Origin of the sequence: Actinocatenispora thailandica (assembly GCF_016865425.1) — a bacterium.
Lineage (GTDB): Bacteria > Actinomycetota > Actinomycetes > Mycobacteriales > Micromonosporaceae > Actinocatenispora > Actinocatenispora thailandica.
This window is the reverse complement of sequence record NZ_AP023355.1, coordinates 3786432-4247804: the sequence shown is the minus strand read 5'-3', so window position 1 is coordinate 4247804 and position 461373 is coordinate 3786432. Positions and strand designations below refer to the sequence as shown.

The following is a 461373-nucleotide window of genomic DNA, read 5'->3' as shown; positions in this document are numbered from 1 at the left end:
GCCGACCGGCGGGATGGTGCCGCGGGCGCGGATCCACGCGACCAGCGCCGGATACCCGACCGACCAGCGGGACAGTCCGGTGTCCAGCCGCCGCCGGGGTCGCTTGCTGCGCCACACCCACCCCGGTACCGCGGCGAGTGCCGTGGCACGCTCGGCGGCGAGGGTGCCCCGGTGGTACGCGTAGCGCACGTTGCTGACCCAGGTGGCGAGGTTGCGGCCGTCCGGCATCAGCGTGTCGCGGGGCGGGTAGCAGTCCCCGTGCGCCGCCGCGTACGCCCGCAGCGCGGCCAGTGCCGTCGCGAAGCTCGCCGGCAGCGGCCGGGTCGCCCCGGCGGGTGCCGGCCGGGGTCCGGTCGCCGGCAGCGGTCTGTTCGGGGCTTGCCTGGTCCGGGCCGGTGCGGCCACTCTCGCCTCCCAAGTACGTGCCGTCGCGGTCGACGAGGCTGCGGGCGGGCGCGCCCGAGCGTGGGTGCTACCACGAACATCGACCCTGATGCGCCTCTCCGTGCATTAACGACCACGGAGGGTTTCGCGTAGCGCGGTGTCCGGTTCGTCACCGGGCGCCACCGCGGCCGGCCCGCTCGCCGCGGCCGACGACGTGGTCGTGGCGGCGCGGCAAGACGTCCAACGAGGTCGGCGGCGGGCGGTGGCGTCCCCTTCCGGGTGACCACGCCGGTTTCGTACCCGCCATCCCGGCCGCCGCGGCCCCGGTGCACTCGGACGGCGGGCCCGGCGGATCGCCATCGACGGCCGGCACCGGCTACCGCCGGGCCGACCGGTGCGCGACGGTGCCGCGCTGCCCTCGGCGCGGGCCCCGGGCCGGTTGCGGGCCGCTCGCGTGCTCCGGCAGCCGGCGCCGGGGGCGGGCGGCACGTAGGGTTCCGGGCATGGGGTGGCGGCATGCACACGGGTGACACGTACGAGGTGGCCGACCTGGCGTTGGCCGCGGCCGGGGGCCGGCGCATCGCGTGGGCCGAGCGGGCGATGCCGGCGCTGTCCTCGGTACGCGCCCGGTTCGTCGCCGAGCGCCCGCTCGACGGTCAGCGGGTCGCCGCCTGCCTGCAGGTCACCGCCGAGACCGCGGTCCTGTTGAGCACGCTCGTCGCCGGCGGCGCGCAGGTCCGGCTGGCCGCCTCCAACCCGCTGTCCACTCAGGACGACACCGCCGCGGCGCTGGTGGCCGATCACGGCGTCGGCGTGTACGCGCGCTCCGGCGTCGACACCGAGACCTACCGCCGGCACCTGTCCGGTGCGCTGGATCTCGCTCCCACGCTGGTCATCGACGAGGGCGGCGACCTGGTCAACACGCTGCACACCGACCGCGCCGACCTCGCCGCGGCGGTACGCGCCGGCTGCGAGTCGACCGCGTCCGGCGTGCTGCGGGCCCGGCAGATGCACCGGGAGGGCGTGCTGCGCTTCCCGATGGTCGCGGTCGACGCGACGCCGACCCGGCGGCTGGTGGACAACCGGTACGGCACCGGTCAGTCCACTGTGGACGGAATCGTCCGGGCCACCAACCTGCTGCTCGCCGGCCGCACCGTGGTCGTCGCCGGTTACGGCCAGTGCGGTACCGGCATCGCCGAACGCGCTCGCGGCCTGGGCGCCCGGGTGCTGGTCACCGAGGTCGACCCGCTTCGGGCGCTGGACGCCACGCTGCAGGGGTACCAGGTGCTGCCGATGGCGCAGGCGGCCCGGTGCGGCGAGGTGTTCGTGACCGCAACCGGCAACCGGGACGTGCTGCGCGCCGAACACTTCGAGGTGATGCCGGACGGCGCGGTGCTCGCCAACGCGGGCCACTTCGACGTCGAGATCGACATCCCGGCGCTGGCGGACCTCGCGGTCGAGCGGCGGATCGGCGAGCGCGCCTACGTCGACGAGTACGTGCTCGCCGACGGCCGGCGGCTGCAACTGCTCGCCGAGGGGCGGGTGGTCAACCTGACCGCCGCCGAGGGCAACCCGCCCTCGGTGATGGACCTCGCGTTCGCCGGCCAGGCGCTCACCGCCGCGTGGCTCGCCACCGGCGAACTGCTGCCGACCGGGGTCCATCCGGTACCGGCCGAGCTGGACCGGCAGGTCGCCGATCTGCGGCTGGCCGCGAGCGACATCCACCTCGACACCCTCACCGACAGCCAGCGCGCGTACCTGAGTTCCTGGCGCAGCGCCGATCCCGGCTGATCGCGGCCCGGCGAGGCATGCCGCGGCGAGCTGGTACGGCACCATCGGCATGGCCGAAGGCGTCGGTTCGGTGGTCGGCGCGTTGGGTGCCGCCGCGATCGCGGCGCGGCTCGGCAACGCGCGGGTGTTCTCGATCGGCCTGGTCCTGATCGGCCTCGGCACCATGGTGTACGCGCGGATGCCGGCGCTGCTGGCCGGGCTGGTGGTCATCGTCGTGCTGGCGGTGCCGCTGGGCGCGATCAACTCGGTGTTGAGCCCGATCCTGCTGGATGCCACCCCGTCCCGGCTGCTGGGCCGGGTCGTTTCGGTGCTCAACCCGATCCAGCAGGTCGCGTCGCTGGCCGGGGTCGCCGTCGCCGGTTGGCTGGCCAGTACCGTGCTGCTCGGCTTCGGCACCGACGTGGCCGGCGTGCACCTGGGCCGGCTCGACACGGTCCTGCTGGCCGCCGGGCTGCTCGTGCTGATCGGCGGTGTCTACGCGATGGTCGCGCTGCGCGGTGCGGACCGCGCCACGCAGCCCCGGGCGGCCACCGGCGACCCCGCGGGGCCGGCTCCGGCGGCCGACGCGGGGCCGGGCGGGCCGGCGCGAGAATCCGGCGCCGACCCGGAACCCGAGGCTGGCCCGGAGCCGCCGGTCACAGCGACAGGAAGTGGATGCTGAACTCGGCGACCGCGGTGGCGCAGACGAACGAGGCGATCACCACGGTCACCGCCACCAGTACCAGCTTCCAGCCGCTGGACAGCAGCGCCCGCGCGTCCCGGCCCAGCGACAGCCCGACCAGCGCCAGTACCGGTACGCCCAGCGCGACCAGGTCGATGTCCGCCACCAGGGCGAGGATCTGGTGCGCCAGCGGGAAGAACGGCGCCGAGATCAGCGTCGCCACCGCCATCGTGACGACGATGTAGGGCAGCCACCGCACGTACCGGCCGACGAGAACCGAACCGAACGCGATGGCGAGCAGCAGCACCATGCCGCCGATCATCGCGAGCGTCAGCTTGTGCACCGCGACCAGTTGCACGACGAGCATCACCAGACCGAACACGCCCAGCGCGGTCGCCGTCTCGCGCATACTCAGCGGGGTGGACTCCCCGGTCGCCTCGGCCGGCCGGCGCAGGCCGGCGGCGGGCAGCGGCTCGACCGCGGTACCGGAACGGCCCAGCCGGGCCGCCACCTTCGTCCACAGTGGATACAGCCGGCGGGTCAGCGGCAGGGCGAGGAACGCCGCCGCGTACGTCGCGGTCAGGCTGGTGACCGCGCTGGCCGCGGCCGAGTAGGCGAAGATCTGGTGCGCCTGGTCGGGGAACGTCGCCGACAGCGCGCCGACCGCGCCGAGCATCATGCTGGTGGAGCCGACCGCGGAGCCGATCGCGAGCGCGTGCGGGCTGAACACCCCGAGCGAGCCCAGGACGCTCGCCAGCAGTGCCGCGAGGATCGCGCCGAACACGGTGCCCACCACGTACGTGCCGAGGGCGCCGCGGTACTCCGGGGAATCGGCGCCGAACCGCTCGGCCACGATGCCGATCATCGGCTCCCGGTCGATCGAGTACGTGGCGCCCACGCTCGCGCGGCCCAGCCCCAGCAGCACCACCGCGACCGGCAGGCAGAAGATCACCGAGCCGAACACGTGCCCGACCTCCTGCAGCAGCAGCGCCGCGCTGGACTTCCCGAGCGTCTCGATCTCCGGCCCGATCAGCAGCCCGAGCCGGGCCATGAACACCGCGATCGTCGGCGCGACCAGGGCCGCGGAGGTGCGCTGCGCCGCGACCGGCAGCGGCCGGAACCGCTGGATGCTGAGCACCGCCGCGATGATCACCGCGTAGATGATGGGCAGCAGCCCGATCTGGCTGCGCCACACCTTCAACTGGAAGGGGCCGATCGCCTGGCTCACCACCGCCACCACCGTGGACAGCGCGACGACCAGCCAGAAGATCCGGGTACCGGCGTGCCGCGCCGGTGCGTCGGTGGCTACCGAGTTCATGACGACTCCGACCGGGTGGGGGTGTGGTGGTGTCAGTCGGGGAGCGCGCCGTGCATCAGGCGGCCCCGGCAGATGACCGCGACGACGTTGTCGGCGGACAGGTCCGTGATGCGGGTCCACGGCCGGCCGCGGACCAGCAGCAGGTCGGCGGCATGCCCGGTGGCGATGCGGCCGATGGTGTCGCCGAGCCCGACCGCCGCCGCGGCGTGCGAGGTCGCCGCGGTCAGCGCCGCCTCGGCGGTCAGCCCCAGTACCCGGGTCATCGCGTCGAGTTCGGCGAACAGCGAACCCCAGGGCAGCATCGACCCGTTGGTGTCGGTACCGAGGACGAACCGGACGCCGGCCTCGACCGCGGCGCGCAGCCGCGGATCCCGGTCGGCGATCAGCGCCGCCGCCTTGGCCCGGCTGTCCGGTGACGCCGGTACCGTGCCGTCGGCGATCCCGTCGTTGATCACCAGCGTGGGCGCCACCGTGAGCCCCCGCGCGGCGATCGTCGCGGCCTGCTCGGCGGTGAGCAGGGTGCCGTGCTCGATCGAGTCGACGCCGGCCGCGAGCGCCGCGTCGATCGCCGCCTCGGTGTGCGCGTGCGCCGCGACCGGCAGGCTCAGCGCGTGCGCCTCGTCGACGATGGCGTCGAGTTCCGCGGCGGTGTAGTTGCGCCAGCCGGCCCGGTCGCCGGTGGACAGCACACCGCCGCCGGTCATCACCTTGATGCCGTCGGCCCCGCCCGCGCGTACCGGCGGACCAGGGTGCGGCAGGCGTCCGGGCCGTCGGCCGTCGGCGGCCGGTGCGGCGCGTCCGGCGGGGTGAACAGGTCCTGGTGGCCGCCGGTCATGTTGACCACGCCGTACGCGAGGACCCGCGGGCCGTCGCGCAGTCCGGCGTCGAACGCCCGCCGCAGCGCGACCGGCCGCTCGTCGCTCGCCATGTCCCGTACCGTCGTCACGCCGCAGGCGAGCGCGCGCCGGGCGTGCGCCGCGGCGTGCAGCGCCTGCTCGGCGACGGTGGTGACCAGCGGCCAGGTGCCGTAGGTGTAGTCGCCGGGGCGGGCCGGCCCGGTCAGGTGCACGTGCGTGTCGATCAGGCCCGGGAGCAGCGACAGCTCCGGCCACCGCTCGGTACCGCCGGGCGCGACCTCGGTGATGGCGCCCTCCTGCCACTCGACGGTGGCCGGGCCGAGCTGCTCGGTGCCGTCCCAGACCCGGATTCCGGACAGGCGCATGGTGGACTGCACACTCCTCGCAGGATGGACGGCGGGGCGTTGTACGAACCGCCAGCCCGGTGCGCCGGGGTGCCCGCCGGAGCCAGTAAAACACGAGGTGAACGGCGTGCGTGAGGGCCCGCCGGGACAGACTTGCGGCCGCCCGCCGGGCACTGCGTTGTAGCATCCTCCAGCGAGGAGGAGGGGGTCGGCCACGATGCGCCTCGCCCAGCTGATCGATCTGGACGAACTCGCGCTGCGCGTGGTGGTCCCGGCCGGGCTGACCCGCCGGGTGCGCTGGGTGTACACCACCGACCTGCGCGACCCGGCCCGCTACATGGCGGGCGGCGAGCTGGTGCTCACCAGCCTCAGCTGGTACCGCGGCGCCGCCGACGCCGGTACGTTCGTCGCGTCGCTGTGCCGGGCCCGGGCGGCCGGCCTCGTCGCCGGGCTGGCCGAGCACGGTGAGATGCCCGCCGGGCTGGTCCAGGCGTGCCGGGCCGAGGGGCTCGCGCTGCTGACGGTGCCGGTGCAGACCTCGTTCAACTTCCTGACCGAGACGGTGATCCGGCTGCTGCTGCGCGAGCGCCGCCGGCACGCCGACCTGACCGCCGAACTGGTCGGTAGCGGCACCGAGCCCGACCCGGACCGGCTGGTGTCGCTCGTCGCCGCCGGCGCCGGTGGCTGCCTGCAGCTCACCCCGGCCGGCCTGGTACTGCGCAGCCAGCCCGGGCCGGCCGGACCGGCGCTGCGCGCGAGCGCCTGGCGGGCCGGCATCGATGCACCCGGACTGCCGGTGACCGTGTCGGTCGGCGACACCCCGCACACGGTGGTGCCGATCCTGGCGCAGGACGCCGGCCGGCTCACCGGCTACCTCGTCGTACCGGGGGAGTCCACGGACTGGCCCGACGACCTCGCCGCCACCGTGGAGGTCACCGTCGACGCGCTCGGCGCGGTGGCGCCGGCCGCGCCGGACCGTCGCGGCGACGCGCTGCACGAGCTCGCCAGCGCACCCGCCGCCGAGTTCGGCGCCGGCGACGAGCGTCCGCCCGCGCCGGGCGATGCGACCACCGGTGCGGTTCCGGCGGCACGGGTCGACGCGCCGGAACTGCCCGAGACCGTGGTGGTGCTGCGCGCCGGGCTGACCGGGCCCGCGACGCCCACGGCGGTGGCCCGGCGGATCCTGGCCGAGCTGCCGGGCGGCCCCGCGGCCACCGTCGCGCACCCGGACGGCACGGTGACCGGGTACCTGCCGGCCGGTACCGATCCGACGGCAGCGGTGCTCGACCGGCTCGACTGGTACCGCACCGCGCTCGCGGCCGGCGACCGGCTGCGGGTGGGCATCAGCGAACCGGCCCGGGTGGACACCGGGCTGCCGGCCGCACGCTCGGCCGCCGACTCCGCGTACGGCTGGACCGAACGGGGCACCGGCCGCCTGACCGTCGCCGCCCGGCAGGCCGTCGGCAGCCGGCAGCTGCTGCTCGGCCTGGTACCGGAGCCGGCCCGGTCGGCGCACCGGGACCGCTGGCTCGCCCCGCTGCTCGCGCACGACCGGGTGCACGGCAGCGACCTGGTACCGACCCTCGCGGCGTTCCTGGACCGCTCCGGTTCCTGGCGCGACACCGCCGCCGCGCTGCACGTGCACGTCAACACCGTCCGGTACCGGCTGCGCCAGGCCGAGCGGCTGATCGGCCGGCCGCTGCGCACCGAACGGGACCGGCTCGACCTGCACCTCGCGATGGACCTGTGGCGCGACGACCCACCGGCTCGCCCCTGACGCCCGCTCGTCGGGTCGCGGTCCGCCCGGCCGCTGCGGGGCGCTGGTCAGCCGGTGCCGTTGAGCCAGCGGAGGGCGCGCTGCTTCTCGAAGTCGAGGGCGCGGGTGGGCGGTGGGGCGAGCCGGCCGAGCCGCTGGCCGAGGTCGCGGACCCGGCGGGCGACCTCCGGGTCGGCGAGTACCCGGACCGCGAAGGCGAGCGCCGCCGGGGACACGTCGTACTGTCGTTCGATCGCCAGGGTGAGTGCCACGGTGGCGAGGTCGGCGTCGGTGTAGCGGCGGTGCGCGCCGCCGGCGCGGCCGTCGTGGGCGGGTGGCAGCAGGCCGAGCCGCTCGCGGTAGCGCAGCATCCGTGGGGTGAGTCCGAGCCGGGCGGCGGCCTGTGTGATGCGCATGCCGCCATCTTGACATTCTTGTGTCAGGAACTGCCGGCCTCGGATGCGGTGGGCCGGAGTACCCACCTAGACTCGCCGGCAGGCTCCGAGGTCCGCGGGCAGCAGGTGTGCGGTCGCCTCGAATCGACAAGTAGGAGATGACGTGTCCGTTGACAAGCCGAACGACGACTTCAAGGTCGCCGATCTGAGCCTCGCCGAGTTCGGTCGCAAGGAGATCCAGCTCGCCGAGCACGAGATGCCCGGCCTGATGTCGCTGCGCGCCGAGTACGCGGAGACCCAGCCGCTGGCCGGTGCCCGCATCACCGGTTCGCTGCACATGACGGTGCAGACCGCCGTGCTGATCGAGACGCTGACCTCGCTGGGCGCCCAGGTCCGGTGGGCGTCCTGCAACATCTTCTCCACCCAGGACCATGCCGCCGCCGCGGTCGCGGTCGGCCCGAACGGCACCCCGGAGAAGCCGGCCGGCGTGCCGGTCTTCGCCTGGAAGGGCGAGTCGCTCGAGGAGTACTGGCAGTGCACCGAGCGCGCCCTGACCTGGCCGGACGGTGGTCCGAACCTCATCCTGGACGACGGCGGCGACGCGACGCTGCTGGTGCACAAGGGCCTGGAGTTCGAGAAGGCCGGCGCGGTGCCGGCGGTGGAGACCGCGGAGAGCGAGGAGGAGGCGGAGATCCTCAAGCTGCTCGCCGCCTCGGTCGCCGCCGACCCGCAGAAGTGGACGAACGTCGCCGCCGGCATCAAGGGCGTCACCGAGGAGACCACCACCGGCGTGCACCGGCTGTACCAGCTGGCCGAGCGCGGTGAGCTGCTGTTCCCGGCGATCAACGTGAACGACTCGGTGACCAAGTCGAAGTTCGACAACAAGTACGGCTGCCGGCACTCGCTGATCGACGGCATCAACCGCGCGACCGACGTCCTGATCGGTGGCAAGACCGCGGTGATCTGCGGCTACGGCGACGTCGGCAAGGGCTGCGCGGAGTCGCTGCGCGGCCAGGGCGCCCGGGTGATCGTCACCGAGATCGACCCGATCAACGCGCTGCAGGCGGCGATGGACGGCTACCAGGTCGCGCGGCTGGACGACGTGGTCGAGCAGGCCGACATCTTCGTCACCGCGACCGGAAACTTCCACGTGATCACCGCGGCGCACATGGCGCGGATGAAGCACCAGGCGATCGTCGGCAACATCGGCCACTTCGACAACGAGATCGACATGGCCGGCCTGATGAAGATCGACGGCATCAGCCGCACCAACATCAAGCCGCAGGTCGACGTCTGGGAGTTCCCGGACGGGCACACCATCATCGTGCTGAGCGAGGGGCGGTTGCTGAACCTGGGCAACGCGACCGGGCACCCGAGCTTCGTGATGTCCAACTCGTTCGCCAACCAGACCATCGCGCAGATCGAGCTGCACACCAAGCCCGCCGAGTACCCGATCGGCGTGTACCGGCTGCCGAAGGTGCTGGACGAGAAGGTGGCGCGGCTGCACCTGGATGCGCTGGGGGTCAGGCTCACCGAGCTGTCCGAGCAGCAGGCGTCGTACCTCGGCGTGCCGGTCGAGGGCCCGTACAAGGCGGACCACTACCGCTACTGAGGCAGCGGACCGCCGGGCATCCGGTGGTGCCAGCCACATCCGGCGCGGTGACCGTAACGGTCACCGCGCCGGATCGTTTCGTTCTCACCGGGTCGAGTGCGTCCACAGTGGACAGCTCGGGCGGGCAGGGTACCGGAGCGGGCCGGTCCGGTGCGGGCGCCGCGCCGGTCGAAACGACAAAACGTACGGAACACGCGAGCTTCCCAGATCAATAGATCGACCTCGATATCGCCGATTGTCCTGTTATCCCATCCGATGACGGTCACGCCGCCTAACCTGAAACCGACCCGGGGATCTCACTGTCCAGTGTGGACTGCGCCCGGCGGTGGCTACGGGGGTGGCAGCGATGGCGAACGCGATGCAGGTGCGCCCGGCCGAGTCCACGCCGCCCGGCCCACCGAGCCGGCGAACCGCCCGGTTGCCCGGAGTGGACGGGATTCGGGCTCTCGCGGTCACCGCGGTCCTGGTGTACCACCTGAGCGCGTCCTGGCTGCCCGGCGGCTACCTCGGCGTCGATGTCTTCTTCGTCATCAGCGGCTACCTGATCACCCGGCTGCTGGTCGCCGAGCGCGTCGGTACCGGCCGGATCAGCCTGCGGCACTTCTGGTTGCGGCGGGCCCGGCGGATCCTGCCGCCGCTGTTCCCGATGCTGCTCGCCACCGTCGTGGGTACCGCACTGGTGAACCGCTCCGCGCTGCACCAACTGCGTACCGAGGTGCTCGGCGCGCTGACCTACACCAGCAACTGGGTGCAGATCGGTGAACACCACTCGTACTTCGCGAAGTTCAGCGACCCGTCGGTGCTGCAACACCTGTGGTCGCTCGCCGTGGAGGAGCAGTTCTACCTGATCTGGCCGCTGATCGTGGTGCTGGTACTGCTGCGCGGCCGGCGCCGGCTGGCCCTGGTCGCCGGGCTCGGAGCGCTCGGCTCCGCCGCAGCGATGGCGGCCATCTACCAGCCCGGCGGCGACCCGTCCCGCGTCTACTTCGGCACCGACACGCACGCCTCCGGCCTGCTCGTCGGCGCGGTACTGGCCATCGCCTGGCCCGCCGCGAACGCCGCACCGGGCCCCTGGTCGCGTCGCCGCCTCGCCGTCGGGGCCACCCTCTCCGGCCTCGGCGTCGCCGGCATCGGACTCGGCTTCTGGCTGCTCGACCAGTACGGCGACGCCACCTACCGGGGCGGCATCCTCGCCGTGTCGGTGGCCACCGCGCTGCTGATCGCCGGCACCGGCCACGGGCGTACGCCGGTCGGCTGGCTGCTCGCGCGGCGGCCGGTGCGCTGGCTCGGCGCGCGATCCTACGGGCTGTACCTGTGGCACTGGCCGGTGCTGGTACTCGGCGACAAGATCTTCGGCCAACGGACCGTGATCGTCGGCGCGATCGAGGTGTCGGCCGCGGTCCTGCTCGCCGCCGGCTCCTACCGGTTCATCGAGCGGCCGGTGCTCACCCACGGGTACCGGGGCGCGCTGCGCGAGGCGTGGCGCTCGGTGCAGGGCCGCACCTCGGCCCGCCGCGGCGGGCTGCTCACCGCGGTCGGCGCGGTCGCCGCGCTGTGCGTGTTCGCCGTGGTCACGCTGCTGCACGCACCGGCGGCGCCGGTCAGCGGGCTGGACAAGCAGCTCGCCTCGGCGCAGCTGGCGGCCCAGCAGCCGCCCGCCGCCCAACCGACGCCGAGCGCCGCCGCGCCCAGCACGGCGCCGAGCGCCGCCGCGCCCAGCCCGTCGGCGTCGCCCAGCCCGGCCGGTCCGCCACCCGGCGACCAGATCAGCGCACTCGGCGACTCGGTGATGCTCGCCGCCTCGCCGGCGCTGCGGCACCGGCTGCCCGGCATCCAGATCGACGCCAAGGTCAGCCGGGCGATGCAGCGCGGGCCGGGGATCATCTCCGGTTGGGCGCACCGTGGGGAGCTGCGGCCCGTCGTCCTGCTCGGCCTCGGCACCAACGGGCCGTTCCCGGCCGACCTGCTGGAGGGCATCATCGGTCAGCTCGGCCCGGACCGCACGCTGTACCTGGTCAACGTCTACCTGCCGACCCGGCCCTGGGGCGGCGCGGTGAACCACACCCTGACCAGGGTGGCGTCCGCGCACACCAACGTGCACCTGATCGACTGGCGCGGCGCCGCCGGGGCGCACCAGAACCTGCTGTGGCCGGACCGGATCCATCCGCGGCCCGGTGCCGGCGCCGACCTGTACGCCCGGACCGTGGTGGAGGCGATGAGCACGCCGATGCGGGCGGCGCCCCCCGGCCGCGTGCAGTGACCGCCACCGCGGCCGGTACGGGGGCGCCCGGCCGTCGCCGGTGCCGGGTGCCCGGGGCCGCCCGGCGGGTACGGCCAGGCAGGCGTGCCGGGACCGGCCGAACCGGCGACCACGAACGAGAGATTCGCTCCGATTACCGGGATGCCGGCGCGACCGGCGGCGCATCATCGGCCGTATGGGTGCCACCCGTCACCGCCGGCCCCGGGCCCACCTCGGCCCGGTTCGCTGGCTGGGCTGCCGACTGCGTACCGGCAACCCGCTGCGACGCGGCTCGGACCGCGCCGAGGGGGTCTGCGCCCTGCTCGCGGTCCTGCTGATCCTCGTCGCGGTGCCGGTGACGGTGCTGATCGGGCTGAACATCGCCGGCAGCCGTGCGGAGGCGGCGGCGCGGGCCCGGGCCGAACGCCGGCCGGCCACGGCGGTACTGCTGGCCGAGGCTCCCGACGCGGTCGGGGTGGCCGCCGACGGCGCCGCCGGCTCGGTTCCGGTACGCGCCCGCTGGAGCTACCGCCACCACCCCCGTACCGGGACGGTCGAGGCGACGCCGGGGCTGCACCGCGGTGCCCGGGTACCGATCTGGCTCGATCGGCACGGCCGGCCGGTGGCGGCGCCGCCGTCCGGAACCCAGGTGACGATGTCGAGTGCCGGTACCGGATTGGGGCTGCTGTTCGCCATCGTGGCCAGCGTGGGGACGATGTGGCTGGTACTGCGATGGCTGCTGGACCGGGCTCGGTTCGCGGCCTGGGAGCGGGAGTGGCGGCGGGTCAACCCGCACGGCAACCACTGGGTACGGTGACTGCCCCGCGGCGGTGAGCCGGCGGGCGCGGTGCCGCGGCGCCGGCTCACCGCACGTGGGCGGCCAGGTAGGGGGCGGTGCGGCTGGCGGGCTGCGTGACGACCTGCTCGGGGGTGCCGGTGGCGACGACCTGGCCGCCGGCGTGGCCGCCGGCCGGGCCGAGGTCGATCACCCAGTCGGCACCGGCGATGGTGGCGAGGTCCTGCTCGACGACGACGACCGTGTTGCCGGCCTCGACCAGCCCGTGCAGTTGGGCGTCGAGCAGTTCGACGTCGGCCGGGTGCAGCCCCGTCGTCGGCTCGTCCAGCAGGTAGAGGGTGTGCCCGCGGGCCGGCCGCTGCAGCTCGCTGGCGAGCTTGATCCGTTGCGCCTCACCGCCGGACAGTTCGGTGGCGGGCTGACCGAGCCGCAGGTAGCCGAGGCCCACCTGGCGCAGCGCGCGCAGGCTGCGCTGCGCCGCCGGCAGGTCGGCGAAGAACTCGGCGGCGGCGTCGACCGACAGGTCCAGTACCTCGGCGATGGTGCGGCCCCGGTAGCCGATCTCCAGCGTTTCGGGGGTGTAGCGGGCGCCGTGGCAGGTGGGGCACGGCGCGTACGTGCCGGGCAGGAACAGCAGCTCGACCGCGACGTACCCGTCGCCCTGACAGGTCTCGCACCGGCCGCCGGGCACGTTGAACGAGAACCGGCCCGCCGGGTAGCCGCGCTCGCGCGCCTGCGGGGTGTCCGCGAACGCCTTGCGTACCACGTCGAACAGCCCGGTGTAGGTGGCGAGGTTGGAGCGCGGCGTGCGGCCGATCGGCTTCTGGTCGACCTGCACCAGCCGGCCGATCGGGTCGAGCCCGCCGGCCTCGGGCAGCTCGCCGGTCGGCTCGCCGACGAGCCGCGCCCGTACCACCTCGGCCAGCACCTGCAGCAGGGTGGACTTGCCGGCACCGGACAGCCCGGTGATCGCGGTGAACACGCCCAGCGGCAGCGACACCGTCAGGTCGGCCAGGTTGTGCCGGCGCACCCCGGTCAGCGACAGCCAGGACGACGCGTCGCGCCGCTGCGCGCGGGGCTCGCCCGCGCCGCCGAACAGGTACCGCCGGGTGACCGAGTCGGTGGCGTCGGCGAGGCCGGGAACCGGCCCCGAGTAGAGGATCCGCCCGCCGTACTCGCCGGGGCCGGGCCCGACGTCCACCACCCAGTCGGCGCGGCGTACCACGTCCAGGTCGTGCTCGACGACGAACAGCGAGTTGCCCGCGGCGCGCAGCTCGTCGAGCACCGCGAGCAGCGCCTCGGTGTCCGCCGGATGCAGCCCCGCGGACGGCTCGTCCAGCACGTACACCACGCCGAACAGCCCGGACCGCAGCTGGGTGGCCAGCCGCAACCGCTGCAGCTCACCGGCCGACAGCGTCGGGGTGGCCCGATCCATGCTCAGGTAACCGATCCCCATCTTCGACAGCACGTCGACGCGGGCCACCAGGTCGGCGGCGATCGGCTGCGCCGGATGGTCCGGTGAGCCGTGCTCCGCGGTGGGGCGCAACAGCTCCGCCAGCTCGGCCAGCGGCTCGCCGGTCAGCTGCGCGATGGTACGGCCGGCGAACGTGACGGCGAGCGCCTCCGGCCGGAGCCGGGCGCCGTGGCAGGTCGGGCACGGCCCGGACACCAGGAACCGCTCCATCCGGCGGCGCATCGTGGCCGACTTCGAGTCCGCGAACGTGTGCAGCACGTAGCGCTTCGCGCTCTGGTACTTGCCCTGGTAGGGCCGCTGGATCCGACCCGCCTCGCGTTCCGGGTGCACGGTGACGACCGGCTGGTCGTCGGTGAACAGGATCCAGTCCCGGTCGGCCTGCGGCAGCTCGCGCCACGGCCGGTCGATGTCGTACCCGAGGGTGGCGACGATGTCCCGCAGGTTCTTGCCCAGCCAGGCGCCGGGCCAGGCGGCGATCGCGTGGTCCCGGATCGACAGCGACGGATCCGGCACCAGCGACGCCTCGGTGACCTCGTGCACGGTACCGAGGCCGTGGCAGCGCGGGCAGGCGCCGGCCGCCGTGTTCGGCGAGAACGAGTCGGAGTCCATGAACCCGATGCCCGGCGGGTAGTCCCCGGCCCGGGAGAACAGCATCCGCAGCAGGTTGGACAGCGTGGTCAGGGTGCCCACCGACGACCGGGACGAGCCGGCCGCCCGGCGCTGCTCCAGCGCCACCGCCGGCGGCAACCCGGTGATCTCGCCGACGTGCGGCACGCCGGCCTGCTGGATCAGCCGCCGCGCGTACGGCGCGACCGATTCCAGGTAGCGTCGCTGCGCCTCGCCGTAGATGGTGCCGAACGCCAGCGACGACTTTCCCGAACCGGACACGCCGGTGAACACCGCCAGCACGTCCCGCGGCACCGCCACGTCCACGTGCGCCAGGTTGTGCTCGTGCGCGTCGGTCACCCGGACGAACCCGTCGCCCGGTCCGGGCACCTTCGGTCCGACCCGCACGTCCGGGTGCTCAGTCCTCGTCGGGCGCGGCGTGGTCCGGGACGCCCGGGTGCGGATCACGGCTGATGTCGATCCGCGGGTCGCGCGGCGCGCCGTCGGGTGCCGCGTGCCGGCCCGTCGACCGCTCGGTCGCGTTCTCGTCCTGGTCGGAAGTCATTGGAATCCTCCCCGTGTCCAGCTTCCTGCGCTGAACGTCCGAATCCTGCATCGGTACGCGTACCGGACAGCAAGGTACACGAGCCCGGGTGCGGGCCAGATCACCGACACGGATTCGGCGGTTCAGCTACCGGCGGCTGACCCGATCGTGCGATCCTGCCGGACATGACGCAGCCGCAGCCGGTCCTCGATCCGCTGTCGCCGGCCGCGCTGTTCCTGGTGCTGTCGGTACGGCCGGGGTCCGAGGCGGCGGTGCGCGACGTGCTCACCGACGTGTCCGGGCTGGTGCGGTCGGTCGGTTTCCGGTCCGCTCACGGCGAGCTGAGCTGCGTGGTGGGAGTCGGCTCGGCGATCTGGGACCGGCTGTTCGGCTCGCCGCGGCCGGCGAAGCTGCACCCGTTCCGGCCGCTGCGCGGTCCCCGGCACCACGCCCCGGCCACCCCCGGCGACCTGCTGCTGCACATCCGCGCCGGCCGCTACGACCTGTGCTACGAGCTGGGCGTGCTGATCCTCGACCGGCTGGCCGGCCTGGTCGTGGTCGAGGACGAGACGATGGGCTTCCGCTACTTCGAGCAGCGCGACCTGCTCGGTTTCGTCGACGGTACCGAGAACCCGACCGGCCGGGCCGCCTCCGGTGCCGTGCTGGTCGGCGACGAGGACCCGGACTTCGCCGGCGGCAGCTACCTGATCGTGCAGAAGTACCTGCACGACCTGGCCGCCTGGTCGGCACTGTCCACAGAGGATCAGGAGCGGGCGATCGGCCGGACCAAGCTCGCCGACGTGGAGATGCCCGACGACGTCAAACCGACCAACTCGCACGTCGCGCTCAACACCATCGTGGACGCGAACGGCACCCAGCGCCAGATCGTCCGGTCCAACATGCCGTTCGGATCGCCGTCCCGCGGTGAGGCCGGCACCTACTTCGTCGGCTACGCGGCGGACCCGGAGGTCACCGAGCTGATGCTGCAACGGATGTTCCTCGGTGACCCGCCCGGCAACTACGACCGGATCCTCGACTTCTCCACCGCGGTGACCGGCGGCCTGTTCTACATCCCGACCGTCGACTTCCTGGACGATCCGCCGGAACCGGCCGGCGGCACGCCGGACGGATCGCTGGCGATCGGCGACCTGCGAGGTGAATGAGCGAATGAACAACCTGCATCGCGAACTGGCCCCGATCTCGGATGCCGCCTGGGACGACCTGTCGCAGGAGGCCCGGCGTACCTTCACCCGGCACCTCGCCGGCCGTCGTGTCGTCGACGTGTCCGGCCCGGACGGCACCGAACTCGCCGCGATCGGCACCGGTCGCCGGGAGCGGATCGACGCACCCGACGGGGTCCGCGCGCACCGCCGGGTTGCGCAGCCGCTGGTGGAGCTGCGGGTGCCGTTCACCGTTTCGCGCGACGAGGTCGACGCGGTCGAGCGGGGCGCCAAGGACGCCGACTGGCAGCCGGTCAAGGACGCCGCCAAGCGGATGGCGTTCGCCGAGGACCGCGCCATCTTCGAGGGGTACCCCGCGGCCGGCATCGGCGGCATCCGGGCCGGTGCCTCGAACCCGGCGCTGACACTGCCCGGCGAGGTACGCGACTATCCCGACACGATCAGCCGCGCGGTCAGCGAGCTGCGCCTGGCCGGCGTCGCCGGGCCGTACTCGCTGCTGCTCAGCGCCGACGCGTACACCGAGGTCAACGAGACCTCCGACCACGGCTACCCGGTCCGGGAACACCTGGGCCGGCTCATCGACGGCGAGATCATCTGGGCGCCGGCGATCAACGGCGCGTTCCTGCTGTCCACCCGGGGTGGCGACTTCGAGCTGCACCTCGGGCAGGACCTCTCGATCGGCTACACCGCACACGATGCCGAGTCGGTCGAGCTCTACTTCATCCAGACGCTCACCTTCCTGCTCTACACCACCGAAGCCGCCGTCCCCATCGCCAGCTGAGATCGCCGATCCGTGCCCGTCCACCGTGGACGGGCACGGATCGGCGCTCGCGGACTCGCAACCGGTCGTCGGCGTATCAGCCCGCATCGGTCGGGTCGTCAGTATGGTGCGGGTCAGCCCAGAAGCCACGGACAAGTGCGATCGCAGCCCCGAGCCGCGGCTCGGTCCTGGTGAGGTCTGCGTGAGGTCTGCGGCGATCGTCGGGTATCTCCGTCCACCCTGGTGGGGGATCGGAAATCTCCACCGGCACTGCAGGGGTCGCGCGAACCGAGAACACGGGGTCGACTGCTCTGGCCAGGAAGGAATCGGGCGCGAGGCCCGGCTCGCTGAGCAGCACGAGATCGACAAGGCCCTTGACTCTGGTGCTCGGCCGGTCGCCGTACCGTCGCGGCGCTGGACCGGCTGCTCGACCCGGCCGGCCCGGACGGCATCCTGCGCCGCGCCGACCGCGTGGTACGCACCGACCGCGCGGTCTGGGCCGCCCGCCGCCCCTGACCCGGCCAGCGGCTACCAGGGGAGGGCGTGCTCGTCCTCGGTGAAGGTGCCGGTGGGCCCGTCGGTACCGATGGTGGCGAGCCGGACGATGACCTCGGCACTCTGCTGCACCGGGCGACCACCCTCGATCCCGGCGGTGAAGTCGGTGGCGGTGAAGCCGGGCTCGACCGCGTTGAACTTGACCTCCGGTACCGCCTTGGCGTACTGCACGGTGAGCATCGAGACCGCCGCCTTGGTCGCCCCGTACACGATGGACGGGTAGTGGAACTGGCGGCGCTGCGGGTTGGTGACCGCCCAGAACGAGCCGAGCGCGCTGGAGACGTTGACCACCACCGGGTTGGTGGAGGCGCGCAGCAGCGGCAGCGCGGCCGTGGTGACCCGCACCACGCCGACGGCGTTGGTGTCGAACTGGCGCAGCGCCGACTCACCGGTGACCGTGTCGGCCTCGGACCCGCCACGCATCTCGGCGATGCCGGCGTTGTTGACGAGGACGTCCAGCCCGCCGGCCTCGTCCGCGATGGTGCGCAGCGCGGCCGACACCGAGTCGTCGTCGGTGACGTCGAGCGCGACGAACCGGGCACCGAGCTCGGCCGCGGCCTTCGCGCCGCGCTCGGCGCTGCGCGCGCCCAGAAACACCGTGTGCCCCGCCTCGACCAGCTGGCGGGCGGTTTCGTACCCGAGTCCCCGGTTCGCGCCGGTGACGAGTGTGATGGTCATGTCTGCCGCTTCCTCTCGAACGGACCTGGATCGTCGTCGGTGACCGGCCCAGCGAGGCCCGACCGCCGTCGACTCCAGGGTTCGTCGGTCCCGCGGCGCGCGACAGCGCCCCGCTGATCCTGGGGGTGGCAGGACCAGCCAGGATGCCGCCGGGATGCCTACGCTGAGGTCATGACCGACGACACGAACCGGCTCGGCGAGTACCTGCGCGCCCGGCGCGAACTGGTCTCGCCGGATCGTCTCGGCCTGCCGCAGGTCGGGGTGCGCCGGGTGCCCGGGCTGCGGCGCGAGGAGGTCGCGATGCTCGCCGGCATCAGCGCCGACTACTACCTGCGGCTGGAGCAGGGCCGGGACCGCAACCCGTCGGTGCAGGTACTCGAGGCGCTCGCCCGGGTGTTGCAGCTCGACGACGCGGCGACCGGGTACCTGATCAGCCTGGCCGCCGAGAAGCCGCGCCGGGCGCGCCGGCGGCCCCGCCGGGAGGCCGTGCCCGCCGGGGTCCGTATGCTGCTCGACACCCTGGCGCTGCCGGCGTTCGTCGAGGGCCGCTACTTCGACGTCCTGGCCGCGAACCCGCTCGCCGCGACGATCTCGCCGCGGCTCGCGGTCGGCCACAACCGGCTGCTCGACGTGTTCCTCGACCCGGCCGAGCAGGCGATGTACCCGGACTGGGAGCGCGCCACCGCCGGCCTGGTCGCCGGTTTCCGGCAGGCGGTCGGTACCGACACCGACGATCCGCGGTTCATCGAGCTGGTCGGTGAGCTGTCGCTGGGCAGCGACCGGTTCCGGCGGCTGTGGGCCCGGCACGACGTGGGCCCCTGGCAGGGTTCCGCGGTGCTGCTGGAACACCCGCAGGTCGGGGAGCTGACGCTGTACCGGGAGAAGCTCGCGATCGGCGGCACCAACGGCCAGGTGCTCGCGATCTACCACGCCGAGCGGGGTTCGGCGGACGCGGACAAGCTGGCGCTGCTCACCGCCTACCAGACGGAGCCGGCCGCACCGGCGCCGGCCGACCGCGCCGCCCGCCGGCCGGGCTGACGGCCCGCCGGCCGGGCTGACGGCCCGCCGGCCGGGCTGACGGCCCGCCGGCCGGGCTGACGGCCCGCCGGCCGGGCTGACGGCCCGCCGGCCGGGCTGACGGCCCGCCGGCCGGGCTGACGGCCCGCCGGCCGGGTCGACGGCCCGCCGGCCGGCTTGACGGCCGCTGGCCGCCCGCCGCTCCGGCCGACGCGACGCCCCGCCCCGCCGCTCCGGCCGACGCGACGGCCGCCGGTGGGCCGGGCAGGCCGGGTCGACGTTCGCCGCCGCCGGTCGGCCGGTGCCGGGTCAGGACCGGTGGTAGACCTTGTTCGCGATCCGCCACGCACCGTGCTCGCGGACCAGGACGAACAGGTCGGTGAAGGTGTCGGCACCATGCCGCAGGATCATCGTGGCGTGCCCGACGGTGCCGGTGCGCCCCAGCTCGGTGACGGTACGCACCCGGTCCGCCTCGTCCGCCGCGGGCGTCCCGGTGAAGTTCGCCCGGTAGCGGTCCAGCCCCCAGGACACGAACTCGCCGCCCCGGATGCCTTCGATGTGTGCGGTCGGCCGGAACGCGGTGGCGAAGTGCGCCGGGTCACCGGTGGCGTGACCGCGCGCGTAGCTGATCAGCGGCGCCATCAGCTCGTCGTCGGCGGGTACGCCGGGTGCGGCGAACAGGTGCGCGGCCGGGTCGACGATGACGCGATCGGCGTCCGCCAGCCCGGCGACGATCGCGGCGACGTCCGCGTCGGCCGGTGCGCCGGCCAGCGCCAGCACCCGGGCCAGCGGGGCACTGTCCGGGTCGACGCGGGCGAGCAGTTCCGCGTCCTTGCCGAGCGCGCCGGCGGTGAAGTCCGCGCCCGCGGTGGTGTTGCCGGTCAGCCGGTCGCGTTTGCCGCTCACCAGGCCGCCCAGGGCCGTACCCGCCAGCACGTCGAGCGTGCGGTCGCGGTCCAGGCCGAGTCGTCGCGCGCGGGCGAGCGCCTGGCCGAGGGCGACCAGGCCGTCGCCGAGCACGCCGTTCGCGACCAGCTTGAGCGCGGCGGCGGTGGCCGCGTCGCCGCAGCAGATGACGGTGCCCAGCGCGGCGAGCGTCTCGGTCTCGGCGGGCGTCGGCCCGGCCGCGCCGTACAGCAGGCTCAGCGCGCCGGCCGCTGCCGCGGGCGCCGAGCCGAGCACCGGGCACTGCACGTACCGGACGGGCACGCTGCGGCGCAGCCCGGCGGCCTCGGCCGGCGCGATCGTCGCGAGGTTCAGCACCGTGGCGTCCGGGCGCAGGTGGTCGGCGCAGCGGGCGAGCACCTGGCGGCAGGCGGTCGCGTCGTAGAGGGCGAGCAGGACGAGGTCGGCGCCGGCGACCGCGCTGGCCGGCGAGCCGGCGGCGCGGACCCCGGCCAGCTCGACGCCGGACCGGGACCAGCCGGTGACCGGGCGGCCGAGATCGGCGAGCCTGCGGGAGATCGCGGTGCCCATCCGGCCGAGGCCGAGGACCGACACCGTCTGTGCGGAGTTCATGGGGCCCAGTCTGGCGCCGATCCAACCATGCGACCAGCGCAGGATTAGCATGCGATCTATGCGTATCGAGCATGCCAGGATGGCGTCGCTGACGCCCTGGGTCACGTTCTGCGAGGCGTGCCGGGCGGGTAGCCTGTCCGCGGCGGCCGAGACGCTCGGCTACACCCAGTCCGCCGTCTCCCGGCAGATCGCCGCGCTGGAACGTGACCTCGGCACCGCCCTGCTGGTACGGGAGCCGCGCGGGGTGCGGCCCACCCCCGCCGGTGCTGCGGTGTTGCCGCACGCCCGGCTGCTCGTCGCCGAGGCCGACCGCGCCGCCCGCGCGGCCGCCGCACCCGGGCCGGCGCCGCACGTCAGCGTCGGCGCCGTCCAGTCGGCGGCGATGGCGCTGGTACCGGACGCGCTGCGACGGGTGCCCGACCCGCCGTCCTGGACGATGCTGACCGACTCGACGGCCCGGCTGATCGACCGTGTCGCCGGCGGAGAGCTCGACCTCGCCGTGGTCACCGATGCGCCGCCAGGGCTGCCGAAGTCCCGGGACGTGCGGTTGCGGCACCTGTTCGCCGATCCGATGAGCGTCGTCGTTCCGGGCGACCATCGGCTGGCCCGGCGCCGGCGGGTGAGCATCGCCGACCTCGCCGACGAGTGCTGGATCGAGGACAACGCCGGCTCGGAGGCGCTGCTGCACCAGCTCGCCGCCCGGTACGACCTGACGCTGCAGGTGGACCGCGGCGTCGGTGCCCTGATGATCAAGGTCGCGCTGGTCGCGGCCGGACACGGCGTCGCGCTGGTGCCGCGCAGTCTCGGGGCGGCGCTGCGCCCCGACGTCCGGCTGCTCGCGCTGCGCGACGCGCCCCGCCGCGGCGTCTACGTGGCGACCCGCCCCGGCCGCGACGACCTGGACCGGCTGGTCGCCGCCCTGCGCACGCACCGCTGACGCCGCCGCCGGTTGCCGCGGCACCCTGCTCCGGCGGGCGCGTTGGCGGCCGTCGCAGCCGGCGTGCCAGGATCGGCGGTGCGCGGCCCGGCCGGTACGGGCTCGGCTCCCGGCCCCGGAGTGGGCCGTGCGCTCGGGCCGGCCGGGTCAGCAGCGTGCGGATTCGGTTGCGGCGCTGGGGATCCGGGCCCGGCGGCGGGACAGGGCGAGTACGCCGATCGCGCCGGCCACGCAGACCCCGGCGAGCACCACCCCGACCACGTGCAGCGCGCGGGTGTACCCGGCGCCGGCGAGCCGGTCCCCGGACAGCGCGGCGAGGATCGCACCGACCACCGCGATCCCGACCGTCTCGGACGCCAGCCGGGAGGTCTGGAACAGCCCCGAGGCAGCGCCGGCCGCCTCCGCCCGGACGGTGTCGATCGCGCGGCCGTCCAGCAGCCCCTGGGTCAGCCCGGTACCGGCGCCGACCAGGATCAGCGGCAGGGCGAGCCCGGCCGGCCCGGTGTGCGGCCCGATCCGGGTCACCAGCAGGGCACCGATCCCGCACAGCACGATCGCGCCGACCGCGATCGCCACCGTCGGCACCCACCGCGCGACCAGTCCGCTGACCGTCGGCAGCAGTACCGTCGGGCCGGTGAGCAGCAGCAGCCACAGCCCGGCGGTACCGGCGCCGACACCGGCCACCGAGATCAGGTAGGACGGCAGGTACACCAGCAGCGGCACCAGCACCACGACCAGGGTGGCGGCGGCGGTCGCGTACGAGGCGAAGCGCGGATTGGTGAGCAGCCGCAGCTCGACGACGGGATCGTCGGCGCGACGCTCCACCGCCACGAAGCCGACCGCGAGCGCGGCGGCGAGCACCCACCCGGCGATGATCACCGGATGGCCGAAGCCGGCGTCGGGCGCTTCGACCAGGACCGCGATGACGGTCAGCAGCGCACCGGTGAACAGTGCGCCACCGGCCCAGTCGATCCGGCGTGCCGGCGGCCGGTCGGCCGGCCGCGGGATGGCGAGCGCGAGCAGCAGCGCGCAGCTCGCGATGCCGGCCGGTACCGCGAAGACGGCGCGCCATCCCAGGTGCGACACGAGCAGGCCGCCGATGGACGGGCCGAACGCCAGCCCGGCGCCGAGCATCGTGCGGAGCAGCCCGAACGCGCGGGCCCGGGCCGGGCCGGGAAACGCCGCGGACAGCAGCGCCGCGCCGCCGGTGACCGCGGCGGCCGCGCCGACCCCGCCGAGCAGGCGTACCGCGTCGAGCAGCAGCACGTTGCCGGACAGTGCGCTGGCCACCCCGGTCGCCACGTACAGCGTGAGGCCGGTCAGATAGACCCGCCGGCGGCCGAGCAGGTCGGCCAGCGAGCCGGTCACCACCAGGAACGCGGCGAACGTCGCGTTGTACCCGTTGACGACCCACTGGGTGCCCGCCAGCCCGGCGCCCAGGTCGCTACGGATGTCCGGCAGCGCCACCGACGCCCCGGTGATGGTCAGCGGAAACGTCACCGTGGACAGCAACACGGCGACCAACACCAGCGCACGTCGGTCCACCCGGTCGACCGTATCGGCTGTCGCCGCACCGGTGCGGGTGAACCGCCTCACGATGGACCGGGTCGTGGGCGCCCGGGAGTGGGGCACGGCCGCCGTAAGGTCAGTGGAACCGCCGGCGCGTGCCCCAGCGCCGGGAGCGGTCGCCGGTCGGCGGGTGTGCGGGTGCCGGGAGCGGCAGCCGGCTTCTGCTCAGGGGCCGGCCGGGGCGGCGGCCGAGGGTGCGTGCGTCAGTGCTCGCGACCGGCCAGCAGCCGGCCGAGCAGCTCCAGCAGCCGCTGCCGGTCCGCCGCCGCCAGCGGTGCCAGCAGCCGTTCCTGCGCCTGCCGCAGCGCGGTGTCCAGCCGGCGCAGCTGCTGCCGGCCGGCGGCGCTGATGCTCACCACGTTGCGCCGGCGATCGCCCGGGTCGGGGGAGCGGGACACCAGGCCGCGCTCGCCGAGTTCGTTGAGCGCGCCGACCAGGTCGCTGCGGTAGACGCCGGTGCGGTCACTGAGCGCGGACTGGCTCGCCGGGCCGAACTCGGCGAGCGCGGCGAGCAGCGCGTAGTGGTGCTGCCGCAGGCCGAACGCGGCGAGCGCGTCGGCCGAGGTGCGCTGCGCGTACCCGCCGGCCTGGGCAAGCAGCCGGCTGGGCATGCTGCGCAGCCGTTCGGGCAGCAGCGCCGGGTCGTTGTCCATCCGCTCACCCTAGCCTCACCGTTAGGTGCGCTAACGACCGAGCCGGCGGCGGAGTCAGGGACGGTACGGGTCGTTCGGGTCCGGGTCGCGGTCGCGTTGCTGGTCCAGCTCGGTGTTGCGGACCGCCTCCGGCAGCGTCTCGTACTCGTCGGCGTCGTCGAACTCCGCGGCCCGGTCGGTGTCCTCGTCGACCCAGTGCACCGCGGCCTCCTCGGCGCTCGCCGCCCCGGCATCGACGCCGACGTCGACGCCGGTCATCTCCTCCCCGGTGTCGCGCAGCCGGCCGGAACGCGGATCGGGGCCGTCGGCCCAGCGGTCGTCGACCGCGTCCGGCGCCACGTCCGGTTCCTCCTCGGACAGCAGCTGCTCCAGCGACTCGCCGCGCCGCTCCTCGGCCGGCGTCATGCCGAACCGGTTGACCTCCGACCAGTGGTCGGGCGGCTCGATGCCGGTGTCGAGCGGGTCGTCGGACGGCTGGTCGGACAGCAGCGTCTCGTCGGTGTCCAGGACGCCGTCGTCGGAGACCTCGTCGCTCTGCCGCGCGTCCGGGTCGTCGTCCGCCTGCGTCATCGATCGCCTCTTTCGTCCGGTGATCGGCCGGCCGGGCACGCCGACGAAGCACCCGCCGCGGGCGCCTCACCGCCGATACTGGCACCCCGGCCGGGCCGGCGGGGCGAGATCGCGGCACCGCGTGGTCCGCAGACCCCGGCCGGGCGAGGCGGGGCGGTCTCCCGGGCGCCGGACGGCGGCGGGCCGGCCGGTGCGCGCTGGCGCCGGCCGGCCCGAGGAGCGCCCGCACGGTACGGGGGTGCAGCCGTGCGGGCCCTCCGGGGGGTTGGGGGATGGTCAGGACCGATCGAGCGGGCTCACCGTGCCGCGCCGAGCCGGAGCCGCACCGCGACGCTGCCCATCCGCGGTACCGGCAGCACGACCTCGCCGCCGTCCACCTCGGTGGCGCCGGTCGGGTCGCCGAGCAGGGTGGCCAGCGACGCCGCCACCACCGGCACCGCGCAGTGCAGCCGCACCGTGGTGGCGGCCGGCGCGTACGACTGGAGGCGTACCAGCAGGTCGGCGCCGGCACCGTCGTCGGCGGCGAGCGGGACCGCGTCGAGCACGGTCACCCGGGGGTCGTCGACCGACAGCAGGGACAGTTCGGCGCCGCGCTCGCCGGTGCCGTGCGCGACGACACCGACCAGCGGCCGGTCGATCTCGTACGCGGTGCGCAGCGCCAGCACGTCGGCCTCCACGTCCTCGCCGACCCGCGGCACGCCCACCGCGTACCGGAACACCGTGTCGAACGCCTGCTCGGACGGGAAGTTGGTGTCCCACAGGTTGTTGTGCACCCAGGAGTAGATCGTGCCGGGCTGTCGCGGCGCGGTCGAGTCCGGGAACGGCGCGTACGGCAGCGGGATCGTCTCCGGTTCCACCAGCGGCGCGTCCCGGGTCACCCAGGCCACCGGACCATCCACATCGGACACCGAGACGAACGACCGGACCGCGCGCATGTGCTGCGGCGCACCCGGCACGTGCTCGATGCCGTCACCGGTCAGCGCGCCGGTGATCTCGTAGTGCACGGTCGGGTCGGTGACCCGGAACGGGAAGGCGAGGTACGCGCTCTCCTTGGTCATCGTGGCCGGCTTGTCGAACCGGTTGTCGAACTCGACGTGCGAGGCGTGGCGGCCCAGCCGGATCGTGGTCCGGGCGGTGCGCACGCCGTCCGCCGCGTACTCGTAGGTCAGCCGCTGCCCGAGCGCGTCGTCGACCCGCTCGACCAGTACCGCCGGGCGGGCCAGCGACCGCGACCCGAGCAGCTCCAGCTCCGGGCTGACCGCCGTCTTGTTCGCCTGGTGGTTGTAGCCGCCGGCGGTGGTGTACGTGTCGTACACGTAGCCGTTGAAGCCGACCACCGCGTCCGGGTCGACCAGCTCGCGCCCGGTCGCCTTCGACACCAGACTCGACACGCACGCCCGGGTCAGGTCGACGGTGAGCCTGAGGTGCTCGTTCTCCAGCGTGACGTCACGTTCGGTGGGCAGCGCCACCGAGCCGTTCGTACCGCCGCCTGCCGCGCTGATGTGCAGCTCGCCGGCCTCGGCGGTGGCCGCCGGGTCGGGCGCGCCGGCGGTCACGTCCAGCCGGACCAGCCCGTACGGGGGGACGTCGGCGACCTCCACCGACACCCACCGGCCGGCGTCCCGGTGCACCGGGTTGACCTGCGGCTCGACCAGGGCGTCGAGCGCGGCGCCGGTACGGGCGTCGGTGACGGTCAGCGGGCGGTCCAGCGGGATGCGCGATTCGCGGACGAAGCAGCGCACCGCCGCGGTCCGGCTCGCCGGCGCGGTGTTCACCGCCCAGAACGTCAGGTCCGCCGCCGGGCCGGCCGGCAGCGTCGCGCCGAGCGCGGCAGCCGCGTGGTCCAGGTAGACCTCGGCGTCGTGCTCACCGTGCAGCGCATGGCCGTACTTCCAGTGCCACTGCTGCTCGCCGGACTGCATGCCCTCGTCGCCGTGCGTCCACGGGTCGGCGGCGCCCCAGGTGTGCTCGTTGAACAGCGACACCGAGGAGTACACCTGGCTGGCGCCGGTCTGCGCGGCCGTCGCCTGCTGCGCGGTGCGGGCCGCCGGGTCCAGCAGCGCGGCCAGCCCGTACAGGCTCTGCGCGGTGGTCACGCCGGCCTGCGCGCGCCGCACCATCGCCTGCGGCCGGGCGCCGGAGCCGACGCCCTCGACCCACCAGTCGCCCCAGTCGCCCTCGAAGACCGGGATCGACTCGCCGAGCCGCTGCTGCGCGTCGGCGAAGAAGTCGGCGTTGGTGGACAGCCGCAGCCGCGGGCTGTCCCACGTCTCGTTCCACCGCTTCACCGTCTCGGCCAGGATCAGCCGCGGCGGCGCGTTGTCGCCGAAGTGGCCCTGCACCCGCAGGTGCAGCACGTCGTGCGGGTACGGCTCCCGGTCGGTCACCGCCGGCCCGTGCCAGCCGAACATCCCCGGCGGGAACGGGTACGGGTTGGTCGCGAGCGAGGTCAGATAGGCCGGCAGCAGGTCGTCGACCATCTCGTACGAGGTGTCGAAGCCCAGCACCGGCCCCTCCATGTAGGCCAGGCCGTGCGGGCTGTCGGTCATCCACACCAGCAGCTCGTTGCCGGCCGGCGAGCGCCACCGGAACAGCCGCGGCAGCTTGTGCCCGCCGTTGACGTTCGGCACCGAGCGTCCGGCCCAGTTGTGCGCCACCGACAGGTACCGCACGTCCAGCTGCGCCAGCGCGTCCGGCAGCCCGGCGACGGTACCCGGCACGTCGGTCTGCATCGCCGAACGGAACTGGACACCGTACTTGTCCCGAACCGTCCGGGCCAGCCGGAGCAGCTCGTGCAGTTCCTCGGTCGAACAGGTGTCGGTGTGCAGGTTGTACGGCATCGCGGTCAGCTCGATCTGGCCGGCCCGGACCCGCTCCAGGAACTCCGCGATGCGCTCCGGTGGCCGCGCGGCCACCCACTGCTCGAACGACCACAGCGACTCGACCGCCCAGCGGAACCTGGCGTCGTCCGGCCAGCCGTCGGTGGTACGGGTCAGGTCCAGGCACGAGTCGAGGAACGCCACGTGCTCGTTGAGCACCGTGCCCTGCGGGTCGGTGTACCCGATGTCCAGGTGCGAGTGGTGCACCAGGTGGATGGTCCAGTCGCGGGCCGGTGGCAGCGGAAACTCCAGCGTCGCGGTATCCCCGGCGCGGCTCGCCGCGGTGTCACCGGCGCGGCTCGCCGCGGTGTCACCGGTGCGGGTCGCCTCGATCCGGACGTCCCGGGTGTCCGACTCGGCCGGCAGCAGCAGCCGGGCGCCACCGGTGGCCGGCAGCACCTCGACCGGCACCCGGCCGCGGCCGGCCACCTCGACCTCGAACCGCCACTGCGCCGGATCGGTCGCGGCACCGGCGAGCAGCACCCGCACCGCGCGCTGCGGGCCGTCCGGGCCGCGCCGCACCAGATGCTCCGGCATCGCCCGCAGCTCGGTACCGCCGACCGCGGTGCTGGCCGCGACGGCCAGCCCGACGGTCCCGGCCCGGGCCTTCTCGGTCGACCATGGTCGGTCGGCCACCAGGGCGCGCGTCGTCATGTGGAATTTCCCCCTCGAACTCGTACGGGTCGTGCTGGGTGCCGCGGCAGGTCAGGACGTCAGCCGCAGGCTGTTGACGAAGAAGCGCTGGAAGACGAAGAACAGCAGTACGGTCGGGATCGACGCGACCAGCGCACCGGCCAGGATGACCGGCGGGCCCGCCGTCCCGTAGCTGCCGGACAGGTCGGCGAGGGTGGCCGTCACCGGCCGCACGTTGGGGCTCAGCGACAGCGTGATGCCGAACAGCAGGTCGTTCCAGATCCAGGTGAACTGGAAGACGAACGTGGCGAGCAGCGCGCTGCGCGCCAGCGGCAGGTGCACCCGGACGAACATCCGCAGCCAGTTCGCCCCGTCCAACTGCGCCGCCTCGGCGATCTCGCGCGGCACCGTCATCAGGAAGTTGCGGTTGACGAAGAACGCGAACGGGATCGTCATCGCCACGTAGATGAGCAACATGCCGTACTGGGTGTCGTACAGGCCGGTCTTCGCGTAGCCGGTGAACAGCGGGGACAGGAAGGTCTGCAGCGGCAGGACCGTGCCGATGTAGATGCCCCAGAACCAGATCGCGGGCCGCTTGACCGGCATCACCGTCACCGCGAAGCCGGCGAGGGCCGAGATCAGTACCGCGATCGCCGCGCCGAGCGCCGCGTAGATCAGCGTGTTGACCATGCCCCGACCGACTCCGGCGGTGCTGAAGGCGGTCTGGATGTTGCCCAGGATGTCGCCCGAGGCGAACCACCAGCGCGGCGAGCCGGTGTACTGCTCGGCGGGGGTGAAGGCGTTGACCACCACCAGCCAGGTCGGTACCAGCCACAGCACCGAGACCAGCACGACCAACACGTTGCGCACGATGCGTGATGCCATCGGATTCCCCTTCACCGCTGCGTCGCCTGGCGACGCAGGTAGAGCCAGGAGGCGGCGAGTACGACGACGGTGAGCACCACGGACACGGCGGCACCGTACCCGTAGCGGCTGAGCGTGAACGTTTCCCGGTACATGGTCAGCGCGAGCGTCTCCGACGCGGTGCCCGGCCCGCCGCGGGTCAGCAGCCAGACGATGTCGAACGTCTTGAGGCTGTTGACGATCGACATGCCGACCACCACGATCGTCATCGGCCGCAGCTGCGGGACGATGATGCTCCAGAACAGCCGGACACCCTGCGCGCCGTCGAGCTTGGCGGCCTCCAGCGTCTCGGACGGGATCGTCTGCAAACCCACCAGGAACAGGATCATCGACGCGCCGGTGGCCTGCCAGGTGGTCGCGAGGATCATCACCACGGTGTTCAGCGGCCAGTGCAGCAGCCATTCCTGTTGCAGCCCGCCGAGGCCGACCGAGGCCAGCGTCTGGTTGATCGCACCGTCGGACTGCAGCAGGAACGTCCACAGCAGCGCGGTGGCCGAACCGGACAGCGCGTACGGGATGACCACGGCGGTGCGGGCGACCGAGCCCCACCTCACCGAGTTGGTCAGCACCGCGATCAGCAGCCCGAGCAGTACCGGCAGTACCAGCGTGCCCACCACCCAGAACACGGTGTTGAGCAGCGACCGGCCGAAGTCCGGGTCGGTGAACAGCGCGACGTAGTTGGCCAGCCCGATGAAGTGCGAGCTGACCCCGTTGTCGTCGAACAGGCTGCGGTACGCGGTGACCAGGAACGGCACCACCAGCAGCACGGCGATCAGCACCACCGCCGGCAGCAGGAACCCGCCGACCCACATCGCCCGGCGCCACTGGAACCGTCGCGGCCGGGTGCCCGCCGCCGGCGGCGCCGCGACCGGCAGCTTCTCCGTCGTCGTCAAGACCGCCACACCTTCCATTCCTTGTCGGCGCGACGCTGCATCGACGACAGCGTGCGGGTCGCGTTGGCCCGGGTCGGGTTGATCATGAACGCGCTCAGGTCCTGCACGTTGCCCTCGATGAGCACCGGCGGCGACGCCTCCCAGTACCGGATGGCCTGGGTCGGCTTCTGCTGCCGCACCGAGGCGGCGAGTTCGGTGATGGCGCCGACCTTCGGGACCACGCCCGGGTCGGCGGAGGTGTCCTTGAGGAAGTCGGTCCAGGCCCGCTGCACCGACGGGTTCAGCCAGGCGTCGGCGACCTTGCGGGCGGCGTCGAGCTTGTGCGCCTTCTTCGACACCGACAGCACCCCGGACTCGACGACGACCGAGTCGTTGCCGCCGGGCGGCGGCGGGAGCAGGAACAGCCCCAGGTTCGCGTCCTTGACCCCGTTGGAGAGGTAGGCGCCGGTGTCCCAGCTGCCGTACAGGTGCATCGCCATCCGGCCCTGGACGAACTGCGCGGGCACCGTGGCGGTGTTGAGGTCCGGCGCGGAGAACGCACCCGCCTGGAACAGCTCGATCCACAGCTTCATCGCCTGCCGGCACACCGGATCGGTGTACGACGCCTTGCCGGCCGTCAGGTCCAGGTAGAACTGGTGGTCCAGCCCGTTGACCAGCTGCTGGAACCAGGTCAGCGACTCGAAGGTGGTGGCACCGCCGGACGCGATCGGGGTGACGTGCTTGGCCTTGAGCGCCGCGACGACCCGCCGGAACTCGTCCCAGTCGGTCGGCACGTCGAGCTTCAGCTTGGCGAAGAGCGGCTTGTTGTAGAAGACCGCCCAGTACGACTTGTACAGCGGAACGCCGTACTGCTTGCCCTGGTAGCTGAACGAGTCGCGCAGCTCCTTGTCGTTGGACCAGCCGTTCTTCGCGGCGAGGTCCCAGGCCGACGACACGTCCTGCAGGATGCCGGACCGGGCGATGTCCTGCAGCCGGTAGCCGCTCCACCACTTGATCAGGTCGGTGGTCGAGTCGGTCTGCGCGGACATCCGCACGATCTGCTGGTAGCTGCTGGTGTCCGGCGAGGCCCGGGCCGACAGCCGGTAGCCGACCAGCCGGTGCAACGCCTTCCCGGCCGCGGCGTAGCCGGGCGCCCAGGTCGGGTTGTCGTTGAACAACGACACCACGTCGCCCGGGGACGGCCGGGTCTGGGTACCCCGGGCACAGCCGGCGGCGGCCAGTCCGACCGCGCCGGCCAGGGCCGAGGCCAGCACCGTCCGCCGGGTGACCGAGTGTCCTGTGTCGCTCGTTTGCACGCCGTGCCCTCCTCGTACCGGGAGCCCCGGGCTGCTAAGTTATCGATAACGTACGCGTGGACTGGTCATTTAACAAGAGGTAACGTTTGCGATAGCTGATCGCCCGTTACCGCGGTGAGGTTGGTGAGATGGACACGGAACAACGGCGCCCGCGAACCCGGCAGTACGAGCCCGCCCCGCACTACCCGGTGCACGGTGGCGCGGTCGCCGCCGGTTGGGCCGCCGCCGCGGCCACCGTGCCCGCCACCGCCCATGTTCTCGCGGTCGACGGGCCGGCGGCGCTGAACTGGCCGGCGGTGGCGGACGCGCTGCGTGCCGCGCTGGCCGGCGCCGGGCGTACGGTCGAGCTGGCCGACGCGCGCACCGCCGCCCGGCCCTGGGCCGAGGTGCTCGAAAGGACCGAAACCGCCCAGCTGCAGCACGACCCGGACTTCGCCCGGCTCGCCGGCGGGACCCTCGGTGAACTGCTCGACCCGGCCGCGCTGGCCCGGCTGGCCGATCCCGACGGCGACGAGCTGCGGGTGCTGTACGGGCCCGGGGCCGGGCTGGCCGCCGCCGACGTGCTGTGGTGGGCCGAGGTGCCGAAGCGCTACCAGGAGGCGGCCGTCGGCGCCGGCCGCGGCCGGCACCTGGCCGCCCCCGAGGACGAGCCGACCAGCACCCGCCGGCTGTTCTACATCGACTGGCCACTGCTCGACCGGCATCGCGACGCGCTCGCCGGCCGGATCGACCGATGGCTGGACGTTACCGATACCGAAGCGCCGACGTCGGTCGGCGGCGCCGCGCTGCGCGAGACCGCCCGGTGGCTCGCCGGCCGCCCGTTCCGGACCCGGCCGACCTTCAACAGCACCCCCTGGGGTGGCCACTGGGGCCAGCAGGAACTCGGCCACAACCCGGACCGGCGGAACACCGCGCTGGGCTACGAGCTGATCGCGCCGGAGAGCGGCGTACTGCTCGGCGACGACGCGCAGACCTGCGTGGAGCTTCCGTTCCAGCTCGTGGTCGGGCTCGCCCCGGCCGACGTGCTCGGTGCGGCCGCGCACGAGCTGTTCGGCACGTCGTTCCCGATCCGGTTCGACTACCTGGACACGGTCGGCGGCGGCAACCTGTCGGTGCACTGCCATCCGCAGCCGGAGACGATGCGCGAGCTGTTCGGCTGGCCGTACACCCAGCACGAGAGCTACTACCTGATGGTCGCCGGCGAGCAGAGCAAGGTGTTCCTCGGCCTGCGCGGCGACGCCGACCTGGACCGGTTCCAGCACGCCGCGCACGACGCCGACGCGCACGGCGTGGGCTTCGACATCGAGCAGTACGTGCAGACGTTCCCGGCGCGGGCCGGCCAGCTGTACCTGGTGCCCGCCGGTACCCCGCACGGCAGCGGCGAGGGCAACGTGGTGCTGGAGGTCAGCGCGACCCCGTACCTGTACTCGCTGCGGTTCTACGACTGGCTGCGCCGGGATGCGGCCGGCCGGCAGCGGGCGGTGCACGTCGAGCACGCGTTCCGCAACCTCGACCCGGCCCGCTCCGGCGACGCGGTCGCCGACCAGCTGGTGCAGCAGCCGCGGACGGTGGGCGGCGGTGCCGGCTGGTCCGAGGAACTGATCGGCGCTTTGCCCGAGATGTTCTTCCAGGTACACCGAATCGCGGTGGAACCGGGCGGGGCCGCCCCGCAGCGCACCGACGACCGCTTCCACGTGCTCACCGTCGTCGATGGTGATGCCGCCCTGATCAGCACCGCCGCCGGGGACAAGCACCGGTTGAACTACGCTGAAACGCTGGCGATTCCGGCCAGTGTCGGCAGCTACCAGGTGCACAACCTCGGTTCGGACCAGGTCCGGCTGGTGAAGGCGATGGTGTCATGAGGGCAATGAGCAGGCCATGAACGAGCGAACCATGGCTGGGTGCCTCGTGGGCGTTCCGACGCAGGAGGAACGGCCATGAGTGAGCGTCAGCGAGCGAATCATGGGCGCTGTGCGGTGGGGTGCCTCGTGGGCGTTCCGACGCAGGAGGAACGGCCATGAGTGAGCGTCAGCGAGCGAATCGTGGGCGCTGTGCGGTGGGGTGCCTCGTGGGCGTTCCGACGCAGGAGGAACGGCCATGAGCTCCTCGCGGTCGGGACCGGGGCCGGAGACCGGGCTGACGATGCGGGACGTCGCCGAGCGGCTCGGGGTGAGCCCGATGACGGTCTCCCGGGCGCTGCGCGGCCGGCCGGGGATCGGTGCGGCGACCCGGGAGCGGGTGCTCGCCGAGGTCGCGGCGCTCGGCTACCGGCCGAACAAGCTGGCCCGGGGGCTGCGGTCGGGCGGGCCGCACGAGCTGATCGGCCTGCTGGTGACCAATCTCGGCAACCCGTTCTACTCGCAGCTGGCGGTCGGCGTGGAGCAGGTCGCGGTGCGCTACGGCGCCCGGGTGATGCTCGGTTCCACCGGCGCCGATCCAGACTCCGAGCACGAGGTCGTCGACGACCTGCTGGAACGCGGCGTCGACGGGCTGGTGGTGGTACCGGCCGGGCACGACCACGCGCACCTGGGCGCGGTGCAGCTGCGCGGTACCCCGGTGGTGCTCGCGGCGAGCCCGCCGATGGGCGCCGACCTCGACTGCGTGCTGGTGGACGACTTCGGCGGCACCCGGGACGCCTGCCGGCGGCTGATCGAGCACGGCCACCGGCGGATCGGGTTCCTCGGCCTGCCGGCGGCGCTGTGGACCGGCTCGGAGCGGTTCCGCGGGTACGCGTTCGCGCTGGACGAGGCGGGCATCGAGGTGGACGAGCGGTACGTGCGCCGGCTGCGCGGCGATGTCGAGGCGATCGAGGCCGCGGCGCGCGAGTTGATCGACCAGCCGGAGCCGCCGACCGCGCTGCTGACCGCGAACAACCGCAACACCGTGGGCGCGCTGCGCGCGCTGCGGTTCCGCGACACCGATGCGCCGCGGGTGGAACTGGCCGGATTCGACGATGTGGAGCTCGCCGACGTGTTGCACCTGCCGCTGACCGTCGTCTCGTACGACCCGATCGAGATCGGCCGGTCGGCCGCGACCCTGCTGTTCGACCAGCTGGCCGGCACCGACCCGGTCGCGCAGCACCGGCCGCGCCGGCTGACCGTGCCGACCACGCTGGTCGACTACGCGGTGCAGCCGCGACCGCGGACCGCGGCGACGGCGGGACCGGCCCGATGACCGGCCGCACGACCGCGTCGAGCGAACCGCGAGCCGCCGGTACCGGTGCGGGTGCATCGGGCGCCGGGCGCGCACCGGCCGCTCCGCGGGCCACGCCGGCCGCCGGGCGCGGTCCGGTCGCGGCGGCTGCCGAGGGGCCCGCGGTGCCGGCGGGCGGGTACCAGCCGGCGGTCGAGGTCGGTGGATCGCACGTGACCGCTGCGGCCGTCGACCTGACCGCCGGTACCGTCGTCGCCGGCAGCCGGTGCCGGTCCGGGCTGGACCCGGCAGCGGACGCGGACACTCTGTTGGCGGCCATCGCCGCCACCGCACGAGAGCTGGTCGACCGGTGCCCGGGGCGGCTCGCCGACCGCTGGGGCCTCGCCGTACCGGGCCCGTTCGACTACGCGACCGGCATCGCCCGCTATCGCGGCGTCGGCAAGTTCACCTCGCTGCGCGACGTTCCGGTCGGTGACCGGCTCGCCGAGCGGCTCGGGGTGACGCCGGACCGGCTGCGGTTCCTCAACGACGCGTCCGCGTTCGCGCTCGGTGCCCGGCGGTTGCACGCGCCGCACGCGGGTCGGCTGGCCGCGTTCACCCTCGGTACCGGCGTCGGGTCGGCGTTCCTCGATGCCGACCGGGTCGTCGAGGACGGCCCCCTGGTGCCGCCGGAGGGCCGCGCGGACCGGCTCACCATCGCCGGCCGGCCGCTGGAGGACACCGCCTCCACCCGCGCGATGACCGCCCGGTACGCGCAGCGCACCGGGCGGCGCGTCGACGGCCTGCGCGAGCTGACCGCACTCGCCGCCGACGGCGACGAGATCGCCGTCGAGACGGTGCACACCGCGATGACCGCGCTGGGTGGCGCGCTGGCCCCGTGGCTGGTCGGGTTCCGGCCGGACGTGGTGGTGTTCGGCGGCTCGATCACCGCAGCCTGGGCGATCGTGGGCCCGCCGCTGCTCGCCGCGCTCGGTGTCGACACGGTCGTCGTGGTACCGGACGGGGAAGCGGCGGCGCTGCTCGGCGCGGCCACGCACGTCGCCGACATCGATCCGGGCCCGGCCAGCGGAGCGGGCGTCACCGGCGCCGCGCACGCCGCCGGTACCGGCAACTAGCCAACGACCTGCGCGCACGCTCGCGCTGCCTCGCCCCGGCGATACCGGGTGCCTCGACGGATGCCGACCCCGGTGCGAGCTAATACGTATTAAGTCTTGACTGTCGGCACATTGCCGGAGTCTCATGGGCCTGAGCCGATGGTCGACGACGACTCCGAGGGGTGTACCTTGTCCGATCCCGCGTCCCCGCTCCGGCCTCGGGTATCCCGACGCCACGTCCTGCTCGGTGCCGCGGCGGTGGCTCCCGCCTGTCTCGGAGCTGCCGTCGCCGGCGGACCGGGCCGCGCCTCCGCCTCCCCGGCCGACAGCGACTTCGACACGGTCCGGTCGCAGTGGCGCTCGACGCTGGTCAGCTCCGACACCGACGATCCGGTGGTCGCCAGGTACGTGCGGGATTCCGCGGCCGTGGCCGCGGACCTCTGGCACTCGATGGACACCGCACCGGATCGGACCTATCTGTGGGCCGACGAGGACAGCAGCACGATCCCCGCGGTCCAGCGCAACAACATGGGCAGGTTGCGACAGCTCGCGCTCGCGCTGAAGACCCCCGGATCCGCCCTGTCCGGTGACGCCGGCCTGACCGCGGACCTGGTCTCGGCGTTCGACTGGTTCCTCGCCAACAAGTACGGGGTGACCGCCATGTACGGCGGCTGGTGGGACTGGCAGATCGGCATCCCGCTGGCGCTCAACGACTTCTGCATCCTGATGTACGACGACCTGTCGGCGGACCGGATCGCCACCGCCATGGCGGCGATCGCCCGCTACGAGCCCGATCCGCGCACCATCGGATCGGGCCGGGCCACCAGCGCCAACCTGAACTGGACCTCGGCGATCACGTTGGTACGTGGGGCGTTGAGCCGGGACGCGGCGACCATGCGGCTCGCCAAGTCGGCCTGGGCGGCCATGTTCGACTACTCGACCACCGGCGACGGGTTCTACCCCGACGGAGGTTTCATCCAGCACGAGCACTACTCCTACAACGGCAGTTACGGCGTCTCGCTGCTGCAGTACCTGGTGTACGGCGTCGTCGCGGCGCGGGGCACGCCGTGGGAGTTCAGCGCCGAGGCGGTCGACCGGCTGGTGAGGTGGGTGCAGGAGAACTACCGCCCCTGGATCTACCACGGCGCGTTCATGGACCTGACCCGCGGCCGGGCGCTGTCACGTTTCTACGAGACCGATCACCGGATCGGCCGGTTGACCAGCGCGACACTGCTGCAGCTGGCCCAGGCGGTACCGGCAGCGCAGGCCGGTGCGATCAGGTCCGCGGTCAAGGGCTACCTGATGCGGGACTCGTTCCTGCCGTTCTTCAGCTACGATCCGATCCCGATCGAGCAGGTTCGGATACCGTCGATCGTCGAAGCTCGCGCGGTGCTGGCCGATCACTCGGTCGTTCCCGCCGAGGAGGTGGTGAGCACCCGGGTCGCGACGTCCATGGCGCGCGCCGTACACCGGCGAACCGGGTTCGCCTACGCCATCGCGATGGACCGGCACGCCATCTACTCCTTCGAGACGGCGAACCAGGAGAACGAGCAGGGTTGGTACACCGGCGAAGGGGCCGTCTACGTGTACCTGTCCGACCAGATCGGCCAGTGGGCCGACATGTACTGGCCGACCGCCGACAAGTACCGCATCCCTGGCATCACCCGGGATCTGCGCACCCTGCCGCCCGGTGTCAAGCGCTACACGTACAACGAGTGGGCCGGTGGCGCCGTGCTCGACGACCGGGCCGCGGTGGGGATGCGGCTCCACCCCAAGGGGCAGAGCCTGCGGGGCAACAAGTCCTGGTTCTGCATGGACGATGCGGTGGTCTGCCTCGGCGCCGGGATCCGCAGCAGCGACGGCTACGGCGTCGAGACCGTGGTGGACAACCGCAACATCGGCGAGAACGGGACGGCCGCGCTCAGCTTCGACGGCGGTCGCCGACTGTCCGGCGTCGGTGCCACCCCGACCCGGGTGCGAGCGAACTGGGCGCACCTCGACGGGGTCGGCGGATACGTGTTCCCGCAACGCACCCCACTCGCGGTGCTGCGCGAGGACCGGTCCGGCCGGTGGACGGCCATGGACCGGCGCGGCGTGTACGAAGACGACACCCTCTACACCCGGCGCTTCGCGACGATGTGGATCGACCACGGCACCGATCCGACCGACGCGCGGTACGCCTACGTGCAGCTACCAGCGGCGTCGCGGGCGGACGCGGAACGCTTCGCCCGGCGCGGTGTGGTGGAAGTGCTGGCGAACACCCCGGCGGTCCAGGCCGCGACGCGCCGCGACCTGGGGCTGACGATGGTGAACGTCTGGGCGTCCGGCGCGCCGCCGGTCGGTGGCATCTCCGTCGATCGCCCCGCGTCGGTGGTCGTCAGCGACGTGCGCGGCACGCTCGGCGTGGCCATCTGCGATCCGACACAGCTGTTGACGGGCACCGTCACCGTCGAGGTGTCCGTGCCGGCGCGACGGTACCTCGGCGGTGACGCGGAGGCCCACGCCGAGTGTCACGGGAACTCGGTGTCGCTGACGGTCGACATGACCGGCTCGGCCGGCCGATCGTACGTGGCTCGTTTCCGCCGCTGAACCGACTGGCCCGGCGCGGCGGAGCCGTTTCTCCGAGGGAGGCTGATCGTGTCCGGCGGGACGCCCACGAACGCGACCGACCCGAACGGCGCCTCACCGAGCCGTACTGTCGCGGGGGATCAGTTGCGATGCGACGATCTCGTGGCGCCCCGGCCCGGCGTAGCCGTGGATGCGCTCGGCGAGCAGGCGCACGGCGGTCCTTGCTATCTCGGCCTTGTGTGGTCCGATGGTGGTGAGGGGTGGCCACAGGTTCCGGGCGATGATCAGGTCGTCCCAGCCGGTCACGGCCACCTCGCCGGGCACCCGGACCCGCCTGCTGTGCAGCGCGTGGAGGGCTCCCGTGGCGAGCGAGTCGTCCCTGCACACGATGCCGTCGAAAGTGACGCCCTGGTCGAGCGCGTCGGCGACGGCGCGGTGTCCCTCGTCGGCGGAGTAGTGCTCGATCTGCAGCCGACGTCGAGGATCTGCCCGCTGACCTGCCATCTCGAGCGCCTGTTCGTATCCGGCGAAGCGCTGGCCGGTGGTGTGTGTCAGTCCATGACTTTCGACTCCGAGGAAGGCGATGTGCCGACATCCTCTCTCGATCAGGTGCGTGGTGGCCTCGCGAGCCGCAGCCTCGTTGTCGATCATGACGTGGTCGACGCCGGCGGGGGCAGGGCCTTCGCCCAGCAGCACCAGGGCGAAGCCCGGACTTCGGTCCACCAGGTCGTCGGGCGTCAGGGCCACCGGATGAAAGATCACCCCGTCGACCAGGCCGCGTTCCCGCTCGGCGAGGATCGCCAACTCGTTGTTGCGGTCGCCGTGCGTCTGCTCGATCACCGCTCGAAGCCCCGACCTGCGGGCCGCGCGATCGAGCAGGTTCGAGATCTCGGCGAAGTAGGGCACGGTGACCGACGAGACCGCGACCGAGATCGTGCCGGTCTGGCCGGTGGCGAGTCGTCGAGCGGTGACGTTGGGCCGGTAGCCCAACTCGTCGATCGCGGCCCGTACCCGTGCGCGCGTCGCCGGTGTGGCGGATCCCGTTCCGTTGACGACGTTCGACACCGTCTTCATCGAGACCCCCGCGAGGGCCGCGACGTCGGTCAACCGGGGCCTGCTCATCCAACCTCCCGCGCCTTGTCTGCGATCGATCGTATCGGCTGACTCGGGGCCCTGGACCGGGCCAGCCGTCCCGGATCCGAGCGATGCCTTGACAATGAGTACAGCGCTGTACCAACCTTGCAGCCGACCCGTTGTCACGCCCCTGTTTCCATTTCTGGGAAAGGAGACGGAGAATGCTGCCAGCCGCCCGCGGGGTTGCCCGGCGTCGCCTTCTTGCTGGTTCTGCCGCCGCCGTCGGAGCATCGCTCGCGGCCAGTGCGGCCGTGCCGGCACGCGCCGCCAATGCGGCCCCGCGCCGCAGTTCGCCGATGCAGCTGGACCTGTCCAGGTACGTCGAACTCGACGCCGATTTTCTGCACACCCAAAATGCCCACTACGCGCGCATCAAGCGGATGCGTGACGGGCGCTTCATCCTCTTCTACCAGGACAGCCCGCAGGCCTGGAACATCTACTGCACGACCGGTCGCGACCTGAAACACTGGGCCGCACCGAAGAAGCTCTTCTCGTCGCACAAGATCCTCGACGGTGCGGACGACCGGTGCTATTCCAGCGGCGACGCCCGTGTTCTGGACAACGGTGACATCCTCGCGGTGTGCTCTTTCCGGGCCAATCACCGGTTCAGTCTCGACATGAAGCTCGACGGGCTGATGCTGCGCCGCAGCACCGACAACGGCCGCACCTGGCAGGACGAACAGGTGATCTACGTCGGCGCCAACTGGGAGCCGTTCGTACACCAGACAGGAAGCGGTGAAGTCCAGGTTTACTTCACCCACAGCGCACCGAAGCGGGCGGTCGAGAACACGAAGGGCTCCACCGGGGTCGCGATCATCCGATCCTTTGACCGCGGTCGAACGTGGACGCCGCACGTCACGGATTACCCGTATGCTGCCTATCGCGTTGCGCAGCAGTACACCCGAACCAACGATGACGGCGTCAAGATGTTCACCGATCAGATGCCCAGCGCGCTGCAGATCAATTCCAACGGCGGAATCGCGCTCGCCATGGAGTCCCACCTGGCCAACGGTGACTACCTGATCTCGTTGGCCTACACCGCGCACGACTGGCCCGTCGAACTGGGCATGGACGAGCCTGGGCCGGCCGACCGCCAGAACAACGTCTTCCTCGGCGCGGCCCCGTACCTGGCCCGGTTCCCGTCCGGCGCGACGGTGCTGTCCTACAACCACGCCTCGCGCCAGTACCTTCGCCTCGGCGATTCCGATGCCCGCGAATTCGGCGACCCGACCGCGTATTTGCCGGGTGACGGGTACTGGGGCTCGACCGAGGTGATCGGCCCTCGACAGCTCGTCAGCACGATGGCCAACGTGCGATCCGATGGCAACAAGATCATGATCGGCGTGCTCGACCTGGTCGGGGCCTGATCACGCCGCTCAGCGCGCGCTGCCGACAGCCGCTCGGCGCTCGCCGCGGACGGCGGGGAGGTGGGGCCGAAACCGAGTCAGGTTCAACGTTGTATTTCCGTCCTGTGGCAGGTAGGTTCAACGACCATCGCAGGTCCGCCAGCGACGGCGGACGAGCGCGTTCACCGCGATGCGGATGGCTCCGGCACAGCCGGACGGCGCCTTCCGGTGCACGACGCAGCCACCACGAACGACGCGGGAGAGGTGCCCCAGTGGCTGGTTCCGGGACGTACGGACTGCGCGCCAGCGCGCAGCAGGGGAATCGCCTTCGTCCCCAGCTCCTCCGCGACTCGTACCGGGATCTCAGCGGTGCCTGGGGCTTCGCCCACGACGACGCCGGCGTGGGGGAGCGAGAGGGTTGGTGGGACGGTCGGCCGTTGCCCGCGACGATCGTCGTCCCGTACCCGCCGGACTCGGCCGCCTCCGGTGTCGGTGCCCCCGGATACCACCCCGCCGTCTGGTACCGGCGCGAGATCGCGGCCGACGATCTCGCCGCCGCGGGGTTCCAGGACGGTCGGCGGCTGCTGGTCCACTTCGGTGCGGTCGACTACCGCGCCCGGGTCTGGTTGAACGGGGTGTGCGTCGGCGAGCACGAAGGCGGGCACACGCCGTTCACGATCGACGTCACGGACGCGCTCGCCGCCCGGGACGTGCCCGGCAGGCACGTGCTCGTGGTGCGCGCCGAGGACGACCCGCAGGACGTGGCCCAACCGCGCGGGAAGCAGGACTGGCGCCCGGAGCCGCACGCCGTCTGGTACCACCGTACGACCGGCATCTGGCAGCCCGTCTGGCTGGAAGCGGTGGCGCCGATCCGCGTCGAGGACGTGTGGTGGACGTGCGATCTGACCCGCGGTACCGCGACGGCGCAGGTCTCCCTCAGCAGGCGGGTGGCGGCCCGCGTCCGGGTCACGATCGCGCACGACACGGCGGTGCTGGGCGACACCGAGACCGCGGTGGACGACGCGGTCGTGTCGGTGACGGTCCCCATCGACGGCCAGGGCAACGGCCAGCGGTACGAGGAACTGCTGTGGCGCCCGGGTTCCCCGGTCCTGCTGGACGCCTGGGTCAGCGTGCGGGTCGACGGCGTGGAGACCGATGTGGTGGCCAGCTACCTGGGGCTCCGATCGGTGCGTGCCGGGGACGGTCGATTCTGGCTCAACGACAGGCCGCTCGTGCTGCGCTCGGTGCTCAGCCAGGGGTACTGGCCGGAGTCGCACCTCGCGGCCCCGTCGGCCGACGCGCTCCGGCAGGAGGCGGAACTCGTGCTGGCGCTGGGATTCAACGCGGTCCGGGTGCACCAGAAGATCGAGGATCCGCGGTTCCTGTTCCACGCCGACCGGCTCGGTCTGCTGGTGTGGGGGGAGATGGCCGCCGCATACGCCTTCTCCGAGGTCGCCGTGCGCCGCACGGTCTCGGAGTGGACGGCGGCGGTGGTCCGCGACCGGAGTCACCCGTGCATCGTGACCTGGGTACCGCTGAACGAGAGCTGGGGCGTCCAGCACGTGGCGTCCCGGGCCGACCAGCGCGCGTTCGTCGAGTCGCTCTACCACCTGACGAAGGCGCTCGACCCGACCCGCCCGGTCATCTCGAACGACGGTTGGGAGCACGGCACCACGGACCTGTGGACCCTGCACGACTACGAGTCGCGGGGCGAGGTGCTGGCGGCGCGGTACGCCGCGGCCCCCGAGGCGTTGCGGGAACTGGTCGACGGCGTGGGGCCGGCCGGCCGGCGGGTTCGGCTCCCCGGCGCGCCGGAGCGTGGCCAGCCCGTCATGCTCACGGAGTTCGGTGGCGTCAAGTGGTCGGTGGACGCCGCGCCGGCCGACGCCTGGGGCTACTCGGAGGCCGCCGACGCCGACGATTTCGCCGCCAGGATCGGGACGATCCTCGCCCCGGTGCTCGGTGGCGTCACCGGTGCCGGTCGGCGCGCCGGGCTCGCCGGCTGGTGCTGGACCCAACTCACCGACACCCTGCAGGAACGCAACGGCCTGCTGACCGCGGAGCGGGCGCCGAAGCTGCCGATCGACACGCTCCGCGGACTCATCGATCCGGAACGCAGATCCGACCGGTAACCGCCGCTCGCCTCCGACGGGAGACGCGCGCTGCCAGTCCTGGGGAAACGTCCGCCCACCTTCCGAGGAGGAAGTCTTGATCAGGAAAAGGTTGGCCGCCGTCGTCGCCGCGGCGTCGGTCGCAGCGCTCGTACTCTCCGGGTGTTCCGGCGGCGGTGGAGACGTCAACGCCCAGGCGAAGCAGTTCACCAAGAACACGAAGGCGGAGATCTCGTTCGCCTGGTGGGGCAACAACGATCGCGCCGACAAGTTCAAGGAGGCGATCTCGCTCTTCAACAAGAAGTACCCGAACATCAAGGTCACTCGCAGCTTCGCGTCCTTCGGTGACTACTGGACGGCACGCAACACCGAAGCCGCCGGCCGCACCCTGCCGGACCTGATGATGATGGACGCCAACAATCTCTCCGAGTACTCCCGGAAGCACCTGCTGCAGGACCTCAGCCCGTTGCGGAAGAACGTCATGCCGCTCGACGGCCTCTCCGACTCCGCACTGTCGGTGGGAAAGGCCAACGGCGAGCTCGACTCGATCCCGCTGGGTACCAACGCGTGGTCGATGATGTACAACAAGGACCTGCTCGACAAGCTCAAGATCGCCTACCCGACCGACCACATGACCTGGAGCGAGCTGAAGAGCTACGTTCGCAAGGTCGATCAGGCGGGGGCGTCGGCGAAGCCGTCGGAGTACGGCTCCAGCGACTTCACCGGGAGCCTGCCCGGCTTCATCTACTGGCGCATGCAGCAGGGTAAGGGCGTCTTCACGAAGGACGGCAAGCCGGCGTTCACCCAGCAGGACGTCGTCGACTACGTGGACAGCGTCAAGGATCTGCGCGCCGACGGCAAGTTCTTCCCCATCAAGCGAAACGCCGCCCTCAGCCCGAAGGACGGGTTCCTCGCCGGCCAGTACGCGCTGTGGTTCAACTTCTCGACGACGCTGCTGCAGGCGATGACCGACTCGGGCACCAACCGTATCGGCATCGTGCCCGCGCCGGGGCCCGACGGGGTGGACCAGCACGTCCTCGCGACGCACCCGAGCCTGCTGCTGAGCGTGTCGGCCAACTCGCAGCAGAAGGCCGCCGCCGCCGCCCTGCTGAACTTCCTGGTGACGTCGCCGGGCGTGGCGAAGATCTTCGGCACCTCGCTGGGTGTTCCCGAGACCCGGCAGGCCCGTGCCGCCGCGGCGAAGGTGAACGCGACGCCGGCCGATGCGCCGATCCTCCAGTACGCCCGCTACACGCAGTCCCAGCAGACGCCGGCCTATCCGTCGCTGCCGGCGGGCTACGGCACCATCGAGACCAAGTGGGGTGACCTGCACCAGCAGCTGTCGTACGGAAAGATCGACAGCAGGCAGTTCGCGCAGCAGTTGTTCGACGAGATGTCCGTGTCCCTCGGGAACTGATCGCGTCCGGAGGTGACATGATGACAGTCCAGCTCGCGTCCGGCGCCCGGCACGGGGCGCCGCGGCGCCGTGCGACGTGGCGCCGCCGCCGTGACATCCGTGCGGGATACGTCTTTCTCAGCCCGTGGCTGATCGGGTTCTTCGTGCTCACCGCGGGGCCGATGGTCGCCTCGCTCGTCCTGTCCTTCACCGACTACGACCTGTTCTCGGCGCCGTCGCCGGTCGGGTTCGCCAACTACACGCGGCTGTTCACTGACGCGAACTACCTCCAGGCGGTGAAGGTCACCCTGCTGTACGTGGTGTTCGGGGCGCCGCTGAAGCTGGTCGTCGCCCTCGCGGTGGCCGTACTGCTCAACCACGCCCGCGGTGGATCGGGCTTCTACCGGTCGGCGTTCTACCTGCCGTCGTTGATCGGCGGGAGCGTGTCGATCGCGATCGTCTGGAAGGCGATGTTCACCGACAAGAGCATCGTCGCGAACATCGGATCGTTCTTCGGCGGGCCGCCCGCCGAGAGCGGTGGCTGGGTCGGGAACCCGTCGATGACGCTGCCCATGCTGATCCTGCTCACCGTCTGGCAGTTCGGCGCGCCGATGGTCATCTTCCTGGCCGGGCTCAAACAGGTACCGACGGAGCTGCTGGAATCGGCGTCGGTGGACGGCGCCGGCCCGGTCCGGCGGTTCACCCGGATCACCCTGCCGATGCTGTCCCCGGTGCTGTTCTTCAACCTCCTGCTGGAGCTGATCCACTCGTTCCAGATCTTCAACTCCGCCTTCATCATCTCGAACGGCACCGGTGGGCCGGTGCGCTCGACGCTGTTCTACACGCTGTACCTGTACCAGCGCGGCTTCAGCGACTTCCAGATGGGGTACGCCTCGGCGATGGCGTGGGTGTTGCTCGTCGTCATCGGGCTCGTCACGCTGATGCTCTTCCGTACCTCCAACGCATGGGTGCACTACGGGGGTGACGAGAAATGACCACGAACGCGGTGCGCGAGTCGGCCACGGCGGCGGTGACCGGTGGTGGTGCCGGCCCCGGCCGGTCCCGTGCCAGGGCCCGCAGGCGGACCCGGTCGGTGATCTTCCACGTCTTCTCGGTGGCCGTGCTGGTCGTGATCCTGTACCCGGCGCTCTGGATGCTGATGTCGTCGTTCAAGCCGAGCAACCAGATCGTCGGATCGGTGAACCTGATCCCGCGGCACGGCAGCTTCGACAACTACGCGCACGCGCTGCAGGGGATCGGAGGGGTGTCGTTCTGGACGTTCCTGGCGAACTCGCTCGGCCTCGCCGTGCTGTCGGTCGTCGGCGTGACGCTGTCGTGTTCGGTCACCGCGTACGCGTTCTCCCGGATCCGGTTTCCCGGGCGGGGCGTGTTCTTCGCGTGCATGATCGCCACGCTGCTGCTGCCGTTCCACATCGTGGTGATTCCGCAGTACATCATGTTCAACCAGCTGGGGATGATCAACACCTGGTGGCCGTTGCTGCTGGGCAAGTTCCTCGGTGCCGACGCGTTCTTCGTCTTCCTGATGGTCCAGTTCATGCGCGGCCTGCCGAGTGAGCTGGACGAGGCGGCGCGGATGGACGGCGCCGGTCACGCTCGCATCTTCTGGTCGGTGATCCTCCCGCTCATGCGGCCGGCCCTGGTGACCAGCGCGATCTTCGCGTTCATCTGGTCGTGGAACGACTTCTTCGGGCCGCTGCTGTACCTGAAGACGCCCACCTCCTACACCATGCCGCTGGCTCTCCGGCTGTATGTCGACCAGACCTCCAGCAGCGACTACGGTGCGCAGATGGCGATGGCGATCCTCGCGATCCTGCCGGTGGTCCTGTTCTTCCTCGCCTTCCAGCGGCACCTGGTGCGGGGCGTGGCGACGCAGGGGCTGAAGGGATGACGGCGGGCGCACGCGGTGCCGGCGCGCCGATCGCCGAACCGCAGGAGCAGCTCGGCAGGTTCGGCGAGGGCAAGGTCGCGCTGTTCGGTGAGATGGTGGTCGTCGGGCTGGTCGTGACGGCATGTGTGCTCACCGGCGTCCTTGCCGTCGCAGGGTTGGCGGCGGGCACCCGGCATCTCCGGCGGACCCTGGCAGCACAGCGGAACTCGGTCGGTGACCTGTTCAGCGGCGTGTGGCAGGCGCTCCACCACGGCTGGCTCCGCACCGTCGGGTACGTCGTCGCCGCGGCGTTGCTGGCGTTCAACGCGGCGGTGGGCGCGCAGGGGCTCGTTCCCGGCGGCCGGGGGTACGCGGCGGTCAGCGCCGGGTTGGCCGTGGCGGTGCTGGCGCTGAGCTGCCGGGCCGCCGGCCTGTGGTACCCCGGTGCCCGCTGGTCGGAGGTCCTGCGGCAGGCGCGCGACGTGACCGTCGGCGACCCGGTCGGTACGTGCTTCGTGCTCGCCGGCGTTCTCGTCGGCGCGGTGGTGGTCTGGATGCTGCCGCCGCTGGCGGTGCTCGTACCCGGCATGCTGGCGCTGAGCGTCACCGCCGCGGAGGCCCGTCGCGCGCAGCGCCCGGTGCGGGAGGTGGCGGACTGAGCGAGATCCCGCGCGTGTCGACAATGTGGGCGCGACCCACCGGGCCGGTGATCCGAGGAGCCTCTGCATGAGCCGTCCGAACATCGTCTACTTCCACACCCACGACACCGGGCGATACGTCGAGCCGTACGGTGCGCCCATCCGTACCCCGAGGATGCAGGGGTTCGCCGAGGAGGCGGTGATGTTCCGGAACGCGCACGCGGTCGCACCGACCTGCTCACCGAGCCGCGCCGGGCTGCTCACCGGCCAGTGGGCGCACACCGCCGGGATGCTGGGGCTGGCGCACCGCGGGCACCGCCTCGACGACTACGACCGGCACCTGGTGCACACGTTGCACCGGCACGGGTACACCTCGGCGCTGGTCGGCGTGCAGCACGTGGCCAGCGGTGCCGCAGCGGCAACGCGGACGATCGGCTACCACGAGGAACTGCCCGTTGCCGGGCGGCTGGCACCGGCCCGCCGCGACGCTGCCTGCCGATACCTGCGGCGGCACCACGACCGGCCGTTCTTCCTGTCCGTCGGGCTGATGGAGACCCACACCATGCCGGACACGGGCTTCCTGTTCGGGCACCCCGGCGGTGACGATCGGTGGACCGCCCCGGCACCGACGATGCCGAACGCGGCGGTCACCCGCCAGGACATGGCGTCGTTCCATGCCGCCGCGCGGCAGGTCGACGAGACGCTGGGCGCGGTGCTGGACACGCTGCGGGAGGAGGGCCTCGCCGACGACACCGTGGTACTGGTGACGACCGACCACGGCATCGCCATGCCGGGCATGAAGTGCACGCTCGGGGCCACCGGTACCGGGGTGCTGCTGATGCTGCGCGCCCCCGGCCTGCCGGCCGGTCTGGCCGTGGACACGCTGGTCAGTCAGGTGGACGTGTTCCCGACGCTCTGCGAGCTGCTCGGCATCGACCCGCCGCCGTGGTTGCAGGGCCGGTCGATGCTGCCGGCGCTCGGCGGCCGCCCGATCCGCGAGGAGACGTTCGCCGAGGTGACCTACCACGTCGCGTACCAGCCGCAGCGCGCGATCCGCACCGAACGGTGGCTCTACGTCAAGGACTTCGAGGGCCGGGACCGGCCGAGGTTGCGCAACGTGGACGACTCGGCAAGCAAGGCGTTGTGGGTCGATGCCGGGTGGGCGGAGCAGCACACGCCGCCGGTCCGGTTGCACGACCTGATGTTCGATCCGCACGAGCAGCGCGACCTGGCGGATCGTCCGGCCACCGCGACGATCCAGCAGGATCTGGACCGGCGACTCGACCGCTGGATGCGCGCGACCGGCGACCCGCTCGTGCACGGCCCGGTCCCGCCCCCACCGGCAGGTTCGCCCGGCCCGCACTGATCCTGCGACGCCGATCCACGGCCCGATCGGCGGCCTGCCGCACCCGCGCCGCGGGTCCCAGCGGCACCCGGCTCCTTCTGTACCCGGCATTCATCGGTTCTCTCGACACGGATGGGACTTGCCATGGATTCCCGTACGTTCCGATCATCATCGCGCCGGTCGCCCGCGATCGGGTTCCTCTCGATCCTCGTGCTGCTGGTAGCGGCATTGGCGCTGCCCGCGGCGGGCAACGCCGATCCGCACCGCGACCACCGACGCGAACCCTGCGACATCTACGCCGCCGGCGGCACCGCCTGCGTCGCCGCGTTCAGTACCACCCGGGCGCTGTTCGCCGGCTACGACGGGCCGTTGTACCAGGTGCAGCGGGCCGACAACGGTGCCACCCGGGACATCGGCCTGGGCCGACCCGGTGGGTACGTCGATGCCGCACCCCAGGACCAGTTCTGCGCCGGGACCACCTGCACGGTGAGCGAGCTGTACGACCAGACGTCGCGGCACAACGACCTCACCGTCGCCGGGCCGGGTACCGCCGGGCCGCAGAACTCCGGTGCGGTCGCCGACGCGCTGCCGGTCACGGTCGCCGGTCACCGGGCGTACGGGCTCTACCTCCCGCCGCACACCGGGTACCGGCGGTCGAGCACCATCACCACCGGCACGGCGCGCGGCGCGGCCCCCGAGTCCATGTACGAGATCGCCAGCGGTACCAACATCAGCGACGGCTGCTGCTCCGACTTCGGCAACGTGGAGACGGCCGCCGAGGACACCGGCGAGGGGCACATGGACGCCGTCAACATCTCGTACATGAACGGCGGCGGTGCGAGCGGCACCGGTCCGTGGGTACAGGCCGATCTGGAGAACGGGGTGTTCCAGGGCGGCACCAGCGTCGACCTCGGCAACCACGGAAACGCCAGCACGTTCGTCACCGCGGTGCTGAAGAACAACGGTACCGACAGCTACGCGCTGAAGGGCGGTGACGCGCAGCACGGCGCCCTGTCCACCTGGTACGAAGGCCCGCTGCCGTCGGCGAAGTACACGCCGATGCAGCTGGAGGGTTCGATCGTGCTCGGCACCGGCGGCGACGACAGCAACCGCGGGACCGGGTCCTTCTTCGAAGGCGTGCTGACGTCCGGGTACTCCAGCGACCGCGCCGACGCGCTGGTCCAGGCCAACATCACCGCGCAGCACTACCAGGCGGCCACCACCGGGCCCGGCACCGGCACGCCGATCATGACGCCGCAGGGCCGGTGCGTGGCCGCCGCCGGCGACGACGACGCCCGGGCGGGTACCCGGGTCCGGTTGACGACCTGCGATTCGATGTCGGCCAGCGGGCACTGGGTCGCCTCGGACTTCGGCGCCGCCACGTTCCTGGCGCTCGGATTCTGCCTGGCACCGGGGAAAGCCGGTGACGTCGTACTGGCCGAGTGCGATGGAACGGCCGCGCAGCAGTGGAAGCCGCAACCCGACGGCAGCGTACGCAACGTCGCATCCGAGCGGTGCCTGGCTCCGCCGGACAGCGGGCAGGGCGCCCTGTCGACGCGCCCCTGCACGGGGGACGGGTCGCAGCAGCTCGTCGTCACCGTACCGATCCATCACGGCGGCAAGTGCGTCGACGTCGCGGGCGCCGATGTCGGCGGCAATCACGCCGTGGTGGAGGTCGACGAGTGTCGCACGCTGCCGATCCCGGGTGCCGCGGAGCGTGACCAGAAGTGGACCCGCAACCCGGCCGACCGTTCGCTGCGCACCCTGGGCCGCTGCCTGACGCCGCGGGATTCGGGCAGTACCAGCGGCACCAGGATCGAGCTCGGTGACTGCGTTCAGGCGCCGGCCCAGCGCTGGCAGCCGCGGTCCGACGGCACGATCGAGAACACCGCCTCGGGCCGGTGCCTGTTCGACCCGGGAGCCAGCCCCACCAACGGAACCCAGCTCGAACTGGCGGACTGTGATGCCGGCGCGAGCGGGCAGCGGTTCACGTTGAACTGAGGCAGCCGCCCGGCCGATGGCCCGACCCGCCTGCCCGCGGGCCGGGCCACGGTCCGACCGCCCCCGCGATCGGGACCGGTCCTCCACCACCACGTCCAGTACGGAACGGAAGGTCATGACCACCAACCACGACACCAACACGTCCGCGTCGAGCAGGCGCACCGGGTACGTCACGGGGAGGCGCGGATGAGCGCGGCGGACGGATCCGGGTACGCGCCCGCGCCGGTACCGGCACCGGTCGTCGCGCCGGGCGAGTTCGTCGTCGGCGCGGTACGGCTGGACCACGGACACATCTACGGCATGTGCGAGGGCCTGGCGGGTGCCGGCGCGACCCTGCGCTGGGTGTACGACCCCGATCCGGCCAGGGTGGCGGCCTTCCGCGCGCGGTTCCCGCAGGTTCGGGTCGCCCGCAGCGAGGCGGAGGTGCTCGACGACCCCGAGGTGCGTATGGTCGCCGGGGCGGCGGTGCCGTCCGAACGTTGCGCGCTCGGCCTGCGGGTCATCGACGCGGGCAAGGACTACTTCACCGACAAGGCGCCGCTGACGACGCTGGCGCAGCTCGACGCGGCGCGGGGGGCCACCGCGCGGACCGGCCGCAAGTACGCCGTCTACTACTCCGAACGCATCCACGTCGAGGCCGCGGTGCTCGCGGGCCAGCTCGTCGGTCGGGGGGCGATCGGCCGGGTGCTCCAGGTCATCGGGATCGGGCCGCATCGGCTGGGATCCGGCCGCCCCGACTGGTTCTTCGTCAAGGAGCGGTACGGCGGGATCCTGTGCGACATCGGCAGCCACAACTTCGAGCAGATGCTGCACTACGCGGGGGCGCGGGACGCCTCGGTGGCGTACTCGGCGATAGCCAACCACCACCATCCCGAGCATCCCGAACTCGACGATTTCGGCGAGGCGTCGATCGTCATGGACAACGGCAGCAGCGGGTACTGCCGGGTCGACTGGTTCACCCCGGACGGGCTGAGCACCTGGGGCGACGGCCGCACACTGATCCTCGGTACCGACGGGTACATCGAACTGCGCAAGTACGTCAACGTGGCGACCGACGAGGGCGGCGGGCACGTCTTCCTGGTCGACCAGGCGGGGGAGCACCACCTGACGGCGCGCGGGAACGTCGGGTACCCGTTCTTCGGCCAGCTGATCCTCGACTGCCTGGAGCGGACCGAGAACGCCATGTCCCAGGAGCACGCGTTCAAGGCCGCGGAACTCGGCGTCCGGGCGCAGCTGGGCGCGCGGGTACTCGCACCGTAACGGTCGCGGCGGCCGGCATCCCCCGCGGTGGCGGGCGATCCCGGTGCGGCCGGTGCGGTCAGGACGGCTCGACCGGGGCGAGCCGGATGCAGTGCCAGGAGGCCGGCGGCAGGACGGCGCGCAGCACCCGGCCCCGCACCGACGACGATCCCGGCCGCGCCACGACGCGGTCCGGTTCCTGCTCGGTGTTGTGCGCACCCGGATCGTCGTCGTGCACCGTGACGTGCTCGGCCAGCCGGTACTGCGCGGGAGCGGCCTGGCCCGGGAGCGGCGGGGCGACGTCGAGCGTCAGCGCGAGCTCGGCCGTCCGCGACCGGTTGACCGCGAAGACGGCGATCTGCGCGGTCTCCGAATCCAGCGTGGCCGTCGCGACCAGCTGGTCGACCGGCCCGTACCGGGTGGTCTCGATCCGGTCGCTGCGTACGAGCGGTCGCAGTACCGTGCCCCGGGCGTACCTGCTGGTCAGCGCGAACGGGTGGAAGATGGACTGGCGCCAGGCCGGGCCGCCGGGCCGCGTCGAGATGGGGCCGAGCAGGTTGACCAGCTGGGCCTGGCAGGCGGCGGCCACCCGGTCGGCGTGCTGCAGCAGCGTGATGAGCAGGCTGCCGACGACGACGGCGTCGGTCACGTCGTAGACGCTGACCTGATCGTCGCCGCCGATCGCGCCGCCGTCGCTGGACCGCTGCTGGAACCAGACGTTCCACTCGTCGAACGAGACGGTGATCCGCTTGTCGGAGCGGCGCACCGCGGCGAGGTGGTCCGCGGTCGCGACGACCCCGTCGATGAACCGGTGCATGTCCTCGGAGCTGGCGAGGAACGAGTCGACGTCGCCGTCGACCGGTTCGTAGTAGGCGTGGGCCGAGATGTGGTCGACGAGCTCGAAGCACCGGTCGAGGACGGTACGTTCCCAGACCCCGAAGGTGGGCATCGCCCGGTTCGACGAGCCGCACGCGACCAGTTCGAGGGAGCCGTCCAGCCGGCGCATCGCCCGCGCGGTCTCCTCCGCGAGCCGGGCGTACTCCTCCGCGGTCTTGTGCCCGAGCTGCCAGGGGCCGTCCATCTCGTTGCCCAGACACCAGATCCGTACGTCGTGCGGTTCGCGGTGGCCGTTCGCGGCGCGCTGGTCGGCGAGCGCCGTGCCGGGCCGCCCGTTGCAGTACTCCAGCAGGTCGAGGGCCTCCGTGACGCCACGGGTACCGAGGTTGACGGCCAGCATCGGCTCGACGCCGACGCCGCGGGCCCAGTCGACGAAGTCGTCGGTACCGACCTGGTTGGTCTCGACGGTCTGCCAGGCCGCGTCGAACCGGACCGGCCGGCGCTCGCGCGGCCCGACCCCGTCCTCCCACCGGTACCCGGAGACGAAGTTGCCGCCCGGGTAGCGCACCGTCGTGGGGCCCAGCTCGCGGACCAGTTCGGCGACGTCGGTGCGGAAGCCGAGCGCGTCCGCGGCAGGGTGGTCCGGCTCGTAGATGCCCGTGTACACGCACCGGCCGAGGTGCTCGACGAAGGAGCCGAACAGCCGGCGTGGCAACGGGCCGACGACGTTCGCCGGGTCCAACCGGACGACCGCCTCGCCCATGAGGTTCTCCTTTGCCGTACTCGTCGGGGCCGCCCCGGTGACGAGCGGTTCGGGACGTTCGTCGGCGCGCGACCGGGCTGGGGACGGCCGTGCGGCTCGGCGGCGTGGGAGTGCCGTGGCACGATCCACCTCGCCGGTCGACGCGCCCGAGCCACCATGGAGTCCAACGTTGAAGCATGATGGACTGGTCGCGCTCCGGACGTCAAGAGTGCCGGGTGCAAACCTCGTAAGGTGGTGGCGTGGCCAGCCAGGAACCCCGAGCTCCGGGACTCAAGGACGTAGCGGCCGCAGCGAAGGTGTCCTGGAAGACGGTGTCCAACGTCGTCAACGGGACCGGCCGGGTCAGCGAGCAGACGCGCAGGCGGGTCGAGGAGGCGATCCGGCGGCTCGGGTACCGGCCGAGCGTGGTCGGAAGGCAGTTGCGGTCCGGGCGGACCGGCATCCTCGCGCTCGCCGTGCCGGAGATCGACCACCCGTACTTCTGCTGGCTCGCGCAGGCGACGATCAATGCCGCACGGGCCCGCGGGTACCGCGTGTTCATCGACCAGACCGGCGGCAAGCGGGCGGCCGAGGCGGTCGTCGCGCGCGGCTACGACGAGCGGTTGTTCGACGGGATCGTCTTCTCCCCGCTGGAGCTGAGCCTCTCCGAGGCGGTGGAGCTGGAGCGGGACACGCCCCTCGTGCTGCTCGGCGAGCGGTCCGTCGGCGCCTCCGGCGCGCACGTCGACCACGTCAGCATCGACAACCTCGGTGCCGCCCGGGACGCCGTTCATCACCTGGTCGCCACCGGCCGCCGCCGGCTGGTCTTCGTCGGCGCGGAGCCGGGCGGCCCGGATCGTACCGGCGCGTTGCGCCTGCAGGGGTTCCACGACGGGCTCCGGGCAAACGGCCTGTCGCCGGACCCCACGATGGAGCGGCCCGTCAACGCCTTCACCAGGTCCGAGGGGGCGCACGCGATCGAGGCGCTGCTGCCGCGCATCGACCAGGTCGACGGGATCCTGTGCGCCAACGACCAGCTCGCGCTCGGTGCGTTGCACGCGCTGCGGACGAACGGCATCCGGGTCCCGGACGACATCGGCGTCGTCGGTTGGGACAACATCGAGGACGGTCGGTACTCCAACCCGACGCTGACCACGATCGCGCCGGATGTCGAGGGGATCGCGGAGTCGGCGGTGGCTCGGGTGCTGGCCATGATCGACGGCGCCGCCGTCGAACCGGCGGACGTGGTGGCGCCGTACCGGCTGCTCGCCCGTGAGAGCACGGCTGTTCCGGGATCGTGAGCGTGGCCGGGCGTGCGGATCGACGAGAGAAGTGGTACAACGTTGCACTGACGGTGGCTGCGCCGACGATCGTTTCGCGACGATCCCGCGGGTACCCGCCGAACCACCTGCCGGAGGACGGAGCCGCCCAGTGACCACACCCGCCGGCAGCGGCCGACCGGACCCGGCTGCCCGCGACGCCGGCTCCCGGCCGCTCACGGCGGCGGTGGTCGGCCTCGGCTACGGCCGCAACCACGTGGCCGAGATCCTCCGGCTCGGCGGGCACGTCCGGCTGGCCGGCGTCGTGGATCCGATCGAGCCGAGCGCGGATCCGCGGCTCGCCGGTTCGCCGCTGCGCGACGAGATCCTGGCCGTGCCGCACCACGCGAGCCTGGACGAGCTGTTCGCCCACGAGGTGCCCGACATCGTGGCGATCGCGACACCGATCCACACCCATCACGCGCTCGTGCGTCGGGCGCTGGCGGCCGGCGCGCACGTGCTGCTGGAGAAGCCGCCGACCGCGACTCTCGCCGAGCATGCGGACCTCGTCGAGGCCGCCGCCGTGGCGCAACGGGCGGTCCAGGTGGGTTTCCAGGCCCGCGGTGGGCACGGCCTGCGCGCCGCCCGGGACGCGATCGTGTCCGGGCGGATCGGCGAGGTGACGCGCATCGGCGCCGTGGGCACCTGGACGCGCGACCGGGCCTACTACCGCCGGGCAGCCTGGGCCGGGCGGCGCACGCTGGACGGCCACGCCGTGATGGACGGCGTGCTCACCAACCCGCTGGCGCATGCCGTGGACGCCGCGCTCGCCCTGGCCGGCGCGCTGCGCGCCGCCGATGTCGGTGACGTGGTCGTGGATCCGTGGCACGCGCACGACATCGAGGCCGACGACACCAGTGCGGTGCGGGCATCGACGACCGCGGGTGTGGCCGTTGCGGCCGGGCTGACGCTGTGCGCGTCGCGCGAGGAGGCAGCGCCGGTGGTGATCGCCCACGGTACCCAGGGGTCGCTGCGGCTGCGCTACAGCACCGACCGGCTGGCGTTGATCCGCGACGGCGAGGTGGCGGAGTCGGCGCACCGGCGAGACTCGCTGCTGCGGAACCTCGTCGACCACATTCGGTACGCCACGCCGCTGATCGCGCCGCTCGCCGAGACGGGGGCCTTCGCCAGGGTCCTGGAAGCGGTGCGTACCGGTCCGGCCCCGGGCGCCATCCCGGCCCGGCACGTCGAGTGGACCGGCAGCGGTGCCCGCGCGCGCCCGGTCGTACCCGACGTCGAGCGCTGGTGCGCGGAGGTGGCGCGGACCGGGCGAACGTTCACCGAGCTCGGGGCGCCATGGACCCGGGGCCCGGCTCAGCCGACAGACAGATCGGGGTGACCACGGCATGACCAGCAAGATCACCGTAGCCCTCGTGGGAGCTGGGGTCATCTCGGCCACCCACGCGCGCGCACTGGCCCAGCAGGGCGAGTTCGTCGTGACCGCGATCGTCGACCCGAACCCCGACGCCCGGGCGACGCTCGCCGGGGTGGTCGCGGCCGACACCCCGTGGCCGCCTCCGCGGCAGTACGCCAGCCTGGCCGAGCTGATCGCCGTTGGAGTCACCGAGCTGGTTGTCGTCACGACCCCGAGCGGTACGCACGCCGAGCTGGCGCTGGCGGCCGTGGCCGCCGGGGCGCACGTGGTGATCGAGAAGCCGCTCGACACGACGGTACGAAAGTCGCTCCCGCTCGCCGCCGCGGCGCGTGCGGCCGCAGCGCGCGGGCAGGTCGTGAGCGTCATCAGCCAGCACCGGTTCGATCCGGCCTCGGTCGCCGTGGCGGCTGCCGCGCACGGCGGTGAGCTCGGCCGGCTCACCAGCGCGGTGGCGACCGTCGGCTGGTGGCGCAGCCAGGACTACTACGACTCCGGGGACTGGCGCGGTACCTGGTCGCTCGACGGCGGCGGTTCGACGATGAACCAGGGGGTGCACACCGTCGACCTGCTGGTGTGGTTCCTCGGTGAGCCGGTGTCGGTCTTCGCGTACGCGGCGCGGCTGGCGCACGAGCGGATCGAGGTCGAGGACACCCTCGTCGCCACCGTCCGGTTCGCCAGCGGCGCGCTGGCGACGCTGCACGCCACCACGGCCGCGTTCCCCGGCCTGTCGGTGCGGATCAACCTGCACGGGGCCAAGGGATCGGCGCTGCTCGAACGCGACCAGCTGGAGTACTTCTACGCCGAACCCGCGGAGGGTCTCGATCCCGCGGTCCTCGGCGACACGCACGTCGACCCGACGCGCCAGGGGCCGCGGAACCGCGCCGCGGAGCTGGTGCCCGGCGAGCACGTCAGCGGTGGCGCGATCCCGGACGACGCCTTCGTGCAGGGGCACCGCCGGCAGTACGCCGACATCGCCGCGGCCGTCCGGGAGGGTCGCGCACCCGCCGTCGGGGTCGAGGACGCCCTGCGCTCCCTCGCCGTCGTACGGGCCGTGTACGTCTCGGCCGCCCTCGGCCGCGAGATACCGGTGGCGCGCGTTCTCGCGGGGGAGTGGGACGGCGTCGTGCTCGGCGCCGACACCGTCGACGCCGGGGCGACCGATCCCCGTCCGTAGCGCCGCGGGCGGCGGCCGGCGACCGGGTGCCGGACCGCCGAGGGGCCGGCCAGCGGGAGGCGGCGGTGGGCGACACGACACGGCGTTCGCCCGCACCGGCGGCGGACCGTACTAGCGTCGCCGGCATGAGCGAACAGACCTGGCATGCCGTCGACGACTACCTCAGCGACCTACTGGTACCGACCGATCCGGCGCTCACCGCCGCGCTGGCCGACTCGCGCGCGGCCGGGCTGCCGGAGATCGCGGTGGCGCCCAACCAGGGCCGGCTGCTGGAGCTGCTGGCCCGGATGTGCGGTGCGCGCCGCATCCTGGAGATCGGCACGCTCGGCGGCTACAGCACCATCTGGCTGGCCCGCGCCCTGCCCGAGGGCGGCCGGCTGACCACCCTGGAGTACGAGCCGCGGCACGCCGAGGTGGCCCGCGCCAACATCGCCCGGGCCGGGCTGGCCGACCGGGTCGAGGTCGTGGTCGGTGCCGCGCTGGACACGCTGCCGGAGCTGGTCGCCGGCGGCGCCGGCCCGTTCGACCTGATCTTCATCGACGCGGACAAGGACAACTACCCGGGTTACCTGGACTGGTCGCTGCGGCTGTCGCGGCCGGGCACGGTACTGGTGGCGGACAACGTGATCCGGGACGGTGCGGTGATCGAGGCGGGGCACCCGGACCCCCGGGTACGGGGCGTGCGCGAGTTCCTCGCCCGGGTCGCGGCCGAGCCGCGGCTGTCGTCCACGGCGCTGCAGACCGTCGGTACCAAGGGGTACGACGGGTTCGCCCTCGCGCTGGTCGAGGCCTGAGCCGGGGCCGCGAGGCCGGCGGCGAACCGGGCGGAACACGCTACCCCCGCATTTCCGACTTGTGTCGTTTTGACGAAGAAAAAACAAAACCGACAGACTCCTTGCTCGCCACCGGTCTGCTACTTAAAGTCATCCGCGGCTACTGCGAGTGATCCTCGCGGTGGTGGTGACCCGAAGCTGAGACGACGGCGGATGGGTGGTGCGGGTGATGTCCGGGAACCGTTGCGCGACCATGAAGTCCACAGTGGACGGCCAGGCTGACGGTGCCGGCAACGTGTCGGCGGCCCGCGCCGCGGGGGCGGGCCGCCGATGATCTCCGGGCTGCTGGTGACCGCCGCGACGATGGCCGCGGTGGCCCTGGTGCTGGTCGTCATCGACCGGTGGGCCGGCGACCGGCGCACCCTCGACCACGACGTCGCCAGCACCATCTTCAACATGGTCGGCGTGCTGTACGCGGTGCTGCTCGCCTTCGTCGTGGTGCAGGTGTGGCAGACCAACGACGACGCGCAGAACTACAGCCAGGCCGAGGCGAACGACGTCTCGGAGATCTACTTCACCGCGCGGGCCCTGCCGCAACCGCAACGCGACCAGCTCAAGAACCTGGCCCGGTCGTACGCCGAGACCGTCGCCACCGTGGAGTGGCCGGCGATGGCGCACGGCGCAACGAGCCCGCGCGCGGTCGCCGACGTGGCGCGGATGCGCGTGGTCATCCTCAGCTACCACCCGCACGACTACCGCGGCCAGGTGCTGATGACGCAGATCCTCGACTCGGTCAACCAGACCGTCGACGCGCGCCGCAACCGCACCAGCCGAGCCACCTCACCGGTACCGACGGTGATGTGGATCGGCCTGCTCGCCGGCGGTGCGATCACGGTCGGCTTCACCCTGTCCTTCGGGTACGGGCGGCTGCGGCACCAGATCCTGATGTGCGCGGCGGTGGCCGGCCTGCTCGCCTTCACGCTGTGGCTGGTGCAGCAGATGGGCCACCCGTACGCCGGGTCGATCGGCGTCGGCCCGGACGCGTTCACCGAGGTGATCGGCAAGTTCCGGCAGTACCCCTGACGAATCGAGGTGGTTCGATGAGTACCAGACGAGTCGCGCTCGGACTCGCCGCCGCGGCGCCGCTGGTCGGCGCGTCACTCGCGGCGTCACGACCGGCGTTCGGCGCCCCGCCGTCGCCCGGATCGCCGGCACCGCCGGCGGCCCGGTCACCGGCGGCCGACCCGCTGACGCTGGTCGCGACCCGCACCCAGATCACCCTGCCGGCCGCACCGACGCTGGGCATCGGCTACATCGCCACCTTCGACCTGGTCGACGGGGACGGCAAGGCCGCCGGCAACGCCTGGTCGAGCTCGGCGGTGGTGGACCTGAAGAGCGCCGCGCAGCCGGTGGTGTTCGGCATGATCGTGCTCCGGTTGGCCGACGGTGACCTCCACTACCAGCGGGTGATCGACCGGTTCGGCGACTATCCACGCAAGTCCACCGGGGCGATCCTCGGCGGTACCGGCAGCTACGCGCAGGCCGCCGGCAGTGTCGACGTGGTGTGGCCGGACGAGAAGAAGATCCAGCTGACCGTCCATCTCGCCGGCTGACCGCCGGCAGATCTCAACAGCCGGCCAACCGGTCGGGCCCAGCCCGGTCGGCCACCCCGGTGTGCCCGGAACCCGGCGTGTCGCCCGGTGCGGGCCGGGCCCGGCGCCGGTGCACCGGGCGCTCGCAGTTACCCGAAACCCGCGGGCAGTTCACGAAACCCGTCCGAAGCTCCCGAAACCCGGCCCGAACTTACCGAAACCATTGTGGCCCAGTACATTCCGACCCCGATTGGCGGTGCTGATCGTGACCGAAACGGTCCAGCCAGAGCAGGCAGACGTCGACCCGGACCGCACCCGCAGCCTCAGTACGGTGGCGGCCCGCAACCTCGCCACCACCACCAAGTCCGAACCGCAGATGCAGGGCATCTCGTCGCGTTGGTTGCAACGGCGGCTGCCCTGGGTCGGCGTGACCAGCGGTACCTACCGGGTGAACCGCCGGCTGACCTACGTGGTCGGCGACAACCGGTTGACGTTCACCAACATCGGCACCCGGATCGAGGTGGTGCCGCGGGAACTGACCGAGCTGCCGGCGCTGCGCGGCTTCGACGACGACGAGGTGCTGCAGGCGCTGGCGCAGCGCTGCGAGCAGCACGAGTACGCCGCCGGCGAGGTCCTCGCCGACTTCGGCAACCCGGCCGAGGAGGTGTTCCTCATCGCGCACGGCAAGGTCACCAAGATCGGCACCGGCAAGTACGGCGACCAGGCGGTGCTGGGCGTGTTGGGTGACGGCGACTACTTCGGCGCCGAGGCGCTGACCCGGCCGGACACGATCTGGGAGTTCACCGCCCGGGCGGCGACCGCCTGCACGGTGCTCACCCTGCCGGTGACCGCGTTCGCGCAGCTGACCGACGCCTCACCGGCGCTGCGCGAGCACCTCGCCGCCGACTCGGCCGCGGCGCGGGATTCGTTGCCGCACAACAAGCACGGCGAGGCGGACATCGAGCTGGCGTCGGGTCACTCCGGCGAGGCGTCGCTGCCCGGCACGTTCGCCGACTACGAAACCCGGCCCCGGGAGTACGAGCTGTCGGTGGCGCAGACGGTGCTGCGAGTGCACAGCCGGGTCGCCGACCTGTACAACGATCCGATGAACCAGACGCAGCAGCAGCTGCGGCTGACCATCGAGGCGCTGCGCGAGCGCCAGGAGTACGAGCTGGTCAACAACGCCGAGTTCGGGCTGCTGCACCAGGCGGACCTCAAGCAGCGCATCCGGACCCGCACCGGCCCGCCCACCCCGGACGACCTGGACGAGCTGCTGTGCATGCGGCGCAGTACGAAGCTGTTCCTGGCCCACCCCAAGGCCATCGCCGCGTTCGGCCGGGAGTGCACCAAGCGCGGCATCTACCCGGACCCGGTGGAGGTGGACGGGCACCGGGTGCCGTCCTGGCGCGGCGTACCGATCTTCCCCTGCGGCAAGATCCCGGTCACCGAACACCACACCTCGTCGATCCTCGCCATGCGTACCGGCGAGGCGGACCAGGGCGTGGTCGGGCTGCGCCCGGCGAGCATCCCGGAGGAGTACGAGCCGGGGCTCAACGTGCGGTTCATGGGCATCGACGAGCGGGCCATCATCGGCTACCTGGTCAGCGCGTACTTCTCGGCCGCGGTACTGGTGCCGGACGCGCTCGGGGTGCTGGAGGACGCCGAGCTCGGCGCGCCCGCGGCCTGATCCGTGTCGCCCACGAGGAGGATCCCGTGACCCTGCTGACCCGTACCGCGGCGGCGCCGGCCGAGAGCGAGCTGAGCCGGCTCGTACTGGCCCTGATGTCCACGGTGGACAGGCCGGCGCCGCGGACGCTGCCGGCCACCGCCGCACCGCCGCCCGTGTCGTCGGCCGGCTGGATGCTGCCGGCCGGGCTGGGGACCGGTGCGCTGCGCATCCCGAACCCGCTACCGCCGGACATCGTCGCCCGGCCGGCGGCGGCATCGACCGGTGCGGCCGGCCCGCCCGGCGTACCCGAGCTGTACTGCCCGCCCGCCGTCCGGGACGACCGGGCGCTGGGAGCGGAGGTCAACGCGCGGCTGGTCGAGTGGGCCGGCGAGGTCGGCATCTATCCCGGCCAGCTCGACCGGGTCGCCGCCTGCGACTTCGGCCGGCTGATCATGCTCGCTCACCCGGAGTGCGACGACCCGGACCGGCTGCTGGCGGCGGCGAAGTGCGCGCTTGCCGAGTGGTCGGTCGACGACCACTACGTCGACGGCGAGGCCGAGCAGGCGGTACCGGAGAAGCTCGGCCAGCGGCTCGCGATCGCCTACACCGCCATCGATCCCGCCCACCTGCCGGAGCCGTACGCGACGCAGCTGGACGAGCAGCGGCACGACGACCCGGTGATGGTGGCGCTGCGCGACAGCCTGGACAACCTGTCCCGGTACGCGACCGCGGCGCAGGTGGCGCGGTTGCGGCACGAGCTGTCGGTGATGTTCGTGGCCTACAACCAGGAGGCCGTCTGGCGCACCACCGAGCAGATGCCGCCGGTGTGGGAGTACCTGCTGCACCGGCACGAGAACAGCTTCCTGCCCTGCATGGTGCTCATCGACCCGGTCGCCGGCTACGAGCTGCCCGCCGCCGAGTTCGCCGACCCCCGGGTACGACGCGTCTTCACCCTCGCCGGCACCGCGAGCGTGCTGGTCAACGACCTGTATTCGATGGCGAAGGAGGACCCGACCGACACCAACCTGCCCCGGGTACTGGCGGCCGAGGAGCGTTGCTCGATCACCGAAGCGGTCCAGCGCAGCGCCGCCATCCACGACGAGTTGATGCACATGTTCGAGTCGGAGGCGGCGGTGCTGAGCCTGGCCGGTTCGCCCGCGCTGCGCCGCTTCCTCGCCGGGCTGTGGGCCTGGCTGGGCGGCAGCCGGGAGTGGCACGCCAGTACCGCCCGATACCACGGCGCCGAGGCGGCGTCGACGAACCCGCGGTCTTCCCGCAGTGAGGAGCTGACACGATGACCACCACCAGCCAGGCCGGGACCGGCGTACTGCGCACCGAGTACCAACGGTCGGTCGCCAACTACTGGAACACCAACCGCAAGGACCCGGTGAACCTGCGGCTCGGTGAGATCGACGGGCTGTTCCACCACCACTACGGCATCGGCGACTACGACCCGTCGGTACTGCAGGGGCCGGCCGCCACCCGGGACGAGCGGATCATCGCCGAACTGCACCGGCTGGAGACCGCGCAGGCCGACCTGCTGCTCGACCACCTCGGCCCGATCGAGTCGACCGACCGGCTGCTGGACGCCGGCTCCGGCCGCGGCGGCACCAGCATCATGGCCAACCAGCGCTTCGGCTGCGCGGTCGACGGCGTCTCGATCTCCGAGTACCAGGTGCAGTTCGCGAACGAGCAGGCCGCCGCGCGCGGGGTGGACGACCAGGTCCGGTACCACTTCCGCAACATGCTCGACACCGGCTTCGACACCGGGTCGCGGCAGGCGATCTGGACCAACGAGACCACCATGTACGTCGACCTGTTCCCGCTGTTCGCCGAGTTCGCGCGGCTGCTGTCCTACGGCGGCCGGTACGTGTGCATCACCGGCTGCTACAACGACGTGACCGGTGGCCGGTCGAAGGCGGTCAGCCGGATCGACGAGAAGTACATCTGCAACATCCACCCGCGCAGCGACTACTTCAAGGCGCTGGCGGCGAACAACTTCGTGCCGATCACCGTCGTCGACCTGACCCCGCACACCATCCCGTACTGGGAGCTGCGCGAGCACGTGTCGGTGGCCACCGGCATCGAGGAGGCGTTCCTCACCGCGTACCGCGAGGGCAGCTTCCACTACCTGCTCATCGTCGCCGACCGGGTCTGACGCGGCCGGCCGCCGACCGCGGGCGGACCCCGGTGGTGGCGGCGGACCGTCGGCCGCCGCCACCACCGGCCCCGCCGCGTACCGGCCCCGGGCCGCCCGGCATCACATTCCGCGCCGGGCGGCCCGGCGCGGTGCGACCACCGGCACGTTGACAGCCCCGGACCGGCCGCCGTCTACTGGGTGCCGCACCGCGGTGGTGCGCTCGGCGTGCGGCCACCCGGCCCGCGTGATCTCGGGGGAGTCGTGGTGCGCACGCTGCTGGTCGACAACCACGACTCCTACACGTTCAACCTGTTCCAGCTGCTCGCCGAGGTCAACGGCGCCGAGCCGGTGGTCGTCACGAACGACGACGCCGCGCTCACCAGCCTCGACCTCGCCGCTTTCGACAACATCGTCGTCTCACCCGGCCCCGGGCATCCCGCCGTCGCCCGCGACCTCGGCCTGGTGCCGGCGCTGCTGGCCGGTACCGACCTGCCGGTGCTCGGCGTCTGCCTCGGCCATCAGGCGCTCGCCTGGCTGTCCGGCGGCACCGTGGGGCCGGCCCCGCGGCCCGAGCACGGCCGGCTCGCCCGCATCACCCACACCGGCGACGCCCTGTTCGCCGGCGTACCCGACGAGTTCGTCGCGGTCCGCTACCACTCGCTGCGGGTCGCCGAGCCGCTGCCGCCCGACTACGTCGCGACCGCCTGGGCCGACGACGGTGTCGTGATGGCGATCCGGCATCGCGACCGCCCGCGCTGGGGTGTCCAGTTCCACCCGGAGTCGGTCGCGTCCACCTTCGGCCGCGAGCTGCTGACCAACTTCCGCGACCTGTCGATCGCCGCCGCTGCCCGCCCCCGGCTGCCCGTCCAGCCCGGACCGACCCCGCCGCGCGCCGCCGCACCGGCCGGGTCGCCGGTACCGGCGACCGGTGCGTCGGGGCTGCGACTGTGCCGGGCCGAGCTGCCGGTCGCGGTCGACACCGAGGCGGCGTTCGAGGCGCTGTTCGCCGGCTCGCCGGACTGTTTCTGGCTGGACAGCAGCCGGGTCGAACCGGGACTGTCCCGGTTCTCGTTCCTGGGTGACGCGTCCGGGCCGCTCGCCGAGACGCTGACCTACCGGGTCGGCGACGCCGGCGTGACGGTACGGTCGGCGGCCGGCACCCGGGTCGAACCGGGCACCGCGTTCGACGTGCTCCGACAGCAGCTCGCCCGGCGCCGGATCGCCGGCACGGGACTGCCGTTCGACTTCACCGGTGGGTATGTCGGCTGGTTCGGCTACGAGCTGAAGGCCGACTGCGGTGCGGCCGCCGCGCACCGCTCGCCGACCCCGGACGCCTGCTGGATCTTCGCCGACCGGCTCGTCGCCGTCGACCACGAGCGCGGCGTCACCCACCTGCTCGCGCTGTACCGAGGCGACGAGCGCGCCGCGGTACAGCGCGGCGACGAGCGCGCCGCCCGCGACTGGCTCGCCGCGACCGGGACCCGCCTCGCCGCGCTCCCGCCGACGCCCGCCGCCGGTCCCGGCACCGGCAGCCACGCCGGCTCCGGTGCCGGTGGGTACGCCGGCTGCGGGGCCGAGGCGGACGGTGCGGTACCGGACCCGGTACCGCACCTGGCGCTGGACCGGGCGGCGTACCTGGACCGGATCGCCGAGTGCCAGCGCGAGCTGCGCCGCGGCCAGAGCTACGAGATCTGCCTGACCAACGCCGTGCGGGTGCCGTTCCACGGCGACGACCTCGCCCTGTACCGGCAGCTGCGGCGCCTCAACCCGGCCCCGCACGCGGCGCTGCTGCGGATCGGCGGTGTCTGCGTGTCCAGCTCCTCGCCGGAACGGTTCCTGCGGGTGACGCCGGCCGGCCGGGTCGAGACCCGGCCGATCAAGGGCACCGCGCCGCGGCACCCCGACCCGGCACGAGACGCGCAGCTCGCCGCCCGGCTGGCCGGCGACGCGAAGACCCGGGCGGAGAGCCTGATGATCGTCGACCTGCTGCGCAACGACGTCGGTCAGGTGTGCCGGGTCGGCTCGGTCGCGGTCGACCGGTACCTCGCCGTCGAGTCGTACCGGACGATGCACCAGCTGGTGTCGACGGTGTCCGGGCAGCTGCGCCCGGGCGTGGACGCGGTCGACTGCCTTCGGCACTGCTTCCCCGGTGGCTCGATGACCGGGGCACCGAAGCAGCGCACGATGGAGATCCTCGACCGGCTCGAACCGGCCGCCCGCGGCGTCTACTCCGGCACCCTCGGCTACTTCGGCCTGACCGGCGGCGCCGACCTGAGCATCGTCATCCGTACCGCGGTGCGATACGGCGACGAGCTGCACATCGGCGCCGGCGGCGCGATCGTGCTCGACTCCGACCCGGCGGACGAGTTCGACGAGGTGATCCTGAAGGCCACCGCCCCGCTCACCGCCTGGGCTCGCGCGCGCCGCCCGGTACCGGCCAGCCGGTGAGCGCGGCGACCGGTACCGGAGTGCGCGCCCACCGGCTGACCGGCGCCGCCGTTCGGATGTCGCCGGTGCCGGTGCCGGTGCCGGTGCCGGTGACGCCGGCGCCGCCGTTCAGATGTCGCCGGTAGCGGTGACGCCGGTGCGGCCGCCGTCGACGTCGAGCACCGCGCCGTGCACGAACGCGGCGTCGTCGGACGCGAGGTACACCGCCGCGGCGGCGATCGCGTCCGGGTGCCCGGCGGCGCCCGCGGGCGTGCCGCGCATCAGCGCCTCGCCGGCGAACTCGCTCGCCGGGTCGAGCCCGGGATCGCGGATGACGCCCGGCGAGATCGCGTTGACCCGGACGCCCCGGCCGCCGAACTCGGCGGACCAGGCGCGGGTGAGCGTCTCCATCGCGCCCTTGGTCGAGGCGTACAGCGCGCCGACCGGCAGCCCGCGCCGCGCGACCCAGGAGCCGAGGTTGACGATCACCCCGCCGCCTCCGGACGCCATCGCCGGCGCGACCGCCTGGGTGAGGAAGAACGGTGCCTTCACGTTCACCCCGTACACCCGGTCGAAGGTCGCCGGATCGGTCGTCGCGGTCGTCCCCGGCGGATAGATCCCGGCGTTGTTGACCAGGATGTCGAGCCGCCCGCCGAGCCGGCGGGTCGCCTCGGCCGCGAGCGCCTGGCTGGCCTCGGCCGTCCCGTCCAGCTCGGCGCGGACGAACTCGGCCCGGCCGCCGGCGCGCTCGATCTCGGCCACCACGGCATCGCCGCGGTTCCTGTCCCGGCCGGAGACCACCACGTGCGCGCCCTCCGTGGCGAAGGCGAGCGCGATGGCGCGGCCGATGTTGCTGGTGGATCCGGTGACCAGGGCCGTCCGGCCCCGCAGTCGTGTTGTCATGAGCTGGACGCTAGGCCGCCATTTTTGGACCCGCCAGTCCAGGAATTGCGATGCAATGCCGGTTTCCATGGAGCCTTTGATGCGTGGTTCCGAGACTGTGTCTGGACTGCTAGGTCCAGGAAAGTTACCCTCAACCGGTGGGGATCACCGCGAAGGGCCGCGCGACCCGGCAACGCATCATCGACGGCGCGGCGGCGCACCTGCACAGCGCCGAGCCGGGGGAGCTGACCCTCGACGACGTCCGGGCGATCACCGGCACCAGCAAGGGGCAGCTGTTCCACTACTTTCCCGGCGGCAAGGAGGAGCTGCTGCTCGCGGTCGCGCGGTACGAGGCCGACCGGGTGCTCGCCGACCAGCAGCCGCACCTCGGCGCGCTGACCTCCTGGCCGGCCTGGCAGCGCTGGCGCGACGCGGTGCTCGCCCGCTACCGCGCGCAGGGCGCCAACTGCCCGCTCGGCTCACTGATGAGCCAGCTGACCAGCACACCGGGTGCCGCCGAGGTGATCCGCACCCTGCTCGCCCAGTGGCAGCAGCACATCCGTGCCGGCATCGAGGCGATGCAGGCCGCCGGCCGGATTCGCCTGGATCTCGACGCCGACCGCACCGCGGCCGCGTTCGTCGCCGGCATCCAGGGCGGCGTCCAGGTGCTGCGCTCCACCGGCCGCACCGACCACCTCGACGCCGTCTTCGACGTCCTGCTCACCCACCTCCGCACCAGCCCGAGCAATGCGGCAACGGCGCCGGGATACGGGTCGTGATGCGGACCGCGTTCCCCCTGAGTGCAGAACACGACTCGCGCATCGCAGGTGTGAGTGATGGCTGTCAGCGGCGGAACCAGCTGAGGATCCGGTCCCACAGCCGGCTGCGGAACTCGCGCGACCGCTCCAACTGGTCGCGTTCCATCTCCGAGCGCATCTTCTGCTCGGCCTGAAACGCCTCGACACTCTCCTTGTCGTGGGTACGGACCCACTGGCCGTTGGTGCCCGGATACAACATGACGCTCCGTTCGTTGCCCGCGACTCGTCGTCTCGACGCTAGGGGGGCAACGTGACGAACGCAACCGAGCACGACACGACCCCGTGTCACACAGGCAGCGTGCGACAGGGTCGATGGCCCCGAATCCGACGGCACCCTGCCCTGTTTGCGCAGTGAGGCCAGGCTACTTGCTTGAACCACTCTTGTACAGTCTCACCCATGGGTATGTAGGGGTGTATATGCTGGCTCGCGAGCACCTTGCCGCCGTCAGGGTGAGGGGATGGAGGCCGTGCCGGACATCGAAGTGCCGAAGTGGGAGCAGATCGCCCTCGACGTCGAGAAGCAGATCCGCTCCGGGGCGTATCAGCCCGGCCAGCGGGTGATGTCGGAGAACATCATCGCCCAGGCGTACGGAGTCGCCCGCGGGACCGCGCGCCGGGCGATCGCCGGGCTCGTGGAGTGGGGCATGGTCCGGGTGCGGCCTCGGCAGGGCGTCTACGCGGCGCCCCGGGAGTCCTGGCGCAAGCCTGAGTAGCGCCGCGTCCTGCCTGCCGAGGGCCCACCCAGCCGATTCGCCAATCGCCCAGTACGCGACAGCGCCCGTCGCCGGTGGTCCGGTGACGGGCGCTGTTTCGGTTGCTGGGCGATCGGACGTCACATCGCCGTGGGCGATCGGACGTCACATCGCCGTGGGCGATCGGACGTCACATCGCCGTGGGCGATCGGACGTCACATCGCCGTGGGCGATCGGACGTCACATCGCCGTGGGCGATCAGACGTCGTAGTAGAGGGCGAACTCGTGCGGGGTGGGGCGCAGGCGGATCGGGTCGACCTCGTTGCTGCGCTTGTAGTCCACCCACGACTCGATCAGGTCGGAGGTGAACACGTCGCCGGCGAGCAGGTACTCGTTGTCGGCCTCCAGCGCGTCGAGCACCTCCGGCAGCGACCCCGGTACCTGCTTGACGTCGGCGAACTCCTCCGGCGGCAGCTCGTACAGGTCCTTGTCGACCGGCTCCGGCGGCTCGATCTTGTTGCGCACCCCGTCCAGGCCGGCCATCAGCATCGAGGAGAACGCCAGGTACGGGTTGGAGGACGCGTCCGGCACCCGGAACTCGACCCGCTTCGCCTTCGGGTTGGTGCCGGTCACCGGGATCCGGGTGCAGGCCGAGCGGTTGCGCTGCGAGTACACCAGGTTGACCGGCGCCTCGAAGCCCGGCACCAGCCGGCGGTACGAGTTGACCGTCGGGTTGGTGAACGCGAGCAGGCTCGGCGCGTGGTGCAGCAGCCCACCGATGTACCAGCGGGCGATGTCGGACAGGCCGGCGTACCCGGTCTCGTCGTAGAACAGCGGGTCGCCGCCGGACCACAGGCTCTGGTGCGTGTGCATGCCCGAACCGTTGTCGCCGAACAGCGGCTTCGGCATGAACGTCGCGGTCTTGCCGGCGGCGTGCGCGGTGTTCTTCACGATGTACTTGAACAGCTGCACCTGGTCGCCGGAGTGCAGCAGGGTGGAGAACCTGTAGTTGATCTCGGCCTGCCCGGCGGTGCCGACCTCGTGGTGGGCCCGCTCGACGGTCAGCCCGGCCTCGATCAGCCGGCGGGTGATCGCATCCCGCAGGTCGGCGGTCTGGTCGACCGGCGACACCGGGAAGTACCCGCCCTTGTGGCTGATCTTGTGACCGAGGTTGCGGCCGCCCTCCTCGGCGCCGGAGTTCCAGGCGCCCTCGATCGAGTCGATGTGGTAGAAGCCGTGCTGGGCGGCGGTGTCGTACCGGATCGAGTCGAACAGGTAGAACTCGGCCTCGGCGCCGAAGAAGGCGGTGTCGGCGATGCCGCTCGCGGCCAGGTAGGTCTCGGCCTTGCGGGCGATGTTGCGCGGGTCGCGGCTGTACGGCTCGCGGGTGAACGGGTCGTGCACGAAGAAGTTCAGGGCCAGCGTCTTCTCCGCCCGGAACGGGTCGATGAACGCGGTCGCCGGGTCCGGCAGCAGCAGCATGTCCGACTCGTGGATCTGCTGGAACCCGCGGATCGAGGACCCGTCGAAGGCCAGCCCGTCGGTGAACACGTCGGCATCGAACGACTCGACCGGCACCGTGAAGTGCTGCATCACCCCCGGCAGGTCGCAGAACCGGACGTCGACGAACCGTACGCCGTCGTCGGCCAGATACTTCAGCAGTGCCTCGGAGTTGTCGAACACGTGTCCTCCGTCGTCTCGCGTTCCGATGCGTACCCCCGGGTACCGGGTCAGGGTAGGAACCCGCCGTTGCCCGGCCGTATCTGCATTGTTTCGCCGCTGTTACGTGCCCGCCGGGTTTCCGCCAGAGCGGTGGTCGCTGTGATAAGGGCACGACCCGCGGAGGTCGCCGGCTCCCGCTCGCCGTAAGCTGGCCTGGTGAGCCAGCGCTCGTCCCAGCAGACCACCGACCGGCCCGCCGACCCGAACGCGCCGGCCGAGCCGGGCAGCCCCGCCACCTGGGGCAAGCGGTTCGTCGCGCTGGTGCTCGACTGGATCCTGTGCCTGCTGGTCGGCACCGTGCTGGCCCGACTGACCGGGGTGTTCTCCAACCAGACCATGGTGGGTTTCTGGGCCTACCCGGTGCTGATCGTCGAGTACGGGTTCTTCGTCGGCCTGTTCGGCCAGACGGTCGGCATGCGCATCGCCCGCATCGCCTGCGTCCGGGTGTCCGACCACGGCCGGATCGGCGTGTTGCGGGCGCTGCTGCGGGGCTTCCTGCTCTGCCTGGTCGTGCCGCCGGTCGTCGTCGGCCCCGGCGGCCGTGGCCTGCACGACGGCGCGGCCGGTTCGATCATGGTGCACAGCTGACCGATCGGCCGCGCCGAGCCGGCCCACCGCGCTGAGGCCGCCGAGCTCGCCGGCGGGGCTGACCCGATCGACCGTGCCGAGCTTGCCGGCCGTACCGAGTCAGCCGGTCGCGCTGCACCGGACCGAACCGGCCGGGTCAGCGGCGCGCCCGCCGGCCCGGCCGGCTCGGTTTCAGTAGCCGACGGTGAAACGGCACCGGCGGTGCGCCGGCCGTTCCAGCTCGTCCACCAGCGCCACCGCGAGATCCGCCACCGAGATCCGGGACTCGCCGGCCTCGTCGACCACCAACTCGTCGCGGCCGACCCGGTACCGGCCGGTCCGCGGACCGTCGTCCAGCTGAGCCGGCGGGCTCAAATAGGTCCAGTCGCCGTCGTGCTCACGGCAGCGGGCGAGCTGGTCGACGCAGGCCGCTGCGATCGCCCGCGCCGCCGCCGGCAGGTACCGCGGGTCGTCGATCAGCCGGCGCCCGGTGTCCGGCACCGTCAACGTCGCCGCGCCGCCGACCAGCAGCAACCGGCTTCCGCCGGCGCTGGTACCGGTGAGCAGCGCGCTCGCCATGCGACCCAGTCGCGACTCGTGGCCGTCCGGCGGCCGGGTCGCGCCGATCACCGCGTCCCGGTCCCGGGCGAGGGTGGCAACCTGCGCGGCGTCCGCCGCGTCGGCGACGGCCGGTTCCGCCCCGGCCGGCAGCTCGGCGGTACGGGCCGGGTTGCGCACGGCGGCGGTGACGCGGTGACCGCGCGCCAGCGCCTCGTCGAGCACGGCGCTACCAACGGTGCCAGTGGCGCCGAAAACGGTCAGGTACATGGGTCCTCCAACGGGTCGGGTCAGCGACGGGGCCGACGGGGAGCGAACTGTGCGGCGGCGATGGCGCCGAGCGCGAGGACGAAGCCGGCCGCCTGCACCGGCCCGAGCGACTGGCCCAGTACCAGCCAGCCGACGGTCGCGGCGACGACGGGGGACAGCAACGGCAGGAAGGACAGCGCGGTCACCGGCAGCCGGCCGATTCCGGTGAACCAGAGGCCGTAGGCGAGCAGCGTGCCGACACCGCCGAGCCACAGGTAGCCGCCGAGCGCGGGCAGGTCGATCGCCGGCAACGCGCCCTCGAACAGCACGGCCAGCGGCAGCAGCACCAGACCGCCGGCGGTCAGCTGCCAGCCGGTGTACGCGACGACTCCGACCGGCCGCCGCCAGCGCTTCGACAGGACCACCCCGGCGGCCATTCCGGCGGTACCGAGGCTGCCGGCGGCGATCCCGACGGGGTCCAGGGCCGCGCCGGAGCGCAGCACGATCACCGCGACGCCCGCGGCGCCGGCGAGCGCCCAACCCAGCCGCCAGAGCGTCGGCCGCTCCCGCAGCAGTCCGTACGCGAGGGCGGCGACGGCCAGCGGCTGCAGCGCGCCGAGGATGGCGGCGACCCCGCCGGGCAGCCGGTACGCGGCGACGAACAGCAGGGCGAAGAACGCGCCGATGTTGAGCGTGCCGAGTACGGCCGCGCGCCACCACCAGGCGCCACGGGGAAGTCGGCGACCGAGCGCGAGCGCGACCAGCCCGGCGGGCAGTGCCCGCAGCGTCGCCGACCACAGCGGGTGGTCGGGCGGCAGCCACTGGCTGGTGACCAGGTAGGTGGTGCCCCAGACGACCGGGGCGAGAGCGGTCAACGCCGTGCGGGCCGCGACCGATCCGGTGGGCGTCCCGGCCGCCCCGTGGCCGCCGCCGGGGTCCGCGGCGCGGACGTCGTCGCGCGGCCCGGCGGCACCGCCGGGCCCGGAGGGCCCGGTGTCGCCGGGCGCTGGGATGGCTTCGGCAGCCGCGCTGTCCATGACCAACTCCTTGATGTTGAAATGTTTAACGTCAAGGAATCTAGATCGTGAGTTATCTTGGCGTCAAACAGTTCAACGTCGAGGAGTGTGTGATGTCGGACGCGGTCGATCGGATCCTGGCGCAGTGGCGGGTCGAGCGTCCCGATCTGGACGCCAGTCCGATGGGCATCGTCGGCCGGATCAGGCGGGTCGGGCGGCTACTGGAGCACGGTCTGGCCGGCTACTTCGCCGAGCACGACCTGCAGTCGTGGGAGTTCGACATCCTCGCCACGCTGCGTCGCAGCGGCCCGCCGTACCAGTTGACCGCGGGCGCGCTGGTCGCCTCGTCGATGATCACCTCCGGCGCGATGACCAACCGGATCGACCGGCTCACCGCGCGTGGCCTGGTCACCCGCCGGGTCGACCCGGGCAACCGGCGCAGCGTGCTGATCGCGCTGACCGACGAGGGGCGGGCGCTGATCGATCGCGCGGTGACCGGGCACGTCGACAACGAGGCCCGACTGCTCGCCGGGCTGTCGGCGGAGCAGCGCGAACACCTCGCCGACCTGCTGCGCACGCTCGCTCTGCACCTCGGCGACGACGCCGGCTGACCGGCAGCCCGAGGTTCGCCGCATGCGGGGTGGGCGCCGGACGCGACGCTGCCCCGGACCGGTTCGGCCCGGGGCAGCGTCGGTGCGACCGACCCGCCGGTCGCGGATGGCTCGGCGCCGCATCAGCGGTCGCGGATGGCTCGGCGCCGCATCAGCGGTCGCGGATGGCTCGGCGCCGCATCAGCGGTCGCGGATGGCTCGGCGCCGGCTGAGCGGGCTGGCGCCGGCTCAGCGGCCGCGCATCGCTTTGTAGGCGCCCTTGGGTGGCCGGGCGTTTTTGGGCATCGGGCCCTTCGGCATCGGTGGCCGGGAGCCGATGGCGCCGAGCCGGGTGTCCAGCGCGCCGACCTGCTTGGCGGTGATGTTGCGGGGCAGCTTCAGCAGATGGCTGCGCAGCTTGCGCAGGCTGATCTGGCCCTCCTCGTCACCGACCTGGATGTCGTAGATCGGGGTGTCGCCGGCGACCCGGGAGGTCCGCTTCTTCTCCTGGCCGAGCAGGCTGCGCAGCCGGCCCGGGTTGCCCTCACCGATCAGCACCACGCCGGCCCGGCAGACCGCCCGGTGCACGAAGTCCTCCTGGGTGGTGGCCTGCACCGCCGGGGTCACCCGCCAGTCGCCGCGCATGGTCTGCAGGATGGCGGCGGCGGCGCCGGCCTTGCCCTCGGCCTCGTTGAGCATCGCGGTGTTGGCCCGCAGGTTCATCACGATCAGCACCGCGAGCAGCGCGAGCACCACGCCGACCGCGATCCAGACGGGTGAGCCGAGCAGCAGGAACGCGATCACGCCGGCCACGATCGGGACCACCACTGCGACGATCACCAGCGGCAGGAACAGGGTGTCGCGCTTGGCGGTGAACACGAACGCGGTGCGGATCTGCTTCAGGCGTTCGAGGAACGATGCCTTCTCCGGCTCAGCTTTGGCCATGCCGTGAAGTCTATCGGCGCCGGCCACGGCGTGACGTACCGGCGGAGTGTCGAGGACGACTGGCGGGCGCTGGCTACCGTCGGGCGACGATCGCGCAGCGGGCGCGGGGCGAAACGGAGGCGGCAGATGGCGTACGGACCGGTCAGCTACGCACCGACCAGGCGGCGCCCGCGCGCCCGCGGCAGCCTGGGCGTCACGCTGTTCGGTTTCGTCCTGATCGTCATCGGCGCGGCCGGCCTGCCCTGGTTCGGCGCCGACCAACTCGACCTGCACGACACGTCCACCTTCGGCGGCGTGACCACCTCGGCGAGCGCGGTCGGGGTCGGCGCGTTCGTGCTGGTCCAGTGTCTGATGCTGGTCCCGGCTCTGCTGGTGGCGCTGGCCGGCACGCTGGACTCCACCGTCTGCCGGGTGCTGTACTCGGTGCTCGGCGTGCTGTGGCTGATCGTGTTGGCGATCGTCGAGATCGCCGCCGGTGGGGTGGCCAGCGCCAACGGCTACCAACTGCCCACCGCCGGGATCGGCGTGTCGGTGATCGTCGGTGTGGTGCTGCTGTGTTGGTTCGTCGGATACGGGTTCCTGCGCCGGCTGGCGCTGCGGATCGTGTCCGGGTTGCTGCTGCTGTTCGCTGCCGGGATGTACGCGCTCACCGCCGCCGGCCTCGCGGGGTACTCCGGGGTGGTCGCCGCCGGTGTCGGGCTGGCCGGGTTCGGCTACCTGCTCTGCGCGATCGGATCGTTCGCCGGCCCGCGGTACGAGTACCACTGACAGGCCCGCGTCTCGACCCGGAACGCGGGGACGGCACCGACGTCTTCGATGCGAGCCGACGGGCCCCGCGCCGACGTCGTCCGTCGCTCCCGGCCGCGCGGACCGGCCCGGGGGCCGGCTCGACGCGATCAGACCGACTGGATGGCGAACTCCGGCGGCAGCGCCTCGCCGCGCGCCGACTTGGCCTGCCGGAACAACCGACCCGCCCGGTAGGACGAGCGCACCAGCGGACCGGCCAGCACCCCGGCGAAGCCGATCCGTTCGGCCTCCTCGCGCAGCGCCACGAACTCCTCCGGCTTGACCCACCGGTCGATCGGGTGGTGCCGCACCGACGGGCGCAGGTACTGGGTGATGGTCAGCAGCTCGCAGCCCGCGTCGAAGAGGTCCCGCATCGCCTGCACGACCTCGTCGAACTCCTCACCCATGCCGAGGATCAGGTTGGACTTGGTGACCAGGCCGTCCTCCCGGGCCTTGGTGATCACCTCCAGCGAGCGCTCGTACCGGAAGGCGGGGCGGATCCGCTTGAAGATGCGCGGCACCGTCTCGACGTTGTGCGCGAGCACCTCGGGCCGGGACGAGAACACCTCGGCCAGCTGGTCGGGCTTGGCGTTGAAGTCGGGGATCAGCAGCTCGACGCCGCAGCCGGGCACGTGCTTGTGGATCTGCCGGACGGTCTCGGCATAGAGCCAGGCGCCGCCGTCGGGCAGGTCGTCGCGGGCCACGCCGGTGATCGTGGCGTACTTCAGGCCCATGGTGGACACCGAGTCGGCCACCCGGCGCGGCTCGTCGGCGTCGAACTCGGCCGGCCGGCCGGTGTCGATCTGGCAGAAGTCGCACCGGCGGGTGCACTGGTCGCCGCCGATGAGGAAGGTGGCCTCGCGGTCCTCCCAACACTCGTAGATGTTGGGGCAGCCGGCCTCCTCGCACACGGTGTGCAGGCCCTCGCGTTTCACCAGGCCCTTCAGGTCCGTGTACTCGGGACCCATCTTGGCGCGGACCTTGATCCACGGCGGCTTGCGCTCGATGGGTGTCTCGGAGTTGCGGGCCTCGATGCGCAGAAGTCGTCGGCCCTCTGGCTGAACCACGGTCACATCGGCCAGCCTAACGCCGCGAACCGGCACGCACCGCGGTCCGTGACGTCACTCACCGCACGTTACGTGAGGTGCCTCACGTCTCCAGCTCGCTGCCCGGTTTGTGACCGGCTGGTACCCGGGTGGCCGGGGCCTTGCCCGCCGCTCACCGGGCGCGGCCGAGCGGTGGCACTCAGCTCACCTGGCGGTAACCGCAGAGGTAGCCGTGCGGCAGGTTGGCCCGGACGAACTGCCAGCGAGTGGTCTTGCCGGTCAGGTCGTCGGTCGACTCGTAGTAGTCGTGCGCGCCGACCGTCCAGAGCGTGGCCAGCCCCTTCGGCCGGTACACCACGGGCGACGAGGCGTCCCGGTCGGCGTACAGCGTGACGCCCTTGAGCTGGTGCATGTCGCCGTCGTTGAGCGCGCACTCACGCACCGCGCCCTTCTCCGGCGCGCTGCGCATCAGGAAGCCGTCCCGCTGCACCACCGAGTAGCTGTACGGGGTGCGGTCGTGGTCGGACTCCGCGCAGCTGCTGTCGAGCCGGCCGAGCCCGACGGTGATCCGGAACGCGTGGTCGCGATAGGCGACCGTACGCACCTCGGAGCCGCAGTGCTCGCCCACCACCAGCGGCTGGTCGTCCTGGACCGCGGTGTGGTGCGCAGCGTCCCAGCGCCACACGTAGTAGGCGGTGTAGTCGTTGACCCCGGCCGAACAGACCAGCCCGGCCGCGGCGACCTGGGCACCGCCGCCGATGTCGCCGTAGACCGGGGCGCCGGCGCCGCGGCAGCTGACCGGGCCGCCGTCGGCGGTGCTCCCGGTGCCCCGCCCGTCGTGCAGCGTCAGGGTCCGGTCGCCGTGCTGGGTGCGGGCCCGCAACATCGTGTTGAGCATCGGGTGGTGCCAGGCGGCCGAACCGAAGTCGAACCGCCGGATCGCGTCCGGTGCCGGACCGGAGGAGCCGGCCCGCGGAGACCCGGAGCCGCCGTGCGCCGCCCGCGGCGTACCGTTCGCGCCGCACCCGGTGACCGCGAGCGCGGCGACCGCCAGCCCCGCCGCCGCGATGCACATCCGCCGCCGCACCCGTATCCCCCCGGTCGTCGATCGTCGTCGATGTGTCCGGGAAAGGTAGCAGCCCGCCGGCAATCCGGTTGCCGGTACCGGGTGCGTCCGCGCTATGGTCTGCGGCAACGGCACAGACGGAGCCAAGTAGCACGTGGACCCCGGAGCCGAGAGAGCCGCCAGCCGCTGTGACGGCGGCCTCCGGACCACGCGTGAAGACCCTCCCGAGCCGCGGGGAACAACGGCGCGACGGGCCCGGTCCGGGTCCGCGGCCCCAAGCCCCGCCGGCCGGCCCCCGTGATCGGGCCAGCGATGCCGGCCCGCCGGCGCCGCGTAAGGCCGCCTCCGTGGCGGCGAAGGTGTGGTGGCACCGCGACCTTGCCCCGTCGCCCACACCAACAGGGCTGCGACAGGCGGCGTGTTGGTCGGCGAGGCGCTCCTCACCACCGTCCTCCTCTGCTCGCAGCCCCGCGGGGTCCGCGTATTCGTACGAGGAGGTGTTGTGGTGCAACGAATTCTGTCCACCGAGCTCGCCGGGCACGCCGGCGAGCAGGTCCGGCTGGCCGGCTGGGTACACCGGCGGCGGCTGCTGAAGTCCGTGGCGTTCCTGATCCTGCGCGACCGCGCCGGCCTGGCCCAGCTCGTGGTGTCCGACCCGGCCGCCCGCCAGCTGCTGGAACAGCTGCCGGAGGAGACCGTCGTCGAGGTCGTCGGCCGTGCGGTCGCGAACCCGGTCGCGCCGGGCGGCGTCGAGGTCGTCGAGCCGACCTGGGCACCGCTGTCCGAGCCGGCCGAGCCGCTGCCGTTCGAGTTGTACCGGCCGGAACTGCGGGCCAGCCTGCCGACGATGCTGGACGCGGCGCCGTTCGCGCTGCGCAACGCGCGGCAGCGGGCGCCGTTGGAGCTGGCCGCCGCCGGGGTGCGCGGCTTCCGCGACACGCTGGACGGCCTCGGGTTCACCGAGGTGCACACGCCGAAGCTGGTCGGTTACGCGACCGAGTCGGGTGCGAACGTCTTCGGGGTCGACTACTTCGGCCGGCGGGCCTACCTGGCGCAGAGCCCGCAGTTCTACAAGCAGGCGATGGTCGGCGTGTTCGAGCGGGTGTACGAGGTCGGCCCGGTGTTCCGCGCCGAGCCGCACGACACCGCGCGGCATCTGGCCGAGTACACCTCGCTGGACGCCGAGCTGGGGTTCGTCCGGGACCACCGGGACGTCATCCGGGTGATCCGCGAGGTGTTCGCCGGGATGGTCGCCACCATGTCCGAGTCGGCCGGCGCCGCCGTGGCCGCGGCCGGGATCACCCTGCCGGAGGTACCGGCTGAGCTGCCCACCGTGCACTTCGCCGAGGCGTTGGAGCTGATCGGCGCCGCGACGGGGGAGGACCTGTCCGGCGAGCAGGACCTGGCGCCGGCGCACGAGCGCTGGCTGTCGGCGTGGGCGGAGCGCGAGTACGGGTCGGAGTGGCTGATCGTGGAGGGCTACCCGACCGCGAAGCGGGCCTTCTACACCCACCCGGACCCGGCCCGGCCCGGCTACTCGCGCGGCTTCGACCTGCTGTTCCGGGGGCTGGAGCTGATCAGCGGCGCGCAGCGGCTGCACCGCTACTCCGACTACGTGGCGGCGATCACCGCGCGCGGCGAGAGCGTCGAGCCGTACGCCTCGTACCTGGAGTTCTTCCGGCACGGGATGCCGCCGCACGGGGGGTTCGCGATCGGGCTGGAGCGGTTCGTGGCGCGGCTCACCGGCGCCGCGAACGTGCGGGAGGTCACGCTGTTCCCGCGCGACCTGCACCGCCTCACCCCGTGACGCGGGGGCGGGCATCGTGGGGTGCCCGCCCCACCGGCGGGCACCGTGGGGTGCCCGCCCCACCGGCGCCGGCCCACCCGCGTCGATCCCCGGTCGGGCCGGTCACGGGAAGAGCAGGTGCACCCGGGACTCGACCATCGGCAGCACCTCGGCGACGGGCACGTCGCGACCCAGCTCGTAGGACAGCGAGGTCACCCCGGCGTCCCGGATGCCGCACGGCACGATCCGGTCGTACCCGGTGAGGTCGGAGTTGCAGTTGAGCGCGAAGCCGTGCTCGGTCACCCCGTGCGAGACGCGCATCCCGAGTGCGGCGATCTTGCGGGTCGGGCCGCGGTCGTCGGCGAGCACCCACACCCCGCCGCGCATGTCCTTGCGGGTGGTGATCCGGGTGGTCGGCACGCCGAACTCGGCGCACACCGAGATGACCAGGTCTTCCACCCGGTGCACGAAGGCGATCACGTCGACCGGGTCGGGCAGCTTGATGATCGGGTAGCCGACCAGCTGACCGGGTCCGTGCCAGGTGATCTTGCCGCCACGGTCGACGTCGATCACCGGGGTGCCGTCGGTCGGGCGGTCCAGCGGCTCGGTGCGCTTGCCGGCGGTGTAGACGCTCGGGTGCTCCAGGAGCAGCAGCGTGTCCGGCCCGGTGTCGTCGATGCGGGCCTGCTGGATGCGGCGCTGCTCGTCCCACGCGACGCGGTAGTCGACGAGGCCGGCGCGCACGATTTCCAGCCGTTCGGTGGGAGCCGCCTGCCCCCGCAGCGCGATGTCGGTCACCCTGCGAGCCTAGTCTCGCTTCCCGGTGCCGGCCGGGCAGTGTGCGCCAGCAGACGGGTTCCCGCCGGGATCACGGGGTACGTATCCGGACGGTGCGGGCGAATTCGGGTCGGTGGCCGGCTCGGCGGGGTGCCGGTTAGCCTTGCCCGGCCGGTGTTCGCGGCCGGGCAAGCCGGGTGTCGCGACCTGCCGGACCAGGACCGGCCGGCCGGCGGGTAAACGATCTTGTGCCTACGGTTGAATCATCGGCGGCGAACGGGTGGTGCTGGCTGACCGTCCGCCGAATGGGCGCTATACGATTCTGGAACATCTCGGGCTCCGCGGTGATAGTCTGCGCCGCCACCTCGGGCGCGTGATGCTCTGGGTCGATTCGATCCCCTCGCCGGCTACCCTTCGCCGGCCGACGGCCCACGGGCAGGCGAAATCGGAGGAAATCTTGACGGTGGAAGTCGGAACGCTCTGGCGACAACGCAGCGTCATGGGCATGCTTGTCCGCCGGGACCTGGCGGTCAAGTACCAGTCCTCGATGCTCGGTTACCTGTGGTCGCTGATCGATCCGCTCGTGCAGGCGCTGATCTACTGGTTCATCTTCGGGGTGCTCTACCACCGCAGCGGCGACGAGAACATGCTCGGCCATGCCGGGTACCCGCTGTTCATCGTTTCGGGCATCTTCGCCTGGATGTGGATGTCGGCCGGGATCACCGAGTCGGCGCACGCGCTGAGTTCGCAGTCCCGCCTGATCACCACGATGCGGGTGCACCGGCAGATCTTCCCGATCTCGAAGGTGTTCGCCCGCTCGGTCGAGTTCCTGGTCGGCATCCCGGTGGTGCTGGTCTTCGCGCTGATCTTCGATGGCTACTTCACCTGGCGGCTGATCGCGATCCCGCTGGGCATGCTGATCCAGGGTGTCCTGCTGATCGGGGTGTCGCTGATTCTCGCCCCGCTCAACGTGCTGTTCCGGGACGTGGAGCGGATGACGCGGCTGATCGTGCGCATCCTGATGTACTCGGCACCGGTCATCTACCCGCTCGCCCGGGTCATCGGTACCCCGGGGGACCCGTCCACGCTGCCCGGCTGGTTCCAGTTCCTCTACCAGTGCAACCCGCTGGTGGGGATCATGGAGTTGCAGCACGGCGCGTGGATCGCACCGATGTTCCCCAGCGCACAGTTGGTGATCATGTCGGCGACGGGGTCGCTGATCGTGTTCATCCTGGGTTGGTGGGTCTTCAACCGGGCCGAGTCGGCCGTGCTCAAGGAGCTGTAGGAAGACGATGAGCACCATCATCGAGGCGCACGACCTGGGCATCCGGTTCAGCAAGAACCGGAAGCGGCAGCGCAAGCTGCGGGAGATGTTCATCTTCCGCGGCAAGAGCCGCGGACCGCAGATCAGCCACGACTTCTGGGCCCTGCGGCACATCAACTTCAGCATCGAAGAGGGCGAGGCCGTCGGCCTGATCGGCTCGAACGGTACGGGCAAGTCGACCCTGCTGCGGATGATCGCCGGGGTGCTCACCCCGGACGAGGGCACGGTGGAGTGCCGGGGCAAGGTGGCGCCGCTGCTGGCGCTGTCGGCCGGCTTCTCCGGCGACCTGACCGGCCGGGAGAACGTGCAGATCGTCGCGGCGATGCACGGGTTGAGCCAGCAGCAGATCAAGCAGCGGTTCGACGCGATCGTCGAGTACGCGGACGTGGCGGAGTTCATCGACACGCCGATCCGGCACTACTCGTCCGGGATGAAGGTGCGGCTCGGGTTCGCGGTGATCACCCAGCTGGAGCACCCGGTGCTGCTGGTCGACGAGGCGCTCGCGGTCGGCGACCGCAAGTTCCGGGAGAAGTGCTACAAGACGATCGAGGGGATGCTGGCCGAGGGCCGCACCCTGGTGCTCGTGTCGCACTCCGACAACGATCTGCGCCGGTTCTGCAAGCGCGGCATCTACCTGCGCAAGGGCGAGCTGATCAAGGACGGCCCGATCGAGGACGTGCTGGACGAGTACCACGACTACGCCAAGGCCTGACCGTTCGCGGGGCCCGGCGGCCGGCACCGGCCGGCGCGGTCGGATCCCGGGGCCGGTCCGGCCCCACCCGGCCGGATCACCCGACCGGCCGGGTCAGCCGATCCGGTACAGCCCGTCGCGCGGGTACCGCGGGCTGTGCGCCACCGGCGTCAACCGCATCCCCGCCGCCCGGAGCCGAGCCGCCTGGCTGGGGTAGGCGACCAGCCAGCGCACCCGGTACCGGTGCAGCAGCGCGCTGCGCTGGGCCGGTGGGGTGGCCGGGTCCAGCATCGCCGTCTCGTCGGTGCGGCGTCGCTGGTCGCCGGGCAGCCAGGGCTCCGGATACACCGACGCCACCGGATAGATCCGGTACGCCGGTGCCATCCGCTGAGCGTGGTAGGTGCCGGCGAGGATGCGGGTACCGGGCCGCAGGTGGCGGGTGAGCCACCGGTAGTCGCCCCAGCTGTGCTTGATCTGCATCCGGGCGGCGATCGGGGCCGGGACGCGCGCCAGGTAGGCGAGCACGCCGGCCTGGGTCCAGCCGCCGACGACGAGCACCATCGCCGCCAGCGTCCCGGCGAACACCCGGACGGGTCGGCGGCCGGTGGTCAGCGCCGTGGCGAGCTCGATCCCGGCCGCGACCTGGCCCGCCAGCAGCAGCATCGGCCAGGCGCGGCCCCAGGCGTACGAGCCGGTCAGCAGCCCGTAGCAGACCGGCACGGCGGTGAGCGCCGCGAGCAGCACCAGCGGGTCGGTGCGTCGGCGCAGGAACCGCAGCGCCAGCGCCGGGACGCCGATGAGCAGGCCCAGGCCGTACACGTCGAAGATGTTGCGGTAGAGCGGCCGGTGGATGGCGTCCAGCGCGCCGGTACCGCCCAGCAGCGAGGTGACCGAGAAGTACGGCCAGGCGGCGACGAGTGCCGCGGCTCCGACCGCGGCGCCGGCCAGCGCCAGCCCGCGGCGCAGGGTGAGCTGTCGCAGGTGGGCGAGCAGCAGCGCGATCGCGCCGAAGCCGGCGCCGAGCGCGGTGAACTGGTGGTCGAGCAGTACGTCGGCGCCGAGCACCGCGGCCACCGGGTACGGCCACCAGCCCCGGCCGCCGCCGAGCGCGTACGCCAGGACGCCCCACAGGTGCAGGGTGATGCCGAGCGCGAACGTGCTCGGGTAGTACAGGGTCAGGCCGAGCGAGGCGAGCCCGTACACGCCGGACCAGGTCAGCAGCTGGGTGCCGTAGACCAGGACGACCGCGGCGAGCGCGCACAGCGGCGCCGCCGGTACCCGGCTGAGGCGCCGGACGAAGTGGTGCATGCCGCTTGCGACCAGCAGCGCGTCGGCCACCGCGCAGATCCGGAAGATCGTCCACGGGTCGAGCCCGCCGAACCGGAAGGCGAGCGCCTGCAGCAGCGTGAACGGCGAATAGTAGACGTTGCCGGGTTCGGCGACCCCGGTCATCGGATCGGGCGGATCGTGCAGGTTTCGACCGAACTGCTCGATCACCGCCAGGTGCACCCCGGTGTCCCCGCTCCAGGGTAGTTTCCGCGCCACCAGCAGGCCGAACAGTGCCGCGAGAAGGTACAGGCCGAGCACCGGCGCGAGGGCACCGAACCGGCGCCCGGGCGTCGCGCCGCGCTCGGCGTCCCGGCGACCGGACACCGCCGCGGACCGCGCGCCTGCCATGCCCCCTCCTCGCCGCGCCGCCGCCGTACTCGCCGGGAGGTGTCCGGGCGGGCACGTCGCCGTGTCCCCGCCACCTCTCGGGTCGTTTTCGAGAATGTCTCAGCGCGTGGTCGGGCAGCAGCGGAACGTGGGAATTGGCCGATGGCTGGGGGAGCTCTTGCTGACCGAACGGTCTGCTTGGGACTCCGTTGGCATCGCTCTTACCAGGGGAGGTGACTCCAAGTACTTAAATGAGTCGGTTATCGTAATCGGATCGCCGTGATGGGCGATCAGGTGCCGGTGGGGCGGCACCGGCCCGACGCGCGCCCGGTTCGCCGGCAGGTGCCGCGTCGTGGCGTGGTCGCGCGGGTAGTGGCCGCAACAGGCAGATGTCGCCGAGTGACCCTGCGCAGCGGGGGTGCGCCCGGCAGGTGGGGCGCGGGTGGGAGAGAGATGGCGCGATCGAGGTTCAGCGCGAAGTTTCGCCGGATCCGGCACCGCATCAAGATCATCAAGCAGTTCGAGTCGCACGCGCACTGGCGCGCCGCACCGATCCAACGCGACACCGTGCTGTACGAGTCGTTCTCCGGCAACGGGATGCTGTGCAATCCGGAAGCGATCTTCACCGAACTGCTCGCCGCGCCCGACCAGCAGCACCTGCAGCACGTGTGGGCGCTGTCGGACTTCCACCGTTACCGCGCGACCATCCAGCGCTTCGCCGGGTACCCGAACGTCAGCTTCGTCAGGACCAACTCGGCCGCCTACTACCGGGCGCTGGCGACCTCGAAGTACCTGATCAACAACGCCACCTTCCCGCCGCAGTTCGGCAAGCGGGAGGGGCAGATCTACCTCAACACCTGGCACGGCACGCCGCTGAAGAAGATGGGCTACGACATCGAGGGCGGCGGCCCGGACACCCGCAACATCGTGCGCAACTTCGTGATGGCCGACTACCTGCTGTCCGGCAGCGAGTTCATGACCCAGCAGATGTACCAGACCGCGTACAAGCTGCGCGGCATCTACCGCGGGTCGATCATCCAGGAGGGCTTCCCCCGCATCGACCGGCAGTTCGCCACCCCGCAGCAGGTGCGCGAGATCCGCGGCCAGCTGCGCGACCGGGGCGTCTCGATCGACCCCGGCCAGCAGATCGTGCTGTACGCGCCGACCTGGAAGGGCAGCTCGTTCCACCGCGCCGAGGACGACGCCGAGGAACTGCTCGCCCGGATCACCGAACTCAACGCACGGATCGACACCACCCGCTACCGGGTGCTGCTCAAGGTGCACCAGCAGGTCTACAAGTACGCGATGGACCGGCCGGAGCTGCGCGGACTGCTGGTACCCAACGACGTACCGGCCAACGTCGCGCTCGCCGTCACCGACGTGCTGGTCACCGACTACTCCAGCATCTTCTACGACTTCCTCGCGACCGGCCGGCCGATCCTGTTCCACGTACCGGATCTGGCCGACTACGGCGACCAGCGCGGCCTGTACGTGGGTACCCAGGACTGGCCGGGGCCGGTGACCGACCGGATCGACGAGCTCGCCGCGATGCTGGACGGGCTCGGCACCGACGACGACGCTGCGGTGGCCTGCCAGCCGCGGTACGCCAAGGCCGCCGCCGACTACGTGCCCCGAGACGACGGGGGAGCGGCCCGGCGGGTGGTCGACGTGGTGTTCCGCGGCCGCCGGCAGGGCTACGACGTGCGCAGCGACCTGACCGACGGGCGCGAGTCGATCCTGATCTACCTGGGTGGCATGCGCACCAACGGCATCACCACCTCGATGCTCAACCTGCTGGACAACATCGACTACGACCGGTTCGACGTGTCCGCGCTGTACAGCTACCGCCGGCGCAGCGAGGACCGGATGAAGAACGAGGCCAAGATCAACCCGAACGTGCGGCTGTTCCCGTACGTCGGCGGGATCAACGGCAGCAAGCGGTTCACGCTCGCGCGCCGGCGGCTGCTCGCCCAGGGTCTGACCGCCCCCCGGGTCGACCTGGCCGCGCAGAACAGGCTGTTCGCCGAGGAGTTCCGCCGGGTGTTCGGTGACGCCCGCTTCGACTACGTCGTCGACTTCAGCGGGTACGGGCCGTTCTGGGACTACGTGTTCCTGACCGCACCGGCGCGCTGCCGGTCGATCTGGATGCACAACGACATGGCCGCCGACCGGCTGCGCGAGGTGAACGGGCGGCGACCGCTGGAGGCCGGCCTCGGCGCCGTGGCCACCACGTACCGGCACTTCGACAAGCTGGTGTCGGTCTCGCCCGCGCTGGCCGAGATCAACCGGGCCAACCTCGGCGACATCGCCGGTGACGCCGAGTTCACCGCCGCGGTCAACACCATCAACCACCGCGCCATCCTGGCCGCCGCCGGCGCCGACCTGCTCGCCGAACTGCCGGCGCCGGAGGGCGGTGAGACCGGCGGCGAGGAGGGCGTCGTGCCGGACACCGGGGACGACCCGGTGGACGAGGCCAAGCGGCAGGAGTCGCTGCGGCAGGCGGCGGAACGGCGCGCGCTGATCGAGCGGATCATCCACCCGGCGCCGGGCGTCACCACCTTCGTCACCGTCGGACGCTGCTCGCCGGAGAAGAACCACGCCCGGCTGATCCGCGCGTTCGGTCAGGTGCACGCCGCCGACCCGGCGACCCGGTTGATCATCGTGGGCAGCGGCCCGCTGTACCACCAGCTGGAAGAGCTGGTCGAGCAGCTGGGGCTGACCGAGTCGGTGATCCTGACCGGCCAGCAGAACAACCCGCACGCGATCCTGCGGCACGGCGACTGCTTCGTGCTGTCCAGCGACTACGAGGGGCAGCCGATGGTGATCCTGGAGGCCCGGGTACTGGGCCTGCCGGTGGTGTCCACCGACTTCGCCTCGGTCCGCGGCTCGCTCCCGGACGGCGTGGGCCTGGTGGTACCGCGCACCGACGACGGGCTCGCCGACGGGATGCGGGCGCACCTGCGTGGCGCGGTGCCGAACCCGCGGTTCGACTACGAGGGCTACAACGCCGAGGCGGTGCAGCAGTTCTACCAGGCGATCGGGGCCGCTCGGAGCCGCCCGGCGCCGCCCCGCCCGACCGCGGCCGTCGCCGATGCGGACGGGTCGTCGGCGCCGCCGCCGCGGTTGCTCGGGGTACCCGGCGCGATCCGCGGCGACTGAGCCGGAACCCGTGCGGCGCGGTCGCCGGCCGTGCTTCGTCCTGCCGGACCGTCCGCGCTCCGGCCGGGTTCCGACCCGCCGCGGCTGCGGCGCGGCGGCCGGGTCCCGGCCGGCGTCGCGTGCCGCCCGGTCAGCGCCCCGGCTGGCCGGCGCTGTCGGGGCGCGCCGCGGCCGGCAGCTCCGGCTCCTCGCCCAGCATCAGCTTGCGCACCACCCGTTCCGCCGCACGGCCGTCGTCGAAGCCGCAGAACCGGTCCCGGAACTCGGCCCGGCGCTGCCGGGTCGCGGCGGTGTCCACCGCGCCGGTCCGAAACGCCTCCACCAGCTCGGCGTAGTCCCGGGCGAACAACCCGGGCGGCGCCGCGGCCAGGTTGAAGTAGACGCCGCGGGTGTCCCGGTAGACGTTCCAGTCCGGCGCGTAGATCACGATCGGCCGGTCCAGCACGGCGTAGTCGAACATCGCCGACGAGTAGTCCGTGATCAGCACGTCGGCCATCAGGTACAGCTCCTCGACGACCGGGTACGACGAGACGTCCAGCACCGCGCCACCCGGCTCGGCGCCGGTGCCCTCGGCGTAGAAGTAGTGCGCCCGGGTCAGCAGCCGGTGCCGCGGCCCGAGCGCGGCGACGAACTCGGCCGGGTCGAACAGCGGCCGGTAGTGCGGCTGGTACTCGCGGTGGGTGGGTGCGTACAGCACGACGGTCTCGTCCGGGCCGATGCCGAGCCGGGTGCGCAGCGCGCTGACCTGCGCCGCGGTCGCGTCGACCAGGACGTCGTTGCGCGGGTAACCGTATTCCAGGGTGCGGAAGTCGACCGGGTACGCCTGGTGCCAGATGGTGCTGCTGTAGCCGTTGGAACTCAGGTCGTAGTCCCAGGCCGCGCAGCGGGCGAGCAGGCTCTGCGTGGTGGCGTGCTTTCCGGCCGGCGCCAGCGGGTGCCGCCGCTCGTCCACGCCCATCGACTTCAGCGGCGTGCCGTGGTGGGTCTGCAGGAACACCGTGCCCGGCCGCTTCACCAGGTAGTTGCCGAAGTTGTTGTTGTTGACCAGGTACTTCGCGGTGGCCAGGGCACGGAAGAACGCCGGCGTGTCCTGCACCACGTACTCGACGCCTGGTGGCATCTCGCGGGCGGCCTCGGCGGTCACCGCCCAGACCCCGCGCACCGCCGGCGCGAGTTCGCGAGCCTTCTCGTAGATCGCCTTCGGGTTGCCGGCGTACCCGCGACCCCAGTACGCGCAGTACAGCGCCAGGTGCTCGTCGACCGGTCGGCGCAGCTGCGCGTGGTAGTAGCCGCGGAGCAGGCTCTTGCCGGCCAGGCTGCCGCCCCGGTGCGCGAGGCGGCGCGCCCTGCGGGCGACCCGCCTGCCGTCCCGGGCGCCGCGGTACGCGGTGCGCACCGCGGCCACCGCCGGCCACGAACCGGAGACCAGCAGCCGGTAACGCACCCCGTCGCCGCCGGCCGGCGGGACGAACCCGGCCGGCCGGAGCCGCCGGGCCAGGTCGGACGCCCGGCGGAAGTACGCCCGGCGGTCGGCGGCGCCGATCCGGCCGGACCCGAGCAGCACGAACAGGTGCTTGACCATCACCCGGTACAGCACCGGCACCAGCGGCGCGGCGGCCTCGCCGAGCGCGGCCAGCCGGGCGAAGGCCAGCTCGTACTGGCTGATCAGGTCGAGGTTGCGGGCGCCGCCGGTGGCGAGGATCGAGCCGCCGCGCTGCCGGTAGTGGTAACACACCGCGTCGGTGGCGGCGATCGAGCCGGCCGCCGCGAGCATCGGGTAGCTCACCGGCAGGTCCTCGTACCAGCCGGCGGGATAGTCGATGCCCAGGCCCAGCAGGAACTCGCGCCGGACCACCTTGTTCCAGGCGGACGGGAAGACCCGGAACACCTCCGGCCGTTCGGCGGCCGTGCAGGTGGCCGGCAGCCCGGTCAGCAGCGCGTCGCCCGGGTCGCGCTGGACCCGCAGGTCCGGATGGTTGATCTCGTGCCCGAGCAGCAGCACGTCCGGCTCGGTGGCGGCCAGCCGCGCCGCGATCCGCGCCAGCGACTGCTCGTCGACCCAGTCGTCGCTGTCGACGAACCACACGTACTCGCCGGTCGCCGCGGCAAGCCCGGCGTTGCGCGCCGGGCCCAGGCCCCGGTTGACGGGCAGGTGCAGCACCCGCAGCCGGGGGTCGCGGGCCGCGTACTCGTCCAGGACGCGGCCGGAGCCGTCCGGGGAGCAGTCGTCGACCCCGATCACCTCGACGTCGGTGAACCGCTGGGTGAGCAGCGAGTCCAGGCACTCGCCCAGGTAGTCCTGCACGTCGTAGGCCGGGACGACGACGCTGAGCAGGGGCACCGTGCGCACATCTCCTCCGGCGTCAGTCGGTCACGGTCTCCGGGACCGGGTCGGCGCGGCGCTCCTCCTCCGACATCGGCCGCTCGTCGACCGGCGCGTCGTCCGCACCGGCCTCCTCCTCGGCGTCGTCGATCGGCGCGCCGTTCGGCGGGCTCGCCTGGGTCGGGATCGCGTTCGGCGCGGTGACCTGCTCGCCGAGCAGCACCGACCGCACCACCCGCTCGGCGGCGTGCCCGTCGTCGATCGCGGCGAACCGGCGCCGGAACGCGGCCCGCAGTGCGGTCGTCTCGGCCGAGTCGTACGCGCCGCTGCGCAGCCCGTTGACCAGATCGTCGGCGGTGCTGGCGAACAACCCGGGCGGTTCGGCGGCGAGGTCGAAGTACACCCCGCGGGTGACCTGGTAGACCGGCCAGTCCGGAGCGTAGATCACGATCGGCCGGTCCAGCACGGCGTAGTCGAACATGGTCGAGGAGAAGTCCGTGATCAGCACGTCGGCCGCGAGGTAGAGCTCCTCCACGCTGGGGTAGGTGGAGACGTCCTGCATGTACGGCGAGGTGATCGGGCCGTGCCCCTTGAACACGCCGTTGTAGAAGTAGTGCGCGCGCACCAGCACCCGGTTGCCCGGGCCGAGCCGGTCGGCCAGGTCCGACGGGTCCAGGAACGGGTTGAACCGGCCCTGGTAGTCGCGGTGCGTCGGCGCGTAGAGGATGACCCGCTCGTCGGGCGCGATGCCCAGGCCGGCCCGGATCTGCGCGATCCGCTCCGGCGTCGCGGTGCTCAGCACGTCGTTGCGCGGGTAGCCGTACTCCAGGGTGGTGAACGAGCACGGGTAGGCGCGCCGCCACACGGCGGTGCTGTACAGGTTGGAGCTGATGTTCAGGTCCCAGTTGTCGCACCGGGACATCAGCAGCTTCAGCGCGTCGCGGTGCTCGGCGGCCGGTTGGCCCAGCGCCCGCTCGTCCACGCCCATCCGCTTCAGCGGGGTGCCGTGGTGGGTCTGCACGTACACCGAGCCGGAGCGCTTGACGTACTCGTTGCCGAAGTTGTTGTTGTTGACGATGTACTTGGCGCGGGCCAGCACCGAGTAGAACGCCGGGGTGTCGAGCACCACGTACGGCACGCCGGCCGGCATGTCGTCCACCGACTCGCGCCGCACCGCCCAGACCCCGCGGACCTCCGGGGCGAGCTCGCGGGCCTTCTCGTAGATGGCCTTCGGGTTGCAGGTGTAGCCGCGGCCCCAGTTCGCGCAGTAGAGCGCGAGCTTGTCGTCTAGCGGCCGGCGCCGTTGCACCGCGTAGTGGGCCATGACGGCACGGTTGCGCAGCCAGCCCTTGGTGCGGCCGCCGGCACGCCGGGTCGTGCGGTACGCCTTGCGAGCCTTCTGCTTGACCTTCTTGTACACCCGCCAGCCCCGGCGCAGGATCACCGCCGCCGGCCAGGAGCCGCTGAGCAGCAGCCGGTAGCGGATGCCGACCACGCCGTCCGGGGTCGCGAAGCCGGCCGGCCGGGTGTCGCGCACCAGCGCCCCTGCCCGGGTGAAGTACTCCTGCTGGTGGGCGCCGAGCCGGCCGGAGCCGATGATGTAGAACAGGTGCCGCACCATCCGCAGGTACAGCTCGGAGATCAGCGAGTCGGGCACGTCACCGAGGGCGAGCACCCGCTCCCAGACCAGCCGGTACTGGTCGACCAGCTCCATGTGCCGCTCGCCGCCGCTGCGCAGGATCGAGTCGCGCCGCTGCCGGTAGTAGACGCAGGTCATGTTGAGCACCGAGATCTTCTCGGCGGCCAGCAGCAGCGGGAAGGTGACGGGGATGTCCTCGTAGTAACCCTTGGGGAACGGGATGTCGAGGCGGGTCAGCAGGTCCCGGCGGATCACCTTGTTCCAGGCGGACGGGAAGACGTAGACGATCCGCGGGAAGTCCTCGGCCTTGAACGGCTCCTCGGGCATCCGGCGCAGCAGCCAGTTGTACCCGTCCCGGCCGGTCGAGCCGTCCCACCGGGACTTGACGTGGCCGAGCATCAGCACGTCGGGCTTCTCGGCGTCGAGCCGCTTGGCGATGGTGGCGAGGCAGTCGGTGGCGACCCAGTCGTCGCTGTCGACGAACCAGACGTACTCCCCGGTGGCTTCGGCCAGCCCCGCGTTGCGGGCGCCGCCGAGGCCGGCGTTCTCGGCCAGGTGCACGACGCGGACCCGGGGTCGCGCGCGGCGTACTCGTCGAGGATGGCGCCGCAGCGGTCCGGGGAGCGGTCGTCGACGCCGATCAGCTCGATGTCGGCGAAGGTCTGATCCAGCAAGGAGTCGAGGCACGGTCCCAGATAGGCCTCGACGTTGTACGCCGGCACGACGATGCTCAACAGTGCCAAGGGTGGGCACCTCCCAGACACGGGGTTTCGGTGATGGACGGACATCGAGCCCGCGGGTCGCGTTTGCCTAGGGTCAAGCGCGCGTTAACGCCGGGTCAACCGCCGAGATTAAGATACAGCGGACGTTCCGGCACCCCCGCATTCGGTCGCCCGCGACGATCGCGCTGCGTTACGTGATCGGACGGTTCCCCAACGTGGCGCGATCCGGGGGCGTTGCGCCGCCCGCGCGGCGTTCGATCCACGGGGTGCGATTCGCCCCATCCTCACGGTTAGATCTCCCACATCTCGTCGCGCTCGGGCCGCGGTCGGCGCGGAGCTGACTCGACCGTACCTTTTGTGGCGAAATTTCGTTCGCGCCGGCCGTCCGGCTCGACGGGCGTGTCGCCTTGTGGGCTAGATGAAAATGAATTCTAATTTCATCTACACCGTTCGAGTCCGAGAGGAAGCACGTGAAGATCGCCCTGGTCGGCAAGGGTGGCAGCGGCAAGACGACGCTGTCCGCCCTGCTCGCCCGCTACCTGGCCGAGGCCGGCGCCCCCGTCCTCGCCATCGACGCCGACATCAACCAGCACCTGGCGGAGGCCCTCGGGTTGCCCGCCGACGAGGCGGCCCGGCTGCCCACGCTCGCCGACCACCTCGCCGAACTCAAGGAGTACCTGCGCGGCGACAACCCGCGGATCGCCAGCGCCGCGGCGATGATCAAGACGACCCCACCCGGCCGCGGCTCTCGGTTGCTCACCGTCACCGGAGACAACCCGGTGTACCGGAGTGTCGTGCGCGCGGTCGGGCCGGTGCGACTCGCACTCGCCGGCCAGCTCGCCGCCTCCGACCTCGGCGTCGCCTGCTACCACAGCAAGGTCGGCGCCGTCGAGCTGCTGCTCAACCACCTCGTCGACGGACCGGGGGAGTACGCGGTGGTGGACATGACCGCCGGCGCCGACGCCTTCGCCTCCGGCCTGTTCACTCGGTTCGACCAGACCTTCGTGGTGTGCGAGCCGACCCTGCGCAGCGTCGGGGTGTACCGCCAGTACGCCGGGCACGCGGCCGGCCACGGGGTGCGCCTCGCCGCGGTGGGCAACAAGGTCTCCGACGCGCAGGACGCCGCGTTCCTGCGCGAGCAGCTCGGAGCCGCGCTGGTCGGCACCGTCGGCCGCTCCGACTACGTCCGGGCCGCCGAGCGCGGCCGGGTCGGCCCGCTGGCCGCGCTGGAACCGGCCAACCTCGCGTTGCTCGGCGAGCTGGTCGCGCGGGTCGGCTCGGCCGAACGCGATCCGGTCGAGTACGCCCGGCGGGCCGCCGAGTTCCACCTGCGCAACGCCCACGCCTGGGGCAACGACCGGGTCGGCGCCGACCTCGCCGGCCAGATCGACCCGGACTTCGCCCTGCCGTACCCCGAACCCGCGCACCGCTGAGCCGGCAGCCGCCGGACCGCGCACCGCTGGTCCGGCGGCCCGGGGCGATGCGCCGCACCGGCAGCACCCGAACCGTCCAAACCGGACTGTCTACAAAGGAGTATCCATGTCTCTCGACGTGTCACCGGAACTGCTCGCCGCCGCCGAGGCCGGCGAGGTCGACGACGCCGCCTTCCTCAGCTGCGTGCGCGACTCGCTGCCGTACGCGTGGCGTACCGTCGGCGCCGTCGCCGGCCGGGTCGGCGCGGACGGCTTCGCCGACGACGCCACCCCGCCGCCCACCGAGGCCGAGCGCGGTCAGCTGCTGCGCGCGCTCGCCTCCACCTCGATCCGGGGCGCGCTGGAGCGCCACTTCGGCGTCGTGCTCGCCTTCCAGAACTGTCACCGGGTCGCCGCGTTCACCCCGTCCGTCGTGGACAGCGACCGGTACCGGGCGTTCGTCTCGCCGCGCGGCCAGCTGCTCAACCAGTCGCCGGAACTGCGCGACTGCTGACCGCCCGGCCGGCACCGGCCGGGCCGGGCGGATCACCACCCGGACCACCCGGACCGGCCGGCACCAGCGGCGCCGGGCGGGCGGATCACCGCCCGGCGCCGCTGCGCCCTGCCGTGGGGAGCGGCGGTCGCCGTCGTCGTTCCGGCCGACAGGAACCCGGCTGTTCCCTCCGGCGGGGGAGCGGCGTCCCGGTCGGCGGGGAGGAGATCGCCGCGCCCGGCACCGATCCTCGGAGGATGCGAACCGAACCGGTACGACGCTGGGCCGAACTCGTGGCCCATCTGATCCCCCTGGTGGTACTGCCGTCCGGGCTGTGGCGGCTGGCGCTGGCGTTCGGGTTGCCGACCGGCGCCCTGGCGGCGGGCGCGGCGCCGCAGATCGGGGTCGGTACCCAGATCTACATCGTGTGCCTGACCCTGCTGTCGGAGTCCGTGGCGCTGCTGTCGTTCGGGCTGGTCCGGCCGTGGGGGGAGGTGTTCCCCCGGTGGCTGCCGCTGATCGGCGGCCGGCCGGTACGGCGGTGGTTCGCCACCACCGTGGCGAGCACCGGCGCGCTGGCTCTGGCCGGGCTGTGGGCCTTCGCGTTCGTCAACTACTTCGACGGCAACAACGGGATCGGCTTCACCACGCCGTTCTGGCACGCGGTGTTCCTCGCCTGCTACCTGCCGGTCACGCTGTGGGTACCGTTGCTCGTCGCGCTGATCGTCGCCTACCACCGGCGCCGCGGTCAGAACGGCACGTCGGCCGCGCGGGTCAGCGTCACCGCGTGATGCGCGTACCCGATCGCGCCGAGCACCCGGTTGTGGTGCGCCACGACCGCCTCCGGGGCCAGCGCGGTCGGATCGTCGTCGAGGGAGGTGAGGTGGCCGTCGGTCACCAGCGTCACGTCGAACCCGGCCGACAGCCCGCTGCGCACCGCGGTGTCCACGCAGAACTCGGTGCTGTAGCCGGTGACCACGATGCGCCGCACGCCACGGTCCCGCAGCAGCTCGGCCAGCCCGGTGTCCAGGAACACGTCCGCGCTGTGCTTGTCCAGCACCACATCGCCCGGGTGCGGCGCCACCGGCCCGAGCAGCTCCCGCGGGTCGGCGCCGGCCGGCACCTCGTCGGGCGGAACGACCTGGCGCAGGTACACCACCGGCGCGCCGGCGCCGCGGGCCCGGTCGGCGAGCGCGGCCACCCGGTCCAGCACCGGCCCCGGCCGGTACATCCCGGGCAGGTACACCGACTGCAGGTCGATGATCAACAGCGCGTTCTCCGGCACCGGGCCATCCTGGCACGCCGTCCCGCCGCCCACCACGCGGCATCGCCCCGCCGCGGTCAGGCCGGTGACGGGCCCGGCCGCTCTACACTGCTGCCGTGCCCGCCTCCCGCCGCAACAGCCTCCGCCGTGTCGCGATCGCCGCGCTGGTGGTCGTGGTGTGGCTGGGCTGGCCGGTCGGGTCGCTGATCTACCGCAGCGCCCGGCAGCCGCCGCGGCCCGAGCCGCACCCGGTGCCCTCGGTCCAGGCGCCCGCGGCGCCCACCACGCTGGGCTGGACGCTGGCCCAGGCGCGCGCCGCGGTCGCGGCCGACCGGGTGGCCCGGCTGCCCGGCGCCCCCGCCGTGCTGGACGAGAAACGGATTCGGGCCGCACTGGCACACCGCAAGGCGCGGGTGCTCGCGCTGCCGTTCGCCGGCCTCGACAGCTACAAGGCGTACGACAAGCAGGTCGGCAAGCTCGCCGCCACGCGACCGGAGCACGCGGGGAAGCTGGTCGTGGTGACCGGGCTGACCGTCCGGATCGAGCCGGACGGCGGGTCGGTCACCCCGTCGACCATGTCGGAGATCCGCCAGATCCTGACCACCCACGAGATGACCGAGATGGTGCTCACCGGCATCGACGGCAAGTCGCGCAACGGTGACGGTCCGTCGCGGCTGCCGGACGCGCCGTCGACACTGGTCGACACCGTCGCCGCCGGGCTGTCGGCGCACCGGGTCTACACCGCGCCGGGGCTGCCCACGGTGACCGCGACCGCACGCTGGGACGACATCGCCGACGGCCCGGCGGTGCGGCTCGCCACGCTGCCGCCCGGCGCACCCGACAACCTCGCCCGGCAGCTCGCCGCGCGGTTCCCCGGCGATCTGATCGTCGTCGTCCGGGGCCAGTGGACCGACCTCGCCGGGCCGGACCCGCGGCTGCAGAGCGCGGCCGTGTACGGCTACTACGGGCAGTACTTCGAGCAGACCGCCAAGTGGGGCCCACCCGCCGCCAACATCGGCCTGCTCGTGGCCGAGTACTACGGGAAGGCGCGGGCCAACGCCGCCGTGGTCGAACACCCCGACCGGGCCGCGGACCCGCTGCCGATCGTGCTGACCTGGCTGCCGTGGATCTTCGCCGCGGCCGTCGGGGTGCTGCTGGCCGGCACCCTGGCGGTGCGCTGGCGGCTGGTCGCCCGCCGCCGGGACCGCCGCCGCGCCGAGACCGCCCGCCGGGCCGGGCTGCAGGCCCGCGTCGCCGGCACGGGCGCCCGGCTCGTCCAGCTCTCCCGGTACGTCGACGGCGACGACCTGCTCGCCCGCGCCGCCGAGCGGTACCGGACAGCGCGGGATCTGGTGGCCGCCGGCGGCGACGCCGCGACCGCCACCGCTGCCCTGGACGACGCCGACGACCAGCTCGCCCGGGTGGCGGCAGCGGCGTCCGTGCCGGCGGTACCGGCCGACGACACGGAACCGTCATGAGCCGCCGCCGCGCCGACCAGCCGGGCGCCGTCCGGCAGGCCGCCTGGTCGACCCCGCGACCCACCCGCGCCGAGCGTCGCCTCCGCAAGATCCGGCGTCGCGCGGTGCAACGGTCGGCCGCCCAGCGCGCCCGCGAGTCCGCCGGTGCGTCCGGGCCACGCCGGCCCCGGTGGCCGATCGTGGTGGGGATCGGTCTGATCGTCAGCATCCTCGTCGCCACCTGGTCGGACCTGACGCTGCTCGTCTCGCCGTACCGGTCGGTGGTGGACACGCTGCGTCAGCACGTGGTGTACGTGCAGCCCGGCGCCGGGCACGTCGACACGGCCGCGATCCGCCGGGCGATCGGGGTCCGGCCGATCGCCGTCGAGGTGCTCGAGCCCGGTTCGGCGCAGGCGAAGGACCCGGGCAAGGCGTGCGCCGCCGCCGTGGACCGGATCGACGGGCTGATGGTGGCGGTGTTCGTCGGCGGGGAGTTCGAGTACGGCTGCGAGAGCGACGACCTGCCGCTCACCGTCGACTGGTTCGGCTGGGACTTCGTGCAGTGGTCGGTCGTCTCCACCGCCACCGGCTACCTGACCGGAGACGTGGCCGCGCAGGTCAACCAGGTGGTGTTGCGCTACGACGCGAACATCGCGGACGGCTCGCTGCTCGACCACCGGCGCCGGTTCAGCGTGCCGACCTACCGGTACCTGGTCGCGGGCGGGCTGGTCGTGCTGGTCGTCGCCGGGGTGTTCGGGGTGCGTGCCGGCCTCGGCCGCACGGTACGGGTGGCGGCCCGGGCGCTGGTGCGGCGGGCGCGGCGGCGGGCCCGGTACGCCGAACTCGACGGCGAGCTGGCCGAGGTCGCGCTGATCATGGTCGAGCTGTCGCCGGAGGCGGCCGGCGTCGCCGCCGACCGGCTCGGCCGGCTGTCCGCGGACTACCTGACCGCGCTGGCCGACAGCCAGCACGCCGACCGGCACACCGACCTGGACGAGCTGGCCGACCGGATCGGCCGGCTGCGCGAGCGCGCCCGTGCGCTGGACGCGGCATGACCGCGCTGCCCTGGGTGCTCGGCGCGGTCGTGCTCGCCGCCCTGGCCGCCGCGCCGGTCGCCGGCACCCTGGTACGCCGGCGCCGGGCGGTGGCGACCGGCCTGGACCGGGCCAGGTCGTTGTGCGCCCGGTTGGAGGCCGCGCTCGACGCGGCCCCGGACGGCGGGTCGGTGGTGCCGGGCCTGGCGCCGGACGGCGGGTCGGCGGTGCCGGGCCTGCCCCCGGACGGCGGGTCGGTGGTGCCGGGCCTGGCGCTGGACGCCGGGTCGGCGGTGCCGGGGCCGCCGCCGGACGCCGGGCCGGTCGCGCCTTCGGCTGGCGGCGCGGCCCGGCGCGAGGCAGAACGGTGCCTGTTGCTGGCCGGGGCAGCGCTGGGTGGGCGGCCCGGCCCGGCCGACGTCGCGCGCGCCGCCCGGCTGGCCCGCACCGGCCTCGCCGCTCTCGGCGAGCCTGCCTGACCGGGAACCGCCCGGCCCGGGACCGGGCCGGGGCCTCAAACAGGCCCGACCAGCAGCTGGCTCGGCCGGGAGCGGGCCCGGCCGGGCGTGCCGGAGAGCGAAAACCGTCCGGACCGGAAGCGGGCCCGTGCGGGAGCGGGGCAGCGCTCCCGGCCGGCGGGAGCGCGCCGAACCGGGAACCGGTCTCGCCGCGGCGCCGCCCGGTCGCCCGGGGCGCCCGGGTGAGGTGGACCATGGGCGGATGGAATTCGGGTACGTGGACGTGTTCGCGACGGCGCCGTTCACCGGCAATCCGGCCACCGTGGTGCTGGACGCGGACGATGCGGACGAGCCGACGATGCGCGCCATCGCCCGCGAGTTCAACCAGTCGGAGACCGCGTTCGTGCTGGCGGCGGCCGGGGGTGGGGCCGACTGGCGGCTGCGGGCGTTCACCCCGACCGGTGCCGAGGTGTACGGCGTCGGCCACTTCGCGCTCGGCGCCGCGGCGCTGCTCGCCGAGCGAGGACGGCTGCCCGCCGGGCGGACCGGCTTCGTCCAGCAGATCGGCACCGGGCGCTACCCGACCGAGGTGGCGGTGTCCGGCACCGGACCAGCCACGGTGACCATCGGCCAGGCGCCGCCCGAGTTCGGTCGCGCCGCCGCGGACCGGACCGCGCTTGCCGCCGCGCTCGGCCTCGATCCGGCCGACCTGGCGCCGAACGGCGTCGCCGAGGTGGTGTCCACCGGCGCCGGGCACCTGCTGGTCCAGGCGCGGGACCGGGCCGCCGTCGACCGGATCCGGCCGGCACCCGACCTGCTGCTGCCGGTGCTCGACGCGGTCGGCGGGGAGGGGTGCGCGGTGTTCAGCCTCGACCCCGCCGAGCCCGGCGCGCACGCGCACCTGCGCTTCGTCAACCCGCGGATGGGCATCGCCGAGGACCCGGCGACCGGTACCGCCGCCGGCCCGCTCGCGGTCGTCCTGGTCCGGGACGGGCTGGTCGACGGGGCGCGGCCGGTCGTCATCGTGCAGGGCCACGCGGTCGGCCGGCCCAGCCGCCTGGCGGTGCGGGTCGACGGCGACACGGTCCGGCTCAGCGGTACCGGCCTGGTCGTCGCGACCGGCTCGCTACGCCGCTGACGCCGTCGGGCCGGCGGTCGAGCGGGGTCGTCGGGAACGGCGGTCCGGAACGGCGGTCGGAACGGCGGTCGGAACGGCGGTCGGGAACGGCGGTCGGGAACGGCGTTCCGGGCTGGCGGTGGGGAACGGCCTGCCGGCGGCGCCGCTCGCGGTACGAGCCGACCGGTGTGCGGACCGCGGGGTGACGGTACGGACGACGTCGGGGGCGACCCGCGCGCAGCGGACCGCCCCCGACGGATCGATCGTCGTTACAGGCCGAGCGAGGACTCGAAGTCGCCCGCCTCCAGCCGCTCCTTGACCGTCGCCAGGTAGCGGGCCGCGTCGGCACCGTCGACCAGCCGGTGGTCGTACGACAGGGCGAGGTAGACCATCGAGCGCGGCACGATGATCTCGCCCAGGTTCTCGTCGTCGACGACCACCGCGCGCTTCACCACCGCGCCGGTGCCCAGCATGGCCACCTGCGGCTGGGGGAAGATCGGCGTGTCGAACAGGACGCCGACGCTGCCGGTGTTGGTCAGCGTGAAAGTACCGCCGGCGAGGTCGTCCGGGCTGACCTTGTTGTCGCGGGTGCGCTCGGCCAGGTCGGCGATGTGTCGGGCCAGCCCGGCGAGGTTGAGGTCACCGGCGTTGTGGATCACCGGCACGATCAGCCCACGGTCGGTGTCCACCGCGATCGCCAGGTTCTCGGTGTCGTGGTAGGTGACCGTCTTCTGCTCGGTGTCGATCGACGCGTTCAGCTTCGGGTGCTCCCGCAGCGCCTCGACCGCGGCCAGCGCGAAGAACGGCAGGAACGACAGCTTGACGCCGTGCCGCGCCGCGAACTCGTTCTTGGCCCGGGCGCGCAGCTGCGCGATCCGGGTCACATCGACCTCGATCACCGTGGTCAGCTGCGCGGCGGTCTGCAGCGACTCGACCATCCGCTTGGCGATGACCTGCCGCATCCGGGGCAGCTTCTCGGTACGGCCGCGCAGCGGGCTCGGCGCCGCGGTGGGCGCCGCCGCTGCCGGTGCCGGTGCCGGTGCGGCCGGCTTCGCGGCCGCCTGCTTCTTCGCCTCGGCCGCGTCCAGCACGTCCTGCTTGCGGATCCGCCCACCGACACCGGTGCCGGTCAGCGACCCGAGGTCGATGCCGTGCTCGGCGGCGAGCTTGCGCACCAGCGGTGTCACGTAGCCGGACGGCCCGTCGCCGCCGGCCTGCTGGGTGGGCGCGGGCCGCTCAACCTGCGGCGCGGCGGCCGGTGCGGTCTGCTGCACCGGCTGCGCGATCGGCGCCGCGGGCCGCTCCGGCGCGGGCGCCGGAGTCGGAGCCGGGGGAGTCGGTGCGGGCGTCGGGGCCGGTGCGGGCTGGCCGGGCCGGCTCGGCGCCGCGGCCGGCGCCCCGGATCCGACGATCGCCAGCACGGTGCCGACGTCGACGGTCTGGTCCTGTTGGACCTTGATGTCCAGGACGGTGCCGGCGGCCGGTGAGGGGATCTCGGTGTCGACCTTGTCGGTGGACACTTCCAGCAGTGGTTCGTCCACCTCGACGGACTCGCCGACCTGCTTGAGCCATCGGGTGACGGTGCCTTCGGTGACCGACTCGCCCAGCGCCGGCATCGCCACCTCGGTGCCCTCGGCGGCACCGCCGGACGGGGCCGGCGCCTCGGCCGCCGGCTCCGGCTGCGCCGGCGGGGCGGCGGGCTGCGCCGGTGCCTGCGGGGCCGGCTCGGACTGCGCAGGCTCGGACTGGGCAGGCTCGGGCTGGGCAGGCTCGGACTGCTGGGATGCCGGGGGCTGCGGCGGCTCGGCGGCCTGCTGGGTCGGGGCGGACTCGCCGTCGCCGGAGATCTGCGCCAGTTCGGCGCCCACGTCGACGGTCTCGTCCTCGGGTACGACGATGCGGGACAGCACCCCGGCGGCCGGCGACGGGATCTCGGTGTCGACCTTGTCGGTGGAGACTTCGAGCAGCGGCTCGTCGACCTCCACCCGGTCGCCCTCCTGCTTGAGCCACCGGGTGACGGTGCCCTCGGTGACGCTTTCTCCGAGCTGCGGCATGGTGACCGAGGTCGGCATGGGTAGGACTCCTCGCTTGCGATTCAGGCTGGCGCGTGCCCGGGTTGGTGCGTGGGCACCGACCCGGGCGGCGTCAGCTGTGGACGTGCAACGGCTTGCCGGCAAGAGCCATGTGTGCTTCGCCGAGCGCCTCGTTCTGGGTCGGGTGCATGTGGACGAACGGAGCGACGTCGGACGGGAACGCCTCCCAGTTGTAGATCAACTGTGCCTCACCGATCAGCTCACCGACCCGGGAACCCACCATGTGGATACCGACGACCGGACCGTCACCTTCCCGGACCAGCTTGACGAAACCCTGGGTCTTGAGGATCTGGCTCTTGCCGTTGCCGCCCAGGTTGTAGGTGAGAGTCTCCACCTTGTCCGCACCGTACCGCTCGCGGGCGGCGGATTCGGTCAGGCCGACCGAGGCGACCTCCGGCTCGCAGTAGGTGACCCGCGGGATGCCGGCCTCGTCGATCGGCCGTGGGTCGAGGCCGGCGATGTCCTCGGCGACGAAGATGCCCTGCGCGAAGCCTCGGTGCGCGAGCTGCAGGCCGGGCACGATGTCGCCCACCGCGTACACCCCGGGCAGGTTGGTGCGCAGCCGCTCGTCGGTGGTCACGTACCCGCGGTCCATCGCCAGGCCGAGCTGCTCGAAGCCGAGGTCGGCGGTGACCGGACCGCGGCCGACCGCGACCAGCAGCAGGTCGGCGTCGAACGTCTTGCCGCCCTCGACGGCGACCCGGACGCCCTCGGCGGTCTTCTCCACCCCGGTGAACGGGCTGCCGGTGACGTAGCCGATGCCGCGGCGGCGGAACGCGCGCTCGACCGCCTTGGACACCTCCTCGTCCTCGGCGGCGACCAGCCGGGGCAGCGCCTCGACGATCGTCACGTCCACGCCGAAGGAGCGCCAGGCGCTGGCGAACTCGACGCCGATCACGCCGCCGCCCAGGATCACCGCCCGTTCCGGCAGCCGGTCGAGCGAGAGCGCGTGCTCGGAGGTGATGACCCGCTCGCCGTCGACCGCGAGCCCGGGCAGCGACTTGGAGTACGACCCGGTCGCGAGGACCACGTGCCGGCCGGTGATGCGCCGGTCGCCGACCTGCACGGTGTCCGGGGCGACCAGTCGACCGGTGCCCTCGATCGTGCTGATGCCGCCGCGCGCGGCGAGCGTCGACTGCAACCCCTTGTACAGCCGGGTGACGACGCCGTCCTTGTACTTGTTGACGCCGGCCAGGTCGACACCGTCCAGGCTGGCACGCACGCCGAACTGGGCGGCGTCGCGGGCGGCGTCGGCGACCTCACCGGCATGCAGCAACGCCTTGGTCGGGATGCAACCCCGATGCAGGCAGGTGCCGCCGACCTTGTCCTTCTCGACGAGCGCGACGGTCAGCCCCAGGCTGCCGGCGCGCAACGCGGTGGCGTACCCACCGCTGCCGCCACCGAGGACGACCACGTCATAGCTGTCGGTTGCCTCGCTCACGTCATCTCCCGCCTCGCCGTGCCGCGCCGTTGCGTGCCCCGGCCATCTTGGCACCCGGACACGAACGCCCGTTCATGAGACCCGTCATACTCGGCGACCCCGGCCCCGATGGCGCTGTTCGTGCCGGTATGAGGAGTTGTCGACGTGCGGCGCGCGCCGCACGGTTCGCTGGCCGTACGCTGTGCGGCGACCATGATCGGCACCGGCGAGGAGGAAGAACGGTGGGACTGTTCGCGCGGCGCGTCCAGCGTGGTCGCGGAGCACGGGCGGAGCAGGCCGCGGACCCGGCGGACCTGGCGCACCTGGAGCGGTTCGTGGCCAGTCGCACCGGTGTCGAGGCGTACCTGGAGCCCGCGACACTGATGACCGGGCAGACGGTGATCCTGATCGGGCACGACGGTGAGTGGACCCGCCGGCGCCTCACTCATCCCGCCGCCCTCGCCTTCGGCCGCCGCGTCGGCATCCCGGTGTACGACGTGGGCAAGCTCGGCTACCCCCAACGCATGCGCGACTACAACGCCCGCCAGCGCGCCTCGCACTGAACCTGGCCTGTACCTCCATGCCCTCCTGTACCTCCGCGCTGAGGTACGCCGCCGTGGGCTGGCGGTGTAAAGGCCACCTCTGTTCGTACAGGGAAGCGGCCCGGCCACCCCTCACGGCAACGCTCGCGTCGCGTCGCGTTGCAGACGGGGAGGGGTGGGGGTGTGGGGAGGGGCGAAGTCTGCTCCCCACGTTCCCCCACAAGGGGTCGAGAAGACCAACAGAGGTGGCCTTTCGCGGGTGCCAACAAACGAACCCAGCGCCGACACGAGCGCTTCGGGCAGCACCTCAGCGCAAAGCGGTGCCCCCCGCTCAGCCGTTGTCGGCGACGTCGACGACCAGCTCGACCAACGTCCGCAACGGCACCGCGGTGGCGCCCTTCGGCAGGTAGCCGTACTCCTCGGACTCGTGGTAGGCGGGGCCGGCCACGTCCAGGTGCGCCCAGTCGACGCCGTCGGCGACGAACCGGGAGAGGAAGTAACCGCCCTGCAGCATGTGACCGGAGCGGTCCATCCCGGTCGCGACCTGCGACAGGTCCGCGACGTCGGAGGTCATCAGCTTGGCGATCTCCTCCGGCAGCGGCATCGGCCACATCGGCTCGCCGACCCGCTCGCCGGCCGCGCGCACCCGCTCGTGCAGCGACTCGGAGCCCATCACGCCGGCGATCCGGTGGCCCAGCGACGTGACCTGGCCGCCGGTGAGGGTGGACGTCTCGAACAGGTAGTCGGGGCCCTCCTCGCAGGCCCGGGCGATCGCGTCGGCCAGCACCATCCGGCCCTCGGCGTCGGTGTTGAGCACCTCGACCCTGGTCCCCGAGTACATGGTGACGACATCGCCCGGCCGGTACGCCGAGCCGGACGGCATGTTCTCCGCCATCGGCAGGTACGCGACGACCTCGACCTTCGGCTTGAGCGCGGCGATGGCGAGCATGGCGCCGGCGACCGCGGCGGCGCCGGCCATGTCGCTCTTCATCTCCCACATGCCCTTGGCCGGCTTGATCGACAGCCCGCCGGTGTCGAACGTGATGCCCTTGCCGACCAGCGCCACCTTCGCGGCGGCCTTGCCACGCGGCGAGTACGCCAGGCGGACCAGTCGCGGCGGCTGCGCGGAGCCGAGGCCGACCGCGAGGATGCCGCCGTACCCGCCCTTGCGCAGCGCCTTCTCGTCGAGTACCTCGACCGCGAGGCCGGCCTTGGTGGCCGCCTTCGACACCGCGTCGGCGAACGCCGGTGGCCGCAGCTCGTTGCCCGGGGAGTTGACCCAGTCTCGGGTGAAGCTCGCCGCGTCGGCCAGCGCCGCGGCCCGCTTCAGCTCCGCTTTCGCCGCCCGGTCCTTCGCATCCGGCACGACCAGCTGGATCTTCGCCACCGGCGCGCGGTCGGTGTCGGTCGCCGCGCGGTAGCGGGTGAACCGGTACCCGCCGAGCGCGGCGCCCTCCGCCGCCGGCCGCAGCGCCGGCAGCGCCAGCGCGACGGTCGCCGAACCGGCCAGCGCCCGGACCGCGGCACCGGCGGCCCGGCGTACCGCCTCGTCGTCGGCATCCTCGGCGGCGCCCAGGCCGACCGCGGCGACCAGCGGCGCCGGCACGGTACCCAGGCTGGCCAGCCGGGTCACCTCGCCGACGGCGCCGGTGGCGCCGAGCAGTACCAGCGTGTCGACGAGCCGGTGGTCGAAGGCGGCGTCGAGCTCCGCCGCGCCGGGCGCCAGGGTCGGCGCGCCGTCGGCCGACCGGTACAGCCCGACGACGACGGCGTCGGCGGGCAGGCTGGCAAGGTTGGTGTCGGCGAGAGCAAGCGAACTCACGCGAAGCCTCCGTAACGGTCACAGGGTGACCACGTCGTTGTGGCGGTGTCCGGTTCGCGCTGCGTCGTGACGCCGTCGCGGCCGGACCGGAGTCGATGCTAGAGGTCGACGGCCGGCGGGTAGGTTGCCACCCATGACCGACCTCAAGCATTCCCCGTTGCACGACCGGCACCGGGCGCTCGGTGCGAAGTTCGCTGCGTTCGGTGGCTGGGAGATGCCCCTGGAGTACGCCGGCGGCGGGGTGCTCGCCGAGCACAACGCGGTGCGTAACGCGGTCGGTGTGTTCGACGTGTCCCACCTGGGCAAGGCGACGGTGCGCGGCGCCGGCGCGGTCGACTTCGTCAACTCGTGCCTGGCCGGCGACCTGGACAAGATCGCCGCCGGTCAGGCCCAGTACACGCTGTGCTGCGACGACGCGACCGGCGGCGTGGTCGACGACCTGATCGCGTACCGGTTCGCCGACGACCACGTGTTCCTGATCCCGAACGCGGCGAACACCGCCGAGGTGGTGCGCCGGCTGGCCGCCGAGGCGCCGGCCGGCATCGAGGTCACCAACCGGCACGACGACTACGCGATCATCGCCGTGCAGGGGCCGATGTCGGCCGACCTGCTGGCCCGGCTCGGTGCGCCGACCCGGCACGGGTACATGAGCTTCGAGCAGGGCACGATCGGCGGCCGGCCGCTCGTCGTCTGCCGCACCGGCTACACCGGTGAGCACGGGTACGAGCTGGTCGTGGAGGCGCGCTACGCCGCGGCGGTGTGGGATGCGCTGCTGGAGGAGGGAGCCGACCTCGCGGTGAGGCCGGCCGGCCTCGCCGCGCGCGACACGCTGCGTACCGAGATGGGCTATCCGCTGCACGGCCAGGACCTGTCGATGCAGATCAGCCCGGTACAGGCGCGCGCCGGTTGGGCCGTCGGCTGGAAGAAGCCGGCGTTCTGGGGCCGGGACAAGCTGCTCGCCGAGAAGCAGGCCGGCCCGGCCCGGCGGTTGTGGGGGTTGTCGGCCGCCGGCAAGGGCATCCCGCGTCCCGGCATGGCGGTGTACGTGGGGGAGCAGCGGGTCGGCGAGGTCACCTCGGGCACGTTCTCCCCGACGCTGAAGCGTGGCATCGGCCTGGCGCTGCTGGACACCGCCGCGAACCTGGACGCCGGCGCCGAGGTCGAGGTGGACGTCCGCGGCCGGCGGGCGCCGATGAAGGTGGTCAAACCGCCGTTCGTCCCGTCCTCGGTGAAATGATGGCCGGTGCCACGTTCGAGCAGGTCCGCCGGATCGCGCTCGGGCTGCCCGGCGCCGAGGAGGTCGGTACCTGGGGCACCGAGACGGTGTTCCAGGTCGGCGGCAAGATGTTCGCGGTCGCCGCACCGGACGAGCCGCACGCCACCGTCAAGTCCACCCCGGACGAGCAGGCGTCGCTGGTGGCCCGCGACCCCGACACCTACGCGGTGGCACCCACGACCGGCCGGTTCGGCTGGGTCCGGGTGGAGCTGGCCCGCATCGAGCCGGCCGTGCTGCGGGCGCTCGTCGTCGCGGCCTGGCGGGCCGCCGCGCCGCGCCGCCTGACCACCGGCTACGACGCCGAACCGGACTGATCCGCCGCCACCCGGACGGCCCACCACCGGCCGTCGACACCCACCGGCCAGCGAGTGTCGACGGCTCGACCGCTCGGCAGTGCGGCGGCCCGGCGGCGTCGGTGGCTCGGTGCCTTCGGTGGTCTCGACCGCTCGGCAACTGCGGTCGATCGCTCAGCAGCTGAGGACGGTGAGGGTGAAGGTGCCGGCCAGCTCGACGCAGGCGCCGAGGACGTCGCCGGTGACGCCGCCGAGGCGGCGGGTGACGTGCCGGACCAGCAGCAGCGCGGCGGCCAGGCCCAGCAGCACCGCGACCGGTCCGAGCCACGGCCGGGCCGGGTCGGCGAACAGCCCGATCGCGGCCAGCGGGACCGCCGCGGCCACCACCAGCCATCCCGGTACGGTGCCGGCGACCAGCGCGCCGAGGCCGTCCGGCCGGGCGGCCGGGACGCCGCGACGGCAGGCGAGCGTCACCGCGAGCCGGCCGGTACCGGCCGCGACCACCAGCGTGGCCAGCAGCGCGAGCGCCGGCCGCGCGCCCACCGCGACCACCGCGGCGACCTGCGCGGCGAGCGCGAGTACCAGCGCCACGACGCCGAACGGGCCGATGTCGGAGCGTTTCATGATGGCAAGCGCCCGCTCCCGGTCGGTGTAGGAGCCGAGCGCATCGACGGTGTCGGCCAACCCGTCGAGATGCAGGGCGCGGGTCACCAGGACGGCGCCGAGCACCACCGCCACCGCGAGCACCCCGAGCGGCGCGCCGGCCGACCGCAACAGGACCGCGATCCCGGCCAGTACCGCACCGATCGCCGCGCCCACCGCCGGCGCGAGCACCATCGCGCCGCGGGCGGTCGCCCGGTCCACCCGGCCGACCGGTACCGGCAGCACCGTGAACGTGCTGACCGACAGCCGCGCCGCGGCGACCCAGCCGCGGACCGGGCCGGCCGGCTCCGGTGGCCGACCGGCCGCCGGGTCCGGGTCGTGCTGGATCGGGTCAGGCATGTACCGGTTCGCCGGCGTCCGAGCCGCGCAGGCTGGCGGCGAGCGCGAGCGCCGGCTGCAGCACCCCGACCGCGGTCAGCGCCGTGCAGCCGTCGCCCAGGCCCAGCCCGAGGTCCAGCACGGTGTCGAAGCCGAGCAGGTCGGCGACGGTACGCACCGCGGGCGCGCGGCCGTGGTCGGGGATCAGGCACCACCACGGCGAGCTCGGCGCGATGTCGCGCGCCAGCACCATCGCGGTCGCCGTCGCCGGGTTGTCGACCAACACCGGCAGGTGCCGGACCGCCGCGCCGATGATCAGCCCGGTCAGCGCCGCGAGGTCCGGCCCGCCGAGCATGGCCAGCAGCGACCGGCTGTCCCGGGACCGCAGCCGGACCCGGTGCAGTGCGTCCCGGGCCGCCACGCAGCGGTCGATCCAGGCGGCGTCGTCGACCCGGCCGGCCTCGCCCACCACCCGGCCGATCAGGCTCGCCGGCTCGTTGCCGGTGGCCGCGGCGAGCACCGCCGCCGACACCGCCTGCACGCCGGCGCCGCACGCCGCCGGTACGAGCAGTTGCACGCCCTCGTCCGCGGCCCGCTCGGCGAGCGAGCGGCCCAGCTCGAACGCGGCGTCGACCTGCTCGGCGGTGAGCACGTCGGCGGTCTCCATCGGCTCGACCGCCGCGGCGCCCCCGGCCTCGGCCAGGTCTGCGACGACGACCGTGGCGCCGAGGCGGTCGGCGAGGCGGGCGAGCGGCGCGGTACCGGCCTGCACCCGCTCGATCGCGCTGGCCGCCGGCGGGTCGCCGGCCCTGGCGCCGCCGTCGTGGTCGGCGCCCACCAGCAGCACCCGGATCGATTCCCACTCGCCGGCCAGATCGCCGGCGCCGAGCGCCCAGGCGACCGGCTCGGTCAGCGCGCCGAGGCCGGCTCCGCCGCTGGCCAGCGCGGTCAGCCGCGCCTCGGCGGCGTTGATCGCGATGCGGTCCGGTGGCCGGATACCGATGATGTCGTCGTCCGGTTCGGCCGGTCCGACGTCGACGGGCTCCGCGGCGTCCATCGGCGCCGGCACCGCCTCGGCCGGCGGCTGCCGGGTCACGGCGGGTGCCGCGGCAGCCGGCACGGTCGCCTCGCCGTCGGCGGGCAACCAGAGGGTGCGGCCGGCGACGACCAACGCGACCCGGTCGCTGCCGTCGGCCACCGCCCGGTTGATCGCGCCGAGCAGGTCGGCGAACCGCCGCCCGGACCGCGTCGCCGGCACCACCGACAGCCCGACCTCGGGGCTGACCAGTACGACGGTTCCGGCGGGGCTCGCCGCGACCGCCGCGGCCAGCCGCGCCGGCGCGGTCGCCAGCAGCTCGGCGCCGTCGGTCGCGCCGGCCGGAGCGCCGTCGGCGGGCTCGGCTGCGGGCGCGGCGCCCCGCTCACCCGCCGTGGCGGGCGAGCCGGACTCGCTCGCCGCGTCGTCGGACGGTGCGCCCGCGGCATCGGTACCCGTCGGCGCGCTGTCACCCGCCGCGGCCGCTTCGGCCGCACCGGTCGGCGGCTCGGTGGCGGCGCGCGCGCTGGTGGTGCGGGCGCTGGCGGCGCCGCGTTTGCGGGTGGCGGCGGAGGTGCGCTTGGTGGCGCGTTTCGGTTTCGCCGGCTCGTCGTCGACCACGCCGGCCGCCTCCAGCAGCAGGCCGGCCCACCCGCCCAGGTCGTCGACCAGCACCGCGGCACCCGCCGGTGCGGCGGCGAGCGCCTCGATCAGGGCGTCCGGCCCGGTCGAGCAGTCGACGGTCAGCCAGTCGTCGCCGCGGCGTTCACGGTGCGCGGCGATCCGGCGCTGCCAGTCCGGGTCGTCGGGATTGTCCCGGCCGGTGGCCAGGTAGCGCCGCTCACCCGGTGCTTCCGCCAGCATTCGCTCGGCCAGGCTCGACTTGCCGGAGCTGATCCCGCCCAGTACCAGTACCCGCTGCTCGGTCGTCACGGGAGACATCTTGGCCCATGAATGGCTGCCGGCGCGCGCCGGGCCGCCACCGACATCGCCGCGGGACCGTACTCTTACCGGAGATTCCGGCGGCAACCCGGCGGCAGTCCAGCGGCGAGGAGTGTGACCGATGGCATGGATGTGGCGATACCTGGACCAGGCCGGCGAGCCGGCCGAAGGCCCCGGTGAGGTCTTCGGCAGCCAGTCGGACGCCGAGTCGTGGCTCGGCCAGTGCTGGCGCGAGCTGTCCGAGCAGGGCGTCGTCACGGTCCGGCTTGTCGAGGACGACCGCCTGGAGTACGAGATGAGCCTGCGCCCGACCACCGCCAGCTGACGGTGCCGGGCGACGCCTCGTCGCCGGCTGCGCCGCCGGGTTCCCGGCCCGGCGGCGCAGTCAGCCGGTGGTAAGGCTGGTGATCAGGGCCGGGACGCCGGGCTCTGGGTCTTGGCCGGGTCGCGCTCGATGACCGGGTCGAGGATCTCGTCGATCTTGGCGAGCAGGCCCTTGTCCAGGGTGACGCCGGCCGCCTTGACGTTGTCCCGCACCTGCTCGGGCCGCGAGGCGCCGACGATCGCGCTGGCCACGTTGGGGTTCTGCAGCACCCAGGCGACCGCGAGCTGGGCCAGGCTGAGCCCGGCCTCGGCCGCGACCGGCTCCAGCTGCGCGACGCGGGACAGCACGTCGTCGCGCATCCAGCGGGAGATCATGTTCTTCCCGCCCTTGTCGTCGGTTGCCCGGGAGCCGGCCGGCGGCTGCTGCCCCACCTTGTACTTGCCGGTCAGCACGCCCTGCGCGATCGGGGAGAAGACGACCTGGCTGAGCCCGAGGTCCTCGCAGGTCGGCACCACCTCGGACTCGATCACCCGCCAGATCGCGTTGTACTGCGGCTGGTTGGACACCAGCGGGATGCGCAGCTCGGCGGCGAGCTTCGCGGCGGCACGGATCTCCTCGGCCCGCCACTCCGAGACGCCGATGTAGAGCGCCTTGCCGGACCGCACCACGTCGGCGAACGCGGTCATGGTCTCTTCCAGCGGCGTGTCGTAGTCGTACCGGTGCGCCTGGTACAGGTCGACGTGGTCGGTGCCGAGCCGGCGCAGCGAACCCTCGATCGACTCCAGGATGTGCTTGCGGGACAGCCCGCGGTCGTTCTTGCCGGGGCCGGTGGGCCAGTAGACCTTGGTGAAGATCTCCAGCCCCTCCCGGCGCTCACCGGCGAGCGCCTTGCCGAGCACCGTCTCGGCCCGGGTACCGGCGTAGACGTCGGCGGTGTCGAAGGTGGTGATGCCCTCGTCGAGCGCGGCCCGCACGCAGGCGAGGGCGGCGTCCTCCTCGACCTGGGAGCCGTGCGTGAGCCAGTTGCCGTACGAGATCTCGGAAACGATCAGGCCGGATCGGCCAAGGTGTCGGAACTCCATGAACCCGACCCTATCGCCGCGGTACCGCCGGCTCGGGCCGTCGTGACCGGTCCCATCCGCGGCGGCGCCGCACCCCGCTTGGTTCGATGCCCGTCGTATGATGCCGGGGCGCCAAGGCCCCGCCGCCGGTGGGCGCCGCTCAGATCTCCGCGTAGGCGGCACCGGCGAGGGCCTCGATCGCCGACCCGATCCGGTGGATCTCGACCGTCCGGTCGTCGGCCTTGGTCACGTCGTTCAGGTTGCACAGCAGCGAGCCGCCGCCGGGCCGGGTGTCGAGCCGAGCGAACCCGTCCGGGGTGTGGCCGTCGCGGCACCACACCACGAGCCTGTTCTTCGGCGCGCTGGTGCTGATGCCGATCCGTTCGATGCTGTGCCGCGGCACCGTGATGGTGACCACCGCACCGGAGATGTGTCGTCGTTCCAGCCGCAGCGCGTCGGGCCCGACCGTGAGCGCGCTGACCGGCCGGAAGAAGGACACCACCGCGGCCAGCACCGCCGCCGCGCACATGATGATCGCCGAGGCGAAGACGTTGTGCGTGAACTTCGCCCCGTGGTACTCGTCCAGCTGGTTGCTGATCAGCGGGAACAGCCACAGGAAGACGAGCACCACCACGGAGACGCTGCTGCCCTTGCTGCCGGCGTCGATCGCCTGCTTGTGCCGCTTCTTGGTGTACGTGACCGGGTCCGGGCGGGGCTTGTCCGCACTGCCCGCGGTCTCGCCCGGCTCGTTGGTCGGGGCCGGTTCGCCGGCGCCGGCCCGCGCCGCGGCGGGCGAGCCGGATCCGACGATCGCCAGCACGGTGCCGACGCCGGCGGTCTGGTCCTGTTGGACCTTGATGTCCAGGACGGTGCCGGCGGCCGGTGAGGGGATCTCGGTGTCGACCTTGTCGGTGGACACTTCCAGCAGTGGTTCGTCCACCTCGACGGACTCGCCGACCTGCTTGAGCCATCGGGTGACGGTGCCTTCGGTGACCGACTCGCCCAGCGCCGGCATCGCCACCTCGGTGCCCTCGGCGGCACCACCGTGGGCCGGTGCCGGTGCCGGTGCCGTGGCGAGCGTCGGAGTTGCCGGCGGGGCTGGCGTCGACGGCGCCGCCGGACTGGCCGGTGGTGGGTCGGGCAGCCGACCGGCCACCGGGACGGGAGCGGCCGTGGCGGCGGAGTCGGCGAGGAGGAGAGCGCCGAGGGCCACGGCGAGGTCGGGGCGGTCGGCGAGGGTCGGTGCGACCTTCAGGTGCCGGTGCAGCAGGGTGGCCACCAGCGGCATCCGGCTGGCCCCACCGACCAGCAGCACCGGGCTCGGCGGCGGGATCGGCACGCCGGCTGCGGTGAGGGCGCCGGTCGCGACCTCGATGGTCCGCAGCAGCAACGGCGTGGCGATTCGCTCCAGCTCGTCGCGACCCAGCGGTGCGTCGATGCCGAGCAGCGGGATGTGGACGAACGTCTGGGCGGTGCGGGACAGCATCTCCTTGGCGGTGCGGACATCCTCGGCAAGCTGCCGCCAGGTCCGGCGATCGGCGGCCGTGGCCGGCCGGCGCAGCCGGTCCCAGCCGGCCGGGTCGCGATCCCGGTAGGTGGCCTCCAGGTATCCGACGATCGCGGTGTCGACGTCGAGCCCACCGGCGTCCGGCAGCCCCTCCGCGGCCAGCACCGTGCCGTCGGCCACCACCGACACGTCGGCGGTACCGGCGCCCAGGTCGTAGACGACGGCGCGGCCGGGCGCGGCGGCGGTGCGGGTCAGGTGGTGTGCGGCGGCCACCGGTTCGGCGACGAGCCGGGCGTTGGGCAGGCCGGCCCGGTCGGCCGCGGCGACCAGCACCGCCTGCCGGCGCGGCCCCCAGCCGGCGGGATGTGTCAGCACCACCGGGCCGTGCCCGTGCCAGTGCGCCTCGTCGGCCACCCGGCGCAGGACGGCGGCGAACAGTCGCTCGACCGTCACCTCGGTGTCGCCGAGCAGCACCGTGCCGTCGTCGACCCGCAGTTTCGGGTTCGGCTCGAACCGCTCGGGCGCGAGCCGCATCGAGTGCATCGCGTCGCGGCCGGTGAGCAGCTCGCCGTCGGGCGCCGCGAAGACGGCCGACGGCAGCAGCGGCGAGCCGTCGAACAGCACCTCGGTGGCCCGGCCATCGGAGTCCCGGGTGACCGCAACCGTGTTCGACGTCCCGAAATCGACCGCCAGCGCCCGAACCGTCACGGTTGGAGGCTAGTCGATCACGGCAAGGGTCGAGCGCCGCGCGGGAGGTTCTTTTCCTACAGGAAAGGTATGGTATTGACTTCGCCACCTCGCGTGGGTAATCGTGTAACCAGCCATCGCGGACCGACGGGCCGAGGGGGTGCGATGCCGGAAAACGCGGGCCGTGCGCCCACCCAGCGCGACGTGGCCGCCGCGGCCGGTGTCTCCACCGCGACGGTCTCGTACATCCTCAGCGGCCGGCGGGACCGTGCCACGCCGGTGACCCCGGAGACCCGGGACCGGGTGCTGCGGGCGGTCGAGCAGCTCGGCTACCGGCTCAACCACTCGGGCCGGTCGCTGCGGCGGCGGCGCACCGAACTGGTCTGCGTGGTCTACCGGATGCCGGACAACCCGTGGGTCGAGCGGCTCGCCGAGCAGGTGCAGACGATCGGTGCGACCTCCGGCTACTCGATGATCGCGCTGCCGTTGCCGTCCAGCCCGCCGACCGAGCCGGCGGCGGCGTCCCGGCCGCAGCCGTCGGCGCTGCGGGTGCTGCGGGAGCGGTACGTGGACGGGGCGATCGTCGCGAACGGCACCCTGATCGAGCCGGACGAGCTGCGCCGGCTCGCCGCGAGCGGCCTGTCGCTGGTGGTCTTCCACGACGCGCTGGAGCCGGCCGGGTTCGACGTGGTCGACCTGGCCCAGCGGGCCGCGCTGACCGACCTGGTGCGGCACCTGCTCGGCCGGGGCCACACCCGGATCGGCTACCTCGCCCACGACGTGGAACTCGCCGCGCCGGACGACGAGGTGCAGTCGCTGAAGTACCGGATGGTCGCGGCGGCGCTCGCCGCGGCCGGGGTACCGCTGGACCCGCGCCTGGTGGTGCCGGGCGCGGACGTGCGGGAACGCGCGTACGTCGAGACGCAGCGGTTGCTGCGCGCCGACCGGCCGCCGACGGCGCTGATCTCCGCCTCCGACCGGGGCGCGATCGACGCCATCTGGGCCGCCCGCGACCTGGGCGCCTCGGTGCCGGGCGACCTCGCGATCGCCGGCATCGGCAACGGTACCGAGGGGTCGGCCATCCGGCCGGCGCTGACCACCGTCGGGCTGCCGAAGCTCGACTTCACCGTCCCGGTCACCCGGCTGTTCGAGCGCATCGCGGCGCCGAACGAACTGCCGGGCGACCGGATACCCCAACCGTGGCAGCTGATCGTGCGCGAATCGACCTGAGCGCCGTCGGGCGACGCCGGATCGGCCCACCAGAGGTCCTGACCGGAAGGGTGTTGGGCGCCGACAGCCCTTCCTGCCGGAACCTCCAGACAGACGAGGAGTCACCATGGTCGAGCGAGAGAACCGCACCGCGGACCCGGCAACACCGTGGCCCCGCACCACCGGTACCGGATGGACCCGTCGCGGCGTGTTCGGATCCGCGGCCGCGCTGGGTGTCGGCGCGCTGGCCGGGTGCGGCGGCAACGCGCCGAGCGCGGGCGGCGGCAGCGACGACAAGACGTTCACGCTGTACTGGAACGCCGGGCACGGCTACGCCGCGTACGAGAAGCTGATCAAGAAGTTCGAGTCCGACCACGGCATCACGGTGAACTGGCAGAAGTTCCAGTGGCCGGACCTGCAGACCAAGCTCGCCGCGGACATGCAGTCCGGGCAGGTGGCCGACCTGGTCGAGGACGACGGCAGCGGCTGGCCGCTGTCCTACGCGGCGACCGGCGACGCGCTGGCCCTGGACGACTACATCGCCAAGGACGGCGAGCAGGTCGGCTTCCCGAACGACTGGCAGGCCAACTCGCTGCGCAACGTGCGCTACCAGGGCAAGACCTACGGCGTACCGCTGCACCTGACCTGCAACCTGCTGTTCTACAACAAGGCCATGTTCGCCGCCGCCGGCATCGACAAGCCACCGGCGGACTGGGACGAGTTCCTCGCGGTGGCGCGCAAGCTGACCAAGGGCGACCGGTACGGCGTGGCGATCAACTCCGACCCGGGCTACCTGTCGCCGTGGATGCTGCAGAACGGCGTGCACTACTGGGACCCCGACACCAAGAAGGTCATGACACCGGTGCCGCAGGCGATCGAGGCGATGCGCTTCCAGCACGATCTGATCTACAAGTACAAGGTGTCGCCGGCGCCGTCGGCGACCGCCGACTACGAGGGGCCGGAGAAGCTGTTCGTGGCCAAGCGTGCCGCGATGATGCTCAGCGGGCCCTGGGACTTCGTCCCGATCAAGAAGACCGCGCCGGACCTGGACTACGGGCTGGCGCTGCCGCTCAAGCACCAGGTCCGGGCCACCAACTTCGCCGGCAGCGGGGTGTTCATCCCGGCCAAGGCCAAGCACAAGGACCTGGCCTGGGATCTGATCAAGCGGCTCACCGCGCTGAGCGTGGAGAACGCGGTCACCAAGGAGACCGGGGTGACGATGCCGCGCAAGAGCTGGGCGAAGCAGAGCTGGGTGCAGGACGACAAGCAGATCGGTGCGGTGGCGCGGGCCCTCGGGTACGGGCAGAGCTGGCCGAACGGCATCGACGCCACCGGCAAGGCGGCGCAGCTGGACGACACGCTGCGCTCGGCGTACCAGTCGACGATCGTCAAGAACGGCGACCCGGCCGAGGCGGTGCGCAACTTCCGGTCCCGCGCCACCACGCTGGTCGGGGGCTGAACCGTGGTCGCCACCGTCGAGCGCGCCGCCGCCGTGGCACCGGTCCGGCGGCGGGCGCCGATGCGCCGCCGGCAGGCCCGCACCGCGCTCGCCTTCCTCGCCCCGGCGCTGCTGTTCTTTGCGCTGCTGTTCTTCTACCCGCTGTTCCGGGAGCTGTACACCAGCGTGTTCACCGGGCCGCGGGCCGACGTGTACGCCGGGTTCGGCAACTACACCAAGGCGTTCGGTGATCCGGTGGCGCGGCACGCGTTCTGGGTGACCGTGCAGTACGGGCTGGGTGTGGTGGTCGGCGCGATCGTGCTCGGCCTGGTGCTCGCGGTCATCCTGAACCAGCGGATGCGTGGCCGGTCGGTGTTCCGCGGCATCCTGCTGGTGCCGTACCTGACCTCGATCGCGATCGTCGGTCTGCTGTGGCGCAACATCCTCGACCCGGACACCGGGGTGCTCAACCGGGCGCTGCACAGCGTCGGCCTGCCCACCCAGAACCTGCTGGCCGAGCATCCGCTGGCCACCCTGGTGGCGATCGCGATCTGGCAGCAGGTCGGCTACACCACGGTGCTGTTCCTGGCCGGTCTGCAGGGCATCCCGGGGCTGTACTACGAGGCGGCGGAGGTGGACGGCGCGTCGGTGTGGCGCCGGTTCCGGCACGTGACGCTGCCGCTGCTCGCGCCGACCACGCTGTTCGTGTCGGTGATCGGCGTCATCTCGGCGATGCAGGAGTTCGCGCTGCCCTACCTGGTCACCCAGGGCGGCCCGGACAACGCCAGCGACCTGTACGTGTACCAGGTGTGGAAGACCGCGTTCGGCTTCCGCGACTTCGGGTACGCCTCGGCGCTGTCCTACCTGCTGCTGATCGTGATCCTGGTGCTGTCGCTCATCCAGCTCAAGGTGGGTCAACGTGGCGAGTCCTGAGCGCAACCGCAACGACCGGCTGTTCCCCGGTGCCCGCGGCGTCGGCTACGCGCTGGTACTGGTGGTGTGCCTGCTGACGGTGATCCCGCTGGCGTACATGATCTCCCTGTCGTTGCAGTCCGACGGCGAGATCCTGGCCGGCAACCCGGTGCTGTGGCCGGCGCACCCGCACTTCGACAACTACCAGCGGCTGTTCGACCAGGTGCCCTACGCGCGGTTCTTCGTCAACAGCATCGTGATGGCCGGCACCATCACCGTCGCGCACCTGATCCTCGACCCGCTCGCCGGGTACGCGTTCGCGAAGTTCTCGTTCCCGTTCAAGCGGACGCTGTTCATCGCGGTGCTGGCCACCCTGATGGTGCCGTTCTTCGTCCGGATGATCCCGGTGTACGTGCTGTTCTCGCAGCTGGGCTGGCTCAACAGCTACCAGGGGTTGGTGGTGCCGTTCCTGTGCGACGCGTACGGCATCTTCCTGATGCGGCAGTTCCTCGCCGCGTTGCCGGACGAGCTGATCGACGCCGGCCGGGCCGACGGCGCCGGCGAGCTGCGCATCTTCTTCAGAATCATCCTGCCGCAGGCGAAGCCGGCCCTCGCGGTGCTGGCGCTGTTCACCTTCGTGTTCCAGTGGAACAACTTCCTCTGGCCGCTGCTTGCCACCTCCACCACGGACATGCGCACGATGCCGGTCGGGCTGACGATGTTCAACCAGGAGTTCTTCACCCAGTGGAACCTGACCGCGGCCGGCGCCGTGGTGCTGTTCGTACCGACCGCGGTGCTGTTCTTCTTCACCCAGCGATACCTGGTCCGCGGTGTCGCCCTGACCGGACTGAAGTGAGGCTCGATGACCAACGTCGTGGTGTTCCTGACCGACCAGCAGCGGTGGGACACGATGGGACTGCACGGCAACCCGCTGCAGCTGACCCCCAACCTCGACCGGTTCGCCGAGCGCGGCACCTTCTGCGAGTACGCGTTCACCAACCAGCCGGTGTGCGCGCCGACCCGGGCGTGCCTGCAGACCGGTCGGTGGCCGACCGACACCGGGGTGTACCGCAACGGGATCCCACTGCCCGCCGACGCCGACACGATCGCCCGCCGGTTCGCCGCCGGCGGGTACCAGACCGCGTACATCGGCAAGTGGCACCTGGCCGAGATGGACGACGAGCCGGTGCCGCCGGAACTGCGCGGCGGGTACCAGGACTGGTTCGCCGCGGACGCGGTCGAGCTGATGTCGGACGCCTACGACGCGAAGCTGTACGACGGTGACGGGGTCCTGCACGAGCTGCCCGGGTACCGGTCGGACGCCTTCGTGGATGCCGCGATCCGCTGGCTGTCCCGGCCGCACGACAGGCCGTTCCTGCTGTTCGTGTCGGTGATCGAGCCGCACCACCAGAACAGCCGGGACGCCTACCCGGCCCCGGACGGCTACCGGGAGCGGTACGAGAACCGGTGGGTGCCGCCGGATCTGGCCGCGCTCGGCGGCTCCACCCAGCAGCACCTGGGTGGCTACTGGGGGATGGTGAAGCGGGTCGACGAGGGGTTCGGCCGGCTGCTGGACGCGCTGCGCAGCCTCGGCCGGCTCGACGACACCGTGGTCTGCTACACCACCGACCACGGCTGCCACTTCAAGACCCGCAACGGCGAGTACAAGCGGTCCGCGCACGACGCGTCGATCCGGATCCCGCTGGCGTTCCACGGTCCCGGCTTCGCCGGTGGCGGTCGCCGGCCGGAGCTGGTCAGCCTGCTGGACGTGGCGCCGACCCTGCTGGACGCGGCCGGCCTGCCGCACGACGACCTGCCCGGCCGATCGGTGCGGGACGCGGTGCGCGGCGCCACCGACTGGCCCGAGGAGGTGTACGTGCAGATCTCCGAGTCGCAGGTGGGCCGGGCGATCCGGACCCGGGACTACACGTACGCGGTGACCGCGCCGGACGCGGACGGCTGGCAGGACCCGGCCGCCACCCGCTACGTCGAGGACGTCCTGTACGACAACGTCTCCGACCCGCACCAGCTGGCCAATCTGGCCGGCCTGGCGTCGCACCGCGAGGTCGCCGACCAGCTCCGCGACCGCCTGCTCGCCCGCCTCGCCGCCGCCGGTGAGGCCGCCGCGACGATCGAACCCGCGGCGCCGCGCTCCGCCGGCCAACGCCGCGCCACCCCCCTCTGACGCCGGCACGGCCGTTGATCATGGTGTCGTCTTGTTGGGTGGCGTTTACTGAACAGATAACGCCATGATCAACCGGGCGGGGCGGGCGGGGCCGGGGGAGGATGGGACGGGGTGGGTCGGGGGCGGGGGTCAGAGGACGGCGCGGGAGTCGCGTAGCCGGCTGTCGATGTCGCGCAGGATGCCCTCCCGGGTCTCGTGCCGCGGCTCGATCAGCAGGCTGCCGTCCCGCTTCAGCGCGCCCCAGCTACCCGGCTCGCCCGGCACCTTGTCGGCGTCCGAGGGGTGCGGGTAGACCGAGTCGTCCAGCTTGATCAGGAACCCGACCGGGTGGATGTGCACGTCGGCGTAGCAGGCCGGTACCACCAGCCGGCCGGCGGTGTCCAGCACGCCGCGGCGGCCGATCCGGTCGACCACGGCCAGCCGCTCGGCGGTGAAGCCCAGGATGTGCCGGCCGTCCGCGGTCGCCGTGCAGAACCGGTCGTAGTCGAACGGGACCGCGACCTCGCCGTACCGGTCGATCGCGCCGAACACCCCGTCGCCGCGGCGCAACACCGACAGCCCGAACCGGAACGGCCGCGGATCGAGGTACCCGTCGGCCGGCACCACGACCTCGCCGTCCACGGTGATGGCCTGCCAGCTGTCCGGCTCGTCGGTCGGCTGGACCCAGGACAGGCCCTCGCTGAACGGGGCCGCCTCGCGCAGCCGCCGCGGCCGGGACAGCGACTCGCCGCGCTGGTCGATGACCTCCCAGCCGAGCGCGCCGGCCCGCCGTACCCATGCCTTCCCGTCGTGGAACGGTTTCGCCTCGTCGAAGATCGGCCCGATGACCTGCTCGCCGGCCGGATCCCGGTAGCTCCACCGGCCGGTCGAGGCGTCCCGTACGCACACCGGGACCGGCTCCTGACCGAGCAGTTCCGGCCGGGTCCGCCGGTACGGCCCCCAGCCGCGGAGGGTGGCGTGCATCAGCACGGCCTCCAGCGCGGTCTCCACCGTCTGGACGAAGTCCGAGCCGGCGTCCGGCCGCAGCGCCAGCGCCTTCTCGAAATGCTCGCACGCCTCGATGTTGCGACCCTGCTCGAAGCAGCAGGTACCGGTCTGCAGGTGGATCGCCGCACGCAGCCGGTCCGGCAGGTCGTCGGAGGCGGCCAGCGCGTACTCCCGGTCGGCGGCGGCGTGCTGACCGGCCGCCTGGTACGCGTGCGCCAGCCGGGCCCGGGCGATCGCGGTGCGGCGCATGCTGCCGGTCAGATCCGCCGCCTCGACCGCCCGCTTGCCGTCGTCGAGCGCCGCGTCCAGTTCGCCGAGCAGCCGGTGCGCCACCGACCGCAGCCCGTACTGGCGGGACCGCGCGGCGTCGCTGCCGGGCAGCGCGAGCTGGCTGGTGAGCGCGGCGCGGGCAGCATCGACCGGCTCCCGGTCGTCGATCGACTCGCGGAGCGTCTCCGGGTCGAGGCGCCACGGGAGGGCCGAAAGCGCGGCCTCCGGGTCTGCCGTCACGGACACATCGTGCCGGATCGATGGGTGCGCCGCGCACCCGCACCACGCCGAGACCGCTGCCCAGCTCGTCTTTTGCCGGGCTTCGCACTCGGGGTAGCGGTTCGGATCACAGTGGGTGTCCTAAGCGGTGACGGTGGAGGGCGCCAGGCGGCGTCGGCAGCTGCCGGGACCTGCCGGCACGGCCGACAACGGCGGACCGCCGGCGGGCAAGCATGCGACCACCTCGCAACGCGTGGACGGTGTCGGCGGGGCGACCGGCACCGGTACTTGCCACTTTCTACCGCATTTGCCGGGGCTCTGTCTTCACGTCCCCGGCCGGGCGTGACCGATCCGGTTGGGCTGCTCGCAGCACGGACGCACCCGGAACGCCGGGTCCGCGGCCGGCCGGTGCGGGGCCGGTGGGCGGGCCCGGTCACCGACGGCGGCCCCGGCGATGGTGGGCGGGCCCGTCACAGATCGTCGGCCCCGGAGGCGGTGCGGACCTCGTCACGACCGTGGGCCCTGGAGGCGGCGCGGACCCGTCAGGTGCCCCGCCGGTACCGTCCGGCGCCGGTCACCGGGCCCGGCCGGGCGGGTCGGGCAGCCCGTGGTCGCCCAGCGGACCCACCTTCCACCCGGCGTCGCGGCACAGGTCGAGGATCGTCGGTACCGCGGCGAGGGTGGCCCGCCACGACTCGGGCGCGGCGGTGTCGCTCGCGGTGTCGTGCAGCAGGATGGTGCCGCCGCCCCGCAGGTCCCTGGCCACGGTCCGGTACACCGACGGGCCGGTGGCGCGCGCCGTCCAGTCCCGGCCCCAGGTGGTCCACAGCACGGTACGCATGCCGAGTCGGCGTGCCGCGGCCCACGCGGCACTGCTCAGCACCCCGTACGGCGGGCGGAAGAAGCGGGGCGGGGTGCCGGCCGCGGTCGCCACCAGGTCGTGCGCCCGGGCCAGGTGATCGGCGACCCGGCGCGGTGGGTACCGCAGCAGCAGCCGGTGGTGCAGCCCGTGCACCGCCAGCTCGTGGCCGGCCGCGGCGATCTCGGCGGCGAGCTGCGGGTGCCGTGCCACGTTGGCGCCGACCAGGAAGAACGTCGCCGTCACCCCGCGGTCGGCGAGCAGCCGCAGCATGCGGGGGGTCGACGTCGGGTCCGGCCCGTCGTCGAAGGTGAGCGCGACGTGGTCGGCGCGGCCGGTGCCGGCCAGGGTCGGGGCGAACACCCGCCGCGGCCCGGCCAGCGCCAGCGCCGCCGGCGCGGCGTGCACCGCGGCCGCCCCGGCGACCGCGACCGCCGCCGTACCGGCCAGTCGCCGCCGCGCCCGGCCGCCCGGCCCGCTTCGCCCGCTCATCGGTGCTCCTCCCTCGTTGCGGCGCCCCCGCCGCGGCGGCACCCGACGCCGACGGTGCGGTGGCACCCGACGCCGATGGTGCGGCGGCGTGCGGCGCCGGCGCTTCGCGCGCCCCGGCGGCTCACGCGATCCGCCGCAGGGCCGGTGCGGGTGCCGCCGCGGTCGCGACTTCCGCCACCACCAGCGCCGGGTCCGGCTTGACCGGCTCGGTCTCCGGACGGCGCGGTTCGTGCAGCGCCGCCGCCAACTCCTCGACGTCGCGGACCCAGTGTGCGAGGCCGGCGGCGTCGAACGCCTCCGCGTTCGTCCGGCCGTGGCCCGGCAGCGGCCGGTGGATCAGCACCGGCACGCCGAGTTCGGTGGCTTCCACCGACGTGATCCCGCCACCGTTGGTGACCACCGCATCGCACGCCCGCATCAGGGTGGCCATCTCGTCCACCCAGCCGAGGGTAATGCCCACGCCTTCGGCGTCGAGTTCGGACCGCAGCGTCTCGTTGGTCGCGCACACCACCACCGGTACCGCCGTGCCGGTCGCCGCGATCTCCCGCGCGGTGCGGGCGACGTCGCCCACCGCCCAGGCGCCGCCGGCGACGAGCGCCAGCCGGCCGGTGGCGGGCAGCCCGAGCCGCCGCCGGGCCTCGGCCTGGCCCGGCTGCCGGCCGGCCCGGAACTGGCTGCGCACCGCGGCGTCGACCCGGCGTACCCGCCGGGCGCCGAGCGCGGTGATCTGCTCGGCGGTGATCCGGTGTGCCGCGAGGTAGCAGTCGCAGCCCTGCTCCATCCACAGTGGATGGACCGACACGTCGGTCAGGTAGGTCAGTACCGGTGCGGCGAGCCGCTTGTGTCGGCGCAGCCGGCCCAGCACCAGGGTGGCGAGCGGGTAGGTGGACAGCACCGCCGCCGCGCCCGCGGTACGGCGGCGCAGCGCGCGGCCGGTCAGCAGCGTGCACAGCACGGCGACCAGCCAGCACACCGGGCGGGCCCGCAGCAGCGTGCACAGCACGCCCCAGCTTGCCGGCAGGACCGACAGCTGGCCGGCGTACAGCCGGCGCAGCAGCGCGCCGGACCGTCCCGGGAACTGGTCCATGAAGTCGTACGTGTCGACGGTGAATCCGCTGGCCCGCAGCCGGCGGCCGAGCTCGTCGGCGCACGCGTTGTGGCCGCCGCCGATGCCGGCCGACACGATGGCGATCCGGGCGCCGGAGTCGGCGCCGCTGCACGGGACCGGCGGGGTGGCGTGCCGGCGGCGCCGCGGCAGCCGGACGAGGCGCTCGCCGCCCCGGTTACCGGGACGGGACAGGGCAGGCAGCGTTGCCGCGCTGGGCATCTGGGGACTCCAAGGCGAGGTCGAAGCGTTGACGGGGACCGGACATCCGGCTCTCAACACGCTCTCAGTTTCGGCGGCCCGGCGACATGCTGGCTTCCCCTGATCTTGGCCTGGTGCTACCCCGAGCCTGCCCGCACCGGGTAGCCCTGAGTGATGTCCGGGTTGGCCGCCCTGACGTGCACCGATACCCGTACCGGTGGTCTCAGGGGCGGCCGGGGGAGTTGCCCGGATGTGGACCGGCTGTCCGATCGGTGAGGCTGCTGCCATGATCCACACCGCACCCCGCCGGCGGCAGCGTTGCCGGCCCGCCGAGCGCCGGCGGCGCGTCCGAACCCGCCCTCTCGGGACGCCGCCGTGCACCTGCTGACCCGGTGGGTGCTGAGCCTGCCGCCGTACCTGATGTGCGCGGTGCCGGCGCTGGTGGTACTGGCCGAGCCGGCGTTGCTGGTCGGCGTCGTGCTGCCCAGCGTCGGCTCGATGCTGCTGCTCGGCTTCCTCGCGCACGCCGGTGCGGTACCGCTGGTGCCGGCGATGGCCTGCGGGGTGGCCGGCGCGACCGTCGGCGACTCGCTGGCCTACCTGGCCGGCCGCCGCTGGTCGCGCCGGCGGGACCGGCTGCGCCGGCTGGTCGGCGCCGGCCGCTGGGACCGGGCGGAGTCCTTCGTCCTGCGGTTCGGCGGGCTCGCGGTGGTGGCGGCGCGGTTCCTGACCGGGCTGCGCACCCTGGTACCGCGGCTCGGTGGGCTGTCCGGCATGCCGTACCGGAGGTTCCTGGCCTTCAGCGCGCCGGCTGGTGCGGTGTGGGGCGCCGGCTTCGTCGCCGCCGGCTACCTCGCCGGCGCGTCCTACCGGCGGGTCGCGAGCCTGCTCGGTACCGGCGGGGCGCTGGCGGTCGGCGCGCTCGCGTTCGCCGGGCTGACCGCGCTGGTGGCGCTGCGGCTGCGCCGGTGGCGCCGCGCGGCGGTGCCGGATGTCCCACCCCGGTGACCGGTTCCCCCGTTTTCCCTTGGTGCGTACCGACTGCGGGATACCGTCCAGCTGAGACGGGCGGTGCACGCGGGGCACCGCGCGGCACCCGCCCGTACCGACGGGAGGGGGCCGACGTGACGACGATGCAGCGTAGCCGGCAGCGCCGGGAGGCGGTCGGGCCGTGGTGGCTGTTCCTCGTCACCGGCATCGCGTGGGCGTTGCTGGCGCTGGCCGTGCTGCAGTTCAGCCTGGCCAGCGTGGCCGCGATCGCGGTGCTGTTCGGCGCGATCCTGCTCGCCGCCGGTCTGAACGAGTTCCTGATCGCCGCGTTGCACCGGCACTGGCGGTGGGTGCACGTCGCGCTCGGCGTGCTGTTCGTCGCCGGGGCGGTCGCCGCGTTCGCCTGGCCGGGACCGACGTTCGTCGCGCTGTCCCGGATCCTCGCCTGGTTCCTGCTGTTCAAGGGCGTCTTCGACGTGATCGACTCGCTCGCGGTACGGGTCGAGTTGTGGTGGCTGCGGCTGATCACCGGTGCGCTGGAGATCGCGCTGGCGTTCTGGGCGGTCGGCTACACCGGTCGCAGTGCGGTGCTGCTGGTCGCCTGGGTCGGGATCGGGGCGATGATGCGCGGCATCACCGAGATCGTGCTCGCCTTCGACGTCCGAGCCGCGCTGTCGGCCGGTACCCCGGCGCCGGAACCGGCGCAGCAGCAGGGGCCCTGGCCGGTGAACCAGCCGGCGGCGGGCACCCGGCCGACCAGTCACACCGCGGCCGACCAACCCCGGCCGGCGAGCGAGGTACCGCCGGAGCAGCGTCCCAGCCAGTGAACCGGTGCGTGGCGGCCGGCGCCGACCGCCACGCCGGTTCGGGCCGGCCACGCCGGTTCGGGCCGGCCACGCCGGTTCGGGCCGGCCACGCCGGTTCAGGCCGGCAACGGGTGCGCGAGCCGGTCCCGCTCGACCGTGCTCAGCGGCACCGACAGCCGCCGGCCGTGGTGTCGCCCGGCCAACCAGACCAGCCGGTTCGCGCCGCCGGCCAGCCCGACGATCGCCGCCGACCCCGGCACCAGGCTGCCGGCGGTGCGGCGGACCACCGCGTCGGTGAGCCCCAGCTGCGGCGGCCGGCGGATGGGGATCGGGTGCAGCGGCGACGAGACCGGCAGCACGAACAGCGCACCGACCACCATCGCCCAGTCGATGCCGTCCCGCTCGTCGCGTTCGATCCGGGCCCGCCGGTCGCCATCGACCCACACCAGGGCCGCATCCACCTGCCGGGGGCGTCGCCGCCACACCGCGCGCGCCTCCTCGTGCCGATCGAACCAGAGCACCGTCAGCTGCGCCATGGCCACCTCATCTCGCCGCGGCCGGCCGTCGCCCGAAGCGTACCCATCGATGGGTATCGATCGGATGGGAATCGTTGCGGGCCAACCGATCGGGTGCGCTCCACCGGTGACCGGACCGTCCCGGGTGCCTACCGTCGAGAGAGCGGTACCGGCGATCGGTGCCGGGCGTCCGGGAGGTGGCGATGGGTGGTGCGATCCTCGCGGTACTGCCGTTCGCGCCCGGCCTGCTGCTGTCGCCGCTGCCGCCGGTCGCGGCGAGCGTGCTGACCATGGCCGACGACGGTCGTCGCCGCGCACTGCTGTTCACGCTCTGTTGGTGGTGCACGGTGCTGGCCGGCTGCCTCGCCGCCGGGTTGGCGCTGCGGCTGGCCACCCCCGGCGTACGGCTGCCCGAGCACACCGACCGGCTGGTCTGCGCGCTGCTCGGCACCGCGCTGGTGGCGGTCGCGCTGGTGCGCGGGTACGGGTTCGTCGGGCACCGGTACCGCACCGCGTGGCGGGCACCGGCGTGGCTGCCGCGCGTCGCGGCGCTGCCGACCAACCGGGCCGGGCCGTTCGCGGTCCGGGTGCTGTGCACCGATCCGCTGCACCTGCTGATCCTCGCCGCCGCGGCGGTGGCGCTCGCCGCCACACCCGGCGGCTGGCCGACGCAGCTCGCCGCGGCGGCGCTGCTGGCCGTCGTCGGCACGCTCGGTGTCGCGATCCCGCTGATCGTCTCGTACGCCGCGGGCTGGTCCGGGTCGGTACGGCTGCACGCGCTGCGCCGCACGCCGATCCGGGCGTACCACCCGGTCGGCTTCTGGGTTTCCGTCGGCTATGCGGCGTTCCTGCTCACCTGACCGCGCCGACCACGCAGCGTGTTCGACGAATCGACGCGTTCGCCTGCGCGGGGACCAAACGCTCCAGGATGCTGAACAGGTGCCACCACGGACGCCAGCGGCGCATCCGCCGCGGCGTCTCTCACACCGGGGGTGATCGACGTGACCTGGTACGGATCGGCCAAGCCACAGCGGCCGGAGGACCCGACCACGCCGATGCCGGCGTCCGGTCCGGGCGGCGGCGCGCCCGGGGGCCGCGCCGGCAGCTCCGGGCACGACTACGGCCCGCCGATGCCGCAGGCGCCCGGCGACTACGCACCGGCATCGAGCCGGCGGTCGACCAAGCCCCGGGTGAACGCGGCCCGGCTGTGGACCGGTGGGCTGGTCAGCGCGCTGATCGCGGCCGGCCTGGCGATCGTGGCGTACCTGGTCGTGCACGGCATCTTCAACCTGCCGATGCTGGGCGTACGAACCGACGGCGGCGCCGTGTCGGCCAGCATGGCCGGGTACGCGGTCGGCGCCGGGGTCGCCGCCCTGCTCGCCACCGGGGTGATGCACCTGCTGATGCTCGGCACCCCGCGGCCGTTCTTCTACTTCGGCTGGATCGGTGGGCTGTGCACCGTGATCGCGGTGCTGATCCCGCTCGTCACCACCCAGCACTGGGACGTCAAGGGCGCCACCGCCGCGGCCAACCTGGTCCTCGGCATCGCCATCACCGTGCTGGTGCAGGGCACCGCGCACACCGCCATCCAGTACCCGAACCGGCAGCCGTACCCGCCGGCCGGCTGACCCTCCGCGATGACGGCGCCACCGGCCCGGCCGGTACCGCTGTGGCGCTACGCCGCGATCACCGCGATCGTCCTGGTCACCGTCGGGGTGGCGATGCTGGCGGTGCAGGCCCGCGCGATCCTGGTGCTGATCTTCCTGAGCTTCCTGCTCGCCGCCGGCCTGGATCCGCTGGTCCGGCGGCTGCAGCGGCTGGTGCGGCGCCGCGGCTTCGCGGTCGCGATCCTGGTGATCGGGCTGATCCTGGTGCTCACCGGGCTGTCGGCGGGGGCGTTCGTGCCGGCCGCGCGCCAGTTCGCCGCGTTCGTGCAGGCGGTACCGAACCTGGTGCAGGACATCGCGCACCAGGTCGGCAGCAGGGACACCCGGCTCGGCCGGTACCTGTCCGAACCGGCCGTGCAGCAGGCGATCCACGACGCGCTGGGCCGGCTGCCGGCGCTGCTGTCCTCCGGCGTCGGCGCGCTCTTCGGGCTGATCGGCAAGATCTTCGGCGCGGTGTTCAGCGTGCTGACCGTCGGCGCGCTGACCGTGTACTTCATGCTGGCGCTGCCGCGGATCGTGGCCACGCTGGGCGCGCTGCTCGGCAGCGCGGAGCGCAGCGCGGTGCTGGACGAGGCGCTGGCGAAGATCGGCGGGTACATCACCGGCCAGCTGGTCATCTGCGTCGCCGCCGGCGCCAGCGCGTACGTGTTCTTCCTGATCGTCGGCGTGCCTTACCCGGCGCTGATCGCGCTTGGCGTCGCGATCCTGGATCTGGTGCCGCAGATCGGCGCCAGCCTCGGCGCGGTACTGGGTGCCGCGATGGCGCTGACCGTCTCGATCGGCGTGGCGCTCGGCACGATCGCGTTCTTCATCGCCTACCAGCAGCTGGAGAACTACGTGCTGGCGCCGCGGATCCTGGCCCGGGCCACCGCGCTGTCGCCGCTGACCGCGTTCATCGCCGCGCTGATCGGCGGCTCGGCCGCCGGCATCGTCGGCGCGGTCGCCGCGCTGCCGGTCACCGCCGCGCTGCAGGTCGTCGTCCGGCACGCGCTGCGGGACCGGTTTCCGGGGCCGCCGGCACCGCAACCGGACGACACCCCACCCGAGCCGGACGAGTCCGCCGCGCCGGAGGACGCGTAGCGCGCACCTGCCGCGCGCGGTGTCCGGGCCGGCCCGCCACCGCGGCGGGCCGGCCCGGTCACCCGCTACGGCTGCGCGGCCGGACGGCGGGCGAGGCCCGGTGCGTCCGCGACGTGCCGCAGCGGTCGCAGCCGGTAGGAGTACGAGTAGTCCTGGTCGGCGAACAGCTTGTACTCGTCGTGGGTCTGCGCGCCCCAGCTGTTGTCGCCGCCGACGCCCATCTGCCGGTGGTTGAGCCGCAGCACCACGGCGTCCCGCGGATCCAGCTGGAAGCTGTGCCGGGCGCCCGCGGACAGGTCCTCCGGGGTGTAGCGCAGCGCGGAGAACTCCAGCAGTGGGTCGCCGACGGCGAGCAGCCCGGCGCCGTACCGGTTGGTCAACGCGACCCAGCGCACGTCGGTGCGGTTGCCGTTCTCCTGCGGCCGGATGTACTCGGTCCACATGTCGTCCACTGTGGACGAGTACCGGCCGACCTCGGAGCCGGACCTGCGGTCCCAGTAGTTCTCGCCGGGGCCCCGCCCGAGGTAGTCGACGTTCGACAGGCTCGCCGGCAGCGTGAGCATGGTCCCGACGACCGGAATGTAGGGCAGGCTCGCGGCACCCGGATGCAACGTGTTGTGCACCGCGACCTCGCCGCTGCCGAACACCGTGTAGGTGGTGGTGTAGTCGGAGCGGGTGCTGGTCGGCAGCGTGCCCGTCACCGCGATCCGGACCGCCTGCTCGGCCGGCCGGCTCACCGCCACCCCGGTCACCGTCCGCGCCGCGCCCGCGTGTCGCCAGGTGCCGTTGCGCGACGGCTGCCCGTTCCCGTTGTCGTTGTCGGTCGGGCCGCGCCAGAACTCCGGCGCCGGACCGCTGCTGACCAGCTCGATGCCGTTCGCCCGGTACGAGCTGAGCACCCCGGTCTTCTTCGCCACGGACAGCCGGAACCCGGCACCGGTCACCGTCACGGTGTCGTCGCCGTCGTCCACGGTGAGCGCCGGCAGGCTCGACACCGGTACCGGCGTCACCGCCGGGCTGCCGAAGTCGACCGGCAGCTGCTGCGCCGCCACCTCGAAGCCGGGCCCGGACCAGCTGGTGTGGCCCCGGGTGGTGAACCACACCCGCAGGAAGTACTCGCTGCCGGGCGCGGGATGCCGCGGGGCGCGCAGCGGCAGCCTGACCGTCTTGCTGGACAGCGGCGCCAGGTCGAGCTGGCCGGCGGACAGCCGGCCCTGCTGGACGACCCGGCCGTCCACCGCGAGGCTCCAGTGCCCGGCGTAGGCACTCAGGTTGGTGAACAGCATCTCGTTCGTCAGCCGGACCTCGCCCCGCGCCAGGTTGTCGGTCGCCGCCACGAGGACGTGCTGGTACACCTTCTTGACCTCGGTGGCCTTGCCGTTGGGCCGGCGGCTGGCGGGCAGGATGCCGTTCGCGCAGAAGTTGCCGTCGTTGGGGTTGTCGCCCCAGTCGCCGCCGTAGGCGAGGTAGGTCTTCTGGGCCGGCTGCTGCTCGCGGTAGCCGGCGGTGGCCGCGTCGAACCACAGCCGCACGTCCGGGTCGTCGGCACCGCGGCCGGTGTCGGCCAGCTCGTCGGTGCGCAACGCGCGGGCGTACACCCGGGCGACGCGGATCGTGCCGGCGAAGATCCGGTCGTCGTGGTCGGCGTCCGCGCCGATCGCGATCGGCGCGGCGATCACGTCCGGTACCGCGGTCGTGTCGCGGTGGGCGGCCCGCACCCCGTCCAGGTAGACGGTGAGGGTGCCGGCGGCGTGGTCGAAGACCCCGGCGACGTGGTGCTCGGTGCCGACCCAGCCGTCCGGCAGGTCGGCGGTCGCGGCGATCCAGCTGGAGCCGGAGTGGATGAAGAACTCGATCGTCTCGTCGGTCTGCTTCAACGAGTAGGCGGTGTCGCCCTTGGCCACGATCGGCTGGTGCCCGCCCGGACCGCTCGCGGTGAGCCACGCCTCGGCGGTCAGCGACCCGGTCAGGTCCAGCGCCGGATCGGTGTTGAACACCGCGCCGCCGGACAGCCCGTGGTCCCGGTCGAAGGCCGCCGCCGGGGCCAGTTCGGTGTGCAGCTTCTCCGGGCCGGTCTCGGTGACCTCGCGGCGTTTCGGCGTCGGCCAGGTCAGCGCCTGGTCGACGAAGTCCCAGATGAACCCGCCCTGCAGGACGTCGTGCGCCCGGATCACGTCCCAGTAGTCGGCGAGGTTCCCCGTCGAGTTGCCCATCGAGTGCGCGTACTCGCACATGATGTACGGCCGGGTGTCCTTGGTGTCCGCGGCCCGGTTGGCGATCGTCGACGGGCTCTCGTACATGTGCGAGCGCATGTCGGAGACCTCGGGCCGGTTGTCGCCCTCGTAGTGGATCAGCCGGGTGCTGTCGAACGAGCGGATCCAGTCGTGCATCGCGACGAAGTTGGAGCCGCCGCCGGCCTCGTTGCCCAGCGACCAGATCACCACGCAGGCGTGGTTCTTGTCCCGGTGCACCATCTGCTTCGCCCGGTCGACGACCGCGGCGGTCCACTCGGGGTTGGAGTCGGGGAACTGGCCCCGCACCCCGTGCGTCTCCAGGTTCGTCTCGTCCAGCACGTACAGGCCGTACTCGTCGGCGAGCTCGTACCACAGCGGGTTGTTCGGGTAGTGCGAGGTGCGGTGCGCGTTGATGTTCATCCGCTTCATCAGCGTGATGTCGCCGACCAGGTCGTCGCGGGTCAGCGCGGCGCCGCGGTCCGGCACGATCTCGTGCCGGTTGGTCCCCCGGATCGAGATCGGCTTGCCGTTGATGCACATCAGCCCGTCGAGCATGGCGAACTCGCGGAACCCGACCCGGCTGGACAGCGTCTCGATCACCCGGCCGTGCGGGTCGCGCAGCACCAGCACCGCGGTGTACAGGTTCGGCTGCTCGGCCGACCACAGCGCCGGCTTCGACACCGCCTTCGCGTCCCGGACCGTCACGTCGGCGCCGGCCGGTTTCGACGCGATGTCCACCGACTGGCGCAGCGGCGCCGCCCAGACCGGCCGGCGATGCGCGTCGTACAGCTGGGTCTCGACGGTGTACGTGCCGGTCGTGGCGGCACCGTAGTTGCGCACGCTCGCCGTCACGTCCAGCTGTCCGGCGGTGTAGCCGCCGGACAGTGGGGTGCGCAGCCAGAAGTCGCGCAGGTGCACCGTGGGCGTGGCGAACAGATAGACCGACCGGAAGATCCCGGAGACCCGGATCATGTCCTGGTCTTCCATCCAGTCGCCGTCGGAGAACCGGTACACCTCGACCGCGACCTGGTTGCGCCCCGCCACCAGGTAGGGCGTCACGTCGAACTCGCTGGGTACGAACGAGTCCTCCCGGTAGCCGACCTTGGTGCCGTTGATCCACAGGTAGAACGCCGACTTGACGCCCTCGAAGTGCAGGAAGATCCGCCGCCCGGACCAGTTGCCGGGCACCGTGAAGGTCCGGCGGTACTGGCCGACCGGGTTGAACTTCGTCGGTGCCGCCGGCGGCTGGGCGTTCTCGTTCTTGCCGTTGGCGCCCCACCACGGGTACGTGATGTTGGTGTAGATCGGGAAGTCGTAGCCGTGCAGCTGCCAGTCCGACGGCACCGGGATCGTCGGCCAGTCGTGGTCGTCGAAGTCGGTCCGGTGGAAGTCGGTGATCCGCCCGTCCGGGGTGTCGGAGTGGGCGAACTTCCAGTCGCCGTCGAGGTCCTGCCGCCACGGCGAGTTGCGCCGGTCGGCGGTCAGCGCCTGGCCGAGGCTCGCGTACGGCATCAGCGTGGCGTGCGGCGGCTCGGAGTTGACGTCGAAGATGCCGATGTTGTTGGTCCACTCCGGGAACCCGTTCGGCGGATCGGTCCACTCCGGAGTCGGGGTGTCGGCCGAGGTGGCGGGCGCGGCCTGGGCCGCGCCGGACGCCGCCACCGACGGCAGCGCGGCGGCGCCGAGAGCGACGGCGCCGCCGGCCAGCAGGGTCCGGCGGCGAATCGGTACGGGGGTCTGCTGGTGCTCGTGTGCGGGGGACATGCCTGGGGGACTCCGTTCCTCGAACGGCCGTCGGCGCCGGGGTCGGACGCCGACCGGGATCGGTGGAGCTGCTTGTACTGCACTCCGAGGTCCGGACAGGACGACGACCGGCACCGGCGACGTGCTGTCCGGCCGTCCGAGTGACGGTCCGGCATGGCCCTTATTCGTACTGGTCGAGCGAGTTCGATGTCAATATTTGTCGAAGCGCTTTTGGTTGTGTGTGTCTGTGTCGCGCCCGAACGCTGGCCGATAAGTACCGTTTCACCCCGACTTCCACCGCCGGGGTGGACGGTGTCGCTCGTGCGGGCGCACCGACGCCGCCAGCGGGTCGCACCGCGGGCGGGCTGCATCAGGTGTGTGGGCGTCGAGTGGCCCGGCCGGCGGCGAACGCACCCGGGAGCGCAGGTGGAGGTCGCCGCGGGTGGTTGCCGGTCGCACGGTTCATGACGATGGCCGGATACGGCCGGGCCGTTGTCTGGCGGGCGACGCTGCCCGGCAGGCAGGCCGCGAGGGTCGTCGCGCCGCAGGGATCGTGGGGCTGGTGGGCGGAGTGGCCCGGCAGGGAGCCTGTCGGGGCGGCCCCCGCCGTCACTCGGGCGCCCCGGTCGGAGTGGCGACGGTCGCCCGGCAATCGCATGGCGGGCCACCCTCGGCGGGCCGACGCCCCCGGACCGGCACCTGTTGCGGGGCCGTCCCGGGAGCGTCAGGGTCAGGTGGTCGGCCGGTTCATTGGGTCGGCGACGTCACGGGGTCGGCGGCGTCACGGGGTTGGCGGCGTTACGGAGTCGGCATCGTGGCGAGAACGCGGTCGACCATCCCGTACTCCCGGGCCTCCTCGGCGGTGAACCAGCGGTCCCGGTCGGCGTCCTCGGCGATGCGCTCCACCGGCTGCCCGGTGTGCCGGGAGATGACCTGCTGGTTCTCCCGCTTCATCGCCATCATGTTCTCCGCCTGGATGGCCACGTCGGCGGCGGTGCCGCCGACCCCGCCCGATATCTGGTGCATCATCACCCGGGCGTGCGGCAGCGCGAACCGCTTGCCCGCCGCGCCGGCGCACAGCAGGGTCTGCGCCATCGAGGCGGCGATGCCCATCGCGTAGGTCGCCACGTCGGCCCGGACCAGCTGCATCGTGTCGTACACCGCCATGCCGGCGGTCACCGAACCACCCGGTGAGTTGATGTAGAGGTGGATGTCGCGGTCGGAGTCCTCCGCGTCCAGCAGCAGCAGCTGGCCGCAGATCATGTTCGCGTTCTCCTGCTTGACCTCGTCGCCGAGGAAGATGATCCGGTTGCGCAACAGCCGCTGGAACAGCTCGCCGTCGATGCCGGTACCGGGTGTCTGCTCGGCGGAACGCCCGTGCATCGTGCCGAGGTCGACCATTCTGTACCACCTGTCCTTCTGCGCTGACCGGATCGCGTGACGCCTCGACCCTACGGGCCGCGGTGTGATGTCGTCCGTGGTGTTCGCTCAGGGCCGATTCTGCTGGGAGTCGACCGAGTGCTCACGGCAGCACCGGGGCCGTTCGGTGCCGCGCGGTCAGTGGGGGAGCGGTCGTTGATGTCGTGGCCTGCGGGGGCGGGCCCGGCCGGGCGTGGTGCTCGAACCCGTCGGGGCCCGAGTGGACGGCGCAGCCAGGCCCACATGCCGAGCCCCAGCAGCGAGCCGAGCAGGATCGAACCGGCCACCAGCGGCGGGCCGTCGGCGTAGTCGACGCCGTCCGGTGGTGCGACCAGGTCGATCAGCATGCTGGGCACCAGGGCCGTCATGACGAGTATCGGCCCGGCCGGCACTGCGGCGGCGAGCAGCCACCACCCGCGACGCTGGCGTCGGGGACTCGCCAGCAACGCCGTCAGCAGCCCCAACGTCGGCCCGAGCAGGCTGACCAGTTGCCCGGCCACATCACTGAGAGTGGCGGCGAGCACGCTCGACCCGGCGCCGACGAGCACCCCGGCCAGAAACAGCCAGAGGCCGCCCGTCGCCGTCACCATCAACCACGCGAAGATCCTGGACGACAACCGGTCGTGACCGGATGGCGTCGTCGGTGCCACGGCAGGGGAGCGGCCCGCCCGATCGTCCCGCGCCGCGACCGCGGCGTAGGGCAGGCCGAGGGCGGTCGCGGCGAGCAGCAGCAGCGGCAACGGATCGACCGCGCCGGCGAGCGAGACCAGCCAGTCCATCCGTGGGCCGAACAGGAACGGGTCGTCGGCGAAAAGCAGGGCCGGCAGCCAGGCCGGCAGCCACCGCGCCCCTGCTGGCAGTTGGGCCAGCAGGTCAGGCCGGCGGCGCTGACCGCGGCCGCGGTGACGAGGCAACCGCCGACCACGGCGACCAGCCGGCGCCGGGTGACCCGGTGGCGCACCCGGGACCGCCGGTGTCGGCCGCGGACAGCTCGGCGAGCTCGGCCCGCCACTCCGGGTACCGATCGGGGTGCCCGGCCGCGGCCAACCGACCCGCGGCGAATCGCAACGCGAGGTCGGCCCAGCGCGCCGCGATCGTGGCCGGTCGGTCGTCTCCGTCGGCGCTCATCAGGCCAGCCCCGTCGCCGGATCACCGGTGATGCCCAGGGACCGGCGAAGCGTGGCAAGGGCGGCCCGCCCGGCGGCGACGCCGTCGGGTGTGAGCTGGTAATAGCGGCGGGGCGGCCGGCCCATCTCGCTGGCGTCGGCGCGCTCCCACTCGCCCTCCACCCAACCGGCCTGTTGCAGGCGGGTCAGGATCGGGTAGAGGGTGCCGCTGGGCTGACCGGTGGCGTGCATCAGCTCCAGCCCGTAACGCGGGCTGTCCGGCTCGGTGAGGAACACGGTGAGCACGGCGGCCACCGAGGTGGTGATGCGCGGCTGGGCCATGCCGGAATCCTACATAGCCCCCGCGACCGGTACCCGGCCGAGTGTCGTCGACCGGTACGAGCCGGCACAATCTCTACCGGGCCCGACGCGCCGTGGCGATCCGGGCCGGCGACGAGGACCGGCGAAGGTGAGGGACCGATGACCGACGTGCGTACTGCGGGGACGCTGCCGACCACGATGCGGGTCAGCGTGCTGTACGGGGTGGGTGAGCTGGGCGTCGAGGACCGGCCGGTGCCGGCACCCGGCGCCGACGAGGTGCTGGTCGAGGTCGGCTCGGTCGGGGTCTGCGGCTCCGACGTGCACTACTACCGGCACGGCCGGATCGGCGACCACGTGGTCCGCGCGCCGCTGGTGCTGGGGCACGAGGCCGGCGGCCGGATCGTCGGGCTCGGCGCGGACGTGCCGGCGGAGCGGTTGGGCGAGCGGGTGTCGCTGGAGCCGGGCATCCCGTGCCGGCACTGCGAGCAGTGCCGGCACGGCCGCTACAACCTCTGCCCGGACGTGCGGTTCTTCGCCACGCCGCCGATCGACGGCGCGTTCTGCCAGTACGTCGCGGTGCCCGCGGACTTCGCCTACCCGGTACCGGAGGCGATCTCGGACGACGCGGCCGGCCTGCTGGAGCCGCTGTCGGTGGGCATCTGGTCCTGCCGGAAGGCCGGCGTCGGGCCGGGTAGCCGGGTGCTGATCGCCGGCGCCGGGCCGATCGGGCTGGTGACCGCCCAGGTGGCGGCCGCGTTCGGGGCGACGGAGGTGATCGCGACCGACGTGGCGGCGCCCCGGCTGGATGCGGCCCGGCGGCTCGGCGCCACCGGAACCGTGCCGGCCGGTACGGTGCTCGCCGCCACCGACGCGGTCGACGCGTTCATCGACTGTTCCGGTGCCGCACCCGCGGTGGACGCCGGGATCCGGTCGGTCCGCCCGGCCGGTTCGGTGGTGCTGGTCGGGATGGGCGCCGACGAGATCCCATTGCCGGTGCCGGTGATCCAGAACCGCGAACTGCGGCTGACCGGCACCTTCCGGTACGCGAACACCTGGCCGCTGGCGATCGCGCTGGCGGCGGGCGGCCGGGTCGACCTGGACGCGCTGGTCACCGGGCACTTCGGGCTCGCGCAGGTGGATGCCGCGCTGGCCGCCTCGGAGGACCCGAACGCGATCAAGGCCGTCGTCACCCCGCAACACTGACCCGACCGCCGACCGCCGACCGCCGACCGCCGACCGCCGACCGCCGACCGCCCGAACCCGCCGGTTTCCGGAACGGGCCCGGCCGACCTCGCCGCCGTACCTGGCCGGGCGAGGCCGGGGCAAGCGGTCGGGCCGGCGAGGCCCGCCGGTCGGGCGGTCGGGGCCGGCGAGGCCCGCCGGTCAGGCCAGACAGGCCAGGGCGGTGCGCAGTGCGGGCGGCAGCGGATGGTCGGCCGGCAGCCGGTCCACGGTGGCCTCGACGAACTCGGCCGGCGACAGTTGCGCGGTGATCGGGGCAGCGTCGCCGGTGCCGTCGGCCTCCACGTGCCAGCGGTTGTCGGCCTCCTGGACCAGGACCGGCCGGTCCTGCTCGGCCAGCGCGAACGCGCCGAACCTGGCCCGCCAGGCGGTCCGGTCGGGCTCCTCGGTCGGCGGCGTCCGGTAGCCGACGTCGTCGGCGTGGGTGGCGAGCTCGGAGGCGTAGTGCAGCGCCTGCAGGCCGACCGGGTACGGGCCGGCCTGGGTCGGCAGCAGCGCGTCGGCCCCGCGGGCCCGCAGCTCGGCGCGGGTCCGGCCGTTCGCGGCGCGCCACTCGGACAGCACCGTATCCACCGGTACGTCCCGACGTTCGTCCACCGACCACTGGTTGAACCCGTCCAGCCCGTCCACGCCGGCCTCGGTGAGCAGCCGGTTGAGGCCGGCCAGGTCGTCGTCCAGGCAGGCGTGGTTGTACAACTCCTCGCCGGCCAGGTGCGCCAGCACGTCCCGGACCGACCAGCCGGCGCAGCGCGACGGCCGGTCCCAGTCGGCACCGGCGAGCCCGGCGAAGTGCCCGTCCAGCCGCCGCGCCTCGGCGTCGTACAACGCGAACGGGTCGAGGTCGGCCAGCGCACCGGCCGTTTCGTGGTACACGAGTCAGTCCTCCCTGCTTCGGTTTCCCTGGTCCCGCTCCGGCCCCGGCGACGCCGCGGTGGCGTCCGGCGCGGGTTCGTCGTCGGGCAGCGGGGTGGTGGTGGGCGGGCGCAGCAGTGCGGCGATCCGGCGCAGCCGCAGGTCGTCGACCAGCTCGGGCACCGTGGCCGGCAACGGGATCCGCCAGTTCGGGTACTGGTCGGTGGTGCCCGGCAGGTTCGGCGCCCGCAGCTCGCCGAGTACGTCGGTGGGCGCGACCGCCTTGATCCGGCACGGCGTGCGGTGCAGCAGCGCGTGCATCGCCAGTACGGTGCCGTCCAGGTCGGCGTGCGGCGCCAGCAGCCCGCGGCGGGCCAGTTGGGCCAGCAGTTCGTGCCGCTCGGCCGCGGCGGCGTGCCGGGCCGCGGTCGGATCGGCGAGCAGCCCGAGCCGGTCGCGTACCCCGATCGCCTCGCCGGTGAGGAAACCGGCCGCGGTCGGCAGGTCGTGGGTGGAGATGCTCGCCATCGCGCGCTCCGGCCACGCCTCCGGCGGCAGCGGCCGACCGGCGGCGTCCCGGGCGAACCACAGCACCTCGCAGCCGAGCATCCCGCGCTGCGCCAGCGCGGCGGTCACCGCCGGCTCGACGGTACCGAGGTCCTCACCGACCACGACGGCGTTCGCCTGGTACGCGGCGAGGGTCAGGGCGCCGAGCATCGCCGGCGCGTCGTAGCGCACGTACGTGCCGTCCGCCGGGGAGCCGCCGCGCGGGATCCACCACAGCCGGAACAGCCCGGCGACGTGGTCGACGCGCAGCCCGCCGCCGTGCCCGAGCAGCGCGTCGAGCATCTGCCGGTACGGCAGGTAGCCGACCTCGGCGAGCCGGTCCGGCCGCCACGGCGGGAAGCCCCAGTCCTGCCCGGCGGTACTGAACGCGTCCGGCGGTGCGCCGACCGACGCGCCGCCGGCGAGCACGTCCTGAAATGCCCAGGCGTCCGCGCCGGCCGGGTCCACTCCGACCGGCAGGTCGTGCAGCACGCCGATCGCCATCGTCGAGCCGGCCGCGTCGACGCCGGCCAGCTGGTCCGCGCAGCGCCGCTGCACCCACGCGTGGAAACCGACCCGGTCGGCGAGGTCGGCCGCGGCGCGGCGCACCGCCGGGTCGTCCGGCCGGCGCAGCTGCGGTGGCCACCGGCGCCAGTCGGCGCCGTGCCGCTCGGCCAGCGCGCACCAGGTCGCGTACCGCGCCAGCGCCGGATCGGGCGGCGCGGTCGGCAGCCGGTACCGCCAGAGCAGCGCCAGCGCGGCCTGCTTGGCCGCCCACACCGCGTCGTGGTCGATCAGCGGTGCCGGCGCCGGCCGCAGCGCGTCCACCCGGCGCCGGGTCGCCTCGTCGGCGGCGGCGTACTCGGGCAGCTCGTCGATGCGCAGGTACAGCGGGTTGGCGAACCGGCGGCTGGCCGGCGAGTACGGCGACGGCTGCACCGGCGGTACCAGCCGCGGCGCGCACAGCGGCCCGGCCACCAGCACGTCCGCGCACAGCTGGGCGCGGCTCGCGGCGACCAGCTCGCGCAGGTCGGCGTACTCCCCGATGCCCCAGGAACGGGCCGAGTGCAGCGCGTAGGGCTGCACGGTCAGCCCCCAGCAGGCCGGCACCGGCGGTAGCGTGCGCGGCGTCACCAGCACCGTGGAGTCGCGGCCGGCGTGGTGCAGCGTGTACCAGCCGGGCGGCAGGCTGGCCGGCAGCGCATCGGTGATCCGCCGCCGGGTACCGTCCTGCGCGGTCAGGGCACCGTCCGGCACCGGGTAGGCGGTGCCGGCCGCGACGGTCAGCGTGGCCGGCACCGGCGCCGCCTGCCGGCCGGCCAGTTCGGTGCGTGCCGCCTGGATCGCGCGGGGTGTCGCGGCGTCGAGACCGAGTTCGGCGAGCACCGCGACGACCACCGCCGGGTCGACCGCAACCGGACGATCGGCATCGTCGCGGTATTCGGTGGCGACTCCGGCCGCGTGCGCCAGTTCGGCCAGTTCCGCATCCACTCCGACAAGTCTGGCAGCGCGGCGCCGGTCAGGCTGGGCGAATGGCCACGCCGTCCTCGGGTACCCCGCTAGCGTCGGAGCGAGGGCCTGTTGCGGAACCCCCGGGATTCCGGAGCGGGCCCCGGACGTCACGGGCCGGCGTACCGGCCGTGCCGGTGAGGCGTCGTGTGCGCGGGCCGCCCGACGCGGCCCAGCGGTGGCACGCCGGCGCCCGACCGGTGCGCAGGTGCCGGCCCCTGCGGAGGGGGAGACGTGTCGAACAGTTACCTGGGGCCGAACGACGTACCGGATCCGTTGAGCCAGCTGTTGTCCCAGTTCCTCGGCGGCGGTGAACTGCGCCGGCCGGTACGGCGGATCGACATCGGCCGGATGATGAGCGCGGAGACGCGGGAGATGGTCGCCGCGGCCGGCCGGGAGGCGCAGCGGCACGGTGACGCCGAGCTGGACACCGATCACCTGTTGTGGGCGGCGACCCAGCAGGACCGGACCCGGCAGCTGCTGTCCCGGGCCGGCGCCGATCCGGACGCGATCGCGCAGCGGATCGAGGCGCAGCCGTCCGGCTCCGGCGCGGCCGGCGGGCCGGACTCGCTGACCCCGGCGACCAAGCGGGCGCTGCTGGACTCGCACCAGATCGCCCGCAGCATGGGCGCCACCTACATCGGGCCGGAGCACGTCCTGCTGGCGCTGTCGGCGAACCCGGAGTCGGAGGCCGGCCGGCTGCTCGGCGGCATGCGGATCGGGCCGGCCGAGCTGGCGTCCGGCGCGGCCCCGCGGCCCGGGATGGAACGCGGCATGGAGCGCGGCATGGAGCCCGGCGCGCGCGGCGGCGGGTCGGCCACCCCGACCCTGGACCAGTTCGGCCGGGACCTGACCGAGGAGGCCCGGGACGGCCGGGTCGACCCGGTCGTCGGCCGCACCGAGGAGATCGAGCAGACCGTCGAGGTGCTGTCCCGCCGCACCAAGAACAACCCGGTACTGGTGGGCGAGGCCGGGGTCGGCAAGACCGCCATCGTGGAGGGGCTGGCGCAGCGCATCGCCGACGGCGACGTACCCAAGGTGCTGGCCGGCCGGCGGGTGGTGCAGCTGGACCTGTCGTCGATGGTCGCCGGTACCCGCTACCGCGGTGACTTCGAGGAGCGGATGAAGCAGGCGATCGAGGAGATCCGGGCGCACGCCGACGAGCTGATCGTGTTCATCGACGAGCTGCACACGATGGTCGGCGCCGGTGGCGGCGGCGAGGGCGGCGGCAGCATGGACGCCTCCAACATGCTCAAGCCGGCGCTGGCCCGCGGCGAGCTGCACGTGGTCGGTGCGACCACGCTGGACGAGTTCCGCCGCTACATCGAGAAGGACGCGGCGCTGGCCCGCCGGTTCCAGCCGGTGATGGTGCCCGAGCCGAGCGTCGACGACACGGTGGCGATCCTGCGCGGCCTGCGGGACCGGTACGAGGCGCACCACCAGGTGCGGTTCACCGACGAGGCGCTGGTGGCGGCCGCCGAGCTGTCCGACCGGTACCTGACCGAGCGGTTCCTGCCGGACAAGGCGATCGACCTGATGGACCAGGCCGGCGCCCGGGTCCGGCTGCGCGCGCTGGCCCCGGACACCGACGTACGGGAACTGACCGAGCAGGTGGACGCGCTGCGCCGGGACAAGGACCAGGCCGTCGCCGGCGAGGAGTACGAGCGCGCGACGCAGCTGCGCGACCGGATCGTCGAGCTGGAGAGGCAGATCGACGAGGTACGCGCCAGCGGCACCACCGGTGGCTCGGTGCCCGAGGTGACGACCGCCGACATCGCCGAGGTGGTGTCGCGCTCGACCGGCATCCCGGTGGCCGAGCTGACCGAGGAGGAACGCGACCGGCTGCTGAAGCTGGAGCAGCGGCTGCACTCCCGGGTGGTCGGCCAGGACGACGCGGTCGAGGCCGTCGCCGAGGCGGTGCGGCGGTCCCGGGCCGGCCTCGCCGACCCGAACCGGCCGATCGGCAGCTTCCTGTTCCTCGGCCCTACCGGCGTCGGCAAGACCGAGCTGGCCCGCGCCCTGGCCGAGGCGCTGTTCGGTTCCGAGGACCGGATGGTGCGGCTGGACATGAGCGAGTTCTCCGAGCGGCACACGGTGTCCCGGCTGGTCGGCGCGCCACCCGGGTACGTCGGGTACGAGGAGGCCGGGCAGCTGACCGAGGCCGTCCGCCGCCACCCGTACTCGGTGCTGCTGCTCGACGAGATCGAGAAGGCGCACCCGGACGTGTTCAACATGCTGCTGCAGGTGCTCGACGACGGCCGGCTCACCGACGGCCAGGGCCGTACCGTCGACTTCAAGAACACCGTGCTGATCATGACCAGCAACCTCGGCTCGGACCTGATCTCCGGGCAGGGCGCCGCGCTGGGTTTCGGCTCCGGGCAGTCCGGCGCCGCCGGCCACGACGAGCCGGTCGACGCCGGCCTGCGGGACCGGTTGATGCGCCGGCTGCGCGAGTCGTTCCGGCCCGAGTTCCTGAACCGGATCGACGAGATCATCATCTTCCGCCGCCTCGGTACCGACCAGCTGCGCCAGATCACCGAGCTGATGTTGGACCAGACGGCCCGTCGGGTACACGGTCAGGGCGTGACGATGGCTGTCACGCCGGCGGCGGTGGACTGGCTCGCCGAGCACGGCTACGAACCGGCGTTCGGTGCCCGGCCGATGCGCCGCACGATCCAGCGAGAAGTCGAGAACCGGCTGTCGGCGATGCTGCTGGCCGGCGAACTGTCCGCCGGCCAGCAGGCGACCGTCGACGCGACGGACGGGCATCTGAGCATCCGGGTGGACGAACCGGCGACGACCGGTTCCTGACGTACCGGGCGGCCGGCGGGCCGCCGCGGCCGGCGACCAGCGAGGAGTTGGCATGGAACTGGGCAACAGCAAGCACGCGGGCCATCGGGACACCGAGCTCGCCCGCGAGACCCGCGAGTACGTCGAGGCCGGCCACAGCTCGCGGGCCGAACCGTGGCGGGAGGTCGAACCGTCGGACGGCAGCGGGCCGGAGGCGGAGGTGATGCCGACCGCGGAGGGTGTCGGCGGCACCCCGCCTGGCATGGACGGCGACGACGTGGCCGGCCGCAGCGACCTGGCCCGGCTGCTGGATCCGGGTGAGTTCCCGGCGGACGCCGAGCGGCTGGCGGCCACCGCGATCCGGCACCAGGCCGACGACGCCACGGTGGCGGCGCTGCGGGCGCTGCCGCCGGGCCACCGGTACCGCACCGTGTCGGAGGTGTGGGCGGCCCTGGGCCACCGGACCGAGGACGACGCCCGCCGGTTCTGACCGGTGGGCTGCCGGCGGTGACCGGTCAGCGGCGGGCCAGCGTGGCGCGGGTCTCGGCGGCGATCTGCTGGATCTCGCCGGTCGGTACCACCAGGACCGGCACCCGCGCGCCGACCGGCGACACGATCGTCGGGTCGGCCGGCTCGCGCGGGCCGGTCAGGGTGCGGGGCAGGCCGAGCACCCGGAGCCCGGCGGACACCTCGGCGCGCACTTCCGGCTGGTCGGTACCTATCTCGCCGGTGAACACGACCGCGTCGAGCCGGTCCAGGCTGGCGGCCATCGCGGCGACGCCGGCCCGGACCCGGTGGGTGAACACCGCGAGCGCCAGTTCCGCCGCCCGGTCCCCGCGAGTACGGGCGCGAACCAGGTCCCGGGTGTCGTCGGAACTGCCGGACAGCCCGAGCAGGCCGGAGCGGTGCTGCAGCGCGTCGTCCAGCTCGGCGGCCGACAGGCCGTGCTCGGTCTGCAGCCACAGCAGCATTCCCGGGTCGACCGACCCGCTGCGCCGGCTCATCGCCAGCCCCTCCAGCGGAGTGAAACCCATCGTGGTGTCGACGCTGTGCCCGTCGCGCACCGCGCAGGCCGAGCAGCCGCCTCCCAGGTGTGCCAGCACGACCTGCAGATCGTCGGCGGGCCGCTGCAGCAGCGCCGCGGCGCGGCGCAGCGTCCACGCGTACGACAGGCCGTGGAACCCGTACCGGCGCAGCCCGTACCGGGTGGCCCAGCCGTGCGGCAACGGGTAGCTGCGGGCCGCCGCCGGCAGTTCGGCGTGGAACGCGGTGTCCAGGCACACGACGTGCGGTACGTCCGGCAGCGCGGTACGGGCCGCGTCCAGCGCGGCGAGCGCCGGCGGCATGTGCAGCGGCGCGAGCCGGGCCGCCGCGTCCAGCCCGGCCCGTACCGCATCGTCCACCCGGACCGGCGCGGTCAGCTCCGGGCCGCCGTGCACCAGCCGGTGCCCGACGGCGGTCACCGGCGGCAGCCGCGGTACCAGCTCGGTCAGCTCGTCCGGCGCCGACAGGTCGTGCGTGCGCACCGCGCTGCCGGCCCGGTCCACCACGGACACGTGCAGACTCGCCGAACCGGCGTCCACCACCAGCACCGCGCCGTCCGCGGTCACCGTCGGCCCGCTTCCGCACCGGCCGACCCCCGGCCGCCGTCGGTGGCCCGCCGGCCGGGGTCCGGCTCTCCGGTGGTCTGCCGGCCGGGCTCCGGCTCTCCGGTGGCCCGCGGGCCGGGGTCCGGCTCTCCAGTGGCGGTCTGGCCGGCCCGGTGGCGCGCCGGCGCGGTGCACAGGTCGAACAGGCCCGCGGTCGCGGCGTCCGGATCGCGCGAGTCCAGCTCGATGATCCGCCTCGCCAGGTCGAACAGCTCCGGCATCGTCCGGCGGTGCACCGCGACGGCCGGTGCCTCCGGCGCCGTGCGCAGGTAGTACGCCAGGTGCAGCGCGCTGCCGAGCGCTCCGGCGGTGCCGCGCACCGGCCCGTCGACGCGCAGCGGCAGCTCGTCCAGGTACGGGGTGCGCCGGAAGTGCCGGCTCGCCCCGGCGTACGGGTCGGCGCCGAGGAAACGCAGCCGCCCGAGCGCGGTCATGCCGGCCGCGCCGACGCACATCAGGCACGGCTCCAGGCTCACGTGCAGGGTGTGGTCCGGGCGCCGCCCCTCGGTGGGCAACCGCGCCAGCGCGTTGATCTCCGCGTGCGCGATCGCGCAGCCGGCGAGCCGCCCGGCCCCCGGCGCGGACCCGAACATCCGGCCACGTTCGGCGGCGACGACCGTACCGGTCGCGTCGGTGACGACCGCGCCGACCGGCAGGGTGCCCGCGCACCAGCCCTGCCACGCCAGCCGCAGGCACCGCGCCGCGATCGGGTCGGGCACCGTCAGGGCACCGTCTTCTCGATCGCGGCCGGGCCCTCCTCGTCGAGTTCCTCGGCGGCCCGGCGGACGTTCTCCGGCGTCGGGTCCTCGCCCTCGGCCTCGGCCAGGTCCTCCGGATCCCACGGCTGGTCGGCTCCGGTGCGTGCCACCGGCTCCGGCTTCTCCTCGCTCATCCTGCTCACCCCCAGCGGTTCGCTACCCGGCTGACGAGCCGTTAATCGCAGTGTTCACCGCCCGCAGGTCGGACACGAGCGCGGCGAGCGCCTCGTCGCGCGCGTCGTCGGGCGCCCGCAGGATCGCCGACGGGTGGGTACTGATCACCGCCTGCGCGTCGGCGCCCGCCTGCGGGCAGGGCAGCAGCCGGCCCCGATCGGCGGTCACCTTGTACCGGGTGCCGAGCACCGCCCGGACGGCGGTCGCGCCGAGCGCCACCACCACGGCCGGTCGCACCGCGGCGTACTCGGCGGTCAGCCACGGGCGGCACGCGTTGATCTGGCCCACCGACGGCTTCTTGTGCAGCCGCGGCTTGCCCGGCGCGCGGGTGAACCGGAAGTGCTTCACCGCGTTCGTCAGGTAGCACCGCTCCCGGTCGAGCCCGGCGTCGGCGAGCGCGCGGTCCAACAACCGGCCGGCGGGACCGACGAACGGTTCGCCGGCGCGGTCCTCCTTGTCGCCCGGCTGTTCGCCGACGAGCATCACCCGGGCCGCCGCGGCGCCGTCGCCGAAGACCGTCTGGGTGGCGTCCCGGTACAGCTCGCAACCGCGGCAGCCGGCGGCCGCGGTGCGCAGCGCGGCAAGGTCGGCGTCCTCGGGGACGAACTCGGCGGCGCTCTCCGGTTCGCGCATACCGCCATCGTCGCGCCGATCGCCGGGCGGCGCGACCGGAACCGGCCGCCCGGTAGGGGAGTGGAATCAGCCGGTGTGCGGGTCTTTCGCCCGGTGCGTGTTCGGGTGCACGATGGGCAAGATCCTCATTCGCGGCGACTGCGGGGGACGCCCGAGGGCCAGGGAGAAGCCCATGGACGCTCTTGCACAGTCCTTCCACCAACCGCTGACCCCGCTGGCCGGGGTCCTGGGAAGTACGTTGATCGCCCTGGTGCCGGTCGCGGTGCTGCTGGTGCTGCTCGCCGTGGTCCGGATGTCGGCCTGGCGCGCGGTACTGGTCGGTTCCGCGGTCACCGTGCTGCTCGCCATCTTCTGCTGGCACGCGCCGGTGGGTGACACGTTCGCCGCGTACGGCCTGGGCGCCGCGAGCGGTGTCTGGGCGGTCGACTGGATCGTGTTCTGGGGCGTGATCATCTACAACACGATGCGGGTCACCGGCGCGTTCGACGCGTTCAAGGACTGGCTGGTGCACCAGGCCACCGCCGACATCCGGGTGCAGACGATCCTGCTCGCCTGGGCGTTCGGCGCGCTGATGGAGGGGCTGGTCGGCTTCGGCTACCCGTGGGCGGTGGTGGCGCCGATCCTGATCGGGCTGGGCGTGGCCGACCTGGCCGCGATCCGGGTCGCCGCGATCGCGAACAACGCACCGGTCTCGTTCGGCGCCCTCGGCGCCCCGATCGTCGGCCTGGCCGCGGTCACCGGGCTGCCGCTGCTGGAGCTGTCCGCCTCGATCGGCAAGATCGTCGCGGTACTGGCGCTGCTGCCGCCGTGGATCCTGATCTATCTGGTGGCCGGCCGGCGCGGGTTCCGGGACGGCTGGCCGCTGGCGGTGGTCGGCTCGCTGGCCTACATTGCCGGCCAGTTCCCGGTGTCCCAGTGGGTCGGCCCGTACCTGCCGGACATCACCGGGTCGCTGGTCTGCTTCGTCGCGCTGCTGGTACTGCTGAGGTTCTGGCGGCCGAAGCGGACCCTCGGCTACGGTGGCGTGGAGCTGACACCCTCCACTGTGGACTCGCGCGGGCCCGGGCTGCGCAGCGCGGTGCGCGGGCTGATCCCGTTCGGAATCCTGATCGTGGTGGTGGTGGCGTGGACCGGGCCGTGGTCGCCGCTGCCCAAGTGGGTGCCGTTCAAGCCGTCCGTCACGGCGGTCGGTTCGCTGGACCACCAGCCGATCTCGGTGAACTGGTCGTTCGCGCCGGCGATCGCCGGCACCGCGATCCTGGTCGCGGCGCTGATCGTCGCGGCGGTGCTGCGGCCCCGGCCGGCGCAGATCCGTACCGTGTTCGTCGACACGTTCCACCAGATGTGGGGCGCGTTGCTGGTGGGGCCGTTGGTGTTCGGCCTGGCGTACGTGTTCAACTTCGCCGGGATGGCCAGCTCGATGGCGAACGGGTTCGCCAAGCTCGGCGTCGCGTTCATCATCGTCGCACCGCTGCTGGGCTGGATCGCGGTCGCCCTGTCCGGCTCGAACACCTCGTCCAACGCCGTCTTCGGCGCCTTCCAGCTGTCCGTGGCCCGCATCCTCGGCGCGCCGCCGCTGCTGTTCCCGTCGCTGAACTCGGTCGGTGCCGAGGTCGGCAAGCCGGTCGCGCCGCAGACCGCGAGCGTCGGCGTGTCCACCACCAGGTTCGTCCGCAACGAGGGGGAGGTCATCCGGTACAACCTGGGCTGGACGCTGGTGATCCTGGCCTGGCTGGTACTCGTCGGCCTGCTCTACTACTTCGTCTTCCCGGACACCATGCGGCTGTGACAGCACGTCGTCGATCTCGGGCTCGCCTCGCCCGGCCCGCCACGGCGGGGCGCCCGTGCGGTCGGTCGGTCGGTCGTGACGTCGTGGCCGACGATGCGATGCCGGGCGTGGACCCGGGTGCTCGATCGGCGCACCTGCCGGTCCCGGGTCCTCGACCGGTGCCCGTGGCGGCCCCCGGGCCTCGATCGGGTGGCCCGGGGGCCCGGTCCCTGAGCGGCGCCGGTTCGCGGGCCGGGTCGCCGAGCGGCGCGGGATGGCCAAGCGCCGGGCCGGGCTGTGCCGCGCCCGGAGGTCAGCGCCGGGGTGGCTGGGTCGCGATCCTGGGCTGGCGGCCGAGGAGCAGCAGGATCTCGTCGAGCGGGGCCACCGCGGTGGGTATCGGGCGGGCCGGGGCGAACGCGGCGCCGGGAGCGCGCCGTTCGGCCCCGTCGGGTACCGCTCGGGCGATGTGCAGGGCGGCGGCGAGCACCGCGCCGTCCAGTGGCGGGGCGTCGACGTCGAGCGCGGTGGCGACGTCCCAGCCGTGCACGACGTAGTCGACCAGGTGGAAGCCGACCGCCTGGGCGGCGGGGAAGTCCGGCGCCCGCGCGATCTCGGGCAGGGCGAACCTCCGGCCGTCGAGGTCGGGCGCGGCGAACGCGGCGAGCACCTGTTCGGCGGCGGCCAGGTGGGCGGCGACCGGATCGGTCGCGCGCACCGGTCGCCACGCTGCGAGGTCGTCGCCATCGCCGGCGGCGGCAGCGGCGAAGCCGCGGTGCTGCCCGGTCATGTGCGCCAGCAGCGCGGCCAGATCCCAGTCGCCGCACGGGGTGGGCCGGGGCAGGTCGGCGGGGGTCACTCGGCGGACGAGGTCGGAGCTGGCCCGCACCGCGCGGCTGTCCAGCTCCACGAGCAAATCGATATGCATGTGCCTATGATCTGCGAGTGCATATGATTTGTCAAGGCGTAGATTCCCGGTATGGCCGAGCCCGCGAACCGACCCGACCTGGCCGCGATGATCGTGCCGCTCGGCAGATCCCTGATGGCGGCCGAACAGCCGATCCTCGCCGCGCACGGGCTCACGATGTGGGCCTACGTGGTGCTCAGTCACCTGAGCGCCACGCCGACCCGGACCCAGGCCGCACTCGCCGACGCGATCGGCGCCGACCGCACCCGGATCATCGGCGTGCTCGACGAGTTGCAGCAGCGCGGTCTCATCCGGCGCGAGCCCGACCCGGCCGACCGGAGGGTGCGGCTTCTGTCGCTGACCGCCGCCGGCCGTCACCTGCGCGAAACCGTCAGTGCCGCGATCCAGGCCAACGAGGAGCGTCTGCTCGCAGCGCTGGCGCCGGCCGACCGGCGGGCGCTGCTGCGCTCCCTGCGAACCCTCGCCGACCTCCCGCGAGAGCGGCTCGCCGGCACCGACTGACCAGCCGGCCGCGCCCCGACCCCAGCCCGCGTCGATCGTGGACGCGTGCCTCGTGTGCCTTCGATCGTGAACGCGTGCCTCGTGCGCGCTCGATCGCTGCCTCGTGCCTCGTGCCTCGTGCGCGCTCGATCGCGGACTCGTGCCTCGTGCCTCGTGCGCCCGCGATCGCGGACTCGTGCCCGCGTTGTCGTCGATCGAGGAACCGTGCCGGCGACTCGCGCGTGACGCGGCGACGGCGACTCCTGGATCGCGGTGGCAGCCCGGCGCGACGTCGCGGTCGCCGGGGCTGGCTCAGGACGCGGCTTGCCCGCGGACCTGCAGGTCGTCGAGCAGGTGCTGGGTGGCGTGCGCGATCTCGGCGACCGCCCGGTCGAACGCCTCCTGGTTGTGCGCGGCCGGGGCGCGGAAGCCGCTGATCTTCCGCACGTACTGCAGGGCTGCGGCCCGCACGTCGGCGTCGGTGACCTCGGTCGCGTACGGCGGGCGCAGGGTCTTGATGCTTCGGCACATGCCCCGACCGTAGCGCCGGGGTGTGACGCGCGAGGCGTCTCGCGGTGCGGGCTGCCGGGGCGCTGCACGCGGCGATGGGCACGAGCCCGCCGCGGGGTACCCCCGTACGGAGGCTTGACCGGCCTGGTTGCGGTCAGGTAAAACGATGAACCAATCAGGTAAAACGTTTGTTCACCCGGTGGGGATGGCGTCGTGCAGACAGTCACGCGGTACTTCGAGGACCATGCCGTCGACGATCGACGGCTCAGCACCGGCCGGACCATCACCGAATCGGACATCGTGCTGCACGCCGGGCAGACCGGCGACTGGTTCCCGCACCACGTCGACGCGCAGTGGTGCGCCGAGCAGGAGTTCGGCCAGCGCATCGCGCACGGCACGCTGATCCTGTCGGTGGCGGTCGGAATGACCGCCACCGACATCAACCCGGCCTCGGTCAGCTACGGGTACGACCGGATCCGGTTCGTCGCGCCGGTGTTCATCGGCGACACCATCCACGCCGAGGCCCGCGTCACCGGGCTGCGCGAGCACCGCAGCCGCACCGACGCCGGCTTCGTCGACGAGCTCGTCACCGTGACCAACCAGCACGGCGCGGTGGTGCTCGTCCTCACCCACATCTACCTGGTGCGGCGGCGACCGGCAGGAGACGCCGGATGACCGGGTGCGAGCGGGCGAGCCGGGAATGCTGCCCGTCCGGGCGTCTCAGCTGGCTTGCGACGAAGGAGGAAGGCCGATGAGGAACCGGCCGAGCCTGTCCGACGTGGCCAAGCGGGCCGAGGTGTCGGTGTCGCTGGTGTCGCGCATCCTGTCCGGCGACCCGACGGTGCGGGCCCGCCCGGAGACCCAGCAGCGGGTGCACGAGGTCGCCGCCGAGCTCGGGTACCAGCCGCACGGCGCGGCGCGGGCGCTGCGGCTGTCCCGGGCCGGTGCGCTGGGCCTGGTCGTGCACGAGGTGTCCAACCCGATCCACGCCGAGATCATCCGCGGCGCGCAGGCCGCCGCGACCGCCGCCGGCCAGGTACTGCTGCTGTCCGATGCCCCGGAACTCGCCGCCAACGCGGACGCGTTCGCCCAGCTGGTCGGTACCGGCCGGATCGACGGGCTGATGTGGCAGGGCAGCGGCGAGAGCTACGACGACGAGCTGGTCGCCCGCGCCGCCCGGCAGCTGCCCACCGTGCTGGTCAACAGCCGTCCCCGGGCCGGCGTACCGGCGCTGCGGCTCGACGACGAGGCCGCGGCCCGGCTCGCGGTCGAGCACCTGGTCGGCCTGGGGCACCGCGACATCGGGTACGTCGGCGGCCGGCCCGGCGCCGACCTCACCGAACGCCGGCACGCCGGGTACCTCGCGACGCTGCGCGCGCACGACCTGCCGATCCGGCCGGAGTGGACGGTCGAACGGGAGTGGGACGCGCCGGCCGGCCACGCGGCGATGGCCGAGCTGCTCGGCACCGACCCGCGGCCGAGCGCCGTGTTCGTGGCGAACGTGGTGGTCGCGGTCGGCGCGCTCGCCGCGGCCCGGGAAGCCGGCATCCGGGTACCCGAGCAACTGTCGATCATCGCCGTGCACGATGCCTGGTTCGTCGCGCACGGCGCGCCACCGCTGACCACGGTCCGGCTCCCGCTGGACCGGCTCGGTGCCGAGGCGGTGCGGCTGCTGCTCGCCGGCGACACCGGCCACGCCGGCCGCGGATCCGGCGGCGCCGGCCCGGCCGGCGTGGTGCTCGCCGAGCCGCCGCCGGAACTGCTCGTCCGAGGCTCCACCACCCGACCGGAAGGGATGCGCTGACCGTGTTGCGCGGCATGACCTGGAACCATCGACGCGGCCTCGCGCCGCTGCTCGCGGCGACCGAGCGGTTCGGCGTGCCGATCCGCTGGGAGGCGCGGTCGCTGCGCGAGTTCGAGGACGTGCCGGTCGCCGATCTCGCCGCGAAGTACGACCTGATCGCCGTCGACCACCCGTTCATGGGCCAGGCCGCCGCCACCGGGGCGTTCCTGCCGCTGGACGGTGTGCTGCCGGCCGAGGTGCTCGACGCGCAGCGGGCCGGCAGCGTCGGGCCAAGCTTCGCCAGCTACACCTGGCAGGGCCGGCAGTGGGCGCTGCCGATGGACGCCGCCGCGCAGGTCAGCGCGTACCGGCCGGATCTGCTGCCGGCGCCGCCGACCCGCTGGGACGAGGCGCTGGAGCTGCTGCGCGGCGGCGCGGTCGCCGGCCTGATGCCGGCCAACCCCACCCACCTGTGGTCCAGCTTCCTGTCGCTGTGCCACCAGCGCGCCTCGCTGGCCGGACCGGTCACCGCCACCGGCCCGGACTCGCGGCCGAGCTGGTGGCCGGCCGGCGGGATCGAACCGGACGTGGCCGCCGCCGCGCTCGGCCAGCTGCGCGCCGTGCTCGCCGTGGTCGACCCGGCGTCGCTGTCCAGCGACCCGATCCAGGTGCTGGACACGATGGCCACCGGTGACCGGATCGGGTACGCACCGCTGGCCTTCGGCTACGTCAGCTACGCCCGGCCGGCCGCCGACCGGCAGCTGGTCCGGTTCGCCGACGCGCCCAGCGCGACCGGAGCACCGGTCGGCACCATGCTCGGCGGCGTCGGGCTGGCCGTCTCGGCGCACTGCGCGGACCCGGACCCGGCGCTGCGGTTCGCCGCCGCGGTGGTCGATCCGGCTTTCCAGTCCGGCGGGTACGCCACCGCCGGCGGGCAGCCCGGCCACCGCGCCGCGTGGACCGACCCGGCGGTCAACGCGGCCAGCAGCGACTTCTTCGCCGCCACGCTGGCCACCCTGGACCGCTCGTTCCTGCGTGGCCGGGACGCCGGCTACCCGGCGTTCCAGCGGGCCGCCGGCGAGGCGCTGCATGCCGGGATCCGGCGTGGTGACGGCGATCGCGAGATCCTCGGCAGCATCGCCGAACGGTGGCAACGACGATGACCGACACCACCCTGGCGGTACTGACCCGGCGGGCGCACGAACGGTACCCGTCGGCGCCCGCGGTGCTCGGCGCGTCCGGCGGGCTCGACTTCGCCGCGCTCGGCGCCGCCGCCCGTCGCATCGCGTACCGGCTGGACCGGCGCGGGCTGCGCGCCGGCGACCGGGTGCTGCTCGCGCTCGCCAACTGCGCGGAGTTGATGCTCTGCGAGCATGCCCTGTTCGGTTCCGGGCTGGTCCGGGTGGCGGTGTCGGAGCGGCTGCATCCGCGCGAGATCGCCGGCATCGCCGCCGACTGCGCCGCCGCGCTGGTCGTCTGCGAGCCGGCCGCCGCTCCCGCGGTGCGTGACCTGCTGCACCGGGACGAGGCGACGGCTCGTACCGTCGTGCTCCCGGCGGCCGAGGCCGCCGCGCTGGCCGAGCCGGGCGTGCCGGACCGCTGGCCGGACCGGCCGCTGCCCGGCGCCGACGACCTGGCCGCGCTGATGTACACGTCCGGCTCCACCGGGCGGCCGAAGGGCGCGATGGTCAGCCAGCGTGGCTGGGTGGCGATGCTGCGCGGGTTCTGGGCCGCGCTGCCGCCGCTGGGACCCGGTGACGTGGCGGTGCACGCGGCGCCGATGAGCCACTTCGGCGGCTCGGTGGGCACCGCGGTCACGCTGCGCGGCGGCGCCGCGGTACCGGTGCGCCGGTTCGACCCCGGTGCGGTGCTGGACACCGTGGCACGCCACGGCGCGACGGTACTGCCGAGCGTGCCGACGATGCTCAAGTCGCTCACCGAGGCGGCCGCCGGGCGCGACGATCTCGGCTGCCTGCGCGCGATCCCGTACGGCGGGTCGGGCATCTCGGCGCCCGCCGCGGCCCGCGCCCAGCAGGTGTTCGGTACGGTGCTCTACCAGTGCTACGGCCTGAGCGAGGCGCTCGCCCCGGTCACCGTGCTGGACGCCCGCGACCACGCGGCGGGCGGGCCCCGGCTCGCCGCCGCCGGCCGCCCCACCCCCGAGGTGGAGATCCGCATCGTGCCCGCCGACGGGCAACCGCCCGAGGCGGCCGCAACCGGCTCCGTCGGCCAGGGCGGGGCCGGACCCGCCACCGCCACCGGTGGGTCCGATGTGGACGGTGCCGCCAGTTCGGAGCCGATCGGCGAGGTGTGGCTGCGGGGAGACTGCGTGCTGCCCGGCTACTGGGCCCGGCCGGAGGCGACCGCGGCGGCGCGCACGCCGGGCGGCTGGTTCCGCACCGGCGATGTCGGCCGCATCGACGCCGACGGCTACCTGTACCTGGTCGACCGGATCTCCGACGTGATCGTGTCCGGCGGCTTCACCGTCTACCCGTCCGAAGTGGAGCGTGCCATCGCCGAACTGCCCGAGGTCGCCGACGTCGTCGTCTTCGGGGTATCGCACGAGCGGTGGGGCGAGGCCGTGGCGGCGCTGGTGGTACCGGCCGCCGGCGCCGCACTGTCCACAGCGGACGTCGTCCAGGCCTGCCGGGACCGGCTGGCCAGCTACAAGAAACCGTTGCAGGTCGAGATCGCCGACTCGCTGCCCACCTCCAGTACCGGCAAGGTCGCCCGCCGCGCGCTGCGCGCCGCGGCCTGGGCCCGGCACGAGCGGCACGTCGGCCAGTGACCCCCTCCCCTCACCGAAAGGTGCCGTCATGAACGAGCGTCAGCGAGTCGAGCAGTGGTGTCCCGCGGGTACGTGCCTCCGGCGCGTTCCGGCGAAGGAGGAACGGCCATGAGCGCCGCGACTCCGGCAACCGCCGACGGCACCCGGTTCCGGTACCGCTGGGCGGTACTGAGCATGAACTTCCTGGTGCTGGGGCTCAACTACGCCGACCGGGCGGCGATCGGGGTCGCCGCACCGCTGATCATCGCCGAGTACGGCTTCAGCAAGGGCACCTGGGGCTGGATCGCCGCGGTGTTCTCGCTCGGCTACGCGCCGTTCTGCTTCATCGGCGGCGCCACCTCCGACAGGTTCGGCCCGCGCAAGGTGATGGCGCTCGCGGTCGGCTGGTGGTCGCTGTTCACCGCGCTGACCGCGGCCGGCTTCGGCTTCGTCAGTTTCATGGTGATCCGGTTCCTGTTCGGGTTCGGCGAGGGGCCGCAGGCATCGGTGACCGCGAAGACCATGTCGAACTGGTTCCCGCAGCGCAGGCTCGGCACCTCGCTGGGCCTGTCCCAGGCGTCCACCCCGCTCGGCGGCGCGGTCGGTACCCCGATCGTGGTGGCGCTGATCGAGGCGTTCGACGGCAACTGGCGCGCACCGTTCGTCATCCTCGGCGCGATCGGGGTGCTGTTCCTGGTCGGCTGGTGGGTCGTGGTCCGGGACCGCCCGGAGGCGCACCCGTGGGTACGGCCGGCCGAGGTCGAGGAGATGCGGACCGACGCCGCCGCCCACGAACAGGCGCTGACCGCCTCCGACGAGCCGGAGCGGAGCCTGCTCGGCTACCTGCGGATGCCGCTGGTACTCGCCACCGCGCTGACCTACTTCGGCTACTCCTGGGTGCTGTTCACGTTCCTCACCTGGTTCCCGGACTTCCTGCACGAGGCGCACCACCTCGACCTGTCGCAGATCGCGGTGACCGGCTCGATCCCGTGGCTGTGCGGTTTCGTCGGGCTGGCGCTCGGCGGCGTGTTCACCGACGCGCTGGGGCGCCGGATCGGACTGTTCAACTCCCGCAAGTGGACCACGGTGGTCGGCCTGCTGCTGGTGGCGTGCGCGTTCGGGCCGGTCGGCATCGTGCACTCCGCGTACGGCGCGGTCGCGCTGATGGCCGTCACCGTGTTCGTCCTGTACATCGTCGGGGCGCAGTTCTTCGCCATCATCGGGCCGGTGATCCCGTTCCGGCGGTTCGGCTCGGTCTCCGGGTTCGTGCACTTCATCGCGAACATCGCCGGCATCATCGCGCCGATCGTGCTGGGCTACGTGGTGGACGCCACCGGCTCCTGGGAGCTGTCGTTCGTGGTGTCCGCGATCGTGGTCGCGGTACCGGCCGTCCTGCTCGCCGTGCTCGGCCGGGACCGCCGCAAGCACGTGCCGAGCACCGAACCCGCCGCCGCGGCGGCATCGTAGGAAGGGGACGACCGATGCCCGCAGCCCTGGACGGCCTTCGCATCCTGGACTTCACCCAGATGATGCTCGGCCCGTACGCCACCCAGCTGCTCGCCGACCTCGGCGCCGACGTGATCAAGGTCGAGCGCCGGGACGGCGAGTGGGAGCGGCGACTGGAGATGATGGGTGAGCTGGTACGGCCGGCCGGCGACACCGGCGCCGCCGACTCCGCCGCGTTCCTCGCGATGAACCGCAACAAGCGGTCGGTCGCCGTCGACCTCAAGTCGCCGGCCGGCCGGGACGCGCTGCTGCGGCTGGCCGCGACCTGCGACGTGGTGGTGGAGAACTTCCGGCCCGGCGTGCTGGACCGGCTCGGCCTGGGCTACGACGACCTGCGCGCGGTGAAACCGGACATCATCTACTGCTCCGGCTCCGGGTGGGGTCAGGACACCGTTTTCGCCAGGGAGGGGCGGCCCGGCCAGGACCTGTTGATCCAGGCCATGTCCGGGCTCGCCGCGGCCGGCGGCCGGGCCGGCGACCCGCCGACCCCGGCCGGTACGTCCATCGTGGACGCCTCGACCGCGCTGACCCTGTCCAACGGCATCCTCGCCGCGCTGGTGGCGCGGGAACGGCACGGGATCGGGCAGCGGGTGGAGGTCGACCTGTACTCGACCGCGATCGCGTTGCAGTGCCAGGAGATCTCCGCGCTGGTCAACCAGCGGCAGCAGTGGCACCGCTCCGCCGCCGGCGTCGGCCAGGCGTGGCTGTCCGCCCCGTTCGGGGTGTACGCCGCCGCCGACGGCCACGTCGCGATCGCGATGGCGCCGGTACCGAAGGTGGCCGAGCTGCTCGGCGTGGCCGGCCTCGACGACGCCGACGCGTGGGCCGACCGGGACGCGGTCAAGACCGCGCTGGAGGCGGCCACCGCACGCCGGCCGGCCGACGAGCTGGTCGCCACGCTGCTCGGGGCGGGCATCTGGTGCGCCCGGGTGCGTACCACCGCCGAGGCGGTCGACGAGCTGCGCGAGCAGGAGCACGACCTGATCGTCACGGTCGACCACCCGAGCCACGGGCGGCTGGAGCTGATCGGCTGCCCGGTACGGCTGTCCGGCACGCCCTGGCAGCTGCGGATGCCGCCGCCGATCGCCGGCCAGCACACCGACGAGGTCCTCGCCGAGGTGCTCACCGACGACGAGCTGGCCACGCTGCGGGCGCAGGGAGCGGTCGGATGAGCAACCTGGTGATCGAACGCGACGGCGCGGTACTGACGATCCGGATCGACCGCGAGGAGGCGCTCGGCGCGCTGTCCGCGGCCATGGTCGCCGAGCTGGGGGAGCGGCTGCGCGCGGTCCGGGCCGACGGCACGGTGCGGGCGGTGGTCCTGACCGGCACCGGTCGCGGCTTCATCGCCGGCGCCGACATCGGCGAGTACGACGGGGCCAGCGCCGCCGAGTTCGACGCCTACCAGCGGCTGTCCCGGTCGGTGTTCGACGAGCTCGCCGCGCTGCCACAGCCCACCGTCGCCGCGGTCAACGGGTACGCCTTCGGTGGCGGCTTCGAGGTCGCGCTGTGCTGCGACTTCATCGTCGCCTCCGAGCGGGCCCGGTTCGCGCTGCCGGAGGTGAAGCTCGGCCTGATCCCGGGTGGTGGCGGTACCCAGCGGTTGGCCCGCGCGCTGGGTACCCGGCTGACCAAGGAGCTGGTGCTCACCGGCCGCACCCTGCATCCCGACGAGGCGGACCGGCGAGGCCTGCTGACCCGGCTGGTCCCGGCGGACCAGCTCGCCACCACCGCGGCGCAGTTCGCCGGCCAGCTCGCCGCCGGCGCACCGCTCGCGGTGCGGGAGGCGAAGCGGGTGATCGACGACGGTATCCGGCAGGACCTCGACGCCGCGCTCACCGCCGAGCAGGCGGCGCTGGCCCGGCTGTACGCCTCGGCCGACGGCCGCGAGGGCATCGCCGCCTTCGTCGCGAAACGCACCGCCACCTTCACCGGCCGCTGAGCCACGCCCGAACCGGCCGGCGCGCCGTTCTGCCTGCGCCGCAGCCGGATCGCGGGCGAACCGGCGGTGGGGTCACTCGCCGGTGTGCCCGTCGGCGAGCTCCCGGGTGATGTCGAGGTGGCCGAGGTGCCGGGCGTACTCCTGGATGAGGTGGCAGTAGATCCAGCCGAGCGTCGGGGTCGGTTCGTCGTCGGCGAACCGGCCGGTCTCGGCGCCGCGCTCGGTGATGTCGTGGCCGGCCACCGCCGCCCGGCACCGCTCGACCTCGGCCCGGTGCCCGGCCAGCAGGCTTGCCGCGGTCGCCCCGGCCGGCACCCGCCACGGCACGTCGGTGCTGTCCGGGTCGGCGTCGGCCCACACGTCGTCGAGCCGCTCGCCGGCGAAGCCCCAGCGCAGCCAGCGGCGTTCCACGTTGGTCAGGTGCCAGACCAACCCGAGCGGTGACCAGCCGGACGGCACCCGGCTGACCACGAGCTGCTCGTCGGACAGCCCGTCCAGCTTGCGCGCCAAGGCTTCCCGGTATCCGTCGAGGAACCCGGCAAGCAACTCGCCCGGGTCGTCGACCGCCGTGCTCGGCTCCCGCAACGCATCGCGCCGCGGCGCCGCCCTTCGCTCACCCATCCCGGCACCGTACCGCGCCCGCGCGCGGGCCGGTCTACGACGCCGGGTTGTGCACGCTGACCTGCATCGCGACCCGCCCGCCCGGGTTGGCCCGGAACCACTGCCCGAGCGTCGCGGTGTACGCGGTGCAGCCGGCGCCGGCCTGGTCGCCGTGCGCGGTCCGCGGCAGTACCACCGAGCAGTAGGCCAGGTAGTGCTGGCGATCGTCAAAGGGCAGTACATAGAAGGTGGCGGTCGCGGTACCGGCCGCGCCGCCGCGGTTCTGGAACACGGCCCGCATCGGGCAGCCGGGATCGCACCGGCCGCCCCAGTCCTCCGAGTACACCGTGAACAGCGGGGCGGCCTCGGCCGGGCTGGGGCTCGGCGTCGGGCTGTCCTCGGGTTCGTCCGGGCTCGGCGAGTCGGCCGGCTCGACCGGATCGGCGGGTGGCACGTACCCGGTGTCCCGGCTCGGGTGGTCGTCGACCGGGCTCCAGGTGGTGCTGGGCGTCGCCGACGGGCTGGCCCCGGCCAACACCGAGCGCAGCGGGTTCCACCCGGTGAGGGCGTTGATGCCGACCAGCACCGAGACCACGCCGCCGATGACGGTGACCAGGGCACCGAGGTGCTTCAGGTCGCCGCCATCCGAGCTGTCGGATGTCCCGGATGTGGTGTCTCCCATGGAGAGATATTACCGACCGGTGTCGAACGTGCACCAAGTGATGCGTCTGTCCTGTTCGGGAGTTGCCGCGGACAGGACCGTCAGGGCAGGTAGCCCCGACCGGTACCGGCAGGTTGCGTCACGGCGCCGGTGGACGTGGCGGCGCCGGTGGAGGTGGCGGGGCCGGTGGGCGTGGTGGTTTCGGTGGCGCCGGTGGGCGTGCCGGCCGGGGTGGCGCCGGCGGGTGCGGCGGCCGCGGTGCCGCGGGCGGGTGCGGGGGAGCGGGCGGCAGCGTGCCGAGGTCGGGCGGCTCGTCCGGCCAGACCAGCAGCACCCGGCAGGGTGCGTGGTCCAGGACGAACCGGGTCGGCGGCGCGATGCTGGGAGGGCCCAGGCGGGTGTGGTCGCCGTCCCGGGCCAGCACCAGCAGCCCGGCCCGGTCGCAGGCGGCGACCACGTCGCGTTCCGGATGCCCGGAACGGCGGGCCTGCCGGTCGGCGCGGCGGCCCAGCCGGGCCGCCGCCGCGTCGAGCAGCAGCTCCGCCGCGCGGTCCTGTTCGGCGCCGAACCGATCGAGCGGATCGGGGCCACCCCGGCCGAGCAGCGCCTCGTCCGCGCCGCCGGCGAGTTCCACCAGCCGGTCGTCGGACGTGGCGAGCAGGACCACGTCGTCGTCGCCGTTGGCGGCGGTGCCCGCCGCGTCGACCACCGACTCCCAGGTGCCGGGCAGCAGCCAGGCCACGATGCGCATCGAATCACCCGATTCCGGTCAGCCGCAGCCCGCACCATAGCGCGACGGTCGCGACGACGAGGCCCGCCGGCACGGTCGACACGCCGAGCCGGAGGAACTCGCCCGCGGCCGGCCGGGCATCGTGCGCGTGCACGATCCGGCGCCACAGCAGGGTCGCGAGCGACCCGACGTAGGTCAGGTTCGGGCCGATGTTGACGCCGAGCAGCACCGCGAGCACCAGGCCGGGTCGTGTCGCCACGACCGGCACCAGCACCAGGGTGGCCGGCAGGTTGTTGACCAGGTTGGCCAGCACCGCGGCGAGCACCGCGACGGCGAGCAGCGCGACCAGCCCGGTACCGCCGGGTACCAACGCATCGACCAGGGCGGCGAGACCGGCCCGGCGTACCGCGAGCACCACCACGCCGAGGCCGAACACGAACGCGAGGAAGCCCGGGTTCGCCGCCCGGACCAGGGGCAGCAGTGCCGCGGGCCGGCGTACCCGGCGGGCGGCGAGCACGGCCGCGCCGGCCGCGGCGACCCAGGCCGGCGCGATCCCGAACGGCTCCGCCACCGCGAACCCGGCCAGCGTCGCGGCCAGTACGGTCAGCGCGAACACCGGCGGCGCGCCGACCGGCAGCGGCGCCACCGGGTGCGTCGGGGTGCCCAGGTCGGCGGCGAAGAACCGGCGGAACACCAGGTACTCCACCGCGATCACGGCCAGCCACGGCACCGCCATCAGCCCGGTGAACGACACGAAACCCAGGCCCGACGCGGCGAACGCGAGCAGGTTGGTCAGGTTCGACACCGGCAGCAGCAGCGACGCGGAGTTGGCCAGGTGGGTGCACGCGTACACGTGCGGCCGGGCGCGCACCGACAGCAGCGCGGCGGTGCGGAACACCACCGGGGTCAGCAGCACCACGGTGGCGTCCAGGCTCAGCGCCGCGGTCACCACCGCGGCGACCGCGAACACCACCGTCAGCAGCCGCCGCGGCGAACCGCGGCTGGCCCGGGCGGCGAGCGTACCGGCGTAGTCGAAGACCCCGGCGTCCGCCGCGAGGTGCGCCAACACCAGTACCGCGGCGAGGAAACCGACGGTGGGGCCGAGCGAACCCAGCTCCTGCACCGCCACCCGGACCGGTACCAGACCGAGGGCGACGGCGAGCAGCGCCGCCGGTACCGCGGCGACCGCCTCCGGCAGCCGGCGCGGCCGCACGATCGCGAAGGCCAGCACGGCGAGCAGCAACGCCACCGCCCCCACCGTCCGCATGCCGGCAGGTTACGCGACGTACCGGCCGGCGGCCGGGAGATGCAGACGGTGCTCCCGACGGGTTTCGCTGGGCCGGAGACGGGCTTACGATGCGCCTGCCCGTCGCGTGACGGGCGTCATAGGGATCGGTTCGGCTCCCTGTGCGGGTGAACCCCTGCCGATCCGGTCCGGGAGGAGGAGGCGGTCTCTGATGACCGAACCTGAACCAGGTGGCGCGTCCGGCTCGGACGGTGCCGAGACGTCCGGCGACGTGCCCCGCCGGTCCGACCGCAGCGCCTGGAACTGGCTGCTGCTGCTGCCCATCGTCATCCCGCTGATCACACCGCTGTTCAACCGGGACTCCCCGCGGCTCGGCGGGATCCCGATGTTCTACTGGCTGCAGATCGCGTTCATCGTCCTCGGCGTCGGCGCCACCACGATCGTCTACCGGGTCGGGAAGCGGAGGCGGTCATGAGCACCGGTCACGTGATCGAACTGGTCATCTCCATCGTGCTGTTCGGTGCCGTTGCGGCGATGGGTTTCTGGGCCGCGCGGTGGCGCAAGCCCGGCGACATGATGCACCTGGACGAGTGGGGCCTCGGTGGCCGCAGCTTCGGTACCTGGATCACCTGGTTCCTGGTCGGCGGCGACCTCTACACCGCGTACACGTTCGTCGCGGTGCCGGCGCTGGTCTTCGGCGCCGGCGCGGCCGGGTTCTTCGCCGTGCCCTACACGGTGGTGGTGTACCCGCTGATGTTCCTGGTGCTGATCCGGCTCTGGTCGGTGTCGCACCGGCACGGCTTCGTCACCCCGGCCGACTTCGTCCGGGCCCGGTTCGGGTCGCCGACGCTGGCGCTGCTGGTGGCGATCACCGGGATCGTGGCGACGATGCCCTACATCGCGCTGCAACTGGTCGGCATCTCCGCGGTACTCAAGACGATGGGCCTCGGCTCGCACTGGCCGCTGGTCATCGCGTTCCTGGTGCTCGCGGCGTACACGTTCCAGTCCGGGCTGCGGGCGCCGGCGCTGATCGCGTTCGTCAAGGACCTGCTGATCTACGCGGTGATCATCGTCACCGTCATCTACATCCCCTACAAGCTCGGCGGGTTCGGGCACATCTTCGACGCGGCGAGCAAGCACTTCAGTGCCGCGACACCGCCGACCGGCTCGACGGTGCTGGGCTCCAACAACCAGCTCAACTACGCCACCCTGGCGTTCGGCTCGGCGCTCGCGCTGTTCCTCTACCCGCACAGCGTGACCGGGGTACTGGCGTCCAAGAGCCGCAACGTGATCAAGCGCAACATGTCGGCGCTGCCGGCGTACTCGTTCCTGCTCGGGCTGATTGCGCTGCTGGGCTTCATGGCGATCGCGGCCGGCACCACGCCGATCGGCAAGGACGGCAACACGATCGTGCCGCGGCTGTTCGACCAGATGTTCCCGAGCTGGTTCGCCGGCGTCGCGTTCGCGGCGGTCGGCATCGGTGCCCTGGTACCGGCGGCGATCATGTCGATCGCGGCGGCGAACCTGTTCACCCGCAACATCTGGCGCGAGTACATCAAGCGGGACGCCTCGCCGCGGCACGAGGCGTGGGTGAGCAAGATCGTGTCGTTGCTGGTGAAGTTCGGCGCGCTGCTGTTCATCGTGGTGCTCAACCCGCAGTTCTCCATCGACCTGCAGCTGATCGGCGGCGTCATCATCCTGCAGACGCTGCCGTCGGTGGCGCTGGGGCTGCTCACCCGCTGGTTCCACCGCTGGGCGCTGGTGATCGGCTGGGCGGCCGGGATGGCGATCGGGATGTGGATGCTCTACACGATTCCGAACCCGAAGACCGGGCACCTGCACTTCGGTGGGTCGGCGTTCTCGCTGTCGAAGCTCGGCCTCGACACCGACTGGACGATCTACACCGGCTTCGTCGCGGTCATCGTCAACCTGCTGGTCGCGGTGATCGCCACGCTGATCCTCAAGGCGGCCAAGGCTCCCGACGGTGCCGACGCCACCACGGCGGACGACTACACCGCCGACGAGGGCGACCCGAAGGTCTCGGAGGTGCCGGTCGCGGTCTGAGCCCGTCAGCACCATCCGCGGCGCCCGCTCCGATCCCGGAGCGGGCGCCGTCGTCTGCCGGTACCCCTCCGTACGACGCCGCCGGCCGGCCGAAAGGTTGCCTCCGGGCCGGTCAGCTTTTCGCCGTGATCGCCTCGTGTAAGGGGTATGAGACGGACGCTCCTGATCGTCGCCGGCATCGTCGTCGGCGTGCTGCTGACCGGTGTCGGCCTGTGGGTCGACCCGGCCCACACCGCCGACCCGACGCCGGCCGCCGCGGCGCAGACCGACCCCGCCGCGCACCCGAAGTCCACCGCTCCGGCGGCGGCGCCGTCCGGGACGCCGCCCGCACCGTCGGAGCCACCCGCGACCAGCCGCACCACCGTGCCGACCCCGGGGCCGGCACCGTTGGCCGACCGTGCCGTCCACGGCGCGCTCGGCGCCGTCGTCGGCGGCCGGGTCGGCCTCGCCGTGTACGACCTGCGCACCGACACGCTGCTCGCCGACAGCGGTGCGCAGCGGGTGTTCCCGACCGAATCGGTGGTCAAGCTGCTGATCGCGCTGGACGCGCTGGACCGGGGCGATTCCGCCGACCTGGTCGCCGAGATGCTGTCCCGGTCCGACGACCGGACCGCAACCCGGCTGTGGGACCTCGGCGGGGGACCGCGGATCGTGTCCCGGATGGCGCGGCGGCTCGGGCTGGCGCACACCACCCCGCCGCGGCTCGGGTACATGTGGGGCGACACCCGGACCACCGCGAGCGACCTGATCACGCTCTACCGGTACCTGCTGCACGCCGCCCCGGCCGGGGACGCCGACGTGATATTCACTGCGCTGAGCAACGCCACCCGGCTCGGCGCGGACGGGTTCTACCAGTACTTCGGGATACCCGACGCCGCCGGTGACCGCGCCTGGGCGGTCAAGCAGGGCTGGGCCTGCTGCCGGCCGGACCGCGCCCTGCACACCACCGGCATCGTCGACGGCCGCTACCTGATCGTGGTACTGACCACCCATCCGCCGCAGACCAGCTGGGCCACCGCCGAACGCCAGCTCACCACCCTCGTCACCCGGCTCCTCCGGCACCTCCCCCCGATCGGCGCGGGCGCGCGAAAGTGACTCCAAGCCGCGCGGACGGCGATCGGTCTGGCGGCAGGTCCACGATGCGCGGACGGCGGCCCGACTGGACGCGGGTGGCGACCGGCACGGGTCGGCGGGCCGGACCGATCAGGCGGTCCCCGGGACGTAGCTGCCGAAGTGCCAGTGGTGTCCTTCCGGGTCGCGAGCGGAGTACTCGCGGGAGCCGTACGGCATGTCGGTGGGCGGCATGGTGATCCCGGCGCCGGCCGCGCTCGCCGTGGCGCAGTGCTCGTCCACATCGGACACTCGCAGGTAGACCGAGCACGGGACGAACCGGAAGTCGGCGGTGTCGGTGGTGGCGAACCCGGCCGGCGCCGAGTTGATCGCGATCACCGCGTCGCCGTGGCGCAGTTCGGCATGCGCGATCGCGCCGTCCGGGCCGGGCAGCACCGTCACGCGCTCGAATCCGAACGCGTCGCACAGCCAATCGATCGCTGCCGGCGCGTCCACGTACCGGAAGGTGGGCATCAGATCCGTCATTCCCGCGACGCTAGCCGGCCGGCCCGCCGGTGGCTTGGAAGAATGGGAACTCGTCCTGCCAGCGTGCCGGGCTCACCCCGACCAGCGACCGGAAGTCCCGGGCCAGGTGCGCCTCGTCGAAGTATCCGCAGCGGGCGGCGACCTCGGCCAGCGGCGCCGGCCCGCCCGACAGCAGCCGCCGGGCCGCCCGGCACCGCACGATCCGGCCGTACGTCTTGGGCGACACCCCGGTCAGCTCGGCGAACCGGCTGGACAGGTACCGCCGGCTGCAGCCGAGTTCGGCGGCGAGCTGCGCCACCCCGATCCGTCCACCGGTACCGATCAGCAGCCGCCACGCCCGCTCGGCGACCGGCGCCGGTGGGGTCGCGGTGGCGAGCCCGGCCAGGTCGGTGTCGAGCAGATCGAAGCGGGTCGCCCAGTCCGGCGCGCAGGCGAGCCGGTCGAGCAGCCGGTCGGCCGCCGGCCCGAGCAGGTCGCCGAGACCGACGGTGGGCCGGCCCAGTTCGCTGAGCGGCAGGCCCAGCAGCCGCCGGGCTCCGGGCGGGGACAGCACGATCTCCAGCCCGTACTGCTCGCCGTGGTACTCGGTCGTCGAGTACCGGTCGCCGACGCCGGCGACGAAGCTGCCGGTGAGAGTCTGCCGGCGGGCGCCGTCCAGCACGTCGATCGGCGGCCCGAAGGTCAGGATCACCGCCACGTCGCCGGTCGGCGCCTCCCGCCGGCGCACCGGCCGCACCGAACTCTCCCGGTAACCGGCGCACCAGCCCGGCCAGCGCCGGCGCCGGTGGCCGGTAGGCCATCGTCCACCAGCCGCCCGGCGTCTCGCCCCGAAACAACCGAAACGCCATCCCCCGGACGTTACCCGCGCCGGCTGGTCGCCCGCCCGGCCTTGCCGGTCGCATCGGAAGCGTGGCGGCACGGCACGAATCGGGTGGCTGGCCGGGCGGACCTCGCTAACCGGTCGACGTGTCCGCCAGGGCCGGCTCGACCAGAAGGGTGGCGCTGCGGCGCACCCGCTGGGCGGTGACCGCGGTGGCGCCCAGCCCCAGCACCGCCGCGACCACCACCACCAGGTGCGGCGCGAGGTACTCCGCGGCAGCACCGGCGGCGGCCATCCCGACCGCCTGGCCGAGCATCAGCCCGCCGGAGTTGACCGCCATCGCCCGGCCGGCCAACCGTTCCGGTACCGCGGCGAGGAACCACTGGTCGAGCCCCACCAGGTAGGCCGAGCACAGCCCGGCGCCGAACAGGGCCAGCACCGCCACCGGCAGCCCGGGATGGACCACGAACGCCGTCAGCGGGGCCAGCGAACCGATCGCCAGCGGCAGCACCAGCCGCGACCGGAGCCGCTCGGAGAGCAGCCCGGCACCGAGCTCACCGAGTACCGTGCCGGCCGGTACCGCGGTCATCAGCAGCCCGAGGCCGACCGGGCCCTGCCCGATGCCGTGCGCGTACGGTGCGGCGAGCGCCTCCGGTGCCACCGCGAACACCGGCGGCACCCACCACAGCGCCAGCAGCGCCCGGATCCGCGGCGCGCCGAAGACCGCGCGCAGCCCGCGTACCGAGTCGCCCAGCATGCTGCCGGCACCGCCGCGCGCCGGCCGCCACCGGGTCCCGATCCGCAGCAGCAGCGCCGAGACCACGAAACCAGCCGCCTCGCCGACCAGCGCGAACCGCGGCGACACCAGGACGAGCAGCAGCCCGCCGACCGCGAACCCGGCCAGCTGCGCCGCCTGCGTCACCACCCGGATCAGCGAGCGCGCCAGTACCGCGGCCGGGCCCGGCACGATCTCCGGGATGCTCGCCGCGCGGGCGGCGCCGAAGATCGGCGTCACGGTGGCGCTGGCGAACCGCAACGCGAGCAGGGCGCCCACCGGCAGCCCGGGTACCGCCATCGCGGCGACCAGCACCGCGGACAGCAGGTTGCACCCGACCAGCACCGATCGGGTCGGGTAGCGGTCGGCGATCGAGGCGAGCACGGTGCCGCCCAGCGCGTACGGGACGAACCCGACGGCGAACGTCGCCGCGGTCAGGAACGCCGAGCCGGTCGTCCGGTACACCAGGACGGACAGCGCGACCTCGGCCACCATCGTGCCGAGCATCGAGATCACGTGCGCGAGAAACACCGGGCGGTACTCGCGGACCGCGAACACCGCCCGGTACCGGGTGACAGCCATACCCGGCAGCTTGGCGGCCGGTACCGTCGACAGCGAGAGATTCGGTGAGGAGCGAATGATGGCGGTCACCCTGCGGTTCAGCCAGGACGACGCGCTGCGCTGCCGGTTCGCGATCTCGCCGCTGTGGGAGGCGCACGCGGCGCTGTACGAGCTGCGCGACGCGACCGAGACGCACCACCTGCCCTGGGTACGCCGAGCCCGGACGGCGCTCGCCGACGTCGACCTGTCCCCGCTGTACGCGGTGCTGCCGGTCCGCGGGTACACGCCGGACTTCGTCGCCCCGCCACCGGTCGGCCCGGCCGGCACGTTCGACGCCGAACTCGCCCGGGTCCGCGAGACCGCCCCGGCCGTCGCCGCCCGCGAACTCGCGCTCAGCCTCGACCGCCCCGGCGACCCGGAGGCCCGGCACGCCGCGCCGGAACTGCTCGCCGATCCCGCCGCCACCGTCGGCCGCCTCGCCGACCTGCTCGAAGCGGTCTGGCACGCCGCGATCGAACCGGAGTGGCCGCGGCTGCGCGGGCTGCTGGAGGCCGACATCGCGTACCGGGCCCGGCTGCTCGCCGACCACGGGCTCGCCCGGATGCTCGACGACCTGCACGCGCGCCTGTCGTACGCCGACGGGGTGCTCACCTTCGCCGCACATTGGGGCCACGACCGGCACCTCGACGGCGCCGGGCTGCTGCTGATGCCCAGCGCCTTCCTCGGCAACCGGATCGCGACCGGTTTCCCGCCTCCCTGGCAGCCGACGCTGGTGTACCCGGTGCGCGGCGCCGCGACCCTGTGGCGCCCCGCGCCGGACCCCGACGGATCGCTCGCCCGGCTGCTCGGTCGCGGTCGCGGTCGGGTACTGCTCTCGCTGTCCGAACCGGCCGCCACCACCGCGCTGGCCCACCGGCTCGGGCTCGCCCCGGCCACCGTGTCCGCACACCTCGCCGTACTGCGCTCGGCCGGCCTGGTCACCGCCGACCGGCACCGCCACGAGGTGCTGTACCGGCAGACCGCGCTCGCCGACGCGCTCATCACCTCCTGCGCCGCCGGTACCGGGTGATCACCGGCGGTGGGCAGCGACGTACGATGGCCGCGGTGGACGAGCCGGCCAGACGGTCGCGTCGCCGGGAGCGATCCCGGCGCCGAGGAACGTCCGGGCTCCACAGGGCAGGGTGGTTGTCAACGGCAACCCGGGGCGACCCGCGGGACAGTGCCACAGAAAACAGACCGCCACGGCCGCTTCGGCGGCCGTGGTAAGGGTGAAACGGTGGTGTAAGAGACCACCAGCGCCCCGGGTGACCGGGGCGGCTCGGTAAACCCCACCCGGAGCAAGGTCACAAGGGCCGTGGCGACACGGCCTGCGCAGGCGTTCGAGGGTAGCCCGCCCGAGCCTGCGGGTAGACCGCTCGAGCCCGCCGGCGACGGCGGGCCTAGATGGATGGCCGTCACCCGGGGCAGTGCCGCAAGGCGCCCCGGGCACAGAACCCGGCGTACCGGCCGACTCGTCCACCCCACCCCAGCTCCCGGCCCCGTAGTGGGTCTCTGACCTGACAAACATCGGGCGTCGTTGGTCATCCTCGGTCGGCATCGGTCGTCGTTTGACGGCCCAGCCACGGCCCAGACGGCCCCCAGACGGCCCAGCGACGGCCCAGGATCGGGACCGCGCACCGCTCGATGCCTCGACGGATCTCCACCGTCGGGGCGTCACTGTCTGTCCATCCCGTCTGCCGTCGGCCCACCCTCTGGGGTAGCGGGGCTGTCCTGTCTGGTGAAGGTGGAGCGCCCGACCGGACGTACGACCTTCGCCAGACAGGACAGGTCTGCTACGGCATCGCCTGGGTCGTCGGCGGGCGGGATGGGCAGCCTCTCGGCAACTACCCACCGACCTGCACCCGCCCGGCTGTCCCCGTCCATCCCGGAGCCTGAGCGCCCCCGCCGGAGGCATGCCCTGGCTGTGTGGCTCGGGCCGTGCTGCTCGTGCCGTGCTGCTCAGGCACGGCCAGGCGGTGAAGGCCGGAACGCCGCGCTGCGGCTCGTCTCGTCCGGCGGACCGTGACCGGCGAATCCTCGAGGGCAAGATGGCCCCGGGGTTGGGCCATCGCGGCAGCGCTCGCCCGGAACCACTGCGACCGGTGGCCACGCAGAGGCGAGCGTAAGACGGTGCCCGACAGCCTCGCCCTGGTCCTGGTGCTGCTCGTCGACGGCGGCGCCGGGCGCGGGCCGGCCTTCCGCCCGCCGAGGCCGCCAGGCCGTAGGCGGGCGGGCCTTCCCGGACCGTGCTCGGCGCCTGCGCCGCGTCAGCGGCGCCTTGATCCAGTAGAGACCAATTCGGCAGTACAACCGCGGCTGACCATGTCCTCCGTCGATCTACCCGTGACACTCGTTCCCATCTGGCCCGCCGAATGGTCGACACCACTGTCTGGGTGGAAGCGTGTATCCGATGCACAGGTCGATCTGGGCTAGCACTTTGGGCGATCTCGTTGATACGATTGTCGCGTATTCGGATAAAGCTGAGGGGACGATATGACAAGGGATCTATTAAGGGGTTTCGAAGATTATCAGATCCCGACTGGAGACGAAATACGAGACGCGTTGAATGAGGGAATCATTGCGCTCGATACGAATGTGCTCTTGAATCTCTATCGCTATAATGCGGAGACCGTAGAGGACATCCTCAACGTTCTTGAGCGAGTGAGCAATCGGTTGTTCGTTCCGAGCCAGGTTGCTCGCGAGTTTTGGCGAAACCGGCAGACGGTATTGGATAATCTTGGCAATGCCGGTCGAGATGCGCGCAAGGCGCTTGAAAAGAACTGTAAGTCTACGCAAGATGCCATTAAGCGATGGGCATCGAGTACGGCATTGTCTGGAACTCAAGTGCGTCAGTTTGAGGAAAAGATTGACTCATTCTTCGGAGAATTATTGCAAGAGATCCAACCTCGGCCTGTTGATGCGCCCATGGCACATACGCCGACGAAAGAGGACACCCTTCTTGTCAAGCTGAACTCGCTTCTTACGGATTCTGTCGGCGACCCGCTTGATGCGGACTCCTGGGAGTCTGCGGTCGAGGAAGGTGCCCGGCGAGTTGCTAACGAAGAACCGCCCGGATATATGGATCGCGAGAAGCTGGAATCCGACTTACCTGAAGGTGCCTCCGGTGATTACTTGATCTGGGTAGAGCTTCTGGCGGAGGGCGGGCGTCAAGGACTAGATCTTGTATTGATCACGGCGGATACGAAAGAGGATTGGTGGAACAGGTCTAGTGGCGGCTGGATTATCGGTCCGCGTACGGAACTGGTTAGCGAGTACTTTGGAGTCTCTGGAAAAAGGCTATATCTGCTGGAACCCGCACATCTCCTAAAGCAGTCCAATGCTGTCGGCGTAGGAACGCGACCTGAGTCGGCGCAAGAGGTTGAAAGAATTCAGAACGAGGTCGCAGATCTGGTTCCGTGGACACGTCAGTCCGTCCTGGCTGTCCTCGATCAACTTGATCGGCAAGGCTACGCGCAAGGTAGCGTGATTCGTGAGGCTGCGCGATTGGGCGGACGCATCCCGCGGGATCGTGTGTATGAGCTAGATAACCGCGATGAGTCTCAGATGCTTAGGGGATTTACGAAGCCTGTAGCTCGAATTACTTCTGAACTGCAGCAAGAGTCCAATGTGCCCTACGGGGTGCCACTACTACTTGCTGCGAGATATGAAGATGGTGTGAAAACCTCTCACTTTGAGGTTCCGCTGGAGGTTGTTGGCATACTGAGCGAGTTGCCTGGCGACTCGGTCGCATCCGATACTGAAGCGGAATCGGCGACTCGCGAGGCTATGGATCGGGAGGCTGGACCTGCTCCTCTGCTCGATGAAGATTGAAGTGCCTACTACTGAGTCTCATGCGAGCTGATATCCCGTGCTCTCTATGGAATGCTGATAACGCAGGGCTCACGTGCTGGCGGCGACTCCGACCGACACCCAGATGGTAATTCGCTCAGGGGTGATGCCTAGCGCCGCTCCAAGCGCTTTCGATGTCCGTGAGATGGGTATTTTGTCGGCGGCTTTGAGGGCGATGATGGCGGCGTCGTAGGCCAGTTCTCCTGCGACGCCTCGGGGGTCGATGAGGTACAGGCGGTCGCCGGTGAGGATGTTCCATGGTGAGGTGTCGCCGTGGCAGAGGGCGGGTACGTGGTCGTGGGCGAGTTCGTCCAGGAGGGCGAGGGCCTGGAGGCGCTCAGACAGCGGTGCGACGCTGCGGCCTCGGGGTAGGTCGTTGAGGTGATCGTCGGTGAGGCGGTCACGGAGCCAGTCGAAGAGGCTGGGCAGGTCGGCGGCTGGTGTTGGCTGGCCGGCGAGGGGTCGAAGCATTCCGACGATGGCGTCAAGCGTTGGCGGCTCGGTGAGATCGCCGAGTGGGACGCCCGGGGTGATGCGATCCATGACGGTCCACACGCCGGTGTCGGTGGTGCGGACCTGGTGGAGGCGCGGAGACACGTCGAGTTCGGCGAGGGCTGGGCTAACCGCTGCTTGGTGTACTCCGTCGGGGTCCGGCGTGGATCGGAACACGAGGGTGCCGGTCGGGGTGTTGGCGCTGACGACCAGGCCGTAGCGGGCGGGCATGACCTGCGGGTGGGTCGCGTGGTGTTCGGTCAGTAGCTCGTGCAGCTCGTTGACGACTACGGCGGACCATGCGGGACCGGCGGTTGGCCAGCGGCGGTGAACCTGCTGTCGGACGTCTTCCGGTACGGCGAGATGGGCGAGTTCGGTCATGGCATCGTCCGATCCTCGGTGCCGGTGTCCGGGCAGAGTGCCTCGGCGAGTTCGCGCATGTCGGTGACCGTGGTGGTGGCGCCGGCATCGGTGAGGCGGGCAGCTTTGCCGTGTTTGTTGGCGTAGCCGATGCTGGCAGATCCTGCGGCTCGGGCTGCCTCGATGTCGGTGACGGAGTCGCCGATCAGGACGCAGGTCGTGGCTGAGACCTGGTGCCGTCGTGCGGCTTCTTGTAGCGGCCATGGGTTGGGTTTCATGCGTTCGGGTGCGGCGTGCGGCCGGCCGATGACCTCGGCAACGTAGCCGGTGAGCTGGTGTTTGCTGAGGTAGGCGCGGACGGCGGCGGCTGAGTTGTTGCTGACCATGACGACGGGGCGACCGGCGCGGTGGGCGGCGGAGAGCATGTCTCGACATCCGGGGGTCGGCTCGGCAGTGCGGGCGGCTTCGACCTCGGCGGCGGTCACTAGGGCTTCGATGGTGTCGGCCTGGTCGCGGTGCTGACGGATGAGTTCGGCGCCGAGTTCGGGCGGTCCGTACTGGTCGACGTCGTCGGGTAGTGGGACACCGGCCGCGGCGAGTTGGGCGGCGAGTCGATCCGCGACGACCCGGGCCGGGGTGCCGGCGAACAGGTGGGCGGTCGGTCCGTCGAAGTCGAGCAGGATCAGGCGGGTGGCGGCGAAGATCTGGGCGGGGGTCATAGCGGGTATTCCTGGGCGATGGTGTCCCAGCGGGTGTCGAACCACTGTTGTGCCTGTTCGATGAATTCGCGGGAGATCGACGTGTCTCCGTCGGTGTCGGTGAAGTGGAACAGGGTCGAGTCCTTGCCCAGCACGTCGCGGATGACGGTGGGGGTGCCGTCGATGCTTACCCGGTTGTCGATCACCGAGTACAGGCCGAAGAACGCTTCGGCGTGGTTGATGACGTAGAGCTTGAACGACGGCGGCATGTCGTGGGTGCGTACCTCGACGCGGGCGCTGGGTACCAGGCCCATGGCGGCCAGCTCGCGGACTGGTTCGGCGATGCCTTCGACCGACCGGCGGATGATCCGCTCGGCTCGCGCTCGTACAGCGGGGTCGTCCTGGCCAGTCTCTGCGTTGGACGGCAGCATCGTGGGTCGGCTCGCGTCGGTGAGTAGTAGTCGGATCGCGATGGACTGCGGGGCGAGGCGTCCGGCGGGCAGGGTGCGGCCATCGCGGCAGTGCTCGCCGGGGCCACTGCGAACCATAGCCACGCAGAACCATGTGCAAGGCCGTACCCGACAGCACGCCGTGGTCCCGGTGCTTGCTTGTCGACGGCGATGCCGGGGCCGGCCTTCTGCACGGGGCCGGAGGCCGGAGGCGGGGCCCGGCTCAGTGCCGACCATCGCCTTGCGACCTGGGCGATCAGGGCTGCGACGTCCACACCGCCAGATCGCCGCCGGGTCGGCTCACGATAAGCATTCCGCTCGGCCCGGTTGCGGTCCAGGCCTCGTAGTCGGAGTCCGGGGCGACCGCGAGTCTGTGGCCGTCATCGAACACGATTCGCAGCCCGCCGGACTTGGACGCCACCGCGGACAAGACCGTGGCATTGAACAGGGCAAGGCCTGCCGCGACATCCTGACACTCGGGCTTCAATCGCGCCGTCTCCGACCTTGCTGCGGTGGCGGCCCAACCCAACGTCATCGTGCTACTGATGCGCACGGCGCCCTGGTCATCGAAGGTGAGGCCGAATGCCCAATCGGCTTCGACCTTGGTGACGGCAAATCCCCGGAATGGCAACACCCAGCGGTCGGCATGTTCGACCAAGGCAGGTCTCGCAGCGCACATCGTCCTTCGCCCTCCAGGCGAAACGCTCACGTCGGCGAAGTAACAACGGACAGTCTGGTGCGGTGCTCCACGCCGCTGTCTCGCGACCTGCCCTTCCGCCGGTGGCGGTGTTCATGGCTTCCGTTGCGGTGCGCGCCCGGCCGTCACCGTACCGCGATTCCGTCGACCGCGGGCGGCAGCGTTGATGGCGGTCCGGACGCCGATGGCCGCGAGCACACCTGCCATCGGCCACAGCCGTCCGCCGTCGACCCAGCGGTAGACGACCCAGCCAGTGCTCGCCACGGTCAGGCCGATGCCGGCCAGAACCAGCACGTCCCAGCCGTCACGGATCCGCCACCGGGGGAGCCGACGCCAGCGCATGAGCAAACGGTAGCGACCCGCCACGCGGTACGGCCTCGTCCGATCGTCCTCCGTGGACGGTCGTCACGACGGTCGACCGGTGGAGGCCACCCGCTCCGGCTCATGCCACCCAGGCGGATGGTGTCGGCTGCCGCGGCCCGCGGAGCCGAGGGGCAGCGTCGAGTCCGAACTGCTCGGTGATGTGTTCCGCGGGTCGCTGGTCTCGGCGTTCCTCGACCGATCCGCCGCCCCGGGCGACCCCGGCGGACGGTCGCTGGCCGACGGGTGGCTCGCTGCGACCGGATCGGCCCGGGGCGGGCGCGGGAGCCGGCGGACGGTTGAATGGACGGAATGACGACTCCTGAGCGCTGGGTACCACCAGCCAGCCGCGATCTGATCCAGCAGGGCAGCCGGCGGCTGCGGTACTGCGTGTACGGGCCGGAGGACGGGATACCGGTCGTGTCGTCGAACCCGACGCCGCACACCCGGTGGGAGCGCCCGGACGTGGTGGACGCGTACCAGCGGGCCGGGCTCCGGGCGCTGTCGTACGACCGTCCCGGCTACGGCGGGTCGTCCCGGCAGCCCGGCCGTACCGTGGCCGACGCGGCGGCGGATGTCGTGGCGCTGGCTGGCGCGATGGGCTGGGAGCGCTTCGCGGTGACCGGTTTCTCGGGCGGTGCGGCGCACGCGCTCGCCTGCGCCGCGCTGCTGCCGGACCGGGTGACCCGGTGCGCCGTGGTGGCGGGTACGGCGCCCTTCGGCGCTCCGGGGCTGGACTTCTTCGCCGGCATGTCCGACGACAACGCCGACGGGTTCCGGCTGGCCACCCGGGGCGCGGGGGAGTTCGGCCGGCGTACCCGCCGGGTCGCCACCCAGGTGCTCGCCGACCTGGACGCTGGCTCGCCGGACGCCGGCCGGCTGGCGCGAATGCGGGCCATGCTGCTGGATGGCCAGCAGGGCTGGGCCGACGACATGGTCGCCCTGGTGCGCCCGTGGGGCTTCGACGTGCGAGACGTCGCCCGGCCGGTCGGGGTCTGGTTCAGCCCCGACGACGTCAACAGCCCACCCGGCCACGGCGCGTGGCTGCTGACCCACCTCTCGAACGCCGAGGGGCACCGGTACGCCGGCGGTCACGAACCGGGATCCGACACCACCGAACGGCTGCTGCGCTGGCTGGCGGCCTGATCGACTGCCTCGACGTCGCCGGTGTCGCCGTGCGCCAGCGCGTCGACGAGGTACCCGAGCCTGCCGTCAGGGGCGGTCGACGGCGAACATGGTCTGCTCGGCGTCCCATGCGAAGTAGCGCTCGACGAGCCGCATGCCGAGCGATTCCAGCAGCCGCCGGGAGCGCCCGTTGGCCTCCTGGGTGAGGGCCACGATGCGCGGTGCCTCGGGGAACGTCGCGAAGCCCCAGTCGAGGACCGCGGCGACCGCCTCGCGGGCGTAGCCGCGGCCCCAGTGCGCCCGGGCGAACACGTACCCGATCTCGGGCGCGCCGCCGGCACTCTCCCGGTCGCAGGTCCGGAGGCTGATGAACCCGATCTGCGCGGTGCCGGCGCAGGCGATGAACACGTTGGGGGTGTCGAACGCTCTCTCGATTGAGCGGCGCCGCTCCTCGAGCGGCCGGACGCCGCCGAGGTAGCGCCAGGTCTCGGGGTCACCGCCCATTTCGACCAGGAACGGCACGTCGGAACCGGAGAAGGCGCGCAGCCGCAGCCGGTCGGTGGTCAGCGGCTCCGGCAGCCAGGCGGCATCGGTCATCCCGGGATTCTCGCACCGCCGCCGGGGTAGGGACCGACACGCGATTCGGCCCGCGTGCCGGGAGCGGGCCGTGACCGGCTGGCGTACGGTGCGGCGGTGAGCGTGCAACGGATGCCGGCCGCGGAGGTACCGGTCTCGGTCGAGCTGGTGCGGCGGCTGGTGGCCGAGCAGCGGCCGGACCTGGCCGGACTGGACGTCGCGGTGCTGGCGAACGGGTGGGACAACCTGGTCTGCCGGCTCGGTGACCGGTTGCTGGTGCGGCTGCCGCGCCGGGCGATGGCGGCCGAACTGGTCGCGCACGAGCAGCGTTGGCTGCCCGAACTGGCGCCCCGGTTGCCGCTGCCGGTGCCCGCCCCGGTGTTCGCCGGCCGGCCGGGACACGGCTACCCCTGGCCCTGGAGCATCGTGCCGTACCTGCCGGGCCGGGTCGCGGCGGACACCCCGCCGGTGAGTTCGGCCGCGGCGGTGGCGCTGGGCGGGTTCCTCGCCGCGCTGCACACGCCGGCGCCGCCGGACGCGCCACCGCACGCCTCCCGCGGCATCCCACTCGCCCGGCGCGCGGAGGGGGTCGCCGACCTGCTGGCACGGCTGGACGACCCGTCCCGGCGGGTGGCGGCCGCGGGGTTGTGGCAGGCGGTGCTGGAAGTGCCCGGCTGGCTGGGCCCGCCGCAGTGGCTGCACGGCGACCTGCATCCGGCGAACCTCCTGGTGGAGCGCGGTGCGCTGAGTGCGGTGCTCGACTTCGGTGATCTGACCTCGGGCGATCCGGCCGGAGACCTGTCCGTGGCGTGGATGCTGTTCGACGCCGACCACCGGTCGGTGTTCCGGGCCGCCTACGGGGCGGCCGACGACCACACCTGGCAGCGGGCGCGCGGCTGGGCGCTGGTACTCGGGCTGGTGTTCGTGACGTTCTCGGTGGACAACCCGACGATGGCCGGGATCGGCGAGCGCACCCTGGACGCGGTCCTCGGCTGAGCCACCGACCCGAGTCACCCGGCGGGTGGGTGGTCGGCGCTTCGTGCCTGTCCGGTCTGTGCCGTGCCGTACGATCACCGACAGTGCCGTAGGTCCGAGGTGGGGAGGCTTCGATGCGGGACAAGTCGCTCGGGCTCGCGTACGTTTTGTGGTTCTTCTTCGGTCTGCTGGGGATCCACCAGTTCTACCTCGGCAAGATCGGCCGCGGCCTCCTCTACCTGCTGACCGGGGGCGTGCTGGGGATCGGCTGGTTGATCGACCTGTTCACGCTGCCGTCCCAGACCCGGCGGGTGAACTCGGAGCGCCGGGTCGGGCTGTGAGCTGATCGCGGGCCGGCCGGGGTGACGCTCGGCGACGGCGCATGATGGCCGGCATGACCATCCGACCGTCTGCTCTGGCCGGTCTACCGGACCGGTACCTCCCGCTGTACGACGCGGCGATCGAGGTGTTCGCCGCCGACGAGGGGTTCGCGCTCAGCCGCTGAGCTGTCGGTGCGGCGGCCGGCCCGCGGTCGTGTCCACAGTGGATGGTATCAGCGCTTGCGCAGCCGGAGGCTGGTCCAGCTGGCGTCCGCGGTCCAGCCGCCGTCGACCGGCAGGGCGACCCCGTTGACGAACCCGGACCGCTCCGGGTCGGCCAGGAAGGCCACCGCGGTCGCGATGTCGCCGGGCGCGGCGAACCGCCCCATCGGCACCCGCTGCTGGATGTCGTCGTCGGTGTACCCACCGGAGGCCTGGTCGGCGGCGTCCATCTCGGTCTTCACCCAGCCCGGGCAGACCGCGTTGACCCGCACGCCGCGGCCGCCCCACTCCGCCGCGAGGGTACGGGTCAGGCCGATCAGGCCGTGCTTGGAGGTGTTGTAGGCCGCACGGTCGGACACCGCGTGCAGCCCGGCGATCGAGGCGATGTTGACGATCGCGCCGGAGCCGGCCGTGAGCATCCGCCGGCCGAACGTCTGGCAGGTCAGGAACGGGCCGGTCAGGTTGACCTCCAGCACCCGCCGCCACTGCGCCACGCTGGTCGTCTCGGCCGGTTCCAGCAGCGAGATGCCGGCGTTGTTGACCAGCACGTCGACCCGCCCGTACCGGTCGGCGACCGCGTCGGCCAGCCGGGTCACCGACCGCTCCTCGGCGATGTCGCCGGTCACCGCGATCGCCTCCACACCGTGCCGGAGCACCGCGGCGAGGGTCTCGTTCGGCTCGCGCAGGTCGGTCAGTGCGAGCGCGTAGCCCTCGCTGGCCAGCTGCTCGCCGATCTGCCGGCCGATCCCTTGCGCCGCACCGGTCACGACCGCTACCCGAGGTCCGCTCATGCGGCCGACCCTACCGCCACCGTCGCCCGGGCCGCGCCGAATGGGTACCGACCCGGACGAACCGTGCGGCGCCAGCGCTGAACTTGACCGGCGACGGTACGGCTGGCGAGGATGATCGCGCCGCCCCGTGCGGCATCGTTCCGGGTTCCGGACCTTACCCCGCTTCGGGCGCCGCCTGGGGAGCGCCTGTCAACTCCACAGCGAGAGGGCTGATGACTCGCAGAATCCGCTGGGTACCCCGCGCGGTACTCGCAGTGTCGGCGGCGGCGCTCGCCGCCGGTGCACCGGCCGCGGCGTTCGCCACCGCGCCGGGTGACAACGGCACGGTGAAGATCCATGCCGCCGGCACCCCCGTCGACGACCACCGCAACCAGCCGCACGTGTGCGTGTTCTACCTGGACGCGTTCGGGTTCGACACCGCGCAGTCGGTCAGCTGGCACATCGACCAGCACGCGCCGACCGGGCACGACGCGAACGTCGAGACCGGCACCATCACGCTCGCCGACGGCACCGGCCACACCGACGACCTCCGGCTGCCGGACGGTCACTACAAGCTGTACTGGAACTTCGCCGGTGAGCACGGCAAGGCGAAGCACAAGGTGTTCTGGGTCGACTGTGCCGGAGCGTCCCCGTCGCCCAGCACCCCGGGCGGCGGCTCGTCCCCGAGTACCGGTTCGTCGCCGAGCGTGGCGCCGAGCAGCAACGGCCCGGCCCCCAGCGGCTCGCCCAGCGCGAGCCAGCCGGCGGGCGGCGTCGGTGCCGGTTCGCCGTCGGTGTCACCGAGCCAGGCCGGCAGCTCGTTGCCGGTGACCGGCGCACCGCTCGGCGTGCTCGCTGGCGTGGCGGCGGCGATGATCGCGGCCGGCATCCTGCTGCGTACCCGGATCACCCGGCTGTTCCACCGGCACTGATCGGCGGCGGCCACGGCGCCGGCCCTGATCCGGAGCCGGGGCCGTGGGCGCCGATCCGGCCGTCCGGAGCGGTCCACGGGCCCCGTCCCACCGTCCCTGTCGGGGCGGCGGACGGGGCCCGTGGCGTCAGGGCATCCGCTCGTAGGCCGGCAGGGTCAGGAAGTCGACGAAGTCGTCGGCGAGCGCCACCTCGACGAACAGTTCGCGGGCGGCGTCGAAGGCGGCAGCGTCGTACGCCTCGCCGTAGCCGGACCGGATCCGTTCCAGCTGTTCGGTCACGATCTGCTCCACCAGCGCGCGGGTGACCTTCTCGCCGCCGGCCAGCGTCACGTCGTTGTGCAGCCACTGCCACACCTGGGACCGGGAGATCTCGGCGGTCGCGGCGTCCTCCATCAGGTTGTCGATGGCCACCGCGCCCGAGCCCCGCAGCCAGGCCGCGAGGTAGCGCAGCCCGACGCCGACGGCGTTGCGCAACCCGTCGAGCGTCTTGTCGCCGGGGGTGGCCGCCACGTTCAGCAACTGCGCCGGGATCACCGACACCTCGTCGCGGGTGCGGCCGAGCTGGTTGGGCGCCGCGCCCAGCACCCCGTCGAACACCTCCCGGCAGACCGGTACCAGGTCGGGGTGCGCGACCCAGGAACCGTCGAACCCGTCGCCGGCCTCCCAGGTCTTGTCGTCGCGCACCTTCGCCAGCGCCGTCTCGTTGACCGCCGGGTCCCGCCGGCTCGGGATGAACGCGGCCATCCCCCCGATCGCGTGCGCGCCGTGCCGGTGGCAGGTGCTCACCAGCAGCTCGGTGTAGGCGCGCATGAACGGCGCTGTCATCGTCACCGCGTTGCGGTCCGGCAACAGGAAGTCGGCACCCCGGCTGCGGAACTTCTTGATGATGCTGAACAGGTAGTCCCACCGGCCGGCGTTCAGACCAGCCGAGTGTTCGCGCAGCTCGTACAGGATTTCCGGCATGCAGAACGCGGCCGGGACGGTCTCGATCAGCACCGTGGCCCGGATCGTCCCGGTGTCGAGGCCGAGGGTGGCTTCGGCGTGCGTGAACACGTCGTTCCACAGCCGCGCCTCGAGGTGGCTCTCCATCTTCGGCAGGTAGTAGTAGGGCCCGAGGCCGCGATCGAGTTGCAGCCGGCCGCAGTTCACCAGGTAGAGCGCGAAGTCGAACAGGCTGCCCGAGACCCGCTCGCCGTCCACCGTGACGTGCTTCTCCGGCAGGTGCCAGCCGCGCGGCCGCACCACGATCGTCGGCTGCTGCTCGCCCAGCTCGTACCGCTTGCCGTTCGGCGCGGTGAAGCTCAACGTCCCGGTGAGCGCGTCGCGCAGGTTGAGCTGCCCGCCGACCATGTTCTCCCACAGCGGGGTGTTGGCGTCCTCGAAGTCGGCCAGCCACACCTTCGCGCCGGAGTTCAGCGCGTTGATGGTCATCTTGGCGTCGGTCGGGCCGGTGATCTCGACCCGCCGGTCGACCAGCCCCGGCGCGGGCGGCGCGACCTGCCAGTCGCCGCCGCGGACCTGCGCCGCCTCGGCGGGGAACTCCAGCGTGCCGCCGGCGTGCAACCGCTGCTGCTGCTCGAACCGGGCCGCGAGCAGCTCGTGCCGGCGCCGGTCGAACCGTCGGTGCAGGTCGGCCACCAGCGCCAGCGCGGCGGGGCTGAGCACCTGCTCGTACCGGTCGTGGACGGGGCCGGTGACCGCGACCCCGTCGGGCGTCGTCAGCGTCGTCATGTCGACCTCGCATTTCGTGATGTGGAATCTGCTTTCCTGATATGAAATACTCGCCTCAACGTACCGAACCGGCGACGGCCGGGCAACCGGAAGGGCGACGCCGATGACCTCGTACGACACCCAGCATCGGGGCTCCGGCGGTGCCACAGGGCGCTCCGGCGCCCAATCCGTCGACCGCACCCTGCAACTGCTCGACGCGATCGGCGCCGCGGACCGGCCGTGCACGCTGTCCGAGCTGGCCGCCGCCACCGGCCTCGCGGCACCCACCGCGCACCGACTCGTCGCCAGCCTGGTCCGCTTCGGCTACGTGCGGCAGGAACCCTCCCGGCGGTACACGCTGGGCCCCCGGCTGGTGGTCCTCGGCGAGCGCGCCACCCGGTTGCTCGGCGGCTGGGCCCAGCCGTGGCTGGTCGAGCTGCGCGACCTGACCGGTGAGACCACCAACCTCGCGATGCTCGACGGCGACGAAATGGTCTACCTGACGCAGGCGGCCGGGCGGCACCAGATGCGCATGTTCACCGAACCGGGGCGCCGGGTGCTGCCACACGCCACCGCGGTCGGCAAGGCGCTGCTGGCCCAGCTGCCCGAAGCGGCGGTGCGCGCGCTGCTCTCCCGTACCGGTATGCCGGCGTACACGCCGGCCACGCTCACCGACCCGGACCAACTGCTCGCCCAGCTGGCGTCGGTGCGGCGACGCGGATACGCCGTCGACGACGAGGAACAGGAGACCGGCGTGCGGTGTTTCGCCGTCGCGCTGCCAGGCGCCCTGGACCGGATGGCGATATCGGTGTCCGGACCGCTCGGACGCATCAGCGACGCCGCGATCGCCCGCTTCACTCCGCAACTGCGCCGGCTCGCCGCCGAACTCGGCCACGCATTGGGCTAGCCGCGTTCCGCGACCCGGTTTCGCAACCGGGGCGTTGCAGAATCGACCGCGGTGAATGCCGTTTCGCGGCAAGGAATCGCACCCGGCAGCGATCCGCCGTCGGATCGCGAATGTCGCGAACAGGTGGCGCGTGACGAAAACAAGGTGCACAGTGGACGCATGAGCGAGCGTCAGCGAGCGAATCGTGGGTATCGCGCGACGTGGTGCCGCATGAGCGTTCCGACGCAGGAGGAACGGTCATGAGCGACGAGGAGCCGCGCTTCTACTGGTGCCTGCGGCACCAGCGCGTCGAGGACGACGCGACGAAGTGCCCGGCGCGTTTCCTGCTCGGGCCGTTCGAGTCCCGGCAGGCGGCTGCCGATGCCCTGCAACAGGTGCACGAGCGCAACGAGGAATGGGACGCCGAAGACGCCCGCTGGCGCGGCGAGGCAGACTGATCGGCCGCGCCCCGGCGCATCGTGACAGCACGCATCTCAACGAGTCCCGATGCCCTGCCGCGCGGCGAACATAACCACAACTCAACACGGTCACCACGCCTGACAGGCAACTCGTCACGGACCTTCGCCCCGGCAATTCCGCCGACGCGTGCGGGGGTCCACAGGGGGAGACGGGAACATGGCGACAACGACCCGAAGCACCGCACGTACCGGTGCCCGAAAGTCCACCGGTGCCCGGACCGCGACGACCGGCCGCAAGACGGCGACGGCGCGCACCGGCACCGCCCGCAAGACGGCGACCAAGCGCGCCGCATCGACTCGTACCACGTCGGCGCGCAAGACCACCACGAAGCGTGCCACGCCCGCGAAGCGTGCGACGGCAACCAAGCGTGCGACGGCTACCAAGCGTCCGGCGGCGAAGCGGGCGACCGCAGCCAAGAGGACGGCAACGAAGCGTGCGACGGCTACCAAGCGTCCGGCGGCGAAGCGGGCGACCGCGACCAAGAGGACGGCAACGAAGCGTGCGACGGCAGCGAAACGTCCGGCTACCAAGCGTGCGACCGCGACCAAGCGTCCGGCGGCAACCAAGCGTGCGACGGCGGCGAAGCGTGTGACGGCTACCAAGCGTGCTGCGGCGACGAAGCGTGTGCCGGCTGCGAAGCGTCCGGCGGCGAAGCGGGCGACCGCAGCCAAGAGGACGGCGGCGACGCGGGCGACGGCAGCGAAACGTCCGGCTACCAAGCGTGCGCCGGCTACCAAGCGTGCTACGGCCACGAAGCGGGCCTCCGCAACGAAGCGGGCGACCGTGACCAAGCGCGCTCCGGAAAAGCGGACCACGGCCAAGCGCGCGGCGCCAGCGAGGGCGGCGACCGCCAAGCGCGCGGCGCCAGCGAAGAAGGCGACAGCCAAGCGCACCACGGCCAAGCGCGCGACGCCGGCCAAGGGGGCCACGGCGTCGCGGGCCAGCGCGGCGCGCAAATCGGCGACGCGGCCCAGCGCGGCGCGCAAATCGGCGACGCGGCCCAGCGCGGCGCGCAAGTCGACGCGGACGAGCCCGGCCCGCAAGGCCACCGCGAAGCGTGCCACGGCGACGAAGCGGGCGGCGCCAGCCCCGCGCGGTGCGGTCGCCAAGCGGGCGACCGCCGCCAAGCGCACGACCGTACGGAAGGCCAGCGCGAAACGTGCACCGGCGACGAAGGCGGCATCGCGGAGCACGACGGCGCGCAAGTCGACCCGTGCGACCGCCGCGAAGCGTGCGCCGGCCACCAAGGCGGCCCGTGGCACCGCCGCCCGCCGGACGGCGACCCGCAAGACGGCCGTGCCTCGCACCGCGACCGCACGCAAGGCGACCACCCGGCGCGCGGGCACCGCTCGGACGGCCGCGGCGAAGCGTGCTCCGGTCCGCAAGTCGGCTGCCCAGCGCGCGCCCGTGAGCAGGGCGACGGCGCGCAAGACGACCGCGCGCAAGACGACCGCGCGCAAGGCGCCTGCGCGCAAGGCGGCGGCACGGAGCACCGCGGCGCGCAAGGCGCCTGCGCGGAAGGCGACCGCTCGGAAGGCGACGGCGCGTACGGCGGCCAGCCGTCCCGCGGCGGCGCGACGGTCGACGGCGGCTCGTGGGGCGACCCGGAAGACAGCGGTCGCCACGTCAAGGGCACGGACCGGCACCGCCACGCGGGCGTCGGCCCGCAAGACCGCGGCGAAGCGCGCGCCTGCGGCTCGGTCGGGTGCGGCGCGCAGCTCGATGGCGAAGCGCGCGCCTGCGGCTCGGTCCGGTGCGGCGCGCAGCTCGACGGCGAAGCGGGCGCCGGCGCGCAAGTCCACCGCACGATCGGCCAGCACGCCGCGCCGGGCCGCGAAGCGGGCTCCGGCACGCCGTTCCGCGGTCGGACGGGCGCCGGCCGGCCGACGTACCAGCGTGCGCAAGGCGGTGGCCGCGAGGAAGCCGTCCGCGCGCGGTTCGGCAGCGCGGAAACCGGCGTCCGCGAGCCGTACGGCGTCGGCAACCGGCCGGGCGCGGGCGTCCCGGCGGCGGGTGGCGAAGCGGGCTCCGGCCCGCACCGTCGCGGCTCGTACCGCCCGGCCGGCGGCCAAGCGCTCCACGGTGCGGGGCGAGAGCACCCGCTCGGCAGCCGCCGGTACCGCGGGGACGCGATCGGGCCGTGCGCCGTCCGCCCGGGCCGGTAGTGGGGCTCGGGGCAGGTCGGGCTCCCGCACCGTGCGTCGTACCGGCCGCGCCACCGGCAGCACCCCGCCGCGACAGTCCGGCACCCGGCGGGCGCCGGCGGCCCGCTCGGTGAGCCGGCCGAGCGCCGGTACCGGCCGGCCGGCGACTCGGGTGAGGGCCCGCCCGGGCGGACGCAGTGGCGTCGCCGGCCGGCGGCCCAGGACCGCCGTCGCCCGGCGCGGCTGACCCGGCTGCTGCCGTGGGTCGGAGCACGAGGTCCGACCCACGGCAGGCCCAGCGTGCGCGTCGACCGGGGCCGCGGGGTTCCCGCCGCCGGTGAGCGCCGCCGGGCCCGTTCCTGCCGTGGCGGGTCGTGGCGGTGCGGGCGGCTCCAGCCGGCGGTCCCGTCGCGCGTCCGGCGCGGCGGTCGACGGTCGCGGGCGCGTCCGGGCCGGCGGTTCGATGGTCGGGTATGGGTCCAGGTCGGCGGTCGCGTCGCTGGTCCGGCACTCGGGATCGGCGGCTCCGCGCTGGGCCGCACAGCCCGAATGCCGGATGGCCGGCCGGTCGTGTGCCGAGCCCGGGGGCCGGTAGCCGCCGGCTACCCGGGGGCACCTCACGGACCTTGTCTCGCGCGTGGCCCGCGCCTGGTGTCCCGTGGCCTCTCGCCTTGCGCCCCGCGCTCCTTGCGCCCCGCGTTCCGCGCGCCCCGCGTTCCGCGCGCCCCGCGTTCCGCGCGCCCCGCGTTCCTTGCGCCCCGCGTTCCTTGCGCCCCGCGTTCCTTGCGCCCGCCGGCCGTGCCTGCACGGTGCCCGGCGCCCCGCAGCTACCTCGCGCCCCGCGCCCCGCGCCGCGGGGCCCCGCGCCTCGCGTTCCTCGCGCCCTGCGCCCCGCGCCGCGGGGCCCCGCGCCTCGCGTTCCTCGCGCCCGCGCCCCGCAGCTACCCGGCGCCCCGCAGCTACCTCGCGCCTCTCGCCCCGCACCTGCCTCGCTCCCAGCGGCCCGCGGGTCGTGGCCCGGCCCGGCCGCCGTGCGCCGTGGCCTGGCGGCGTCGCGGGTCGCTGGTGCGGTTGAATGGGTGGCATGGCGTTTGATGCGAGTGTGTTGCCTGACGTGTCCGGCCTGACGGTCGGCGTCCTCGGCGGAACCGGGCCGCAGGGTAGGGGCTTGGCGTACCGGCTGGCGCGGGCCGGGCAGCGAGTGGTGCTGGGGTCGCGGAGCGCCGAGCGTGGCGTGGCGGCGGCGGCGGAGCTGGCGGGGTTGCCGGGTGCGGATGCGGGAGAGGTGACCGGCGGCGACAACGCGGCGGCCGCGGACTGCGACGTGGTGATCGCCGCCCTGCCGTACGAGGGCCATGCCGAGACGCTGACCTCGCTGCGCGGCGTCCTGACCGGTCGGATCCTGGTCGACTGCGTCAACCCGCTCGGGTTCGACCAGCGCGGCCCGTACCCGGTGCCGGTGCCGGAGGGCAGTGCCGCCGAGCAGGCCGCCACGCTGCTGCCGGAGACCCGGGTCACCGCGGCCTTCCATCACGTCAGTGCGGTGCTGCTGACCGACCCGATGGTGGCCACGGTGGACACCGACGTGCTGGTGCTGGGGGACGACCGGGCGGCGGCGGAGACGGTGCAGGCGCTCGCCGGCCGGATCGCGGGGGTGCGGGGCGTGTTCGCCGGCCGGCTGCGCAACGCGGGCCAGATCGAGGCGCTGACCGCGAACCTGATCGCGATCAACCGGCGGTACAAGGCGCACGCCGGCATCCGGATCACCGACGTCTGAGCCGCGCGATGCCGTCCCGGGTGGTCTCGCTGGTGCCGTCGCTGACCGAGTCGGTCGCCGCGACCGCGCCGGAGCTGCTGGCCGGTGCGACCGACTGGTGCACCGAACCGGCTGGGCTGAACGTGCCGCGGGTCGGTGGCAGCAAGTATCCGCGGATCGACGACGTGCTCGCGCTGGCGCCGGATCTGGTGCTGGGCAACCGGGAGGAGAACCGGCGCGCGGACGTCGAGGCGTTGCGTGCCGCCGGGATCGAGGTCTGGGTCTGCTTCCCCCGCACCGTCGCCGCGGCACTGTCCACACTGGACGAGATGATGACGGTACTGGGGGTGCCGCGGCCCGGCTGGCTCGACGCCGCCGACGCTGCCTGGTCGGCGGCGCGTCCGGTGCATCCCGGCCGGGCGCGTGTCGCGGTGGTGCCGGTGTGGCGCCGGCCGTGGATCTGGTTGGGTGCCGACACCTTCGCCGCCGACGTGCTGCGCCGGCTGGGTGTCGAGGTGCCGCAGCTCGGCGCGGACCCGACGCAGCGGTACCCGCGGCTGGACGTGCCGGATGCGGTCGGGCCGGCCGCGCCCGACCTGGTGGTGCTGCCGGACGAGCCGTACCGGTTCACCGCGGTCGACGGCCCCGAGGCGTTCGGTGAGCTGCCGGCGGCGCTGGTTTCCGGCCGTCACCTGACCTGGTACGGTCCGTCCCTCGCCGAGGCACCCGGGGTCCTCGGCGAGGCACTGTCGCGCGCCTGACCCGTCGGGCCCGCCGCGGCCGGGCCGACGGGCGCCTGGCCGGACCCCCGGCGCTGCCGCCGGCCGGGAGGTCGGTGCCGCCGCGGCCCGACACGAGTGCTGCCGCCGGCCGGACGTGGTCGGCGGCAGCGGGGGAGCCGTCAGGCCAGCGCGGCGAAGAACCGCCGTACGTCGCCGACCAGCACGTCGGTGGCCTCGTGCGCGGCGTAGTGGCCGCGGGCGTCGCGGGGGCCGCCGGCCGGCACGCCGGGGTCGTAGGAGTTCCAGCTGACGATGTTGGCGTGGTCGCGTTCGGCGAACCGCCGAATGGACTGGAAGTCGCCGGCGAACATGGCCAGTCCGGTCGGCGTGCTGGTCGGCCCGCTCGGCGGCGTCGCCGCGGAGTGCGCCTCCTCGTAGTAGAACCGGATCGCCGAGGCGGCGGTACCGGTGAGCCAGTGGATCGCGACGTTGCCGACGACGAAGTCGGCGTCGAGGCTCTCCCCGAACAGCTGCGCGAGCCAGCCGAGCAGCCCGACCGGCGAGTCGGCCAGCGCGTACGCCAGGGTCTGCGGCTGCTGGCTGTGCAGCAGGTTGAACGACATCATCGTGTCGGAGAACCACTGCAGGTGGCCCAGGGCCGCCTGGTCGGCCGCGCTGAGGTCGGTGAACTCGGCCGGGTCGCCGGACGGGAACGAGAACAGCTGGGTGACGTGCACGCCGACCACCGAGTCCGGGTCGAGCCGACCGATCTCCGGCGAGATCATCGATCCGGCGTCGTTGCCGAGGGCGCCGTAGCGCTGGTAGCCGAGGCGGTGCATCAGCTCGACCCAGGCGGCGGCGGTGCGGTACCGGTCCCAGCCGGTGCCGCGTGTCGGTCCGCTGAAGCCGAACCCCGGCAGTGACGGGATGACCAGGTGGAACGCCGGGTCCTCGGGACTGGCCGGCGCGGTCAGCGGCTCGATCACGTCGAGGTATTCGAGGATGCTGCCGGGCCAGCCGTGCGTGAGGACCAGCGGTGTCGCGTCGGCCCGCGCGGACCGCACGTGCAGGAAGTGAATGTCCTCACCGTCGATCTCGGTGACGAACTGCGGGTACGAGTTGAGCCGCGCCTCCAGCGTCCGCCAGTCGAACGTGTCCCGCCAGTGCTCGGCGAGGGCGCGGACCCGGGAGCTTTCCACCCCGTACGCGGCGGTGGTGCCGGGCTGCTCGGCGGGCCAGACGGTGCGGTCGAGCCGGGCGGCCAGCTCGTCGAGCGCGGTCTGCGGGATCTCGACCCGGTACGGGCGGACGGCGGTGCTCGGCATGGCTGCTCCTCAGTGGAACGGAATGCTTCGTTCCCTCGACTGTAACAGAGCGGAATGATCCGTTCCAGTGATAGCGTCGAGATCATGACGACTGACACGACACCCGGCCCCGGCCGACGCGGGCAGGCCGCACGCAACGACGCCGTCATCCTCGACGCGGCGCGCGAGGTCTTCCTGGCCGACCCGAAGGCGCCGGTCTCCGCGGTGGCGAAGCGCGCCGAGGTCGGCATCTCCGCGCTGTACCGCCGCTATCCGAGCAAGGACGACCTGCTGCGGACGCTCTGCGAGAACGGGCTGCGCACCTACCTCGCCGAGGCCGAGGCGGCGCTCGCCGAACCGGATGCCTGGGCCGCCCTGACCGGTTTCCTGACCCGCGTCGTCGACGCCGACGTGCACTCCCTGACGGTGCGACTGGCGGGCCGGTTCACCCCGACCGAACAGCTCGGCGCCGACGCCCGGCGTGCCGGGGAACTGGCCGGCCGGCTCGTCGACCGGGCCCGCCGGGACGGCCGGCTGCGTCCGGACGTGGTGGCCCAGGACCTCGGGCTGGTATTGGAGGGCTGCGCGGCGATCCGGCTGCCCGACCCGGACCGTACCGGCCAGCTGCGCCGCCGCTACCTCGGCCTGCTGCTGGCCGGTCTGGCCGCGGACACGACCGACCGGCTGCCCGGCCCACCGCCGAACCCGGACGAGCTGAACTGGCGCTGGCGCCGCTGACCGCCGGCCGCCGGCCGGTGGGACGGCGGGCCGACGGTGCGACGGCGGGCCGATGGGACGATGGGCCGGCCGTGGGACGGCGGGCCGGCCGTGGGACGGCGGGCCGGTGGGGCGGCGGGCCGGCCGTGGGACGGCGGAACGATGGGGCGGCGGTGGCCCGGTCGCAGTCGCGACCCGACCACCGCCACCGCGGTCGAAGGGTCAGAAGGTGTGTTCCTCGGCCGGGAACGTGCCGGCGGTGACGTCCGCCGCGTACGCCCGCGCCGCGTCGGCCAGCACGTCGTGCAGGTTCGCGTACCGCTTGACGAAGCGCGGCGTGCGCCCCGCCCGCAGCCCGGCCATGTCCTGCCAGACCATGACCTGCGCGTCGCAGTCGGGTCCGGCGCCGATGCCGATCGTCGGGATCGCCAGCTCGTGCGTGATCCGCTTGGCGACCTGCCCCGGCACCATCTCCAACACCACCGCGAAGGCACCGGCCTCGCACACCGCACGGGCGTCCGCGACCACCGCGTCGGCCGCCTCGCCGCGCCCCTGCACCCGGTACCCGCCGAGCAGGTGCTCGGACTGCGGGGTGAAGCCGATGTGTGCCATCACCGGGATGCCGGCGTGGGTGAGCGCCTCGATCTGCGGCTTCATCCGGACGCCGCCCTCCAGCTTGACCGCCTGCGCGCCGCCCTCCTTCATCAGCCGTACCGCCGACTCCAGCGCCTGCGCCGGCGACGCCTCGTAGCTGCCGAACGGCAGGTCGGCCACCACCAGGGTGCGGCTGGTGGACCGGGTCACCGCTTGGACCAGCGGCAACAGCTCCGCCAGGCTCACCCGTACCGTCGTGTCGTAGCCGTAGACGTTGTTCGCGGCGGAGTCTCCGACCAGCAGCACCGGGATGCCGACCTCGTCGAAGATCCGCGCCGAGTACTGGTCGTACGCGGTGAGCATCGGCCACCGCTCGCCGCGCTCCTTGGCCTCGCGCAGGTGCGCGATGCGTACCCGCTTGATGCCGGGCCCGCCGTACAGGCTCGGTGTCCCGTCGGCACTCTTGTCCGTCATGACGTGCGTTCTCCCTTCCTCAAGGCCCATACGGGTCCCTGGGTGCGGAAGCCGCCCGTCGACGGTGTGCCCGCCGACGCTGGCGTGCTCCCGGAGGGATCTTCACATCCGAGTGTCGCATCGCGGCAGACCCCGGTTGACAAATTCACACCGGAATCCGCCCGGTCACGCCTCCCGGTAGCGGTTGGTGATGGGCAGCCGACGGTCCCGGCCGAACGCCTTGGGACTGATCTTCGGGCCGGGCGCGGACTGGCGCCGCTTGTACTCGGCGCGATCGACCAGGGTGATGACCCGGTCGACGACGGCGGCGTCGTGGCCGCCGGCGATCAGGTCGGCCCGGCTCGCGTCCCCGTCGACGTAGCGCGCGAGGATCGCGTCCAGCTCGTCGTACTCGGGCAGCGAGTCGGTGTCGAGCTGGCCGGGGCGCAGCTCCGCCGACGGCGGCTTGCTGATCGAGTTCGCCGGGATCGGCTCGGTCTCGCCGCGCCGCTTCGCGTCCGCGTTGCGCCACCGGGCGAGCTGCCACACCAGCGTCTTCGGGACGTCCTTGAGTGGGTTGAACCCGCCCACCGAGTCGCCGTACAGGGTGGAGTAGCCGACCGCGAGCTCGCTCTTGTTGCCGGTGGTCAGCACCAGGTGACCCTCCTGATTGGACAGTGCCATCAGGATCACCCCGCGCACCCGCGCCTGCAGGTTCTCCACCGCCATCCCGGACAGCTCCAGGTTCGCCAGGAACGTGTCGACCATCGGCGCGATCGGCTGCACCCGGTAGTGCAGCCCGGTGCGCTCGGCGAGGTCGGCGGCATCCGACTTGGAGTGCTCGGAGGAGAACTCGCTGGGCATCGAGACGCCGTGCACGTTCTCGGCGCCGATCGCGTCGCAGGCGATCGCGGCGACCACCGTCGAGTCGATGCCGCCGGACAGCGCGATCACCACCGAGGCGAACCGCTGCTTGACCACGTAGTCGCGCAGCCCGGTGACCAGCGCCGCCCACACCTCCTCCTCGTCGGCGATCCGATCGGCGATCCCGTACGTGGCGCGCGGCGCCGGTGCTGCCGGCAGTTCGGTGGACAGCACCGTGTGCTGGATGGCCATCCCGGCCCCCTCGGCCGGCGGGGTACCGGTGCCGGCCGGCAGGTCCAGGTCCAGCACCATCAGCTCCTCGGCGAACTGGGCGGCGCGGGCCAGCGGGGCGCCGTCCGGGCCGACCACGATCGAGTCGCCGTCGAACACCAGCTCGTCCTGGGCGCCGACCATGTTCACGTACGCCAGCGTCGCGCCGGCCTCCACCGCCCGCCGGGCGCACAGCTCGGCCCGCACGTCGTCCTTGTTCAGCTCGTACGGGGAACCGTTGACGGTGACGACCAACCCCGCGCCGGCGACCCGCGCCGCGGCGACCGGGCCACCCGCCTGCCACAGGTCCTCGCAGATCGTCAGTGCCACGTCGACGCCGCCGATCCGTACCACCTGGAGGGTGTCGCCGGGCACGAAGTAGCGGTCCTCGTCGAACACGCCGTAGTTGGGCAGGTGGTGCTTGAAGTAGCGGGTCACGACCCGGCCGCCGGACAGCAACGCGAGAGCGTTGCGCGGGCCGTGCTGCGGGTCGGCCTCGGCGCTCATCCGGGACGGGCCGTCGGCGTCCAGGTAGCCGACCAGGACGGCGAGGTCGCCGAGCCCGTCGGCGTCGAGGTCGGCGGCGAGCTGGTCCAGCGCGCCGCGGCTGGCCCGCACGAACGACTCCCGGAAGACGAGGTCCTCCACCGGGTAACCGGTGAGCATCATCTCGGGGAACGTGACGAGCTGGGCGCCCGCGTCGGCCGCCCGGCGGGTGGTGTCCCGCACGATCCGCGCGTTCCCGGTCAGGTCACCCACGGTCGGATCCACCTGGGCAAGAGCAAGGCGCAACGTCGGCATGGTCCCATCCTCGCGCACCCGGCCGCCGGCGCCGGCCGGCCCCCGGCCCGCCGCGCCGTGGAGTCCGTCACCCCACGGAGCCGATCCGGCAGCCGTGCCCGCAGCCGGTGCTGCCCGGCCGCGGATGCGGGTCAGAGGGTGTGGCTGGGAGACCAGGACAGCGCGGTCATGGTGGCGGACAGGTCGATCAGCGCGCCGGCGGCGTCCCCGGTCAGCGGGAGGGTACGGATGCCGTCCGGGGTTTCCAGCGCACCCAGCAGCGCGCCCGCCAGGTCCGAGCCGGCCAGCGCCGGCAGCGGCCGGCCGTCGGGGAACCGCAGCGGCGGGTGCGGGTTCTCCGCGGTCACCCGGTCGCGCCGCAGCTCGGTCTGGGTGTTGGTGTAGTCGGTCTGCGCCAGCCCGACCTCCCAGGCCGGCCACACGTCGTCCGGGGTCGGCCAGGCCAGCCGCAGGATCGTCAGGTCGGTACCGGTGGCGGTCGCGGCGGCCCGGACCGCCTGCTCACCGAGCCGCTTGGTCAGCCCGTACGGTTCGGTCGCGTCCGGCTCGTCGTCGATGCCGAGCCGGCGGCTGCCGAGCGCGGCGAACACCGACAGGCTGGACACGAACACCACGTGCCGCGCGTCCGCCTTCGCCGCCGCGAGCACCGTCAGGTACGCCGACTTGACGTGCACGTCGAACGCGGTCGCCGGATCGACCCGGTCGTCCGGCGTGGTCGGCGCCATCGCCATGTGGATCACCGCGTCCATGCCGGCGCAGGCGCGCGCCAGGTCGGTGGGGTCCGTGGCGTCGCCCTGCCGGTACTCGCAGTCGGCCGTCGTCCGGTGCAGGTCGAGAACCCGGACCTGATGACGCTCCGCCAGGCCGGGCAGGACCAGGCGGCCGACGTAGCCCGCCCCACCGATCACCAACAGCCGCATCGTTCCTCCCAAGATGCCCGGATCGGCGCCGGGCGAACGCCGTCACGTTCGGCCTGGCCGCACACCGTGCACCACCAGGACACTGGCACCGACAGCCTGTCACACCCGGTACCCGCCGCTCCGGTACCCCGCGCGCTCCGGCATCCCGCGCGCGCTCCGGGTTCGTGCCCACGCCGTTGCGGTGCAATGGCTCGGCCGGTGGCAAACCACGTGTGCCAGGACGATACGGGTATCGGTGATCATACGGTTACGCTCGGCGACCTCGCGGTCCCGACATGTTGTGAGGTTGCGTGCCGAGTGCCCACCGAGCGGCACGGCGAGGCACACTTCCCACATGGATCGTCAGCAGGAGTTCGTGTTGCGCACCCTGGAGGAGCGCGACATCCGGTTCCTCCGCCTGTGGTTCACCGACGTGCTCGGCACGCTCAAGAGCGTGTCGGTGGCGCCGGCCGAGCTGGAGGCCGCCTTCGAGGAGGGCATCGGGTTCGACGGCTCGGCGATCGAGGGTTTCGCCCGGGTGCACGAGTCGGACATGATCGCCATCCCGGACCCGGGAACCTTCCAGGTGTTCCCGTTCGAGGGTGGCGCGTCCGGCGAGTCGGCCCGGATGTTCTGCGACATCGCGATGCCCGACGGCTCGCCCGCGTGGGCCGACCCCCGGCACGTGCTGCGGCGCACCCTGGCCCGGGCCGCGGAACGCGGGTTCACCTTCTACACCCACCCGGAGATCGAGTTCTTCCTGCTGGAGGACCTGCCGGCGGACGGCAGCGAGCCGCGGCCGGTCGACTCCGGCGGCTACTTCGACAACACCACGCACCCGGTGGCCCGCGACTTCCGCCGGCAGACCGTGCTGGCGCTGGAGCGCATCGGCATCTCCGTGGAGTTCAGCCATCACGAGGTGGCGCCCGGCCAGCAGGAGATCGACCTGCGCTACGCCGACGCGCTGACCACGGCCGACAACGTGATGACGTTCCGGCACGTGGTCAAGGAGGTGGCCCTGTCGCAGGGGGTGCGCGCCACGTTCATGCCGAAGCCGTTCACCCACCAGCCGGGCAGCGGGATGCACACCCACCTGTCGCTGTTCGAGGGTGAGCGCAACGCCTTCCACGACCCGACCGACCCGATGAAGCTGTCGCCGGTGGCGCGCTCGTTCATCGCCGGGCTGCTGCGACACGCCCGGGAGTACACGGCGATCACCAACCAGTGGGTCAACTCGTACAAGCGGTTGTTCCCGGAGCCGATGCCGGACAACATCAACGAGGTCCCGGCGTTCGTGTCCTGGGGGCACCTGAACCGCTCGGCGCTGGTCCGGGTCCCCGCCTACGGGAAGCCGAACTCGGCGCGGGTGGAGATCCGCTCGATGGACACCGCCTGCAACCCCTACCTGGCGTACGCGGTGCTGCTCGCCGCCGGGATGAAGGGCATCGAGGAGAAGTACGACCTGCCGCCCGGCGCCGAGGACGACGTGTGGGGGCTGTCCGACGCGGAGCGCCGCGCGCTCGGCTTCGAACCGCTGCCGCAGGACCTGGCCGAGGCGCTGGACGTGATGGCCGGCAGTGACTTCGTCGCCGAGACGCTCGGCGAGAGCGTCTTCGACTTCTTCCTGAAGAACAAGCGCGCCGAGTGGGAGGCCTACGCCCGCCGGGTCACCCCGTACGAACGCCGCCGCTACCTGAACATCTTCTGACCGTTTGGTCCCCTGGGTGGCCGTGGTACCGGACCCGTTCCGGGCCGGCCCGGGGGAATGTCGGCGGGTGGGGTGCCGGAGGTAGCGGGCGTTCGCTACCGTTTCGGCATGTACCCCGACGGTTCCGCCGGCGACCCGGCGAACGCGCAGCCGCAGTACAACCCGACCGCGCCGATGCCGACACCCGCCCCACCGGCGCTGCCCGGCCACCCGCAGTCCGGTCAGCCTGCCTACCCGCAGTCCGCGCCGCCCGCGTACCCGCAGTCGGCGCCGCCCGCGTACCCGCAGACCCCGGCGTACCCGCAGTCGTCGCCGCCGGCCGTGATGCCGCAGTCCGCGCCGCCCGGCTACCAGCCGGCGGGGTCCCGCAGCCGACCAGCGACCTGGTGCCGGTCACCGACCCGGCCGCGTCGTACGGGAGCGACGGCACCGCGCCGTACGGGTCGGAGCAGACGCTGGTGCAGATCGGCCAGATCACCGTCACCGCGACGACCGTGCACACACCGAACGGGTCGTTCCCGTTGCGCGGCTCGCAGTGGGTGGTCAACGACCACGTGTACACCACCCAGAAGATCGCCACCTGGGCCATCGTGTGTGCCATCGTGGGGTTCTTCTGCCTGACCGTGTTCAGCCTGCTGTTCCTGCTGTTCAAGGAGACCAAGCACAGCGGCTTCATGGAGGTCGCGGTGTCCGGCGCCAACGGCAGCGGGTTCGTCACCCAGGTCCCGATCAACAGCCAGGCCGGCTCCGCGCAGGTGCACCAGCAGGTCAACTACGCCCGCTCGCTCGCGATGCGCTGAGCGCCCGGTAGCGTCCGACGGCCTATTGCGGTGTCGGCGCCTCCGGGGTGTGGGTATTCTGCGCACACACCTGATGAGGGAGTCGGCATGACCGGGACGGTGCGGACGGCGGCGCTGCGGCGCCCGCTGCCGGCTGTCCCGCGGCCGACCGACCGGCGACCTCGCCGGCCGGTCGGCGTGGCCTGAACTCCCACCCCTGGCATCCCGCCCGCGTTGCGGGCCGTGACCGACCGGCGACTCGTTCGTCCCTCGTGGATCCGCCGACGGCGGGCCCACTCCCGGTCACGTTGCCAAGGAGTACCCATCATGAAGATGTCCGGGCTGTTCGGCGCCACGTTGCACACCGCGCCGGGCAGCAGCGAGTCGGCGGGACACCAGCAGCTGTTGCGCGCCGGGATGGTGCGTCAGCTGGCGCAGGGGATCTTCTCCTACCTGCCGCTCGGGTGGCGCAGCATCCGCAAGATCGAACACATCCTGCGCGAGGAGATGGCCGCGGTCGCCGGCCAGGAACTGTCCATGCCGGTCGCCCAGCCGGACGAGCTGTGGCGCACCTCCGGCAGGTACCACAAGGTCGGTGCGGAGCTGGCCCGGTTCGCCGACCGGCGGGGCCGCGGCATGGTGCTCGCGATGACGCACGAGGAGGCCGTCACCGAGCTGGCCCGCTCCGAGATCGACTCGTACCGGGACCTGCCGCGGATGGTGTTCCAGCTGCAGACGAAGTTCCGCGACGACCCGCGGCCGCGGGCCGGGCTGATCCGGGTCCGCGAGTTCGTCATGAAGGACGCGTACAGCCTGGACCGGGACGCCGCGGGGCTGGCCCGCCAGTACGCCAACCAGTACCGCGCGTACTTCCGGGTGTTCGGACGGTGCGGGGTGCCGGTGCTCGCGGTGGCCTCCGACGTCGGCATGATGGGCGGCGAGCTGGCGCACGAGTTCATGTACCCGACGCCGATCGGCGAGGACACGTTGCTGCTCTGCGATTCCTGCGGTTACCGGGCCAACCGGCAGGTCGCCACGTTCGCCAAGCCGACCCCGCCGGACGAGGCGGCGCGGCCGATGCGACGGTTCGCGACCCCGCAGGCGGCGAGTGTCGCGCAGCTTGCCGCGGCTGCCGGGGTGCGCCCGGACCGGATCGCCAAGGCGGTGTTCGTGCAGGCCGATCTCGGTGAGGCGGAGGCGCCGGTGATCGCCGTGGTGCGCGGCGACATGGACCTCAACGAGTCCAAGCTCGCCGCCGCGCTCGGCGCCGCCGGGCTGCGGCCGATGACCGCCGACGAGATCGCCGCGATCGGCGCGGTCGCCGGCTACGGTTCGCCGGTCGGGGTGACCGCCGCCCGGGTGGTGGTCGACGACCTGGTGGCCGCGACGCCGAACCTGCTCGCCGGCGCCAACCTCGACGGGTACCACCTGCGCGACGTCAACGTGGGTCGTGACTTCACGCCGGAGCTGGTGTGCGACATCGTCGCCGCGCGAGCCGGTGACGGCTGCCCGGACTGCGGCGCGGCGCTGCGTACCACCCGCGGCGTGGAGGTCGGGAACATCTTCAAGCTGGGCGACCGGTACTCGGCGGTGTTCGGGGCGACGTTCACCGACGCCGACGGGGCGCGCCGGCCGGTCCAGATGGGCTGCTACGGGATCGGGGTGGGACGGTTGCTGGGCTGCGCCGCGCAGGCGCACCACGACGATCGCGGGCTGACGCTGCCGATCACCATCGCCCCGTACCAGGTGCACCTGTGCCAGCTCGGCGGCGCCGGTAGCGAGGCCGCCGCGGCCGCGCAGGCGCTCTACGAGCGGCTGGGTGCGGCCGGTGTCGAGGTGCTGCACGACGACCGCGGGCAGCGAGCCGGCAGCCAGTTCGCCGACGCGGACCTGATCGGTCTGCCGCTGCGCGCCACCGTCGGTGCCCGGTCGCTGGCCCGCGGCGAGATCGAGCTGCACGACCGGCGGACCGGGGAGTCGTGGCCGGTGCCGGTCGGGGCCGCGGCCGAGACGGTCACCGCCGCGGTGTCGGACCGGTTGTCCCGGGCCAACGCGGTACCGCCGGTGTCGCTGCCGCCGGAGCTGGCCGACCGACCGGTAACCGCCCGTACGGGTGGTGCGGCGGCCGGATCGGCGGCTGCGCGGTAACGCCGCGAAACCGCGGTCGGGTCACCGATCGCGGTTTCGGGCGTTGTATCCGGCAGGCGCGCCGTACCGAGCGCGTCGCCACGAACGGATGCCGGGGGGCTGTGCGCCGTGAACACCGCTGTCATGCAAGCACCGGGTCGGGTACGGCCGCAGTCGCCGTGCGCGCTGAAGGTGGTGGTGTTGGGCGGCGGTCGGGCGGCGGGCCTGGCCCGCGTCGAGGACCGCTTCGTCGACCTCGTGTCCGATGTGGACAGTTCCGGGTCGATGCTGCGGTACGGGCAGTGCGGGTTCTCCGACCGTCTCGCCGTGCACCTGTACGGGATGCCGCCGCAGCAGCGGTACTGGTTCATGTGGGACGCGCTGTCCGCCGGTGCGGTCGCCGCGCTGGTGCTGGCCGACGCGAGCCGGCTCGGCGACTGCTACCCGGCGCTGGACTACGTCGCGGCCCGCGGCCTGCCGCACCTGGTCGCGGTGACCGGCGCCCAGCGGTACCAGCTGGCCGAGGTGCGGCAGGCGCTCGCCGTCGGCGCCGAGGTGCCGGTGCTGCTCACCGAGTCCGACCGGCCCCGCCCGGCCCGCGAGGTGCTGCACGCGCTGGTGCGGTACGCGATCGCCCGCCGCAACTCCACCGCCGCCTGAGCGACCGTTCGGGGGCCTTCGACCGAGCGGGCCGGCGTCCATCCGCCGGTTCGCCCGCGGCGGGTGCGGGCGCACGTTTCCCGTCCCGGCCGGTGGGTACAGGGTGGGGACGTTCGCACCTACCCGAGTGAGGAGCTCGCCAGTGCTCGCGCTGACCGAGAACGCGGTGACCGTCATCCGTACGCTCACCGAGCAGTCCCAGGCGCCGGATTCCTCCGGCCTGCGCATCGCCACCGAGCCGACCGGGCCGGCCGACGCCGACCAGACGCTGCGGCTGCTGATGTCCGAGGCGCCGCAGGAAGGCGACCAGGTGCTCGACGCCGGTGGTGCCCGGCTGTTCCTGGACACCTCGGCCGTCGACTTCCTCGACGACAAGGCGCTGGACGCCTCGGTGGACAGCGACGGCAACGTCAACTTCGAGGTGGCCCTGCAACCCGAGCAGTGATCCGGGCCCGCGGCGCGAAGCGGTCCGCGGTGGGCCGGTTCCGGCGGTACCGGACGGAGCGGTCCTTGCCGACCTCGGCCGGCCGAAAATGTCACACCCAGGTCGTAACGTCGGGGCATGAACCGGACCGAACGTTTGCATGCCCTCGTCGACGCACTCCGCGCGGCGGCTCCCGAGCCGCGCTCCACACGATGGCTCGCCGAGCGTTTCTCGGTGAGCGTGCGCACCATCGAGCGCGACACCGCCGCGCTCGTCGAATCGGGCGTCCCGCTGTTCGTCGTGCCCGGCCCACAGGGCGGGTTCGCGATCGACGACACCGGTGGGCGCGAGCTGCCCCCGGTGGCGCTCACCCCGGACGAGGCGGTCGCCGTCGCGGTCGGCCTCGCCCAGCTGACCGGATCGGCGTTCCACGACACCGCCGATGCGGTGCTGGCCAAGCTGACCGCGCGTTACCCGGGGCTGATCGGAGCGGCGGCCGAGGCGGTTGCCACCGGTGACGGCCTCGACCCGCCGGCCGGCGGCGAGCAGTTCCCGGCCATCCCGGTGGTGCTGCAGCGTGCTCTGGCCACCGAGCGGGTGCTGGAGCTCGACTACACCGACCGCAACGGCCACGGCAGCCGCCGCCTGGTGGAGCCGATCGGGGTGGTCGCCGCGCCCGGCGACGACGGCCCGCGCTGGCTGCTGCTCGCCTGGTGCCGGATGCGGCACGGGGTGCGCGGTTTCCGGATCGACCGGATCCGCCGGGCTCGCCTCGGCACCGAGCGGGTGCCGGCCCGCCGCGCGCTGGCCGAGCTGCACGTTCCCGGCCTGATCCCCACCGAGCCGGACATTCCGGCCCAACGCCGGGCGACCGCGGTGACGTGAGAAGGCAGTCCGGCGGCCGGCGCGAGCGGCGCCGGTCGCCGGCCGCCGGATAGCCTTTCAGGCGTGAGTGATGCACGGACTCTTGTGGTGGAGAACGATCCGACCGACGATGTGCGGCTGCTCGGCGACTGGCTCACCGACGCCGGTCTGCACCTGGAGGTGGTGCGGCCACACGCCGGCGACCTGCTGCCGGACGATCTGTCCGACTATGCCGGCCTGGTGGTGCTCGGTGGCGGTCTGCCGGACACCTCGTGGTACGAACGGGAGCAGTCGCTGCTGCGCACCGCCGGACGGCAGCGGATCCCGACGCTCGCGCTCTGCCTCGGCGCGCAGCTGCTCGCGCTGGCCTTCGGCGGCTACGTCGAGCGGGCCGCGGCCGGCCCGGAGCTCGGGCCGAAGCTCGTCGCCAAGCGCGATGCGGCGGGTACCGACCCGCTGTTCGCCGATGTGCCGCTGATGCCCGACGTCATCGCGTTCCACCACGACGAGATCACCGAGCTGCCGGAGGGGGCCACGCTGCTCGCCGCCTCCCCGTCGTACCCGCACCAGGCCTTCCGGTACGGCGACCGGATGTGGGCACTGCAGTTCCACATCGAGTGCGACCGGGACATGCTGGCCGGCTGGATCGCCGACTCGACGGACGTGGCCGAGGCCGGGCTGGACCGCGAGGCGCTGCTGACGCAGTGTGTGCGGGCGCTACCGGATGTGGCGGAGACCTGGCGACCGTTCGCGCAGCGGTTCGCCGACCTGGTCACCGGGCGCAGCTCGGCGCGTACCTCGTTGCCGCTGCTGGAGGGCTGAGCCCGTGGTCCGCTCGATCGAAGGCAGCACGACGACCCGGGAGCAGCGGTGAGCGCAGACGCCGGCGAGCCGGTCCGGGCCGACGCCGGCGAGCCGGCCGGAGTCGACGCCGGTGAGTTGGCCGGAGCCGACGCCGGGGCGCGAGCGGAGCGATCGGTCGCCGAGCCGCGCCCGACAGATCGGGCGCGGGTCGATCGGCGCGGGGTGGCGGCGCTGAGCCGACTCGGGTTCGCCGAGGCGGATCGGGCGCTGCTGTTGCTCGGCCCGGCGGACGGCGGCCTCGGCTGGTGGCGGGCCGAGCCCGCCGGTCCGGCCGACGAGCGGGCCGCGGAGCTGGTCCGGGCGCTGGCCGGCAGCGCCGACCCGGATCTGGCGCTGCACCAGCTGCACCGGCTCGTCGCGGTCGCGCCGCAGCTGCCGGAGCAGCTGCGCGCCGATCACGCGCTGGCGCGGCGGCTGTTCGCCGTGCTGGGCGCCTCCGCGGCGCTCGGCGATCACCTGGTCGGTTGTCCCGACGACTGGTCGGTGCTGGCCAGCTCCGCCGATCCGGACGACCGGCGCGACGTCGGTGCGCTGCGCGCCGCGCTCGGCCGGGCCGCGGGATCCGGCGGGGCGGCGGCGGTGGAGCAGCTGCGGCTGGCCTACCGGCGGGTGCTGCTGCGGGTGGCGGCGGCCGACCTGACCGGGGTCCGCGGCGTCGACGACGTGATGGGCGAGCTGACCGACCTGGCCGACGCGACGCTGGCCGCCGCGCTGGGGATCGCCCAGGCCGAACGGGACGACGCCGATCAGACCCGGCTGGCGATCGTGGCGATGGGAAAGACCGGTGGCCGGGAGCTCAACTACGTCAGCGACGTGGACGTGCTCTTCGTCGCGGAGCCACCGGCGACCGACGGCCCGACCCCGACGCAGCCGGCCGACTCGGCGGTGGCGCTGCGGGTGGCCACCGCGCTCGCGGTGCGGGTCATCGACGTGTGCCGGCAGGTCGCCTGGCAGCTGGACGCCGGGCTGCGGCCGGAGGGCCGGGACGGTCCGCTGGTGCGCACGGTCGCCAGCTACGACGCGTACTACCGGCGCTGGGCGAAGGGGTGGGAGTTCCAGGCGCTGCTCAAGGCGCGGTACGCGGCGGGTGACGCGCAGCTCGCCGACGAGTGGCTGGCCCGGGTGCATCCGCTGCTGTGGCAGACGGCGGGGGGCACGGAACGGCCGTCCATGGTCACCGAGGTGCGCGCGATGCGCCGTCGGGTCGAGGACCAGCTGTCCACTGTGGATGCCGAGCGGGAGATCAAGCTGGGCCGCGGCGGGCTGCGCGACATCGAGTTCGCGGTGCAGCTGCTGCAACTGGTGCACGGCCGCTCCGACCCCGAGCTGCGGGGCACCAACACGCTGCGGGCGCTCGCCGCGCTGACCGCCGGCGGCTACGTCGGCCGGGCCGACGGCGAGGACCTCGCCGAGGGGTACCGGTTCCTGCGCGCCATCGAGCACCGGCTGCAGTTGCAGCACCTGCGCCGCACCCACCGCATCCCGGACGCCGAGCCCGGCCTGCGCTGGCTGGCCCAGTCGCTGGGATACCGCGGCGAGGCGAAGCGCAGCGCGGTCCAGGGTTTCCTGGCCGACTGGAGCAAGCTGGCGCACAACGTGCGCCGGCTGCACGAGAAGCTGCTGTACCGGCCGCTGCTGGAGGCGGTCGCCCGGGTGCCGACCGATTCGCTGCGGCTCACCTCGGGGGCGGCCGAGTCGCGGTTGGCCGCGCTGGGTTTCGACGATCCGGCCGGCGCGCTGCGGCACATCGGCGCGCTGACCGGGGGCGTGTCACGGTCGGCGGCGATCCAGCGCACCCTGCTGCCGGCGCTGCTGCCCGAGTTCGCCGATGCGCCGGAACCCGACCACGGCCTGCTCGCGTACCGGCAGGTGTCCGAGAAACTCGGCCGCACCCCGTGGTACCTGCGGCTGCTGCGCGACTCGGGCCCGGTGGCGATCCGGCTGGCCCGGTTGCTCGGCGAGAGCCGGTACGTCACCGACCTGCTCACCCGCGATCCGGAGGCGCTGCGGCTGCTCGCCGCCGACGCCGAGCTGGTGCCGCGCGATCCGGCGGTGTTGGCCGAGGCGATGGCGGCCGCGGCGGCCCGGCACGAGCGGCCGGCCGCGGCGGTGGCCGCGCTGCGCGCGCTGCGCCGCCGGGAGCTGTTCCGGATCGCCTGCGCCGACCTGCTCGGGCGGCTCGACGTGGTCGCCGTCGGCGCGGCCCTCACCCAGGTCACCGACGCGGTGCTGGCCGCGGCGCTCGCGGTGGCCCGGCGTGCCGCCGGGGTCCCGGACGAGCTGTCGTTCGCGGTGATCGGGATGGGCCGGTTCGGCGGTGCCGAACTCGGCTTCGGTTCGGACGCCGACGTGCTGTTCGTGTACGACGACGCGCCCGGTGCGGCCGAGCAGGCGCACCAGGTCGCGGAGACGTTGCGGGCGCTGCTCGCGGCCCCGGCGCCGGACCCGCCGCTGCTGATCGACGCGGGCCTGCGGCCGGAGGGCCGGCAGGGTCCGCTGGCGCGCAGCCTGGACGCGTACCGCAACTACTACCGCCGGTGGTCCCGGGTGTGGGAGGCGCAGGCGCTGCTGCGGGCCAGGTTCGTGGCCGGTGATGCCGACCTGGGCGCCCGGTTCACCGCGCTGGTCGATCCGGTCCGCTACCCGGCGCAGGGCCTGCGCCGCGAGCAGGTGGTGGAGATCCTCCGGATCAAGGCGCGGGTGGACGCCGAACGGCTGCCCCGCGGCGCCGACCCGGCCACCCACACCAAGCTGGGGCGGGGCGGGCTCGCCGACGTCGAGTGGACCGTCCAGCTGTTGCAGTTGCGGCACGCGGCGGCCACCCCGGCACTGCGCGTCACCGGTACGCTCGATGCGGTGGCGGCCGCGGTCGACGCCGGCCTGCTGAGCGCCGCCGAGGCGGACGCGCTGGCGCAGGCGTGGCGGCTGGCCGGTTCGGTGCGTAACGCGATGATGCTGGTGCGCGGGCGCGGCTCCGACCAGTTGCCCCGGCACGGGGTCGAGCTGGCCGGCGTGGTGCGCGCGCTCGGGTTCGAGACGGACGATCCGGGTGAGTTCGTCGACGAGTACCTGCGCACCGCCCGGCACGCCCGGCAGGTGGTCGAGGCGCGGATGACGGTCGACGGTACGGGAGGCGCAGCGGGCGGATGACCGACCAGCCGCACCATCCGCCGTCCGGCGCCGACACGGCGGCGACGACCCGCGGCCGCGACGCGGCGGCCCCGGGTGGTTGCGGCCCGTCCGCCGGTCCGGTGGGCGAGGCGCCGGCGGGGGAGCGTGACGAGGACGGGCTGACCGCCACCCAGCCGTTCGAGGCGGTGCCCGACGACGCGGACCGGGCCACCTCGCCGGAGCAGGGTCCCGCCGCGGACCCGCGCCGTCCCGGGGAGGACCCGGAACGCCCCGGGGAGGACCCGCGCCGTCCGGCCGCGGACCCGCACCGGGTGTACGTGGAGACGACCTCGCCGGCCCTGATCCCGCGCATCGGCCGCCGGCGGGACTGGGTCGACCTGGTGGACTTCTGGTTCCCGGAGCGATACCGGGTGCCGATGATCGCCACCACCGCGACGTCGCTCGCGCTGACCGTCGCGTTCCTGTTCCTGCCGCTGGCCGGTACCGACCTCGCCGCCCAGGTGGCGCGCGGCCACTTCTTCTCCGCGCACGGCTGGCACACCATCGATTTCCGCTGGTACGGGGGGATCTACCCGTTCGGTTACAGCGTGCTCGCCGGCCCGCTCAACGCGGCGATCGGGTCCCGCGGCGTCGGTGCCGTCTCCTGCGTACTGGCGTCCGCCGCGTTCGCGTACCTGCTGGCGCGGTTCGGCGTGCGGCGGCCCACCCTCGGCGGCGTACTGGCCGCGATGGTCGGGGTGTTCAACCTGGTCAGCGGCCGGACCACGTTCGCGCTGGGCATCGCGATCGGGATGGCGGCGCTGGTCGCGGTGTCCCTGCCCGGCCGGGTACCGCGCTCGCTGCGGCTGGTGTTGGGCGGCGTGCTCGCCGTGCTGTCGGTGGCCGGCAGCCCGCTTGCCGGCCTGTTCGTCGGGTTGGCCGGTGGTGCGCTGCTGCTGGCTGGCCTGCGGCAGCCGCCGGCGCCGTCGCCCCCGGCCGGCTGGCTCACGCGGGTGCGCCGGCACCTGGGCGGTGGCTGGCGGGAGGGGCTGGTGCTGTGCGTCGGGGCGCTGGTCGGGCTGGTGCCGAGCATGCTGTTCCCGGACGGCGGGGTGCAGCCGTTCAACGGCGACTCGATGAAGGTGTTCCTGGCCGGCGGGGTGGTCACGTTCTTCCTGATCCCGCCGCGCTACCGGGCGCTGCGGATCGGTGCGGTGCTGCTGGTGGCGATGGTGCTGTTCGCCTACCTGGTGCCGAGTCCGATCGGGTCGAACATCACCCGGCTGCCGATGCTGTACGCGACGCCGGTGATCGTCGCGGTCGGTACCGTCGACCGGCGGCTGCTGGCCGGCGCGGTGGTGGCGCTGACCTGGTGGCAGCCGCCGCTGGTGACCGGTGACCTCGGCAGCGCCGGCAACCGTGCCGCGCAGTCGGCGTTCTACCAGCCGCTGATCGCGGAGCTGGACCGGCGCAAGCCGATCGGCCGGGTGGAGGTCGTCCCGCTGTACGACCACTGGGAGTCGACGTACGTGGCGGAGGCGGTGCCGCTGGCCCGGGGCTGGGAGCGCCAGGTCGACGTGCACCGCAATCCGCTCTTCTACCGCGACACCGTCGCGCCGGGGGACTACCTGGACTGGCTGTACCGGAATGCGGTCGGCTACGTGGCCGTACCGCAGGCCACCAAGCTGGACAAGTACGGTCGCCAGGAGGCGGACCTGATCGCCGCCGGGCTGCCGTACCTGAAGCGGGTCTGGTCCAACTCCGACTGGAAGCTCTACCAGGTGCGCAACGCCCAGCAACTGGTGTCCGGCGTCGGTGTGCTGGTCGATTCCACCCCGACCGGGCTGGTGTTCGACACGACCGGGTCCGGCCGGCTGCTGGTGCGGGTGCGGTGGAGCCGCTGGCTGACGCTGTCCGGCCCGGATGCCTGTTTCGGCCCGACCCGGGACGGTTGGGTGGAGGTCACGGTGAACCGGCCCGGCCGGTACCGGATCTCCAGTGGCTTCGCGCTGCGGCAGGCCCACCGCTGCTGAAGATTAATGCCGTCGTAGGGTCAGGGAAGGTAATTTAGCTCCGTCGTGGCGCGGACCGGGAACAGGAGGCCCAGTGGACAGCACCGAACTGGCCCGGCGGCTCGCCGAGATCGTCGGCGAGCGGCACGTCCGGATCGCCGAGGGCGACCTGGAGGCGTACGCGCGGGATGCCACCCCGCTGTTCCGCCACCGGCCGGACGTGGTGGTCTTCCCCGGCGACGCCACCGAGGTCGCCGCGGTGCTCACGCTGGCCACCGAACTGTCGGTACCGGTCGTGCCCCGCGGCGCCGGCTCCAACCTGGCGGCCGCCACCGTGCCGCTGGCCGGCGGGATCGTCCTGGTGCTGACCCGGCTCACCCGGATCCTGGAGATCTCCGGCCCGGAGCTGCTGGCCCGGGTGCAACCCGGGGTGTCGACCAAGGCGCTCGCCGATGCCGCCGCGGCCGCGGGCCTGCTGTACGTGCCCGATCCCGGCTCCCAGGTGGTGTCCACCGTCGGCGGCAACGTCGCCACCTGCGCCGGCGGGTTGCGCGGCCTCAAGTACGGCGTGACCCGCAACTACGTGCTCGGGCTGGAGGTGGCGCTGGCCACCGGCGAGATCATCCGCACCGGCGGCCGGCTGTGGAAGGACGTCGCCGGCTACGACCTGACCCGGTTGCTCACCGGCTCGGAGGGCACCCTCGGGGTGATCACCGAGGTGACCGTCGCGCTGGTGCCGAAGCCGGCGGCGGCCCGCACCGGCGTCGCGTACTTCACCGACCTGGCCGCCGCCGGCCGCGCCGTCGCCGCCGTGATCGGTGCCGGCATCACGCCCGCGACCTGCGAGTTCCTCGACCGTACCTGCGTGGCGGCGGTCGAGGACTACGCCCATCTCGGCCTGGACACCGACGCCGGTGCGCTGCTGCTGTTCGGCGACGACGGCGACCCGGAGATGGTCGAGGCGAGCCTCGCCCGGATCGGTCAGGTGTGCACCGAGCAGGGCGCCACCGGGGTGACCCTGGCCGGAAGCATCGCGGCCAGCGAGGACCTGCTCGCGGCGCGGCGCTGCTCGCTGCCGGCGCTGTCCCGGCTCGGCTCGCTGACGATCCTGGAGGACGCCACGGTGCCGCGGCCACAGCTGGCCGAGATGGCCGACCGGATCGCCGCCATCGCCGCGAAACACCGGCTCACCATCGGCACCTTCGGGCACGCCGGCGACGGCAACCTGCACCCGACCTGCGTCCTGGACGCGCACGACACCGAGGCGATCGAACGCTCGCACGCCGCGTTCGGTGAGATCTTCGCCGCGGCGATGGAGCTGGGCGGCACCATCACCGGCGAGCACGGCGTCGGCGCGGCGAAGCTGCCGTACCTGGAACGCCGGCTCGGCGCCGACCAGCTGGCGCTGCTGCGCCGGATCAAGTCGGCGTTCGACCCGGCGGGCATCCTCAACCCCGGAAAGCTCGGCTCGTGACCGGGCGCCGCGGGTCGCGCGGAAGGCGGTACTGCTGATGGCCGGCGACAAGATCTTCGACGACGAGCTGCTGAGCCGGTGCATGTCCTGCGGGTTCTGCCTGCCGAGCTGCCCCACCTACCGGCTGACCGGTGAGGAGGCGTCCTCGCCGCGGGGCCGCATCACGCTGATGCGCGCGGTACAGGAGGACCGGCTCGACGTCACCGATCCGACCGTGCTGGCGCAGTCGGAGTTCTGCCTGGGCTGCCGGGCCTGTGAGCCCGTCTGCCCGGCCGGCGTCCAGTACGGGCAGCTGCTGGAGCAGTGGCGCGACACCGAGTGGCAGGGTCGGCGCCGGCCGCTGCTGGCCCGCGGGCTGCTCGCGATGATGTCCTTCGTCGGCATGGTCGGCATCACGCTGCTCGGGCTGGTCCGCCGCGCCGCGGTCACCCGACGCGGCACCGAGGCCGAGCCGCACCTGATGCTCGGCTGCGTCGAGCGGGTGCTGTACCCGAAGGTGTCCCGCTCGGCCCGCCGGCTGGTGCCCGCGCTGCGGGCGCCGGCGGTCCAGGGATGCTGCGGGGCGCTGCACGCGCACAACGGCGAGTCGGAGCGCGGGCGCCGGCTGGCGCGGCGGCTCGGCCGGCGGCTGCCCGGGACGATCGTCACCACCTCCGGCGGCTGCTCCGCGCACCTGACCGCCGAGCTCGGCGCCGACCGGGTGGTGGAGTTCTCCGCCTGGATCGCCGCCGGCAACGGCCCGGACCCGGCCCAGCTTCGCGCGATCATGCTCGACGAGAACGGCGAACCGCTGCCGCCCCACGCATCCGGTGGCCGGCCGGCGCGGATCGGCCTGCAGGACTCGTGCCACCTGCGCAACGCGGTCGGCGTCTGGCGCGAGCCGCGCGAGCTGATCGCGCGGCTCGGCGAGTACGTCGAGGTGCCGGACGCCGGTGGCTGCTGCGGAGCGGCCGGCTCGTACTCGGTGCTGCGGCCGGCGGATTCGCGCGCCGTGCTGGCGCCGAAGCTCGACGCGCTGGCCGGGCTCGACCTGGACTACCTGGCGGTGGTCAACCCAGGCTGCTACCGGCAGCTCGCCGGCGCGCTGAAGGGCAGCCGTACCCGGGTGGTGCACCTCGCGGAGCTGCTGGCCACCGCGGCGCCGAGCTGAGCGCCGGCGAAACCGCTCGACGGCTGACGCTGCGTGACCTGGCGCATTGCCGCTCGCGCCGGCGCCGGGCATGGCAGCCTGAGACGATGGCAGTACTGCAGGCCCGCCGGGTGCTGGGGTGCCTGGTCGCCGCCGCCGCATTGGTGCTGGTCGCGGCCGGTTGCGGTGGTTCCGGCGGCGATGCCGGTTCGTCGCCCCGGCCCTCGGCGCCGAAGTCCACGCCGGCCGGCCTGGCCAGCCCGGCGCCGCACCTGGAGTCCGCACCGCAGCCGAGCGGCTCGCCCGGGTTCCCTGCGCCGACCAGCGAGGCCGGCCGCCGGCAGCTGCTGACGGCGGTGTTCCACGACGCGCAGGACATGTGGGCGAAGATCTTCGCCAACAGCGGGATGCACTACCAGCAGGCGAAGCTGACGATCTTCACCGGTGACGTGCACACCGGCTGCGGCGAGGCGTCCAGCGACCTCGGACCGTTCTACTGTCCGGCCGACCACGGCGTCTACCTGGACACCTCGTTCTTCACCGCGCTGCAACAACAGTTCGGCGTGCAGGGCGGCCTGCCCCCGGCGTACGTGGTCGGGCACGAGATGGGCCACCACGTGCAGAACCTGGTCGGCACGCTGGCGCGGGTGCAGGCGGCGCAGCAGGCCGCGCCGGCGCAGCGCAACCAGCTGTCGATCCGGCAGGAGCTGCAGGCCGACTGCTACGCGGGCGTGTGGATCCACAGCAGCTACGCCCGGGACATGGTCAGCGACTCCGACCTGAACGACGCGCTGCACGCCGCCACCGTGATCGCCGACGACTTCCAGCAGCATCGCGCCACCGGCACGGTACGGCCGGACCAGTGGACGCACGGCTCGGCCGCGCAGCGCCGGCACTGGCTCAGCGCCGGGTTCACCAAGGGCGACCCGGACGGGTGCGACACGTTCTCCGCCCAGTGACACGTTCTCCGCCCAGTGACCCGGCGCAGCCGACGGCTCAGCGCGGGTACGGCAGGTTCCCGGTGTCGCGCGGCATGCTCGGCCGGATCTCGCCGGGCGCCAGCACCTCCTGCGGCGCCGCACCGCCGTGCGCGTACAGCACGTACACCGCGACGATGTTGACACCGATGATCATGATGGACCAGAACGGGTAGGACGGCATCACGACCATCTGGGTGAAGATGTCCAGCACGATGGTCAGCGCCGCGAGCCAGCGCACCGAGCTGATCCGGAACAGCAGCAGCACCCCGCACCCGGCCTGCACCACGGCGATCGCGAGCAGCGCCCAGCCCCAGGCGTTCAGCGGCCCGAACACCAGTACCGCCGAGGACACGAACACCCGGGATCCGGCGATCGCGGCGATACCGTCCAGGCCGTTCATCACCGCCAGCACGACCAGCAACAGGCCGGCCAGGGCGACGCTGTGCCGCACGTGCCGGCGTACTCGATAGCCCTCGCTGGGTGCCGCGGCACTCATCGCCACACCTCCGGTCCGCCACGGGTCGCGGTGTCGCGTTCCCGCGATTCGTGCCCAGTATCGGTCCGTGCCGCGGCCACCACCGGCGAAACCGCCGAAACCGCGCCGGATCCGTGGCGCCGTGCGCCGACCTCGTCGGTACCGGGTGGTTGTGGCAGCATCGGCTGGCGTGAGCGACGTCGGTCTGTATCTGCGGCGGATGGTGGGCCGCGACCCGGGCGAGGAGCACCGCGCCTCCACCCCGCTGGAACTGCTGTTCGACCTCTGTTTCGTGGTTGCCGTGGCGGCCGCCTCGACCCAGCTGCACCACGGCCTCGCCGAGGGGCACTGGGTCGCGATCCTGCAGTACGCGATGGTGTTCTTCGCGATCTGGTGGGCCTGGATGAACTTCACCTGGTTCGCCTCCGCCTACGACACCGACGACGTGCCGTACCGGCTGCTGACGCTGCTGCAGATCGCCGGCGGGCTGGTGCTCGCGGCCGGCGTGCCGAACGTGTTCCACCACTACGACTTCGCCGTCGTCACCGTCGGGTACGTGGTGATGCGGGTGGCGATGGTGGGGCAGTGGCTGCGCGCGGCCCGCGAGGATCCCGCCGGCCGCGGCGCCACCCTGCGGTACGCGGCGGGGGTCAGCGTGGTGCAGCTCGGTTGGGTGCTGCGGCTGCTGCTGCCGGGCACCGCCGGCCTGGTCGGCTTCCTGGTGCTGCTGGTCGCCGAGCTCACGGTGCCCGCGTTCGCGGAGGCGCGCGGCCGGGAGACGCCGTGGCATCCCGGCCACATCAACGAGCGGTACGGGCTGTTCACCCTGATCGTGCTCGGCGAGTGCGTGTCCGCCGCGGCGGTCGGGGTGCAGTCGGCGATCACCGACCGCGGCCTGTCCACCGGCCTGCTGGTCACCGCGGGCGGTGGTCTGGTGCTGCTGTTCGCGATGTGGTGGCTGTACTTCAAGCACGAGGCCACCGCCGCGCTCAAGATCAAGCAGAGCCAGAACCTGCTCTGGGGTTACTCGCACTACGTGGTGTTCGCCTCGGTCGCCGCGGTCGGCTCGGGTCTGACGCTGGCCGCCGACGGCGAGACCCCGGCGATGGTGGTGGCGTTCGCCATCGCGGTACCGACCTGCCTCTACCTCGTCACCAGCGGCTACCTGCACGGGCTGCTGCTGCCCGGTTCGGTACCGGTGGTGACGCTGGTGACGGTGCTCGTGCTGATCCTGGCGACCGCGGCGGTGGCCGGCGCGCTCGGCCTGCCGGCCAGCGTGGTGGTCATCGCCGCCCTGGTCACGATCCTGCTGGTGGTCTCGATCCGGACGGCGCAGCGGGCCGAGGCCGCCCCGGCGTCCTGACGGCGCGGCGCGCCGCGACCGCCCCGGCGGGCCGCGACCGGTCCGGCGTTCTGGCGGTGCGGCGGCCCGGGACCGCCCCGGCCTTCTGACGGCGCGGCGGTCAGCTCAGGGGGAGCGAGGCGATCGCACCGCTCGCCAGCGCGGTCGCGACGGCATCCGCCGAGGAACCCGACACCTTCACCGCGATCAGCACGTTGGCGCGCCGGGCCACGGCCGTGGTGGATCCGGCGCCGGAACGCACACACGCCGCGTCCCCGATGCCGTCGAGCCGGATTCCATTGCGGCACAGGGTCCGGAAGCCGACCCTCGTCGAGCGGGTCGGCGACGAGAGCAGGGTGCCGTCGCCGCGGGTCAGCGTTGCCTTGACCTGCTGAACCCGGCTGTCTCGATCCACCTTGGTCGGCTCCCAGACGCAGCGGGACCAGTCCGAGCGGCTGGTACGTTCGGCGCGGGTGCGCAGCCGCTTCGGGTACTGGCGGTCGAGTCCGGCGGAGTCGAGCAGCCGACACGCGTCCGGCGTCGCGGTCACGGTGGCCTCCCAGGGCCAGCCCATCCCGTGCGTGGCCACCCAGCCGACCGCGGGACCGCCGAGAATCACCAGCCCGAGCAGCGCCGGGAGCGCGGCCGGTACGGGTCGTAGCCGGGGCCGCACCGCGTTCGGCGGCGCGTACTGCTGGAGTTCGGCCAGCTCGCGCCGGAAGCGCCGGCTCGGCCACCACGGACCGCACAGCGGGGCTCGCAGCTCGACCGGTGGCCCGGACCATCGATCCACCCGGACCGACCAGCCCGAGTACCGCCGGCGGGCGGCGATGCCGCGGATGTCCGGCCGCGCGATCGTGACCGGGTCGGCAAAGCCGCCGTCGGCCCCGATCGAGTACGGGCCGAGCGTGGTGCGGGTCCGCCCCTGTGCCAGGCCGGCGAGCCCCGCCGACACGGCGGTCGCCCCCAGCACCAGTGCGCACAGCCACGCCAACAGTCGGACCTCCACCAGGCCGCCGAACCCGGTCAGGAAGCCGATTCCCACCGAGAGCAGCACGGCGAACAGGAGGAGCGGCGGGGCCAAAGCGGAGACTGTCCGGGCGATCCACCGACCGCGGCCGGTCCGGTACGTGCCCGTTGTTGGCTGCATGCCTGCATCATCACCGGTGTCGGCAACCTGCGAGGTCACTGCGCGGCGCCCTCGGCCGGGCCGCCACCGCGCGCCCGGGTACGGTGTGCGCGTCGGGAGGCCACCCGGCACCCCCATCGGTACCTTCGCGGGAGTCACCGTGCGCGACATCGCCGTGTTCACCGGTTCGGCCCATCCGGCGCTGGCCGCCGAGATCTGTGAGCACCTCGGAGTACCGCTGCATCCGGCCCGGGTGGACCGGTTCGCCAACGACTGCCTGGAAGTGCAGCTGCAGGCCAACTGCCGGGAGCGCGACGTCTACCTGGTGCAGCCGCTGGTGGCGCCGGTGCAGGAGCACCTGGTCGAGCTGTTGCTGATGGCCGATGCCGCCCGCGGCGCCTCGGCCGGCCGGATCACCGTGGTGATGCCGCACTTCGCCTACGCCCGGTCGGACAAGAAGGACGCGCCGCGCATCTCCATCGGTGGCCGGCTGGTGGCCGATCTGCTCGTCACGGCCGGCGCCAACCGGGTGCTCACGATGGCCCTGCACTCGCCGCAGGTGCACGGGTTCTTCGCGGTTCCGGTCGACCATCTGCACGCGCTGCGTGAGCTGGCCGAGCACTTCCGTGGCTACGACCTGTCGCACACCGTCGTCGTCTCGCCCGATCTGGGGTACGCGAAGCCCGCGTCGGCGTTCGCCAGGCTGCTGGACGTGCCGGTGGCGGCCGGCGCGAAGCAGCGCTTCTCCGACGACCGGGTGCGGATCACCTCGGTGATCGGTGAGGTCGCGGACCGGGACGTGATCGTGCTCGACGACGAGATCGCCAAGGGCAGCACGATCCTGGAGCTGCTGGCGCGGCTGCGCGAGCAGGGCGCCCGCAGCGTCCGGGTGGCGTGCACGCACGGCCTGTTCGCCGACGGCGCCCTGGACCGGCTCACCGCCCAGCCGGACATCGCCGAGATCGTCTGCACCAACACGGTGCCGGTACCGCACGAGTCGGTGACCGACAAGCTCACCGTGCTGTCGGTGGCGCCGGTACTGGCCGAGGCGGTGCGCCGCATCCACAACGGCGAGTCGGTCAGCGCCCTCTTCGACACCCCCTGACCCAACGCTCCGATCCCGCCCCGCGCCCCGCCGCACCTGCGGGTTGATCATGGCGTTGTCCGTGATTGACAACGATGTCGATCGAGACACCATGATCAACTTTGCTGGAGGGCCGGGGAGAGTGGGAATGACTGGCTGGTCTGAATTGTCTTCTTGGTGTTGACGTGTTGGCCTCGATCCTGTAAACAACCTTTACATTAAATGCGGGCTATGTGCCGCATGTCGGGATTCGAGGAGGGAGACACCATGGGGGACGGACGCTGGAAACGACGCCTGGTCACCGCCGCGGTGGCGGTCGGCACGGCCGGCGCCGGGGTGCTCGGCACCTCGACGCCGAGCCAGGCGGCCGTGGGCGTCGCCGCGCCGTACGTGGACATGTCCAACTCGCAGGTCGGCCTGCTCGACCAGGCCGCCGGGGCCGGGCTGACCCACTACACCGCGGCGTTCGTGATCGGCTCCGGCTGCAACCAGATCTGGGGCGACACGCTGCCGGTCGGCAACGACCCCAACGTCGACGGGGAGATCGACAAGGCCCGGTCGGAGGGCGCCGAGCCGATCATCTCGTCCGGCGGTGCGGCCGGCCTACCGCTCGCCTGGACCTGCACCGACCAGAACACGATCGTCGCCGGCTACCAGGCGCTGATCGACACCTACCAGGTCAGGTCGCTCGACTTCGACATCGAGGGCGCCGCGATCGCCGACACCGCGTCGATCCAGCGCCACTTCGCCGCGGTCAAGACGCTTCAGACGAACAACCCGGGGCTGACCGTCTCGGTCACGCTTCCGGTACTGCCGAGCGGGCTCACCGGAGACGGGGTCAACCTGGTGCGGGCCGCGCACGACGCCGGTGTCAAGATCGACGTCGTCAACCTGATGACGATGGACTACTACCAGGGCGATCAGGACATGGGTCAGGCCGCCGAGAACGCCACCGACGCCACGCTCGGCCAGTTGCAGGGCATCGACGGCAGCTACTCGTACGCGAACCTCGGCATCACGCCGATGATCGGCGTCAACGACGACGGCTCGGTGTTCACCCTGGACAACGCCCGGTCGGTGGCGAGTTGGGCCGCGGGCAAGGGGGTCGGCCGGCTGTCGTTCTGGTCGATCGACCGGGACCAGTCCTGCGGCTCGGTGGCCGCCGAGGCGCACCCCGACGCGTCGTCCACCTGCAGTGGCGTGGACCAGAACCCGCTCGACTTCACCACGGCGCTGAGCTGACCTGGCCCGCCCGGGGTGATCGCCCGGATCAGTACCGGCCGGTGGATCGCGCCGGGCCCGGGCCCGGCGAGGGTTCCCGATCCGACCCGCGGATCGGGAACCGACCCGGCCGGCCAACGGCCGTGATCCGGGCCACGGGAGGCGTTCCCGCCGGGTGGGTACGGGCCGCGAGCCGAACGGTTCGGCAGGCAGGCGTCTCGGCCGGGTGGGTACGGCCCCGCACTCGACCGGTTGGCTGCCCGGTGCACAACCGAACCGGCCGGCGGGCTCAGCCGGCCGGTTCGGCGTCACCGCGGTCGGGTCGGGCCCAGATCCCGCGCACGTCGTGGATGTGACTGCGCATCAACCGCTCGGTGCGCGGCCCGTCACCGGCGACGATCGCGTCGAGCAGTTCGATGTGGCCGCGCGACGACGCGGCCAGCTCGTCGCGCTCGGCCAGTACCGGCACTCCGTAGAGCCTCGACCGGTTCCGCAGGTCGCGGACCACCTCGACCAGGTGGGCGTTGCCGGCGAGGGCGAGCAGCGCCAGGTGGAACCGCCGATCCGCCTCGATGTAGGCGATCACGTCGCCACCGGCGGCCGCCGCGACGACCTGCTCGGCCAGCGGCCGGAGCCGTTCGATGGTCGCCGGGTCGACGGTCTCGGCGACCTTGCGCACCGCCGGTGCCTCGATCAGCGCGCGGATCTCGCTGTACTCGTCGAGCTGGGTGTCGGACAGCTCGGTGACCCGGAAACCCTTGTTGCGCACCGGCTCGACCATGCCCTCGCGAACCAGGTCCAGCATCGCCTCGCGCACCGGCGTGGCCGACACGCCGAACCGTTCGGCGAGTACCGGCGCGGAGTGGATCTCGCCCGGCCGCAGCTCACCGGTGATGACCGCGGCGCGCAGCGCGTCCGCGATGCGCTCCCGCACGCTGCGCGGCGGTTCGAACGAGGGCAGCGCCCCCAACCCGCCGCGACCCGACCGGCCGGTACTCACCGCTCGATCACCTCCCCGGCTCCGGCGCCCGGCCGAGGCGCGGGTAGGCCGCCGCGGCCACGGCGAGGTCCTCCCAGGCCATCCCGACGCTCTTGAACAGCCGCGGCGTGTCGGGCCGGACCGGCACGGTGCCCAGCTCGGCCAGGTTGACCAGAGCCCGGCCCTCGTCGACGCCGGCGAGCAGCAGGTCACCGGCCTCCCGCAGCGCCGCCGACCGGGCCTCCACGTACAGCTGGCAGCGGTGCACCGTGGCGTCGTCGACCTCCCGTGCGGTCGGCTGATGCGACCCCATCGCGACCACGGTCGCGTGCCCGGCCAGCGCCGCACCGTCGAACAGCGGGGTGGCCGCGCTGGTGCAGCACACGACCAGGTCGGCGGCACCGACCGCGGACGGCCCGGCCACCTCGGTGTCCACCCCGGCCGCGCCGCACCGGTCGACGAACGCGGCGGTACGGGCCGGGTCCCGGCCGGCGACCAGCAGCCGGCGGATCGGGCGTACCGCCCGCACCGCGTCGACGTGCCGGCGCGCCTGCGGGCCGGTCCCGTACAGCAGCACGTCCAGCGGTCGGTCGTCGGTGAGCGCGGCGATGGCGACGGCGGAGACCGCCGGGGTGCGCAGCGCGGTCAGTGCCGGACCGTCGAACGTCGCGAGCGGCTGCAACGACTCGCCGTCCAGCAGCAGGTAGATCCCGGTGATCCGGGGCTGGCCCCGGGTCGGGTTGCCGGGTGCGACACCGGCGACCTTCACCCCCGCGTACCGGGCCGTGGACGCCGGCATCAGCAGCAGCTGACCGGCGGGCACGTCGAGCACGGTACGGGCCGGGTCGGCTTCCGGATCGAGCCCGCCCGCCAGCGCCGCGTCGATCGCCGCGATCGCCGCGTCCATCGGCAGCAGCGAGCGCAACTCCGCGGCGCTCACGTGCCGGGGCACCGGTGCGACCGCGCTCATCGGTCTTCCGCCACGGCCGCGGTTCCGGCGAGGAGCCCGGCCCCGCGGCTGCCGGACTCCGCTCGCTGTCGCGGGCTCATCGCAGCACGAAACCGGGTAGCGGGTCGGCCGGATCCAGCGTGAAGGCGTGCTCGCCGGTCCGGTACGCGCAGCCGTCGATCTCGGTGTGCACCGCGGGATGCCCATCGGCCTCGGTGTCGCCGACCACCCGGCCGCGAAACGTGCTGCCGACGATCGAGTCGTGGGTCAGGCTGGCCTCGCCGGCCAGCTCGCCGGCGTCGGCGAGCAGCGCCAGCCGGGCCGAGGTGCCCGAACCGCACGGCGACCGGTCCACCTGCCCGTCGGCGAACACGGTGACGTTGCGCTGGTGTGGCCCGGACGCGGTCGCCGGCAGCTCGTCGTACAGGATCGTGCCGTAGACGCCGGAGAGCCGGTCGTCGCCGGGGTGCCGGGCCGGCTCGCTACCGCCCAGCGCGAGTTGCACCGCGCGGCCGGCCGCGACCAGCTCGCCGAGCCGGTCCGGCGTCACCGTCAGGCCGAACGCGGCGGCCGGCACGCTGGCGTAGATCGCCCCGCCGTACGACACGTCCACGGTCACCGCACCGAGATCGGTCTCCAGTCGCACCCCCCGCGCCAGCACGTAGGACGGGACGTTGCGAAACGTCACCGACTCGACCGCGCCGGCCCGGCAGCGCACCCGGGCGGTGACCCGGCCGGACGGAACGTCCACCCGTACCTCGGTGACCCCGTCCGGGTCGGCGGCCACCCGGCCGGACTCCACCGCCCAGGCACCGAGCGCGATGGTGCCGTGCCCGCAGGCGGTCGAGAACCCGTCCCGGTGCCAGAACAGCACGCCGAGATCGGCGCCGGCGTCGTCCGGCGGTACCAGGAAGCAGCCGTACATGTCGGCGTGCCCGCGCGGCTCGTGGCACAACAGCCGTCGCACCCGGTCGACCGGCTCGCTGGCCGCCGCGGTCACCCGGCGCTGCGCCACGCTGGTACCCGGGATCTCGGGCAGCCCGCCGGTGACGATCCGGAACGGCTCGCCGGCCGTGTGGTAGTCGACCGTCGTGTATCGCGGCATCCTTCTCGGTCCTCCTGCCCTGTTCCCGGCGCCGGCGTTCGGTTCACATCCCGCCGAGGTACGCCTCGACCACCCGCGAGTCGTCGGCCAGCTCGGCGGCCGGGGCGGCGAGCACGCAGCGACCGTTCTCGACCACGTAGCCGCGGGTGGCGATCCGCAGCGCGGCCTTCGCGTTCTGCTCCACCAGCAGCACCGAGGTACCGTCGGCGTTGATCTCGGCGATCAGCTCCATCACCGCGGCCACCACGAGCGGGGCGAGCCCCATCGACGGCTCGTCGAGCATCAGCAGCCGCGGACCGGCGACGATCGCGCGGCCGACCGCGAGCATCTGCTGCTCGCCGCCGGACAGCGTGCCGCCCTGCTGGTCGCACCGCTCACGCAGCCGCGGCAGCAGCTCGTACACCCGGTCGATGCGGCGCCTGATCTCGGCCTGGTCGCGGACCAGGTAGCCGCCCATCTGCAGGTTCTCCTGCACGGTGAGGGTGGAGAAGATCCGCCGGCCCTCCGGTACGTGCACCAGCCCCATCTCGACGATCTGCGCCGGGGTGGCCCGGGTGATGTCCCGGCCGTCGAAGACGACACGGCCACCGGACGGCCGGACCAGCCCGGACACCGCGGCCAGGGTACTGGTCTTGCCGGCCCCGTTGTTGCCGAGCAGCGCGACCACCTCGCCGTCGTCCACCGTCAGCGACATGCCGTGCAGCGCCTGCACCCCACCGTAGGAGACGTCGATCGCGTCGATCTCAAGCATCGGCGGTCCTCTCCTCCGTCTCCCCGGACGCCTGGTCGTCACCGGTCCGTTCTGCCGCCTTGCCGTCGCTGGCCTGCTTTGCCGGTCCGCCGTCGCCGGTCTTCCCGGCCGGCTGGCCGTCGCCGGTCTGCTCGGACGGTGCCTCGTCGCTGCCCAGGTACGCCTCGATGACCGCCGGGTCGCGCCGGACCTGGTCGGGTGAGCCGTCCGCGATCTCCTTGCCGAAGTTGAGCACCACGACCCGCTGGGACACCTCCATCACCAGACCCATGTCGTGCTCGATCAGCACGATCGCGATGCCGAGCTCCCGGATCCGCCGGATCAGGTCGAGCAGTTCGAGCTTCTCGCCGTGGTTGAGCCCCGCGGCGGGCTCGTCGAGCAGCAGCAGCCTCGGCCGCCGGGCCAGCGCCCGGGCGATCTCCACCCGGCGCTGCTCGCCGTACGGCAGGGCGCGCACCGGGCCGACCCGGTCGGCGCGCAGCCCCACGAAGTCCAGCCAGTGGTGCGCCTCGTCGGTCGCGATCTGTTCGGTGCGCCGGTACCGCGGGGTGTGCAGCAGCGCGTCGAACACGTGCTGGCGCAGCCACAGGTGGGTGCCCGCCCGCACGTTGTCGAGCACCGGCAGATCGCCGAACAGCCGCAGGTTCTGGAACGTGCGGGCGACACCCCGGGCGGCGACGGCGGACGGCCGCATCCGGGTCACGTCCGTACCGTCGATGGTGATCGCACCGCTGGTGGCCCGGTAGAAGCCGGTGATGCAGTTGAACGCGGACGTCTTGCCGGCGCCGTTCGGGCCGATCACCGACACGATCTCCGCCTCGTGCACCTGGAAGCTCAGGCCGTCGACCGCCCGCACCCCACCGAACGCGAGGTGCAGGTCCGCCACGTCCAGCAGGGCGCTGCCATGCTGCCGCTCGCTCATCGGCCGCTCACCTCGCTGTCCAGCGGGGTCGGCCTGGTGGAGCGACGGGCGGTGCGTTCCGGTTCCCGGGTACGGGCCGGCCACAGGCCCTGCGGCCGCAACACCATCACGATGATCAGCAGCGCGCCGAAGGCGAAGTACCGGTAGTCGGACAGCCCGCGCAGCGCCTCCGGCAGCATGGTGACGAACAGGGCGCCGATCACCACGCCGGGTGTGGAGCCCATCCCGCCGAGTACCACGGCCATCAGGACCAGCGCCGACTGCAGGAAGGTGAAGCTCGCCGGGGAGATCGCCGACAGCTGGGCGCCGAACAGCACGCCCGCCAGGCCGCCCCAGACGGCGCCGGCGATGTAGGCGGCCATCTTGACCCGGTAGGTGTGCACCCCCATCGCCTCGGCGGCGTCCTCGTCCTCCCGGATGAACCGCCAGGCGCGTCCCAGCCGGGAGCGGATCAGCCGGTTCGCGCCGAGCACGGCGCAGGCGACGATCGCGAGTACCACGTAGTAGAAGACGACCGAGTTGCCCAGATCGACGCCGCCGACCGACAGGCTCGGGATGCCGTAGATCCCTTCCGGCCCACCGGTGATGTCCAGGTTGTTCGCGGTGACCCGGATGATCTCGCCGAACCCGAGGGTCACGATGGCGAGGTAGTCGCTGCGCAACCGCAGGGTGGGGCCGCCGACCACGATGCCGGCCAGTACGGTCACCACGATCACCGCCGGGACGGTCGCGAACAGCGGCCAGTGCAGCCGGGTCGCGAGGATGCCGCTGGTGTAGGCGCCCACCGCGAAGAACGCGGCATAGCCCAGGTCGAGCAGGCCGCACTGGCCCACCACGATGTTGAGGCCGACCGCGAGCATCACGAAGATCAGCGCGCTGGTCATCACGTTCATCGCGTACGGGGTGGCGATCAGGATCGGCGCGACGGCGCCGGCGAACAGCCCGATCGGGCCGATCCAGCGGCTGCGCAGCACGCCCTTCACCGCGTCGCCGGCTCCGCCGCCGGCCGGTCGGTTCGGCGGCCGCACCGCCTTGGTCGTGGTCATCAGACACGCTCCGTGACGCGCTCGCCGAGCAGGCCGGTCGGCCGCACGGTCAGGAACAGGATCAGGAAGGCGAACGCGAACACGTCGCGCCACTGCCCACCGAGGTAGTGCGTGCCGAACGCTTCGAGCAGCCCGAGCACGACACCGCCGAGCATGGCGCCCTTGAAGCTGCCGATCCCGCCGATCACCGCGGCGGTGAACGCCTTGAGCCCGATGATGAAACCCATCAGGAAGTTGATGCTGCCGTAGTACGAGCCGGCCATCACGCCGGCCGCGCCGGCCAGCGCCGAGCCGATGAAGAACGCCCGCGCGATCACCCGGTTCACGTCGACGCCCATCAGCCGGCTGGCCACCGGGTCGAGCGCGATCGCGCGCATCGCCCGGCCCTGCCGGGAACGCATCACCATCGCGTTGAGCGCGACCATCAGGGCGATCGCGACGCCGATGAGCACCAGCTGCGCGACGCCGATCCGGGCGCCGAGCACGTGCACCGACGAGCCGCCCAACCGCACCGGGTACACCTGCGGGTTCGGGCCGGCGACGATGCGCATCCCGTACTCCAGCGCGAAGGACGCGCCGACCGCGGTGATCAGCAACGACAGCCGGGGTGCGTTGCGCAGCGGCCGGTAGGCGATGCGTTCGATCGCCACCCCGGCCAGGCCGGTACCCACCATCGACAGCAGCAGCACCACCAGCAGCGCCACCAGCGACAGCGTGGCGGTGAACCCGCTGAACGAGGTGAGCAGCGCGAAGCCGACGAACGCGCCGACCATGTACAGGTCGCCGTGCGCGAAGTTGAGCAGCTTCATGATCCCGTAGACCATGCTGTAGCCCAGTGCGACCAGCGCGTAGAACGAGCCGACGAACAGACCGTTCCAGATGATCTGTGTCATGTCTTCCGTCCCGATCGGGCCGGGGCGGGCCTGTCGTCCGGGCCCGCCCCGCGCGCTTCAGTTCTTGAGGTCGTCGGCGAGGGTGAACTTGGTACCGGACACCTGCAGGATCACGAAACCGCCCTGCGTCAGGGTGTGGTCGGCGGTGAACTTGAGCTTCCCGGAGAACAACGGGAACCCGTCGATCTTCATCAGGGCGGCCTCGATCTTCTTGCCGTCCGTGCTCTTCGCGTCCTTCATCGCCTTCGCCGCGACCCGCACCGCGTCGTACGACTGGGGCGAGTACGGGCCGGGTTCGGCGCCGAACTTCTTCTTGTACGAGGCGATCCAGTCGCCGGCACCCGGCATCGTGTCGGGCGTCTCGGTCATCGTGGCGTACACGCCCTGGGCGGGCTGCTGGCCGGCCACGCTGATCAGCTTGCCGTCCACGCTGCCGTCGGCGACCATGATCTTCCCGTGGTAACCGGCCTGGCGCAGCTGCCGGATGATCAGCCCGCCCTCCTGGTAGTAGCCGGTCCAGTAGACGAAGTCGGGGTGCGCCGACACGATGTCGTGCACGTTCGAGCTGTAGTCGCTCTCCCCGGCGTTCACCGACTCGTGCAGGACCGCCTTCATCGCGCCGCCGGTCTTGCCGATGTCGGTCTTGGCGCGCTTGGTGATGTCGGTGGAGTAGCTGGTGCTGTCGTCGACCAGCGCCACCCGGGTGGCCTTCTGCTTGGTCAGCCAGCTGACCGCGGCCTGCGCCTGCTGCACGCCGGTACCGTTGATCAGGAAGACGTTCGGCAGGTGCTGCGAGACGAGGTCGGCCGAGTTGGCGGCCGGGATGATCATCGGAGTGTTCGCCTTGTTGAACACCGAGAGGGTCGGCAGCGTCGCGGACGAGCAGTAGCCGCCGACCGACATCGTCACGCCCGCCGCGACCAGCTTGTTCGCCGCGGTACTCGCGGTCTTCGGGTCGCACGCGCTGTCCTGCACGTTCAGCTTCAGCTTGCGGCCGAGGACGCCGCCCTTGGCGTTGATCTCGTCGATCGCCAACTGGGCGCCGTTCTTCATGTACGGGCCGATCGCCGAGCTGCTGCCCGACATCGGGACGGCCATCCCGAGCACGATCGGACCGTCCGAGCTGCTCTTGTCGCTGCCACCGAACACGCCCTGGCAGCCGCTCAGGGCAAGCGTCGACACGGCGACGAGCGCGACGGCGAGCTTCGTCTTCCTCATCCGGTGAACCCCTCTGCTAGGTCCGGCGGAGTTGCCTCCGCCGCTTGGAGTCGTGCAGGATCCGCGGGCCGCGGGCGTGGCAGTCTCGGCCGGTACGCCCGCCCGGCTGGGCGCCTCGGCAGCCGTGTCGGCGCTTCCGGTCACCGGCCGGATTCGACGGTCAGGCGCGGCGGGACAGCTGGCGTCGGTAACGGTCGGATCGGGGTGCGGTGTGCGGTGCGGTCTGCGGCGTCCGCTTGCGCCGCGACCGCTCCGGGATGCCCATCAGCCCCCTTTGCCTCGGTAGCATGTGACATTGCACTGCTCCGGGGCGACAGGCAAGTTTGGGCGATCCGACCTATGTCAATTCGTTACCGGCTGCCGGCTTCGCTCACCCAGCGCAGCCCAGTGCGCATCGACGGTGGCGAAAAGCGCCGCGGTTCCGGCGGGACGAGAGCCGGCGACGACACCGGCGGGACCGGCGGGAACGGCGAGAACGGCGGGATCGGCGACGAGGCCGGCACGGTACGACGGTGCCGGTCCGTGGCGTGGCACGATCGCGCCAGGCCACGGACCGGCAGGCGGTCCTCGGTGTCGGTGGGCTACTCGTCGCCGCGGGCGCCGAGCCGACGGCTGAGCCGCCGGGACGTGGGCTGCTGGTGCGGGGTCGGCGACGGCAACGGGCGCGACGACGGCGTCGGCCGTACCGGAGCGGAGCGCAGCGTGCCGGCCGGGGCCGAGATCGACTCCGAGTGCGGCCGTGGCGCCTGCAGGCGCTGACGCTGCGCCTCCTCGCGCTCCTCCCGCTCGCGCGCGGTGCGTTGCATCCGGGCGGCGAACTCGGCGTCCTCGACCAGCTCCGCCGGCGAGGCGGAGAACGCCACGAAGATCAGCAGCACCACGGTCACCACGCTGACCACCAGCAGCATCGGTGGGAGCAGCCCGGTGAACGAGGTACCGCCGATGCCGCCGGTCGGGTCCGGCGTCAGCCGCATCGCGGCCATCCCGGTGTAGTGCATGCCGCACACCGCGACGCCCATCACCGCGGCGGCCGCGAGCGTCGCCGCCCGGCCGCGGATGACCAGCGTGAACCACAGCGCCACCGCCGCCGCGACGACCGCGATCAGGACCGACAGCGTGAACAGGATCGGCTCGTAGCTCATCTTGGCCGGCAGCACCATCGCGGCCATCCCGAGGTAGTGCATGCCGGCCACGCCCGCGCCGGTGAGCAGGCCGGCGAGCGCGATGCGGTGCAGCTTGCGGGCGTCGTTGCCGACGATCCAGAAACCGGCTCCGACCGCGACGATCGCCACCAGCGCGCTGACCACGGTCAGCGGCATGTTGTAGCGGATGGTCACGTTGTCGACGGTGAAGCCGAGCATCGCGATGAAGTGCATGACCCAGATGCCGGTACCGCCCAGCGACACGGCGGCGATCAGCAACCAGCCGCGGCGGCCGGCCCCGGTCAGTACCCGGGCCCGGGAGGCGCACATCAGGCCGAGCAGGCAGCCGACATAGGATGCCGAGTACGCGAGGATCGGCGTTAACAGCCCGTAGCTGAAGTGGTGCATCGACACGGCTGGTGCCGCCTTTCGCTGATCTGCCGCGCCGCCGCCGACACGGCCCGGTGACACTCACCGTGACACGTGAGGTTTCGACTTATCAGCACGCGGTGTTACGCGGATTTGTCAGGACTTTAGACGATGGGTCGCGACCGCACCATTGTGGGCTTTCGGTAGATCCAGCAACTTCGTACAGTCACTGTCCACGTGGCGTTAATAACTGGATTTGCGTGGTGGCACCGGATCTCGCTAGCGTCTGACCTCGTGCGCCTGCTACTGCTCGTGTCGGCCTTCAATGGCCTGACCCAACGAATCTGGGACGAACTCAAGGACCGTGGGCACGACGTGGCCGTCGAGTTCGCGCTCGACGAGCGCACGATCTGTGACGGCGTCTACCAGGCTCAGCCGGACCTGATCCTCTGCCCGTACCTGAAGGAGCGGGTGCCGACCGAGGTGTGGACCAAGTGGCGGACGGTGATCATCCACCCGGGTCCGATCGGCGACCGCGGGCCCTCCTCGCTGGACTGGGCGATCACCGAGGGGGCGCCCGCGTGGGGCGTCACCGCGCTGCAGGCGGTCGAGGAGATGGACGCCGGCCCGATCTGGGCGCACCGTGAGTTCCCGCTGCCGGCCGAACCGATGCGCAAGTCCTCCCTGTACACCGGGCCGGTCGCCGATGCCGCGGTCGCCTGCGCGCTGGAGGTCGTGGAGCACGCCGCCGACCCGGACTTCCAGCCGGTACCGCTGGAGGCAGCGCCCCGGCCGATCCCGGACGCGCGGCTGCGGCCGCTGATGAAGCAGGCCGAGCGCGCCTTCGACTGGGCCGACCCGGCCACCGACATCGTCCGCCGGATCCGTGCCGCGGACGGCTTTCCCGGAGTTCGTACCGAGCTGGCCGGCGAGTCGGTCAGTGCCTTCGACGCGCACCTCGGCGAGGGCGCCGGCGAACCCGGCGAGATCATCGGCCAGCAGGACGGCTACCTGCTCGTCGCCGCCGGGTCCGGCGCGGTGTGGCTGGGCCACCTGCGGCGGCGCGGCGGAGTGAAGCTGCCCGCGGCCACCGTGCTGGCCGACGCGCTCGACCGGGTGCCGCAGCGCACCGACGGTCCGGCCGAGATCAGCTATCGGCGGCGGGGCAACGTCGGCGAGCTGACGTTCCGCTTCTACAACGGGGCGGCCGGCGTCGACCAGTGCCGCCGGCTGCGCCGGGAGCTGCACCGGGCCGCCCGGCAGGACACCACGGTGCTGGTGCTGCGCGGCGGCGACGACGTGTTCTGCAACGGCATCCACCTCAACGAGATCTCCGCCGCGGCGGACCCGGCCGCGCAGGCATGGGAGAACATCAAGGCCATCAACCAGGTCTGCCGGGAACTGATCGAGGCGGCCGAGGAGCAGGTCACCATCGCCGCGTTCACCGGCAACGCCGGTGCGGGCGGGGTGATGCTGGGGCTGGGCGCGGACGTGGTGGCGGCGCGCGCCGGTGTGGTGCTCAACCCGTACTACGACATGGGGTTGTACGGCTCCGAACTGCACAGCTACGCGCTGCCCCGGCGGATCGGGGTGGAGCGTGCCGACCAGCTGCTCAACGACTGCCTGCCGATCGGCTCCGGTACCGCCGCGCGGCTCGGGCTGGTCGACCTGACCGGCCCCGGCAACCCGGCCGAGTTCGACGCCTGGCTCTCCGACCTCGCCCAGCAGTACGCCGAGCCCGGCACCTGGCGCGACATCCGCGCCGCCCGTAAGCCGGCACCGCGACCGCTGGACTACCACGAGACGCTCGAACTCGCGGAGATGGCGCAGGACATCTTCGACGATCGGTCGGGCTTCCACGCCGCCCGGGAGTCGTTCGTGCGCAAGGTCGCCCCGCCGGCCACCCCGCCACGGCTCGCCACCCACCGCCGCTGAGCACCCCGGCGCCGGGGGTCAGGGCACCGGGGCGATCCGGACCTCCCGGCTGCCGGACTCGGGGGACAGGAAGGCGAGCAGCCGGCGTCCCTCCGCGGTGACCGCGGTGGTGTCGCGCGCCGACAGCGCCTTGAACGGCGTCACCGTCAGCCGGGCGCCGTCCCGGCCGGTGTCGTCGGTCCAGCTGCCGCGCACCATCCCGGCGAGCAGCAGCACACCGGGTAGCAGCCCGTTGGGGCTCTGCAGGTGGTGCCGGTACGGGGCGGGTATCACCCGGCTGCGATCGGCGTGCGACAGCAGCAGGTTGTCCAGCGGCGGCAGGAACCGTACCGGCGCCGCGGTGTCCGCCGCCGGCCGCGGCGCGTCGGGCAGGTCGAACAGCTCGGCCCCGTCGGTGCTGCGGAAGGTGACGAGGCGCGGGCGCAGCCGGTCCAGCACCGCGCGCAGCCCGGTCAACCCCGACCAGGTCTGTACGTCGGCGGCGGTGGCCGGGCCGAACGCGGCGAGGTAGCGCAGTACCAGCGGTTCCGGCCCGGTGCCGGTGCCCAGTGGGGCGCCCAGCCAGTGCTCGGCGGTGGTGTGCGCGGCACGCCCGCCGCGGCCCCACAGCCCGCGCGGCGTGACCTGGACCAGCGCCAGCCGGCACCGCGCCACGTGCCCCAGCGCCGCCGGGTCGTACCCCGGCCAGCGGTCGGCGAGCGCCCGGCCGAGTTCGTGGTACGTGCGGGGTTGCTGCTCGACGAGCTCCCGCGCCGCCGCCGTCACCTGGTCCAGGTCCAACCCGTCGAGCCGGGCCCGCAGCGTGCGCAGGAACCGGTCGAGCACCGGCCGCAGCCGGGGACGCAGGTCGAGGCAGTCGGCGGCGGTGAGGGTGTGGATGGTGCCGCGCATGGCGGTGATCCGCAGCACGGTGCGGTCGGCCATCGGGCCGGCCAGCCGGTCGGCGGTGAAGCCGGCGACTCGCGACCACAGTCCCACATAGGGCGCGGACGGCAGCTGTGCCTGGAGACCGACGAGCCGGTGCAACGTCTCGGGCACCGGCGTTTCGGCGCGGCGCAGCAGTTGCTGGCGGGCGAGCAGGGCGCGGTTGAGGGCCGGCGGAGTGAGTACGGTGGTCACCACGCCAGTGTGTCAGCCGTTGCGGTCGGTTCCTGGCCGCGATCACGGCCGGGCACGGGGTGCCCGGTCAGGACCCGCCCGGCACCTTGGAGGCCAGCTCGGGGTGCGCCGCGAGCAGGTCGGAGATGGTGTCGTCGCGCATCGCCTGGAACAGCTTCGGGCCGAGCGGTTTCTGCAGCCCCTCACCCTGGTATCCGTTGCCCTGGCCGATCGCGTAGTGCGGGATCTGCAACGTCACGATCTTGTCGGCGGTGATGCCGCGCAGCGCCAGCGCCACGTCGACCAGCTGGTACCCGCCGAGGTCGAGGGTGATGGACTTGCCGGCCGCGCCGATCAGATCGTTGACCTTCGTCGGGTTGCTCACCACGCCCTTGCTGGTGGCCTGCTTGAGGATCTGCTTGATGAACTGCTGCTGCAGCTTCTGCCGGCCGTAGTCGCCGCCGGGCAGGTCGTCGCGCTGCCGCACCAGCTTGAGCGCCTTGTCCGCGTCGTAGTGGTGGCAGCCCTTCGGGAAGGTCAGTGGCGGCCCGTTGGTGAAGCCCGGCTGGTGACTGGTGAACCCCTGGTCCAGGCACATCGTCACGCCGCCGAGCGACTTGGTGATCTCCTTGAACCCGTCCCAGTTGACCAGGCCGGCCATGTCCCACTCGACGCCGGTCAGGTTCGACACGGTACGGCTGAGCAGGCTCATGCCGCCCGCCGTGTCGTTGACGTCCTTCATCCCGTCCGGGAACGAGGCGTTCAGCCGGTCCTGCCCGCCCAGGAAGCCGGTGTGCTTGTCGGCCGGGATCTGGACCCGCAGGTCGCGTGGGAGGGACAGCAGGTACGCGTAGTCCATCGAGGCCGGGATGTGCAGCCACATGATCGAGTCGGTCCGCGGCTTCTGCCCGTCCTTCTTCCATGAGTCGCGCAGATCGGAGCCGGCGAGCAGGATGTCCAGCGGTCCCTTCACGTCGGAGCCCGCCTTGTGCTTGCGGGCGCCGTCGCCGATCAGGTTGCTGCTCGGCAGTGCGTGGTTGACCCGGTTGAGCACGATCGACCCGGCAGCGAAGCTGCCGCCGCTGAACACGACCAGGATCACGCCGAACACCAGCGACAACCGCGCCCACCACGGGGCGTGCCGGCGCTTGGTCGGCGGACCCGGCGTGTCGGACGGGTGATGTCGGCCCACCGGAACCTCCCTGTGCGCTCATGGGCGTTTCGGCTGGTCGGCGAGATGCCGGGGACCGGCCAACGCGGCCGACCCACCACCCAAAACGGTACATCTCGCGCCGGTGTGGAGGCGCGCGACACGGGCTGGGGGGAACATACCCGCCGTAGCTGGGAACCCGCCGAGTGGGCGCGCGTTTACCGGGGATTCACTCGCCCGAGTAGCTGACCACCCGGACGGGGCAACCGGCCCGGCGCGCCAGCGCCCGAGCGGGGCAGTGGTGCAGCCCGCGCCGCCACCACGGTCGGGGGCGCGCGGCCAGATAGATCGACCGGACCGGCAGCTCGGCCGCCACCGCTCGCAGCTGCTGTGCCGGCTCGCCCTCCCGTACCACGAACTCCCAGGACAGCCCGGTGGCCTCCAGCAGCTGAACGCTGTCCAGCCAGGCGGACAGCTCGGCGTCGTCCCGGCAGTCCAGCCAGCACGCCCCGGCCAGCCCGGCGAAACCGGAACCCAGCGCCTCCACCGGGGTCAACCCGCGGCGCACGTGCACCGCCACCACGTGCAGGTCGAACGCGGCGGCCTCGGCCTGCGCCGCCAGCAGTGCCGCCTGGCCGGCGCTGCTGCCGTCGACGCCGACCATGATGCGTGCCGGGGCACCCGTCCAGGGCGCCGTGTCGTGCCGCCCCTCGCTGCCCACCGTCATGTCGACCACCCGTCTCGCCGAGTGCCTGGGGGTCCGGACAGAACGGTGTCGGCGCCGTTCTGCGAGGCCCCTTTACGTCGCGTCTGCGTGCCGTGTGCATAGGAGGCTATGCATCTGTGCCGGCGCCCGCAACCGGTGGTGGCCGGCGATGCGGGATCATCGACACCGTGCCTACGAAACGGGGTAGTGCGGCGCCGGCCGAGCCGGGGGTGGACGAGTTCGCGGCGGCGCTGATCGCGCTGATCCAGGCCGCCCGGCGCACCCGCGGCCGGGTGCAGAGCCAGCTGTCCGACCTGTCCGCCGCGCAGCTGGTCGCGCTGGACGCGATCGCGCAGACCGGGGTCAAGGGCGTCGGCGCGGTCGCGGCGGCGATCGGGGTGGCCCAGCCGACCGCCACCCGCACGGTACGCACGCTGGTCAGCCGCGGGCTGGTGGTCCGCGCGGTGGACCCGTGCGACGCGCGTGGTTCGGTGCTGCGTCTCACCGAGCGTGGCGAACGGACGCTGGAGCACGCCGGCGGCCTGTTTCGCGACCTGCTCGGGCAGGCCTGGAGCGACATGTCCGGTGCCGAGCGGGACAGCTGCATCCCGTTGCTGCGTCGGCTGACCGACCTGCTGGACCGGCTCAGCGCGACCCCCTGACCGTCCCTTGTGGACGCCGGTACGTGGCGGTGCGCAGCGTGACCGCCGCCCCGGCCGTGCCCGGCCGCCCGTCTCGACCGGGTACGGGATGTTCGATCCGCGCCACGGCAAGGCTTTCGGTGGATTACCGTCGGGAGTAGGCCGGCTCGCCGACGGCGTCGAGCACCGCCCGTACCGGCCGCAGGGATCGGTTCCGACGACACAGACCGAGCCGGAACCGGCCTCGTGAACCGGGGGGTGATGCTATGCGCGAGCCACCGCGAGCGAATCATGAGCATCGGGCGAGCCGGTGTCTCGTGGACCTTCCGACGAAGGAGGAACGTCCATGAGTCTCAGCTCGGCGGATTCCCGTGTCGAGGTGGCCGAGTCGGCCGTGATCGTGGGCGAGCTGTGGCTCGGCGTCGGGGTCCGGCTCGCGGCCGGCAGCGTGGTGCGCTCCCACGAGGGGGCGGTACGGCTGGGCCATCACGCCCGGATCGGTGCGCACGCGACGGTCTGGGGGGACCGCCGGCATCCGACCGCGGTCGGCCAGGGCAGCGTCCTGGGCGCCGGCGTCACCGTGCTCGGCGCCCGGATCGGCGACCTGTGCCGGATCGGTGCGGGCTGCGTGCTGCTGCCCGGCGCCTGGCTGGGCGACGGCTGCGTGCTCGCGGACGGCACGCTGGTGCCGGCCGGCACCGTGGTCCCCGCCGGTACCGTGGTGTCCGGCCGGTCGGCGCACGCGGTGCGCTCGGCCACCGGCGCCGACGGCGCCCGCCCGGACACCCCGCTCACCGACCACCCACTGCACCGGCGGGTCGGCCGACCGGTCCGGGTGCCCGTTGCGGTACCGCCGATCGACGGGCACGACGCGGTCCGGTCCGATGCGGACGCCACCCAGGTCGTCGGTGACGTCGAGCTCGGTACCGGCTGCCTGCTCGGCATCGCGGCCCGGCTCGTCGCCGGCGACGGCGGGCAGATCCGGCTCGGCGCCGGGGTGCAGGCGTTGGAGCATGCCGTGTTGCGCGCCGACGGCGACGAGGATCTGGTCGTCCAGGACGCCGCGGTGATCGGCCCCGGTGTCCGGATCGACGGTGCCCGGATCGGCGCGCGCAGCGTGCTGGAACCCGGCGTGGTGGTGGAGCCGGGGGCGCATCTCGGCCCCGGCACCCTGGTGCGGGCCGGCACCCGGGTACCGGCGGGCGCCGCCTTCGGCCCGCTGGCCATCGTGGACGGTCGGCCCGGTCGGCGGATCGGCACGCTGCACTCCGGGCCGTCCCGCCCGCCCTGGCTGTTGCCCGCCTCGCCCTGAGCACGTCCGGGCCACCCGGCCGTGGCCCGCCTGGTGCCGACCCCGGTCGCCGGCCGGCGACGATCGACCCGGCCGGCGGTGCCTCGCCGGCCGGTCAGCGCGCCGCCGTGGCCGGCGTGCCGAGTTCGGCACGGTCGGCGTCGGAGAGGGCCAGCCCGGCCGCGGCCACGTTCTCCGCCAGGTGGGCGGGCGAGGCGGTACCGGGGATCGCCAGCACGGTGGCGGACCGGTCCAGCAGCCAGGCCAACGCCACCGTGGCCACCGCGACCCCGTGCCGGCGCGCCACCTTCCGCAACGCGGGGTCGGCGAGCGGTCGCCGACCACCGCCGAGCGGGAAGAACGGCACGTAGCCGATCCCGGCCGCCGCGCACTCCGCGAGCAGCGCATCGTCGCCGGTGTCGCCCCAGCCGTACCGGTTCTGTACCGCCGCCACGGGCGCGATCCGGCGCGCCTCGGCCAGGTGGCCAGCGGAGACGTTGCTGAGCCCCAGGTGCCGGATCAGGCCCTCCTCGCGCAGCCGCGCGAGGATCGTGAACCGTTCCTCGATCGACTCGTCCGGTGGACCGTCGATGCCGCCGATGCGCAGGTACACCAGATCCAGCCGGTCCACCCCGAGGCTGCGCAGGTTGGCGGTGACCGAGGGGACCAGGTCGGCGGCGGTGCCCTGCCGTGGCGGTCCGGCGGGGGTGGCCACCGGCCCCACCTTCGTCGCGAGCACCAGGCCCGCCGGGTACGGTCGCAGCGCGGTCCGGATCAGCTGGTTCGCGGTGGCTGTCCGGTAGCGGTAGAAGTCGGCCGTGTCGAGGTGATCGATGCCGAGTTCCACCGCGCTGCGCAGGGTGGCGAGCGCGTCTTCGGTCGGCACCGCGGGTCCCTGGTGGCCGCGGGCGACCAGGCGCATCGCGCCGAGCCCGACGCGCCGGACCGGTGTGTCGCCGCCGAGCAGGAAGTCGTTGGTCATGCCGCCAGCCTGCCGTCGCCGCCGCGCGGCGGCACCCCGCTGGCAGCTTGCTGCCAACCGGCTGGCGCGGCCGGCCCGTCGGCGGTGAGGGGCCGCTGTCCGCGGGAACCTAGAATTCAGGGGTGAACGAGGTCCTGACGGTCCGCGGTGAGCACGAGCTGGTCGCCCGCGCCGGCCACCTGTTCGATAGCGCCTCGGCGGAGTTCCTCTGCGCGGCAACCGATCTGCACACCTGGTCGAGAACCCGGCTGCGTTCGGGCGTGGGGCGGCGGGTGGGCGCCGCTCGCGAGCGCGGGCTGCTGGCGCGCAAGCTGTTCACCGCGGTCGCGCTGGCCGATCCGGCCGACGCCGACGAGCTGGCCCGGCTGGACGCGGCCGGCGTCGAGGTGCGAATCTGCCGGGCCGAGTTGCCGCACGAGACGATCATTCTGGACCGGCGGATCGCGATCCTCGCCGAACCGCCGGTCGATGGCGTGCGCACCTTCCGGGTGCTGCCCGACCCGGGGCTGGTCGCCGGCGTTCGGGCGCTGTTCGCCGCGGCCTGGGACCACGCGGTGCCACTCGGCGAATGGCGGCGAGATCCGGTGCCGGTGCTCGCGGAACCGGCTCGTGCGGTGCTGCGCGAGCTGGCCGCCGGCCGTACCGACGAGGCGGCGGCACGGTCGCTGGGCCTGAGCGTGCGCACCTACCGACGCCGGGTGGCGGAGCTGATGCGCCTGCTGGGTGCGGAATCCCGGTTCCAGGCCGGGGTGCTGGCGCGCACGCTGGTTCGCTGAGCGAACCGGTCGCCGGCACCGATCGCCAACGGTCGCAGCGGATCCGGGTGGCCGCGCGACACGGGCCGGCCGGATCGACGGTGCCGCCCACTTTCGGCCGCGACCCGGCCGACTCGGCGGGCCCCGGCCGGAGAATTTTCCGAGCCGGTCGGCGGCTTCCGAGGTGCTTAACGGTGCACCGGAATGTCGTTGGCGCCCAACCGATTCCACTGAATCATTGTCTGGATAGGACGGTCCAGCCGAATGCAAAAGCGCTGCTACACGGGAGGAATATCTCTAGTCCTGTTTGGTCAGTGGCCGTTTGGCGTGCATACTGTGAACGCGAGGCAGTCAGATGCCCAATAGCTGACGGGAGTTGTCGTGAACAAGGCAGAGCTGATCGAGGCGCTGACCGCGCGCATCGGCGACCGGAAACAGGCCGCCACGGCGCTGGATGCGGTGCTCGACGAGATCCAGCGCACGGTGTCCAAGGGCGGGAAAATTTCGCTGGCCGGTTTCGGTGTCTTCGAGAAGCGGGCCAGGGCGGCGCGCACCGCGCGCAATCCGCGCACCGGCGAGACGGTGAAGGTGCGCAAGACCTCGGTGCCGGCATTCCGCCCGGGGCAGGCCTTCAAGGACGTGGTGACCGGGAAGAAGAAGGTCGCCGCGGCGAAGAAGACGACCGCGAAGAAGGCCGCCGCGAGCAAGACCGCGGCGAAGAAGACCACCGCCAAGAAGGCGACGGCGGCGAAGAGGACCACGGCGGCGAAGAAGACCACGGCCGCGAGGAAGAGCACCGCGGCGGCGAGGAAGACCACCGCGGCGAAGAAGACCACCGCCAAGAAGGCGCCGGCGAAGACGACCGCGAGGAAGACCACCGCCAAGGCGGCGGCGAAGAAGACGACGGCCCGCAAGGCGGCGCCGGCGCGGAAGACCGCGGCGGCGAAGAAGACGACGGCCAAGCGCGCGGTGGCCAAGAAGGGTGCCGCCACTCGTAAGACCGCGGCCCGCAAGACGACCGGGGCGAAGAAGACGACGGCCCGGTCGCCGCGCAAGCGCTGAACGCGAGACATCCTCGGCACCAGCAGCGCGATTCGGGGCCATCGAGCGAGTAGCTCGATGGCCCCGAATCGTCGGTGGGGCGGTGTGGTCCGCTCAGAGCACGTCGTGGCCCGGGTGCGGCTCGGCCGGAATGGTGCCGAGTTTGCCCGCCTGGAAGTCCTCGAACGCCTCGACCAGTTCGCGCCGGGTGTTCATCACGAACGGCCCGTACGCCGCGATCGGCTCGCGGATCGGCTGACCGCCGAGCAGCAGTACCGAAAGCTCCGGACTGCGCGACTCCTGCGCCTGGTCGGCGGCGACGCCGAGTACGTCGCCGGGTCCGTACACGGCGAGCTGGCCGGCCCGTACCGGGCGCCGCTCGGCGCCGACCGTGCCGCGCCCGGCGAGCACGTACACCAGGGCGTTGAAGTCCTTGCGCCACGGCAGCCGGAGCTCGGCGCCGGCCGCGATGGTGGCGTGGACCAGCGAGATGGGCGTGTGGGTGACGCCGGGACCGGCGTGCCCGGCGAGTTCGCCGGCGATGACCCGGATCAGCGCGCCGCCGTCGGGCGACGACAGCAGCGCCACCTCGCCGCCGCGGATGTCCTGGTAGCGCGGCTCGGTCAGCTTCAGCCGTCGCGGCAGGTTGACCCACAGCTGGACGCCGTGGAACAGCCCGCCGGACACGACGAGTTCCTCCGGCGGCTTCTCGATGTGCAGGATGCCGCCGCCGGCGGTCATCCACTGGGTGTCGCCGTCGGTGATCAGGCCGCCGCCGCCGTTGCTGTCCCGGTGCTGGAAGGTGCCGTCGATCATGTACGTGACGGTCTCGAAGCCGCGGTGCGGGTGCCACGGCGTGCCCTTCGGCTCGCCCGGGGCGTACTCGACCTCGCCCATCTGGTCCATGTGGATGAAGGGGTCGAGGTCGCGCAGGTCGACGCCGGCGAACGCGCGGCGGACCGGGAACCCCTCGCCCTCGAAGCCCGACGGCGCGGTGGTCACCGACCGCACCGGGCGCGGCGCGGCGGTCGGATCGCTGTCCGGCACCCGGGGCAGCACCAGCGGGTTGGCCACGGTGACGGCTGGCATGGCGTACTCCTTGCGGTTGCCGCGCCGGTGGGTCCGGCGCCCTGTCTCCGCCAACCTTAGTTGCTGTCGCAATATTCCGCTAGACAAGTAGCTTCCGTGGGCACGAAGGAGGCCGGTGCGCACCGGGCGTACCCGTGCACACCGGCCCAATCCACCCTCAGGCGGTGGCCACCAGCGGGTCGTCGACGAGGGCGAGCCGTACGGCATCCGGGTCGTACCGCAACCGCGGCACCGCGAACACCGCCGTCTGGTCGCCCTCCGCGTGGTAGCAGACGATCCGCCACTCGCCTTCGTCCCAGTGCTCCAGCACGTCACTGCGCAGCCGGGCACCGACACCGCGGTAGCTCTCACTCGCCTCCAGCTGGCGCAGCGTCGACGCGAGCGGCAGGTCGTACGCCAGGCCGGCCAGCGGATGCGGCCGCACCCTGGCGTGCAGCCGGCGCAGCGGCAGCAGCCACGCGTGCTCCGCCTCCGGCGACAGCAGCAGCATCGCCAGGCCGCCGAGCGCCAGCGCGGCGACCACCGGGTACGGATGGCTCGCGAGTGCGGTCGGCCACGAGACCGGCGCGGCCACCGCCACCAGCGCCACCGCCAGCAGCGCCCCGGCGCGGACGAAGCTGCGCCAGGTCACCGGGGCCGACCGGGCACTGACGCAACCGCAGGAGGAGCCGGGAGCGGCGATCCGGGCGTACCCGAGGTAGCCCAGGAAGCCGGCCGCCGCCACCGCCGCGGCGCCGGCCGCGACCCGCGCCGGTACGGCCAGCGCTGGCCACCAGGTGGCGAGACCACCGGCGAGCAGCAGCGCGGCGATCGCGACCTCGGCGACGCCGACCCCGCCGTACACGGTGGCGGCCCGGTCCTTGCCGACCAGCGTGCCGAGCGCCGACCCGGCGGCCCGCGAGCGGGCGGTACGGCTGGCCACCTTGACCCGGCCGGACACCACGAACACGCCGGCGACGAGGACCGGTGCCGCCCCCGCGACGGCGGCCGGCAGCGCGGTACTCATCTCGCCTCCCCGGCGGTGCGGCTCCGGGCACCGCGTGCGTCGGCGGCACTCATGTCGGCTCCCCGGCCGTCCGGCGGGCGCCGTTCATGCCGCCACCGTGCCCGCGTAGATGGTGGCCAGGTCGACCTCGTTGGTGTCCGGCCGCCAGGCGCCGATGATGTGCACGTGCCGGCCGATCCGCAACTTGGACAGGTCGCCGGTGGTCGGCGCGTCCCGGTACACCGCGGCAGTGCGGCCGGGCACCACGTGCCCGATCACCTTGCTGCCGTTGTGGTTGAGGTGCAGCCAGGAGTTGCCGATCGCGGTGATCTCGACCGACATGCTGACGATGTTGACCCACAGCGAGTCGGCGCCGAGCGCGCCGCCCGGCAGCGGGACGCCCCGGGCGTAGAGCCCGTCACCGACGGCGACCGCCTCGAACGTCGTCGGGTGCAGCTTCCAGATGCTCGTCCCGCTGGTGACCTGGATGCGGTGCAGCACGTTGTCCGAGCCGGTGACGAGCAGGACGTGGTCCTTGATGCCGGTGACGCGGCCCTCGGCGAAGTTCGGGTCGACCTCGCCCGGGGTGAACGCGGCGGCCGGGGCGGCGTTCGCGGTTTCCGGTGCGAGCGAACCGAGGGCGGTGGCGCCGGCGATGCCGGCGCTGCCCAGTACGGCGGAGGTGAGCAGCCGGCGGCGGTCCATGGCGGTGGTCATCTGATGCCTCCTCAGCTGTCGATCCGGCACGGCAACAGGCCGCTGGACAGGCTGGCGATCGCGCTGAACGCCGACGGCGTCAGATCGATGAGCCGGTCGGTACCGCAGGTCGAGCCGCAGCAGTGCCGCTCGCCGCAGAACAGGTGGGTGTTCGGGCCGCAGTCGGCGACGCTGGCCGACACGCACCCGCCGGTGCACCGGTTGGTGATGTAGAAGACGTGCCCGCAGCCGCGCAGGGCGAGGTTGTGCCCGCAGTTGTACGGCTGGGTGATGGAGTAGCACGCGTCCGAGGCGTGCGGCCAGGCGCACTGGTGCGACCCGGAGTTGCAGTTGCCGCAGGCGCCGCCGCCGGCCGAGGAGCACGGTCCCCAGGAACCGCCGCAGCAGAACCAGGACATCTCCCCGTAGGCCGGTGCGCTGCTGTTGGAACAGCCCATGACGGACTCCCTTCGTGGACGGGCGATCCGCGCGGAAGGGCGGTACCGGGGCGCCGTCGACCGGCGCGGGCGGGTGCACTCGGGCGCGGAACCGCGAGGATGCCGGCCACCCGTGGGGGAGCGGGTGACCGGGGGCTGCACCGCCGTACGGCGGCGGTGCGGGCGAGTGCGGCGGAGGGGGTGCCGGCTCGCCGGTCGGTGTGGTCAGTCGACCTCGACTGCTGGGGGTGGGTGCTGCCGCATCTGACCTCCGCTGTGGTCATCGGTGGAGCGACAGTAAGTCGGGTAACGAGCAAATCCTGTCAACGAAGATGTCATCCGTCAATACGGTAATAGACGGAAATTTTCTACGGAGAGACTCCACAGGGTGCACGGGAGAGTACGTAACGGTGATGACAAACCATGCTACAAATGGACAGAACGGTCTGACGGCCGCGCGACCCCGACGACCTCGATGTCTCGGCCGCCGCCGCGCCCGCCGCCGACCGCGGCAGATCTGTCCATACTAGACAGTCTAATGTGGATGGTCCGAAGTGGACGGCTCTGGTGGGTACGAACGTGGCGGGCACCCGCCGGGTACCCGCCACGTTGGTGAGCTCGCCGCTACTCCTCGGCGCGGTGCGAACCGCCGGCGCGCCGGCCGGATCCGGGGTCCTCGGCGCCGGAGGTGTCGCGTTCACCGGCCAGTGCCCTCCGCTCCGCCGCGAGCGCGTCGTCGATCGTCGGCGTGGTGGTCGGCGGCTGGTCCATCAGCTCCGGGTACTTCAGGTCGAAGGCCGGGCGCTCGCTGCGGATGCGCACCATCCGGTCGAAGTTGCGCAGCGGCGGCGGGCAACTGGTCGCCCACTCCAGCCCGTTGCCGTAGCCCCACGGGTCGTCGACCTCGACGACCGGGCCCGTCTTGTACGACTTGTAGACGTTCCACAGGAACGGCAGCAGCGACACTCCGAGGATGAACGCGCCGATCGTGGAGATCGTGTTCAGCGTGGTGAAACCGTCGCTGGCCTGGTAGTCGGCGTACCGCCGGGGCATGCCCTCGGCGCCGAGCCAGTGCTGCACCAGGAAGGTGCTGTGGAAGCCGATGAACGTCAGCCAGAAGTGCAGCTTGCCGAGCCGCTCGTCCATCATCCGGCCGGTCATCTTCGGGAACCAGAAGTAGACCCCGGCGTAGACGGCGAACACGATCGTGCCGAACAGCACGTAGTGGAAGTGCGCCACCACGAAGTACGTGTCGGACACGTGGAAGTCGATCGCCGGCGACGCCAGCAGCACCCCGGACAACCCACCGAGCAGGAACGTGACCAGGAAGCCGATCGCGAACATCATCGGCGACTCGAAGGTGATCTGGCCGCGCCACATGGTGCCGATCCAGTTGAAGAACTTCATCCCGGTGGGGATGGCGATCAGGAACGACAGGAACGAGAAGAACGGCAGCAGCACCTGGCCGGTGGCGAACATGTGGTGCGCCCACACGGTCATCGACAGCGCGGCGATGCCGATCAGCGCACCGACCATGCCCTTGTAGCCGAACAGCGGCTTGCGGCTGAACACCGGGATCACCTCGGAGATGATCCCGAAGAACGGCAACGCGACGATGTACACCTCGGGATGGCCGAAGAACCAGAACAGGTGCTGCCACAGGATCGCACCGCCGGTGCCGGAGTCGAACACGTGCGCGCCGAGTTGCCGGTCGGCCATCACCGCGGACAGCGCCGCGGCCAGGATCGGGAACACCATCAGTACCAGCAGGCTGGTCACCAGGATCGACCAGGTGAACAGCGGCATCCGGAACATCGTCATGCCCGGCGCGCGCAGCGTCAGCGTGGTGGTGACCATGTTGACCGCGCCCAGAATGGTGCCCAGACCCGAGATGATCAGGCCGATGTACCAGAGGTCCGCGCCGGCGCCGGGCGAGTTGGTCACGCTGGCCAGCGGTTGGTAGGCGAACCAGCCGAAGTCCGCGGCGCCGCCGGGTGTCGCGAAGCCGGCCACCACCAGGGTCCCGCCGAACAGGTAGAGCCAGTAGGCGAACGCGTTGAGCCGCGGGAACGCCACGTCGGGCGCACCGATCTGCAGCGGCACGACGTAGTTGGCGAACGCGAACACGATCGGCGTCGCGAACAGCAGCAGCATGATCGTGCCGTGCATGGTGAACAGCTGGTTGTACTGCTCGGTGGACAGGAACTGCATGCCCGGCCGAGCCAGTTCGGCGCGCATCAGCAGCGCCAGGAAGCCACCGACGATGAAGAAGCCGAACGCGGTGACCATGTACATGATCCCGATCTGCTTCGCGTCGGTGGTGCGGATCGTGCGGGCCAGCCAGGAGCCGTGCGGCGCGATGTGTACCGGCCAGGGGCTGGTCACGATCGGTCGCGGGGTGATCTCGCCACCTGGCGGTCTCGGCGTGGTCAGGGTCATTACCCGGTCCTCCGCACATCGACATGGGTACTGAGCGCGTCACTGCGGTGACGCCCTGACTGGGACCGTAGTACCTCAATCCCGCACTGCGGGAGCCTTTGCCGGATCTCGTGGCGCGCCCGCCGGCCTTGGTTTGCACATATAGCAATGTGTTCATATATTGACCGGGTGGCAGCGGAACACGAACACACCCACGCGGTCTCCGCCGACGCCGATCGGCGGCTGCTGACCGCCGCGCTCGCCCTGATCGTGGCGTACATGGCGGGCGAGGTCGTGGTCGGCCTGATCGCGTCGTCGCTCGCGCTGCTGTCGGACGCCGCGCACATGCTCACCGACGCCGCCTCGATCGTGCTCGCGCTGATCGCGATGCGGCTGGCCGCCCGACCACCGCGCGGCAGCTTCACCTACGGCCTGCGCCGGGTGGAGATCCTTTCCGCCCAGGCGAACGGGCTCACCCTGCTGCTGCTCGCCGGCTGGCTCGGCTACGAGGCGGTTCGCCGGCTGATCGCGCCGCCGCCGGTCGCCGGCGGGCTGGTGCTCGGCACCGCGCTCGTCGGCATCGTCGTCAATCTCGCCGCCACCTGGCTGATCGGCCGTGCGAACCGGACCAGCCTGAACGTCCGCGGGGCGTACCAGCACATCCTGACCGACCTGTTCGCGTTCATCGCCACCGCCGCGGCCGGCGCCGTCATGCTGTTCACCGGATTCGACCGGGCGGACGGCATCGCGACGGTGATCGTCGTGGCGCTGATGGCCAAGGCCGGGATCGGTCTGCTGCGCGACTCCGCCCGGATCTTCCTGGAGGCCGCCCCGGCCGGTACCGACACCGGCGCGCTGGGCAAGCGGCTGGCCGGCTGCGACGGGGTGGCGGAGGTGCACGACCTGCACCTGTGGACGATCACCTCGGGTGAACCGGCGATGTCCGCGCACGTGCTCGTGCGCCCCGGCTACGACTGCCACCGGGTGCGGCGCGAGATGGAGCGGCTGCTGCGCGACGACTACCAGGTCGACCACAGCACCCTGCAGGTCGATCACCAGCCCGCCGACACGGCGCCGGTGGCCGAGCCGTACTGCGAGCGCAGCCATGGTCCGGTGCACCGGCCGGCGCGCTGACGGTCGCGTGCCGCGACGGCAAGGGCCCGCCTCTCGATGCACCCCCCAGAACATCGGGAGGCGGGCCAGGTCCGGTCGTCCCCCGGGTGGGCGGATCGCTCACGCCACCGCGGCCGCGCCGAGATCGGCTGTCGCCGCGATCAGCCAGGTTCGGACCCGGTAGCGGCTCGGCCCCGAACGCACACCCCCCAGAGGCGTTCGGGCTCCGTGGCCGCTGCAGACAGCGTATGCACGGCCAGCGCTCCGTAACCTGGCCCCTTCGGACCGGATCCGGTAGGACCAAAGACCCTGCGGTACCGCCCGAAGCGGCGGGAAGCGCGCGCCTGCCCCGAGAGCCGGCACCGTCGCGACAACGGTGTCAGAAGTCGAGCGATTCTTATACAGAGAGTGATTGTGAGTTGTCCTCGCGTTCATGTGGGGTAGCGCACCAGCTGATCAGAGCCTAGATGGCGGTCGATCGTGGTTACTCGGCGTACCGTTACTGTCGGTAGCCGATGCTGGTGCACGACCCCCTGGTGCACGAGCGCGGTGCGGTTGGTGCGGGACCCCCTGGCGCACCAGCCTGGTACGAGCGGTTGGTGCGGGACCCCCTGGCGCACCAGCCTGGTACGAGCGGTCGGTGCGGAACCCCCTGGCGCACCGGCGGACCCGGTGGCTGGTGTGCAACCCCCTGGTGCACCAGCCGGGTACGAGACGGACGGCCCGGCGCATCCCCCGCGCCGGGCCGTCCGTCGTTTCCGCGGCGCGTACCGCGGTCCCGAACTCAGCCGACCGCCGCGGCGGGCACCGGGGCCGGTACTCCGGCCGCGAAGTCCCAGAACCCGTCGTGATGCCGGTAGCAGACGCCGCAGCGGCGGCAGAACGCGGCGAAGTCGGTCCAGTCCAGCCTGCCCCGGCAGGCCGGGCACGCCATCCGCGCGGCGAGCCCCCGGGTGTGCGGCTGGGTCTGCTCCGGCACCGGTCGCAACCGCGGCCGGGCCGGCTCGCGGCGGCGGGCCAGCACGAACTGGCTCGGTCCCCACCAGCCACGGCCGACCCGCTGGGCGACCGCCTCGATGCCGGCCACCGGTGCCTGCAGCGCCGCGGTGGCCCGGCGTGGCAGCCACTGGTCCCAGCGTCGAAGGTTGTTCACGCTGGCCACCGGCGTGGTGTCCCAGCCCAGCGCGTTCAGCGAGCCGCGCACCGCGCCCAGGTGGTACAGCCGGAACGCGCCCGCGGTGGTACCGGTGAGCTGTGGCTCGGCGTCGTCCAACCGCACCCCCGAGCCGTACCGCAGGGCACGCAGCCGGGCCAGCAGATGGTGCTTGATCGGCACGTCCAGCAGCCAGCGCGCCCGGATGGTGCGGCTCATCTCCGCCAGGTACCGGTCGAGGTCGGGCAGGTGGTGCAGCACCCGGACGACCATCGCGGCGTCGAACGCGTCGTCGACGAACGGCAGCGCGCGCAGATCGGCGCGGACCAGGTGCAGTCGGCCCCGGTCGACCGCGGCGTAGTGCCGCGCCTCGGCGGTGCGCAGGTTGTTCGCCGAGTAGTCGACGAGCACCGCGTGCTCGGCGACGTCGGCGTAGTGCGCCAGGTTGCGGCCGAATCCGCCACCCAGGTCGGCGAACCACTCGACGTGGTCCAAGCGGGGTATCAGCCGGCCCAGGGCCCGCTGCTCGGCGTGCGACTCGTAGTCACGGCCCAGCCAGTAGCTGCGGTAGTCGTACCCGTTGCTGTCGTAGTCGGCCGGTTCTCGCCCATCCACACGGTGTGTCATGACCAATCCAGGCTCGGCGTTGATCGATCGGTACCGCGGTTCGTCGCGTCACCGATCGACGTCGGTCAATTGCGACTCGCGGTCGCGAGATTACCGTCCGATAACCCGGCGATCCGGTGGCCGCCGGTGCGTCACCTGCACGGCGGACCCGGCGCGCGGAGGGATCGGCGTTCCGATCCCGGGTGGGCGTGCGCCGGGTAGCGTGCCGTCGCACGCCCGTCCGGCAGGTACCGGTGACCGGCCCGTCACCGTCGGAACGCCAGCTCGCAGTCCGGCGCATTCCGACCCGCCGATTGTCTGAAAGCGCGCCGACAAATTGCGTCGCGCGGTCTTGTAGGCAGCCTTTGGCATAGTTTCAACTGGCCTGGTTGCCACATTGTTTTCCCAGGTCAGGATGATGTCAGCGAGCCCGGTTGGTTCGAGGAAAATCGTCGTTCGGGAGTTTTGGCGGAGCGAGTACGCGACATTCATCAAAGTCGACGCCGAGTGCAATAATCATATTCACGCACCATGGGGAACCGGTTGGCGCACCGGGCGCGAGTCGATGACGACAGGGGCGCTCCGGGCATTTCGCGAAGGAGGTTGCGGGATGCGCTTGCTTCTGGACAGGCGGGCGACGGTGGCCCGGGCGCCGACACCCGAGCCGCCGGCCGCGGGGGAGTTGCTGCCACCGGCGCCCCGGCGGGCGCTGGACGACGGCGGCACCAACCGGCGGTTCCGGCTGGCCGCCGGCTGTCTGGTGGTCGGCGCCATCGCGGTGCTCGGTGCGGTCCTGATCGGGATGCTCGGCGGCGCGGTCGGCGCCGCGCCGACGCTGGCCGGGGTGGCGGTGAGCGCCTTCGGCGCGGTCGTCAAGCTCTCCGCCCCGCGCCGCTGACCCGGCCCGCCGCCGGCCGGCGGCGAGGACGACGACGGCCCCGGTCCCGCAGGACCGAGGCCGCTCGTGTGGGGTGACTGATGGGACTTGAACCCACGACACCCGGGACCACAACCCGGTGCTCTACCAGCTGAGCTACAGCCACCATCGCACGCCGGGATCGGCGTGCCGGTTCATAGTAGCGGGTGCTGTGGTCGACCCGACTACGGGGTTTCGGGGTCCGTTTCCGGGCTCGCGGACAGCGACGCTGCGATCTGTTTCGCGGTGTCCACGTCCGGTCCCGGCGGTGGCACGAAGATCGCCTTCCGGTAGTACGCGAGTTCCCGGATGCTCTCCTCGATGTCGGCCAGCGCCCGGTGCGCCAGCCCCTTCTGCGGCTGGCCGAAGTAGGCCCGCGGGTACCACCGGCGGCACAGCTCCTTGACCGACGAGACGTCGACCATCCGGTAGTGCAGGAAATCGTCCAACCGCGGCATGTCCCGGGCGAGGAAGCCGCGGTCGGTGGCGATGGAGTTCCCACACAGCGGTGCGGTGCGCCGGTCCGGCACGTGGGTGCGGATGTAGTCGAGCACCGCATCCTCGGCCTCGGCCATCGACACGCTGGACGCGCGGACCTCCTCGGTCAGCCCGGACTTGGCGTGCATGTCCCGGACGACCTCGGTCATCGAGTCCAGCAGGGCGTCGTCGGCCTTGATCACGATGTCCACACCGTCGCCGAGCACGTTCAGCTCGGAGTCGGTGACGAGCACCGCGACCTCGATCAGCGCATCACGGCGCAGGTCGAGGCCGGTCATTTCACAGTCGATCCAGACGAGGTGTCCTGTCACATCGCACACCCTATGCCGTCCGCGATCGGCCGGCCCAGCTCCAGGTGCGTGTCGGCCGGTCGCGGACCGTCCGGCGGCCCGGTCAGACCCGCTCGGCGAGGACCTGCTGGAGCACCGCGGCCTGGCTGTGCTCCGGGTCCTTGGTGGCGGTGAGCAGGGTCAACGTGCCGTTACGGGCGATGCCGGAGAGCCGTTCCAGGGCCGCCGACCGCTCGGCGTCGGTCAGCTCACCCCGGTAGCGGCGGCTGAACTCCTCGAATCGTTCGGGTATGTGGGCGTACCACATCCGCAGCGCATCGGACGGAGCCACCACCTTCTCCCATTCGAAGTCGGCGTCCGCCTTCGCGACGCCACGCGGCCAGAGCCGGTCGACCAACACGCGGGTGCCGTCGGTGCTGGCCGATTCGTCGTACACGCGCTTGACCTCGATCATGTCTACAGATCTTTGCGTGCCAACCGGCCCGATGGGCCGAAATCGGCGGGATCGCCGCCGCGGCGCGGCCTTGCGCCGGTTTCGCGGTCTCGCCGGCCGCCCGGGTACGAGGCCGGGCCCGAGGGCGGGTCCGACGGCCGGGGCCGGCTGACGGCCGCGGGGATCCGGTCGTGTCCACGCATTGGTTGCTGAAAGCGATTTTCTTGACCTGTACCCATCGTGATTGTAATTTCCGAAACGGCGTCGGTATCGGGCCGGCCGGGTGGAATGTGGGTGAGGGTCGATGAGACGACGCGCGTTGCTGTCGGCGGCGGCCGGCACGGTGGCGGCCGGCGCCACCACGATGGGCGCCGGCGCCGCACCGGCCGCGGCACATCCGGGCGGGCACAAGCAGGTGCGTACCGGCCTGCAGAACCTGATCGACGACGGCTGGAAGGCACTCGCCGGCGGGAAGGTCGGCATGGTCTCCAACCCGACCGGTGTCGACTCGTCGTACCGGCATGCCGTCGACCTGATGGTGGCCGGTGGCACCGTCGACATCGTCGGGGTCTTCGGGCCCGAGCACGGCTTCCGCGGCTCGGCGCAGGCCGGCAGCTCCGAGGGCACCAGCACCGACCCGCGCACCGGCCTGACCGTCTACGACGCGTACGGGGCGAGCCAGGACGACTGGGCGTCGATGTTCCGCAAGGCCGGCATCGACACCGTCGTCTACGACATCCAGGACGTCGGGGCCCGCTTCTACACCTACATCTGGACGTTGTACGACTCGATGGTGGCGGCGGCCCGGCTCGGCCTGCGCTACGTGGTGCTGGATCGACCGAATCCCTGTGGCGGCAGGGCATTCGGCCCGATGATGACGGCCGGCTACGAGTCCGGGGTGGGCAAGAAGGAGATCGTCCAGCAGCACGGGATGACCACCGGCGAGCTGGCCCGGTTCTACAACGGCGAGTTCCTGCCGGCCGCCGCCGGCCGGCCGGTCGAGCTGTCCGTGGTGCGGGTGAGCAACTGGCGCACCGACCAGCTCGGCACCGACCTGACCTACCTGCCGTGGGTGCTGCCCAGCCCGAACATGCCGACCCAGACCTCCGCCCTGGTCTACCCGGGTACCTGCATGTTCGAGGGCACCAACGCCGCCGAGGGGCGCGGCACGACCCGGCCGTTCGAGCTGATCGGCGCGCCCTACCTCGACTATCACTGGACCGACCGGCTCAACGCCGCCGACCTGCCCGGCGTGCGCTTCCGCGAGGCCTACTTCACCCCGACCTTCAACAAGTACGCCAACACCCTGTGCAACGGCACCGAGGTGCAGATCGTCGACGCCGCCCGGTACGACCCCATCGCCACCGCGGTCACCATGCTGGTCGAGGCGAAGAAGTACGACGGGTTCGCCTGGCGCTACGACGACTACGACCCGGTCCGGCCGTACTGGGTGGACAAGCTGACCGGTTCGCCCCGGCTGCGGACGATGATCGACGACGGCGCGAGCGCGTCGGAGGTGGTAGATGCCTGGTCGAGCGAATTGTCGGCGTTCCGCGCCCGGCGTCGTCGCTACCTGCTGTACTCCGGTCCCGGACGATGAGTTTTACTGAGCGCCGGCCGAGGTGTACCAGCATCGGTGTCGGAGCGCAACCGTCGACTGCGACACTGGTCCCAGCACCGGCTGACCGAGCCGTCGGAGAGATCGAGGTGCCTCGCCAGTGTCCAGGACTGCCAACGATGCCGCGCCCGGCGGCCTGATCGTTCATGTCAGCGGGCTGCTGCCGGCGCTGTCGCCGGCCGAGCAGCGAGTCGCCCGCCTGGTGATCGCCGATCCGGCCGCCGCCGCGCGGCAGACCATCACCGAGCTGGCGTCGGCCGCCGGTACGTCCGAGGCGACGGTGATCCGGTTCTGCCGCTCGGTCGGCATGAGCGGCTACCCGCAGCTGCGGATCCGGCTGGCGGCCGAGGCGGCCCGCCGGGTCGAGCCGCCGGACGCCCGGGTGGTCGGCGGCGACATCCCGCCGGGCGCGGACATGGCGCAGATCATCGCGACCATCTCGTTCAACGACGCGCGGGCGGTCGAGGAGACCGCCGAGCAGCTCGACGTCGCCGCCTGCGAGCAGGCGGTGGCGGTGCTGTCCGCGGCCGGCCGAGTCGACGTGTTCGGCGTCGGCGCGAGCGGCTCGGTGGCCGCCGACTTCCAGCAGAAGCTGCACCGCATCGGCCGGACCGCGTTCTACTGGCCGGACACGCACACCGCGCTGACCAGCGCCGCGCTGCTGGGCAAGGGCGATGTCGCGCTCGGCATCTCGCACACCGGTACCACCACCGACTGCGTCGACGTGCTCGGCCAGGCCCGCCGGCAGGGCGCCACCACGATCGCGCTGACCAACTACCCCCGGTCGCCGATCGCCGAGGTGGCCGACGTGGTGCTGACCACCGCGGCGCGCGAGACCACCTACCGGTCGGGCGCGATGGCGAGCCGGCTGGCCCAGCTGACCGTGGTGGACTGCCTGTTCGTCGGCGTCGCGGCGAAGAACCGCACCCGCACCAAGCGCAATCTGGAGGCCACCGCCGAGGCGGTCGCGTCCCGCCGCGCCACCGCCAACCGCCGTCGCGGCTGACGGACCGGCGGCGAACCGACCGGCCCGCCGCGAGCGCCGTGCCCAACCCGGCCCAGTCCCGCGCGGCGGGGAAAGCCCCCGGGTAGGGTGCGCCGAACCCGGCCCAGCCCCGCGCGGCGGGGCCAGCGACTCCGTGCGGGGGTGCACCGAACGCGTTCAGCCCCGCACGGCGGGGGCCAGCGGCTCCGGGCGGGGTGTGCCGAACGCGCTCAGCCCCGCGGACCGCGGTCGATGCGGATCATCGTCTCCTCCAGCGTCGCCGGCACCGACCGGACCTCGGCTCGGATCCCGGCGCGCGCCAGGACCGCGCGCACGTCCGCCGGATCGGTGTCGGCCAGCCGGACCCGGCGACCGGCGAGGGTCACGGCGAGCCGCGCCGCCTCCAGCGCGGTGAAGGAGGCCGCCCAGTCGCCGCTCAGCACCTCGCACGCGGTGGTACCGGCGACGATCTCGTCCTCGGTTCCGGCGGCGACCAGGCGACCGGCCGACAGCAGCACCAGCCGGTCGCACTCCTGCGCCTCCTGCAGGTGGTGCGTGGTGACCAGCACCCCGGCGCCGGACTCGGCCTGCTCGTGCACCGTGTCCCAGAGCCGGGCCCGGGACAGCGGGTCCACCCCGGACGTCGGTTCGTCCAGTACCAGCAGGTCGAGACGGTGGTGCAGGGCGGCCGCGAACGCGAGCTGGCGCTGCAGCCCGAGGCCGAGGTCGGCGACCAGCCGGTCGGCGACCTCGGCGAGCGGGCCGGTCGGTACGGGTGCCGCGCCGGCCCGGAACGCCGCCGCGGCGAACGCCAGGTTCTCCCGCACCGTCAGCGTCGGCCACAGGCCGAGCCCCTGGGGTACGTAGCCGAGCCGGCCCCGGGTCGCCCGGGACGGCGTGCGGCCGAACACGCTCACCGTCCCGGAACTGGGCACCACGAGGCCGAGCAGCATCTTCAGCAGCGTCGTCTTCCCGGCACCGTTGGCGCCGAGCAAACCGACGATCTCGCCAGCCGACACCGACAGCGACAGCTCACGCACGGCGGCGAGCGGGCCGTAGTTCTTGCTCACCGCCCGGGCCGCGACCAGCACCGGGGCACTCATCCGGTACCGCCGATCCGCCGGGCCGGGCGAGCGTTCGGTACGGGTCGGGGGCGCGGACCGCTCCGGCGGCGCCGGGGCCGGTCTCGCTCCGGTCGGCCGCGCATCGAACCGGGCGGCCAGCGTCGCCGCGATGACCGCGTCCTCCAGGTCGGGGCGGACGCGCCGGTCGCCGGGTCGCGGCGGGCCGGGATGCCAGCCGCGCCGCTGGCGGCCACGTCGCCAGCCGACCGCCCGGTCGGCCGGCGGCCCGGACCCGAACGGCGCGGTGACGGTACCGGGTGCCGCCGCGACGACCTGGTCCGGCGTCCCGGCGGCGATCGGTCGGCCGGCGTCGAGCACCAGGACCGAGCCGGCGCGCTCGGCCTCGTCCAGGTAGCTGGTGGCCATCGCGACGGCGGTACCGTCCGCGGCGGTACGCGAGATCAGCCGCCACAGGTCGATCCGGCTGACCGGGTCGACGCCGGTGCTCGGTTCGTCGAGGACCAGCAGCCGCGGCCGGTGCAGCAGCGCGAGGCAGAACGCGAGCTTCGCCCGCATCCCGCCGGACAGCCGCGCCGCCGTCCGGTGGCGCGCGTCGGCCAGGCCCGCCGCGGCGAGCAACTCGTCGCGGCGCCGCGCCAGCTCGCCACCGTGCAGCCGGTACGCGGCGGCCACGAACGCGATGTTCTCGGCGACGGTCAGCTCGGCCCAGACCCCGGCCGCGCCGGTGGCCAGGAAGCCGCACTCGGCCGGCACCGGTGCGCGCACCTGGCCGGCCGCCGGGCGTACCGCCCCCACCAGCGCGCGCAGCAGCGTCGTCTTGCCCGCGCCGTCGCCGCCCACGACGGCGGTGACCGTTCCGCGCGGTACCGGGAAGGTCACCTCGGACAGCGCCGGCCGCCCGCGGTAGGCGACGGTGAGCCGGTAGGCGCCCCAGTCCGCACCCGCCGCCGCGGGAGCGCCCGAACCCGCCGCCCCGGCACCGCCTGCGCCGTCGGCGGCCGGACCGGCACCGCCCGCCGAGCGGCCGGCCGGGGTCATCGCGCCGCCACCTCGCCGGCCACGTCCTGCTCGCTCGGCGCGCCCGGCATCGCCGGCGCGAGGTCGCGGCGGAACCGGAGCACGGCGGCGCCGAAGACCAGCACGGCCATGCCGGTCAGGACCAGCAGCGGCAGGGCCAGCGAGGCGAGCGAGGCGTCCCGCAGCATCACGCCGTTGGCGATCTTGTTGAACCAGGTCAGCGGCAGCAGGTAGCCGATCCAGCGCACCCCGGCGGCCATCGACTCCAGCGGGAAGATCATCCCGGACAGCAGGATCTGCGGCAGCATCACCATCAGCGCGAGCTGCATCGCCTGCCCCTGGTTGCGCGACACGGTCGAGATCAGCACGCCGACGCCGAGCACCACGAACAGGAACAGCGCCGCGCCGAGGGCGAACACCGCGACGTTGCCGGCGAACGGGACCCCGAACAGCAGGCAGCCGAGCACGGTCACCAGCACCATGTCGAACGCGGCGAGCGCGAAGTACGGCACGATCTTGCCGGCGATCACGTCGGCCGGCCGGAACGGCATCACCGCGAGCTGCTCCAGCGTGCCGGCCTGCCGCTCGCGGACCAGCCCGATCGCGGTGACGATGGTGCCGACGAACGCGAGGATCATCCCGACCAGCGACGGCACCATCACCCAGGACGTCTCGAGCCGCGGGTTGAACAGCACCCGCGGGGTCAGCAGCCCCGCGGTGCGGCCGGCCGCGGCCACCGCGGCCTGCGCGGCGAACAGGTTCGAGCCGTCCACGTACGCGACGTTGCCGGCGGAGCCGGCCACCACCACGACATCCGCCCGGCGGTCGCGCAACCGGGCCCGTGCCCGGCTCGCATCGCCGCCGGGATCGACCGTGGCGACGTGGTACGGCGCGGGCAGCCGGCCGGCGACCTGCGCGGCGTTCGGCCCGTACACGTCGGTGTCGAGGCGGTCGACGTGGAAGCTCGCCGCGTACCCGAAGATCACCAGCAGCAACACCGGCAGCCCGATGATCATCGCCATCGTCCGCTTGTCCCGGCGGAGTTCCAGGAACTCCTTGAGCACCATCGCCCGCATCCGCGCAGTCCTTGTCCGGCCGGCGGCGACTGCGGTCGGCCTTGCTCGGCGCACCCGGGGCGACGCGCACCCCGGTCGGATCCCCTGTACAGCACGGTAATCGCGACCGGCGGGCAATTCAACAGCCGATGAGTTTTCGCTAGGCTCGGGGCATGACCGACCGCCCGACCGGCCGCCGGCGCCCGGTCGGGCGCCGGCCGGGGGAGCAGCGCACCCGGGAGCAGATCCTGGACGCGGCGCGCGAACAGTTCGCCGCGCACGGGTACACGGCCGCCACGATGCGCCGCGTCGCCGCCGCGGCCGACGTCGACCCGGCACTGCTGCACCACTACTTCGGCACCAAGTACGACCTGTTCGCGGCCGCGATGCAGCTGCCGGGCGAGGTACGGCAGGCGATCGGGTTGCTCGCCGCCGGCGACCGGGCCGACCTCGGCGCCCGGCTGGTCCGGCTCTACCTCGGGCTCTGGCAACACCCGGCGAGCAACCGTCAGTTACGGGCGTTGGTCGCCTCGGTGCTCTCCCACGACCAGGCGGCGCGCACCCTGCGCGAGGCGCTCAGTGCCGAGGTCCTCGGCCCGCTGGTGGCCGGCGCCGGCGGGGACCGGGCGGCGCTGCGGGCCACGCTGGCCGCCTCGCACCTGGTCGGCCTCGCCCTCGCCCGGCACGTACTGGCGATCGAACCGCTGGCCTCCGCCGACCTGGAGGACCTGGTGCGCTGGGTGGGTCCGGTCGTCCAGCACTACCTGACCGGCCCGCTCGACCCGCCCGGTGCCCCGCTGGGGTGACCGTCCCCGGCCGGCGGTCTGGTGGCGCCGGGCGGGGCATCCGCCCGGCGGCTGCGGACGCGACCGTGCCGCGTGCCGCGTGCCGAAGCATCCCGGGTCGGCGTCGATTCGGTCTTGCGGGCTGCGCGAAATCACCACAGAACCTACGATCAACGGGCACTTCCCATCGGTACGGGCACCGCCGAGGAGGCACCGATGAGTACTCGTCACTGGTGGTCGAACGGCCGCGCAGCCGCCGCCGGTGCCGCCGCGGTGGCGGCCCTGCTGCTGGCCGGGTGCGGCTCGTCGCACGACGACGCGTCCGGTTCCGGCAAGGGCTCCGCCGGCCACGCGTCGCACGCCGGCAGCCCCACCCCGAGCGGCGGCCTGCACGTCTCGGCCGGCTCCGGATCGTCCGGCAAGTCCGGATCGTCGGGGAAGACCGGCTCGGGCGGCCCGTCGTCCGGCGGTCAGGGTTCCGGGGCCGGCTCGACCGCGGCTTCCGGTGGCGGTGCGGTACCGGCGTCGAAGCGGTGCCGGCCCGGACAGGTGAAGGCGACCGTACGGCCGCTCGGTGCCGCCGCCGGCACCCACCATGCCTCGATCATCCTGACCAACACCGGTGCGAGCTGTCAGTCGTCCGGCTACGTCGGCCTGCAGCTGGTGTCCGCGACCGGTGGCAAGATCAGCACCTCGGTCACCCACGACACCGCCAAGCGGCCGAGCACCGTGACGCTCAAGGCGCACGCCAGCATGTACGCCGCGGCCAGCTGGGGCGCGGTGGCCGGCAGCGGCGAGTCGCAGACCGGCAACTGCGAGCCGCCCCCGCACGGGCTGCGGGTCGCGCTGCCCGGCGTTTCCGGGTCGGTGCGAGCCGGCTGGTCGTACGGCCCGGTCTGCGGCCACGGCGCGATCACCGTCGCCGCCCTGGCGGCCGGCTCCGGCCCCACCGCGGGCGGCTGACCCGCCCTCGCGCCGGCTCGTGTCAGCCGACCGCCGGGAGGGCCCGCAGGGTCGGCTGGTGCCGCACCCCGGCCCAGGAACGTCTCCCGGACCCGGCCCAGGCCCGGACCCGGCCCACGCTCGGCTCGGCCCGGACCCGGCCCAGGCCCGGCTCGGCCTGGACCCGGCCCAGGCCCGGCTCGGCCCGGTCCGGGTCCTCCGGCGCCGGAGTCGCGGTCACGGGCTGTCGGTGAGGTCCTCTTCCCAGTACTCGTTCGGCGAGCGCACCGCGGCGTCGACACCGGTGCCGTGCACCTGCTCCTCGCGCCGGCGCAGGTCGACCCGGCGGATCTTGCCCGAGATGGTCTTCGGCAGCTCGGCGAACTCCAGCCGCCGTACCCGCTTGTACGGCGCCAGGTGCTCCCGGGCGTAGCGCAGGATGTCGCGCGCGGTCGCCGCGTCGGGCGCCGCCCCGGCGGCGAGCACCACGTACGCCTTGGGGACGGCGAGGCGGACCGGGTCGGGGCCCGGCACCACCGCCGCCTCGGCCACCGCCGGGTGCTCCAGCAGCACGCTCTCCAGCTCGAACGGCGAGATCTTGTAGTCCGACGCCTTGAACACGTCGTCGGCCCGCCCCACGTAGGTCAGGTAGCCGTCGGCGTCCCGGCTCGCCACGTCGCCGGTGTGGTAGCGCGCCCCGCGCATCGCCTCCGCCCCGCGCTCCGGGTCGTCCCGGTACCCGGTCATCAGCGCCACCGGCCGATGGTCCAGGTCGATGCAGATCTCGCCCTCCACCCCGGGGTCGGTCACCACCGCGTCGGTCGCCGGGTCGACCAGCATGATCCGGTAGCCGGGCAGCGGCCGGCCCATCGAGCCCAGCTTGAGCGGCGCGCCCGGCGGGTTGCCGATCTGGCAGGTGGTCTCGGTCTGGCCGTACCCGTCCCGGATGGTGAGCCCCCACCCGCGCCGGACCTGCTCGATGACCTCCGGGTTGAGCGGCTCGCCGGCGCTCGCCACCTCGCGCAGGCTCAGCCGGGCGGCGGACAGGTCGGCCTGGATGAGCATCCGCCACACGGTGGGCGGGGCGCAGAAGGTGGTCACCGCCGCGTCGCGCAGCACGCCCATCAGCGCTGCCGGGTCGAACCGCTGGTAGTTGTAGACCAGCACGGTCGCGCCGGCGTTCCACGGCGCGAACAGGTTGCTCCAGGCGTGTTTCGCCCAGCCCGGCGAGGAGATGTTCAGGTGCACGTCGCCGGGCTGCAGCCCCAGCCAGTACATCGTCGACAGGTGCCCGACCGGGTAGCTCTGGTGGGTGTGCTCGACCAGTTTCGGCTGTGCGGTGGTACCGGAGGTGAAGTAGAGCAGCAGCGGGTCGGTCGCGGCGGTCTCCGGCTCCGGCGGGCTGCCGGGAAACCCGTACGCGTCGGCATAACGCAGCCAGCCCTCGACCGGTTCGCCGACCGCGATCCGGGTGTAGGAGCCAGGCACGTCGGCGAACTTCGCCGCGTCGGCGGCGCGGGCCACCACGTGCCGTGCCTCGCCGCGGTGTATCCGGTCGCGCAGGTCGGCGGGGCCGAGCAGGGTGGTCGCCGGGATGACGACCGCGCCGAGGCGCATCAGGGCCAGCAGCGTCTCCCACAGCTCGATCTGGTTGCCGAGCATCACGATGACCCGCTCGTTGCGGGCGACCCCTTCGGTGGCCAGCCAGGCGGCCAGTTGGGTGGACCGTTCGCTCAGGTCGGCAAAGGTGAGTTCGGTGTCGCTGCCGTCCTCCTCGACGACTCGCAGGGCGATCTGGTCGGGCCGTTCCGCCGCCAGTACCGCGTCGAACCAGTCGCGGGCCCAGTTGAAGCCGGTCAGCGCCGGCCAGTGGAAGTCGCGGTAGGCCTGCTCGTAGTCCTCGCGGTGGGCCAGCAGGAAGTCTCGGGCCGCGCGGAATAACGCCGTGCCGTCACCGGTTGGAGTGGTCGTCGTCTCACTGTGTGCCATGCGCGCCCCTCTCGGACGTCTAACCAGTGTTGCGGGTGGGCTCGATGCTCGGGGAGTCGGCGAGCCTGGCAACAGTCTGGTGCGCCGGAAGGCGTGGCGGGGCCGTCGGAGAGGTTTTCAGCTTTCTCCCAGTCTCTACCAGGCTTGGCCGCAGGCGAGGACGGTTACATGAAGGGACCGGGAGACTACCGGATCGGCCGCGGGGGCAGCCGGTTGCGGTGATGGGCCATACACCCTAGCTCGGAATCAGCCCGGTCGGTAGGACGTTGTACGCAGTGGCAGGGCGCACAGCGGGCAGCTCAGCACAACGGGAGGACGGCGAACGTGGCGAACGACACGGGTATCCGCACAGACGAAGTCGCCGAGGAGCGCGACCTCGTCGGTGTCTACCTGCACGAGATTTCCAAGACGCCGTTGCTGGACGCGGCCGGTGAGGTCGATCTGGCCAAGTCGGTCGAGGCGGGCCTCTATGCCGACAAGCTGCTCGAAGCAGGACAGACGGTGCGCGGCGCGTCCAAGCCGGAGCTGACCCGGCTGGTCGTCGAGGGGCAGCGGGCCAAGGAGCAGTTCGTCAAGGCGAACCTGCGGCTCGTCGTCTCCATCGCCCGGCGGTACGTGCGCAGCGGCATGCCGATGCTCGACCTGATCCAGGAGGGCAACACCGGTCTGGTCCGCGCGGTCGAGAAGTTCGACTACGAGCGCGGGTTCAAGTTCTCCACCTACGCGACGTGGTGGATCCGGCAGGCGATCAGCCGGGCCATCGCGCAGCAGGAGCGCACCGTGCGGCTGCCGGTGCACCTGGTCGAGGACGTCAACCGGATGCGCAACATGACCCGTCAGCTCACCCGTGAACTGGGCCAGGAGCCCGAGGCCGAGCAGCTGGCGAAGGCGCTCGGGGTCAGCGTCGAGCGGATCAACGAACTCAAGCGCTGGTCGCAGGACACCGTGTCGCTGGACACCCCGGTGGGCGACGACGGCGACACCAACCTCGGTGACCTGGTGGCCGACACCGACTCGCCCAGCCCGGAGGACCTGGTGCTGGCCGGGATGGAGCGCGACCGGGTGGACGGCCTGCTCGGCCACCTGGACGACCGCTCCGCCGGGATCGTCCGCGCCCGGTACGGGCTGGACGACGGCCGGGAGCACTCGCTCACCGAGGTGGCGCAGCGGTTCTCGCTGTCCCGGGAGCGGATCCGGCAGCTGGAGATCCAGGCGCTGCACCGGCTGCGCGAGCTGGCCGGTTCCGGTGGCCTGGACGCAGCCTGACCAGCCAACACGACCGTCACGACGGCCGACCCCGCAGCGGGTCGGCCGTCGTTTCGTGTCCGGCCGCCGTCTCGTCGCGGCCGGCCTCGTCCTCGGCGGCCTCGCAGAGCAACCGGATCGCCGCCGCGACGGTGCGCAGGCCGTCGGTGTCGAGTCGTTCCAGCAGCCGTCGGGTGGCGAACTCGCCGGCCTCGTTGAGCCGGTCCAGCAGCCGGCGGCCGGCGGCGGTCAGTTCCACCCGCCGCACCCGCCGGTCGTGCGGATCCTCCCGCCGGCTGACCAGCTGCTGGGCGGCGAGCCGGTCGACGATGCCGGTGACGGTGGCGAGCCGGACGCCGAGCACCTCGGTGAGCGCCTGGCCGGAGCTGGCGCCGCGGGCCAGCGCGATCAGCACCTTGAGCTGCTGCATGGTGAGGTTGAGGTCGAGCATCGGGCTGGGTCGCAACCGGGTCGCGGCCTGCTGCAGCCGCCGCCCGTCCGCCAGGATCCTGCCGATCAGCTCGTCGCCGGTGGCCACGTCCGTCTCCCCATCCGTCTGGTATCCGTCCGGCCACTTTCCGTGTCGGACCGGGGGTCGGTGCCGACCGGATACTTCGGGTCAGCCAAACTGTTTCTCTGAACCGTACTAGTGATCGAGGCCGCGCGCCGGACTGGCGGGTCCGTGTGGCGGCGCGATCACCGCGGTCAGATCGCAGATGGGCACCTCGCCCGCGGCCCCGGACAACGAGGGGAAAGCCAGTATGTGGCTGCTGTCCCGGCTCAGTCTCGCCAACCGTAGCCTCGTCGCCCTGATCACCGTCGTGATCATCGGCTTCGGGGCGTACTCCATTCCATCACTGCGGCAGCAACTGCTGCCGTCGCTGCAGTTCCCGATCGCGGCGGTGATGATCACCGATCAGGGTGCCTCGCCGCAGGTGGTCGAGGAGCAGGTCACCACCCCGATCGAGGACGCCATCCAGGCGGTACCGAACCTGGAGAGCGTCACGTCGACCTCGCAGTCCGGCTCCGCCACCGTACTGGCCCAGTTCGAGTACGGCACCAACCTGGACGATGCGACCAACAAGATCGAGCAGGCGGTCAACCGGATCGACTCGCGGCTGCCCGACGGTGCGCAGACCAACGTGTTCGCCGGCAGCACCGACTCGCTGCCGGTGGTCACGCTCGCCGCGTCCGGGTCGCTGTCCCAGCAGCAGCTCGGCCAGCGGCTGACCGACACGATCGCGCCGAAGCTGCGCAAGATCGACGGGGTCAAGGACGCCGCCGTGACCGGGGTGCGCGACCAGCAGGTCACGATCACGCCGGACACCGCGAAGCTGGCCAAGGCCGGCCTCGCACCGACCGCGGTGATCACCGCGTTGCAGGGGGCGGGTGCGCAGGCCTCGGCCGGCACCCTCACCGAGGGCGACAAGAGCCTGTCGGTGCAGGTCGGCGGCAAGTTCGACTCGGTCCAGCAGATCAAGGACCTCTACCTGTCACCGGCGGCCGCGTCGGCCGGCGCCGGGCAGCAGGGCGGCAGCGGACCGGGTGCGGGCCAGCCCGGCCAGCAGGGCTCCGGCCAGCAGGGCGGGCAGCACGCCGCGAAGCCGGTACGGCTGGGTGACGTGGCGAGCGTCAAGGTCACCGAGTCGGCGGCGACGTCGCTGACCCGTACCAACGGCAAGCCGAGCCTCGGCGTGTCGATCACCATGAAGCCGAACGGCAACGCGGTCGCGATCTCCAACAAGGTGCGCGACGAGCTGTCCGACCTCACGTCCGACCTGGGCCGCGGCGGCGAGTTGACCATCGTCTCCGACCAGGCTCCCTACGTGCAGAAGTCGATCAAGGACCTGTTCACCGAGGGCATGCTGGGCCTGCTCTTCGCCGTCGTGGTGATCCTGATCTTCCTGCTGTCGGTCCGGGCGACGCTGGTCACCGTGGTCAGCATCCCGGTGTCGGTGATGATCGCGCTGCTGGTGATGTGGCTGAAGGGCGACACCCTCAACCTGCTGACGCTGGGCGGGTTGACCATCGCGATCGGCCGGGTGGTGGACGACTCGATCGTGGTGCTGGAGAACGTCAAGCGACATCTCGGGTACGGCGAACCCAAGCGCGATGCGGTGCTGTCCGGGGTGCGCGAGGTGGCCGGCGCGATCACCTCGTCGACGCTGACCACGGTCGCGGTGTTCCTGCCGATCGGGCTGGTCGGCGGCATGGTCGGCGAGCTGTTCGCACCGTTCGCGATCACCGTGGTGGTGGCGCTGCTGGCCTCGCTGCTGGTCGCGCTGACCATCACCCCGGTGCTGGCGTACTGGTTCCTCAAGGCGCCGAAGCGGGTCTCGCCGGCCGAGGCCGACCTGGCCCGCCAGAAGGCGGTGGAGAAGGAGCGGCGCAGCCCGCTGCAACGGGCGTACGTGCCGGTCATCCGGTTCGCCACCCGGCACCGGTTCGTCACCGTACTGATCGCCGTCGTGGTGTTCGTCGGCACGCTCGCGCTCGCTCCGGGGCTCAAGACCAACCTGCTCGACTCGTCCGGCCAGGACACCCTGAGCCTGTCCGAGAAGATGCCGGTCGGCACCAGCCTGGCGGCGACCAGCGACGCGGCCAAGAAGATCGAGGGCGTGCTGCGCCGGCACGCGGACATCAAGTCGTACCAGGCGACCGTCGGATCCAGCGGCTTCGGCGCCGGCAGTGCCAACCAGGCGAGCTTCCAGGTCACCGTGACCGAGGGCACCGACACCGACAAGCTGTCGGACTCGCTGCGGCACGACATCGACCAGCTGTCCGGTGTCGGTGACGTGACGTTCGGGGACGTCACGGGCTTCGGTGCGAGCAGGGTGCAGGTGGTGGTGACCGCGCCGGACGACCAGACGCTGCGCACGGCGGCGAAGCAGGTCCAGGACGCTTTCCGGCACACCGGCCGGCTCAGTGACGTGGAGAGCGACCTGGCGCCCACCAACCCGCAGGTGCAGGTGACCGTCGACCACCGGGAGGCGGCCCGGTACGGGTTGACCGACACCGCGATCACCCAGCTGGTGCAGCAGGCGTTCCAGGGCGCGCCGGCGGCGAAGATCGAACTGAACGGGGCGGACCGCAACGTGGTGGTCCGGACCGGTGCGGCACCGGCCACGCTGGACAAGCTCAAGGCGCTGCCGGTACCGACGGCGACCGGTACCGTGCCGCTGTCCCGCGTGGCGACGGTCAAGCAGGTCAACGGTCCGGTGACGATCTCGCACACCGACCGGAACCGCAGCGCGACCATCTCCGCGACGGCGACCAGCAGCAACACCGGCCAGGTCACCTCCGACCTGACGAAGAAGCTGGATGCGCTCAAGCTGCCGACCGGCGCCGACTGGAGCATGGGTGGCGTCGGATCGGACCAGTCGGACGCGTTCAAGTCGCTGGGGATCGCACTGCTCGCCGCGATCGCGATCGTGTTCATCATCATGGTCGCGACGTTCCGCTCGCTGGTGCAGCCGCTGATCCTGCTGGTGTCGGTGCCGTTCGCGGCCACCGGTGCGATCGTGGCGCTGCTGGCCAGCAACACCGCGCTGGGCGTGGCGTCGCTGATCGGCCTGTTGATGCTGGTCGGCATCGTGGTCACGAACGCGATCGTGTTGATGGACCTGATCAACCAGTACCGGCGGCAGGGGATGTCGGTGGCCGACGCGGTGGTCGAGGGCGGCCGGCGCCGGTTGCGGCCCATCCTGATGACCGCCGCCGCGACCATCTGTGCGCTGATCCCGATGTCGCTCGGGCTCACCGGGGGTGGCGGGTTCATCTCGAAGCCGCTGGCGATCGTGGTGATCGGTGGGCTGGTGTCCTCGACGCTGCTGACGCTGCTGCTGGTGCCGGCGCTGTACACGATGGTGGAGGGCCGGCGGGAGAGGCGTCGGCTGCGCCGGGAGGCGGCCGAGGCGCCGCTGGACGAGGAGCGCGAACCGGCCGGCGCCGGGGCGCACTGACGCCAGGTCGAAGCGCGGCGGGGTCCGGCCACCGATGGCCGGCCCCCGCCGCGCGGCAATTGGGGGATAACGGTCGAACTGTACGTTCGGCCGCAGAGCGGGCGCCGGGCCGCGCGCGGTCGCGGTAGCCTGACAGGCCGTGGCGGCGGCACTACCCGGCACCCACCCGGGTGCGGGCAGCTCGTGTCGCGAGGACACCGGGTCCGCGCCCGCGGCGGAGGTGTGACGGATGACTGGCCCGATGTCCGAACTGCGGTTGATGGCGTGGAACCTGTGCCGTGGCGGCACCGGCACCCCGGCCGGTGACGTGCTCGACCAGATGACCGACCTGATCGGCCACCTCGCGCCGGACGTGCTGTGCTGCGTCGAGACCGAGGGCGCCACCGACCGGATCGTGGCCGGGCTGCACGCCGCCGGGCACCCGGACTACCGCGGCCACCGGCTGGCCGTCGACGGTACCGACGACAATCTCGCCATCGTCACCCGGCTGCCGGTGCTCGACCGGCTGCCGGCACCGGCCGGCCGCACCGTGGACAGCTACAACTTCGGTGGCCTGCGGCTGCAGCTGCCGGACGGGGGCGACGTCGCCGTCTTCGACACCTGGTTGCGCTTCGACGTGGCGATCGCCGACGCGCTGGAGGCCACCGTCGCCGAGATCGTCGACGGCGCCGAACGCACCCGCAACGACGAGCAGCTCGCCCTGCTGGAGCTGCCGCAGCTGGCGAACATCGAGGAGATCCTCACCGAACACCTGCCGGCCGCACTGGCCGACAGCCCGGCCGGGCAGGACACCCCGGTGCTGCTCGCCGGCGGCTTCAACACCGAGTCGCACCTGGACCTGGCCGCCGGCGACCCGGACTACCGGCGCCAGGTACGACCGCAGTGGCAGGTCACGGCGCGGCTGGCGAAGGCCGGCTTCGCCGACGCGTACCGGCTGGCGCACCCCGACCCGGCCGCCGATCCCGGCGGTACCTTCGACCGGCCGGCGGGCGACCAGCGGCTGCCGCACCGGATCGACTACGTGTTCGTCGACGAGCGCCGGGTCCGGGTGCGCGCCGCCGAGACCGTGCGGCGGCGGCTGCCGTGCCACGGCCCCGGCGGGTTCTACTCCGACCACGCCGCGCTCGTGGTCGACGCGAGCATCTCCGCGTCGGGCCCGGCCCGTAGCCTGACCGGGTGATCAGCAGCCTGTTCGCGGCCTTCGGCGCCGCGGTGTCGTTCGGCGTCGCCTCCGCCCTCCAGGCGTACGCGGCGCGCACCGAACCCGCCGGCTCCGGCCTGGCCGGCCTGCTCCGCGTCGTGCTGCGGTGGCCGTACCTGCTCGGGCTGGTCTTCGACCTCGCCGGGTTCGTGGCCGAGATCGTCGCGCTGCGCGGGCTGCCGCTGTTCGCGGTGCAGGCCGCGATCGCCGGTTCGCTCGCGGTGACCGCGGTGCTGGCCGTACCGCTGCTGTCGGTGCGGCTGTCCGGCAACGAGTGGATCGCGGTCGCCGGGGTCTGCGTCGGACTCGCCTCGATCGGCTTCTCCGCCGGCGCCGAGGGAGCGCCGACGGTCGGCGCCGCGTTTCGCTGGGGGCTGGTCGCCGCGACCGGCGTGCTCGTCCTCGCTGCGCTGGGCGCGAACCGGCTGCCCAACCCGGCCCGGTGCAGCGCGTTGGGGCTGGCCGGCGGGCTCGGCTTCGGCATCGTCGCGATCGCGGCCCGGATCCTGCCCGACCTCTCACCGGCGCACCTGGTCCGTGACCCCGCGGCGTACCTGGCGATCGTCGCCGGGGTGACCGCGTTCGCGTCGTTCACCACGGCGTTGCAGACCGGTGCGGTGGCGGCGGCGACCGCGGCGCTGGTACTCGGCGAGTCGGTCGTTCCGGCCGCGGTCGGGGTGCTGCTGCTCGGCGACACGACCCGGCCCGGGTACTGGCCGGTCGCGGCCGGCGGGTTCGCCCTCGCGGTGGTCTCGGCGGTGCTGCTGGCCCGCTTCGGCGAACCGGCCTGAGCCGACCCCGACCATCCCCGACGAGGCGGCTCAGTATCCGGATCCGGGGTCGGTGACGGCGCGGACGGCGGCGGCGACCGCGTCGGGGCGGTCGAGCATGGCAAGGTGCGCCGCGTCCGGCAGCGTCACGTGGTCGGCGGACAGCTCGGCGGCGAGCGCCGCAGTGGCCGCGGACCAGGCGGCCGCCCGCTCCGCGGTACGCCGGTAGGTCGCGGCGAGCACCCGTGCCGGTACCGCCGGGAACGGCGCGGCACGCATCGCCCGCAGCGCCACCGCCTGCCCCCGGTACCCGGTGAGCTCGGCGACGATCGCCGCCAGCGTGTCGCCCGACGAGTACACCGCCTCCAACGCCTGCGGTACCGGGTCCGGGCGGCGCGGCCAGCCCGGCCGGTCCGGCCCGGCGAGCCGCCGTGCGGTGCTCAGCCGGTAGCCCAGGCGCATTGCTGCGGGGCCGACCAGGCGGCCGACCGGGACGGCGGCCAGCAGGCCGGACAGCGGCGCGTCCGCCCGCCGGGCCGCCGTCTCGATCGCGCGCAGCGGCTGCTCGGTCGCGACGGCGTCGGGTTCGTAGCTGGGGTCCACGAGCACCAGCCCGGCGACCCGGTGCGGTGCGGTGCGCGCGTACGCCTCGGCGTGCAGTGCGGCGGCCGAGTGCGCCACCACGGTGACCGGCGCGGTGGGAGAGACGTGGTCCGCGGCCGCGGCGATCCGGGCCGCCTCGACCTCCAGCGTGGACGGCCTCGCGGAGCGCGGGGAAAGCCCGAGACCCGGGCGGTTGAGCCGGACCAGCCGGTGCCCGCGCAGCAGCGGGATCACCGCGTCCCAGTCGAACCAGCTCTGCCCGAGCCCGCAGCAGAACAGCACCGCCGGGCCGCTGCCGCCGTCGACCAGGTGCACCAGCTCGCCGTCCAGCCGGACCAGCCCGGAGCGGGAACGCAGCACGCCGGGCTGTCCGGCCGGCATCAGGACCGTCCCCCGGGGCGCACCATCGGGAACGCCAGCGTGTCCCTGATGGACAGCCCGGTCAGCAGCATGACCAGCCGGTCCACGCCGAGGCCGAGGCCGCCGGTGGGCGGCATGCCGTACTCCAGGGCGGTGAGGAAGTCCTCGTCGAGTTCCATCGCCTCCGGGTCGCCGCCGGCGGCGCGCAACGACTGCTCGGTGAGCCGGCGCCGCTGCTCGACCGGGTCGGTCAGTTCGGTGTAGCCGGTGCCGATCTCGGCCCCGAACGCGACCAGGTCCCAGCGTTCGGCGAGCCGCTCGTCGCGCCGGTGCGCGCGGGTCAGCGGCGACACGTCGGCCGGGAAGTCCAGGTAGAACGTCGGCTCGACGGTGTGGCGCTCGACCAGCTTGTCGTACAGGTCCAGCAGCAGCTCGCCGTGGCTCTCGTCCGGTTGGTACGGCACGTGCAGCCGGTCGGCGTGCGCGGCCAGCTCCGCGACCGGGGTGTCCACCGTCACCGGGGCGCCGACCGCCGCCGCCACCGCCTCGTGCACGGTGCGCCGCTGCCACCGGCCGCCGATGTCCACGTCGGACACCGACCCGTCCGGGGCGGTACGACGCAGCACCGGCGCGCCGAACGCCGCGGTCGCCGCCGACTGGATCAGCGTCTGCGCCAGCTCCGCGACGTCCTGGTAGTCGGTGTAGGGCTGGTAGGCCTCCAGCATGGTGAACTCGGGGTTGTGGGTGGCGTCGACCCCCTCGTTGCGGAAGTCGCGCCCCAGCTCGAACACCGCGCCGACGCCGCCCACGCACAGCCGCTTGAGGAACAGCTCCGGCGCGATCCGCAGGTACAGGTCGAGATCGTAGGCGTTGGAGCGGGTGCGGAACGGCCGAGCGTTCGCGCCGCCGTGCACCCGCTGCAGGATCGGCGTCTCGACCTCCAGGAAGCCGCGGCCGGTCAGGGTGGCGCGCAGCGAGCCGATCGCCGCCGCGCGCACCGCGAGCATCCGCCGGGCCGCCGGCCGCAGCGCGAGGTCGAGATGCCGCTGCCGTACCCGCGCCTCCGGGTCGGTCAGCCCGAGGTGCTTGTTGGGCAGCGGGTGCAGGCACTTCGCGGTGATGGTGAACGAGCGGACCAGCACCGACGGCTCGCCCCGGCGGCTGGTGACGATCTCCCCGTCGACCGCGATCTGGTCACCCAGGTCGACCTCGTCGTCCCACCGCCGCATCACGCCGGTGCCGGTGTGCCCGGCGGTCAGCATCGCCTGCAGGTCGCCGGTGGCGTCGCGGAGCAGCGCGAAACGTACCCCGCCGTGGTCGCGGTCGAACAGCACCCGGCCGGCCACCCGAACCGCCACCCCGGTGGCGTGGTCGGCCGGCAGTTCGGCGTACCGGCAAGCCAGCTCGCCGCAGCCGTCGGTGACCGGCGCGACCACCGGGTACGGGTCGGTCCCGGCGGCCCGCATCTTCTCCATCGTGGCCAGCCGGACCGCGACCTGCTCCGGCACCGGCGGCCGGGTCGGCGTGATCGGCTCGGCCGGCTCCTCCGGCGTACCGGCGGCCGGGCCGGTGGCCGGTGGCTGCGGCACCGGTGCGCTGATCGCCCGGTCCCGGCCGCGGTTGAGCAGCGCGGAGAGCCGGGGCACGGTGACGAACCCCTCGGCCATCGCCGAGGCGAGCCCGACCCGCGCCACGTCCCGCGTCTCGGCGAAGCACAGGTAGCGCGGCAGCCAGGTCGGCCGGTACTTCACGTTCGCCCGGTACAGCGACTCGATCTGCCACCACCGGGAGAAGAACAGCAGCAGCTTGCGCCACAGCCGCAGGATCGGCCCGGCGCCGATCCGGGCGCCCTCCTCGAACGCGGCGCGAAACACCGCGAAGTTGAGCGAGACGCGCGACACCGACAGCCCGCCGGCGGCGCCCATCACCGCGGCGACCATGAGTTCCATCAGCCCGTTGTCGGCGGTCGGATCGCGGCGCATCAGGTCCAGCGACAACCCGTGGCGGCCCCACGGCACGAACGACAGCAGGGCCGCCGGGGTGCCGTCCGGCGCCACCGCCTCGACGAGCACGCAGCGGCCGTCGGCCGGGTCGCCGAGCCGGCTGAGCGCCATCGAGAAGCCGCGCTCGGACCCGGTGTCGCGCCACGCCTCGGCACGCGCGACGATCTCGGCCATCTCCTCGGCCGGTACGTCGGTGTGCCGTCGGATCCGGGTGGTGTAGCCGGCCCGCTGCACCCGACGTACCGCCTGCCGCACGCCGCGCATGTCCCGGCCCTCCAGGGTGAAGTCGGCGACGTGCAGCACCGCCTCGTCACCCAGTTGCAGCGCCCGCAACCCGGCCCGGGAGTACGCGGTGGCACCCTGCTCGCTCGCCCCCATCACCGCGGGCGTCCACGCGTACCGGCGGGCGAAGGCGTGCCACGCGGCGATCGCCGGCGCCCACGCCTCCGGGTCGCCGATGGGGTCGCCGGAGGCGAGAATGACCCCGCCGACCACCCGGTAGGTGATCGCCGCCTTGCCCGACTCGGAGAAGATCGCCGATTTGTCCCGCCGGGTGGCGAAGTAGCCCAGCGAGTCGCGTTCGCCGTACCGGTCCAGCAGCACCCGGATGCGGGCCTCCTCGTCCGGTGGCAGCACCGCCGCGGTGCGCTGCGAGGCGAGCAGCACCAGCAGCGCGGCGAACAGTGTGGCGGCCACGCACAACCCGGTCACCAGCGCGATCCAGTGCGGCGCGCCGGCCGGCCCGTGCAGCGGATCGCTGGAGTCCAGCAGCCGGTGCCCGACCCAGGAGGCCCGCTTGCGCCGGCCGGCGAGCGTTCCCGGGTCGAGGGTGACGAGCAGGTAGCCGATACCGGCGGTGGCGAGCAGGCCGATCACCAGGGTGGCGATCGCCTTGCGGAAGCTGCCGCGCTGCACCCGGGCGTAGAACTCGTGCCGGGCGCGGACCAGCACGACCACCTCCACCGCCACGAACACGGTGCCGACCGCGGTGAACACGACGTCGGCGGCGTACACGCCGGGCACGTCGTGGTCGGTGGCGAGGCTGACCGCGATGTAGGCGTCGCCGATCAGGTCGACGAGCAGGGCGAGGCCGAGCAGGATCCCGAGCATGACCCCGGCGACGCGTTTCCGCCGGGCCACCGCGCCGGCGAGGATGACCAGGAACGCCACCCAGGCGAGGTTGACCGAGGCGGGCAGGCCGAGCGTCTCGATCAGCGCCGTCGGCCAGTACAGGTAGTCGCGCAGCGGCGGGATCGCGGCCCGAACCAGCCCGTACAGCGCGAGCAGCCCCAGGTAGGTGGCGAACACGGTGGGGATCCGGGGCCGCAGCCGGTCCCAGCTGCTGGTGGTCGCCTCGTTCGTCACGTCTGCTCCAGCCCTACGTGCTGCGGGTTCGGGCCGGTCCGGCCCGGCGCCGCCGTGCCTGTGGTCAGGGCTGGACGGCGGCGCCGACACGGCGTCCCGGATCCTCGGGGCGCGATCGTGTCTCAGCGTAATCGGGCTCAGGCAAACGCGTGGTAAGTGTGCATGTACGCCACGCCAGCGAGTTTGGGCGTTCGGGTTTCGCGCGCGCGCTTCGCCGGGTCACCGGTCGGTGCGCTCGGCCCCGTCCGGCTCGTCGGCGTCGGTTTCGGCGTCGGTGTCCGCCCCGGCCGCCGGCTCGGCGTCGGTGTCCGCGCCGGCCGCCGGCTCGGCGTCGCCGTCCCGCTCGGTACCGGGGTCGGGCTCGGCCGGGCGCTTCTTCTTCAGCCGGAGCGTGAACGGCTTGCCCGCGGCAATGACCTGACCGCTCTTGCCGCTCGGATTGATCATCATCGACATGCCCGCGCCCGCCTTCCGCCATCGGCCCGAGGCATCGCCTCGACGTCTCGCGGCGCCGCCGCGTCGCGGCCCGTCGTCGGGACGACACCGGAGCACAAAAGCTACCCGACTCGGTTGATACCACGCGCCCCTGTGCGTGACCAGGGCGGTCGCCCGCATCGTGGCCGAATGTCGCGTACCACGTGGTGGTCGGTGCGCCGGGCCAGGGCCGGGTGCCGCGCCCGGCGCTGGATAGCATGGTCGGGTGACTCCCGCCGAGCTTGCCGAGACAGTTCTTGCCGCCGCCCGAGACGCCTTCGCCGGGCACGGGCTGGATGCCGCCGTGCTGCCCACGACGACGAGCGTGGAGCGACCCCGCAATCCGGAGCACGGTGACTACGCGTCCAACCTGGCGCTGCAGGTGGCGAAGAAGGCCGGGGTGAACCCGCGGGAGCTGGCCGGCTGGATCGCCGAGCGGCTCGCCGGCGCGGTCGGGGTCGCGTCCGTCGACATCGCCGGCCCCGGCTTCCTGAACATCCGGTTGTCCGCCGCCGCGGCCGGTGAGCTGGCCCGGGTCGTGGTTGACGCCGGTGAGCGGTACGGGCACTCCGACACCCTGGCCGGCCAGCGGGTCAACCTGGAGTTCGTGTCGGCCAACCCGACCGGGCCGGTGCACATCGGCGCGGTGCGCTGGGCGGCGGTCGGCGACGCGCTGTCCCGGCTGCTGCGGGCCACCGGTGCGCAGGTCGGCACCGAGTACTACTTCAACGACGCCGGCTCGCAGATCGGCCGGTTCGCCCGCTCGCTGTACGCCTCGGCCACCGGTGCCGAGATCCCCGAGGACGGCTACCACGGGGAGTACATCGCGGAGATCGCCGCCGACGTGGTCACCCGCAACCCGGGCGTGCTGGACAAGTCGGCCGACGAGGCGCTGGAGATCTTCCGGGTCGACGGCGTCGCGCTGATGTTCGACGAGATCAAGACCTCGTTGGCCGAGTTCGGGGTGCAGTTCGATCTCTACTTCAACGAGAAGGACCTGCACGACCGGGGTGAGCTGACCGCGGCGCTGGACCGGCTGCGCGAGCAGGGCGCGGTGTACGAGTCGGACGGCGCGATCTGGCTGCGCACCAGCGAGCACGGCGACGACAAGGACCGGCCGCTGGTCAAGTCCGACGGCGACTGGACCTACTTCGCCGCCGACTGCGCCTACTACCTGGACAAGCGGCAGCGCGGCTTCGACAAGGTCGTGATCATGCTGGGCGCCGACCATCACGGCTACATCGGCCGGATGCGGGCGATGGCGGCCTGTTTCGGCGACGACCCGGACCAGACGCTGGAGATCCTGATCGGCCAGCTGGTCAACCTGGTCAAGGACGGCGCGCCGGTCCGGATGTCCAAGCGGGCCGGCACCGTGGTGCTGCTGTCCGACCTGGTGTCCGCGGTCGGCGTGGACGCGGCGCGGTTCTCGCTCGCCTGGTACTCGGTGGATTCGCCGATCGACCTCGATCTCGACGCCTGGGCCAAGCGCAGCCAGGACAACCCGGTCTTCTACGTGCAGTACGCGCACGCCCGGATCGCCTCGCTCGGCCGCAACGCCGCCGAGCTGGGGATCGGCCGGGGGGCCGACTTCGACGCGAGCCTGCTGGCCACCGCGCAGGAGGGCGACCTGCTCAAGGCGCTCGGCGAGTTCCCGGCGGTGGTGGCCGGCGCGGCCGAGCTGCGCGAACCGCACCGGGTGGCCCGCTACCTGCACGCACTGGCCGGCACGTACCACCGGTTCTACGACGCCTGCCGGATCCTGCCGCAGGGCGACGAGAAGCCGACCGACCTGACCGTCGCGCGGCTGTGGCTGGTCGAGGCGACCCGGGTGGTGCTGGCCAACGGCCTGCACCTGCTCGGTGTCTCGGCGCCGGAACGGATGTAGTCGTGCGTGCCCACGAGGCCGGTGCCCTGCACGCCGACATCGGCCAGCACGGCCCGGAATGGCTCCGCGAGCCCGCCGACGTCAACGACCTGCTGCCGCAGCTGTGGCCGCGCACCGTGACCCGCGGCTCCGACGGCGTGCTGCGCGTCGCAGGCATCCCGGTCACCGATCTCGCCGCCCAGTTCGGTACCCCGGTGTACCTGCTGGACGAGGCCGACCTGCGCTCCCGCGCCGCGGCCTACCGGGATGCCTTCGCCGCCGCGTTCGACCCGCTGGCCGGCGCCGACGTGTACTACGCGGGAAAGTCGTTCCTGTGCAAGGCGGTGGTGCGCTGGATCGCCGAGGAGGGCCTGCGGCTGGACGTGTGCACCGGCGGGGAGCTCGCGGTCGCGCTGGCTGCCGGAATGGATCCGGCCCGGATCGGCTTCCACGGCAACAACAAGTCACTGTCCGAACTGGACCGTGCGGTGTCGGCCGGGGTCGGCCGGGTGGTGCTCGACTCGTTCGACGAGATCGACCGGCTCGCGGTGCTCGCCGCGGAGCGCGGGGTGCGGGTGCCGGTGATGATCCGGGTGACGGTCGGGGTCGAGGCGCACACCCACGAGTACATCGCGACCGCGCACGAGGACCAGAAGTTCGGCTTCTCGCTGAACCGGGGCAACACCGGGGCGCCCGGCGGTGCCGCCGCGGAGGCGGTGCGCCGGGTGCTCGCCGCCCCGTCGCTGCGGCTGCTCGGGCTGCACTCGCACATCGGTTCGCAGATCTACGACGCGGCCGGGTTCGAGGTCTCCACCCGCCGGGTGCTGGAGCTCGCCGCGCAGCTCCGTGACGAGCACGGCGTCGAGCTGCCCGAGCTGGATCTCGGCGGCGGCTTCGGCATCGCGTACACCACCCAGGACGAGGTGTTCGAGCCGACCGAGATCGCCGCCGCGCTGGCGAAGATCGTCGAGCACGAGTGCGCCGCCTACGGGCTGACCGTGCCGCGGGTGTCGGTCGAACCGGGCCGGTCGATCAGCGGCCCGGCCGCGTGCACGCTGTACGAGGTGGGCACAGTCAAGCAGGTCGAGCTGGACGGCGGCGCGACCCGCAAGTACGTCTCGGTCGACGGCGGGATGAGCGACAACATCCGCACCGCGCTGTACGACGCGTCGTACTCCTGCACGCTCGCCTCCCGGGCGTCCACCGCGCCGCCGGCGCTGGCCCGGGTGGTCGGCAAGCACTGCGAGTCGGGCGACATCGTGGTGCGCGACGAGTTCCTGCCGGCCGACGTTGCCCCCGGCGACCTGATCGCGGTGCCGGGCACCGGGGCGTACGCGCGGTCGATGGCGAGCAACTACAACCACGTGCCCCGGCCCGCCGTGGTCGCCGCCGCCGACGGTACGGCCCGGGTGATCGTGCGCGCCGAGACCGAGGACGACCTGCTGCGGCTGGATGTGGGATGACGACGAACCCAGGCAACACAGCGGATCCGGTCAAACCCGCCGACACCCGCGCGGCCACCGACAGTGGCAGCGCGCCGGAGCCGGTGCGGCTCGCGCTGCTGGGCTGCGGCACGGTGGGCGCCGAGGTGGTCCGGCTGCTGCACGAGCAGGCCGACGATCTCGCCGCCCGGATCGGCGCCCCGCTGGAGATCGCCGGGATCGCGGTGCGTCGGCCGGACCGGGACCGTGGCCCGCTGCCGGTGCCCCGCGAGCTGTTCACCGCCGACGCCGCCGGTCTGATCAAGCGGGACGACGTGGACATCGTGGTCGAGGTGGTCGGCGGGCTGGAGCCGGCCCGCAGCTGGCTGGTGCAGGCGCTGTCCGCGGGCAAGAGCGTGGTCACCGCGAACAAGGCGCTGCTGGCCGAGGACACCGCGACCCTCGCGGCGGCGGCGGCCGACGGCGACGCCGACCTCTACTACGAGGCCGCGGTCGCCGGTGCGATCCCGCTGTTGCGGCCGCTACGCGAGTCGTTGCACGGCGACCGGATCACCCGGATCACCGGCATCGTCAACGGCACCACCAACTACATCCTGTCCAAGATGGACAGTTCCGGCGCCGGGTTCGGCGAGGCGCTGGACGAGGCGACCGAGCTCGGTTACGCGGAGGCGGATCCGACCGCCGACGTGGAGGGGTTCGACGCCGCGGCGAAGGCCGCCATCCTCGCCTCGCTGGGGTTCCACACCCGGGTCACCGCCGCCGACGTGTACCGGCTGGGCATCACCGAGGTGACCGCCGCCGACGTGGCCAGCGCGCAGGAGATGGGCTGCGTGGTGAAGCTGCTGTGCATCGCCGAGCTGCGCCGGGACGAGGACGGCTCGGAGTCGGTGTCGGCCCGGGTGCACCCGGCGATGATCCCGCGCAGCCACCCGCTGGCCAGCGTCGGCGACGCGTACAACGCGGTGTTCGTCGAGGCGCAGGCGGCCGGCCGGCTGATGTTCTACGGGGCGGGCGCGGGCGGTGCGCCGACCGCCTCCGCGGTGCTCGGCGACGTGGTCGCGGTGGCCCGCAACCGGCGGCTGGGCCGCTCCGCGGTCGCCGACTCGGCGTACGCCAACCTGCGGGTGCGGCCGATGGGCGAGGTCGCCACCCGGTACCACATCTCGCTGGACGTGGCCGACCGCGCCGGGGTGCTCGCCCAGGTGGCGGCGCTGTTCGCCGAGCACGGGGTGAGCATCCAGACCGTGCGGCAGGAGGGCCGCGGCGGTGAGGCCGGTAGCGGCGGCGAGGCGCTGCTGGTGATCGTCACGCACCGGGCGCCGGACGCAGCGTTGCGGTCCACTGTGGACGCCCTGGCGAAGCTGGACATCGTGCGGCAGGTCGCCAGCGTGATGCGGGTAGAGGGAGAGTAGACGTGCGCACCTGGCGCGGCGTGATCAACGAGTTCGCCGACCGGCTTCCGGTCACCGACACCACCCCGGTCGTCACGCTGTACGAGGGCGGCACCCCGCTGGTGCCCGCCGAGCAGCTGTCCACCCGCACCGGCTGCACGGTGTACCTCAAGGTCGAGGGGATGAACCCGACCGGGTCGTTCAAGGACCGCGGCATGACGGTGGCGATCTCCAAGGCCATCGAGGACGGCGCGAAGGCGGTCATCTGCGCCTCCACCGGGAACACCTCGGCCAGCGCCGCGGCGTACGCGGCGCGGGCCGGGGTGCTGTGCGCGGTGCTGATCCCGCAGGGCAAGGTGGCGCTCGGCAAGCTCGCCCAGGGCCTGGTGCACGGTGCGAAGCTGCTGCAGGTCGACGGCAACTTCGACGACTGCCTGGCGCTCGCCTCCAAGCTGTCGATCGACTACCCGGTCGCGCTGATGAACTCGGTCAACCCCTACCGCATCGAGGGGCAGAAGACCGCCGCGTTCGAGATCGTCGGGGCGCTCGGCGACGCGCCGGACATCCACTGCCTGCCGGTCGGCAACGCCGGCAACATCACCGCGTACTGGAAGGGCTACGTCGAGGACGAGCGGGCCGGCAACGCGACGCACACCCCGCGGATGTTCGGTTTCCAGGCGTCCGAGTCGGCACCGATCGTGCGCGGCGAGGTGGTCCGGCAGCCGCAGACGATCGCGACCGCGATCCGGATCGGCAACCCGGCCAGCTGGACGAAGGCGGTCGACGCGCGGGACGCGTCGAACGGGCGGATCGATGCGGTCACCGACCGGGAGATCCTCGCCGCGTACAAGCTGCTCGCCCGCACCGAGGGCGTGTTCGTCGAGCTGGCCAGCGCGGCGAGCGTGGCCGGCCTGCTCCGGTCGGTGGACGCCGGGCTGATCGAGCGCGGCCAGACGGTCGTCTGCACCGTGACCGGGCACGGCCTCAAGGACCCGGACTGGGCGGTGTCCACCGCGCCGGCGCCGACCACGATCCCGGTCGACGCGCACGCCGCGGCGGCCTCCCTCGGCCTCACCTGAACCGGCGCGCGCAGACCCGCGGCCCGGCTCCCGTGCTCCGCGTCGGGGAGGGGGTCAGGTGCGCCAGGCGGCGGCGAGCGCGGCGACGCCGGCGGTGATCGTGTCGGGGGTCAGGTGTGCGTAACCGAACACGAAGCCGGGCGTTCCGGTCGATCCGTGGTGCCGCAGCCCGCGCAGCTGGATCCCGGCGCGGTGCGCCGCTGCGGCCAGCGCCGCCTCGTCCCCGCCGGGCAGGTGCAGTACGGCGTGCAGGCCGGCGGCGATGCCGGTGATGCGTGCCGCCGGCAGGTACTCCCGGACCGCGGCGACGAGGCTGTCCCGCCGGGCCCGGTAGATCCGCTGGCAGCGGCGCAGATGCGCGTCGTACCGGCCGGTGGTGAGGAACGCGGCGAGCGTCCGCTGTTCGAGTACGGGCCCGCACAGGTCGTCGGCGCGCTTGCGCTCGACGACCGCCGACAGCCACCGATCCGGCACCACCAGCCAGCCGAGCCGCAGCCCGGACGCGAGCGACTTGGACACCGAACCGGTGTAGGCCACCCGGTCCGGCGCGAGACCCTGCAGGGCGCCGACGGGTGCCCGGTCGTAGCGGAAGTCGCCGTCGTAGTCGTCCTCGATCAGCAGACCATCCACTGTGGACGCCCAGGAGGCCAGCGCGGAACGCACCTCGGGCGGGTAGGCGACACCGGTCGGGAACTGGTGTGCCGGCGTGACGAGCGCGGCCCGGGTCGGCGCGGCGTCGAGGGCCGGGCCGGCGGTACCGACCGGAACCGGCAGCGGCGCCAGCCCGTTGGTACCGGCCAACATCGCATGCTCCGGCGCACCCGGGTCCTCGACCGCGATCGTGGTGTGCCCGGCCGCGGCCAGTACCCGGGTCAGCAGGCTGATCGCCTGGGCGACGCCGCCGCAGACCACGATCCGGTCCGGGCTGGCGACCACGCCGCGGCGGCGGATCAGCACCTCGGCGAGGGCGGTACGCACCTCGGGCACTCCGCGCGGGTCCCCGTAGCGCAGCGCCGCGTCCGGCGTGCCGGCCAGCACCTGCCGGTACAGCCGGCCCCAGGCGGCGCGCGGGAACAGCCGCGGATCGGCCTGCCCCGGCCGGAAGTCGAACCGGGTGGCCGGGCCGGGCGCCGCCTCGCCGCCGCCCGGCGCCCCGCCCCGGGCGACCGCACCGGGGTGCGGCGTCTCCCGGCGCCCGCCGGGCGGGACGCCCGGTGCGGTGGCTGCCGCCGTCGTACCGGGCGGGGTGCGGCCGCCGCCCGCGTAGGTGCCCGAGCCGGGCCGGCCGTCCAGGTAGCCCTCGGCGCGCAGCTGGTCGTACACGCTGGTGACCAGGCCGCGGGAGACGCCCAGGTCGGCGGCGAGCGCGCGGGACGCGGGCAGCCGGGTGCCCGGGGCGATCCGCCCGGAGCGGACCGCGTCCCGCAGGGCCGACTCGAGCAGCCGGCGGCGCTGGCGGCGCGGCGCCCGAACCGCCGGCAGCAGCAGCTCCCACGCCGGACTGGTCCACGAAACCTCCATCGGATTGGACCTTAATCGAGGACCGATCTGCTGGCTAGCGTGCCGTCATGACCTCCCGGATCGGTACCCGACCACCCGCTGCCGGCGCCCGCACCCCGCACCTGCTCGCCGCCGGTGCGATGGGGCTGATCGGTACCTCGGTGGTGGCGTCCAGCCTGCTGCCGCACTACCCGTACCCGGGTGGCCAGGCGCTGCGGTACGGGGTGGCGGCGGTAATCCTGCTGCTGCTGGCCCGGCGCGGCCCGCGGGTCCGGGTCAGCGGCGGCGAGATGCTCCGGCTCGCGCTGCTCGCGGCGACCGGCATGGTCGGGTTCAACCTCGCCATCCTCGCCGCCCTGCGCACCGCCGAGCCGGCCGTCCCGGGGGTGTTCATCGCGGCCAGTCCGATCGTGTTCGCGCTGGTCGCGGCCGTGCGTGCGGGTGCGGTGGGCCGCTGGCGACCGGTGCTCGCCGCCGCGCTGGTCGTCGCCGGTGCCGCGGTGGTGCAGGGTTTCGGCGACAGCGACCTCGCGGGGCTCGGCTGGTCGGTGCTGGCGCTGGTCGGTGAGGTGGCGTTCTCCGCCCAGGCGGCACCGCTGCTGCCGCGGCTCGGTGCGATCCGGGTCGCCGGCTACGGCTGCGCGCTGGCGGCGGTCGAGGCGCTGGCGGTGGGGTTCGTGACCGACGGGCCGGCTGCGGTGCGGCTGCCCACCGCGACCGAGGCGGCCGGGCTGCTCTGGCTCGCCCTGCCGGTGACGGTGCTGGCGTTCCTCGCCTGGTACACGGCGCTCGGCCGGCTCGGCGCCGCCCGGGCCACGCTCTATTCCGGTCTGACCCCGTTGGTTGCCACGGCGGTCGCGCCGCTGCTGGGTACCGGCCGGTTCGGGCCGGGGCAGTTGGCGGGTGCGGTCCTGGTCGCGGCGGGGCTGCTCGCCGGCCTGACCGGCCCGACCGGCCCGACCGGCTCAGCCGGCTCAACCGGCTCAGCCGGTTCGACCAGCCCGACCGGCCGGGCCGGTTCGACCAGCCCGACCGGTTCGACCAGCGCGACCAGCCCGAGCGGCTCGACCAGCGCGACCAGCCCGAGCGGCTCGACCAGCGCGACCGGTTCGACCAGCGCGACCAGCCCGAGCGGCTCGACCAGCGCGACCGGTTCGACCAGCGCGACCGGGTCCGACCGGGTTCGGGTGCGTCGACCGGTTATGCTGCCGGCCGCACGGCGTGACGCGGCGCCACCGGGGGAGAGGGCAGGCAGATGGCGATGAACGGGCCGGGAGCACCGCCGCCCGACGGCCGCAACGGCCCGCCGTACGGTCAGCCCGGCCCGCCGTACGGTCGGCCCGGCCCGCCGCCGTACGGGCAGCCGGCGCCGGGCCACGGCGCTGCGCCAGATGGGCCGGGTCCCGGGTTCGGCGGCCCGCCGGGCCCGATCGGGCCGAACGTCCCGTTGATCGCCGACCAGCCGGGCGCCGACTACCCGCCGGTCGCCGGCGGACCCGGTGGCGCGGCGGGCTGGCCGGCGCCGGCGCGGCCCCGTGGCCCCCGCAAGTCGCACAAGGGCCTGATCATCGGCCTGGTCGGCGGGTTCTGCGTGCTGGTGCTGATCGGCTGCGGCATCGCCGGCTTCAACGTGTGGCAGCACCATCGGCAGGAGCAGGCGACCCTCGCGATCTACCACCGGATCGGCCGTCCGGACGGGTTCGAGGAGCAGGGCGAGCCGCGCGCGCCGCACCACACCGAGTTGAGTGCGACCTGGACCGGCGGCACCGGGCAGGGCGCCGACCCGGTCGGCGCCACCGCCGGCTGGCTGGCCGAGCACAGCAAGAACCCGCCGGGCCAGCAGGACGTGCGGGACGCCTTCCGCAACGGCCGGACGTTCTACCTGGATGACCAGGCGCCGGCGAACGTGGAGCTGAAGCTGTCCGGCGGCGCCGGCTACCGGATCGACGTCTCGATCATCTCCTGACCGCGGGCGGCCCCGGCGGTACGTGGTGGTCGACCGGGTCCGCGCCGGCGGCGCGTGGCGGCGGCGCGACCCGCCCGGCGCGGCCGGCTGCTTCGTGCTGCCCGGTGCCTCGCTCGATGCGCCGTGCCGCAGGTGATTCCGGCTTTCCGGACGTCGGGTGCGGGCGCAGAGACATGCCCCATCCGCGGCACAGCCTCCGCACAGCGTGCCGCCGGACACTGTGCGCCGGCCGGTACCGGTGCGCACCATCGCGCCCCGGCCGCCACGTGCTGGAGGATTCGACATGTTTCTCACCTATCTGCGCCGCGAGCTGCGGCGCCGACGACGGCAGGCGATCGTCGTGGCGCTCGGCCTGGCGCTGGGGATCGGGCTGACCGTCACCGTCACCGCGCTGTCGGCCGGCGTGCAGGCCGCGCAGCAGTCCGTGCTGCACTCGCTGTACGGCGTCGGCACCGACATCAGCGTCACCCAGCAGGCAACCCGGGGCAGCGGCGGCCCGCAACGCTTCGACGTGCAGCGCCAGCGCGGCAGCGACCAGAGCCGGAAGAGCTTCAGTACCGACCGGGTGACGGCCGGCATCGGACTGCAGAGCTTCGATGCGGCGACGGTGGCGAAGGTCGCGCGGCAGCCACACGTGTCCGCCGCGGCCGGCGGGCTGAGCCTGACCGACGTGAAGGTCGACGGGAAGTTCGCGCAGCAGCAGAGCGGCGGCCAGGGCACCGGGCGGGGCGGCCCGGGTGGGTTCGCCCGCGGCGGCTCCGGCGGCGCGTCCGGCGCGGCGCCGAGCCAGCCGCCGATCAACGTGGACACGTACTCGATTGCCGGCGTCGACCTGTCCGCGCCGGGCGTGGGGCCGCTGTCCTCGGTCCGGGTGACCGCCGGCCGCAGCTTCGCCAGCAGCGACGCGAAGGGCAAGGTGGCGGTGCTCGCCAGCGGTTTCGCCAAGCAGCGCGGGCTGGCCAAGGGCAAGACCCTCACCGTCGCGGGTACCAAGTTCACCGTCGTCGGCGTGGTCTCCGGGGCCGACCAGGGCTCCGACGTGTACCTGCCGCTCGCCGCCGCGCAGGGGCTGGCGAACCTGCCCGGCAAGGTGACCACCATCTACGTCAAGGCGACCAGCGCGTCGGCGGTCGACGCGGCCGGCGGCGAGGTGCGGAAGGTGCTGCCGAAGGCGACGGTGACCAGCTCGTCCGACCTGGCCGGCGAGGTCTCGGGTTCGCTGTCGGGTGCCGCGTCGCTGGCCGGCAACCTGGGCCGCTGGCTGGCTGTGGTGGTGCTGATCGCGGCGTTCGTGACCGCGGCACTGTTCACGGTCAGCGCGGTGAGCCGGCGCATCCGCGAGTTCGGCACGCTCAAGGCGCTCGGCTGGCGTACCCGCCGGATCGTCGGCCAGGTGCTCGGCGAGGCGCTGGTGCAGGGTGTGCTCGGCGGTGTGCTCGGAGTCGCGCTCGGCTTCCTCGGTACGTACCTGGTGAACCGGCTGGCGCCCGCGTTGACCGCGACGATGCCCAGCGGCCCGGCCGGCGGCGCCGGTGCGGGGCCGGGCGGCGGCCGGTTCGGCGGCGGCTTCGCCCGCGCCGCGCAGCACACCGTCGAGGTGCACCTGGCGGCGTCGGTCACCATCGGCACCGTCGTCCTCGCGGTGGCGCTGGCCGTCGCCGGTGGCCTGATCGCCGGTGGCTTCGGCGGGTGGCGGGCGGCCCGGCTGCGCCCGGCGGACGCCCTGCGACGAGTCGACTAGAGGGGATGGCGATGTACGCACTCACCGAGGTGACGAAGCGCTTCACCAAGGGGCGCAAGGAGGTCCGGGCGCTCGACGGGGTCGACCTGACCGTCGCGGACGGCGACTGGCTCGCGATCCAGGGCCCGACCGGGCACGGCAAGACCACGCTGCTGCAGCTGCTCGGCGCGCTGGACCGGCCGAGTTCGGGCAGCGTGCTCTTCGACGGCGACGACCTGGCGCGGCTGTCCGAGCGTCGGCTCGCCGGCGTGCGGGCCCGGTCGTTCGGGTTCGTGTTCCAGTTCTTCAACCTGATCCCGACCCTGACCGCGCAGGAGAACGTGGAAACCGCGCTGGTGCCGCTGAAGGTGTCGGCCGCGAGCCGGCGGGAGCGCGCCGGCAGGGCGCTGGCCGACGTCGGGTTGGCCGACCGCAGCGGGCACCTGCCGGCGGAGCTGTCCGGCGGGCAGCAGCAGCGGGTCGCGATCGCCCGGGCACTGGTGACCGAGCCGGCGGTGCTGCTGGCCGACGAGCCGACCGGCAACCTGGACGAGGACACCCGGGACGAGATCATCGCGTTGCTGGAAGGGCTGTGGAAGGACCGCGGCCTGACCCTGATCACGGTCACCCACGACAGTACGGTGGCGCGCCGGGCGCCGCGGATCGCCTGGATCTCCAAGGGCAAGGTGTCGCTGCGCAAGGACGACCGCCGGGCCGCCCGGTCCCGCGCGGTGACCACGGAGCCGAAGGACGCCGACAGCGCCGCGGTGGGCGGTGCGGTCGCGACGGCGGAGCAGTCGGCCGCCCCCGTGACGACCACCGAGCCGCGGGACGCCGGCGGCACCGCGCCAGGTGGTCGCGTCGCCCTGCCGGAGGAGGCGACCGCGGCGGAGTGACCGGCGGCCGGCCCCGCACGGTGTGGCCGGGGCCGGCCGCTGCCGGGATCCGGCCCCGGCTCAGGCGATCCGGTAGCCGGCGCCGGGCAGGGTGGTGAGCACCGGCGGGTCGCCGAGCTTGCGGCGCAGCCGGCCGATGGTGACCGTGACGGTGTTGGTGAACGGGTCGGCGTGCTCGTCCCACACCCGGTCGAGCAGGTCCTCGGTGCTCAGGTAGCCGGGGCTCGCGCGCAGCAGCGCGGCGAGCACGGCGAACTCCTTGACCGACAGCTCGAGCCGCCGACCGGAGCGGAACACGCTGCGCCGCACCGGATCCAGCTCGATCCCGGCGACCCGCAGGGTACGCGGCCGGGCCACCGGCCGGCGCCGGGCGAGCGCGTGGATGCGCAGGATCAGCTCGGGGAAGTGGAACGGCTTGGCGAGGTAGTCGTCGGCGCCGGCGGACAGCCCGTCCACCCGGTCGTCCGGTGAGCCGGCCGCGGTGAGCATCAGCACCATCGGCCGGTCCTCGGCCTCGGCGATCATCCGGGAGAGCGTGTCGCCATGGATGCCGGGCAGGTCGCGGTCCAGCAGGACCACCTCGTACCGGTTGCGGTCGAGCCGGGCGGCGGCCTCGATCCCGTCGCCGGCGACGTCGACCGCCATCCCGGCGTCGCGCAGTCCCTCGGCGATCACCTCGGCGAGCGCCCGCGCGTCCTCCACCACCAGTACCCTCACGCCGCCCTCCGCGATCCCCGGCCGGCCCTCATACCGCGACCCGGGGCAGCCGTACCGTCGCGGTCAGGCCGCCGGTCGCCGGCGCGGTGAGGGCCAGGTTGCCGTGGTGCGCGGCGGCGATCGCGGCGACGATCGACAGGCCGAGCCCGGAGCCGGTGTCCGACCGGGTCCGGTCGGCGGCGAGCCGGCGGAACGGCCGGGTCAACTCGGTGAGCCGGGCCGGATCGAGGACCGGCCCACCGGTCGCGACGGTCAGCCACGCCTCGTCCTGGGTGACTCCGGTGGTGATCCGGATCCAGCCGCCCGGTGCGTTGTGCACCACGGCGTTGTCGACCAGGTTCGCCACCAGCCGGGCGAGCAGCGTGCGATCCCCGTACCCGACCGGGTCGCCGGCACCGTCGAGCGTCACCGCGAGCCGGCGTACCGCGATCTGGTCGGCACGGTCGGCCAGCGCGTCGGCCACCAGCCCGTCGAGCGGCACCGGGACGCGGTCGCGCAGCGCGCCGTGCTCGGCGCGGGCCAGCACCAGCAGCCCGGACAGCAGCCCGTCGACGCGGTCCAGCTCGGTGCGCAGCCGGCCGGCGAGCGCCACCGTCTGCGGCGCCGGCGCCGGTTTGGCCGCGGCCACGTCGAGTGCCGCGCGCATCGTGGTCAGCGGGGTCCGCAGCTCGTGCGAGGCGTCCGCGACGAACCGGCGCTGTGCCGCGAACGACGCTTCCAACCGGGCCAGCAGCCCGTCGATCGTGTCCGCCAGGTCCTTCACCTCGTCGTCCGGCCCCGGTACGGCCAGCCGCTGGTCCAGGTTCGCCGCGGAGATGCGCCGGGTGGCTGCGGTGATCTCGCGCAGCGGGCGCAGCACCCGCCGCGCCATCCCGGTACCCAGCAGTACCGACAGCGCCGCCATCACCGCGAGCGCCAGCAGGCAGCCGAGCAGCAGTTGCCGGGTCTGGCTGGCGTGCGCGTCGGCCAGCTCGGCCTGCAGCCGTCGCAGTTGCTCGGCGGTCCCGGTGCTGCCGCCGGTGCCGGGCACCTGGCGGGAGACCGACCGCTGGGTCCCGGCGGTGAACCCGTACGCGAGCGCCAGCAGCAGCGCGCCGGAGCCCAGGAACAGCCCGGAGTACAGGGCGGTGAACCGGACCCGGACGGTCCGGCGGAGCGCGCGAGGTGGCATCGCCCCAGCATGCCGCGCCGGACCTAACAGCGGGGTGACAACCACGGTGCGGCCGGTGTGACCGGATCGCGGCTAGAACCGCGGTATGTCCACCATGACCGAGGATCCACCCGCGCTGCGCCGGGCCTGGACCGCGTTTCGTACCCCGGCCCGCCTCGTGGCGCTGGCGGTCGCCGTCCTGACCGTCGTCGCCGTGGCGCTGGGCACCGCCTACCTGAACCGGTCGAGTTGCAGCGCGGGCAACATGCCGACCGCGTGCCCGACCGACCCGGTCGGGCCGGGCGGGCGCACCGTCGACGACCACTTCTACTTCGCGCACCGGACGCTGACCGGCGACGGCTCGCTGACGGTACGGCTGGCCGGCATGACCGGCGTGATCACCTACCCGCCGCCGCACCACGACACGATCGTCGCGGGGCTGGTGCCCTGGGCGAAGGTCGGCATCATCGTCAAGGACGGGCTGCGCCCCGGCTCCAGCTACGCGGCGCTGATGCGGACCGGCCGGCACGGCGTGCGGCTGCAGTACGACTACGTGCACGACATCGCCGGCAGCCCCCGCACCGCGGCGCCGCGCTGGCTGCGCCTGACCCGCACCGGCGGCACGGTGGTCGGCGAGGAGTCGGCCGACGGTAGGCGCTGGCGGCGGGTCGGCGTGGTCCGGCCGAAGCATCTGGGCGCCAGGGTGGACATCGGCCTGTTCGCGGCCTCACCCGGCGACCTGACCCTGCGGCGGGTCGGCCTGGGGGGCAGCCTGGAGCAGGTCCGCTTCACCCAGGTCACCGGCACCTTCGACCATGTGTCGCTGACCGGCGCGACCTCCGCGCACTGGGCCGCCGGGCCGATCGGTGAGATGGGCCAGACCGACTGGGAGCGGTACCACCGAGCTCCCGGGTTGGTGGCCCGCGGCGGCACGCTCGCCGTCACCGGTACCGGCGACATCGGCCCGATCGGTGAGCAGCACGCGGCGTCGGTCGGGGACACCCTCGGCGGTCTGCCGCTCGCGCTGCTTCTGGTGCTGATCGTCGCCGCCCGCTTCGGTGCCGGCCGCGGTGGGCGCCGTCGCCCGGCGGGCGACGGCGAGCCCGGTGCCGGTGGCCGGCGGTACCGGCTGGCCCGGCTCGGGGTGCTCGTCGTGGCCACCGGTGTCGCCGGCCTCGTCGCCGCCGCGATCGCGGTGCCGGCGGGGGTGGCGGCGCTCCGGGCGGCGGGCTCCGCGGTGATCGCGGTACCGCTGGGCACCGAGCTGCGCGTCGTGGTCGGCGCGGCCGCTCTGCTCGCCGCCGGCGCCGCCTTCGGGTACGGGCTGGGGACGTGGTGCCGGCGAGGATGGCTCGGCGCGCTGGTCGGCACGGTGACGCTGCTGCTGCCGTACGCGGTCGGTAGGGTGCCGCTGCTGCCGGACGCGGTGGCCGACTGGCTGCTGCGGCTCAGCCCGGCGGCGGGCTTCGCGGTGCTGTCCAGCAACACCCGCTTCGACCAGGTGACCGCACACTTCGCGCCGTCCGCCGGGTACCTGCCGCTGCCGTGGTGGGGTGGTCTGGCCGTGGTGTGCGGGTACGCGGCGATCGCCTGCTGGCTGGCGTTGCGCCCCCGCACCGCGGGCCGGCCGGCGGCGAACGATCCGGTGTCGCGGACCGGACCGGGCAGCGAGAGTGGCTCAGCTACCTAGGTCGCATGGCGCGCCGAGTCGGCGATCACCGTGGCCCGCCGTGCGGGGCACCGCACGGCAGCGGGGCGCGACCCGGTCGGGTCGCGCCCCGCGGTGGAGCCGGCAACGGGTCAGCTCGGTGAGCCGTGCACCAGCACCTCGGTGCTGTCCACGTAGAAGCAGCCGGACACCGGCCGGCTGGCGCAGCTGATGCCGTAGTCGCTCACCTGCGAACCGAGGATCGTGTAGCGCAGGTACTTGACCCCGGTCGCGCCGGCGGTCAGCGACACCGTGGTGTACGTGTGGAACGCGTCCGGGCCGAAGTGGCCCTTCGCCGCCACCGTCCAGGTCTTGCCGTCGGTCGACGTCTCCACCTGGTAGTCGCCGGCCGAGGCGGACTGGTCGTCGCCACAGGTCGCGGACGGGTCGATGCGCAGCTCCGCGATGTCCACCGCGGTCGGCAGCGCCACCGTCACGTGCCGCGGGTCGATCCCGACCCCGTCCTTGCCGCCGACCACGTCGGAGCCCCAGCCGTGCCCCTGCGTCGCGTCGTACAGCCCGTCCGGGCCACAGTCCGGGGTGTAGTCGGGGCCGTTGAAGTCGGCGATGCTGGCGCCGCCGGACACCGCCGCCCAGTCGCGCACCAGCGACCAGTCGGCCGTGGTCCCGTTCGACGACACCGAGATCGACCGCTGGTCGGACTGCTCGTAGCCGGGGCCGCTGGCGAACACCTTCGGGTAGGTGCCGGCCGGGATGCCGCCGATCGAGTAGTGCCCGTCGGCGTCGGTCACGCCGGCGAAGTCACCGAGGTAGCCGGAGGCGTGCCCGCCGAAGGCGACCGTCGCGCCGGAGACCCCGGCACCGGCGGAGTCGGTGACGGTGCCCGAGACCGTACCGGTCGGGGTGCCCTTGGCCGGCGGCATCGAGAAGTCCTCCACCGGCTGCGTGTCGTCACCGGACAGCGAACCGGCGAAGTAGCCCATCCCGCGGTGCGCGAACACCTGCCAGATCGCCTTGTGCGCCCGGCCGTGGTTGACCACGGTGTCGGCCATCAGGATCGCGTTGCGCTCGTCCAGGAACGACGGGTTGTTCGCGGACAGCTCCATCGCCCGGGTCACCAGCGACTCGGTCAGCCGGCTGCCCAGCCGGGTCCGCAGGTCCCACAGCGTCTCGGCCCAGATCTCCCCGTCGGCGTGCACCTCGGTACCGCGCGAGGAGATCTTGCCGAAGTCGCCGTAGGTGTAGCCGCCCGGCCCGGCGGCCTTGGTGCCGGGGCACACCGTCGCCGAGGCGCCGACCGCGCAGTCCAGCGGCTGGGTACGGATCGTCTGCCCGTGCCCGACGTAGATGCCGATGTTCAGGTCGCCGGACCGGTACCGGCTGTCGGTGAAGTAGTGCTGGTCGACCAGGAAGTCGTAGGCGTAGAAGTCGCTCCACGCCTCGCCCATCGAGCCGGCCTGCACGTTGCCCAGCGTGGACAGCCCGTTCGCGTCGACCACCAGCCGGTTGGACAGCCCGTGGGTGTACTCGTGGTACACCACGTCCGCCTCGTCGCCGCCGTTGGACGGGATGAAGCCGTCGGACTGGTCGGCCGGGTCGTTCCACAGGTACATCTGCATCCGCGGCGCCTGGCCGTCCGGCGGAGTGGCCATGTTCGCGTTGTCCACGTGCGCGGAGTCGGGCAGCCCGTCGGCGGTGTTCGCGCCGTCGTCCGGCTCGGCCTGGACCGCGTCACCGTCCCGGGCGTCGAAGTTGCCGGCCGCCCGGGTGAACCCGATCGGCCGCGCCGCCAGGTGGTCGTGGTACTTGCCGAGGAAGTAGAACACCTGCGCGGCGTTCTGCTTCCGGTTGGCCTGCCAGGAGTTCGGCGTGTTCGGATCCCACGAGCACGGGTACGCCGCCGAACAGCCCTTGCCCGGGTTCTGCGCGTCGAAGTTGGTGAAGCCGAACACGAACGACCCGTTCGCGTTGGCCGGCACCTCCTCGCCGGCGTCCGGCCGGTTGTTGTCGTTGAGGTCGGAGTAGACGTGCGCGTTGTTGCCGTCCAGTGTGCTCGCGCCGCGGGGCAGCCAGCCGTGCGCGGTCAGGCTGCGGCTGCGGGCCCGCCCGCCGCGGCGGGCACCCGGGTAGTTGTCCCAGACCGTCGCCCGCGCCGACTCGTTGTCGACCAGGTCCTGCCGGTACAGCACCCGGCCGGTGCGCGCGTCCAGCACGTGCAGGTACATCTCGCCCTTGGCCGGCGTGGTGATGGTCTGCCAGGCCAGCCGCGGCCCGTGCACCGTCTCGAACACCACCTGGCGCGCGGTGTCGCCACCGGCGAAGGTGGTCTCGCCGCCGGCCACCTTCGCCGGCTGCGCGGTCGCGGACTGCCCGGCGTTGCGTACCGCGGCCCGGCGGGCCTCGGCGGCCGACAGCGTGGCGGTGCCGACCCGGGCCGGCAACGAGGCGACCGGCGAGCCGAGCACGCTGATCAGCCGGCCGGTGCGGGACACGTTGGCCTGCAGGCCGTTGCCGAACACCGGCACCCCGGCCACGCTCTGGGTGTACGACAGGTGGTGCGTCCCGGCCACGTCCACGTAGTCGCGGCGCAGGGCCAGGTCGGCCACCGCCGCGTCGGACAGCCCGAACACGTCGCGGTGCGCGCGCACGTAGCGCAGCGCGACGTCGGCCGGCCTCGCCGACGAGGTACCGGTCAGGTAGCCGTCGGTGTTGGCCACCTGCCGCGCGGTACCGGTGAGCGGGTCGATGTCGACGATCCCCTCGGTACCGAGCCGGTGCCGGAGCGCGGCAACCCCGGCGGCCGGCTTCGCCGCGGCGCGGGCGTCGCGCGCGGCGAGGGTGCGGCGCGCGCCGGGATCGTCGGTGCGGGCGTCGTAGTTGGCCAGCGGCAGCGGGTCGGCCGACCGCGCCGCGCCGCCCGGTGCGGCGCGGCCGGCCGGCGCGGACTGGGCGGGAGCGGTGGCGGCCAGCAGCAGCGCGCCGCTGAGCCCGGCGAGGACGGGCAGCAGCCGGCGCCGCCGGCGCGCGGCTGATCGGGACGGTTGTGTCATCTGAACCCCTTGTTCTTCAGGGCGAGAGAACGACGGACACTGGGGATAAGTCAGTCCGCCCGAGGCAGAGTGCACCAGACGAGGCGTCGGTCACAAGGCGGGTCGGAGAAATGTCACTTCGAGTCCGGTTGGTGGCCGGGGTGTGTCGGCCGCCTCCTGCCGGCGTGGGACACGCCCGGGGCGTCGTCGCCACCTCGGCGCCGCGATGGTGAGATGACCCCATGCGCGACCAGCAACCGCCCGGCCCGGACCGCCCCGACCAGGGCCAGCGCGACGGCGACCTGCCCGCGGGCGACGGGTGGGTGCGCGTCCGGGTGCCGGCCACCAGCGCCAATCTCGGCCCCGGCTTCGACGCCCTCGGTCTCTCGCTCGCCCGCTACGACGAGGTCGCCGCCCGCGCGAGCGGTGACGGCGTCCGGGTCGTCGCCACCGGCGAGGGCGCCGGCGCGGTACCGACCGACGACAGCCACCTCGTCGCGGCGACGGCGCTCACCACCCTGGACCGCCTCGGCGGCCGGCCGCGGGGACTGGAGCTGCGCTGTACCAACCGGATCCCGCACGCCCGCGGTCTCGGCTCCTCGTCCGCGGCGATCGTCGCCGGCATCCTGCTCGGCGCCGCGCTCGCCGGTACCGCGCTGCCGACCGAGACCGCGCTGCGCTGGGCCGCGGCAGCCGAGGGGCACCCGGACAACGTCGCGCCGTGCCTTTACGGCGGGGCCACCATCGCCTGGATCGACGACGCCGGCACCGCCCACGCGGTACGGCTGGATCCGGTCGCCGACCTGCACCCGGTGGCGCTGATCCCGGCGGTGCAGGGGCGCACCGCGCAGGCTCGTGCGTTGCTGCCGGCGCAGGTCCCGCACGCCGACGCGGCGGCCACCGCCGGCCGGGCGGCGCTGCTGGTGCACGCGCTCACCGCGGCGCCGGAGCTGCTGCTGCCGGCCACCGAGGACCGGCTGCACCAGCGCTACCGCGAGCCGGCGATGCCGGCGAGCCTGGCCCTGGTCGGCGCCTTGCGTACGGCGGGTCTCCCGGCCGTGCTCTCCGGCGCCGGACCGACCGTTCTGGCCCTCCTCAGTGGAGATGTTTCCGCAGGTCAGGAGCGTCTCGGTGAGGCCGTTACGGAGTTCGGTCCGGGATTTGTGACACTGCCGCTCGCGGTCGATGCGACAGGCGCTAGAGTTTGCAACTGAGAGGTCCCGTGGTCGGGAGGCCGGCGTTCGGCGCCGTGCGTCGCGTCCACGTGATCGTCGGCGGTGTCCGCTGCGGTGGCGTCGTCGCGGCCAGCCAGGCGCGGCGGGCGACACACGGGAACACATCCCACCCGGATGTTGTTGCCCCAGGTAGGCACCGGCGACTACGCTCAACGGTGGTACAGCCGCCCGTCGCGATCTCCCCGGGCAAGTGCTCCCCAAGGACACGTTCTTTGTCGGCAGTGCATCTGTGCAGATCAATGCATCTGAACAGTCGACCGCCGCGAAGCCGATCCCACCGGGCGGGCTTCCCGAGAGACAGACTCCCGATGGTCCGGTTCCTCCCCAAAGCCAGCGGTCCCTGTGGATCGGAACGCAGCGCGATGCGGAATGCAGTGCGACTCGGAACGCGTGCGATCCGGCCGCGCGGGCCGGTGGTGGTGGCGGGACAGGTTCGGTCGGGGGGACGGTTTCGGCGCCAAGCGGTGCTTCCCCGGCGACCTTCCGCCGGTGGCACGTACCCGCAGGGCCGGTCGCGGGCCGGGGCTGCGAGCTGGGAGGTGTCGCACCCGCGGTTCATCATGGCGGCAGGTCCGGTCCCGCACGCGGAACCGGTTCGGCCACCAGGGCAGTACCAACCTTCGACGCGAGCGACGAAGGTGCACCCGAGGCTCGGTGTGAGACGACAGCACCACCGCCGAGGCCCGGTCAGAACGAGGGAAGGAATCCATTGAGCGACACCACCGACCTGAAGTCGGGTTCCGCCGAGGCGAGTGCGGACGCCGGTCGGGCTTCGACCGGTACCGGCACCGCTCGGCGTCGGCGCTCCGGCACCGGCCTGTCGGCCATGCTCCTGTCGGAACTGCAGACCCTGGCTTCGTCGCTCGGCATATCGGGTACTGGCCGGATGCGGAAGGGCGAGCTGATCGCCGCCATCCAGGAGAAGCAGGGCGGTGGCGCAGCCGCCGCCGAGAGCCGGGTGCCGCGCCAGGCGGAGCGGACGACCGGCGCGACCCAGCCGGAGGTGGCCATGGCCGACCAGCAGGCACTGCCGGGTACCGCGGACTCGGCGTCCACCGGCACCGGTGGCCGCACGCGTCAGCGGGCCAGCCGGTCCGCCGGTGCGCCCGACTCGCGCGGCGAGCGGGACACCAAGGCGACCGACTCGGCCGCCCAGCCCGAGCGCGCGGCCCAGGCCGACCGCGCCGACCAGCCTCGCGGCGACCGGGCCGAGCAGCCGGCCCGCGGCGAGCAGTCCGGTCGCGACGGCAACCGGGGCGAGAGCGCCCGGGGCGACGGCAACCGGGGCGACCAGTCCGGTCGCGACGGCAACCGGGGCGAGAGCGGCCGGGGCGACGGCAACCGCGGCGACCAGTCCGGTCGCGACGGCAACCGCGGCGACCAGTCCGGTCGCGATGGCGGCAACCGAGCCGACCGGGGCAACGACCGGCCGCGCAACGACCGGCACCAGAACGACCGCGGCGGCAACGACCGCGGCGGCCGACACGACGACGACGGTGACGGCAGCGGCCGCCGCCGGGGCCGCCGGTTCCGGGACCGCCGGCGCGGCGGCAGTGGCCGCGAGCGTGGCGGCGAGAACGAACCGCAGCTGTCCGAGGACGACGTGTTGCTGCCGGTCGCCGGCATCGTCGACGTGCTGGACAACTACGCGTTCATCCGCACCAGCGGCTACCTGGCCGGCCCGAACGACGTCTACGTCTCCAACTCGCAGATCCGCAAGTACGGCCTGCGGCGCGGCGATGCGGTGACCGGTGCGGTGCGCCAGCCCCGGGAGGGCGAGCAGCGCCGCGACAAGTACAACCCGCTGGTGCGGCTGGACACCATCAACGGGATGGACCCCGAGGAGTCGAAGCGGCGCCCGGAGTTCTACAAGCTCACCCCGCTGTACCCGCAGGAGCGGTTGCGGCTGGAGACCGAGCCGAACATCTTCACCACCCGCATCATCGACCTGATCACCCCGATCGGTAAGGGCCAGCGGGCGCTCATCATGAGCCCGCCGAAGGCCGGCAAGACGATGGTGCTGCAGGCGATCGCGAACGGCATCACCACCAACAACCCGGAAGCGCTGCTGATGGTGGTGCTGGTGGACGAGCGGCCGGAAGAGGTCACCGACATGCAGCGGTCGGTGAAGGGCGAGGTCATCGCGGCCACGTTCGACCGCCCGCCGTCGGACCACACCACGGTCGCCGAGCTGTCCATCGAGCGCGCCAAGCGGATGGTGGAGCTGGGTCACGACGTGGTCGTGCTGCTCGACTCGATCACCCGCCTCGGCCGGTCGTACAACCTGGCCGCGCCGGCGTCCGGGCGCATCATGTCCGGCGGTCTGGACTCGACCGCGCTGTACCCGCCGAAGCGGTTCCTGGGTGCGGCCCGCAACATCGAGAACGGCGGCTCGCTGACCATCCTCGCCACCGCGCTGGTGGAGACCGGCTCGGTGATGGACACGGTCATCTTCGAGGAGTTCAAGGGCACCGGTAACTCGGAGCTGAAGCTGGACCGCAAGATCGCCGACAAGCGGATCTTCCCCGCTGTCGACGTGAACGCCTCCAGCACCCGGCGCGAGGAGATCCTGCTGGCGCCGGACGAGCTGGCGATCGTGCACAAGCTGCGCCGGGTGCTGCACGCACTCGACCCGCAGCAGGCGATCGACCTGCTGCTCGACCAGATGAAGAAGACGAAGACCAACGTCGAGTTCCTGATGCAGATCCAGAAGTCGACGCCGGGGGAGTAGCAGCCCTCGGACAGCGTGCACCCGCGGCCCGCCACCGGTACCGGTGGCGGGCCGCGGCGCGTCCGGGCGTCCCAGCATGTGGCGGGCGAGCGTGGGGTCGGCCACGACCCGGCGTCCCGCCCCGCGCGCCGGCGTCGGATCCGGCAGGCTGGAGCACATGAGCGTGCGGGTCAGTACCGGGCTGCCGGGGGCGGGTGGTGCCGCCTCGCCGACCCGGCTGGCCCGCTCGGCGGTCGGCGCGGTGCCGCCGACGATGCTGATTCTGCTCGGCATCGTGTCCATCCAGCTGGGCGCGGCGCTGGCGAAGAACCTGTTCGGGGTGTTCCCGCCGAGCGCGGTGGTGGCGGTACGGCTGCTGGCCGCGGCCACCGTGCTGCTCTGCGTGGCGCGCCCCAGCCTGCGCGGCCACAGCCGCGCCGACCTGGCCATGGTGGCGGTGTTCGGGCTGACGATGGCGGTGATGAACTCCGCCATCTACCAGTCGATGGCGCGCATCCCGCTGGGCGTGGCGGTCACCGTCGAGTTCCTCGGCCCGCTGGTGGTGGCGGTGGTCGGGTCGCGGCGGGTACGGGATCTGGCCTGGGTGGCGCTCGCCGGCGCCGGCGTGCTGCTGCTCGCCGAGGGCGGCGGTGGTGTCGACGCGCTGGGCATCGGGTTCGCGCTGCTGGCCGCGGCAGCGTGGGCCGCCTACATCGTCTGTTCCGCGCAGACCGGCCGCCGCTTTCCCGGTACCGGCGGGCTCGCGGTGGCGATGGCGGTGGGCGCGGTGGCCGCCGCGCCGCTCGGGATCGCGCAGGGTGGTGCCGCGTTCCTGGACCCGAAGCTGCTGGCGCTCGGTGCCGGGGTGGGCGTGCTGTCCTCGGCCCTGCCGTACGCGCTGGAGCTGGAGGCGTTGCGGCGGATGCCGCCGCGGGTGTTCAGCATCCTGATGAGCCTGGAGCCGGCGGTCGCCGCGCTGGTCGGGCTGGTCGCGCTGGGCGAGCTGCTCCGGGTGCGGCAGTGGGTGGCGATCGGGTGCGTGATCGTGGCGAGCATCGGCGCGACGCGGGGCGGTGGCCGCCGTTCTGCCGGAGTCGGGGAGGACTGACCGACCCGGACGGGTGTCGACCGCGGGCGACGAGTGCCGGTTTTGACCCGGATCTTCGGTCACGGCCAGTAACGTGTGGGGGCGCGTACCCGCGCGTGGGGGCTGGGGTGACGTGGCGGTTCGAATGCCGCGTCCGGGGACGGGGAGCGGCCAGATGCAGGGATTCTCCCGGGAACCAGGCACCGAAGGGCCGATGAGCGAGGTACCGCGGGCCAGCCTGCGGCGGATCTGGCGCTGGGCGGTACTGGTCGCCGTCGGTGGCTTCCTGTTCGGTTACGACACCGGTGTCATCTCCGGTGCGCTGCTGTACATCACGCCGGACTTCCGGTTGACCGCGGCGCAGCAGGGCAGCGTGGTCAGCGTCCTGCTGCTGGGGGCGATGGCCGGTGCGCTGCTCGCCGGGCGGGTCGCGGACCGGATCGGCCGCCGGGCGACGTTCGGTCTGGAAGGCGCGGTGTTCATCGTCGGTACCGCGATCGCGGTGTTCGCCGCCGACTTCCCGATGCTGCTGGTGGCGCGGCTCGTGTTGGGCCTCGCGGTCGGCTCGGCGTCGTCGACGGTACCGGTGTACCTGTCCGAGCTGTCCCCGACCGAGATCCGCGGTCGGGTCCTGACCCTCAACCAGCTGCTGATCACGATCGGCATCCTCGTCGCGTACTTCGTCAACCTGGCGTTCTCGTCCGGCGGGCTGTGGCGCGGGATGTTCGCCGTCGGCGCGGTACCGGCGCTGCTGATGGTGCTGGCGGCTGCGTTCCTGCTGCCCGAGTCGCCGGAGTGGCAGGGCACCCACGGGCAGCTGGACAAGGCGCGGGCGCTGGTCGTGTCGCTGACCAACGAGGCGACCGCGGACAAGCTGATCGACGAGCGCCGGCGCCGTCGGCAGCAGTGGGAGGCGGACCGGCCGGCGCAACGCGGTTGGCGGCTGTTGCGGTCCGCGCGGGTGCGGCCCGCGCTGGTGGTGGGGTTGACCCTGGCCGCGGCGCAGCAGTTCGGTGGGATCAACACGATCATCTACTACGCCCCGACGATCATGAAGGAGACCGGCCTGACCGCCGGCAACTCCATCCTGTACTCGGTGGCGATCGGCCTGATCAACCTGGTGATGACGCTGGTGGCGATCAAGCTGATCGACCGGGTGGGCCGCCGGGTGCTGCTGCTGTTCTCGCTGACCGGGATGACGGTGACGATGGCGTTGCTGGGGCTGGCGTTCGTCGCCGGCCTCAACTCGATCCTCACCCTGGTGTTCATGGTCGGCTACATCGCGCTGTTCGCCGGCGGGATGGGCCCGGTCTTCTGGGTACTGATCGGGGAGATCTTCCCGCCGTCGGCCCGGGCGGTGGGCTCCAGCGCCTCCACGACGGTCAACTGGGGCTCGAACTTCGTGGTCAGCCTGCTGTTCCTGCCGGTGGCGAACGCTCTCGGGCAGGGCCAGACGTTCTGGATCTTCGCGGCGATCTGCGCGGTGGCGCTGTGGTTCGTCGGCCGGTACGTGCCGGAGACCAGGGATCGGGACGCCGGGCAGATCGACGAGGCACTGCAGCGGCGTTTCGGGCGCCGTACCCGTCGTGCCGCCGGGGAGCAGCCCGCCTGAACCGGCCGCCGGCCGCCCGCACCGTCCCGAGTGGACGAACGGACCTGCGGTGGCGGCGGGCTCGCCGTACGGTGGAGCGGTCGGGGTCGAGACAGTCCGTCGGGAGGCAGAGGCGTGCTAGCGATGACCGTGGTGCCGGGACAGCCGGACAGTGCCGCCGCGACCGAGCGCGAGGAGCCGGCGCCGGCCGATGGCGACGTGCTCGTGCAGGGGCTCGCGGTGGGAATCTGCGGCACCGACCACGAGGTGGTCGCCGGTGCCCACGGCGCGCCGCCGGCGGACCGCTCCGACCTGGTGATCGGGCACGAGTCGCTGGGCCGGGTGCTGGCGGCGCCGGCCGACTCGGGGCTGCGCGAAGGTGACCTGGTGGTGGGCATCGTTCGCCGGCCGGACGACTGCGACTGCTGCCGGGCCGGGCTGTGGGACTACTGCCGCACCGGCGACTACGTGGAGCGCGGCATCAAGGGTGCGGACGGCTACGGTGCGCAGCGCTGGCGGGTGCCGGCGAGGTTCGCGGTGCGGCTCGCGGACAGTCTCGCCACCACCGGCGTGCTGCTGGAGCCCACCACCGTGGTGGCGAAGGCCTGGGAGCAGATCGACCTGATCCAGGCCCGGGTGCCCAGCCAGCCCGATCCGGTCGCGCTGATCACCGGCGCCGGCCCGATCGGGCTGCTGGCGGCGTTGCTCGCGGTGCAGCGCGGCTACGACACGCACGTGTACGACCGGGTCTCCGACGGGCCGAAACCGCAGCTGGTGGCCGACCTCGGGGCGACCTACCACTCGGGTGAGCTGGCGGATCTCAAGCTGGCCCCGGACGCGGTGGTGGAGGCGACGGGTGTCGGTGCGCTGGTGTTCGCGATCAGCGAGATGACCGCGCCGAACGCGGCGATCTGCCTGACCGGCATCTCGTCGGGTACCCGGGACATCGCGGTCGGCGCGGACGAGCTGAACGCGCGGATGGTGATGGGCAACGACGCGATCGTCGGTTCGGTGAACGCGAACCGGTCGCACTACGAGCAGGCGGCGACCGCGCTGGGGAACGCGGACGTCCGCTGGCTGGAGCGGCTGATCTCGCGCCGGGTCCCGGTCGCCTCCTGGCCGGACGCCCTGACCCGCCAGCCCGACGACGTCAAGGTGGTCGTCGACCTGTCCTGATCGCGCCGGGAGTGGTTGGAGTTTTCCTCCACGTCACGGTGTGGTCTTGTAGAAAGTCATCCGGGTGCGATTGACTGGGCACTTCGCCGGCACGACCCGGTGCCGGCAGTGACCTGTAGGAGTCATCGTGTCCGTCCCCGGGACACCCGTGGTCAGGCCATCGCGGCGGCGGCGCGGGATCGCCGCGCTCGCGGTGGCCTCGACCATCGCACTCGGGCTCACCGCGCCCGGCCTGACCCAGCCCGCCCGCTCGGCGCCACCGGTCCGCACCGTCGCGGCCACCGACACGCTGCCGAACTCGGTCGAGATCAACCGCACCACCCGCCCGGTCGCACCGGGCGTCACGCTCTCCTCGTTCGACCGGTACGAGTCGGAGGGCTGGCTGCGCGCGCAGTCGCTGTCGGTGGACCTGTCCGGCGGCAACGGCGTCGACTACCTGTCCGCGGACCCGGTCGCGAGCGACCAGACGATCCGCGAGCAGGTGAAGGCGCAGCCACGCGCGGTCGCCGCGATCAACGGCGACTTCTTCGACATCAACGACACCGGTGCCCCGAAGGCGTCGGCATCTCCGGCGGGGCACTGGTCAAGTCGCCCAACGACGACTGGCACAACGCGGTCGGCATCGACGCGAACGGCGCCGGCCGCATCCTTCAGGTGTACTTCGACGGCACCCTCACCCTGCCGTCCGGCACGGTGAAACTGGCGCAGTACAACGGAACCCGGATCGGCAAGGACGGGATCGGCGAGTACACCAGCGCCTGGGGTGCGATGTCGCGCACCCGGCCGGTGCAGGCTTCCTCGGACACCGCCGAGGTCACCGTGCACGACGGCCACGTCGCGGCGGCGGCCACCGCGCCCGGCGCCGGCACCATCGCCAAGGGCGACTACGTGCTGGTCGGCCGGGAGGCCGGGGCCGACTCGCTGCGGGCGCTGCAGGTCGGCGACCCGGTCGCGGTGTCGTACTCGCCGCGCACCAGCGACGGCTCGACGCTGCGCACCGCGATCGGCGGCAACCAGATCCTGATCAAGGACGGCGCGGTGCAGTCGCCGCCGGACGACCAGTACGCGGCGCGCGGCGCTGTCGGGTTCAACCGGGACGGCTCCAAGATGTACCTGCTGACCGTCGACGGCAAGCAGACCGACAGCGCCGGCATCTACGTCGCGGAACTCGCGAAGATGATGAAGGAGCTGGGCGCCTACAACGCGATCAACATCGACGGCGGCGGCTCCTCGACGCTGTTCGCCCGCAAGGTGGGCAGCACCGACCTCGCGCTGGAGAACAGCCCGTCGGACGGTTCGGAGCGGCCGGTGGCCAACGGCCTCGCGATCACCGCACCGGCCGGATCCGGCCGGCTGACCGGGTTCTGGGTCACCACGAAGGCCGATCCGGAGCACGCGCCGACCGTCGACCCGCAGCCCGGCGGCCACCCGGACCGGGTCTTCCCCGGCCTGACCCGCCGGCTGTCCGCCGCCGGCTACGACGAGACGTACGGCCCGGCCCGGGGCACCCCCGCCTGGCTCGCCGTGCCCGGTACGGTCGGCGGCGTCGACCGCGCCGGCGTCTTCCACGCCCGGCATCCCGGCACCGTGACGGTGACCGCACACCGCGGTACCGCCCGAGGAAAGGTGACACTGCACGTGCTCGGCCCGCTGGACCGGATCGGCTCGGACACCGCCCGGGTGGGCCTCGCGGACGGCTCGGCGACCGGTGACTTCGGCGTCGTCGGGTACGACGCGTCCGGCTACACCGCGCCGATCGAGCCGCCCGACGCCACCCTCGACTACGACCACTCGCTGCTGTCGATCGGCACCGATGCGGACGGCAACTTCACCGTCAAGGCCAAGCGGGACACCGGTTCCACCCTGGTGACCGTGCACGTCGGACGGTTCGCCACCCAGGTACCGGTGACCGTCGGGCTCACCGACGAGCCGGTCGCGAACTTCGACGACGCGGCACAGTGGAGCTTCAGCGCCGCCCGCGCGACCGGTTCGCTGTCGGCCGCCGCGGACGGGCACACCGGTACCGCGCTGTCGATGAGCTACGACTTCACGAAGTCGACCGGCACCCGGGCCGCGTACGCCAAGCCGCCGACCCCGATCACGGTGCCGGGCCAACCACAGGCGTTCGGGATGTGGTTGTACGGCAACGGGCACGGCGAGTGGCCGACGCTGGACTTCATCGACGCGCAGGGCACCCACCAGCTGCTGCGCGGCGACTACCTGACCTGGACCGGCTGGAAGTACGTGGAGATTCCGGTGCCGGCGGGCGTCGCGTACCCGTTGACGCTCAACCGGTTCTACGTCGCCGAGACCCGCGCGGACACCCAGTACCAGGGGTCGCTGATGCTCGACGACCTGGTGGCGAAGGTACCGCCGGCGGTGGACACCCCGGCGGCGCAGACCGTGCGCGACCCGGTGGTGATCCAGAACGGTACGCTCGCCGGCCGGCAGTGGCGCTTCGCGGTGATGTCCGACGCGCAGTTCGTCGCCCGCGACCCGGATTCCGAGATCGTCGCGTCGGCCCGCCGAACGCTGCGCGAGATCCGCGCCGCGAAGCCGGATTTCCTGATCATCGACGGTGACCTGGTCGACGAGGGATCGCCGGCGGACCTGAAGTTCGCCCACCAGCTGCTCACCGAGGAGCTCGGCGACGCCGTCCCCTGGTACTACGTACCGGGCAACCACGAGGTGATGGGCGGCAAGATCGGCAACTTCACCGCCGAGTTCGGCCCCGCCCAGCAGGTGTTCGACCACCGGGGTACCCGGTTCATCACGCTGGACACCTCCAGCCTGAGCATCCGCGGCGGCGGCTTCGACCAGGTCGAGCTGCTGCGCAGGCAACTGGACGCGGCGGCCGCCGACCGGTCGGTGTCCTCGGTGATGCTGGTCGAGCACGTACCGCCGCGGGATCCGCTGCCGCAGCAGGGCAGCCAGCTGTCCGACCGCAAGGAGGCGGCGCTGGTCGAGTCCTGGCTGGCCGACTTCGGCCGCCGTACCGGCAAGGGCGTCGGCCTGGTCAGCGGGCACGTCGGCGTGTTCCACGCCTCGCACGTGGACGGGGTGCCGTACGTGATCAACGGCAACTCGGGCAAGAACCCGGCGGCGCCGGCCGACCAGGGCGGTTTCGTCGGCTGGACCGAGTTCGGGGTGAACCCGGTCTCCGCGCACGAGCAGGCGTCGCGCCGGGCGAACCCGTACGGTGCCGGGCCGTCTGACTGGCTCGCCGCCCGGATCCGGCCGCAGACCGACACCGTGACGCTCACCGCGCCGTCGAGCCTCGCGGTCGGCGCGCAGGGGAAGGCGTCGGCGACGCTGACCCAGCAGGGCACCACGGTGCCGGTGGCGTACCCGGTGAGCGCCGACTGGACGGGTTCGCGTGGCGTCCGGTTGGGTCGACGGCACGGTCGGCACGACGTCGTCGCCTACGACCCGGTGTCCGGCACGCTGACCGGGCTGCGCCGCGGCACCGCCACGCTGACCGTCGACGTCAACGGGGTACGCGACACGGTGACCATCACGGTCGGCTGACCGACCGGGTTCGCGTTCGAAGGGCCGGGGCGTACGCCTCGGCCCTTCGTCGGGACCGATGAGTCTCCCACATTGCATATGACGTTTATCGGTATATAGTGCAGGGATGAACGAGGCGCCACTGCGCGAACCGACGTTTCTGATCCTGACCGCGCTCACCGACGAGCCCCGGCACGGCTACGCGATCATCGAGGAGGTCGCCCGCATCTCCGACGGGGCGGTCCGGCTGCGCGCCGGCACCCTGTACGCGGCGCTCGACCGGCTGCGCGCCGACGGCCTGATCGAGGTCGACCGCGAGGAGGTGGTGCAGACCCGGCTGCGCCGCTACTACCGCATCACGGCCGTCGGCGCCCGACGCCTGGCCGCCGACGCGGCCCGGATGCGCCGGCACGCCGATGCCGCCACCCGCCGCCTCGGCCACCTCGCGGGAGGGACCGCATGACCCCGCTGGAGTCGCGGTACCGCCGGCTGCTCGCGCTCTATCCGGCCGCGCACCGCCGGGAGTACGCGGACGAGATGGTCACCGTGCTGCTGGCCGACACCGAACCGGGCCGGGACCGCCCGCCGCTCGCGACCGTGCTCGACCTGCTGGCCGGCGCGCTCACCGCCCGCGCTCGGGGGACCGGCCGTTGGCTGTCCGGCGCCGCCTGGCGCCGCGCCGCCCCGCTCGCCGCTCATCTCGCGTGCCTGCTGCTCGCCGTTCGTGCCCTGCCCACGCTGGCGATCCTGGCCACCGCGACGGGCGGTGCGCCGCACTGGCGACTGGCGCTGGTGCTGATCGTGGCCAGCTGCGGCGTCTGGCTGGTACCGCTCGCCCTGTCCCTGGTCGGGCTGCGGTGGCCGGCGGCAGCGATCGCGGGGATGCTGACCGCCCTCGTCGCGGCCGACACCCTGCTCGGTGTGGAGCCGATGCTCGCACTGTCGAGTTGGTACGTCGCCCTGCTCGGGCTCGTCGCCACGCTCGGTTGCGCGGTCGGTAAGTCGGCGGCGCGGGCCCGGCCGCTGGGGATTCGGCGCGGGCTCGCCGTTGCGGTCCTGCTGCTGGTGGCAGCGGTCGTGCGCAGGCCGATACAGGTCGGCCTCTTCGTCCTGCCGTCGGGTTTCAGGGAGGACGGATACGTGGTGGCCGTGCTGGTGCTGCTGACGGTCCTCGTGGTGATCATGGTGACCCGACGGGCGGGGCTCACGGTGACCGCTCGGGTGGCGGTCCTGCTGGCACCGGCGTGGGCGGCCCGACTCGCGGTGGGTCCGGTCGGGTGGACGCCGCCGGCCACCAGCCTCGCCGAATCGGTACTACGGCTGGCCGCCGCGATGCTGGCGGCGGTCATGACGTTCGGAGTGGGAGTACTGGCGTTGGCGGCGCTCGACCGGCTCGCCGAACTGGTCCGGCTCGGCCGCGCCGCCGAGGCAGACCTGCACGGGCGGGCATAACCGGCGGGGTGCGGGCGTTACCCAGGCGGTGTGGTCGTGCAGGACGCATGCCACACTGGTACGACGGCCCGTTTGAGGTTCCGGTTCACGCCGCGGCGAGAAGCGCCCGGCGACCCGGCGACCTACCAGGAGAGGACCCCCATGAAGACCGGCATTCACCCGCAGTACCAGGCGACCGAGGTGACCTGTTCCTGCGGCAACTCGTTCACCACGCGCAGCACCGCGTCCGGCGGCTCGATTCACGTCGAGACGTGCAACGCCTGCCACCCGTTCTACACCGGCAAGCAGCGCATTCTGGACACCGGCGGCCGGGTCGCCAAGTTCCAGCAGAAGTACGCGAAGGTGCGCGAGGCGCAGGCCAAGAAGGCCGGCAAGTAGCGACCACGACGGCGCCCGCCGCCCGATCCGCCCGGATCGGCCGGTGGGCGCCGTTTCGTCTGCCCGTGGGGCCGTTCGACCCGGCCCCGGTCGATGAGGGGGAGCGATGGACACGCCCGGTGGTGACCGGCTCGGCGAGCTGCGCGGCGAGTACGAGCAGCTGGAGCAGCGGTTGGCCGACCCGGCGCTGCACGCCGATCCGGGCGAGGCGCGCCGGGTGGGCCGGCGCTACGCGGAACTCGGCCCGATCGTGCGCACCGCCGGTGAGCTGGACACCGCCCGCGCCGACCTCGCCGCCGCCACCGAACTGGCCGCCGAGGACGCGTCGTTCGCGCCGGAGGTCGACGCGCTGGCCACGATGGTGCCCAAGCTGGAGGAGCGGCTCGCCGAGCTGCTCGCGCCCCGCGACCCCAACGACGGCAAGGACGTGATCCTGGAGGTCAAGGCGGGGGAGGGCGGCGACGAGTCGGCGCTGTTCGCCGGTGACCTGCTCCGGATGTACCTGCGTTACGCCGAACGGCACGGCTGGGTCGCCGAGGTGATCGACGCCGAGGAGACCGACCTCGGCGGGTACAAGGACATCTCCGTCGCGATCAAGACCAAGGGCATCCCGAGGGCGGGATCGGCGTCTGGGCCCGGCTCAAGTTCGAGGGCGGCGTGCACCGGGTCCAGCGGGTGCCGGTGACCGAGTCGCAGGGCCGCATCCACACCTCGGCGGCCGGCGTTCTGGTGCTGCCCGAGGCGGAGGACGTCGACGTCACGATCGACCCGAACGACCTGCGCATCGACGTGTACCGCTCGTCCGGCCCGGGTGGCCAGTCGGTCAACACCACCGACTCCGCGGTGCGCATCACGCACCTGCCCACCGGCATCGTGGTGTCCTGCCAGAACGAGAAGTCGCAACTGCAGAACAAGGAGCAGGCGCTGCGGATCCTGCGGGCCCGGCTGCTCGCCGCCGCGCAGGAGGAGGCCGACGCCGCGGCGTCGGACGCCCGCCGCTCGCAGGTGCGCACGGTCGACCGCTCGGAGCGGATCCGCACCTACAACTTCCCGCAGAGCCGGATCACCGACCATCGGATCGGTTTCACCGCCTACAACCTCGACCAGGTGCTCGACGGTGACCTGGACGCGGTCCTGGACGCCCTCGCCGAAGCCGACCGCGCCGCCCGACTCACCGGCACCGAACTGCACCGGTAGGGACGCTGCGGCCGGCCCAGGCGTCGGCTGGCGGCGCCGATCCGCGGCTTGTGTGCGTTCGCACACGGCGCCGCGTCTCGGCTTGCCAGCCGACGCCTGGATCCGGCCTCGCTCACGTCCTCTCGCGGAGACGTCGAACCCCTTCTGGCGGAGTCTTCCGGCGTCGGCGCCGGGCCGGCCGCAGCGCCACCATCAGGAGGCGCGGGCGGCGTGCTTGGCGGCGTACATGGCTCGGTCGGCCAGCTCGAAGCCGTTCTGGACGCCGGAGCGCAGGTCGAGTTCGGCCCAGCCGATGCTGACGGTGATCGGGGTGCCGGGCACCAGCGCGTCCCAGTCCTCGTTGCGGAAAGCGCCGACCACCCGGTTGCCCACCTCGTACGCCTCGGGCAGCTGCGCGCCGGGCAGCACCACCACGAACTCGTCCCCGCCGTACCGGGCGACGAAGTCGCCGCGGCGCATCACCCGGGCGAGCAGCCCGGCGGCGCGCTGCAGTACCGCGTCGCCGGTGAGGTGGCCATGCACGGTGTTGACCGCCTTGAACGAGTCGAGGTCGAGCACGCCGATCACGCCGCGTTCGCTGCGGTCGGCCATCGCCGCGACGTGCTGCTCCAGGTGCCGCCGGTTCGGCAGGCCGGTGAGCGGGTCGGTGAGCGCCTCGTCGGCGTAGCGGGCCACCGTGGCGCGCAGGTCGTCGTGGTCCAGCCGCGCTTCGACCCCGTCGATGAACAGGTCGCGCAGCCGGTCGATGGCCTGCGCGGTGAGCCGGAACGCCTCCCGGTCGGCCCGGTTGGCCGCCGCGTGGTCGCCGGCCGCCGCGTACGCCAGGGCGCGCAGCCGCGGTGGCTCGGACGCGCCGAGGGTCCGGGCGTCCACGCTGATGCGTTCCAGCCGGACGACCGCCTGTTCCGGCCGACCGTCGGCGATGTCCAGGCAGACGGCGCCGAGCGCGCGCAGGTCACCGACCAGCGGGTCCTGGCTGCGCGGCTCGCCGAGCCACGGGTACGCCGGCATCGGCGCCGGTTCGCCGAACGCGCTGAGCCGGGCCAGCGCGTACCCGACGTAGGGCCGGTCCATCTCGGGTAGCTGCGCCTGCGCCTGCTGCGGCACGGCGGGCAGCTGGGCGAGCACGTCGCGCAGGATCCGGGTGCAGCCCTCGGCGTCCCCGCGATGGTCCAGCGACACCGCGAGACGCACCCGCACCTCTGGGATCACGTACTCGGCGCCGGGCAGCCCGGCCGCCGCCGCCATCCGGCGGCCCCGGTCGACCGCGCCGAGGGCGTGCCCGTGGAACCCGATCAGCGAGTACGTGGTGGCGAGGTCGATCCAGGCGTCCGCGGCCTCCGCCACCGGCCGGTTCACCATGCCCAGCGCCCGGGAGCTGCGCACCAGGTGGGTCACGCAGCGGTCCAGCGAACCGGCCAGGTAGGCAACGTACGCGGCGTGCGCGTGCAACTCGCCCAGATGGCTCGGTTCGGGGTAGTCCCGGACCAGCTCGAACGCCCGGTCGAGCGCCGCGGGACATTCGTTGTACCGACCGAGGTTGATCAGGCATCCGATCTTGGCGAGGATCGCGTACGCCAGCGTCGGGGTGTCACGCGACTCACCGAGGACCCGGTCGACGATCCGTTCGGCCTCGTCGGATCGGCCGGCTCGGATCAGCCGGCGCACCTCGTCTCGACTGTCGTCGGCCCGCGCCGCCAATCCGGCACTCGGCCATGCCACGCTGCGACCTCCCCCGGCTGTCCATCGCGCCGTGCCGCTCGGCCCCGTGCCGAGCGAGGTGGATGATGGATGCGTGCAACGAGAAGACCGGATCGGTAGCGCTCCGGATACGCCAGACCGTACGCCAGCAAGGGTCGTTCTGGCCAGCGCTGCCCGACTTCTCGGGGCGGCCGGCGTGGCCAGTCCGCGGGTCGACGCCGAGCTGCTCGCCGCGCACGTCCTAGGGGTCTCGCGGGGCCGGTTGGCACTGCTCGACGACCTCGGCCGGGCCGACCGCGACCAGTTGGACGCGCTGGTCGCCCGGCGGGCCGCGGGCATCCCGTTGCAGCACCTGACCGGGGTGGCCTGGTTCCGGCATCTGGAACTCGCGGTCGGGCCCGGCGTGTTCGTGCCGCGGCCGGAGACCGAGCTGCTGGTCGACGCCGGCCGGGCGCTGCTGGGCCGGCCCGACCCGCTGGTGGTCGACCTGTGCGCGGGCTCCGGCGCGCTCGGCCTGGCCGTGGCGAACGAACTGCCGGGCGCCCGGGTGGTCGCGGTCGAGCAGGATCCGGCGGCGCTGGGCTACCTGCGGCGCAACGCGCGGGCCCGGCACGCGGCCGGCGACCCGGCGGTACGGGTGGTCGACGCGGACGCCACCGACGACGCGCTGCTGCCGGAGCTGTCCGGCACCGTCGACCTGGTGCTGACCAACCCGCCGTACGTGCCGGCCGGCACCCCGCTGCCGGCCGACGTGGCCGGTGCCGACCCGGACCGCGCGCTGTACGGCGGGGCCGACGGTCTCGCGGTGGTCCGCCCGTTGATCCGCCAGGCGGCCCGGCTGCTGCGGCCCGGCGGTGCGCTGGTCGTCGAGCACGACGACACGCACGGCGCCGCGGTGCCGGCGCTGCTGGTCGCCGCCGGGTACGCCGAGGTCGCCGACCACCGCGACCTGGCCGGCCGGGACCGGTACTCCACCGCGCGGTACGCGCCGCCGGGATGGAAGACTGCACCCTCGTGACGCTGTACGACTGCCGCACCGACCAGGGCCGCGACGCCGGACTGGCCGCCGCTGCCGCCACGATCCGCGCCGGCGGGCTGGTGGTCCTGCCCACCGACACGGTGTACGGGATCTCGGCCGACGCGTTCGACCCCGCCGCGGTGCGGGCGCTGCTCGCCGCGAAGGGCCGCGGTCGTGCCATGCCGCCGCCGGTCCTGGTCGCCGAGCCGGAGCAGCTCGCGCGGCTGGCGCCTGCCGCGCCCCCGGTCGCGCACGCGCTGGCCGACCGGTACTGGCCGGGCGGGCTGACCATCGTGGTGCCGCACGCGCCGGAGCTGACCTGGGACATCGGCGACACCGGCGGTACCGTCGGGGTCCGGATGCCGGCCGACGAGATCGCGCTGCAGTTGCTCCGCCGGACCGGCCCGCTCGCCACCTCCAGCGCCAACCGCACCGGGGTGGCGCCGGCGGCGACCGCTGCCGAGGCCCGCGACCAGTTGGGCGACGCGGTGGCCACCTACCTGGAGGCCGGTGCCAGTACCGGCGGGGTGGCCTCGACGGTGCTCGATCTGGCGGCGTCGCCGCCGCGGCTGATTCGGGCCGGCGCGGTGTCACCGGCGGAGCTGCGTACCCTGCTGCCCGATCTGACCGACTCGGTGTCCGCCTCGTAGCGGCGATCCGTGGGCAGGATGGAGGGCCGGTGCGAGGACAGGAGGATGACGTGGCCGATTCCGAGGTGAGGCAGCCACCGTTCTCGGTGCTGCACGTGTGTATGGGCAACATCTGCCGCTCGCCGATGGCGGAGCGGCTGCTGACCGCCCGGCTGGCCGACCTGCTCGGCCCGGCCGACCCGCCGCCGGAAACCCTGCTGTACAGCCACAGTGCGGGCACCGGTGGCTGGCACGCCGGGGAGCAGATGAACCCGCCGGCCGCCCGGCAGGTCGCCGAGCGCGGCGGCGACGCGTCCGGCTTCACCGCCCGGCAACTGCACGGCGAGCACATCGACTCGTCCGAGCTGATCCTGACCGCGACCGGCGAGCAGGCCAGCTACGTGGCCGCGCTGCGGCCGGACGCCGCCGACCGCACGTTCACCATCGGCGAGTTCGGCCGGCTGCTGCACGAGGTCGACCAGGCGCAGCTGCCGCCGGCGGCGCCGACCCCGGAGCAGGTCATGGCCAGGGGAGTGGCGGTGGTGGCCGCCGCGAACAAGGCACGCGGCGGGGCCGGCCCGGGGCCGGAGGACGATCTCGACGACCCGTGGGGCCTGGGCGACCGGTTCTTCGACCGCATCGCCGACGACATCGAGCTGTCGCTGCGCAAGCTGGCCCGGATCCTCACCGGCCGGTGAGGATCCGGCGGCGTTCCGGTCGGCCGCGGCGGGCGGCCGGCGCGGCTGGTTCCGGTGGTGAGCTTCGTCCGCCCGGCAGCCCGGCGCAGCGGTGCCGCGGTGGCCGACGGGTACGCTGGGCCGCATTGTGCTGACCAGTGAGGTGGCGGGCCGCAACACCGCGCGTTTGTCCGGACCGGGCGGCAGTCGACTGCCCCGGCTGCGGCACCTTCCGGTGCCGCTGCTGGCGATGGCGGGGCTGTTGGTCGTCGGTGCCGCGATCGCGGCACCGCTGCGTGGCGCGATAGGGGTGGCCGGGGTCGCGGCCGGCGTCGGGCTGGTGGCGGTCAGCTACGTGCTGTCCAGCCTCGCCATCGCCTGGGCCGACCGGGTCAACCCACGGCTGGTGCTGCCGGTCGGCTTGACCGTTTATGTGGTCAAATTCCTGTTTCTCGGCGCGTTCATGATCGCGCTGAATGCAACGGGCTGGTTAGGGCTTGCGCCGATGGGCCTTGCGATCGTCGCCGCTGCGCTAACGTGGTCGGCGGCTCAGGCCGCCTGGACGTGGCACGCCAAGATCCCATACGTGGAGCCGGTCGCCGACCCCTCGGCCGCGCCGACCGCCAACCGCTGAGTAACCCCTGGTCCCATCACCGGGGGTCGATGCGGCGCGCCGCTGACCGGCTGATACCGTCATCCACATCATGACCAGCAAGCAGCCTGCCACCAAGCCCGGAGGCGCAGCCGCGGGCATGGAGTCCGGCTGGATGGCAACCGGTCACATGCTCAGCGGCGTCGCCGTCTGGGCCGTGATCGGTGGGCTTGTCGACTGGTGGCTAGGGATTCCCTCCCACATCGGCCTCGTGGTCGGCATGCTGGTCGGCGCAGCCGCGGCGATCTACCTGATCGTCAAACGACTTGGCAGCAGTTAGCGAAGGGTGGTTCGGTGGCTGGAGAGCCGGCGATCCTGGCCAGTGAATTTCCTCCTGGCGTCAAGGACTTCGACTTCGAGGGTCTCGTTCCAGGGCTCGGCCAAGCCGTCACGAAGGTGACGATCCTGGCTTGGTTGGCAGCGGCGCTCATCATCGTGTTCTTCCTGGTGGCATATCGCAAGCCCAAACTCGTGCCTACTAAGACACAGTGGATGGCCGAGTCGATGTACGGCTTCGTTCGCGACGGTGTCGCGTCCGAAGTGATCGGCGCGAAGAAGGGGCTGCGTTTCGCGCCCTATCTGACCACGCTGTTCCTGTTCATCATCGTGATGAACATCTTCGGCATCGTGCCGTTCCTGCAGATCGCGCCGACCTCACACATCGCGTTCCCGGTGTTTCTGACCCTGATCACCTACGTGATGTTCCTGTACCTGGGCATTCGCAAGCACGGCTTCTTCGGCTACATCAAGCACACGCTGATCCTGCCGGGTGTGCCGTGGCCGATGCACATTCTGCTCGTCCCGATCGAGTTCGTGCAGAACTTCCTGACCCGCCCGGTCACGCTGGCCGTCCGGCTGTTCGCCAACATGTTCGCCGGGCACCTGCTGCTGCTGGTGTTCACCCTGGGCGGGGTCGCTCTGCTGAACGCGCAGACCGCGCTGTTCCGGCCGCTGTCCGTCATCTCCTGGGCGATGGCGATCATCATGACGTTCTTCGAGTTGATCGTCGCCGCCCTGCAGGCATACGTGTTCGTGATCCTGACCGCGAGCTACGTCGAGAGCTCGCTCGCGGACGAGCACTGATTCGCATGTGAGCTCCGTAGCGCCGCCAGCGGCGCCCAGTTCCACCCTGTACCACCGACCGACCAAACCAAGCCTCCGCGTGAAGGTCACGCGGGTAGACCAGGAGGAATCCCCAGATGGACCTCGCAGCTGTCACCGGTAGCCTCAGCTCCATCGGCTACGGCCTCGCCGCGATCGGCCCGGGTATCGGTGTTGGCATCGTGTTCGCCGCCTACATCACCTCGACCGCTCGGCAGCCGGAGTCGGCGGGTCTGACCCGTACCTACATGTTCCTCGGCTTCGCGATCGTCGAGGCGCTCGCACTGTTCGGCCTGGTGCTCGGCTTCATCTGGTCGAAGTGACACCGGACCGTACGGCAACCCACCAGGAGTAGCCATGAAACTCCTTGCAGCTAGCGACGCGCAGATCCTGATGCCCGCCTGGTCCGAGGTGATCGTCGGGCTGATCGCGTTCGCCGCAGTCTGCTTCGTGCTGATGAAGTTCGTGTTCCCGCGGATGGAAGAGACCTTCCGGGCCCGCGTGGACGCGATCGAGGGTGGACTGAAGCGGGCCGAGCAGGCCCAGGCGGAGGCCAACCAGCTCCTTGAGCAGTACCGCGAGCAGCTCGCCGAGGCGCGCACCGAGGCCGCGGGGATCCGTGACGAGGCGCGTGCCGACGCCGCGGCGATCCGGGACGAGATGCTGGCCAAGGCGAACGAGGAACGCGACCGCGTGATCGCCGTGGGCAAGGAGCAGCTGGCCGCCGAGCGGCAGACGCTGATCCGTGAGCTCCGCTCCGACATCGGTTCGCTCGCCGTCGATCTGGCCAGCCGGATCGTCGGTGACTCGCTCGCCGACGAGGCGCAGCGGCGAGGCACCGTGGACCGGTTCCTGGCCGAGATCGAGGCGGACGGCCGGGCCAGCACCGGCGCCGCGGGGCGTCGCTGATGGAGGCGGCGAGCCGAGAGTCGTTCGGCGCGGCCGTCGACCGGCTGAACACGTACGCCAAGCGGGCCAAGGCCGAGACGCTGGCAACGGTCGCCGACGAGCTGCTCGCGATCGCGAAGCTGCTCTCCGGCGAGCCGCGGCTGCGTCGCGCGCTGTCCGACCCGGCTCGTTCCGGCGACGATCGCGCCGCGCTGGCGACCTCGCTGTTCGGCAAGCAGCTGGCGGAGGGCACCCGGACCCTGTTCGGCGTGCTGGTGTCCGGTCGCTGGTCGAGCGCGAGCGACCTGCTCGACGGTGCCGAGCTGCTCGGTGTCGAGGCGTTGCTCGCCTCGGCAGAGCGGGACGACGCGCTGGCCGAGGTGGAGGACGAGTTGTTCCGGTTCGGCCAGATCGTGGCCGGCCAGGAGCGTCTCGCCGCCGTCCTCGGTGACGTCACGGCCGACCCGGCGCAGCGCGCCGAGCTGGTCTCGTCGTTGTTGTCCGGCAAGGTCTCCGCGGTCACCCTGCGGCTGACCGAGCTGGCGTTGACCGGTTTCGGTGGCCGTGGCTTCGAGTCGGCGCTGACCCGGCTGGTCGAGCTGGCCGCGGCCCGGCGGGACCGCGAGATCGGCTACGTGACGGTCGCGGCGGAACTGTCCGACGGCGATCTCGATCGGCTGGCCGCCGCCCTGCGGCGGATATACGGTCGAGAGATCGCGCTGAAGGTGTCCGTCGACCCGAGGATTCTCGGTGGGATGAGCGTGCAGGTCGGCTCCGACCTGTACGACGGGACCATCCTTCGGCGGATCAACGAGACACGCACCGCGCTGTCCCGGCGCTGACCGGGCGCGCGGCGCACCACACCGGCGGCCAGCTCGCCGGTCGACGACAAATCCGGTGGCTCCGGCCACCGGCATCGGTGGCCCGCAGGGTCACCGCGTTTGGCGATGTATCACCCGCACAGGTGGCCGAGTCCGGAGCCGATCCCCCGGCGTCGCGCCCGGACCCACCGATAGGACCAAGGGACGAGGACTGGCAAAGATGGCCGAGCTGACCATCTCCTCGGAGGAGATCCGTGGCGCGCTCGAGCGCTACGTCTCCTCCTATACACCGGAGATCTCCCGCGAGGAAGTCGGTGTCGTCACCACTGCCGGTGATGGCATCGCCCAGGTCGAGGGGCTGCCCTCGACCATGGCCAACGAGCTGCTCGAATTCGAGGACGGCACGCTGGGTCTGGCGCTGAACCTGGAGACGCGCGAGATCGGCGTGGTGGTGCTCGGCGAGTACGCCGGGATCGAGGAGGGCCAGACGGTCCGCCGCACCGGCCGGGTGCTGTCGGTGCCGGTCGGCGACGCGTTCCTCGGTCGCGTGGTGGACCCGCTGGGCCGTCCGATGGACGGTCTCGGCGACATCGAGAGCGAGAGCTTCCGCGAGCTGGAGCTGCAGGCTCCGAACGTGATGTCGCGGCAGCCGGTCGAGGAGCCGCTGCAGACCGGCATCAAGGCGATCGACGGCATGATCCCGGTCGGCCGGGGCCAGCGTGAGCTGATCATCGGCGACCGGCAGACCGGTAAGACCACGGTCGCCATCGACACGATCATCAACCAGCGGTCCAACTGGAAGACCGGCGACCCGCAGCAGCAGGTGCGCTGCATCTACGTCGCGGTCGGCCAGAAGGCGTCCACGATCGCCACCGTGAAGGGCAAGCTGGAAGAGGCCGGCGCCCTGGAGTACACCACGATCGTGGCGGCTCCGGCGTCCGACCCGGCCGGCTTCAAGTACATCGCGCCCTACACCGGGTCGGCCATCGGCCAGCACTGGATGTACGCCGGCAAGCACGTGCTGATCGTCTTCGACGACCTGACCAAGCAGGCCGAGGCGTACCGCGCGGTCTCGCTGCTGCTGCGCCGCCCGCCGGGCCGCGAGGCGTACCCGGGTGACGTGTTCTACCTGCACTCCCGGCTGCTGGAGCGGTGCGCGAAGCTGTCCGACGAGCTGGGCGCGGGTTCGATGACCGGGCTGCCGATCATCGAGACCAAGGCCGGCGACGTCTCCGCGTACATCCCGACCAACGTCATCTCGATCACCGACGGCCAGATCTACCTGGAGGCCGACCTGTTCAACGCGGGCACCAAGCCGGCGATCAACGTCGGTACCTCGGTGTCCCGGGTCGGCACGGCCGCGCAGCGCAAGGCGATCAAGAAGGTGTCCGGCCGGCTCAAGCTCGACCTGGCCCAGTACCGCGACCTGGAGGCGTTCGCCGCCTTCGCGTCCGACCTGGACCGCACCTCGCGGGCGCAGCTGGACCGCGGTGCCCGGCTCACCGAGCTGCTCAAGCAGGACGAGTCGAACCCCTTCCCGTACGAGGAGGAGGTCGTCTCGATCTGGACCGGGACCACCGGCAAGCTGGACAGCGTGCCGGTCTCGGACGTGGGCCGGTTCGAGCGCGAGTTCCTGGGCTACCTGCGGCACAACCACAAGGTCGTGCTGGACGAGATCGCCACCACCGGTGCGATGTCGGACGACGCCGCCAACACGCTGGAGTCCGCGGTCGCGAAGTTCACCCAGAACTTCCTCGCCGGCAGCGACGAGCTGAAGGTGAACGAGGCGCCGGCCGAGGCGCTGGCCGAGGGTGCCGAGGGCCAGGAGACGGTGCAGAAGTACGTGCCGTCGGCGGAGAAGAAGTAACCCATGGCCGCTCAGCTACGGGTACTCCGCCGCCGGATCCGGTCGGTCAAGTCGACCGGCAAGATCACCAAGGCGCAGGAGCTCATCGCCACGAGCCGCATCGCGCGCGCCCAGGAGCGCGTCGCCGCGGCCCAGCCGTACGCGCACGCCATCACCGGTGTGCTCACGGCGCTGGCGTCCGGTGCCAACATCGAGCACCCGCTGCTGACCCCGCGTGAGCGGGTGCGGCGCGCCGGTGTCCTGGTCGTCACCAGCGACCGGGGCATGTGCGGTGGCTACAACGCCAACGTGATCCGCACCGCCGAGCAGTTGATCGCCCGGCTGCGGTCGGACGGCATCGAACCGGTGCTGTACGTGATCGGCCGGAAGGGCGTCGCGTACTACCGGTTCCGCAACCGGGACATCGCCGAGAGCTGGACGGGCTTCTCCGAGCAGCCGGCGTTCGACGATGCCCGGGAGGCCGGCCAGACGCTGATCGACGCGTTCAACGCCGGTGCCGACGACACCGACGGCGGTTTCGGCCCGGACGGCCTGCCCGGCATCGACGAGCTGTACGCGGTGTACACGCACCTGGCGTCGATGGTGTCGCAGGTGCCGACGGTGACTCGGGTCGCCCCGATGGAGATCGAGGAGACCGACAAGCCGTCCACCGGTATTCCGCCGGCGTACGAGTTCGAGCCGGATGCCGCCTCGCTGCTGGATTCGCTGCTGCCGAAGTACATCAACACCCGCATCTACGCGGCGCTGTTGGACTCGGCGGCGAGCGAGTCGGCGGCTCGGCGGGCGGCCATGAAGGCCGCCTCCGACAACGCGAACGACATCGCCCGGACCCTTACCCGTGAGATGAACGCGGCCCGGCAGGCCGCGATCACCCAGGAGATCAGCGAGATCGTCGGCGGCGTGGACGCGCTGGCCGCGTCAGGAAGTGAAGAGTAATGGCTATGACTACTCAGGCCGCGACTGCTGAAGATCACGCGACTGCCGTCGGCCGTGTCGCCCGGGTGATCGGCGCCGTGGTCGACGTCGAGTTCCCGCGCGAGGCGATGCCCGCGATCTACAACGCGCTGAAGGTCGACGTCGAGCTGTCGGCCGGCAAGCAGGAGATCACCCTGGAGGTCGCCCAGCACCTCGGCGACAACATGGTGCGGGCGATCTCGCTGAAGCCGACCGACGGCATGGTGCGGGGCGCCGAGGTGCGCGACACCGGCGGCCCGATCTCGGTGCCGGTCGGCGACGCGACCAAGGGCCACGTGTTCGACGTGACCGGTAACGTGCTGAACCTCAAGGACGGCGAGAAGTTCGAGCCGGCCGACCGGTGGGGCATCCACCGCGAGCCGCCGGCGTTCGCCGACCTGGAGCCGAAGACCGAGATGCTGGAGACCGGCATCAAGGTCATCGACCTGCTCACGCCGTACGTGCGGGGCGGGAAGATCGGCCTGTTCGGTGGCGCCGGCGTGGGCAAGACGGTGCTCATCCAGGAGATGATCTACCGTGTCGCCCAGAACTTCGGTGGTACCTCGGTGTTCGCCGGTGTCGGTGAGCGCACCCGTGAGGGCAACGACCTGATCGGTGAGATGACCGAGATGAACGTCTTCGACAAGACGGCGCTCGTGTTCGGCCAGATGGACGAGCCGCCGGGTACCCGGCTTCGGGTGGCGCTGTCCGCGCTGACCATGGCGGAGTACTTCCGGGACGTGCAGAACCAGGAAGTGCTGCTGTTCATCGACAACATCTTCCGGTTCACCCAGGCCGGTTCGGAGGTGTCCACCCTGCTGGGCCGGATGCCGTCCGCGGTGGGTTACCAGCCGACGCTGGCCGACGAGATGGGTGTGCTGCAGGAGCGCATCACCTCGGTCCGCGGCCACGCGATCACCTCGATGCAGGCGATCTACGTGCCGGCCGACGACTACACCGACCCGGCGCCGGCGACCACGTTCGCCCACTTGGACGCGACCACCAACCTGGAGCGGTCGATCTCCGACAAGGGCATCTACCCGGCGGTGGACCCGCTGGCGTCGACGTCCCGGCTGCTCGCCCCGTCGTTCGTCGGCGCCGAGCACTACCAGGTGGCGGAGACGGTCAAGCAGATCCTGCAGAAGTACAAGGACCTGCAGGACATCATCGCCATCCTCGGTATGGACGAGCTGTCCGAAGAGGACAAGGTGACGGTGCAGCGGGCTCGCCGGATCGAGCGGTTCCTGTCCCAGAACACCTTCATGGCGGAGAAGTTCACCGGCCTGGCCGGCTCGTTCGTCCCGATGAAGGAGACCATCGAGGCGTTCAAGAAGCTCGCCGACGGGGAGTACGACCACTTCCCGAGCAGGCGTTCTTCATGTGCGGTGGTCTGGAGGACCTGGAGCGCAACGCGCACGAGCTCGCCAAGAACGAGTAGCTCGCAGCGGTACCGCACGGTTCGGGCCGGTGTCCATTGTGGACGCCGGCCCGAACCTGTACCCGCCGGCGCGGCGCGCCCGAGGCCGGCGGGACCGCCACGCTGGTCGTCGGTCCGACCCTCCCGCCGGGCTGGTCGTCGGTCCGCCGGCAACGGGCTGGGCGGGCGGGTGACGAGCATCCGTTCCGAGGGGGCTGTCCGGGTGACCGGCGGCCGGCGTTCGGTGGTCCGGGACGCCCCGGCCCACTCGGCGGTGCGAACAGGGCGAATCCGACACTGCTGGTAGCCTGGGGGAGTGCGGTGCGTCACTGTTTCCGCGTCTGGGGTGCGCGTCGCGTGCCAGCCGTCACGCATTAGACTTCTTCATCAAATCCCCGTTGCGCCTAGGAGAAGCCGGTGGCCGACCCACTGCACGTCGAGCTCGTCGCGGTCGAGCAGAAAGTCTGGACCGGTGAGGCGAAGATGCTCATCGCCCGCACCACCGAGGGGGAGCTGGGCGTGCTGCCCGGCCATGCACCGCTGCTCGGTGAGCTGGCCGACCCGGGCACGGTCCGGATCCAGCGCGACGGCGAGCCGGAGCTGGTCTACACGGTCAATGGCGGGTTCCTCTCCGTCACCGGCCGCGGCGTGACGGTTCTCGCCGAGACGGTCGAGTTGGGCGAGCCGGCCGAGGCCGGCGCCCACTAGCGCGGGCCGGGCACCGATGCGAGTCTTCGAGGCGATCGGCGTCGGTGTCCTGGTCGTGCTCGTCGTGCTCGGCCTGCTGTTCCTGCGTCGGGCGGTGATCGCCCGGCGTGGCGGCACGATCGAGGTCAGCGTCCGGGTCACCGCCCGGATCCCGGGCCGCGGTTGGGCTCCGGGCTTCGGCCGGTTCGCCGGTGACCAGCTGCTGTGGTACAGGATGTTCAGCCTGGCGATGCGGCCCCGTGAGGTGCTCTCCCGGCGCACCCTGGCGATCCGGTCCCGACGGCCGCCGGGCGGCCCGGAGCTGCTCGTGCTGCCGCCCGACGCGCTCGTGCTGTGTTGCGCCAACGACCGGGACGTCGTCGAGGTCGCCATGACCGAGGGCGCGCTGACCGGTTTCCTGTCCTGGCTCGAGGCCGCCCCGCCGGGGGCGGCCTCGCGGCGTTTCCGCCTCCAGACGGACGACCAGGCCAGCTGACGGCGCCGGTGCACCGGCGGCGGTGCGCCGGCTCAGTCGGCGACCAGCTCGACCTCGTAGCCGTCCTCGTCGGCCAGGTAGCCGGCATAGCAGTCCGGACCACCGGCGTGCGGGTACCGCTCGGCGAACAGTGGCGACCAGCCGTGCCCCGGTGCCGCCGCCATCAGCGCGTCGACCTGGGCCGGGCTACCGGCGTGCAGGGCGAGGTGGTTCAACCCGGGCGCGGTGCGCTCGTGCCGGTCGCCGGTCAGCGCCGGCGACTGCTCCAGCACCAGGTAGGTCGGGCCGAGCCGCCAGGACCGTCCGGCGGGCCACTGCTGGTACGCCGTGTAGCCCAGCTCGCCGAGCAACCAGCCCCAGGACCGCGCGGCGCGGGCCAGATCCGGTACCCACAGCTCGACGTGGTGCAGCGTTCCCCGGCTCACCGTTCCCCGCCGGGCACCCATTTCACGTCGCCGTCCGGGTTGGCCAGCCGGGCCAGGATGAACAGCAGGTCGGACAGCCGGTTCAGGTACTTCGCGGCGAGCACGTTGGTGCGCTCGGGGTCGTGTTCGAGCAGTGCCCAGGCGGACCGCTCGGCCCGGCGGGCGACGGTACGGGCGTGGTGCAGCAGCGCAGCCCCCGGGGTGCCGCCGGGCAGGATGAACGAGTCGAGCTTGCGGCAGCGCGCGTTGAACTCGTCACACCAGCCCTCCAGCCGCGCCACGTAGTCCCCGGTGACCCGCAGCTCCGGGTTCTTCGGTTCCGGGACGATCGGGGTGGCGAGGTCGGCACCCACGTCGAACAGGTCGTTCTGGATCCGGGTGAGCACGCCGGTCAGCTCGTCGTCGAGCCGGCCGAGGGCGAGCGCGGTGCCGAGCACGGCGTTGGTCTCGTCACAGTCGGCGTACGCGGCGATGCGCGGGTCGGTCTTCGGCACCCGGCTGAAGTCGTTCAGCCCGGTGCTGCCGTCGTCGCCGGTGCGGGTGTAGATCCTGGTCAGATGTACCGCCATCAGGCCACCCTAATGCCGGGTCCGGCGGGAGGGGATCCCGGCCGGTGGCCGCTCCGGTGCACCGCCCCGGGGCGCGAACGGATCGGGTGCCGCGCCTACGATGACGCGCGTGGATGTCATCCGGGTCTACGGTGGTACGCGGCTGGCCGGCGAGGTGCCGGTGGCGGGCGCCAAGAACAGCGCACTCAAGCTGATGGCGGCAGCGCTGCTGGCGCCGGGCCGTACCACGATCACCAACGCGCCGGGCATCACCGACATCTCGATCATGGCCGAGGTGCTTCGCCGGCTCGGCTGCGCGGTCGAGGTGGACGGCGGCGACATCACCATCGACACTCCGGAGGAGCTGGAGCCGGAGGCCGACTACAACCTGGTCCGCCGGCTGCGCGCGTCGATCTGTGTGCTCGGTCCGTTGCTGGCCCGCTGCCGGCACGCCCGGGTGGCGCATCCCGGCGGCGACGCGATCGGTTCCCGCGGGCTGGACATGCACGTCGCCGGGCTGTCCCGGATGGGCGCCGAGATCGGCTCCGAGCACGGCTTCGTGGTGGCCAGGGCGGAGCAGCTGACCGGCGCGCAGATCTGGTTGGACTTCCCGAGCGTCGGCGCCACCGAGAACATCCTGATGGCCGCGGTGCTAGCGCGCGGCACCACGGTGATCGACAACGCGGCCCGGGAGCCGGAGATCGTCGATCTCGCGACCATGCTCAACTCGATGGGCGCGCAGGTCTCCGGCGCCGGTACGGCCACCCTGGAGGTGACCGGCGTCGACGCGATGCACCCGACCACGCACCGCACCGTCGGGGACCGGATCGTCGCCGGTACCTGGGCGTTCGGTGCGGTGATGACCCGCGGCGACGTGACGGTGCGGGGTGTGCGGGCGGCGAACCTGAGCGTCGCGCTGGACAAGCTGACCGACGCCGGGGCGGCGATCGAGCAGCTGCCCGAGGCCGACGGCGTACCGGCGTTCCGGGTCGCGATCGATCGTCGTCCGACCGCGGTGGACGTGGTCACGCTGCCGTTCCCGGGCTTCGCCACCGACCTGCTGCCGATGGCGATCGGGCTGGGCGCGGTGTCCGGCGGGGTCTCGCTGATCACCGAGAACATCTTCGACGGCCGATTCATGTTCGTGAACGAGATGTCCCGGCTGGGTGCGGACATCCGCACCGACGGCCATCACGCGGTGGTGCGTGGCCGGGAACGGCTGTCCGGTGCGCCGGTGCGCGCCTCCGACATTCGGGCCGGTGCCGGGCTCGCCATCGCCGGCCTGTGTGCGGAGGGCACCACCGAGGTCAGCCACGTGCACCACATCGACCGCGGCTACCCGCACTTCGTCGAGCAGCTGCGGTCGCTGGGGGCGAAGGCGGAGCGCTGCACCGCTCCCGACGACGACTTCGGCTACTGACCTCGACGTCGGAAACCGGGGCTGCGGCGGCGGTGCCGGGTCGCGATCGGTGCGGCGGCAGGACCGCCGCCCGCGGGGATCGTCAGGTCGGCCGGTGGGCCGCCCGCGGGGATCGTCAGGTCGGCCGGCGCGGCTAGCCGACCAGCCGGCGGGCCTTGTCGAGCTGGTCGACGAAGACCATGACCCGCGAGCTGGCGCCCTCGGCCGAGACGGTGGACCGGATGCCGGCATCGGCGAGCACCTCGCGCACCAGCGTCGCCTGCCGCTTGTTCTCGGTGACCAGCACGGTGCGCAGCAGGCCGTACCCCTCGTCGGCGGATTCGGGTGCGTCCACGACCTGGTCCTGGGCAGCCGGCTCGATCGCCTCGTGCGTACCGTCGGGCACGGGCGGAGTGGCGAGCGGCGGACCGTCGGGGGTCGGCACGGCCGGATCGTCGTCGTTCGGCGACACGTGGTAGCGACGTTCGGTCAGGTCGCTTCCGTAGGTCCAGCGGAGCACGATCGCCAACCCGGCGATGAGGCCGAACGCAATCAGGATGCTGACTGGGGCGGGCACGTCCGTCAGTCTGCCACTGCCGAGCCAGCTTCGACATCGGTGGCCCGGCCACCGAAACAGACCCGTGCCCGAACGGGTCCGGTCCGGCGGCGAGGCGGGGCTCGATCGGTGGCCGGCCGGGTGTCCGGCCGGCTGCTCCGGCGTGTTGTGCCGCGTTCACGTCACCGCGTTCACGTCACCGCGGTGGCGGACCGGCTCGGCGGTCACGCCTGCGCACCGTGGGCCGGCTCGGCGGCCACGCCTGTGCACCGTGGGCCGGCTCGGCGGCCACGCCTGTGCACCGTGGGCCGGCTCGGCGGTCAGACCACCCCGACCCGTCGGGCGAGGGCGCGAAGCTGTTGGCCACCGGCCTCCCGGCGGGCCCGGCGCAGGATGTCGCCGACCGTCTCGCGCACCGTCGTGGAGGCCCGGATGCGTTGCGGCGCCAGCCGTTCGGCGACGCAGAACGCCTCGACCGCGCGAGCGTCCGCGCCGCCCTGCGCGTACCCGCGGCCGAGGTCGGCGAAGAACGACGCGCGCCGGGACGCCGAGTCGACCGCCTCCGGCCGGATCTCCCGGGCGATCTCGTCGACCCGGCCGCCCTCACCCAGCTCGACGGCGATCGCCACCCGCCAGAACCCGATGTTGGTCGGGCCGAAGCACAGCCCGGCGAACTCACCCTCACCGGTACGGGCCGCGACCGCGTCGGCCTCGGCCAGGTGGGCGCGGGTGTCGTCGGCGCGTTCGGTCACGGCGGCGGCGAACGCCGCGGACAGGTGCAGCATCCCGTACACCTGGGCGGTGTCGGCGTTCGCCAGGTGCGGTTGCAGCCGGTCGGCGGCCTCGCCGGCGAGCCGGCCGGTGATCGTCTTGGTCTCCGGGGGCAGCGAGTGCAGCCGGGTGAACGCGGCGAGCCCGAGGTAGGCCGGCTCGGCCAGTTCGGTGGCGGCCCGCCCGCACGCCTGCGCGGCGGTCATCGCGAGGTCGCGGTGGCCCAGGTATTTGAGGGTGTAGGTCGCGCAGTAGGTGGCCCGCACCATCAGCCGCAGCGCCTCCCGGCGCTGCGCCGCGGTACCGGTGCGGCTGCGGGCGCCGAGGTCGCGCAGCAGGTCGGGCAGCAACGGGCCGATCTTGTCGTACCGGGCGGCGGCGCGCAGCGGCTGCAACGCGTCGGTGTCGCGGCGCAGCGTGGCCAGGTCGCGGCCGGCGGTGTGCTCGTCGTCGAGCGCGAGCAGCACCAGCGCCGAGCGTACGGCAGGGACGGTGGCCAGCGCGGCGGCGTGTTCCGGGAACAGCGGCGCGCCGGGTTGGTCGGTCAGGTCGGCGGTGGAGACCTGCAGCGCGGCGGCGACGGCGGTCAGCTGGGATCGCCGGTCGAGGATGCGCTTGCCGTTCTCCACCTCCGACAGCAGCCCGACGGAGATGCCGGCCAGACCGGCAAGCGTCTTGAGCGGCATGCCGCGGTAGCGCCGCCAGGTGCGAATGCGTTCCCCGACAATCGGCCGGTCATCGGGGAGGTACGACTCCCGAGCCATGATTTTTACGGTACGGGCGTTTTACTGGGGGCGATAGGCCTGGCGGAGGGTGATTTGTATCTGACACTCAGCGAGGTGATGTTCGGTCGAACCGGGGAAACGTATCGACCTGCGTGATCGTGCCGATCCCGATGATCTCGCGCGGGCCAGGCGAAGGCACGCAGGATAGCCGGCTTGGACAGAGTTCACTTCGCTGAACTTTTCCGGCTGCTCGGAAAGTAGCCTTGTGATTGCGTTCAGTTGTGTTCCCGTCGACGCCCGGCGGGCCGGACCGATCTCGGGTGACCGGCCCACCGGGCGGACGAGACGGGCAGCCGAACACGTGATGTCAACACCCTTCGAAGCAGAGACCACCAGTCCTGCCGGGAGACGGTCATGGACCCGCAATCAGCCAATCCACTTCTCTCCGACGTCGCAACCCGACTGCTCCGGTCGCATCGCCCCGACGAGGCGGACCCGGACCGGTGTGCGCACCCGCGCTGCCGCCGGCCGTACCCGTGCGAGACGGCGCGGGTGGCCACCGAGGCGACGAGACAGGCCGGTCCGGTACGGCGGCCCCGTCCGGTGTCGCCCGCCGTGGGCTCGACGGCGGCTGCGACGGCCCGATGACCATGGCGACCACCGGTGTGACCCCCGCATCGGCGATCTGGTCCGGCTGGACGCCGCCGCGAGTTCGCAGTTCGAGCGGCCGATCTGGTTCCGGGTGATCGGCGTCCGGCCGTCCCCGACGGTGCCGGGCTGGGTCTACCTGGACGGCTGGGAGCTGGCCGAGGGCCTGGAGATCACCGAGGTGACGGTGTTCGTCCGGGTCGCCGGGCTCACCGTCCGCCCGGACGGTTGACGGTCGGCGCCGCCATCCGGCGCCACCCGGTCCGGACCCCTGAGTAGAGTCCGCTACTGAACGGTAGCTTTGCTCCTGGAAGGGGACGGACATGGCGGGACGGCTCGCGGTGGTCGGCGCCGGGCTGATGGGCTCCGGCATCGCGCAGGTGGCAGCCCAGGCCGGTTGGCAGGTCGACATGCGCGACGTGGACGACGCGGCGCTGGCGCGCGGCCTGGCCGGCATCGAGAAGTCGCTGAACAAGTTCGTCGAGAAGCAGAAGATCAGCGCGCAGGACGCGTCGGACGCGCTCGGCCGGATCGCCACCACCACCGACCTCGGCGTGGTGGCCGAGGCCGACCTCGTCGTCGAGGCGGTGTTCGAGCAGGTCGAGATCAAGCAGCGGGTCTTCATGGAGCTGGACAAGCTCGCCGCGGACGGCGCGGTGCTGGCCACCAACACCTCGGCGATCCCGATCACCACGATCGCCTCGGTGACCCAGCGGCCCGAGTACGTGGTCGGCACCCACTTCTTCTCGCCGGTGCCGATGATGGCGCTGGTGGAACTGGTCCGCGGGTACCAGACGAGCGACGAGACGATGGCCACCGCGACCGCGTTCGCCGAGGGCATCGGCAAGACCGTGGTGACCGTCAACCGGGACATCGCCGGCTTCGTCACCACCCGGCTGATCTGCGCGCTGGCGATGGAGGCCGCCCGGCTGGTGGAGAACGGCGTGATCAGCGCCGCCGACCTGGACACGGCCTGCAAACTCGGCTTCGGGCACGTGATGGGCCCGCTGGCGACCACCGACCTGACCGGCGTGGACGTGTTGGTGCACGCCACCGAGAACATCTACGCCGACAGCAAGGACCCGAAGTTCGCCCCGCCGGAGTCGCTGCTGCGCATGGTCGCCGCCGGCCACCTGGGCCGCAAGTCGGGTCAGGGCTTCTACTCGTACGAGTAGCGGCCGGGTTTGCCACCGCCGGCCCCGGGTATGTCTGTGCCCAACGAGCCGGGGAGGCGTGATGGCCGGGGCACCGCACCAGCTGAGCGAGTACCGGCGCCGCCGGCACTTCGACCGCACCGGTGAGCCGTCCGGGCAGCCCGGCGGCTCACGGGAGCGGGACACGGACGACGGGCTGTTCGTCATCCAGCACCACGCCGCGTCGACCGACCACTACGACTTCCGGCTGGAGGTCGACGGGGTGTTGAAGTCCTGGGCGGTACCGAAGGGGCCGTCCACCGATCCGCGGGACCGGCGGCTGGCCGTACCGACCGAGGACCATCCGCTGGACTACGCGGACTTCGAGGGGACCATCCCGGCCGGCGAGTACGGCGGCGGCACCGTGCTGGTGTGGGACACCGGTGGCTACACCAACACGACGCGGCGGGGCCGGGACGCGGTGTCGATGGCCGACGGGCTGGCGCGCGGGCACGTCACGTTCCGGCTGGGCGGCACGAAGCTGACCGGTGGGTACGCGCTGACCCGGTTCCGCGGCGGCGACCACGAGGCGTGGCTGCTGGTCAAGCAGGACGACGAGGGCGCCGACGCGCGCCGCAACCCGGTGTCCACCCAGACCGAGTCGGTGCTGTCCGGCCGCGACCTGGATCAGATCGCGGCGGCGGACCGGTGACGGTGCAGGTCGGCAGTCGCCGGGTACCCCTGACGCACCCGGACAAGGTCCTGTTCGACGGTGCGCGTGACGGCGGGATCGACAAGGCCGGGCTGGCCGACTACTACCGGCTGGTGGCCGATCGGATGCTGCCGCACCTGCGCGAGCATCCGCTGGCGCTGCAACGCTTCCCGGACGGGGTCGGCGGCTCCGGATTCTTCGCCAAGAAGGTGCCCGACTCGGCGCCGGACTGGGTACACACCGTCAGGGTGGACCGGGTCACCGGCGGCAGCGTGACGATGCTGTGCGCCGACGATGTCGCGACCCTGGTCTACCTGGCCGGTCTGGCCGCGGTGGCGCTGCACCCGTGGCCCAGTCGGGCGTCGGCCCCGCGCCGTCCGGTCAAGCTGATCTTCGACCTGGACCCGCCGGGGCGGACGACTTCCCGGCCGTACGGCGGGCCGCCCTGGCCCTGCACGAGCTGCTGGACGAGCTGGACCTGCCGGGCTATCCGATGACCACCGGCTCGCGCGGCGTGCACGTGATCGTGCCGCTGGCCGGCCGGCAGGATGTCGACGAGGTACGCGAGGTCGCCGGGGCCATCGCCGACCGGCTCGCGGCGAGGCACCCGGACGAACTGACCACCCAGGTGCGCAAGGAGCAGCGGGCGGGTCGGTTGTTCGTGGACACGCTGCGCAACGCGTACGCACAGCACGCGATCGCGCCGTACTCGCCGCGCCCGCTGCCCGGTGCCCCGGTGGCCACCCCGCTGTGCTGGGACGAGCTGGCCGACGACGCGCTGACCAGCGCCCGGCAGTACCGGATCCCGGACCTGGCCGATCGCCTGTCCACTGTGGAGGATCCGTGGTCCGGGATGGCCCGGCACGCCCGGGAGCTCGGGCCGATCCGCCGCCGGCTGGAGGAGGCGGACTGAGTGGGGTACGACTCAGGGCGGAGGCGGATATCGCCGCGGCGGAGGAGGTTCTCGGGGTGGTACCCCTGGCATAGTTCAGGGTGTTCCCCGGTCCCGTCGTGGCCGATGGGGCCGTACCGTCGGTGGTACCGCTGGGGGAGCGGGGAGGCATCGGACCCGGCCGGGTTCGGTTTCGTCATGGGGGTGGCGAGCCGGCGCGGCCGGGTCCGGGGACCGTTGGGGGATCGTCGTGGCAGGTGAGCGCGCGTTGCAGTGCACCGCGAGCGAGCAGCACACCGGCAGCCGGCAGGTCGGCTCGACGGACCAGCCGACGGTGGTGCACGTCTCGGGCCGGTTCGACACCCACACTGCTGCCTCCGTTCGGGAACGGCTGCATGCGGCGGTGGCCCAGGGAGACGGCCTGCTGCTGATCGACATGTCCACTGTGGACACTTTCGACGCCACCGGGTTGGGCGTGCTGGTGGGCACCCATCGGCTCGCCGAGCAGGCCGGCCGACAGCTCGCGCTGCGCGGCACCCCGGCCCGGCTGACCCGGCTGCTGCACCTGACCCGGCTCGACCGGTTCCTGCCCACCGTCCCGGTGCCGCCGGCGAATCCCTCGTTCGGTTCCTGGCATCCGGGCGACGGGTCGCGTTTCACCGCCGCCTGAGCGGCTCCTTGAACGGCGCCCGCGACCGGCACAATTCTCGGCGCCCGGTCGAACGTTTGTCGGAATGCGCCAATCGGGATTCCCGAAAAGAATGACGGATAGTGTTCACCGACCGATTGCCACGCGGCCTCGCGGTGACCGTCAGTGAAATGGATCGTCAAACGGCGCCGGTGTGCGGGCGCAGTCGCTTGGCCGCGGCGTCGAACGCGACCCGCAGCCGGTCCGGGTCCTGCGCGCAGACCGCGTCGTGGAATCCGGCCTCGAGCTGATCGGCGATCGCGATCAGCGCGGGATGCAGGGCGACCGCATTCATCCGGCTGACCGCCTTCATCGCCGGAATCCATGCCTCGACCTCGGTGCCCGAGCTGGGCAGCTCGCACATGATCAGCTGCATGTAAGCCTCGCGAGCGGCCTCGGTCAGGCTCAGGCCCTGCATGTCGTCCATCGGCGTCCTCGTGCGTGTGTTCCGATGTGCGGGTCGCGACGTCTATCCGCGATGTGCGTATCGCCGCGCGTCAAAGCGGTGGGGCAAGTCAAGCACAATTACCCAGCCAGGGGAATACCGCCTGAATTCGCATGTTGCGATCGCCGGCATCGGCCGGGCTCGGTGAATGCCATCGTAGGACCCCCAAGATGGGAATTTCCTGACAGCGTCGCTCGGTCAATGCCCGAGCAGGACGAACAGCCCGATCGTCGCGATCGCGCCGGTACCGAATACCGCGCCGAACGCCCGCGCGGTCATCGGCTGGCCGTACCGGGACAGCCAGCTCAGCGCCCCGGGCACGCCGGCCACGACGCCGAGCGCGAACGCCACGTCGGCGATCACCCGGGCCGCGGCACGTTCCCCGACCGGCATCCCCGGCGCGGCGACCAGCAGGGCGGTACCGATGCCGGCGCAGACCAGCGCGCCGACCGCGCCGGCGAGCACCATCGCCGCCCAGATCGGTACCGGCGGGCGCAGCGGCAGTTCACCCAGCCGCGCGGCGGTGACGGTGCGCTCGGCGCGGTCCAGCAGTTCGGTGGCGGGGAGCGCCGGCTGCGCCGTCACCGCCCGCGGGATCGGCGTCGGCCCCAGGTCGCGGGGCCGGCCCGGCAGCGCGGCCAGCTCCCGCCAGATTCGCCGGGCCCGGCGGTCGACCGCCTCGACCTGGTCGGCCGCCGCGGCGACGTCGGACCGGGCGGCGTGCACCCGGCCGGCCGACTCGCCGAGCCGGTCGGCGATCTCCCGGCGCCCGGTCACCAGCGCCTGGTCGGTCCGGTCGTGCCCGGCGACCTGGTCGTGCAGCGGCGCCGCGAGCGCGGCCACCGCCCGGCGGTACCGCTCCCGCGGCGATCCGGTACCGGCGAGCGGTCGGGTGTCGGCCAGCTGGCTCATCGCGGCTCCTCCGGTCCGGGGCGGCCCGATGGCCGCGGGCTCATCGCGGCTCCTCGGTCCGGTACGGGATGACCACCCGCGGATGGCGGTCCACTGCGCGGTCGAAGAACAGCGCCCGGCGCTCCCGCGGGTACCAGTGCGGGCCGCCCGGCTCGGTGGACAGCGGCGCGAGCTCGCCGCCCTGGACGTCCAGCGCGAGCCAGGCGCCGAACGCGTCGAACCGGGCGCCGAGACCGCCGAGGTCGTCGCGCAGCCGCGGTACCGAACGCCACCAGCCGAGCAGGTGGGTGCGCAGTTCGGGGCCGCGGCCCAGGATGTCCTTCAGATCGTCCCGGGCGCTGCGCCGGGTGGCCGGATCCTTGCGTTCCAGCCGGGTGGCGGCCGCGTCCACCGCGTACGCCAGCAGCACGTGCGGCCGGGCCGGCTCGTCGCCACCGTCCCGCAGCGCCTGGGCGGTGCCGGCGAGCAGCCCGCACACCCCGTCCCGGTCGTACCAGTCGACGTGGTGGCCGCCAGCGCCCAGCTCGTCGTGCAGCCGCTTGGCCGCCTCGACCGCGTCGTCGTCCAGGCAGACCAGGCTGAACCGCACCGCGCCCGGCCGGTACTGCGCGGCGAGCGAGACCGCGGCGGTGGCGAGCACGTCGCACGCCTCCGCCGCGCGGGCGCCGAGTATCGCGAGGTTGCGGCCGGGGGAGCGGGACAGCCGCACCCCGGCGGACCGGCCGGTCACGTCGATGGTGTGGCCGACCAGCGCGACCGGGGTACGGCTCGGCTCCGGTCCCGGTGCCATCGCGGCCAGGTCCGCGGACTCGGACAGCAGCGGCACCCGGCCACCGTCGAACAGCACCGGTGGTGCGGAGTCCGGGTCGCGGCGCTGCCAGAGCCGCTGCTGCAGCACGTCCAGGGTGCCGCGGCGGCCGGCGTCCGGGATGTGCGCGACCCGGTTCGCCGGCTCGGCACCGGAGTCCGGGTTGATCACCGCGTGGTGCCGGGGCACCGTGTCCGCAGCGAGGTTGCCCTCGGCGAGGATCCGGCGTGCCTTCGGCAGCGCGATGCGCAGGGTGAACTGGGCGACCATCGAGGCGCGTCCCCACAGCGCGTCGATGCCGGACAGGTCCTGGCTGGCCAGGATCAGGTGGATGCCCTGGGACCGGCCGCGCCGGGCCAGGTCCTCCAGCAACCTGGCCGCCTCCAGCGCGACCGCGTCCCGGCCGTCCAGCAGCACCTGGAACTCGTCGACGACCGCGACGATGCGCGGCCAGTGCCCGGCCGGGTCCTCGGTGCGCAGTTCGGCGAGCTTGGTCGCCTCGTACGCCTTGGCCGCCTCGGCCCGCTCCCGCAGCTGCTGGTGCAGGAACGCGAGCAGGGCCAGGCCGTACTCCCGGTCGGTGTTGACGTTGACCCCGACCAGCCGGACGTGCGGCAGCCAGCTCGGGTCCCGGCGGCCCGGCGCGAACCGGGCGAACGACACGCCCTCCTTGAAGTCCAGCAGGTAGAGCGCCAGCTCGTCCGGTGAGTAGCGGGCCGCCAGCGACCCGATCAGCGCGTAGAGCAGGTTGGTCTTGCCGGTACCGGAGGGGCCGCCGACCAGTGCGTGCGGCGGCGAGTCGCCGAGTTCGACGTCGATGAGTCGGCCGTCCGGGCCGGCGCCGACCGGCGCGACCAACCGGTCCGCCGACGACTCGGTCCACTCCCGCGCGGGCAGCAGGTCGGCGAACACCGCCGGGTCCGGCCCGGCCAGTACCTTCGCGGCGATGGACCGGCTGGTGCCGGTGGCGAGTTCGATCGACGGCGGCGGGTCGAGCTGCACCAGGAACTGGTTACCGGTCAGCGAGGTCCAGGCCCGGTCGCCCCACAGCACCACCCGGTCGAGCTGCGGCTGCTGGCGCCACTCACCGGCCGGCCCGATCCCGGCGATCAGCAGCTGCACGCCGCAGGCCGGCCCGGTGCGGATCAGCCGGTCGAGCTGGGCCTGCTGGGCGCCGGTCAGCTCGGCGCCGTCGCCCTCGCCGAGCAGGACCGCGATCCGCCACGGCTCCGGCCGGCGGCCGGTCGCGGCGTGCAGCTCGCGCAGCGACGCGTAGTCGCCGGCGAGCACCGTCTCGTTGATCCGGCGGACCTGTTCGACCAGCCCGTCCAGCACGTCGCCGAGCCCGCCCGGCCCGACGAAGGTGAGCAGGCCGGCCTGCGCCAGCGGCGCGAACGCGGCGAGGCTGCCGCCGAGCCGCTCCGGGTCGTACACGGTCAGCTGGACCGACCCGGGCACGGTCGAGCCGAGCACCCGCAGCAGCAGCGAGCCGACGAAGCGGTGTACCCGTTCGGTCGGCCGGTGCGTGACCGCGGTCGTCGGGTCGGGTTCGGTCGCCGGGGTGGGCACCGCGAGTTCGGCCCGTTCGTGGCCGGGGTCCTCGATCAGCAGGTGCGCCTCGTCCAGCAGCGCGACCAGGGCCGGCAGCGGCGGCTCGGAGCCGGCGACCACGTCACGGGCCAGCAGCCGGCCGATCCGGTACAGCCCGGGTGGCTGGGACCGGGCCGGCAGTGTCGGCGCCCAGTGCGGCCAGTCGAGGCCGGCGGCGCCGGGCGCCTGCTCGACCGCGAGCGCGGTGAGCTGTTCGGCCGCGGCGCGCAGCCGGTGCAGCGACTGCCGGTCCACCTCACCACGGCGGGTAGCGTGCGCCGCCAGCAGGCGCTGGCCGCAACGTTGCGCCTCGCGCTCGGCGTTGGCATGCTCGGTGCGCGCCGCGTCGGCTGCCGCCTCGGCCGCGGCGAGGTCGGCACGGGCCGAGCCGCGGGCGTACGAGAGGGTCTGCCGGAGCTGTTCGACCAGCTCGCGGCGGCTACCGGCCATCGCGGCGCAGCGTCTCGTCGGGGCGCTGGCGCGCGGTGGCGGTCAGCTCCGGCAGCCGGTCCTCGGTGGCGCCGAGCGCCCGGAGCAGCTCGCCGACCAGGATCGGCCAGCCGACGACCGCGTCGACCGGGTGCCGCTGAGCCGCCGCGTGCCGGGCGCCGAACGGGTCGCACAGCTGCCCGACCAGTTCCGCCGGCAGTTCCGGCGGGAGTTCCGGCAGCAGCTCGGTGATCCGGCCGGCACCGCGGGCGGTGAGTCTCTTCGCGTCGTCCGGGCCGAGCGGGTGGCCGGCCAGTTCGGCCCCGAGCCGGCGGGCGGCCCGGTCGGCCGGCGCGGCGAGCGCCATCCCGGTCGCCGGGTGGGTGGCCAGCAGCGCGTCCCGGTAGGCGTCCCGGCCGCCGCGCGCGGCGGCGCTGAGCCGGCCCAACGCGTCCGCCGGCTCCTCCGGCGCGGCGCCCCCGCGGTCGCCGTCGGTGCGGACCGTCTGGGGGCGCTGCTCGTCGGCGGGCCGGCCGGTGAGCACGTCGACCCGCTCCTGCCACCAGGACCGCAGCGCCAGGACCGGCTCGACGTCGGGTTCGGTGTCGCCGGGGGTGCTGCGCGCCCGGGCGGCGGCCACCGGCGCGGGGCCGGGGGATGCGACCCCGGCGATGCCGATGCCGGTCAGGTAGCCGTCGAGTTCGGTCAGTACCGACCGGGTCGCCGCGATCGCGCTGTCCAGGTGGCTGCCGGCCAGCGTGAGCTGGCCGAGCCAGTCGGCGTGGCCGGACTCGCGCATCATGTACCCGCAGCGTTCGGTGGCGTCGCGCAGCTGGGTCGCGGCGCGGGTCAGTTCGGGCAGCGGCAACTGTTGCCCGATCTCGCGCAGCCGGGCACCGAGGGACTCGACGAGGGACGGCACGGCGCTACAGGCTGGCGAGGTAGGTCTGGGCCTGCTCGACCGCGCCGATCGTGGTGGCCAGGCAGTTGTCCAGGTCGTCGCGGGCGGCCACCAGCGCCGCCTGGGCGGTCTGCACCGCCTCGGCGCCGGACCCCTCGACCGCGAGGGCGAGGTTCTGCTGGGCGGCGTCCAGCTTCTCGTTGGCGAGCTGGACCGCCTGCTGGCCGTCCTGTACCTCGGCCACGGCGGCGTGGATCGCCGACTTGACCTCGGCCACGTTGATCGTCACGTAGGCCTCCTCACGAGCGCTGGCACGACAGGCAGGCCCTTCAGGGACGCCCGGTCGGGTAACGGGACTGCCGCGACTCCTCTGCACGCGCGGGCGCATCAATCATGTCAAGAACGACAAAAGGACACCAGGAAAACGTCAACATGTCGTGCCTGTGTCGTAACTGACAGTCGCATAGCCGGCGGACCGTGTCCACTTTTCGGGCCCTCTCACGTCACCTCGCCTCCTTTGCGACAAGTATGTGCCGACATCCCGCGACGACGGAAGGTGCGATACGCGACACCGCGCGTTGGGTGTGTCCGGTAAGGTGTTCGCCCCGCCGCCCCGCCGCCCCGCCGCCCCGCCGCCCCGCCGCCCCGCCGCCCCGCGCGCCCAAGCGCCCAGGCGCCCAGGCGTGCTGGGTGTGCCGGCCAAACATTCGTCCAAGACGCGCCGGTGCCGCCGCGACGATGCTCGACCCGTACCGACCAGGTGAGGGGTGGGCGATGACGGTGGTGGGCGAGGCGCCGACGGTGCGGGTGGCGGGTGGCCGAGTGGCCGGGCGGCTCGACGGGGGAGTCGCCGCGTTTCTCGGCATCCCGTACGCGGCAGCACCGTTCGGTCCGCGCCGGCTGCTGCCGCCCGCGCCGCCGGTGCCGTGGGAGGGGGTGCGCGACGCCGGGCGGTACGGGCCGACCTGTCCCAAGGGGCCGGGCACGCCGCTGTTCCCGGAGGTCGTGATCGACGGCGAGGACTGCCTCAACCTCAACGTCTGGACCCCCGATCCGCACACCACCGGGCTGCCGGTACTGGTGTGGATCCACGGCGGCGCGTTCACCACCGGCGCCGGCTCCCTGCCCGGCTACCGGGGCAGCTCGTTCGCCCGGGACGGCGTGGTGTGCGTGACGATCAACTACCGGCTCGGTGCGGAGGGCTTCCTGTACCTCGGCGACGGGGTCGCGAACCTGGGGCTGCTGGACCAGCTCGCCGCGCTGGCGTGGGTGCGGGACAACATCGCCGCGTTCGGCGGGGATCCGGACCGGGTCACCGTCGCCGGCCAGTCCGCCGGCGCGGTCAGCGTCGCCACCCTGCTGGCCGTGCCGCGCTCGGCCGGTCTGTTCGGCCGGGCGATCGCGCAGAGCGGGTCGGCCGCCCGCACCCTGACCCCGGACGCCGCCGTCGGGGTCGCCGCCCGGCTGGCCGCCGTGCTCCACGTCGCACCGACCCGGGCCGCCTTCCGCGAGGTGCCGGCCGGCGAGCTCGCCCGGGCGTCGGCCGCACTGGTGGCGGCGAGCCAGGTACCGCACGATCCGACCAGCTGGGACGTGCTGCCGTTCGCCCCGGTGATCGACGGTGACACGCTGCCCGCGCACCCGTTCGACGCGGTACGCGGCGGGGCCGGTCGCGGCGTGCGGCTGCTCACCGGCTGGAACCGGGACGACACCCGGATCGGGCTGGTACCCACCGGCCTGATCGACGCGGTCGACGAGACGATGCTGGCCGGCGTAGTGGCCGCGCTCGGCGGACCCGACGGTACGGTCCAGCGCTACCGGTCGGCCCGGCCCGGGGCGAGCAGCGGCGAGCTGCTGGCCGCGGTGACCACCGACCGGTCGCTGCGGCTGCCGATCACCCGGGGCGTCGAGGCCCGGCTGGCCGGCGGCGCCACCGGCAACTGGCTGTACCGCTTCGACCATGCGTCGTCGAGCTTCGGCGGCCGGCTCGGTGCCGCGCACGCGGTGGAGCTGCCGTACGTGTTCGACCTGCTGGACGACGAGTCGACCCGGCCGCTGATCGGCGCCGACCCGTCGCCCGCCGTGGCGCAGACGGTGCACGGCGCCTGGGTCCGGTTCGTCGCCGCCGGCGACCCGGGCTGGCCCCGCTACGACCAGGCCGGCCGCGACACCGCACTGATCGGCGCGGGCATCACGGTGGCCGCCGACCCCGACGGCGAGCTGCGGGACACGTGGTCGGGGTGATACTGACCGTGGCGGCCGGTTCCTGGCGGGCCGTTTCGGGCAGGGCCAGGCCGGTTCGGGTCGGACCGGTCGGTCCGGTCGGTCCGGTCCGGTCGGTCCGGGCGGGTCGGTCCGGGCGGGTCGGTCCGGTCCGGTCGGGTCGGTCCGGGCGGGTCGGGGAGATGCCGGTGCCGTGCCCCGGCCCCTGCCCCGGCGAGGAAGCACGGAGATGCGGATGGGTGGACACCTGCGACGCACGGCCCGGGCACCGCGGTGGCGCATCGCCACCTACGCCCGGCCCGGCGTCGCGATGGCCGGCTACGGCGACGAGGCGAACGAGTACGGCGACATCGCGCTGGTGCCGCACCCGGCGCTGACCCTACTGTTCGACCTCGGCGAGCGGCCGTTCGTGGTCGAGGACGCCGGTGGCGCCCGGCAGCGCGAGCGCGTCGTGGCCGGGCTCGCACCCGTCCGGGCCCGCGGCCGGGGCCTCGCCGGCCGCTCCGAGTGCCTCCAGCTGCGGCTCTCCCCGCTGCTGGGGTACCCGCTGCTCGGCGCCGCCGCCGACCTGCGTGGCGCGGTCGTCGCCCTGGACGACCTGTGGGGCCGCGAGGCGGTACGCATCCAGGAACGGTTGCGGGCCGCGGGCACGTGGCCGGACCGGTTCGCGATCGTCGCCGCCGCGCTGGAGCGCCGGCACCGCGACGCGGTGCGTACCGTCGAACCCGAGGTCGCGCACTGCTGGCGCCGGCTGACCGCCACCGGCGGCCGGGTACGGGTCGACCGGCTCGCCGCCGAGGTCGGCTGGAGCCGTACCCGGCTGTGGTCCCGGTTCGGTGCGCAGGTCGGCATCACCCCGAAGCGGGCCGGGCAGCTGATCCGGTTCGACCGCGCGGTGCACCGCCTCGCCGCGGGCCATCCCGCCGCGTCGGCCGCGATCGACTGCGGCTACGTCGACCAGTCGCACCTGCACCGGGACGTGGCCTCGTTCGCCGGCGCCACCCCGACCGAGGTCGCGGCGTCCCCGTTCCTCGCCCTCGACCACGTCGCCTGGCCCACCCGGTACCGCTGAGCCGTCGCATCGCCGACCGCTGGGCCGCACCGTCGACTGCGGAGCCGTCATGCCGCCGGATCGCCGTGGCCGGCGGCCGCTGTCGCTGGCGCCGGCCCCGATCCCTCGGCATCGTGGTCCCTCGGCTGTCGGTGTCGACCGGGGCCCTCGCGGAGCGCGGGACTTCCGGGCCGGGATCATGGGGGAGTGGGCGGCGGGTTCGGGCGGGTCTGGGCGGCGGCGACCGTCTCCGGCTTCGGCTCGTACGTCACCGGACTCGCGCTTTCGGTGCTGCTGGTCGTGACGCTGTCCGCGTCGGCCACCGAGCTGGGCGTGGTCGGCGCCGCACAGTGGCTGCCGTACCTGCTGTTCGGACTGCTCGCCGGGGTCTTCATCGACCGGCACCGGCGGCGCGGGCTGATCGCCGCCACCGAGATCGGCCGGGGCCTGCTGCTGCTCGCCATCCCGATCCTCGCCGCGCTCGGCCTGCTGCGGGTCTGGGTCGTGGTGGTGTTCCTGCTGCCGTTCGGCGCGCTGTCGTTGCTCGGCACCGCCGCCAACCAGGCGTACCTGCCGCGGCTGGTGCCGGCCGCCGACCTGACCCGCGCCAACGCGGCGCTGGAGCGCAGCGGGATCGCCGCGCAGACCGTCGGCCCGGCGCTCGCCGGCGGGCTGGTACGCATCATCGGCGCGCCGCTCGCGGTGCTGGTCGACGCCGCGTCCTACCTGGTGTCCGGGGCGCTGGTGGCGAGCGTACGGACGCCCGAACCGGCGCCGGACCGAGCCCGGCGCCGGCGGATCCGTACCGAACTCGCCGAGGGGCTGTCGTTCGTCTACCGGCACCGCACCCTCGCCCCGTACGCGCTCGGCACCCACGTCTGGTTCGTCGCGACCGCGATGGCGAGCACGCTGTGGGCGCCGTACGTGTTGCGGCAGGCCGGGCTCGGCTCCGTCGGGCTCGGCATCACCCTCGCCGCGGCCGGGGTCGGCGGCGTCGTCGGCAACACCCTCGGGGTACGGCTGGGCGGCCGGATCGGCGCCGGCGGCACCGTGGTCGTCGGCCGCTGGGTGTCCCCGGTCGCGTTCGGCCTGGTGGCGCTCGTCCCGCCGACCGGCGCGCTGGGTTGGGTCGTCGCGGTGGCCGGCCAGGCGCTGTTCGGGCTCGGCATGGGCATCGACGGGCCGATGGAGTCGGCCTACCGGCAGACCGTCACGCCGGATGCGTTGCAGGGCAGGATGAATGCCACGATCCGCTCGACGAACTGGGGGCTGCGCACCGTCGGCGCCCCGCTCGGCGGCGTCCTCGGCGACCACCTCGGCTACCGCCCCGCCTTCGCCGTGGCCGCCGCCGTCTACGTCGCCGCCGCCCTCGCCATGACCCTCTCCCCGTACCGCACCGCCCGCCTCCCGTCCTGATCCGAGCCCCCAAGATCGAGAGCTGGCACGGGCGAAACTGTGATTATTGCTATATGTAACGCTTGAAATTGGATCACTGAGTGTGGCTGCCGTCGCCGGTTGTGTCCGTTTTGCCGTGGGTTTGCTCTGCGATTTCTGTAAGGTGTCTTCCCTGTGGGTGTGGTTTTCCGGTAGCTTCCGGTGCCGCTGGCCGGGAGTTGCGTATCTCCTGGCGTCTGGCTGGGAGGTCCGGTGGCTGGTGTGTCGTGGCCGCGTGCCCTGTTCGCGGGGGTGGCGTTGGCGGTTGGTGTGTCGCTTGCGGCTGTGGCGCCGGGTGGGGTGCATGCGGCGCCGCCTGCTGCGCGGTCTGGTGCGGTTGCTGGTGATGCGGGGCCGCAGGCTCCGGCTGATCAGGTGAGCGCGATGCGCAAGGCGCATCTGTCCAAGCAGCGGGTCGAGATCGTGTCGCAGCGCACGGAGAGCTCGCAGACGTTCGCGGAGCCGGACGGCACGATCACAAAGGAGGCGACGCCGCGGCCGGCGCGGGTGCATGCCTCGGATGGGTCGTGGGCGGCTGTCGATACGTCGCTGACTCATGATGCCAACGGTGCGGTGGTTCCCGCGTCGACCTCGGCCGGGTTGCGGTTTTCGGCGGGCGGCGATGGGCCGATGGCCACGATCAGTTCGGCGGGCAAGTCGTTGTCGTTGCAGTGGCCGCACGGCAGTCTGCCGGCGCCGACGTTGGATGGTTCGTCGGCGATCTACGCCGACGTGCTGCCGGGGGTGGATCTGCGGTTGTCGGCGATGGTCGACGGATTCTCCGAGGTGCTGGTGGTCAAGACGCGGGAGGCGGCCGATAACCCGGATCTGGCGAGCCTGCAGATGGGTTTGGCTGTTGACGGGGTCAGCGTGTCGATGACCGAGTCGGGTGTGCTCACGGCGGTCGACGCAGCCGGCGCGACGGTGTTCGGTGCACCGTCGGCACTGATGTGGGACTCCTCGGATCCCTCGGCGCCGGTTGCGGACGTGGCCAAGCATGCTGCGGCGCCTGCCTCGGCGCGCACGGCACGCGTCGACACCGCCTTGAACGATGGGGGAGACGGGCTGACGCTGATCCCCGATCCGGGCATGTTGTCCGATCCCGACACCGTGTTCCCGGTGTTCGTCGATCCGGATGTGTCGACGTCGATCTCGGCGTGGACATATGTGGACAACCAGTTCGCCGACCAGGCATACATGTCCAGCAAGGGCCGCAGCGACGCGCCGGCTGGGCGGTACCTGGCCACCAACGGCGGCGAGTACATCCAACGCTCGTACATCATGTTCAAGTTCGGTGCGAGTCTGGCCAACACGAAGGTGGTGAAGGCGGAGTTCCGCGCCTATTCGCACTACCAGTGGAACAGCACACCGACCTATCACCAGGTGCAGTCGTGGACGACCGCGGCGCCGACGACCGCCACCACGTGGAACAACCAGCCGGGCCACGTCACCTATGTCGGGGCGCACAACGTCAAGGCCGGTACGTGGGTCGGGTTTGATGCCACCGCCGCGGTGCAGCACGCCGCGGACGGGGACTGGAAGCATCTGGCGTTCGAACTGCGCGCGGTCGACGAGAGCACTGTGCAGACCCGTGAAACCTATTCGATGAGCGACAGCACCCAGCCGAAGCTTGCGGTGACCATCGATCGCCAGCCCAACACCCCGACCGGGTTGAAGATGTCGCCGTGTTACAAGGCATGTTCGGCGCCGGCGATCGTGTCGTCGAAGTACCCGGCGATGTATGCGTCGGTGTCGGACCCCGACGGCGGCAACCTGAAGGTCGTCCAGATCGAGGTGTACACGGCTGACGGTGCGACGAAGGCGTCGTACACCTACAACACGTTGACCAACATCAAGTCCGGCAGCTCGATCAAGTGGACCTCACCCAGCCCCCGCAACCTGACCTCGGGCTACAAGTGGCATGCACGGGCCTGCGACGCTGACAGCTGGTGCAGCGGCTGGTCCTCCTGGTTCAACTTCTCCGTCGACACCGACAACCCGACTACACCGACGGTGAGTTCGACCGATTATCCGGCATTGGTGGCCGGTAGCGAGGTGTGGTCCGGCGGTGTCGGCCAGGCGGGGACGTTTGAGTTTGGTCCCCATGGCGCGACCGGGGTGGTGGAGTATCGGTGGTCGTTGGATCGTACGCCGCCGGGAACGGAGGTGGCGGCGACCAACAACGTGGCGTCTGTCAGTGTCACTCCCGCGACCGATGGGGTGCATCGGCTGTACGTGCAAAGCGTTGACAGCGCCGGGAACGTGTCGGAGATCTTCGAGTACGAGTTCGGTGTGCAGCCGGCGCCGGGCAACGCAGGGTATTGGACCTTCGACGAGGGTGCCGGAACCACGGCTGGGGACATGTCGTCGGCCGGGCACACAGCCACGTTGAACAACGGGGTCGGCTGGGTGCCGGGGCATGTCGACGGCGGCTCTGCGATCGCCTTGGATGGCACGGATCAGTATGCGAGCACCGACACCGCGGTGATCGACACTACTGGTGGTTCGGCGGGCGGCGGGTTCAGCGTCTCGGCGTGGGTTTATCTGGACGACAACTCTCGCTATCACACGGTGCTGGCACAAGATGGCGCCCAGTCGTCGGCGTTCTATCTGCAGTACCGGTCGGCTCCCGACGGCGACTGCTGGGCGTTCGGGATGCGCGATGCCGACACGGCCGATGGGGTGACGACGGTGGCGTTGTCACACGACAAGGCGTGGCTGCAGGAGTGGACGCATCTGGTGGGTGTCTACGACGCGGTCAACCACCAGCTTCGGTTGTATGTCAACGGAGTGCTGCAGCCTGACCATCCTGACTTCTCCAGCCCGATCGCGTCGACCAGCCCGCTCAACATCGGTCGGGGCCTGCACGGTGGCCAGATCGGCTGGTACTGGCAGGGGCAGCTGGACAACGTGCGGGTGTATCAACGGGTGCTGTCCGACAACGAGATCTACTACCAGGCGCACGAAGCGGACTTCGATGAGTCGGTGAGCAACTGAGCCGACGTCAGAGCATGACTGATCGAGTGTGGGGGCGCCGGTGGGCGCCGTGACCGGTGTGGGAGGACGCGGTGGCGTCGGTGATGGACAGCACGAGTGAACAAATGCGGGGTGGCCGCAGATGGAGGCAATTGCAGCGGCGGCGTGGCAGGCAGTCGTTGTTCGCCGGTGTCGGGTCGTTGGTGATGCTGGCTTCGACGTTGGTGGCAGGGCCGGCATTGGCGGCTCCCAACAACGCTCAGGCGCCAAAGCCGAAGCTGGCGCCGTCGTTGCCGGTGCACGACGTTCCGGCCTCGCGGGGACGTGTGTCCGGTGATTCTGCGAAGCACGAGGTCCATGGCGCGCCCGCCGTCTCGTGGCCGAAAGCGGCCCGCACGCGGCTGACGGTGTCGACCGCGGCGAAGAAGTCAGCCACGACGGTCCCGGTAACCGTCGGCCCGTCGAAGGCGACCGGTGCACGAGCGGCAAAGCAGAGCACGCCGTCGCAGGTGGACGTCCGGATACTGGGGCACAAGACTTCGCAGCAGTTGGCTGGTAGCGAGTCGGTGGCGTTCACCGTCGCGGGTGCTGATGGCGCGTCCGGGCAGGTGCGGGTGTCGATGGACTACTCGTCGTTTGCCCAGGGGGCCGGTGCCGGGTACGGGTCGCGGCTGCGGCTGGTGCGGCTGCCGGCGTGTGCGTTGACGACCCCGGACAAGCCGAAGTGCACAGTAGCCACGGTGCTGCCGACCGACAACGACACGGACCGTTCGATGTTGTCGGCGACGGTGACGCTTGACGGGTCGCCGACGGTGCTGGCCGCGACGGCGGGGACTGCCGGCGGCACCGGGGACGCGGCGGCAACACCATTGGCTCCGTCGGCGTCCTGGCAGGTCTCGGCGCAGACCGGTGCGTTCTCCTGGTCGTACCCGATCAGCGTGCCCTCTCCGGGCTTGGGTCCGGAGCCTGACTTGGCGCTGTCGTACAACTCGCAGACGGTTGACGGTCGGACCTCGGCGACCAACAACCAGCCGTCCTGGATCGGTGACGGTTGGGATCTGTGGTCGGGGTTCATTCAGCGCAACTACAAGGTGTGTGCTCAGGACCAGAACGACGGCGCGAACAACGGCGACAAGAAGACCTCGGATCAGTGCTGGGGCGGCGACTCGGTCACCATGTCGCTCAATGGCCAGGCGACTGTCCTGGTCAAGGACGGCGATTCGGGTGCGTGGCGGCCGCAGCAGGATGACGGGTCGCGGATCGAGCATCTGACCGGCGCCACCAACGGCGACAACGACGGCGAGTACTGGCGGGTGACCACCGTCGATGGCACCCAGTACTACTTCGGCCGCAACCGGCTGCCCGGCTGGTCGTCGGGTGATGCGGTGACCAACTCGACGTGGACGCTGCCGGTGTTCGGTAACGATCCCGGCGATCCGTGCCACGCGTCGGCGTTCGCTGACTCGTCGTGTGATCAGGCGTGGCGGTGGAACCTGGACTACGCGGTCGATGTCAACGGCAACGCGATCTCCTACAAGTACCACGCCGAGACCGGCTACTACGGCATGAACAGCGACGCCGCCAAAAAGACTGCCTACAACCCGGGCGGGTCGTTGGCCGAGGTTGACTACGGCTACCGCGACGGGCACGCCTACGACACCGATCCGGCCGCGAAGGTCGTGTTCACCACCGCGGACCGGTGCGCGCCGGGCACGACCTGCGACACCGATCATCCATCGTCGTGGCCGGACACCCCGTGGGACCAGTCGTGTCTGACCGACACCTGTACCGACAAGTACGCGCCGGTGTTTTTCACCCGCAAGCGGCTGACCACGATCACTACGAAGATCCGCTCGGGATCCGGCTACGCCAACGTCGACCAGTGGACGCTGGGTCAGTCGTTCCTGGACACCGGGGACAACGACGCGAAGCCGTTGTGGCTCAAGTCGATCACCCACACCGGCCTGCACGGCGGCACCGCGGCACTCCCGGCAGTCACCTTCGACGGCACCCAGATGGCCAACCGGGTCGACACCACCACCGACGGACTCTCCGCACTCAACCGGTACCGGCTGACCGGCATCGTCAACGAGACCGGTGCGGTCACCACGATCGGCTACTCGCAGCCGCAGTGCATCCAGGGCACCACGATGCCCTCGTCCGGGGACAGCAACACCTTGCGGTGTCAGCCGAGTTACTGGTATCCGCCGGGCGAGGACAAGCGGCTGGACTACTTCCACAAGTATGTGGTGACCGAGGTCCGCACCCACGACTCGACCGGCGGGTCGGACGATCTGGACACCACCTACGACTATCAGGGCGACGCCGCCTGGCATTACGACACCAACGGGCTGATGCCGAAGGCGATGCGCACCTGGTCACAGTGGCGCGGCTACTCCTCCGTGGTCGTCCGCAGCGGCAGCGCCTCCGGCGTGCGATCGCAGGTCAAGCACCTGTATCTGCGGGGTATGGACGGCGACCATCAGGCCGACGGGTCGACCCGGTCGGTGTCGGTCACCGACTCGCAGGGCGGCACGATCACCGACTCGCCGCAGTACCAGGGCTTCGAACGAGAACAGCTCACCTACGACAAGGCTGGCGGCTCGCCGATCACCGATGTGATCAGCAGCCCCTGGGCCCGCGGCCCGACCGCAACCCAAAGCCTGGGCGGGCTGACGACCAAGGCGTGGATGTCCAACACCGGCAGCGTGGTGACTCGCAGCCTGTTGTCCGACGGCAGCTGGGGCGAGAAACGCACCTCCAGCAGCTTCAACAACGACGGTCTGGTCGTGCAGGTCGACGACCGCGCCGACACCAGCACCGCCGCGGACAACAAATGCACCCGCACCACCTACACCGCCCGCAACACCAGCAAGTGGATCCTGAACCGGCCGGCGGAGGTGGAAACCGACGCCGTCGGTTGTGACTCGACCGCGACCCCCGATCAGGTCCTGTCTCATGTGCGGACCTACTACGACTCGGCGGCGTTGGGCGCGAAGGTGAGTGTCGGGAACCCGACCAAGGCCGAAGCGCTCAACAGCTGGAACGGCAGCACTGCGGTGTATGCGACGGCCACGACCACCAGCTATGACAGCTACGGTCGGCCGACCGCGGTCACCGATGCGCTGGGGCACACGACCACCACCAGCTACACGCCCGCCACCGGGGCCCCGGTCACCGGAACGACGGTCACCGACGCCCTCGGCAACGCGACCACCGACACGCTCGATCCGGCGACCGGGCAGACGTTGTCCAGTGTGGACGCCAACGGGCGGCGTACCGACCAGACCTACGACCCGCTGGGCCGGCTGACCGCGGTGTGGCTGCCGGGCCGGACCAAGGGCACCGACGATGCCAACGTCACCTATAGCTATCAGATCAACAAGGACGCCGTCAGTGTGGTGACGAGCAAGACGCTGGCCTACGAGACGATCAGCAACACGACCAATTACGTCACCAGCTACGCCCTGTACGACTCGCTGGACCGGCCACGGCAGACCCAGACCCCGGCACCCGGCGGCGGCCGGATGATCACCGACACGCTCTACGACTCCACCGGACAGACCGCGGTGGCCTCGCAGCCCTGGTACAACGACCAGAGCCCCTCAGCAACGCTCGTCGGCGTCGACGGGCGACCCGAAACGTATGCCGAGACCGCGTTCGTCTACGACGGCACGGGCCGCCAGACCGCCGCGATCTTCAAGCAGCAGGGCGACGAGAGGTGGCGCACCACCACCGCCTACCCGGGCGCCGACCGCACCGACGTGACCCCGCCGGCCGGCGGCACCGCCACCACCACCCTGGTCGACGCCCGCGGCCAGGCCACCGAACTGCGCCAGTACCACAACCCGACTCCGACCGGCGCCTACGACGCCACGACCTACACCTACACGCCCGGCGGCGACCTGGCGAGCGTGACCGATCCGGCCGGCAACGCCTGGCGCTACAGCTACGACACCCGCGGCTACCGGACCAAGAGCGTCGACCCGGACACCGGCACCACCACCAGCACCTACAACAACCTCGGGCAGCTCACCTCCACCACCGACGCCCGCGACATCACGATCGCGTACAGCTACGACGAGATCGGCCGGAAGACCGGCGAGTATCAGGACTCTGTCGACGGCACGCAACTCGTGTCCTGGACCTACGACACCCTGGCAGGCGGCAAGGGCCTGCCCACCGCGGCAACCCGCTACGTCAACGGAGACGCCTACACCACCGCCGTGACCGGCTACGACGCCGGCGGGCGCCCCACCGGCATGTCGGTAACGATCCCCTCGTCGCAGGGGGCGTTGGCCGGCACCTACACCGACACGTTGTCCTACAACCCGGATGGGTCGCTGAAGGCGACCACCCTGCCCGCGGTCGGCGGTTTGAAGAAGGAAGCCGTCGCCCCCATGTACGACAAGCTCGGCATGGCCACCGGGTTGGGCAGCGGGCTGGGCATCTACGTCTTCTCCGCCACCTACGACCACGACGGCAGCCTAGCCCAGCTGGTCAACGGCGACTACGACCATCGCATCAGCCGCGACTACACCCACGACCCGGCCACCGGACGGCTCACCAACGCCGACGCCATCCGCGTCGGATCCACCACCGTCACCAACACCAGCTACAGCTACGATCCGGCCGGCAACATCACCTCGACCGTCGACAACCCCGACGGTTCACCCACCACCCAATGCTTCGACTACGACTACCTGGACCGGCTCACCGATGCCTGGACGCCCAAACCGTCCGGTGTGGACGGTGACACCCCCGGCAGCTGCGGCACCCTGCCCGCCTCCACCGACCAACTCGGCGGCACCGGCGCCTACTGGCACACCTACACCTACGACCTGACCGGCAACCGCACCCAACTAACCGAACACATCGCCGGCGGAGACACCACCGTGGTCTCCGACTACCCGAACCCCGGCGCCGCTCAGCCGCACACGCTGCAGTCGACCACCACCACCTCCAGCGTCGGCAACGGATCCACCGCCGTCGAACAGAACACCTACGCCTACGACCCGGCGGGCAATACCACCGCCCGCAGCCGCGGCGGTAATACCCAAACCATCGACTGGAACCTCGACGGCAGTCTCGCTGCCCTCCACGACGGCGACCAACAGACCAGCTACCTCTACGACGCCGGCGGCAGCCAGCTGATCCGCCACGACCCCGACGGGACGGCGACCCTGTGGCTTCCCGACGGCACCGAGCTCCGGGCCGACACCGCGGGCACCGTGACCGGGACCCGCTACTACAGCTTCGGCGGCGCCACCATCGGGGTCCGCACCCCGGCCGGGGTCACCTGGTTGATCGCCGATCAGGTCGGCACCGACAGCGTTCAGGTCGACGCGACGACGCGGAACGCCACCTACCGCTACACCGACCCATTCGGCACCGCCCGCAGCACCCTGCCCGACTGGATCGGCGACCACGGCTTCGTCGGCGGCATCACCAACGCCGACACCGGCCTGACCACCCTCGGCGCCAGGCAGTACGACCCGGACACCGGCCGGTTCATCTCCGCCGACCCGATCGCGGATCCTTCTGATCCGCAGCAACTCAACGGCTACGCGTACGCCAACAACAGCCCCATCACCCACGCCGACCCCAGCGGACAGCTCCTCAACGCCGTTGGCAGCACCGCGTTCGCCACCGACGAACAGTACGAGCGGTTCATGGACGGCTACACCGGTGGCACAGCATGGCGCCGCGACTACTACCCGCTCAACCGCGCGTATGAAGCTGACCCGAAAGCGCATCACCGCAACGAGACCCGAGATCACAGCACCCTGGACTTTCTCGGATACATGCCGTACGTCGGGGTTATTGCCGACGGAGCGAACGCCGTTTGGTACCTGTCCGAAGGACAGTGGAAGAACGCCGCGATCTCCGGCGGATCCATGCTCATCGGCCTGATCCCCGGCGGGAAACTCCTCAAACTTGCCGGCAAAGCCGTCCTCAAGGGCGGCGAAAAGCTCATTGCGAAGGCTGTCGCAAAGACGGTCGAGAAAGAAGTAGGAAAAACCGTCGAAAAGGCGGCAACCAAGGATGCTGCAAAAACGGTGACCAAGGACGCTGAAAAAGCAGCAGACAAATCAGCGAAACCGCCATCGAAGCGCCCCTCCAAGGGTCCCGGGGATGGGCCGAAGAAAGACCCGGGATCTTCAGTCAATTCTGTTGGCGGTAGGAAGAACTGTGTTTCGTGTGCTATCGCTGGCGACTCTACCTTGGCAGGAAACCCTGCAAGTGCGATCAAGCTAAGCCCGGACGCGCCATTTCCCAACGGATTGCAGTCAATCGTGGACTATGCTGGTCAGAACATGTATCAGGTCAGCGGCAGAGCTGCGATCGAGGCTCAACTGCTGGCGGCAGGTGACGGAGCTAGGGGTATCGTGTACGGTACGCGCGGCACCTCCGCCCATGTATGGAATGCTATCGTTCAGCGTGGGCGAGTTAACTTCCCAGACTTTCAGACTGGGAAGGGAGCGAATTGGTCTGGATTTAAGTGGTTCGGATTTGTTAGGACAAACTAACATATGATCTTTCAAGACGCCTATGTTGCGGCGCAATGCTTGCTCGACTCGACTGTCCGCATGACTCATAATTTGGAGATCGTGATTGGCGAATGTATCGAATATCCAAATGCCTGGGTATTTGGCTACAATACTCGCAGATTCTTAGAGGATCACGATCTTATGTCGTCGATGGTAGGAAACGGGCCAGTGGTTGTTTTAAAAGACGGCAGCAGGCAGCCGTTTCTTGGTGATACAAGCTGTCCGATCGGGGAACAAATCGAAGGGCTGTAGGGTGGTTTCAAGCATTGGATGCATCACCGATCTGTGAAGTGCGGATTGATATTTCTTTGGGCGGTATGACTGATGGGAATAGATGTGGCGCTAAGGGCGTGTCTCACATGGCTGAGGTCTGATCTGGTGAGATGATCATCCATTGTGGATGATCGACTGCCGAAGCGGCTTGTTCCGGACGGGTTGTGGGAGATCGCGGCGCCGTTGCTGCCGGTGCCGAAGTGCCGCCCTCAGGGCGGTGGGATGCGTCTGTTCGATGACCGGGCGGTGTTCACCGCGATCGTGTACGTACTGACTTCCGGGTGTGCTTGGCGGCATCTGCCGGCCGAGTTCGCGGTCACCGCACCGACAACGCATCGGCGGTTTCAGACCGGAACCCGGGCCGGGGTGTGGCGGCGGCTGCCACTCCTTCACCGGCAACACACACCCGTCGAAATGGCCGACGGAACTACCAAGCCAATCAGCAAGGCCGAAATCGGCGACAAGATTCTCAATGCCGAACCCGATGAAAACCAGGATGATTATCGTCGCGTCGACGGCATCATCGTAACGACTGCTGGCCGAAACTTTATTGTACTCACAATAAAGACGTTTCATGGTCCCGTGAGGCTGACTACGACTGGTCACCATCGATTCTGGGAGGCCGGAAGCCATCATTGGGTGGAGGCGCTGCGCCTGGAGGTTGGGGACCGGCTCCGATCGGAATCTGGGCAGGTACGTCGGATTATTGGCATCCGTGCGTACATCTCGAGCGCCGTAACGACCAGCTGCACACCTATTACGTGAATGCGGGTAATGCGTCGGTACTGGTCCATAATTGCCCGCGGGCGGCGGAGCGCAGTCCGCGGCAGCTAACGAGGGCCGGAGCTTCCAATGTGAAGAGAGGACGACCGTTCGGTACCACCTTCTACAAGAGTAGATCGGATGGGACGTGGTGGACTAAGGATCGTAAAGGGAGACGGCGGTTCGGCATTGAAAGTTTATCGTGAGACGAAGAAGGTCTGGTGCGGGAGCACGACGCGGATCAGTATGGAAACTATATTGACGATAAGTGGAAGAGTTCGAAGGGGAAGTTCATCCCTTGGTCAAGTCTTCACGGCGGTGCGTAATGATCTCATCAGCGAGTGAATTCTTGAGCTTGCGTTATACCTCAGATCCGCGTTACTATGAGCGTGCAGCCCATGATACTGCCGACCTGCGCACTTGGTTAGACATCAACGGAAGATATCCCGAACCGAGGAAGCGGCTAGCAAATAACAAGAATGTTCCGTTGGAAGTCCTTTCTGTGCTGGCGGCAGATCCGGATCCAGGTGTCCGCCATATGGTTGCAACGAAGAGAAAGTTGTCGGCGGAAATAATTGAGCGGCTCGCGATGGACAAGGACGACTCGGTAAGACTGCAGATAGCCCGACATTCCAATGCATCAACGTCTGTGCTAGCAACTCTTGCTTCAGGCGATTGGGAGATGGTGGCTGACGCGGCGCGCGAACGTCTCGCTTCGTTCGAGGATGGCAATCAGTCATGATCAAGACTTTCTTGATGTGGTCGCGTTCGAATTGAGCGGCTGGTCCTGACAAGCGCTGAGTTGGCTGAAAACCACCGTTTCGGTGACGATATTGATGTGCTCTTCTCTAGTTATTCGCGGAGGAGGCATTGGTCGATGTGAAAGGGTGGGAGTGGGATGCGTCAGTTGGCGCTGGGGACTGCGGTGGCTGCGGTGGCTGCGGTGGCTATGAGTGGTTGTGGTTCTGACAAGCCGGCCAGGATTAGTTTGGCGGGGTTTGACAAGAAGCCTTGTGGGATTGCTTCGGTGGATGAGGTCAGCAAGGCGTTGGCTACGGAGTACAAGCGGTGGAGGTTGACGCCGGAGAAGAAGGCCGTCGCGCATCCTTCGGAATGTTCGTACCAGGCGACGGGATCGGGTCAGGTTGATGGCGGGGCGCTGGTGATCACTCATGGCTGGGGCCACAACTCGGATGTGATGTACAAGAGTTGCCTGCAGATGGGTGGGAAGCGGGTGAAGCTCGCCCAGGGCGCGTGCGAGGACAAGGGCTTCCCGACGGTCGACATTCGCGTCGGGCCGACCGACTACCTGCACATCGATGCTCAGTACTACCGCAAGGGGAGGAACTATCCCGACACCGCGTTCAACCCCATGGCCGACCAGGCGGCACGCTACTTCGTGACCCGGTTGGACCTGTCGAAGTAGTCCGGCCTGTTTGCTTCCCGCCTCGGGGTGTCGCTCGGGCGGGACGAGGGACCGGCACGAGGACTGCAGCGGCCCGCCCAACATCCCATGTCGGCGTCTGCTTGCGGTTGCAGCGGCGCCCAGGTGCTGAGGAGTTGCGCCGTGCCCTCCATCGGTGGTTCCGTGACCTGGAGCCTTGCGCCGAGTTCTGATCGCCGAGGCTCAGCGCGGCCTCGTGGCCGAGCGTCGCGTGCCTCGCCGAGTTGATGGTCGAGGATCTGTCCTGAGCGTCGACCACGGCCCCTGCAGCGTCCGCATCGACGCCAATGTCGAGCATGCCGATGCTGGTCGCGCTGGCGGTGTCGGGTCGACTACTCGGGCGATCAGCGGCGGTGCGAGTAGGTGGCGCCGAGCACGAACGCCAGTACCAGGGTGAACAGCCAGCCGAGGGCGATCGAGACGCTCACGACGGCCGCCGGACGAGCAGGGCGGCGGTGCGCGCGTAGAAGACCCTGATCGGCGCGTCGGTGTCGTCGGTCGGGACCACGCGCAGGTAGACGGCGCCCTCGACCAGCGCCGGCAGCGCCGAGACGACCAGCGCCCACCAGCAGCCGTGGCCGTGGATGCCGGCGGTCGGGCAGATGAAGACGTGGTCGCCGGGTTGCGGTTGGTCCGCGCCACGGCCCGTTTCGCGCGCGTTCGCGGTCACGGCCGGCACCGCCGTTCCACCCGCGCGCCGCCGTCGATGACGTACTCGCGGCGGATCTCGCGCGGCGACTCCGGATAGAAGCCCACCAGGTACGAGTGGCCCGGCGGCCAGGCGTCGTCCACCCGGATCACCTGGTACCAGCGCGATCGGTAGGTGAACTGGTCGCCGGCCCGAGCGGTACTGATACTCATCGGCTCAGGTCCCGCACCAGCAGGCCCGACAGCCGCACGTAGAAGGTACGCACGGTGGCATGACCGTCGACGTCCTCGGTGCGACAGACACGAACGTACGCGTGGCCGGGTACGAGTCCGTCGGTGCTGGACACCAGCAGCGCCCAGAAGGAGCCGTGCCCGTGCACGCCGGCCGCGGGTGAGATGAACACTTCGGAGCCTGCTGGGGGAGTCTTGGCGGTGCGGTGGGCCGTGGAGCGCGTCATTGGCCGGGGCCTCCGTTTCCGGTCAGGGCACCCATTGCTGCTCGCCAGCGACAGGTGTCTGTTCTGTGGGCTACCGGCTACCGTACGCGACCTATACCTACCTGTCCATGGTGCCCTACACCTGTCTCAGCGATGATGCAGGCCAGCACGCCTGTCTAGCGTTGGGTCATGACCCTGGATCCGGACATCAGTACGCCGCTCTGGCGGCAGTTGGTCGATGTGCTGGTTGCTCGGATCGAGGACGGGACGTACCACAAGGGCGGCCGGCTTCCGTCCGAAGTCAGTCTTCAGCAGGAGTTCGGGGTGGCCCGCGGCACGGTAAGGCATGCCCTGCAACATCTCGTCGCCGAAGGCATCGCAGAGACGACCAACGGCAAGGGAACCTACGTCAGATCGTAGACACATGGTCGGCGGGTGTGATGGCCGCTCAGTACTCGGCGGCCGCGGAGCAATTGCCACAGGAAAATTGGCTTGAGCGGGGCAGCGAGGTCGATCAAGCATCGCTTCGCTGGGACCGGCTGTCGGCGGAAGCGCTGAAGCCGGCCGACAGCATCAAGCTCCTCAGACAGCTAGCGAGGGAACTGCGCGATGGGTGAGATCCACTGGCGGAAGTCGAGCCGGTCCAGCGGCAGTGCTGGCTCCAACTGCGTCGAGGTGGGTAGCGGGGCGGGGCCGGTGTTGGTGCGGGACACCAAGGACCGGGACGGCGGGACGCTGAGCGTGTCGCCGCAGGCGTTCCGGGAGTTCGTCGACGCGGTCAAGTCGAAGTTCTAGGGACCGGCCTGCGCCGGGCCGACCCTCAGACCGCGCCGATCGTGAGGGTGGCGAGGACCTGGCGGCAGGCCGTACGGATCAGGGTCGGGTGTTGGTCCCATTGGCAGCCGACCTGTACCAGGAATCGGCCGGTGAACACGAAGGTCGCGTCGTAACGCAGGGTGTCGTCGCCGTCCGGCTGGTTGATGCGCTGTTGGTACGCCGGTAGGCCCGCGACCGTGGCCCGCGTCGGCTCGCTTGCCCGGGTCGCGTGCACCTTGCCCGCCCAGTCGTGGATCTGCCGCCGCTTGCGGGCGTCGGACCAGCGGTCGCTGTCGGCGGACAGCACGTAGGACTCGACGAAGATGACGTCGAGCCCCTCCGGCTCGCCGGACGGGACGCGCCACTGTGCGTCGCCGTGCGGGGTCAGCGGCACCAGGATGGTGTAGTCGTGGGCGCTGCGGAACCCGGTCGGCGTTCGGAACGTCACCGTCGTTGGCGGCGGCGCCGTCGAGGCTGCGGTGGGTGCCTGGCGGGGCGCGGTGCCGCAGCCGGTGAGCAGCAGCACGGCCGTCCCGAGCAGTGCCACCAAGGTCCGCATCACCAGACCAGTTTCCGCCACGTTGGCAACCGGACGCGGTGTGCACGGCCGCCCACCGACCGGGCGCGGCCGGCGGGAACCGGTGGCGGATAGGGTGGTGCGGTGCGTCTGCTCATTGCGGTTTGTCAGGTCGACTACATCGGGCGGTTGACCGCCCACCTGCCGATGGCGCCGCGGCTGATCCTGGTGAAGGCGGACGGCTCGGTGTCGGTGCACGCCGACGACCGGGCGTACAAGCCGCTCAACTGGATGAGCCCGCCGTGCCACCTGACCGAGGAGCCCGGCCTGTGGCGGGTGATCAACAAGTCGGGTGAGGAACTGCGCATCACCATCGACGAGGTGTTGCACGACTCCGAGCACGCCCTCGGCAAGGATCCCGGCCTGCAGAAGGACGGCGTCGAGGCGCACCTGCAGGAGCTTTTGGCCGAGCACCCGGACACCTTCGGCGCCGGCTTCACCCTGGTACGCCGGGAGTACCCGACGGCGATCGGCCCGGTCGACCTGATGTGCCGGGACGCGTCCGGCGCGTCGGTGGCGGTGGAGATCAAGCGGCGCGGCGAGATCGACGGCGTCGAGCAGCTCACCCGCTACCTGGAACTGCTCAACCGCGACCCGCTGCTCGCCCCGGTCGCCGGCATCTTCGCCGCGCAGGAGATCAAGCCGCAGGCCAAGGTGCTCGCCACCGACCGCGGCATCCGCTGCGTCACCGTCGACTACCACAAGCTGCGCGGCATCGGCTCGGACGAACTCACCCTCTTCTGACCGGGTTGCCGGGGTGGCGCATGCTCTGGCTGTGGTGACGACCTCGAACCGTGACCGGTCCACCCGCCGCGCCGCCGATCTCGTCGTCGTGCGGCACCGGGACCTGCTGCGGCTGTCCGGGACGCCCGGTCTCGTGTCCAGCCGAACGCCGCGCGGTCCGGCCGCCGGGGGAGTGCACGGTGCGGCCCGGGATCCGCGCTACCCGTCGCCCCGGGAGCTGCGCAAGGTGCTGTCGTTCGCGCTGGATCTGGTGCTGCACCTGGCGATCGGGGTCGGCGTCGCGGCGGCGCTGCTCCGGGCCGGGCAGCCGGTCGTGGTCGGCGCGGCGGCCGGGCTGGCCGGGTTCGTGGTCGCCTCCGCGGTGCACCGGATCGTCGTGCAGCGGTTGACCTCCGCGACGCTGGGCAAGGCGGTCACCGGGCTGCGGATCATCCGGGACGACACCGGCGGGCCGGCGACGACCGGGCTGCTGATCATGCAGTGGGTGTTCGGCGTGATCCTGATCGTGGCCGGCCTGTTCAGCTAGGGCGTGTTTCGGGGCCCCGGCCAGGCGAGGCCGGCCAGGCAACGCGGCGAACCGGGCCGGCCGCGCGACCGTTGGGCTCCCGCCCGCGATGGGCCAGCAGCGGCCGGGTGCCCTCGGTCCGAGGGGTACCCGCGCTTCGCCGCTCCCGGCCCCGCGGCGCACCCGCGCTGCGGGTCGGCCGCGGCGGATGCCGGCGGTCGGGAGGTCAGCCGCGGCCGTGCAGGAAGCGGACCAGCTTCGGGATCAGCGCGTCGGTGCGCGGGCCGCGACGAAACGACATGATCGGCATCGGGGTCCGGAACCGGCGGCGCGCGATCGACTTCGGCCGGGCGAACTCGCGCAGCCCGTCCGCGCCGTGGATGCGGCCGAAGCCGGAGTCGCCGACGCCGCCGAACGGCAGCGCTGGCAGTCCGACGAAGCTCATCCCGCCGTTGATCGAGGTCATCCCGGACCGCAGCCGGGTCGCGACGGCCATCCCGGAGCGGCGGGAGAACACCGCCGAACCCAGCCCGTAGCCGGTGGCGTTGGCGCGCCGGATCGCCTCGTCCAGGTCCGGCACCCGGCTGACGGTCAGCGTCGGGCCGAACGTCTCCTCGCGCACCGCGGCCGAATCCTCCGGCACGTCCAGCAGGATCGTGGGGTGCACGTACGGCGGGTCGACCGCGTCGTTGCCGCCGAGCACCGCGGTGCCGCCCCGTGCCAGGGCGTCGGCGATGTGCCGGCGGATCACGTCGACCTGGCCGGGCATCGTGATCGGGCCGATGTCGGCCTCGTCGTCACTCCCGACCCGCAACGCTCGCGCCTTCGCCACCAGCTTGTCCACGAACGCATCGGCGACCGAGTCGTGCACGTACACCCGCTCGATGCCGATGCAGGTCTGGCCGGCGTTGCTCATCCCGGCCCAGCAGGCGGCGTCCGCGGCGTCGTCGAGGTCGGCGTCGGCGGCGACGATCATCGCGTCCTTGCCGCCGCACTCGACCAGCACCGGGGTCAGCGTCTCGCTGCACGCGGCCATCACCTTCTTGCCGGTCCGGGTGGAGCCGGTGAACGCGAGCTTGTCGATGCCGGCCGCGCACAGCGCCGCCCCGGTCTCACCGAGGCCGTGCACCACCTGGAAGACCGGTTCGTCGCCGACCGCCTCGGCGAACGAGTCGACCAGCCACTGACCGACCGCCGGGGTGTACTCGCTGGGCTTGAACACGACCGCGTTGCCGGCGGCCAGCGCGTAGGCGATGGAGCCCATCGGGGTGAAGACCGGGTAGTTCCACGGGCCGATCACGCCGACCACGCCGAACGGCTGGTAGGTCACCAGCGCGCTCTGGTCGGGCAGCAGGATGCTGCCGCCGACGCGACGCGGGCCGAGCACCCGGCGGGCGTGCCGGGCCGCCCAGGCCACGTGGTCGATCGCCGCGGTGATCTCGATGACGGCGTCGCCGACCGGCTTGCCGCCCTCGTCGTGCACCACCCGGGCCAGCTCCGGCATCCGCCGGGCCAGCGCGGCGCGCCACCGGCCGAGCCGCTCCGCCCGGCCACCGAAACCGAGCCCGGCCCACCAGCGGGCCGCCTCGCGCGCGTTGCGCACCGCGGCCCGGACGTCGGTGTCGTCGGCCACCGGGAACTCGCCGACCAGCGCGCCGGTGCCCGGATGGGTGGATCGCAGCCGCCCGTCCACCACCACCGGAAGCCCCGGCGTCTCCGTCTGCGTTGGCTTGTGCACCTCGGCGGTCATGCGGCGAGTGTAGGCCGAAACCGTACCGGGCGGTAACCGTCGTTTCGACCGATCACCGGGCCGGTCAGGCGCCGAGCGCGAGCTGGAAGACCGCCAGCACGTCGTGGCACAGCAGCGGTGCCGGGGCGGCGCCGATGCGCCGGGTGTCGGCATGCGCGCTGCGGATCGAGCCGCCGCGCCGGACCAGCCGCAGGTAGCCGGCCGGGCTGCGGACCACCGAGTCAGCGCACCCCGCGGGCACCGGGCCCGACTCACCCGCCGCGGCCACCGCGACGTCGATGGCGGCACCGGCCCGGCCTTCGAGGGAGCTGGCCCCCGACCCGCCGACGTTGCCGGCGGCGAGCTGCACCAGCCCGCGCACGTACCGGCAGTCGTGCAGGGCGCCGCGGTAGGCGGCGAGCAGCGCGGTGTCGAAGTATTCGGGACCGAACCTGTCCCGCCAGTCCGGGTCGAGGTCGACGTCGACCATCCGGTCGTCGGCGCGCAGCGTGACGCGGATCGTGCCGGACGGATCCGCGCAGCGAAAGTACGACGGGGGCCGCTCACCGAACGCGCGCACCTCGGCGATCGCCCAGGCCCGCAGATCGCGCCGGGCGCCGTCGCGTCGTGGACGCGTCCCGACGTTGTTCACGGCCATCCTTCTCGTCCCCTCCCGCTGCGCTCGGCGCCGGTCCGCTGAACGGTACTCAGCGTCGGCAACCGGACGTACGGGACGAGGATGTGGTCTCGGCGCGAGCATGTGGTATCGGGACGGCGCGGGCCGGTCAGGCCCCGATGGCCAGCCGGTGCGCCCGGAGCCGCTCGTAGTACGGCCGGTGGTGGGCGGCGAACCCGGCGAGCAGCGGCGTGTTGTGCACCGTGTGCGGGTACCGCGAGGTGGTGCCGGACAGCCCGGTGGAGGCGGCCACGTCGGTGTGCCACTCGGCGGTGCGGCGCCACTCGCTGCGGTCACCGGCCTGCCAGTGCAGCGCCTCGGGCCGGAACGGCAGCCCGGTCGCGGCGCAGTACGCCGCCATCGTGGCGGCCGGGTGCGCGGCGAGGTCGGCCGCGTCGACCACCACCGGCGCGGCGCCGGCGTGGGCGACGGCCGCGTCGTACAGCTCGGCCAGGTGTTCGAGCCCGACGTCGGCGCGACACATGCCCGGGTCGATCGCGTAGAACGACGCGGCGACCTCGGCCGGGTCGCGGATCAGGAACGTGTGCCGCACCTCGGCCAGGAAGCGCCGGTCGGCGAGCACTGCCGGGTACCGGTTGTCGGTGGTGTCCTTGAAGAACACCCGGGCGCCGGCCGACGCCGCCCGCAGCGCGGCGATCAGTTCCGGGTGGCTGCGGACCGGGCCGGCCGGGCCGTCGGTCTCGCCGTGGTCGGTGACGTTGCAGAACGGTTCGTGCAGCGCCAGCAGGTCGCCGCGCTCCGCCATGGCCCGGAAGAACGCGGTGGACCGGGACCGCGGTGCGCTCCACAACGCGATGATCATGGCGTCTGTCTACCCAACCCGGCCGCGCCCCGCAACGGTTCGGCGGGGGAGCGGCGCCGGGCCCCGGTCAGCTGAGGTGGTCGGCGACGATGCGGCGGGCGACGCCGGCGGGGGAGGGCAGCTCGCCGCGCTCGGCCAGCCCCCGGTAGTGGGCCCGGTCCGGGAACCAGGCATCGTCGTCGGCCCGGATCAGCGCCTGCATCTCGGTGTCCATCACGCCGGGGCTGACGCTCGCCACCCGGACCCGGTCGTCGTCGGCGTACTGCTGGGCGAGCGCGGCGAAGAACATCTCGCCGCCGGCCTTGGTCGCGCAGTACGTCGCCCAGCCGTCGATCACCCGCCGCGCCGCGCCGGACGAGACGAACAGCACCGTGGTCGGCCGGTCGCCGGCGGCGGCCAGTACCGCACCGGTCAGCAGCATCGGCGCGAGCAGGTTGACGTGCACGCTCGCCGCGGTACGGGCCGGGTCGAGGGTGCCGATCGCGCCGATCGGCTCGACCGAGCCGGCGTTGTGGATCAGCACGACCGGTTCGTCGGCGGGTCCGGCGGTCAGGAAACCGGACAGTTCCGGTAGCTCGACGTCGGGCCGGGACAGGTCGGCCTCGCACAGCCGGACCCGGGCCGGGTCCGCGGCCCGCTGCTCCGCGGTGAAGCCGCGGCCGATGGCGAACAGCCGGTCACCCCGTCCGTACAGTTCGTCGAACAGTGCCCGGCCCAGCCCGCGGGACACCCCGGTCAGTACGGTGGCGGTCATGGTCGGTGCCTTCCTGCGGGCCGGTACGACCAGCCGATGCTACGAAACGGCGGCCGGCAGCGCGGCCGGTACGCCGCGAACACAGGAGGTCATGGGTGGCTGACGAGATCGGTACCGTCGGGGTGGTCGGGCTGGGCACGATGGGTGCCGGCATCGTCGAGGTGTTCGCCCGCAGCGGGCTGCCGGTGACGGCGCTGGAGATCGACGACGCGGCGCTGGCCCGCGGCCGCGACACCCTGCGCGCCTCCACCGACCGGGCGGTACGCAAGGGCAAGCTCACCGCCGAGCAGGCGGCCGGGATCCTCGACCGGATCACCTTCACCACCGACTACGCCGCGATGGCCGGCGCCGACCTGGTGGTCGAGGCCGCACCGGAGCGGATGGCGATCAAGCACGCCGTGTTCACCGAACTGGACCGGGTCTGCGGCCCGCACGCGATCCTCGCCACCAACACCAGCTCGCTGTCGGTCACCGAGATCGCGCACCACACCACCCGGCCGCACCGGGTCGTCGGCATGCACTTCTTCAACCCGGCGCCGGTGATGAAGCTGGTCGAGGTGATCGGCACGGTCGTCGCCGACCAGGACGCGGTGGACACCGTCGTCGCGTTGTGCCGGCGGCTCGGCAAGACCCCCGTCGAGGTCGGCGACCGGCCCGGCTTCGTCGCCAACTACCTGCTGCTCGGCTACCTCAACCAGGCCGCCTGGTTGGTGTCCGACGGCTACGTGTCGGCGGCCGACCTGGACGACGCGATGCGGCTCGGTGCCGGCCTGCCGATGGGCCCGCTGACGCTGATGGACCTGATCGGCATCGACACCATCGTGGAGATCCTCGACGTGATCCACACCTACGGCGGGGCCAGCCGCCGGCACGCCTGCGCGCCGCTGCTGCGCCAGCTCGCCGCCGCCGGCCGGTACGGGCGCAAGTCCGGGCACGGCTTCTACCGGTACGCCAAGGCCGGCTCCGGGGCTCCGGCGGCCCCCGCAGCGGGGAGCGCGTCGGCCGGCACCGAGCCGGCACCCGCCCAGCCCGCCACCGTTGCGGTACTGGACGACCCGGCCGCCGCCGCGGCGCTGACCGCGGCCGGCGTGCCGGCCCGCGAACTGTCCGATGTGGACAAGTCGGCGCTCGCCGGGGTCGACCTGGTCGTGGTCGGCGCCGGAGCCGACGCCGCGACGTACGCGGCGCTCGGTGCGGCGACCGACGCGGTGCTCGCCGTCGACTCGGCCACCGACCAGCTCGCCGCCGCCGGCGCCGCGAGCGGCCGGCCCGGCGCCGTCGTCGGCCTGCACCTGGTCGGCGAGTTCGCCGAGATCGCCCGTACCGTCGGCACCGACGACGCCGCCGTCGCGGCGGCGCGCGGGCTGGCCGAGGCGCTCGGCCGCCGCTCCGTCGTCGTCGACGAGCGGGCCGGCCTGGTCGTCGAGGCGCTGCTGGTGCCCTACCTCAACGACGCGATCGGCATGCTGGCCAGCGGCTACGCCGACGCCGACGGCATCGATCACGCGATGACGCTGGGCTGCGGGTACCCGGAGGGTCCGATCGCCGCGATCGACCGGCTCGGCCCGGCCGCGGTGCTCGCCGCCGCCCGGGCGCTGTACGCGGAGTCCGGCGAACCGAGCCGCGCGCCGTCCCCGCTGCTGGCCCAGCTGGTCGCCGCCGGCCGCGGCGCCCGCGGCTGACCGTCGTACCCCCGAGCCGCCGACGGCGGGCCGGTCACCACGCCGGTCCGCCGTCGGCGGCGCGGATCGGTGGCGCCAGGCCGGTCACCGTGCCGGCCCGCCGCGGCGGCCGTCGGCGGTGCCGGGGCCGGGCAGTGCTCGGCGGCCGGTTCCGCGGCGCGGGTACCGGTACCCGGTGGGCGCCGTCCTATGCTGGTGGGCATGCCGGAGGGTGCCGAGGCCGAAGGGCCTTCGATGGACGACGTGGCGGGCTCGATCGCGGCCCGCAAGGCGCTGGGGCCGGACGCCGAGGAGGCGGTCATCCGGGCGTTCCTGGAGCGCACCGGGCAGCAGATCGACCGCCGGGTGGACGAACGGCTCGGCCGCGTCCAGCCGGCGCCACCTCCGGCGGTGCCCCAGCCGCCGCAGCAGCCGCACGGCAGCACCGATCACACCGCGTTCGTGCTGGCGATCGTCTCGATCGGCGCCGGCATCCCGCTGACCGGCATCGCCACCCAGCTGCAGGGGTCCACCCTGATCGGCATCGTGCTCATCTGGGCCGGCCTGGTCCTGATCAACGTCGTGTACGGGATGCGCCGCCGCTGAGCGGTGTCCGCAAGGCCACCCACCCGGGCCGCACCGGCCCCGTCGCCGCACGGCGGCCGGTGGGTCAGCTGCGCAGCAGCCGCAGCGACGGCGGGAGCAGCGGCGCGGTGACCCAGCGGGCGTCGAACGTTCCGGCGGTGACGTCGGCGGTCACCGACAGCCGGTGCGGCGCCTCCAGGAACAGCACGTCGACCGCCAGGTGCGTCCCGTCGATCCAGCCGCCGCTGGCCGCGGCGGGTACCGGCTCGTCGGTGACCGTCCACCGGCCCGGCGCCAACCGTAGCCGCAGCTCGGTGCCCGGCTCGCACAGGACGAGCTCCCCGTCGCGCACCTGCACACCGGTCAACGGGGTGTCGCCGGGTGTGGCAGGGGCCAGCGACCAGTTGCCGGGGCGCTGGTCTCCGGCCGGCACCGGCGGCAGGGCGAGCCGGCCGAGCCGTTCGGCGAGCGCCGCGTCGTCCGCGGCCGAGCCAGCCGTGCCGAACGCCGGCAGCAGGTGCCGCCACGCCGCGTCGAGCACCGCCTGCATCTCGACCGTCGCCCCGGTGTACGCCACGACCGCGTCCTGCTCCGGCAACACCAGGCAGAACTGGCCGAACGCGCCGTCGCCCCGGTAGCCGTGCCGGGACATCCAGAACTGGAACCCGTAGCCCTGCGCCCAGTCCGGGTTCTCGTCGCCGGTCGGGACCTGCGGCCGGGTCGCCTCGGCCACCCAGCCCTCGGACAGGATCCGGTGGCCGCGCCACACCCCGCGGCGCAGGTACAGCTCGCCCAGCCGGGCGATCGCGTCGGTGGGGAGGAACAGGCCGACGAAACCGAGGTCGCGGCCCGACCCGTCCTGCTGCCAGCCCGGCGCGCCGATCCCGAGCGGCTCGAACAGCCGGGGCCGCAGGTACCCGGCGAGCGTCGTGCCGGTGAGCCGCTGCAGGATCACCCCCAGCGTGTACGTCGCCGGCTGGTTGTAGGCGAAGACGGTGCCGGGCTCGCGGTCGGGCGGCAGCCGCAGGAACCCGCGTACCGGATCGGCGGGATCGGACTCGAACACCTCGTCCCACGTGTCGCGGGTGTGCCCGCTGCTCATCGACGCCAGGTGCCGTACCCGCATCGCCCGGGTCCCCGGATCGGTGGCCAGCTCGCGGTACTCGGGGAAGAAGTCGACGACCCGGTCGTCGAGCCGCAGCAGCCCCTCATCGAGCGCCAGCCCCAGCGCGGTCGACGTGAAGCTCTTGCTCAGCGAGTACAGCATGTGTGGCCGCTCGGCGCGGTACGGCGACCACCAGCCGGCGGCCACCCGGTGCCCGTGCCGCAGTACCAGCAGGCTGTGCGGCTCGATCCCCGGCGCCGCCTCGACGGCGTCCAGGAAGGCGGCGACGCCGCGGGAGTCGACGCCCTGGTCGGCCGGCATGGCGGTGGGCAGTGAGTCGGTCATACGAGCGCCAACATCACGCCCGGACCGATCATTCCGCCGCCGCGCGCCCGAGGCGGTCGTCGCCGTGCGAGAACGGGCAGCGCGGGCCCGCCAACGGCGTCCCGAGCCATACCGGCAGCGGGCGTCCGGCGGTGGCCGGCACGGCGCGGCAGATACGCCTGGCGGTGGCCGGTACGGGTCGGCAAATACGCTTGACGGCGTGAGCCCGCGACGCAACCGACGCCAGCAGGCGGTGACCCCGGTCGATGACGACCGGTCCCGGCACGGTGTCGACACCCTGGAGAACTGGCCGGACGGGCAGTGGCGGGTGCGGGCGGTCACCGGCAGCAGCGGCAAGACCTACCGCTGTCCCGGCTGCGACCAGGAGGTCCGCGCCGGAACCGGCCACCTGGTCTGCTGGCCGGAGGGCCACATCGACGACCGGCGGCACTGGCACACCGCCTGCTGGCGGGCCCGGCTGCGGCGCGGCCCGGTGATCCAGCGCTCCCGCAACGCGCCCCGTTACGGCTGAGCGAGCGGGCCGGCGGAGGCGTGGTCGACCACGCCGATCGGTCGCCGGCGGTCGGCCGGTACGGCGCCCGCCACCGTCGCCCGGCCGAGCGGCTGGCCGGGCGACCGCACGTGACAGACTGGGTGATCGTGAGCGCTGCGATCCGGGCCAATTCGATCCTGCCGGCCACCCGGACCGACATCGAACTGAGCACCGCCGACGGGGTGACGCTGGTCGGCGAGCTCGCCACCCCGGTCGACCGGCCGCCGGTGGCCACGCTGGTCTGCTTGCACCCGCTGCCCACCCACGGCGGCATGATGGACTCCCACCTGTACCGCAAGGCGGCGTGGCGGCTGCCCGCGCTGGCCGGTCTCGCCGTGCTGCGGTTCAACACCCGCGGCACCGGCAGCCTGCGCGGCACCTCCGGCGGCACCTTCGACAACGGCGTGGCGGAGCGGTACGACGTGGCGGCGGCGATCGAGTACGCCGAGTTCCACGACCTGCCGGACGTGTGGCTGGTGGGCTGGTCGTTCGGAACCGACCTCGCCCTGATGTACGGCTGCGACCCGGCGGTGCGCGGCCTGATCCTGCTGTCCCCGCCGCTGCGGTATGCCAAGCCCGATCACCTGGCCGCCTGGGCCGCGTCCGGTCGGCCGGTCACCGCGCTGGTGCCGGAGTTCGACGACTACCTGCGGCCGGCGGAGGCCGCGCAGCGGTTCGCGGCGGTGCCGCAGGCCGAGGTGGTCGGTGTGCCCGGCGGCAAGCACCTGTGGGTGGGGCACTCGGAGCTGATCCTGGACGAGATCGTGCGCCGGGTCGCGCCCGAGTCGGCGCCGCTGCCCCGCAGCTGGGACGGCCCGATGGAGTTCGGCGACGCCTCCGCCTACGCCAACCGGACGGTCGCGGCGTTCGCCGACAAACCGCTCCCCGGGCCCGCCGCGGGCGACGGGACGGCGGCTCCCTCGCCGGGTGACACCGCAGGTGGCGCGGCACGGTAGTGCGCGGTGCGGGGCGTCGGCAAGCGGTGCGCGCGCCGGTGGACCGACCCGATGGGGCCAGCCACGCCGACCTGCGCTGCGCGGAACGGACGCCTACCGGCAGGATAGGACGATGCGGATCGGACATACCGAGGCCGGCCACGGCGTACCGCTCGTCCTGCTGCACGCGTTCCCCCTGAACGCGGCGATGTGGGCGGCGCAGCGCGACGGGCTGGCCGCCCACGCCCGAGTCATCACCCCCGACCAGCGCGGCTTCGGCGACAGCGCCCAGCTGGGCCGGGCGGAGCCGGACCTGGACGTCGCGGCCGACGATCTGTGCGAGCTGCTCGATGCCCTGTCGCTGCAGACGGTGGTGCTCGGCGGCATCTCGATGGGTGGCTACGTGGCGCTGGCGTTCCTGCGCCGGCACCCGGAGCGGCTGGCCGGCCTGCTGCTCGCCGACACCAGGGCGACCGCGGACACCGACGAGGCGGCGGCGAACCGCCGGCGCATCGCCGACACGGTCGAGCGGGCCGGCTCCAGCGAATCGCTGCGCCGCGAGGTGGTGCCCAACCTGATCGGCGCGAACACCCGCTGGCAGCGCCCCGACGTGTACGAGCGGGTCGCCGCCGCGGCGGTCGCGGCGCCACCGGCGGCGGTGGCCTGGGCACAGCGCGCGATGGCGGTACGCCGGGACGCCACCGAGCTGCTGGCCGGCGTCGAGGTGCCGACGCTGGTGGTGGTCGGGGAGGACGACGCGCTGACCGCGCCGGCCGAGGCGGCCCGGATGGCCGACGCGATCCCGGGTGCCCGGTTGCGCCGGATCCCCGGCGCCGGCCACCTCACCCCGGTGGAGGCGCCGGAACGGTTCAACACCGGCGTCCGCGCCCTCCTCGCCCGCATCGGCTGACCCCGGCCGGCCGACAGCCAGCCCGGCCGGTCGCCTACCGCGGGTGGTGGGCGGCGATCAGGTCGCGGTACCAGCGGTACGAGGATTTCGGGGTGCGGCGCTGGGTCGGGTAGTCCACGTGCACCAGCCCGAACCGCTGGCCGTACCCGGCGGCCCACTCGAAGTTGTCCAGCAGCGACCAGACGAAGTAGCCGCGCACGTCGACCCCGGCGTCCCGGGCCGCGGCCACCGCGGCGACGTGCCCGGACAGGTACTCGACCCGCGCCGGGTCGTCGACCGAACCGTCCGCGGCCGGCTCGTCGGGGTAGCTCGCACCGTTCTCGGTGACGTACAGCGGGGGCAGCCGGTTGCCGTAGCGCCGGGTCAGGTCGCCGAGCAGGTCGGTCAGGCCGTGTGGCACCGACGGCCAGCCGAACCCGGTGCGGGGCACCGCCGCGTCGAACGGCGCGAAGCCGAACGGCAGCGGCGGCAGCGAGCCGGCAAGATCCGGCGGCAGCTCCGCGGCGAGGGCGCCCGGCGCGCAGATCCGGGTCGGCTGGTAGTAGTTGACGCCGTAGAAGTCCAGCGGTGCGCCGATCGCGGCGAGCGCCTCGGCGTCGGCGGCCAGCTCGTCCAACGACTCGAAGCCGGCCGGCGCGGTCGGGTAGCGGCCGAGCAGCACCGGGTCGGCGAACAGCCGGTTGTGCAGCAGGTCGTACGCGTCGGCCGCGGCGAGATCGGCCGGCCCCGGCGCGGTGCCCGGCGTGGCGCCGGCCGGTACCACCGGGGTGTGGTTGTTCGCGATGCCGATCCGGCCGGCCACGCCCGCGGCGCGCAGCGCGGCGACCGCCAGCCCGTGCCCGTACAGCTGGTGGTGCGCGGTGGGCAGCGCGTCGAGCAGCAGCTGCCGGCCGGGTGCATGCACGCCCACGCCGTAGCCGAGCATCGTCATCATCGCCGGCTCGTTCAGCGTCACCCAGTACGCGACCCGGTCGCCGAGCCGGTCGGCCACCAGCGCGGCGTAGTCGGCGAACCGGTGCGCGGTGTCGCGTACCGTCCAGCCACCGGCGTCCTCGACCGGCTGCGGGGTGTCCCAGTGGTACAGGGTGAGCATCGGGGCGATGCCGTGCGCGGCCAGCTCGTCCACCAGCCGGTCGTAGAAGTCCAGCCCGGCGGCGTTGGCGGGGCCGCTGCCGGTCGGCTGCACCCGCGGCCACGCCACCGAGAACCGGTACCCGCCGACGCCGAGATCGGCCATCAGGGCCACGTCCTCGCGGTACCGGTGGTAGTGGTCGCAGGCGATCTCGCCGGTCTCGCCGTTCGCGATCCGGTTGGGTTCGGCGCAGAAGGTGTCCCAGATCGACCGGCCGCGGCCGTCGGCGTCGACCGCGCCCTCGATCTGGTAGGCCGAGGTGGACACACCCCAGACGAAGTCGGCCGGAAACTGCCCTGCCATGACCATCCTCCCCGGCTCGCCGATATGAGAATTCCTCACACTCTAGCTGGCCCGGCGGGCTCGCGCGGCAGCTCGACGGTCCGGGAGCCCGCCGGCATCCCGGCACCCGAGCCTCCCGACACCCCTATCCTCCCGACACCCCGAACCTCTGGTACCCCGGACCTCCTGGCACCCCGAACCTCCTGGCACCCCGAACCTCCCGGTACCCGAATCCCCGAACCACCGGCGCCCGGAGAAGCCACGCCCGACCATCGAGTGCCCGGTACGGCCGCCACCATGCCTCGGCCGGCGTACTACTCCGCCGAGCCGCCCGACCGCATGACACGATGATGGCGTCGTCGGAGCGAGGGATGTGGCGATGCGCGACAACGCGGACATGGCGGGCGGGACTCCGCCGGCGACCACTGCGCCGCCGCCGGCCGCCGTGCTGTGGGCTCCCGACCTGCTCCGGTACGACTTCGGCGACCATCCGATGAACCCGGTCCGGGTCGAGCTGACCATGGCGCTGGCGCGCGAACTCGGGGTGCTGGACCGCCCCGCCGTCGAGGTGGTGGCGCCCACCCCGCCGACGACGCCACCCTGCGGCTGGTGCACACCGCCGGCTACCTCGACGCGGTACGGGCGGCGTCGAGCGACCCGAACGTCACCGGGCACGGCCTCAACACCGCCGACGACCCGGTGTTCCCGCAGATGCACGAGGCGAGCGCGCTGATCGTCGGAGCCAGCGTGGCGGCCGCCCGGGCGGTCTGGACCGGCGCCGCGCGCCGCGCGGTCAACATCGCCGGCGGCCTGCACCACGCGATGCCCGATCGTGCCAGCGGCTTCTGCGTGTACAACGACCCGGCGATCGCCATCCGTACCCTGCTGGACGCCGGCGCCGAGTCGATCGCGTACGTGGACATCGACGTGCACCACGGCGACGGCGTGCAGCAGGTGTTCTACGACGACCCGCGGGTGCTCACCATCAGCCTGCACGAAACCCCGTACGCGCTGTTTCCCGGCACCGGGTTCCCCACCGAGACCGGCGGCGACGGCGCCCCCGGCAGCGCGGTCAACCTGGCCCTGCCACCGGGTACCGGCGACGCCGGCTGGCTGCGCGCCTTCCACGCCGTGATACCCGGGGCGGTCCGGGCGTTCAAGCCGCAGCTGCTCGTCACCCAGTGCGGGGCCGACGCGCACCGCGCCGACCCACTCGCCGACCTGCGGCTGTCGGTGGACTGCCAGCGCACCGCCTACCTGGCGCTGGAACGGCTGGCCGACACGGTGTGCGGCGGCCGCTGGCTGGCGTTCGGCGGCGGCGGGTACGCGCTGGTCGAGGCGGTGCCGCGGGCCTGGACGCACCTGCTCGCGATCCTCACCGGCGGGCCGATCGAACCGGACACGCCGACCCCGCCGCGGTGGCGGGCGCTGGCCCAGGCACGCTGCCCGCAGGCGTACCCGCCGGCCACCATGAGCGACTTCCCCGGCGCGGCGGCCGGGACCGTACCGCACCGCCCCTGGGATCCCGGGGAGCCGGCCGACGCCGTCGACCGGGCGATCATCGCCACCCGGCGCGCGGTGTTTCCGCTGCTCGGGCTCGACCCGTACGACCCGAGGGACTGAGCCCGTGCCGGCCGCCGACGACTACCCGGCCGACCGCGCCGCCGACGTGGCGCTCGCCGACGGCGGCACCGTGCACCTGCGCCCGATCCGCCCCGACGACGCGCCGCGCATCGTCGCGATGCACTCCCGGTTCTCCGAACGCACCCGCTACCTGCGCTACTTCTCCCCGTACCCGCGGATCCCGGAACGCGACCTGCGCCGCTTCACCACCGTCGACCACCACGACCGGGAGGCGTTCGTCGCCGAGCTCGGCGGCGAACTGATCGCGGTCGGCCGGTACGAGCGGATCGACGCCGACGAGGCCGAGGTGGCGTTCGTCGTCGAGGACGCGCACCAGGGCCGCGGCCTGGGTTCGGTACTGCTGGAGCACCTGACCGCCGCCGCCCGGCAGGAACACATCGCCCGGTTCGTCGCCGAGGTGCTGCCGGAGAACGGCACCATGCTGCGGGTGTTCTCCGACGCCGGGTACACGGTGGACCGCAGCTACGCCGACGGCGTCGTGCACCTGACGTTCGAGATCGCGCCGACCGACCGCTCCGTCGAGGTGGCCCGGGACCGGGAACGGCGCACCGAGGCCGCCGCGATCCGCCGGCTGCTGACCCCGCGCACGGTGGCGGTGGTCGGCGCGAGCACCCGGCCCGGCACCATCGGGCACACCCTGCTGCGCAACCTGACCGCCGGCGGCTACACCGGCACCATCGTGCCGATCCACCCCACCGCGAAGACCGTCCGCGGGTTGCGTGCCTACCCGTCGGTGGCGGCGGCGCCCGGACCGATCGACCTGGCGCTGGTCGCGGTACCCGCCGAGGCGGTCCCCGCGGTCGTCGCCGACTGCGCGAACGCCGGGGTGTACGCGCTGGTCATCGTCTCGGCCGGGTTCGGCGAACAGGGCGCCGCGGGCCTCGCCCGGCAGCGCGACCTGGTGACCGCGGCGCGCGCCAACGGGATGCGCATCGTCGGCCCCAACTGCCTCGGGATCGCCAACACCGACGCCGAGCTGCGGCTCAACGCGACACTCGCGCCGGCGCTGCCGGACCGCGGCCGGGCCGGCTTCTTCTGCCAGTCCGGTGCGCTCGGCGTGGCCCTGCTGGCCGAGGCGCACCGCCGCCGGCTCGGCCTGTCCAGCTTCGTGTCCGCCGGCAACCGGGCCGACGTGTCCGGCAACGACCTGCTGCAGTACTGGTTGGACGACCCGGCCACCGACCTCGTGCTGCTCTACCTGGAGACGTTCGGCAACCCGCGCAAGTTCGCCCGGCTGGCCCGCCGGTTGGCCCGGCGCAAACCGGTGGTGGCCGTCGCCGGCCGGGCCCGGCCGCCCGCACTGGCCGGAGTCGGCCCGGCACCGGACGAGCGTTCGGTCGAGGCGCTGTTCGCCCGCTCCGGCGTGATCCGGGTCGACACCGTGCCCGAGCTGTTCGACGTCGGGCTGCTGCTCGCGCACCAGCCGCTGCCCGGCGGCCGGCGGGTCGGCGTGGTCGGCAACTCCACCGCCCTGGGCGTCCTCGCCGTCGAGGCGCTCGCCGCCGCCGGCCTGACCGTACCGGCCGGCTACCCGGTCGACGTCGGCCCGTCGGCCACCGCGCACCAGTTCGCCACCGCGCTGCGCCGCGCCGTCGCCGACGGCGACATCGACGCGCTCGTCGCGGTGTTCGTCCCACCGCTCGCGGTGCCCTCCGCCGCCTACGCCGAGGTCCTGGTCGCCGAGACCGCCGGCGGCAGCAAGCCGGTCGTCGCCACGTTCGTCGCCGGCGACGTCGCGGCCACCGCCGGCCGCGCCACCGCCGGCGAACCGGCCCAGGCCAAGCTGGTACGCCCCGGCCCGGACGGCGGCCCCGGCCCCGGCACGGTCCCGGCGTACGACTCGGTCGAGGAGGCGGTGCGGGCGCTGGCCCGGGTCGCCCGGTACGCGCAGTGGCGGCGGCAACCGGCCGGCCGGGTTCCGGTACTGCCCGACACCGACCCGGCCGCGGCCCGCCGGCTGATCGCCGCGGCGCTGGCCGAGCAGCCGGCCGGGGTCGCGCTGCCGGACGAGGCGGCCGCGCCGATCCTCGCCCGGTACGGCATCGCGGTCGAGCCGTCGATCCGCGCCACCGACGCCGGCCGCGCCATCGCCGCGGCCGACCGGCTCGGCTACCCGGTCGCGTTGAAGATGGCGGAGGGGCCGCTGCGGCACCGGCTCGACCTCGGCGGGGTCCGGCTGGAGCTGTCCGACGCGGGCGACGTCCGTCGCGCCTACGCCGACATGGCCGCCCGGTTCGGCGCCGACATCGCGGTGGTGGTGCAGCGGATGCGGGCGCCGGGCGTGGCCTGCGTGGTGGACCTGGTGGAGGATCCGGCGTTCGGGCCGGTCGTCGGTTTCGGGCTGGCCGGCGTGGCCACCGACCTGTTCGGTGACCACGCCTGGCGGGCCGCGCCGCTGTCCACCTCGGACGCCGAGGCGCTGGTCCGGGCGCCGCTCGCGGCGCCGCTGCTGTTCGGTCGGCCGGTGTCGCCGGACGACCCGCTGCCCGCCCAGGGCACCGACGCCGACCTCGGCGCGCTCACCGACCTGCTGGTCCGGCTCGGGCTGCTGGCCGACGAACAGCCCGAGGTCCGCACCGTGCAGCTCAATCCGGTGCTCGCCGGCGCCGACGGGGTGGCCACCCTGCACGCCACCGTGCACGTCGGGCCGCCCGGCTCCCGACCCGACACCGGCCCGCGCCGGCTGCGCTGACGAGACCGGCGCCGGCGCCGGTCAGGACACGTACTCGCGGAGCAGCTCGGCGGTGCCCGGCTCGCGCAGCTTGATCAGGGTGTGCTTCTCGATCTGGCGGATCCGCTCCCGGGACAGCCCGAACTCGTGGCCCACCTCGTCGAGGGTGCGCTGGCGGCCGTCGTCCAGCCCGTACCGCAGCCGGATGACGGTGCGCTCGCGGTCGGTCAGCGTGCCGATCACCCGCTCCATGGTGTGCCGCAGCAGGCTGTAGGACACGGTGTCGTCGTCGGTGACGTCCTCGGTGCGGCAGAGGAAGTCACCGAGGGTGGACTCGCCGTCCTCGCCGACGGTCTGGTCGAGGCTGACCGGGTCCCGGTCGTACGACGCGAGCTCCAGCACCTGGAACGGGGTGATGTCCAGCTCGGCGGCGATCTCGTCGTGGCTGGGTTCGCGGCCGAGCGAGGCGGTCAGCTCGCGCCGGGCCCGGACCATCCGGTTGACCTGCTCGACCATGTGCACCGGGATGCGGATGGTGCGGGCCTGGTCGGCCATCGAGCGGGTGATCGCCTGCCGGATCCACCAGGTCGCGTAGGTCGAGAACTTGAAGCCCTTGGTGTAGTCGAACTTCTCCGCGGCCCGGATCAGGCCGAGGTTGCCCTCCTGGATCAGGTCGAGGAACGGCATCCCGCGGCCGGTGTAGCGCTTGGCGATCGACACCACCAGCCGCAGGTTCGCCGACAGCAGCCGCCTCTTCGCCGCGCGCCCCTCGGCCACGATGGTGACCAGGTCGGCGCGCAGGTCGGCGTCGTCGAGCGGGCCGTTGTGGAGCTTCTCCTCGGCGAACAGGCCGGCCTCGATCTGCTTGGCCAGCTCGACCTCCTCGGCCGCGGTGAGCAGCCGGGTGCGGCCGATGCCGTTCAGATAGGCCCGGACCAGATCGCCGGTGGTGCCGCGGTCCGCCGAGCGGTCCGGTGTGCTGTTGCTCCAGATGGTCTCGGACTCCTCGGCCAGCGGAAGGGCCACCGGTTTTCGCCTCCCCGTGTCGGTGTGCCTGGTTCTGCTCTTCCAGGGTCCCGGCGGTGGCGTGAAACCACGGTGAGGCGGACGTGAGATCCGTGTGAGGTCGCGGACGGAGTCGGCACGGCAATCGCACCATGCCCGCGCAACCCGCGTCACGCGGCCCGTGCCGCGGCGGGGCCGGCCCCGGCTGACGCACGATCTTTCTACGGTGCGTAGAATGATCCTCGTACCCGCCGGCGGAAAGGGGACCCGGAATGGCTCGGCTCGGTGAGCTGGAGCGGGCGGTGATGGAGGTGCTGTGGTCGGCGCCCGATTCGTGCACCGCGCGTGACATCGTGACGGCGCTGCCCGACCGGGATCTCGCCGCGACCACGGTGCTCACCGTCCTGTCCCGGCTGGAGCGCAAGGACCTCGTCTCGCGCGACCGCGACGGCCGGGCCCACCGGTACCGGCCGACCGCGACGCGCGAGCAGCACGCCGCCGCGCTGATGTACGAGGCGCTGGCCACCGCCGAGGACCGCACCGCGGCGCTCGCCTCGTTCGCCGAGCAGGTCAGCGCCGGTGAGGCGGAACAGTTGGCGGCATCTCTGGTCGAGGCCTTGCGACGTCGCTCCGCGGCGCGAGACGGTTGAGCCATGACGCTGACCGTGGTCGCGCTGACGCTGCTCGCCGTTGCCCTGCTCGGCCCGGTCTCGCACCTGTTGCCGCGGGCCCGCTGGTCGGCCGCCGAGCCGCGGGCCACGCTGGTGCTCTGGCAGGCGGTCGGGCTCTCGGCCGGGCTGGCCGTGCTGGGCGCCGCGACCGCGATGGCCGTCGCGCCGCTGTCCGACACGCTGCTCGGTGCGTTCCGGATCTTCGTCGGGCACCTCGTCGCGGGTGACCCGACCGGCGGGCTCGGTCCGTTCCACACCCTGGTGCTGGTCGTGGCGGTGGTGCTGACCGCGCGGCTGCTCGGGGTGCTGGCGCTGTCGACCTGGCGCACCGTTCGGGCCCGGGGCCGGCACCGGCGGATGGTCGACCTGGTCGGCCGGCCGCTGCGGCCGGGCCCCGCCACCGGTTCGGCCGCCGGCCACCCGGCGGAGCGGGACTCGCTGGTGCTCGACCACCCGGCCCCGGCCGCGTACTGCCTGCCCGGCGGGACGCCGCGGGTGGTGCTGACCTCCGGCGCGGTGGAACTGTTCGACGACGAGGAACTCGCCGCGGTGCTCGCCCACGAACGCGCCCACCTGGCCGAGCGGCACGATTTGGTGGTGCTGCCGTTCGCCGCCTGGTCGAAGGCGCTGCCCTGGTTGCCGACCGTGCGCCGCTCCCGCACCGCGGTCGACCGGTTGGTGGAGATGGTCGCCGACGACCGCGCCTGCACCGACTGCGACCGTACGGTGCTCGCCTGCGCGCTGGCCCGGTTCGGGGCGGCGTCGCACACCCCGGACGGCGCGCTCGCCGCCACCGGAGCCGGCGGTACCGTACTGGCCCGGGTCGACCGGCTGCTCGACCCGCCACGCCGCTCCGCCCGGCTGCGCTATTTGCTGATCGTGGCCGCGGCGACGCTGCTGGTGCTGCCGACCGCGGCGCTGCTGACCACCACCCTGTGACCAACGCGGGCTGACCGGTGCCGGCGCCGACCGGGCGCGGACGGCGCCGCCGGTCAGGCCGGGGCGTCCTCCTCCAGCAGGATCGTGCGCGGGCCGACGTTGGTCGAATCGACCAGCATGTGCGCCTGGAACCGGCCCGTGGCCACGGTCGCGCCGAGCTCCCGCAGCGCCGCGACGAACGCGTCCACCAGCGGCTGCGCCGCCTCGGCCGGTGCGGCGGCGTTCCAGGACGGCCGGCGCCCCTTCCGGGTGTCGGCGTAGAGCGTGAACTGGCTGACCACCAGCACCGGCGCGGCGAGGTCGGCGGCCGAGCGCTCGTCGTCCATGATCCGCATCCGGTACGCCTTCGCCGCGAGCTTCGCGGCCACCGGCGCGGTGTCCGAATGCGTGACGCCGAGCAGGATCAGCAGCCCGTCGGTGATCTTGCCGACGGACTCGCCGTCCACGGTCACCTCGGCCCGGCTCACCGTCTGCACCACGGCCCGCATGGATGTCTCCGTTCTCCGGTCGGCCCCCGCCGGTCAGCTCGCGGGGAGCAGGATGCCACGTTCCACCAGGCCGGCGACCACCGGCAGGGCGGTCGCGACCAGCGGGTCACGCTCCAGCCCGTACCCGGCGGCGAGCAGATCGAGCACGTCGCCGAGCGGCAGCCCGCGGCAACCGGCCACCAGCGCCGCGACCAGTTCGTCGGTCTCCTCGACGTAGCGGGCTCCGGAGTCGAGCGCGAACCGGCGCACCCGAGCCGTCCAGCCGTCGTCGGTCAGCTGCGACTCGGTGTGCAGCGCGAGGCCGGCCGCCGGTCGCAGCCGGGCGGCCAGCAGCTCCGGACCCGGATGCGCGCGCAGCCAGTCGGCGCGGGCGAACCACTCCGGTACCAGGGTGCCGATCGGATCGGTCGGCTGCCGCAGGTCCTCGATCCGGATCGTCGGGTCGGCGTGGCCACCGGCCCGCAGCGACACGATGCCGAACCCGACCGCCTCGATGCCCTCCGCGGCGAACCAGTCCAGCCAGTCGTCGGCCGCCGCGAGGTCCGGGTCGCCGGCCTCGCCGGTGTCGGCGAGCCAGAGCCGCACGTACTCCTCCGGCGTGCTGACCTCGCGCTGGATCACCCAGGCGTCCAGCCCGGTCGGCGCGATCAGCCCGGCCAGCCGCTGCGCCCAGTCGTCGCCGGCCGGATGGATCCAGTTCGCCAGGAACTGCGCGTGGCCGCCATCGGTGAGCAGCGTCGGCATCGCCGCGATCAGCTCGGCGCAGACCGCGTCCCCGGCCCGCCCGGAGTCGCGGTAGGTGTAGTGCGCTCGTCGGGTCGGCCCGACGATGAACGGCGGGTTGCTCACCACCAGGTCGTACCGCCGTCCCGCGACCGGCGCGACCAGATCGCCGGCGAGCAGCTCGAACCGCTGGCCGGACAGCGCCGCGGTGGTCGCCGCGAACCGCAGCGCGCGGGTACTGATGTCGGTGCCGGTGACCGCGCCGGCGTGCCGGGACAGGTGCAGTGCCTGCACGCCGCAGCCGGTACCCAGGTCCAGCGCGCTGGCCACCGGGGTGCGCGGGGTGGCGAGCGCCAGCGTGGTCGAGGCGCCGCCGACGCCGAGGACGTGGTCGGCCGGCAGCGGTCCGTCCCGCAGCGCGGCCGGCAGGTCGGCCACGATCCACCACGGCTCGCCGGCGTCGACGTCCCCGTACGGCTGGATCTCCACCGCGGCGCGCACCGCGTCGCCGTCGGCGACGAGCAGCCCGGCGGTGACCGCGGCGGCGAGCGGCACCGACGGCAGCGCCGCCGCCGCGACCGGCGCCGGCACCCGCGCACCGGCGAGGAACAGCCGCACCAGCACCGCCAGCGGATCGTCCGCGTCGAGCAGTCGACGCCGGACCCGGGCGGCCTCGCCACGCCGTACCGCCGCGGCGGTACGGGCGTCCAGCCGCGCGCGCAACCCCGCGTCGGTGAAGTCCGCAGCGATCAGGTCGGCCCGCAGGCGGGCGGCGCCGTCGGCACCCAGCAACGGTTCGGTCACCCGTCCATCCTTGCCGGCGCCGTACCCGCTGCCGGGGTCGGGGTGCCGGCCGGTGCCGTTGGTGGGAGGATCGGGAAGGACGGACGCCGAGGTGAATCGAGGCACAGGTGAAGCGCTCCGCGACCCGGCCGGTGCTGATCACCGACGCGGAGAAGAGTCAGGACCAGCAGCTGCACGCGCGCGAGATCCGCTACGCGGTGATGATGGGGATGCGGGTGGTTTGCCTGGTCACCGGCGCACTGCTGGCCTACTGGCGGGTTCCGCTCTGGGGTGTCTGGTCCTCGTTGTGCGTGGTGGGCATGGTGCTGCTGCCGTGGATGGCGGTGATCATCGCCAACGACCGGCTGCCGCGCACCGAGCACACCCTGCGCGGCCGGCTGCGGCGGAACCGGAACGGCGACGAGCAGGCCGCCCCCGCCGCGCTGCCCACTGCCGAGCACCGCACGTTCGACCCCGACGAGCACCCGTCCGACGCCGAGCGCGCCGACCGGCGCTGACCTTGACCGGCGCCGGCCCCGCCTGGTGCCGATCCTGCCCGGTGCCGATCCTGCCCGGTGCCGATCCCGCCCGGTGCCGATCCCGCCCGGCGCGATCCCGCTCGGCCGTCGCTGCGGCGGGGGAGTGCCGGCCGTCAGGGGCGGGCGCCGAGCTGGGACACCGCGCGGGCGCCCAACGCGGCACCGGCCCGCAGCGCGGCGAGCGGATCCGCGCCGGCCAGCTCGGCGGCGAGCAGGCCGGCGGCGAACGCGTCCCCGGCGCCGGTCGGGTCCACCGCGTCGACCGGGACCGCCTCGGCGCGCAGCAGCCGGTCGCCGTCGGCCCGGATCGCGCCGGCAGCGCCGAGCTTGACCACCACCGACCGGGCCAGGCCGGTCAGCTCCCGAGCGGCGTCGGCCGGGTCGGCGGTCGGGTCGCCGACCAGCACCCGGGCCTCGTCCAGGTTGGCGAACAGCAGGTCGGCGCCGCGTAGCCAGTCGTGCGCGGCGCTACCCGCCGCGGCCAGCGGACCGGCCGACGCGGCGTCCACGCTGACGGTCAGCCCGGCCTGCCGCGCGGCGTCGAGCGCGGCCAGCGCCGCCGGTGCCGAGCCGGGATCGAACAGCGGGTACGCGGACAGGTGCAGGTGCACGGCGTCGCCGGCGTCGCGTACCGCCGCGGTGGCGTGTGCGACCGGCAGCAGCTGGTTCGCGCCCCGGTCGCACAGCATGGTGCGCTCCTGCGGGTCGCTGAGCACCACGATCGCGCCGGTCGCCGCGGCCACCCGGGCGACCGCCGGTCGTACCCCGGCGGCGGACAGCTCGGCCAGCCGCGCGGCGCCGGCCGCGTCGGCACCGACCGCGCCGATCAGCGTCACCGGGGTGCCGGTACCGGCCAGCCAGGTCGCCGTGTTCGCGGCGGAACCGCCGGGCGTCAGCCCGATCCGTACCGCGGTGTCGGTGCCGAGTGCCAGGCCGCCGGCGAGCGGCGCCGGCAGTACCGCGACGACGTCGGTGGCGATGTCACCCATCACCAGCACCCGCCCCGGCGAGGCCGCCCCGCCGCCCGGAGCGGCGGTGCCGCTGCCGCCGGTGGCGACGCGGCCCGGATCGCCCTCGTACCGGGTGCGGCCGGCGGGGCGTCCCGGCGCCGGGTCGTCAGTCGGCATCGGCGGCGGCCACCGCGATCGCCGCGGCCAGTTCGGCGTTGCGCAGGATGATCCGCACGTTGACCGCGAGGCTCTCCCCGCCGGTGTGCTCGTGCAGGTAGGACAGCAGGTACGGGGTGACGTCGTGCCCGGTCACGCCGGCCGCGGCGAGCCGGTCCAGCGCCTCGTGCAGCACCCGGTCGTGCAACTGCGGGTCGATCTGCTCGCTCTCCGGCAGCGGGTTGGTGACCAGCACCGCGCCGTCGTGCACGCCGTGCTCGTAGCGGGCGGCGAGCACGGCGGCGATCTGCTCGGCGGTGTCGACCCGCCAGTCGACCGAGTGGCCGGAGTCGGTGAGGTAGAAGCCGGGGAAGCGGGTGGTGCGGTAGCCGAGCACCGTCACGCCCAGCGTCTCCAGCCGCTCCAGCGTCGCCGGTACGTCCAGGATCGACTTGACGCCCGCGCTGACCACGCAGATCGAGGTACGCGACAGCGCGACGAGGTCGGCCGACTCGTCCCAGGTGTCGCGCGCCTCCCGGTGCACGCCGCCCAGCCCGCCGGTGGCGAACACGGCGATCCCGGCCGTCTCGGCGATCGCCGAGGTCGCCGCCACCGTGGTGGCGCCGTGCACGCCGGCCGCGGCGGCCGGGGCCAGGTCGCGCACCGACAGCTTCACCACGTCGTCGCGGTCGGCCAGCTGGGTGAGGCCCGCGTCGTCCAGGCCGACGACGATCCGCCCGCCGAGCATCCCGATCGTCGCCGGTACCGCACCACCGGCGCGCACCTGCTGCTCGATCTCGCGAGCCACTCGCAGGTTGTCCGGGCGGGGCAGCCCGTGCGAGATGATCGTGCTTTCCAGGGCCACCACCGGCCGGCCGGCCCGCAGCGCGTCGGCGACCTCGTCGCCGTAGCTGATCTCGTACGTCACGCGGCCACCGTACGGGGCATCGGGTGAGCCGGGCCGGGTGACCGGCCGGAGTGTGCGCCGGCTCGCGCCGGGCCGGCGCCGGGGCGTACCAGCGTTGGCGACGCCGCGGGTCCACCTGCGACACTGGACGAGACACCCGGACCGGACCGGATGGCCGGGCGGCGCCGCGCAGCGACCGGCGCCGGGACGACATGGAGGCTGATGTGAGCACGCTGACCGAGGTGCGGCCGCAGGAGAGCGACACCGACACCGGTCCAGACATGTTCCATTACGTGCAGAAGGACAAGATCGCCGAAAGTGCCGTGATGGGTACCTTCGTCCTCGCCCTGTGCGGGGAGAAGTTCCCGGTGACCAAGTCACCCAAGCCGGGTTCGCCGGTGTGCCCCCGGTGCAAGGAGATCTACGAGTCGATGACCGGCTGATCCGGCCGCCCGGCTCGCTCGGTTCCGCCGGTCGCCGCGCGGGCGAGGCGGGCGTGCCCGCCCGGTGTCCGGTCGTTCAGGACGCGGCCCGGCGACGGCCGCCCGCCCGACCCTTCGTCCTGGTCCGGGAACGCCCCGGTTCGTCCGGCTGCGCCGACAGGTTTACGGACCGGCCGCCGGCCGCCGGTCGGTCCGGGCGAGCCGCCCGAGTCCCCTCCGCGGCGCGATCCCCGGCCGGCTGTTCCTGCCCGGCGGGCGGGTCCTCCCCGGTCGAGTGGTGCTCGTTCGCCCCGGCCGGGTGACGATCCCCGGTCGGCGTGCGATCGTCGGCCGACCCGCGACGGCCGGTGCGCTCGGACTCTCGCAGCCCGTCGTCGGTGGAGTCAGGCTCGGCGGGCGCGGATTCTGCGGGCTGCCGGTCGGCGGTCGCACCGCCCGGCCGGCCGGAGTCCTCGTCGCCGTCCCGTTCGCCGTCGTCCTCGTCGCCGCCGCGGCGGTTGAGCACCTGCTCCCGGATCCACTGGCCGGGCCGCTGCCGGGTGCCGCGGGGCCAGCGTTCCTCCAGCGCCGCGTTGAACTCCGCGCCGAGCAGGATGGCGAACGCCAGCGCGTAGAAGTACATCAGGGTCAGGATCGGGGCCGCGAGCGTGGAGTAGACCCGCAGGTTGTTCGCGATCGTCGAGAAGTAGCCCTGCAGCCCGTAGGACAGGATCAGGAACAGCACCAGCGCGACCGCGGCGCCCGGGAAAGCCCGCCGCCAGCGCAGCCGGATCGGCGTGGCCAGGTGATAGAACGTGCTGATCCCGGCGAACACCACCACCCCGAGCACCGGCCAGTACAGCACGTGCACGACGGCGGAGATCACCGCGTGCCAGCTGCCGGAGAACAGCCGGTCCAGCGCGCCGGGGCCGAACACCACCGCCGGCAGCACGACCACCCCGGCGGCCACCGTGAACAGGTAGAGCCGCAGCGCCACCAGCCGGCTGCGGACCGCGCCGCGCAGATCCCGCTGCCCGTACGCGATCGTGATCGTGTTGACGAACGTCGCGGTCGCCGACGAACCGGACCACAGCGCGATGATCGTGCCGATCCCGATCACATCGGTACGGTTCTCTTCCAGGATCTGGCTCATCACCGGCGCCACGACCTGGTCGACGACCCGCTGGTTGAGCACCTTGCCGGCGGTGTCGAGCCCCCAGTCGCGGATCTGCTCGACGGTGTCCGGGCCGATCCAGCGGGCCGCGTAGCCGAGCGCTCCGAGCAGCGCGATCAGGATCGACGGGAGCGACAGCAACTGCCAGAACGCGGACTCCGCGGACATCCCGAGGATCCGGTCCTGCCAGGCCTTGCTGAGCGTTCGGCCGAGGACCGCGAAACCCGCGCGGATCCCGGCGAAAGCGCGACGTCTGAACGTACGCGGCATCCCCACCACCGGCGCAGACCCCCGACGGTGGCATCATCGGGTGCTGCACGCGATGCCATCGACAAGACGGTACGTTGTCTCCCTCCCCAGTGTGCGTCAGGTCCCCGGCTTCCGGGGTGTCGCGGACGCCTGTCGGCGACCCCGGCTAGGCTTGCCCGCGGCTTTCGTCGGGCCGCGGCGCGGATCGGTGCCGCGCAGCCGGGGCGCGTGCGGTGCGAGGTCTGGCCCGCCGCGACCGGCGCACAGTCGCGTGCAGGAGCGGTTCGCCCGTGGCGGTTCCGACCGCGGGCGAACCGATCTTCGAATGGGGGGAGTGCATCGTGCCGCCGGAAAGACCGTCCACCGAGGCCGGACCGGCGCTCCGGGAGTGGCAGCGCAAGGCGCTCGTGGCCTACCTGCGGCGCCCGCGGGAGGACTTCCTCGCGGTCGCGACCCCCGGTGCCGGAAAGACCACGTTCGCGCTGCGTATCGCCGCGGAACTGCTCGCCGACGGCACCGTCGAGGCGGTCACCGTGGTCACTCCGACCGAGCACCTGAAGACCCAGTGGGCGCAGTCCGCGGCCCGGGTCGGCATCCAGCTCGACGCCGCCTTCCGCAACTCCGACGTGCACACCGCGAGCGACTTCCACGGGGCCGCCGTGACCTACGCCCAGGTCGGCGTCGCGCCGGCGGTGCACCGGCGGCGCACCATGACCCGCCGCACGCTGGTGATCCTGGACGAGATCCACCACGCCGGCGACGCCCGCAGCTGGGGCGACGGGGTACGCAGCGCGTTCGAGCCGGCGGTGCGCCGGCTGTCGCTGACCGGAACGCCGTTTCGCTCCGACGACAACCCGATCCCGTTCGTGTCCTACGAGCCGGGCCCGGACGGGTTGCTGCGCTCGGCGGCCGACAGCGTGTACGGCTACTCCGACGCGCTCGCCGACGGTGTGGTGCGGCCGGTGATGTTCCTCGCGTACTCGGGGGAGGCCCGCTGGCGCACCAACGCCGGCGACGAGCTGGCGGTGCGGCTCGGCGAGCCGCTGACCAAGGACCTGACCGCGCAGGCCTGGCGCACCGCGCTGGACCCGCGGGGCGAGTGGATGCCGCAGGTGCTGCGGGCCGCCGACAACAGGCTGCGGGTGCTGCGCGCCGGTGGCATGGCCGACGCGGCCGGCCTGGTGATCGCCACCGACCAGAACGCCGCCCGGTCGTACGCGAAGCTGCTGCACACGATCACCGGGGAACCGGCGGTCGTGGTGCTCTCCGACGACGACGGCGCGAGCGGCCGGATCGCCCAGTTCGCCGACTCGGACGCCCGCTGGATGGTCGCGGTACGGATGGTGTCGGAGGGCGTGGACATCCCGCGGCTGGCCGTCGGGGTGTACGCGACGAGCGCGTCCACGCCGCTGTTCTTCGCCCAGGCGATCGGCCGGTTCGTCCGGGCCCGGCGGCCCGGCGAGACGGCGAACGTGTTCCTGCCCTCGGTGACGCCGCTGTTGGAGCTGGCCAGCGCGATGGAGGCCGAGCGCGACCACATCCTCGGCGCACCGAAGAAGGAGGGCTGGGACGACGACGCGCTGGCGGAGGCGCAGCGCACCGAGGAGGCGTCCGGCGAGCTGGAGCGCGGTGTCGAGCACCTGTCCGCCACCGCCGAGCTGGACCAGGTCATCTACGACGGGACCTCGTTCGGCACCCCGATCGCCGCGGGGACCCCCGAGGAGGAGGAGTTTCTCGGGCTGCCCGGGCTGCTCACCCCCGACCAGGTGCAGACGCTGCTGTCCAAGCGGCAGGCCGAGCAGCTGGCCCGGCAGCGCGGCCAGAAGGCCCCGTCGGCGCCACCGTCCGGGCCGTCCGCGCCGATGAGTACCGCGGAGCGCCGGGTGCACCTGCGCCGCCAGCTCAACGCCCTGGTCGCGGCCGAGCACAACCGTTCCGGGCGACCGCACGGTCAGGTGCACGCCGAGTTGCGCCGCCAGTGCGGCGGCCCGCCCAGCGCCCAGGCCACCGTCGAGCAGTTGGAGGAGCGCATCGCGGCGATCCGGTCCTGGTAGCCGTCGCCGCCGGTACATGCGAAACGCCCCGGACCATCGGCCCGGGGCGTTTCGTCGTCGTTATGGCCTCGTGGGGTTAGTTTTCGCTCATCAGTGGGGTGCCGCGCCAGTCGAGTTCCGGGTCGACCGAGACGTCGCTGGCGATCTTGACGAGCTGCTCGGCGTACTTGTTCGCGTGGTGGCCGCAGAACACCAGGTCACCGCCGCCAGCGACGGCCACCCGGAGCTTGCCTGCTGCGCCACACCGGTCGCACTGTTCGCCGGCGGCCGGCGGCACCGCCGTCTCGGACGGCGGGGTCAGGGTCGGGGTCATACGCCTCCTCCTCTGCTCGTCACCGGTCGGGGCTCCGAAACGGCCTGCGCCGCGCCGAAACCCCGATCTGCCTTCGATGCCCGACCGGCTGCCAGGCACTGTGCTTGCTTCACACATGCTGCAACACGGACGACGGCTCGGTCGTTCCCCGCATCGGGGCCGGGGAGCAATGTCACAGCCGACCGTGCCGCCAGACTGCCATGCCCGCACCGGTTCCGTCGACTCCGAACGGCCCTCGACGGGCCGTTGGCACGGAATTACGCTCTGAGTGAAAACGGACTGGCGCCCGACGGTCAGTCGAGATAGTCCCGAAGTACCTGAGACCGGGACGGATGGCGCAGCTTGGACATCGTCTTCGACTCGATCTGCCGGATCCGCTCCCGGGTCACGCCGTACACCTGGCCGATCTCGTCCAGGGTGCGCGGCTGGCCGTCGGTCAGTCCGAACCGCAGCCGGACCACGCCGGCCTCCCGCTCCGACAGCGTCTGCAGCACCTGCTGCAGCTGGTCCTGCAGCAGTGAGAACGACACCGCGTCCACCGCCACCACGGCCTCGGAGTCCTCGATGAAGTCACCGAGCTGGCTGTCGCCCTCGTCGCCGATGGTCTGGTCCAGCGAGATCGGCTCCCGCGCGTACTGCTGGATCTCCACGACCTTGTCCGGCGCGATGTCCATCTCCCGGGCCAGCTCCAGCGGCGTCGGCTCGCGGCCGAGGTCCTGCAGCAGCTCGCGCTGGATCCGGCCGAGCTTGTTGATCACCTCGACCATGTGCACCGGGATGCGGATCGTGCGCGCCTGGTCGGCCATCGCCCGGGTGATCGCCTGCCGGATCCACCAGGTCGCGTAGGTCGAGAACTTGTACCCCTTGGTGTAGTCGAACTTCTCCACCGCGCGGATCAGACCGAGGTTGCCCTCCTGGATCAGGTCCAGGAACGCCATGCCGCGGCCGGTGTACCGCTTCGCCAGGCTCACCACCAGCCGCAGGTTCGCCTCCAGCAGGTGGTCCTTGGCCCGCTCGCCGTCCCGGAGCACCCAGCGCAGGTCGCGCAGCGACTGGGTGTCCAGCTCGCCGTCGGTCGCGCAGCGCAGCCGCTCCGCCGCGTACAGCCCGGCCTCGATCCGCTTCGCCAGATCGACCTCCTGCGCCGCGTTGAGCAGCGGCACCTTGCCGATCTGCTTGAGGTACGCCCGGACCGAGTCGGCGGACGCGGTCAGCTCGGCGTCCTTGCGGGCCTGCCGCAGTGCGGTGGAGTCCTCGTCGTCCCAGTCGAAGTCGGAGTGGCCCGGCTCGGCCGGGCCCGACCCCGCGGCGGGCTCCGGCTTGCTGCCGGCCTTGGCGCCCTTCCGGGCTGCCGCCGGCGCCTTCGGCGCCCCGGCCGGGCCGCTCGCCGCCTCACCGGTCGCCGCCGTGCTGCGGGCCGCCCTGCTGGTGGCCGCCTTACCAGTCGCCTTACCGGTGGCGGCCTTGTCGACCGCGCGCCTGCCGTTCACCGGCTTGCGGGCGGGCGCCTTGGCCGCGGCCCGCGGAGCAGCGGCACCGCCGGCGCCGGCTCCGCCGGGCGGCTGGCTGGGCGGATCGGTGTCCGTGGTCAGGGCGGCGTTGCCGACGACCGCCCGGGCGGCGGGGGTGGCGGAGCGAGCGGCCCGCGCGGCCCCGCCTCGCCCGGCCTGGTTCGGGTCGCGACCGGTTGCGTGCTCTGCTTCTGTCACAGACGACCTTCCCGAGCGGCGACACATGCACGGTCGATCCGGCGAGGCACGGCCGGGCCGCCACGCGCAGCCGGCCCTATGTGGGACGTCACACGTGGGGCAGGCGTGAATTGTAACGCTCGTCTCGTCGCGCCATCCTCTTCGTCATTCCCGCGGCGCCCCGGCCCGATCCGCACCGTCCGTGCCGGTACCGCCGGGACGTGCCGGCGGCGCTGCCGATACGGTCGGACCAGCAGTGGCCGCGCAGCGGCCGCGGAGATCGCGGAGGTGTCCGGTGTCGGCGGATCTGCAACAACTGCTCGAATTGGCGATCGACCTGACCGGCCAGGCCGGCACCCTGGTCCGGGACACCCGGGAGCGGGCGATCACCGAGGTCGACACCAAGAGCAGCTCCACCGACGTGGTCACCGCCGCGGACAAGGCCGCCGAGCGGCTGGTCGTCGACGGGTTGCTGGCCGCCCGGCCCGGCGACGCGATCCTGGGCGAGGAGAGCGGCGACCACCCCGGCGCCGACGTCGACGCCGGCACGGTGCGCTGGATCCTCGACCCGATCGACGGCACCGTCAACTACCTGTACGGCATCCCGCAGTACGCGGTCTCGCTGGCCGCCGAGGTCAACGGCGAGGTGGTCGCCGGGGTGGTGCGCAACCCGGTCTCCGGCGAGGTGTACACCGCGATCCGCGGCGCCGGAGCCTACCGGGACGGCATCCGGCTCACCGGCCCGCGCCGCACCGAGCTGGCGCAGGCGCTGGTCGCCACCGGCTTCGCCTACGACCGGCAGCGCCGCGCCCGGCAGGCGCAGGTGGTCGCCGGGCTGCTGCCGCTGGCCCGCGACATCCGCCGGTTCGGTGCCGCCGCGTTGGACCTGTGCGCGGTGGCCGAGGGTCGGGTCGACGCGTACTACGAGCGCGGCATCCAGCCGTGGGACCACGCCGCCGGCGGGCTGATCGCCGCCGAGGCGGGGGTACGGGTCGCCGGGCTGCACGGTGCGCCCGCCGGCCGCGAACTGGTCCTGGCGGCCGCGCCGGAGCTGTTCGGCACCCTGCACGACACGCTGATCGAACTCGGCATCGAGCAGGTCTGACGACGGGCCACGGGCGGCCCGGACGCGGCCCGCTCAGCAGGTGCCGGGCGGCGGGGTCGGATCGCCGAGGGTGACCTCGGCCTCCTTCACGTCGCTCGGACCGCGAATCGCCTGGAACTTCTCGCCGAGCACCAGGTCGACGGTGTCGCTCTCCCGGCCGGGGTCGTACTGCATGGTGGCGCCCGGCACGTACGCCCGGACCAGCTGGGCGGCACCGACCGCCTTGCGGCCGAACCGGACCTGCGCGGAACCGTGCACGACGGTACCGGTGGGGTCCTGCTTGACCGAGACGACGTGGAATCCGACCGCCTTCAGCTTGGTCGAGGTGCCCTCGGCCAGCCCGGCGCGGTCGGTGGAGTTGTAGACGTTGAGTTTGACCGCCTGTTCCTTGGGCATCGCAGTGTTCGCCGGCTTCGCGCCGGGCGGGCAGCTACGCCCGCCGTCCGCCTGGCTGCTCTGCTTGTCCGAGAGCAGGGTCCAGGTGACCACGACCACGGCGATGAGCATCAACGCACCGAGAATCGCCAGCGACCGGACCCGCGACAGGCTCATCCCCGACCCCCCATTTGCCCGCCGAGCCGCGCCGCGTACGCGCCTCGCGCAGAGGTTAACGTGTGCCCGCCGAACGTGCGGTACAGACGTCCGGCGCGGCGTGTGTGACCTCGCCCCGGGACAGCTTAGTGTGTCGCCTCGGTCACATCGGGAACAACGAACGGAGGCAGGACGTACATCTCTCCGAGAGGGAAGGTAAGGTTCCCGGCCCGGCGGGGTCGTTTCCTTCCACTCGGCTTGTAGGGGAGGGCCGAACGACCGGTCACCGGTATCCGTGGGGGAAGCGGATGCGGTACGGGACTGCGACCGGTCCGCGCGGCGTTACACCGGGCGCACGGATGTGAAAACGGGAGAGTGAAATCGATGGCCACCGACTACGACGCTCCACGGCGCGACGAGGTCGAGCTGGGGGAGGACAGCCTTGAGGAACTCAAGGCACGTCGGCAGGACGCGCAGTCGGGCAGTGTCGACGTGGACGAGGCGGAGGTTGCCGAGAGCTTCGAGCTACCCGGCGCCGACCTCGCCGACGAGGAACTGACCGTCAAGGTCCTGCCGATGCAGCAGGACGAGTTCCGCTGCTCGCGGTGCTTCCTGGTGCATCACCGCAGCCAGCTCGCCGCCCAGAAGAACGGGGAGCTGATCTGCGTCGAATGCGCGGCATGATCGCTGGCGTCGGGTGACCCCGGCGCCGGCGGACCGTGCCCCGACCGTGCCCCGAGGTGGTGCCACTGGGTACCACGCCGGGGCACCATGGTGAAAGCGGCAGTTCCCCGGTGTCCGGTGCCGCCGGTCGCGACGGGCCCGCCCGCCCGCGGGCCGGCGGCGCCGGGGGCGCTGGGCTGCCGGTGCGGCGCCGAGACGAGGGCGGGTGGCACTGATGACCGGTGACGAGGACCGCGCCGAGCCTGCGCTGTCCGGCGACGTGCTCGCCGCCGACGGCAGCCCGGTCGCCTCGGTCGCCGACCTGCCCGCCGGCGGCCACCCGGCCGACGACGACCTGGCCGCCACCATCGCCGACCTGACCGCCGACGACCTGCCGCCGGCCGAGCGCCGGCGGCTGCTCGGCCGGCTCGCCGGGCAGGCCGGCCGGACCGGCTGGCGGCTGCTGGCCCGGCCCCGCGGCGCGCTGCGCTGGGTCGGCGAGACGGTCCTCGACATCGCTCCGCACGTACCGGTCCGGGACCTGGCCACGCTGCAGCGGCATCATCCCGGTCTGGACGGTGAGGCGCTCGCCGAACGGGTGGTGCGCAACGCCAGCCGGGTGACCGCCGGGATCGGCGCGGCCGGCGGCGGGCTGTCCGCGGTCGAGTGGACCGCGCCGCCGACGCTGCTGACCGCGCCGGTACTGCTGTCCGCCGAGACGGTGGCCGTGGTGGCGGTGGAACTCAAGCTGATCGGTGAGCTGCACGAGGTGTACCGGATCCCGGTACCTCGCGGCCCGAGCGGGGCGATCGCGCTGGTCGGTTCCTGGGCCGGCCGCCGTGGCATCACGCTGACCAGCGCCGGCCGCGGCCTCGGCGCCTCGCTGGGTCTCGCCGCCCGGCGCGAGCTGGCCGACCGGCTGCTGCGCCGCTTCGGCCGCAACCTGACCACTCTCGGACCGTTGCTGACCGGCGCGGCGGTGGGCGCCGAGCTGAACCGCCGGGCCACCCGTGCGGTCGGTGCCGCGGTCCGGCGTGACCTGGCCCGCCGCGCGGTCCGGGCGCCGACGCCGCCCGGCTGGGCGCCGCCGGGCGGCTATCCGCCCCCGAGCCGGCAGCCGCCGCCGGCTGCGGCTCCGTGGCGTCAGCCGCCGCCCGCTGCGGCTCCAGGATGGCGGCCGCCGGGCGGCCACCCACCGGCTCCGCCCGGCCCGTACCCCCGGCTCCGCCCGGCCCGTACCCCCCGGCCGGCCCCACTCCGCCGCCACCGGCTCCGCCGGGCGGCGAGGCCGGTCCGCGGCCACGCCGCTGACCGCCACGGCCTCGGCAACGCGAGGCGTCGATTGCGGCCCGGCATGGCGTTCGGCGCCCTGGCCGGGGCACGACCGGCGGGTGGTGGCCGGGGCGCGCCCGGCGTGCCGGGCGGTCAGACCCGCTGGTCGGCGGTGCGGCGCAGGGCGTCGGCCAGCCGGTGCGGGTGCCGGGAGCTGATGATCCAGTACGGCGTGGGGTCGTCCGGGTCGTCCAGCACGATGCGGACCGCGCCGGGGATCCACGGTCGCTGGATCACGAACGCGAGCGGGTGCGCGTCCACCGACAGCAGCCGCCGCTTGTCCTCCGGGGTGAGCGGCTCGACCGTGGCGATCACCGAGCGCGGCAACCGCGCGTCGTCGATGGTGAGTTCGGTGTCGGTCACCGCCACCCGGATCCGCCCGCACCACCACAGACCGGCGACGACCAGGCCGAGCACGACCACGTAGGCGGGCCAGCCGGGGTAGCGGCTCAGCGGTCCGTCGAACAGCGCGGCGAGCAACGCGCCGAGCAGCAGCCCGGCCGGCCAGAACCAGAGCGGTACCGCGTACCGTTCCCGGTACCGCGGTTCGGTAGGTTCGTCGGTCACGGATCGAGCCTACGGCGCGGTCGAGTTCGGGAGGACACCTGGTGGGCAGCGATCGCGTCGATTCCGGCGGCCCGGCCGGCGCCGCTGCTGGCGGTTCCGTCGTCTCGATCGGCTCCGGCGACGCGACCGGCCTGGTCGGGGCGGCCGAGCCGGCCGGCGCCGGCGAGGTGGACGTGCTGGTGCGCAGGCTCGACGCGGAGCTGCCGCTGCCGGCGTACGCGCGGCCCGGTGACGCCGGCGCGGACCTGGTCGCATCGTGCGACGTGACCCTGGCGCCGGGTGCCCGCGCGCTGGTCCCCACCGGGATCGCGATCGCCCTCCCGGACGGGTACGTCGGGTTGGTGCACCCCCGTTCGGGGTTGGCGACCCGGCTGGGTGTGACGGTGCTCAACGCACCGGGTACGGTCGATGCCGGCTACCGCGGTGAGATTCTGGTCAACCTGGTCAATCACGACCCGACCCGGACCGCCCGGCTGCATCGTGGCGACCGGATCGCGCAACTGGTCGTGCAGCGGGTGGAGCGGGCCCGGTTTCGTCCGGTCGGGCAGTTGCCGGAGTCCGTCCGCGGCGCCGGTGGGCACGGTTCGACCGGTGGGTTCACCCCAGCGACCGGTTCGCACCACCAACCGGTCCGGATCGACGAGACGACGCTGGAGAGTCAGTGACCATGCACGGGTGCGGCGAGGTGGCCCAGTGAGCCTGTTCAGACGGCGCAAGGCCAACGACCCGGCCGACGAGCCGGAGCCGACCGACGAGACCCGCGACGACGAGGCCACCGGCGACGCCGCGGCGGCCGATCCGGACGAGGCCACGACCGGTGACGACGCCCCGGCCGAGCCCGCCGACGAGGTTGGTGACGACGCCGAGAACGACGACGCCACCGAGGACGAGGACACCGCCGACGCGGACCGCGGGCCGTACGACATCGACGACGCTCCGGACGACGGGCTGGAGCGGCTCGACCTGGGCAGCCTGAAGATCCCGGCACTACCCGGCGTCGAGGTGCAGATCCAGGCGAACGAGGAGGGCGAGATCGCCGCCGTCGCGCTGATCGCCGGACCGAGCGCGGTGCAGGTCGGCGCCTTCGCCGCGCCACGCAGCGAGGGTATCTGGGACGAGGTGCGCGCCGAGCTGCGCGACGGCGTCGAGTCCGAGGGCGGCACGGTCACCGAGAAGCGCGGCACCTACGGGCCGGAGCTGATCGGCCGGATCAGCACCCCCGAGGGTCCGCAGCAGGTCAGGTTCGTCGGCATCGACCGGCCCCGCTGGTTCCTGCGGGCGGTCTTCCACGGCGAGGCGGCGGCGAACCCGGCCGCGGCGCCGGAGCTGATCGACTGCCTGGGCAAGATCGTGGTGGAGCGCGGCGGCGAGGCGATGCCGGTCCGCGACCCGCTGCCGCTGCGGCTGCCGCCGGAGGCGGTCGAGCAACAGCAGGCCGCCGCCGAGCAGGAAACCGACGACGGCCCCGACGGGGCGGGGCGGTAGACCGGCGGTGCCTCCGCATACCGGGCCCGGCGGTACGGCCGGGCCAGCCCTGACGATCACCGATGCCATCCCGGCGGCGGCGCTCCGGCGCGCCGCTGTCACCCTGGCGCCAGCGCGTACGCGCCCCGCTGTCACCCTGGCGGCCCGTAGGCGCCCCGCTGTCACCCAGGCGGCGGCGCGTAGCCGCCCCGCTGGGCACCTTCCCCGTACCGAAACCGGGCCGCTGGCCGCCGTCGTGGGCCGGTGGCCCGGCGGTACGCACAGCAGGCCGGATACCCGACTTTTCGGGTCGTCGTTTTGCCGTGCGAACGGCGTACGCTTGCTGCGCGGGCGCACGCCCAGGGAGGTGCAAGAACGGTCATGACGACCGGCGAACGCGAGTCGTCGATCAAACGGTTTCTGCGCCGCATCGCCGCGAGCGATGCGGAGCTGGAGGCGGAGAGCCTGCAGCGGGAGAGCGCCGAGTCGGGATGCACCCCGGCCCGCTCCTGCGGGCGGGGCCAGCTTGTCACCGTTACCGGCCGACTGCGTACTGTGGTCTACACGCCGCGCACCAATCTGCCCACGCTGGAAGCCGATCTGTTCGACGGCACCGACGTGGTCACGCTGGTGTGGCTGGGCCGCCGGCACATCGCCGGCATCGAACCGGGGCGCATGCTCACGGTTCGCGGCCGGGTCGCGGTGCGCGACGACCGGAAGGTCATCTACAACCCGTACTACGAGCTGGAGACGCCGAGGTGATCAGGTGAGCGCCGACGATCGGACCGAGTCGTCGGCCCCGACCCTCGCAGACGAGGCGGTCCCGACGTTCTCCGAGCAGATGTCCACGCAGCTCGGTGGGGTGCGCGGGATCATCGAGTCGTGCGTCCCGGTGCTCGTGTTCATCGCCGTCAACATCGCGGTGTCGCTGCGCCCGGCGCTGATCGCGGCGGTCGGCATCGCGGTGCTGATCGGCATCTACCGGCTGATCCGGCGCCAGCCGGTGCGGCACGCGGTCAACGGCCTGTTCGGCATCGCCATCGGCGGCATCATCGCCTGGAAGACCGGGCAGGCGAAGGACTTCTACGCGCCCGGCATCTTCATCGCGTTCGGCTACGCGCTGATCCTGCTCGGCTCGATGGCGCTCCGCCGGCCGCTCATCGGGTACGTCTGGGGCATCGTGATGGCCGGCGGCAAGCACGCCTGGCGCGACAGCGGCCGGCTGTTGCGCACCTTCCAGTGGCTGACCCTGCTGTGGGCCGCCTGCTTCGTGTTGCGCGGCGCCGTCCAGGGCCTTCTCTACTGGGCGGACCAGCCGACGATGCTCGGCCTCAGCCGGGTCGCCCTCTCCTGGCCGCTCTACGTCGCGCAGCTCGCCGTCACGCTGTGGGCGGTGCGCCGGGCCGCCAGGAACCAGGCGGAGACAGCTCCCAGCAGCCTGCCCGCCTGATCGCGAGCCCTCCGGCCGTCGCGGGGCGGCGCCCACCTGGGTCTGCCCGTACCGCCGGGCCTCCGCGACAGGGCCAGCGCGTCGGGGCGCCCCGACGAAGCCGGCCGGCGCTCGGCGTCAGTCGCCGCCGGGCGGCGTGGGTGCGCCGCCCAGGATGACCCGGCGGACCTCGGTCTCGACCTCCGGCACGCAGACGAACACCAGCTCGTCGCCAGCCTCGATCGGGTCGTCCAGGCTGGGCACCAGCACCCGGCGGCCCCGGACGATGCCGACCAGCGCGGTGTCGCGGGGCAGCGGCACCTCCCGTACCGGCTTGCCGACGTGCGGCCCGTCCGACGGCAGCGTGATCTCCACCAGGTTCGCCTGCCCCTGCCGGAAGGTCATCAGCCGGACCAGGTCGCCGACGCTGACCGCCTCCTCGACCAGCGCCGCCATCAGCCGCGGCTTGGACACCGAGACGTCCACGCCCCACTGCTCGTTGAACAGCCACTCGTTCTCGGCCCGGTTGACCCGGGCGACCACCCGGTTGACCGCGAACTCGGTCTTGGCCAGCAGCGACACGACCAGGTTCGCCTTGTCGTCGCCGGTCGCGGCGACGACCACGTCGCAGCTGTCCAGCTCGGCGTCGGTCAGGCTGGAGAGTTCGCACGCGTCGGCGAGCATCCACTCGGCGTCCGGGACGCGCTCCGGCCGGACGGCGGCCGGGGACCGTTCGATGAGCAGCACCTGGTGGCCCTTGTCCAGCAGCTCCTGGGCGATGGAACGGCCGACGTTGCCGGCACCGGCGATCGCGATCCGCATGGTCACTCCTAGTGCGCCGACTCGGCCGGTGCCGCCCCGGCGGTGGCGGTCACGGTGTCCTGCATGTCGTCGGTGACCAGGAAGAACACCTGGTCGCCGTCCTGCAGCACGGTGGACGCGGTGGGCAGGGTGCCGATCCCGAAGCGCATCAGGTAGGCCACCCGGGCGCCGGTCGCCTCCTCCAGCGCGCGGACCGGGTGCGCGACCCAGCCGGGATCCAGTGCCGCCTCGATGATCGCCACCGTGTTGGTCGGTTCCCGCCACATCTCGACGTGCCCCTCGGGAAGCATGTGTCGCAGGATCCGATCGGCGGTCCAGCGCACCGTGGCGACGGTGGGGATGCCGAGCCGCTCGTACACCTCGGCCCGGCGCGGGTCGTAGATGCGGGCGACCACGCTGCTGACACCGAACGTCTCGCGGGCGACCCGGGCGGCGATGATGTTCGAGTTGTCGCCGGACGAGACCGCCGCGAACGCGTCGGCGCGCTCGATCCCGGCCTCGACGAGCACGTCCTGATCGAAACCGGTGCCGTTGACCGTCACGCCGCCGAACTCGTCGCCGAGCCGGCGGAACGCGTCCGCGTTCTGGTCGATCACCGCGACCGAATGGCCGCGCGCCTCCAGGCTGTGCGCCAGGGTCGAACCGACCCGGCCGCATCCCATGATCACGACGTGCATCGGCCTCCCGCCTTCCACGGCTGCTCGCCGCCGCCCACGATCGAGTATCCGCCTGCCGCCGGCGCCCGTGCGGGTCCCGCGCCGCCGCCCGACGCACCGTACCTGGCGCGGTCGCGTACCCGGGGACCGACCCGCGTCAGACACGCGGGTCCTCGGGGAGCGTCCCGCGCGATCGGGCCGTACGCTAGGCACCCGTGACTCCTCCGACGTCGCTGATCAAACGGCTGCTGGTCGGGCGGCCGTTCCGGTCCGACCGTCTCCAGCACACGCTGCTGCCGAAACGCATCGCGCTGCCGGTGTTCGCGTCCGACCCGCTGTCGAGCGTCGCGTACGCACCGGGCGAGATCCTGCTGACGCTGTCGGCCGGCGGGGCGGCGGCGTACGTGTACGCGCCGTGGGTGGCGCTGGTGATCGTCGTCGTGCTGATGACCGTGGTGTTCAGCTACCGGCAGAACGTGCACGCCTACCCGTCCGGCGGCGGCGACTACGAGGTGGCCACGGTCAACCACGGCCGGCCGTTCGGGCTGGTCGTGGCGAGCGCGCTGCTGGTGGACTACGTGCTGACCGTGGCGGTGTCGGTCTCCTCGGGGGTGAACAACCTCGGCTCCGCGGTCGCGTTCGTCGGCGAGCACCGGGTGCTGTTCGCGCTCGGCGTGGTGGTGGTGCTGGTCGCGATGAACCTGCGCGGGCTGCGCGAGTCCGGCATGGCGTTCGCGATCCCGACGTACCTGTTCGTCGGCGCCATCCTGTTCATGGTGCTTTTCGGGCTGTTCCGGATCCTGGTGCTCGGGCAGGACCTGCACACACCGAGCAGCGGGTTCGGGTTGCGGCCAGAGCACGTCTTCATCGGCTTCCCGTTCGTGTTCCTGCTGGTCCGAGCGTTCTCCTCGGGCTCGGCCGCGCTGACCGGGGTGGAGGCGATCGCCAACGGCGTACCGGCGTTCAAGCCGCCGAAGAGCCGGAACGCCGCGACCACCCTGCTGATCCTGGGCTGCCTGGCGATCAGCATGTTCTTCGGGATCACCCTGCTGGCCCGGCTCACCGGCCTCAAGTACGTCGACGACCCGGCCCGGCAACTCGTCGGGGCACCCCACGGGTACGTGCAGAAGACGGTGACGGTGCAACTGGCCGAGGCGGCGTTCAGCAGCTTCGCGCCGGCGGTGTTCCTGGTGACCGCGCTGACCGCGCTGATCCTGTTCCTGGCCGCCAACACCGCGTTCAACGGCTTCCCGATGCTGGGCTCGATCCTGGCGCAGGACCGCTACCTGCCGCGGCAGCTGCACACCCGCGGCGACCGCCTGGCGTACTCGAACGGGATCCTGTTCCTGGCCGTGTTCGCCGGGGGCCTGATCGCCGCCTTCCGGGCCAGCGAGACCCGCCTCGTGCAGCTGTACATCGTCGGCGTGTTCGTCTCGTTCACGGTGTCGCAGAGCGGCATGCTCCGGCACTGGAACCGGCTGCTGCGCACCGAGCGCGACCCGATGGCCCGCCGCCGGATGTACCGGTCCCGGGCCATCAACGGGTTCGGCGCGTTCATGACCGGGTTCGTGCTGATCCTGGTGCTGGCCACCAAGTTCACCCACGGTGCGTGGATCTCGATCGCCGCGATGGCGGTCATCTACCTGCTGATGCTCGGCATCCGGCGGCACTACGACAAGGTGGCCCGGGAGCTCGCGCCGCCGGACGAGCGCGCCGTGCTGCCGGCCCGCAACCATGCGGTCGTGCTGGTCAGCCAGCTGCACCTACCGACCCTGCGGGCCGTCCAGTACGCCCGGGCGACCCGACCGGACACGCTGACCGCGGTGACCGTCAACGTCGACGACGCGGACACCCGCCGGCTGCAGACCGAGTGGGACGAGCGCGACCTGCCGGTGCCGCTGACCGTGATCGACTCGCCGTACCGGGAGATCACCCGCCCGATCATCTCCTACGTGCAGAACATGCGCCGCACCTCGCCGCGCGACGTGGTCACCGTGTTCATCCCGGAGTACGTCGTCGGCAAGTGGTGGGAGCACCTGCTGCACAACCAGAGCGCGCTGCGGATCAAGGCGCGGCTGCTGTTCGAGCCGGGGGTGATGGTCACCAGCGTGCCGTGGCAGCTGGTGTCCACCGAGAACCGGGAGGACGCCCGCCGGGTCCGGCGCGGCGTGGCCCGCCGCCCCGGCGGCGACGGCGACGACCCGGGCTCCGCCGACGACCTGGTGCTGCGCCGGTGACCGCGCCGCCGGCCGGCCCGTCGGTCGGTGACACGCTGCGGCTGACGGTCGGCAAGGTCGCGGCCGGCGGCCACTGCGTCGCCCGGTACGAGGGCCAGGTGGTGTTCGTCCGGCACGCCCTGCCGGGCGAGGTCGTCGACGCCACCGTCACCGAGGCGAGGCGCGGCTACCTGCGCGCGGACGCGGTACGGGTGCACACCGCCTCCGCCGACCGGGTCCCGCCGCCCTGCCGGTACGCGGGGCCGGGCAGGTGCGGCGGGTGCGACTGGCAGCACGCGACCCCGGCGGCGCAGCGCCGGCTGAAGGCCGACGTCGTCGCCGAGCTGCTGGTACGGCTGGGCACGCTCACCGAGGAGCAGGTGGCGGCGCTGGAGATCACGGTGGCCGAGCTGCCCGGCGGGCCGCTCGACTGGCGCACCCGGGTGCGGTACGCGGTGGACCGGGCCGGCCGCGCCGGCCTGCGGGTGCACCGCTCGCATCGCATCGTCGAGATCGACGGCTGCCCGATCGCCACCCCGGCGGTACGGGAGCTGCCGGTCACCGATCGCCGCTGGCCACCGGGCAGCGAGCTGAGCGTGGTGTCCTCCACCGCCGGCGACCCCGCCGTCCTGGAGCATCGCGAGCTGCCCGCCGGTGCCGGGCGCCGCGCCAACCGTCGCCGGCAGTCGCGCGGCCGGACGGTGACCCGGCTGGTGTACGGCGGGGCCACGGTGACCGAACGGGCCATCGGCACCGAGTTCGAGTTGCCCGCCGAGGCGTTCTGGCAGGTACACCCGGCAGCCGCGGACACCTTCGCGACCACCGCGCTGGACCTGCTCGCGCCGCGCGCCGGCGACCGTGCCTACGACCTGTACGGCGGGGCCGGACTGTTCGCCGTCGCGCTGGGCCGCGCGGTCGGTACCGACGGGTCGGTGACGCTGGTCGAGTCGCACGGGGGTGCGGCCGACGCCGCCCGCCACAACGTGCGCGAGCTGCCCCAGGTCGAGGTCCGCGCCGACCGGGTCGAACGGGTACTGCCGTCGCTCGGCGCCGCCGACCTGGTGCTGCTGGACCCGCCGCGCTCCGGCGCTGGCCGTACCGTGGTGGAGCAGATCGTCGCCACGTCGCCGCGCGCGGTCTGCTACGTCGCCTGCGATCCGGCGGCGCTGGCCCGTGACACCGCCACCTTCGCCGGGCTGGGCTGGCGGTTGAGCCAGCTGCGCGGCTTCGACGCGTTCCCGATGACCCAGCATCTGGAGTGCATCGCGCTGTTCGAACCGGGACAGGCGCGGTGACCGATCCGGCCACGCTGCTGCCGGCCCCGCTGGCGCCGGGGCTGACCGAGGCGGAGCTGGCCGCGGTCGAGGCGCGGTACGGCTTCCGGTTCGCTGCCGACCACCGCGCCCTGCTCGGCGCCGCGCTCCCGGTCGGCCGCGGCTTCCCGGACTGGCGCAACGGCGATCCGGAGGAACTGCGGGATCGCCTCGGCTGGCCGGTGGCCGGAGTCCTGTTCGACGTCGAACACGGCGGGTTCTGGTATCCGGGGTGGGGGCCGCGACCGGTGGGCACCGCGGACGCGTTGGCGGTGGCCCGTGGCGAGCTGCGCGCCGCGCCGCCGCTGGTGCCGATCTACTCGCACCGGTACCTGCCGGGGGTCGGTGGCCCGGCCGGCCACCCGGTGCTGTCGATGCACCAGACCGACATCGTCGTCTACGGCGCCGACCTGGCCCGCTACCTGCGGGCCGAGTTCGGCGGGGTGGACCCGGCCGAGGCATCCGCCGGAGCGCGTCCGACCGTACCGTTCTGGTCGGAGCTGGTCGGCTGAGCGCCGCGCCGGCGGCCGCCGCGCTCAGGCCGTCGCGCGAAACGGCAGGTGCAGCCGGATGCCCTCGCGGCCGAGCGAGCGGCGGAACCACAGCAGCGAGACGACGATCGCGACACCGATCATCGAGTACGAGGCGGCGGTGCCGATCAGCAGGTAGCTGCCGAGGCTGGTGCTGGCGAGCATCCACAGCGTCAACCCGCCACAACTGAGAAACACCGACGACCACAGCACCGAGACCTGGTGGAAGAACCGCCGCACCCGGGGTTGTCGGTCAGTTCGGCCGGGAAGACGCAGAAGTCGGCGGCGAGCCGGGCGATCAGCGACTTGCCGAATGGCAGCAGCGCAAGGAACGCGATGCCGATCACGAAGTCCTGCAGCGAGGGGGACAGGAAGTAGAGGAACACGCTGTTGGTGACGTATCCCACGGCGGTGCGCACCACCAGCAGGGCGGTCATGAACGCGAGCAGCGTCGGGATCGGCCGCCGGGTGGCCAGCCGCCAGGTCAGTGCCGCGAGCGACCAGCCGAGCGCGGTGAACAGCGCGCCGTGCAGCCCCACCAGCGCCATCACCAGGTAGAACAGCCCGAGCGGGATCAGCGTGGCTTCCAGCAGATGTTTCACGCCGTGCCGCAGGTGCACGCCCAGCGCGGGCAGTTGGATGGTCAGGGCATCGGACATGGGTCGGCTGGCCCTCTCGGTGGTGCCTGGCCCGCCCTCGGCGCGGCGCAGCGGTCAGGGGATGTTCCGCATGTCCGGCTGCCGCCGCTCACGCGGTGTTGCCGCAGCGTAGCCGATGTCGGCGGCCCCGACCAGACCGGCGACCCCGGTCCGGCGGCGTCGCCGGTCAGGCGGCGGTGAGCACGAACCGGTCGCTACCGGTCACCGACAGCTGACCGAGACCGGGCAGCACCAGGTCGGCCTTCAGCTCCTCCGGCCGGTGCGTACCGGTCACCGCGACGGTGGCCATGCCGGCGGCGCGGGCGGCGGTCAGGCCGGCCGGCGCGTCCTCGACCACCACGCAGCGTTGCGGTGCGATGCCCAGTGCCGCCGCGCCGGCCAGGTATGGCTCCGGGTCGGGCTTGCCGCGTCGCACGTCGTCGGCGCTGACCAGGACGCGCGGGGTGGGCAGCCCGGCGGCGGTCAGCCGGGCGGCGGCGAGCCGGCGGACCCCGGAGGTGACGACCGCCCAGCGGGCCGGGTCGAGTCGGGTCAGCAGCTCGGCGGCGCCGGGCAGCGCCGTCACCCCGGACAGGTCGGCGAGTTCCAGCTGCTGGATGCGGGCGTCGGCGGCGTCGACCTGGTCGGCGGGCACCAGGTCGGCCACGATCGAGCGCGAGGTGCGCCCGTGCGTCTCGATGGCGGCGAACTGCGTTTCGGTGATGCCGCGTTCGGCGGCCCAGGCGGTCCAGGACCGGATCACCGCCGGCGTCGAGTCGACCAGGGTGCCGTCGAGGTCGAACAGCAGCGCGTCGGCGATCAGCTCCACCGGGCCCACGTTACCGGCCGGTTACCGCTACTCGTTCGTCGCCGGGAGTGAGCTGCCGCACGGGTGCGCCGTAGGCGTCGGTTCGGATTCGCCTCTTGACGGATGTACGTGTCTCAGGCGCACCATAGCTTCAGTTCTTGTACTCGAAGCCGAAACTCCGTGCCGGTCCCTCGCGCTCCGGGGTACCGGCTGGACGCAGGGAGCACGCATGCCTGGCCGTGGCGCCGATGTCCATCCACCGGGGTCCCAGTCCTCGCTGCACCGGGCGAACGTGACCCGGGTGCTGCGGGCGGTGCGCGACGCCGGAGCGCTCAGCCAGGCCGAGATCTCCCGCCGGACCGGGCTGTCCGCCGCGACGGTCTCCAACATCGTGCACGAGCTGGCCGACGGTGGCGCGGTGGAGGTGCGGACCGGCTCGGCCGGCGGTCGGCGGGTGCGCCGGGTGGCGTTGAGCCGGTCCACCGGGCTGGTGGTCGGCGTCGACTTCGGCCACTCGCACCTGCGGGTCGCGGTCGGCGACCTGTCCCACCGGGTCCTCGCCTCCGACGCGGTGCCCGCCGATGTGGACACGTCCGCCGAGCAGGCGCTGGACCGGGCCCAGGAGCTGATCGACACGCTGCTGCGGCGGGCCGGTGCCGGCCGCGACCGGGTGCTCGCCGTCGGGCTGGGGGTGCCCGGCCCGATCGACGTGGACACCGGCGAGATCGGTTCCAGCGCGCTGCTGCCCGGCTGGATCGGGGTGCGGCCCAAGGAGGCCCTGCAGCGCCGGGTCGACCTGCCGGTGCACGCGGACAACGACGCCAACCTGGGCGCGCTGGGCGAGCTGGTGTTCGGGGCCGGCCGGGACCAGGGCGACCTGGTGTACCTGAAGGTCTCCACCGGCATCGGCGCCGGGCTGGTGCTCGGCGGCCGGATCTATCACGGTGCCGGCGGTACGGCCGGCGAGATCGGGCACATCACGCTCGACGAGTCCGGGCCGGTGTGCCGGTGCGGCAACCGCGGCTGCCTGGAGACCCAGGCGAACGCGAAGTACCTGCTGTCGCTGCTGCGCGACAGCCACGGCGAGGACGTGACGGTGGCCCGGGCGATCCGGCTCGCGCACGAGGGTGATCCGGGTTGCCGGCGGGTGCTCGCCGACATGGGTCGTCACCTTGGAGTGGGCGTGGCGGCATTGTGCAACCTGTTGAACCCCCGGTGCGCGATCATCGGTGGTGACCTGGCCGCGGCCGGTGAGTTGCTGATCGCGCCGTTGCAGGAGTCGGTGGCGCGGTACGCGATTCCGAGCGCCGCCCGGCAGCTCCGGGTGCTGCCGGGCACGCTGGGTGCCCGTGCGGAGGTGCTGGGTGCGTTGGCGTTGGCGATGGCCGAGACCGACCAGGCGGTCGGGGTGGCCGCCGGCGGTGGACCGCGTTCGGGCTGATGACCGGGCCACTGTTCGGGTAGATAACGAATGGGCGCGGTTTTGCGCCGATCCATCTTCACTTATTGACGGCGGCACCACATAGCGGTTGACTGTCGTGAACTTGGCCGCGTGAGGGCGGCCTGTGTCAGGGAGGTTTCGTGCACGTGAGGACTTACTTGCGTCGCGGGCTCGCCGTCGCCGCCGTAGCCGTGATCGCCATCGGCGTCGCGGGGTGCGGCAAGGCCAAGCAGGCCGGCGGCGGCAGCGGCGGCGAGAAACTCAGCGTCGACAAGGGCTTCAAGATCGGCATCTTGCTGCCGGAGTCCAAGACCGCCCGGTACGAGAAGTTCGACCACCCGTTCCTGGCGGCGGACATCAAGAAGCTCTGCCCGAAATGCACCATCGAGTACCGGAACGCCAACCAGGACGCCGACACCCAGCGCCAGCAGGTCGACGCGGTCCTGGCGGCCGGTGCCAAGGTGCTGATCCTGGACTCGGTCGACTACAAGTCGATCAAGAGTTCGGTGCAGAAGGCGCACGACCAGGGCGTCAAGGTCATCGCGTACGACCGGCTCGCGCAGGGGCCGATCGCCGGCTACTCGTCGTTCAACAACGTCGACATCGGCAAGCAGCAGGGTGAGGCGTTCCTGAAGGCCATCTCGGCCAAGGGCAGCCCGAAGCGCGGCAAGGTGATCCTGGTCAACGGCTCGCCGGACGATCCGAACGCGCCCGACTTCAAGAAGGGCATGCACAGCGTTCTGGACGGCAAGGTCAACGTGGGCGCCGAGTACGACACCCAGGACTGGAGCCCGGACCAGGCCCGGCAGGAGGTCGCTGGCGCGATCAGCAAGGTCGGCAAGAAGAACATCATCGGGGTCTACGCCGCGAACGACGGTATGGCCGGTGGCGCGATCGCGGCGCTGAAGGCCGCGAACGTCACCCCGCTGCCGCCGGTGACGGGGCAGGACGCCGAGCTCGCCGGGATCCAGCGGATCCTGACCGGTGAGCAGTACGCCACGATCTACAAGTCGATCAAGCCGCAGGCGCAGGCCGCCGCCGAGATGGCGGTCGACGTCGCCACCGGCAAGAAGTGGACCGGTGGCAGCGACACGGTCAACAACGGCACCGTCACGGTGCCGGCGAAGATCGTCCCGGCGACCACGGTGACGTTCGACAACATCGAGTCGACGGTGGTCAAGGACGGCTACTGGAAGCCGTCGGAGATCTGCACCGCCAAGTACAAGTCCGACTGTGCGAAGGCCGGCATCAAGTAGTTCGGTGCGTTGCGGCCCGGGAACCGAGTTCGGTTCCCGGGCCGGTTCTGCAGGCTCTGGCGAACGTACGGCAAGGGATGGTTGAGGTGACAAGCGCACCGGCGCAGACGGACACACCAGTGCTCGCACTGCGCGGCATCAGCAAGAGGTTCGGCGCGGTGCAGGCGCTGGCCGACGTGGACCTGGAGGTGCACGCCGGCGAGGTGGTGGCGCTGGTCGGCGACAACGGCGCCGGCAAGTCCACCCTGGTCAAGACGATCGCCGGGGTCGAGACGATCGACTCGGGCGTGATCGAGTGGCAGGGCCGGCCGGTCTCGATCGGCAAGCCGCACGACGCGACCAACCTGGGCATCGCCACCGTGTACCAGGATCTGGCCCTGGCCGACAACCTGGACGTGGTGGGCAACCTGTTCCTCGGTCGGGAGATCCGCCGGTTCGGGGTGCTGGACGAGGTGGAGATGGAGCGCCGTTCCCGGGAGCTGCTGGACACCCTGTCCATCAAGATCCCGAGCGTGCGCATCCCGGTGGCGTCGCTGTCCGGTGGGCAGCGGCAGACGGTGGCGATCTCCCGGTCGCTGCTCGGCGACCCGAAGGTCGTCATCCTGGACGAGCCGACCGCCGCACTCGGCGTCGAGCAGACCGCCCAGGTGCTCGACCTGGTCGAGCGGCTGCGCGACGAGCGCGGCCTCGGGGTGATCCTGATCAGTCACAACATGGCCGACGTGGGCGCGGTGGCGGACCGGGTCGCGGTGCTGCGACTGGGCCGCAACAACGGCACGTTCGGCATGCAGGACACCACCCAGGAGCAGATCATCTCCGCGATCACCGGAGCCAGCGACAACGCTGTCACCCGGCGCGCGGCACGGCAGAACGGTTCCGACCCGGCCGGCGAGGGGGAGAAGTGAGCGACACGGACCAGACCGCGGCGCCGGCCGCGGCGGCGCAGGTCGACCCTCGGCTGATCCTCGCCCAGGGCGGGGTGCGCGGCTACCTTCGGGAGTTCTGGCGCCGGGTGCGGGGCGGCGAACTCGGCTCGATCCCGGTCGTCGTCGGGCTGATCGTGATCTGGGCGATCTTCCAGTCGCTGAACTCCGGGTTCCTGTCGCCGAGCTACCTGACCGAGCTGTCGATCAACATCGTGGCGACCGGCATGCTCGCCCTCGGTATCGTGTTCGTGCTGCTGCTGGGCGAGATCGACCTGTCCATCGGGTCGGTGTCCAGCGCGTGCGCCGCCATCGTCGCGGTCGCGAACCAGACCTGGGGGCTCAGCGAGGGCCTGTCGATCGTGGTGGCGGTCGCCGCCGGCCTGGTGATGGGCCTGATCCACGGGTTCTTCTTCGCCAAGATCGGGGTCCCGGCGTTCATCGTCACGCTGGCCGGTCTGCTCGGCTGGCTGGGCGTCTCGCTGTGGGTACTGGGCAAGACCGGGTCCTACAACCTGACCAACGCCAACGGGCTGATCGACCGGCTCACCAACACCTACTTCGAGCAGCTGTTCTGGGGTTACCTGGTGGCGATCGTGGTCGCCGCGGTCTACTTCCTGGTCTCGCTGCGCGGCAGCCTCGCCCGCAGGCGGGCCGGGGTGCCGGCCCGCAGCGTCACCGAGGTGATCGTGCGCAGCGCGGTGCTCGCGGTGGTGCTGCTCGCGGTCGCGGTGGTGTTCAACCAGGCTCGCGGCCTGCCGCTGGCGCCGGTGATCTTCCTGGCGTTCATCCTGCTGGCCGGGTTCGTGCTCAATCACACCTCGTACGGCCGGAAGGTGTTCGCGGTCGGCGGCAGCGTCGAGGCGGCCCGCCGGGCCGGCATCAACGTCGCCGGCATCCGGATGAGCGTGTACGCGATCTCCGGCACGATGGCCGCGATCGGTGGCGTGTTCTACGCGTCGGTCAACCGTGGCGTCACCCAGTCCGGCACCGGGCAGCAGATCCTGATGTACGCGATCGCCGCGGCCGTCATCGGCGGTACCAGCCTGTTCGGTGGCCGCGGTTCGGCGTTCTCGGCGCTGCTCGGTGTGCTGGTGATCCAGTCCATCGCGGCCGGGATGAACCTGCTGGGCATCACCAACTACGCGCAGTACATGGTGACCGGCATCGTGCTGCTCGCCGCCGTGGTCATCGACTCGGTGTCGCGGCGCAGTCAGAAGGCGTCCGGTCGAGCCTGAGCGAGGCCACACCGAAACGGGCCGCCGTCCCCGGGGACGGCGGCCCGTTTCGGTTTCCGGACCCGGCGGGTCGTCTCGTTGCCACGGCCGATCGGCCCGGCCGGACGCCGGGGGACTGCCGGCCGCCCGGCGCGGCAGCGGTCAGACCAGGTGGCAGGCCACGACGCGGTTGCCGTCCGGCCGGGCCAGCAGCGGCGGCTCGGTGGTACCGCAACGGTCCTCGGCGATCGGGCAGCGCGGGTGGAACCGGCAGCCGGGCGGCGGTGCGGCCGGGTCGGGCACCTCGCCGGTCAGCGTGCGGGCGGAGCGGCCCGACTCGACGGCTGGGTCGGCGACCGGTACCGCGTCGTGCAGCGACCGGGTGTACGGGTGCAGCGGGTCGTCGGACACCTGCTGCCAGCCGCCCGCCTCCACCACCTTGCCCAGGTACATCACGGCGATCCGGTCGCACAGGTGCCGCACCATGCCCAGGTCGTGCGAGATGAACAGGTAGGTCAGGCCGAGCGAGGCGCGCAGCGACGCGAGCAGGTTCATCACCTCGGCCCGGACCGACACGTCGAGCGCGGACACCGGCTCGTCGAGCACCAGTACCCGCGGCTGGACCGCGAGGGCGCGGGCGATGCCGACCCGTTGCCGCTGGCCGCCGGAGAGCTGGTGCGGGTACCGGTCGCCGACCGACGCCGGCAGGCCCACCATCTCCAGCAGCTCGCCGACCCGCCGGGTCGCGGCGGAACCGCGGGCCAGGTCGTGCACCGTGAGTACCTCGGCGAGGGTGGCGGAGATCCGGCGGCGCGGGTTCAGCGACGCGTACGGGTCCTGGAACACCAGCTGGATGGTGCGGCGCAGCCGGCGCAGGTCGGCGCCGCGCGCCGTGGCCACGTCGATGCCGTCCACCAGGATCCGCCCGGCGGTCGGCCGCTCCAGCGCGACGAGCAGCTTCGCGGTGGTCGACTTGCCGCAGCCGGACTCCCCGACCAGGCCCAGGGTCTCGCCCTCGGCCACCGTGAAGCTGACTCCGTCGACCGCCCGTACCACCCCGTCGGAGGTGCGGTAGTGCCGGGCCGCCTCGGTCACCTCGATCATCGGACCTCCTCCGCGCCGCTGGTCCAGCGGTCCCGGGGTACGAAGCATGCGGTGTCGGCGCCGCCGCGCCGGACCGGTTCGGGCTCGGCCGCCGCGCAGCCGGGTTCGCGTTGCGCGCAGCGCGGCTCGAACGGGCAGCCCGGCGGCAGCGCGGTCAGGTCCGGCGGCGCGCCGCCGATCTGCGGCAGCGGCCCGCGTACCGGGTCGGTCGGCGACGGGATCGAGGCGAGCAGCGCGGCCGAGTAGGGGTGCTGCGGCGTGCCGAACAGGCCCCGGGTGGTGGCCGCCTCGGCGATGCGCCCCGCGTACATCACGGCCACCCGGTTCGCGATCCGCGCCACCACACCGAGGTCGTGCGTGATCCACAGCACGGCGAGGTCGTGCGCGGCGCGCAGCTCGTCCACCAGGGCGAGGATCTGCTGCTGGATGGTCACGTCCAGCGCGGTCGTCGGCTCGTCGGCGATGAGTACCTTGGGGCGCAACGCCAGCGCGCTCGCGATCACGACCCGCTGCCGCTGCCCGCCGGAGAGCCGGTGCGGGTAGCTGCGCGCGATGCGTTCCGGCCGCGGCAGCCCGACCTCCTCGATCGCGGCCAGGGTGCGCTGCTTTGCCGCGGCGCCGTCCACGCCGTGCGCCCGCAGCCCCTCGGCGATCTGCGCCCCGACGGTCATCAGCGGGTTGAGCGCGGTCATCGGATCCTGGTAGATCATCGCGACCGTACCGCCGCGCCGGGCCCGCCGCTCGGATGCGCGCAGCGACAGCAGGTCCTCACCGTTCACCAGGATCCGACCGGAGCGGACCCGGGCGCCGTCGGGCAGCAGGCCCATGACCGACAGCGCGGTGAAGCTCTTGCCGCTACCGGACTCGCCGACCAGCCCGACGATCTCACCGGCCTCGATGGACAGCGAGATGCCCCGTACCACCGGCAGCTCCCCGCCGTCGGCCGCGACGACGGTGTGCAGGTTCTCGATCTCCAGCACGCTCACCGGCGTTCTCCCTTCGTCCGAACGCCGACCGGGCGCTCGCCCGGACCCCGGCGGCGGCTCGCTCGCGGCCGGCCGCCGGAGGTCGTGCCCGGACGATCGCGGTCGGGGCGGCGGCCTCGCATCATCGGCGCACCGTCCTGGGGTCCAGCGCGTTGCGCAGCCCGTCACCGATCAGGTTGAGTCCGATCACGGCGACCACCACGGCCAGCGCGGGGAACAGCAACGTCCACCAGGCGTCCGGGAAGAAGTTCCGGCTGTCGGCGACCATCAGCCCCAGCGACGGGCTCGGCGGCTGGGTGCCGAGCCCGAGGAACGACAGCCCGGCCTCGGTCAGGATCGCCCACGACAGCGCGAGCGCCACCTGCACCGCGATCGGTGCGGCCACGTTCGGCACGACGTGCCGGAACAGCAGCCGGGAGCGGGAGAAGCCGAGCACCCGGCCGGCCCGGACGTACTCGGACTCGCGGACGGTCAGCACCGGCCCGCGCGCCACCCGGACGAAGATCGGGGTGTACACCACGGCGATCGCCACCGCGGTGTTGAACCAGCCGTGCCCGAGCGCGGCGACCAGCGCCAGCGCCAGCAGCGTCGCCGGGAAGGCGAACAGCACGTCGGTGAGCCGGCCGACGACCGCGTCCAGGATCCCGCCGGCGAAGCCGGACAGCACGCCGAGCAGCCCACCGATGACGGTGGCGATGGCGACCGAGGTGACCGCGACCCGCAGCGAGGCGAAGATGCCGGCCGCGACGCGGGCGGCGATGTCCCGGCCGAACTGGTCGGTACCGAGCCAGTGCGCGCCGGACGGTCCGGCGAGCTGGCCGGACTGGTGCTGCGCCAGCGGATCCTGCACCAGGTGCAGCAGCGAGGCGAGCGCGATCAGGACCAGCACGCCGATCAGGACGACCCCGATGCGCCCGTTGCGGTCGGCGACGATGCGGCGTGGCAGCGACGGCTGGCCGGCGGCACGGGGCGCGGCCGGTACGACCGGGGCGGCGGCCGGCGGCATCTCGGTCGTCATGCCCGCCTCCCCTCGGAGCGGGTACGCGGGTCGAGCAGCCGGTACACGATGTCCACGCCGAAGTTGACGATCACGAACGCGGCCGCCACCAGCAGCGTGACGCCCTGCACGATCGCGTAGTCCTGGTGCAGGATCCCGTTCAGCAGCAGCCGGCCCAGGCCGGGCAGCGCGAACACCTGCTCGACGACCAGGGTGCCGCCGAGCAGGTAGCCGAACTGGATGCCGACCATGGTCACGATCGGGATGCCGGCGTTGTGCAGGATGTGCCGGAACCGCACCCGCAGTTCGGTCAACCCCTTGCCCCGCGCGGTGCGCACGAAGTCGGACCCGGCCGCCTCCAGGTACGCCGAGCGGGTGGTGCGCATCACCGTCGCGGCCAACCCGATCGCGAGTACCAGGGCCGGATACAGCATCTGGCGCAGGTTGCCGGAGAACGAGTCGCCGAGCGAGACGTAGGTGCCGGCGCTCGGCGAGTAGGCGAACGCCGACGCCAGCCACGCCACCGTCACGGTCGCCACCACGAACTCCGGCAGCGCCAGCCCGAGCAGCCCGACACCCTGTACGGACAGGTCACGGGCGCCGCCCGGGCGGCTCGCGGCGAGCATCCCGAACAGCACGCCGATCGGCACCGCGATCAGCATCGCCAGTACCGCGAGCTCGACGGTGACCGGCAGCGCGTCGCCGATCAGCCGGGTGACCGGGACGCCGGTGTCCATCGAGACGCCGAGATCACCGCGCAGCAGCCCGCCGAACCAGCGGAAGAACTGGGTGACCGGCGAGGCGTCCAGCCCGTAGAAGTGCCGCAGCGCGGCACGCTGGTCGGCGGTCAGCGTCGCCGCCTGGGTACCGAGTTTCGCGGTGATGGTGTCGCCGGGCAGCGCCCGCAGCACGACGAACACCACCACCGCCACCCCGACCAGGGTGCCGAGCATGCCGGCCACCCGCCCGGCGAGATACCGCAGAGTCATCGCGTTCCCGTCACGACAGGCCGGCCGTGCGCAGGTTCTCCAGCGAGTCCGACGGCGTCGCGGTGAACCCGGTCAGGTTGTTGGCCTGCAGGTAGTAGGTCTGGTTGCGGAACAGCCAGACCCACGGCGAGTCGGTGTCGAGCTGCTCGGACAGCTCGCCGAACAGCTGCTTGCGGGTCGCCTCGTCGGTGGTCGCGTTGGCCCTGCGCAGCAGCGAGTCCAGCTTCTTGTCGGCCAGCCCGGCCGGCACCTTCAGGCTGCCGTCGGTGGTGAAGTACCGGTTGTACTGCAGGTACGGGTCGGTACTGCCGCCGTTGAGGGCCACCGCGGCGTCGAAGTTGGCCTTCGACCAGTTCGGCACGTACACGTTGGTCTGCTGACGGTCCAGGTCGAGCGTGATGTTGACCTTCTTCAGCTGCGCCTGCAGCACCTGCGCCAGGTTGGTCGACGTCGAGTACTGCCCGGTCATCACGATCGTCTTGAGGTGGAAGCCCTTGGCGTAGCCGGCCTTGGCCAGCATCCGCTTGGCCGCGGCGGTGTCGCCGTCGGTGCAGCCGAGCCCCTTCAGCGGATCGTACGAGTAGGCCGGGCTGACGATCGGGCCGGTCTGCTTCGCCTTCCCGAAGTAGACGGTGTCGATCGCGTCCTTGCGGTTCACCGCGCACCCGATGGCCTGCCGCACCGCCTGCTTCTTCAGCGGGCCGCGGCGCCCGTTGAGCTGCAGCACGTGGTAGTCCAGCGTCGGGTTGGCGACGAGCTTCATCCGGTCGCTGTTGGCCAGTTGCTTGGTCAGGGCCGGGTCGCTGACGATGCCCAGGCTGAAGCTGCCGGCCTTCATCCCGGACACGATCGACGCCTCGTCCGGGATGACCCGGAACTGCACGCCGGCGTTCTTCGGCGCGCCGCCCCAGTAGCCCTTGTTCGCGGCCAGGTCCAGCTGCTGGCCCTGCTTCCAGGTCTTCCACTCGTACGGCCCGGTACCGTCCGGCTTCTTGTCCACCGTGCCGGCCTTGATGTCGGCGGCGGACAGGATCGAGGTACCGGTGTAGGACAGCGCGGTCAGCAGCGAGGCGTCCGGCTGCTTGAGGGTCAGCTTCAGGGTGTGCGCGTCGGGTGCGTCGACCGCCGACACGTTCGCCAGGTAGGACCGGTCCACCGAGGCGGTCTTCGGGTCCAGGATGCGTTCCAGGCTGGCCTTGGCGTCGGCCGAGGTGAAGCTCTGCCCGTGGTGGAACTTCACCCCCTTGCGCAGGGCGAACGTGACGGACTTGCCGTCGGCGGCGACCGTCCACTTGGTGGCGAGGCCGGGCACCAGCTTCCCGCTGGCGTCGGTGTCCACCAGCTGGTCGTACACCAGCGCGAGGGTCTGGTTGGTCGCGAAGGCGGTGGCGCGGGCCGGGTCGAGCACGTCCACGTCGGCGGTACGGGCAACGACCAGCTCGGCCTTGCCCCCGGTCTTGGCGTCGGAGCTCGGGCTCGGGCTGCACGCGACCGCGCCGGCACCCAGGGCCAGGATCGCGGCGGCGACGCCCCATCGACGGGTGGGAATCCTTGTCACGGGTGGTCCTCCGTACTCGGAGTTGGGATCGACAGAGAGTAACCTCAGCGCGAAGTGCCTAGTCAAGGGGTACCGGGTGTGGGCTTGTCGTCGAAGGTTATTTACAGTCCGGGGATGGCCGAGAACCTCGACGAGATCGTCGCCGACCTGACCGCTGCCGGCGTTCCGGGCGTGCTGCTGCGCGTCGCGAGCCGGCACGGCACCGTCGCCGAGCGCACCGCGGGGCACCGCCAGACGTACCGGATGGCGCCCGGCCCGGGCTGGCTGCCCGCCGAGACGTCGTCACCGAGCGTGCCCGCGTCGACCTCGCCGCGCGACAGCGGAACGGCCGCCGCGCCTCCCCGGGACGCGGCGCACACCGGCGACGGTACGACGCCGGCCGGCGGTACCGCCCGACCCGGCCGGACCGGGACCGGTGACGACGGCGCGCCGCGGCGGGCCCTGGTCCGGCTCGACGCGCCGGAGCCGTTGACCAGCGACGCGGCCTTCGATCTCGCCTCGGTCAGCAAGCTCGCCGCGACCACGGCCGCGCTGATGTCGCTGGCCGAGTCGGGTGCCGTCGAACTCGACGGTCCGGCCCGGGACTGGCTTCCGGCGCTGCCGGCCGGCATCCGGGTCAGCGACCTGCTGCGGCACCGCGCCGGTCTCGCCGAGTGGTGGCCCATCTACGCCGCGTCACCACTCGGCGCGTCGAACCCCGACCCGGCCACGACCATCGCCGCGCTGCCCGCCCGGTACCCGGTCGACGCCGAACGGCACTACTCCGATCTCGGGTTCATGCTGCTCGGGCTGATCGTGGCCCGGGCGGCCGGCGAGCCGCTGGACGACGCGGTGCGGCGGCTGGTGTTCGAGCCGGCCGGGATGGCCGGCGCGCACTACCGTCCGCGCGGTCACGGCCCCGCGGTGCCGCTGGTCGCGACCGGCCACGGCGACTGGTACGAGCGGCGGATGCTGGCGACCGACCAGCCGTACCCGACCGGCATCGCGCCGTCGGCGTTTCGCCGGTGGCGGGAGTACACGATCGTCGGCGAGGTGCACGACGGGAACGCCTGGCACGGGTTCGGCGGTGTCGCCGGCCACGCCGGCCTGTTCGGCACCGCCGACGATCTCGTCGCGTTCGGCCGCGCGCTGCTCGCGGCGGACGGTCCGTGGCGAGCCGACACCCTGCGCCGGTTCACCGCCGCCGGCCCGGACGCCGGCCAGGGGCTCGGGTTCTGGCGCTGGCCGGAGCACGGCGCGATCGGCCACGGCGGCTTCACCGGGATCCGGTTCGGGGTGCTGCCGGACCTGCACCGTGTCGTGGTGCTGATGACCAACCGGGTGCACGCGACGGGCACCCGGCTGCTGGACCTCGACCCGTACTGGGGCCGCATCCTCACCGCGGTCCGCGGGCGGTCATGACATCGCCGCGGAGCCGGATCTCGCCGCGGAGCCGGCGCGGCCGACGGCGCGGGCCGTGCCGCGGCGGACCGGGCCTGCCCGACCACACGTTCTTCGGTGAAGGAGCCGACATGACCGACAACGCGCACTTCGACCCGGTGGAGCGGACATGAACGGCGAGACGCCGGCCAGCGGCGGCACTACACGGGTGGTCGGCCTCATGTCGGGCACCTCGTACGACGCGATCGACGTGGCCGCGGCCGAGTTCGAGCGGGACGGCGACACGCTGCTGCTGCGGCCGCTCGGCGCGCTCAGCGTGCGGTACGAGGACGGGCTGCGGGCCGCGATCGGCGCGATCCTGCCACCGGCGCCGACCACCATCGAGGCGGTCTGCCGGTTGACCACCGAACTCGGCCAGGCGTACGCTGCGGCGGCGCGGCGCGCGGTGACCGAGCTGTGCGCCGGCACCGCCGACCTGGTCTGCTCGCACGGCCAGACGGTGTACCACTGGGTCGACCGGGGCCGTGCGCTCGGCACCCTGCAACTCGGCGAGCCGGCCTGGCTCGCCGCGGCGACCGGCCTGCCGGTGGTCTCCGACGTCCGGTCCGCCGACATCGCGGCGGGCGGCCAGGGCGCCCCGCTGGTACCGCTGTTCGACGCGCTGCTGCTCACCCCCGAACCCGGTGGGCCGCGCCGGGCCGCGCTCAACCTCGGCGGCATCGCCAACATCACCGTGCTCCCGGTGGCCACCGCGCCGTCCGATGCCGCCCGGGACGGCTCGGCACCGTCGGACGCCGCCGGAAGCGGTGCGGCACCGTGCGGCGCCGCCCCGGGCGGCGCCGAGCCGCCCGGCAGTGCCCCGGCCGGGGGCGCCGGGGCGGGCGTACTCGGATACGACACCGGCCCGGCCAACGCGCTGATCGACGTGGCGTGCGCGCGGTTCTTCGGCGAGCCGTACGACGCCGGCGGGCGGCGCGCCGCCGCCGGTACGGTGCTGCCGGAGCTGCTCGCCGCGCTGCTGGCCGAGCCGTACTACGCGGCGCCGGCGCCCAAGTCGACCGGCAAGGAGCTGTTCCACCCCGGCTACCTGGACGGCTTCCTGACCGGGGACGAGCGCGGCGAGGACGTCGTGGCCACGCTGACCGAGCTGACCGCCCGTACCGTCGCCGACCAGTTGCGCGGGCATCACATCGCCGAGGTGGTCGCCGCCGGCGGCGGCCTGCGCAACCCGGTCCTCACCGACCGGATCGCCGCGCTCGCCGGCTGCCGGCTGATCCCCATCGACACGTACGGCATCGACGCCGACGCGAAGGAGGCGTACGCGTTCGCCCTGCTCGGCTGGCTGACCTGGCACGGCCTGCCGGGCGCCCTGCCCAGCGTCACCGGTGCGCAGCGTGCCGCGGTCCTCGGCGCGATCACCCCCGGTAGGACGCCGCTGCGGCTGCCCCGGCCCGCCACGATGCCTGCCCGATTGCGGCTGAAATGACCGGGTCGCCGGCCGCCCGGGGTGGTTCCCGCGGCCGGTGAACCGGCGCGACCGCTGGGACGATGTGTCCGCGATCGACAGCGCTGGGTGTCCGGTCGCGGTTTGTGGCGGAGTTGTGAAGGAGTGGGGGAATGACTGCGCGAATGTCATCGCCTCCTCGTCTCGCTCGCGGGTGCGACCCGCCGTGCGGGTCTAGACTTCGTCCCCATGACATCGCCTGACGGCCTGCTCGGCTCCGTGCACTCGCCCGCCGACCTGCGCCGGGTGCCGGCCGACCGGTTGCCCGAGCTGGCGAGCCAGATCCGCGAGTTCCTGGTCACCAAGGTCGCGAAGACCGGCGGACACCTGGGCCCGAACCTGGGGGTGGTGGAGCTGACGCTCGCGCTGCACCGGGTGTTCGACTCGCCCGACGACCGGATCCTGTTCGACACCGGCCACCAGGCGTACGTGCACAAGATGCTCACCGGCCGACAGCCCGGGTTCGACTCGCTGCGGCAGCGCGACGGGCTGTCCGGTTACCCGTGCCGGGCCGAGAGCGAGCACGACACGATCGAGAACTCGCACGCCTCCACCGCCCTGTCCTACGCCGACGGCCTGGCCAAGGCGTACGCGTTGAAGGGGGAGCGGCGGCACGTGGTCGCGGTGGTCGGTGACGGCGCGCTGACCGGCGGCATGTGCTGGGAGGCGTTGAACAACATCGCCGCCTCGGACCGCCCGCTGGTCATCGTCGTCAACGACAACGGTCGGTCGTACTCGCCGACCATCGGCGGGCTGGCGAGCCACCTCGCCTCGCTGCGCCTGAGCCCCGGGTACGAGCGGGTGCTGGAGCGGGTGAAGGACTCGCTGAGCCGCACCCCGCTGGTCGGCCCGCCGGCCTACGAGGTGCTGCACGCGGTCAAGAAGGGGCTCAAGGACGCGCTGGCGCCGCAGCCGATGTTCGAGGACCTGGGCCTCAAGTACGTCGGTCCGGTGGACGGGCACGACATCCTCGCGCTGGAGAGCGCGCTGGTGAAGGCGAAGCGGTTCGGCGGGCCGGTCATCGTGCACGCGATGACCCAGAAGGGCCGCGGGTACCAGCCGGCCGAGACCGACGCCGCCGACCGCCTGCACGGGCCCGGCGCGTTCGACCCGGAGACCGGCCGGCCGCTCGCGAAGCCGAGCGCGAAGTGGACCAGCGCGTTCGCCGCCGAGCTGGTCAAGGTCGCCGGGGAACGCAGCGACATCGTCGGCATCACCGCCGCGATGGCCGGACCGACCGGCATCGAGAAGCTGCGCGAGGTGTACCCGGACCGGGTGTTCGACGTCGGCATCGCCGAGCAGCACGCGGTGACCTCCGCCGCCGGGCTCGCGCTGGGCGGCATGCACCCGGTCGTCGCGCTGTACTCGACGTTCCTCAACCGGGCGTTCGACCAGCTCCTGCTGGACGTCGCGCTGCACGAGCTGCCGGTGACGTTCGTGCTGGACCGGGCCGGCATCACCGGCCCCGACGGCCCCAGCCACTACGGCATCTGGGACACCTCGATCCTCGGCGTCGTGCCCGGCCTGCGGCTCGCCGCGCCGCGTGACGGGGCCCGGGTCGCGGAGGAGTTCCGGGAGGCGGTCGCCGTCGACGACGGCCCGACCGTGGTGCGTTTCCCGACCGGCTCGCTGCCGGCCGAGCTGCCGGCGGTCGAACGGCTCGGCGACGGCATCGGCGCGATCGACGTGCTGCGCCGCGACGCCCGCGCCGACGTGTTGCTGGTCGCCGTCGGCTCGTTCGCGCACCTGGCGATGGACGTGGCCGAGCGGCTCGCCGGACAGGGCTACGGGGTGACCGTGGTCGACCCGCGCTGGGTCCGGCCGGTGTCGCCGCGCATCGTCGACCTCGCCACCGAACACCGGCTGGTCGTCACCGTCGAGGACGGGGTACGCGCCGGCGGTTTCGGCACGGCCGTCGTGCAGGCGCTGTCCGACGCCGAGGTGCCGGTGCCGGTGCGCGACATCGCCGTACCGGTCGGTTTCCACCCGCAGGGCACCCGCGCCGAGATCCTGGCCGCGCTCGGCCTGACCGCGCAGGACGTGGCGCGCCAGGTCACCGGCTGGATCGCCGGCGTCGACTCCGACCACGCCGGTACCGTCGGTGCCGCCGCCGGCCAGTTGCGCCGTCCCGCCCGCTGACCCGCCGGCACTGGCCGGCCCGCCACCGGGGCCGGACGCGACCCACCGCGCCATCGGGGACCGACCTGACCCCCGTGTCGTCCTGGACACCGGCATCGGCTCCGACGCCGACGCAGCCGTGGCCGCGCTGCTCGATCGCCTCGTCGCCGCCGGTGGAGCCCACGGCGGCTGCCAGAGATCAGGGCTTGGGTGGGCGGCTGCCGACGCCCCATCCGGACGGCTTCGGGCCGAGCCGGAACCGCAGCTCGCCGCCGCGGATCAGCTCCGCGTGCGGCAGCCACGGCCCCGGCACCGGCTTGCCACCCAACTGCACGGACTGCACGTACCGGTGGGTGTCCGAGGCGCCCGGCGCGGTGATGGTGAGCGTCTTGCCGCCCGCCAACCGCAGCGCGGCGTGCTCGAACAGTGGGCTGGTCAGGTAGTACCAGTCCTGGCCGGGGTTGGGGTAGAGGCCGAGCGCGGTCCACACGTACCAGGCGGACATCGCGCCGGCGTCGTCGTTGCCGGGCAGCCCGTCCGGGCCGGCGTGGTAGCCGGTCGCGAGCAGCTTGCGGGTCAGGTCGGCGGTCCGGTCCGGCCGGCCGGCGTGCAGGTAGAGGTAGGGCGCGAGCAGGTCCGGCTCGTTCGACGCGTCGTACCGGTCGCGGCTGAACAGCCGGTCGAGGAAGGCGACGAACTTCTTGTCGCCGCCGAACCGGTCGATCAGGCCGGGCACGTCGTGCGGCACCATGGTGGTGTACTGGAAGGCGCTGCCCTCGTAGAAGTAGGGCGTGGTCGCGTCGTTCGGGTCGAACGGCGACAGGAAGCGGCCGTCGGAGTAGCGCGGGCGGATCACGCCGCTGCTGGCGTCCCACAGGTTCGCCCAGTTCTTCGCGCGTTCGTGGTACCTCGCCGCGACCGCGTCGTCGCCGACGTGCTCGGCCACCCGGCCGATGCAGAAGTCCTCGTACGCGTACTCCAGGGTGCGCGAGGCGACCCGGCTGCCGTGCGGGTCGTCGGGGCGCTGCGCGTCGATCGCGAGATAACCCAGCTGCAGGTAGTCGTCCAGCTCCCGGCCCTCGATCTGCGGCTTCGGCGAGTTCTCTTCACCGTCCTTGCGGATCGCCCGGTAGCCGGTCTCGACGTCGATGCCGGGCAGTTTCTTCAGCACCGCGTCGGCGATCACCACGTCGCCGGAGGTACCACCCTGGATGTAGGAGTTGACCCCGGCGATCCGCGCGTCCGGCAACCAGCCGGTGTACTGGTAGGTCTCGATCAGCGAGTTGACCATCTGGGCCTGCCGCTTCGGCTGGATCAGCGTCAGCAGCGGATGCACCGCCCGGTGGGTGTCCCAGAGCGTGTAGAAGTCCTCGTAGTGCGGCGTCTTGCCCTGCCACCAGACGTTCTCGCCGGTCACGTCGTGTGGCATCAGCTGGCAGTGGTAGAGCGCGGTGGCGAACACGGTGCGCTGCTCGGCGGTGCCGCCGGAGACCACCGCCCGACTCATCGCGTCCCGCCAGGCGGCCTTCGCATCGGTGCGCACCGCGTCGAACGAGCGCAGGCCGAGTTCCTTGTCCAAGGTGGACCGGGCCTGCGCGACGGAGACGAACGAGACGGCGAGGCGCAGCTGCACGGAGTGGCGCAGCGAGGGGCGAACGGTCAGGATCGCGCCGACCCGCTGCTTGGCCTTCCCGGTGACCTCCCGGAACCCGTGGTCGACGGCCCCGTCGACGAACGTGGCCACGTCGGTGAAGTGCTGGTCCAGCCGGGCCGCGAAGTGCAGCGTGTACTGCCCGCCGCGGTCGCCCCAGCCGCCGGTCACGGTGACCGAACCCTCGACCCCGTTGTTGCCCACCACCGCGAGCCGGGTGCGCTTCGGCTGCTGCGCGCCGCCGGTCATGATCACCGAACTGGCGTCGATGACCAGGTGGCCGCCCTTGTCGTCCGGGAACGTGTACCGGTGGATGGCACACCGGCGGGTCGCGGTCAGCTCGGCGAGCACCTTCGGGCGGGTCAGCAGCACCTTGTAGTAGCCCGGTTCGGCGTGCTCGCCGGAACGGCCCGAGCCGAGCCCGTCCAGCCGCACCCGGCCGGTGATCGGCGTGACCCGGAAGTTGCCGTACCGGCTGTCGCCGCCGGTGCCGGACACGTGCGTCTGGGAGAACCCGACGATCGGGTCGGTCGGGGTGTACCCGGCGCTGGACGGGTTGTCGGTGTCCGGGCTCGCGGCGACGAACCCGAACGGCAGGTGCGCCCCGGGATAGGTGTTGCCCGGCGTCGCGGTGCCGATCAACGGGTCGACGTCGTCGACCATCGACGGCGGCGGGTCGCCGCTGTTGCCGGTCGGATGGTCGTGGTCGCAACCGGTGAGCAGCCCGACCGAGGCGAGCCCGGCGGCGCCACCGGCGAGCAGGGTGCGCCGGCGCAGCGGCGCCGCGCCGGCCGCCGGTGGCTGGGCGGGCTGCTGGTCGTCCGGGTGCGTCATGTCCTGCCGCCCCGTCAGCGCTCGATCGGGCGCGCGACCCGGATCTTCTTGATGCCGGACCGGAACGCGTCCAGCGTGTCCTGGTTGACGGTGAACCGCCAGTCCTTGGTGCCGGTGGCCTCGTGGTCGTACTCGAACCAGACGAAGCCGACGATGTCGGTGCGGCTCTTCAACCAGTTGAACAGGCTGGTGGTCCAGGCCGACTGGTTCTTGCCGGGGCCGGCACCGGTCTCGGTGATCAGGATCCGCTTGTGGGTGAAGGTGCGGAACTGCTTGATGGTGTCCTGGAAGGTCTGCGTCGCGGTGGTCTGCTCGTCGGCGGCGTAGCCGACCATGCCGACCCAGTCGACGTACTTGTCGCCCGGGTACAGCGGTTCGAGCGCCACGCTGGGCACCGGGCGGGTGATGTTCGGGCTCCACACCCAGATCACGTTGGTCGCGCCGACCTTGTCGAAGATGTCGTGCACGTGCCGCCAGGCCGGCACGTACTCGCCGCGGTGGTTGCCGGACTTGCTCTCCGACCACGGGTACCAGTCGCCGTTCATCTCGTGCCCGAAGCGCAGCACGATCGGCCACTGCTGGTCGCGCACCGCGGTGGCGAACCGGGTGATGTAGCCGTCGTACTTGCCGTCGACGATCCGGGACAGCGCGTACGCGGGCTGGCTGGTGCCGTTCTGCAGGCCGGCCCACGGCTCCCAGGTGATCGCCGGGACGGCGCCCTGCCGGTACGCCTGGACGACCGCCTGGGGGCGGAAGTCCTCGGTCCAGTTGACGAAGTACTCCAGCAGGTCGGGACGCACGCCCGCCTTCCCGGAGATGTCGTCGATCTCGCTGTCCGACCACGGCGCCTGCGGGGTGGAGAGCCCGAAGTAGATGCCGTGCGGGTTCATCACCTGCTGCTTGGTGGGGATCTTCGCGGCGAGCTTCGCGCTCTCGGTCGGGTCCGGTGTCTGCATCGAGCGGGCTTCGGCCTGGGTGCTGCGAAAGCCGTTGCCGACGGTGAAGTAGAGCACGCCGCCGGAGAACAGCAACAGCAGGACGGCGTTGACGCCCATCCAGATCCGGTAGCTGCGGTGGGAGATGAGTCGATGCCTAGACACTGCTCACCACCGTAGCGGCCAGCAGCAAACCGCCCAGCAGATAGGGAATCAGCGCCTGCGGGTTGCGCCCGCGCTTGCCGGCGAAGCCGCCGGACCGGGTGCCCCAGGATGCGTTGTGCGCCAGCCGGAAGAACCCGACGACCCGCACCGGCATCAGGATGAACGTGTTGATCACCATGAAGACCGGCAGGTAGGCCATGTCGTTCGGCCGGTACGCGAAGTGCCGGCCGAACCGGATACCCAGCCCCATGATCGTCATCATGGCGCTGAACACCAGCAGCGAGAACAGTGCCAGCAGGCCGGACTCCGGCAGCGGCAGCCGCCCGTACAGCTCGGACCTGTTGCCGGCGAGCAGTGACACGATCCACGACACGTACGAGCCGATGAGGATGAAGGGCACCACGATGTCGGCGACGTAGAACAGGGCCAGCACCGGCGCGTTGCGCAGCATCCAGCCGAGCATCCGCAGCGTGTTGTACTGCGAGCCGCGGGCCCACCGGAACTGCTGCTTGACCAGCTTCGTCAGTTTCGTCGGGGCATCGGTGTAGACCAGCGAGGTGGACTGCACGACGGTCTTGTAGCCGTCCATCAGCGTGTAGTTGGTCAGCGTGCGGTCGTCGGAGACCTCGATGAACACACCGAGGAACGGCTCGGTGCGGAACCGCTCCATGTTGTCGCGCAGGATCTTGGTGCGGAACGCGATGGTGCGGCCGGGCAGGCACCCGACGGTGCCGAGCACGCTCATCGCCGGCATCGAGTACTCGTTGCGGATGTTCTCCAGCCAGTCGGCCCAGCGGGTGAGCATGCCGCGCTCGGGGTTGAGGATGCGCTGCCTGGTGCTGACCCCGCCGACCTCCGGGTCGCGGAACGGTTTCACCAACTCACGCAGCGTGTCTCGGGTCCACATGGTGTCCGAGTCGACGAGCACCACGATCTCCCCCGGGCCATGCTGACCCCGATATCGACCGCGTTGCGCTTTCCGGGGTTTTGGTCCATGTCCACACTACTCCGACGCGTTCGCACACCTTTTCCAGCGTCTCGTTGCGAGGACCGTTGATGACCACGATGACTTCGGTCGGGCGCTGCACCACGATGCGTTCCAGCACCGACACGAACAGCTCTTCCTCCTCGTCCACCACCGGGATGACCACCGAGGTGGTGGTGTGCCAGTCGGCCTGCCACGGCCGGTACTGCCGGGCCAGGATCGCCTTGGTCAGCCACAACAGCCAGATGACCGCCATGAACACGGCGAACGGGTAGATGTGGCCGGAGTGCAGCCACTCCGAGATCTGCAGCAGGAACGCGAGCACGATGCCTCCGGCGTCAGGACGGCTTGCGTGTCAGCAGGGCCAGCGTCAGGCCGGCCGGGTGCCACGTCTTGCTCGTCTGGAACGCGGTACGCAGCGCCTCCTCCTTGCTGCCGCCGAGATTGCGCAACGGGTCCGACACCGAGCCGAGCCGCACCACCCAGACCCGGGTCACCTTGTCCGGCAGGCACTTCGTCGCGTCCTTGCACTCGATCGCGAGCACCTTGCCGTGGGTGCGCTGCGGTTGGGTGACCATCAGGTCCTTCGGTCGAGAGCCGGGACTCAGGTAGTGCGCGACGGTGTCGCGGCCCACCCAGCCACCGCCCGGATCGTCGGTGCCGTAGACGATGCCGTCGCCGAGCTGCTCGTTGTTCGCGATGATGGTGGCCAGCTTGCGGGTGTCCTGCTCGTGCCCGGCCTCGCCGCGGATGGTGATCTGCGCCGGCAGGGACACCAGGCCGACCGCCGCCACCACGAGCAGTCCTCGTACCAGTGGGATGCGGTCCAGGGTGGTGGCCGCAAGCAGCACCCACGCCGGCACCGTGAACAGCACGTACCGCGGCAGCCACACGGAGGTGAAGTGCCCGGCCAGGAACAGCGTCACCGTCGGCAGCACCGCCCAGGCGCTGTACACCAGGGCGGGATGCCGGTAGGACACCGACAGCGCGGCGAGCACCAGCAGCGCGCCGCCGATGGCGGTCGCTCCGAACAGGTTGTACGGCAGGGTGGACAGGCCGGTGATCGTCGACGGCCCGATCCAGCTGACCTGGCCGCGCTGACCGGCCGACAGCGCGAGCACCACGATGGCCGGCACCGCGCCGACCACCGCCGCGGCGAACCAGCCGCCGAAGGCGCGCCGGCGCAGCGACAGCACCAGCACCCCGTGCGCGACCAGCAGCAGCATCGAGATCACGTTGAGCGCACCGAGCACCGCGACGACCAGCACGTACGGCAGGAAGCGGGAGAACCGGGGCCGGTCCAGCGCGCGGGCCAGCAACAGCGTCGACAACGCGGCGAACAGCACCACCAGCGCGTAGACCCGCGCCTCCTGCCCGTAGCGGGAAACCGATGGCACCACCGCGAACAGCATGCCGGCGAGCAGACCGCCGCGCGGACCGCCGAACCGGGAGCCGAGCGCCGCCACCAGTGCTGCGGTGAGTGTCATCGCGATCACGGATGGCAGTCTCAGGGCCAGATCCGAGCTGCCGAGCAGATGCGTCCAACCCCACATCAGCACGTAGTAGGCGCCGTTGACCATGTCGGTGGAGCGCAGCAGCGGCCACAACTCGTGGGCCGACACGGTGGTCATGCCCCAGGTCGCGAGCTCGTCGGCCCACAGCCCCGGCCGGTCCACCCGGAAGATCGTGATCACCGCGGTGAGCAGCGCCGAACCCAGCCAGGCCAGCTGGGTCAGCGCCCGGTTCGTGCCGCGGAACCCGTCCGCGACCACCGCGGTACCGACGACCGCTCCCGGCGACACCGGTGCCGCGCTGTCGTTCGACGGGGTGCCCCGGTCGTGGCGCGGGTCGGCGTCGGTGGTGCGAACGATGTCCATCGTGTCGTCCGGTTCGACCGGCCGCGGCTCCGCCGCCGGCACCCGGGCGGTGGCGATCCGCGGGACGCTGGCTCGGCCCGGGTGCGGGACCACCTCCTGCAGTCGCTCGCCGTCGTCGCGCGATAGCTTGGGGTAGCTGCGATGCGGCTCGTCGTCCTGGTGCGGCTCAGCGGCCGGAACGCCGTCGGCGAGCTCGCCACGCTGCGGCGGAGCGATCCGCCGCGGCTCCGTCCTCGCCGCGCCGGTGACGCTGGCCCGACCCGCGGGGCGGGCGTCGGCGCGATCGTCGGGCAGCCAGCCGGCGAACGACTCGGCCTCGGCATCCGCCTCGTCGGCATCGCCCCGGCGCCGGACGCGCCGGACCTGCGTGCGGTCGGTGGGGCCGCCGCCGTCGTGGCTGGGCGGCATTGCTGCATCGTCGAGTTCAGTCACGGTTCATCGCAAGCAGGGGCACCTGACGGGTCACGCGGGCGGTCGGGGGCAGCCGATACGGGGGTTGCGGGTGGAGTGCCCCAAGATACCGCCCTTGGGCAACACCCCGGAGGCGGCCGTTGCGGGCCGGGAGACGGCTCACCTCGGGGTGCCGGCGGCACCGCACGCCGGTACCCCGGTGATGAACCGGAGCTATACCATCCGTCGCAGAGCACGGCGGCGTGGAAGAGAGAGAGTCAGATGCAGACAATCGGCCCGTACGCGTTGCGGGACCTGCTCGGCGCCGGCCCGGCCGGGCGGGTCTGGCGCGGAGTCGACCAGCAGGGCAACCAGGTCACCATGGCCGTGCTCGAAGGCCAGGCGGCGGTCGACCCGCAGAGCCGTTGGCAGTTCAGCGCCACGGTCGAACAGGTGCGCCAGTCGGCGCCGGTGGGCGGCCCGGTGGCGGCCGACCTCGTGGGCCAGCAGCCGTGGGTGGCGTTCCCCGACGACGGCGGCGCCAGCGCCGCGAACGTGTTCGCCGCGATGGGCGCGCCGTGCCAGCCGGTCTCCGCACCCGCCGCCCAGCACCAGCCCGGCCAGCCGGTCTCTGGTCAGCCGATGCCGGGTCGGCCGGTTTCTGCTCAGCCGGTCTCTGGTCAGCCGGTGTCGGGTCAGTCCGTGCCGGGTCAGCCGATGTCGGGGCCGCCCGGGCCGACGCCACCGGTACCGGGACAGCCGACGCCGGTCTCCGGGATGCCCGCCTCCGGCGCGCCGATAGGCTCCGGGTTACCGCCCTCGACCGGTGCGGACGAGGAGCCGGCGACCGCGATGATCCGGCCGGACGCCAACGGTTCCGTGCCGCCGCAGGGCGCCCAGCAGCCGCCCGGTCCGGCCGATCAGCTCGGCACCGGGGCCGGCCAGTTCGGTGCCGACGAGCCGGCCGGGTTCGGCACGGCGAGCGCGCCGAACCCGTTCGAACCGGTCGACCCGTTCAACGCCGGCGGCCAGCAGGCCGCCCCGGCGCCCGACCCGTTCGCCCCGCAGGGCCAGCAGCAGTCCGGGTTCGCCGGCCAGCAGCCGGAGCCGTTCGCGGCCCAGCAGCCGGAGCCGTTCGCGCAGCAGGCCACGCCGTTCGCGGCCCAGCAGCAACCGCAGCAGCAGGACCAGTTCGGTGCGCAACCGCCGCAGCAGTACCCGCCGCTGTCCGCCGAGCCGGAGGAGAAGCCGCGCCGCACCGGGTTGCTCGTCGGGTTGGTGATCCTGATCGTCGTGGTGCTCGGCGGCGGCATCGGCGCCGCCGTCTACTTCACCCGCGGCAGCGGTACCCCGCAGACCAAGCAGTCGGCGAGCGCCAAGCCGACCGGCGGCAAGAGCACGGCGCCGCAGGGCCAGCCGACCCCGCGGACGCAGAAGTCGGCGCCGAGCACGCCCCAGCACCCGGGCAAGGAACCGCCGAAGGACGCGTCCTGGCCGTCCTCGTTCGCCAAGTTCGGCTCCGGCGACAAGACCAAGCCGATGTCCGGGCTGGCCGGGTTGGGGTTCGACTTCGTCGCGCCGGCCGACTGGACCTGCACCAAGAAGGACCAGTCGACCAGCTACGTCAACTACCACTGCGTCGGTTCGAAGAGCAAGGCCAGCGGTGACGTGATCGTGCGTACCTGCGGTGAACCGTGCGACGCGGCCAAGAAGATCCACATGCGCGAGCAGGAGGAGGCGTTCGGCCTGCGCTGGGAGCGGGACGGCGGCAACTCCTCGTGGGCCCAGGCGGAGAACTTCACCCCGCCCGAGACCAGCCACCGCGTCGGCTACGGCCTGGTCCTCGTGCGGTACTGGCACAGCAAGCCGGGCGGCCCGATGGACCGCCAGGTGGTACTGCGGTTCACCGCGCCGGCCGCCGCGAAGGGGGACGTGCAGAAGGTCGCGAACAGTGTTCGCGACGCCACCCAGTGAGTACCGCCACCCGGCCGTCGCGCTGACCCGGCGTCCCGGCCCCGGCGCCGCTGCCGGGCCGGGGCGTACCGCTCCGATTGCGCCGTTCGCCTGGCTTGCTCCGTGCCGGGACGACCGGGGATGATGCACCAGGCCGGCCCGACACGACAGGGCCGGTCACCCGACGTGGTCGAGGGGAGGCGCTGCCGGTGCGGGTCCTGGTGATCGAGGACGAGCGGGCGCTGGCCGACGCCGTCGCCCGCGGGCTGCGCCGCGAAGGCATGGCGGTGGACACCGCCTACGACGGCACCAACGGCCACGAGATGGCGCTCACCACCCGCTACGACGTGGTGGTGCTGGACCGCGACCTGCCCGGCGTGCACGGCGACGAGATCTGCATCGATCTGGTGCGGGCCGGGCTGCTCACCCGGGTGCTGATGCTCACCGCCTCCGGCAGCGTCGCGGAGCGGGTGGAGGGTCTCGACCTCGGCGCCGACGACTACCTGGCGAAGCCGTTCGCGTTCGACGAGCTGGTCGCCCGGGTCCGGGCACTGGGCCGGCGGGCGACGCCGGCGGCGCCCCGGTGCTGCGGGTCGCCGACGTCGAACTCGATCCGGCGAAGCGCGGTGCGCGGCGCGACGGCCGGATGCTGGACCTGACCCGCAAGGAGTTCGGCGTGCTGGAGGAACTGATCAAGGCGCGCGGCGGCGTGGTGTCCAGCGAGGAACTGCTGGAGCGGGTCTGGGACGCCAACGCCGACCCGTTCACCACCACGGTCCGGGTCACCGTGATGACGCTGCGTCGCAAGCTGGGCGATCCGCCGCTGATCGAGACAGTGGTGGGTGCCGGCTACCGCATCACCGCCGCATGACCGGCGCCCCCGGTACCGATCGCCCCGCCAACGGCGAGACCGTCGCGCCGCCTCCCGGACTGCGCGGCCGGCTGTACCGGCGGGTCCGGGCCAACTCGCCCCGCCCGACGCTGCGGCTGCGCCTCACCCTGCTCAACGGTGTGCTGCTGGTCGGCGCCGGTGCGCTGCTGCTCGGGCTGTCGCTGCTACTGGTCCGCCAGGCGCTGGTACCGGCCCAGCAGTTGCAGCCCGGATCCCAGGTGACGCTGGCCGACGGCCAGGTCGTCGACGCGAAGCGTTATCAGGCCCGGCTCGCGCACGACACCGAGCTGGAGGTGGTGTTCAAGGGACTGGCCGCGCTGGTGGTGATCAGCTCGGCGGGGGTGATCGGCGGCTACATCGTCACCGGGCGGGCGCTGCGACCGCTGACCCGGGTCACCCAGGCCGCGCGGCGGCTGTCCACCGAGACGATGGACCAGCGGATCCGCTACGCCGGCCCGGACGACGAGATCCGCGAGCTGGCGAACACGTTCGACGCGATGCTGGACCGGATCACCGACGCGTTCGCCTCCCAGCGCCGGTTCGTCGCCAACGCCAGCCACGAGCTGCGGACGCCGCTCGCGGTGATGCGTACCGAGGTCGACGTGGTGCTGGCCGATCCGGCATCGGACGCCGAGGAACTGCGCCGGATGGGCCGGGTGGTGCGGGAGGCTTCCGAGCGGGCCAACTCGCTGGTCGAGTCGCTGCTGCTGCTGGCGCGCACGGAGGCGCAGGCCGGCCGCCGGCTGGTGCGCAAGGTGCCGGCGGACCTCGCCGCCGGGGTCGCGGTGGCGCTCTCGGCGGTACGGCCGGACGTGGCGCGGATGGAGCTGTCGCTGTCGGTCGCCACCCCACCGGCACCGGTGGTCGGTGACCCGAGCCTGCTGGAGCGGCTGGCCGGCAACCTGATCGAGAACGCGGTGCGCTACAACCACTCCGGCGGCACGCTGTGGGTACGCACCTCGACCGACGCCGAGCACGCCTACCTGGTGGTGGGCAACTCGGGTGGCGAACTGGATCCGGGCGAGGTGCCGGCACTGTTCGAGCCGTTTCGCCGGGGCGGCCGGGAACGCACCGGCACCCGCGGGTCCGGCCTGGGGCTGTCGATCGTGCGGGCGGTCATCGACGCGCACGGCGGCTCGGTGAGCGCCCGCGCGCTGTCCGGCGGTGGCCTGGAGGTCACCTGCACGATGCCCGCCGCGGGAGTCACCCCGGTGGCCCGCGGCGCCGTCGCGGCGGTCCCGCCGCCGGCCACCACCGACCTGCCCTGAACGAACGGTCCCGCGGGACTCCGAAACGCACCTAGCCCTTGCGGCTGACCCGTTTGAGGTCGAAGACCTGCTGGTCGGCGCCCGCGGTGGCCGGGATCGCCGCGTCCAGGTATGCGGTGGTCGGGCGCAGCGCCAGCAGCACGATCACCAGCACCGCGACGCCGACCACGCCCATCCCGGTGCCGTACTGCAGGGGCGGGTAGTAGGCGGGCAGCAGGTTGTGCCAGTTGTCGCCGGAGCCGCCGGCGATGCCGAGCAGCTGGCCGCAGGCGGCCACCACCCAACCGAGCACCAGCCAGGTCTTGGCGTTGCGTCGCGGCCGCAGCAGCAGCCACAGCGAGGCCGCCGCGACCAGCAGGGTGACCGCGCCGAACACGGCGGTGATGATCGCCGCGTCCCGCAGATCGAGCCGGGGATTGTGGGAGTTCGGGCCGACCACGATCGTGCCGATCGCGGACCGGGCGACCGGGTAGCTGGCCAGGACCGCGAGCCCGGCCGCCCCCGCGAGGACGGCGGCGACCAGGATAACGAGGACCGTACCGGGTCGACGGACGTCGGCCTGCGCGAAGCGTGACGCGGAGTTGGGCATCCGGCCACGATAGCGAAACCCCGCAGCCGGGTGTGGTCGGCCGTCGCAGCGCCGGCAGCGCGAGTGGGATCCGTGGTGTAGCAACGGATCCCACCAGATCATTCGGTGTGCACGGCGAGTGCGGCGGCGAACCACTGCCAGGCCGGTACCCGGGTCGGCGCCGACGGCCAGCCGTTGATGACCGCGAGCAGCTGCCAGTACCGCTCGGCGCGGGCGTCCGCACCGCCGCCGATCGAGGTGCGGATCCACTCCCGGTACTCCGGGGTGTCGGTCCGGTCGTCGTGCGCGGCGAACACGCCGACCAGCTCGGTCACCACCGGCGCCGCCGCGGCCGACGCCGGGTCGACACCGGCGTCGAGTGCGGCGCCCGCCAGCTCGGCGACCCGCTCGGCGACCTCCGCCGAGGACCGGGCGTCCCGCCGGCCCGCGACCAGCTGCTCGTCGGCCGCGTGCTGCTCGGCCATCTGCCGGATCCGGGCCCGGAAGTCGTTGTCGGACAGCAGGTCCGCCAGCTCGATCCAGGCGTCGAGCTGTTCCGGCGTCGGATCGTCCGGCAGCTCCGGTCGGGCCTGCCGCATCATCCGTTCGAACTGCGGGTTCACCCGCAGCCCGGCGAACACGTGGTCCAGGAACTCCTCCTGGATCCGGTGCCGCTCCGCGGCCGACGCGCGGGCGATGTCGTTCATTCGTTCCACCTCCGTGAGATCGGGTTCCCGGGCCGCGAGCGCGCGCAGCACCGAGCGGTGCAGCCGGAGGATCCGGATCTGCCGCTCGAGCGCGTCCGCGTGCGCCGCGGCGACGTCGGCGAGCGCGGCCTGCCGGTCCAGTACCCGGCGGATCGGCGCGAGGCCCAGCCCCAGCTCGCGCAGGGTCCGGATCAGCGCCAACCGGGCCGCCGCGGCCTCGTCGTACCGGCGGTACCCGGCGCTGCTGCGCCCGGCGACCGGCAGCAGGCCGAGGTCGGAGTAGTACCGGATGGTCTTGACCGGCAGCCCGGTGCGCCGGGACAGCGTCCCGATGGACAGCGTCGGCGCGCCGGCCCGCGACCGCTCGTGCTCGCTCACGAGATCGACCGTGCCCTCTCCCGTCGGTGGAGACTCAAGTGTGACCCGTTCGTCGCGGTGAATCCGCTGGTGGGGACGGGGTGCATCGGGTAGACAGTGGCGCAGGCCCGGCGCGGTTGCGCCCGGCCCCGACGAGAGGAGGTGTGGTGAGCGTGTCGAGTCTTCGAACCGCGCTTCCCGGCATCGAGGCAGGAAGCGCAGCCAAGCAAGGAGCTTGTGGATGCACCCCGTAGTACGTCACATCACCGTCGACGCGGCGGACCCGTACCAGCTGGCCAGGTTCTGGTCCCAGCTGCTGGGCCGGCCGATGAGCGTCGAGGACCTCCCCGGGGACCCGGAGGCGCTGGTCGAGGCGCCGGACGGCGGCCCGGCGATCCTGTTCGTCACGGTGCCGGAGAGCAAGACCATCAAGAACCGCGTGCACCTGGACCTGCAGCCCGGCGGTGGCCGCACCCGGGACCAGGAGGTGGACCGGGCGCTCGCGCTCGGCGCCACCCTGTTCGCCGACCACCGCAGGGAGGACGGCCGCGGTTTCGTGGTGCTGGCCGATCCGGAGGGCAACGAGTTCTGCGTGGAGCGTTCCGCGGCCGAGGTGGCCGCGACGCCCCGGGACTGAGCCACCGGCCCGTCGGTCGGGGCGCCGGCGATCAGTCGTCGGCGCGCCGGCCGGCGGGGTCCGGCGTCGCGGCGGTCGGCGGCTGCATCGGGGCCGCCCGCCGCTCGCCGCTCGGCGCGTCCGGCCCGGCGGCGTCGGCGGCGAGCGCCAGCAACAGCATCGCGTCGTGGTCCGGCGTGCCGGGCTCCGCCTGGTACGCGACGAGTCGCTGGCCGTCCGCGCGGGCGGGGGAGAGCACCTCGTAGTCGAGGCCGAAGCGGCCGACGTCGGGATGCTCGTACTCCTTGCGGCCGGTGGCCTTGACCCGCACGTCGTAGCGGCGCCACATGGTGGCGAACTCGTCCGACTTGACCACCAGCTCGCCGACCAGCGCGGTCAGGTCCGGCGCGTCCGGGTCGGTGCCGGCGACGGTGCGCAGGTGCGCGACGCTCTCCGCGGCGACCCGCTCCCACTGCGGGAACAGCGACCGCGCCGCCGGGTGCAGGAACAGGTACCGGACCGTGTTGCGCCGCTCGGCGGGCCACTCGTCCAGCCCGGCGAACAGGCGCAGCCCCGGCGGGTTCGCGGCGAGCACGTCGCTGGTGCGGCTCAGCACGTACGCGGGGGCGGGCAGCAGGCTGGTCAGCATCCGCCGCAGCACCGGCCGGACGGTACGCACCGGGGTCGGCCGCGGCGCCGACGAGTGCCGGGCGGCCCGGTCGGCGAGCGCGCGCAGGTGCGCCTGCGCGTCCGGGTCCAGCCGCAGCGCGCGCGCCAGCGCGTCCAGTACCGCGGCGCTGGGCCGGATCTCCTTGCCTTGCTCCAGCCGGATGTAGTAGTCGACGCTGACGCCGGCCACCGCGGCCAGTTCCTCCCGCCGGAGTCCGGGTGTGCGGCGCAGGCCGGGGCCGGGTGCGAGCCCGACGTCGGCCGGGGTCACCCGGGCCCGGCGGGCCCGCAGGAACTCGCCCAGCCCGACGCGGTCGGGCTCGCTACGACGGTTGTCTGCTGCCATGCCGACCAGTCTGGCAGTACCGCCGCGCCGGTGGGTGACCCTGCCACACCCAGGAACGCCGTTGCCCGCTACGGCCCGCCCTGCCACCCGGCCGGGTACCGGCGCAGAGTGGGACCAGGCCGCGGCACTCGCCGCGACAGCGAGGAAGGAAGCTCCGACGTGACTGCACAACCGACCCGTCAGCTCGGTACCGACGGCCCGCGGATCCCGGTGGTCGGGCTCGGCTGCATGGGGATGAGCGAGTTCTACGGGCAGGGCGACGACGCGGCGTCCGAGCAGGTGCTGCACGAGGCGCTGGACGCCGGCGTGCGGTTGCTGGACACCGCGGACATGTACGGCAACGGGCACAACGAGCGCCTGATCGGCCGGGTTCTCACCGAACGCCGCGAGGACGCGGTGCTCGCCACCAAGTTCGCGATCGTCCGGGAGGGGGACTCCCGCCGCATCGACTCGACCCCGGCGTACCTGCGGCGCGCCGTGGACGCCTCGTTGCAGCGGCTCGGCGTGGACCGGATCGACCTGTACTACATGCACCGGTGGGACGGGGTGACGCCGATCGAGGACACCGTCGGTGCGATGGCCGAGCTGGTCGCCGCGGGCAAGATCGGTCAGCTGGGCCTGTCCGAGATCAGCGCCGGCATGCTGCGCCGGGCGAACGCGGTGCATCCGATCGCGGCGGCCCAGATGGAGCTGTCGCTGTGGAGCCAGGACATCCGGCACAACGGGCTGCTGGACGCCGCCCGCGAGCTGGGTACCACGGTGGTGGCGTACTCGCCGCTCGGCCGCGGGTTCCTGACCGGCGCCATCGCCGGGCTGGACACCCTGGCACCGGACGACTTCCGGCGCAGCAACCCGCGGTTCGCCGACGGTGCACTGGATGCGAACCTGCCGCTGCTCGCCGAGGTACGCCGGGTCGCGCAGGCGCACGACGCCACCTCGGCGCAGGTGGCCCTGGCCTGGGTGCTGGCCCAGGGCGACAACGTCGTCGCGATCCCCGGTACGAAGCGGTCGAAGTACCTGCACGACAACATCGCCGCCGCGCAGCTGCGACTGACCGACGCCGAGCTGTCCGCGTTGACCGGAGCGTTCGACGGGAAGGCGACCGGCGACCGCTACCTGGCGTCGGGCATGCCGCACCAGGGCTGAGCCGGCGGCACCTTCCGGTGTGGCCGGATCTGGCCGCCGGGCGTCCGGCGGCCGCGAGCCGGTCAGCCGGCGGGCGTGGCCCGGGCGGCAGCGGTGAACTGGGCCGTCGTGGGGGCGGGCACCGGCAGCGGGTGCGCGCCGTCGGCCCGGAGCCCGTCGAAGATCAGGTGCAGGTAGCGCCGCCACAGGTCGGGCACGGTGTCTCCGAGCGGCGTGGCGGCCTGCGCGGCGGCGGTGAAGAGCAGCACGACGTCGTGCCCGGTGATGTCGGGCCGGACAGCGCCGCTGTCCCGGGCGCGGCCGGTCAGCTCCTCGGCGGTTCGGGCGAGCCGCTCGCTCGCCGCGCGTACCCGCGGGTCGGCGCGCGGGATCGCCCCGGCGGCCTGGCAGAACGACCGGTCCCGCGTGTGCAGCTCGATGCCGGCGGTCATGAACCGCAGCAGCGCCTCGACCGGGTCGGCCGCGTCGCGCAGCCGCTCGCCGGCCGCGACGAGGCCGGCGACCCGGTCCTCGAAGATCTCCGCAACCAGGTCCTCCTTGCTGGGGAAGTGGTTGAACACGGTGCCCTTGGCGACCCCGGCGCGGGCCGCGATGCGGGCGATCGAGGCGTCCAGGCCGTGCGCGGCGAGCTCCGCCGAGGCGGCGTCGAGCAGGGCTCGTCGGTTGCGGGAGGCGTCGGCGCGGGGCATGGGGCCACCCTAACCCAACTTGACCGTACGGTCATTTTCTGTGCTACCGTCGCCAGGTCAAAATGACCACCCGGTCAACTTTTCCCTGGGGGCATGTGATGCGAGCGGTGGTGGCCCGCGGCTACGGCGGACCGGAAGTGCTGGCGGTCGAGGAGGTGCCGGAGCCCCGGCCCGGGCCGGGGCAGCTGCAGGTACGCATCCGGGCGACCGCCCTCAACCCGGCCGATCTGCGCACCCTCAGCGGCGTGCTGCGCGACCTCACCCCGCTGACCTTCCCGCACGTGCCGGGCAGCGACTTCGCCGGTACGGTCACCGAACTCGGCGCCGGAGTCGGCGGCTACCACCCGGGCGACGAGGTGTTCGGCGTGGCGCTGCCACGTGCGACCGGCCGCATGGCCTCGATGCTGTCCGACCCGCCGTCGCTGACCACCGGCACGATGGCCGAGTACGCGGTGTTCGAGGCTGACACCCCGGCGATCACCCGGCGTCCGGTCGGCCTCGACCCGGCGCGCGCCGCCTCCCTCCCTATCGCCGGCCTGACCGCGCTCGCCCTGACCCGGGCGCTGCCACCCGCCGATGCGGACGGCGCGACGGTGCTGGTGCTCGGCGCGGCCGGGGGAGTGGGTGGTGCCGCGGTGCCGCTGCTGGCCGCGGCCGGTGCGCAGGTGATCGCCACCGGGATCCCCGCCGACGAGCGGTACCTCCGCGGGCTCGGTGCCGCGGAGGTCGTCGATCACCGTGCCGTCGATCCTGTCGCCGAGACGCTCCGCCGGTACCCCGACGGGATCGACACGCTGGTCAACCTCGCCCTACCGGGGCCGGCGCTGGTTGCGGCGAGCCGGGTGCTGCGACCCGGTGGCCGGCTGCTGAGTGCCGCGTTCCCGAGCCCCGACCCGGCCCTGTTCGCCGCCGGCCTCACCCTGGCCACGGTGTACGCCACGGCCGGGCCGGGCGACCTGGCGCTGCTCGCCCGGTCCGCACTGGACGGGTTGCTGCCCGACACGATCGGCCGTCGGTACCGGCTCGACCGGGCGCCGGTCGGCTACGCGGACCTGGTGGACCGGCACGTACGCGGCAAGTTCGTCGTCACGCCGTAGCCGGGCCGGGGGCGGCCGGTGCCGCGGGGCCGGCGATGCCGGCGAGCATCATGTCGACCAGCCGCTCGGCGAGCCGCTCCTTGGGCAGGTGCGGATGCCAGCGAAACGCGCTCTGCAGCGTCATCGGGCCGGTCAGCGCCGCCAGCGCCAGCTCGATGTCCAGGTCGGGGTCGAGCTCGCCGGTGCCGACGCCGCGGCGCAGCACGTCCCGGATGACCTCGCGGCGCTTCTCCATCCAGTCCATGTACCGCTGGTAGAGGGCCGGGTTGCGTTTGATCTCGGGCATCAGGCACGGCATGATCTGGCCGGCCCGGTTGTTCGCCCGGCCGACCAGGGTGAGCAGCGCGATCAGGTCGGCCCGGACCGATTCGCCCCGGGGTGTCGGGACATCGCCCTTGAGTGCCACGACGGCGTCGGAGACCAGCGCCTCCTTGTTCGCCCAGCGGCGGTAGACGGTGGCCTTCCCGACGCCGGCACGAGCCGCGACCGCATCCATCGACAGCGCCTCGACGGTGGTGCCCTCGGCGATGAGATCGAGCACCGCGTCGACGATCGCCTCGTCGACGCGGGCGCTGCGCGGCCGCCCCGGCGGCCGCGCAGCGGTGCTCTCGCGCGTGCTCACGACAACTATTCTCGCCGGCTACCCACCGTCTCGGCCACCCGGTCGGGTGCCGACCGCTGCGCCGGCACCTGCCGGTGCTGGGCGGTGTAGCGTCCGGGCAGCCAGCGCAGTACCACCGCGGCACCGAGTACCGCGACGATCGCCGAGCCGGCCGCGGCGGCGTGCATGGCGGACAGGAACGCCTGGTTGGCCGGTTCGATCAGCGACTGCCCGGCCGGGCCCATCGCGGCGGCGACACCGTCGGTGGCCGGCAGCGACTCGGCCGCGGTGGCCCGAGCGGCGTCCGGCAGCCCGGTCAGGTGCGGGGTGATCTGGCCGCGGTAGACCGATGCCAGGACCGATCCGAGAACGGCAACGCCGAGCGCGCCGCCGACCTGCCGGACGGTGTTGCCGATCGCCGAACCGACGCCGGCCCGTTCCCGCGGCAGTACCGACATGATCGCCTCGGTGGCCGGCGGGGTCACGTTCGCCATCCCGACGCCCTGGACGAAGAACAGCACCTCCAGTACCCACAGCGGGGTGTCCGCGCCGAGCTGGGTGAACCCGGCCAGCGAGAACGCCACCAGCACCATGCCGACGGTGCACACCAGCTTCGCCCCGCGCTGGGCGACCAGCCGGGAGCTCAGCGGGGCGAACACCACCTGGGCGGCGGCGAACGGCAGCATCAGCAGGCCGGCCTCCAACGGGCTGAAGCCTCGCACGTTCTGGATGTAGAACACCGAGAAGAAGAACGTGCCCATGGCGGCGAAGAACATCAGGCCGGTGGCGCCGACCGCGGCGGAGAACCGCGGGTCGCGGAACAGCGTGACGTCCAGCGCCGGGTGGCTGCTGCGCCGCTCGTAGGCGACGAACCCGGTGAGGATCAGCACGCCGGCGGCGAGCGGGCCCCAGACGGTGGGGCTGCCCCAGTCGCCGTGATCGCCGCCGTGCACGACCCCGTACACGAGTGCGACCAGGCCGGCGATGGACAGCAGGACGCCGACGATGTCGATCTTGCCCGGGTTCGGGTTACGCGACTCGGGCACCAGCGCCACGATCGCGATCAGGCCGATGGCCACGATCGGTACGTTGATCAGGAAGACCGAGCCCCACCAGAAGTGCTCCAGCAGGAAGCCGCCCAGGATCGGGCCGATGGCGATGGCGAGGCCGACCGAGCCGCCCCAGATGCCGATGGCGCGGGCCCGTTCCCGCGGGTCGAACACGTTGGAGATGATCGACAGCGTCGCCGGCATCACGGCGGCGCCACCGAGGCCCATCAGCGCTCGGGCGGCGATCAGCGCGCCCGGCGAGGTCGCGTACGCGGAGACCAGCGACGCGAGGCCGAACACCACCAGGCCGGCGATGAGGATCCGGCGCCGGCCGTGCCGGTCGCCGAGGATGCCGAAGCTGAACAGCAGCCCGGCGAAGACGAGGGTGTAAGCGTTGATGGCCCATTCCAGCTGGCTCTGGGAGGCGCCCAGGCCGGCCTTCGGATCGGCGATGACCTTCATCGCCACGTTCAGGACCGTGTTGTCGAGGACGACCACCAGCAGGCTGACGACCATGACCCCGAGGATCAGCCAGCGGCGGGGATGCCCACTGTTCTCGGCCGCGTCCATGTCACTCCGATTCAGATACGAGACTGTGTCGTAACGAAATTAGGCCGCCGGCCCGGATTTCGAAACTGGTTTGTCTCGTAACCCACACCATCGGCGTGCCGGGAATAGCCGATCGGCCGATGCCGGGCGACTATGTCGGCATTGACATACCAGGTTGCGCCGGACCATGCTGATCCGGTCGCGAGGTGCGACACCGGGTCGGCCAGCCACGAGGGGGAGCCCATGACCGCCGACAGACCGAGCCGATGGCGTCGCGGTACCGGACACGCCGCGGTGCTGGTGGCCGCCGCGCTGGTGGTGGCGGTGACACCGGCGAGCGCCGCGCCGCCGGCCCGCGCCGGCGCTCCGGGCGGGCCGACACCGGGCGCCGCCGGCATCGGCGACCCGCTGTTCCCGGACGAGGGCAACGGCGGCTTCGACGTCACCCACTACGAGCTCGCGATGCGCTACCGGCCGGACGACCGTACGGTGACCGCCCGGACCACCGTGTCCGCCCGCGCCACGCAGGCGCTGTCCCGGTTCGACCTGGACTTCGACGGCAACACGGTGACCGGCCTGACGGTCGACGGCCGTGCGGCCGACTACCGCCGGGACGGCGACGAGCTGGTCGTCACCCCGGCCCGCCCGGTGCCTCGCGGCGCGCGCTTCCGGGTCGCCGTCGACTACCGGGCCGACCCGGCCGGCACCCACCACTGCGCCCCGGCCAACAGCCCGATCACCTCGGGCTGGCTGCCCACCAGCGACGGGTTCGTCACCGCCGGCCAGCCCAGCTGCGCCCGGTCGGTGTTCCCCGGCAGCGACCACCCCAGCGACAAGGCGAGCTACACGTTCCGGGTGACCGTGCCGGACGGGCTGACCGCCGTCGCCAACGGCGCGTTCACCGGACGCGCCGAGCACGCCGGCGAGACCACCTGGACCTACCGGCAGCGGGTACCGATGGCCACCGAGCTGGTGCAGGTCGCCGTCGGCCACTACACCGTGCAGACCAGTGCCGGGCCGGACCACACCACGATCCGCAACGTGGTACCGACCTCGATGGCCGGCACGCTCGGCCCGGACCTGGCGGTGACCGGGCCGCAGCTGGCCTGGATGCGCCGGCAGGCCGGCAGCTACCCGTTCGCCACCTACGGCGTGCTCGCGGCGCCGGCGAACTTCCGGTTCGCGCTGGAGTGCCAGACGCTGACGCTGACCTCCGCCGGCATGTTCACCGCGCTGCCCCGGTCGTACTGGTCCCCGGTGCTCGCGCACGAACTCGCGCACCAGTGGTACGGCGACTTGGTGGCGCCGGCGCGCTGGTCGGACGTGTGGCTCAACGAGGGACACGCGAGCTACTACGAGGCCAGCTGGGCCGACCGGCAGGGGTACGCGAGCTTCGTGGACCGGATGCACACCGCGTACACCCACGGTGACACCTGGCGCGACCGGTACGGGCCCGTCGCCCGGCCGTCCGCCGACGACCTGTTCAACGAGGGCGTGTACGACGGCGGGGCGCTGGTGCTCTACGCGCTGCGGGAGAAGGTCGGCGCCGCGCGGTTCACCGCGATCGAGCGGGCCTGGGCCGCCAGGTTCGCCGGCGGCAGCGGCACCACCGGGCAGTTCGTCGCGCTGGCGAGTTCGGTCGCACACCGCGACCTGCACGGTTTCCTCACCGCCTGGTTGTACGGCACGCACACCCCGCCGATGCCCGGACACCCGGACTGGCGCACCGACCCGGTCGGCTGAGCCGACCGCATGATTCGCCGGCCGGGCCGACAGCACCAGGCGCTGACCCGGCCGGCAGCCCGAATCGCCGGCCGGGAGCGGTAGCTGGCACGGCCGGTCGAGCAAGCAGGCAGGATGTGGCGGGTGAACACGCTGGGATTCGCGATCCTCGGTCTGCTCGCCCGCCGCCCGCTCAGCGGCTACCGGGTGGCACAGCTGATGCGGGAGCCGATCGGCTTCTTCTGGAACGCCGGCCACGCGCAGATCCACGGCACGCTGCGCAAGCTGGTCGAAGCCGGCTGGGCCGAGTACCGCACCGAGCCGGGCCCCGGTCCGCACGACAAGAAGCTCTACTCGGCCACCGCGGCCGGCCGGGCCGCCCTCGCCGAGTGGGCGGCGAGCCCGCTACCGACCCCGCAGCCGCACGACGAGCTGCTGCTGCGGGTGTACAACGGCTGGCTCGCCGACCCGGACACGATGCGCGACATGCTCACCGCCGAGATCGAACGCCGGGAGGCGTCGCTCGCGCACTACCTCGCGGTCCAGGCCGAGTTCGAGGCGGACGGCACCCCGACGGATCCGCGCAGCACCCGGTTCGTGGACTACGCCACGGTGCTCAACGGCATCGGCTCGGAGCGCAACGTCCTGGACTGGCTGCGCTGGCTGGTCACCAAGCTGCGGGGCTGATCGGGCGACGGGGGCGCCGATCGGCCCCGCCATCCGTCCACACAGGACGATCGGGCGGCCGGTGGGCACGGCGGCTTTCCCCACCGGCCTACACTCCGGGCCATGCAAGATCCACCGGCCGGCGTCGCGCTGGGCATCGACTACGGGACCTCCAACACGGTCGCGGTGCTGCGCTGGCCGGACGGCAGGGTACGCCCGGTGCTGTTCGACGGCTCCCCGCTGCTGCCCTCCGCGGTGCACCGGGACGCCGACGGTGCGCTGCTCGCCGGCCGCGACGCGGTGCACAGCGCCCGGCTCGACCCGGCCAGCTACGAGCCATACCCGAAGAGCCGCGCCGGCGACGACGCGCTGCTGCTCGGCGGCGTCGAGGTGCCGGTGGCCGAGGCGGTCGCGGCGACGCTGCGGCTGGTGGCCGCCGAGGCGAGGCGCTCGGTCGGCGCGGCGCCCGACAGCGTGGTCCTCACCTACCCGGCGGCCTGGGCGGCACCGCGCCGCGGGGTGCTGCACGACGCGGCCTCCCTGGCCGGGCTGCCCGCGCCCCGGCTGGTGCCCGAGCCGGTGGCCGCCGCGGCGTACTTCACCTCGGTACTCGGGCACCGGCTCGGCCCCGGTCAGCAGCTCGTGGTGTACGACCTGGGTGCGGGCACGTTCGACGTCTCCGCGGTACGCCGTACCGCGGACGGTTACGAGGTGGTCGACGTGGACGGGCTCGGCTCGTTCGGCGGGCTGGACCTGGACGAGGTGGTGGTGCGGCAGGTCGGTGCCGCCGTCGCGGACGCCGATCCGGACGCCTGGCGGCGGCTGACCGCACCCGAGACCGCCGCCGACCGGCGCGCGTTCCGAACCCTGTGGGACGACGCCCGGGCGGCCAAGGAGATGCTGTCCCGGCGCAGCGCCGCCGGCCTGTTCGTGCCGCTGCTCGACCGTGACGTGCAGATCAGCCGGGAGGAGTTCGAGGCCGCCGCCGGCCCGAAGCTCGCCCGGGCCGCCGAGCTGACCGCCCAGTTGATCGAGCGGGTCGGCATCGGGACCGCCGAGCTGGCCGGTATCTTCCTGGTCGGCGGCTCGTCCCGGGTACCGCTCGCCGCCACCACCGTGCACCGCGCCACCCGGGTGGCGCCCGACGCCCTCGACCAGCCCGAGACCGTCGTCGCCGAAGGCGCCCTCCGCACCGCCGCCGCCCGGGCGAGCTCCGACCCGACCGCCGCCCGCGTGACATCCGGCCCACCCGCCGACTCCGGTACCGTTGCCGCCGGCCCGGCGACGAACAGGCAGCTGGTGCCGAGCGGGGCAGCTGGAACCGCCGGGTCGGCGGCGACTCCGGTGAGCGCTCTGCCCCCGCCGCCGGGCCATCGGTCGACGACGCCGGCCCGGCCGTCGTCGGATTGCTGGCTGCTGGCAACCCACACGTCCAAGAAAGGGTGCGCGAGCCTGCCAACGCCGGTGTTCACCCCTCCATGGCACCGTCGATCGCGCTGTTCGCCGGCGCACTCCTGGCGAGTCTCGCCGGCTGGGCACTGGCCATCCACCTCGCCGCGCTCCCGGGCATACTCGTCGGCTTCGTGACCACGCTCGCCCTGGTGACGACCGCGGGATGGCTGCTGGCGCAGCCGTGGCCGGCCCGGCCCGCCGACGGCGACGGCCACCGCCGTCGTGCCGTTGCGGCCACCAGCGTCGGGATGCTGTCGTTGTTCGGTACCACGACGGCCCTCGCGATGGGTCACGAGTTCTGGTGGCTGTACACCGGGTACGGCTACGGCGAAGACCTGGTAGTGGCGGCGCTGACGTTCTGCCTGCCGGCGCTGGTGCTCAGCGTCGTCTTCGCTCGGCTGGCCCGCCGGGCGCCGGTACTGGCCGAAACGCGGTCGCATGGTGTGCGGGCGATGTGGTGGTCCGCCGCCTGGTGGCTGGTCCTGCCGACCCTCACCTCGACGATCATGTGCATGGTCTCCCAGTACAGCAGCGGTCTGTACTGGCTGCGCTGGTTCGGTCTCGTGGTCCCGGTGGCGCTGATGGTGGTCGCGGCCGCCTTGCTGGTGCGTGACTGGCGCCGGCGCTGCGGTCCGCCGGCCAACCGGGTGCAGGTGGGCGTCGGTGTCGTCGCGTTGGTGCTCTTCGGTGGGGGACCGGTGCCACGCTGGGTAACGTGCTCGCCTTCGGCGCGCTCGGGTTGGTCCCGCACGACCTGTGGCAGCCGGCACTGCTCGCGCTGGCGTGCGGGGCGGCGAGCGTCGGCGCGCTCGCGCTGCTGCATCGCGGAATGGCCGGTCGCACCGCCGGGTGAGCAACCGAAGCGCCTGGTGCGCAACGGCGTTCGCGGACGCGGACGGGCAACGCCGCGTCGGCGGGATCGGAATGGGCAACCGCCGCGAGCGAAGGAGCGCACCTCCCGTCGGCGGGTGGGAACGCGGCGCGGCCCCGGTCGGCGTACCGACCGGGGCCGCGGCTGCTGCGGGTCTCAGGCGGGCAGGCTGGCCACGCCCTTGGGCAGGAACCGCTGGCCGGTGACCTTCTCGCTGTAGCCGGTGCGGTCCAGGTACGGCGTGATGCCGCCGAGGTGGAACGGCCAGCCGGCACCGAGGATCATGCACAGGTCGAGGTCGGCCGCCTCCGCGACGACACCCTCGTCCAGCATCAGCCGCGCCTCCTGGGCGAGCGCGGACAGGGCCCGGTCGCGTACCTGCTCGGCGGTCAGCACGGTGTCACCGACCTTGAGCAGGCCGGCGAGATCGGGGTCGACCGACTGCCGGCCCTTCTCGTCCCACACGTACACGCCGGGCTTGCCGGCCTCGATCAGCCGGGCCAGGTTGTCCGACACCTTGAACCGGTCCGGGTACGCCGCGTGCAGCGTCTCGGACACGTGGTGCGCCACCGGCATCCCGACGAACTGCAGCAGCACGAACGGGCTCATCGGCAGCCCGAGCGGCTCCAGCGCCTGGTCGGCCACCTCGACCGGGGTGCCCTCGTCGACGGTGGAGAACACCTCGCCGAGGAACCGGGTGAGCAGCCGGTTCACCACGAACGCCGGCGAGTCGGTGCACAGCACCGAGTTCTTCTTCAGCTGCTTGCTGACCGCGAACGCGGTCGCGAGCGTCGCATCGTCGGTCGCCTCGCCGCGGACGATCTCCAGCAGCGGCAGCACCGCGACCGGGTTGAAGAAGTGGAAGCCGACCACCCGTTCCGGGTGCTGCAGATCGGCCGCCATCTCGGTGATCGACAGCGACGAGGTGTTCGTGGCGAGGATCGCCTCGGCCGGCACGATCGGCTCGATCTCGGCGAACAGCGCCTTCTTCACCGCCATGTCCTCGAACACGGCCTCGATCAGGAAGTCCGCGTCGGCGAACACCGACTTGTCGATCGAGCCGGTCACCGACGCCTTCAGCCGGTTGGCCTTGTCGGCGCTGATCCGGCCCTTGCCGAGCAGCTTGTCGACCTCGGTGTGCACGTACGCCACGCCCTTGTCGACCCGGGACTGGTCGAGGTCGGTGAGCACCACCGGCACCTCCAGCCGGCGGGCGAACAGCAGCGCGAGCTGGCTCGCCATCAGTCCGGCGCCGAGCACGCCGACCTTGGTCACCGGGCGGGCGAGCGACTTGTCCGGCGCGCCGGCCGGCCGCTTCGCGCGGCGCTGCACCAGATCGAACGAGTACAGCCCGGCGCGGAACTCCTCGCTCATCAGCAGGTCGGCGTTGGTCTCGTCCTCGGCGGCGGTGCCCTCGGCGAACGGCGCCGTCTCCGCCTTCGCCATCAGCGAAAGCGCCCGGTACGGCGCGGGCGCGCCGCCGTGCAGCCGCGCATCCGCGATCGCCCGGCCCTTGGCCAGCGCCGCCGCCCACGCCTCGCCGCGCTCGACCTCCGGCCGCTGCACCTTCGTCTCACCGGCGACCACCGAGGTGGCCCAGGCGAGCGAGCGCTCGAGGAAGTCGGCCGGCTCCAGCAGCACGTCCGCGATGCCCAGCTGGTACGCCTGCTTGGCGCGCAGCATCTTGTTCTGGTTGAGCGGGTTCTCGATGATCACCTTGACCGCGTTGTCGGCGCCGATCAGGTTCGGCAGCAGCTGGGTGCCGCCCCAGGCCGGCACGATGCCGAGGAAGCACTCCGGGAAGGCGATCGCCGGTACCGAAGCCGACAGGGTGCGGTAGTCGCAGTGCAGCGCGAGCTCCAGCCCGCCGCCCATGGTGGCACCGTTGACGAACGCGAAGGTCGGGATCTGCGAGTCGCGGAACCGGGCGAACACCCGGTGCCCGTAGTTGGTGATCAGCTTCGCCTGCTCGCGGTCGCGCAGCAGGTGCATGCCGGTCACGTCGGCGCCGACGCAGAAGATGAACGGCTTGCCGGTCACCGCGATCAGCCGCACCGCAGGGGAGTGCGCCTCGATCTCGTCCATCGCGGCGTTCAGGTTCGCCAGGCCGGCCGGGCCGAGCGAGGTCGGCTTCTTGTGGTCGAACCCGTTGTCCAGGGTGATCAGCGCGGCCTCGCCGGACAGCGCCGGCACCGGGACGTAGCGCACGTGTGCCGAGGTCACGACCTCGTTGTCGAACACCGGAATGTCGCTCACTTGTTGCCCTCCCATGCCGGGTTCTCCCAGATGACCGAGCCGCCCATGCCGATCCCGATGCACATCGCGGTCAGGCCGTACCGCACCTCGGGGTGCTCGGCGAACTGGCGCGCGAGCTGGGTCATCAGCCGGACGCCGGAGGACGCGAGCGGATGGCCCATCGCGATCGCGCCGCCCCACTGGTTGACCCGCGGGTCGTCGTCGGCGATGCCGAAGTGGTCCAGGAACGCGAGCACCTGCACCGCGAACGCCTCGTTCAGCTCGAACAGGCCGATGTCGTCGATGGACAGCCCGGTCAGCCGCAGCGCCTTCTCGGTCGACGGGATCGGCCCGACGCCCATCACCTCCGGCTCGACGCCGGCGAAGCCGTAGCCGACCAGCCGCATGGCGGCCGGCAGGCCCAGCTCGGTGGCGACCTCCTCGGCCGCGATGATCGAGCAGGTCGCGCCGTCGTTGAGGCCGGCCGCGTTGCCCGCGGTGACCCGGCCGTGCGGCCGGAACGGGGTCTTGAGCCCGGCGAGCTTCTCCAGGCTGGTGTCGCGCGGCGCCTCGTCGATCGTCGCGACACCCCAGCCCTCCTCGACCGAGCGGGTCGCCATCGTGACCAGATCGGGCTGCAGCTTGCCCGCCGCGTACGCCTTGGCCACCTTCTGCTGGCTGGCCAGCGCGAACGCGTCGGAGCGCTGCTTGGTGACGCCGGGCATCCGGTCGTGCAGGTTCTCCGCGGTGGCGCCCATGATCAGCGCGGACGGGTCGACCAGCTTCTCGGCGATGATCCGCGGGTTCGGGTCGACCCCCTCGCCCATCGGGTGCCGGCCCATGTGCTCGACCCCGCCGGCCAGCGCCACGTCGTACGCGCCGAACGCGATGCCGGAGGCGACCGTGGTCACCGCGGTCATCGCGCCCGCGCACATCCGGTCGATCGCGTACCCGGGGACGGTCTTGGGCAGGCCGGCCAGCAACGCGGCGGTGCGGCCGATGGTCAGGCCCTGGTCTCCGATCTGGGTGGTCGCCGCGATGGCGACCTCGTCGATGCGCTCGGGCGGCAGTTCCGGGTGGCGGCGGATCAGTTCGCGGATGCACCGGATGACCAGGTCATCGGCGCGGGTCTCCGCGTACATGCCGCCCGCCTTGCCGAACGGGGTGCGCACGCCGTCGACGAAGACGACGTCGCGGACGCTACGGGGCACGCGAGCCTCCTTGCAGGTACGGGCTTCTCCTGCCGATGCTACTCGCCAGTAACGAGCGATTTGCACGACACCCCAACTGTGCATCCGGTCACAGTGGTACCCGTGGCGCCGGTGCAGGTGTCCGCGACGGCGCCGCCCGGCGCGAGGTGTGATCGGGAGCGGCCGGTGCCGGCGCACCGGGCCGGCGGGGTGCCCGGCCAGCGACGCGTCCCGGCGGCGCTGTCCCCGCGGCGCTGTCCCCGCCGCGCTGCCCCGGCGGCGCTGCCCCGGCGGCGCTGGCTCCGCGGCGCTGCCCCGGCGGCGCTGGCTCCGCGGCGCTGTCCCGGCCGGCACGCGGACCTGCGGCAGCGCCGGGCGTCACTCGTCGGTGAGGGCCCCGGTGAGCGCGTCCAGGGTCAGCCCGATCTGCCAGGACCGTGCGCCGTGCTCGGCCAGGAACACGCGCACGCTCGCCTGGTCCACCGGCTGCGGGGGAGACCAGGCCAGTCGCCGCAGCGTGTCCGGGGTCAGCAGGTTCTCCGGCGGCACCGTGTGGTCCGCGGCGATGGCGCCGACGGCAGCGCGGGCGCGGACCAGCCGGGCCGCTGCCGCTGGGTCCCGCTCGGCCCACCGGTGCGTCGGCGGCGGCCCGTCCGGCGGCACGCTCACCGCCGGCAGCTCAGCCGCCGACAGCGCCTTGGCCTGCAGCAACGCCTCAAGCCAGGTACCGCCGAGGCGCCGCGCACCGCGGCCGGCGAAACCGGGCACCGCGGTCAGCTCCCGCTCGTCGCCGGGGTCGGCCTGGGCGGCCGCGACGATGGCGGCGTCCGGCAACACCCGGCCCGGGCCGTGTCGCGGCGACGGGCCACCTCGTCCCGGGCCGTCCACAGCGCCCGCACCCGGGCCAGGCCACGGGCGCCGCGGACCCGGTGGATGCCGGACGTGCGCCGCCACGGCTCGGGCCGCGGCCGCGACGGCAGCCCGTGTACCAGCGCGGCGAACTCCTCGGTGGCCCACTGCGACTTGCCCTGACGGCGCAGCTCGGCGTCCAGCGCGTCGCGCAACTCGACCAGCAGCTCGACGTCCAGCGCGGCGTAGGCGAGCCAGCTCTCCGGCAGCGGCCGGGTGGACCAGTCGGCCGCCGAGTGCTGCTTCTCCAGCGCGAAACCGAGCAGCCGCTCGGTGATCGCCGCCAACCCGACCCGTTCGAAGCCGGCGAGCCGGGCCGCGAGTTCGGTGTCGAACAGCCGGTGCGGCCGCAGGTTCAACTCCGCCAGGCAGGCCAGGTCCTGACTGGCGGCGTGCAGTACCCACTCGGTGTCGGCCAGCGCGGCCGACAGCGCGGACAGGTCGGCGCCCGCGTCGGTGATCGGGATCGGGTCGACCAGCGCGGTGCCGGCGCCGGACCGGCGCAGCTGCACCAGGTAGGCGCGCTGGCTGTACCGGTAGCCGGAGGCGCGCTCGGCGTCCAACGCGACCGGGCCGGTGCCGGCGCCGAACCGGGCGGCGAGGCCCGGCACCGCGGCCGCGTCGGCGACCGGTTCGGGGATGCCCTCGCGAGGTTCACGCAACAGCACCGGAGCCGGGGCGTCACCGACCGCTGTGTCCTGCGTGCTGTCCGCAGGCGCGTGGGTGGTGGCGTCCTGCGGTACCGGCGTTGATGCGTCGACCACCCGCCCACCGTACGGGCAAACCGCCGCCGATTGCCGGCCGCCCCGGCCGTGGCGGGTGTTTTCTTCCGACCCGCCCCCGTTTCGGCCGGACCCGTTTCCGCCCGCTTCGCCGGCACGCGCCCACGGGTACCGGTCCCGGCCGGCGTCGGGTAGTCTCCGCCCGCCCGACCGGCTCTTCCCGGTACTGGCGGGCAGCGGCTACGGTGTGCCAGCGGGTGTGTCCGCGGCTCGGACGTGTGCCGCACGAGCCGGTGCCGGCCTCAGTCGGCACCACCCCACCCCGATCGCCAGGCGCCCGGGGCAGCGCACCGTGGAGGACCGCAATCAGATGACCGACCCGTACCCGCCGGACGGCCGGCCCGAGCCCGCTCAGGGCGGCCAGCCGGAAGCACCAGCCCCCACCTCGGCCGCAGCCGGCCCGCCGGCTCGGCCGGCGTCGGTGGCGTCGACCTCGCCGGCCGGTCCGGACCCGGGAGCGCCCGACCCGTCGATCCCGTCCGCGGCGACGAGCCCGGACACCGCACCGCTCCCCTCGACGCCGGTCGCCGGCGGCACGCCGTACCCCGGTGCACCCGCCCAGCACGCCGGGCCGTACCCGGGCGTGCCCGCCGCGGACTCGCAGCCGAACTCCGGTGCGCCGACCCAGGACGCCGGCCCGTATTCGGCTGCGCCGGCCCAGGACGCCGGCCCGTACCTCGCCGCGTCCGGCTCGGATGGCACTGGCTCGGTCGTTCCCCAGCAGCCCGATGCCGGGCAGTTCGCCGAACCGCCGGTCGCCGGGGATGCCGCACCGGAGGCGGCCGGCACGTCGCAGTCCGCCGGTCCGTACCCGCCGGCTCCCACCGGCCCGCCGTACCCGCCGACCGCTGGCGACGCGCCGTACCCGCCGGCGCCCGGCCAGTACCCGCCGGCGCCGGAGTCGGGCCTGCCCCCGGTGCCCGGCGCCGAACAGCCGGACGGCGGTGGGCGCTGGTCGGACGGCACCTCCGCCTGGTCCGCGCAGCCGCCGGTCGGGCAGCCCGGCCCGCAGCCGGGTGCGCAGCCGCCGCTGTCCGGGATGCCCGGCCAGCCGATGCTGGCCGGCCCCGGTTGGCAGCCGCCGGCCCCGCAGCGCGGCCGACTCGGCACCGTGGTCGCGGTGCTCGCGGTCGTGCTGGTGGTGGTCACCGTCGTGCAGACGGTGCTGCTGGTGGAGACCAACTCGGCGCTCGGCGATCAGAAGAAGGCGGCGGCCGCCGCCCGGGCGAAGAGCGATCGCCGGCTGGCCAAGCTGGAGAACGACGTCGGCGGCCTGCAACAGCGGGCGAAGCGGTCGCTGGACTCCGCCGGGGTCGCGGCGAAGGTGCTGCCCAGCGTGTTCCAGGTGGACGCCGGGGAGTACTCCGGTACCGCCTTCGTGGTCGGCTCGGCCCCGGGCGGCGGTACCTACCTGCTGACCAACCACCACGTCGTGGAGCACCTGCTCGCCTCCGGCAGCAAGTCGGTGAAGCTGGAGCGCTCCGGCGGTTCGTACCCGGCGAAGGTCGTCAAGTACGACTCGGGTCGGGACATCGCGCTGCTGCAGTGCGACGAGAGCTTCGGCGCGCTGGGCGTGGTCGACAAGCCGGTGCGTTCCGGTGAACCGGTCGTGGTGGTGGGCTCCCCGCTGGGGCTCGGCGACTCGGTCACCGCCGGCGTGATCAGCTCGCCGGAGCGCGAGGTGCCGGGCAGCGACGAGAAGTTCATCCAGTTCGACGCGGCGATCAACCCCGGCAACTCCGGTGGCCCGGTGCTGAACGCGAAGGGGCAGGTCGTCGGCATCGCCACCGAGAAGGCGCGGGACGCGGAGGGGATCGGCCTCGCGATTCCGATCTCGATCCCGTGCGACAAGTTCTCGGTGTGCGGGAAGTGAGGGCGGGCCGGTTGCCCGGACCAACGATGATCGTCACACGGCCACCGGCGGTAGGGGCTGCGGACAGTTCCTTCGCCGGGTCCGTTGAGGCAGGGGGCGACCGCCCCATGGAGGAGGAGTCACGATGAGCCAGCCGGGCTACCCCGGTGGTCCGTTCCCGCCCGACAACAACCCGCAGCAGCCGGGTTGGGGCGCCGGAGCGCCGAACAACCAGCCGCCGCCCGACCCGTACGGGCAGCCGCAGCCGATGGGCGGTTTCGGCGAGCAGCCGCCGCCGCAGCAGGGCGGCTACGGTGAGCCGCCACAGGGCGGCCAGCCGCCCAGGGTGGGTTCGGCGGCCCGCCCACCAGCGGGATGCCGGGCGTCCCGCCGACCAGCGGCTCCGGTGGCTACGGCGCGCAGCCGACCAGTGGCCCCGGGTTCGCCGGGCCGCCGCCCGGCCCGTACCCGCCGGAGCAGCCGCAGGCGGTCGGCGACGGCCCGCAGCACACCATGGCGTTGCCGGCGATGGGTCCGGGCGGGCCCGGCGGCATGCCGCCGGAGAACCGGTTCGCGTCCGCTCCGAGCGAGCGCAAGAAGGGCCCCTGGCTGCCGGTGCTGGCCGCGGTCGCCGCGGTCTTCCTGATCCTCTCGGCGACCATGACCGTGCTCTATGTCTCGAAGAACGGCGACTACAACCAGCAGAAGAAGCTCGCCGCTTCGCGACAGCAGACGATCGACTCGCTGAACGCCAAGTCCGACAAGCTCAACAAGGAACTGGCATCGGTCAAGAAGCAGCGCGACGACGCCAAGTCCGCCCTGTCCGACGCCAAGGACAAGAACGCGAGCGTGACCAAGGAGCGCGACACGATCGGCAAGTGCCTGACCCTGCTGGAGCAGGCGCTGGCCGCGGCGTCGAAGAACGACGACAAGAAGGTCAACAAGCTGCTCAAGGACCTGCAGGACCCGTGCAACAAGGCCGACGCCTACCTCGGGAACTGACCGCCGTCACCGCTGGCCGACGCGACGAGCCGGGGGAAGCCGGGCGCCCGCCCGCTTCCCCCGGCCCGGTCAGCGGCCCAGGTCGCTCACGCCGGGCGGTGGCAGGCCGGCGGTCGACGAGAGCAGGGCGCACCAGGCTTCCAGGTGGGCGCCGAGTTCGGTGGACAGCGGCGTCCAGGAGGCCCGGATCTCCAGGTCGGCGGTGGCCGGCGGCCCGGCCAGCTCGCCGAACCGGGTGGACGTCGTCTGCGTGACGGTGCCGCCGACCGCGGTGTAGTCGGCGCCGTGCGCCTCCAGCGCGTCGATCAACCAGCTCCACCCGACGGCGGGCAGCAACGGGTCGGCCGCGAGCTCGGGTTCGATCTCCGCGGTGAGGTAGCTGACCAGCCGCAGCGTGCCGTGCCAGGCCGGGTGACCCTGCGGGTCGTGCAGCAGGACCAGCCGGCCGGTGGACACCTCGTCCTCGTCGCGCAGCACCGTGGCGCCGATCGCGTGCGCGAACGGTGCGAGGCGTTTCGGCGCCGGCAGCGGGTCGAGCGCGATCTCCGCCCGCGGCCGGACCGAGGTCAGCCCCTGCACGGCGCGCGTGAACGTCTCGGGGGCAGCACGGTCGACGGCGCCATGCCACGAGACTAGGCGGCGTGGCGCCCGCGGTCCGGCAGGGCACGCCGGGGGACACGGACCGTTGGCCACGGACCGCCCGGATTGTGGGTGCCCGAGCCGGTTTCTCGCCACGACCCACCCGCAGCGGTACACCGCGGGCACCCGAGGGTGTACACCGCGGGCGCCCGAGGGTGTCGTACGCCGCGGGCACCCGACGGTGCGGTACGCCGCGGGCACCCGACGGTGCTGCCCGGACGCCGTGCGAGGATGACCGCGATGAGCACGCCGACGAGTACCGAGTCCCCGTTCCTTGCCGCCTGCCGGCGCCGTCAGGCCGGCCGCCGGCCGGTCTGGTTCATGCGGCAGGCGGGCCGCTCGCTGCCCGAGTACCGCGCGCTGCGCGAGGGCGTGCCGATGATGACCGCGTGCTCCACGCCCGAACTGATCACCGAGATCACCCTGCAGCCGGTGCGGCGGCTCGGCGTGGACGCGGCGATCCTGTTCTCCGACATCGTGGTACCGCTCGCCGCGATCGGCATCGACGTGGACATCCGTCCGGGTGTCGGCCCGATCGTGGCCGAGCCGGTGCGGGACGAGGCCGCGGTCGCGGCGATCCGGCCGCTGGCCGCCGACGACGTCGACTACGTGTCGGCGGCGGTGCGGATGCTGGTCGCCGAGCTCGGCGACACCCCGCTGATCGGGTTCGCCGGGGCGCCGTTCACGCTGGCCAGTTACCTGGTGGAGGGCGGGCCGTCCCGCAGCCACGCCCGTACCAAGGCGTTGATGCACGGCGCGCCGCAGGTGTGGCACGAGCTGTGCGCCCGGCTGGCCGGGATCGCGGGTGAGTTCCTGCGGGTGCAGGTGGCGGCCGGCGCGGCGGCGGTGCAGCTGTTCGACTCGTGGGCCGGTGCGCTGTCCGCCGCCGACTACGCCACGTTCGTCGCCCCGCACTCCGCCGCGGTGCTGCGCGCGGTCGCGGAGGCCGCGCCGGAGGTGCCGCGGATCCACTTCGGCGTCGGTACCGGGCACCTGCTGCCGGCGATGGCCGAGGCGGGTGCGGACGTGGTCGGTGTCGACTGGCGTACCCCGCTGTCGGACGCGGCGGCCGCGGTCGGCCCGAACCGGGCGGTGCAGGGCAACCTGGACCCGGCGCTGCTGCTCGCACCGTGGTCGGTACTGGCCGACGAGGTGCGGCGGATCTGCGCCGAGGGCGACGAGGCGGCCGGGCACGTGTTCAATCTCGGCCACGGGGTGCTGCCGGAAACCGATCCGGACATGCTGGCCAAGGTGGTCGATCTGGTGCACCGGCTGCCCCCCGCGTAGCCGGCGCGGGTGCGCGGGCAATGATGGAGCCGTGCACGTAGCGGTCGTGGGTGCCGGGATCAGTGGGCTGAGCGCGGCGTGGCGTCTGCGCCGCCGCCTCGGCCCAGGTGTGGACATCACGGTGCTGGATCAGTCCGGCCGCCTCGGTGGCAAGCTGGCCACCGGCGAGGTGGCGGGTGTCCGGGTCGAGCAGGGCGCCGAGTCGGTGCTGCTGCGGGATCCGGTGGTCGCCGAACTGGCTGCCGAGCTCGGGCTGGGCGCGCTGGCGCATCCGGCGCCGTTGCCGGCCGGCATCGTCGCTGCGGGAGCGACCCGGCCGGTGCCTCGCGGAACCCTGCTCGGCATCCCGGCCGATCCGTCCATATTGGATAGTTCCGGCCCGGCACGGGCCACGCCGGAGCCGCCGGGCGGGCCGGACCCGCTGCTCGCGCCCGGCGCCGACGTGTCGGTCGGTGCCCTGGTGCGCCCCCGGTACGGCGACGAGGTCGTCGACCGGCTGGTCGACCCGCTGCTCGGCGGGGTGTACGCGGGTCGCGCCGACGACCTGTCGCTCGCCGTCACGGTGCCCGCGCTGCACGCCGCCGCGCAGCGGGAAACCACCCTGTCCGCCGCGGTCCGGGCCGCGCAGGCGGCGACGCCGAAGGCGACCGGCCCGATGTTCGGCGTGCCCGCCGCCGGGATGTCCGCGCTGGCCACCGCGCTGGCCGCGGCGAGCGGCGCGACCACCCGGCTGGACGCGCCGGTTCGCGAGCTGGCGCCGACCCCGGCCGGCTGGCGGCTGACGATCGGGTCCACCCGCGATCCCGGGTACCTGACCGCCGACGCCGTGGTGCTGGCCGTACCGGCGCGGCCGGCCGCCCGGCTGCTGACCGGGTTCGCCCCGGCCGCCGCGGCCGAGGTCGGCGTGCTCGACTACGCGAGCATCGCGCTGGTCACCCTGGTGCTGCCCGGCGACGTACTGCCGGCCTCGTCCGGGTTCCTGGTGCCGGCCACCGAGGGGTACGCGGTCAAGGCGGCCACGTTCGTCGGGCACAAGTGGCCGCACCTCGCCGCGCCCGGCGTCTCGCTGGCCCGCCTGTCGCTCGGCCGGTACCGCGAGACCCGGGTGCTGCAGCGCGACGACGCCGACCTGGCCGAGCTGGCCCGCGCCGACCTGGCGGCGATCCTCGGCACCCGGCTGCCCGACCCCGTCGGGGTACGGGTGCAGCGCTGGGGCGGCGCCCTCCCGCAGTACGGGCCGGGGCACGTCGACCGGATCGCCCGGGCCCGGGCCGGGCTCGCCGGATACCCGACGCTCGCGCTGGCCGGCGCCGGCTACGACGGGGTGGGCATCCCGGTCTGCATCCGGTCCGGCTTCGCCGCCGCCGACCGTCTCGCCGCCGTCGCCCCGGACCCGGCCGCTCCGGCCGGCGTCGCGCACGCCGGTACCGCCGAACCCGCCGAGATCAGCACAGGAGAGTGACCATGGCCGAGGAGACCGCGAGCAACGCCGCCCGGATCCGGGAACTGAACGCGACCGCGCGGTACACGATGTGGTCGGTGTTCGCCGCCACCGCGCCGCTGCCGACCCTGCGCGACGAGCTGACCGGCGAGTTCACCGGGCTGTTGGCCGCGTTGCCGGACAAGGGCGTGGTGGTGCGCGGTACGTACGACGTGTCCGGGCTGCGGGCCGGCGCCGACCTGATGGTCTGGTGGCACTCGGCCGACCCGGACGCCCTGCAGGACGCGTTCGGCGCGGTCCGCCGCACCCAGCTCGGCCGGTACCTGACGCCGACCTGGTCGTCGATGGCGGTGCACCGGCCGGCCGAGTTCAACAAGAGCCACCTGCCCGCGTTCCTGTCCGACGAACGGCCGCGCAACTACGTCGCGGTCTACCCGTTCGACCGGTCGTACGAGTGGTACCTGCTGCCCGACGACGAGCGCCGGTTCATGCTCGCCGAGCACGGCAAGATGGCCCGCGAGTACCCGGACGTGCGGGCCAACACGGTGCCCGCGTTCGCGCTCGGCGACTACGAGTGGATCCTCGCGTTCGAGGCCGACGAGCTGCACCGCATCGTCGACCTGATGCGCGAGCTGCGGGCCGCGACCGCGCGCCGGCACACCCGGCTGGAGATCCCCTTCCACACCGGCCGGCGGCGCGACGTCGCCGAGATCATCGCCGCGCTGCCGTAACGGACCGGCCGAGCTGATGTCCGCGCCGGACCCCGCCCCGGCCGCGCCGGCCACCGCCGGCGGGTCGACCGCGGCCACCGAGAGCGGGTACCGGCAGTGGCGGGCCGCGGTCCCCGGCGCGACCCTGTGGACCCGCCGGGTCGGCCCGGCCGGTTCGACCGGGCGGATCCTGCCGGACGGCTGCCTGGACCTGATCGCGGTCGACGGCGAGCTGCTTGTCGCCGGCCCGGACACCCGGGCACAGTGGTCGACCAGCCCGCCCGGCGCCCGGTTCGCCGCGGTACGGTTCGATCCCGGCGTCGGGCCCGCCGTGCTCGGCGTCCCCGGGTACGAGCTGCGCGACGCCCGGGTGCCGCTGGCCGCACTGTGGCCCGCCCACCGGGTCCGGGCGCTGGCCGGTCGCATCGCCGGGAGTGCCGACCCGGCCGCGGCACTGGCCGCCGCGCTCGCCGAGCCGCTGCACGCCGCGAACGATCCGGCGCTGCGGGCGCTGGTCGCCGAACTGCGCCGCGGTACCCCGGTCGGTGCGGTCGCGGCCGAGTCGTACCTCAGCGAGCGGCAACTGCACCGGCGCTGCCGCGACGCCTTCGGGTACGGGCCGAAGACGCTGGCCCGGATCCTGCGGATGAACCGGGCGCTGGACGCGGCCCGTACCGGCCGGAGCCTGGTGCAGGTGGCGGCCGCCTTCGGCTACGCCGACCAGGCCCACCTGACCCGGGACGTGCGGGCGCTCACCGGCGTACCACCCAGCACCCTGCTCACCGGCTGATCCGGGGGCCCGGCGGGCGACCCGGCCGGTCAGCCGAGCGGGGCGTAGAGGTCCACGCCGTTGCCGTCGGGGTCGAGCAGGCTCGCATACCGCTGCCCCCAGGGGGCGTCGAACGGCGTCGTGGTGCCCCGGTGGCCGGCGGCGACCATCCGCTCGTGGACGGCGTCGACCTCCGCCGGGTCCGCGCAACGGAACGCCAGCGCGATCCGCGGGCTGCCGCTCGGCGCGGTCCAGTCCGGGTTCAGCGAGCGCACCACGTCGAGGGTGTCCCACATCAGCCGGAGGCCGCCGGGCAGCGGCGCCTCCACGTGCGGTTGGTTCTCGGCCCCGGCGGGGATGTCCAGCCCGAGCGACCGGTAGAAGGCGAGCGAGGCGGCCAGATCGGTGGTGACCAGGCCCAGGCAGTCGAGTTGTGCGGTCATGCCGGCCACGCTAGCCGCGGCACCCGGCGGGCCCCTTGACGAAATCGGACGCGTACCCGCACCGAACGAACCGGCCGGGCGCCCGTCGCGGGGGACGGGCGCCCGGCCGGTGGGCGAACGCGGTCAGCGGGCGAGGGCGCCCATCGGGTCCCAGGCCGGCAGCACGGTCGGCTCGCCGGCCAGCGCCTCCCGCAGCTCGGCCGGCAGCAGGTCGGCGCGGGCCGCGATCTCGAACACGTACTCGTCGAACCACGAGTCGGTCATCGTGAAGAAGCCCTCCTGGCCGAGGTCGGTGCCCCAGGAGTTCTCCACCCGCCAGCGGCGCGGCGCGCCGTCGTCGGCGATGTCCACGCCGGTGAACAGCATCGCGTGCGACATCGCCGACTCGTGGTACGCGAGCCGCTCGGCCTTGCTCAGCCCGAACGTCGTGGAGTAGACCGACGGGTAGTCGAGCAGCTTCGCGTCCCACACCCCGAGCTTCTTGTCGAACTGCTGCGCCACGTCGCAGCCGAACCACACCGGCTCGCCGCCGGTGATCGTCTTCGCCGCGACGTCCTTGAGCACCGCCATGTCCACGTTGAGGTAGACCACCGGCGCGCCGCCCAGCACGTTGCCCAGGTACTCGACGGTGTAGGTGCGGCCGGTCGGGTTGCGCGGGTCGTGCACCAGGCAGACGTAGTCGGCCAGCGGCAGCTCGACGTAGCGCTGCGCGAACTGCTGCGGGGTCAGCTCGCCGTCCCGGTGGTACTGCCGGTCGGCGTCGGTCCACTGCCACTCGAACCGCTCCGGCGGGTTGCCCAGGTGGATGGCGAGCACCCGGTACACCACGGCGAGGATCTCGCGCCGCTGCTCGTCGAGCTCGGCGTCGGTGGCGCCGGCGGCGGCCGCGGTGCGCAGCGCGTGCGCGCCCTCGCGCAGCACCTTCTGCAGGATCGAGTTCATCCGGGCGGTCTGCCCGGACGAGTCGGTCTCCGGCATCGCCGTCTTCGGCACCAGCCCGTGCTTGGCCACCAGCGCGACGAACATGTTCCACTGGCCGCCGTCCTCGGCCACGGTGCCGAGCAGGTGCGCGACGGTACGGTCGTCGACGTCGGCGCCGGCGGTCTCGATCATCGCGGTCAGGAAGTAGTTGGCGCGCTCCAGCTTGTCCCAGAACATCAGGTGGTTCTGGGAGAACTCGAAGTCCTTCAGGTTCAGCTTCCGCTTGGCGCCGACCCGCAGCAGGTTGAGCCCGGCGAACAGCCAGCACCGGCCGCTCTTGCGCTGGTCGGTGGCCTTCCAGTCGTCGAGCAGGTGGGACACGGCGTGGTCGATCCCGTTGCCCACCGAGCGGTCCAGCGCCACCTGGTCGACCGGGGTCGCCGCCACGGCGTTCTGCGCGAGCCGGTTCGCCGGGTTCGCGGCGAACTGCTTGCGCAGCAGCTCCAGATCGTCGGTACCGAGAGCGTTTCGGCTGCCAGCGTCCATGCCTGCTTCCTTTCCACCGGGCATCGCTGCGCCGGCTGTCGGGCGAGAGACCCCGACCGCAGGGGGTGTCGGGTCGCCGGGGCCTCGTACGGCGCCGCGACCAGCCGATCGACCGGCGCCGATGCCGACCCTACGTGGCCGGTGGGTGGTCGCGCGAACGCACCATCGGTGTGTGCGGGATGCCATCTTCCAGATAGCCCTCGCCATCCGGTCGAAAGCCGTACCGGGCATAGAATGCGGTCAGATGGCTCTGCGCGCTGAGCGCGACGGTGCGTGGCCCGATCGCGGCGAGCGCCTGGTCGAGCAGCTGACCGGCGAGGCCAGCGCCGCGCTCGTCGACCGCGGTGCACACCCGGCCGATCCGGGCGGTGCCGCCAGGCTCGGCAAGGATGCGCAGGTACGAGGCGATCCGGCCGCCCCGCTCGTACCACAGGTGTACGGTGTCCGGTTCGGTGTCCCGGCCGTCGAGTTCCGGGTACGGGCAGTCCTGCTCGACCACGAACACGTCCACCCGCAACCGCAGGATCTCGTACAGCTCGGGGCCGGAGAGCTGCGCGAACCGGGCCCGTCGCAAGGTCAGGTCACTCACACCACCGAGCCTATTGCGCCCGACCGCGACACCCGCCACGGGCACCGGCCGCAGTCACCGGGTGGGCGCGGACACCCGGTCGGACGGTCTGTGGCGCCCGGCCGGCGCCCGGCCACCCGCGGTTCTCGCCGGTGCCCTTCCACCGGATCAGGAGGCGGGCTCGCGCGGCTCCAGGGTCAGCGAGATCGAGTTGATGCAGTACCGCTGGTCGGTGGGGGTGTCGTAGCCCTCGCCCTCGAACACGTGGCCGAGGTGCGAGTCGCAGGTGGCGCAGCGCACCTCGGTGCGGGTCATGCCGAGGCTGGTGTCGGTGATCAACCGGACCGCCTCGCCGGCCAGCGGGGTGTAGAACGACGGCCAGCCGCAGTGCGACTCGAACTTGGTGTCGCTGCGGAACAGCTCCGCCCCGCAGGCCCGGCACCGGTAGACACCCTCGGTGGCGGTGTTCACGTACTCCCCGGTGAACGGGCGCTCGGTGGCCGCCTCCCGCAGCACCGCGAACTCCTCCGGGCTCAGCCGCTCGCGCCACTCGTCGTCGGTGGCCGGCAGCGGCCGGCTGGTGCTCTGCTCAGTCATGCTTCCACGGTACGTCGCCCGCCCAGCCGCCCCGGTGCTCTCGTGGTCGCCGGCGCGAAGGCGTCCTATCGTTCGAATCGGGTCCGATCGACGTGATGGAGAGGTTGACTGGCGGCATGGCTTTGCAGGGAGAGTACGTTCCGAGTCCGTCCCAGCACTCGCGGGACCAGGTCGAGCTGTACGAGAGCTCCGGTGGCACCGAGGGCACCACGATGCGCGGCATGCCGGTGGTGATCCTCACCAGCCGTGGCGCCCGTACCGGCAAGATCCGCAAGACGCCGGTGATGCGCGTCGAGCACGGCGGCGAGTACGCGGTGGTCGCCTCGCTGGGCGGCGCGCCGAAACACCCGGTCTGGTACTACAACCTCGTCGCCGACCCACACGTCGAACTGCAGGACGGGCCGGTCAAACAGGCGATGGTGGCGCACCAGGCGACCGGCGCCGAGCGCGACACCTGGTGGCAGCGTGCGGTCGAGGCCTACCCCGACTACGCCGACTACCAGACGAAGACCGACCGGATCATCCCGGTCTTCGTGCTCACCCCGGCCGGCTGACCGGCCACCCGGCCGGACGAGGGCGGCGGCGCCGCCCGGGCCGCGCCGTGGCGCGACACCGGGCGGCGCCGGTGGCTACGGCCGGATCCGGGCGATCTGCGGGTCGTGATCGCTGGTCTGGTTGGCGAACTCGCTGTTGATGTGCACCACCTGGTAGTCGTGCCGCGGCAGCAACGACGGCGAGATCAGCAGATGGTCCAGCACCTCCGAGTTGCCCTCGTAGTCGTAGGTGTAGCGCTCGGGCAGTGGCAGCGTGTCCGGCAGGTCGACGAGCGAGCGACCGGCGGTCAGGGTGTGCGCGGTGTCGGAGAACTCGTAGTCGTTCAGGTCACCGAGCACCACGATGTCCGCCGACCGGTCGATCGCCTGGATCTGCCCGACGAACTGGTGCACCAGCACGGCCTGCTGGTCGCGCTGCTGCTCCGAACCGCGCGCCGGCGGCTGGTAGCGGCCCATCAGCGGGTCGTCGCCGCCCTTGGACGCGAAGTGGTTCGCGATCACGAACAGCGGCTTGCCGTGGTACGAGAACTCGCCGGCGAGCGGCTTGCGCGAGTCCTGCCAGGCGTCGTCGGCCGGTGCCACCCGCCCCGGCGAGTGCGTCAGCTGCGGTACGCCGTGCACCGAGGTGACCGCCTCCGGGGTCGTCGCGTCGCCGGGCGAACGGTCCACGAAGGACAGCCCGCGGTCGGTACGGAACAGGAATCCGACCCGGATGTTGCCGCCGGGCTGGCCGCCGTCCTGGTCGTTCACCGGGTCGATGGAGCGCCACCGGTAGTGCGGCCCGCCGGCCGCGGTCACCGCGTCGATCAGCTTGTTCCAGGTCACGTCCGCGGCGACCACGCCGTCGTTGGTGGCCCCGTCGTTGTCCTGGATCTCCTCCACCGCGACGATGTCCGGCGACGCCAGGTTGTGCACGATGCCGGTGGCGAGCTTGGCGTACTTGCTCGCCGGGTCGGCCGGCGCGAGGTTCTCCACGTTGTAGGTGGCGATCGACAGCTCACCCGCCCGCTGCGGCCGGGTGGTGCCCGGCCGCAGCCCGCCGGAGACGACCGTCGGCGTCGCGGTCGGGTAGAGCATGTAGTTGCCGAACTGGTAGTCGAGCACCCCGGACACGGTGCCCGGCAGGCGATCGCCGGTGTTCGCGTCCGGTACCTTCGCCAGCGTCGAGGACAGGATCAGCCGGCCGGTGTTCGCGTTGTCGTAGCCGGTGTACTTCACACCGCCGTTGCGGGTGCGCACCCCCGGGTCGCCGGCCGGCATCACCGGCAGCTCACCGTACTTGTTGGTCGGGCCGACGGCGGTGGCGTGCCGCACCGCGACGAGCATCCCCTCGACCGACTCGTAGGCATCGAGTGCGTTGTGCCGCGGGTCGAACGTGGCGCTCTTCTCCACGTCGCCGGGCGCGTCGGTGCGCACCGCGCGCGGGATGCGCAGCCCGCCGGGGCCGAGCACCCGCGGCTTCGGCAGCCGCGCGTCGTGCCCGGTGACCGTGACGGTCGGCCGGGTCAGCTCGGTGGTGGAGAGGTTGGCGGCGCTGTTTCCCGGTCGGTACTCGCTGACGGTGCCGGCCACCGACACGCTGTCGCCGCGCGCCACCGTCGGCTTCGCCGAGGTGAACACGTACAGGCCCTCGCTGGTGGCCGGGTTCCGGTCCGGGTGCGGGTCCTGGAACCAGAAGCCACGCGGGCCGACCGCGGTGACCACGCCCGGTACCTCGGTGACCGCCTTGCCGGTCAGCGGGGAGCGGTGCGCGGCGCCCTGGATGTCGTGGATGCGGGCCGGCTCGCCGGTGGGCGGCGGGGTGCTGCCGGTACCGGCCGGGGCCGGGTCGCCGACGGTGAAGTCGGTGGCGTTGTCGTCGGAGTCGGCGGCGTCGCCGCGCAGCGCGGCGGTGGTGTTGGACAGCGCCGGTACCGGGCTGCCCTCGGCGTCGGTGACCTTCCCGTACCCCACGAAATCGCGCACGCTGCTGGTGCCGGCGCAGGACGCGCCGCAGGTCAGCGCGGTGCCGGCGGTGACCAGTGCGACCCGGCCGGAGGTGGCGCTCATCGCGATCGAGCCCGTCACGTTCGGGTCGGTCAGCGGCGTGCTGCCGCCGGCACCGGCCGCCTCGGCGACCAGGTAGCTCGCGCCGGCCGGGATGCTGCCGGTCAGCTTCGTGACCTGCCAGCTGGTGCCGCTGGCCGACGCGTACTGCACGCTCCAGCCGGACACGTCCACCGCGGTGCCACCGCGGTTGCTCAACTGCACGTAGTCGTTGGTGAGGGTGGCGCCGGAGTTGCCGCCGCCGCCGTACACCTGGGCGATCACCACGTCGCTGGATGCGGCCTGCGCGGGCGCGACCGCGGCGAGGGTCAGGCCACCGGCCGTGGCGAGGGCGAGCGCGCCGCCGAGTACGGCGCGTCGCCGCCGTCGGCGCACGGCGGCTGTGATGCGTGACAACACGCTGAGTCCTCCTGGATCGGTAGGGGAGGACGGCCGGCGCCCCGAGCCTCGTCGGCAGTCCCGTCGGTACCTCTGCGCCGCCCGGCGTGGGCAGCCCTTCTGCCTACCACCCGGAGCCGGACAAGTCAGTAACGCCGCGGTATCGACGCCCTGAAGTCCACCCGACCGGCGGGGGCGGGTCAGGCGGGCGTCGCCTCGTCGCGGTGCCGGTGCGCGAGCGCCACGTACAGCTGCCAGGAGGCGGCGATCGTCGCGGTCTCCGCCTCGGTGACCGGGCGGCGGACCCGGCCCGGGACACCGGCGACCAGCGAACCGGCCGGCACGTGGGTGCCGGGCGGTACCACCGCGCCGGCGGCGATCAGGCAGCCGGGCTCGATCCGGGCGCCGTTGAGCACGGTGGCGCGCATCCCGATCAGGCAGTCGTCGCCGACCGTCGCGCCGTGCACCACGGCACCGTGCCCGATGGTGACCCGTTCCCCGATGCTCGCCGGGAAGCCCGGGTCGGCGTGCAGCACCGCGGTGTCCTGGACGTTGCTGCCGGCGCCGATCGTCACCGGCGCGACGTCGCCGCGCAGCACCGCGCCGTACCAGACGCCGACGTCGGCGGCCAGGCCGACGTCGCCGACGACGGTCGCGCCGGGCAGGACCACGGCGCCGGATGCCAGCCGCGGCGCGGCGCCGGGCAGGGCGAGAATGCGGGACATGCGGACCGCCTCGAAGATCGCGTCGTGGTGACCGGCCGGCCACCACGACGCGATCATGGCAGCCGCCCCTCAGGTCGTGGGGAAGTGGTACTGCGGGGCCGCCGCGCCGCGCGGCCAGCGGGCGGTGACCGCCTTGGCGCGGGTGTAGAACGCCACGCCCTCGGTGCCGTACATGTGCGTGTCGCCGAACAGCGAGTCCTTCCAGCCGCCGAACGAGTGGTAGGCGGCCGGCACCGGGATCGGCACGTTGACGCCGACCATCCCGGCGGTCACCTCGCGGCCGAACCGGCGGGCGGCGGCGCCGCTGCCGGTGAAGATCGCCGCGCCGTTCCCGTACGGGTTCGCGTTGACCAGCGCGATCGCCTCGTCCAGGGTGGCCGCCCGCAACACCACCAGCACCGGCCCGAACACCTCGGTGCGGTAGATCTCCTGGTCGGCATCCACGTGGTCGAGCAGGCACGGCCCGACGAAGAAGCCGTCGCCGGGCTGCTCGCGCCGGTCGACCACCAGCGTCGCGCCGTCCGCGGCGGCCCGCTCGACGTGCGCGGCGATGCGTTCGGCGGCCTGCGCGGTGATCACCGGCCCCAGCTCGGTACCCGGGTCGCGGCCGGGGCCGACCCGGATCCCGCCGGCCAGCGTGGCCAGCGCGGCGACCAGGTCGTCGGCGCAGTCGCCCACCGCGACCACGGCCGAGATCGCCATGCACCGCTGGCCGGCCGACCCGTACGCGGCGCCGGTGATCTGCCGGGCGGCGTCCGCGAGGTCGGCGTCCGGCAGTACCACCGCGTGGTTCTTCGCGCCGCCCAGCGCCTGCACCCGCTTGCCCGCGGCAGTGCCCCGCTGGTACACGTGCCGGGCGATCGGGGTGGACCCGACGAACGACACCGCGGCCACGTCGGGATGGTCGACCAGTGCGTCGACCGCTACCGCGTCCCCGTGCAGCACGGTGAACACGCCGTCCGGCAGCCCGGCCCGCTGCCACAGCCGGGCCAGGATCAGCGACGCGGAGGGATCCCGCTCGCTGGGTTTGAGCACGAACGTGTTGCCCGCGGCGATCGCGATCGGATGCATCCACAGCGGCACCATCGCCGGGAAGTTGAACGGGGTGATCCCGGCGCACACGCCGAGCGGCGCCCGCAGCGACCAGGTGTCCACCCCGGTGGACACCTGGTCGGAGTACCCGCCCTGGAGCAGGTGACCGATCCCGCAGGCGAACTCGACGACCTCGCGGCCCCGGGCCACCTCGCCCCGGGCGTCGTCGAGCGTCTTGCCGTGCTCGTCGGTGATCGCCTCGGCCAGCTCGTCGGTGTGCGCGGCGAGCAGCTCCCGGAACCGGAACAGGACCTCGGTGCGCCGGGCGATCGACAGCTGGTGCCAGCCGTCGAACGCCGCCTTCGCCGACCCGACCGCGGCGTCCACATCGGACGCCTCGGCCAGCCGTACCCGCGCCCGCACCTGACCGGTCGCCGGGTCGTACACCGGGGCCGTGCGCGCGCCGCCGCCGGCGGTCGTCGCCCCGTCGATCCAGTGTTCGATCGTCTGCACTGCCCCCACCTTCCCTACCGGTAGCTGCGTTGCGCCCGCTTGGCCCGCTCGTACTCGCGGCGCGCGGCGGTGGTGGCGTCCAGGGTGGCGGTCTGGGCGACCGGGACGTCCCACCAGGCGGCCGAGTCCGGCGCCGGGACCAGCGGGTCGGTCCGGATCCGGATCACCGTGGTGCGCTCGGCGTCGCGCGCCGCGGCCAGCGCCGAGCGCAGTTCCGGCACGGTGGCCACGCTGGACACCGCGGCACCCAGGCTGGCGGCGTTGGCGGCGAGGTCGGTCGGCAACACGTCGCCGGTCAACCCACCGCCCGCGTCGCGGTAGCGGTACCAGGTACCGAAGCGGGGCGCGCCGACGGTTTCGGACAGCGCGCCGATGGACGCGAACCCGGAGTTGTCGACCAGTACCACGATCAGCTTGACGCCCTCGGCGACCGCGGTCACCAGCTCCTGCGCCATCATCAGGTACGACCCGTCGCCGACCAGGACGAACACCTCGCCCTCGGCGCCGATCGCGAGCTTCGCGCCGAGCCCGCCGGCGATCTCGTACCCCATGCACGAGTACCCGTACTCCACGTGGTACTGCCGGGGTGCGCCGGATCGCCACAGCTTGTGCAGGTCGCCGGGCATCGAACCGGCGGCGCACACCACCACGTCGGCGTCGGTGGCGGCCTCGTTCACCGCGCCGATCACCTCGCTCTGCGCCGGCAGCGGACGGTGTCCCAGCCGGTAGGCGCCGTCCACGGTGGACGACCAGGCCGCGGCGAGGTCGCGGGCCCGGGTGCGGTAGGAGTCGGGTACCGACCAGCCGGCCAGCGCGGCTCTCAGCTGCTCCAGCGCGCGGCGGGCGTCCGCGAGCACCGCGATACCACCGAGCCGGACCGCGTCGGCGGCGCACACGTTGACGTTGACGAACCGCACGTCCGGATCGGCGAACGCGGTGTGCGAGGCGGTGGTGAAGTCGGTGAACCGGGTACCGATGCCGAGCACCAGATCGGCCTCGGCGGCGAGCGCGTTCGCCGCGGTGGTACCGGTGGCCCCGATCGCGCCGACCGCGGCCGGGTGGTCGTGCCGCAGCGAGCCCTTGCCGGCCTGCGTCTCGGCGACCGGGATGCCCGTCGCGGCGGCGAACTCGGCGAGCGCCTCGGTGGCGGCCGAGTACCGCACGCCGCCGCCGGCGACGATCAGCGGCCGGCGCGCGGCCCGGATCGCGGCCACCGCCTCGGCGAGCGACTCCGGGTCGGCGAGGCCGCGGCGCACCGGCCAGACCCGGGGCGCGGCGAACGCCGCCGGCCAGTCGTACGCCTCGGCCTGCACGTCCTGCGGCAGCGCCAGGGTGACCGCACCGGTCGCGGCCGGGTCGGTCAGCGCCCGCATCGCCGCGGGCGCCGCATCGAGCAGCTGCTCGGGGCGCATGATGCGGTCGAAGTACACCGAGACCGGGCGCAGGCAGTCGTTGACCGACACGTCCCCGGCGTAGCCGGTCTGCAACTGCTGCAGGACCGGGTCGGCCGGCCGGGTCGCGAACACGTCGCCCGGCAGCAGCAGCACCGGCAGCCGGTTGATGGTGGCGCCGGCCGCGCCGGTGACCATGTTCGTCGCGCCCGGCCCGATCGAGGAGGTGCAGGCGAAGGTGGACAGCCGGTCGCTGACCCGCGCGTACGCGGCGGCGGTGTGCACCATCGCCTGCTCGTTGCGGGCCTGGTGGTAGCGCAGCTCGTCGCCGGCCTGCAGCAGCGCCTGGCCGATCCCGGCGATGTTGCCGTGCCCAAAGATGCCGAAGCAGCCGGCGAACAGCCGCCGCCGCACCCCGTCCCGCTCGGTGTACTGGTTCGCCAGGTAGCGCACCAGCGCCTGCGCCACCGTCGCCCGCGTCATGGCGTCCCCTCCGCGTCGCTCATCGGTAGCCGGTCGTCGACCGGCACACCGTCCCAGCTGGACCGTATCCAGGCGTGCGCCGGATCGTCGCGGATCCGCCAGGCTCGCTCGGATCGCGGCCCGGCCATCACGTTCAGGTAGTACATCGGGTAGCCGGGCGCCGCCATCGACGGGCCGTGCCAGCCGTGCGGCACCAGCACCACGTCACCGGTACGCACCTCGGCGAGCACGTCGATCGGTCGCTGCGCGGTGCCGTACACCCGGTGGTAACCGGCGCCGTCGCCACCGATCTCGAAGTAGTAGATCTCCTCCAGCTCCGACTCCACCGCGGAGTGCTCGTCGTGTTTGTGCGGCGGGTAGCTGGACCAGTTGCCGTCCGGGGTGAGCACCTCCACCACGATCAGCCGGTCGCACTCGAAACCGTCGGCCGCGGCGAGATTGTGGATCTGCCGGCTGCACCGCCCGGCGCCGCGCAGCTCGACCGGCACCTGCTCGGCCGGCCCGTACCGGAAGCCGAGGTCGCGTTCGCAGGGCCCGGCGGCGACGGCGAACCGGCCGCCGCCGGCCGAACCGATCGTCACCTCCGAGTGCCGCGGCAGGTAGGCGAAGTCACTGCGCCCGGCGAACACGTCGGCCCGGCCCCGCAGTTCGTACCGCTGGCCACCGCGATCGACGTGCGCGGCGCCGGCCAACGGCAGGACCAGCATCTCCTGCTCGCCGGTGTCGATCGTCGCGCTGCCGCCCGGCGGCAGCGCCAGCACCGACAGCCCGGCGTGGGTGAGTCCGGTGCGGACCGTCCACGGTGGGCTCGCGGTGTCGCCGAACGGCTGGTACCAGTCCATTCTCAGGTCCCCTCACAACAGGCCGGCGGCGGTGTCGACGGCCGCGGCGACGTCGTCGTCCGGCGGGTACAGCAGGGCCCGGCCGACGACCAGCCCGCGCACCGACTCGTCGGTCAGCGCCCGCCGCCACGCCTGGTAGCTCGCGTCCGGGTCGCCCTGCGGGTCACCGCCGAGCAGCACCACCGGCAGCGTGGTGGCGGCCAGCACCCGCGGCATGTCGTCGACCACCGGCAGCTTCAACCAGGTGTACGCCGAGCGGCTGCCCAGCGCCTGCGCCACCGCGACCGACCGGATCACCGCGTCGGTGGACAGGTCGTTGACCCGCGCGCCGGCGCCGTCCCGGCGTACCCAGAAGGGCTCCACGACCGAGACCAGTTCGCGCGCCGCGAGCGCGGACACCGCCTGCGCGCAGCGCTCCAGCGCGCTCGCGGTGGCCGGGTCGTCCGGGTCGATGCGCAGCAGCATCTTGCCGGCGTCGAAGCGCATCGCGGTGAGCGTGTCCGCGTCGTAGGCGGTGAACCGGTCGTCGATCTCGAAGACGGTCCCCGGCACCCCGCCCCGGTTCATCGAACCGACCACGATCTTGCCCGCCAGCGCGTCGAGCAGCAGCAGGTCCTCCAGGATGTCGGCGGTACCGAGCACCCCGGCGACCCCGGGCCGGGACAGCGCGACGAGCAGCCGGTCGAGCAGGTCGACCCGGTCGGCCATCGCGTTCGCCCGCCCCCGTACGGTCATCGACGCGCGGGCCGGGTGGTCGGCGGCGATCAGCAGGAACCGCCCCCGCTGCGCCAGTTCCGGCCCGCGGGGCCGGTTCGCCGCGGCCACCCGCACCGAGTCCGGCGCGGTGGCCCGGGTGCGTACCAGCCGGGCGCGGAGCGGCTCAGGCATCGGCGGCCGCCCGATCCAGCAGCGCCGCCACCTCCGCGGTGTACGGCATGTCGACCGAGCAGGCCAGCCGCCCGGCCGCGAGCGCGCCGGCCGCGTTGGCGAACCGCACCGTGTCGGCGAGCGGCCAGCCGGCCAGCAGCCCGTGGCACAGCGCGCCGCCGAACGCGTCGCCGGCACCGAGCCCGTTGACCACCTCCACCGGCAGCGGCGGCAGCTGCACCCGTTCGGTGGCGGTGCGGGCCAGCACGCCCGCCGGTCCCTGCTTCACCACCGCGAGCCGCACCCCGGCGGCGAGCAGCGCCTCGGCCGCCGCCTCCGGTTCGGCCTCACCGACCGCGATCTCGCACTCGGCCAGGTTGCCGACCGCGACGTCGACCTGCGTCACCGCCGCGCCGATCTCGCGCCGCGCGGTCGCCTCGTCCGGCCACAGCGTCGGCCGGTAGTCCAGGTCCAGCACCGTGTACGGCCGCCGGTCCCGGGCGGCGAGCATCGCGTGATGGCCGGCCCGGCTCGGCTGCGCGGACAGCCCGGTACCGGTCAGCCACAGCACCCGCGCCGCGGCCACCGCGTCCAGGTCGATCTCGTCCGGACCGAGCTGCAGGTCCGGTGCGGCCGGGTAGCGGTAGAACCAGATCGGGAACGTGTCGGGCGGGAAGATCTCGCAGAACGTGATCGGCGTCGGCAGCTCCGGCACCGGCGTCACCCACCGGTCGTCAACCCCGAACTCGCGCAGCGCGGTGTGCAGGAACTCGCCGAACGGGTCGGCGCCGGTGCGCGAGACCAGCGCCACCCGGCGGCCGTGCCGGGCCGCGGCGACCGCGACGTTCGCCGCGGTACCGCCGAGGTAGCGGCCGAACTGCTCGACCTGCGCCAGCGGGGTGCCGATGCGCTGCGGGTACAGATCGACGCCGAGCCGGCCGACGGCCAACACGTCGAAGCCCGCCCCGGTCACGACAGCACCGCCCGCAGCCGGGCCAGGCTGGCGGCGACGTCGACGGCCGGGCCGGCGCCGGGCGCCGGTTCACCCGACAGCACCACGTCCTGCTCCAGCACGTACCAGCCGGGGTAGTCGCCGAGGGCGGCGACGATCGCCGGCACGTCCACGTCACCGGCGCCGAGCGGCCGGTACAACCCGTCGCGTACCGCGGTGCTGTAGGGCACCGTGCCGGCGCGCACCGCGGCGGCGAGCGCCGCGTCGACGTCCTTGAGGTGCACGTGGCCGATCCGGTCGGCCGCCGATCGGCTCAACGCCACCGGGTCCACCCCGCCGACCAGCAGGTGACCGGTGTCCAGGCACAGTCCGACGCGGCTGCCGTCGAGCACCCGCTCGACCTCCGCGCCGTTCTCCACCAGGGTGCCGACGTGCGGATGCAGGGTCGCGACCAGTCCGGCGTCGGTGGCCCGCGCGGCGATCTCGTCCAGGTTGCTCAGCAGGGTGCGCCACTGCTCCGCGGACAGCTCGGGACGGTCGTCGTACCCGTCGGTGCCGCTCGCCGCGGCGAGCACCAGGGTGTCGGCAGCCGTCGCGCGAAACGCCGGGAAGTGTGACAGGACCCGGTCGACCGCGCCGTCGGTGTGCAGCGCCACCGGCACGAAACCGCCGACCGCGACCATGCCGTACCCGGCGAGCAGCGCCGCCCGCTCGGTCGGTGCCGCCGGCAGGAAACCGTCCGGTCCGAACTCGGTGGCGGACAGCCCGAGCGCCGCCATCTCGGCCAGTACCCGCTGCGGAGCGAGCTGGTGGCCCCAGCCCGGCACCTCGCAGACACCCCAGGAGATCGGCGCCGCGGCGATCCGTGCGGCGCTACTCACGCCGCCTCCGCGGGAAGGATCACGTCGGCGGTGCTCATGGCCGCCTCCGCGGGAAGGATCACGTCGGCGGTGCTCATGGCCGCCTCCGCGGGAAGGATCACGTCGGCGGTGCTCACGCCGCCTCCGCGGGAAGGATCAGCGGTGCTCACGCGACCTCCTCGACCCGGACCGGTCGGTGCTCGCGCCGGGACCGCTCGGCGGCCTCGGCGACCAGCAGCGCGGCGAGCGCGTCGGCGCCGGTGCACGGTGCGTCCCGCTCGCCGCGGACCACCTCGACGAACGCGGCCAGCTCGGCGGAGTACGCCGCGGCGAACCGGTCCGCGAACCCCTGGTACGGCGTGCCGGGTGCCGGCCAGCCCGGCTCGGCGGACGGCAGCGGCGCGCGGGCGTCCAGCCCGGCCACCAGCGTGCCGTCCCGCCCGCACGCCTCCAGCCGGACGTCGTAGCCGCCCCCGTTGTACCGGGTGGCGGTGCAGCTGGCGAGGCATCCGCCGGACAGGGTCAGCACCGCGACCGCGGTGTCCACGTCGCCGTGCTCGGCGAAGTGCGCGGCGCCGGTGGTCCCGCCGAGCGCGCTGACCTCCGTCACCTCCTGGCCGGTGATCCAGCGCACCGCGTCGAAGTCGTGCACCGCACAGTCGCGGAAGATGCCACCGGAGTGGGCGAGGTACTCGGGGCTCGGCGGTCGCGGGTCGCTGGTGCAGGCGCGGACGGTGTGCAGCACGCCCAGCTCACCGGCGCGCACCGCCTCGCGTACCGCGGCGAAGCCGGCGTCGAAGCGCCGCTGGAACCCGACGTGCAGCGCGACCCCGGCCGCGGCGACGTGCGCCAGGACGGCGCGGGTCTCGGCCACGTCGGCGGCGACCGGCTTCTCGCAGAAGATCGGTAGGCCGGCATCGGCGATCCGCCGGATCAGCTGCGCGTGGGTACCGGTCGGGGTCGCGACGACCACACCGTCGGCGCGGTCGAGCAGGTCGGCCATCCGGGCCGGGCGAGCGCTGGTGTCGGCGGCGACGAGCTCGACCCGGGCCGGATCGGGATCGGCGAGCAGCACCTCGTCGACGCCGGCCAGGCGGCTGAGGCTACCGGCGTGACAGGCGCCGATGCGGCCCGCCCCGACGAGTCCGATGCGCATGCGTTGCTGCCTTCCTGCGGTCTGTGGTGATCCCGTGGCCCGGCGGGTGAGGGAGCGACACCGTTGTATCCCGGCCGGAGCCGACCCGTCAAGCATTTGTTAGGACATACGGACGTATTGATAATCTGTGGCCCTGAGCAGGTGGGGTGGCGGCGGCGCGAACCGCCGCGGACAGCAAGGGAGCCCGACGTGACCCGCGTGACCGACCTGATCACGATCGACCGCAGCAGCCCGATCCCGCTCTACTTCCAGGTCGCCTCCCGGCTGGAGGAGCTGATCGAGAGCGGCGAACTGGCACCCGGCAGCCGGCTGGACAACGAGATCCAGCTCGCCGACGAGCTCGGCCTGTCCCGCCCGACCATGCGCCAGGCCATCGCGCACCTGGTGGACCGCGGCATGCTGACCCGCAAGCGCGGCGTCGGCACCCAGGTGGTGCACGACCGGGTCCGCCGCAGGCTGGAGCTGACCAGCCTGTACGAGGATCTGGCCAGCGCCCACCAGCAGCCCCGCACCGAGCTGCTCACGCTGGAGCGGCGCACCGCGGACGAGCAGGTCGCGGCGGCGCTGCGGATCGAACCCGGAGCCGAGGTGACCTACCTGGAACGGTTGCGCTTCGCCGCGGGGGAGCCGCTCGCGCTGATGCACAACCACCTGCCGGTCGCGGTGGCCGACCTGACCCGCACCCAGCTCGTCGCCGGTGGACTGTACGCGGCGCTGCGCGACGCCGGGATCCGGCTGCGGGTGGCCGACCAGACCATCGGCGCCCGGCGGGCCAGTTCCGCCGAGGCCCGGCTGCTGGACGAACCTCGCGGCGCCCCGCTGCTCGCCATGACCCGGGTCGCCTACAACGCCGGCGGGATACCCGTCGAGTACGGCTGCCACCTCTACCGCGCGTCCCGCTACACCTTCGAGCTGACCCTGATGGCACCGTGACGGCCGCCCGGCCGTCGCCGCGGCCGGCCCCGGCGTCGCCGACCCACACTCTGCCGCGCCGCTGACGGCGCCGTCAGCGGCGCCAGGGCCGGCGGCGGGCCGGTTTCAGGTCGACCACGACGACCGTCACGTTGTCCGGGCCGCCACCGGCCAGGGCCAGCTCGATCAGCCGGTCCGCGGCCCGTCGCGGCGACTCCTCGGCGCGCAGCACGTCGGCGATGTCGGCGGCGCCCGCCGCGTCCGGCAGCCCGTCGCTGCACAGCAGGTACCGGTCGCCCGGTGCGGCGGGCAGCCGGGCGTGCCAGGCCGGTACCGGCCGGCCGTCCAGGACCCTGGTCACCACCGAACGGTGCGGGTGGCGCGGGACGTCCGCCGCGGCCAGGTGGCCGCTCTCCACCAGCTGCTGGACGAACGTGTCGTCCCGGGTCAGCTGGCTCAGCGCGCCGTCGCGCAGCCGGTACGCGCGGGAGTCGCCGACGTGCGCCACCCGGATGGCGTCCCGCTCCGGCGCCAGTACGGTCAGGGTGGTCGCCATGCCGGCGTGCGCCGGCTCGGCGTCGACCGCGGCGGCGAGCCGGCGGCTGGCGTCGGCGACGAGCGCGTCCAGTCGGGGCGTGCGGGTGTCCGCGGCGCGCACCGCCTCGATCGCGAGCGCGCTGGCCACCTCGCCGGCGGCCTCGCCGCCCACCCCGTCGGCGATCGCGAACAGCCGGCGGCCGGCGTACGCACAGTCCTCGTTGTGGTCGTACACCAGGCCGATGTGGCTGGCGGTCGCGTGCCGCGTTGCTGGTCGCACCACCCCACCCTGCCGATTCCGGGCCCGCGCGTCTGTACGTACTTGTACGTAGTAGCGGCCTCGGGAACGGGCGGCAGGGCCTTCTAGAGTGGACGGGCGGAGGTGGGCGGGTGCTGCCGTTGGTGGGGCGTACGGACGAGCTGCGGGCGGTGTCGGCCGCCTGGCGTACGTTACGCGACGAACCGGCACGGTGTCGGATCGTGGTGATCACCGGGGAGATCGGCGCCGGCAAGAGCCGGCTCGCCGCCGAAGCGGTGGCCGCGCTGTCGCCGCCCCCGGGGCCGGTGCTCACCGGCCAGGCCCGGGCGCACCAGCCCGCGCCGTACGACCTGACGGCGTCGGCGTTGAGCGGTCGCGGCGCGGCCGAACTCGGCATCTCGGTCGATGCGCTCGCCTGGCTGACCCAGCGGCCGGAACCGGCCACCCGGCGGTTCGCGCCGGAGGCGCTGCTGCGGACCGCGGTGGACGCGATCCGGTCGCTGCACCGGGCCGGGCCCGGCGTGCTGGTCGTGGAGGACCTGCACGACCTGGACCCGGCCAGCCTGGAGGTGGTCGACGAGCTGGCCGCCGCCCCGACCTGCCGGTGCTGCTGCTGGTCACCAGCCGAACCGCCCGTGGCCTGGCCGGTCGGGTGCTGGCCCGGTTGTGCGGCACCGACCGCAGTACCCGGCTGCACCTCGCGCCGCTGTCGGTCGAGCAGGTCGCCGCGGCGCTGCCGGGCCGCTCGTCCGGCGACGCCGATCTCGCCGCCCGGGTGTGGCGCCGGACCGGCGGGAATCCGTCCTGGCTGACCGAACTGGTCGCCGCCGGCGAGCTGACCGGCCCGCCCGGTGACCAGCTGGTCGCGCTGGCGACCGATCGGGTACCGGCCGGGCTGGTCCGCCTCGCGCAGGCCGCCGCGCTGCTCGGCGAGCCGGTCGAGCCGGCGGCCCTGGCCCGGTTCGCGCCGCCCGCCGACGACGGCCGGCCGGCGCCGGACGCCGCCGTCGACCGGCTGGTGTCCAGCGGCGTCCTGCGGTTCGACGCCGGCGGCGGGCTGCGCTTCGAACAGCCGATCCTGGCCGAGTCGCTGGCCGCCGCGGCGCTGCCGTCGCTGCGCTCGGCGGTCGGCGCGGCCCGGTCGAATGCGGTATCGGGATCGGCCTGGCCGGCGGACAGCGACGCGACCCGGCGCTGGGCGTCGCTGACCGCGCGGGAACGCGACGTGGTGCGGCTGCTCGCCGACGGGATGACCAACCGGCAGCTGGCTCGGGCACTGGACATCTCGGTCCGGACCGCGACCGTGCACGTGTCGAACGTGCTGCGCAAGACCGGTGCCGCCTCCCGCACCGAGGCGGCCCTGTTCGCGCTGCGGCACGGTGTGCTGGACGCCCGCGGCTGAGCTCCGCAACCTGCGGTCCACGGTCCGGTCACCGGCGGGTTGCGGCGGCCGTTCAGGTGGATGTGGCATGGTTGGCGAAATGTCGACGGGTACCGACGAGACGCCGATGCACCGGGCCGCCCGGGTGTCGGACTCGATGCGTGCGCTCGCCGAGCGGCGCCTGCGGCAGCGGGGCTGGCGCACGATGATCGTCCCGTACGCGGGCTACGGCGCCCCGGACTGGGCCCGGGTGATCTGCCGGGTGCTGCTGCGACCGCCGGACCCGCGGCCGCCGCGACCCCGCACGAAACACCGCAAGGTACGCGGCTGGCGCAGCTTCACGTCGGTCCCGGCGCAGGGTGTGCCGGTGACGATCGTGGCGGGGGAGCGCAGGGTCGAGGCGCTCACCGACCGCGGCGGGTTCGTCGACCTGCGGGTGGACGCCGAGCTGACCCCCGGCTGGGACCAAGTGCTGTTGGAGAGCGAGGGCACCGCGGCCGTGCCGGCGCCCGTCCGGGTCGTCGACCCGGACGTCCGGTTCGGCATCGTCTCCGACGTGGACGACACCGTGATGGTCACCGCGCTGCCGCGACCGCTGCTCGCCGCCTGGAACACGTTCGTTCTGGACGAGCACGCCCGTGCCTCGGTGCCGGGCATGGCCGTGTTGTACGAGCGGCTCGCGACCGGGCACCCGGGATCGCCGGTGTTCTACCTGTCCACCGGCGCCTGGAACGTGGCGCCGACGCTGTCCCGGTTCCTGTCCCGGCACCTGTTCCCGGCCGGCCCGCTGCTGCTGACCGACTGGGGGCCGACCACCGACTCGTGGTTTCGCAGCGGGCGCGAGCACAAGCGGGACACGCTGCGCCGGCTGACCCGGGAGTTCCCGTCGATCCGGTGGTTGCTGATCGGTGACGACGGGCAGCACGACGAGCAGCTGTACGCGGAGTTCGCCGCCGAGTTCGGCGAGCACGTGGCCGCGGTGGCGATCCGCCGGCTGTCACCGGCCCAGTCGCTGCTGGCCCGGGGGCTGCCGGCACCGCACGGTGCGCCGAACACCCGCGATCTGACCTGGCTGTCCGCCCCGGACGGCGCCGGCCTGTCCACCCTGCTGCGCGAGGCCGGCCTGCTGCCCGACTGATCGCCGCCCGAGCGCCCCGCCGGTCACCCCCGGCCGGGGGTGACCGGCTGCGGGGCCGGTGCGGGCAGGAGTGCGACGAAGTCCAGACCGGTCGTGCGTTCCGCCAGGTCGAGGGCGGCTGCCGGGTCGTCCAGCCCGACGGGCAGCGGCTCGACCGCGGACAGGTCCAGCAGGCCGGAGCGGATCAGGTTCCACACCGTGGTCACCGTCTGCTCGTCGCTCATCCAGGAGCCGCGCACGGTGAGTCCGCGGCGCATCAGGTCACCGTACGGGATGGGCAGCTCCTGGCGCACCCCGCCGACCAGGACGAGGGTGCCGCGTTCCCGCAGGCTGTCGTAGCCGGCCATGGTCGCGTCCGGGGTCGGCGTGGCGCCGAGAGTGTCGAGCGCGACATGCACCGGGCCGATTCCCGCCGCGTCCGTCGGGCGATCGCCGGTCAACCGGTGGGTGCGCACCCGGGGGCCGAGCCCGGCCAGCCGGTCGAGCGCCCGCTGGTTGCGGCCCACCGCGGTCACCGTCGCCGCGCCCTGCGCCAGTGCCATCAACACCGCCGCGCCGCCCAGCTGGCCGGTCGCACCGATCACCGCCACATCTCGGCCGGCCAGCGGGCCCGCGGCGGACAGCCCCGAGGCGGCGATGCAGAGCCACGGCAGGAACGACAGCCGGGCCGGGTCCGGGTACCGCTCCGCGCCGGGCAGCCGGACCAGCGTCTCCTTGGCGCACAATGCCCGTTCGGCGAAGACGCCATCGCGCCACACCGCACGCATCCGGTCGGTGCGCTCGCTGCCGGCGCCGGAACCGCCGAGGCCGACCCAGCCCACCAGTATCGCGTCGCCGTCCCCCGCGTCGAGCAGCGCCGTGTCCAGCACGATGTCGCCCGGCGCGACACCGAACACGTCGGGCGCGACGTCGATCACCCGGCCGACGCAGGCGGGACCCAGGGTCAGCGGTACCGGCAGGCCGCCGCGGTTCCCGCGCACCACCGCCTTCGTGTACGCCGGGACGTGCGCGGCGAGCACGTCGATCAGGACGCCACCGCCCTGGAGGGTGGGTTCCGGTACCTCGCGGAGGCGTACGCCGTCGTCTGGTGAAGCAACAGTCCAAGCTCGCATGAACGCAGCCTGGCAGCAGATTAAGCTGGTATCCAGAATCGCGTTGTTCTGGTATCGGAGGTTCCAGGGTGAGCGTGGAGCTGGGCGCGTTCCTGCGCAGCCGCCGGGAGCGAATGGCCCCGGCCGACGCGGGCCTGCCGGTCACCGGCCGCCGCCGCACCCCCGGGCTGCGCCGCGAGGAGCTGGCGTTGCTGGCGGGCATCAGCGCCACCTGGCTCACCTACCTCGAACAGGGCCGTGACGTGCGCCCGTCCCGCCAGGTGCTCGACGCCCTGGCCCGCGCGCTGCGGCTCACCGACGCCGAGCAGGAGCACCTCCGCCGCCTCGCCGGCGGCACGGCCGCCCCCGAGGAGGACCTCGCCGAGCAGGTCACGCCCGAGGTCGCGGCGGTCCCGGCGTTGCTGGGCGACAACCCCGCCTACGTCACCGGCGTCTGCTACGACATCCTCGCGTGCAACGCCGCCGCCGCCGAGCTCCTGCCGGGTGTCGGTCCGGGCGGCAACCTCGTGCGCTGGATGCTCACCGAGCCCGCAGCCCGAGACGTGCTGGTCGACTGGGAGCCGGAGGCACGCCACATCCTGGCCCGGCTGCGCGCGATCGCGGGGCGGCACTCCGGCCACCCGCGGGTGGCCAGGCTGGTGGCCGAGCTGACGGCGGCCAGCCCCGAGGCGCGCGAATGGTGGCCGCAGTACGACATCCAGTTCAGCCACGCGGGCCACAAACGCCTCCGGCATCCCCGGCTGGGTGTGATCACCGTGCCGCACGCCGCGTTCCAGGTCGCCGAGCGGCCCGACCAGACCCTGGTGGTCTACCAGCTGCCGGCCGACGCGGGTTCGGGGCGCGGGCCGGCGCCCCACCGGCCCGGCGTTTCGGCCTGATCCGGGCCGGATCGGTCCTGACCACCCGGTCGAGGAGCGCAGCCGTCCGGCCCGGCGGCGCACCGCGGTCGTCGACTCGGACCATCCGGCGCCTGCCCGGCCCACCCGACACGGGTTTCCGACGTTTCAGCCGCCTCGTCCGAAGAGGGCGTGCGCGTTCTCGGTCGTCTGCCTGCGCCAGTCGTCGTGTTCGGCGGCCAGCACCGTGTCGAGCGCCCGCAGCAGGTCGATCGCGTGCTCGCGAGGCGTCCAGGCGTAGTCACTGCCGTAGAGCAGCCGGTCCGGACTGGCGATGGAGTTCAGCGCCGCGATCTGCGTTGTCGACGGTGTCCCGGCCAGCTCGTAGTAGAACCGCCCGAGCAGCTCGGCGACCGTGGTCCGGTCGGCGGGCGCTCCGCTGATCGCCCGGAACAGTTCGACCCGTTCGGCGAGCAGCGGCAGCACGCCACCGAGGTGCGGCACGATCAGGCGGATGTCGCGGAAGCGCTCCGCCGCACCACCGAGGATGAAGTCGACCACGGTGCGCGCCGTCTCGAACAGGAACTCGATCATCGGCTGCGGCCGACCCGAGGAGAGCTCCTCGTGGCCCCGGCAGGTGGTCGGATGCAGCAGCACGACCGCCGCGCGCCGATCCAGCTCGGCCAGGACGGGTGCGAACCGCGGGTCGCCCAGCCGTACGCCGCCGTGGTTGGACAGCAGCGCGACCCCGTCGGCGCCGAGCTCGTCGAAGCAGTAGGCGAGTTCGTCCAGTGCACCGTCGACGTCGGGCAGTGGCAGCGTGGCGAGCTGACCGAACCTGTGCGGGTGCGCCCGCACGACGCCCGCGCAGAACTCGTTGATCTCACGGGTGAGTACCCGGGCCGCGGCGTCGTCACCGAAGTGCACGCCCGGTGAGGACAGTGACAGCATGGCCCGCTCGATGCCTGCCGTGTCCATCAGGTCGAGATGGTCCTGCGCGCTCCAGCGCGGCCAGAACGCCTCCGGCATCCCGTCCGGCTCCACCCGTCCGGCCGCCTTCGCCGACTCGATGTAGTCGGGCGTGGTGAAGTGCGCGTGCACGTCGACCAGACCGTTCGCCATCACCGGTCGCCTCCGATCGTCATCTGCTGCTTCGAACATGGTCTTCGGACATCACCCGCACGCGCTCTCGGGGAGATCCCGTCGCCACGCGATGTCCGGTGGCCCCCGGCGGGCCGGAGCGAGACACCCGCGAGCGGGCGCTCGGTGGGCACCGTCAAGTCGGCCGCGTGCCTTCCTCCGGAACGGAACGCATGACGGCCGATCGATGCTCAGGTGCGTGTGTCCTCCCACCTGGCGGCCAGGTCGCGGAGGGGGGCCAGCCAGACGTCGCGGTGCGAGCCGACGTACTCGACGAACCGTTCCAGCGCCATGATGTGGTGGGCTCGGCCGATGCACTGCGGGTGAACCGTCAGACAGACCGATCCGTTCGGCTCGTTCGCGTAGGCGTAGTCGAACTGCTCCATCCACTGGGTCAGCAGCGGCTCGATCGGGGTGAATCCCGGGTTGGCTCCCGGCACGTACTCGGTGGCGGGGAAGTCGCCGAGGTACCAGGAGACCGGGAACTCCAGGAACGAGGCGGGGTCGCCGAAGGTGTTGCCCCGTTCCCGGTCGACGGTGGTGACGGGCCGCGGGCGGTACGGCTGGAAGTCTCGCCCCATCAGCGACGAGTCGTAGCCGAACCCGAACTCCTCCAGCAGCCGGTGGGTCTCGTCGGTGAAGTCGGATGCCGGTGACCGGTAGCCGATCGGGCGGCGACCGATGTACTTCTCGTGCAGCCCGATCGTCACCTCCATGAGGCGACGCTCCTCCGGCGCGTCGAGGGCCGGGACGAACTCGTGGTAACAGCCGTGTGCGGCGATCTCGTGGCCGGCGTCGACGACGGCCGCGACGCGGTCCGGGAAGGTCGCCATGGTGTGGGTCGGGGTGAAGAACGTCGCGCGCACGTCGTGCCGGTCGAACAGATCGAGGAGACGGGGAACGCCGACCTCGGCGCCGAACTCGCCGCGGGACAGGTACAGCGGGCTGGTTCGCTCGAACAGCCCCATCCAGACGGAGTGGGCGTCGAAGTCGACGCCGATGTTGACGGCGAGACGCTTCCCCTCGGGAAGGTGCAACGGCATGTGGTCCTCCTCGGCGGTGTACCGGCAGGGCGTGCGCGCGGGTCAGGTCGTCCGGTCGGCCTGCCGGTGGTCGTTGGCGTGCACGACGCTGTGCCGGGCGATGGCGCCGCGGATGCGTTCCGGGTCGCCGTCGGCCACGGCGGCGACGAGTTCGACGTGTGCCTCGTACCGGGTCTGCATGAGCTCGTCGGTGGTGTGTCCCTCGGCGGCGTGGACCGCGGTGGTGTGGTTGCGGACGACGTCGAGCAGCGCGGTGTACATCGCGCGCAGCATCGGGCTGGGGTTGACGCCGGCGAGCCGTTCGTGCAGCTGCCAGTTCGCGTGCAGGAAGGCCGTCGGGTCCGCGTCGTCCCTCGCCGCGGCCATGGCGTCGAGCTGGGCCCGGTAGGTGGCGATGTCGGCGGGGGAGGAGTGCCACGCCGCGTCGTTGATGATCAACGGTTCGAGCGCGTCGCGGATCCGGATGGCGTCGGCGACCGACGTCTCGTCGGTGTCCAGGGCCAGCACCGAGTTGCCCAGCCGGGCCAGCGGTGACTGTGCGGCGGCGAAGAGCCCGCCGCCGGGCCCGGGCCGCACCCTGACCAGTCCTCGGGACTGGGCGAGGCGGAGCGCCTCGTTGAACGTGCCGACCGATACGTCGCAGGTCCTGCGCACATCCTCCTTGGTGCCCAGCCAGGTGCCGGGGGATGCGGCGCGAGCGAGGTCGCCGATCTGCCGGGCCGCGCGCTCCGGGCGGCCCACGGCCGTCTCGTCGGTGGCCATCTGGACTCCTTGTCTGCGCAATCCAGCATGATGAATATGCCGGGTCGTCTTGACAGCAGCCTACCAAGCATCCACTCTGATGACCATATTCATCATGTTCATTGTCGGATACGATCGCCGTCCGGCACGACGTGAGGCCGCCGGAGGGGGTCGTCATGCGGATCGCGAATCTTGCTGGTCGGCTGGTGTTGCACACCGACGCTGGTGCCGTGGACGTGCAGCGCGCGAGCAGCGGTCGGTTCGGGGCGGACCCGCAGGCGGTGTACGAGCGCTGGGACGAGTTCCGGGACTGGGCGCGCACCGCGCCGACCGGGCCGGTCGCCGCGTTCGACGAGGCGCGGGTGCGCGCTCCGGTGCCGGCGCCGCGGCAGGTGTTCGGCATCGGCCTGAACTACCGGGATCATGCGGCGGAGGCCGGGCTGGAGCTGCCGGCCTCGCCGGCGGTGTTCACCAAGTTCGCCACCTCGTTGGCCGGTCCGCGCGGCGAGATCGCCCTCCCCGGGTCGACCGTCGACTGGGAGGTGGAACTCGTCGCCGTCGTCGGGCGCCGGGCCCGCGACGTGTCCGTGGCCCGGGGATGGGATCACGTCGCCGGCCTCACGGTCGGGCAGGACCTCTCGGAGCGCACCGTGCAGCTGGCCGGACCGGCACCGCAGTTCAGCCTGGGAAAGTCCTTTCCCGGCTTCGGGCCGACCGGGCCGTGCCTGGTCACCCCGGACGAGCTGGTGGACAGGGACGACCTCGCGCTGGGCTGCGCCCTCAACGGCCGGCCGGTGCAACAGGCACGGACCAGCCAGCTGATCTTCTCGATCCCGGAGCTGATCGCGCGGCTGT

At 72.9% G+C, this 461373-nt stretch carries 399 protein-coding genes, 1 tRNA gene, 1 other RNA gene and 10 pseudogenes (2 of these 411 running past the window's edge); 227 read left to right on the top strand and 184 right to left on the bottom strand.

Translation table 11 applies throughout. From position 1 onward, the window contains the following. Positions 1-405, bottom strand: the 5' end (the start) of a protein-coding gene (locus Athai_RS18915; protein WP_203962722.1) for a Helicase associated domain protein. 1035 nt of this gene lie to the left of the window's left edge; only the first 405 of its 1440 coding nucleotides appear in the window; the start codon lies at positions 403-405; the stop codon falls past the left edge of the window. Between the two features lie 495 nt (positions 406-900). On the opposite strand from Athai_RS18915, the gene Athai_RS18910 reads away from it, so the two are divergent. Continuing rightward, positions 901-2175, top strand: coding sequence for an adenosylhomocysteinase (locus tag Athai_RS18910; RefSeq protein ID WP_203962721.1), 1275 nt, complete (start codon positions 901-903; stop codon positions 2173-2175). Next, positions 2165-2836, top strand: a complete 672-nt coding sequence (locus tag Athai_RS18905) for an MFS transporter (protein WP_338028182.1) — start codon at positions 2165-2167, stop codon at positions 2834-2836. The genes Athai_RS18910 and Athai_RS18905 overlap by 11 nt, the downstream gene beginning before the upstream one ends. Here the strand turns inward: Athai_RS18905 and Athai_RS34825 are convergent. From Athai_RS34825 to Athai_RS34815, 3 genes are read right to left on the bottom strand one after another with little or no spacing between them, the layout of a single operon-like run. Beyond that, the gene (locus Athai_RS34825; RefSeq protein WP_203962719.1) at positions 2811-4154 is read right to left on the bottom strand and encodes a DUF3100 domain-containing protein; all 1344 of its coding nucleotides are present in this window, start codon (positions 4152-4154) and stop codon (positions 2811-2813) included. The genes Athai_RS18905 and Athai_RS34825 overlap by 26 nt on opposite strands. 32 nt (positions 4155-4186) lie before the next feature. Then, positions 4187-4858 carry an amidohydrolase family protein gene (locus tag Athai_RS34820; RefSeq protein ID WP_203962718.1) on the bottom strand — a complete coding sequence of 224 codons (672 nt, stop codon included), beginning with the start codon at positions 4856-4858 and terminating at the stop codon, positions 4187-4189. After that, on the bottom strand, positions 4858-5376 hold the full coding sequence (locus tag Athai_RS34815) for an amidohydrolase family protein (RefSeq protein WP_203962717.1): 519 nt from the start codon (positions 5374-5376) through the stop codon (positions 4858-4860). Before Athai_RS34815 ends, Athai_RS34820 begins: the two co-directional genes overlap by 1 nt. A gap of 196 nt (positions 5377-5572) precedes the next feature. Between Athai_RS34815 and Athai_RS18885 the strand changes: the two genes are divergently transcribed. Then, positions 5573-7132: a PucR family transcriptional regulator gene (locus tag Athai_RS18885; protein ID WP_203962716.1), complete on the top strand. Its 1560-nt coding sequence runs from the start codon at positions 5573-5575 to the stop codon at positions 7130-7132. A gap of 47 nt (positions 7133-7179) precedes the next feature. Here the strand turns inward: Athai_RS18885 and Athai_RS18880 are convergent, their stop codons facing one another. After that, positions 7180-7527 (bottom strand): MerR family transcriptional regulator, encoded by a 348-nt coding sequence (locus Athai_RS18880; RefSeq protein WP_203962715.1) that lies wholly within the window; start codon positions 7525-7527, stop codon positions 7180-7182. Between the two features lie 142 nt (positions 7528-7669). On the opposite strand from Athai_RS18880, the gene ahcY reads away from it, so the two are divergent. From ahcY to Athai_RS18865, 3 genes are all read left to right on the top strand, one after another. Then, complete coding sequence (ahcY, locus tag Athai_RS18875; RefSeq protein ID WP_203962714.1) at positions 7670-9118, top strand: adenosylhomocysteinase; 1449 nt, start codon at positions 7670-7672, stop codon at positions 9116-9118. A gap of 346 nt (positions 9119-9464) precedes the next feature. Next, positions 9465-11378, top strand: coding sequence for an acyltransferase family protein (locus Athai_RS18870; RefSeq protein ID WP_203962713.1), 1914 nt, complete (start codon positions 9465-9467; stop codon positions 11376-11378). Between the two features lie 175 nt (positions 11379-11553). After that, entirely contained in the window at positions 11554-12174 is a 621-nt protein-coding gene (locus Athai_RS18865; RefSeq protein WP_203962712.1) for an Rv1733c family protein, read from the top strand. 46 nt (positions 12175-12220) lie between these two features. Here Athai_RS18865 and uvrA read toward each other — a convergent pair whose 3' ends face one another. Together uvrA and Athai_RS18855 are read right to left on the bottom strand one after the other, a co-directional pair. Then, on the bottom strand, positions 12221-14641 hold the full coding sequence (gene uvrA / locus Athai_RS18860; protein ID WP_203962711.1) for an excinuclease ABC subunit UvrA: 2421 nt from the start codon (positions 14639-14641) through the stop codon (positions 12221-12223). Between the two features lie 10 nt (positions 14642-14651). Beyond that, on the bottom strand, positions 14652-14798 hold the full coding sequence (locus Athai_RS18855) for a hypothetical protein (RefSeq protein ID WP_203962710.1): 147 nt from the start codon (positions 14796-14798) through the stop codon (positions 14652-14654). Between the two features lie 164 nt (positions 14799-14962). Between Athai_RS18855 and Athai_RS18850 the strand changes: the two genes are divergently transcribed. Further along, positions 14963-15940, top strand: a complete 978-nt coding sequence (locus Athai_RS18850) for a Dyp-type peroxidase (protein WP_203962709.1) — start codon at positions 14963-14965, stop codon at positions 15938-15940. A gap of 4 nt (positions 15941-15944) precedes the next feature. Further along, entirely contained in the window at positions 15945-16739 is a 795-nt protein-coding gene (locus Athai_RS18845; RefSeq protein ID WP_203962708.1) for a family 1 encapsulin nanocompartment shell protein, read from the top strand. Positions 16740-17246: 507 nt separating this feature from the next. Here Athai_RS18845 and Athai_RS18840 read toward each other — a convergent pair. After that, positions 17247-17951 carry an SDR family NAD(P)-dependent oxidoreductase gene (locus Athai_RS18840; RefSeq protein WP_203962707.1) on the bottom strand — a complete coding sequence of 235 codons (705 nt, stop codon included), beginning with the start codon at positions 17949-17951 and terminating at the stop codon, positions 17247-17249. 171 nt (positions 17952-18122) lie between these two features. On the opposite strand from Athai_RS18840, the gene Athai_RS18835 reads away from it, so the two are divergent. Next, on the top strand, positions 18123-18989 hold the full coding sequence (locus tag Athai_RS18835) for a helix-turn-helix domain-containing protein (protein ID WP_203962706.1): 867 nt from the start codon (positions 18123-18125) through the stop codon (positions 18987-18989). A 288-nt stretch (positions 18990-19277) separates the two neighbouring features. Here Athai_RS18835 and Athai_RS18830 read toward each other — a convergent pair whose 3' ends face one another. Then, positions 19278-20486: a nuclear transport factor 2 family protein gene (locus Athai_RS18830; protein WP_203962705.1), complete on the bottom strand. Its 1209-nt coding sequence runs from the start codon at positions 20484-20486 to the stop codon at positions 19278-19280. 58 nt (positions 20487-20544) lie between these two features. On the opposite strand from Athai_RS18830, the gene Athai_RS18825 reads away from it, so the two are divergent. Further along, positions 20545-21423 (top strand): LysR family transcriptional regulator, encoded by an 879-nt coding sequence (locus Athai_RS18825; protein WP_203962704.1) that lies wholly within the window; start codon positions 20545-20547, stop codon positions 21421-21423. Positions 21424-21570: 147 nt separating this feature from the next. On the opposite strand, the gene Athai_RS18820 is transcribed toward Athai_RS18825, so the two are convergent. The 7 genes from Athai_RS18820 to Athai_RS18790 form a co-directional block, all read right to left on the bottom strand. Further along, the gene (locus Athai_RS18820; RefSeq protein WP_203962703.1) at positions 21571-22968 is read right to left on the bottom strand and encodes an MFS transporter; all 1398 of its coding nucleotides are present in this window, start codon (positions 22966-22968) and stop codon (positions 21571-21573) included. Positions 22969-23195: 227 nt separating this feature from the next. After that, a complete protein-coding gene (locus Athai_RS18815; RefSeq protein WP_203962702.1) occupies positions 23196-23645 on the bottom strand; it encodes a MarR family winged helix-turn-helix transcriptional regulator in 450 nt (149 codons plus the stop codon). Between the two features lie 54 nt (positions 23646-23699). Further along, a complete protein-coding gene (locus Athai_RS18810) occupies positions 23700-24215 on the bottom strand; it encodes a DUF5709 domain-containing protein (RefSeq protein WP_203962701.1) in 516 nt (171 codons plus the stop codon). Between the two features lie 296 nt (positions 24216-24511). After that, positions 24512-27748 (bottom strand): glycoside hydrolase family 38 N-terminal domain-containing protein, encoded by a 3237-nt coding sequence (locus Athai_RS18805; protein WP_203962700.1) that lies wholly within the window; start codon positions 27746-27748, stop codon positions 24512-24514. Between the two features lie 51 nt (positions 27749-27799). Further along, positions 27800-28612, bottom strand: coding sequence for a carbohydrate ABC transporter permease (locus Athai_RS18800; protein ID WP_203962699.1), 813 nt, complete (start codon positions 28610-28612; stop codon positions 27800-27802). Positions 28613-28623: 11 nt separating this feature from the next. Continuing rightward, positions 28624-29553 (bottom strand): carbohydrate ABC transporter permease, encoded by a 930-nt coding sequence (locus Athai_RS18795; protein ID WP_420829790.1) that lies wholly within the window; start codon positions 29551-29553, stop codon positions 28624-28626. Next, positions 29541-30839, bottom strand: coding sequence for an ABC transporter substrate-binding protein (locus tag Athai_RS18790; protein WP_203962697.1), 1299 nt, complete (start codon positions 30837-30839; stop codon positions 29541-29543). Before Athai_RS18790 ends, Athai_RS18795 begins: the two co-directional genes overlap by 13 nt. Positions 30840-30967: 128 nt before the next feature. On the opposite strand from Athai_RS18790, the gene Athai_RS18785 reads away from it, so the two are divergent. From Athai_RS18785 to Athai_RS18770, 4 genes are all read left to right on the top strand, one after another. After that, on the top strand, positions 30968-32701 hold the full coding sequence (locus tag Athai_RS18785) for a class I mannose-6-phosphate isomerase (protein ID WP_203962696.1): 1734 nt from the start codon (positions 30968-30970) through the stop codon (positions 32699-32701). Between the two features lie 235 nt (positions 32702-32936). After that, positions 32937-34013 (top strand): LacI family DNA-binding transcriptional regulator, encoded by a 1077-nt coding sequence (locus Athai_RS18780; protein ID WP_203962695.1) that lies wholly within the window; start codon positions 32937-32939, stop codon positions 34011-34013. A 191-nt stretch (positions 34014-34204) separates the two neighbouring features. Continuing rightward, positions 34205-35107, top strand: a complete 903-nt coding sequence (locus Athai_RS18775) for an ROK family protein (protein ID WP_203962694.1) — start codon at positions 34205-34207, stop codon at positions 35105-35107. A 237-nt stretch (positions 35108-35344) separates the two neighbouring features. After that, on the top strand, positions 35345-37675 hold the full coding sequence (locus Athai_RS18770) for a polysaccharide lyase 8 family protein (protein WP_203962693.1): 2331 nt from the start codon (positions 35345-35347) through the stop codon (positions 37673-37675). A gap of 93 nt (positions 37676-37768) precedes the next feature. On the opposite strand, the gene Athai_RS18765 is transcribed toward Athai_RS18770, so the two are convergent. Beyond that, positions 37769-38761 (bottom strand): LacI family DNA-binding transcriptional regulator, encoded by a 993-nt coding sequence (locus tag Athai_RS18765; protein ID WP_203962692.1) that lies wholly within the window; start codon positions 38759-38761, stop codon positions 37769-37771. Between the two features lie 188 nt (positions 38762-38949). Here Athai_RS18765 and Athai_RS18760 point away from each other — a divergent pair, with 188 nt between their 5' ends. From Athai_RS18760 to Athai_RS18720, 9 genes are all read left to right on the top strand, one after another. After that, positions 38950-40155, top strand: a complete 1206-nt coding sequence (locus Athai_RS18760) for a sialidase family protein (protein WP_203962691.1) — start codon at positions 38950-38952, stop codon at positions 40153-40155. 104 nt (positions 40156-40259) lie between these two features. Further along, on the top strand, positions 40260-42266 hold the full coding sequence (locus Athai_RS18755) for a glycoside hydrolase family 2 protein (RefSeq protein WP_338028149.1): 2007 nt from the start codon (positions 40260-40262) through the stop codon (positions 42264-42266). A gap of 76 nt (positions 42267-42342) precedes the next feature. After that, positions 42343-43662, top strand: a complete 1320-nt coding sequence (locus tag Athai_RS18750; RefSeq protein ID WP_203962690.1) for an ABC transporter substrate-binding protein — start codon at positions 42343-42345, stop codon at positions 43660-43662. 20 nt (positions 43663-43682) lie between these two features. Further along, on the top strand, positions 43683-44636 hold the full coding sequence (locus Athai_RS18745) for a carbohydrate ABC transporter permease (protein WP_239157027.1): 954 nt from the start codon (positions 43683-43685) through the stop codon (positions 44634-44636). Further along, positions 44633-45550 carry a carbohydrate ABC transporter permease gene (locus Athai_RS18740; protein WP_203962688.1) on the top strand — a complete coding sequence of 306 codons (918 nt, stop codon included), beginning with the start codon at positions 44633-44635 and terminating at the stop codon, positions 45548-45550. Before Athai_RS18745 ends, Athai_RS18740 begins: the two co-directional genes overlap by 4 nt. Further along, on the top strand, positions 45547-46188 hold the full coding sequence (locus tag Athai_RS18735) for a hypothetical protein (protein ID WP_203962687.1): 642 nt from the start codon (positions 45547-45549) through the stop codon (positions 46186-46188). The genes Athai_RS18740 and Athai_RS18735 overlap by 4 nt, the downstream gene beginning before the upstream one ends. Before the next feature lie 67 nt (positions 46189-46255). Then, the gene (locus Athai_RS18730; RefSeq protein ID WP_203962686.1) at positions 46256-47533 is read left to right on the top strand and encodes a sulfatase family protein; all 1278 of its coding nucleotides are present in this window, start codon (positions 46256-46258) and stop codon (positions 47531-47533) included. Between the two features lie 123 nt (positions 47534-47656). Then, entirely contained in the window at positions 47657-49513 is a 1857-nt protein-coding gene (locus Athai_RS18725; RefSeq protein ID WP_203962685.1) for an arabinofuranosidase catalytic domain-containing protein, read from the top strand. Positions 49514-49699: 186 nt separating this feature from the next. Then, entirely contained in the window at positions 49700-50773 is a 1074-nt protein-coding gene (locus tag Athai_RS18720; RefSeq protein WP_203962684.1) for a Gfo/Idh/MocA family protein, read from the top strand. Between the two features lie 58 nt (positions 50774-50831). Here Athai_RS18720 and arfA read toward each other — a convergent pair whose 3' ends face one another. Beyond that, the gene (arfA, locus tag Athai_RS18715; RefSeq protein ID WP_203962683.1) at positions 50832-52352 is read right to left on the bottom strand and encodes an arabinosylfuranosidase ArfA; all 1521 of its coding nucleotides are present in this window, start codon (positions 52350-52352) and stop codon (positions 50832-50834) included. Between the two features lie 239 nt (positions 52353-52591). On the opposite strand from arfA, the gene Athai_RS18710 reads away from it, so the two are divergent. The 10 genes from Athai_RS18710 to Athai_RS18665 all read left to right on the top strand — a co-directional run bounded on the left by Athai_RS18710 (position 52592) and on the right by Athai_RS18665 (position 64821). After that, a complete protein-coding gene (locus tag Athai_RS18710; protein WP_203962682.1) occupies positions 52592-53632 on the top strand; it encodes a LacI family DNA-binding transcriptional regulator in 1041 nt (346 codons plus the stop codon). 130 nt (positions 53633-53762) lie between these two features. Continuing rightward, positions 53763-54989 (top strand): Gfo/Idh/MocA family protein, encoded by a 1227-nt coding sequence (locus Athai_RS18705; RefSeq protein ID WP_203962681.1) that lies wholly within the window; start codon positions 53763-53765, stop codon positions 54987-54989. 7 nt (positions 54990-54996) lie between these two features. After that, the gene (locus Athai_RS18700) at positions 54997-56199 is read left to right on the top strand and encodes a Gfo/Idh/MocA family protein (protein WP_203962680.1); all 1203 of its coding nucleotides are present in this window, start codon (positions 54997-54999) and stop codon (positions 56197-56199) included. Between the two features lie 125 nt (positions 56200-56324). Beyond that, positions 56325-56993 (top strand): O-methyltransferase, encoded by a 669-nt coding sequence (locus tag Athai_RS18695; RefSeq protein WP_203962679.1) that lies wholly within the window; start codon positions 56325-56327, stop codon positions 56991-56993. A gap of 309 nt (positions 56994-57302) precedes the next feature. After that, the gene (locus Athai_RS18690) at positions 57303-58055 is read left to right on the top strand and encodes a bestrophin-like domain (protein WP_203962678.1); all 753 of its coding nucleotides are present in this window, start codon (positions 57303-57305) and stop codon (positions 58053-58055) included. 17 nt (positions 58056-58072) lie between these two features. Further along, positions 58073-58585 (top strand): hypothetical protein, encoded by a 513-nt coding sequence (locus Athai_RS18685; protein ID WP_203962677.1) that lies wholly within the window; start codon positions 58073-58075, stop codon positions 58583-58585. A gap of 244 nt (positions 58586-58829) precedes the next feature. Continuing rightward, entirely contained in the window at positions 58830-60251 is a 1422-nt protein-coding gene (locus tag Athai_RS18680) for a family 2B encapsulin nanocompartment shell protein (protein WP_239157026.1), read from the top strand. 26 nt (positions 60252-60277) lie between these two features. Next, complete coding sequence (locus Athai_RS18675) at positions 60278-61531, top strand: family 2 encapsulin nanocompartment cargo protein terpene cyclase (protein ID WP_203962676.1); 1254 nt, start codon at positions 60278-60280, stop codon at positions 61529-61531. Next, on the top strand, positions 61528-62391 hold the full coding sequence (locus tag Athai_RS18670) for a geranyl diphosphate 2-C-methyltransferase (RefSeq protein ID WP_203962675.1): 864 nt from the start codon (positions 61528-61530) through the stop codon (positions 62389-62391). Before Athai_RS18675 ends, Athai_RS18670 begins: the two co-directional genes overlap by 4 nt. A 246-nt stretch (positions 62392-62637) precedes the next feature. After that, the gene (locus Athai_RS18665) at positions 62638-64821 is read left to right on the top strand and encodes a chorismate-binding protein (RefSeq protein ID WP_239157025.1); all 2184 of its coding nucleotides are present in this window, start codon (positions 62638-62640) and stop codon (positions 64819-64821) included. Between the two features lie 108 nt (positions 64822-64929). On the opposite strand, the gene Athai_RS18660 is transcribed toward Athai_RS18665, so the two are convergent. After that, entirely contained in the window at positions 64930-65703 is a 774-nt protein-coding gene (locus Athai_RS18660) for an SDR family NAD(P)-dependent oxidoreductase (protein WP_203962673.1), read from the bottom strand. Positions 65704-65840: 137 nt separating this feature from the next. On the opposite strand from Athai_RS18660, the gene Athai_RS18655 reads away from it, so the two are divergent. Continuing rightward, positions 65841-66461 carry a TetR/AcrR family transcriptional regulator gene (locus tag Athai_RS18655; protein ID WP_203962672.1) on the top strand — a complete coding sequence of 207 codons (621 nt, stop codon included), beginning with the start codon at positions 65841-65843 and terminating at the stop codon, positions 66459-66461. A gap of 64 nt (positions 66462-66525) precedes the next feature. On the opposite strand, the gene Athai_RS18650 is transcribed toward Athai_RS18655, so the two are convergent. Next, positions 66526-66699: a hypothetical protein gene (locus Athai_RS18650; RefSeq protein WP_203962671.1), complete on the bottom strand. Its 174-nt coding sequence runs from the start codon at positions 66697-66699 to the stop codon at positions 66526-66528. A gap of 259 nt (positions 66700-66958) precedes the next feature. Here Athai_RS18650 and Athai_RS18645 point away from each other — a divergent pair, with 259 nt between their 5' ends. Continuing rightward, entirely contained in the window at positions 66959-67213 is a 255-nt protein-coding gene (locus Athai_RS18645) for a GntR family transcriptional regulator (RefSeq protein ID WP_203962670.1), read from the top strand. 237 nt (positions 67214-67450) lie between these two features. On the opposite strand, the gene glnA is transcribed toward Athai_RS18645, so the two are convergent. Then, entirely contained in the window at positions 67451-68875 is a 1425-nt protein-coding gene (glnA, locus tag Athai_RS18640; protein WP_203962669.1) for a type I glutamate--ammonia ligase, read from the bottom strand. Positions 68876-69070: 195 nt separating this feature from the next. Here glnA and Athai_RS18635 point away from each other — a divergent pair, with 195 nt between their 5' ends. Continuing rightward, positions 69071-69502, top strand: coding sequence for an RDD family protein (locus tag Athai_RS18635; RefSeq protein ID WP_203962668.1), 432 nt, complete (start codon positions 69071-69073; stop codon positions 69500-69502). Between the two features lie 171 nt (positions 69503-69673). On the opposite strand, the gene Athai_RS18630 is transcribed toward Athai_RS18635, so the two are convergent. Beyond that, positions 69674-70309, bottom strand: coding sequence for an NAD(P)-dependent oxidoreductase (locus tag Athai_RS18630; protein WP_203962667.1), 636 nt, complete (start codon positions 70307-70309; stop codon positions 69674-69676). A gap of 20 nt (positions 70310-70329) precedes the next feature. Next, positions 70330-71325, bottom strand: a complete 996-nt coding sequence (locus tag Athai_RS18625) for an EamA family transporter (protein ID WP_203962666.1) — start codon at positions 71323-71325, stop codon at positions 70330-70332. Between the two features lie 47 nt (positions 71326-71372). Between Athai_RS18625 and Athai_RS18620 the strand changes: the two genes are divergently transcribed. Beyond that, positions 71373-71915, top strand: a complete 543-nt coding sequence (locus tag Athai_RS18620) for a MarR family winged helix-turn-helix transcriptional regulator (protein WP_239157024.1) — start codon at positions 71373-71375, stop codon at positions 71913-71915. 228 nt (positions 71916-72143) lie between these two features. Here Athai_RS18620 and Athai_RS18615 read toward each other — a convergent pair whose 3' ends face one another. After that, positions 72144-72839, bottom strand: a complete 696-nt coding sequence (locus Athai_RS18615) for a DUF4191 domain-containing protein (RefSeq protein ID WP_203962665.1) — start codon at positions 72837-72839, stop codon at positions 72144-72146. A 126-nt stretch (positions 72840-72965) separates the two neighbouring features. On the opposite strand from Athai_RS18615, the gene Athai_RS18610 reads away from it, so the two are divergent. Further along, positions 72966-73607: a hypothetical protein gene (locus tag Athai_RS18610; RefSeq protein WP_203962664.1), complete on the top strand. Its 642-nt coding sequence runs from the start codon at positions 72966-72968 to the stop codon at positions 73605-73607. Positions 73608-73735: 128 nt separating this feature from the next. On the opposite strand, the gene lipA is transcribed toward Athai_RS18610, so the two are convergent. Together lipA and Athai_RS18600 are read right to left on the bottom strand one after the other, a co-directional pair. Then, entirely contained in the window at positions 73736-74698 is a 963-nt protein-coding gene (lipA, locus tag Athai_RS18605; protein WP_203962663.1) for a lipoyl synthase, read from the bottom strand. Positions 74699-74870: 172 nt separating this feature from the next. Then, positions 74871-75758 carry a hypothetical protein gene (locus Athai_RS18600; RefSeq protein WP_203962662.1) on the bottom strand — a complete coding sequence of 296 codons (888 nt, stop codon included), beginning with the start codon at positions 75756-75758 and terminating at the stop codon, positions 74871-74873. A 484-nt stretch (positions 75759-76242) separates the two neighbouring features. On the opposite strand from Athai_RS18600, the gene aspS reads away from it, so the two are divergent. Further along, positions 76243-77544 carry an aspartate--tRNA(Asn) ligase gene (gene aspS / locus Athai_RS18595; protein WP_203962661.1) on the top strand — a complete coding sequence of 434 codons (1302 nt, stop codon included), beginning with the start codon at positions 76243-76245 and terminating at the stop codon, positions 77542-77544. Between the two features lie 102 nt (positions 77545-77646). Here the strand turns inward: aspS and lipB are convergent, their stop codons facing one another. Beyond that, a complete protein-coding gene (lipB, locus tag Athai_RS18590; protein ID WP_239157430.1) occupies positions 77647-78312 on the bottom strand; it encodes a lipoyl(octanoyl) transferase LipB in 666 nt (221 codons plus the stop codon). A 445-nt stretch (positions 78313-78757) separates the two neighbouring features. Between lipB and Athai_RS18585 the strand changes: the two genes are divergently transcribed. Both Athai_RS18585 and Athai_RS18580 read left to right on the top strand, forming a co-directional pair. Beyond that, positions 78758-79585 carry an ABC transporter permease gene (locus tag Athai_RS18585; RefSeq protein ID WP_203962660.1) on the top strand — a complete coding sequence of 276 codons (828 nt, stop codon included), beginning with the start codon at positions 78758-78760 and terminating at the stop codon, positions 79583-79585. 7 nt (positions 79586-79592) lie between these two features. After that, positions 79593-80336: an ABC transporter ATP-binding protein gene (locus Athai_RS18580; protein WP_203962659.1), complete on the top strand. Its 744-nt coding sequence runs from the start codon at positions 79593-79595 to the stop codon at positions 80334-80336. A gap of 93 nt (positions 80337-80429) precedes the next feature. Here Athai_RS18580 and Athai_RS18575 read toward each other — a convergent pair whose 3' ends face one another. Beyond that, a complete protein-coding gene (locus Athai_RS18575) occupies positions 80430-81992 on the bottom strand; it encodes a hypothetical protein (RefSeq protein ID WP_203962658.1) in 1563 nt (520 codons plus the stop codon). A gap of 432 nt (positions 81993-82424) precedes the next feature. Between Athai_RS18575 and Athai_RS18570 the strand changes: the two genes are divergently transcribed. Continuing rightward, a complete protein-coding gene (locus Athai_RS18570; RefSeq protein ID WP_203962657.1) occupies positions 82425-85130 on the top strand; it encodes a glycosyltransferase in 2706 nt (901 codons plus the stop codon). A 130-nt stretch (positions 85131-85260) separates the two neighbouring features. Here the strand turns inward: Athai_RS18570 and Athai_RS18565 are convergent, their stop codons facing one another. The 3 genes and pseudogenes from Athai_RS18565 to Athai_RS34215 all read right to left on the bottom strand — a co-directional run. Beyond that, positions 85261-87471 carry a bifunctional glycosyltransferase/CDP-glycerol:glycerophosphate glycerophosphotransferase gene (locus Athai_RS18565; RefSeq protein WP_203965905.1) on the bottom strand — a complete coding sequence of 737 codons (2211 nt, stop codon included), beginning with the start codon at positions 87469-87471 and terminating at the stop codon, positions 85261-85263. Positions 87472-87493: 22 nt separating this feature from the next. Next, a complete protein-coding gene (locus Athai_RS34220) occupies positions 87494-88777 on the bottom strand; it encodes a CDP-glycerol glycerophosphotransferase family protein (RefSeq protein ID WP_239157429.1) in 1284 nt (427 codons plus the stop codon). 609 nt (positions 88778-89386) lie between these two features. Continuing rightward, positions 89387-89880 (bottom strand): annotated as a pseudogene (locus Athai_RS34215) (glycosyltransferase family 2 protein); the annotation flags it as partial. Positions 89881-90284: 404 nt separating this feature from the next. On the opposite strand from Athai_RS34215, the gene Athai_RS18555 reads away from it, so the two are divergent. The 3 genes from Athai_RS18555 to Athai_RS18545 all read left to right on the top strand — a co-directional run bounded on the left by Athai_RS18555 (position 90285) and on the right by Athai_RS18545 (position 92510). After that, on the top strand, positions 90285-91247 hold the full coding sequence (locus Athai_RS18555; RefSeq protein WP_203962656.1) for an ATP-binding protein: 963 nt from the start codon (positions 90285-90287) through the stop codon (positions 91245-91247). A gap of 106 nt (positions 91248-91353) precedes the next feature. Next, positions 91354-91740, top strand: a complete 387-nt coding sequence (locus Athai_RS18550) for an SCO5389 family protein (RefSeq protein ID WP_203962655.1) — start codon at positions 91354-91356, stop codon at positions 91738-91740. 236 nt (positions 91741-91976) lie between these two features. After that, positions 91977-92510, top strand: coding sequence for a hypothetical protein (locus Athai_RS18545; protein ID WP_203962654.1), 534 nt, complete (start codon positions 91977-91979; stop codon positions 92508-92510). Here the strand turns inward: Athai_RS18545 and Athai_RS18540 are convergent. Then, positions 92468-93004 (bottom strand): isochorismatase family protein, encoded by a 537-nt coding sequence (locus tag Athai_RS18540; protein ID WP_203962653.1) that lies wholly within the window; start codon positions 93002-93004, stop codon positions 92468-92470. The two genes, Athai_RS18545 and Athai_RS18540, sit on opposite strands and share 43 nt — an antisense overlap. A gap of 95 nt (positions 93005-93099) precedes the next feature. Between Athai_RS18540 and Athai_RS18535 the strand changes: the two genes are divergently transcribed. From Athai_RS18535 to Athai_RS18520, 4 genes are all read left to right on the top strand, one after another. Then, positions 93100-94461: a hypothetical protein gene (locus Athai_RS18535; RefSeq protein WP_203962652.1), complete on the top strand. Its 1362-nt coding sequence runs from the start codon at positions 93100-93102 to the stop codon at positions 94459-94461. Then, on the top strand, positions 94458-95495 hold the full coding sequence (locus Athai_RS18530) for a hypothetical protein (RefSeq protein ID WP_203962651.1): 1038 nt from the start codon (positions 94458-94460) through the stop codon (positions 95493-95495). The genes Athai_RS18535 and Athai_RS18530 overlap by 4 nt, the downstream gene beginning before the upstream one ends. Continuing rightward, positions 95492-95953 carry a hypothetical protein gene (locus Athai_RS34810; RefSeq protein WP_203962650.1) on the top strand — a complete coding sequence of 154 codons (462 nt, stop codon included), beginning with the start codon at positions 95492-95494 and terminating at the stop codon, positions 95951-95953. The genes Athai_RS18530 and Athai_RS34810 overlap by 4 nt, the downstream gene beginning before the upstream one ends. A 241-nt stretch (positions 95954-96194) precedes the next feature. Continuing rightward, entirely contained in the window at positions 96195-97070 is an 876-nt protein-coding gene (locus Athai_RS18520) for a PhzF family phenazine biosynthesis protein (protein WP_203962649.1), read from the top strand. A 248-nt stretch (positions 97071-97318) separates the two neighbouring features. On the opposite strand, the gene sucB is transcribed toward Athai_RS18520, so the two are convergent. Together sucB and lpdA are read right to left on the bottom strand one after the other, a co-directional pair. Further along, the gene (gene sucB, locus Athai_RS18515; RefSeq protein ID WP_203962648.1) at positions 97319-99121 is read right to left on the bottom strand and encodes a 2-oxoglutarate dehydrogenase, E2 component, dihydrolipoamide succinyltransferase; all 1803 of its coding nucleotides are present in this window, start codon (positions 99119-99121) and stop codon (positions 97319-97321) included. Between the two features lie 73 nt (positions 99122-99194). Further along, positions 99195-100583 (bottom strand): dihydrolipoyl dehydrogenase, encoded by a 1389-nt coding sequence (gene lpdA / locus Athai_RS18510; RefSeq protein ID WP_203962647.1) that lies wholly within the window; start codon positions 100581-100583, stop codon positions 99195-99197. 221 nt (positions 100584-100804) lie between these two features. Between lpdA and Athai_RS18505 the strand changes: the two genes are divergently transcribed. After that, positions 100805-101125 carry a hypothetical protein gene (locus Athai_RS18505; RefSeq protein ID WP_203962646.1) on the top strand — a complete coding sequence of 107 codons (321 nt, stop codon included), beginning with the start codon at positions 100805-100807 and terminating at the stop codon, positions 101123-101125. Positions 101126-101435: 310 nt separating this feature from the next. Here Athai_RS18505 and Athai_RS18500 read toward each other — a convergent pair whose 3' ends face one another. Then, the gene (locus Athai_RS18500; protein WP_203962645.1) at positions 101436-102926 is read right to left on the bottom strand and encodes a leucyl aminopeptidase; all 1491 of its coding nucleotides are present in this window, start codon (positions 102924-102926) and stop codon (positions 101436-101438) included. A 133-nt stretch (positions 102927-103059) separates the two neighbouring features. Between Athai_RS18500 and gcvT the strand changes: the two genes are divergently transcribed. Both gcvT and Athai_RS18490 read left to right on the top strand, forming a co-directional pair. After that, positions 103060-104163: a glycine cleavage system aminomethyltransferase GcvT gene (gene gcvT / locus Athai_RS18495; protein ID WP_203962644.1), complete on the top strand. Its 1104-nt coding sequence runs from the start codon at positions 103060-103062 to the stop codon at positions 104161-104163. After that, on the top strand, positions 104163-104516 hold the full coding sequence (locus Athai_RS18490) for an MmcQ/YjbR family DNA-binding protein (RefSeq protein WP_203962643.1): 354 nt from the start codon (positions 104163-104165) through the stop codon (positions 104514-104516). Before gcvT ends, Athai_RS18490 begins: the two co-directional genes overlap by 1 nt. Before the next feature lie 153 nt (positions 104517-104669). On the opposite strand, the gene Athai_RS18485 is transcribed toward Athai_RS18490, so the two are convergent. Together Athai_RS18485 and Athai_RS18480 are read right to left on the bottom strand one after the other, a co-directional pair. Beyond that, complete coding sequence (locus Athai_RS18485) at positions 104670-105497, bottom strand: adenosylcobinamide-GDP ribazoletransferase (protein ID WP_203962642.1); 828 nt, start codon at positions 105495-105497, stop codon at positions 104670-104672. Next, positions 105490-107445 carry a bifunctional adenosylcobinamide kinase/adenosylcobinamide-phosphate guanylyltransferase gene (locus Athai_RS18480; RefSeq protein ID WP_239157023.1) on the bottom strand — a complete coding sequence of 652 codons (1956 nt, stop codon included), beginning with the start codon at positions 107443-107445 and terminating at the stop codon, positions 105490-105492. The genes Athai_RS18485 and Athai_RS18480 overlap by 8 nt, the downstream gene beginning before the upstream one ends. Positions 107446-107575: 130 nt before the next feature. Between Athai_RS18480 and Athai_RS18475 the strand changes: the two genes are divergently transcribed. Next, the gene (locus Athai_RS18475; RefSeq protein WP_203962640.1) at positions 107576-107779 is read left to right on the top strand and encodes a hypothetical protein; all 204 of its coding nucleotides are present in this window, start codon (positions 107576-107578) and stop codon (positions 107777-107779) included. Positions 107780-107862: 83 nt separating this feature from the next. Here the strand turns inward: Athai_RS18475 and Athai_RS18470 are convergent, their stop codons facing one another. Then, on the bottom strand, positions 107863-108861 hold the full coding sequence (locus Athai_RS18470) for an aldo/keto reductase family protein (RefSeq protein WP_203962639.1): 999 nt from the start codon (positions 108859-108861) through the stop codon (positions 107863-107865). 139 nt (positions 108862-109000) lie between these two features. Continuing rightward, positions 109001-111055, bottom strand: a complete 2055-nt coding sequence (locus Athai_RS35310) for an Hsp70 family protein (RefSeq protein WP_203962638.1) — start codon at positions 111053-111055, stop codon at positions 109001-109003. A gap of 144 nt (positions 111056-111199) precedes the next feature. Here Athai_RS35310 and Athai_RS18460 point away from each other — a divergent pair, with 144 nt between their 5' ends. The 5 genes from Athai_RS18460 (at position 111200) to Athai_RS18440 (ending at position 116778) form a co-directional block, all read left to right on the top strand. Then, positions 111200-112264, top strand: coding sequence for a LacI family DNA-binding transcriptional regulator (locus Athai_RS18460; RefSeq protein ID WP_203962637.1), 1065 nt, complete (start codon positions 111200-111202; stop codon positions 112262-112264). Between the two features lie 106 nt (positions 112265-112370). Further along, positions 112371-113702, top strand: coding sequence for an extracellular solute-binding protein (locus Athai_RS18455; RefSeq protein WP_203962636.1), 1332 nt, complete (start codon positions 112371-112373; stop codon positions 113700-113702). Between the two features lie 3 nt (positions 113703-113705). Then, complete coding sequence (locus Athai_RS18450) at positions 113706-114614, top strand: carbohydrate ABC transporter permease (protein ID WP_203962635.1); 909 nt, start codon at positions 113706-113708, stop codon at positions 114612-114614. Beyond that, complete coding sequence (locus Athai_RS18445) at positions 114601-115449, top strand: carbohydrate ABC transporter permease (RefSeq protein WP_203962634.1); 849 nt, start codon at positions 114601-114603, stop codon at positions 115447-115449. The genes Athai_RS18450 and Athai_RS18445 overlap by 14 nt, the downstream gene beginning before the upstream one ends. A 6-nt stretch (positions 115450-115455) precedes the next feature. Then, positions 115456-116778 carry a sulfatase family protein gene (locus Athai_RS18440; RefSeq protein WP_203962633.1) on the top strand — a complete coding sequence of 441 codons (1323 nt, stop codon included), beginning with the start codon at positions 115456-115458 and terminating at the stop codon, positions 116776-116778. Positions 116779-116907: 129 nt separating this feature from the next. Here the strand turns inward: Athai_RS18440 and Athai_RS18435 are convergent, their stop codons facing one another. The 3 genes from Athai_RS18435 to Athai_RS18425 form a co-directional block, all read right to left on the bottom strand. Continuing rightward, positions 116908-118275, bottom strand: coding sequence for a WG repeat-containing protein (locus tag Athai_RS18435; RefSeq protein ID WP_203962632.1), 1368 nt, complete (start codon positions 118273-118275; stop codon positions 116908-116910). Positions 118276-118828: 553 nt separating this feature from the next. Next, positions 118829-119605 (bottom strand): polysaccharide deacetylase family protein, encoded by a 777-nt coding sequence (locus Athai_RS18430; RefSeq protein ID WP_203962631.1) that lies wholly within the window; start codon positions 119603-119605, stop codon positions 118829-118831. A 121-nt stretch (positions 119606-119726) separates the two neighbouring features. Continuing rightward, positions 119727-120932: an MGDG synthase family glycosyltransferase gene (locus Athai_RS18425; protein ID WP_203962630.1), complete on the bottom strand. Its 1206-nt coding sequence runs from the start codon at positions 120930-120932 to the stop codon at positions 119727-119729. A 354-nt stretch (positions 120933-121286) separates the two neighbouring features. Between Athai_RS18425 and Athai_RS18420 the strand changes: the two genes are divergently transcribed. After that, a complete protein-coding gene (locus Athai_RS18420; protein WP_203962629.1) occupies positions 121287-121919 on the top strand; it encodes a DedA family protein in 633 nt (210 codons plus the stop codon). A gap of 125 nt (positions 121920-122044) precedes the next feature. Further along, positions 122045-122728: an HdeD family acid-resistance protein gene (locus tag Athai_RS18415; protein WP_239157427.1), complete on the top strand. Its 684-nt coding sequence runs from the start codon at positions 122045-122047 to the stop codon at positions 122726-122728. Between the two features lie 95 nt (positions 122729-122823). On the opposite strand, the gene Athai_RS18410 is transcribed toward Athai_RS18415, so the two are convergent. Continuing rightward, the gene (locus Athai_RS18410; RefSeq protein ID WP_203962627.1) at positions 122824-123243 is read right to left on the bottom strand and encodes a hypothetical protein; all 420 of its coding nucleotides are present in this window, start codon (positions 123241-123243) and stop codon (positions 122824-122826) included. 182 nt (positions 123244-123425) lie between these two features. Here Athai_RS18410 and Athai_RS18405 point away from each other — a divergent pair, with 182 nt between their 5' ends. The 3 genes from Athai_RS18405 (at position 123426) to Athai_RS18395 (ending at position 125969) form a co-directional block, all read left to right on the top strand. Next, the gene (locus Athai_RS18405; RefSeq protein ID WP_203962626.1) at positions 123426-124082 is read left to right on the top strand and encodes a GAP family protein; all 657 of its coding nucleotides are present in this window, start codon (positions 123426-123428) and stop codon (positions 124080-124082) included. Between the two features lie 141 nt (positions 124083-124223). Further along, positions 124224-124850, top strand: a complete 627-nt coding sequence (locus tag Athai_RS18400; protein ID WP_203962625.1) for a DUF6069 family protein — start codon at positions 124224-124226, stop codon at positions 124848-124850. Positions 124851-124859: 9 nt separating this feature from the next. Further along, a complete protein-coding gene (locus Athai_RS18395) occupies positions 124860-125969 on the top strand; it encodes an AI-2E family transporter (protein WP_203962624.1) in 1110 nt (369 codons plus the stop codon). Positions 125970-126034: 65 nt separating this feature from the next. On the opposite strand, the gene Athai_RS18390 is transcribed toward Athai_RS18395, so the two are convergent. The 5 genes from Athai_RS18390 to Athai_RS18370 form a co-directional block, all read right to left on the bottom strand. Then, positions 126035-129967 (bottom strand): glycoside hydrolase family 2 TIM barrel-domain containing protein, encoded by a 3933-nt coding sequence (locus tag Athai_RS18390; protein ID WP_203962623.1) that lies wholly within the window; start codon positions 129965-129967, stop codon positions 126035-126037. A gap of 777 nt (positions 129968-130744) precedes the next feature. Further along, positions 130745-131329 carry a ClpP family protease gene (locus Athai_RS18385; protein WP_203965903.1) on the bottom strand — a complete coding sequence of 195 codons (585 nt, stop codon included), beginning with the start codon at positions 131327-131329 and terminating at the stop codon, positions 130745-130747. Between the two features lie 68 nt (positions 131330-131397). Further along, entirely contained in the window at positions 131398-132279 is an 882-nt protein-coding gene (locus Athai_RS18380; RefSeq protein WP_203962622.1) for a hypothetical protein, read from the bottom strand. After that, positions 132239-132493: a hypothetical protein gene (locus Athai_RS18375; RefSeq protein WP_203962621.1), complete on the bottom strand. Its 255-nt coding sequence runs from the start codon at positions 132491-132493 to the stop codon at positions 132239-132241. Before Athai_RS18375 ends, Athai_RS18380 begins: the two co-directional genes overlap by 41 nt. Beyond that, positions 132493-132813: a PadR family transcriptional regulator gene (locus tag Athai_RS18370; RefSeq protein WP_203962620.1), complete on the bottom strand. Its 321-nt coding sequence runs from the start codon at positions 132811-132813 to the stop codon at positions 132493-132495. The genes Athai_RS18375 and Athai_RS18370 overlap by 1 nt, the downstream gene beginning before the upstream one ends. A gap of 138 nt (positions 132814-132951) precedes the next feature. Here Athai_RS18370 and Athai_RS18365 point away from each other — a divergent pair, with 138 nt between their 5' ends. Further along, positions 132952-133995, top strand: a complete 1044-nt coding sequence (locus Athai_RS18365) for an NAD(P)-dependent alcohol dehydrogenase (RefSeq protein WP_203962619.1) — start codon at positions 132952-132954, stop codon at positions 133993-133995. A 180-nt stretch (positions 133996-134175) separates the two neighbouring features. Here Athai_RS18365 and Athai_RS18360 read toward each other — a convergent pair whose 3' ends face one another. Both Athai_RS18360 and Athai_RS18355 read right to left on the bottom strand, forming a co-directional pair. Next, complete coding sequence (locus Athai_RS18360; protein WP_203962618.1) at positions 134176-134907, bottom strand: maleylpyruvate isomerase family mycothiol-dependent enzyme; 732 nt, start codon at positions 134905-134907, stop codon at positions 134176-134178. A 3-nt stretch (positions 134908-134910) separates the two neighbouring features. Beyond that, positions 134911-136923: a 4-alpha-glucanotransferase gene (locus Athai_RS18355; RefSeq protein ID WP_203962617.1), complete on the bottom strand. Its 2013-nt coding sequence runs from the start codon at positions 136921-136923 to the stop codon at positions 134911-134913. 267 nt (positions 136924-137190) lie between these two features. On the opposite strand from Athai_RS18355, the gene Athai_RS18350 reads away from it, so the two are divergent. Together Athai_RS18350 and Athai_RS18345 are read left to right on the top strand one after the other, a co-directional pair. Beyond that, positions 137191-139752, top strand: a complete 2562-nt coding sequence (locus Athai_RS18350) for an ATP-dependent Clp protease ATP-binding subunit (RefSeq protein WP_203965900.1) — start codon at positions 137191-137193, stop codon at positions 139750-139752. A 52-nt stretch (positions 139753-139804) separates the two neighbouring features. Continuing rightward, on the top strand, positions 139805-140221 hold the full coding sequence (locus Athai_RS18345; protein WP_203962616.1) for a DUF2795 domain-containing protein: 417 nt from the start codon (positions 139805-139807) through the stop codon (positions 140219-140221). A 25-nt stretch (positions 140222-140246) separates the two neighbouring features. Here Athai_RS18345 and Athai_RS18340 read toward each other — a convergent pair whose 3' ends face one another. The 4 genes from Athai_RS18340 to Athai_RS18325 are packed head-to-tail and all read right to left on the bottom strand — an operon-like array spanning position 140247 to position 142945. Continuing rightward, complete coding sequence (locus Athai_RS18340) at positions 140247-141341, bottom strand: acetate/propionate family kinase (RefSeq protein WP_203962615.1); 1095 nt, start codon at positions 141339-141341, stop codon at positions 140247-140249. Continuing rightward, a complete protein-coding gene (locus Athai_RS18335; RefSeq protein WP_203962614.1) occupies positions 141338-142099 on the bottom strand; it encodes a tRNA-specific adenosine deaminase in 762 nt (253 codons plus the stop codon). The genes Athai_RS18340 and Athai_RS18335 overlap by 4 nt, the downstream gene beginning before the upstream one ends. Before the next feature lie 2 nt (positions 142100-142101). After that, entirely contained in the window at positions 142102-142272 is a 171-nt protein-coding gene (locus Athai_RS18330) for a hypothetical protein (protein ID WP_203962613.1), read from the bottom strand. Between the two features lie 22 nt (positions 142273-142294). Beyond that, positions 142295-142945, bottom strand: coding sequence for a UdgX family uracil-DNA binding protein (locus Athai_RS18325; RefSeq protein WP_203962612.1), 651 nt, complete (start codon positions 142943-142945; stop codon positions 142295-142297). Between the two features lie 172 nt (positions 142946-143117). On the opposite strand from Athai_RS18325, the gene Athai_RS18320 reads away from it, so the two are divergent. After that, positions 143118-144734 carry an L-lactate permease gene (locus tag Athai_RS18320; protein ID WP_203962611.1) on the top strand — a complete coding sequence of 539 codons (1617 nt, stop codon included), beginning with the start codon at positions 143118-143120 and terminating at the stop codon, positions 144732-144734. A 292-nt stretch (positions 144735-145026) separates the two neighbouring features. Here the strand turns inward: Athai_RS18320 and Athai_RS18315 are convergent, their stop codons facing one another. Then, positions 145027-145641 carry a TIGR03086 family metal-binding protein gene (locus Athai_RS18315; RefSeq protein ID WP_203962610.1) on the bottom strand — a complete coding sequence of 205 codons (615 nt, stop codon included), beginning with the start codon at positions 145639-145641 and terminating at the stop codon, positions 145027-145029. Positions 145642-145692: 51 nt separating this feature from the next. On the opposite strand from Athai_RS18315, the gene Athai_RS18310 reads away from it, so the two are divergent. Continuing rightward, a complete protein-coding gene (locus Athai_RS18310; protein WP_203962609.1) occupies positions 145693-146142 on the top strand; it encodes a MarR family winged helix-turn-helix transcriptional regulator in 450 nt (149 codons plus the stop codon). A 291-nt stretch (positions 146143-146433) separates the two neighbouring features. On the opposite strand, the gene Athai_RS18305 is transcribed toward Athai_RS18310, so the two are convergent. Beyond that, a complete protein-coding gene (locus Athai_RS18305; RefSeq protein WP_203962608.1) occupies positions 146434-146652 on the bottom strand; it encodes a DUF2277 domain-containing protein in 219 nt (72 codons plus the stop codon). A gap of 192 nt (positions 146653-146844) precedes the next feature. Between Athai_RS18305 and Athai_RS18300 the strand changes: the two genes are divergently transcribed. The 7 genes from Athai_RS18300 (at position 146845) to Athai_RS18270 (ending at position 154629) form a co-directional block, all read left to right on the top strand. Next, positions 146845-147306 (top strand): MaoC family dehydratase, encoded by a 462-nt coding sequence (locus Athai_RS18300; RefSeq protein WP_203962607.1) that lies wholly within the window; start codon positions 146845-146847, stop codon positions 147304-147306. Positions 147307-147382: 76 nt separating this feature from the next. Beyond that, positions 147383-148435, top strand: coding sequence for a LacI family DNA-binding transcriptional regulator (locus Athai_RS18295; protein WP_203962606.1), 1053 nt, complete (start codon positions 147383-147385; stop codon positions 148433-148435). A 14-nt stretch (positions 148436-148449) separates the two neighbouring features. Next, positions 148450-149577, top strand: a complete 1128-nt coding sequence (locus tag Athai_RS18290) for an extracellular solute-binding protein (protein ID WP_203962605.1) — start codon at positions 148450-148452, stop codon at positions 149575-149577. After that, positions 149574-151202, top strand: coding sequence for a class I adenylate-forming enzyme family protein (locus Athai_RS18285; protein WP_203962604.1), 1629 nt, complete (start codon positions 149574-149576; stop codon positions 151200-151202). Before Athai_RS18290 ends, Athai_RS18285 begins: the two co-directional genes overlap by 4 nt. A 108-nt stretch (positions 151203-151310) precedes the next feature. Next, complete coding sequence (locus Athai_RS18280; RefSeq protein ID WP_203962603.1) at positions 151311-152648, top strand: MFS transporter; 1338 nt, start codon at positions 151311-151313, stop codon at positions 152646-152648. Between the two features lie 14 nt (positions 152649-152662). Further along, positions 152663-153859: a CaiB/BaiF CoA transferase family protein gene (locus tag Athai_RS18275; protein WP_203962602.1), complete on the top strand. Its 1197-nt coding sequence runs from the start codon at positions 152663-152665 to the stop codon at positions 153857-153859. After that, the gene (locus tag Athai_RS18270; RefSeq protein ID WP_203962601.1) at positions 153856-154629 is read left to right on the top strand and encodes an enoyl-CoA hydratase/isomerase family protein; all 774 of its coding nucleotides are present in this window, start codon (positions 153856-153858) and stop codon (positions 154627-154629) included. Before Athai_RS18275 ends, Athai_RS18270 begins: the two co-directional genes overlap by 4 nt. A gap of 72 nt (positions 154630-154701) precedes the next feature. On the opposite strand, the gene Athai_RS18265 is transcribed toward Athai_RS18270, so the two are convergent. From Athai_RS18265 to Athai_RS18250, 4 genes are all read right to left on the bottom strand, one after another. Further along, positions 154702-155250 (bottom strand): DinB family protein, encoded by a 549-nt coding sequence (locus Athai_RS18265; protein ID WP_203962600.1) that lies wholly within the window; start codon positions 155248-155250, stop codon positions 154702-154704. A 34-nt stretch (positions 155251-155284) separates the two neighbouring features. After that, entirely contained in the window at positions 155285-155911 is a 627-nt protein-coding gene (locus Athai_RS18260) for a hypothetical protein (protein ID WP_203962599.1), read from the bottom strand. A 118-nt stretch (positions 155912-156029) separates the two neighbouring features. Further along, the gene (locus Athai_RS18255) at positions 156030-156641 is read right to left on the bottom strand and encodes a universal stress protein (RefSeq protein WP_203962598.1); all 612 of its coding nucleotides are present in this window, start codon (positions 156639-156641) and stop codon (positions 156030-156032) included. Between the two features lie 4 nt (positions 156642-156645). Further along, entirely contained in the window at positions 156646-157887 is a 1242-nt protein-coding gene (locus tag Athai_RS18250; protein ID WP_203962597.1) for an ArsB/NhaD family transporter, read from the bottom strand. A gap of 190 nt (positions 157888-158077) precedes the next feature. On the opposite strand from Athai_RS18250, the gene Athai_RS18245 reads away from it, so the two are divergent. The 3 genes from Athai_RS18245 to Athai_RS18235 all read left to right on the top strand — a co-directional run bounded on the left by Athai_RS18245 (position 158078) and on the right by Athai_RS18235 (position 161025). Further along, positions 158078-158341 (top strand): DUF3311 domain-containing protein, encoded by a 264-nt coding sequence (locus Athai_RS18245; protein WP_203962596.1) that lies wholly within the window; start codon positions 158078-158080, stop codon positions 158339-158341. Continuing rightward, positions 158338-159930 carry a monocarboxylate uptake permease MctP gene (gene mctP, locus Athai_RS18240; RefSeq protein WP_203962595.1) on the top strand — a complete coding sequence of 531 codons (1593 nt, stop codon included), beginning with the start codon at positions 158338-158340 and terminating at the stop codon, positions 159928-159930. The genes Athai_RS18245 and mctP overlap by 4 nt, the downstream gene beginning before the upstream one ends. Positions 159931-160077: 147 nt before the next feature. Next, positions 160078-161025 carry a serine hydrolase gene (locus Athai_RS18235; RefSeq protein ID WP_203962594.1) on the top strand — a complete coding sequence of 316 codons (948 nt, stop codon included), beginning with the start codon at positions 160078-160080 and terminating at the stop codon, positions 161023-161025. 108 nt (positions 161026-161133) lie between these two features. On the opposite strand, the gene Athai_RS18230 is transcribed toward Athai_RS18235, so the two are convergent. The 3 genes from Athai_RS18230 to Athai_RS18220 form a co-directional block, all read right to left on the bottom strand. After that, positions 161134-161526: a VOC family protein gene (locus tag Athai_RS18230; protein ID WP_203962593.1), complete on the bottom strand. Its 393-nt coding sequence runs from the start codon at positions 161524-161526 to the stop codon at positions 161134-161136. A gap of 10 nt (positions 161527-161536) precedes the next feature. After that, the gene (locus Athai_RS18225) at positions 161537-162262 is read right to left on the bottom strand and encodes a helix-turn-helix domain-containing protein (protein ID WP_203962592.1); all 726 of its coding nucleotides are present in this window, start codon (positions 162260-162262) and stop codon (positions 161537-161539) included. Between the two features lie 217 nt (positions 162263-162479). Next, entirely contained in the window at positions 162480-163703 is a 1224-nt protein-coding gene (locus tag Athai_RS18220) for an MFS transporter (RefSeq protein WP_203962591.1), read from the bottom strand. 58 nt (positions 163704-163761) lie between these two features. Here Athai_RS18220 and Athai_RS18215 point away from each other — a divergent pair, with 58 nt between their 5' ends. The 3 genes from Athai_RS18215 to Athai_RS18205 all read left to right on the top strand — a co-directional run bounded on the left by Athai_RS18215 (position 163762) and on the right by Athai_RS18205 (position 167552). Then, positions 163762-164751, top strand: coding sequence for an ArsR/SmtB family transcription factor (locus tag Athai_RS18215; RefSeq protein ID WP_203962590.1), 990 nt, complete (start codon positions 163762-163764; stop codon positions 164749-164751). Between the two features lie 40 nt (positions 164752-164791). After that, positions 164792-165200: RNase P RNA component class A (gene rnpB / locus Athai_RS18210), an RNA gene on the top strand. Positions 165201-166214: 1014 nt separating this feature from the next. Beyond that, positions 166215-167552 (top strand): PIN-like domain-containing protein, encoded by a 1338-nt coding sequence (locus tag Athai_RS18205; RefSeq protein ID WP_203962589.1) that lies wholly within the window; start codon positions 166215-166217, stop codon positions 167550-167552. Between the two features lie 69 nt (positions 167553-167621). Here the strand turns inward: Athai_RS18205 and Athai_RS18200 are convergent, their stop codons facing one another. From Athai_RS18200 to Athai_RS18180, 5 genes are all read right to left on the bottom strand, one after another. Continuing rightward, the gene (locus Athai_RS18200; RefSeq protein ID WP_203962588.1) at positions 167622-168443 is read right to left on the bottom strand and encodes a phosphotransferase; all 822 of its coding nucleotides are present in this window, start codon (positions 168441-168443) and stop codon (positions 167622-167624) included. Further along, the gene (locus Athai_RS18195) at positions 168440-169141 is read right to left on the bottom strand and encodes an HAD family hydrolase (protein WP_203962587.1); all 702 of its coding nucleotides are present in this window, start codon (positions 169139-169141) and stop codon (positions 168440-168442) included. Before Athai_RS18195 ends, Athai_RS18200 begins: the two co-directional genes overlap by 4 nt. Next, positions 169138-169551, bottom strand: a complete 414-nt coding sequence (locus Athai_RS18190; protein ID WP_203962586.1) for a hypothetical protein — start codon at positions 169549-169551, stop codon at positions 169138-169140. The genes Athai_RS18195 and Athai_RS18190 overlap by 4 nt, the downstream gene beginning before the upstream one ends. Before the next feature lie 274 nt (positions 169552-169825). Then, positions 169826-170227, bottom strand: a complete 402-nt coding sequence (locus tag Athai_RS18185) for a DUF6188 family protein (RefSeq protein WP_203962585.1) — start codon at positions 170225-170227, stop codon at positions 169826-169828. Between the two features lie 132 nt (positions 170228-170359). After that, positions 170360-170560 carry a hypothetical protein gene (locus Athai_RS18180; RefSeq protein WP_203962584.1) on the bottom strand — a complete coding sequence of 67 codons (201 nt, stop codon included), beginning with the start codon at positions 170558-170560 and terminating at the stop codon, positions 170360-170362. Between the two features lie 378 nt (positions 170561-170938). On the opposite strand from Athai_RS18180, the gene Athai_RS18175 reads away from it, so the two are divergent. Next, the gene (locus tag Athai_RS18175; RefSeq protein ID WP_203962583.1) at positions 170939-171772 is read left to right on the top strand and encodes an alpha/beta fold hydrolase; all 834 of its coding nucleotides are present in this window, start codon (positions 170939-170941) and stop codon (positions 171770-171772) included. Positions 171773-171838: 66 nt separating this feature from the next. On the opposite strand, the gene Athai_RS18170 is transcribed toward Athai_RS18175, so the two are convergent. Further along, positions 171839-172348, bottom strand: a complete 510-nt coding sequence (locus Athai_RS18170) for a GNAT family N-acetyltransferase (protein ID WP_203962582.1) — start codon at positions 172346-172348, stop codon at positions 171839-171841. A 96-nt stretch (positions 172349-172444) separates the two neighbouring features. Here Athai_RS18170 and Athai_RS18165 point away from each other — a divergent pair, with 96 nt between their 5' ends. Further along, positions 172445-173323 carry an aminoglycoside phosphotransferase family protein gene (locus Athai_RS18165; protein ID WP_203962581.1) on the top strand — a complete coding sequence of 293 codons (879 nt, stop codon included), beginning with the start codon at positions 172445-172447 and terminating at the stop codon, positions 173321-173323. 113 nt (positions 173324-173436) lie between these two features. After that, on the top strand, positions 173437-173643 hold the full coding sequence (locus Athai_RS18160; protein ID WP_203962580.1) for a TM2 domain-containing protein: 207 nt from the start codon (positions 173437-173439) through the stop codon (positions 173641-173643). A 212-nt stretch (positions 173644-173855) separates the two neighbouring features. Here the strand turns inward: Athai_RS18160 and Athai_RS18155 are convergent, their stop codons facing one another. Further along, a complete protein-coding gene (locus Athai_RS18155; RefSeq protein WP_203962579.1) occupies positions 173856-174635 on the bottom strand; it encodes an SDR family NAD(P)-dependent oxidoreductase in 780 nt (259 codons plus the stop codon). Between the two features lie 212 nt (positions 174636-174847). On the opposite strand from Athai_RS18155, the gene Athai_RS18150 reads away from it, so the two are divergent. Next, positions 174848-175546, top strand: a complete 699-nt coding sequence (locus Athai_RS18150) for a hypothetical protein (RefSeq protein ID WP_203962578.1) — start codon at positions 174848-174850, stop codon at positions 175544-175546. A 126-nt stretch (positions 175547-175672) separates the two neighbouring features. Here Athai_RS18150 and aceB read toward each other — a convergent pair whose 3' ends face one another. Further along, complete coding sequence (gene aceB, locus Athai_RS18145; RefSeq protein ID WP_203962577.1) at positions 175673-177277, bottom strand: malate synthase A; 1605 nt, start codon at positions 177275-177277, stop codon at positions 175673-175675. A gap of 103 nt (positions 177278-177380) precedes the next feature. On the opposite strand from aceB, the gene Athai_RS18140 reads away from it, so the two are divergent. The 5 genes from Athai_RS18140 to Athai_RS18120 all read left to right on the top strand — a co-directional run bounded on the left by Athai_RS18140 (position 177381) and on the right by Athai_RS18120 (position 183283). Next, positions 177381-178163 carry an IclR family transcriptional regulator gene (locus tag Athai_RS18140; protein WP_203962576.1) on the top strand — a complete coding sequence of 261 codons (783 nt, stop codon included), beginning with the start codon at positions 177381-177383 and terminating at the stop codon, positions 178161-178163. 239 nt (positions 178164-178402) lie between these two features. Then, positions 178403-178600, top strand: a complete 198-nt coding sequence (locus Athai_RS18135) for a hypothetical protein (protein ID WP_203962575.1) — start codon at positions 178403-178405, stop codon at positions 178598-178600. A 178-nt stretch (positions 178601-178778) separates the two neighbouring features. After that, a complete protein-coding gene (locus Athai_RS18130; protein ID WP_203965898.1) occupies positions 178779-181013 on the top strand; it encodes a histone H1-like repetitive region-containing protein in 2235 nt (744 codons plus the stop codon). 837 nt (positions 181014-181850) lie between these two features. After that, positions 181851-182543 (top strand): NADPH-dependent F420 reductase, encoded by a 693-nt coding sequence (npdG, locus tag Athai_RS18125; RefSeq protein WP_203962574.1) that lies wholly within the window; start codon positions 181851-181853, stop codon positions 182541-182543. A gap of 8 nt (positions 182544-182551) precedes the next feature. Continuing rightward, the gene (locus tag Athai_RS18120) at positions 182552-183283 is read left to right on the top strand and encodes a helical backbone metal receptor (protein ID WP_203962573.1); all 732 of its coding nucleotides are present in this window, start codon (positions 182552-182554) and stop codon (positions 183281-183283) included. Positions 183284-183423: 140 nt separating this feature from the next. On the opposite strand, the gene Athai_RS18115 is transcribed toward Athai_RS18120, so the two are convergent. Further along, on the bottom strand, positions 183424-184569 hold the full coding sequence (locus tag Athai_RS18115; RefSeq protein ID WP_203962572.1) for an epoxide hydrolase family protein: 1146 nt from the start codon (positions 184567-184569) through the stop codon (positions 183424-183426). A gap of 84 nt (positions 184570-184653) precedes the next feature. Between Athai_RS18115 and Athai_RS18110 the strand changes: the two genes are divergently transcribed. Next, entirely contained in the window at positions 184654-185286 is a 633-nt protein-coding gene (locus Athai_RS18110) for a TetR/AcrR family transcriptional regulator (RefSeq protein ID WP_203962571.1), read from the top strand. Positions 185287-185487: 201 nt separating this feature from the next. On the opposite strand, the gene panB is transcribed toward Athai_RS18110, so the two are convergent. From panB to Athai_RS18095, 3 genes are all read right to left on the bottom strand, one after another. Continuing rightward, positions 185488-186333 (bottom strand): 3-methyl-2-oxobutanoate hydroxymethyltransferase, encoded by an 846-nt coding sequence (panB, locus tag Athai_RS18105; protein WP_203962570.1) that lies wholly within the window; start codon positions 186331-186333, stop codon positions 185488-185490. A gap of 165 nt (positions 186334-186498) precedes the next feature. Next, entirely contained in the window at positions 186499-188247 is a 1749-nt protein-coding gene (locus Athai_RS18100; RefSeq protein ID WP_203962569.1) for an NAD+ synthase, read from the bottom strand. Between the two features lie 131 nt (positions 188248-188378). Further along, on the bottom strand, positions 188379-189167 hold the full coding sequence (locus Athai_RS18095) for an NAD-dependent epimerase/dehydratase family protein (RefSeq protein ID WP_203962568.1): 789 nt from the start codon (positions 189165-189167) through the stop codon (positions 188379-188381). 334 nt (positions 189168-189501) lie between these two features. On the opposite strand from Athai_RS18095, the gene Athai_RS18090 reads away from it, so the two are divergent. From Athai_RS18090 to ypfJ, 12 genes are all read left to right on the top strand, one after another. Continuing rightward, the gene (locus tag Athai_RS18090; RefSeq protein ID WP_203962567.1) at positions 189502-190854 is read left to right on the top strand and encodes a glutamine synthetase family protein; all 1353 of its coding nucleotides are present in this window, start codon (positions 189502-189504) and stop codon (positions 190852-190854) included. Between the two features lie 386 nt (positions 190855-191240). After that, positions 191241-191654, top strand: coding sequence for a hypothetical protein (locus Athai_RS18085; RefSeq protein WP_203962566.1), 414 nt, complete (start codon positions 191241-191243; stop codon positions 191652-191654). Positions 191655-191966: 312 nt separating this feature from the next. Then, positions 191967-193781: a proline--tRNA ligase gene (locus tag Athai_RS18080; RefSeq protein ID WP_203965895.1), complete on the top strand. Its 1815-nt coding sequence runs from the start codon at positions 191967-191969 to the stop codon at positions 193779-193781. 123 nt (positions 193782-193904) lie between these two features. Further along, a complete protein-coding gene (locus Athai_RS18075) occupies positions 193905-194420 on the top strand; it encodes an ATP/GTP-binding protein (protein ID WP_203962565.1) in 516 nt (171 codons plus the stop codon). Positions 194421-194562: 142 nt separating this feature from the next. Then, complete coding sequence (locus Athai_RS18070; RefSeq protein WP_203962564.1) at positions 194563-194865, top strand: adhesin; 303 nt, start codon at positions 194563-194565, stop codon at positions 194863-194865. A gap of 117 nt (positions 194866-194982) precedes the next feature. Further along, positions 194983-195729: a helix-turn-helix transcriptional regulator gene (locus Athai_RS18065; protein ID WP_203962563.1), complete on the top strand. Its 747-nt coding sequence runs from the start codon at positions 194983-194985 to the stop codon at positions 195727-195729. A gap of 63 nt (positions 195730-195792) precedes the next feature. Then, complete coding sequence (locus Athai_RS18060) at positions 195793-196530, top strand: type 1 glutamine amidotransferase (protein ID WP_239157021.1); 738 nt, start codon at positions 195793-195795, stop codon at positions 196528-196530. 204 nt (positions 196531-196734) lie between these two features. Further along, positions 196735-199722, top strand: coding sequence for a bifunctional [glutamine synthetase] adenylyltransferase/[glutamine synthetase]-adenylyl-L-tyrosine phosphorylase (locus Athai_RS18055; protein ID WP_203965892.1), 2988 nt, complete (start codon positions 196735-196737; stop codon positions 199720-199722). Then, positions 199719-201716 carry a hypothetical protein gene (locus tag Athai_RS18050; protein ID WP_203962562.1) on the top strand — a complete coding sequence of 666 codons (1998 nt, stop codon included), beginning with the start codon at positions 199719-199721 and terminating at the stop codon, positions 201714-201716. Before Athai_RS18055 ends, Athai_RS18050 begins: the two co-directional genes overlap by 4 nt. Positions 201717-201789: 73 nt before the next feature. Further along, a complete protein-coding gene (locus Athai_RS18045) occupies positions 201790-203169 on the top strand; it encodes an FAD-binding oxidoreductase (protein WP_203962561.1) in 1380 nt (459 codons plus the stop codon). 37 nt (positions 203170-203206) lie between these two features. After that, positions 203207-204319, top strand: a complete 1113-nt coding sequence (locus Athai_RS18040; protein ID WP_203962560.1) for a (Fe-S)-binding protein — start codon at positions 203207-203209, stop codon at positions 204317-204319. 86 nt (positions 204320-204405) lie between these two features. Beyond that, positions 204406-205257: a KPN_02809 family neutral zinc metallopeptidase gene (gene ypfJ, locus Athai_RS18035; RefSeq protein WP_203962559.1), complete on the top strand. Its 852-nt coding sequence runs from the start codon at positions 204406-204408 to the stop codon at positions 205255-205257. Between the two features lie 37 nt (positions 205258-205294). On the opposite strand, the gene Athai_RS18030 is transcribed toward ypfJ, so the two are convergent. After that, a complete protein-coding gene (locus Athai_RS18030; protein ID WP_203962558.1) occupies positions 205295-205774 on the bottom strand; it encodes a DUF7144 family membrane protein in 480 nt (159 codons plus the stop codon). 169 nt (positions 205775-205943) lie between these two features. Here Athai_RS18030 and Athai_RS18025 point away from each other — a divergent pair, with 169 nt between their 5' ends. Next, on the top strand, positions 205944-207116 hold the full coding sequence (locus Athai_RS18025; protein ID WP_239157020.1) for a low temperature requirement protein A: 1173 nt from the start codon (positions 205944-205946) through the stop codon (positions 207114-207116). A gap of 100 nt (positions 207117-207216) precedes the next feature. Here the strand turns inward: Athai_RS18025 and Athai_RS18020 are convergent, their stop codons facing one another. Beyond that, positions 207217-208179 (bottom strand): hypothetical protein, encoded by a 963-nt coding sequence (locus Athai_RS18020; RefSeq protein ID WP_203962557.1) that lies wholly within the window; start codon positions 208177-208179, stop codon positions 207217-207219. A gap of 205 nt (positions 208180-208384) precedes the next feature. On the opposite strand from Athai_RS18020, the gene Athai_RS18015 reads away from it, so the two are divergent. Then, positions 208385-209329, top strand: coding sequence for a ribose-phosphate diphosphokinase (locus tag Athai_RS18015; protein ID WP_203962556.1), 945 nt, complete (start codon positions 208385-208387; stop codon positions 209327-209329). Between the two features lie 246 nt (positions 209330-209575). Beyond that, positions 209576-210550 (top strand): chitinase, encoded by a 975-nt coding sequence (locus Athai_RS18010; protein WP_203962555.1) that lies wholly within the window; start codon positions 209576-209578, stop codon positions 210548-210550. 268 nt (positions 210551-210818) lie between these two features. Here Athai_RS18010 and Athai_RS18005 read toward each other — a convergent pair whose 3' ends face one another. The 9 genes from Athai_RS18005 to Athai_RS17965 all read right to left on the bottom strand — a co-directional run bounded on the left by Athai_RS18005 (position 210819) and on the right by Athai_RS17965 (position 219942). Continuing rightward, positions 210819-211529, bottom strand: a complete 711-nt coding sequence (locus tag Athai_RS18005) for a GntR family transcriptional regulator (protein ID WP_239157019.1) — start codon at positions 211527-211529, stop codon at positions 210819-210821. 7 nt (positions 211530-211536) lie between these two features. Continuing rightward, positions 211537-212478, bottom strand: a complete 942-nt coding sequence (locus Athai_RS18000; protein WP_203962554.1) for an ornithine cyclodeaminase family protein — start codon at positions 212476-212478, stop codon at positions 211537-211539. A gap of 76 nt (positions 212479-212554) precedes the next feature. Next, complete coding sequence (locus Athai_RS17995; RefSeq protein WP_203962553.1) at positions 212555-213562, bottom strand: proline racemase family protein; 1008 nt, start codon at positions 213560-213562, stop codon at positions 212555-212557. A gap of 43 nt (positions 213563-213605) precedes the next feature. Next, positions 213606-214313: an ABC transporter ATP-binding protein gene (locus tag Athai_RS17990; RefSeq protein WP_203962552.1), complete on the bottom strand. Its 708-nt coding sequence runs from the start codon at positions 214311-214313 to the stop codon at positions 213606-213608. Then, positions 214306-215235 (bottom strand): ABC transporter ATP-binding protein, encoded by a 930-nt coding sequence (locus Athai_RS17985; RefSeq protein ID WP_203962551.1) that lies wholly within the window; start codon positions 215233-215235, stop codon positions 214306-214308. Before Athai_RS17985 ends, Athai_RS17990 begins: the two co-directional genes overlap by 8 nt. Further along, on the bottom strand, positions 215232-216281 hold the full coding sequence (locus tag Athai_RS17980; protein ID WP_203962550.1) for a branched-chain amino acid ABC transporter permease: 1050 nt from the start codon (positions 216279-216281) through the stop codon (positions 215232-215234). Before Athai_RS17980 ends, Athai_RS17985 begins: the two co-directional genes overlap by 4 nt. Continuing rightward, a complete protein-coding gene (locus Athai_RS17975; protein ID WP_203962549.1) occupies positions 216281-217174 on the bottom strand; it encodes a branched-chain amino acid ABC transporter permease in 894 nt (297 codons plus the stop codon). Before Athai_RS17975 ends, Athai_RS17980 begins: the two co-directional genes overlap by 1 nt. A gap of 57 nt (positions 217175-217231) precedes the next feature. Further along, positions 217232-218392 carry a branched-chain amino acid ABC transporter substrate-binding protein gene (locus Athai_RS17970; RefSeq protein WP_203962548.1) on the bottom strand — a complete coding sequence of 387 codons (1161 nt, stop codon included), beginning with the start codon at positions 218390-218392 and terminating at the stop codon, positions 217232-217234. Positions 218393-218973: 581 nt separating this feature from the next. Next, positions 218974-219942, bottom strand: a complete 969-nt coding sequence (locus tag Athai_RS17965; RefSeq protein WP_239157426.1) for an MHYT domain-containing protein — start codon at positions 219940-219942, stop codon at positions 218974-218976. 255 nt (positions 219943-220197) lie between these two features. On the opposite strand from Athai_RS17965, the gene Athai_RS17960 reads away from it, so the two are divergent. Beyond that, the gene (locus Athai_RS17960) at positions 220198-221838 is read left to right on the top strand and encodes a hydrogenase maturation protein (RefSeq protein ID WP_203962546.1); all 1641 of its coding nucleotides are present in this window, start codon (positions 220198-220200) and stop codon (positions 221836-221838) included. An 18-nt stretch (positions 221839-221856) separates the two neighbouring features. Here Athai_RS17960 and Athai_RS17955 read toward each other — a convergent pair whose 3' ends face one another. The 3 genes from Athai_RS17955 to Athai_RS17945 form a co-directional block, all read right to left on the bottom strand. Further along, the gene (locus Athai_RS17955; protein ID WP_203962545.1) at positions 221857-222957 is read right to left on the bottom strand and encodes a winged helix DNA-binding domain-containing protein; all 1101 of its coding nucleotides are present in this window, start codon (positions 222955-222957) and stop codon (positions 221857-221859) included. Positions 222958-223024: 67 nt separating this feature from the next. Next, positions 223025-224128, bottom strand: coding sequence for an LCP family protein (locus tag Athai_RS17950; RefSeq protein ID WP_203962544.1), 1104 nt, complete (start codon positions 224126-224128; stop codon positions 223025-223027). A gap of 187 nt (positions 224129-224315) precedes the next feature. After that, a complete protein-coding gene (locus Athai_RS17945; RefSeq protein ID WP_203962543.1) occupies positions 224316-224813 on the bottom strand; it encodes a universal stress protein in 498 nt (165 codons plus the stop codon). Between the two features lie 167 nt (positions 224814-224980). On the opposite strand from Athai_RS17945, the gene Athai_RS17940 reads away from it, so the two are divergent. Next, positions 224981-225454: a MarR family winged helix-turn-helix transcriptional regulator gene (locus tag Athai_RS17940; RefSeq protein ID WP_203962542.1), complete on the top strand. Its 474-nt coding sequence runs from the start codon at positions 224981-224983 to the stop codon at positions 225452-225454. 325 nt (positions 225455-225779) lie between these two features. Continuing rightward, positions 225780-226745 (top strand): DapH/DapD/GlmU-related protein, encoded by a 966-nt coding sequence (locus tag Athai_RS17935; RefSeq protein ID WP_203962541.1) that lies wholly within the window; start codon positions 225780-225782, stop codon positions 226743-226745. Positions 226746-226839: 94 nt separating this feature from the next. Here Athai_RS17935 and Athai_RS17930 read toward each other — a convergent pair whose 3' ends face one another. After that, positions 226840-227706 (bottom strand): oxidoreductase, encoded by an 867-nt coding sequence (locus Athai_RS17930; RefSeq protein ID WP_203962540.1) that lies wholly within the window; start codon positions 227704-227706, stop codon positions 226840-226842. Between the two features lie 122 nt (positions 227707-227828). Here Athai_RS17930 and Athai_RS17925 point away from each other — a divergent pair, with 122 nt between their 5' ends. Together Athai_RS17925 and Athai_RS17920 are read left to right on the top strand one after the other, a co-directional pair. Continuing rightward, complete coding sequence (locus tag Athai_RS17925) at positions 227829-228482, top strand: helix-turn-helix transcriptional regulator (protein WP_203962539.1); 654 nt, start codon at positions 227829-227831, stop codon at positions 228480-228482. Positions 228483-228842: 360 nt separating this feature from the next. After that, positions 228843-229523, top strand: a complete 681-nt coding sequence (locus tag Athai_RS17920) for an HU family DNA-binding protein (protein WP_203962538.1) — start codon at positions 228843-228845, stop codon at positions 229521-229523. Between the two features lie 93 nt (positions 229524-229616). Here Athai_RS17920 and Athai_RS17915 read toward each other — a convergent pair whose 3' ends face one another. From Athai_RS17915 to ctaD, 5 genes are all read right to left on the bottom strand, one after another. Beyond that, positions 229617-230591 (bottom strand): pirin family protein, encoded by a 975-nt coding sequence (locus Athai_RS17915; protein WP_203962537.1) that lies wholly within the window; start codon positions 230589-230591, stop codon positions 229617-229619. A 157-nt stretch (positions 230592-230748) separates the two neighbouring features. Continuing rightward, complete coding sequence (locus tag Athai_RS17910) at positions 230749-231597, bottom strand: MauE/DoxX family redox-associated membrane protein (RefSeq protein ID WP_203962536.1); 849 nt, start codon at positions 231595-231597, stop codon at positions 230749-230751. 84 nt (positions 231598-231681) lie between these two features. Further along, on the bottom strand, positions 231682-232293 hold the full coding sequence (locus Athai_RS17905; protein ID WP_203962535.1) for a cell wall protein: 612 nt from the start codon (positions 232291-232293) through the stop codon (positions 231682-231684). Between the two features lie 11 nt (positions 232294-232304). Further along, a complete protein-coding gene (locus Athai_RS17900) occupies positions 232305-232730 on the bottom strand; it encodes an RlpA-like double-psi beta-barrel domain-containing protein (RefSeq protein WP_203962534.1) in 426 nt (141 codons plus the stop codon). 603 nt (positions 232731-233333) lie between these two features. Beyond that, positions 233334-235148, bottom strand: coding sequence for an aa3-type cytochrome oxidase subunit I (gene ctaD / locus Athai_RS17895; RefSeq protein ID WP_203962533.1), 1815 nt, complete (start codon positions 235146-235148; stop codon positions 233334-233336). A 168-nt stretch (positions 235149-235316) separates the two neighbouring features. Here ctaD and Athai_RS17890 point away from each other — a divergent pair, with 168 nt between their 5' ends. Then, positions 235317-236261, top strand: a complete 945-nt coding sequence (locus tag Athai_RS17890; RefSeq protein WP_239157018.1) for a cation diffusion facilitator family transporter — start codon at positions 235317-235319, stop codon at positions 236259-236261. A 763-nt stretch (positions 236262-237024) separates the two neighbouring features. Here the strand turns inward: Athai_RS17890 and Athai_RS17885 are convergent. Then, positions 237025-238020, bottom strand: coding sequence for a class I SAM-dependent methyltransferase (locus tag Athai_RS17885; protein WP_203962531.1), 996 nt, complete (start codon positions 238018-238020; stop codon positions 237025-237027). A gap of 589 nt (positions 238021-238609) precedes the next feature. Between Athai_RS17885 and Athai_RS17880 the strand changes: the two genes are divergently transcribed. Beyond that, positions 238610-238897 (top strand): hypothetical protein, encoded by a 288-nt coding sequence (locus Athai_RS17880; protein ID WP_203962530.1) that lies wholly within the window; start codon positions 238610-238612, stop codon positions 238895-238897. 69 nt (positions 238898-238966) lie between these two features. Here the strand turns inward: Athai_RS17880 and Athai_RS17875 are convergent. The 3 genes from Athai_RS17875 to Athai_RS17865 form a co-directional block, all read right to left on the bottom strand. Beyond that, a tRNA-His gene (locus Athai_RS17875) sits at positions 238967-239042 on the bottom strand. Between the two features lie 58 nt (positions 239043-239100). Further along, entirely contained in the window at positions 239101-239724 is a 624-nt protein-coding gene (gene orn, locus Athai_RS17870) for an oligoribonuclease (RefSeq protein ID WP_203962529.1), read from the bottom strand. Between the two features lie 82 nt (positions 239725-239806). Then, a complete protein-coding gene (locus Athai_RS17865; RefSeq protein ID WP_203962528.1) occupies positions 239807-240157 on the bottom strand; it encodes a DUF488 domain-containing protein in 351 nt (116 codons plus the stop codon). A gap of 283 nt (positions 240158-240440) precedes the next feature. Here Athai_RS17865 and Athai_RS17860 point away from each other — a divergent pair, with 283 nt between their 5' ends. Then, entirely contained in the window at positions 240441-241736 is a 1296-nt protein-coding gene (locus tag Athai_RS17860; protein ID WP_203962527.1) for an exo-beta-N-acetylmuramidase NamZ family protein, read from the top strand. A gap of 118 nt (positions 241737-241854) precedes the next feature. After that, positions 241855-242760, top strand: coding sequence for a MurR/RpiR family transcriptional regulator (locus Athai_RS17855; protein WP_203962526.1), 906 nt, complete (start codon positions 241855-241857; stop codon positions 242758-242760). A gap of 209 nt (positions 242761-242969) precedes the next feature. Here the strand turns inward: Athai_RS17855 and Athai_RS17850 are convergent, their stop codons facing one another. Beyond that, the gene (locus tag Athai_RS17850; protein WP_203962525.1) at positions 242970-244862 is read right to left on the bottom strand and encodes an ATP-binding cassette domain-containing protein; all 1893 of its coding nucleotides are present in this window, start codon (positions 244860-244862) and stop codon (positions 242970-242972) included. After that, positions 244859-245917, bottom strand: coding sequence for an ABC transporter permease (locus tag Athai_RS17845; RefSeq protein ID WP_203962524.1), 1059 nt, complete (start codon positions 245915-245917; stop codon positions 244859-244861). The genes Athai_RS17850 and Athai_RS17845 overlap by 4 nt, the downstream gene beginning before the upstream one ends. Before the next feature lie 152 nt (positions 245918-246069). Between Athai_RS17845 and Athai_RS17840 the strand changes: the two genes are divergently transcribed. Together Athai_RS17840 and Athai_RS17835 are read left to right on the top strand one after the other, a co-directional pair. Then, entirely contained in the window at positions 246070-246702 is a 633-nt protein-coding gene (locus tag Athai_RS17840) for a TetR/AcrR family transcriptional regulator (protein WP_203962523.1), read from the top strand. A gap of 195 nt (positions 246703-246897) precedes the next feature. Then, the gene (locus Athai_RS17835) at positions 246898-247644 is read left to right on the top strand and encodes a DUF4232 domain-containing protein (protein WP_203962522.1); all 747 of its coding nucleotides are present in this window, start codon (positions 246898-246900) and stop codon (positions 247642-247644) included. Between the two features lie 22 nt (positions 247645-247666). Here Athai_RS17835 and Athai_RS17830 read toward each other — a convergent pair whose 3' ends face one another. Further along, positions 247667-247864 carry a hypothetical protein gene (locus tag Athai_RS17830; RefSeq protein WP_203962521.1) on the bottom strand — a complete coding sequence of 66 codons (198 nt, stop codon included), beginning with the start codon at positions 247862-247864 and terminating at the stop codon, positions 247667-247669. After that, complete coding sequence (locus tag Athai_RS17825) at positions 247861-249612, bottom strand: AMP-binding protein (protein ID WP_203962520.1); 1752 nt, start codon at positions 249610-249612, stop codon at positions 247861-247863. The genes Athai_RS17830 and Athai_RS17825 overlap by 4 nt, the downstream gene beginning before the upstream one ends. A 324-nt stretch (positions 249613-249936) precedes the next feature. On the opposite strand from Athai_RS17825, the gene Athai_RS17820 reads away from it, so the two are divergent. Then, positions 249937-250878 (top strand): sigma-70 family RNA polymerase sigma factor, encoded by a 942-nt coding sequence (locus Athai_RS17820; protein ID WP_203962519.1) that lies wholly within the window; start codon positions 249937-249939, stop codon positions 250876-250878. A gap of 16 nt (positions 250879-250894) precedes the next feature. Here the strand turns inward: Athai_RS17820 and Athai_RS17815 are convergent, their stop codons facing one another. Next, on the bottom strand, positions 250895-251395 hold the full coding sequence (locus tag Athai_RS17815) for a MarR family winged helix-turn-helix transcriptional regulator (RefSeq protein WP_203962518.1): 501 nt from the start codon (positions 251393-251395) through the stop codon (positions 250895-250897). 178 nt (positions 251396-251573) lie between these two features. Here Athai_RS17815 and Athai_RS17810 point away from each other — a divergent pair, with 178 nt between their 5' ends. The 3 genes from Athai_RS17810 (at position 251574) to Athai_RS17800 (ending at position 256811) form a co-directional block, all read left to right on the top strand. Further along, positions 251574-254819: an efflux RND transporter permease subunit gene (locus Athai_RS17810; protein ID WP_239157017.1), complete on the top strand. Its 3246-nt coding sequence runs from the start codon at positions 251574-251576 to the stop codon at positions 254817-254819. Between the two features lie 229 nt (positions 254820-255048). After that, positions 255049-255999, top strand: coding sequence for an endonuclease/exonuclease/phosphatase family protein (locus Athai_RS17805; RefSeq protein WP_203962517.1), 951 nt, complete (start codon positions 255049-255051; stop codon positions 255997-255999). Beyond that, entirely contained in the window at positions 255996-256811 is an 816-nt protein-coding gene (locus Athai_RS17800) for a hypothetical protein (RefSeq protein ID WP_203962516.1), read from the top strand. Before Athai_RS17805 ends, Athai_RS17800 begins: the two co-directional genes overlap by 4 nt. A 30-nt stretch (positions 256812-256841) precedes the next feature. Here Athai_RS17800 and Athai_RS17795 read toward each other — a convergent pair whose 3' ends face one another. The 3 genes from Athai_RS17795 to Athai_RS17785 form a co-directional block, all read right to left on the bottom strand. After that, the gene (locus Athai_RS17795) at positions 256842-257774 is read right to left on the bottom strand and encodes an alpha/beta fold hydrolase (protein WP_203962515.1); all 933 of its coding nucleotides are present in this window, start codon (positions 257772-257774) and stop codon (positions 256842-256844) included. Beyond that, positions 257774-261121: a bifunctional lysylphosphatidylglycerol synthetase/lysine--tRNA ligase LysX gene (lysX, locus tag Athai_RS17790; RefSeq protein ID WP_239157016.1), complete on the bottom strand. Its 3348-nt coding sequence runs from the start codon at positions 261119-261121 to the stop codon at positions 257774-257776. Before lysX ends, Athai_RS17795 begins: the two co-directional genes overlap by 1 nt. 219 nt (positions 261122-261340) lie before the next feature. Then, the gene (locus Athai_RS17785) at positions 261341-261577 is read right to left on the bottom strand and encodes a hypothetical protein (RefSeq protein ID WP_203962514.1); all 237 of its coding nucleotides are present in this window, start codon (positions 261575-261577) and stop codon (positions 261341-261343) included. Positions 261578-261821: 244 nt separating this feature from the next. Here Athai_RS17785 and argS point away from each other — a divergent pair, with 244 nt between their 5' ends. From argS to thrC, 4 genes are all read left to right on the top strand, one after another. After that, positions 261822-263480 (top strand): arginine--tRNA ligase, encoded by a 1659-nt coding sequence (gene argS / locus Athai_RS17780; RefSeq protein ID WP_203962513.1) that lies wholly within the window; start codon positions 261822-261824, stop codon positions 263478-263480. Positions 263481-263482: 2 nt separating this feature from the next. Then, on the top strand, positions 263483-264922 hold the full coding sequence (gene lysA, locus Athai_RS17775) for a diaminopimelate decarboxylase (protein ID WP_203962512.1): 1440 nt from the start codon (positions 263483-263485) through the stop codon (positions 264920-264922). Between the two features lie 83 nt (positions 264923-265005). Further along, entirely contained in the window at positions 265006-266313 is a 1308-nt protein-coding gene (locus Athai_RS17770; protein WP_239157424.1) for a homoserine dehydrogenase, read from the top strand. Positions 266314-266315: 2 nt separating this feature from the next. Next, positions 266316-267371, top strand: a complete 1056-nt coding sequence (gene thrC / locus Athai_RS17765) for a threonine synthase (RefSeq protein ID WP_203962510.1) — start codon at positions 266316-266318, stop codon at positions 267369-267371. A gap of 54 nt (positions 267372-267425) precedes the next feature. Here thrC and pdxR read toward each other — a convergent pair whose 3' ends face one another. Next, positions 267426-268892, bottom strand: a complete 1467-nt coding sequence (gene pdxR, locus Athai_RS17760) for a MocR-like pyridoxine biosynthesis transcription factor PdxR (RefSeq protein WP_203962509.1) — start codon at positions 268890-268892, stop codon at positions 267426-267428. A 47-nt stretch (positions 268893-268939) separates the two neighbouring features. Between pdxR and Athai_RS17755 the strand changes: the two genes are divergently transcribed. From Athai_RS17755 to Athai_RS17740, 4 genes are all read left to right on the top strand, one after another. Next, positions 268940-270136 carry a DMT family transporter gene (locus Athai_RS17755; protein ID WP_203962508.1) on the top strand — a complete coding sequence of 399 codons (1197 nt, stop codon included), beginning with the start codon at positions 268940-268942 and terminating at the stop codon, positions 270134-270136. 182 nt (positions 270137-270318) lie between these two features. Beyond that, positions 270319-270837: a hypothetical protein gene (locus Athai_RS17750; protein WP_203962507.1), complete on the top strand. Its 519-nt coding sequence runs from the start codon at positions 270319-270321 to the stop codon at positions 270835-270837. 283 nt (positions 270838-271120) lie between these two features. Beyond that, positions 271121-272578 carry an ABC transporter permease gene (locus tag Athai_RS17745; RefSeq protein WP_203962506.1) on the top strand — a complete coding sequence of 486 codons (1458 nt, stop codon included), beginning with the start codon at positions 271121-271123 and terminating at the stop codon, positions 272576-272578. A 5-nt stretch (positions 272579-272583) separates the two neighbouring features. Further along, entirely contained in the window at positions 272584-273453 is an 870-nt protein-coding gene (locus tag Athai_RS17740; RefSeq protein ID WP_239157015.1) for an ABC transporter ATP-binding protein, read from the top strand. A gap of 60 nt (positions 273454-273513) precedes the next feature. Here Athai_RS17740 and Athai_RS17735 read toward each other — a convergent pair whose 3' ends face one another. Together Athai_RS17735 and Athai_RS17730 are read right to left on the bottom strand one after the other, a co-directional pair. Continuing rightward, entirely contained in the window at positions 273514-274170 is a 657-nt protein-coding gene (locus tag Athai_RS17735; RefSeq protein WP_203962505.1) for a response regulator transcription factor, read from the bottom strand. A 28-nt stretch (positions 274171-274198) separates the two neighbouring features. After that, positions 274199-275341 (bottom strand): HAMP domain-containing sensor histidine kinase, encoded by a 1143-nt coding sequence (locus Athai_RS17730; protein WP_203962504.1) that lies wholly within the window; start codon positions 275339-275341, stop codon positions 274199-274201. An 85-nt stretch (positions 275342-275426) separates the two neighbouring features. Here Athai_RS17730 and Athai_RS17725 point away from each other — a divergent pair, with 85 nt between their 5' ends. After that, positions 275427-277010 (top strand): hypothetical protein, encoded by a 1584-nt coding sequence (locus Athai_RS17725; protein ID WP_203962503.1) that lies wholly within the window; start codon positions 275427-275429, stop codon positions 277008-277010. A 110-nt stretch (positions 277011-277120) separates the two neighbouring features. Here Athai_RS17725 and Athai_RS17720 read toward each other — a convergent pair whose 3' ends face one another. Beyond that, positions 277121-280039, bottom strand: a complete 2919-nt coding sequence (locus tag Athai_RS17720) for a M36 family metallopeptidase (RefSeq protein ID WP_203962502.1) — start codon at positions 280037-280039, stop codon at positions 277121-277123. Positions 280040-280260: 221 nt separating this feature from the next. Here Athai_RS17720 and thrB point away from each other — a divergent pair, with 221 nt between their 5' ends. The 11 genes and pseudogenes from thrB (at position 280261) to prfA (ending at position 294351) form a co-directional block, all read left to right on the top strand. Next, positions 280261-281232: a homoserine kinase gene (gene thrB, locus Athai_RS17715; RefSeq protein ID WP_203962501.1), complete on the top strand. Its 972-nt coding sequence runs from the start codon at positions 280261-280263 to the stop codon at positions 281230-281232. Between the two features lie 730 nt (positions 281233-281962). Then, positions 281963-283984: a transcription termination factor Rho gene (gene rho / locus Athai_RS17710; RefSeq protein WP_203962500.1), complete on the top strand. Its 2022-nt coding sequence runs from the start codon at positions 281963-281965 to the stop codon at positions 283982-283984. Between the two features lie 157 nt (positions 283985-284141). After that, positions 284142-285071: an EamA family transporter gene (locus Athai_RS17705; RefSeq protein ID WP_203962499.1), complete on the top strand. Its 930-nt coding sequence runs from the start codon at positions 284142-284144 to the stop codon at positions 285069-285071. Positions 285072-285264: 193 nt separating this feature from the next. Then, the gene (locus Athai_RS17700) at positions 285265-286662 is read left to right on the top strand and encodes a sugar porter family MFS transporter (protein WP_203962498.1); all 1398 of its coding nucleotides are present in this window, start codon (positions 285265-285267) and stop codon (positions 286660-286662) included. A 114-nt stretch (positions 286663-286776) separates the two neighbouring features. Then, complete coding sequence (locus Athai_RS17695) at positions 286777-287817, top strand: glucose 1-dehydrogenase (protein ID WP_420829789.1); 1041 nt, start codon at positions 286777-286779, stop codon at positions 287815-287817. A 127-nt stretch (positions 287818-287944) separates the two neighbouring features. Continuing rightward, entirely contained in the window at positions 287945-288514 is a 570-nt protein-coding gene (locus Athai_RS17690) for a hypothetical protein (RefSeq protein ID WP_203962496.1), read from the top strand. Continuing rightward, positions 288472-291345 carry a phosphodiester glycosidase family protein gene (locus tag Athai_RS17685; RefSeq protein WP_203962495.1) on the top strand — a complete coding sequence of 958 codons (2874 nt, stop codon included), beginning with the start codon at positions 288472-288474 and terminating at the stop codon, positions 291343-291345. Before Athai_RS17690 ends, Athai_RS17685 begins: the two co-directional genes overlap by 43 nt. Positions 291346-291451: 106 nt before the next feature. Beyond that, positions 291452-291787 (top strand): PadR family transcriptional regulator, encoded by a 336-nt coding sequence (locus tag Athai_RS17680; protein WP_203962494.1) that lies wholly within the window; start codon positions 291452-291454, stop codon positions 291785-291787. After that, complete coding sequence (locus Athai_RS17675; protein ID WP_203962493.1) at positions 291784-292776, top strand: hypothetical protein; 993 nt, start codon at positions 291784-291786, stop codon at positions 292774-292776. The genes Athai_RS17680 and Athai_RS17675 overlap by 4 nt, the downstream gene beginning before the upstream one ends. Before the next feature lie 141 nt (positions 292777-292917). Further along, positions 292918-293154: a 50S ribosomal protein L31 gene (gene rpmE / locus Athai_RS17670; RefSeq protein WP_203962492.1), complete on the top strand. Its 237-nt coding sequence runs from the start codon at positions 292918-292920 to the stop codon at positions 293152-293154. Positions 293155-293260: 106 nt separating this feature from the next. Continuing rightward, positions 293261-294351: pseudogene (gene prfA / locus Athai_RS17665) on the top strand (peptide chain release factor 1). A 192-nt stretch (positions 294352-294543) separates the two neighbouring features. On the opposite strand, the gene Athai_RS17660 reads toward prfA, so the two are convergent. Further along, positions 294544-296073 (bottom strand): GGDEF domain-containing protein, encoded by a 1530-nt coding sequence (locus Athai_RS17660; protein ID WP_239157014.1) that lies wholly within the window; start codon positions 296071-296073, stop codon positions 294544-294546. 91 nt (positions 296074-296164) lie between these two features. Here Athai_RS17660 and prmC point away from each other — a divergent pair, with 91 nt between their 5' ends. The 14 genes and pseudogenes from prmC to Athai_RS17590 all read left to right on the top strand — a co-directional run bounded on the left by prmC (position 296165) and on the right by Athai_RS17590 (position 307259). After that, positions 296165-297070, top strand: a complete 906-nt coding sequence (gene prmC, locus Athai_RS17655) for a peptide chain release factor N(5)-glutamine methyltransferase (RefSeq protein WP_275422646.1) — start codon at positions 296165-296167, stop codon at positions 297068-297070. Further along, on the top strand, positions 297049-297720 hold the full coding sequence (locus Athai_RS17650; protein ID WP_203962491.1) for an L-threonylcarbamoyladenylate synthase: 672 nt from the start codon (positions 297049-297051) through the stop codon (positions 297718-297720). The genes prmC and Athai_RS17650 overlap by 22 nt, the downstream gene beginning before the upstream one ends. 50 nt (positions 297721-297770) lie before the next feature. After that, on the top strand, positions 297771-298397 hold the full coding sequence (locus tag Athai_RS17645) for an arsenate reductase/protein-tyrosine-phosphatase family protein (protein ID WP_275422487.1): 627 nt from the start codon (positions 297771-297773) through the stop codon (positions 298395-298397). A 127-nt stretch (positions 298398-298524) separates the two neighbouring features. Beyond that, the gene (locus Athai_RS17640; protein WP_239157012.1) at positions 298525-299010 is read left to right on the top strand and encodes a hypothetical protein; all 486 of its coding nucleotides are present in this window, start codon (positions 298525-298527) and stop codon (positions 299008-299010) included. A 70-nt stretch (positions 299011-299080) separates the two neighbouring features. Next, positions 299081-299308: a hypothetical protein gene (locus Athai_RS17635; RefSeq protein ID WP_203962490.1), complete on the top strand. Its 228-nt coding sequence runs from the start codon at positions 299081-299083 to the stop codon at positions 299306-299308. A 14-nt stretch (positions 299309-299322) separates the two neighbouring features. Then, positions 299323-300111 (top strand): F0F1 ATP synthase subunit A, encoded by a 789-nt coding sequence (gene atpB, locus Athai_RS17630; RefSeq protein WP_203962489.1) that lies wholly within the window; start codon positions 299323-299325, stop codon positions 300109-300111. Between the two features lie 116 nt (positions 300112-300227). Further along, positions 300228-300452 carry an ATP synthase F0 subunit C gene (gene atpE / locus Athai_RS17625; protein WP_203962488.1) on the top strand — a complete coding sequence of 75 codons (225 nt, stop codon included), beginning with the start codon at positions 300228-300230 and terminating at the stop codon, positions 300450-300452. 34 nt (positions 300453-300486) lie between these two features. Beyond that, complete coding sequence (locus Athai_RS17620) at positions 300487-301038, top strand: F0F1 ATP synthase subunit B (protein ID WP_203962487.1); 552 nt, start codon at positions 300487-300489, stop codon at positions 301036-301038. Continuing rightward, entirely contained in the window at positions 301035-301859 is an 825-nt protein-coding gene (locus Athai_RS17615; RefSeq protein ID WP_203965871.1) for a F0F1 ATP synthase subunit delta, read from the top strand. Before Athai_RS17620 ends, Athai_RS17615 begins: the two co-directional genes overlap by 4 nt. Before the next feature lie 199 nt (positions 301860-302058). Then, positions 302059-303705: a F0F1 ATP synthase subunit alpha gene (gene atpA / locus Athai_RS17610; RefSeq protein ID WP_203962486.1), complete on the top strand. Its 1647-nt coding sequence runs from the start codon at positions 302059-302061 to the stop codon at positions 303703-303705. 3 nt (positions 303706-303708) lie between these two features. Then, positions 303709-304641 (top strand): F0F1 ATP synthase subunit gamma, encoded by a 933-nt coding sequence (locus tag Athai_RS17605; protein WP_203962485.1) that lies wholly within the window; start codon positions 303709-303711, stop codon positions 304639-304641. A 5-nt stretch (positions 304642-304646) separates the two neighbouring features. After that, a pseudogene (gene atpD / locus Athai_RS17600) lies at positions 304647-306097 on the top strand (F0F1 ATP synthase subunit beta). A gap of 396 nt (positions 306098-306493) precedes the next feature. After that, positions 306494-306784 (top strand): F0F1 ATP synthase subunit epsilon, encoded by a 291-nt coding sequence (locus Athai_RS17595; protein ID WP_203962484.1) that lies wholly within the window; start codon positions 306494-306496, stop codon positions 306782-306784. 16 nt (positions 306785-306800) lie between these two features. After that, a complete protein-coding gene (locus Athai_RS17590; protein WP_203962483.1) occupies positions 306801-307259 on the top strand; it encodes a DUF2550 domain-containing protein in 459 nt (152 codons plus the stop codon). A gap of 32 nt (positions 307260-307291) precedes the next feature. Here the strand turns inward: Athai_RS17590 and Athai_RS17585 are convergent, their stop codons facing one another. Beyond that, a complete protein-coding gene (locus tag Athai_RS17585; RefSeq protein WP_203962482.1) occupies positions 307292-307705 on the bottom strand; it encodes a VOC family protein in 414 nt (137 codons plus the stop codon). Beyond that, positions 307681-308253 carry a cob(I)yrinic acid a,c-diamide adenosyltransferase gene (locus Athai_RS17580; protein ID WP_203962481.1) on the bottom strand — a complete coding sequence of 191 codons (573 nt, stop codon included), beginning with the start codon at positions 308251-308253 and terminating at the stop codon, positions 307681-307683. The genes Athai_RS17585 and Athai_RS17580 overlap by 25 nt, the downstream gene beginning before the upstream one ends. A gap of 100 nt (positions 308254-308353) precedes the next feature. On the opposite strand from Athai_RS17580, the gene murA reads away from it, so the two are divergent. Beyond that, positions 308354-309652: a UDP-N-acetylglucosamine 1-carboxyvinyltransferase gene (gene murA, locus Athai_RS17575; protein ID WP_203962480.1), complete on the top strand. Its 1299-nt coding sequence runs from the start codon at positions 308354-308356 to the stop codon at positions 309650-309652. A 133-nt stretch (positions 309653-309785) separates the two neighbouring features. On the opposite strand, the gene Athai_RS17570 is transcribed toward murA, so the two are convergent. Both Athai_RS17570 and Athai_RS17565 read right to left on the bottom strand, forming a co-directional pair. Further along, a complete protein-coding gene (locus Athai_RS17570) occupies positions 309786-310208 on the bottom strand; it encodes a putative signal transducing protein (RefSeq protein WP_203962479.1) in 423 nt (140 codons plus the stop codon). A gap of 299 nt (positions 310209-310507) precedes the next feature. Then, complete coding sequence (locus Athai_RS17565; RefSeq protein WP_203962478.1) at positions 310508-311722, bottom strand: helix-turn-helix domain-containing protein; 1215 nt, start codon at positions 311720-311722, stop codon at positions 310508-310510. 703 nt (positions 311723-312425) lie between these two features. Between Athai_RS17565 and Athai_RS17560 the strand changes: the two genes are divergently transcribed. From Athai_RS17560 to Athai_RS17535, 5 genes and pseudogenes are all read left to right on the top strand, one after another. Beyond that, positions 312426-312563: a hypothetical protein gene (locus Athai_RS17560; protein ID WP_203962477.1), complete on the top strand. Its 138-nt coding sequence runs from the start codon at positions 312426-312428 to the stop codon at positions 312561-312563. A gap of 91 nt (positions 312564-312654) precedes the next feature. Continuing rightward, the gene (locus Athai_RS17555) at positions 312655-313506 is read left to right on the top strand and encodes a 3-hydroxyacyl-CoA dehydrogenase family protein (RefSeq protein WP_203962476.1); all 852 of its coding nucleotides are present in this window, start codon (positions 312655-312657) and stop codon (positions 313504-313506) included. Between the two features lie 61 nt (positions 313507-313567). Continuing rightward, positions 313568-314176 (top strand): DNA polymerase ligase N-terminal domain-containing protein, encoded by a 609-nt coding sequence (locus Athai_RS17550; RefSeq protein WP_203962475.1) that lies wholly within the window; start codon positions 313568-313570, stop codon positions 314174-314176. Between the two features lie 125 nt (positions 314177-314301). After that, positions 314302-315089 (top strand): annotated as a pseudogene (locus tag Athai_RS35305) (DNA polymerase domain-containing protein). A 229-nt stretch (positions 315090-315318) separates the two neighbouring features. After that, entirely contained in the window at positions 315319-315738 is a 420-nt protein-coding gene (locus Athai_RS17535) for an STAS domain-containing protein (RefSeq protein WP_239157011.1), read from the top strand. 157 nt (positions 315739-315895) lie between these two features. On the opposite strand, the gene Athai_RS17530 is transcribed toward Athai_RS17535, so the two are convergent. The 5 genes from Athai_RS17530 to Athai_RS17510 form a co-directional block, all read right to left on the bottom strand. Next, positions 315896-316183, bottom strand: a complete 288-nt coding sequence (locus Athai_RS17530) for a hypothetical protein (protein ID WP_030448081.1) — start codon at positions 316181-316183, stop codon at positions 315896-315898. Between the two features lie 216 nt (positions 316184-316399). Continuing rightward, positions 316400-317113 carry a hypothetical protein gene (locus Athai_RS17525; protein ID WP_203962472.1) on the bottom strand — a complete coding sequence of 238 codons (714 nt, stop codon included), beginning with the start codon at positions 317111-317113 and terminating at the stop codon, positions 316400-316402. Positions 317114-317153: 40 nt separating this feature from the next. After that, positions 317154-319961 (bottom strand): FtsK/SpoIIIE domain-containing protein, encoded by a 2808-nt coding sequence (locus tag Athai_RS17520; protein WP_203962471.1) that lies wholly within the window; start codon positions 319959-319961, stop codon positions 317154-317156. Beyond that, a complete protein-coding gene (locus Athai_RS17515) occupies positions 319951-320862 on the bottom strand; it encodes a hypothetical protein (protein WP_203962470.1) in 912 nt (303 codons plus the stop codon). The genes Athai_RS17520 and Athai_RS17515 overlap by 11 nt, the downstream gene beginning before the upstream one ends. A 4-nt stretch (positions 320863-320866) precedes the next feature. After that, positions 320867-321130 (bottom strand): hypothetical protein, encoded by a 264-nt coding sequence (locus Athai_RS17510; RefSeq protein WP_225918396.1) that lies wholly within the window; start codon positions 321128-321130, stop codon positions 320867-320869. Positions 321131-321615: 485 nt separating this feature from the next. Here Athai_RS17510 and Athai_RS17505 point away from each other — a divergent pair, with 485 nt between their 5' ends. The 9 genes from Athai_RS17505 to Athai_RS17465 all read left to right on the top strand — a co-directional run bounded on the left by Athai_RS17505 (position 321616) and on the right by Athai_RS17465 (position 337537). Further along, positions 321616-323085, top strand: a complete 1470-nt coding sequence (locus Athai_RS17505) for a carboxylesterase/lipase family protein (RefSeq protein WP_203962469.1) — start codon at positions 321616-321618, stop codon at positions 323083-323085. A 214-nt stretch (positions 323086-323299) separates the two neighbouring features. After that, positions 323300-324136 carry an AraC family transcriptional regulator gene (locus Athai_RS17500; protein ID WP_239157010.1) on the top strand — a complete coding sequence of 279 codons (837 nt, stop codon included), beginning with the start codon at positions 323300-323302 and terminating at the stop codon, positions 324134-324136. A gap of 186 nt (positions 324137-324322) precedes the next feature. After that, complete coding sequence (locus Athai_RS17495) at positions 324323-325531, top strand: MFS transporter (protein ID WP_203962468.1); 1209 nt, start codon at positions 324323-324325, stop codon at positions 325529-325531. Positions 325532-325762: 231 nt separating this feature from the next. Next, positions 325763-328546 carry a LamG-like jellyroll fold domain-containing protein gene (locus Athai_RS17490; protein WP_203962467.1) on the top strand — a complete coding sequence of 928 codons (2784 nt, stop codon included), beginning with the start codon at positions 325763-325765 and terminating at the stop codon, positions 328544-328546. Positions 328547-328617: 71 nt separating this feature from the next. Beyond that, positions 328618-335055: an RHS repeat-associated core domain-containing protein gene (locus Athai_RS17485; protein WP_203962466.1), complete on the top strand. Its 6438-nt coding sequence runs from the start codon at positions 328618-328620 to the stop codon at positions 335053-335055. Positions 335056-335058: 3 nt separating this feature from the next. Next, positions 335059-335328, top strand: a complete 270-nt coding sequence (locus Athai_RS17480; RefSeq protein WP_203962465.1) for a YrhB domain-containing protein — start codon at positions 335059-335061, stop codon at positions 335326-335328. 144 nt (positions 335329-335472) lie between these two features. Next, entirely contained in the window at positions 335473-336114 is a 642-nt protein-coding gene (locus Athai_RS17475; RefSeq protein WP_203962464.1) for a transposase, read from the top strand. 265 nt (positions 336115-336379) lie between these two features. Beyond that, a complete protein-coding gene (locus Athai_RS17470; protein WP_203962463.1) occupies positions 336380-336853 on the top strand; it encodes a hypothetical protein in 474 nt (157 codons plus the stop codon). Positions 336854-337009: 156 nt separating this feature from the next. Continuing rightward, entirely contained in the window at positions 337010-337537 is a 528-nt protein-coding gene (locus tag Athai_RS17465; protein ID WP_203962462.1) for a hypothetical protein, read from the top strand. Between the two features lie 442 nt (positions 337538-337979). Here the strand turns inward: Athai_RS17465 and Athai_RS17460 are convergent, their stop codons facing one another. The 3 genes from Athai_RS17460 to Athai_RS17450 are packed head-to-tail and all read right to left on the bottom strand — an operon-like array spanning position 337980 to position 338661. Then, positions 337980-338225: a hypothetical protein gene (locus Athai_RS17460; protein ID WP_203962461.1), complete on the bottom strand. Its 246-nt coding sequence runs from the start codon at positions 338223-338225 to the stop codon at positions 337980-337982. Next, positions 338222-338416, bottom strand: a complete 195-nt coding sequence (locus Athai_RS17455) for a hypothetical protein (protein WP_203962460.1) — start codon at positions 338414-338416, stop codon at positions 338222-338224. The genes Athai_RS17460 and Athai_RS17455 overlap by 4 nt, the downstream gene beginning before the upstream one ends. Continuing rightward, entirely contained in the window at positions 338413-338661 is a 249-nt protein-coding gene (locus tag Athai_RS17450; protein ID WP_203962459.1) for a hypothetical protein, read from the bottom strand. The genes Athai_RS17455 and Athai_RS17450 overlap by 4 nt, the downstream gene beginning before the upstream one ends. Before the next feature lie 168 nt (positions 338662-338829). Between Athai_RS17450 and Athai_RS17445 the strand changes: the two genes are divergently transcribed. The 3 genes from Athai_RS17445 to Athai_RS17435 are packed head-to-tail and all read left to right on the top strand — an operon-like array spanning position 338830 to position 339435. After that, complete coding sequence (locus tag Athai_RS17445; RefSeq protein WP_203962458.1) at positions 338830-339060, top strand: GntR family transcriptional regulator; 231 nt, start codon at positions 338830-338832, stop codon at positions 339058-339060. A 20-nt stretch (positions 339061-339080) separates the two neighbouring features. Further along, positions 339081-339257, top strand: a complete 177-nt coding sequence (locus Athai_RS17440) for a hypothetical protein (RefSeq protein ID WP_203962457.1) — start codon at positions 339081-339083, stop codon at positions 339255-339257. Then, positions 339250-339435, top strand: a complete 186-nt coding sequence (locus Athai_RS17435; RefSeq protein ID WP_203962456.1) for a DUF397 domain-containing protein — start codon at positions 339250-339252, stop codon at positions 339433-339435. Before Athai_RS17440 ends, Athai_RS17435 begins: the two co-directional genes overlap by 8 nt. Positions 339436-339460: 25 nt before the next feature. Here Athai_RS17435 and Athai_RS17430 read toward each other — a convergent pair whose 3' ends face one another. Then, positions 339461-340018, bottom strand: a complete 558-nt coding sequence (locus Athai_RS17430; RefSeq protein ID WP_203962455.1) for a hypothetical protein — start codon at positions 340016-340018, stop codon at positions 339461-339463. Positions 340019-340117: 99 nt separating this feature from the next. On the opposite strand from Athai_RS17430, the gene nucS reads away from it, so the two are divergent. Then, positions 340118-340777 carry an endonuclease NucS gene (gene nucS, locus Athai_RS17425; RefSeq protein WP_203962454.1) on the top strand — a complete coding sequence of 220 codons (660 nt, stop codon included), beginning with the start codon at positions 340118-340120 and terminating at the stop codon, positions 340775-340777. A gap of 31 nt (positions 340778-340808) precedes the next feature. Further along, positions 340809-341303: an RDD family protein gene (locus Athai_RS17420; RefSeq protein WP_203962453.1), complete on the top strand. Its 495-nt coding sequence runs from the start codon at positions 340809-340811 to the stop codon at positions 341301-341303. Between the two features lie 205 nt (positions 341304-341508). Here the strand turns inward: Athai_RS17420 and Athai_RS17415 are convergent, their stop codons facing one another. The 4 genes from Athai_RS17415 to Athai_RS17400 all read right to left on the bottom strand — a co-directional run bounded on the left by Athai_RS17415 (position 341509) and on the right by Athai_RS17400 (position 345264). Next, positions 341509-343032 (bottom strand): aldehyde dehydrogenase family protein, encoded by a 1524-nt coding sequence (locus Athai_RS17415; RefSeq protein WP_203962452.1) that lies wholly within the window; start codon positions 343030-343032, stop codon positions 341509-341511. Positions 343033-343096: 64 nt separating this feature from the next. Next, the gene (locus Athai_RS17410; RefSeq protein WP_203962451.1) at positions 343097-343663 is read right to left on the bottom strand and encodes a hypothetical protein; all 567 of its coding nucleotides are present in this window, start codon (positions 343661-343663) and stop codon (positions 343097-343099) included. Between the two features lie 133 nt (positions 343664-343796). After that, the gene (locus tag Athai_RS17405; RefSeq protein WP_203962450.1) at positions 343797-344510 is read right to left on the bottom strand and encodes a sulfotransferase-like domain-containing protein; all 714 of its coding nucleotides are present in this window, start codon (positions 344508-344510) and stop codon (positions 343797-343799) included. A gap of 67 nt (positions 344511-344577) precedes the next feature. Continuing rightward, positions 344578-345264, bottom strand: coding sequence for an SDR family NAD(P)-dependent oxidoreductase (locus Athai_RS17400; RefSeq protein WP_203962449.1), 687 nt, complete (start codon positions 345262-345264; stop codon positions 344578-344580). A gap of 95 nt (positions 345265-345359) precedes the next feature. Between Athai_RS17400 and Athai_RS17395 the strand changes: the two genes are divergently transcribed. Further along, positions 345360-346946, top strand: a complete 1587-nt coding sequence (locus Athai_RS17395; protein WP_203962448.1) for a 3-hydroxyacyl-CoA dehydrogenase family protein — start codon at positions 345360-345362, stop codon at positions 346944-346946. A 201-nt stretch (positions 346947-347147) separates the two neighbouring features. After that, a complete protein-coding gene (locus Athai_RS17390) occupies positions 347148-347531 on the top strand; it encodes a hypothetical protein (RefSeq protein ID WP_203962447.1) in 384 nt (127 codons plus the stop codon). Positions 347532-347595: 64 nt separating this feature from the next. Here Athai_RS17390 and Athai_RS17385 read toward each other — a convergent pair whose 3' ends face one another. After that, complete coding sequence (locus Athai_RS17385) at positions 347596-348960, bottom strand: serine hydrolase domain-containing protein (RefSeq protein ID WP_203962446.1); 1365 nt, start codon at positions 348958-348960, stop codon at positions 347596-347598. 199 nt (positions 348961-349159) lie between these two features. Here Athai_RS17385 and Athai_RS17380 point away from each other — a divergent pair, with 199 nt between their 5' ends. The 3 genes from Athai_RS17380 to Athai_RS17370 all read left to right on the top strand — a co-directional run bounded on the left by Athai_RS17380 (position 349160) and on the right by Athai_RS17370 (position 351337). Further along, positions 349160-349471: a hypothetical protein gene (locus Athai_RS17380; protein ID WP_203962445.1), complete on the top strand. Its 312-nt coding sequence runs from the start codon at positions 349160-349162 to the stop codon at positions 349469-349471. A gap of 128 nt (positions 349472-349599) precedes the next feature. Further along, on the top strand, positions 349600-350448 hold the full coding sequence (locus Athai_RS17375) for an alpha/beta hydrolase (protein WP_203962444.1): 849 nt from the start codon (positions 349600-349602) through the stop codon (positions 350446-350448). Between the two features lie 112 nt (positions 350449-350560). Further along, positions 350561-351337: an alpha/beta fold hydrolase gene (locus Athai_RS17370; protein WP_203962443.1), complete on the top strand. Its 777-nt coding sequence runs from the start codon at positions 350561-350563 to the stop codon at positions 351335-351337. A gap of 34 nt (positions 351338-351371) precedes the next feature. Here the strand turns inward: Athai_RS17370 and Athai_RS17365 are convergent, their stop codons facing one another. Next, positions 351372-352772 carry a GH1 family beta-glucosidase gene (locus Athai_RS17365; RefSeq protein ID WP_203962442.1) on the bottom strand — a complete coding sequence of 467 codons (1401 nt, stop codon included), beginning with the start codon at positions 352770-352772 and terminating at the stop codon, positions 351372-351374. A 376-nt stretch (positions 352773-353148) separates the two neighbouring features. On the opposite strand from Athai_RS17365, the pseudogene Athai_RS17360 reads away from it, so the two are divergent. Both Athai_RS17360 and Athai_RS17355 read left to right on the top strand, forming a co-directional pair. Next, a pseudogene (locus tag Athai_RS17360) lies at positions 353149-354374 on the top strand (acetoin utilization protein AcuC). A 4-nt stretch (positions 354375-354378) separates the two neighbouring features. After that, the gene (locus Athai_RS17355; protein ID WP_239157009.1) at positions 354379-357087 is read left to right on the top strand and encodes a bifunctional acetate--CoA ligase family protein/GNAT family N-acetyltransferase; all 2709 of its coding nucleotides are present in this window, start codon (positions 354379-354381) and stop codon (positions 357085-357087) included. A gap of 21 nt (positions 357088-357108) precedes the next feature. Here the strand turns inward: Athai_RS17355 and sigB are convergent, their stop codons facing one another. After that, on the bottom strand, positions 357109-358092 hold the full coding sequence (gene sigB / locus Athai_RS17350) for an RNA polymerase sigma factor SigB (RefSeq protein WP_275422486.1): 984 nt from the start codon (positions 358090-358092) through the stop codon (positions 357109-357111). Between the two features lie 251 nt (positions 358093-358343). On the opposite strand from sigB, the gene Athai_RS17345 reads away from it, so the two are divergent. Continuing rightward, the gene (locus Athai_RS17345; RefSeq protein WP_203962441.1) at positions 358344-358721 is read left to right on the top strand and encodes a BlaI/MecI/CopY family transcriptional regulator; all 378 of its coding nucleotides are present in this window, start codon (positions 358344-358346) and stop codon (positions 358719-358721) included. 3 nt (positions 358722-358724) lie between these two features. Further along, positions 358725-359681 (top strand): M56 family metallopeptidase, encoded by a 957-nt coding sequence (locus Athai_RS17340; RefSeq protein ID WP_203962440.1) that lies wholly within the window; start codon positions 358725-358727, stop codon positions 359679-359681. 53 nt (positions 359682-359734) lie between these two features. On the opposite strand, the gene dtd is transcribed toward Athai_RS17340, so the two are convergent. Continuing rightward, entirely contained in the window at positions 359735-360169 is a 435-nt protein-coding gene (dtd, locus tag Athai_RS17335) for a D-aminoacyl-tRNA deacylase (protein ID WP_203962439.1), read from the bottom strand. A 33-nt stretch (positions 360170-360202) separates the two neighbouring features. Then, positions 360203-361696: a DUF7782 domain-containing protein gene (locus Athai_RS17330; protein ID WP_239157008.1), complete on the bottom strand. Its 1494-nt coding sequence runs from the start codon at positions 361694-361696 to the stop codon at positions 360203-360205. 107 nt (positions 361697-361803) lie between these two features. Between Athai_RS17330 and Athai_RS17325 the strand changes: the two genes are divergently transcribed. Continuing rightward, complete coding sequence (locus Athai_RS17325) at positions 361804-362193, top strand: DUF3099 domain-containing protein (protein ID WP_203962438.1); 390 nt, start codon at positions 361804-361806, stop codon at positions 362191-362193. Between the two features lie 134 nt (positions 362194-362327). Here Athai_RS17325 and Athai_RS17320 read toward each other — a convergent pair whose 3' ends face one another. Next, positions 362328-363203: a carbohydrate kinase family protein gene (locus Athai_RS17320; protein WP_203965857.1), complete on the bottom strand. Its 876-nt coding sequence runs from the start codon at positions 363201-363203 to the stop codon at positions 362328-362330. A gap of 127 nt (positions 363204-363330) precedes the next feature. Further along, on the bottom strand, positions 363331-364248 hold the full coding sequence (locus tag Athai_RS17315; RefSeq protein WP_203962437.1) for a pseudouridine-5'-phosphate glycosidase: 918 nt from the start codon (positions 364246-364248) through the stop codon (positions 363331-363333). A 191-nt stretch (positions 364249-364439) separates the two neighbouring features. Here Athai_RS17315 and Athai_RS17310 point away from each other — a divergent pair, with 191 nt between their 5' ends. Beyond that, positions 364440-364670, top strand: a complete 231-nt coding sequence (locus Athai_RS17310; protein WP_203962436.1) for a DUF3039 domain-containing protein — start codon at positions 364440-364442, stop codon at positions 364668-364670. Between the two features lie 76 nt (positions 364671-364746). Here the strand turns inward: Athai_RS17310 and Athai_RS17305 are convergent, their stop codons facing one another. After that, positions 364747-366093 carry a YhjD/YihY/BrkB family envelope integrity protein gene (locus Athai_RS17305; protein WP_203962435.1) on the bottom strand — a complete coding sequence of 449 codons (1347 nt, stop codon included), beginning with the start codon at positions 366091-366093 and terminating at the stop codon, positions 364747-364749. A 320-nt stretch (positions 366094-366413) separates the two neighbouring features. Between Athai_RS17305 and Athai_RS17300 the strand changes: the two genes are divergently transcribed. Continuing rightward, positions 366414-368126 (top strand): DEAD/DEAH box helicase, encoded by a 1713-nt coding sequence (locus tag Athai_RS17300; protein ID WP_203965855.1) that lies wholly within the window; start codon positions 366414-366416, stop codon positions 368124-368126. Between the two features lie 76 nt (positions 368127-368202). Here Athai_RS17300 and Athai_RS17295 read toward each other — a convergent pair whose 3' ends face one another. Both Athai_RS17295 and Athai_RS17290 read right to left on the bottom strand, forming a co-directional pair. Further along, positions 368203-368439 (bottom strand): DUF7455 domain-containing protein, encoded by a 237-nt coding sequence (locus Athai_RS17295; RefSeq protein WP_203962434.1) that lies wholly within the window; start codon positions 368437-368439, stop codon positions 368203-368205. A 293-nt stretch (positions 368440-368732) separates the two neighbouring features. Further along, positions 368733-370082, bottom strand: a pseudogene (locus tag Athai_RS17290) (RNA polymerase sigma factor); the annotation flags it as partial. Between the two features lie 340 nt (positions 370083-370422). Here Athai_RS17290 and Athai_RS17285 point away from each other — a divergent pair. After that, positions 370423-371232 carry an inositol monophosphatase family protein gene (locus tag Athai_RS17285; RefSeq protein ID WP_203962433.1) on the top strand — a complete coding sequence of 270 codons (810 nt, stop codon included), beginning with the start codon at positions 370423-370425 and terminating at the stop codon, positions 371230-371232. 33 nt (positions 371233-371265) lie between these two features. Here the strand turns inward: Athai_RS17285 and Athai_RS17280 are convergent, their stop codons facing one another. Then, positions 371266-371784 carry a LytR C-terminal domain-containing protein gene (locus tag Athai_RS17280; RefSeq protein WP_203962432.1) on the bottom strand — a complete coding sequence of 173 codons (519 nt, stop codon included), beginning with the start codon at positions 371782-371784 and terminating at the stop codon, positions 371266-371268. 363 nt (positions 371785-372147) lie between these two features. On the opposite strand from Athai_RS17280, the gene Athai_RS17275 reads away from it, so the two are divergent. Continuing rightward, the gene (locus tag Athai_RS17275; protein ID WP_203962431.1) at positions 372148-372447 is read left to right on the top strand and encodes a DUF4193 domain-containing protein; all 300 of its coding nucleotides are present in this window, start codon (positions 372148-372150) and stop codon (positions 372445-372447) included. Positions 372448-372661: 214 nt separating this feature from the next. Continuing rightward, positions 372662-373501: pseudogene (locus Athai_RS17270) on the top strand (hypothetical protein); the annotation flags it as partial. 350 nt (positions 373502-373851) lie between these two features. Here the strand turns inward: Athai_RS17270 and Athai_RS17265 are convergent. After that, complete coding sequence (locus tag Athai_RS17265) at positions 373852-374325, bottom strand: DUF3093 domain-containing protein (protein WP_203962430.1); 474 nt, start codon at positions 374323-374325, stop codon at positions 373852-373854. 131 nt (positions 374326-374456) lie between these two features. On the opposite strand from Athai_RS17265, the gene dut reads away from it, so the two are divergent. From dut to Athai_RS17245, 4 genes are all read left to right on the top strand, one after another. Then, positions 374457-374990 carry a dUTP diphosphatase gene (gene dut / locus Athai_RS17260; RefSeq protein ID WP_203965851.1) on the top strand — a complete coding sequence of 178 codons (534 nt, stop codon included), beginning with the start codon at positions 374457-374459 and terminating at the stop codon, positions 374988-374990. 28 nt (positions 374991-375018) lie between these two features. Next, entirely contained in the window at positions 375019-375810 is a 792-nt protein-coding gene (locus Athai_RS17255) for a DUF3710 domain-containing protein (protein ID WP_239157006.1), read from the top strand. 360 nt (positions 375811-376170) lie between these two features. Beyond that, a complete protein-coding gene (locus Athai_RS17250; RefSeq protein WP_203962429.1) occupies positions 376171-376551 on the top strand; it encodes an OB-fold nucleic acid binding domain-containing protein in 381 nt (126 codons plus the stop codon). Between the two features lie 4 nt (positions 376552-376555). Next, positions 376556-377239 carry a DUF3159 domain-containing protein gene (locus Athai_RS17245; protein ID WP_239157005.1) on the top strand — a complete coding sequence of 228 codons (684 nt, stop codon included), beginning with the start codon at positions 376556-376558 and terminating at the stop codon, positions 377237-377239. Between the two features lie 117 nt (positions 377240-377356). On the opposite strand, the gene Athai_RS17240 is transcribed toward Athai_RS17245, so the two are convergent. Both Athai_RS17240 and Athai_RS17235 read right to left on the bottom strand, forming a co-directional pair. Then, positions 377357-378046: a potassium channel family protein gene (locus Athai_RS17240; RefSeq protein ID WP_203962428.1), complete on the bottom strand. Its 690-nt coding sequence runs from the start codon at positions 378044-378046 to the stop codon at positions 377357-377359. A 2-nt stretch (positions 378047-378048) separates the two neighbouring features. Further along, the gene (locus Athai_RS17235) at positions 378049-378717 is read right to left on the bottom strand and encodes a potassium channel family protein (RefSeq protein WP_203962427.1); all 669 of its coding nucleotides are present in this window, start codon (positions 378715-378717) and stop codon (positions 378049-378051) included. A gap of 194 nt (positions 378718-378911) precedes the next feature. Between Athai_RS17235 and Athai_RS17230 the strand changes: the two genes are divergently transcribed. Genes Athai_RS17230 through Athai_RS17220 form a run of 3 tightly spaced genes read left to right on the top strand, consistent with a single transcriptional unit; the run spans position 378912 to position 382737 of the window. Next, positions 378912-380933 (top strand): APC family permease, encoded by a 2022-nt coding sequence (locus Athai_RS17230; RefSeq protein ID WP_203962426.1) that lies wholly within the window; start codon positions 378912-378914, stop codon positions 380931-380933. After that, a complete protein-coding gene (locus Athai_RS17225) occupies positions 380930-382207 on the top strand; it encodes a class I SAM-dependent RNA methyltransferase (protein ID WP_239157004.1) in 1278 nt (425 codons plus the stop codon). Before Athai_RS17230 ends, Athai_RS17225 begins: the two co-directional genes overlap by 4 nt. After that, positions 382204-382737: a hypothetical protein gene (locus tag Athai_RS17220; RefSeq protein ID WP_203962425.1), complete on the top strand. Its 534-nt coding sequence runs from the start codon at positions 382204-382206 to the stop codon at positions 382735-382737. Before Athai_RS17225 ends, Athai_RS17220 begins: the two co-directional genes overlap by 4 nt. A 24-nt stretch (positions 382738-382761) precedes the next feature. Here the strand turns inward: Athai_RS17220 and Athai_RS17215 are convergent, their stop codons facing one another. The 3 genes from Athai_RS17215 to Athai_RS17205 all read right to left on the bottom strand — a co-directional run bounded on the left by Athai_RS17215 (position 382762) and on the right by Athai_RS17205 (position 384222). Further along, a complete protein-coding gene (locus tag Athai_RS17215; RefSeq protein ID WP_203962424.1) occupies positions 382762-382932 on the bottom strand; it encodes a hypothetical protein in 171 nt (56 codons plus the stop codon). Continuing rightward, positions 382929-383414, bottom strand: coding sequence for a VC0807 family protein (locus tag Athai_RS17210; protein ID WP_203962423.1), 486 nt, complete (start codon positions 383412-383414; stop codon positions 382929-382931). The genes Athai_RS17215 and Athai_RS17210 overlap by 4 nt, the downstream gene beginning before the upstream one ends. A 166-nt stretch (positions 383415-383580) precedes the next feature. Next, positions 383581-384222 carry an HAD-IA family hydrolase gene (locus Athai_RS17205; RefSeq protein ID WP_239157003.1) on the bottom strand — a complete coding sequence of 214 codons (642 nt, stop codon included), beginning with the start codon at positions 384220-384222 and terminating at the stop codon, positions 383581-383583. Positions 384223-384430: 208 nt separating this feature from the next. Between Athai_RS17205 and Athai_RS17200 the strand changes: the two genes are divergently transcribed. From Athai_RS17200 to Athai_RS17185, 4 genes are all read left to right on the top strand, one after another. After that, on the top strand, positions 384431-385642 hold the full coding sequence (locus Athai_RS17200) for an ROK family transcriptional regulator (protein ID WP_203962422.1): 1212 nt from the start codon (positions 384431-384433) through the stop codon (positions 385640-385642). Positions 385643-385788: 146 nt separating this feature from the next. Then, complete coding sequence (locus Athai_RS17195; RefSeq protein WP_203962421.1) at positions 385789-386898, top strand: ABC transporter substrate-binding protein; 1110 nt, start codon at positions 385789-385791, stop codon at positions 386896-386898. Between the two features lie 86 nt (positions 386899-386984). Next, complete coding sequence (locus Athai_RS17190; protein WP_239157002.1) at positions 386985-387803, top strand: ATP-binding cassette domain-containing protein; 819 nt, start codon at positions 386985-386987, stop codon at positions 387801-387803. After that, positions 387800-389059, top strand: a complete 1260-nt coding sequence (locus tag Athai_RS17185; RefSeq protein WP_203962419.1) for a sugar ABC transporter permease — start codon at positions 387800-387802, stop codon at positions 389057-389059. The genes Athai_RS17190 and Athai_RS17185 overlap by 4 nt, the downstream gene beginning before the upstream one ends. Before the next feature lie 141 nt (positions 389060-389200). Here Athai_RS17185 and Athai_RS17180 read toward each other — a convergent pair whose 3' ends face one another. The 5 genes from Athai_RS17180 to Athai_RS17160 form a co-directional block, all read right to left on the bottom strand. Then, positions 389201-390142, bottom strand: coding sequence for an ABC transporter ATP-binding protein (locus Athai_RS17180; RefSeq protein ID WP_203962418.1), 942 nt, complete (start codon positions 390140-390142; stop codon positions 389201-389203). After that, positions 390139-391128, bottom strand: a complete 990-nt coding sequence (locus Athai_RS17175) for an ABC transporter ATP-binding protein (protein WP_203962417.1) — start codon at positions 391126-391128, stop codon at positions 390139-390141. The genes Athai_RS17180 and Athai_RS17175 overlap by 4 nt, the downstream gene beginning before the upstream one ends. Positions 391129-391249: 121 nt before the next feature. After that, positions 391250-392146 carry an ABC transporter permease gene (locus Athai_RS17170; protein ID WP_203962416.1) on the bottom strand — a complete coding sequence of 299 codons (897 nt, stop codon included), beginning with the start codon at positions 392144-392146 and terminating at the stop codon, positions 391250-391252. Then, positions 392143-393114: an ABC transporter permease gene (locus Athai_RS17165; RefSeq protein WP_203962415.1), complete on the bottom strand. Its 972-nt coding sequence runs from the start codon at positions 393112-393114 to the stop codon at positions 392143-392145. Before Athai_RS17165 ends, Athai_RS17170 begins: the two co-directional genes overlap by 4 nt. A gap of 10 nt (positions 393115-393124) precedes the next feature. Further along, on the bottom strand, positions 393125-394672 hold the full coding sequence (locus tag Athai_RS17160) for an ABC transporter substrate-binding protein (protein ID WP_203962414.1): 1548 nt from the start codon (positions 394670-394672) through the stop codon (positions 393125-393127). 114 nt (positions 394673-394786) lie between these two features. On the opposite strand from Athai_RS17160, the gene Athai_RS17155 reads away from it, so the two are divergent. From Athai_RS17155 to dxs, 3 genes are all read left to right on the top strand, one after another. Continuing rightward, complete coding sequence (locus Athai_RS17155) at positions 394787-396073, top strand: serine hydrolase domain-containing protein (protein ID WP_203962413.1); 1287 nt, start codon at positions 394787-394789, stop codon at positions 396071-396073. Positions 396074-396221: 148 nt separating this feature from the next. Then, complete coding sequence (locus Athai_RS17150) at positions 396222-397538, top strand: anhydro-N-acetylmuramic acid kinase (protein ID WP_239157001.1); 1317 nt, start codon at positions 396222-396224, stop codon at positions 397536-397538. A 207-nt stretch (positions 397539-397745) separates the two neighbouring features. Next, positions 397746-399695 (top strand): 1-deoxy-D-xylulose-5-phosphate synthase, encoded by a 1950-nt coding sequence (gene dxs / locus Athai_RS17145; RefSeq protein ID WP_203962412.1) that lies wholly within the window; start codon positions 397746-397748, stop codon positions 399693-399695. Between the two features lie 178 nt (positions 399696-399873). Here dxs and Athai_RS17140 read toward each other — a convergent pair whose 3' ends face one another. The 5 genes from Athai_RS17140 to Athai_RS17120 are packed head-to-tail and all read right to left on the bottom strand — an operon-like array spanning position 399874 to position 406529. After that, a complete protein-coding gene (locus tag Athai_RS17140; protein WP_203962411.1) occupies positions 399874-402159 on the bottom strand; it encodes a GH92 family glycosyl hydrolase in 2286 nt (761 codons plus the stop codon). Between the two features lie 14 nt (positions 402160-402173). Next, complete coding sequence (locus tag Athai_RS17135; protein WP_203962410.1) at positions 402174-403259, bottom strand: glycoside hydrolase family 26 protein; 1086 nt, start codon at positions 403257-403259, stop codon at positions 402174-402176. Continuing rightward, positions 403252-404187 carry a glycosyltransferase gene (locus tag Athai_RS17130; protein ID WP_203962409.1) on the bottom strand — a complete coding sequence of 312 codons (936 nt, stop codon included), beginning with the start codon at positions 404185-404187 and terminating at the stop codon, positions 403252-403254. Before Athai_RS17130 ends, Athai_RS17135 begins: the two co-directional genes overlap by 8 nt. After that, positions 404141-404569 carry a glycosyltransferase family protein gene (locus Athai_RS17125; RefSeq protein WP_203962408.1) on the bottom strand — a complete coding sequence of 143 codons (429 nt, stop codon included), beginning with the start codon at positions 404567-404569 and terminating at the stop codon, positions 404141-404143. Before Athai_RS17125 ends, Athai_RS17130 begins: the two co-directional genes overlap by 47 nt. Before the next feature lie 13 nt (positions 404570-404582). Beyond that, positions 404583-406529 carry a glycosyltransferase family 39 protein gene (locus tag Athai_RS17120; RefSeq protein WP_203962407.1) on the bottom strand — a complete coding sequence of 649 codons (1947 nt, stop codon included), beginning with the start codon at positions 406527-406529 and terminating at the stop codon, positions 404583-404585. Between the two features lie 264 nt (positions 406530-406793). On the opposite strand from Athai_RS17120, the gene Athai_RS17115 reads away from it, so the two are divergent. The 3 genes and pseudogenes from Athai_RS17115 to Athai_RS17105 all read left to right on the top strand — a co-directional run bounded on the left by Athai_RS17115 (position 406794) and on the right by Athai_RS17105 (position 410624). Next, complete coding sequence (locus tag Athai_RS17115) at positions 406794-408485, top strand: hypothetical protein (RefSeq protein WP_203962406.1); 1692 nt, start codon at positions 406794-406796, stop codon at positions 408483-408485. Positions 408486-408673: 188 nt separating this feature from the next. Then, positions 408674-409335 (top strand): annotated as a pseudogene (locus Athai_RS17110) (response regulator transcription factor). Next, entirely contained in the window at positions 409332-410624 is a 1293-nt protein-coding gene (locus Athai_RS17105; RefSeq protein ID WP_203962405.1) for a sensor histidine kinase, read from the top strand. Before Athai_RS17110 ends, Athai_RS17105 begins: the two are co-directional and overlap by 4 nt. A 31-nt stretch (positions 410625-410655) precedes the next feature. Here the strand turns inward: Athai_RS17105 and Athai_RS17100 are convergent, their stop codons facing one another. Then, positions 410656-411213 carry a hypothetical protein gene (locus Athai_RS17100; RefSeq protein WP_203962404.1) on the bottom strand — a complete coding sequence of 186 codons (558 nt, stop codon included), beginning with the start codon at positions 411211-411213 and terminating at the stop codon, positions 410656-410658. Between the two features lie 98 nt (positions 411214-411311). Further along, positions 411312-412277, bottom strand: a complete 966-nt coding sequence (locus tag Athai_RS17095; RefSeq protein ID WP_239157000.1) for a MerR family transcriptional regulator — start codon at positions 412275-412277, stop codon at positions 411312-411314. Positions 412278-412497: 220 nt separating this feature from the next. On the opposite strand from Athai_RS17095, the gene Athai_RS17090 reads away from it, so the two are divergent. Then, on the top strand, positions 412498-412893 hold the full coding sequence (locus tag Athai_RS17090) for a VOC family protein (protein WP_203962403.1): 396 nt from the start codon (positions 412498-412500) through the stop codon (positions 412891-412893). Positions 412894-412924: 31 nt separating this feature from the next. Here Athai_RS17090 and Athai_RS17085 read toward each other — a convergent pair whose 3' ends face one another. Further along, positions 412925-413887, bottom strand: coding sequence for a helix-turn-helix domain-containing protein (locus Athai_RS17085; protein WP_203962402.1), 963 nt, complete (start codon positions 413885-413887; stop codon positions 412925-412927). Positions 413888-414046: 159 nt separating this feature from the next. Here Athai_RS17085 and Athai_RS17080 point away from each other — a divergent pair, with 159 nt between their 5' ends. Further along, the gene (locus Athai_RS17080) at positions 414047-415033 is read left to right on the top strand and encodes an aldo/keto reductase (RefSeq protein WP_239156999.1); all 987 of its coding nucleotides are present in this window, start codon (positions 414047-414049) and stop codon (positions 415031-415033) included. Between the two features lie 62 nt (positions 415034-415095). Here the strand turns inward: Athai_RS17080 and Athai_RS17075 are convergent, their stop codons facing one another. Then, the gene (locus Athai_RS17075) at positions 415096-415722 is read right to left on the bottom strand and encodes a TetR/AcrR family transcriptional regulator (RefSeq protein WP_203962401.1); all 627 of its coding nucleotides are present in this window, start codon (positions 415720-415722) and stop codon (positions 415096-415098) included. Positions 415723-415820: 98 nt separating this feature from the next. Between Athai_RS17075 and Athai_RS17070 the strand changes: the two genes are divergently transcribed. Continuing rightward, complete coding sequence (locus tag Athai_RS17070; protein WP_203962400.1) at positions 415821-416819, top strand: NADP-dependent oxidoreductase; 999 nt, start codon at positions 415821-415823, stop codon at positions 416817-416819. On the opposite strand, the gene Athai_RS17065 is transcribed toward Athai_RS17070, so the two are convergent. Both Athai_RS17065 and Athai_RS17060 read right to left on the bottom strand, forming a co-directional pair. After that, positions 416809-417441, bottom strand: a complete 633-nt coding sequence (locus Athai_RS17065) for a TetR/AcrR family transcriptional regulator (protein ID WP_203962399.1) — start codon at positions 417439-417441, stop codon at positions 416809-416811. The genes Athai_RS17070 and Athai_RS17065 overlap by 11 nt on opposite strands. 5 nt (positions 417442-417446) lie before the next feature. Next, positions 417447-419039 (bottom strand): MFS transporter, encoded by a 1593-nt coding sequence (locus Athai_RS17060; protein WP_203962398.1) that lies wholly within the window; start codon positions 419037-419039, stop codon positions 417447-417449. Positions 419040-419261: 222 nt separating this feature from the next. Between Athai_RS17060 and Athai_RS17055 the strand changes: the two genes are divergently transcribed. From Athai_RS17055 to Athai_RS17040, 4 genes are all read left to right on the top strand, one after another. Next, positions 419262-420761: a M1 family metallopeptidase gene (locus Athai_RS17055; RefSeq protein WP_203962397.1), complete on the top strand. Its 1500-nt coding sequence runs from the start codon at positions 419262-419264 to the stop codon at positions 420759-420761. Between the two features lie 123 nt (positions 420762-420884). Beyond that, entirely contained in the window at positions 420885-421427 is a 543-nt protein-coding gene (locus Athai_RS17050) for a PadR family transcriptional regulator (RefSeq protein ID WP_203962396.1), read from the top strand. 102 nt (positions 421428-421529) lie between these two features. Next, positions 421530-422993, top strand: a complete 1464-nt coding sequence (locus Athai_RS17045; protein WP_203962395.1) for an Hsp70 family protein — start codon at positions 421530-421532, stop codon at positions 422991-422993. Positions 422994-423106: 113 nt separating this feature from the next. Beyond that, positions 423107-423949: a hypothetical protein gene (locus Athai_RS17040; protein ID WP_203962394.1), complete on the top strand. Its 843-nt coding sequence runs from the start codon at positions 423107-423109 to the stop codon at positions 423947-423949. Here the strand turns inward: Athai_RS17040 and Athai_RS17035 are convergent. From Athai_RS17035 to Athai_RS17025, 3 genes and pseudogenes are all read right to left on the bottom strand, one after another. Next, positions 423886-425976: a 3-hydroxyacyl-CoA dehydrogenase NAD-binding domain-containing protein gene (locus Athai_RS17035; protein WP_239157420.1), complete on the bottom strand. Its 2091-nt coding sequence runs from the start codon at positions 425974-425976 to the stop codon at positions 423886-423888. The genes Athai_RS17040 and Athai_RS17035 overlap by 64 nt on opposite strands. A 5-nt stretch (positions 425977-425981) precedes the next feature. Beyond that, positions 425982-427175 carry a thiolase family protein gene (locus Athai_RS17030; protein ID WP_203962392.1) on the bottom strand — a complete coding sequence of 398 codons (1194 nt, stop codon included), beginning with the start codon at positions 427173-427175 and terminating at the stop codon, positions 425982-425984. Between the two features lie 357 nt (positions 427176-427532). Further along, positions 427533-428827: pseudogene (locus Athai_RS17025) on the bottom strand (HRDC domain-containing protein). A 328-nt stretch (positions 428828-429155) separates the two neighbouring features. Here Athai_RS17025 and Athai_RS17020 point away from each other — a divergent pair. Both Athai_RS17020 and Athai_RS17015 read left to right on the top strand, forming a co-directional pair. Further along, on the top strand, positions 429156-430718 hold the full coding sequence (locus Athai_RS17020) for a trypsin-like peptidase domain-containing protein (RefSeq protein WP_203962391.1): 1563 nt from the start codon (positions 429156-429158) through the stop codon (positions 430716-430718). 354 nt (positions 430719-431072) lie between these two features. Beyond that, positions 431073-431699, top strand: a complete 627-nt coding sequence (locus Athai_RS17015) for a hypothetical protein (RefSeq protein WP_203962390.1) — start codon at positions 431073-431075, stop codon at positions 431697-431699. A gap of 69 nt (positions 431700-431768) precedes the next feature. Here Athai_RS17015 and Athai_RS17010 read toward each other — a convergent pair whose 3' ends face one another. After that, entirely contained in the window at positions 431769-432278 is a 510-nt protein-coding gene (locus Athai_RS17010; RefSeq protein ID WP_239156998.1) for a DUF3000 domain-containing protein, read from the bottom strand. Positions 432279-432569: 291 nt separating this feature from the next. Between Athai_RS17010 and hemE the strand changes: the two genes are divergently transcribed. From hemE to Athai_RS16990, 4 genes and pseudogenes are all read left to right on the top strand, one after another. Further along, positions 432570-433625, top strand: coding sequence for a uroporphyrinogen decarboxylase (hemE, locus tag Athai_RS17005; protein ID WP_203962388.1), 1056 nt, complete (start codon positions 432570-432572; stop codon positions 433623-433625). A 31-nt stretch (positions 433626-433656) separates the two neighbouring features. Further along, positions 433657-435000 (top strand): annotated as a pseudogene (gene hemG, locus Athai_RS17000) (protoporphyrinogen oxidase); the annotation flags it as partial. Between the two features lie 89 nt (positions 435001-435089). After that, positions 435090-435797 carry a hydrogen peroxide-dependent heme synthase gene (gene hemQ, locus Athai_RS16995; RefSeq protein WP_203962386.1) on the top strand — a complete coding sequence of 236 codons (708 nt, stop codon included), beginning with the start codon at positions 435090-435092 and terminating at the stop codon, positions 435795-435797. A 16-nt stretch (positions 435798-435813) separates the two neighbouring features. Further along, positions 435814-436566: a helix-turn-helix domain-containing protein gene (locus Athai_RS16990; RefSeq protein WP_203962385.1), complete on the top strand. Its 753-nt coding sequence runs from the start codon at positions 435814-435816 to the stop codon at positions 436564-436566. Positions 436567-436595: 29 nt separating this feature from the next. Here the strand turns inward: Athai_RS16990 and Athai_RS16985 are convergent, their stop codons facing one another. From Athai_RS16985 to msrB, 4 genes are all read right to left on the bottom strand, one after another. Next, positions 436596-436988: a VOC family protein gene (locus Athai_RS16985; RefSeq protein ID WP_203962384.1), complete on the bottom strand. Its 393-nt coding sequence runs from the start codon at positions 436986-436988 to the stop codon at positions 436596-436598. 123 nt (positions 436989-437111) lie between these two features. After that, complete coding sequence (locus Athai_RS16980; protein WP_203962383.1) at positions 437112-438455, bottom strand: C1 family peptidase; 1344 nt, start codon at positions 438453-438455, stop codon at positions 437112-437114. A gap of 130 nt (positions 438456-438585) precedes the next feature. After that, positions 438586-439044: a GNAT family N-acetyltransferase gene (locus Athai_RS16975; RefSeq protein WP_203962382.1), complete on the bottom strand. Its 459-nt coding sequence runs from the start codon at positions 439042-439044 to the stop codon at positions 438586-438588. Positions 439045-439191: 147 nt separating this feature from the next. Next, positions 439192-439620, bottom strand: a complete 429-nt coding sequence (msrB, locus tag Athai_RS16970; protein ID WP_203962381.1) for a peptide-methionine (R)-S-oxide reductase MsrB — start codon at positions 439618-439620, stop codon at positions 439192-439194. Between the two features lie 116 nt (positions 439621-439736). Between msrB and Athai_RS16965 the strand changes: the two genes are divergently transcribed. Beyond that, complete coding sequence (locus Athai_RS16965; RefSeq protein WP_203962380.1) at positions 439737-440174, top strand: nitroreductase family deazaflavin-dependent oxidoreductase; 438 nt, start codon at positions 439737-439739, stop codon at positions 440172-440174. Between the two features lie 75 nt (positions 440175-440249). Here Athai_RS16965 and Athai_RS16960 read toward each other — a convergent pair whose 3' ends face one another. The 9 genes from Athai_RS16960 to Athai_RS16920 all read right to left on the bottom strand — a co-directional run bounded on the left by Athai_RS16960 (position 440250) and on the right by Athai_RS16920 (position 451419). Continuing rightward, positions 440250-442619, bottom strand: coding sequence for a lamin tail domain-containing protein (locus tag Athai_RS16960; protein WP_203962379.1), 2370 nt, complete (start codon positions 442617-442619; stop codon positions 440250-440252). A gap of 179 nt (positions 442620-442798) precedes the next feature. Further along, positions 442799-443380: a gamma carbonic anhydrase family protein gene (locus tag Athai_RS16955; protein WP_203962378.1), complete on the bottom strand. Its 582-nt coding sequence runs from the start codon at positions 443378-443380 to the stop codon at positions 442799-442801. A gap of 12 nt (positions 443381-443392) precedes the next feature. Further along, positions 443393-444868 carry a CoA-acylating methylmalonate-semialdehyde dehydrogenase gene (locus tag Athai_RS16950; RefSeq protein ID WP_203962377.1) on the bottom strand — a complete coding sequence of 492 codons (1476 nt, stop codon included), beginning with the start codon at positions 444866-444868 and terminating at the stop codon, positions 443393-443395. Between the two features lie 14 nt (positions 444869-444882). Next, entirely contained in the window at positions 444883-446742 is a 1860-nt protein-coding gene (gene iolD, locus Athai_RS16945) for a 3D-(3,5/4)-trihydroxycyclohexane-1,2-dione acylhydrolase (decyclizing) (RefSeq protein WP_203962376.1), read from the bottom strand. Continuing rightward, on the bottom strand, positions 446739-447584 hold the full coding sequence (iolB, locus tag Athai_RS16940) for a 5-deoxy-glucuronate isomerase (protein WP_203962375.1): 846 nt from the start codon (positions 447582-447584) through the stop codon (positions 446739-446741). Before iolB ends, iolD begins: the two co-directional genes overlap by 4 nt. Positions 447585-447596: 12 nt before the next feature. After that, the gene (locus Athai_RS16935; RefSeq protein ID WP_203962374.1) at positions 447597-448472 is read right to left on the bottom strand and encodes a Cgl0159 family (beta/alpha)8-fold protein; all 876 of its coding nucleotides are present in this window, start codon (positions 448470-448472) and stop codon (positions 447597-447599) included. Beyond that, positions 448465-449424 (bottom strand): 5-dehydro-2-deoxygluconokinase, encoded by a 960-nt coding sequence (gene iolC / locus Athai_RS16930; protein ID WP_203962373.1) that lies wholly within the window; start codon positions 449422-449424, stop codon positions 448465-448467. The genes Athai_RS16935 and iolC overlap by 8 nt, the downstream gene beginning before the upstream one ends. Next, positions 449421-450284: a TIM barrel protein gene (locus tag Athai_RS16925; protein ID WP_203962372.1), complete on the bottom strand. Its 864-nt coding sequence runs from the start codon at positions 450282-450284 to the stop codon at positions 449421-449423. The genes iolC and Athai_RS16925 overlap by 4 nt, the downstream gene beginning before the upstream one ends. A 145-nt stretch (positions 450285-450429) precedes the next feature. Next, the gene (locus Athai_RS16920) at positions 450430-451419 is read right to left on the bottom strand and encodes a Gfo/Idh/MocA family protein (protein WP_203962371.1); all 990 of its coding nucleotides are present in this window, start codon (positions 451417-451419) and stop codon (positions 450430-450432) included. Positions 451420-451608: 189 nt separating this feature from the next. Here Athai_RS16920 and Athai_RS16915 point away from each other — a divergent pair, with 189 nt between their 5' ends. Continuing rightward, positions 451609-452352: a GntR family transcriptional regulator gene (locus Athai_RS16915; RefSeq protein ID WP_239156996.1), complete on the top strand. Its 744-nt coding sequence runs from the start codon at positions 451609-451611 to the stop codon at positions 452350-452352. Between the two features lie 73 nt (positions 452353-452425). Here Athai_RS16915 and Athai_RS16910 read toward each other — a convergent pair whose 3' ends face one another. Beyond that, positions 452426-453148: a PP2C family protein-serine/threonine phosphatase gene (locus Athai_RS16910; RefSeq protein WP_203962370.1), complete on the bottom strand. Its 723-nt coding sequence runs from the start codon at positions 453146-453148 to the stop codon at positions 452426-452428. 110 nt (positions 453149-453258) lie between these two features. Between Athai_RS16910 and Athai_RS34195 the strand changes: the two genes are divergently transcribed. The 3 genes from Athai_RS34195 (at position 453259) to Athai_RS16900 (ending at position 455646) form a co-directional block, all read left to right on the top strand. After that, positions 453259-453939: an ATP-binding protein gene (locus Athai_RS34195; protein ID WP_239156995.1), complete on the top strand. Its 681-nt coding sequence runs from the start codon at positions 453259-453261 to the stop codon at positions 453937-453939. Next, a complete protein-coding gene (locus Athai_RS16905; RefSeq protein WP_239156994.1) occupies positions 453903-454529 on the top strand; it encodes a helix-turn-helix transcriptional regulator in 627 nt (208 codons plus the stop codon). Before Athai_RS34195 ends, Athai_RS16905 begins: the two co-directional genes overlap by 37 nt. A 79-nt stretch (positions 454530-454608) precedes the next feature. After that, entirely contained in the window at positions 454609-455646 is a 1038-nt protein-coding gene (locus tag Athai_RS16900; RefSeq protein ID WP_203962369.1) for an App1 family protein, read from the top strand. Between the two features lie 23 nt (positions 455647-455669). Here the strand turns inward: Athai_RS16900 and Athai_RS16895 are convergent, their stop codons facing one another. Continuing rightward, positions 455670-456758 carry a zinc-binding dehydrogenase gene (locus Athai_RS16895; RefSeq protein ID WP_203962368.1) on the bottom strand — a complete coding sequence of 363 codons (1089 nt, stop codon included), beginning with the start codon at positions 456756-456758 and terminating at the stop codon, positions 455670-455672. A gap of 68 nt (positions 456759-456826) precedes the next feature. Between Athai_RS16895 and Athai_RS16890 the strand changes: the two genes are divergently transcribed. Continuing rightward, complete coding sequence (locus Athai_RS16890; RefSeq protein WP_203962367.1) at positions 456827-457636, top strand: helix-turn-helix transcriptional regulator; 810 nt, start codon at positions 456827-456829, stop codon at positions 457634-457636. A 126-nt stretch (positions 457637-457762) separates the two neighbouring features. On the opposite strand, the gene Athai_RS16885 is transcribed toward Athai_RS16890, so the two are convergent. The 3 genes from Athai_RS16885 to Athai_RS16875 all read right to left on the bottom strand — a co-directional run bounded on the left by Athai_RS16885 (position 457763) and on the right by Athai_RS16875 (position 460539). Then, positions 457763-458716, bottom strand: coding sequence for an amidohydrolase family protein (locus Athai_RS16885; protein ID WP_239157419.1), 954 nt, complete (start codon positions 458714-458716; stop codon positions 457763-457765). 209 nt (positions 458717-458925) lie between these two features. Further along, a complete protein-coding gene (locus tag Athai_RS16880; RefSeq protein ID WP_203962365.1) occupies positions 458926-459777 on the bottom strand; it encodes a polysaccharide deacetylase family protein in 852 nt (283 codons plus the stop codon). A 42-nt stretch (positions 459778-459819) separates the two neighbouring features. Further along, entirely contained in the window at positions 459820-460539 is a 720-nt protein-coding gene (locus Athai_RS16875; RefSeq protein WP_203962364.1) for a FadR/GntR family transcriptional regulator, read from the bottom strand. Between the two features lie 155 nt (positions 460540-460694). Here Athai_RS16875 and Athai_RS16870 point away from each other — a divergent pair, with 155 nt between their 5' ends. Then, on the top strand, positions 460695-461373 hold the 5' portion of the coding sequence (locus Athai_RS16870) for a fumarylacetoacetate hydrolase family protein (protein WP_203962363.1). The gene runs 191 nt beyond the window's last position; the window shows 679 of its 870 coding nt (coding positions 1-679); the start codon lies at positions 460695-460697; the stop codon falls past the right edge of the window.

Excerpts from the sequence above, each read along its gene's own strand:
- Athai_RS18370 (WP_203962620.1), bottom strand. The coding sequence starts at position 132,813 with ATGGCCCAGCCGCGCATCACCACCTCGGTGGCCGCCGTGCTCACCGTG.
- Athai_RS18800 (WP_203962699.1), bottom strand. The coding sequence starts at position 28,612 with ATGGCATCACGCATCGTGCGCAACGTGTTGGTCGTGCTGGTCTCGGTG.
- Athai_RS18140 (WP_203962576.1), top strand. The coding sequence starts at position 177,381 with ATGACCTCGTACGACACCCAGCATCGGGGCTCCGGCGGTGCCACAGGG.
- Athai_RS17405 (WP_203962450.1), bottom strand. The coding sequence starts at position 344,510 with ATGATCATCGCGTTGTGGAGCGCACCGCGGTCCCGGTCCACCGCGTTC.
- Athai_RS17885 (WP_203962531.1), bottom strand. The coding sequence starts at position 238,020 with ATGACACACCGTGTGGATGGGCGAGAACCGGCCGACTACGACAGCAAC.
- Athai_RS18855 (WP_203962710.1), bottom strand. The coding sequence starts at position 14,798 with ATGACTTCCGACCAGGACGAGAACGCGACCGAGCGGTCGACGGGCCGG.
- Athai_RS17965 (WP_239157426.1), bottom strand. The coding sequence starts at position 219,942 with ATGCACCACTTCAGCTACGGGCTGTTAACGCCGATCCTCGCGTACTCG.
- Athai_RS18455 (WP_203962636.1), top strand. The coding sequence starts at position 112,371 with ATGGTCGAGCGAGAGAACCGCACCGCGGACCCGGCAACACCGTGGCCC.
- Athai_RS17620 (WP_203962487.1), top strand. The coding sequence starts at position 300,487 with ATGAAACTCCTTGCAGCTAGCGACGCGCAGATCCTGATGCCCGCCTGG.
- Athai_RS17550 (WP_203962475.1), top strand. The coding sequence starts at position 313,568 with ATGGCCGGGGCACCGCACCAGCTGAGCGAGTACCGGCGCCGCCGGCAC.
- Athai_RS18685 (WP_203962677.1), top strand. The coding sequence starts at position 58,073 with ATGAGTACCAGACGAGTCGCGCTCGGACTCGCCGCCGCGGCGCCGCTG.
- Athai_RS17900 (WP_203962534.1), bottom strand. The coding sequence starts at position 232,730 with ATGGGCTGTTCCAACAGCAGCGCACCGGCCTACGGGGAGATGTCCTGG.
- Athai_RS18440 (WP_203962633.1), top strand. The coding sequence starts at position 115,456 with ATGACCAACGTCGTGGTGTTCCTGACCGACCAGCAGCGGTGGGACACG.
- Athai_RS18460 (WP_203962637.1), top strand. The coding sequence starts at position 111,200 with ATGCCGGAAAACGCGGGCCGTGCGCCCACCCAGCGCGACGTGGCCGCC.
- Athai_RS17015 (WP_203962390.1), top strand. The coding sequence starts at position 431,073 with ATGCCGGGCGTCCCGCCGACCAGCGGCTCCGGTGGCTACGGCGCGCAG.
- Athai_RS17590 (WP_203962483.1), top strand. The coding sequence starts at position 306,801 with ATGCGAGTCTTCGAGGCGATCGGCGTCGGTGTCCTGGTCGTGCTCGTC.
- Athai_RS17680 (WP_203962494.1), top strand. The coding sequence starts at position 291,452 with ATGAACGAGGCGCCACTGCGCGAACCGACGTTTCTGATCCTGACCGCG.
- Athai_RS17995 (WP_203962553.1), bottom strand. The coding sequence starts at position 213,562 with ATGCCGCGATACACGACGGTCGACTACCACACGGCCGGCGAGCCGTTC.
- Athai_RS18155 (WP_203962579.1), bottom strand. The coding sequence starts at position 174,635 with ATGAGCGGACCTCGGGTAGCGGTCGTGACCGGTGCGGCGCAAGGGATC.
- Athai_RS17150 (WP_239157001.1), top strand. The coding sequence starts at position 396,222 with ATGAACGGCGAGACGCCGGCCAGCGGCGGCACTACACGGGTGGTCGGC.
- panB (WP_203962570.1), bottom strand. The coding sequence starts at position 186,333 with ATGACGGACAAGAGTGCCGACGGGACACCGAGCCTGTACGGCGGGCCC.
- Athai_RS17500 (WP_239157010.1), top strand. The coding sequence starts at position 323,300 with ATGGGTGGACACCTGCGACGCACGGCCCGGGCACCGCGGTGGCGCATC.
- Athai_RS17165 (WP_203962415.1), bottom strand. The coding sequence starts at position 393,114 with ATGACTCTGCGGTATCTCGCCGGGCGGGTGGCCGGCATGCTCGGCACC.
- Athai_RS18000 (WP_203962554.1), bottom strand. The coding sequence starts at position 212,478 with ATGAGCGCGGTCGCACCGGTGCCCCGGCACGTGAGCGCCGCGGAGTTG.
- Athai_RS17120 (WP_203962407.1), bottom strand. The coding sequence starts at position 406,529 with ATGCCGCCCAGCCACGACGGCGGCGGCCCCACCGACCGCACGCAGGTC.
- Athai_RS17845 (WP_203962524.1), bottom strand. The coding sequence starts at position 245,917 with ATGCGGGCGATGGTGCTCAAGGAGTTCCTGGAACTCCGCCGGGACAAG.
- ctaD (WP_203962533.1), bottom strand. The coding sequence starts at position 235,148 with ATGACCCTGACCACGCCGAGACCGCCAGGTGGCGAGATCACCCCGCGA.
- Athai_RS18090 (WP_203962567.1), top strand. The coding sequence starts at position 189,502 with ATGGATCGTCAGCAGGAGTTCGTGTTGCGCACCCTGGAGGAGCGCGAC.
- Athai_RS18810 (WP_203962701.1), bottom strand. The coding sequence starts at position 24,215 with ATGACGCAGGCGGACGACGACCCGGACGCGCGGCAGAGCGACGAGGTC.
- Athai_RS18365 (WP_203962619.1), top strand. The coding sequence starts at position 132,952 with ATGACCGACGTGCGTACTGCGGGGACGCTGCCGACCACGATGCGGGTC.
- Athai_RS18050 (WP_203962562.1), top strand. The coding sequence starts at position 199,719 with ATGACCGACCAGCCGCACCATCCGCCGTCCGGCGCCGACACGGCGGCG.
- Athai_RS18730 (WP_203962686.1), top strand. The coding sequence starts at position 46,256 with ATGAGCCGTCCGAACATCGTCTACTTCCACACCCACGACACCGGGCGA.
- Athai_RS18195 (WP_203962587.1), bottom strand. The coding sequence starts at position 169,141 with ATGACCCCCGCCCAGATCTTCGCCGCCACCCGCCTGATCCTGCTCGAC.
- Athai_RS18305 (WP_203962608.1), bottom strand. The coding sequence starts at position 146,652 with ATGTGCCGAAGCATCAAGACCCTGCGCCCGCCGTACGCGACCGAGGTC.
- Athai_RS17275 (WP_203962431.1), top strand. The coding sequence starts at position 372,148 with ATGGCCACCGACTACGACGCTCCACGGCGCGACGAGGTCGAGCTGGGG.
- Athai_RS17805 (WP_203962517.1), top strand. The coding sequence starts at position 255,049 with ATGACTGGCCCGATGTCCGAACTGCGGTTGATGGCGTGGAACCTGTGC.
- Athai_RS17650 (WP_203962491.1), top strand. The coding sequence starts at position 297,049 with ATGGAAGACTGCACCCTCGTGACGCTGTACGACTGCCGCACCGACCAG.
- Athai_RS18625 (WP_203962666.1), bottom strand. The coding sequence starts at position 71,325 with ATGGACAGCGCGGCTGCCGAAGCCATCCCAGCGCCCGGCGACACCGGG.
- Athai_RS18285 (WP_203962604.1), top strand. The coding sequence starts at position 149,574 with ATGACCGACACCACCCTGGCGGTACTGACCCGGCGGGCGCACGAACGG.
- Athai_RS17155 (WP_203962413.1), top strand. The coding sequence starts at position 394,787 with ATGGCCGAGAACCTCGACGAGATCGTCGCCGACCTGACCGCTGCCGGC.
- Athai_RS17090 (WP_203962403.1), top strand. The coding sequence starts at position 412,498 with ATGCACCCCGTAGTACGTCACATCACCGTCGACGCGGCGGACCCGTAC.
- Athai_RS18245 (WP_203962596.1), top strand. The coding sequence starts at position 158,078 with ATGACCGAACCTGAACCAGGTGGCGCGTCCGGCTCGGACGGTGCCGAG.
- Athai_RS17235 (WP_203962427.1), bottom strand. The coding sequence starts at position 378,717 with ATGCACGTCGTGATCATGGGATGCGGCCGGGTCGGTTCGACCCTGGCG.
- Athai_RS16895 (WP_203962368.1), bottom strand. The coding sequence starts at position 456,758 with ATGCGAGCTTGGACTGTTGCTTCACCAGACGACGGCGTACGCCTCCGC.
- Athai_RS17280 (WP_203962432.1), bottom strand. The coding sequence starts at position 371,784 with ATGAGCCTGTCGCGGGTCCGGTCGCTGGCGATTCTCGGTGCGTTGATG.
- Athai_RS17705 (WP_203962499.1), top strand. The coding sequence starts at position 284,142 with ATGAGCGTGCGGGTCAGTACCGGGCTGCCGGGGGCGGGTGGTGCCGCC.
- Athai_RS17210 (WP_203962423.1), bottom strand. The coding sequence starts at position 383,414 with ATGTCCGATGCCCTGACCATCCAACTGCCCGCGCTGGGCGTGCACCTG.
- Athai_RS18175 (WP_203962583.1), top strand. The coding sequence starts at position 170,939 with ATGACGACTCCTGAGCGCTGGGTACCACCAGCCAGCCGCGATCTGATC.
- Athai_RS18615 (WP_203962665.1), bottom strand. The coding sequence starts at position 72,839 with ATGGCCAAAGCTGAGCCGGAGAAGGCATCGTTCCTCGAACGCCTGAAG.
- Athai_RS17980 (WP_203962550.1), bottom strand. The coding sequence starts at position 216,281 with ATGACCACGACCAAGGCGGTGCGGCCGCCGAACCGACCGGCCGGCGGC.
- Athai_RS17530 (WP_030448081.1), bottom strand. The coding sequence starts at position 316,183 with ATGGACGACATGCAGGGCCTGAGCCTGACCGAGGCCGCTCGCGAGGCT.
- Athai_RS17045 (WP_203962395.1), top strand. The coding sequence starts at position 421,530 with ATGCAAGATCCACCGGCCGGCGTCGCGCTGGGCATCGACTACGGGACC.
- Athai_RS18235 (WP_203962594.1), top strand. The coding sequence starts at position 160,078 with ATGAGACGGACGCTCCTGATCGTCGCCGGCATCGTCGTCGGCGTGCTG.
- Athai_RS18260 (WP_203962599.1), bottom strand. The coding sequence starts at position 155,911 with ATGGGAGACACCACATCCGGGACATCCGACAGCTCGGATGGCGGCGAC.
- arfA (WP_203962683.1), bottom strand. The coding sequence starts at position 52,352 with ATGGGCGAGGCGGTCGTCCGGTTGGACCCGGCGAACGTCGTCGGCCCG.
- Athai_RS18805 (WP_203962700.1), bottom strand. The coding sequence starts at position 27,748 with ATGACGACGCGCGCCCTGGTGGCCGACCGACCATGGTCGACCGAGAAG.
- Athai_RS17390 (WP_203962447.1), top strand. The coding sequence starts at position 347,148 with ATGCCGGAGGGTGCCGAGGCCGAAGGGCCTTCGATGGACGACGTGGCG.
- Athai_RS17070 (WP_203962400.1), top strand. The coding sequence starts at position 415,821 with ATGCGAGCGGTGGTGGCCCGCGGCTACGGCGGACCGGAAGTGCTGGCG.
- Athai_RS18280 (WP_203962603.1), top strand. The coding sequence starts at position 151,311 with ATGAGCGCCGCGACTCCGGCAACCGCCGACGGCACCCGGTTCCGGTAC.
- Athai_RS17310 (WP_203962436.1), top strand. The coding sequence starts at position 364,440 with ATGGAGGCTGATGTGAGCACGCTGACCGAGGTGCGGCCGCAGGAGAGC.
- Athai_RS17555 (WP_203962476.1), top strand. The coding sequence starts at position 312,655 with ATGGCGGGACGGCTCGCGGTGGTCGGCGCCGGGCTGATGGGCTCCGGC.
- Athai_RS17635 (WP_203962490.1), top strand. The coding sequence starts at position 299,081 with ATGACCAGCAAGCAGCCTGCCACCAAGCCCGGAGGCGCAGCCGCGGGC.
- Athai_RS18745 (WP_239157027.1), top strand. The coding sequence starts at position 43,683 with ATGACAGTCCAGCTCGCGTCCGGCGCCCGGCACGGGGCGCCGCGGCGC.
- Athai_RS18575 (WP_203962658.1), bottom strand. The coding sequence starts at position 81,992 with ATGGCAGGCGCGCGGTCCGCGGCGGTGTCCGGTCGCCGGGACGCCGAG.
- Athai_RS17450 (WP_203962459.1), bottom strand. The coding sequence starts at position 338,661 with ATGACGCGCTCCACGGCCCACCGCACCGCCAAGACTCCCCCAGCAGGC.
- Athai_RS17525 (WP_203962472.1), bottom strand. The coding sequence starts at position 317,113 with ATGAGCCAGCTGGCCGACACCCGACCGCTCGCCGGTACCGGATCGCCG.
- Athai_RS18885 (WP_203962716.1), top strand. The coding sequence starts at position 5,573 with ATGCGCCTCGCCCAGCTGATCGATCTGGACGAACTCGCGCTGCGCGTG.
- Athai_RS18630 (WP_203962667.1), bottom strand. The coding sequence starts at position 70,309 with ATGTACCTGACCGTTTTCGGCGCCACTGGCACCGTTGGTAGCGCCGTG.
- Athai_RS17835 (WP_203962522.1), top strand. The coding sequence starts at position 246,898 with ATGAGTACTCGTCACTGGTGGTCGAACGGCCGCGCAGCCGCCGCCGGT.
- Athai_RS18780 (WP_203962695.1), top strand. The coding sequence starts at position 32,937 with ATGAGCTCCTCGCGGTCGGGACCGGGGCCGGAGACCGGGCTGACGATG.
- Athai_RS18545 (WP_203962654.1), top strand. The coding sequence starts at position 91,977 with ATGCGAACCGAACCGGTACGACGCTGGGCCGAACTCGTGGCCCATCTG.
- Athai_RS18740 (WP_203962688.1), top strand. The coding sequence starts at position 44,633 with ATGACCACGAACGCGGTGCGCGAGTCGGCCACGGCGGCGGTGACCGGT.
- Athai_RS17785 (WP_203962514.1), bottom strand. The coding sequence starts at position 261,577 with ATGTCGATGATGATCAATCCGAGCGGCAAGAGCGGTCAGGTCATTGCC.
- Athai_RS17170 (WP_203962416.1), bottom strand. The coding sequence starts at position 392,146 with ATGACGACCGAGATGCCGCCGGCCGCCGCCCCGGTCGTACCGGCCGCG.
- iolB (WP_203962375.1), bottom strand. The coding sequence starts at position 447,584 with ATGGACTGGTACCAGCCGTTCGGCGACACCGCGAGCCCACCGTGGACG.
- Athai_RS18120 (WP_203962573.1), top strand. The coding sequence starts at position 182,552 with ATGCCGTCCCGGGTGGTCTCGCTGGTGCCGTCGCTGACCGAGTCGGTC.
- Athai_RS17850 (WP_203962525.1), bottom strand. The coding sequence starts at position 244,862 with ATGACCCCGGCCGGCCGCTCGGCGGGCGGTGCCGGTCCGGCCGCCGAC.
- Athai_RS17915 (WP_203962537.1), bottom strand. The coding sequence starts at position 230,591 with ATGCCAGCCGTCACCGTGGCCAACCCGCTGGTGCTGCCCCGGGTGCCG.
- Athai_RS17345 (WP_203962441.1), top strand. The coding sequence starts at position 358,344 with ATGGCTCGGCTCGGTGAGCTGGAGCGGGCGGTGATGGAGGTGCTGTGG.
- Athai_RS18330 (WP_203962613.1), bottom strand. The coding sequence starts at position 142,272 with ATGAGCGAGGAGAAGCCGGAGCCGGTGGCACGCACCGGAGCCGACCAG.
- Athai_RS18695 (WP_203962679.1), top strand. The coding sequence starts at position 56,325 with ATGAGCGAACAGACCTGGCATGCCGTCGACGACTACCTCAGCGACCTA.
- Athai_RS18610 (WP_203962664.1), top strand. The coding sequence starts at position 72,966 with ATGGCGTACGGACCGGTCAGCTACGCACCGACCAGGCGGCGCCCGCGC.
- aceB (WP_203962577.1), bottom strand. The coding sequence starts at position 177,277 with ATGACGACGCTGACGACGCCCGACGGGGTCGCGGTCACCGGCCCCGTC.
- Athai_RS18265 (WP_203962600.1), bottom strand. The coding sequence starts at position 155,250 with ATGGGTGAGCGAAGGGCGGCGCCGCGGCGCGATGCGTTGCGGGAGCCG.
- Athai_RS17020 (WP_203962391.1), top strand. The coding sequence starts at position 429,156 with ATGACCGACCCGTACCCGCCGGACGGCCGGCCCGAGCCCGCTCAGGGC.
- Athai_RS17700 (WP_203962498.1), top strand. The coding sequence starts at position 285,265 with ATGAGCGAGGTACCGCGGGCCAGCCTGCGGCGGATCTGGCGCTGGGCG.
- Athai_RS18530 (WP_203962651.1), top strand. The coding sequence starts at position 94,458 with ATGAGCCGCCGCCGCGCCGACCAGCCGGGCGCCGTCCGGCAGGCCGCC.
- Athai_RS17505 (WP_203962469.1), top strand. The coding sequence starts at position 321,616 with ATGACGGTGGTGGGCGAGGCGCCGACGGTGCGGGTGGCGGGTGGCCGA.
- Athai_RS18660 (WP_203962673.1), bottom strand. The coding sequence starts at position 65,703 with ATGACAACACGACTGCGGGGCCGGACGGCCCTGGTCACCGGATCCACC.
- Athai_RS17725 (WP_203962503.1), top strand. The coding sequence starts at position 275,427 with ATGTCCACCATGACCGAGGATCCACCCGCGCTGCGCCGGGCCTGGACC.
- Athai_RS17250 (WP_203962429.1), top strand. The coding sequence starts at position 376,171 with ATGACGACCGGCGAACGCGAGTCGTCGATCAAACGGTTTCTGCGCCGC.
- Athai_RS17580 (WP_203962481.1), bottom strand. The coding sequence starts at position 308,253 with ATGGCGGTACATCTGACCAGGATCTACACCCGCACCGGCGACGACGGC.
- Athai_RS17740 (WP_239157015.1), top strand. The coding sequence starts at position 272,584 with ATGGCGATGTACGCACTCACCGAGGTGACGAAGCGCTTCACCAAGGGG.
- Athai_RS17945 (WP_203962543.1), bottom strand. The coding sequence starts at position 224,813 with ATGACGGTGGGCAGCGAGGGGCGGCACGACACGGCGCCCTGGACGGGT.
- Athai_RS17100 (WP_203962404.1), bottom strand. The coding sequence starts at position 411,213 with ATGCCCAACTCCGCGTCACGCTTCGCGCAGGCCGACGTCCGTCGACCC.
- mctP (WP_203962595.1), top strand. The coding sequence starts at position 158,338 with ATGAGCACCGGTCACGTGATCGAACTGGTCATCTCCATCGTGCTGTTC.
- Athai_RS18910 (WP_203962721.1), top strand. The coding sequence starts at position 901 with ATGCACACGGGTGACACGTACGAGGTGGCCGACCTGGCGTTGGCCGCG.
- Athai_RS18825 (WP_203962704.1), top strand. The coding sequence starts at position 20,545 with ATGCGTATCGAGCATGCCAGGATGGCGTCGCTGACGCCCTGGGTCACG.
- Athai_RS16900 (WP_203962369.1), top strand. The coding sequence starts at position 454,609 with ATGTCGACGGGTACCGACGAGACGCCGATGCACCGGGCCGCCCGGGTG.
- Athai_RS18080 (WP_203965895.1), top strand. The coding sequence starts at position 191,967 with ATGTCCGGGCTGTTCGGCGCCACGTTGCACACCGCGCCGGGCAGCAGC.
- Athai_RS17105 (WP_203962405.1), top strand. The coding sequence starts at position 409,332 with ATGACCGGCGCCCCCGGTACCGATCGCCCCGCCAACGGCGAGACCGTC.
- Athai_RS18135 (WP_203962575.1), top strand. The coding sequence starts at position 178,403 with ATGAGCGACGAGGAGCCGCGCTTCTACTGGTGCCTGCGGCACCAGCGC.
- Athai_RS17440 (WP_203962457.1), top strand. The coding sequence starts at position 339,081 with ATGGCCGCTCAGTACTCGGCGGCCGCGGAGCAATTGCCACAGGAAAAT.
- Athai_RS17320 (WP_203965857.1), bottom strand. The coding sequence starts at position 363,203 with ATGGGTGACATCGCCACCGACGTCGTCGCGGTACTGCCGGCGCCGCTC.
- Athai_RS18425 (WP_203962630.1), bottom strand. The coding sequence starts at position 120,932 with ATGCCCAGCGCGGCAACGCTGCCTGCCCTGTCCCGTCCCGGTAACCGG.
- Athai_RS16920 (WP_203962371.1), bottom strand. The coding sequence starts at position 451,419 with ATGCGCATCGGACTCGTCGGGGCGGGCCGCATCGGCGCCTGTCACGCC.
- Athai_RS17910 (WP_203962536.1), bottom strand. The coding sequence starts at position 231,597 with ATGAGTACCGCGCTGCCGGCCGCCGTCGCGGGGGCGGCACCGGTCCTC.
- Athai_RS18580 (WP_203962659.1), top strand. The coding sequence starts at position 79,593 with ATGAGCACCATCATCGAGGCGCACGACCTGGGCATCCGGTTCAGCAAG.
- Athai_RS18410 (WP_203962627.1), bottom strand. The coding sequence starts at position 123,243 with ATGGCGCAGCTGACGGTGCTCTGGTTCGATCGGCACGAGGAGGCGCGC.
- thrB (WP_203962501.1), top strand. The coding sequence starts at position 280,261 with ATGCGCGACCAGCAACCGCCCGGCCCGGACCGCCCCGACCAGGGCCAG.
- Athai_RS18385 (WP_203965903.1), bottom strand. The coding sequence starts at position 131,329 with ATGCACGGGCGTTCCGCCGAGCAGACACCCGGTACCGGCATCGACGGC.
- Athai_RS18170 (WP_203962582.1), bottom strand. The coding sequence starts at position 172,348 with ATGACCGATGCCGCCTGGCTGCCGGAGCCGCTGACCACCGACCGGCTG.
- Athai_RS17935 (WP_203962541.1), top strand. The coding sequence starts at position 225,780 with ATGAGTCTCAGCTCGGCGGATTCCCGTGTCGAGGTGGCCGAGTCGGCC.
- Athai_RS18220 (WP_203962591.1), bottom strand. The coding sequence starts at position 163,703 with ATGGCTGTCACCCGGTACCGGGCGGTGTTCGCGGTCCGCGAGTACCGC.
- Athai_RS18040 (WP_203962560.1), top strand. The coding sequence starts at position 203,207 with ATGGCCGGCGACAAGATCTTCGACGACGAGCTGCTGAGCCGGTGCATG.
- Athai_RS18700 (WP_203962680.1), top strand. The coding sequence starts at position 54,997 with ATGACCAGCAAGATCACCGTAGCCCTCGTGGGAGCTGGGGTCATCTCG.
- Athai_RS16880 (WP_203962365.1), bottom strand. The coding sequence starts at position 459,777 with ATGCCGTTGCACCTTCCCGAGGGGAAGCGTCTCGCCGTCAACATCGGC.
- Athai_RS18320 (WP_203962611.1), top strand. The coding sequence starts at position 143,118 with ATGGACGCTCTTGCACAGTCCTTCCACCAACCGCTGACCCCGCTGGCC.
- Athai_RS34825 (WP_203962719.1), bottom strand. The coding sequence starts at position 4,154 with ATGAACTCGGTAGCCACCGACGCACCGGCGCGGCACGCCGGTACCCGG.
- ypfJ (WP_203962559.1), top strand. The coding sequence starts at position 204,406 with ATGGCAGTACTGCAGGCCCGCCGGGTGCTGGGGTGCCTGGTCGCCGCC.
- Athai_RS18395 (WP_203962624.1), top strand. The coding sequence starts at position 124,860 with ATGACGGCGCCACCGGCCCGGCCGGTACCGCTGTGGCGCTACGCCGCG.
- Athai_RS17810 (WP_239157017.1), top strand. The coding sequence starts at position 251,574 with ATGGGCACCTCGCCCGCGGCCCCGGACAACGAGGGGAAAGCCAGTATG.
- Athai_RS17400 (WP_203962449.1), bottom strand. The coding sequence starts at position 345,264 with ATGACCGCCACCGTACTGACCGGGGTGTCCCGCGGGCTGGGCCGGGCA.
- Athai_RS34820 (WP_203962718.1), bottom strand. The coding sequence starts at position 4,858 with ATGACCGGCGGCGGTGTGCTGTCCACCGGCGACCGGGCCGGCTGGCGC.
- Athai_RS17200 (WP_203962422.1), top strand. The coding sequence starts at position 384,431 with ATGCCTGGCCGTGGCGCCGATGTCCATCCACCGGGGTCCCAGTCCTCG.
- Athai_RS17365 (WP_203962442.1), bottom strand. The coding sequence starts at position 352,772 with ATGGCAGGGCAGTTTCCGGCCGACTTCGTCTGGGGTGTGTCCACCTCG.
- atpE (WP_203962488.1), top strand. The coding sequence starts at position 300,228 with ATGGACCTCGCAGCTGTCACCGGTAGCCTCAGCTCCATCGGCTACGGC.
- Athai_RS17930 (WP_203962540.1), bottom strand. The coding sequence starts at position 227,706 with ATGACCAACGACTTCCTGCTCGGCGGCGACACACCGGTCCGGCGCGTC.
- Athai_RS18205 (WP_203962589.1), top strand. The coding sequence starts at position 166,215 with ATGACAAGGGATCTATTAAGGGGTTTCGAAGATTATCAGATCCCGACT.
- Athai_RS18250 (WP_203962597.1), bottom strand. The coding sequence starts at position 157,887 with ATGCGGACGGTGGGGGCGGTGGCGTTGCTGCTCGCCGTGCTGGCCTTC.
- Athai_RS18550 (WP_203962655.1), top strand. The coding sequence starts at position 91,354 with ATGTCTCTCGACGTGTCACCGGAACTGCTCGCCGCCGCCGAGGCCGGC.
- Athai_RS18725 (WP_203962685.1), top strand. The coding sequence starts at position 47,657 with ATGGATTCCCGTACGTTCCGATCATCATCGCGCCGGTCGCCCGCGATC.
- Athai_RS18150 (WP_203962578.1), top strand. The coding sequence starts at position 174,848 with ATGACTCGCAGAATCCGCTGGGTACCCCGCGCGGTACTCGCAGTGTCG.
- Athai_RS18430 (WP_203962631.1), bottom strand. The coding sequence starts at position 119,605 with ATGAGCGGGCGAAGCGGGCCGGGCGGCCGGGCGCGGCGGCGACTGGCC.
- Athai_RS17605 (WP_203962485.1), top strand. The coding sequence starts at position 303,709 with ATGGCCGCTCAGCTACGGGTACTCCGCCGCCGGATCCGGTCGGTCAAG.
- Athai_RS17840 (WP_203962523.1), top strand. The coding sequence starts at position 246,070 with ATGACCGACCGCCCGACCGGCCGCCGGCGCCCGGTCGGGCGCCGGCCG.
- Athai_RS18190 (WP_203962586.1), bottom strand. The coding sequence starts at position 169,551 with ATGCTGCCGTCCAACGCAGAGACTGGCCAGGACGACCCCGCTGTACGA.
- Athai_RS17565 (WP_203962478.1), bottom strand. The coding sequence starts at position 311,722 with ATGGCTCGGGAGTCGTACCTCCCCGATGACCGGCCGATTGTCGGGGAA.
- Athai_RS16935 (WP_203962374.1), bottom strand. The coding sequence starts at position 448,472 with ATGCCTGAGCCGCTCCGCGCCCGGCTGGTACGCACCCGGGCCACCGCG.
- Athai_RS17860 (WP_203962527.1), top strand. The coding sequence starts at position 240,441 with ATGAGACGACGCGCGTTGCTGTCGGCGGCGGCCGGCACGGTGGCGGCC.
- Athai_RS18065 (WP_203962563.1), top strand. The coding sequence starts at position 194,983 with ATGAACCGGACCGAACGTTTGCATGCCCTCGTCGACGCACTCCGCGCG.
- Athai_RS17115 (WP_203962406.1), top strand. The coding sequence starts at position 406,794 with ATGCAGACAATCGGCCCGTACGCGTTGCGGGACCTGCTCGGCGCCGGC.
- atpA (WP_203962486.1), top strand. The coding sequence starts at position 302,059 with ATGGCCGAGCTGACCATCTCCTCGGAGGAGATCCGTGGCGCGCTCGAG.
- Athai_RS17385 (WP_203962446.1), bottom strand. The coding sequence starts at position 348,960 with ATGACCGACTCACTGCCCACCGCCATGCCGGCCGACCAGGGCGTCGAC.
- dtd (WP_203962439.1), bottom strand. The coding sequence starts at position 360,169 with ATGCGGGCCGTGGTGCAGACGGTGAGCCGGGCCGAGGTGACCGTGGAC.
- Athai_RS18130 (WP_203965898.1), top strand. The coding sequence starts at position 178,779 with ATGGCGACAACGACCCGAAGCACCGCACGTACCGGTGCCCGAAAGTCC.
- Athai_RS18865 (WP_203962712.1), top strand. The coding sequence starts at position 11,554 with ATGGGTGCCACCCGTCACCGCCGGCCCCGGGCCCACCTCGGCCCGGTT.
- Athai_RS18295 (WP_203962606.1), top strand. The coding sequence starts at position 147,383 with ATGAGGAACCGGCCGAGCCTGTCCGACGTGGCCAAGCGGGCCGAGGTG.
- rpmE (WP_203962492.1), top strand. The coding sequence starts at position 292,918 with ATGAAGACCGGCATTCACCCGCAGTACCAGGCGACCGAGGTGACCTGT.
- Athai_RS17585 (WP_203962482.1), bottom strand. The coding sequence starts at position 307,705 with ATGGGTGCCCGGCGGGGAACGGTGAGCCGGGGAACGCTGCACCACGTC.
- Athai_RS18010 (WP_203962555.1), top strand. The coding sequence starts at position 209,576 with ATGGGGGACGGACGCTGGAAACGACGCCTGGTCACCGCCGCGGTGGCG.
- Athai_RS17720 (WP_203962502.1), bottom strand. The coding sequence starts at position 280,039 with ATGACACAACCGTCCCGATCAGCCGCGCGCCGGCGGCGCCGGCTGCTG.
- Athai_RS17975 (WP_203962549.1), bottom strand. The coding sequence starts at position 217,174 with ATGACACAGATCATCTGGAACGGTCTGTTCGTCGGCTCGTTCTACGCG.
- Athai_RS18290 (WP_203962605.1), top strand. The coding sequence starts at position 148,450 with ATGACCTGGAACCATCGACGCGGCCTCGCGCCGCTGCTCGCGGCGACC.
- Athai_RS17865 (WP_203962528.1), bottom strand. The coding sequence starts at position 240,157 with ATGATCGAGGTCAAGCGCGTGTACGACGAATCGGCCAGCACCGACGGC.
- Athai_RS17415 (WP_203962452.1), bottom strand. The coding sequence starts at position 343,032 with ATGACCGCCGAGGTGCACAAGCCAACGCAGACGGAGACGCCGGGGCTT.
- Athai_RS18390 (WP_203962623.1), bottom strand. The coding sequence starts at position 129,967 with ATGTCCCCCGCACACGAGCACCAGCAGACCCCCGTACCGATTCGCCGC.
- Athai_RS18315 (WP_203962610.1), bottom strand. The coding sequence starts at position 145,641 with ATGCATATCGATTTGCTCGTGGAGCTGGACAGCCGCGCGGTGCGGGCC.
- Athai_RS16885 (WP_239157419.1), bottom strand. The coding sequence starts at position 458,716 with ATGGCGAACGGTCTGGTCGACGTGCACGCGCACTTCACCACGCCCGAC.
- Athai_RS18325 (WP_203962612.1), bottom strand. The coding sequence starts at position 142,945 with ATGCGCGAACCGGAGAGCGCCGCCGAGTTCGTCCCCGAGGACGCCGAC.
- hemQ (WP_203962386.1), top strand. The coding sequence starts at position 435,090 with ATGGCCGAGGAGACCGCGAGCAACGCCGCCCGGATCCGGGAACTGAAC.
- Athai_RS17480 (WP_203962465.1), top strand. The coding sequence starts at position 335,059 with ATGATCTTTCAAGACGCCTATGTTGCGGCGCAATGCTTGCTCGACTCG.
- Athai_RS17180 (WP_203962418.1), bottom strand. The coding sequence starts at position 390,142 with ATGATCGAGGTGACCGAGGCGGCCCGGCACTACCGCACCTCCGACGGG.
- gcvT (WP_203962644.1), top strand. The coding sequence starts at position 103,060 with ATGACCGACCTCAAGCATTCCCCGTTGCACGACCGGCACCGGGCGCTC.
- Athai_RS18405 (WP_203962626.1), top strand. The coding sequence starts at position 123,426 with ATGGGTGGTGCGATCCTCGCGGTACTGCCGTTCGCGCCCGGCCTGCTG.
- Athai_RS17970 (WP_203962548.1), bottom strand. The coding sequence starts at position 218,392 with ATGAGGAAGACGAAGCTCGCCGTCGCGCTCGTCGCCGTGTCGACGCTT.
- dxs (WP_203962412.1), top strand. The coding sequence starts at position 397,746 with ATGACATCGCCTGACGGCCTGCTCGGCTCCGTGCACTCGCCCGCCGAC.
- Athai_RS18645 (WP_203962670.1), top strand. The coding sequence starts at position 66,959 with ATGGAGGCCGTGCCGGACATCGAAGTGCCGAAGTGGGAGCAGATCGCC.
- Athai_RS17445 (WP_203962458.1), top strand. The coding sequence starts at position 338,830 with ATGACCCTGGATCCGGACATCAGTACGCCGCTCTGGCGGCAGTTGGTC.
- Athai_RS17435 (WP_203962456.1), top strand. The coding sequence starts at position 339,250 with ATGGGTGAGATCCACTGGCGGAAGTCGAGCCGGTCCAGCGGCAGTGCT.
- Athai_RS17985 (WP_203962551.1), bottom strand. The coding sequence starts at position 215,235 with ATGAGCGAGCGGCAGCATGGCAGCGCCCTGCTGGACGTGGCGGACCTG.
- Athai_RS17745 (WP_203962506.1), top strand. The coding sequence starts at position 271,121 with ATGTTTCTCACCTATCTGCGCCGCGAGCTGCGGCGCCGACGACGGCAG.
- Athai_RS17060 (WP_203962398.1), bottom strand. The coding sequence starts at position 419,039 with ATGGACGCGGCCGAGAACAGTGGGCATCCCCGCCGCTGGCTGATCCTC.
- Athai_RS18095 (WP_203962568.1), bottom strand. The coding sequence starts at position 189,167 with ATGCGGCTGTTGGTGATCGGTGGGGCGGGCTACGTCGGCCGCCTGGTC.
- Athai_RS34220 (WP_239157429.1), bottom strand. The coding sequence starts at position 88,777 with ATGGCCCACTACGCGGTGCAACGGCGCCGGCCGCTAGACGACAAGCTC.
- Athai_RS18470 (WP_203962639.1), bottom strand. The coding sequence starts at position 108,861 with ATGGAGTTCCGACACCTTGGCCGATCCGGCCTGATCGTTTCCGAGATC.
- murA (WP_203962480.1), top strand. The coding sequence starts at position 308,354 with ATGACGCGCGTGGATGTCATCCGGGTCTACGGTGGTACGCGGCTGGCC.
- Athai_RS18835 (WP_203962706.1), top strand. The coding sequence starts at position 18,123 with ATGACCGACGACACGAACCGGCTCGGCGAGTACCTGCGCGCCCGGCGC.
- Athai_RS16985 (WP_203962384.1), bottom strand. The coding sequence starts at position 436,988 with ATGACCGCACAACTCGACTGCCTGGGCCTGGTCACCACCGATCTGGCC.
- Athai_RS18840 (WP_203962707.1), bottom strand. The coding sequence starts at position 17,951 with ATGACCATCACACTCGTCACCGGCGCGAACCGGGGACTCGGGTACGAA.
- Athai_RS16990 (WP_203962385.1), top strand. The coding sequence starts at position 435,814 with ATGTCCGCGCCGGACCCCGCCCCGGCCGCGCCGGCCACCGCCGGCGGG.
- Athai_RS18215 (WP_203962590.1), top strand. The coding sequence starts at position 163,762 with ATGGCGGTCACCCTGCGGTTCAGCCAGGACGACGCGCTGCGCTGCCGG.
- Athai_RS18030 (WP_203962558.1), bottom strand. The coding sequence starts at position 205,774 with ATGAGTGCCGCGGCACCCAGCGAGGGCTATCGAGTACGCCGGCACGTG.
- Athai_RS17075 (WP_203962401.1), bottom strand. The coding sequence starts at position 415,722 with ATGCCCCGCGCCGACGCCTCCCGCAACCGACGAGCCCTGCTCGACGCC.
- Athai_RS18520 (WP_203962649.1), top strand. The coding sequence starts at position 96,195 with ATGGAATTCGGGTACGTGGACGTGTTCGCGACGGCGCCGTTCACCGGC.
- Athai_RS18650 (WP_203962671.1), bottom strand. The coding sequence starts at position 66,699 with ATGTTGTATCCGGGCACCAACGGCCAGTGGGTCCGTACCCACGACAAG.
- Athai_RS17370 (WP_203962443.1), top strand. The coding sequence starts at position 350,561 with ATGCGGATCGGACATACCGAGGCCGGCCACGGCGTACCGCTCGTCCTG.
- Athai_RS17990 (WP_203962552.1), bottom strand. The coding sequence starts at position 214,313 with ATGCTTGAGATCGACGCGATCGACGTCTCCTACGGTGGGGTGCAGGCG.
- Athai_RS18310 (WP_203962609.1), top strand. The coding sequence starts at position 145,693 with ATGGCCGAGCCCGCGAACCGACCCGACCTGGCCGCGATGATCGTGCCG.
- Athai_RS18815 (WP_203962702.1), bottom strand. The coding sequence starts at position 23,645 with ATGGACAACGACCCGGCGCTGCTGCCCGAACGGCTGCGCAGCATGCCC.
- Athai_RS34815 (WP_203962717.1), bottom strand. The coding sequence starts at position 5,376 with ATGCGCCTGTCCGGAATCCGGGTCTGGGACGGCACCGAGCAGCTCGGC.
- Athai_RS18570 (WP_203962657.1), top strand. The coding sequence starts at position 82,425 with ATGGCGCGATCGAGGTTCAGCGCGAAGTTTCGCCGGATCCGGCACCGC.
- Athai_RS16980 (WP_203962383.1), bottom strand. The coding sequence starts at position 438,455 with ATGGACGCTGGCAGCCGAAACGCTCTCGGTACCGACGATCTGGAGCTG.
- Athai_RS18475 (WP_203962640.1), top strand. The coding sequence starts at position 107,576 with ATGGCATGGATGTGGCGATACCTGGACCAGGCCGGCGAGCCGGCCGAA.
- Athai_RS18785 (WP_203962696.1), top strand. The coding sequence starts at position 30,968 with ATGGACACGGAACAACGGCGCCCGCGAACCCGGCAGTACGAGCCCGCC.
- npdG (WP_203962574.1), top strand. The coding sequence starts at position 181,851 with ATGGCGTTTGATGCGAGTGTGTTGCCTGACGTGTCCGGCCTGACGGTC.
- Athai_RS17675 (WP_203962493.1), top strand. The coding sequence starts at position 291,784 with ATGACCCCGCTGGAGTCGCGGTACCGCCGGCTGCTCGCGCTCTATCCG.
- Athai_RS18200 (WP_203962588.1), bottom strand. The coding sequence starts at position 168,443 with ATGACCGAACTCGCCCATCTCGCCGTACCGGAAGACGTCCGACAGCAG.
- Athai_RS17730 (WP_203962504.1), bottom strand. The coding sequence starts at position 275,341 with ATGCCACCTCGCGCGCTCCGCCGGACCGTCCGGGTCCGGTTCACCGCC.
- Athai_RS18255 (WP_203962598.1), bottom strand. The coding sequence starts at position 156,641 with ATGCGCATCGTGGCCTGGCTGCTGCCCGGCACCTGGGAGTCGGTGGTC.
- Athai_RS18415 (WP_239157427.1), top strand. The coding sequence starts at position 122,045 with ATGCAGCGTAGCCGGCAGCGCCGGGAGGCGGTCGGGCCGTGGTGGCTG.
- Athai_RS18275 (WP_203962602.1), top strand. The coding sequence starts at position 152,663 with ATGCCCGCAGCCCTGGACGGCCTTCGCATCCTGGACTTCACCCAGATG.
- Athai_RS17465 (WP_203962462.1), top strand. The coding sequence starts at position 337,010 with ATGCGTCAGTTGGCGCTGGGGACTGCGGTGGCTGCGGTGGCTGCGGTG.
- Athai_RS18880 (WP_203962715.1), bottom strand. The coding sequence starts at position 7,527 with ATGCGCATCACACAGGCCGCCGCCCGGCTCGGACTCACCCCACGGATG.
- Athai_RS34810 (WP_203962650.1), top strand. The coding sequence starts at position 95,492 with ATGACCGCGCTGCCCTGGGTGCTCGGCGCGGTCGTGCTCGCCGCCCTG.
- Athai_RS16875 (WP_203962364.1), bottom strand. The coding sequence starts at position 460,539 with ATGGCCACCGACGAGACGGCCGTGGGCCGCCCGGAGCGCGCGGCCCGG.
- Athai_RS17055 (WP_203962397.1), top strand. The coding sequence starts at position 419,262 with ATGACCGCCGACAGACCGAGCCGATGGCGTCGCGGTACCGGACACGCC.
- Athai_RS17755 (WP_203962508.1), top strand. The coding sequence starts at position 268,940 with ATGACCTCCCGGATCGGTACCCGACCACCCGCTGCCGGCGCCCGCACC.
- Athai_RS17825 (WP_203962520.1), bottom strand. The coding sequence starts at position 249,612 with ATGGCACACAGTGAGACGACGACCACTCCAACCGGTGACGGCACGGCG.
- Athai_RS18735 (WP_203962687.1), top strand. The coding sequence starts at position 45,547 with ATGACGGCGGGCGCACGCGGTGCCGGCGCGCCGATCGCCGAACCGCAG.
- Athai_RS18690 (WP_203962678.1), top strand. The coding sequence starts at position 57,303 with ATGATCTCCGGGCTGCTGGTGACCGCCGCGACGATGGCCGCGGTGGCC.
- Athai_RS17085 (WP_203962402.1), bottom strand. The coding sequence starts at position 413,887 with ATGGCAGCAGACAACCGTCGTAGCGAGCCCGACCGCGTCGGGCTGGGC.
- Athai_RS17795 (WP_203962515.1), bottom strand. The coding sequence starts at position 257,774 with ATGCCGGCCGGACAGCCCGGCGTGCTGCGTTCCCGCTCCGGGCTGGTC.
- Athai_RS18075 (WP_203962565.1), top strand. The coding sequence starts at position 193,905 with ATGCAAGCACCGGGTCGGGTACGGCCGCAGTCGCCGTGCGCGCTGAAG.
- Athai_RS18375 (WP_203962621.1), bottom strand. The coding sequence starts at position 132,493 with ATGAGCGCCGACGGAGACGACCGACCGGCCACGATCGCGGCGCGCTGG.
- Athai_RS17340 (WP_203962440.1), top strand. The coding sequence starts at position 358,725 with ATGACGCTGACCGTGGTCGCGCTGACGCTGCTCGCCGTTGCCCTGCTC.
- Athai_RS17295 (WP_203962434.1), bottom strand. The coding sequence starts at position 368,439 with ATGACCCCGACCCTGACCCCGCCGTCCGAGACGGCGGTGCCGCCGGCC.
- pdxR (WP_203962509.1), bottom strand. The coding sequence starts at position 268,892 with ATGGAGGTTTCGTGGACCAGTCCGGCGTGGGAGCTGCTGCTGCCGGCG.
- Athai_RS18160 (WP_203962580.1), top strand. The coding sequence starts at position 173,437 with ATGCGGGACAAGTCGCTCGGGCTCGCGTACGTTTTGTGGTTCTTCTTC.
- Athai_RS17880 (WP_203962530.1), top strand. The coding sequence starts at position 238,610 with ATGCGCTTGCTTCTGGACAGGCGGGCGACGGTGGCCCGGGCGCCGACA.
- Athai_RS18670 (WP_203962675.1), top strand. The coding sequence starts at position 61,528 with ATGACCACCACCAGCCAGGCCGGGACCGGCGTACTGCGCACCGAGTAC.
- sucB (WP_203962648.1), bottom strand. The coding sequence starts at position 99,121 with ATGCCGACCTCGGTCACCATGCCGCAGCTCGGAGAAAGCGTCACCGAG.
- Athai_RS17905 (WP_203962535.1), bottom strand. The coding sequence starts at position 232,293 with ATGACCACCGCCATGGACCGCCGCCGGCTGCTCACCTCCGCCGTACTG.
- Athai_RS17140 (WP_203962411.1), bottom strand. The coding sequence starts at position 402,159 with ATGACGCACCCGGACGACCAGCAGCCCGCCCAGCCACCGGCGGCCGGC.
- Athai_RS17520 (WP_203962471.1), bottom strand. The coding sequence starts at position 319,961 with ATGGCCGGTAGCCGCCGCGAGCTGGTCGAACAGCTCCGGCAGACCCTC.
- Athai_RS18870 (WP_203962713.1), top strand. The coding sequence starts at position 9,465 with ATGGCGAACGCGATGCAGGTGCGCCCGGCCGAGTCCACGCCGCCCGGC.
- Athai_RS18230 (WP_203962593.1), bottom strand. The coding sequence starts at position 161,526 with ATGACGGATCTGATGCCCACCTTCCGGTACGTGGACGCGCCGGCAGCG.
- Athai_RS18720 (WP_203962684.1), top strand. The coding sequence starts at position 49,700 with ATGAGCGCGGCGGACGGATCCGGGTACGCGCCCGCGCCGGTACCGGCA.
- Athai_RS18760 (WP_203962691.1), top strand. The coding sequence starts at position 38,950 with ATGCTGCCAGCCGCCCGCGGGGTTGCCCGGCGTCGCCTTCTTGCTGGT.
- msrB (WP_203962381.1), bottom strand. The coding sequence starts at position 439,620 with ATGACTGAGCAGAGCACCAGCCGGCCGCTGCCGGCCACCGACGACGAG.
- iolD (WP_203962376.1), bottom strand. The coding sequence starts at position 446,742 with ATGACGCGGGCGACGGTGGCGCAGGCGCTGGTGCGCTACCTGGCGAAC.
- Athai_RS16965 (WP_203962380.1), top strand. The coding sequence starts at position 439,737 with ATGGCTTTGCAGGGAGAGTACGTTCCGAGTCCGTCCCAGCACTCGCGG.
- Athai_RS18100 (WP_203962569.1), bottom strand. The coding sequence starts at position 188,247 with ATGCCGACGTTGCGCCTTGCTCTTGCCCAGGTGGATCCGACCGTGGGT.
- Athai_RS17305 (WP_203962435.1), bottom strand. The coding sequence starts at position 366,093 with ATGCCGCGTACGTTCAGACGTCGCGCTTTCGCCGGGATCCGCGCGGGT.
- Athai_RS16955 (WP_203962378.1), bottom strand. The coding sequence starts at position 443,380 with ATGATCGCGTCGTGGTGGCCGGCCGGTCACCACGACGCGATCTTCGAG.
- Athai_RS17455 (WP_203962460.1), bottom strand. The coding sequence starts at position 338,416 with ATGAGTATCAGTACCGCTCGGGCCGGCGACCAGTTCACCTACCGATCG.
- Athai_RS18345 (WP_203962616.1), top strand. The coding sequence starts at position 139,805 with ATGGAACTGGGCAACAGCAAGCACGCGGGCCATCGGGACACCGAGCTC.
- Athai_RS18115 (WP_203962572.1), bottom strand. The coding sequence starts at position 184,569 with ATGCCGAGCACCGCCGTCCGCCCGTACCGGGTCGAGATCCCGCAGACC.
- Athai_RS18830 (WP_203962705.1), bottom strand. The coding sequence starts at position 20,486 with ATGAACTCCGCACAGACGGTGTCGGTCCTCGGCCTCGGCCGGATGGGC.
- Athai_RS18110 (WP_203962571.1), top strand. The coding sequence starts at position 184,654 with ATGACGACTGACACGACACCCGGCCCCGGCCGACGCGGGCAGGCCGCA.
- Athai_RS18850 (WP_203962709.1), top strand. The coding sequence starts at position 14,963 with ATGACGCAGCCGCAGCCGGTCCTCGATCCGCTGTCGCCGGCCGCGCTG.
- Athai_RS18845 (WP_203962708.1), top strand. The coding sequence starts at position 15,945 with ATGAACAACCTGCATCGCGAACTGGCCCCGATCTCGGATGCCGCCTGG.
- hemE (WP_203962388.1), top strand. The coding sequence starts at position 432,570 with ATGACCGCGATGAGCACGCCGACGAGTACCGAGTCCCCGTTCCTTGCC.
- Athai_RS18490 (WP_203962643.1), top strand. The coding sequence starts at position 104,163 with ATGGCCGGTGCCACGTTCGAGCAGGTCCGCCGGATCGCGCTCGGGCTG.
- Athai_RS17040 (WP_203962394.1), top strand. The coding sequence starts at position 423,107 with ATGCTGTCGTTGTTCGGTACCACGACGGCCCTCGCGATGGGTCACGAG.
- Athai_RS18270 (WP_203962601.1), top strand. The coding sequence starts at position 153,856 with ATGAGCAACCTGGTGATCGAACGCGACGGCGCGGTACTGACGATCCGG.
- Athai_RS18485 (WP_203962642.1), bottom strand. The coding sequence starts at position 105,497 with ATGCCTGACCCGATCCAGCACGACCCGGACCCGGCGGCCGGTCGGCCA.